At 59.5% G+C, this 456301-nt stretch carries 414 protein-coding genes, 9 tRNA genes, 5 pseudogenes and 1 riboswitch (2 of these 429 only partly in view); of the genes and pseudogenes, 184 read left to right on the top strand and 244 right to left on the bottom strand.

The features are described from left to right. From FFH90_RS08695 to FFH90_RS08625, 15 genes are all read right to left on the bottom strand, one after another. Positions 1 to 531 carry the 5' portion of a GTP 3',8-cyclase MoaA gene (locus tag FFH90_RS08695; RefSeq protein WP_018926212.1) on the bottom strand. Its footprint begins 438 nt before the window's first position, so 531 of the gene's 969 nt are visible here — the first part of the coding sequence; the start codon lies at positions 529 to 531; its stop codon lies off the left edge, out of view. Between the two features lie 146 nt (positions 532 to 677). Beyond that, entirely contained in the window at positions 678 to 1316 is a 639-nt protein-coding gene (locus FFH90_RS08690) for a TetR/AcrR family transcriptional regulator (protein ID WP_007942012.1), read from the bottom strand. A 383-nt stretch (positions 1317 to 1699) separates the two neighbouring features. Further along, positions 1700 to 2491, bottom strand: a complete 792-nt coding sequence (locus FFH90_RS08685) for a TatD family hydrolase (protein WP_138867002.1) — start codon at positions 2489 to 2491, stop codon at positions 1700 to 1702. Positions 2492 to 2505: 14 nt separating this feature from the next. Next, on the bottom strand, positions 2506 to 2862 hold the full coding sequence (locus FFH90_RS08680) for a PilZ domain-containing protein (RefSeq protein WP_018926214.1): 357 nt from the start codon (positions 2860 to 2862) through the stop codon (positions 2506 to 2508). Positions 2863 to 2894: 32 nt separating this feature from the next. Further along, positions 2895 to 3881 (bottom strand): DNA polymerase III subunit delta', encoded by a 987-nt coding sequence (locus FFH90_RS08675; RefSeq protein WP_138867001.1) that lies wholly within the window; start codon positions 3879 to 3881, stop codon positions 2895 to 2897. Beyond that, positions 3874 to 4506: a dTMP kinase gene (gene tmk / locus FFH90_RS08670; protein WP_138867000.1), complete on the bottom strand. Its 633-nt coding sequence runs from the start codon at positions 4504 to 4506 to the stop codon at positions 3874 to 3876. The genes FFH90_RS08675 and tmk overlap by 8 nt, the downstream gene beginning before the upstream one ends. Before the next feature lie 19 nt (positions 4507 to 4525). Then, complete coding sequence (gene mltG, locus FFH90_RS08665) at positions 4526 to 5716, bottom strand: endolytic transglycosylase MltG (protein ID WP_086944601.1); 1191 nt, start codon at positions 5714 to 5716, stop codon at positions 4526 to 4528. A 3-nt stretch (positions 5717 to 5719) separates the two neighbouring features. Further along, positions 5720 to 6535: an aminodeoxychorismate lyase gene (gene pabC / locus FFH90_RS08660; RefSeq protein WP_064616590.1), complete on the bottom strand. Its 816-nt coding sequence runs from the start codon at positions 6533 to 6535 to the stop codon at positions 5720 to 5722. After that, positions 6535 to 7779 carry a beta-ketoacyl-ACP synthase II gene (gene fabF, locus FFH90_RS08655; RefSeq protein WP_026286429.1) on the bottom strand — a complete coding sequence of 415 codons (1245 nt, stop codon included), beginning with the start codon at positions 7777 to 7779 and terminating at the stop codon, positions 6535 to 6537. Before fabF ends, pabC begins: the two co-directional genes overlap by 1 nt. 109 nt (positions 7780 to 7888) lie before the next feature. Continuing rightward, entirely contained in the window at positions 7889 to 8125 is a 237-nt protein-coding gene (gene acpP / locus FFH90_RS08650; RefSeq protein WP_003175607.1) for an acyl carrier protein, read from the bottom strand. A gap of 192 nt (positions 8126 to 8317) precedes the next feature. Then, complete coding sequence (fabG, locus tag FFH90_RS08645) at positions 8318 to 9061, bottom strand: 3-oxoacyl-ACP reductase FabG (protein ID WP_064616588.1); 744 nt, start codon at positions 9059 to 9061, stop codon at positions 8318 to 8320. A gap of 16 nt (positions 9062 to 9077) precedes the next feature. Then, complete coding sequence (gene fabD / locus FFH90_RS08640) at positions 9078 to 10016, bottom strand: ACP S-malonyltransferase (protein ID WP_026286430.1); 939 nt, start codon at positions 10014 to 10016, stop codon at positions 9078 to 9080. Between the two features lie 125 nt (positions 10017 to 10141). Further along, entirely contained in the window at positions 10142 to 11152 is a 1011-nt protein-coding gene (gene plsX / locus FFH90_RS08635; RefSeq protein WP_138866999.1) for a phosphate acyltransferase PlsX, read from the bottom strand. Between the two features lie 3 nt (positions 11153 to 11155). Continuing rightward, complete coding sequence (gene rpmF, locus FFH90_RS08630; protein WP_003179396.1) at positions 11156 to 11338, bottom strand: 50S ribosomal protein L32; 183 nt, start codon at positions 11336 to 11338, stop codon at positions 11156 to 11158. Positions 11339 to 11351: 13 nt separating this feature from the next. Then, positions 11352 to 11879 carry a YceD family protein gene (locus tag FFH90_RS08625; RefSeq protein WP_007942001.1) on the bottom strand — a complete coding sequence of 176 codons (528 nt, stop codon included), beginning with the start codon at positions 11877 to 11879 and terminating at the stop codon, positions 11352 to 11354. A gap of 105 nt (positions 11880 to 11984) precedes the next feature. Between FFH90_RS08625 and FFH90_RS08620 the strand changes: the two genes are divergently transcribed. Then, a complete protein-coding gene (locus FFH90_RS08620) occupies positions 11985 to 12563 on the top strand; it encodes a nucleoside triphosphate pyrophosphatase (protein WP_138866998.1) in 579 nt (192 codons plus the stop codon). Positions 12564 to 12622: 59 nt separating this feature from the next. Here the strand turns inward: FFH90_RS08620 and sppA are convergent, their stop codons facing one another. Genes sppA through rluC form a run of 3 tightly spaced genes read right to left on the bottom strand, consistent with a single transcriptional unit; the run spans position 12623 to position 15245 of the window. Continuing rightward, the gene (sppA, locus tag FFH90_RS08615) at positions 12623 to 13612 is read right to left on the bottom strand and encodes a signal peptide peptidase SppA (RefSeq protein WP_064616586.1); all 990 of its coding nucleotides are present in this window, start codon (positions 13610 to 13612) and stop codon (positions 12623 to 12625) included. 24 nt (positions 13613 to 13636) lie between these two features. Continuing rightward, positions 13637 to 14299, bottom strand: coding sequence for an HAD-IA family hydrolase (locus FFH90_RS08610; RefSeq protein WP_018926225.1), 663 nt, complete (start codon positions 14297 to 14299; stop codon positions 13637 to 13639). Then, the gene (gene rluC, locus FFH90_RS08605) at positions 14286 to 15245 is read right to left on the bottom strand and encodes a 23S rRNA pseudouridine(955/2504/2580) synthase RluC (RefSeq protein WP_007941997.1); all 960 of its coding nucleotides are present in this window, start codon (positions 15243 to 15245) and stop codon (positions 14286 to 14288) included. Before rluC ends, FFH90_RS08610 begins: the two co-directional genes overlap by 14 nt. A gap of 700 nt (positions 15246 to 15945) precedes the next feature. On the opposite strand from rluC, the gene rne reads away from it, so the two are divergent. Then, positions 15946 to 19134, top strand: a complete 3189-nt coding sequence (gene rne, locus FFH90_RS08595) for a ribonuclease E (protein WP_138866997.1) — start codon at positions 15946 to 15948, stop codon at positions 19132 to 19134. A gap of 91 nt (positions 19135 to 19225) precedes the next feature. Here the strand turns inward: rne and FFH90_RS08590 are convergent, their stop codons facing one another. The 12 genes from FFH90_RS08590 to FFH90_RS08535 all read right to left on the bottom strand — a co-directional run bounded on the left by FFH90_RS08590 (position 19226) and on the right by FFH90_RS08535 (position 30684). Beyond that, entirely contained in the window at positions 19226 to 19819 is a 594-nt protein-coding gene (locus FFH90_RS08590; RefSeq protein WP_138866996.1) for a nucleotidyltransferase family protein, read from the bottom strand. Beyond that, positions 19816 to 20799 carry an XdhC family protein gene (locus FFH90_RS08585; protein WP_138866995.1) on the bottom strand — a complete coding sequence of 328 codons (984 nt, stop codon included), beginning with the start codon at positions 20797 to 20799 and terminating at the stop codon, positions 19816 to 19818. Before FFH90_RS08585 ends, FFH90_RS08590 begins: the two co-directional genes overlap by 4 nt. Next, the gene (locus tag FFH90_RS08580) at positions 20799 to 23120 is read right to left on the bottom strand and encodes a xanthine dehydrogenase family protein molybdopterin-binding subunit (RefSeq protein WP_138866994.1); all 2322 of its coding nucleotides are present in this window, start codon (positions 23118 to 23120) and stop codon (positions 20799 to 20801) included. Before FFH90_RS08580 ends, FFH90_RS08585 begins: the two co-directional genes overlap by 1 nt. Further along, positions 23117 to 23587: a (2Fe-2S)-binding protein gene (locus tag FFH90_RS08575; RefSeq protein ID WP_007941956.1), complete on the bottom strand. Its 471-nt coding sequence runs from the start codon at positions 23585 to 23587 to the stop codon at positions 23117 to 23119. Before FFH90_RS08575 ends, FFH90_RS08580 begins: the two co-directional genes overlap by 4 nt. Before the next feature lie 242 nt (positions 23588 to 23829). Then, complete coding sequence (gene murB / locus FFH90_RS08570) at positions 23830 to 24849, bottom strand: UDP-N-acetylmuramate dehydrogenase (protein ID WP_018926231.1); 1020 nt, start codon at positions 24847 to 24849, stop codon at positions 23830 to 23832. After that, entirely contained in the window at positions 24846 to 25310 is a 465-nt protein-coding gene (locus FFH90_RS08565; RefSeq protein ID WP_018926232.1) for a low molecular weight protein-tyrosine-phosphatase, read from the bottom strand. Before FFH90_RS08565 ends, murB begins: the two co-directional genes overlap by 4 nt. Next, the gene (gene kdsB / locus FFH90_RS08560) at positions 25310 to 26074 is read right to left on the bottom strand and encodes a 3-deoxy-manno-octulosonate cytidylyltransferase (protein ID WP_018926233.1); all 765 of its coding nucleotides are present in this window, start codon (positions 26072 to 26074) and stop codon (positions 25310 to 25312) included. Before kdsB ends, FFH90_RS08565 begins: the two co-directional genes overlap by 1 nt. After that, a complete protein-coding gene (locus FFH90_RS08555) occupies positions 26071 to 26256 on the bottom strand; it encodes a Trm112 family protein (RefSeq protein ID WP_003179363.1) in 186 nt (61 codons plus the stop codon). The genes kdsB and FFH90_RS08555 overlap by 4 nt, the downstream gene beginning before the upstream one ends. 25 nt (positions 26257 to 26281) lie before the next feature. Then, positions 26282 to 27292, bottom strand: coding sequence for a tetraacyldisaccharide 4'-kinase (lpxK, locus tag FFH90_RS08550; protein ID WP_138866993.1), 1011 nt, complete (start codon positions 27290 to 27292; stop codon positions 26282 to 26284). Further along, positions 27292 to 27720, bottom strand: a complete 429-nt coding sequence (locus FFH90_RS08545) for a biopolymer transporter ExbD (RefSeq protein WP_018926235.1) — start codon at positions 27718 to 27720, stop codon at positions 27292 to 27294. Before FFH90_RS08545 ends, lpxK begins: the two co-directional genes overlap by 1 nt. Continuing rightward, positions 27717 to 28352: a MotA/TolQ/ExbB proton channel family protein gene (locus FFH90_RS08540; RefSeq protein ID WP_007941964.1), complete on the bottom strand. Its 636-nt coding sequence runs from the start codon at positions 28350 to 28352 to the stop codon at positions 27717 to 27719. Before FFH90_RS08540 ends, FFH90_RS08545 begins: the two co-directional genes overlap by 4 nt. A gap of 97 nt (positions 28353 to 28449) precedes the next feature. Continuing rightward, on the bottom strand, positions 28450 to 30684 hold the full coding sequence (locus FFH90_RS08535) for a DNA internalization-related competence protein ComEC/Rec2 (RefSeq protein ID WP_138866992.1): 2235 nt from the start codon (positions 30682 to 30684) through the stop codon (positions 28450 to 28452). 136 nt (positions 30685 to 30820) lie between these two features. Between FFH90_RS08535 and FFH90_RS08530 the strand changes: the two genes are divergently transcribed. After that, entirely contained in the window at positions 30821 to 31342 is a 522-nt protein-coding gene (locus FFH90_RS08530; protein WP_018926237.1) for a DUF2062 domain-containing protein, read from the top strand. A 71-nt stretch (positions 31343 to 31413) separates the two neighbouring features. Here the strand turns inward: FFH90_RS08530 and FFH90_RS08525 are convergent, their stop codons facing one another. The 4 genes from FFH90_RS08525 to FFH90_RS08510 form a co-directional block, all read right to left on the bottom strand. Beyond that, entirely contained in the window at positions 31414 to 32193 is a 780-nt protein-coding gene (locus FFH90_RS08525; protein WP_018926238.1) for an ABC transporter permease, read from the bottom strand. Next, complete coding sequence (locus FFH90_RS08520) at positions 32190 to 33122, bottom strand: ABC transporter ATP-binding protein (protein WP_018926239.1); 933 nt, start codon at positions 33120 to 33122, stop codon at positions 32190 to 32192. Before FFH90_RS08520 ends, FFH90_RS08525 begins: the two co-directional genes overlap by 4 nt. A 133-nt stretch (positions 33123 to 33255) precedes the next feature. Next, positions 33256 to 33879 carry a glutathione S-transferase family protein gene (locus tag FFH90_RS08515; protein WP_018926240.1) on the bottom strand — a complete coding sequence of 208 codons (624 nt, stop codon included), beginning with the start codon at positions 33877 to 33879 and terminating at the stop codon, positions 33256 to 33258. Between the two features lie 43 nt (positions 33880 to 33922). Further along, positions 33923 to 34582 (bottom strand): transglutaminase family protein, encoded by a 660-nt coding sequence (locus FFH90_RS08510; RefSeq protein ID WP_064616568.1) that lies wholly within the window; start codon positions 34580 to 34582, stop codon positions 33923 to 33925. A gap of 237 nt (positions 34583 to 34819) precedes the next feature. On the opposite strand from FFH90_RS08510, the gene FFH90_RS08505 reads away from it, so the two are divergent. Then, entirely contained in the window at positions 34820 to 37276 is a 2457-nt protein-coding gene (locus FFH90_RS08505) for an acyl-CoA dehydrogenase (protein ID WP_138866991.1), read from the top strand. Positions 37277 to 37384: 108 nt separating this feature from the next. Further along, on the top strand, positions 37385 to 37792 hold the full coding sequence (locus tag FFH90_RS08500; protein WP_007938686.1) for a PA2817 family protein: 408 nt from the start codon (positions 37385 to 37387) through the stop codon (positions 37790 to 37792). A gap of 69 nt (positions 37793 to 37861) precedes the next feature. Here FFH90_RS08500 and FFH90_RS08495 read toward each other — a convergent pair whose 3' ends face one another. Then, the gene (locus tag FFH90_RS08495) at positions 37862 to 38860 is read right to left on the bottom strand and encodes a LysR family transcriptional regulator (protein ID WP_064616565.1); all 999 of its coding nucleotides are present in this window, start codon (positions 38858 to 38860) and stop codon (positions 37862 to 37864) included. A 90-nt stretch (positions 38861 to 38950) separates the two neighbouring features. Here FFH90_RS08495 and FFH90_RS08490 point away from each other — a divergent pair, with 90 nt between their 5' ends. From FFH90_RS08490 to FFH90_RS08460, 6 genes are all read left to right on the top strand, one after another. Then, positions 38951 to 39577 (top strand): hypothetical protein, encoded by a 627-nt coding sequence (locus tag FFH90_RS08490; RefSeq protein ID WP_019650412.1) that lies wholly within the window; start codon positions 38951 to 38953, stop codon positions 39575 to 39577. 92 nt (positions 39578 to 39669) lie between these two features. Continuing rightward, positions 39670 to 40440: a 2OG-Fe(II) oxygenase gene (locus FFH90_RS08485; protein ID WP_111455148.1), complete on the top strand. Its 771-nt coding sequence runs from the start codon at positions 39670 to 39672 to the stop codon at positions 40438 to 40440. Between the two features lies 1 nt (position 40441). Next, the gene (locus FFH90_RS08480; RefSeq protein WP_138866990.1) at positions 40442 to 41080 is read left to right on the top strand and encodes a LysE family translocator; all 639 of its coding nucleotides are present in this window, start codon (positions 40442 to 40444) and stop codon (positions 41078 to 41080) included. A gap of 572 nt (positions 41081 to 41652) precedes the next feature. Then, positions 41653 to 42882, top strand: coding sequence for a type II and III secretion system protein family protein (locus tag FFH90_RS08470; protein WP_138866989.1), 1230 nt, complete (start codon positions 41653 to 41655; stop codon positions 42880 to 42882). Between the two features lie 122 nt (positions 42883 to 43004). Then, on the top strand, positions 43005 to 43721 hold the full coding sequence (locus tag FFH90_RS08465) for a tetratricopeptide repeat protein (protein ID WP_026286433.1): 717 nt from the start codon (positions 43005 to 43007) through the stop codon (positions 43719 to 43721). A gap of 18 nt (positions 43722 to 43739) precedes the next feature. Further along, positions 43740 to 44012 carry a DUF3613 domain-containing protein gene (locus FFH90_RS08460; protein WP_018926249.1) on the top strand — a complete coding sequence of 91 codons (273 nt, stop codon included), beginning with the start codon at positions 43740 to 43742 and terminating at the stop codon, positions 44010 to 44012. 433 nt (positions 44013 to 44445) lie between these two features. Here the strand turns inward: FFH90_RS08460 and FFH90_RS08455 are convergent, their stop codons facing one another. From FFH90_RS08455 to FFH90_RS08400, 12 genes are all read right to left on the bottom strand, one after another. Further along, complete coding sequence (locus FFH90_RS08455) at positions 44446 to 45414, bottom strand: type II secretion system F family protein (RefSeq protein ID WP_018926250.1); 969 nt, start codon at positions 45412 to 45414, stop codon at positions 44446 to 44448. 29 nt (positions 45415 to 45443) lie between these two features. After that, entirely contained in the window at positions 45444 to 46430 is a 987-nt protein-coding gene (locus tag FFH90_RS08450) for a type II secretion system F family protein (protein WP_111455150.1), read from the bottom strand. After that, complete coding sequence (locus FFH90_RS08445; RefSeq protein ID WP_138866988.1) at positions 46427 to 47866, bottom strand: CpaF family protein; 1440 nt, start codon at positions 47864 to 47866, stop codon at positions 46427 to 46429. Before FFH90_RS08445 ends, FFH90_RS08450 begins: the two co-directional genes overlap by 4 nt. A 3-nt stretch (positions 47867 to 47869) precedes the next feature. After that, positions 47870 to 49090 carry an AAA family ATPase gene (locus tag FFH90_RS08440; protein WP_064616555.1) on the bottom strand — a complete coding sequence of 407 codons (1221 nt, stop codon included), beginning with the start codon at positions 49088 to 49090 and terminating at the stop codon, positions 47870 to 47872. Further along, positions 49084 to 49578 (bottom strand): TadE family protein, encoded by a 495-nt coding sequence (locus FFH90_RS08435; protein ID WP_111455152.1) that lies wholly within the window; start codon positions 49576 to 49578, stop codon positions 49084 to 49086. The genes FFH90_RS08440 and FFH90_RS08435 overlap by 7 nt, the downstream gene beginning before the upstream one ends. Continuing rightward, positions 49578 to 50057, bottom strand: a complete 480-nt coding sequence (locus FFH90_RS08430; protein WP_138866987.1) for a TadE/TadG family type IV pilus assembly protein — start codon at positions 50055 to 50057, stop codon at positions 49578 to 49580. Before FFH90_RS08430 ends, FFH90_RS08435 begins: the two co-directional genes overlap by 1 nt. Positions 50058 to 50065: 8 nt before the next feature. Further along, positions 50066 to 51409 carry a TadE/TadG family type IV pilus assembly protein gene (locus tag FFH90_RS08425; protein WP_138866986.1) on the bottom strand — a complete coding sequence of 448 codons (1344 nt, stop codon included), beginning with the start codon at positions 51407 to 51409 and terminating at the stop codon, positions 50066 to 50068. A gap of 75 nt (positions 51410 to 51484) precedes the next feature. Beyond that, positions 51485 to 52291: a Flp pilus assembly protein CpaB gene (cpaB, locus tag FFH90_RS08420; RefSeq protein ID WP_064616549.1), complete on the bottom strand. Its 807-nt coding sequence runs from the start codon at positions 52289 to 52291 to the stop codon at positions 51485 to 51487. 15 nt (positions 52292 to 52306) lie between these two features. Then, on the bottom strand, positions 52307 to 53632 hold the full coding sequence (locus tag FFH90_RS08415) for an AAA family ATPase (RefSeq protein WP_138866985.1): 1326 nt from the start codon (positions 53630 to 53632) through the stop codon (positions 52307 to 52309). Positions 53633 to 53634: 2 nt separating this feature from the next. Then, on the bottom strand, positions 53635 to 54165 hold the full coding sequence (locus FFH90_RS08410; protein ID WP_018926259.1) for a prepilin peptidase: 531 nt from the start codon (positions 54163 to 54165) through the stop codon (positions 53635 to 53637). Between the two features lie 27 nt (positions 54166 to 54192). Beyond that, positions 54193 to 54387, bottom strand: a complete 195-nt coding sequence (locus FFH90_RS08405; protein ID WP_018926260.1) for a Flp family type IVb pilin — start codon at positions 54385 to 54387, stop codon at positions 54193 to 54195. 154 nt (positions 54388 to 54541) lie between these two features. After that, positions 54542 to 54736, bottom strand: a complete 195-nt coding sequence (locus FFH90_RS08400) for a Flp family type IVb pilin (RefSeq protein ID WP_018926261.1) — start codon at positions 54734 to 54736, stop codon at positions 54542 to 54544. A gap of 412 nt (positions 54737 to 55148) precedes the next feature. On the opposite strand from FFH90_RS08400, the gene FFH90_RS08395 reads away from it, so the two are divergent. Beyond that, complete coding sequence (locus tag FFH90_RS08395; RefSeq protein WP_138866984.1) at positions 55149 to 56012, top strand: DNA-binding response regulator; 864 nt, start codon at positions 55149 to 55151, stop codon at positions 56010 to 56012. Positions 56013 to 56071: 59 nt separating this feature from the next. Here the strand turns inward: FFH90_RS08395 and FFH90_RS08390 are convergent. From FFH90_RS08390 to FFH90_RS08375, 4 genes are all read right to left on the bottom strand, one after another. Continuing rightward, positions 56072 to 56147, bottom strand: a tRNA-Gly gene (locus tag FFH90_RS08390). 3 nt (positions 56148 to 56150) lie between these two features. After that, positions 56151 to 56226: transfer RNA gene (locus FFH90_RS08385), tRNA-Glu, on the bottom strand. A 104-nt stretch (positions 56227 to 56330) separates the two neighbouring features. Further along, positions 56331 to 56406, bottom strand: a tRNA-Gly gene (locus FFH90_RS08380). A gap of 2 nt (positions 56407 to 56408) precedes the next feature. Next, positions 56409 to 56484 (bottom strand) — tRNA-Glu (locus tag FFH90_RS08375). A gap of 394 nt (positions 56485 to 56878) precedes the next feature. On the opposite strand from FFH90_RS08375, the gene FFH90_RS08370 reads away from it, so the two are divergent. Further along, positions 56879 to 57637: a hypothetical protein gene (locus tag FFH90_RS08370; RefSeq protein WP_064616541.1), complete on the top strand. Its 759-nt coding sequence runs from the start codon at positions 56879 to 56881 to the stop codon at positions 57635 to 57637. A gap of 110 nt (positions 57638 to 57747) precedes the next feature. On the opposite strand, the gene FFH90_RS30635 is transcribed toward FFH90_RS08370, so the two are convergent. The 4 genes and pseudogenes from FFH90_RS30635 to FFH90_RS08350 all read right to left on the bottom strand — a co-directional run bounded on the left by FFH90_RS30635 (position 57748) and on the right by FFH90_RS08350 (position 62537). Next, the gene (locus FFH90_RS30635) at positions 57748 to 58611 is read right to left on the bottom strand and encodes a methyl-accepting chemotaxis protein (protein ID WP_370741109.1); all 864 of its coding nucleotides are present in this window, start codon (positions 58609 to 58611) and stop codon (positions 57748 to 57750) included. Beyond that, positions 58609 to 59673 (bottom strand): annotated as a pseudogene (locus tag FFH90_RS30630) (HAMP domain-containing protein); the annotation flags it as partial. The pseudogene FFH90_RS30630 and the gene FFH90_RS30635, both read right to left, overlap by 3 nt. Before the next feature lie 425 nt (positions 59674 to 60098). Beyond that, entirely contained in the window at positions 60099 to 61475 is a 1377-nt protein-coding gene (locus FFH90_RS08355) for a PLP-dependent aminotransferase family protein (protein ID WP_111455156.1), read from the bottom strand. 300 nt (positions 61476 to 61775) lie between these two features. After that, complete coding sequence (locus FFH90_RS08350; protein ID WP_138866982.1) at positions 61776 to 62537, bottom strand: SDR family oxidoreductase; 762 nt, start codon at positions 62535 to 62537, stop codon at positions 61776 to 61778. Between the two features lie 235 nt (positions 62538 to 62772). Between FFH90_RS08350 and FFH90_RS08345 the strand changes: the two genes are divergently transcribed. Further along, positions 62773 to 63777 carry an NADP-dependent oxidoreductase gene (locus FFH90_RS08345; RefSeq protein ID WP_018926267.1) on the top strand — a complete coding sequence of 335 codons (1005 nt, stop codon included), beginning with the start codon at positions 62773 to 62775 and terminating at the stop codon, positions 63775 to 63777. A gap of 72 nt (positions 63778 to 63849) precedes the next feature. On the opposite strand, the gene pyrF is transcribed toward FFH90_RS08345, so the two are convergent. Then, positions 63850 to 64548, bottom strand: coding sequence for an orotidine-5'-phosphate decarboxylase (gene pyrF / locus FFH90_RS08340; RefSeq protein ID WP_167331181.1), 699 nt, complete (start codon positions 64546 to 64548; stop codon positions 63850 to 63852). A gap of 292 nt (positions 64549 to 64840) precedes the next feature. Between pyrF and FFH90_RS08335 the strand changes: the two genes are divergently transcribed. The 3 genes from FFH90_RS08335 to xopAW all read left to right on the top strand — a co-directional run bounded on the left by FFH90_RS08335 (position 64841) and on the right by xopAW (position 67645). Next, on the top strand, positions 64841 to 65599 hold the full coding sequence (locus tag FFH90_RS08335) for a response regulator (RefSeq protein ID WP_019581208.1): 759 nt from the start codon (positions 64841 to 64843) through the stop codon (positions 65597 to 65599). Next, complete coding sequence (locus FFH90_RS08330; RefSeq protein WP_018926270.1) at positions 65599 to 66651, top strand: HAMP domain-containing sensor histidine kinase; 1053 nt, start codon at positions 65599 to 65601, stop codon at positions 66649 to 66651. The genes FFH90_RS08335 and FFH90_RS08330 overlap by 1 nt, the downstream gene beginning before the upstream one ends. Before the next feature lie 142 nt (positions 66652 to 66793). Then, positions 66794 to 67645 carry a XopAW family type III secretion system calcium-binding effector gene (gene xopAW, locus FFH90_RS08325; RefSeq protein ID WP_138866981.1) on the top strand — a complete coding sequence of 284 codons (852 nt, stop codon included), beginning with the start codon at positions 66794 to 66796 and terminating at the stop codon, positions 67643 to 67645. Positions 67646 to 67683: 38 nt separating this feature from the next. On the opposite strand, the gene FFH90_RS08320 is transcribed toward xopAW, so the two are convergent. From FFH90_RS08320 to FFH90_RS08275, 10 genes are all read right to left on the bottom strand, one after another. Beyond that, on the bottom strand, positions 67684 to 68739 hold the full coding sequence (locus FFH90_RS08320; protein WP_138866980.1) for an AI-2E family transporter: 1056 nt from the start codon (positions 68737 to 68739) through the stop codon (positions 67684 to 67686). 68 nt (positions 68740 to 68807) lie between these two features. Continuing rightward, a complete protein-coding gene (locus FFH90_RS08315) occupies positions 68808 to 69614 on the bottom strand; it encodes a DUF4892 domain-containing protein (RefSeq protein WP_018926273.1) in 807 nt (268 codons plus the stop codon). A gap of 8 nt (positions 69615 to 69622) precedes the next feature. Further along, positions 69623 to 70282 carry a glutathione S-transferase family protein gene (locus FFH90_RS08310; RefSeq protein ID WP_018926274.1) on the bottom strand — a complete coding sequence of 220 codons (660 nt, stop codon included), beginning with the start codon at positions 70280 to 70282 and terminating at the stop codon, positions 69623 to 69625. Between the two features lie 50 nt (positions 70283 to 70332). Further along, entirely contained in the window at positions 70333 to 71187 is an 855-nt protein-coding gene (locus tag FFH90_RS08305) for an alpha/beta hydrolase (protein ID WP_138866979.1), read from the bottom strand. After that, entirely contained in the window at positions 71184 to 71990 is an 807-nt protein-coding gene (locus tag FFH90_RS08300) for an alpha/beta fold hydrolase (RefSeq protein WP_138866978.1), read from the bottom strand. The genes FFH90_RS08305 and FFH90_RS08300 overlap by 4 nt, the downstream gene beginning before the upstream one ends. Positions 71991 to 72146: 156 nt before the next feature. Continuing rightward, positions 72147 to 72590, bottom strand: coding sequence for a hotdog fold thioesterase (locus FFH90_RS08295; RefSeq protein ID WP_018926277.1), 444 nt, complete (start codon positions 72588 to 72590; stop codon positions 72147 to 72149). 32 nt (positions 72591 to 72622) lie between these two features. Continuing rightward, on the bottom strand, positions 72623 to 74290 hold the full coding sequence (locus FFH90_RS08290; RefSeq protein ID WP_138866977.1) for an AMP-binding protein: 1668 nt from the start codon (positions 74288 to 74290) through the stop codon (positions 72623 to 72625). A gap of 110 nt (positions 74291 to 74400) precedes the next feature. Next, positions 74401 to 74853, bottom strand: a complete 453-nt coding sequence (gene sixA, locus FFH90_RS08285) for a phosphohistidine phosphatase SixA (protein WP_018926279.1) — start codon at positions 74851 to 74853, stop codon at positions 74401 to 74403. Further along, positions 74850 to 75200 (bottom strand): DUF4389 domain-containing protein, encoded by a 351-nt coding sequence (locus tag FFH90_RS08280; RefSeq protein WP_018926280.1) that lies wholly within the window; start codon positions 75198 to 75200, stop codon positions 74850 to 74852. Before FFH90_RS08280 ends, sixA begins: the two co-directional genes overlap by 4 nt. Positions 75201 to 75235: 35 nt before the next feature. After that, the gene (locus FFH90_RS08275) at positions 75236 to 76258 is read right to left on the bottom strand and encodes an NAD(P)H-dependent glycerol-3-phosphate dehydrogenase (protein ID WP_018926281.1); all 1023 of its coding nucleotides are present in this window, start codon (positions 76256 to 76258) and stop codon (positions 75236 to 75238) included. Positions 76259 to 76454: 196 nt separating this feature from the next. On the opposite strand from FFH90_RS08275, the gene FFH90_RS08270 reads away from it, so the two are divergent. The 6 genes from FFH90_RS08270 to FFH90_RS08245 all read left to right on the top strand — a co-directional run bounded on the left by FFH90_RS08270 (position 76455) and on the right by FFH90_RS08245 (position 83863). Next, on the top strand, positions 76455 to 78572 hold the full coding sequence (locus FFH90_RS08270; protein WP_138866976.1) for a TonB-dependent siderophore receptor: 2118 nt from the start codon (positions 76455 to 76457) through the stop codon (positions 78570 to 78572). 1 nt (position 78573) lies between these two features. Then, positions 78574 to 79506 carry an ABC transporter substrate-binding protein gene (locus FFH90_RS08265; RefSeq protein ID WP_138866975.1) on the top strand — a complete coding sequence of 311 codons (933 nt, stop codon included), beginning with the start codon at positions 78574 to 78576 and terminating at the stop codon, positions 79504 to 79506. Next, on the top strand, positions 79503 to 81404 hold the full coding sequence (locus tag FFH90_RS08260) for an ATP-binding protein (protein ID WP_111455164.1): 1902 nt from the start codon (positions 79503 to 79505) through the stop codon (positions 81402 to 81404). The genes FFH90_RS08265 and FFH90_RS08260 overlap by 4 nt, the downstream gene beginning before the upstream one ends. Positions 81405 to 81649: 245 nt before the next feature. Then, a complete protein-coding gene (gene fabA / locus FFH90_RS08255) occupies positions 81650 to 82165 on the top strand; it encodes a 3-hydroxyacyl-[acyl-carrier-protein] dehydratase FabA (RefSeq protein WP_018926285.1) in 516 nt (171 codons plus the stop codon). Positions 82166 to 82176: 11 nt separating this feature from the next. Beyond that, positions 82177 to 83397: a beta-ketoacyl-ACP synthase I gene (gene fabB / locus FFH90_RS08250; RefSeq protein WP_007937568.1), complete on the top strand. Its 1221-nt coding sequence runs from the start codon at positions 82177 to 82179 to the stop codon at positions 83395 to 83397. A gap of 277 nt (positions 83398 to 83674) precedes the next feature. Continuing rightward, a complete protein-coding gene (locus tag FFH90_RS08245; protein WP_018926287.1) occupies positions 83675 to 83863 on the top strand; it encodes a hypothetical protein in 189 nt (62 codons plus the stop codon). Positions 83864 to 83929: 66 nt separating this feature from the next. Here the strand turns inward: FFH90_RS08245 and FFH90_RS08240 are convergent, their stop codons facing one another. From FFH90_RS08240 to FFH90_RS08205, 8 genes and pseudogenes are all read right to left on the bottom strand, one after another. Then, the gene (locus FFH90_RS08240; protein WP_018926288.1) at positions 83930 to 84472 is read right to left on the bottom strand and encodes a DUF2058 domain-containing protein; all 543 of its coding nucleotides are present in this window, start codon (positions 84470 to 84472) and stop codon (positions 83930 to 83932) included. A gap of 25 nt (positions 84473 to 84497) precedes the next feature. Beyond that, positions 84498 to 85331, bottom strand: a complete 834-nt coding sequence (mazG, locus tag FFH90_RS08235) for a nucleoside triphosphate pyrophosphohydrolase (protein ID WP_018926289.1) — start codon at positions 85329 to 85331, stop codon at positions 84498 to 84500. A gap of 111 nt (positions 85332 to 85442) precedes the next feature. Beyond that, a complete protein-coding gene (gene relA / locus FFH90_RS08230) occupies positions 85443 to 87686 on the bottom strand; it encodes a GTP diphosphokinase (protein ID WP_018926290.1) in 2244 nt (747 codons plus the stop codon). 121 nt (positions 87687 to 87807) lie between these two features. Continuing rightward, positions 87808 to 89160 carry a 23S rRNA (uracil(1939)-C(5))-methyltransferase RlmD gene (gene rlmD, locus FFH90_RS08225; protein ID WP_086944571.1) on the bottom strand — a complete coding sequence of 451 codons (1353 nt, stop codon included), beginning with the start codon at positions 89158 to 89160 and terminating at the stop codon, positions 87808 to 87810. Continuing rightward, complete coding sequence (gene cysM / locus FFH90_RS08220; RefSeq protein ID WP_018926292.1) at positions 89160 to 90062, bottom strand: cysteine synthase CysM; 903 nt, start codon at positions 90060 to 90062, stop codon at positions 89160 to 89162. Before cysM ends, rlmD begins: the two co-directional genes overlap by 1 nt. A gap of 104 nt (positions 90063 to 90166) precedes the next feature. Further along, positions 90167 to 91189 (bottom strand): YhcG family protein, encoded by a 1023-nt coding sequence (locus FFH90_RS08215; protein ID WP_086944570.1) that lies wholly within the window; start codon positions 91187 to 91189, stop codon positions 90167 to 90169. Between the two features lie 145 nt (positions 91190 to 91334). Further along, positions 91335 to 92051: pseudogene (locus FFH90_RS08210) on the bottom strand (sensor histidine kinase); the annotation flags it as partial. Between the two features lie 13 nt (positions 92052 to 92064). Next, complete coding sequence (locus tag FFH90_RS08205; RefSeq protein WP_138866973.1) at positions 92065 to 92787, bottom strand: response regulator transcription factor; 723 nt, start codon at positions 92785 to 92787, stop codon at positions 92065 to 92067. 215 nt (positions 92788 to 93002) lie between these two features. Here FFH90_RS08205 and FFH90_RS08200 point away from each other — a divergent pair, with 215 nt between their 5' ends. Together FFH90_RS08200 and FFH90_RS08195 are read left to right on the top strand one after the other, a co-directional pair. Beyond that, positions 93003 to 95753 carry a response regulator gene (locus tag FFH90_RS08200; protein ID WP_018926296.1) on the top strand — a complete coding sequence of 917 codons (2751 nt, stop codon included), beginning with the start codon at positions 93003 to 93005 and terminating at the stop codon, positions 95751 to 95753. A 97-nt stretch (positions 95754 to 95850) separates the two neighbouring features. Continuing rightward, the gene (locus FFH90_RS08195; RefSeq protein WP_138866972.1) at positions 95851 to 96840 is read left to right on the top strand and encodes a 2-hydroxyacid dehydrogenase; all 990 of its coding nucleotides are present in this window, start codon (positions 95851 to 95853) and stop codon (positions 96838 to 96840) included. 5 nt (positions 96841 to 96845) lie between these two features. Here FFH90_RS08195 and FFH90_RS08190 read toward each other — a convergent pair whose 3' ends face one another. Next, the gene (locus FFH90_RS08190; RefSeq protein ID WP_111455169.1) at positions 96846 to 97241 is read right to left on the bottom strand and encodes a hypothetical protein; all 396 of its coding nucleotides are present in this window, start codon (positions 97239 to 97241) and stop codon (positions 96846 to 96848) included. Positions 97242 to 97375: 134 nt separating this feature from the next. On the opposite strand from FFH90_RS08190, the gene FFH90_RS08185 reads away from it, so the two are divergent. Both FFH90_RS08185 and FFH90_RS08180 read left to right on the top strand, forming a co-directional pair. Then, on the top strand, positions 97376 to 97810 hold the full coding sequence (locus FFH90_RS08185; protein ID WP_018926299.1) for a hypothetical protein: 435 nt from the start codon (positions 97376 to 97378) through the stop codon (positions 97808 to 97810). Then, positions 97810 to 98214, top strand: coding sequence for an META domain-containing protein (locus FFH90_RS08180; protein ID WP_007937547.1), 405 nt, complete (start codon positions 97810 to 97812; stop codon positions 98212 to 98214). The genes FFH90_RS08185 and FFH90_RS08180 overlap by 1 nt, the downstream gene beginning before the upstream one ends. Before the next feature lie 85 nt (positions 98215 to 98299). On the opposite strand, the gene FFH90_RS08175 is transcribed toward FFH90_RS08180, so the two are convergent. After that, entirely contained in the window at positions 98300 to 98767 is a 468-nt protein-coding gene (locus FFH90_RS08175) for a TlpA disulfide reductase family protein (RefSeq protein WP_018926300.1), read from the bottom strand. A 114-nt stretch (positions 98768 to 98881) separates the two neighbouring features. Between FFH90_RS08175 and arsC the strand changes: the two genes are divergently transcribed. Genes arsC through FFH90_RS08160 form a run of 3 tightly spaced genes read left to right on the top strand, consistent with a single transcriptional unit; the run spans position 98882 to position 100255 of the window. Beyond that, positions 98882 to 99235: an arsenate reductase (glutaredoxin) gene (gene arsC, locus FFH90_RS08170; protein WP_018926301.1), complete on the top strand. Its 354-nt coding sequence runs from the start codon at positions 98882 to 98884 to the stop codon at positions 99233 to 99235. Then, entirely contained in the window at positions 99232 to 99837 is a 606-nt protein-coding gene (gene wrbA / locus FFH90_RS08165) for an NAD(P)H:quinone oxidoreductase (protein WP_018926302.1), read from the top strand. The genes arsC and wrbA overlap by 4 nt, the downstream gene beginning before the upstream one ends. Continuing rightward, complete coding sequence (locus FFH90_RS08160) at positions 99830 to 100255, top strand: DUF2069 domain-containing protein (protein WP_138866971.1); 426 nt, start codon at positions 99830 to 99832, stop codon at positions 100253 to 100255. The genes wrbA and FFH90_RS08160 overlap by 8 nt, the downstream gene beginning before the upstream one ends. Positions 100256 to 100305: 50 nt before the next feature. Here FFH90_RS08160 and FFH90_RS08155 read toward each other — a convergent pair whose 3' ends face one another. Continuing rightward, positions 100306 to 100980, bottom strand: a complete 675-nt coding sequence (locus FFH90_RS08155) for a DNA-3-methyladenine glycosylase I (RefSeq protein WP_007937540.1) — start codon at positions 100978 to 100980, stop codon at positions 100306 to 100308. Between the two features lie 67 nt (positions 100981 to 101047). After that, positions 101048 to 101872, bottom strand: coding sequence for a tRNA 2-thiocytidine(32) synthetase TtcA (gene ttcA / locus FFH90_RS08150; protein ID WP_007937538.1), 825 nt, complete (start codon positions 101870 to 101872; stop codon positions 101048 to 101050). 431 nt (positions 101873 to 102303) lie between these two features. Between ttcA and FFH90_RS08140 the strand changes: the two genes are divergently transcribed. After that, positions 102304 to 102906: a Yip1 family protein gene (locus FFH90_RS08140; protein ID WP_018926304.1), complete on the top strand. Its 603-nt coding sequence runs from the start codon at positions 102304 to 102306 to the stop codon at positions 102904 to 102906. Between the two features lie 148 nt (positions 102907 to 103054). Beyond that, positions 103055 to 103549, top strand: a complete 495-nt coding sequence (locus tag FFH90_RS08135) for a SprT family zinc-dependent metalloprotease (RefSeq protein WP_007937535.1) — start codon at positions 103055 to 103057, stop codon at positions 103547 to 103549. A 24-nt stretch (positions 103550 to 103573) separates the two neighbouring features. Here FFH90_RS08135 and FFH90_RS08130 read toward each other — a convergent pair whose 3' ends face one another. Then, positions 103574 to 104755 (bottom strand): CaiB/BaiF CoA-transferase family protein, encoded by a 1182-nt coding sequence (locus FFH90_RS08130; RefSeq protein WP_138866970.1) that lies wholly within the window; start codon positions 104753 to 104755, stop codon positions 103574 to 103576. Positions 104756 to 104898: 143 nt separating this feature from the next. After that, positions 104899 to 106233 carry a dicarboxylate/amino acid:cation symporter gene (locus FFH90_RS08125; RefSeq protein ID WP_111455173.1) on the bottom strand — a complete coding sequence of 445 codons (1335 nt, stop codon included), beginning with the start codon at positions 106231 to 106233 and terminating at the stop codon, positions 104899 to 104901. Between the two features lie 337 nt (positions 106234 to 106570). Here FFH90_RS08125 and FFH90_RS08120 point away from each other — a divergent pair, with 337 nt between their 5' ends. Then, positions 106571 to 107569, top strand: a complete 999-nt coding sequence (locus FFH90_RS08120) for an AraC family transcriptional regulator (protein WP_138866969.1) — start codon at positions 106571 to 106573, stop codon at positions 107567 to 107569. Positions 107570 to 107771: 202 nt separating this feature from the next. On the opposite strand, the pseudogene FFH90_RS08115 reads toward FFH90_RS08120, so the two are convergent. From FFH90_RS08115 to FFH90_RS08090, 6 genes and pseudogenes are all read right to left on the bottom strand, one after another. Then, positions 107772 to 107954: pseudogene (locus FFH90_RS08115) on the bottom strand (DUF6124 family protein); the annotation flags it as partial. A gap of 71 nt (positions 107955 to 108025) precedes the next feature. Next, on the bottom strand, positions 108026 to 110284 hold the full coding sequence (locus FFH90_RS08110; protein ID WP_178114242.1) for a hypothetical protein: 2259 nt from the start codon (positions 110282 to 110284) through the stop codon (positions 108026 to 108028). Between the two features lie 353 nt (positions 110285 to 110637). Beyond that, the gene (locus FFH90_RS08105; protein ID WP_138866968.1) at positions 110638 to 110997 is read right to left on the bottom strand and encodes a DUF6124 family protein; all 360 of its coding nucleotides are present in this window, start codon (positions 110995 to 110997) and stop codon (positions 110638 to 110640) included. A 355-nt stretch (positions 110998 to 111352) separates the two neighbouring features. Continuing rightward, complete coding sequence (locus tag FFH90_RS08100) at positions 111353 to 112699, bottom strand: ATP-binding protein (protein WP_064616500.1); 1347 nt, start codon at positions 112697 to 112699, stop codon at positions 111353 to 111355. Further along, the gene (locus FFH90_RS08095) at positions 112696 to 113373 is read right to left on the bottom strand and encodes a response regulator transcription factor (RefSeq protein ID WP_018926312.1); all 678 of its coding nucleotides are present in this window, start codon (positions 113371 to 113373) and stop codon (positions 112696 to 112698) included. The genes FFH90_RS08100 and FFH90_RS08095 overlap by 4 nt, the downstream gene beginning before the upstream one ends. Before the next feature lie 92 nt (positions 113374 to 113465). Next, positions 113466 to 114068: a hypothetical protein gene (locus FFH90_RS08090; protein ID WP_086944560.1), complete on the bottom strand. Its 603-nt coding sequence runs from the start codon at positions 114066 to 114068 to the stop codon at positions 113466 to 113468. A 147-nt stretch (positions 114069 to 114215) separates the two neighbouring features. On the opposite strand from FFH90_RS08090, the gene FFH90_RS08085 reads away from it, so the two are divergent. After that, a complete protein-coding gene (locus FFH90_RS08085) occupies positions 114216 to 115007 on the top strand; it encodes a dienelactone hydrolase family protein (protein WP_138866967.1) in 792 nt (263 codons plus the stop codon). 149 nt (positions 115008 to 115156) lie between these two features. Further along, complete coding sequence (locus FFH90_RS08080; protein WP_218573882.1) at positions 115157 to 115882, top strand: 4'-phosphopantetheinyl transferase; 726 nt, start codon at positions 115157 to 115159, stop codon at positions 115880 to 115882. Positions 115883 to 115905: 23 nt separating this feature from the next. Here FFH90_RS08080 and FFH90_RS08075 read toward each other — a convergent pair whose 3' ends face one another. Then, on the bottom strand, positions 115906 to 117516 hold the full coding sequence (locus FFH90_RS08075; RefSeq protein WP_138866965.1) for an ATP-binding protein: 1611 nt from the start codon (positions 117514 to 117516) through the stop codon (positions 115906 to 115908). Next, positions 117513 to 118226 carry a response regulator gene (locus FFH90_RS08070; RefSeq protein ID WP_086944557.1) on the bottom strand — a complete coding sequence of 238 codons (714 nt, stop codon included), beginning with the start codon at positions 118224 to 118226 and terminating at the stop codon, positions 117513 to 117515. Before FFH90_RS08070 ends, FFH90_RS08075 begins: the two co-directional genes overlap by 4 nt. Before the next feature lie 738 nt (positions 118227 to 118964). On the opposite strand from FFH90_RS08070, the gene FFH90_RS08065 reads away from it, so the two are divergent. Continuing rightward, on the top strand, positions 118965 to 121859 hold the full coding sequence (locus tag FFH90_RS08065; protein WP_018926318.1) for a ribonucleoside-diphosphate reductase subunit alpha: 2895 nt from the start codon (positions 118965 to 118967) through the stop codon (positions 121857 to 121859). 226 nt (positions 121860 to 122085) lie between these two features. Here the strand turns inward: FFH90_RS08065 and flgE are convergent, their stop codons facing one another. The 6 genes from flgE to FFH90_RS08030 form a co-directional block, all read right to left on the bottom strand. Beyond that, the gene (gene flgE, locus FFH90_RS08055; protein WP_064616487.1) at positions 122086 to 123399 is read right to left on the bottom strand and encodes a flagellar hook protein FlgE; all 1314 of its coding nucleotides are present in this window, start codon (positions 123397 to 123399) and stop codon (positions 122086 to 122088) included. Positions 123400 to 123430: 31 nt separating this feature from the next. Continuing rightward, positions 123431 to 124153: a flagellar hook assembly protein FlgD gene (gene flgD / locus FFH90_RS08050; RefSeq protein ID WP_064616485.1), complete on the bottom strand. Its 723-nt coding sequence runs from the start codon at positions 124151 to 124153 to the stop codon at positions 123431 to 123433. Positions 124154 to 124169: 16 nt separating this feature from the next. Next, a complete protein-coding gene (flgC, locus tag FFH90_RS08045; RefSeq protein ID WP_007937507.1) occupies positions 124170 to 124613 on the bottom strand; it encodes a flagellar basal body rod protein FlgC in 444 nt (147 codons plus the stop codon). A gap of 3 nt (positions 124614 to 124616) precedes the next feature. Further along, the gene (gene flgB / locus FFH90_RS08040) at positions 124617 to 125024 is read right to left on the bottom strand and encodes a flagellar basal body rod protein FlgB (RefSeq protein WP_007937506.1); all 408 of its coding nucleotides are present in this window, start codon (positions 125022 to 125024) and stop codon (positions 124617 to 124619) included. A 266-nt stretch (positions 125025 to 125290) separates the two neighbouring features. After that, a complete protein-coding gene (gene cheR, locus FFH90_RS08035; RefSeq protein ID WP_026286437.1) occupies positions 125291 to 126118 on the bottom strand; it encodes a protein-glutamate O-methyltransferase CheR in 828 nt (275 codons plus the stop codon). 46 nt (positions 126119 to 126164) lie between these two features. Then, positions 126165 to 127097 carry a chemotaxis protein CheV gene (locus FFH90_RS08030; protein ID WP_007937503.1) on the bottom strand — a complete coding sequence of 311 codons (933 nt, stop codon included), beginning with the start codon at positions 127095 to 127097 and terminating at the stop codon, positions 126165 to 126167. Positions 127098 to 127178: 81 nt separating this feature from the next. Between FFH90_RS08030 and flgA the strand changes: the two genes are divergently transcribed. From flgA to FFH90_RS08010, 4 genes are all read left to right on the top strand, one after another. Further along, positions 127179 to 127940, top strand: coding sequence for a flagellar basal body P-ring formation chaperone FlgA (flgA, locus tag FFH90_RS08025; protein WP_138867662.1), 762 nt, complete (start codon positions 127179 to 127181; stop codon positions 127938 to 127940). 167 nt (positions 127941 to 128107) lie between these two features. Next, a complete protein-coding gene (gene flgM / locus FFH90_RS08020) occupies positions 128108 to 128434 on the top strand; it encodes a flagellar biosynthesis anti-sigma factor FlgM (RefSeq protein WP_018926323.1) in 327 nt (108 codons plus the stop codon). Positions 128435 to 128482: 48 nt separating this feature from the next. Beyond that, positions 128483 to 128950, top strand: coding sequence for a flagella synthesis protein FlgN (locus FFH90_RS08015; RefSeq protein ID WP_018926324.1), 468 nt, complete (start codon positions 128483 to 128485; stop codon positions 128948 to 128950). 88 nt (positions 128951 to 129038) lie between these two features. After that, positions 129039 to 129785, top strand: a complete 747-nt coding sequence (locus FFH90_RS08010) for a flagellar brake protein (RefSeq protein ID WP_138866964.1) — start codon at positions 129039 to 129041, stop codon at positions 129783 to 129785. A 63-nt stretch (positions 129786 to 129848) separates the two neighbouring features. On the opposite strand, the gene FFH90_RS08005 is transcribed toward FFH90_RS08010, so the two are convergent. The 4 genes from FFH90_RS08005 to FFH90_RS07990 all read right to left on the bottom strand — a co-directional run bounded on the left by FFH90_RS08005 (position 129849) and on the right by FFH90_RS07990 (position 135058). Further along, complete coding sequence (locus FFH90_RS08005) at positions 129849 to 131231, bottom strand: MFS transporter (protein ID WP_138866963.1); 1383 nt, start codon at positions 131229 to 131231, stop codon at positions 129849 to 129851. A gap of 70 nt (positions 131232 to 131301) precedes the next feature. Continuing rightward, the gene (locus FFH90_RS08000) at positions 131302 to 132543 is read right to left on the bottom strand and encodes a glutamine synthetase family protein (protein WP_178114262.1); all 1242 of its coding nucleotides are present in this window, start codon (positions 132541 to 132543) and stop codon (positions 131302 to 131304) included. Between the two features lie 221 nt (positions 132544 to 132764). Beyond that, positions 132765 to 133457, bottom strand: coding sequence for a sensor histidine kinase KdpD (locus FFH90_RS07995; RefSeq protein ID WP_138866961.1), 693 nt, complete (start codon positions 133455 to 133457; stop codon positions 132765 to 132767). After that, positions 133454 to 135058: a tetratricopeptide repeat-containing response regulator gene (locus tag FFH90_RS07990; RefSeq protein WP_138866960.1), complete on the bottom strand. Its 1605-nt coding sequence runs from the start codon at positions 135056 to 135058 to the stop codon at positions 133454 to 133456. Before FFH90_RS07990 ends, FFH90_RS07995 begins: the two co-directional genes overlap by 4 nt. Before the next feature lie 380 nt (positions 135059 to 135438). Between FFH90_RS07990 and FFH90_RS07985 the strand changes: the two genes are divergently transcribed. Then, a complete protein-coding gene (locus tag FFH90_RS07985; protein WP_138866959.1) occupies positions 135439 to 139587 on the top strand; it encodes a CheR family methyltransferase in 4149 nt (1382 codons plus the stop codon). 1 nt (position 139588) lies between these two features. Here the strand turns inward: FFH90_RS07985 and FFH90_RS07980 are convergent, their stop codons facing one another. Then, on the bottom strand, positions 139589 to 140128 hold the full coding sequence (locus FFH90_RS07980; protein WP_064616470.1) for a hypothetical protein: 540 nt from the start codon (positions 140126 to 140128) through the stop codon (positions 139589 to 139591). A gap of 739 nt (positions 140129 to 140867) precedes the next feature. Here FFH90_RS07980 and FFH90_RS07975 point away from each other — a divergent pair. Next, entirely contained in the window at positions 140868 to 153623 is a 12756-nt protein-coding gene (locus tag FFH90_RS07975; RefSeq protein WP_138866958.1) for a VCBS domain-containing protein, read from the top strand. Positions 153624 to 153763: 140 nt separating this feature from the next. Continuing rightward, a complete protein-coding gene (locus FFH90_RS07970; RefSeq protein WP_230139164.1) occupies positions 153764 to 154687 on the top strand; it encodes a hypothetical protein in 924 nt (307 codons plus the stop codon). A 166-nt stretch (positions 154688 to 154853) separates the two neighbouring features. Here FFH90_RS07970 and FFH90_RS07965 read toward each other — a convergent pair. Next, a tRNA-Arg gene (locus tag FFH90_RS07965) sits at positions 154854 to 154930 on the bottom strand. Between the two features lie 291 nt (positions 154931 to 155221). On the opposite strand from FFH90_RS07965, the gene FFH90_RS07960 reads away from it, so the two are divergent. Next, a complete protein-coding gene (locus FFH90_RS07960) occupies positions 155222 to 155455 on the top strand; it encodes a hypothetical protein (RefSeq protein WP_111454811.1) in 234 nt (77 codons plus the stop codon). Between the two features lie 23 nt (positions 155456 to 155478). Further along, entirely contained in the window at positions 155479 to 155658 is a 180-nt protein-coding gene (locus FFH90_RS07955; RefSeq protein ID WP_018926378.1) for a PA3371 family protein, read from the top strand. On the opposite strand, the gene phnN is transcribed toward FFH90_RS07955, so the two are convergent. Continuing rightward, entirely contained in the window at positions 155633 to 156205 is a 573-nt protein-coding gene (phnN, locus tag FFH90_RS07950; protein WP_138866956.1) for a phosphonate metabolism protein/1,5-bisphosphokinase (PRPP-forming) PhnN, read from the bottom strand. The genes FFH90_RS07955 and phnN overlap by 26 nt on opposite strands. Before the next feature lie 385 nt (positions 156206 to 156590). Here phnN and FFH90_RS07945 point away from each other — a divergent pair, with 385 nt between their 5' ends. Beyond that, positions 156591 to 156917 carry an Arc family DNA-binding protein gene (locus FFH90_RS07945; protein WP_018926380.1) on the top strand — a complete coding sequence of 109 codons (327 nt, stop codon included), beginning with the start codon at positions 156591 to 156593 and terminating at the stop codon, positions 156915 to 156917. Positions 156918 to 157024: 107 nt separating this feature from the next. On the opposite strand, the gene mgtE is transcribed toward FFH90_RS07945, so the two are convergent. Further along, positions 157025 to 158467: a magnesium transporter gene (gene mgtE / locus FFH90_RS07940; protein ID WP_018926381.1), complete on the bottom strand. Its 1443-nt coding sequence runs from the start codon at positions 158465 to 158467 to the stop codon at positions 157025 to 157027. Positions 158468 to 158788: 321 nt separating this feature from the next. Between mgtE and FFH90_RS07935 the strand changes: the two genes are divergently transcribed. Then, entirely contained in the window at positions 158789 to 159307 is a 519-nt protein-coding gene (locus FFH90_RS07935; RefSeq protein ID WP_138866955.1) for a cell envelope protein SmpA, read from the top strand. 19 nt (positions 159308 to 159326) lie between these two features. Here the strand turns inward: FFH90_RS07935 and FFH90_RS07930 are convergent. The 7 genes from FFH90_RS07930 to ltaE form a co-directional block, all read right to left on the bottom strand. Then, positions 159327 to 159403, bottom strand: a tRNA-Arg gene (locus FFH90_RS07930). 71 nt (positions 159404 to 159474) lie between these two features. Further along, positions 159475 to 159551 (bottom strand) — tRNA-Arg (locus tag FFH90_RS07925). A 107-nt stretch (positions 159552 to 159658) separates the two neighbouring features. Further along, positions 159659 to 159749, bottom strand: a tRNA-Ser gene (locus FFH90_RS07920). A gap of 62 nt (positions 159750 to 159811) precedes the next feature. After that, positions 159812 to 160000 (bottom strand): carbon storage regulator CsrA, encoded by a 189-nt coding sequence (csrA, locus tag FFH90_RS07915; protein WP_002554426.1) that lies wholly within the window; start codon positions 159998 to 160000, stop codon positions 159812 to 159814. 188 nt (positions 160001 to 160188) lie between these two features. Next, entirely contained in the window at positions 160189 to 161430 is a 1242-nt protein-coding gene (locus FFH90_RS07910) for an aspartate kinase (protein ID WP_007934911.1), read from the bottom strand. 91 nt (positions 161431 to 161521) lie between these two features. Further along, a complete protein-coding gene (alaS, locus tag FFH90_RS07905; RefSeq protein ID WP_018926383.1) occupies positions 161522 to 164143 on the bottom strand; it encodes an alanine--tRNA ligase in 2622 nt (873 codons plus the stop codon). A 146-nt stretch (positions 164144 to 164289) separates the two neighbouring features. Continuing rightward, the gene (gene ltaE, locus FFH90_RS07900) at positions 164290 to 165294 is read right to left on the bottom strand and encodes a low-specificity L-threonine aldolase (RefSeq protein WP_138866954.1); all 1005 of its coding nucleotides are present in this window, start codon (positions 165292 to 165294) and stop codon (positions 164290 to 164292) included. A gap of 198 nt (positions 165295 to 165492) precedes the next feature. Further along, positions 165493 to 165663, top strand: a riboswitch (FMN riboswitch). 115 nt (positions 165664 to 165778) lie between these two features. Between ltaE and FFH90_RS07895 the strand changes: the two genes are divergently transcribed. Continuing rightward, complete coding sequence (locus tag FFH90_RS07895) at positions 165779 to 166288, top strand: 6,7-dimethyl-8-ribityllumazine synthase (RefSeq protein WP_019582888.1); 510 nt, start codon at positions 165779 to 165781, stop codon at positions 166286 to 166288. 49 nt (positions 166289 to 166337) lie between these two features. Here the strand turns inward: FFH90_RS07895 and astE are convergent, their stop codons facing one another. The 7 genes from astE to FFH90_RS07860 form a co-directional block, all read right to left on the bottom strand. Next, entirely contained in the window at positions 166338 to 167348 is a 1011-nt protein-coding gene (astE, locus tag FFH90_RS07890; protein WP_064616460.1) for a succinylglutamate desuccinylase, read from the bottom strand. 12 nt (positions 167349 to 167360) lie between these two features. Further along, entirely contained in the window at positions 167361 to 167651 is a 291-nt protein-coding gene (locus tag FFH90_RS07885) for a hypothetical protein (protein ID WP_018926388.1), read from the bottom strand. A gap of 72 nt (positions 167652 to 167723) precedes the next feature. Beyond that, the gene (gene astB / locus FFH90_RS07880; RefSeq protein ID WP_018926389.1) at positions 167724 to 169070 is read right to left on the bottom strand and encodes an N-succinylarginine dihydrolase; all 1347 of its coding nucleotides are present in this window, start codon (positions 169068 to 169070) and stop codon (positions 167724 to 167726) included. 51 nt (positions 169071 to 169121) lie between these two features. Beyond that, positions 169122 to 170591 carry a succinylglutamate-semialdehyde dehydrogenase gene (astD, locus tag FFH90_RS07875; RefSeq protein WP_168206194.1) on the bottom strand — a complete coding sequence of 490 codons (1470 nt, stop codon included), beginning with the start codon at positions 170589 to 170591 and terminating at the stop codon, positions 169122 to 169124. Next, a complete protein-coding gene (astA, locus tag FFH90_RS07870; protein ID WP_018926391.1) occupies positions 170588 to 171613 on the bottom strand; it encodes an arginine N-succinyltransferase in 1026 nt (341 codons plus the stop codon). Before astA ends, astD begins: the two co-directional genes overlap by 4 nt. 79 nt (positions 171614 to 171692) lie before the next feature. Further along, positions 171693 to 172712, bottom strand: a complete 1020-nt coding sequence (gene aruF, locus FFH90_RS07865) for an arginine/ornithine succinyltransferase subunit alpha (RefSeq protein ID WP_007934901.1) — start codon at positions 172710 to 172712, stop codon at positions 171693 to 171695. A gap of 132 nt (positions 172713 to 172844) precedes the next feature. Then, positions 172845 to 174065, bottom strand: coding sequence for an aspartate aminotransferase family protein (locus tag FFH90_RS07860; protein ID WP_064616456.1), 1221 nt, complete (start codon positions 174063 to 174065; stop codon positions 172845 to 172847). A gap of 286 nt (positions 174066 to 174351) precedes the next feature. Between FFH90_RS07860 and FFH90_RS07855 the strand changes: the two genes are divergently transcribed. Then, a complete protein-coding gene (locus tag FFH90_RS07855) occupies positions 174352 to 179208 on the top strand; it encodes a dermonecrotic toxin domain-containing protein (protein WP_138866952.1) in 4857 nt (1618 codons plus the stop codon). Positions 179209 to 179239: 31 nt separating this feature from the next. Here the strand turns inward: FFH90_RS07855 and FFH90_RS07850 are convergent, their stop codons facing one another. From FFH90_RS07850 to acs, 7 genes are all read right to left on the bottom strand, one after another. Next, on the bottom strand, positions 179240 to 180220 hold the full coding sequence (locus tag FFH90_RS07850) for a GlxA family transcriptional regulator (RefSeq protein ID WP_007934898.1): 981 nt from the start codon (positions 180218 to 180220) through the stop codon (positions 179240 to 179242). Positions 180221 to 180332: 112 nt separating this feature from the next. Continuing rightward, positions 180333 to 181097: an ABC transporter ATP-binding protein gene (locus tag FFH90_RS07845; protein ID WP_007971015.1), complete on the bottom strand. Its 765-nt coding sequence runs from the start codon at positions 181095 to 181097 to the stop codon at positions 180333 to 180335. A 27-nt stretch (positions 181098 to 181124) separates the two neighbouring features. After that, positions 181125 to 182237 carry a succinylglutamate desuccinylase/aspartoacylase family protein gene (locus FFH90_RS07840; RefSeq protein ID WP_086944545.1) on the bottom strand — a complete coding sequence of 371 codons (1113 nt, stop codon included), beginning with the start codon at positions 182235 to 182237 and terminating at the stop codon, positions 181125 to 181127. 1 nt (position 182238) lies between these two features. Beyond that, a complete protein-coding gene (locus FFH90_RS07835) occupies positions 182239 to 182937 on the bottom strand; it encodes an ABC transporter permease (RefSeq protein WP_018926395.1) in 699 nt (232 codons plus the stop codon). Next, a complete protein-coding gene (locus FFH90_RS07830; RefSeq protein WP_138866951.1) occupies positions 182934 to 183611 on the bottom strand; it encodes an ABC transporter permease in 678 nt (225 codons plus the stop codon). Before FFH90_RS07830 ends, FFH90_RS07835 begins: the two co-directional genes overlap by 4 nt. A gap of 90 nt (positions 183612 to 183701) precedes the next feature. Continuing rightward, a complete protein-coding gene (locus FFH90_RS07825; RefSeq protein ID WP_018926396.1) occupies positions 183702 to 184475 on the bottom strand; it encodes an ABC transporter substrate-binding protein in 774 nt (257 codons plus the stop codon). A gap of 554 nt (positions 184476 to 185029) precedes the next feature. Next, positions 185030 to 186985, bottom strand: coding sequence for an acetate--CoA ligase (gene acs / locus FFH90_RS07820; RefSeq protein WP_138866950.1), 1956 nt, complete (start codon positions 186983 to 186985; stop codon positions 185030 to 185032). 405 nt (positions 186986 to 187390) lie between these two features. Between acs and FFH90_RS07815 the strand changes: the two genes are divergently transcribed. From FFH90_RS07815 to FFH90_RS07805, 3 genes are all read left to right on the top strand, one after another. Further along, entirely contained in the window at positions 187391 to 187654 is a 264-nt protein-coding gene (locus tag FFH90_RS07815; protein WP_018926398.1) for a DUF2790 domain-containing protein, read from the top strand. A 182-nt stretch (positions 187655 to 187836) separates the two neighbouring features. Further along, complete coding sequence (locus tag FFH90_RS07810) at positions 187837 to 188109, top strand: hypothetical protein (protein ID WP_138866949.1); 273 nt, start codon at positions 187837 to 187839, stop codon at positions 188107 to 188109. 655 nt (positions 188110 to 188764) lie between these two features. Further along, positions 188765 to 190015 (top strand): ribonucleotide-diphosphate reductase subunit beta, encoded by a 1251-nt coding sequence (locus FFH90_RS07805; protein WP_007934889.1) that lies wholly within the window; start codon positions 188765 to 188767, stop codon positions 190013 to 190015. A gap of 108 nt (positions 190016 to 190123) precedes the next feature. Here FFH90_RS07805 and FFH90_RS07800 read toward each other — a convergent pair whose 3' ends face one another. Beyond that, positions 190124 to 191827, bottom strand: coding sequence for a DNA cytosine methyltransferase (locus FFH90_RS07800; protein WP_178114241.1), 1704 nt, complete (start codon positions 191825 to 191827; stop codon positions 190124 to 190126). On the opposite strand from FFH90_RS07800, the gene FFH90_RS07795 reads away from it, so the two are divergent. From FFH90_RS07795 to FFH90_RS07765, 7 genes and pseudogenes are all read left to right on the top strand, one after another. Beyond that, complete coding sequence (locus tag FFH90_RS07795; protein WP_138866948.1) at positions 191826 to 192311, top strand: very short patch repair endonuclease; 486 nt, start codon at positions 191826 to 191828, stop codon at positions 192309 to 192311. The two genes, FFH90_RS07800 and FFH90_RS07795, sit on opposite strands and share 2 nt — an antisense overlap. Before the next feature lie 212 nt (positions 192312 to 192523). Continuing rightward, positions 192524 to 192745 carry a hypothetical protein gene (locus tag FFH90_RS07790; protein ID WP_103315103.1) on the top strand — a complete coding sequence of 74 codons (222 nt, stop codon included), beginning with the start codon at positions 192524 to 192526 and terminating at the stop codon, positions 192743 to 192745. Between the two features lie 39 nt (positions 192746 to 192784). Then, positions 192785 to 193597, top strand: a complete 813-nt coding sequence (locus tag FFH90_RS07785) for a hypothetical protein (protein WP_138866947.1) — start codon at positions 192785 to 192787, stop codon at positions 193595 to 193597. After that, on the top strand, positions 193543 to 194697 hold the full coding sequence (locus FFH90_RS07780; RefSeq protein ID WP_138866946.1) for a hypothetical protein: 1155 nt from the start codon (positions 193543 to 193545) through the stop codon (positions 194695 to 194697). Before FFH90_RS07785 ends, FFH90_RS07780 begins: the two co-directional genes overlap by 55 nt. Beyond that, a complete protein-coding gene (locus tag FFH90_RS07775; protein WP_138866945.1) occupies positions 194672 to 195451 on the top strand; it encodes a hypothetical protein in 780 nt (259 codons plus the stop codon). Before FFH90_RS07780 ends, FFH90_RS07775 begins: the two co-directional genes overlap by 26 nt. 2 nt (positions 195452 to 195453) lie before the next feature. Next, complete coding sequence (locus FFH90_RS07770) at positions 195454 to 196203, top strand: hypothetical protein (protein ID WP_138866944.1); 750 nt, start codon at positions 195454 to 195456, stop codon at positions 196201 to 196203. Between the two features lie 43 nt (positions 196204 to 196246). Further along, a pseudogene (locus FFH90_RS07765) lies at positions 196247 to 196710 on the top strand (Bro-N domain-containing protein). 163 nt (positions 196711 to 196873) lie between these two features. On the opposite strand, the gene FFH90_RS07760 reads toward FFH90_RS07765, so the two are convergent. Further along, a complete protein-coding gene (locus tag FFH90_RS07760) occupies positions 196874 to 198553 on the bottom strand; it encodes a hypothetical protein (RefSeq protein ID WP_138866943.1) in 1680 nt (559 codons plus the stop codon). Positions 198554 to 198846: 293 nt separating this feature from the next. On the opposite strand from FFH90_RS07760, the gene FFH90_RS07755 reads away from it, so the two are divergent. Further along, complete coding sequence (locus FFH90_RS07755; RefSeq protein ID WP_138866942.1) at positions 198847 to 199836, top strand: hypothetical protein; 990 nt, start codon at positions 198847 to 198849, stop codon at positions 199834 to 199836. A 7-nt stretch (positions 199837 to 199843) separates the two neighbouring features. On the opposite strand, the gene FFH90_RS07750 is transcribed toward FFH90_RS07755, so the two are convergent. Together FFH90_RS07750 and FFH90_RS07745 are read right to left on the bottom strand one after the other, a co-directional pair. Then, on the bottom strand, positions 199844 to 201019 hold the full coding sequence (locus FFH90_RS07750) for a hypothetical protein (protein WP_111454794.1): 1176 nt from the start codon (positions 201017 to 201019) through the stop codon (positions 199844 to 199846). Between the two features lie 100 nt (positions 201020 to 201119). Further along, positions 201120 to 201938, bottom strand: a complete 819-nt coding sequence (locus tag FFH90_RS07745; protein ID WP_138866941.1) for a sulfite exporter TauE/SafE family protein — start codon at positions 201936 to 201938, stop codon at positions 201120 to 201122. Positions 201939 to 202050: 112 nt separating this feature from the next. On the opposite strand from FFH90_RS07745, the gene FFH90_RS07740 reads away from it, so the two are divergent. Next, positions 202051 to 202818: a helix-turn-helix domain-containing protein gene (locus FFH90_RS07740; protein ID WP_138866940.1), complete on the top strand. Its 768-nt coding sequence runs from the start codon at positions 202051 to 202053 to the stop codon at positions 202816 to 202818. Positions 202819 to 202869: 51 nt separating this feature from the next. On the opposite strand, the gene bglX is transcribed toward FFH90_RS07740, so the two are convergent. Then, positions 202870 to 205233, bottom strand: a complete 2364-nt coding sequence (gene bglX, locus FFH90_RS07735) for a beta-glucosidase BglX (RefSeq protein ID WP_111454791.1) — start codon at positions 205231 to 205233, stop codon at positions 202870 to 202872. A gap of 254 nt (positions 205234 to 205487) precedes the next feature. Between bglX and FFH90_RS07730 the strand changes: the two genes are divergently transcribed. Together FFH90_RS07730 and FFH90_RS07725 are read left to right on the top strand one after the other, a co-directional pair. Then, positions 205488 to 205805, top strand: a complete 318-nt coding sequence (locus FFH90_RS07730; RefSeq protein ID WP_018926408.1) for a helix-turn-helix domain-containing protein — start codon at positions 205488 to 205490, stop codon at positions 205803 to 205805. Positions 205806 to 205816: 11 nt separating this feature from the next. Next, positions 205817 to 206011: an XRE family transcriptional regulator gene (locus FFH90_RS07725; protein WP_138866939.1), complete on the top strand. Its 195-nt coding sequence runs from the start codon at positions 205817 to 205819 to the stop codon at positions 206009 to 206011. Between the two features lie 44 nt (positions 206012 to 206055). Here the strand turns inward: FFH90_RS07725 and FFH90_RS07720 are convergent, their stop codons facing one another. Then, entirely contained in the window at positions 206056 to 207114 is a 1059-nt protein-coding gene (locus tag FFH90_RS07720; protein ID WP_026286448.1) for an MBL fold metallo-hydrolase, read from the bottom strand. A gap of 215 nt (positions 207115 to 207329) precedes the next feature. Between FFH90_RS07720 and FFH90_RS07715 the strand changes: the two genes are divergently transcribed. Both FFH90_RS07715 and FFH90_RS07710 read left to right on the top strand, forming a co-directional pair. After that, on the top strand, positions 207330 to 207938 hold the full coding sequence (locus FFH90_RS07715) for a TetR/AcrR family transcriptional regulator (RefSeq protein ID WP_018926411.1): 609 nt from the start codon (positions 207330 to 207332) through the stop codon (positions 207936 to 207938). 141 nt (positions 207939 to 208079) lie between these two features. Next, positions 208080 to 208625, top strand: a complete 546-nt coding sequence (locus FFH90_RS07710) for a DUF1003 domain-containing protein (RefSeq protein WP_018926412.1) — start codon at positions 208080 to 208082, stop codon at positions 208623 to 208625. On the opposite strand, the gene FFH90_RS07705 is transcribed toward FFH90_RS07710, so the two are convergent. After that, positions 208600 to 209559 (bottom strand): LysR family transcriptional regulator, encoded by a 960-nt coding sequence (locus tag FFH90_RS07705; RefSeq protein ID WP_138866938.1) that lies wholly within the window; start codon positions 209557 to 209559, stop codon positions 208600 to 208602. The two genes, FFH90_RS07710 and FFH90_RS07705, sit on opposite strands and share 26 nt — an antisense overlap. A gap of 15 nt (positions 209560 to 209574) precedes the next feature. Between FFH90_RS07705 and FFH90_RS07700 the strand changes: the two genes are divergently transcribed. Continuing rightward, positions 209575 to 210282 carry a CTP synthase gene (locus FFH90_RS07700; RefSeq protein ID WP_138866937.1) on the top strand — a complete coding sequence of 236 codons (708 nt, stop codon included), beginning with the start codon at positions 209575 to 209577 and terminating at the stop codon, positions 210280 to 210282. Further along, positions 210279 to 210602, top strand: a complete 324-nt coding sequence (locus tag FFH90_RS07695) for an antibiotic biosynthesis monooxygenase (RefSeq protein ID WP_111454787.1) — start codon at positions 210279 to 210281, stop codon at positions 210600 to 210602. The genes FFH90_RS07700 and FFH90_RS07695 overlap by 4 nt, the downstream gene beginning before the upstream one ends. Positions 210603 to 210674: 72 nt before the next feature. Here the strand turns inward: FFH90_RS07695 and FFH90_RS07690 are convergent, their stop codons facing one another. After that, positions 210675 to 211001: a DUF2025 family protein gene (locus tag FFH90_RS07690; RefSeq protein WP_019581430.1), complete on the bottom strand. Its 327-nt coding sequence runs from the start codon at positions 210999 to 211001 to the stop codon at positions 210675 to 210677. 236 nt (positions 211002 to 211237) lie between these two features. Between FFH90_RS07690 and FFH90_RS07685 the strand changes: the two genes are divergently transcribed. The 3 genes from FFH90_RS07685 to FFH90_RS07675 all read left to right on the top strand — a co-directional run bounded on the left by FFH90_RS07685 (position 211238) and on the right by FFH90_RS07675 (position 214162). Next, on the top strand, positions 211238 to 212365 hold the full coding sequence (locus FFH90_RS07685; RefSeq protein ID WP_138866936.1) for a glycerophosphodiester phosphodiesterase: 1128 nt from the start codon (positions 211238 to 211240) through the stop codon (positions 212363 to 212365). 172 nt (positions 212366 to 212537) lie between these two features. Then, on the top strand, positions 212538 to 212843 hold the full coding sequence (locus FFH90_RS07680) for a PepSY domain-containing protein (RefSeq protein ID WP_007934833.1): 306 nt from the start codon (positions 212538 to 212540) through the stop codon (positions 212841 to 212843). A 158-nt stretch (positions 212844 to 213001) separates the two neighbouring features. Then, positions 213002 to 214162, top strand: a complete 1161-nt coding sequence (locus FFH90_RS07675) for a GAF domain-containing sensor histidine kinase (RefSeq protein ID WP_138866935.1) — start codon at positions 213002 to 213004, stop codon at positions 214160 to 214162. Positions 214163 to 214178: 16 nt separating this feature from the next. Here the strand turns inward: FFH90_RS07675 and FFH90_RS07670 are convergent, their stop codons facing one another. Together FFH90_RS07670 and FFH90_RS07665 are read right to left on the bottom strand one after the other, a co-directional pair. After that, positions 214179 to 214541 carry a hypothetical protein gene (locus FFH90_RS07670; RefSeq protein WP_138866934.1) on the bottom strand — a complete coding sequence of 121 codons (363 nt, stop codon included), beginning with the start codon at positions 214539 to 214541 and terminating at the stop codon, positions 214179 to 214181. 294 nt (positions 214542 to 214835) lie between these two features. Further along, the gene (locus tag FFH90_RS07665; RefSeq protein WP_138866933.1) at positions 214836 to 216461 is read right to left on the bottom strand and encodes a methyl-accepting chemotaxis protein; all 1626 of its coding nucleotides are present in this window, start codon (positions 216459 to 216461) and stop codon (positions 214836 to 214838) included. 275 nt (positions 216462 to 216736) lie between these two features. On the opposite strand from FFH90_RS07665, the gene FFH90_RS07660 reads away from it, so the two are divergent. The 4 genes from FFH90_RS07660 (at position 216737) to FFH90_RS07645 (ending at position 221435) form a co-directional block, all read left to right on the top strand. Then, the gene (locus tag FFH90_RS07660; RefSeq protein ID WP_138866932.1) at positions 216737 to 217759 is read left to right on the top strand and encodes a transporter; all 1023 of its coding nucleotides are present in this window, start codon (positions 216737 to 216739) and stop codon (positions 217757 to 217759) included. 269 nt (positions 217760 to 218028) lie between these two features. After that, on the top strand, positions 218029 to 219645 hold the full coding sequence (locus FFH90_RS07655) for an inorganic phosphate transporter (protein WP_138866931.1): 1617 nt from the start codon (positions 218029 to 218031) through the stop codon (positions 219643 to 219645). A gap of 204 nt (positions 219646 to 219849) precedes the next feature. Further along, positions 219850 to 220716, top strand: a complete 867-nt coding sequence (locus FFH90_RS07650) for a hypothetical protein (protein WP_138866930.1) — start codon at positions 219850 to 219852, stop codon at positions 220714 to 220716. After that, positions 220713 to 221435 (top strand): TylF/MycF/NovP-related O-methyltransferase, encoded by a 723-nt coding sequence (locus FFH90_RS07645; protein WP_018926426.1) that lies wholly within the window; start codon positions 220713 to 220715, stop codon positions 221433 to 221435. The genes FFH90_RS07650 and FFH90_RS07645 overlap by 4 nt, the downstream gene beginning before the upstream one ends. A 60-nt stretch (positions 221436 to 221495) precedes the next feature. Here the strand turns inward: FFH90_RS07645 and FFH90_RS07640 are convergent, their stop codons facing one another. Next, complete coding sequence (locus FFH90_RS07640) at positions 221496 to 221933, bottom strand: multidrug/biocide efflux PACE transporter (RefSeq protein ID WP_018926427.1); 438 nt, start codon at positions 221931 to 221933, stop codon at positions 221496 to 221498. 89 nt (positions 221934 to 222022) lie between these two features. On the opposite strand from FFH90_RS07640, the gene FFH90_RS07635 reads away from it, so the two are divergent. Further along, a complete protein-coding gene (locus tag FFH90_RS07635) occupies positions 222023 to 222877 on the top strand; it encodes a LysR family transcriptional regulator (protein WP_018926428.1) in 855 nt (284 codons plus the stop codon). A 31-nt stretch (positions 222878 to 222908) separates the two neighbouring features. Here FFH90_RS07635 and FFH90_RS07630 read toward each other — a convergent pair whose 3' ends face one another. The 3 genes from FFH90_RS07630 to FFH90_RS07620 form a co-directional block, all read right to left on the bottom strand. After that, positions 222909 to 224144 carry an RNA polymerase sigma factor gene (locus FFH90_RS07630; protein WP_138866929.1) on the bottom strand — a complete coding sequence of 412 codons (1236 nt, stop codon included), beginning with the start codon at positions 224142 to 224144 and terminating at the stop codon, positions 222909 to 222911. A gap of 76 nt (positions 224145 to 224220) precedes the next feature. Continuing rightward, positions 224221 to 224565, bottom strand: a complete 345-nt coding sequence (locus tag FFH90_RS07625; RefSeq protein ID WP_019651728.1) for a YciI family protein — start codon at positions 224563 to 224565, stop codon at positions 224221 to 224223. Between the two features lie 98 nt (positions 224566 to 224663). Then, entirely contained in the window at positions 224664 to 225089 is a 426-nt protein-coding gene (locus FFH90_RS07620; protein WP_138866928.1) for a nuclear transport factor 2 family protein, read from the bottom strand. 139 nt (positions 225090 to 225228) lie between these two features. Between FFH90_RS07620 and FFH90_RS07615 the strand changes: the two genes are divergently transcribed. Further along, a complete protein-coding gene (locus FFH90_RS07615) occupies positions 225229 to 225714 on the top strand; it encodes an N-acetyltransferase (RefSeq protein WP_111454777.1) in 486 nt (161 codons plus the stop codon). Between the two features lie 19 nt (positions 225715 to 225733). Beyond that, positions 225734 to 226339: a pyridoxamine 5'-phosphate oxidase family protein gene (locus FFH90_RS07610; RefSeq protein WP_007934805.1), complete on the top strand. Its 606-nt coding sequence runs from the start codon at positions 225734 to 225736 to the stop codon at positions 226337 to 226339. 38 nt (positions 226340 to 226377) lie between these two features. Here FFH90_RS07610 and FFH90_RS07605 read toward each other — a convergent pair whose 3' ends face one another. From FFH90_RS07605 to FFH90_RS07595, 3 genes are all read right to left on the bottom strand, one after another. Beyond that, positions 226378 to 226866, bottom strand: coding sequence for a GNAT family N-acetyltransferase (locus FFH90_RS07605; RefSeq protein ID WP_018926433.1), 489 nt, complete (start codon positions 226864 to 226866; stop codon positions 226378 to 226380). A gap of 101 nt (positions 226867 to 226967) precedes the next feature. After that, entirely contained in the window at positions 226968 to 227453 is a 486-nt protein-coding gene (locus tag FFH90_RS07600; protein ID WP_138866927.1) for a GyrI-like domain-containing protein, read from the bottom strand. A gap of 69 nt (positions 227454 to 227522) precedes the next feature. Then, on the bottom strand, positions 227523 to 228185 hold the full coding sequence (locus tag FFH90_RS07595; RefSeq protein WP_064616407.1) for a LysE family translocator: 663 nt from the start codon (positions 228183 to 228185) through the stop codon (positions 227523 to 227525). Positions 228186 to 228324: 139 nt separating this feature from the next. Between FFH90_RS07595 and alaC the strand changes: the two genes are divergently transcribed. Further along, a complete protein-coding gene (alaC, locus tag FFH90_RS07590) occupies positions 228325 to 229542 on the top strand; it encodes an alanine transaminase (protein ID WP_018926437.1) in 1218 nt (405 codons plus the stop codon). Between the two features lie 242 nt (positions 229543 to 229784). Here the strand turns inward: alaC and FFH90_RS07580 are convergent, their stop codons facing one another. Together FFH90_RS07580 and FFH90_RS07575 are read right to left on the bottom strand one after the other, a co-directional pair. Beyond that, a complete protein-coding gene (locus FFH90_RS07580) occupies positions 229785 to 231137 on the bottom strand; it encodes a GntP family permease (RefSeq protein ID WP_111454775.1) in 1353 nt (450 codons plus the stop codon). Between the two features lie 81 nt (positions 231138 to 231218). Then, entirely contained in the window at positions 231219 to 231752 is a 534-nt protein-coding gene (locus tag FFH90_RS07575) for a gluconokinase (protein ID WP_019581445.1), read from the bottom strand. A gap of 215 nt (positions 231753 to 231967) precedes the next feature. Here FFH90_RS07575 and FFH90_RS07570 point away from each other — a divergent pair, with 215 nt between their 5' ends. The 3 genes from FFH90_RS07570 to FFH90_RS07560 all read left to right on the top strand — a co-directional run bounded on the left by FFH90_RS07570 (position 231968) and on the right by FFH90_RS07560 (position 234483). Beyond that, positions 231968 to 232999 carry a LacI family DNA-binding transcriptional regulator gene (locus tag FFH90_RS07570; protein WP_138866925.1) on the top strand — a complete coding sequence of 344 codons (1032 nt, stop codon included), beginning with the start codon at positions 231968 to 231970 and terminating at the stop codon, positions 232997 to 232999. 64 nt (positions 233000 to 233063) lie between these two features. After that, positions 233064 to 233696, top strand: coding sequence for a glutathione S-transferase family protein (locus FFH90_RS07565; protein ID WP_018926441.1), 633 nt, complete (start codon positions 233064 to 233066; stop codon positions 233694 to 233696). Positions 233697 to 233739: 43 nt separating this feature from the next. Further along, complete coding sequence (locus FFH90_RS07560; RefSeq protein ID WP_018926442.1) at positions 233740 to 234483, top strand: NAD(P)-dependent oxidoreductase; 744 nt, start codon at positions 233740 to 233742, stop codon at positions 234481 to 234483. Between the two features lie 98 nt (positions 234484 to 234581). On the opposite strand, the gene FFH90_RS07555 is transcribed toward FFH90_RS07560, so the two are convergent. Further along, entirely contained in the window at positions 234582 to 235481 is a 900-nt protein-coding gene (locus FFH90_RS07555; RefSeq protein WP_138866924.1) for a LysR family transcriptional regulator, read from the bottom strand. Positions 235482 to 235580: 99 nt separating this feature from the next. Between FFH90_RS07555 and gstA the strand changes: the two genes are divergently transcribed. Beyond that, entirely contained in the window at positions 235581 to 236183 is a 603-nt protein-coding gene (gstA, locus tag FFH90_RS07550; protein ID WP_111454773.1) for a glutathione transferase GstA, read from the top strand. Between the two features lie 57 nt (positions 236184 to 236240). Here gstA and FFH90_RS07545 read toward each other — a convergent pair whose 3' ends face one another. The 4 genes from FFH90_RS07545 to FFH90_RS07530 all read right to left on the bottom strand — a co-directional run bounded on the left by FFH90_RS07545 (position 236241) and on the right by FFH90_RS07530 (position 239703). Further along, the gene (locus FFH90_RS07545; protein WP_138866923.1) at positions 236241 to 237254 is read right to left on the bottom strand and encodes an ABC transporter substrate-binding protein; all 1014 of its coding nucleotides are present in this window, start codon (positions 237252 to 237254) and stop codon (positions 236241 to 236243) included. Then, on the bottom strand, positions 237251 to 237814 hold the full coding sequence (locus FFH90_RS07540; RefSeq protein WP_138866922.1) for a sigma-70 family RNA polymerase sigma factor: 564 nt from the start codon (positions 237812 to 237814) through the stop codon (positions 237251 to 237253). The genes FFH90_RS07545 and FFH90_RS07540 overlap by 4 nt, the downstream gene beginning before the upstream one ends. A gap of 131 nt (positions 237815 to 237945) precedes the next feature. Further along, positions 237946 to 238737: a phosphate/phosphite/phosphonate ABC transporter substrate-binding protein gene (locus FFH90_RS07535; RefSeq protein ID WP_111454771.1), complete on the bottom strand. Its 792-nt coding sequence runs from the start codon at positions 238735 to 238737 to the stop codon at positions 237946 to 237948. A 24-nt stretch (positions 238738 to 238761) separates the two neighbouring features. Further along, on the bottom strand, positions 238762 to 239703 hold the full coding sequence (locus FFH90_RS07530) for a fatty acid desaturase (RefSeq protein ID WP_018926448.1): 942 nt from the start codon (positions 239701 to 239703) through the stop codon (positions 238762 to 238764). A 340-nt stretch (positions 239704 to 240043) separates the two neighbouring features. Here FFH90_RS07530 and FFH90_RS07525 point away from each other — a divergent pair, with 340 nt between their 5' ends. Next, positions 240044 to 240463, top strand: coding sequence for a GNAT family N-acetyltransferase (locus FFH90_RS07525; RefSeq protein ID WP_019581452.1), 420 nt, complete (start codon positions 240044 to 240046; stop codon positions 240461 to 240463). Positions 240464 to 240482: 19 nt separating this feature from the next. Here FFH90_RS07525 and def read toward each other — a convergent pair whose 3' ends face one another. The 3 genes from def to FFH90_RS07510 all read right to left on the bottom strand — a co-directional run bounded on the left by def (position 240483) and on the right by FFH90_RS07510 (position 242320). Next, positions 240483 to 241022, bottom strand: a complete 540-nt coding sequence (gene def, locus FFH90_RS07520; protein WP_064616393.1) for a peptide deformylase — start codon at positions 241020 to 241022, stop codon at positions 240483 to 240485. Continuing rightward, the gene (locus tag FFH90_RS07515; protein ID WP_018926452.1) at positions 241019 to 241963 is read right to left on the bottom strand and encodes a YihY/virulence factor BrkB family protein; all 945 of its coding nucleotides are present in this window, start codon (positions 241961 to 241963) and stop codon (positions 241019 to 241021) included. The genes def and FFH90_RS07515 overlap by 4 nt, the downstream gene beginning before the upstream one ends. Positions 241964 to 242128: 165 nt before the next feature. Beyond that, entirely contained in the window at positions 242129 to 242320 is a 192-nt protein-coding gene (locus FFH90_RS07510; protein WP_018926453.1) for a CsbD family protein, read from the bottom strand. Positions 242321 to 242521: 201 nt separating this feature from the next. Here FFH90_RS07510 and FFH90_RS07505 point away from each other — a divergent pair, with 201 nt between their 5' ends. Next, entirely contained in the window at positions 242522 to 242899 is a 378-nt protein-coding gene (locus FFH90_RS07505) for a hypothetical protein (RefSeq protein WP_018926454.1), read from the top strand. 217 nt (positions 242900 to 243116) lie between these two features. Here FFH90_RS07505 and fadD1 read toward each other — a convergent pair whose 3' ends face one another. Together fadD1 and fadD2 are read right to left on the bottom strand one after the other, a co-directional pair. Beyond that, positions 243117 to 244817, bottom strand: a complete 1701-nt coding sequence (fadD1, locus tag FFH90_RS07495; protein WP_018926455.1) for a long-chain-fatty-acid--CoA ligase FadD1 — start codon at positions 244815 to 244817, stop codon at positions 243117 to 243119. Positions 244818 to 245173: 356 nt separating this feature from the next. Continuing rightward, entirely contained in the window at positions 245174 to 246862 is a 1689-nt protein-coding gene (gene fadD2 / locus FFH90_RS07490; RefSeq protein WP_064616391.1) for a long-chain-fatty-acid--CoA ligase FadD2, read from the bottom strand. Positions 246863 to 247095: 233 nt separating this feature from the next. Here fadD2 and FFH90_RS07485 point away from each other — a divergent pair, with 233 nt between their 5' ends. Both FFH90_RS07485 and FFH90_RS07480 read left to right on the top strand, forming a co-directional pair. Beyond that, complete coding sequence (locus FFH90_RS07485) at positions 247096 to 248040, top strand: alpha/beta hydrolase (protein ID WP_018926457.1); 945 nt, start codon at positions 247096 to 247098, stop codon at positions 248038 to 248040. Between the two features lie 44 nt (positions 248041 to 248084). Then, positions 248085 to 248555 (top strand): MaoC family dehydratase, encoded by a 471-nt coding sequence (locus FFH90_RS07480; RefSeq protein WP_018926458.1) that lies wholly within the window; start codon positions 248085 to 248087, stop codon positions 248553 to 248555. 232 nt (positions 248556 to 248787) lie between these two features. Here FFH90_RS07480 and FFH90_RS07475 read toward each other — a convergent pair whose 3' ends face one another. After that, a complete protein-coding gene (locus FFH90_RS07475; protein WP_111454769.1) occupies positions 248788 to 249255 on the bottom strand; it encodes a PA2169 family four-helix-bundle protein in 468 nt (155 codons plus the stop codon). Positions 249256 to 249457: 202 nt separating this feature from the next. Here FFH90_RS07475 and FFH90_RS07470 point away from each other — a divergent pair, with 202 nt between their 5' ends. Both FFH90_RS07470 and FFH90_RS07465 read left to right on the top strand, forming a co-directional pair. After that, entirely contained in the window at positions 249458 to 249694 is a 237-nt protein-coding gene (locus FFH90_RS07470) for a DUF3820 family protein (RefSeq protein WP_007949456.1), read from the top strand. Between the two features lie 25 nt (positions 249695 to 249719). Further along, the gene (locus FFH90_RS07465) at positions 249720 to 250901 is read left to right on the top strand and encodes an aminotransferase class V-fold PLP-dependent enzyme (protein ID WP_138866921.1); all 1182 of its coding nucleotides are present in this window, start codon (positions 249720 to 249722) and stop codon (positions 250899 to 250901) included. A gap of 2 nt (positions 250902 to 250903) precedes the next feature. Here the strand turns inward: FFH90_RS07465 and FFH90_RS07460 are convergent, their stop codons facing one another. The 4 genes from FFH90_RS07460 to zwf all read right to left on the bottom strand — a co-directional run bounded on the left by FFH90_RS07460 (position 250904) and on the right by zwf (position 254700). Beyond that, a complete protein-coding gene (locus FFH90_RS07460) occupies positions 250904 to 251629 on the bottom strand; it encodes an intradiol ring-cleavage dioxygenase (RefSeq protein ID WP_018926461.1) in 726 nt (241 codons plus the stop codon). A 218-nt stretch (positions 251630 to 251847) separates the two neighbouring features. Beyond that, positions 251848 to 252513: a bifunctional 4-hydroxy-2-oxoglutarate aldolase/2-dehydro-3-deoxy-phosphogluconate aldolase gene (locus tag FFH90_RS07455; protein ID WP_018926462.1), complete on the bottom strand. Its 666-nt coding sequence runs from the start codon at positions 252511 to 252513 to the stop codon at positions 251848 to 251850. Positions 252514 to 252530: 17 nt separating this feature from the next. After that, positions 252531 to 253244, bottom strand: coding sequence for a 6-phosphogluconolactonase (gene pgl, locus FFH90_RS07450; RefSeq protein ID WP_018926463.1), 714 nt, complete (start codon positions 253242 to 253244; stop codon positions 252531 to 252533). Continuing rightward, positions 253231 to 254700, bottom strand: a complete 1470-nt coding sequence (gene zwf / locus FFH90_RS07445; protein ID WP_018926464.1) for a glucose-6-phosphate dehydrogenase — start codon at positions 254698 to 254700, stop codon at positions 253231 to 253233. Before zwf ends, pgl begins: the two co-directional genes overlap by 14 nt. A gap of 227 nt (positions 254701 to 254927) precedes the next feature. Between zwf and FFH90_RS07440 the strand changes: the two genes are divergently transcribed. Further along, positions 254928 to 255788, top strand: a complete 861-nt coding sequence (locus tag FFH90_RS07440) for a MurR/RpiR family transcriptional regulator (protein WP_172901244.1) — start codon at positions 254928 to 254930, stop codon at positions 255786 to 255788. Positions 255789 to 255835: 47 nt separating this feature from the next. Here the strand turns inward: FFH90_RS07440 and FFH90_RS07435 are convergent, their stop codons facing one another. The 11 genes from FFH90_RS07435 to edd form a co-directional block, all read right to left on the bottom strand. After that, on the bottom strand, positions 255836 to 256690 hold the full coding sequence (locus tag FFH90_RS07435) for a D-hexose-6-phosphate mutarotase (protein ID WP_138866920.1): 855 nt from the start codon (positions 256688 to 256690) through the stop codon (positions 255836 to 255838). Positions 256691 to 256806: 116 nt separating this feature from the next. After that, positions 256807 to 258153 carry a carbohydrate porin gene (locus FFH90_RS07430; RefSeq protein WP_018926467.1) on the bottom strand — a complete coding sequence of 449 codons (1347 nt, stop codon included), beginning with the start codon at positions 258151 to 258153 and terminating at the stop codon, positions 256807 to 256809. A gap of 129 nt (positions 258154 to 258282) precedes the next feature. Next, positions 258283 to 259443, bottom strand: a complete 1161-nt coding sequence (locus FFH90_RS07425; protein ID WP_018926468.1) for an ABC transporter ATP-binding protein — start codon at positions 259441 to 259443, stop codon at positions 258283 to 258285. Positions 259444 to 259445: 2 nt separating this feature from the next. Then, entirely contained in the window at positions 259446 to 260291 is an 846-nt protein-coding gene (locus FFH90_RS07420; RefSeq protein ID WP_019581464.1) for a carbohydrate ABC transporter permease, read from the bottom strand. Beyond that, a complete protein-coding gene (locus FFH90_RS07415; protein ID WP_018926470.1) occupies positions 260284 to 261192 on the bottom strand; it encodes a carbohydrate ABC transporter permease in 909 nt (302 codons plus the stop codon). The genes FFH90_RS07420 and FFH90_RS07415 overlap by 8 nt, the downstream gene beginning before the upstream one ends. Before the next feature lie 143 nt (positions 261193 to 261335). After that, positions 261336 to 262637 (bottom strand): ABC transporter substrate-binding protein, encoded by a 1302-nt coding sequence (locus FFH90_RS07410; RefSeq protein WP_064616384.1) that lies wholly within the window; start codon positions 262635 to 262637, stop codon positions 261336 to 261338. 117 nt (positions 262638 to 262754) lie between these two features. Further along, a complete protein-coding gene (locus FFH90_RS07405) occupies positions 262755 to 264014 on the bottom strand; it encodes an AGE family epimerase/isomerase (RefSeq protein ID WP_138866919.1) in 1260 nt (419 codons plus the stop codon). A gap of 228 nt (positions 264015 to 264242) precedes the next feature. After that, positions 264243 to 265712 carry an ATP-binding protein gene (locus FFH90_RS07400; protein WP_138866918.1) on the bottom strand — a complete coding sequence of 490 codons (1470 nt, stop codon included), beginning with the start codon at positions 265710 to 265712 and terminating at the stop codon, positions 264243 to 264245. Then, a complete protein-coding gene (locus tag FFH90_RS07395) occupies positions 265702 to 266433 on the bottom strand; it encodes a response regulator (RefSeq protein WP_007934711.1) in 732 nt (243 codons plus the stop codon). The genes FFH90_RS07400 and FFH90_RS07395 overlap by 11 nt, the downstream gene beginning before the upstream one ends. A 158-nt stretch (positions 266434 to 266591) precedes the next feature. Further along, positions 266592 to 267542, bottom strand: coding sequence for a glucokinase (locus tag FFH90_RS07390; RefSeq protein ID WP_138866917.1), 951 nt, complete (start codon positions 267540 to 267542; stop codon positions 266592 to 266594). Next, a complete protein-coding gene (gene edd / locus FFH90_RS07385; protein WP_018926475.1) occupies positions 267539 to 269365 on the bottom strand; it encodes a phosphogluconate dehydratase in 1827 nt (608 codons plus the stop codon). Before edd ends, FFH90_RS07390 begins: the two co-directional genes overlap by 4 nt. Before the next feature lie 219 nt (positions 269366 to 269584). On the opposite strand from edd, the gene gap reads away from it, so the two are divergent. The 15 genes from gap to FFH90_RS07310 all read left to right on the top strand — a co-directional run bounded on the left by gap (position 269585) and on the right by FFH90_RS07310 (position 287540). Continuing rightward, entirely contained in the window at positions 269585 to 270586 is a 1002-nt protein-coding gene (gene gap, locus FFH90_RS07380; RefSeq protein ID WP_007934706.1) for a type I glyceraldehyde-3-phosphate dehydrogenase, read from the top strand. Positions 270587 to 270604: 18 nt separating this feature from the next. Continuing rightward, positions 270605 to 271069, top strand: a complete 465-nt coding sequence (locus FFH90_RS07375; protein WP_064616377.1) for a methylglyoxal synthase — start codon at positions 270605 to 270607, stop codon at positions 271067 to 271069. Positions 271070 to 271275: 206 nt separating this feature from the next. Continuing rightward, positions 271276 to 272607 carry a CoA transferase gene (locus tag FFH90_RS07370; RefSeq protein ID WP_138866916.1) on the top strand — a complete coding sequence of 444 codons (1332 nt, stop codon included), beginning with the start codon at positions 271276 to 271278 and terminating at the stop codon, positions 272605 to 272607. 445 nt (positions 272608 to 273052) lie between these two features. Next, complete coding sequence (gene arcD / locus FFH90_RS07365) at positions 273053 to 274480, top strand: arginine-ornithine antiporter (RefSeq protein WP_086944504.1); 1428 nt, start codon at positions 273053 to 273055, stop codon at positions 274478 to 274480. 51 nt (positions 274481 to 274531) lie between these two features. Next, positions 274532 to 275788, top strand: coding sequence for an arginine deiminase (gene arcA, locus FFH90_RS07360; RefSeq protein ID WP_018926480.1), 1257 nt, complete (start codon positions 274532 to 274534; stop codon positions 275786 to 275788). Between the two features lie 69 nt (positions 275789 to 275857). Beyond that, positions 275858 to 276868: an ornithine carbamoyltransferase gene (locus tag FFH90_RS07355; protein ID WP_105346555.1), complete on the top strand. Its 1011-nt coding sequence runs from the start codon at positions 275858 to 275860 to the stop codon at positions 276866 to 276868. A gap of 94 nt (positions 276869 to 276962) precedes the next feature. Beyond that, positions 276963 to 277892, top strand: coding sequence for a carbamate kinase (gene arcC / locus FFH90_RS07350; RefSeq protein ID WP_018926482.1), 930 nt, complete (start codon positions 276963 to 276965; stop codon positions 277890 to 277892). A gap of 65 nt (positions 277893 to 277957) precedes the next feature. Then, complete coding sequence (locus tag FFH90_RS07345; RefSeq protein ID WP_064616371.1) at positions 277958 to 278320, top strand: DUF5064 family protein; 363 nt, start codon at positions 277958 to 277960, stop codon at positions 278318 to 278320. A gap of 171 nt (positions 278321 to 278491) precedes the next feature. After that, positions 278492 to 280000: a sigma-54-dependent transcriptional regulator gene (locus FFH90_RS07340; protein WP_019581474.1), complete on the top strand. Its 1509-nt coding sequence runs from the start codon at positions 278492 to 278494 to the stop codon at positions 279998 to 280000. Positions 280001 to 280438: 438 nt separating this feature from the next. Beyond that, a complete protein-coding gene (gcvH, locus tag FFH90_RS07335) occupies positions 280439 to 280813 on the top strand; it encodes a glycine cleavage system protein GcvH (RefSeq protein WP_018926486.1) in 375 nt (124 codons plus the stop codon). Positions 280814 to 280824: 11 nt separating this feature from the next. Further along, positions 280825 to 283677 (top strand): aminomethyl-transferring glycine dehydrogenase, encoded by a 2853-nt coding sequence (gene gcvP / locus FFH90_RS07330; protein ID WP_138866915.1) that lies wholly within the window; start codon positions 280825 to 280827, stop codon positions 283675 to 283677. Positions 283678 to 283814: 137 nt separating this feature from the next. Beyond that, positions 283815 to 285191, top strand: a complete 1377-nt coding sequence (locus FFH90_RS07325; protein ID WP_018926488.1) for an L-serine ammonia-lyase — start codon at positions 283815 to 283817, stop codon at positions 285189 to 285191. Positions 285192 to 285224: 33 nt separating this feature from the next. Then, positions 285225 to 286349, top strand: a complete 1125-nt coding sequence (gene gcvT, locus FFH90_RS07320) for a glycine cleavage system aminomethyltransferase GcvT (RefSeq protein WP_111454756.1) — start codon at positions 285225 to 285227, stop codon at positions 286347 to 286349. Between the two features lie 393 nt (positions 286350 to 286742). Beyond that, a complete protein-coding gene (locus FFH90_RS07315; RefSeq protein WP_007934683.1) occupies positions 286743 to 286955 on the top strand; it encodes a cold-shock protein in 213 nt (70 codons plus the stop codon). Between the two features lie 96 nt (positions 286956 to 287051). Next, positions 287052 to 287540, top strand: a complete 489-nt coding sequence (locus tag FFH90_RS07310; RefSeq protein WP_064616363.1) for an RDD family protein — start codon at positions 287052 to 287054, stop codon at positions 287538 to 287540. Between the two features lie 62 nt (positions 287541 to 287602). Here the strand turns inward: FFH90_RS07310 and nadA are convergent, their stop codons facing one another. The 18 genes from nadA to FFH90_RS07220 form a co-directional block, all read right to left on the bottom strand. Beyond that, on the bottom strand, positions 287603 to 288661 hold the full coding sequence (gene nadA / locus FFH90_RS07305) for a quinolinate synthase NadA (RefSeq protein WP_018926491.1): 1059 nt from the start codon (positions 288659 to 288661) through the stop codon (positions 287603 to 287605). 262 nt (positions 288662 to 288923) lie between these two features. Continuing rightward, positions 288924 to 288999, bottom strand: a tRNA-Lys gene (locus FFH90_RS07300). Positions 289000 to 289062: 63 nt separating this feature from the next. Continuing rightward, positions 289063 to 289755 carry a 7-cyano-7-deazaguanine synthase QueC gene (gene queC, locus FFH90_RS07295; RefSeq protein WP_064616361.1) on the bottom strand — a complete coding sequence of 231 codons (693 nt, stop codon included), beginning with the start codon at positions 289753 to 289755 and terminating at the stop codon, positions 289063 to 289065. A 1-nt stretch (position 289756) separates the two neighbouring features. Then, positions 289757 to 290404, bottom strand: coding sequence for a 7-carboxy-7-deazaguanine synthase QueE (gene queE, locus FFH90_RS07290; protein WP_018926493.1), 648 nt, complete (start codon positions 290402 to 290404; stop codon positions 289757 to 289759). A 166-nt stretch (positions 290405 to 290570) separates the two neighbouring features. Next, entirely contained in the window at positions 290571 to 291410 is an 840-nt protein-coding gene (ybgF, locus tag FFH90_RS07285) for a tol-pal system protein YbgF (RefSeq protein ID WP_064616359.1), read from the bottom strand. Positions 291411 to 291416: 6 nt separating this feature from the next. After that, positions 291417 to 291914: a peptidoglycan-associated lipoprotein Pal gene (gene pal, locus FFH90_RS07280; protein ID WP_003178634.1), complete on the bottom strand. Its 498-nt coding sequence runs from the start codon at positions 291912 to 291914 to the stop codon at positions 291417 to 291419. Between the two features lie 52 nt (positions 291915 to 291966). Continuing rightward, the gene (gene tolB, locus FFH90_RS07275; protein WP_018926495.1) at positions 291967 to 293235 is read right to left on the bottom strand and encodes a Tol-Pal system beta propeller repeat protein TolB; all 1269 of its coding nucleotides are present in this window, start codon (positions 293233 to 293235) and stop codon (positions 291967 to 291969) included. 29 nt (positions 293236 to 293264) lie between these two features. Further along, positions 293265 to 294344 (bottom strand): cell envelope integrity protein TolA, encoded by a 1080-nt coding sequence (tolA, locus tag FFH90_RS07270; RefSeq protein WP_138866914.1) that lies wholly within the window; start codon positions 294342 to 294344, stop codon positions 293265 to 293267. Continuing rightward, positions 294344 to 294796: a protein TolR gene (tolR, locus tag FFH90_RS07265; protein ID WP_167331185.1), complete on the bottom strand. Its 453-nt coding sequence runs from the start codon at positions 294794 to 294796 to the stop codon at positions 294344 to 294346. The genes tolA and tolR overlap by 1 nt, the downstream gene beginning before the upstream one ends. 23 nt (positions 294797 to 294819) lie before the next feature. Beyond that, positions 294820 to 295515, bottom strand: a complete 696-nt coding sequence (gene tolQ / locus FFH90_RS07260; RefSeq protein WP_018926498.1) for a protein TolQ — start codon at positions 295513 to 295515, stop codon at positions 294820 to 294822. Beyond that, the gene (gene ybgC / locus FFH90_RS07255; RefSeq protein WP_007933231.1) at positions 295505 to 295972 is read right to left on the bottom strand and encodes a tol-pal system-associated acyl-CoA thioesterase; all 468 of its coding nucleotides are present in this window, start codon (positions 295970 to 295972) and stop codon (positions 295505 to 295507) included. Before ybgC ends, tolQ begins: the two co-directional genes overlap by 11 nt. 127 nt (positions 295973 to 296099) lie before the next feature. After that, positions 296100 to 297161 (bottom strand): Holliday junction branch migration DNA helicase RuvB, encoded by a 1062-nt coding sequence (gene ruvB / locus FFH90_RS07250; protein WP_111454754.1) that lies wholly within the window; start codon positions 297159 to 297161, stop codon positions 296100 to 296102. Beyond that, positions 297162 to 297773, bottom strand: coding sequence for a Holliday junction branch migration protein RuvA (gene ruvA, locus FFH90_RS07245; protein ID WP_007933256.1), 612 nt, complete (start codon positions 297771 to 297773; stop codon positions 297162 to 297164). Positions 297774 to 297888: 115 nt separating this feature from the next. Then, positions 297889 to 298413 carry a crossover junction endodeoxyribonuclease RuvC gene (gene ruvC, locus FFH90_RS07240; protein WP_018926500.1) on the bottom strand — a complete coding sequence of 175 codons (525 nt, stop codon included), beginning with the start codon at positions 298411 to 298413 and terminating at the stop codon, positions 297889 to 297891. Between the two features lie 143 nt (positions 298414 to 298556). After that, complete coding sequence (locus FFH90_RS07235; RefSeq protein WP_018926501.1) at positions 298557 to 299303, bottom strand: YebC/PmpR family DNA-binding transcriptional regulator; 747 nt, start codon at positions 299301 to 299303, stop codon at positions 298557 to 298559. 120 nt (positions 299304 to 299423) lie between these two features. Continuing rightward, complete coding sequence (gene aspS / locus FFH90_RS07230; RefSeq protein ID WP_018926502.1) at positions 299424 to 301199, bottom strand: aspartate--tRNA ligase; 1776 nt, start codon at positions 301197 to 301199, stop codon at positions 299424 to 299426. 122 nt (positions 301200 to 301321) lie between these two features. Then, entirely contained in the window at positions 301322 to 301543 is a 222-nt protein-coding gene (locus tag FFH90_RS07225; RefSeq protein WP_010457489.1) for an FmdB family zinc ribbon protein, read from the bottom strand. Between the two features lie 136 nt (positions 301544 to 301679). Beyond that, positions 301680 to 302018 (bottom strand): ribbon-helix-helix domain-containing protein, encoded by a 339-nt coding sequence (locus tag FFH90_RS07220; protein ID WP_111454753.1) that lies wholly within the window; start codon positions 302016 to 302018, stop codon positions 301680 to 301682. A 463-nt stretch (positions 302019 to 302481) separates the two neighbouring features. Here FFH90_RS07220 and FFH90_RS30515 point away from each other — a divergent pair, with 463 nt between their 5' ends. Further along, positions 302482 to 303084, top strand: a complete 603-nt coding sequence (locus tag FFH90_RS30515) for a cold-shock protein (RefSeq protein ID WP_019651434.1) — start codon at positions 302482 to 302484, stop codon at positions 303082 to 303084. 60 nt (positions 303085 to 303144) lie between these two features. On the opposite strand, the gene FFH90_RS07210 is transcribed toward FFH90_RS30515, so the two are convergent. Together FFH90_RS07210 and FFH90_RS07205 are read right to left on the bottom strand one after the other, a co-directional pair. Continuing rightward, entirely contained in the window at positions 303145 to 303354 is a 210-nt protein-coding gene (locus tag FFH90_RS07210) for a SlyX family protein (protein ID WP_018926506.1), read from the bottom strand. A gap of 3 nt (positions 303355 to 303357) precedes the next feature. Then, entirely contained in the window at positions 303358 to 303783 is a 426-nt protein-coding gene (locus FFH90_RS07205) for an HIT domain-containing protein (RefSeq protein WP_018926507.1), read from the bottom strand. An 897-nt stretch (positions 303784 to 304680) separates the two neighbouring features. Between FFH90_RS07205 and FFH90_RS07200 the strand changes: the two genes are divergently transcribed. Then, positions 304681 to 306009, top strand: a complete 1329-nt coding sequence (locus FFH90_RS07200; RefSeq protein WP_018926508.1) for an OprD family porin — start codon at positions 304681 to 304683, stop codon at positions 306007 to 306009. A gap of 142 nt (positions 306010 to 306151) precedes the next feature. On the opposite strand, the gene FFH90_RS07195 is transcribed toward FFH90_RS07200, so the two are convergent. Continuing rightward, positions 306152 to 306994 carry a mechanosensitive ion channel family protein gene (locus FFH90_RS07195; RefSeq protein ID WP_064616353.1) on the bottom strand — a complete coding sequence of 281 codons (843 nt, stop codon included), beginning with the start codon at positions 306992 to 306994 and terminating at the stop codon, positions 306152 to 306154. Between the two features lie 136 nt (positions 306995 to 307130). Then, positions 307131 to 307616, bottom strand: coding sequence for a YajQ family cyclic di-GMP-binding protein (locus FFH90_RS07190; protein WP_018926510.1), 486 nt, complete (start codon positions 307614 to 307616; stop codon positions 307131 to 307133). Between the two features lie 140 nt (positions 307617 to 307756). Here FFH90_RS07190 and FFH90_RS07185 point away from each other — a divergent pair, with 140 nt between their 5' ends. From FFH90_RS07185 to FFH90_RS07175, 3 genes are read left to right on the top strand one after another with little or no spacing between them, the layout of a single operon-like run. Beyond that, complete coding sequence (locus tag FFH90_RS07185) at positions 307757 to 308674, top strand: putative 2-dehydropantoate 2-reductase (protein WP_064616351.1); 918 nt, start codon at positions 307757 to 307759, stop codon at positions 308672 to 308674. 45 nt (positions 308675 to 308719) lie between these two features. After that, positions 308720 to 310756 carry a HAMP domain-containing sensor histidine kinase gene (locus FFH90_RS07180; RefSeq protein WP_064621203.1) on the top strand — a complete coding sequence of 679 codons (2037 nt, stop codon included), beginning with the start codon at positions 308720 to 308722 and terminating at the stop codon, positions 310754 to 310756. 2 nt (positions 310757 to 310758) lie between these two features. Continuing rightward, positions 310759 to 311340, top strand: a complete 582-nt coding sequence (locus tag FFH90_RS07175; protein ID WP_018926513.1) for a cob(I)yrinic acid a,c-diamide adenosyltransferase — start codon at positions 310759 to 310761, stop codon at positions 311338 to 311340. A 50-nt stretch (positions 311341 to 311390) separates the two neighbouring features. Here FFH90_RS07175 and FFH90_RS07170 read toward each other — a convergent pair whose 3' ends face one another. The 4 genes from FFH90_RS07170 to secA form a co-directional block, all read right to left on the bottom strand. Next, positions 311391 to 312335, bottom strand: a complete 945-nt coding sequence (locus FFH90_RS07170; protein WP_018926514.1) for a Nudix family hydrolase — start codon at positions 312333 to 312335, stop codon at positions 311391 to 311393. After that, on the bottom strand, positions 312332 to 312964 hold the full coding sequence (locus FFH90_RS07165) for a glutathione S-transferase family protein (RefSeq protein WP_019581491.1): 633 nt from the start codon (positions 312962 to 312964) through the stop codon (positions 312332 to 312334). Before FFH90_RS07165 ends, FFH90_RS07170 begins: the two co-directional genes overlap by 4 nt. Before the next feature lie 146 nt (positions 312965 to 313110). After that, positions 313111 to 314328 (bottom strand): bifunctional glutamate N-acetyltransferase/amino-acid acetyltransferase ArgJ, encoded by a 1218-nt coding sequence (gene argJ, locus FFH90_RS07160; RefSeq protein WP_019581492.1) that lies wholly within the window; start codon positions 314326 to 314328, stop codon positions 313111 to 313113. 119 nt (positions 314329 to 314447) lie between these two features. Further along, positions 314448 to 317183 (bottom strand): preprotein translocase subunit SecA, encoded by a 2736-nt coding sequence (gene secA, locus FFH90_RS07155; protein WP_018926517.1) that lies wholly within the window; start codon positions 317181 to 317183, stop codon positions 314448 to 314450. Between the two features lie 307 nt (positions 317184 to 317490). On the opposite strand from secA, the gene FFH90_RS07150 reads away from it, so the two are divergent. Further along, positions 317491 to 317946, top strand: coding sequence for a DUF721 domain-containing protein (locus tag FFH90_RS07150; RefSeq protein ID WP_018926518.1), 456 nt, complete (start codon positions 317491 to 317493; stop codon positions 317944 to 317946). Positions 317947 to 318005: 59 nt separating this feature from the next. Here the strand turns inward: FFH90_RS07150 and FFH90_RS07145 are convergent, their stop codons facing one another. Then, positions 318006 to 319493 (bottom strand): helicase HerA-like domain-containing protein, encoded by a 1488-nt coding sequence (locus FFH90_RS07145; RefSeq protein WP_138866913.1) that lies wholly within the window; start codon positions 319491 to 319493, stop codon positions 318006 to 318008. Between the two features lie 182 nt (positions 319494 to 319675). On the opposite strand from FFH90_RS07145, the gene FFH90_RS07140 reads away from it, so the two are divergent. From FFH90_RS07140 to FFH90_RS07125, 4 genes are all read left to right on the top strand, one after another. After that, entirely contained in the window at positions 319676 to 321565 is a 1890-nt protein-coding gene (locus tag FFH90_RS07140) for a methyl-accepting chemotaxis protein (protein WP_138866912.1), read from the top strand. Positions 321566 to 321809: 244 nt separating this feature from the next. Continuing rightward, positions 321810 to 322931, top strand: a complete 1122-nt coding sequence (locus FFH90_RS07135) for a glycosyltransferase family 1 protein (RefSeq protein WP_111454696.1) — start codon at positions 321810 to 321812, stop codon at positions 322929 to 322931. Then, complete coding sequence (locus FFH90_RS07130; RefSeq protein ID WP_138866911.1) at positions 322924 to 323700, top strand: DUF2334 domain-containing protein; 777 nt, start codon at positions 322924 to 322926, stop codon at positions 323698 to 323700. The genes FFH90_RS07135 and FFH90_RS07130 overlap by 8 nt, the downstream gene beginning before the upstream one ends. Then, a complete protein-coding gene (locus FFH90_RS07125; protein ID WP_138866910.1) occupies positions 323697 to 324692 on the top strand; it encodes a lysylphosphatidylglycerol synthase transmembrane domain-containing protein in 996 nt (331 codons plus the stop codon). The genes FFH90_RS07130 and FFH90_RS07125 overlap by 4 nt, the downstream gene beginning before the upstream one ends. Before the next feature lie 19 nt (positions 324693 to 324711). Here FFH90_RS07125 and FFH90_RS29940 read toward each other — a convergent pair whose 3' ends face one another. Together FFH90_RS29940 and purU are read right to left on the bottom strand one after the other, a co-directional pair. Beyond that, the gene (locus tag FFH90_RS29940) at positions 324712 to 324888 is read right to left on the bottom strand and encodes a hypothetical protein (RefSeq protein WP_018926524.1); all 177 of its coding nucleotides are present in this window, start codon (positions 324886 to 324888) and stop codon (positions 324712 to 324714) included. A gap of 81 nt (positions 324889 to 324969) precedes the next feature. Next, entirely contained in the window at positions 324970 to 325818 is an 849-nt protein-coding gene (gene purU, locus FFH90_RS07120) for a formyltetrahydrofolate deformylase (protein ID WP_018926525.1), read from the bottom strand. 327 nt (positions 325819 to 326145) lie between these two features. Between purU and mvaT the strand changes: the two genes are divergently transcribed. Beyond that, the gene (gene mvaT, locus FFH90_RS07115) at positions 326146 to 326523 is read left to right on the top strand and encodes a histone-like nucleoid-structuring protein MvaT (RefSeq protein WP_007933316.1); all 378 of its coding nucleotides are present in this window, start codon (positions 326146 to 326148) and stop codon (positions 326521 to 326523) included. 98 nt (positions 326524 to 326621) lie between these two features. On the opposite strand, the gene sbcB is transcribed toward mvaT, so the two are convergent. Next, positions 326622 to 328052 carry an exodeoxyribonuclease I gene (sbcB, locus tag FFH90_RS07110; protein WP_138866909.1) on the bottom strand — a complete coding sequence of 477 codons (1431 nt, stop codon included), beginning with the start codon at positions 328050 to 328052 and terminating at the stop codon, positions 326622 to 326624. Positions 328053 to 328235: 183 nt separating this feature from the next. Between sbcB and FFH90_RS07105 the strand changes: the two genes are divergently transcribed. The 8 genes from FFH90_RS07105 to FFH90_RS07070 all read left to right on the top strand — a co-directional run bounded on the left by FFH90_RS07105 (position 328236) and on the right by FFH90_RS07070 (position 336156). After that, positions 328236 to 328961: an RDD family protein gene (locus FFH90_RS07105; RefSeq protein ID WP_018926528.1), complete on the top strand. Its 726-nt coding sequence runs from the start codon at positions 328236 to 328238 to the stop codon at positions 328959 to 328961. Then, positions 328958 to 329935 carry a stage II sporulation protein M gene (locus tag FFH90_RS07100; protein ID WP_138866908.1) on the top strand — a complete coding sequence of 326 codons (978 nt, stop codon included), beginning with the start codon at positions 328958 to 328960 and terminating at the stop codon, positions 329933 to 329935. The genes FFH90_RS07105 and FFH90_RS07100 overlap by 4 nt, the downstream gene beginning before the upstream one ends. Further along, the gene (locus FFH90_RS07095; RefSeq protein ID WP_138866907.1) at positions 329922 to 331466 is read left to right on the top strand and encodes a DUF4129 domain-containing protein; all 1545 of its coding nucleotides are present in this window, start codon (positions 329922 to 329924) and stop codon (positions 331464 to 331466) included. Before FFH90_RS07100 ends, FFH90_RS07095 begins: the two co-directional genes overlap by 14 nt. Beyond that, entirely contained in the window at positions 331463 to 332626 is a 1164-nt protein-coding gene (locus tag FFH90_RS07090; RefSeq protein ID WP_111454700.1) for a DUF4350 domain-containing protein, read from the top strand. The genes FFH90_RS07095 and FFH90_RS07090 overlap by 4 nt, the downstream gene beginning before the upstream one ends. Continuing rightward, positions 332623 to 333624, top strand: coding sequence for a MoxR family ATPase (locus FFH90_RS07085; RefSeq protein WP_064616339.1), 1002 nt, complete (start codon positions 332623 to 332625; stop codon positions 333622 to 333624). Before FFH90_RS07090 ends, FFH90_RS07085 begins: the two co-directional genes overlap by 4 nt. A 148-nt stretch (positions 333625 to 333772) precedes the next feature. Continuing rightward, positions 333773 to 335104, top strand: coding sequence for a DUF58 domain-containing protein (locus FFH90_RS07080; protein WP_138866906.1), 1332 nt, complete (start codon positions 333773 to 333775; stop codon positions 335102 to 335104). Positions 335105 to 335246: 142 nt separating this feature from the next. After that, on the top strand, positions 335247 to 335495 hold the full coding sequence (locus FFH90_RS07075) for a hypothetical protein (protein WP_111454702.1): 249 nt from the start codon (positions 335247 to 335249) through the stop codon (positions 335493 to 335495). 274 nt (positions 335496 to 335769) lie between these two features. After that, the gene (locus FFH90_RS07070) at positions 335770 to 336156 is read left to right on the top strand and encodes a DUF6124 family protein (RefSeq protein WP_371924385.1); all 387 of its coding nucleotides are present in this window, start codon (positions 335770 to 335772) and stop codon (positions 336154 to 336156) included. Positions 336157 to 336209: 53 nt separating this feature from the next. Here FFH90_RS07070 and FFH90_RS07065 read toward each other — a convergent pair whose 3' ends face one another. Both FFH90_RS07065 and FFH90_RS07060 read right to left on the bottom strand, forming a co-directional pair. Further along, a complete protein-coding gene (locus FFH90_RS07065; protein ID WP_138866905.1) occupies positions 336210 to 336569 on the bottom strand; it encodes a PilZ domain-containing protein in 360 nt (119 codons plus the stop codon). 232 nt (positions 336570 to 336801) lie between these two features. After that, positions 336802 to 337176, bottom strand: a complete 375-nt coding sequence (locus tag FFH90_RS07060; RefSeq protein ID WP_064616335.1) for a tol-pal system YbgF family protein — start codon at positions 337174 to 337176, stop codon at positions 336802 to 336804. Positions 337177 to 337349: 173 nt separating this feature from the next. Between FFH90_RS07060 and pyk the strand changes: the two genes are divergently transcribed. Continuing rightward, a complete protein-coding gene (gene pyk / locus FFH90_RS07055) occupies positions 337350 to 338801 on the top strand; it encodes a pyruvate kinase (protein WP_018926537.1) in 1452 nt (483 codons plus the stop codon). A gap of 97 nt (positions 338802 to 338898) precedes the next feature. On the opposite strand, the pseudogene FFH90_RS30625 reads toward pyk, so the two are convergent. The 3 genes and pseudogenes from FFH90_RS30625 to FFH90_RS07040 form a co-directional block, all read right to left on the bottom strand. Next, positions 338899 to 339018, bottom strand: a pseudogene (locus FFH90_RS30625) (enoyl-CoA hydratase); the annotation flags it as partial. A gap of 289 nt (positions 339019 to 339307) precedes the next feature. Further along, positions 339308 to 340243 carry an iron-sulfur-binding ferredoxin reductase gene (locus tag FFH90_RS07045; RefSeq protein ID WP_138866904.1) on the bottom strand — a complete coding sequence of 312 codons (936 nt, stop codon included), beginning with the start codon at positions 340241 to 340243 and terminating at the stop codon, positions 339308 to 339310. Then, positions 340236 to 341342, bottom strand: a complete 1107-nt coding sequence (locus tag FFH90_RS07040) for a diguanylate cyclase (protein ID WP_138866903.1) — start codon at positions 341340 to 341342, stop codon at positions 340236 to 340238. The genes FFH90_RS07045 and FFH90_RS07040 overlap by 8 nt, the downstream gene beginning before the upstream one ends. Positions 341343 to 341833: 491 nt before the next feature. Here FFH90_RS07040 and FFH90_RS07035 point away from each other — a divergent pair, with 491 nt between their 5' ends. The 4 genes from FFH90_RS07035 to FFH90_RS07020 all read left to right on the top strand — a co-directional run bounded on the left by FFH90_RS07035 (position 341834) and on the right by FFH90_RS07020 (position 348196). Beyond that, positions 341834 to 343357, top strand: a complete 1524-nt coding sequence (locus tag FFH90_RS07035; protein WP_007938826.1) for a fumarate hydratase — start codon at positions 341834 to 341836, stop codon at positions 343355 to 343357. Between the two features lie 217 nt (positions 343358 to 343574). Continuing rightward, positions 343575 to 345335 carry an ATP-binding protein gene (locus FFH90_RS07030; protein ID WP_138867660.1) on the top strand — a complete coding sequence of 587 codons (1761 nt, stop codon included), beginning with the start codon at positions 343575 to 343577 and terminating at the stop codon, positions 345333 to 345335. Then, positions 345335 to 346669 carry a sigma-54 dependent transcriptional regulator gene (locus tag FFH90_RS07025; RefSeq protein ID WP_028939429.1) on the top strand — a complete coding sequence of 445 codons (1335 nt, stop codon included), beginning with the start codon at positions 345335 to 345337 and terminating at the stop codon, positions 346667 to 346669. Before FFH90_RS07030 ends, FFH90_RS07025 begins: the two co-directional genes overlap by 1 nt. A gap of 207 nt (positions 346670 to 346876) precedes the next feature. Then, the gene (locus FFH90_RS07020; protein ID WP_018926549.1) at positions 346877 to 348196 is read left to right on the top strand and encodes an MFS transporter; all 1320 of its coding nucleotides are present in this window, start codon (positions 346877 to 346879) and stop codon (positions 348194 to 348196) included. Between the two features lie 66 nt (positions 348197 to 348262). On the opposite strand, the gene FFH90_RS07015 is transcribed toward FFH90_RS07020, so the two are convergent. Next, positions 348263 to 349018: a membrane protein gene (locus FFH90_RS07015; RefSeq protein WP_018926550.1), complete on the bottom strand. Its 756-nt coding sequence runs from the start codon at positions 349016 to 349018 to the stop codon at positions 348263 to 348265. Between the two features lie 206 nt (positions 349019 to 349224). Here FFH90_RS07015 and FFH90_RS07010 point away from each other — a divergent pair, with 206 nt between their 5' ends. Together FFH90_RS07010 and FFH90_RS07005 are read left to right on the top strand one after the other, a co-directional pair. Then, positions 349225 to 349416, top strand: a complete 192-nt coding sequence (locus FFH90_RS07010; protein WP_018926551.1) for a hypothetical protein — start codon at positions 349225 to 349227, stop codon at positions 349414 to 349416. 160 nt (positions 349417 to 349576) lie between these two features. Further along, positions 349577 to 350206 (top strand): flavin reductase family protein, encoded by a 630-nt coding sequence (locus tag FFH90_RS07005; protein ID WP_018926552.1) that lies wholly within the window; start codon positions 349577 to 349579, stop codon positions 350204 to 350206. On the opposite strand, the gene FFH90_RS07000 is transcribed toward FFH90_RS07005, so the two are convergent. Together FFH90_RS07000 and FFH90_RS06995 are read right to left on the bottom strand one after the other, a co-directional pair. Next, on the bottom strand, positions 350207 to 350437 hold the full coding sequence (locus FFH90_RS07000; RefSeq protein WP_019581518.1) for a hypothetical protein: 231 nt from the start codon (positions 350435 to 350437) through the stop codon (positions 350207 to 350209). Between the two features lie 41 nt (positions 350438 to 350478). Further along, positions 350479 to 350832 carry a putative quinol monooxygenase gene (locus FFH90_RS06995; protein ID WP_026286455.1) on the bottom strand — a complete coding sequence of 118 codons (354 nt, stop codon included), beginning with the start codon at positions 350830 to 350832 and terminating at the stop codon, positions 350479 to 350481. Positions 350833 to 351168: 336 nt separating this feature from the next. Here FFH90_RS06995 and FFH90_RS06990 point away from each other — a divergent pair, with 336 nt between their 5' ends. Continuing rightward, positions 351169 to 352098 carry an AraC family transcriptional regulator gene (locus FFH90_RS06990; RefSeq protein WP_111454711.1) on the top strand — a complete coding sequence of 310 codons (930 nt, stop codon included), beginning with the start codon at positions 351169 to 351171 and terminating at the stop codon, positions 352096 to 352098. A gap of 63 nt (positions 352099 to 352161) precedes the next feature. Here FFH90_RS06990 and FFH90_RS06985 read toward each other — a convergent pair whose 3' ends face one another. The 6 genes from FFH90_RS06985 to FFH90_RS06955 form a co-directional block, all read right to left on the bottom strand. Further along, positions 352162 to 353217 carry an ABC transporter ATP-binding protein gene (locus tag FFH90_RS06985; protein WP_018926556.1) on the bottom strand — a complete coding sequence of 352 codons (1056 nt, stop codon included), beginning with the start codon at positions 353215 to 353217 and terminating at the stop codon, positions 352162 to 352164. 18 nt (positions 353218 to 353235) lie between these two features. Further along, complete coding sequence (locus tag FFH90_RS06980) at positions 353236 to 354084, bottom strand: ABC transporter permease (RefSeq protein ID WP_018926557.1); 849 nt, start codon at positions 354082 to 354084, stop codon at positions 353236 to 353238. Next, positions 354081 to 354989 (bottom strand): ABC transporter permease, encoded by a 909-nt coding sequence (locus FFH90_RS06975; RefSeq protein WP_138866902.1) that lies wholly within the window; start codon positions 354987 to 354989, stop codon positions 354081 to 354083. The genes FFH90_RS06980 and FFH90_RS06975 overlap by 4 nt, the downstream gene beginning before the upstream one ends. Before the next feature lie 218 nt (positions 354990 to 355207). After that, positions 355208 to 356311 (bottom strand): extracellular solute-binding protein, encoded by a 1104-nt coding sequence (locus FFH90_RS06965; RefSeq protein ID WP_019651395.1) that lies wholly within the window; start codon positions 356309 to 356311, stop codon positions 355208 to 355210. 218 nt (positions 356312 to 356529) lie between these two features. After that, positions 356530 to 357978 carry an aldehyde dehydrogenase family protein gene (locus FFH90_RS06960; RefSeq protein WP_138866901.1) on the bottom strand — a complete coding sequence of 483 codons (1449 nt, stop codon included), beginning with the start codon at positions 357976 to 357978 and terminating at the stop codon, positions 356530 to 356532. Between the two features lie 8 nt (positions 357979 to 357986). Next, positions 357987 to 359624: a 5-guanidino-2-oxopentanoate decarboxylase gene (locus FFH90_RS06955; RefSeq protein WP_138866900.1), complete on the bottom strand. Its 1638-nt coding sequence runs from the start codon at positions 359622 to 359624 to the stop codon at positions 357987 to 357989. A gap of 159 nt (positions 359625 to 359783) precedes the next feature. On the opposite strand from FFH90_RS06955, the gene FFH90_RS06950 reads away from it, so the two are divergent. Beyond that, the gene (locus FFH90_RS06950) at positions 359784 to 360665 is read left to right on the top strand and encodes a LysR substrate-binding domain-containing protein (protein WP_018926562.1); all 882 of its coding nucleotides are present in this window, start codon (positions 359784 to 359786) and stop codon (positions 360663 to 360665) included. Positions 360666 to 360725: 60 nt separating this feature from the next. On the opposite strand, the gene FFH90_RS06945 is transcribed toward FFH90_RS06950, so the two are convergent. Further along, complete coding sequence (locus FFH90_RS06945) at positions 360726 to 361340, bottom strand: NAD(P)-dependent oxidoreductase (protein ID WP_138866899.1); 615 nt, start codon at positions 361338 to 361340, stop codon at positions 360726 to 360728. 208 nt (positions 361341 to 361548) lie between these two features. Further along, positions 361549 to 362430, bottom strand: coding sequence for an MBL fold metallo-hydrolase (locus FFH90_RS06940; RefSeq protein WP_111454714.1), 882 nt, complete (start codon positions 362428 to 362430; stop codon positions 361549 to 361551). 114 nt (positions 362431 to 362544) lie between these two features. On the opposite strand from FFH90_RS06940, the gene FFH90_RS06935 reads away from it, so the two are divergent. After that, positions 362545 to 363450: a LysR family transcriptional regulator gene (locus FFH90_RS06935; protein WP_019581528.1), complete on the top strand. Its 906-nt coding sequence runs from the start codon at positions 362545 to 362547 to the stop codon at positions 363448 to 363450. A gap of 94 nt (positions 363451 to 363544) precedes the next feature. Next, positions 363545 to 363721 (top strand): hypothetical protein, encoded by a 177-nt coding sequence (locus FFH90_RS29935; RefSeq protein WP_167331182.1) that lies wholly within the window; start codon positions 363545 to 363547, stop codon positions 363719 to 363721. Positions 363722 to 363743: 22 nt separating this feature from the next. On the opposite strand, the gene FFH90_RS06930 is transcribed toward FFH90_RS29935, so the two are convergent. Further along, complete coding sequence (locus FFH90_RS06930) at positions 363744 to 364655, bottom strand: helix-turn-helix domain-containing protein (protein WP_018926567.1); 912 nt, start codon at positions 364653 to 364655, stop codon at positions 363744 to 363746. Positions 364656 to 364834: 179 nt separating this feature from the next. Here FFH90_RS06930 and pobA point away from each other — a divergent pair, with 179 nt between their 5' ends. After that, positions 364835 to 366028, top strand: coding sequence for a 4-hydroxybenzoate 3-monooxygenase (pobA, locus tag FFH90_RS06925; RefSeq protein WP_064616324.1), 1194 nt, complete (start codon positions 364835 to 364837; stop codon positions 366026 to 366028). 78 nt (positions 366029 to 366106) lie between these two features. Further along, positions 366107 to 367624: an MDR family MFS transporter gene (locus FFH90_RS06920; protein ID WP_018926569.1), complete on the top strand. Its 1518-nt coding sequence runs from the start codon at positions 366107 to 366109 to the stop codon at positions 367622 to 367624. Between the two features lie 248 nt (positions 367625 to 367872). On the opposite strand, the gene FFH90_RS06915 is transcribed toward FFH90_RS06920, so the two are convergent. The 3 genes from FFH90_RS06915 to FFH90_RS06905 all read right to left on the bottom strand — a co-directional run bounded on the left by FFH90_RS06915 (position 367873) and on the right by FFH90_RS06905 (position 370813). Continuing rightward, positions 367873 to 368742 carry a hypothetical protein gene (locus FFH90_RS06915; RefSeq protein WP_018926570.1) on the bottom strand — a complete coding sequence of 290 codons (870 nt, stop codon included), beginning with the start codon at positions 368740 to 368742 and terminating at the stop codon, positions 367873 to 367875. A gap of 116 nt (positions 368743 to 368858) precedes the next feature. Further along, positions 368859 to 369851, bottom strand: a complete 993-nt coding sequence (locus tag FFH90_RS06910) for an NAD(P)-dependent oxidoreductase (RefSeq protein ID WP_018926571.1) — start codon at positions 369849 to 369851, stop codon at positions 368859 to 368861. A gap of 68 nt (positions 369852 to 369919) precedes the next feature. Continuing rightward, positions 369920 to 370813 carry a LysR family transcriptional regulator ArgP gene (locus tag FFH90_RS06905; RefSeq protein ID WP_018926572.1) on the bottom strand — a complete coding sequence of 298 codons (894 nt, stop codon included), beginning with the start codon at positions 370811 to 370813 and terminating at the stop codon, positions 369920 to 369922. 96 nt (positions 370814 to 370909) lie between these two features. Here FFH90_RS06905 and FFH90_RS06900 point away from each other — a divergent pair, with 96 nt between their 5' ends. The 10 genes from FFH90_RS06900 to FFH90_RS06855 all read left to right on the top strand — a co-directional run bounded on the left by FFH90_RS06900 (position 370910) and on the right by FFH90_RS06855 (position 384799). Next, entirely contained in the window at positions 370910 to 371311 is a 402-nt protein-coding gene (locus tag FFH90_RS06900) for an ACT domain-containing protein (RefSeq protein ID WP_018926573.1), read from the top strand. A gap of 7 nt (positions 371312 to 371318) precedes the next feature. Further along, positions 371319 to 371921 carry a LysE/ArgO family amino acid transporter gene (locus FFH90_RS06895; RefSeq protein ID WP_019581534.1) on the top strand — a complete coding sequence of 201 codons (603 nt, stop codon included), beginning with the start codon at positions 371319 to 371321 and terminating at the stop codon, positions 371919 to 371921. A gap of 176 nt (positions 371922 to 372097) precedes the next feature. Further along, positions 372098 to 372694 carry a superoxide dismutase gene (locus tag FFH90_RS06890; RefSeq protein WP_007938876.1) on the top strand — a complete coding sequence of 199 codons (597 nt, stop codon included), beginning with the start codon at positions 372098 to 372100 and terminating at the stop codon, positions 372692 to 372694. A gap of 341 nt (positions 372695 to 373035) precedes the next feature. Then, on the top strand, positions 373036 to 375087 hold the full coding sequence (locus FFH90_RS06885; protein WP_111454718.1) for a bifunctional diguanylate cyclase/phosphodiesterase: 2052 nt from the start codon (positions 373036 to 373038) through the stop codon (positions 375085 to 375087). Between the two features lie 144 nt (positions 375088 to 375231). Beyond that, entirely contained in the window at positions 375232 to 376566 is a 1335-nt protein-coding gene (locus FFH90_RS06880) for an imelysin family protein (protein ID WP_018926576.1), read from the top strand. Positions 376567 to 376764: 198 nt separating this feature from the next. Further along, positions 376765 to 378192, top strand: a complete 1428-nt coding sequence (locus FFH90_RS06875; RefSeq protein ID WP_138866898.1) for a di-heme oxidoredictase family protein — start codon at positions 376765 to 376767, stop codon at positions 378190 to 378192. 27 nt (positions 378193 to 378219) lie between these two features. Next, the gene (locus FFH90_RS06870; protein WP_018926578.1) at positions 378220 to 379284 is read left to right on the top strand and encodes an imelysin family protein; all 1065 of its coding nucleotides are present in this window, start codon (positions 378220 to 378222) and stop codon (positions 379282 to 379284) included. A 14-nt stretch (positions 379285 to 379298) separates the two neighbouring features. After that, entirely contained in the window at positions 379299 to 380396 is a 1098-nt protein-coding gene (locus FFH90_RS06865) for a DUF1513 domain-containing protein (protein ID WP_111454720.1), read from the top strand. A gap of 214 nt (positions 380397 to 380610) precedes the next feature. Further along, positions 380611 to 381759 carry an efflux RND transporter periplasmic adaptor subunit gene (locus tag FFH90_RS06860; RefSeq protein WP_138866897.1) on the top strand — a complete coding sequence of 383 codons (1149 nt, stop codon included), beginning with the start codon at positions 380611 to 380613 and terminating at the stop codon, positions 381757 to 381759. 13 nt (positions 381760 to 381772) lie between these two features. Next, the gene (locus FFH90_RS06855) at positions 381773 to 384799 is read left to right on the top strand and encodes a multidrug efflux RND transporter permease subunit (RefSeq protein WP_018926581.1); all 3027 of its coding nucleotides are present in this window, start codon (positions 381773 to 381775) and stop codon (positions 384797 to 384799) included. A gap of 57 nt (positions 384800 to 384856) precedes the next feature. On the opposite strand, the gene FFH90_RS06850 is transcribed toward FFH90_RS06855, so the two are convergent. The 4 genes from FFH90_RS06850 to colR form a co-directional block, all read right to left on the bottom strand. Then, positions 384857 to 385084 (bottom strand): hypothetical protein, encoded by a 228-nt coding sequence (locus FFH90_RS06850; protein WP_026331876.1) that lies wholly within the window; start codon positions 385082 to 385084, stop codon positions 384857 to 384859. A gap of 141 nt (positions 385085 to 385225) precedes the next feature. Continuing rightward, positions 385226 to 385894 (bottom strand): class I SAM-dependent methyltransferase, encoded by a 669-nt coding sequence (locus tag FFH90_RS06845; protein ID WP_138866896.1) that lies wholly within the window; start codon positions 385892 to 385894, stop codon positions 385226 to 385228. A 141-nt stretch (positions 385895 to 386035) separates the two neighbouring features. Further along, positions 386036 to 387316: a HAMP domain-containing sensor histidine kinase gene (locus tag FFH90_RS06840; RefSeq protein WP_064616320.1), complete on the bottom strand. Its 1281-nt coding sequence runs from the start codon at positions 387314 to 387316 to the stop codon at positions 386036 to 386038. Continuing rightward, positions 387306 to 387989 carry a two-component system response regulator ColR gene (gene colR, locus FFH90_RS06835; protein WP_007938890.1) on the bottom strand — a complete coding sequence of 228 codons (684 nt, stop codon included), beginning with the start codon at positions 387987 to 387989 and terminating at the stop codon, positions 387306 to 387308. The genes FFH90_RS06840 and colR overlap by 11 nt, the downstream gene beginning before the upstream one ends. 201 nt (positions 387990 to 388190) lie before the next feature. Between colR and FFH90_RS06830 the strand changes: the two genes are divergently transcribed. From FFH90_RS06830 to FFH90_RS06820, 3 genes are all read left to right on the top strand, one after another. Then, positions 388191 to 390140 (top strand): LTA synthase family protein, encoded by a 1950-nt coding sequence (locus FFH90_RS06830; protein ID WP_138866895.1) that lies wholly within the window; start codon positions 388191 to 388193, stop codon positions 390138 to 390140. Between the two features lie 53 nt (positions 390141 to 390193). Continuing rightward, positions 390194 to 390937, top strand: coding sequence for a phosphatase PAP2 family protein (locus FFH90_RS06825; protein WP_064616318.1), 744 nt, complete (start codon positions 390194 to 390196; stop codon positions 390935 to 390937). 219 nt (positions 390938 to 391156) lie between these two features. Beyond that, a protein-coding gene (locus tag FFH90_RS06820; RefSeq protein WP_168206155.1) for an IS3 family transposase occupies positions 391157 to 392379 on the top strand; the annotation gives its coding sequence in 2 pieces (ribosomal slippage) (positions 391157 to 391508 and positions 391508 to 392379; 1224 coding nt in all). A gap of 49 nt (positions 392380 to 392428) precedes the next feature. Here the strand turns inward: FFH90_RS06820 and groL are convergent. From groL to FFH90_RS06800, 4 genes are all read right to left on the bottom strand, one after another. Beyond that, positions 392429 to 394075 (bottom strand): chaperonin GroEL, encoded by a 1647-nt coding sequence (gene groL, locus FFH90_RS06815; protein WP_018926587.1) that lies wholly within the window; start codon positions 394073 to 394075, stop codon positions 392429 to 392431. A 49-nt stretch (positions 394076 to 394124) separates the two neighbouring features. Beyond that, on the bottom strand, positions 394125 to 394418 hold the full coding sequence (locus FFH90_RS06810) for a co-chaperone GroES (RefSeq protein ID WP_018926588.1): 294 nt from the start codon (positions 394416 to 394418) through the stop codon (positions 394125 to 394127). 245 nt (positions 394419 to 394663) lie between these two features. Continuing rightward, a complete protein-coding gene (locus FFH90_RS06805) occupies positions 394664 to 395140 on the bottom strand; it encodes an FxsA family protein (protein WP_018926589.1) in 477 nt (158 codons plus the stop codon). 66 nt (positions 395141 to 395206) lie between these two features. Next, positions 395207 to 395938 carry a HugZ family protein gene (locus FFH90_RS06800; RefSeq protein ID WP_026286457.1) on the bottom strand — a complete coding sequence of 244 codons (732 nt, stop codon included), beginning with the start codon at positions 395936 to 395938 and terminating at the stop codon, positions 395207 to 395209. A gap of 165 nt (positions 395939 to 396103) precedes the next feature. Between FFH90_RS06800 and FFH90_RS06795 the strand changes: the two genes are divergently transcribed. Continuing rightward, positions 396104 to 396862, top strand: a complete 759-nt coding sequence (locus FFH90_RS06795; RefSeq protein WP_018926591.1) for an SDR family oxidoreductase — start codon at positions 396104 to 396106, stop codon at positions 396860 to 396862. Positions 396863 to 396926: 64 nt separating this feature from the next. Here FFH90_RS06795 and apbC read toward each other — a convergent pair whose 3' ends face one another. Further along, positions 396927 to 398021 (bottom strand): iron-sulfur cluster carrier protein ApbC, encoded by a 1095-nt coding sequence (gene apbC, locus FFH90_RS06790; protein WP_018926592.1) that lies wholly within the window; start codon positions 398019 to 398021, stop codon positions 396927 to 396929. 198 nt (positions 398022 to 398219) lie between these two features. Here apbC and metG point away from each other — a divergent pair, with 198 nt between their 5' ends. The 8 genes from metG (at position 398220) to FFH90_RS06750 (ending at position 405105) form a co-directional block, all read left to right on the top strand. Then, positions 398220 to 400274 carry a methionine--tRNA ligase gene (gene metG / locus FFH90_RS06785; protein WP_111454723.1) on the top strand — a complete coding sequence of 685 codons (2055 nt, stop codon included), beginning with the start codon at positions 398220 to 398222 and terminating at the stop codon, positions 400272 to 400274. A gap of 144 nt (positions 400275 to 400418) precedes the next feature. Beyond that, entirely contained in the window at positions 400419 to 400988 is a 570-nt protein-coding gene (locus tag FFH90_RS06780) for an electron transport complex protein RnfA (RefSeq protein ID WP_138866894.1), read from the top strand. Then, positions 400985 to 401989 (top strand): electron transport complex subunit RsxB, encoded by a 1005-nt coding sequence (gene rsxB, locus FFH90_RS06775; protein WP_138866893.1) that lies wholly within the window; start codon positions 400985 to 400987, stop codon positions 401987 to 401989. Before FFH90_RS06780 ends, rsxB begins: the two co-directional genes overlap by 4 nt. After that, positions 401976 to 402968: an RnfABCDGE type electron transport complex subunit D gene (locus tag FFH90_RS06770; protein ID WP_018926597.1), complete on the top strand. Its 993-nt coding sequence runs from the start codon at positions 401976 to 401978 to the stop codon at positions 402966 to 402968. The genes rsxB and FFH90_RS06770 overlap by 14 nt, the downstream gene beginning before the upstream one ends. Then, on the top strand, positions 402965 to 403576 hold the full coding sequence (locus FFH90_RS06765; protein ID WP_064616314.1) for an RnfABCDGE type electron transport complex subunit G: 612 nt from the start codon (positions 402965 to 402967) through the stop codon (positions 403574 to 403576). Before FFH90_RS06770 ends, FFH90_RS06765 begins: the two co-directional genes overlap by 4 nt. Next, positions 403569 to 404183 carry an Rnf-Nqr domain containing protein gene (locus FFH90_RS06760; protein ID WP_018926599.1) on the top strand — a complete coding sequence of 205 codons (615 nt, stop codon included), beginning with the start codon at positions 403569 to 403571 and terminating at the stop codon, positions 404181 to 404183. The genes FFH90_RS06765 and FFH90_RS06760 overlap by 8 nt, the downstream gene beginning before the upstream one ends. Further along, on the top strand, positions 404180 to 404818 hold the full coding sequence (gene nth / locus FFH90_RS06755) for an endonuclease III (protein WP_018926600.1): 639 nt from the start codon (positions 404180 to 404182) through the stop codon (positions 404816 to 404818). Before FFH90_RS06760 ends, nth begins: the two co-directional genes overlap by 4 nt. A gap of 107 nt (positions 404819 to 404925) precedes the next feature. After that, positions 404926 to 405105: a PA3496 family putative envelope integrity protein gene (locus FFH90_RS06750; protein WP_018926601.1), complete on the top strand. Its 180-nt coding sequence runs from the start codon at positions 404926 to 404928 to the stop codon at positions 405103 to 405105. A 91-nt stretch (positions 405106 to 405196) separates the two neighbouring features. Here the strand turns inward: FFH90_RS06750 and FFH90_RS06745 are convergent, their stop codons facing one another. Continuing rightward, positions 405197 to 405823 (bottom strand): response regulator transcription factor, encoded by a 627-nt coding sequence (locus FFH90_RS06745; RefSeq protein WP_018926602.1) that lies wholly within the window; start codon positions 405821 to 405823, stop codon positions 405197 to 405199. A gap of 565 nt (positions 405824 to 406388) precedes the next feature. Between FFH90_RS06745 and FFH90_RS06740 the strand changes: the two genes are divergently transcribed. After that, complete coding sequence (locus tag FFH90_RS06740; RefSeq protein WP_064616313.1) at positions 406389 to 406970, top strand: hypothetical protein; 582 nt, start codon at positions 406389 to 406391, stop codon at positions 406968 to 406970. Positions 406971 to 407144: 174 nt separating this feature from the next. On the opposite strand, the gene FFH90_RS06735 is transcribed toward FFH90_RS06740, so the two are convergent. Together FFH90_RS06735 and FFH90_RS06730 are read right to left on the bottom strand one after the other, a co-directional pair. Then, entirely contained in the window at positions 407145 to 408362 is a 1218-nt protein-coding gene (locus FFH90_RS06735; RefSeq protein ID WP_020799894.1) for an argininosuccinate synthase, read from the bottom strand. Positions 408363 to 408491: 129 nt separating this feature from the next. Then, complete coding sequence (locus FFH90_RS06730) at positions 408492 to 409400, bottom strand: OmpA family protein (RefSeq protein WP_018926605.1); 909 nt, start codon at positions 409398 to 409400, stop codon at positions 408492 to 408494. Positions 409401 to 409557: 157 nt separating this feature from the next. Between FFH90_RS06730 and pyrC the strand changes: the two genes are divergently transcribed. Both pyrC and rnt read left to right on the top strand, forming a co-directional pair. Further along, positions 409558 to 410604 carry a dihydroorotase gene (pyrC, locus tag FFH90_RS06725; protein ID WP_018926606.1) on the top strand — a complete coding sequence of 349 codons (1047 nt, stop codon included), beginning with the start codon at positions 409558 to 409560 and terminating at the stop codon, positions 410602 to 410604. Continuing rightward, positions 410601 to 411278 (top strand): ribonuclease T, encoded by a 678-nt coding sequence (gene rnt / locus FFH90_RS06720; RefSeq protein ID WP_007938919.1) that lies wholly within the window; start codon positions 410601 to 410603, stop codon positions 411276 to 411278. The genes pyrC and rnt overlap by 4 nt, the downstream gene beginning before the upstream one ends. A 76-nt stretch (positions 411279 to 411354) precedes the next feature. On the opposite strand, the gene FFH90_RS06715 is transcribed toward rnt, so the two are convergent. Continuing rightward, positions 411355 to 411957 carry a peroxiredoxin gene (locus FFH90_RS06715; protein WP_018926607.1) on the bottom strand — a complete coding sequence of 201 codons (603 nt, stop codon included), beginning with the start codon at positions 411955 to 411957 and terminating at the stop codon, positions 411355 to 411357. Positions 411958 to 412271: 314 nt separating this feature from the next. Here FFH90_RS06715 and FFH90_RS06710 point away from each other — a divergent pair, with 314 nt between their 5' ends. Both FFH90_RS06710 and bfr read left to right on the top strand, forming a co-directional pair. After that, positions 412272 to 412490 (top strand): bacterioferritin-associated ferredoxin, encoded by a 219-nt coding sequence (locus FFH90_RS06710; protein ID WP_007938921.1) that lies wholly within the window; start codon positions 412272 to 412274, stop codon positions 412488 to 412490. Between the two features lie 200 nt (positions 412491 to 412690). Then, a complete protein-coding gene (gene bfr / locus FFH90_RS06705) occupies positions 412691 to 413164 on the top strand; it encodes a bacterioferritin (protein ID WP_007898512.1) in 474 nt (157 codons plus the stop codon). Positions 413165 to 413338: 174 nt separating this feature from the next. On the opposite strand, the gene grxD is transcribed toward bfr, so the two are convergent. The 3 genes from grxD to FFH90_RS06690 all read right to left on the bottom strand — a co-directional run bounded on the left by grxD (position 413339) and on the right by FFH90_RS06690 (position 416312). Then, a complete protein-coding gene (gene grxD / locus FFH90_RS06700; RefSeq protein ID WP_007938922.1) occupies positions 413339 to 413680 on the bottom strand; it encodes a Grx4 family monothiol glutaredoxin in 342 nt (113 codons plus the stop codon). Positions 413681 to 413777: 97 nt separating this feature from the next. Continuing rightward, the gene (locus tag FFH90_RS06695; protein WP_018926609.1) at positions 413778 to 415886 is read right to left on the bottom strand and encodes a molybdopterin oxidoreductase family protein; all 2109 of its coding nucleotides are present in this window, start codon (positions 415884 to 415886) and stop codon (positions 413778 to 413780) included. Between the two features lie 135 nt (positions 415887 to 416021). Then, entirely contained in the window at positions 416022 to 416312 is a 291-nt protein-coding gene (locus FFH90_RS06690) for a hypothetical protein (RefSeq protein ID WP_018926610.1), read from the bottom strand. Between the two features lie 406 nt (positions 416313 to 416718). Here FFH90_RS06690 and argF point away from each other — a divergent pair, with 406 nt between their 5' ends. Together argF and FFH90_RS06680 are read left to right on the top strand one after the other, a co-directional pair. Then, positions 416719 to 417639 (top strand): ornithine carbamoyltransferase, encoded by a 921-nt coding sequence (gene argF / locus FFH90_RS06685; RefSeq protein WP_026286458.1) that lies wholly within the window; start codon positions 416719 to 416721, stop codon positions 417637 to 417639. After that, complete coding sequence (locus FFH90_RS06680; protein ID WP_138866892.1) at positions 417636 to 418745, top strand: ABC transporter ATP-binding protein; 1110 nt, start codon at positions 417636 to 417638, stop codon at positions 418743 to 418745. The genes argF and FFH90_RS06680 overlap by 4 nt, the downstream gene beginning before the upstream one ends. A gap of 48 nt (positions 418746 to 418793) precedes the next feature. Here FFH90_RS06680 and FFH90_RS06675 read toward each other — a convergent pair whose 3' ends face one another. Both FFH90_RS06675 and ybaK read right to left on the bottom strand, forming a co-directional pair. Continuing rightward, positions 418794 to 419576 carry a PhzF family phenazine biosynthesis protein gene (locus tag FFH90_RS06675; protein ID WP_111454727.1) on the bottom strand — a complete coding sequence of 261 codons (783 nt, stop codon included), beginning with the start codon at positions 419574 to 419576 and terminating at the stop codon, positions 418794 to 418796. Positions 419577 to 419693: 117 nt separating this feature from the next. Then, on the bottom strand, positions 419694 to 420164 hold the full coding sequence (gene ybaK, locus FFH90_RS06670; protein WP_007938929.1) for a Cys-tRNA(Pro) deacylase: 471 nt from the start codon (positions 420162 to 420164) through the stop codon (positions 419694 to 419696). Between the two features lie 369 nt (positions 420165 to 420533). Here ybaK and FFH90_RS06665 point away from each other — a divergent pair, with 369 nt between their 5' ends. The 11 genes from FFH90_RS06665 to FFH90_RS06615 all read left to right on the top strand — a co-directional run bounded on the left by FFH90_RS06665 (position 420534) and on the right by FFH90_RS06615 (position 432957). Further along, complete coding sequence (locus tag FFH90_RS06665; protein ID WP_138866891.1) at positions 420534 to 421385, top strand: MIP/aquaporin family protein; 852 nt, start codon at positions 420534 to 420536, stop codon at positions 421383 to 421385. Between the two features lie 76 nt (positions 421386 to 421461). After that, complete coding sequence (gene glpK / locus FFH90_RS06660; protein WP_138866890.1) at positions 421462 to 422967, top strand: glycerol kinase GlpK; 1506 nt, start codon at positions 421462 to 421464, stop codon at positions 422965 to 422967. A gap of 95 nt (positions 422968 to 423062) precedes the next feature. Beyond that, positions 423063 to 423818: a DeoR/GlpR family transcriptional regulator gene (locus FFH90_RS06655; RefSeq protein WP_007938932.1), complete on the top strand. Its 756-nt coding sequence runs from the start codon at positions 423063 to 423065 to the stop codon at positions 423816 to 423818. Between the two features lie 320 nt (positions 423819 to 424138). Next, positions 424139 to 425677, top strand: a complete 1539-nt coding sequence (gene glpD, locus FFH90_RS06650; protein WP_018926617.1) for a glycerol-3-phosphate dehydrogenase — start codon at positions 424139 to 424141, stop codon at positions 425675 to 425677. 339 nt (positions 425678 to 426016) lie between these two features. Beyond that, the gene (locus FFH90_RS06645; RefSeq protein WP_026286460.1) at positions 426017 to 426931 is read left to right on the top strand and encodes a glutamate/aspartate ABC transporter substrate-binding protein; all 915 of its coding nucleotides are present in this window, start codon (positions 426017 to 426019) and stop codon (positions 426929 to 426931) included. Between the two features lie 164 nt (positions 426932 to 427095). Beyond that, positions 427096 to 427842, top strand: coding sequence for an amino acid ABC transporter permease (locus FFH90_RS06640; protein WP_018926619.1), 747 nt, complete (start codon positions 427096 to 427098; stop codon positions 427840 to 427842). Beyond that, the gene (locus FFH90_RS06635; protein WP_018926620.1) at positions 427842 to 428513 is read left to right on the top strand and encodes an amino acid ABC transporter permease; all 672 of its coding nucleotides are present in this window, start codon (positions 427842 to 427844) and stop codon (positions 428511 to 428513) included. The genes FFH90_RS06640 and FFH90_RS06635 overlap by 1 nt, the downstream gene beginning before the upstream one ends. Continuing rightward, positions 428510 to 429244 carry an amino acid ABC transporter ATP-binding protein gene (locus FFH90_RS06630; RefSeq protein ID WP_018926621.1) on the top strand — a complete coding sequence of 245 codons (735 nt, stop codon included), beginning with the start codon at positions 428510 to 428512 and terminating at the stop codon, positions 429242 to 429244. The genes FFH90_RS06635 and FFH90_RS06630 overlap by 4 nt, the downstream gene beginning before the upstream one ends. A gap of 148 nt (positions 429245 to 429392) precedes the next feature. Beyond that, positions 429393 to 431294 carry a sensor histidine kinase gene (locus FFH90_RS06625; protein WP_138866889.1) on the top strand — a complete coding sequence of 634 codons (1902 nt, stop codon included), beginning with the start codon at positions 429393 to 429395 and terminating at the stop codon, positions 431292 to 431294. Beyond that, positions 431291 to 432619, top strand: a complete 1329-nt coding sequence (locus tag FFH90_RS06620; protein WP_019651348.1) for a sigma-54 dependent transcriptional regulator — start codon at positions 431291 to 431293, stop codon at positions 432617 to 432619. Before FFH90_RS06625 ends, FFH90_RS06620 begins: the two co-directional genes overlap by 4 nt. Before the next feature lie 8 nt (positions 432620 to 432627). After that, complete coding sequence (locus FFH90_RS06615) at positions 432628 to 432957, top strand: GlpM family protein (protein ID WP_172901245.1); 330 nt, start codon at positions 432628 to 432630, stop codon at positions 432955 to 432957. A gap of 77 nt (positions 432958 to 433034) precedes the next feature. On the opposite strand, the gene FFH90_RS06610 is transcribed toward FFH90_RS06615, so the two are convergent. The 3 genes from FFH90_RS06610 to FFH90_RS06595 form a co-directional block, all read right to left on the bottom strand. After that, positions 433035 to 433943, bottom strand: coding sequence for a hypothetical protein (locus tag FFH90_RS06610; protein WP_138866888.1), 909 nt, complete (start codon positions 433941 to 433943; stop codon positions 433035 to 433037). After that, positions 433940 to 434635: a hypothetical protein gene (locus FFH90_RS06605; RefSeq protein ID WP_064616308.1), complete on the bottom strand. Its 696-nt coding sequence runs from the start codon at positions 434633 to 434635 to the stop codon at positions 433940 to 433942. The genes FFH90_RS06610 and FFH90_RS06605 overlap by 4 nt, the downstream gene beginning before the upstream one ends. A gap of 224 nt (positions 434636 to 434859) precedes the next feature. Beyond that, a complete protein-coding gene (locus FFH90_RS06595; RefSeq protein WP_138866887.1) occupies positions 434860 to 435894 on the bottom strand; it encodes an alpha/beta fold hydrolase in 1035 nt (344 codons plus the stop codon). Positions 435895 to 436144: 250 nt separating this feature from the next. On the opposite strand from FFH90_RS06595, the gene FFH90_RS06590 reads away from it, so the two are divergent. After that, positions 436145 to 439351 carry a hypothetical protein gene (locus FFH90_RS06590; protein ID WP_138866886.1) on the top strand — a complete coding sequence of 1069 codons (3207 nt, stop codon included), beginning with the start codon at positions 436145 to 436147 and terminating at the stop codon, positions 439349 to 439351. A gap of 151 nt (positions 439352 to 439502) precedes the next feature. On the opposite strand, the gene metE is transcribed toward FFH90_RS06590, so the two are convergent. Further along, a complete protein-coding gene (gene metE, locus FFH90_RS06585; RefSeq protein WP_138867659.1) occupies positions 439503 to 441815 on the bottom strand; it encodes a 5-methyltetrahydropteroyltriglutamate--homocysteine S-methyltransferase in 2313 nt (770 codons plus the stop codon). A 119-nt stretch (positions 441816 to 441934) separates the two neighbouring features. Between metE and metR the strand changes: the two genes are divergently transcribed. After that, on the top strand, positions 441935 to 442852 hold the full coding sequence (gene metR / locus FFH90_RS06580; protein ID WP_018926627.1) for a transcriptional regulator MetR: 918 nt from the start codon (positions 441935 to 441937) through the stop codon (positions 442850 to 442852). A gap of 9 nt (positions 442853 to 442861) precedes the next feature. On the opposite strand, the gene FFH90_RS06575 is transcribed toward metR, so the two are convergent. The 4 genes from FFH90_RS06575 to FFH90_RS06560 form a co-directional block, all read right to left on the bottom strand. Then, a complete protein-coding gene (locus FFH90_RS06575; protein ID WP_111454736.1) occupies positions 442862 to 443371 on the bottom strand; it encodes a GNAT family N-acetyltransferase in 510 nt (169 codons plus the stop codon). Positions 443372 to 443373: 2 nt separating this feature from the next. Then, entirely contained in the window at positions 443374 to 444012 is a 639-nt protein-coding gene (locus FFH90_RS06570; RefSeq protein ID WP_064616303.1) for a LysE family translocator, read from the bottom strand. A gap of 36 nt (positions 444013 to 444048) precedes the next feature. Continuing rightward, a complete protein-coding gene (locus FFH90_RS06565) occupies positions 444049 to 444483 on the bottom strand; it encodes an NUDIX domain-containing protein (protein WP_138866885.1) in 435 nt (144 codons plus the stop codon). A 235-nt stretch (positions 444484 to 444718) separates the two neighbouring features. Further along, positions 444719 to 446071, bottom strand: coding sequence for an HD domain-containing phosphohydrolase (locus tag FFH90_RS06560; protein WP_018926631.1), 1353 nt, complete (start codon positions 446069 to 446071; stop codon positions 444719 to 444721). A gap of 257 nt (positions 446072 to 446328) precedes the next feature. Between FFH90_RS06560 and FFH90_RS06555 the strand changes: the two genes are divergently transcribed. From FFH90_RS06555 to FFH90_RS06530, 6 genes are all read left to right on the top strand, one after another. Continuing rightward, a complete protein-coding gene (locus tag FFH90_RS06555; RefSeq protein ID WP_138866884.1) occupies positions 446329 to 448635 on the top strand; it encodes an EAL domain-containing protein in 2307 nt (768 codons plus the stop codon). Further along, positions 448632 to 450494: a bifunctional diguanylate cyclase/phosphodiesterase gene (locus tag FFH90_RS06550; RefSeq protein ID WP_064616301.1), complete on the top strand. Its 1863-nt coding sequence runs from the start codon at positions 448632 to 448634 to the stop codon at positions 450492 to 450494. The genes FFH90_RS06555 and FFH90_RS06550 overlap by 4 nt, the downstream gene beginning before the upstream one ends. Positions 450495 to 450538: 44 nt before the next feature. Continuing rightward, positions 450539 to 451498, top strand: a complete 960-nt coding sequence (locus FFH90_RS06545) for a cytochrome-c peroxidase (RefSeq protein WP_018926634.1) — start codon at positions 450539 to 450541, stop codon at positions 451496 to 451498. Beyond that, the gene (locus tag FFH90_RS06540; RefSeq protein ID WP_138866883.1) at positions 451495 to 453306 is read left to right on the top strand and encodes a DAHL domain-containing protein; all 1812 of its coding nucleotides are present in this window, start codon (positions 451495 to 451497) and stop codon (positions 453304 to 453306) included. Before FFH90_RS06545 ends, FFH90_RS06540 begins: the two co-directional genes overlap by 4 nt. Further along, a complete protein-coding gene (locus tag FFH90_RS06535) occupies positions 453303 to 454709 on the top strand; it encodes an ATP-binding protein (protein ID WP_138866882.1) in 1407 nt (468 codons plus the stop codon). The genes FFH90_RS06540 and FFH90_RS06535 overlap by 4 nt, the downstream gene beginning before the upstream one ends. 280 nt (positions 454710 to 454989) lie before the next feature. After that, on the top strand, positions 454990 to 456301 hold the 5' portion of the coding sequence (locus tag FFH90_RS06530) for an FMN-binding glutamate synthase family protein (RefSeq protein ID WP_018926637.1). It continues 308 nt past the right edge of the window; only the first 1312 of its 1620 coding nucleotides appear in the window; it begins with the start codon at positions 454990 to 454992; the stop codon falls past the right edge of the window.

Here is a 456301-nt window from a genome sequence, read left to right as displayed (position 1 = left end):
TTCCAGGCAGTAATCGAGCAATGGCATCACCTGATCGAGGTTTTGCCCACGCAGCGGCACCATATTGACCTTGATCTTCATGCCGGCTGCCGCGGCCTGGGCCATGCCGTCGAGCACGGTCGCCAGATCGCCGCCGCGGGCAATGCTGCGGAAAGCCCCGGCGTCCAGGGTATCGAGGGAAACGTTGATGCGCCGAATGCCGGCATCCACCAGCAGCGGCAGCTTCTTCGCCAACAGCTGGCCATTGGTGGTCAGGCTGATGTCCGCCAGCCCCATCTGCCCGACGGCGGTCATGAAGGCTTCGAGCTTGGGGCTGACCAGTGGCTCGCCACCGGTAATGCGCAGGCGCTCGATGCCGGCTGCTTCGATCAGATAAGCCACGCCGCGTGCCATCGCCTCGGCCGACAACTCATCCTGCGCAGCCACCAGCCGTTTGCCGTTGGGCACGCAGTAGGTACAGGCGTAGTTGCAGGCGGAGGTCAGACTGATCCGCAAATTGCGAAAACGCCTGCCTTGACGGTCAACGATCATGGATCACTCCGGCGAAAGAAGATTCGAACGCGCAAAACTTGACTCACAAATCAAGTTTTAGCAAGCCCTATGCCTGAGTATATTCCTGCGGTACTGCGCCACGTAGCTAAATCATGGCTCATGGCGCAATTAGACAACTGGATGGCTCAGCTGCTCGGAGTGTCGGTATCGCGCTTGCGCTTGTTGCCCATGCGCACGCCGATGTCCATCAGGAACTGGAAGAAACCTTCCTGATCTTCCAGCACATTGCTCCAGAACGGCGAGTGATACAGCGCCACGGCGCCATGCACCAGCGCCCAGGCTGCGCAGTAATGGAAGTAAGGCGGCACGTCTTCGAGCTTGCCTTCGCTGATCCGGCCCTTGATCAGCAGGGTCAGGCGTTCGAAGTTCGAGGCGCGGATCTTGTGCAGTTCCTCGACCATCTCCGGTACCTGGTTGCCCTTGACCACCTTTTCTTCCAGGCGATCGAACAACCGATAGCGTTGCGGATCGCGCATGCGGAATTCGAAGTAGGCCCGGGACAGGGCTTCCTTGTCCTTATCGACATCGGCGGAATGCAACAGCTCGTTCAAATCACGCTCGTAGTCGAGCATCAGGCGCAGGTAGATCTCCGCCTTGGATTTGAAGTGCTTGTAGATCGTGCCTTTGCCGATACCTACGGCATCAGCAATCATCTCGACGGTGACACTGTCTTCACCTTGTTCGAGGAACAGCTTGAGCGCGGTATCGAGAATTTCTTGCTCGCGGCGACGAAACTCACGGACCTTACGAGGTTCTTTATGCATAAGAAAAGGTCTGTAGGGGTCAAAATTCGAAGCCGCGTATTATGCCTAACTTACGCCAAAATGCACGGATCATCCGACCATATATGTGTTTCTTGATGAATTCACGCGACCTCGCCGGTTGATGAGAACTCAACCGAAGCGCACGTATTCCAAATTTGTTTAAAAACCCGACCAACCAAACTGGACTCGGCGCGATACTGATCAATACTTCAACTGTCGGCGAGGCATCTCCCCCAAGTGTCGCGCCGATGAAGGTACCAAAGGATTGCGTGCCTTTGTTTTACTCCTAATGGTCTTAACCCGGATTCACCCCCCAGAACCCGGGTTTTTTTTGCCTGCAATTTGGGAGCAAAGCCCGCCACAGGTTGCGACTTTTTCCAACGTTACGCCGATGCCCTGACGTGCGCCAACGGAAATAACCGCTTGAAATTCTCGGTAGTCTGCTCGGCAAATCGCTCGTAGGGCTCGCCTCGCAACATTGCCAGAAATTCCGCTACCTCACGCACGTACTGCGGCAGGTTCGGTTTGCCGCGATACGGGATCGGCGCCAGGTACGGCGAGTCGGTTTCCACCAGCAAGCGGTCGGCCGGCACTTTGCTGGCCACATCGCGCAAGGCATCGGCATTGCGAAAAGTGACAATACCGGACAGGGAAATGTAATAACCCATATCCAACGCGGCCTTGGCCATCTCCCAGTCTTCGGTGAAGCAATGCAGAACGCCTGCTTGAGGCAGCGCCGCCTCACGCAACAGTTCGAGGGTGTCGGCCCGGGCGCCCCGGGTATGGATGATTACCGGCTTGCCGGTCTGTTGCGCCGCTTGCAGGTGCAGGCGGAACGACTCCTGCTGCAACTCTGCCGCTTCCGGTTCGTAGTGGTAATCCAGGCCGGTTTCCCCGATCGCCACCACCCGCGGATGATTGAGTTCGCGCAACAGCCAATCCAGCGCCGGAGCGGCACCCGGCTGCACGTCCAGCGGATGCACGCCGACCGAACAATCGACGTCGTCGTAACGTTCGGCCAACGCCTTGACGTCGGCGGCGTTATCGGCGCTGACGCCAATGCACAGAAAGTGCCCTACTCCCCTCTGACGAGCCGCGTCGAGCGCGGCATCCAGAGAGCCGTTGTGGGCGGTGAGATCGAGGCGATCAAGGTGGCAATGGGAATCTACAAGCATAAAAGGGCTGCAACTTACATCGTATGAGTGGGACGGTCGGACTTCAGAGCTCCGGCCAGATGGGTTTCGATTCGACTGCGCGCGGTGTTATCGCCTTCGTTGAATTGCACGCCGACTCCAGCGGCGCGGTTGCCCTGGGCACCTTTGGGGGTAATCCAGGTGACCCTGCCGGCGACCGGGATCTTTTCCGGTTCGTCCATCAGGTGCAGCAGCATGAAGACCTCATCGCCCAACTTGTAGCTCTTGTTGGTCGGGATAAACAGGCCACCGTTCTTGATGAATGGCATGTAGGCCGCATAGAGCACGGACCTGTCCTTGATGGTCAAGGACAAAATGCCATTGCGCGGCCCCGGACTGATGGGTTCGTTCATGCTGACCTCCATTTCTGATGATCAGAGTCTAGTCACCTCTGGGCAGGCAAGGATACCCATTGCACCAACAGCGCCTCCAGCAACAGCGCCGGATTGAGGTTGGCCTTGCTCATCACTTTCTGCCGCTGGGCTAGAATCCAGTCCTGAATATTCAGGACTTTATCCTGAGCGGCTTTCTGCGCCAGGTATTGAATCACCTTGCGCATGTCCGCCAGCCCCAGCCCCGCTTCATCCTGAGTCAACTGATAACGCAGGATCAGGCTCGACCAGTCGCAGAACCAGTCGAACAGCAGCAACATGGGAATGGTTTTCCATTCCTCGGCCAGTTGCGTCGGCGATTGCTGCTGCTTGAGCAACCTCTTCACGCCCTCGACCACCAGCGCCCGCTGCTCGCGCACGCCCTGGGCCTGCAATTTGACCGCGGCCAATGGCGAACCGGCAGCAAGGGTCAGCAGTTCAATGCGCTCGTCTTCCGAGCAGTCCGGCAACGTCTTGGCCAGCCACGCCAGACTCATGGCTTCGCTCGGCAAAGGACAGGCCTGCTGTACGCAACGGCTCTTGATGGTCGGCAGCAGACGACTGGTCTGGTGGCTGACGAGCAGCAATACGGTGTCGCCGGACGGCTCTTCAAGGCTTTTTAGCAAGGCGTTGGCGGCGTTGATGTTCATCGACTCGACCGGCTCGATCAGCACCACTTTGCGACCGCCCATCTGCGAAGTCTGAACCACGAAGCTGACCAGGTCACGTACCTGATCGACCTTGATCGCCTTGTCTGCCTCTTCCGGTTCCAGGACGTAGTTGTCGGGATGACTACCCGCCTTGAGCAGAAGGCAGGATTTGCATTCACCGCAGGCGCCCTGGGCGGTCGGACGCTGGCACAACAAACTGGCCATCAACCGCTCGGCCAGCGCACGCTTGCCGATCCCGGCCGGGCCATGCAGCAGATAGGCATGGGCGTGCTGGGCACGACCGGCCAATTGCTGCCAGAGACTGTCCTGCCACGGATAGGCTTCAGCCACGGGTCAACTCCAGCAGACGTGGCAGCAAGACATCCAGAGACTGCTGAACCTGCGCCAGCGGTTGAGCGGCATCCACCAGGACATAACGCGCAGGATCCGCTTTGGCACGCTCGAGGAAGGCACTGCGCACGGCATCGAAGAACGTGCGGCCTTCAAGCTCGAAACGGTCCAGGCGACCGCGGGCGCTGGCGCGGGCCAGGCCCACTTCCACCGGCAGATCGAAGATCAGCGTCAAGTCCGGGCGCAGATCGCCCTGCACGAACGTTTCGAGGCTCGCGATGCGCTCCAGCGACAAACCGCGACCACCGCCCTGGTAGGCATAGGTCGAATCGGTAAAACGATCACACAGAACCACCGCGCCACGGGCCAGCGCCGGGCGGATCACCTCGGCCAGGTGCTGGGCTCGCGCAGCGAACACCAACAGCAGCTCGGTGTCAGGGTTCATGACCTCATCGACCGGCGCCAACAACACATCGCGGATCCGCTCGGCCAGGGGCGTGCCCCCCGGCTCCCGGGTCAACACCACCTCGATCCCGGCGGCGCGCAGACGCTCGGCCAGGTATTCGCGATTGGTGCTCTTGCCGGCACCTTCCGGGCCTTCCAGGGTAATAAACAAGCCAGTCACAGGCAGTCCTTAATCAGAGTCATTGCGGGCTTTGCGGCGCCGGAGCATCCCGCTCGGGTGCTGGCGCAGGCTCTTGTGCAGAGTCTTGCGGCGCTACTTGTGGCACGTCTTCGGCCGCCGTATCAGGCGAAGCCGCCGGGATTGGCGCCTGGGCATCTTCCGTCAGCGGCGTGGTAGTCGGTGCCGGGCTGGAACGGTAATCGGCACGGCGATTGAGCTGGAACTCCCGCACCGCATTGTTATGGGCGTCCAGATCATCGGAGAACACGTGGCTGCCATCACCGCGCGCAACAAAATACAGGCTGTTGCCGTCCGCCGGATTCAACGCCGCATGGATCGCCTCGCGGCCGACCATCGCAATCGGTGTCGGCGGCAGGCCAGCGATCAGGTAAGTGTTATACGGCGTCGGCTCCTTGAGATGGGCGCGGGTCAACTTGCCGTTATAGCGATCGCCCAAGCCGTAGATCACCGTCGGATCGGTCTGCAGCAACATGCCCATCTCCATGCGCCGCACGAACACGCCGGCGATTTGCCCGCGCTCCTGCGGCACGCCGGTTTCCTTTTCCACCAGCGAGGCCATGATCAGTGCCTGATAGGGTTCGGTATAGGGCACGTCGGCAGCACGCTGGCTCCATTCCTTGGCGAGGACTTCGTCGAGGCGGTCGTAAGCCTTCTTGAGCAGATCGACGTCAGTCATGCCACGCACGAAACGGTACGTGTCGGGGAAGAAGCGCCCTTCGGGGAAAATCCCGCCGTGCCCGAGCTTGTCCATCACCTGGCTGTCGCTCAAACCGTTGAGGGTCTGTTCGAGCTTTTCATCCTTGGCCAGGGCTGCGCGGACCTGATGGAAATTCCAGCCTTCGACCAGCGTCAGGCTGTACTGAACCATTTCCCCGCGCTTCCACAGGTCGATCAGCCCTTCGACTGTCATGCCGGGAACCATGCGGTATTCGCCGCTGTGCAGCGGTTGGCCCGCCAGGTTGAAGCGCCAGTACACACGCAGCCAGAAAGCGTCCTTGATGACGCCATCGGCTTCAAGTCGAATGAAAGTGCGGTTCGGCGTAGTGCCTTTGGGCACTTCCAACAGCTGTTCCTGGGCGATGTTCAGCGGTTGTTCCAGCGCCGAATGGATTTTCCAGGCGCAAGCGCCCGCCAACAGCCCCGCCAGAACCAGTCCGGTTTCCAGCAGCAGCAATAATTTACGTCTCACGAATCAGGCATCCAGTAGCGCACGGGCAATGGTTTGGAGTTTACGGGTGAGCGGCCCAACCGGCCAGCTCAGTGCGGCATAGGCGCGCACCGGCCAAACGCCATAAACGCTGTTGCAGACAAAGACCTCATCAGCCCATTGCAGCTGTTCGAGGGTAATGTCGATGATTTGTGTGGGAATCCCCAATGACTCGGCTTGAAACAATAATTCGGCACGCATCACGCCTGCCACGCCACAACGTTTGAGATCGGCGGTCACCAGCACGCCATCGCGCACCAGGAACAGATTACTGAACACACCTTCGATCACCCGCCCGACCTGATCCAGCATCAAGCCTTCAGCATGCTCGGTGTCCTGCCATTCGGAACGGGCGATAACCTGCTCCAGACGATTCAGGTGCTTGAGACCGGCAAGCAATGGCTGCTTGGAAAGCCGTGTTGTACAAGGGAACAGGCGCACGCCCTGCTTCGCATGCACAGCCGGATAGGCAGCAGGAGGATTGCCTTGCAGAATGCGCCGGGCCTGGGCCGAGGGATCGGGGGCGTAACCGCGCAGGCTGTCGCCGCGGGTGAGGATGAGTTTGAGCACGCCCTCGCCCAGTGCGGCGGCATAGGCCAGCAGCTCCGCGCGGATCAGCTCATGATCGGCGGCAATCGCCAGGCGCGAACAGCCCTCGGCCAGACGCGACAAATGTCGATCCAGCAACAACGGCTGCCCGCCCTTGACGGCGATGGTCTCGAACAGACCATCGCCGTAAGCCAGGCCGCGATCTTTCAGCGACAAAGCGTCAGCCGGTTGACCGTCGACCCAGCTGTCCATCAGTCAGCGAACCGGCGGAACACCAGCGAGCCATTGGTACCGCCAAATCCGAAGGAGTTGGACAGCACCACGTCGATATCCATGCCGCGCGCGGTGTGGGGTACGAAGTCGAGGTCGCAGCCTTCGTCCGGCTCATCGAGGTTGATGGTCGGCGGGGCTACCTGACTGTTGATTGCCAGCACGCTGAAAATCGCCTCGACCGCCCCTGCGGCACCCAGCAGGTGACCGGTCATGGACTTGGTCGAACTGACGGCCAGCTTGTAGGCGTGATCGCCGAACACCGATTTGATCGCACAGGCTTCGGCGAGGTCGCCAGCCGAGGTCGAGGTGCCATGGGCATTGATGTACTGCACCTGATCACCATTGATCTTCGCATCGCGCAAGGCATTGGTGATGCAACGCGCAGCACCCGCGCCATCGGCCGGTGGCGAGGTCATGTGGTAGGCATCGCCACTGGTGCCGAAACCAATCAGCTCGGCGTAAATGGTCGCGCCACGGGCCTTGGCGTGCTCCAGCTCTTCGAGAACCAGTGCGCCAGCACCGTCGGACAGCACGAAGCCATCACGACCCTTGTCCCATGGACGGCTGGCACGGGCCGGCTCGTCGTTGCGGGTCGACAGTGCACGGGAGGCACCAAAGCCGCCCATGCCCAGACCACATGCAGCCATCTCGGCGCCACCGGCGATCATTACGTCGGCTTCGTCGTACATGATGTTACGTGCCGCCATGCCAATGCAGTGCGTACCGGTGGTACACGCCGTGGCGATGGCGTAGTTAGGTCCCTGTGCACCCAAGTGAATGGACAGGAAACCGGAAATCATATTGATGATCGAGCCAGGCACGAAAAACGGAGAAATCCGCCGTGGGCCGGAATCATGCAGTGTGCGGCTGGTGTCTTCGATATTGGTCAGACCGCCAATACCCGACCCCATGGCCACGCCGATACGCTCGCGATTGGCATCGGTAACCTCAAGACCTGCGTTACGCACGGCTTGAAAACCTGCAGCCAGACCGTATTGAATGAACAGGTCGAGTTTGCGGGCTTCCTTGACCGACAAGTATTCCTCGACATTGAAGCCCTTTACCGAGCCGCCAAAGCGGGTGGAATAGGCAGAAAGGTCGGTGTGTTCGATCAGACCAATGCCACTGCGGCCAGCCAGAATGCCCTGCCAGCTGCTCGGCACATCCGTGCCCAGTGGCGACAACATACCCATACCGGTGACTACGACGCGTCTACGCGACACAGCACTCTCCTTTTTTCAAATGACGACTTCGCACAAGGCCTAAAGAAAAAACCGCACGCCATGATGGCAGTGCGGTTTTTCCATGACAGCGAGCGACGACTAAAAACTATTACGCCTGATGGCTGGTAACGTAGTCGATTGCTGCTTGTACAGTAGTGATCTTTTCAGCTTCTTCGTCAGGGATTTCGGTCTCGAATTCCTCTTCCAGAGCCATCACCAGCTCAACGGTGTCAAGGGAGTCGGCACCCAGGTCTTCAACGAAGGAAGCGGTGTTGACCACTTCTTCTTCTTTAACGCCCAGTTGCTCAGCAACGATTTTCTTGACGCGCTCTTCGATGGTGCTCATACCTTGTTTTCACTCCTAATGGACAAATTCAGGCAGCTGGCCAGTGGGTAAGTGTATAGAAAGACTTTTCAGTTTTTCAACTGAAAGCTTCACTCCTCAAACCCTGCGGCCCTCTGCCGATAAAATAGATTGCAGCTTTATAACGGATTTTAGACAGCTCGTATGACATTTTTTTGAAGCAATCCGTCACATTTAACTCATGTACATCCCGCCGTTCACCGGGATTGTAGCCCCAGTAACGTAAGCCGCACCGTCGGACGCAAGAAAAGCGACCACAGATGCGATCTCTTGAGCTTGCCCCAGACGACCCAGCGGAATTTGCGTCTGCAAGGCTTCACGCTGCGCATCGGGCAGTTCGCGGGTCATATCGGTGTCGATGAACCCTGGGGCCACCGAGTTTACCGTAATCGAACGCGAACCGACTTCACGCGCCAGCGCACGGCTGAAACCTTCCAGACCGGCCTTGGCGGCTGCGTAGTTTACTTGGCCTGCGTTGCCCATGGCACCCACAACCGAGCCAATACTGATAATTCGTCCCCAACGGGCTTTGGTCATACCGCGCAAAACGCCCTTGGACAGGCGGAACAGACTGTTCAAGTTGGTGTCGACAACGTCATGCCATTCGTCATCTTTCATGCGCATCATCAGGTTATCGCGGGTGATACCGGCATTATTGACCAGGATCGCCGGCGCACCGAACTGCTCCTGAATGCTCGCCAGCACGGCCGCTACGGACTCGTCGCTGGTGACATTGAGTTCCAGGCCAGTGCCCTGAATACCGTTTTCTTTCAGAGTGGCGGCGATACGCTCGGCACCCGATGCGGAGGTCGCAGTACCAACAACGATGGCACCCTGACGACCCAGCTCCAGAGCGATAGCCTGGCCGATACCACGGCTGGCACCGGTGACCAGTGCAACTTTACCTTGCAGACTCATGCAAGCTTCTCCTTGATCAGACCAGCGCTGCACGGGCGGCAGCGAAAGCATCTGGGGTATTGAGGTTAGAGGTCGACACGCCTTCAGCGCAACGTTTGTTCAGACCGGCCAGGACCTTGCCCGGACCGCACTCGACCAGTTGGGTCGCGCCCTTGGCAGCCAGCGCCTGGACCGATTCGACCCAGCGCACAGGCTTGTAAAGCTGCTCAAGCAGATCGCGCTTGAGGGTTTCCAGATCGGCTGGTACGTCGGCACTGACGTTCTGCACTACCGGAATCTGCGGCGCCTGCCAGTCGATCGCTGCGATCGACTCAGCGAATCGCTCGGCGGCCGGACGCATCAACTCGCAGTGGGACGGCACGCTGACCGGCAACGGCATGGCGCGCTTGGCACCACGCGCCTTGCAGCCTTCGATGGCGCGTTCGACCGCAGCCTTGGCGCCGGCAATCACTACCTGGCCCGGCGAGTTGAAGTTGACTGCGCTGACCACTTCACCTTGCGCCGCTTCGGCGCAGGCTGCCAGCACATCAGCATCGTCCAGACCGAGGATAGCGGCCATGCCGCCCTGCCCGGCCGGAACGGCCTCCTGCATCAATTGACCGCGACGCTCTACCAGCTTCACCGCGGCGCCCAGGCTCAGGCTGCCCGCAGCCACCAGGGCGCTGTATTCACCCAGGCTGTGACCGGCAACGTAAGCCGGACGCGCGCCGCCTTCAGCCAGCCACAGACGCCACAAGGCGATCGAGGCAGTCAGAATGGCCGGTTGGGTTTTATCGGTTTGATTGAGTAGTTCTTCCGGCCCTTGCTGGGTCAGCGCCCACAGGTCGTAACCCAGAGCATCGGAAGCTTCTTTGAATGTTTCAAGGACCACTGGGTGTTGCGCGCCCAACTCGGCCAGCATGCCGAGGGACTGCGAACCCTGTCCTGGAAAGACGAATGCGAGGGAAGCAGACATGTAACAAGCCCCTAATGATCTTGTCGTCGGAGAATTGACGTCCCGCCAGGGGAACGCAAGAAACTGACAGTTGGATGGCTCATTGAACTGAGCGGTCACATTTAAGCATTGTCTGACGAAAACGCCTAAGGCAACAAATCTTCCAGGCGCCCATGAAGACGTTCCGGCAAGTTTTCCTGGATCTCGATCAAGGCGCGCTGAATCGCACTCTGGAAGCCCTGAACCCCCGCCGAACCATGACTTTTCACGACAATTCCCTGCAAACCGAGAAAACTTGCGCCGTTATGGCGTGCCGGCGCCAGCTCGGCCTGCAAGCGCTTCATCAGCGGCAGCGCCAGTGCGCCTACCAGTTTCGACGCGAAATTTTTCTTGAACTGGGCCTCGATGCGCCCGGCGATCATGGTCGCCAGGCCTTCGCTGGATTTGAGCAGGATATTGCCGACAAAGCCGTCACACACCACCACATCCGCCTCGCCACGGTACAAACCGTCGCCCTCGACAAACCCGATGTAGTTCAGGCCACGCGCATTTTGCAGCAGGGTCGCCGCCAGCTTGACTTGCTGATTGCCCTTGATGTCTTCGGTGCCGATATTCAGCAACGCGACCCGTGGACGAACGACGCCCAGGGCTTGCGCCGCCACAGACCCCATCACCGCAAACTGCAACAGATGCTCGGCACTGCAATCGACATTGGCGCCCAGATCGAGCAACTGGCAGAAACCTTTCTCGGTCGGAATGGCGGCGACCATGGCCGGCCGATCGATCCCCGGCAAGGTTTTGAGCACAAACCGCGACAACGCCATCAGCGCACCGGTATTGCCGGCACTGACGCACGCCTGGACCTTGCCATCACGCAACAACTCCAGCGCCACGCGCATCGACGAATCAGGCTTGCCGCGCAGGGCCTGGGCAGGCTTTTCGTCCATGGCGATGACTTCGGACGCCGGCACAATCGACAGGCGCGAGCGATCCGCAGCCGATTGGCCAGCGATCAGTTCTTCAAGTAAGGAGGGTTGACCGACAAGGGTCAGGTGCAGCGAGGGCGTAGCTGACAGACAAGCAAGGCTGGCCTGAACAATGCTGCGGGGACCGAAGTCCCCGCCCATTGCGTCAATCGCGATGACTTGAGCGGACAAGGATTACTCGTCAGCGCCCTTGTCGATCACTTTACGGCCACGGTATACGCCTTCTGGCGATACGTGGTGACGCAGGTGAACTTCACCGGTGGTTTTTTCTACAGACAGGGTGCTAGCCTCGAGAGCATCGTGCGAACGACGCATGTCACGGGCAGAGCGGGATTTTTTGTTCTGCTGAACAGCCATAATTGATTAACTCCTAAACGTTTGGGTCACGCTTTAACTGCGCCAATACACTGAACGGGTTGGACCGCGTTACCTCGTCCTCGCTCGGTTCGGGCTCATCTGCTCCCGCCGGCTGCTGGCATTCTTCCGGATGATGAGCAGGCACAATGGGCAAGGCGAGCAGAAGCTCCTCCTCGATCAGTGACTGCAGATCCAATGGATCTTCGCCCAGTTCCAGCACGTCATAACCTTTCGGCAACGACTGGGTATTCGCACCCTCCTTCACCACAGCATAACTGCATTCGCTATGGATCGGCAGGGTGACCAGCTCAAGACAACGCTGGCAAACCATTTTGACTTCGGTGTCGATAAAGCTGTGGATTACCACAGACTTACGTTCATCTCGTTCAAAAACGAATTTAGCCTGCACCGTACCGACATTGTCGGAAAGCGGGTCGCAGAGTCTCTCCAAATCGGCCAGCAGCATTTCACCTTGAAGGGTGGTGCCACGGTCAGCCAATTTGCGCGGGTCAACGTGAGGTGGAATCGGGTCATTCAACATAGGCGCAGCATTATAGGGATGCCCCCAGCCATGTCAAAGGAAATTCAGCCCTGTCCGCCACTTGAGCCTGCGTTAGAATTCGCCCCTTGCCCTTTGGAGATGCGCATGCTGCCTTTATTACTCGCTTCAAGCTCGGTTTATCGCCGGGAATTGCTGGCCCGCCTGCAGCTGCCGTTTACTTGCAGCTCGCCGGATATTGACGAAAGCCATCGCCCGAACGAGTCAGCCATCGAACTGGTAAAGCGCCTCGCCGAAGAAAAAGCCCGGGCACTTACCGCCAGTCATCCTGCTCACCTGATCATCGGTTCGGACCAGGTCGCGGTACTTGGCCAGCGAATTATCGGCAAGCCACACTGCTTCGAAAAGGCCCGCGAACAACTGCTGGCATCGAGCGGTGCCAGCGTGACATTCCTCACCGGCCTGGCATTGCTCAACAGCCAGACCGGCCACTGCCAGGTCGACTGCGTGCCGTTTACCGTGCACATGCGCGCACTCGACGAAGCACGCATCGAACGCTACCTGCACGCCGAACAGCCCTACGACTGCGCTGGCAGCTTCAAGGCTGAAGGATTGGGGGTGAGCCTGTTTCAAAGCACCGAAGGCCCTGACGCCACCAGCCTGATCGGCCTGCCACTGATTCGCCTGGTTGACATGTTGCTGGCTGAAGGCGTGCAAATACCCTGAACCGACTGCGAGCGCACAAAAAACCGGCCACGCAGGCCGGTTTCTTATGCAACCAACGATCAGCGCAACGCCGGCCCCTGGAAGCCCATCCACATCGCCAAATGCTCAGCCACGCTGGCACCGAGCTTTTTCGAGAAGCGATCAAACGGCGACTCCTCGATAGTGAAGTCCACCAGCTCTTTCTCGCCAATCACGTCACGCGCCACCGAACTGGCACTGCCCAGACCATCAATCAAGCCCAGCGGCAGCGCCTGTTCTCCGGACCAGACCAGCCCGGAGAACAGCTCCGGATGATCTTTGTCCTTGAGACGATCGCCACGCCCCTTCTTGACGCTACTGATGAACTGCTGATGAGTGGTGTCGAGCACACCCTGCCAGAACTGAGTTTCTTCAGGCTTCTGCGGCTGGAACGGATCGAGGAATGATTTGTGCTCGCCAGAGGTGTAGGTACGACGCTCGACACCCAATTTTTCCATGGTGCCGACAAAACCGTAACCGGCCGCGGTCACACCAATGGAACCCACCAGGCTCGCCTTGTCGGCATAGATCTGATCTGCCGCACTGGCAATGTAATAGGCACCAGAAGCTCCCAGATCCGAGATCACCGCATAAACCTTGGTATCCGGATGCAAGCCGCGCAAACGACGAATCTCGTCATAGACATAACCCGACTGCACCGGACTGCCGCCCGGACTGTTGATCCGCAGGATCACACCCTTGACCTTGTTGTCCTCGAAGGCTTTACGCAGACTGCCTACGATATTATCTGCACTCGCCGGCTCTTTGTCGGCGATCATGCCGGTTATATCGATCAGCGCCGTGTAAGCGGAACCGCGAGTGGCGCTTTTTTCCATATCCATCAGCGGCGAGAACAAGAACAACGCAAGCAACAGATATGCAAAGGTCAGCAGCTTGAAGAAAATCCCCCAGCGACGGGATCGGCGATGCTCCTGCACACTGGCCAGCAGGGTCTTTTCCAGCAGCTTCCAGCTTTTTTCGTCACCGCTCTCCGCGCTCGCCTTGGCGGGTGCTTTCCATTCGTCGGTCATGACATTTACCCCTGCAAAAAACCGTTATGCCCGCTGACTCAGCCAGGCGCGCAATTCTGAAAAACGATCAATGGACAGTCGTGGCTCGAACTGCTGCAACGCCTCAATCGATTGAGCGCCATAGCTGACCGCCACCGAATCCATGCCTGCGTTGCGCGCCATCTGCAGATCAAAGGACGAATCCCCGACCATCAGCGCCTGCTCCGGGCGAACCTCGCAATGGGCGAGAATCTGCTCAAGCATCAACGGATGAGGCTTGCTAGCCGTTTCATCGGCTGCGCGAGTGACATCAAAATAATCTTCCCAGCCGTGAGCTTTCAGCACCCGATCCAGCCCGCGCCGAGCCTTGCCAGTGGCAACCGCCAGGTGATAGCCGTCGGCACGAAACGCTTCCATCGACTCAAGCACGCCCTCGAACAACGGCGAAGGAACAGCCTCCGCCGCGATGTAGTGCTCCGCATAATAGTCACGGAAAGCCATCAGTTCGCCATCACCGATCTCGGGATACAAGGTCCGAATCGCTTCCGGCAACCCGAGACCGATAATGCCTTTGACCGCAAAATCATCGCGCAACGGAAAGCCGGAGCGCCTGGACGCCACGTGCATCGCCTCGACAATCCGACCAATGGAGTCTGCGAGCGTACCGTCCCAATCGAAAATCAGCAGCTTGTAATCAGATGGGCGCACTCAATCGCTCCACGGTTTTGGCCCACATCTCGTCGACCGGCGCCTGCAACTTCAGCTCGCCGCCATCAGGCAGCGGCACGGTCAGCATGTAGGCATGCAGGAATAGACGCTTGCCGCCCAGGTCACGAATTTCCTTGCTGAAATCTTCATCGCCATACTTGGTGTCGCCGGCGATGCAATGCCCGGCATGCAAAGTATGGACGCGAATCTGGTGAGTGCGACCGGTGATCGGCTTGGCTTCGACCATGGTGGCAAAGTCACCGAAGCGGCGCAGCACCTTGAACACGGTCAGGGCTTCCTTGCCTTCTTCGTCGACTTCGACCATGCGCTCGCCGGAGCGCAGATTGCTCTTTTGCAACGGTGCACGGACTTGCTTGATCGAGGTCGCCCAGTTGCCGCGCACCAGCGCCATATAGCGCTTGTCGACGCCATCACCGCGCAATGCGGCGTGCAAGTGACGCAACATGCTGCGCTTTTTGGCGATCATCAGCAGGCCGGACGTGTCCCGGTCGAGGCGGTGAACCAACTCGAGCTCTTTTGCATCAGGACGTAACTGACGAAAGGCTTCGATGACGCCGTAATTCAAGCCGCTGCCGCCGTGAACCGCGATGCCAGCGGGCTTGTTGATCACGATCAGCGCCTTGTCTTCATAGACAATCGAGGCCTCGAGCCGCTGCAGCAGCCCCTGCGCCAGCGGCACGGGCTCGTCGCGTTCGGGCACGCGAACCGGCGGCACGCGCACGATGTCGCCCGCCTGCAGCTTGTATTCGGGCTTGATCCGACCTTTGTTCACCCGCACTTCGCCTTTACGCAAAATGCGGTAAATCAAGGTCTTGGGCACGCCTTTGAGCCGAGCGAGAAGGAAGTTATCAATACGTTGGCCGGCATATTCCGGCGAGACCTCAAGCAGTTGTACGCCTGGGGTCGAAGGGGCAGTAGTCGTCATGGTGCAGATGATAACAATTTTTTATGGAATTGAAGCACTTAATCATTGCTGCTATAGTCGCGAACGCCGCCAAAAGTGGCCTGGACAGCGGACTAACGGTCAAAAACCGGCCCTGACCAACGCAATTCACGAGGACGAGAGGCCGTCCTACGGGGCTTTCGCTACGTAACGGCAGAGTTTGCAGTTGTAACAAGCGCAGGTGACATAAGGCCTGAATCATGCCGCAAAGCAGAGTTTTCACTCGCCTTCCGAGCAAATATTCACGGCCAGTTCACAAAGTGCAGTCAGCTGCAAACGACCCCGAGCGAACGCTTCGGAAACAACGCCTAAATTAGCCATGATGCGTGACCTCCCCTTTCGGAGCTCACGGTAAATGCCAACCCGCTGCGGATTCTGCGCGCGGCAGCACCCGAATTATCAGGGATACGTGTAGGGTGGAGATGCACAACCGCTGGACTGTGTAGCAATAGGCTTTATCAAGACGCTTCATCTCGTCCACAGCCGCCGGTTGATTCCTCCTCCTGACTGAGTGCTTAAGTAGCCACAGCAAGCAGGACGCGTACGTCGCGATACCGGCCCAATTGGTCGGACATCGCTGGACACGGGAATGGCCAACCGCTCCCGACGCACCTGACACCGACCGTGAGAAGTCGTGTGTGCCGAACGCCGTTTCCGGCAGCCCGGAAACCGACGGTACTACATGAAAAGAATGCTGATTAACGCGACTCAACCTGAAGAGTTGCGTGTTGCACTGGTAGATGGCCAACGCCTCTACGACCTGGACATCGAATCCGGTGCACGCGAGCAGAAGAAGGCCAACATCTATAAAGGCCGGATTACTCGCATCGAACCAAGCCTTGAGGCTGCCTTTGTCGATTTCGGCTCTGAGCGCCACGGCTTCCTGCCCCTCAAAGAAATCTCCCGCGAATACTTCAAGAAAACTCCCGAAGGCCGCGTCAACATCAAGGACGTCCTGAGCGAAGGCCAGGAAGTCATCGTTCAAGTCGAAAAAGAAGAACGTGGCAACAAGGGCGCCGCCCTGACCACCTTCATCAGCCTGGCCGGTCGTTACCTGGTTCTGATGCCGAACAACCCGCGTGCCGGCGGTATCTCACGTCGCATCGAAGGTGAAGAGCGCAACGAACTGCGTGAAGCCCTCAACGGCCTGGTTGCACCGGCCGACATGGGTCTGATCGTTCGCACCGCCGGCCTTGGCCGCAGCAGCGAAGAAATGCAGTGGGACCTCGACTACCTGCTGCAACTCTGGACCGCCATCAAAGAAGCCTCGCTGGACCGCGCCGCGCCGTTCCTGATCTACCAGGAAAGCAACGTGATCATCCGCGCCATCCGCGATTACCTGCGCCAGGACATCGGCGAAGTGCTGATCGACAGCGTTGAAGCCCAGGACGAAGCCCTGACCTTCATTCGCCAGGTGATGCCGCAGTACGCCAGCAAGATCAAGCTGTACGAAGACAGCGTTCCGCTGTTCAACCGCTTCCAGATCGAAAGCCAGATCGAAACCGCCTTCCAGCGCGTCGTCGAACTGCCTTCCGGCGGCTCCATCGTCATCGATCCGACCGAAGCCCTGGTGTCCATCGACATCAACTCGGCGCGCGCCACCAAAGGCAGCGACATCGAAGAAACCGCTCTGCAGACCAACCTTGAAGCCGCCGAAGAAATCGCCCGTCAGTTGCGCTTGCGCGACATCGGCGGTCTGATCGTCATCGACTTCATCGACATGACCCCTGCCAAGAACCAGCGCGCCGTGGAAGAGAAAGTCCGCGAATGCCTGGAAGCCGACCGCGCCCGCGTGCAAGTCGGTCGCATCTCGCGCTTCGGCCTGCTGGAAATGTCCCGTCAGCGCCTGCGTCCATCGCTGGGCGAAAGCAGCGGCATCGTTTGCCCGCGTTGCAACGGCACCGGCATCATCCGTGACGTTGAATCGCTGTCGCTGGCGATCCTGCGCCTGATCGAAGAAGAAGCCCTGAAAGACCGCACCGCCGAAGTTCGCGCACAAGTGCCGATCCCGGTGGCAGCGTTCCTGCTCAACGAAAAACGCAACTCGATCACCAAGATCGAACTGCGCACCCGCGCCCGCATCGTCATTCTGCCGAACGATCACCTCGAAACGCCGCACTTCGAAGTTCAGCGTCTGCGTGATGACAGCCCGGAAGCCAGCATCAACCAGTCCAGCTACGAGATCGCTGCTGCCGCTGCGGAAGTCGAAGAAGTCCAGCCAGCCGCCGCGACCCGCACCCTGGTTCGCCAGGAAGCCGCAGTCAAGACTGCACCGGCTCGCGCCAATGCTCCGGTGCCGACCGAAGTCGTCGCCGCCCCAGTAGCTGCGCCGGTTGCCGCGCCTGAGCCAAGCCTGTTCAAGGGCCTGGTGAAGTCGCTGATCAGCCTGTTCGCGACCAAGGAAGAGCCAGTTGCGCCGGTCGTGGTTGAAAAACCAGCGACTACCGAGCGCCCTGCCCGCAACGAAGAGCGTCGCAACGGTCGTCAGCAGAGCCGCAACCGTAACGGTCGCCGCGATGAAGAGCGCAAGCCTCGTGAGGAACGTGCACCGCGTGAAGAGCGCGCACCACGTGAGCCACGCGAAGAGCGTCAACCACGCGAAGCCCGCGAAGAAACGCCAGTAGTAGCCCGCGAAGAGCGCGCACCACGCGCCCCTCGTGAAGAACGTGCACCGCGCGCACCGCGTGAAGATCGCAAGCCACGTGGCGATCGTGAAGAACGTCCGGTTCGTGAACTGCGCGAGCCTCTGGATGCCGCTCCGGCCGCCGCTGCCACCGCTGAAGAGCGTCCTGCCCGTCAGCCACGCGAAGAGCGCGCTCCACGCCCACCGCGTGAAGAACGTCAACCACGCACCGAGCAAGCCGCTGCTGCCGCTGCCGAAGAAGAGCTGCCAACCAACGAAGAGCAACTGCAGGAAGATGGTCAGGAAGTCGCCGAAGGCGATCGTCCACGCCGCCGCTCCCGTGGCCAGCGTCGTCGCAGCAACCGTCGTGAGCGTCAGCGCGATGCCAACGGCAACGTGATCGAAGGTTCGGAAGAGTCCGAATCCACTGAGAACGCCGAAGCGCCAAGCGCTGCCGATCTGGCCGCCGGCCTGGCTGTTACCGCAGCCGTTGCCAGCACCGTGATCAGCGCACCTGCTGAAGCACAAGCCAACGAGCAAGCCGAACGCGCTACTGCTGCCACTCTGGAAACCGCTCCGGTTGAAGCGCCAGTGGTTGAAGCGAGCACGCCGGTGGAAGTCATCGCCGCTCCGGAAATCGAAGTGGCCCCGGTTCGTGAAGCACAGCCTGAAGTTGAAGCTGCCGCCGAACCAGTGGTTGCTGCAGAACCTGTCGTTGAAGCACCAGTGGCTGAACAGGTACGTGAAGTTCGCGAAGTTCGTGAAGAGCAAACCGCGTTCAATTGGGTTGCCGAGCCACCTGTGGCAGTCGAAGCTCCAGCGCCAGTCGCTGAAGCTCCGGTTGCTGAAGCCAAGGTCTCCGAGCCAGTGGTTGCAGCTGCCGAGTCTGCTCCGCTGCTTGAAGCACCGGTGGTTGCCGAAGCTGCACCCGTGGTCGAAGCCGCTCCTGTCAGCGCTCTGACCCCAAGTGGCCGTGCGCCGAACGACCCACGTGAAGTACGTCGTCGCAAGCGTGAAGCCGAGCGTCTGCAGAAGGAAGCCGAACTGGCTGCCGCTGCTGCTCCGGCCGCTGCCGAGCCAGCACCGGTTGTTGCTGAAGTCGGCGAGGCAGCCCCTGCCCCGGCCGCTGAAGTGTCTGCCGAGCCGGTTGAATCCGTGATCGACGAAGCACCGCGCTCCGTTCAAGAAGCGGTAGAGCAACACGAGCAAGCCCTGGAAAAAGAGCACGAGCCTAAACCCCTCGCCTGATTCCATCGGCCACTAAAAAGCCCCGCCTGGTGATCCCATGCGGGGCTTTTTTATGTCGGTTGCTTCGCAGGAAAACCGCGATGGCGGTGCATCAGGCGAAGACCAACCTCTCTGGTATGTCCACATCCCACAACACACCCGGATCCTCCACCGCCACCTCGACCACCCTCGCCTGCGCAAACAGTGACTTGGCGCCCTGATCGCCGGTCAGCGCCATCAATCCCGGACCGAAGCTTCGCCCGAACCCCACCGGATGCCCATATTGCCCTTCATGCACCGGCACGCTGATGGTGTCATCCGCAATGGCCGCGACGACCTGCTCAATGCTCGACGGCAGGATAAACGGCATATCCCCCAGCATGATCAGCCAGCCACCGTGGTGCGAACAGGCCGCCACACCCGCCGCAATGCTGTCGCCCAGGCCGGTCGTCTCGATTCGCACAATCTCGCAACCATAAGCCTGCGCCATGCGAATCACTTGCGGGCGGTCCGCGGTGGTGACCAGCACACGCTTCTCGAGTGTGGCTGGCAGATTCACCAGCACCTGCTCGATCATTGAGTGCACGGTGATGCCATCACGGGCGGTGCAGTCCACCAGCAACTTGTCCTTATCGTCACCCGCTACCTGTCGAAACCGGCTGCCCTGCCCGGCGGCTAGAACGATAACGCCAATGGAGTCACTCATACGCCCTCCTGCAACGGCCTCTTCTGCTTGAGCTCGATGCCGTTCTTGATCGCCACAATCTCGGCCAGCAGCGACAAGGCGATTTCCGCCGGAGTATGGCTGCCGATGTGCAAGCCGATCGGGCCGTGCAAGCGTTCGATGGCCTGTTGGGACAAGCCTAGCTGAGCCAGGTTGTCCCGGCGCTTCTGACTGTTGACTCGCGAACCCAGCGCACCGACATAAAATGCCCTGGAATCCAGGGCCGTGAGCAGCGCCATGTCATCCAGGCGCGGATCGTGGGTGAGCGCGACGATGGCGGTGCGTTCGTCGGTCTGGATGGTCAGCACTGCTTCGTCGGGCATGCCCGGAACGAAGCGACCGTGTTGTTCTTCCCAGCCGTAGACGAACTCGGTGCGCGGATCGCAGATCAGCACTTCGAAATCCAGCAGCCGTGCCATCTCGGCGACATACCGCGATAGCTGCCCCGCGCCGATCAACAACAATCGCCAACGCGGGCCGTAAATGGCGCGCAGTGTGTTGCCATCAAAACTCAGCACATCGTGCTTGTTCGCCGGCTGCAGAACCACTTCACCGGTCGCAATATCCAGCGAGCGCGCAACAATTTCATGCGCCTCGCAGCGCGCCAGCAACTGGGCGACCCACGCCGGATCGCCGACGCGCTCCTCGGTCAGGCGCAACGTGCCGCCGCAGGGCAAACCAAACCGCGCGGCCTCCTCACGAGTGACGCCATAAGTAATCAACTGCACCGGAGGCCCATCGGCCGGGATACGGCCATCGTGCAGCCGGGCAATCAGGTCATCCTCGACACAGCCACCGGACACCGAGCCAATCACTACGCCATCGCCACGCAAGGCGAGCATGGCGCCAGGTGCCCGGGGCGCGGTGCCCCAGGTCTGGACCACGCTATACAACATTACCCGCTGACCGGCCAGGCGCCATTCCAGCACGCTGCGCAGGACGTTCAGATCGACGCTGTCCATCAGGCGTCAGCCTTCTGCCAGCCTTGCAGCTGATAGCGAACCGGCAAGTTACGGATGCGTTTTCCCGTGGCCGCGAAGATCGCGTTGCACAGCGCTGGCGCAATCGGCGGCACGCCCGGCTCACCGACCCCGCCCAACGGTACATTGCCCGGTGGCGTGACCAGGTGCACGGCGACTTCCTTCGGTGCCAGGGACATGCGCGCCACTTCGTACATGTGGAAGTTGTCCTGCTGGACCTTGCCGTCCTTGAAGCTGATTTCCCCCAGCACCGCGTTGCCCAGGCCCATGACGCAGGCGCCTTCGAACTGCGAGCGAATTCGCTCGGGGTTGATCTGCGGGCCGCAATCCACGGCGATGTCGGCTTTGTGCACGATCAGTGTGCCATCGTCTTTGACTTCGACTTCGATCACGGCTGCCACATAAGTGACAAAGCTGTAATGCACCGCCAGGCCCAAGCCACGGCCCTTGGGTAGCTTACGCCCCCATCCGGCGGCTTTAGCGGCGGTTTCCAGCACGGTGCGCATCCGCGCGGTATCGATCGGATAACGCTCGGGGGATTCGCCGTAGTTCCACTCTTCACTCAAGGTACGCGGATCGATCTGACGCTCCGGGCCAAGCAGCTTGATCTGGTATTTGAGCGGGTCCTGGCCGGCCTTATGCGCCAGTTCATCGACAAAGCTCTGAATCGCAAAGCCATGAGGGATGTTCGACACAGAGCGATACCAGCCAACCCGCGTGTGGACCGCTGCTTCAGGGTTTTCCAGGCGCACGTTGGGGATCGCATAAGCCATGTTGGTAAAACCCATGCCCAGCTCGAAAGCCGCTTCATGGTTCATCCCCGGCGCGAACAGCGCGGTGATGCTTGGCGCCACCGTGCGGTGCAGCCAGCCGGAAGGCAGGCCGTCCTTGTTCAGACTGGCCTTCAGATACTCGGCAGACACGGTGTGGAAATACGAGTGGTGGATGTCGTCTTCACGGGTCCACTGCACCCGCACCGCTTTGCCCGGGAATTCCTTGGCCAGGATCGCCGCTTCAATCACGAAGTCCGGCTTGGACTTACGACCGAAACCGCCGCCGAGCAGGGTAACGTTGAACGTGACGTTATCGAACGGAATGCCCAGGCGCTCGCCAATCCGCTCGCGGGTGACTTGCGGCGCCTGGCTTGGCGCCCAGGCCTCACACACACCGTCCTTGAAACGGGCGATGGCGACCATCGGCTCCATCGGCGATTGCGCCAGGTGCGGCAGATAGTAGGAAGCTTCGAGAGTGCTGTCGGCAGCGCTCATGGCCTGGTCGATGTTGCCGGTGTTGCGCACTACTTTGCCGGGCTTGAGCGACGCGGCTTCGAGTTCCTTGCGGTAGGCGATCGAGTCGTAACTGGCGTTGGGGCCGTCATCCCACTCGATCTTCAGCGCTTCGCGGCCCTTGATCGCCGCCCAGGTGTTGCTGGCCACCACGGCCACACCACCCAAAGGCTGGAACTCGGACGGCAGTGGACGACTTTCGATTTGCAGAACCTTGATCACCCCAGGGACTTTCATCGCAGCGCTGGCATCGAAGGATTTGACTTTGCCGCCGTAGACCGCCGGACGGGCGATGGTGGCGAAAAGCATGCCGTCGAAATGCACATCGGCGCCGTAGACCGCGCGACCGTTGACGATGTCCGCACCGTCGATGGCCTTGGTGCCTTCCTTGCCGATGTAGCGAAACTCCGACGGCTGCTTGAGCCGCAGGCTGTCGCGAGCCGGCACCGTAAGCGCACTGGCTGCTGCGGCCAACGCGCCGTAGCCCAATTCACGGCCAGTCGATTTATGGATGACCTTGTGCAGTTGCGCATGGCACTCGCTGACCGGCACTTTCCATTGCGCGGCAGCAGCTTGCTCAAGCATGGTCCGCGCGGCAGCACCGCAACGGCGCATCGGCTCGTACCAATGACGCATGCTGCGCGAGCCGTCGGTGTCCTGATTGCCGAAACGTACTTCATCGCCCGGCGCCTGTTGCACTTTGACCTGTGCCCAGTCGGCTTCCAGTTCATCGGCCACCACCATGGACAGACTGGTGCGCACGCCCTGGCCCATTTCCGAACGGTTGCAAATCACCGTCACGCTGCCATCGGCGGCAATGCTGATGTAAACCTTCGGGTCATCGATCCAGCCGTTGGGCATGCCGTCGGCACCGAATTTCTGCTCTTTTTCGGCGGCTAATGCATCCTGCCAGCCCCAACTGGCGGCCAGCACCAGCGCACTGGTGGCGCCCACGCCCTTGAGGAAACCGCGGCGGCTGAGATTACTCAGCGCAAAATCATTCGGTAGCTGGCTCATGCCTTGGCCTCCTTCAGGTGAGTGGATGCCTGGCGGATGGCGGTCTTGATCCGGTTGTAGGTGCCGCAACGGCAAATATTGCCGACCATCGCCTCTTCAATCTGCTCGTCGCTGGGGTTCGGGTTGGTTTTCAGCAGCGCGGTGGCCGACATGATCTGTCCACCCTGGCAATAACCGCACTGAGCCACGGCGCTGTCGAGCCAGGCTTGCTGGACGACTTTGCCCACCGGGTCGGCGTGCAGGTTGTCGATGGTGCTGACGTTCTGGCCGACCACCGAGCCGATCGGTGTGATGCAACTGCGCGCTGGCGCGCCGTCGATATGAATGGTGCAGGCGCCGCACAGGCCCATGCCGCAGCCGAATTTGGTGCCGTTGTAGCCAGCCACGTCACGGATCGCCCAGAGCAGCGGCATGTCCTCGGTGACATCGAGTTGATGATCTTGACCATTGAGTTTCAGGGTAATCATGGGCACGCCCGCATAGTTATAGAGGTTATGGGGTCGAGCAATCTGCCGCTTGGGGTTCGCGGTTCACTACACGCAGATCGACTCAGGCTAATCGGCTCTCATATGTAGACGCGACGTCTGCACCGGGCCTTTGATGGAGCAAATGCTTGCATCGTTAGCTGGCTAAGTTAACTGAGCATTAACAAAAAAGCCCTGCACATTTGAAAATGTGCAGGGCTTTTTAATCAGCCTGAAGCGTAGCCTCAATACTGGTTGGGTTCCATTTCCAGGTCGACCTTGAAACGCTCTGCAATGTCGTTCTGAATGCGCTGCGCCAGATTCAGCAATTGCAGGCCCGTTGCGCTGCCGTAGTTGACCAGCACCAGCGCCTGTAATTTATGCACACCGGCATCGCCGTCGCGAAAGCCTTTCCAGCCGGCGCGTTCGATCAGCCAGCCCGCCGCCAGCTTCATTTGCCCATCGGGCTGCGCATACGCCACCAGATCCGGGTATTCACCCTTGAGTTGTGCCACAAGTGCGGCGGGCACCAACGGATTCTTGAAGAAGCTGCCGGCATTGCCGAGCACCGCCGGGTCCGGTAGTTTTTCGCTGCGGATGCTGCAAATGGCCTGGCTGACATCGGTCGGCGTCGGGTGATCAATACCCTGCTCGGTCAGGCGCTGACGCACCGGGCCGTATTCCAGGTGCAGGTGCGCGGTGCGCGTGAGGGTGAAACGCACCCGCAGGATCAACCAGCGCCCCGGCTCCTGTTTGAACAGGCTGTCGCGGTAGGCAAAGTTGCACTCGGCCAGTGTGAAGTCCCGCAGCTCGCCGGTCTGGCGATCGAGGGCTGTCAGGCCGGCGAATACGTCCTTTATCTCGACACCGTAAGCGCCGATGTTCTGCATCGGTGCCGCGCCGACGGTGCCGGGGATCAGGCTGAGGTTTTCCAGCCCCGACCACCCTTGCGCCAGGGTGTGCTGCACAAACGGGTGCCACGGCTCGCCCGCCTCGGCTTCGATCACCACCTGGTTGCCGTCATCGCTCAGCAGGCGAATCCCCCGTGTGGCCATGCGCAACACCAGTGCCGGCACATCGGCGGTCAGCAACAAATTGCTGCCACCACCGATCACCAGCACCGGCACTTCGTGTTCCACCGCGTAGGCCAGGGCTTCGCGCACGTCGGCATCGCTATGGGCTTCGGCAAACAGCCGCGCCTGAACGTCCACGCCAAAGCTGTTGTACGGTTTGAGCGAAACCCGGGGTTGAACCTGCAAACTCATAGCCGTCCCTTCAATTCGATCACCAGCAGATCGCTGGCGCGCTCGATCAGGTCCAGTACCTGTTCGAAGCCTTGGTCGCCGTCGTAATAAGGATCCGGCACTTCATCGACTTCCGACTGGTAGCGACGCAGGAACAAATCCAGCTCGGCCTTGCCCTTGGCCGGTTGCATGGTCTTGAGGTGGCGCAGGTTGCTGTTGTCCATCGCCAGAATCAGGTCGTAAGTGGCGAAATCGGCGCGGGTCACTTGCTGGGCGCGCTGGGCGGACAGGTCGTAGCCGCGCAGTTTCGCCGCAGCCTGGCTGCGCTTGTCCGGGGCCTTGCCGACGTGCCAGTCACCGGTGCCGGCAGAAGCCACTTCGACTTGATCGGCCAGCCCCGCCTCACGCAGCTTGTGCCGCAATACGCCCTCAGCCGTGGGGGAACGGCAGATGTTGCCCAGGCAGACGAACAGAACCCGCATCAGGCCTCCAGCAGGCGACGAACGCGCTCGAGATCTTCAACGGTGTCGACGCCGGTGGGCGGTGCGATCAGCGCATCGGCGACGTGAATCCGCACGCCGTGCCAGAGGGCACGCAGCTGTTCCAGAGACTCGGTGTTTTCCAGCCAGCACGGGCCCCAGGTGACGAAGTCCTGAAGGAAGCCGGCACGGTAAGCATAAATGCCGATGTGGCGGCGATATGGCACGCCTTCCGGCAATTGCTCGCGGCTCTTGGCAAACGCGTCCCGAGCCCACGGCAAGGTGGCACGACTGAAGGTCAGCGCCAGGCCATTGAGGTCGCTGACCACTTTGACCACATTGGGGTTGAACAGGGTTTCGACGTCTTCGATCGGCTCGGCCAGGGTGGCCATGCGTGCTTCGGTGTGAGCAGCCAGGTTGGCGGCGACCTGATCGATCACGCTTGGCGGGATCAACGGCTCGTCGCCCTGAACATTGACCACGATCGCGTCCGGGGCCAGGCCCAGTTTCGCCGCAACTTCAGCCAGGCGGTCAGTGCCGGAGTTGTGATCTTCGCGAGTCAGCACCACTTCGGCACCAAAGCCCTTGCAGGCCTCGACGATGCGCGCATCGTCAGTGGCAACCACCACGCGCTGGGCGCTGCTTTTGCTCGCCTGTTCCCAGACGTGCTGGATCATCGGCTTGCCGGCGATCAGCAGCAGCGGCTTGCCCGGCAAGCGGGTGGAGGCGTAACGCGATGGAATGACAACGGTAAAGGCTGTGGTCATTTATCCAGACGCTCATCGGTGGTCAGGGTGCGCGCTTCGCTTTCGAGCATCACCGGGATGCCGTCGCGAATCGGGTACGCGAGGCCGGCGCCCTTGCTGATCAGCTCGGTTTTGTCGGCGCTGAGCTTGAGCGGGCCTTTGCAGACCGGGCAAGCGAGGATGTCGAGCAATTTGGTGTCCATGTACATTCCCTGGATAGAAACGGAGTTAAGGCAAAAGACGAGCCGGCAACAGGCGCATCAGCTGTGTATCGAACCAGGCCACGAAGGCCGGCGATGGCGCAGCATCGACCGCCAGGTACCACCAATCGGCGGCGGCGAAGGCACGGCACTTCACCGCGTCCTTTTCTGTCATCACCACTGGCAATGACGGTGTGAAATTCAAGGCCTGCACGCTGTATTCGGCGTGGTCGGCAAATGCATGGGGCACTGGCCGCCAGTGTAGCGTTTCGAGGGTCGTGAAGAAACGCCGGGGATTGCCGATCCCGGCCACGGCGTGCAGGGCCTGACCGGCGGGAAAGTGGTCCAGAGGCCGCCGTTCGCCGCTGTGCAGGTTGACCAGTTCGGTGGGTTGCAACTGAAAGGCAAAACCGTCTTCGCGATCATTGGCAGCGCCGTTGTACAGCACTGCATCGACGCTTTGCAGGCGCTCGACCGGTTCGCGCAATGGTCCGGCGGGCAGACAACGGCGGTTGCCCAAGCCGCGAGCGGCGTCGATCAGCACCAGTTCCAGGTTTCGAGCCAGCCGGTAATGCTGCATACCGTCGTCGGAGAGGATCAGGTCCAGCGGCTCACTCGCCAGCAAGGCTTTGACCGCACGGCTGCGGTCCGGGTCGATCATCAGCGGCACGCCGGTGCGCTGGACGATCAACAGCGGCTCATCGCCCGCCACGTCCGCGCCTTGATCCGCCGCGACCCGCCACGGCAATTGCGGCGGTTTGGCGCCGTAACCACGGCTGACCACACCGACCCGCAGACCGCTGCGCTGGCAGTGCTGGATCATCCACAGAATCAGCGGCGTCTTGCCCGTGCCGCCCACCGTGATGTTGCCGACCACGATCAGCGGCACCGGCGATTGGTAGATCTCGCCCTCGCCCGCCAAAAAGCGCTCGCGCTTGCCATTGACCACGCGTCGATACAGCCATTCAAGAGGCTGCAACAGCTTCAACGCCGGATGACCTTCGTACCACGCAGCGAGCAATCGATCGGACATGGCCATCAGGACGCCGGCGCCGCCTCGACAGTGGTCATGCGCAAGTGGCTGAAACCGAGCTTGCCGGCAGCGTCCATCGCGGTGATGACGGACTGATGGGGGGTTTTGCCATCGGCGCTGATGGACAACGGCAGATTGGTGTCGCCATTGGATTCTTTCTGTAGCGCTTCCATCAGGCTGGTGAGGTCGTTCTTCGGCAACAGCTGGTTATTGACCGAATACGCCCCGTCGGCGCTGATGGCGATGTCCAGTTGCTTGAGCTGCTGGTCTTCGGCCGGGGAGCCGCTGACCGCTTCCGGCAGGTCGACGCGCAACTGGGTTTCACGGGTGAAGGTGGTGGTCACGACGAAAAACAGCAACAGGATAAACACCACGTCGATCAGCGACGCGAGGTTAATGTCTACCGTTTCCCGTGGTTTACGACGGAACTTCACGCTTTACCCTCGGCCAGGTCCACGTCGCGATCGCCCTGAATAACCTCGACCAGTTTGATCGCCTCTTGCTCCATGCCCACCACCAGCTCATCGATCCGGCGTTGCAGGAAGCGGTGGAAGAACACGGCCGGGATACCGACCATCAGGCCCGCGGCGGTGGTGATCAGTGCCTTGGAAATACCCCCGGCCAGCACCGCGGCGTTGGTGCCCATGCCCGTGCCCATGAACGCACTGAAAATATCGATCATGCCCAGCACCGTACCCAGCAGCCCCAACAACGGAGCCATGGCGGCGATGGTGCCCAAGGCGTTGATATAACGTTCGAGCTCATGAATCACCCGCGCGGCGGCCTCTTCGATGCACTCTTTCATGATCTCGCGACCATGCTTGGAGTTCGCCAGACCGGCGGCGAGGATCTCGCCCAGCGGAGAGTTGGCGCGCAACTCCTTGAGTTTTTCTTTATTGAGTTGCTTGTCCTTGATCCAGACCCAGACCTGCCCGAGCAAGTGCTCCGGGGTCACGCGGCTGGCGCGCAGGGTCCAGAGACGCTCGGCGACGATCGCCATGGCCGCGATGGAACTCAGAATGATCGGCAGCATCATCCAGCCGCCGGATTTGACCAATTCCCACACAGTGACAGTCCCCTCGAAAAAGTGCGCCACTCTAACATAGGGGGTGGGCGCACCGAAGACCGCGATGTCGCATCCGGTCGGGCTTTAATGACGCGGGCTACTGGCGCAATGCTGGCGGATCGCGCCAGAAACGCCGTTCCTGAAGCATCGTCCAAGGTGGTTTGAAGCGCCCCAGTTGTAGACGAATGGCACCCTGCTCGGCGCTGTCGTAGATCGCCATGCCACGCTTTTGATAACGCGCCACGACTGTGGGATGGGGATGACCGAAAGAATTACCGTTGCCACGGGAAATCAGCACCGCTTTAGGCAGCAGAGCGCTGAGCAACGCCATCGAAGATGAACTGCGACTGCCGTGGTGCGGGGCCTGCAACCAGTCCGTCGGCACCGCCAGTGGACTGTCGAGCAGCACCCGCTCGGCCGCGGTATCGATATCGCCGGTCAGCAGCAACCGCTCGCCGTTGGCTTCGATCTGCAGCACGCAGGATTTCTGATTGCTGTCGCTGGCCGACGACCACTGCCAGAGCTGGAACCGCACGTCGTCCCAGGTCCACTGTTGACCGCTCTCGCAGCCCTCGGCATGTAGCTCGTCCGGCAGGGCCAGTGGGTCGCCACTCAGTACCCGAGTCACCGGCACACCGCTGGCAATCGCTCGCGCACCGCCGGCGTGATCGGCGTCGGCATGGCTGATCAGCATCAGATCAAGTCCATTCACCCCCAGTTTGCGCAATGTTGGCAACACCACCCGCTCACCCAGGTCGATATCACCGAACCGTGGCCCGGCGTCATACAACAGCGTGTGATGGCGGGTGCGCACCAGAATGGCCAACCCCTGGCCGACATCCAGCTGCCAGATTTCGGCGACGCCTTCAGGCAGCGTGTGCCGGGGCGCAAAAACCAGCAACAGCAACATCGGCCAGCCCAGCGGGCGCAACGGCACGCCCGGTGGCAGTAACAGCAGAAATGCGCCCAGTGCGCCGAACGCCCAAACCCACAACGGAACCGCCACCGGCACCCACGCGGGCAATTGCCCGGCCACCAACGCCAGCCCCTTGAACAAAAGGTCGATCAGACCGCCAGCCAACCACAGTAACCCCTCGCCCACATAGGGAACGGGCAACAGCAGCGTTCCGAGCAAGGCCGGCGGCAAGACCAGCAGGCTGATCCAGGGCACCGCCAGAAGATTGGCCAGCGGCCCGCTGAGACTGATAGGCAACCCCAGTACCAACAGCAGCGGGCACAGACCGATTGCGATCAGCCATTGGGCACGGGTCCAGGTTTGCCACCAACGCCACGGGCCCAATCGCCCGCCAAAGGTGAAAATCAGCACCGCTACTGCCGCAAAGGACAACCAGAAACCCGGTTGCAGGCTTGCCAGCGGGTCCAGCAGCAAAACACCGTCAAGCGCCAGCAACAGCGGCCACCAGGCGCCGAGGTGACGAAACCGTAGCCGCCACAACAACAGCAGACCAATCATCAGGCAGGCCCGACGCACCGGCACCTCGAAACCGGCCAGCAGCCCATAACCGAGCGCTGCCGCGAACGCCAGCCCACACGCCCATGGCAGCCACGGCAAGCGCCTGGGCCATAAGCCATAGCGCGCCAGCCCGGCGATCAGCAGATACACCAGCCCCGCCAGCAAACCAATGTGCTGCCCGGAAATCACCAACAGATGCACGGTGCCGGTGTCTTGCAGCACCTGCCAGTCCTCACGGCTCAGCCCGGCGCCGTCCCCCAGCACCAACGCCGTCAGCGCTCCCGTTCGCCCGTGCGCATCCACGGCCTGCAAACGCTGACGAATGCCGTCGCGCCAGGCCCACTGCGCTTGCCCCAGTCGCTGACCGTCCTTGACGGTCCCAGTGGCGCCAATACGTTGGGCCAGCAACCAGGCGTCGTAATCAAAACCATGAGGGTTGAGCAGCCCGGCAGGACGCTTCAATTTGACTGCCAGCCGCCACCGCTCGCCACTGTTGACGGGCGGCCCGCCATACCAGGCCAGACGCAGGTGCCGGGGCAGTTGGGTGCGACGCGACTGACTGTCTGTCAGTTCGAAACGCACTACACCCTCGGCCTGCTGCGGCAACCCGGTAACCCGGCCTTCGACCCAGCGAGTCTCGCCATCGAGCTTCAGCGCCAGGCGATCATCCAGCGCCCACTGCGCATTCGCACACGCCCAACTGAAACCGAACAACCAAAATGCCAGTGGAAAGGTTCGAAACGGCAGCAACATCAAACCCACTACCGGCAACAACAGCCACAACCCTGCCGGCGGCAGTGCCGGCAAAAAACGCAGGGCCAGCAGACCCAACGCCAGCGCCATCATCCCTGTGCGCATAAGCCCGTCCTTGAGAGTCCCCTCCCTAGGCTTAGCCGTCGCGCCGCACAGGCGTCGTTAACAATTGTCACAAAGTCTGAATGGGCGGTTCGTAGAATCCAGACATACTTGCCGCCTTAACCGACCGAGAAGCCTTATGCCCCGGCGCTTATTCAAACGCTACATGCCAGACCCGACCAGCATCAGGGAACACAAATCCTTACGCTTTCTTGGCACCCTGCTGCATGACCCGAACCTCTGGCACCTCAATCGCCATTCCGTCGCGCGGGCCATGGCCGTCGGCCTGTTCGCGGCGTTCCTGCCCATCCCGTTGCAAATGCTGTTGGCGGCCATCCTCGCCATCGTAGTGCGCGGCAACATGCCGATAGCGGTCAGCCTGGTCTGGCTGACCAACCCGATCACCATGCCGGCGGTGTTCTTCTGCACCTACCAGACCGGCGCCTGGTTGATGGACGTCCCCGCCAGGAGCTTGCCGGACGAGTTGACCTGGGCATGGATCAGCGGCGAGCTCTCGACTTTGTGGCAACCGTTTTTACTGGGTTCGGTGGTAACGGGGCTGGTGCTTGGGGCGTTGGCTTATTGTCTGGTGATGATGTATTGGCGCTGGTGGGTGAGTCGGCAGTGGGCACGGCGTAAGCGCAGCCGGATGCAGGAATGAAAAACGGCCTCCACTTGGGAGGCCGTTTCTTTTTGCGGTGTTTGCCCGCGAAGGCCGTGACACGGTCTTGATCAGGTACGCATCCCGCGCCCACTCACCAGCAGCCGCGCACAACCGATGTACAGCACAACAGTCGCTACCAGCATGAAAGCGATCGCCACGCTGATCTTGATGTCCGACACGCCAAGAATGCCGTAACGGAAGGCGTTGACCATGTGCAGCACCGGGTTGGCCAGCGAAACGGTCTGCCAGAACGGTGGCAACAAGCTGATCGAGTAGAACACCCCGCCCAGGTACGTCAGCGGTGTCAGCACGAAGGTCGGGATGATCGAGATGTCATCGAAATTGCGTGCAAATACCGCGTTGATGAAACCCAGCAACGAGAAGATCGTCGCCGTCAGCAGCACCACCAGAACGGTCACGCCCAGGTGATGCACCTGTAGCGTGGTGAAGAACAGCGACAGCAGCGTCACGATGAGCCCGACCATCAACCCGCGCAGCACGCCGCCCAGGGTGTAGCCGATCAGAATCGTATGGGGCGACACCGGCGACACCATCAGTTCTTCGATGGAGCGCTGGAACTTGCTGCCAAAGAAACTCGACACCACGTTGCCATAGGAGTTGGTGATCACCGACATCATGATCAGCCCCGGCACGATGTACTCCATGTACGTGAAGCCACCCATGCCGCCGATCTGCCGACCGATCAGATTGCCGAAGATCACAAAGTACAGAACCATGGTGATGGCTGGCGGCAGCAAGGTCTGCGGCCAGATCCGGGTGAAGCGCTTGACCTCACGGTAAACGATGGTATTGAGGGCAACGAGGTTGGGTTGCAGCTCGGAACTCATACCGCCACCTTCGACAGATTTTTCTCCACCAGGGACACGAACAACTCCTCGAGGCGATTGGTTTTGTTACGCAGGCTCAACACTTCGATGTTCTGCTGCGCCAACTGGGTGAACAGCGCGGTAATGCCCATGGCCTTGTCGACCTGGACTTCCAGGGTATGACTGTCGATCAGTTTGGCCGGGTAACCAAGCAACTGCGGCGCCACTTGCAAGGTGTTCTTCAGGTCCAGCAGGAACGTCTCGACATGCAGTTGGCTGAGCAACTGCTTCATGCTGGTGTTCTCGACAATGGTGCCGTGGTCGATGATGCCGATGTTGCGGCACAACTGCTCAGCCTCCTCCAGGTAGTGGGTGGTGAGGATGATGGTGATGCCTTTCTTGTTCAGTTCAGTGAGGAAGGTCCACATCGAGCGACGCAATTCGATGTCCACCCCCGCCGTCGGTTCGTCGAGGATCAGCAGGCGTGGCTCGTGAACCAGCGCCCGGGCGATCATCAGTCGGCGCTTCATGCCGCCGGACAGGGAGCGTGACGGCACATCGCGCTTGTCCCACAACCCCAGTTGGGTCAGGTACTGCTCGGCGCGTTCCTTGGCGATTCTCGCCGGGATGCCGTAGTAACCGGCCTGGGTCACGACGATGTCGAAGGTCTTTTCGAACTGGTTGAAGTTGAACTCCTGGGGCACCACACCAATGCAGCGCTTGAGCGCCGCTGGTTCCTTGTCCAGGTCGTGACCGAACACATTCACCGTGCCGCTGGTTTTGTTCACCAAGGTCGAGATAATGCCGATGGTCGTGGATTTGCCGGCGCCATTCGGGCCGAGCAAAGCGAAAAAGTCACCTTCGGCGACGTCCAGATCGATACCACTCAAGGCCTGGAAACCGTTGCCGTAGGTTTTGGTTAGCTGCCGGATGGACAGAGCGGAACTCATATCGGATTTACGCACCAGGAAGGGAAGAAAGGAATAAATAAGGGCGGGCGGCGAGCAATGCAACCGCGGCGCATGAGCGCAATGGTGCTTGTCGCCGCCACACAAGTACAGTCACGCGTGTTGATAGTGAGTATTAAGTCAACGCGGTCATGACGGCTTTGCGATAGGCCGGACGCTGTTTCAACCGTGCGTACCAGGCTTCTAGATGTGGCAGCGGCGCGCGCTCGATCGGCATCTCGAACCAGGCGTAAATGAAGCTGCCCAAGGGAATGTCTCCCATGCCGATCTCATCGCCCGACAGGTATGGCTTAACCGCCAACGCTTGATCGGCCATCGACAGCAGATCGTCGCACTCCTTGATCGCAGCCTTGATGGCCGGCCAGTCCTGCTGCTCTTGCGGGGTGCGCAACACGCCCCAGAACACCGTGCGAAACGGCGCGGCAAAACTTGAGGTGGTCCAGTCCATCCACTTTTCGGCCGAGGCACGGGCTTGCAGGTCCGTCGGATACCAGGCAGTGCCGCTGGCATGGCGAGCCACCAGGTAACGCACGATGGTGTTGGATTCCCACAGCACGAAGCCGTCGTCTTCGATCACCGGCACGCGACCGTTGGGATTCATCGCCCGGTACTCAGGCGTGTCGACCACGCCAAAGGCACCGCCGGCGTCGATGGCTTCATAGGCCAGGCCCAGCTCTTCGGCGGCCCACAACGGTTTTCTGACATTCGACGAATTTTTCCGACCCCAGATTTTCAGCATGACCGCCCCTTGTTGGATGAATGCGCAGGCAGCATACGCCGGATCAGGCGCGACTCAAATCGCTCTGCATGTCACCCAGTTGCAGCGGCAGCCACTCGCCGAACAAATGCGGATAACACTTTTCGAGGTGCTCGAAAAAGAACGCTTCAGGCACATCGGTGAACTGGCCGTGATCGACCAGGTACTCCATCAGCTGCTCGCCGTCACGGTTGAAGGGATGGAACACGCTGTCATTGATCCCGTCGAATTCCAGCGGCGCGACATTGAACAGCTCGCAGAGTTGTTGATTGAAAGCCGGCGTGGCTTTAACCCAACGCTCGTTCAAATAAAGCTCGGTGTAGCCGTGCATGGCGAACACATCACTCTTGAGCAGTTCGAGCAGGCGCGGCGTCGACAGGTGATTGCGCACATCCGCCAGACCGATACGCGCCGGGATCCCGCAATGCCGAGCGCAACCTGCCAGCAGCGTGGCTTTGGGCACGCAATAACTCTCCCCGGCCGCCAGCGCATAGCTGCCGCGCAAGGTCTGCGGATCACGGCTGAAGGTGTAGGGGTTGTAGCGCACGGCCTCGCGCACGGCGTAATAGAGATTGATCGCCTGCTCCTGCGGATCGCGCCCGGCGCCACGATGTTTTTCGGCGAACTCCACCACCGAGGGATGGTCACTGTCGATGAAGCGGCCGGGGCTCAGATACGCGTGCATGGGAGCTATCTCCTGGGGGAAGCCACGAGTCTAGCGACACCTTCAGCACAGAGATAACGACGTTTCGGCCAAATATCAGCGCTTGCCCGCCCTGTTGACGAGCCCTCCATCGAAATAACTGACGAAGTCCGGCCGTTTCGTCCTACAAGCTCAACCCGATCGCTCCGACCACCCACTTTTATGGATGCCGTCTAAGCTCTGAGAGTGGTTTTGCCCCTGGCTTCAGGAGAATTAATTATGCTGCTGTTGTGGATACTGGTTCTGGTGGTCGGGATTGCCTGGCTGGCACATCGCCGCACCGCGCCTCTGCCCGCTTTGGGCATCATCGCTGTCTATCTGCTGGCGATGGGCATCTTCAGACATGCGAGCCATGCCCCCGTCTGGCTGCTGCTGATTTTCTGGGTGTTGCTCGCGGCCGTGGCCGCCCCCCTGTTGCTGCCGGACCTGCGCCGAAAACTGTTCACGGCGCCCATATTCAACTGGTTTCAAAAAAACCTGCCGCCCATGTCGCAAACCGAGCGTGAAGCCATTGAAGCCGGCACGGTCTGGTGGGATGGCGAGCTGTTCAGCGGTCGTCCTGACTGGAACAAGCTGCTGGCCTATCCAAAAGCGCAACTGAGTGAAGAGGAACAGGCGTTTATCGATGGCCCGACCGAAGAGCTCTGCGCCATGGTCAGCGATTGGCAGATCGGCCAGTTGATGGATCTGCCGCCCAAGGCCTGGGATCACATCAAGCAGCATGGCTTTTTTGCCCTGATCATTCCCAAGGAGTACGGCGGCAAAGGCTTCTCGGCTTATGCGCACTCCCAGATCGCGATGAAACTGGCGACCCGCAGCGGTGACCTGGCCTCCACCGTCATGGTGCCCAACTCCCTCGGCCCGGCGGAACTGCTGCTGCACTACGGCACCGACGAACAACGCAATCATTACCTGCCACGGCTGGCCCGCGGCGACGATATCCCCTGCTTTGCCCTGACAGGCCCGATGGCCGGTTCCAACGTCGGGGGCATGACCGACACCGGGGTGATTTGCAAAGGTGAATGGGAAGGCCAGGAAACCCTTGGCTTGCGCCTGAACTGGGAAAAACGCTACATCACCCTCGGTCCGGTGGCGACCTTGATCGGCCTGGCCTTCAAGGCCTATGACCCGGACCATCTATTGGGTGACAAAGTCGACCTGGGGATCAGTCTCGCATTGATTCCAACCCAGACACCCGGTGTAGACATCGGTCGCCGTCACTTGCCGCTGGGCGCCGCCTTCATGAACGGCCCGAACGCCGGCAAGGATGTGTTCATACCGCTGGAGTTCATCATCGGCGGTCAGGAAATGCTCGGCGAAGGCTGGATGATGCTGATGAACTGCCTGTCGGTCGGGCGTTCCATTTCGCTGCCTGCCATCGGTACCGCCGCGGGCAAGTTCAGCAGCCTGGTGACAGGCCAATATGCGCAGGTTCGCGAGCAATTCAACGCACCGCTGTCAGCCTTCGAAGGGATTCAGGAAGCACTGGCGCGGATCGGCGGCAGTACCTGGCTGATGGACAGCGCGCGGATGCTCACCGCCAACGCCGTCGACCTCGGCGAAAAGCCGTCGGTGCCCTCCGCCATCATCAAATACCACCTCTCCGAACGCGGTCGCGAGTGCATCAGCCACGCCATGGATGTTCACGGCGGCAAGGCCATCATCATGGGCCCGAACAACTATCTCGCGCGTAGCTGGCAAGGTGCGCCCATTTCCGTCACGGTCGAAGGTGCGAACATCCTGACACGCAACCTGATGATCTTCGGCCAGGGCGCTATTCGCTGCCATCCGTTCGTGCTCAAGGAAATGGCCCTTGTCCACCGCGAAGACAAACAACAGGCGTTGATCGAATTCGACGCCCTGCTGCTCAATCACATTGGTTTTGCCGTGAGCAACGCCGCCAGCACCCTGGTGCTGAACCTTGGCTTCGGGCATTTCGAACACATGCCCGGGGACAAGCTCAGCCAACGCTACGTGCGCGCCCTCAACCGTCAGGCCGCGGCATTTGCCATGCTTGCAGACCAGTGCATGATGCTGCTGGGCGGCGACCTGAAACGCCGCGAACGCTTGTCCGCACGTCTGGGCGATGTGCTCAGCTACCTGTATCTGGCTTCCGCTGCGCTCAAGCGATATCACGATCTCGATTCGCCGGAGCATATGCGTCCGTTGTTCGCCTGGGCGATGGAAGAGAGCCTCGGCCAGTCCGAACGTGCGCTGGACGAACTGCTGACCAACTTTCCGAACAAGGTACTCGGCTGCCTGCTGCGGGTACTGGTGTTCCCGTTCGGTCGCCGGCACAGAGGCCCGTCGGACAGACTGGCGGCCAAAGTCGCCGCAGTCCTCGGCCGCGCCAAGGGCGACCCGACCCTTGAGGAGTTATTGGCGGGCTGCTATCGCCCGCAATCGACAGAGGATCCGGTCGGCGCCTTGCAGCACGCCTGCGACTTGCTGAACGCCGCTAAACCGCTACAGAAAAAACTCAACACGGCGCTGAGAAGTCGCCAGGTCAAACCCACTGTCGGGGAGTCGGTCATCGATGCCGCGCTGGAGGCTGGCGTCTTGCAACCGGTTGAAGCCGAGACCTTGCGTGAGGTGGAAGTGGCGCGGCGCAAGGTGATCGACGTCGATGATTTCGATAAAGAGGTGCTGGTGCTGGGCAGGGGCAAGGTCCGCTAATCCAGAGGACCGTGTGTCGCCTTACCATCATGGGGCGCTTTACCCTGTGAAAAAGGGGCGCGGGAGCTTTATACTCCTGCGCCCGTTTTGCTCTTGAGGACTTATCTCGTGTCCAATGTCGTTGCCGATCATCTCGTCTTGCTCGACCACCTGCGCAGTATCCTGGTCGCCGTAGGTGAGGCCGAACAGGTTCCCGAAGAAAGCCATGCCTTGTTCCTGGAGCGCTTCGACGAACTGCGTGCGTTGCTGCCGGTCGACCCGATCGAAAGCCAATACCTGGGCCAGGACATCCTGTGCCAGATCATCACCCGCTACCCACAAATCGCCCACCTGGTGCCGCGCGATCTGCTGTGGTACTTCGCCGGTGACTGCCTGCACTACATGCCCGATGATGAAATCGACCTGTACCAGGCGCTGGAAGAACGTCGCTTCGAAGCCGAACAGAACGATGAACCGTTCGACTGGAATCAGGAAAAACAGCTGCTGGCGATGTCGAACCAGGACAGCAAGCACTGATCTCCAATCAGTAACGCAAAAGGCCCGCATGGTTAATCATGCGGGCCTTTTTTGTTGGCCGGGTAAAGATCAAAACAACCCATCACTCTCCGGCAACTCATACGCTGCCGCGCCCTTGCCCATCGCGCTTGGCTTGCCCGGATTGCTCAAGGTCGGCTCCTTCTCCAGGCATTCCACCAGATAGTCGATGAATACCCGTAACTTGGGCGGCAGGTAGCGGGTGGGCGAATGCAGCAGCCAGGCGCCTCCGTGGTAGGACGCCAGAAAGGTCCAGTCCGGTAATACCTGCACAATCAGCCCCTGTTCCAGCGCATAACGGGCGGTGAAGTACGGCAGGCTACCGATCCCGATGTGTTGCAATACCGCGCCCAATCGCACGCCCGTGTGATTGGCGGCGTAACGTCCGCGCACGCCGACGGTCACGGCTTTACTGCCTTTCTTGAACTTCCAGCGCGCATCGCTCGGGGTTTCGCCCAGATAGATGCAGCTGTGATTGAGCAAGTCGTGGGGATGAGTCGGTGTGCCGTGCTCGGCCAGGTACTGCGGCGTGGCGCAGAGCAAATGGTCGATGGTCAACAATTGGCGCCCCACCAGCCCCGCAGGGGGCCGATCGGTAATACGGATGGCCAGGTCGACGTTGTCATCGATCAAATCCACCTGGCGGTCCTCGAGCAACAACTCCACATCCACTTTGGGATAACGCCGCAGAAACTCCGGCATATGTGGATGAATCACAAATCGCCCGACGGCCTTGGGCACGCTGACGCGCACCAGCCCTTCCGCTTCCTGGGTGAACTGACCGCTGATTTCCATCACCGACTTCGCCGCGCTGACCATCTCCTGGCAGCGCTTGAACACCTCTTCGCCTCCGTCGCTCAGGCGTAGCTTGCGCGTGGTTCGTTGCAACAAACGCGTGGCAAGCGCCTTCTCCAGCCGCGAAATGCTGCGACTCACCGCCGAGGGTGAAGACCCCAACTGACGCGCCGCTTCGGAGAAACTGCCGGTTTCGACAACCTTGACGAAAATCGCCATTTCACCGAGCAGCGGCAAGGGAAGATTTATGCTCACAGCGCAACAGTCCTTTGATGGTTGAACGGATTATCACGCAATTCCACGGTTCATATAATAAAAATAGAAACTTTAATAAGGGCATGGAATATGACGCTTCGCCTCTTTTTCCATAGTGATGACCTCAGGGCCAATGTGGAAGTCCTGGATTGCACGCCCTATGAGAACGAGTTCGCCGTGGTGCTGCGCGCCACTCTGTTTCACCCCCAGGGCGGCGGGCAACCCTGTGATACCGGCTGGATCGGCGAAAGCCAGGTGCTGCGCGTGGTGCAGGAAACGGAGCGGATCATCCATTTCGTCGACCACCCGGTAAAACTCGGCATGATCCAGATTCGGGTCGACGAGCAACGCCGCCAGTTCAATACGCGCATGCATTCGGCGGGGCACCTGATCGGTCACTTTGTTCAGGCCATGGGCTGGATGCCTATCAAGGCTCATCACTGGCCGGATGAAGGACGTGTGCAATTCAAACCGGGCGATGGCGCGCAGGAGGTTGATGCCCAGACGATTCAGCACGGCATCAAGCAATGGATCGCCCATGATCTGCCGCGCTTGACGTCGTTGCGCGAAGGCGCCCGTGAAATCGGTTTCGGTGAGCTGCCCGCCTACGGCTGCGGCGGCACCCATGTACGTAGCCTGAAGGATTTGGGCATGGTCACGATCGCTTCCCTTTCACAGAAAAAGGGAACGTTGTCAGTCCACTACCACGTGGACTGAGTCTTTGGGCGATGTCGATCCCGTCATCGCCTGACGCCGGGGGAGCCTGCGTTCGCGGGCTCTGTTGACTATCTGATAGATGGACCTAAGACATGATGCTTGACGTCGAGCGTCTCGATGAGACGTGCATAAAAAAACTGGCCAACGAAGAAGTCCTCGCCATCCGCGTCAGAGGCTTGTTGCCTCGGCCACTGGCGATCCAGATCGGCGACAAGATCCTCGCCCCCGGCTTCGAAGGCTACATCAACGCACCGAGCATCGGTCGCATCGGCATGGCGTTTTACGAAGCGGAAAACCAGCCACTGCTGATCGAAGACTATTTCGAGCGCGCCACCAGCAACATCGCCGAGTTGCGCAGCCGTTGTGCGCCCTACTCCTCGCCTGTCGACACCCTGCGCTGCATGCTCGATGAGTCCTGGCCGGCGGGGGCGCATCTGGAAAATCTCTATGGCCGCAAGATGTATGTGGGGCTATCGCGCGTGGTCAAACCCGGCGTGTGCTTCCTCGCCCATCACGACATTTTCGCCAAGGACGCCCCGGACAGTTTCCAGGCCAGAAGCCTGGAAGCGCAGTTCGCCTGCAATGTTTACCTGAACATGCCGACCGAGGGCGGCGCATTGCAGATGTGGGACCACGACATTTCCCCGGACCAGTTCGACGAGATGCGTGGCGACAGTTACGGCATCGATCCGGCCTTGCTCGGACCTCCGACCCTGGAGGTTCGCCCTGAGCCGGGTGATTTCATCATGTTCAATTCACGCCGCATGCACTCGGTGACGCCGGGTGTGGACGATCCGCGATTGAGCCTTTCTTTCTTTGTCGGCTACCGCGGCAATGCATCCCCCCTGACTTTCTGGAGTTGAGATGTTTTCGAATTACCTGGGCGAGTTTCTGGCGCTGGCAACCATCCATTTTCTGGCCGTGGTAGCTCCCGGGCCGGACTTCGCCGTGACCATCCGCCAAAGCGTGCGTTTCGGGCGTTTAGTGGGCATCTGCACGGCGCTGGGCATCGGCGCAGGCATTTCCGTGCATGTGCTGTACACCTTGCTCGGCGTCGGCGCATTGATGCACACCACGCCTTGGCTATTGACGGTGGCCAAGGTGATCGGGGGGGCCTACATTTTGTATCTCGGTGTGAGCCTGTTGCGCAGCAAACCCAAAGTGGCGACTGAAGGCGACAACGGCGCGGCAGCGTCAACTGAGCAGCAGACCCTGTTCAAGGCCTTCAGCACGGGGTTTCTGACCAACGCCACCAACCCCAAGGCCACGCTGTTCTTCCTGGCGATCTTCACCACCATCATCAGTGCCTCGACACCGCTGCAGATTCAGGCGCTGTACGGGCTGTGGATGTGCTTCGTGAACGCCTTGTGGTTCGTGATCGTGGCCCTGTTCTTTTCCAGCGCCCGGGTGCGACTGCTGTTCATGCGTATGGGGCACTGGTTCGAACGAACCATGGGGGTGATCCTTATTCTGTTCGCCGGACGCCTGATTCTGTCCATGTAAGCCCTGCCGCCTTAGTTGCCTCGCCGAACCGCATTTTTTTGCCGCTCCAACGCCAGCAACATGGCTATCTCCACACTCTGCCCTGAAAGTTTTGTTTTAAATCGTGGCGCTTTGCTTTGTTTGAACTACCTTCAAACAAGAAGAAGTCATAACGGTTTGAATTTTGACGTTAGGTTCAGAGATCAGATAGCGAATTGGCAAAAGGAGTTACCTCACTATGATCCTGACAGGCGTTTACCGGCGCAGAGCTGTGATTGCCGGTTGCTTTTTAGGGGAGTCAGGTTGGCGGGAAGTGCCGCCTATAACCGCGATGGTTGTCGAGCCTGAGCCTGTTGCTCGGGTCGGCAGCCCAGGTATCTGGATCACTAAAAGCCGTTTTAGAAGGTCGCTCGCTGTTCATTCGGATCAGCGTATTGCACCTGCTTGCGTGTAGCACCAAGGAATATTGCCGGGGGCATTAATCGTTAGTGGTAAGTGCTCTGGCGAGGTTGAGGGTCGACTCAGGCCCCTTGTAGTGATCCGAGGCAAACCAGTTTGCCTTGTAGATGGCCTATTCAGCGAGGATGCACTTAATGAGCTATCGTACCGTGCCCGCTTTCAAGCGAATTATCCATGGCCTGTTCTGGATGGGCCTCAGCGTGGACGCGGCTCAGGCCGCGGCGGCCAATTGTTCGCAGATGGACAGTATGCCGACAACGTTCGAGGTCGGTCAGGGGCTTCAGAGTGAACTGCGCACTCCGGTTCCGGTGACGCAACTGGCCGTGGGTGACCCGAAAATTGCCGATGTGCAACCCAGCGGCAACAACCCCAGCGCCTTCATACTCACCGGTCTGACGCCAGGGGCCACAAGCCTGATGGTCTGGACTTCCTGCTCGAAAACACCACGCCAAAGCATGGTGTTCGTCAAGGGCCGGGCCACCTCGGCGCTGACCAGCGTGTCGACCGGACCTACCGAAGACCCGCTGCTGCCAAGCCAGGTGCAAACCGATATTCGCTTCGTTGAAGTCAGCCGGACCAAACTCAAGGAAGCCTCAGCGTCTATTTTCGGCACCCGCGGCAACTTCCTGTTCGGCTCGCCGAGAACCTTGCCCACCATTGGCGGCGTCGTCACACCGTCGGTGCCGGTGGACAACGGCATGTTCAACCTCAACTTTGCTACCGGCAATACCCTGGTGGCGATCAACGCACTGGAAGGCAGCGGTTTCGCCTACACCCTGGCGCGGCCAAGCCTGGTGGCGCTCAGCGGGCAGAGTGCGAGCTTCCTGGCCGGCGGTGAAGTACCGATTCCGGTGCCCAGTTCGGGCAGCGATAACATCTCCATCGAGTACAAGGAGTTCGGTATCCGCCTGACTCTGACGCCAACCATCATCGAGAAAAACCGTATCGCCCTGAAGGTGGCGCCGGAAGTCAGTGAACTGGACTTCACCAACGCCGTCAGCATCGCCGGCACCATAGTTCCGGCGCTGACCATACGCCGTACCGACACCAGCATCTCCCTGGCAGACGGCGAAAGCTTCGTCATCAGCGGCCTGATCAGCACCCGCAACAATTCCCAGGTGAACAAATTTCCGGGGCTGGGCGATATCCCGATTCTGGGCGCGTTCTTCCGCGACAACTCCGTCAACCGTGAGGAGCGCGAACTGCTGATGATCGTCACCCCGCATCTGGTCCAGCCCCTGGCTGCCAATGCACAACTGCCGTCGTTGCCTGGCGAGCAGCTGCGCAATTACGACCCGAACTTCTACCGCATGTTCTTCCTAGAAAATGGTGATTTCGACAGTAAGACCGGGCTCTCGCAATGAACCGGAGCCAGACGCTGAACCGGGCTTTCGCCCTCACTCTTAACGGTGACCTTGAGCGCTTGGCGGGCCAGCTGTATTGCCATTGGCCAGGCGTTCAACGTGTTGTAGCCAGAGGACACTCGATGAAAGCAGTCATTGCAATAACGGCGACATTGATGCTCGCAGGTTGTGCCACCAACGGTATTGTTTCGCGACCGGGCAGTTGTGCCAAACCCGCTTCGGAGCAAGAGTTGGCCCTGAACCTGGCCGACAACATGGCCAACGAAGGCCGTTTGTATGCCAGCCTGGCGAACCTGGAAGGTTTGCCCGATGACCTGGTCCAGGTTCGTCTGCGCAAGGCCCGGGTGCTGCGCTTGATGGGGCGTAAAGATGCGGAGCCGTTGTATCAAAGCCTGCTCGGCACCTGTCTGGCCGCTGAAGGGGAACATGGCCTGGGCCAGTTGGCCGCGGCCAAAAATGATAACGCCGGCGCTACCACTCACCTCGAACGCGCGGTGAAGATGTCCCCCACCGACGACAAGATGCGCAATGACCTGGGGGTCGTCTACCTCAATCAGCGACGGATCCCTGAAGCACGCTTCGAGTTCATGACGGCCATGGAGCTCAAGCAGGCGGATTCACTGGCGGCACTCAACATGGTGACGCTGCTGATCTATCAGGATAACTGGAAGGCGGCTGCCGAACTCGCGAACCGCGCCAGCTTGAGTCCCCAGCAAGTTGCAGAGGCTCAAACCCGAGCGGAAAAACTCAAGGCCTCTGCCAAAAAAGCGGTGGCTTCCGAGGGGAATCGCAAGACTGAGGCCGTAGTCGATGCCTCAGCCAATGCTGCGATCAAGTAGAACGTACGAGGAGTCGAGATGAATACCAAAGGGCTGTTGATTGTGTGCATGGCTTGCCTGTCCACCAGTGCCTGGGCTATTGAGCCAGGTCCCTCCTCGGCGCCGCAAAAGGGCACCGAACAGTGGATGCAGCTACAGATTCGTGGTGTGGTTGCCTCCCCTTTTCGACAAACTGCATCGGTCACTGAGCGTGACCTGTCCTTCCAGCGCTGGCTGAACAGCTTCACCTACCCGATCCCGATGTTCTTTGAGCAGAAGGCTGGGGGGAAAATGACCTCCAGCAGCAACTGAGGGACGTCAATGGATGATCAACCTCTGGCATCGTCCAGAGTAGCCTGGCTAAAACGCCAGGCTTAATCACGTCTTCTGGAAAGTATTGGCATCTACACATTGTTCAGTTCTGACCGAGTCCCCCTGGAGCGCAATGCTGTTCACTTAAACAGTTTCAGCCGCGACGCATTCTTTGTAGCAGCTGCCGAAGGCTGCGTTCGGCTGCGCAGCAGTCGTGAGTCCGGCTGCCGTGATGTACCTGACGCACCGCAATGGCTGATTTTACGACCGCTTCGCAGCCGAACGCAGGCTTCGCCAGCTGCTACAGATCGCATTACGGCTTAAGTGAACAACATTGCCCGTAGGAGCGAGCGGTGTAGATCTTGGGAGGGGAAGTACAGATCAGGTTCGGGTGGCAAGGCCATCTGATTCGACAGCCCCCCACCCGATCCTCTTACATATTTCCGAATGCTTTCATTACGCCAATCATGGCCGGGCCGATGGCGACCAGAAAGAAGCTCGGCCACAGGCAGAAAATCAGTGGAAATATCAGCTTGGTGCCGATTTTCGCCCCCGCCTCTTCGGCGGCCTGCGTACGCCGATCACGGAATTCATCGGCATAGATGCGCAGGGTGTCGGCCACGCTGGTACCAAAGCGAATACTCTGCGCCAACAAGCTGACCAACCCTTGTACGTCCTCCAGACCGGTGCGTATGGCCAGTTGTTTGAGCGCCTCGGTACTGGTGATGCCCGCGCGGATCTGCGCATTGACCAGGGCCAGCTCTTCAGCCAGTTCAACATGACTGACCGACATCTCTTCAGCCACCCGTTCAATGGTCGTGGGCAGTGACAGGCCTGACTCCACGCAGACCACCATCAGATCCAGCGCATCTGGAAACGCGATACGCAGCCGGTTTTGACGCGCCTGCTTACGCTTGGCGACATACAGCGCTGGCAGCAACCATCCGATACCGGCCACCATGACCACCAACAACAGCCCCACAGCTAGGGAAACCTTGGGAATCAGCGGCAACAGCAACAACGCAAGGCCGACCATCAATAGCGGTAACATCAAGCGCACCGCCCAGTACATCTGCACCGCCGAAGAGGAGCGGTAACCCGCATGCGTCAACAGAGTCTGGGTAACTGACGCCTGGGCCGATTCAGCCGAGGCAAAACGCTGGCCGACCCGCTCCAGCAACAGCTGCAGATTACCCGGCGCTTCCTGCCCTGCCGTATTGCCCAAATAACCGCGCTTGATCAGCGCCAGACGACGCTGTACCGGGTCCTGAAGACCCAGCATCAGCAACATCAAGGCGACGACCGCAAGCACCGTACTCAAACCGATCGCGCCAAGGAACAACAGGCGCGCTACTTCCTCGTTCCCCGTGAACCGACTGAACAACCCGAGTAAAAAGTCCATGACCTGTACCTCCCGGTAGCGAATATCGCTTAAACCTGAATCCGGATGATTTTTCGTATCCAGAAAATCCCGATCAACATGGCGAAGAAAGCCCCGATGATCAGCTTGTGGCCTATGGGATCATTGAGCAGCACAGGCATGTAGCTGGGGCTTGTGAGCACGATCGCAATAGCCAGCACAAAGGGAATCGCCACCAGCACCCAGGCCGACATGCGCCCTTCCGCCGACAGGGTTTTGATCTTGCGCTGAAAGCGGAAACGCCCGCGGATCAGCCGACTCAGACGCTCCAGCACTTCCGTCAGATTGCCGCCAGTCTCGCGGTGGATGAGGATCGAAGTCACCAGCATCATCACCGTCATGCTGGGCATGCGCTCCAGCAGGCCGAGCATGGCCCGGCGAACATCGTTGCCATAGTTGATGTCGGCAAAGGTCAGGCCGAACTCATGAGCGACCGGCCCCTTGTGCTCCTCGGCGACCAGACGCAGGGTTTCGTTGAACGGGTGCCCGGCACGCAAGGCCCGGCACATGGCATCCAGCGCATCCGGCAGGCCTTCCTCAAACGCAGCGAAACGTTTGCTACGGTCACGAGAAATTTTCAGCAGGGGTAACCAGAACACCCCGAAGCCTGCCAGCAACGCCATCCACCAGACGGTCACGACCATCCAGATCGAGATGCCCGCACACGCGCCCAGGAACAGCCCGAGCAAGATCACTCGATAAGCGCGGTATTCATGGCCGCCCTGCTCGATCATCTGCGTAAGGCTCGCCATGAACGGCAACTGCTCGAGCATGGCCTCCAGTGGCGACAAACGTGTCAGGTATTTCTGCCGCAACACCGTCTGCATGTTGGGCAAATTGTTGGCTTTTTCCAGTACGTGCAAACGGCCGCGGATGCGCTTGCGCATCTTGCCGGCTTCGCCGAACACTGGCACCACCACACCCTGGGACAAGAGGAACACGGCGATAAACACCATGCCCAGGAACATCACAATGAATTCAGCAGGAATATGGCTCATGGCTGCCGTGCCTCCATCCATTCAGGCCTGAACATCGTCAGCGGCAACTCGATGCCGCGCTTGGCCAGCACATCGCGGAAGGCCGGAATCATGCCGCTGGGGCGATAATCGCCAAGCACTTCACCGTTTTCACCCATGCCCTGGCGCGCAAAGGAGAAAATTTCGGTCATGGTGATGATCTCGCCTTCCATGCCGTTGATCTCTTGCACGCTGACCAGCCGGCGCTTGCCGTCCTCCTGACGTTCCAGCTGGATCACCACATCGATGGCCGACGCGATCTGCTGACGCATGGCCTTGATCGGGAAGGTCGCCCCGCTCATCGACACCATGTTCTCGACTCGCCCCAACGCATCGCGCGCGGTGTTGGCGTGGATCGTGGTCAATGAACCGTCATGGCCGGTGTTCATGGCCGTCAGCATGTCCAACGCCTCGGCACCGCGCACTTCGCCGATCACAATGCGGTCCGGGCGCATCCGCAAACTGTTGCGCACCAACTCCCGCTGACTCACCTCGCCACGCCCTTCGATGTTCGAAGGCCGGGTCTCCAGGCGCACCACGTGGGGCTGCTGCAGTTGCAGTTCGGCCGAGTCTTCGATGGTGACGATCCGCTCGTTGTGCGGGATGAAACTGGACAACACGTTGAGCATGGTGGTTTTGCCGCTACCGGTACCGCCGGAAATCAGCACGTTCAGGCGCCCGCGGACAATCGCCTTGAGCAGCAGAGCAATGGCCGGGGTCAATGTCCCCACCTGAATCAGGCTGTCGGTATTGAGCAGGTCCACCGCAAAGCGGCGAATCGACATGCTCGGGCCGTCGATGGCCAGCGGCGGGATAATCGCGTTGACCCGCGAACCGTCCTTGAGCCGGGCGTCCACCAAGGGCGAGGACTCGTCGATACGCCGACCCAGGCTGGACACAATGCGGTCGATAATGTTCAGCAAATGCTGATCATCGCGAAAGCGCACATCGGTCCGTTGCAGTTTGCCGAAGCGCTCGACGTAGACCGAGGCGAAACCGTTGACCAGAATGTCGGACACGCTGTGATCGGCCAGCAACGGTTCCAGGGGCCCCAGGCCGAGCACCTCGTCGGTGATCTGCTTGATGATCAACTGGCGGCTGGTGGTACTCACCGGTGCCGAATGCTCGTCGAGCAGGCGCTGGCAAATATCACGGATCTGCCGTGAGGCCTCGGCCTGTTCAAGGGAGTCCAGCAAGGACAGGTCCATGACCTTGAGCAATTGCTGGTAGATTTTTTCCCGCCACTCGGCTTCCACCGGGGTGACCTGGCTTCTGGTTTCGTAAAGAACGTCCGGTGTTGCACGCTCCCACGCCATTATTTCCTCTGCCGGATCCAGCAGGTCGTCGCCCTGAGCAGCTGACGATGCTGCGGGTTTACCGGACTGTTTGCGCAAGCGGTTACGAAAGTCGCTGATCATGGGTCATCCCCCGAAAAAACGGTTGAAGGCGCGTTTGAGTAAGCCTTTGTTCCCGGCCACCTGTTGACCGACCAGGTCCTCGGTCATGTCGCGCAGGGCGGTAGTAATCGCGGCCCTCGGCGCATGCAGCCCCAACGGCACGCCAGTGTTCTGACTCTGGCTGACCAGGTTGAAGTCGTTGGGTAATTTCGACAGATTGGTGCAGCGCAGTGCCTCGCCAATATCCTTGAGGCTGATCGCTGCGGCCTTGTCATAGCGGTTGACCACAATCTGCAACTGATCGCCGCGCACGCCCAGGTCGTCGCGAAGAATCCGCACCAGGGAGCTGGCATCGCGCAGATGACTGACGCTCTGCTGCACCACCACGTACACCCGGTCCACCTGTTCCAGCACGGAGCCGGTGAGGTGGTCGATTTGCCGTGGCAGGTCGATCACCACCCAGTCGTAGCTGGCGCGGGCCAGTTGCAACAGGGTGTCAAGTTGCTCGGGTTGGGCATCCTGCGGCAGGCACAGCTCACCGGCCCGACCACCCAGCACATGCAAGGTCGGGCTGAAGTGGCTGCAAAAACCGCGTAGCGCGACGCTATCCATGCCATCGATCTGATGCAGCACCTCGAGATGGCTGTGCGTCTGCGCCACGTCCAGGTAATGCGTCACGCTGCCGAATTGCAGGTCCATGTCCAGCAATAGGGTGCTGCCGCCCCTGACGCTGAGCTGTTGAGCCAGGTTGCAGGCCAGCAAGGTTCCGCCGGAGCCGCCCTTGGCGCTCATCACGGCGATCAATTTCCCTTCTGTCCCGCTGCCGGTGCGAACCTCCATGACCAGGCGATTCAAGGCGGCAACCAGTTCGGTCTCGGCGATAGGCTCCGGCAGCACGTCTCGGGCGCCGGCCTGCATCGCCAGGCGCATGCCTTCCTGCTCGGTCAGCAGACCGCACACCAACATCGGCGGACGCTCATGGGCCGGACGCTGCAACAGCGCCGCCAATTCTTCGCGCCACAGATGGCTGACGCGCAACAGCAACAGATCGGGCATGCGGTCCAGGCCGTAGAGCGGGTCGACATGCCCATTACTCACCAGGCGAGTGCTCACCTCCAGGCAGGGCATGCGCTGGCAGACGCTCTGCAGATCGCGCAACGAGGTGGCATCACGGCTGCTGATCAGCAACCTCAGCCCAGCCTTGCCGGTCGAAGTGGAGAGCGGGGTATCCTTGGTATTCAGCATGGTGTGATCTCCCCGGAATCGGAATGACGCCCGAGGCTTTCGCGTGGCAAGGTTGCCTTGAATGCAGGCAAGGTAATGGGCACGCCTAACCCGGGAATAAACAGATTGAAAACGAAGCCTTGCAGACTCAACTGGACATAACGGATGGCACGAAAGCCAGTAGCGCTGACCAGGTCGCCGGGATTGGCCACCACAGCACCGTTGACGTCCAGATAAGTCAGCGTCAGGTTGGTGGTGGCCAGGCTCGTGATCAGCTGGCTCGTGCCGGCGTCGGTCGAGGCGTTGAAGATCGCCCGCCGCAAGACCACCGGATCGCTGATGTTGCACACCGCTGCCAGCCGCGCACCACGCCGCGCGGCTTCATCCAGCGCACTGACCGTGAAGTACAGGCGGCCCATTTCCACCACGCCGAACAACAGGATGAACACCAGCATGCCGATGAAGGCGAACTCCACGACATAGGTGCCGTGCATGCGTTTTTTATTCATCACAGCACCCTCATGACAGTGGTGGCAACCAACGGAATGGCCAGCGCAAACTGCCCACCGATAAGACTAGGAAACGTGCCGACACAATTGCCACTGCCAATCACCGGGCAGAAGCTATAGGTGATGGTGACTCGCACATGGTCGGTGCCTACCGCGGCGACCGCTACGTTCGCGGTCGTCAACCCTGACACCACAGCGCTGCCGGTAGCGCTGGGCACGCCATAGACCGCGACGTTTTTCGTCTGGGTCAGCAGCGTATTGCTCAGAGCGATAGCGCCGAGCGTCGAGTCCCAGGCCTGGCTGGCGACAAAACGGTCGGCATCACGGCTGGCCTGCAACAGGACGTTGTACTGGTAGAGCATGCGGCCGAATTCGCCGAGGCTCAGTAACAACAGAAGCAACAGCGGCAGGACGAGGGTGAATTCCACCAATGCCACGCCTTGCTGAGCCTGTGGTCGCTTGAATGAGTGAAGTCCCATGACGCCTCCTACGAGTCTGTGCTCGGAGTGCCAGTGCCGCTGCCAATATAGGTTTTGTAGAGTTGAATGATCTGCGGGCCGACATCGGTGGACGGCGAGGGGCCGGCTACGTTATCGCCTTCACACTCCTTCACAAACTGGCCGAAGATCTGCGATTCCGTGCCGCCGTTGCTCATGGGCTGCACCACGAAATAGCAGCCAAAACCCAGGACCGGCACCGAGGTTGTCCCCCCCTGTTTACCGGTGCAGTCGCCCACCACGATTTTCAGCATCCGACGCTCGTACACCCCACCGCTCTGACAGCCGCTGCCGGACCCGGCCACACACGCGGCAGTGCTCGCACGCCAGTCGTTGTAGTCCAGTATCGCGTCGGCGCCCGCCGTGAGATTGCCGCCGCTCGATGTGACGGTTTGCCCCTTGTACATCTTTTGTCCCGTTGCATCGTCGTATGTGATCGCGGGGGTGCTGGACGTGGTTACCAGATCTGGCGGGTAGTCCGAGGCACTGACCGGGCCGTTGTAGATGCCGAAGCGCGTATTCAACCCTTGAGAGGTAGGGCCGACCTTGTTGCCAGGGGCGGTCTGGACGTTTTGCCCGACGTTGCGGCAAACCGTGCCGCCTCCGGCCAGGTCATCCCTGACGGTACTGCCGCCGGAGCCAAAGTCGAGCAACTGAAAGTTGCCTGGGCCAATGGGAGATGAATTGCCGGCAGCCGTCTTCAACACCTGTAAATCGCCAAACTGGAAGCCCCAGAACACGCCGGCGGCCGGGTTGTATTTAGTCGGGTCGCCACAGACCATCAATGGGGCAAGATCACAGGGGCTGGTAGGGCTGGGGCCGGCGGTGGCGATCGCCGCCACGGCCTTGTTCCCAAGGCCCGCAGTGCCTAACGTCTGAACGAAGCTCCAGAAAAAACCTGTCAGTTGATAGCTCGGTACCGATACCCGAACGTACTTGGCATTTGCCGGCCCGGGATAGGAGAACGGGCCATAGACGCTGCTGGAGAGTTCCACCGTCGCAAATGCGCCTGGGTTGCCGGCGACCGCCGTTGCCAATTCGGTGTTGCCCGTGGCATTGGCATTTTGCGTCAGCGTATTGAGCGCGGCAGTGCGTGTCGCGCTGGCCATGGTGGCAGCACCTGCCACCTCAAGCAGGGTTTTGGCGCCACTCAGGGCAGCGGCATCCACAGCGTTTTGCAGGCGCGTCTTGTTCAACATCATGTGCCCGCCGTCCAGAGCCAACGCCGCTATCATGGAAATCGCCGCCAGGGCGATCACCATCAGTACGCTCACCGCTCCTCCCTGGCGCCTTGGCGTCGCAGTGAACGGCCGCTGAATACGAAGATTCATCATCAAGCCCTCGTTTGCCGATACTGATCCGGATCGGCTCCGCCAATACCTTGGTGCACAGGCACCCCTACCGCTCTGTCAACGAACTTTCACTAAACTGGTCTGGATCCCGCGAATGATGGTGACAGCCCCGCCACCCTCGGCACGGTGCACCACGCGTTTTTGCACTGGGGCAGCGGCCACAACCATGGGGGCCGGCGCAGCAGGCGCGGCGGTCACGATTTTTTTCTCGGAGTTCAGCGGATTGCGCAGCGCCAGTTGCAGCTTGCCTTCCGTTTGCGCCGTGACCAGGGTTTCCGCCTCGGCGGCCGTCATCTCCAGCGTCACTGCGCGCACCACCACCGGTTGGGTCTTGTCGGTACCCGCCGTCTGATCCACCGCCAACACCCGCAAGTTCTCAAGGATGGTCCTGGACACGGCACTGTTACTGCCGGCACTGGTGGTTTTGGTCGCCAGTACATCGACCCGGTTACCTGGCAGGAGGAATCCGCCCACACCCACCACATCGTCCACGCGTACCGAAATGGCACGTTTGTCTGTGGCAATCAGAGAGGCCAGGGTACTGCCGCCCAGATGCTCGCTCAGGCGTGCGCTGCGCATGACGTCGCCACGCAAGATGTCGAACGTTGCGATCTTGCCCACGGCCTTGTCGCTGGAGTCGAGAGCATCGTCCGGGATCGTGTCCATCGGCATGCGTACGGTCGTGACCTGTTGGGCCTCGACCATCTGCCCGAATGGAATCTCTACCGTGGCAACCACCACGCTTCGAAGATGGTCATCCGGAGTAGCATTGAGCCGCGCGCTCAGCCAGGAGTCGGCCATCCATGCAGCCCCAAGGCCCATGACCAGGGAAACGCCTATCAGGGAAACAGTACGAGAGCTCATGTCAGTATCTCCGTATCAAAGAAAGTCGAGCTGGACGAAGTAGTTGTGCCAGGCCCATTCCAACTCTTGTGGTGACAGTGCCCCGGTACCGCCGATATAACGCTGACGGTCGAGGGCCATGTTCAGGAGATCGCGGGGATGGCAAGGCACCAGGGGCATGCCTTCACTTGCATAAAGCCTTTGCAGTACATAACGCAGCAGCAGGGGGTCAAAAGGAATACCCAGACGCTCACATTCCTGACGCCAGATCTTTTCGTACTCCTCGGGCTTCAGGTAACCGAACTGCAACTTGTAGCCAATCCGCCGCAGGAAGGCCTCATCAGCCAGTTCCAGGGGATTGAGGTTGGTGGAGAACACCAGAATCAGATCGAATGGCAGCTCGCAATGCCGACCACCGCCCAAATTGAGGAAGTCGCGCTTCTCCTCCATCGGTACGATCCAGCGATTGAACAGCTCGGCGGGTGCCATGCGCTGGCGGCCCATGTCATCGATGATGAACAGGCCATTGCTGGCCTTGAGCTGCAAGGCGGCCTGGTACTGGCGGGTGAAGGGGTCATAGCGAACATCCAGCTGTTCCATGCTCAACTCACCGCCCGTAATGACGACCGGGCGTTTGCAGCACAGCAGTCGACGATCGATCCCTTCGTTGAGCATCAGATTGTTCTGTTGACCGTTGTCATCCAGCCGCTGATGCACCTGCGGGTCATAGATCTCGATCACCGACTCGTTGATCACGATGGCATGAGGTACCCAGATGGCCTCGGCGAACAGACGAATCAACCGACTGCTGACGTAGGTCTTGCCGGTACCCGCGGGGCCATAAATCATGATTGCGCGCCCGGAGTTCAGGGCCACACCCAGTTGATCGAGCATCCCCTCCGTGAGCACTACACCGGTGAGGGCCTTGTGCATATCGCTTGAGCTGATGCGACCATGGTGAATGGTCTGGATTTTGATCAGGGAACGGTAGGTACTCACCGGGAAGGGGGCCGCGCCGATATAGCCGCTGCGTGACAGCGCATCGCGGGCAGCACTGCGACCGCGTTCGGTCAGGCTATAACGCAGCTGCCCACCCGATTGCCCCACCTGACCCAGGACTTCGACACGACCGTCCTTGCGCAGAAACGCCAGGACTTCTTCAAGTACGGCGCCAGTCAGCGCCAGGCGCTCCACCAGTCGCGGCATGTCCAGCACGCCGGCGTCGTACAAATGCTTGCATACCAACTCACCGAGAAAACTGTCGGTCAGACCCGTCTCGCGGATTGTGCAAGGCTGAGGAGCCAGCCGTTGCACCGCTTCCCGATCGCTGGAGTAGGCATCACTATCGACAATGACGTGCATGACTAACCTCCCAATCCACCGGCAACCAGTTGCCAGTAGACGCTGTTTAAAGTGCCGATCAAGATTGCGATCGAATAAGGAAAAGGTTTGCCGGCGACTTCATCCGAAGTCGGCGCCAGATAGGCCTGCGCCCTGAGAATCAGCCAATAACGCCCCAGGGTCTGCAACAATTGCCCGCGAACCAGCACGATCAGGAAACCGCACACCCCACCAGCTATCAGGCTGAACATGGCTGCCCACAAGGCGAAATGGAACGGAAGAAAGCTGCCGACCATGGCCATCAACTTGACGTCGCCAGCAGCCATGCCTCCCAGGGCGTACATCGGCAGAAAGAACGCAAAACAGATCAGGATACCCAACAGGCTGTCACCCAATCCGCTGATACCACCTGAATAAGTCTGACCGGCCAATCCCAGGGCAATGCCCAACAGGACCAGCGTGTTGGGGATACGGTGGCGAAGCAGATCGCTCACCACCGCGACGCCCAGCAGTCCTAGCAGTAAAACAGTCGACACCAGCAATTCCATGGACATGGCGCGTCTCCCCTACCGGGATTATCGTTAGCAGGCAACGTTGCCGTTGACCGCCTGGCACAGCGCTCTGATCTTGGTATCTACAGCGCCGCCCAAAAGAACGAAGGCTGCAGCCACAGCTACCGTAATCAACCCACCTGCCACCGCGTATTCCACAATGGTCAGGCCATCTTCATCTTTGGCGAACTTGCTTATCGAAGTTCTGATTGTTTGCAGAGTCATTTTGTGTACCTCACTTCAGCGGTCATACGGCTCGGAAAGTACATTGGCGGGGACAGCGCGAAGTCCATTGAGTTATCCGGTCGCTCTATCAGCAAAACAGCAACAACCGGTCATTCATGGACTTCGCCGCGTCCCGCCACCGTAAATTTCGTTATCAGCACGCAACGTTGCCGTTGACGGCCTGGCACAGCGCCCTGATTTTGGTATTCACGGCACCGCCCAAAAGCACGAACGCAGCGGCAACAGCTACCGTAATCAGCCCACCGGCCACGGCGTATTCCACGATGGTCAGGCCGTCTTCGTCTTTGGCGAACTTCACTACCGAAGCCTTGATTGTCTGCAGATTCATTTTGCCCACCTCACTCGAATGTTGTTTTTTCCGGAAGGCAGTACGTTCTGCACTGCCTGATGCAACCCTAGTCAGGGGCAAGGCATGGGCGTTAGGAAGATTTTGCACATCACTAGGACTTTTTTGCGGGCGCGGCCAAATAGGGTCATTGGCCTTTGAAGGAGTAGCCGGAGGGGTAAAACAAGGGATGGCTCGCGAATACCACTGACTTCGATTTACAAGCGACGAGCGGCTGATACCTGGTTCATAGACGACACACCAACAGGCTGTTGCCTGGGACTGATTTCCAGGCAACGCATAGAGCGGATAGAACTAAAATTCGTCTTTCTTATCAGTATTTAATCTGCAAAGTGATGGCACGTTAGCAATACTACTCAGCGAAGAGGGGCCCGTAGAACCGCAGAGTAGAGACATGACGTCCAACATGACCAGAAGGCCATCGCTGCTTTGGTTCGATCTGACTCACGATCGTTCCACGAAGGAACTCATCGCGCAGTTCGAGGAGACTTGCGACTGCAAACTGGCAAAAAATTCCATGCTGCCCCACGGGGAACAGGCAGACATGATCTGCGTCCATTTCGATCGCCCCGACACCCCCGGCTTGAGGTTGTTGCTGGAGATCAAACGCACCACCCCTACCATCCCGATCACCATGTTCACCGTGCAGCACTCAGAAGAACTGGCCGTCTGGGCCATGCGCTCCAGTGTCTGGGAATACATGGTGCTCCCGCTCACCAACGCCGAGAGAAAGCGCTACCTGACGGCACTGCTGCAGCTCTGCGAATTGCGCCGCAATGCCGGTCAGGACAAGACATTGCTGATCGACCACTCGCCCACTCTGCCAGAGAGCATCCGCCTGACCTCCGGGCACCAAAAACACCAGGCGCTGAGCCATACCATGCTGTACATCGACCAGCACTTTCGGGACAGCATCGATCAGAGGGATTTGGCCAAGCGCTGCGGCATGACGACTTTTCGCTTCAGTCGCCTGTTCAAGGAAGCCAATGGCGTCGGTTTCACCGATTACATCCTGGACAAGCGCATGAGTTTTGCCAAACAGCTGCTCGACAACAGCCAGATGCCGATTACCAGCATCGGTTATGAGGCCGGCTTCAAGGATCCTTCCTACTTCGCCCGCGCCTTCAAGCAGTTCGTCAACTGCACGCCCAGCGAATACCGTTTGGCCAGCCAACTTAGAGCGGTAGCAGCGCAACCGCCCCTGGAAGATACAACCATTGAAGCACTTGAAAGCCTGGTGCAGAGCCTTGGAAATTGAAGCAGGTTTTTTACGCGCATAAAAAAACGCCGCTCAAATGAGCGGCGTTTTTTTGAATTTGGAGCGGGAAACGAGACTCGAACTCGCGACCCCGACCTTGGCAAGGTCGTGCTCTACCAACTGAGCTATTCCCGCAAATGGCGTCCCCTAGGGGACTCGAACCCCTGTTACCGCCGTGAAAGGGCGGTGTCCTAGGCCACTAGACGAAGGGGACACACTGCCCGGAACACATGGTGTGTGTTTCGGTGCCCAGACCCGCATCCGAAGACTTGGTTCTGGTTTCACTCAGCTTTGCCCGAAAGCAACGCTGTTTAAAATTGGAGCGGGAAACGAGACTCGAACTCGCGACCCCGACCTTGGCAAGGTCGTGCTCTACCAACTGAGCTATTCCCGCATTGGCGTCCCCTAGGGGACTCGAACCCCTGTTACCGCCGTGAAAGGGCGGTGTCCTAGGCCACTAGACGAAGGGGACACACGTACAACATTCACTCCCTACCGCGTTTCGCTGTGTGCTTTACGCTGTAAGTGGCGCGCATTCTATGGATGGATTGAGGGGTCGTCAACCCCCAGATATAAATTTATTTAAATCAATGACTTCGCCCTGCTTTTGGCAGCGATTCAGGCTTTTGTGTCGCCTGACCTTTGGCGCCTATATTCTGGCATCCACCAAGACGCTATAGTCCATGCCGAGATGATGGCAATGTGCACCTCGCACGCTATTTACTTATAGAAGCGGCATTGCGGCCGATATAAGAAGAGCTATAGCCGATTCACTCGTCGAGCAACCCTATGCGCCCATATGCCAAGCCAACTACACTCGACTCGAACGCGAACCCCATAAAGAGGTCTTACCGGTGACACCACTCATGATCACCCTGCTAGTCGTAGCCGGGATCGCACTATTGATCGCCATTGGCTACATGAACCATGTGGTGGAAAACAATAAGCTGGAAAAAGCCCGCACCAAGGTTGAACTCAACGACCGCCTGCGTCGCTGCGGCGAAATCACCGAGACCTTTCCCGGTCAGTTCATGACACCCGCGCTCAAGTTGCTATTGACCCGTCTGGAACTGAACGTCTGCCAGCGCTTGCTCAACCTGGAAAAAACCAGCCCCACGCTCAAGCCACGGATTACCGAGCTGAGTGCCTTGGTTGCCCAAGGCGAATCGATCCCGGTCAACAACCCGCCGGCACCGATCCAGACCGAAGCCAAGGCCAAAGACGTGCGCTTCCTGCTCGAAGCCCTGCATGGCCAGATCACCCGTGCCGCACAGGACGGCTACCTGCCGACCAACGAAGCCAAGCACTGGATCCGCGAGGTCCGCCACATCCTGGTCCTGCTGCACATCGAGTTCTTCAACAACCTTGGTCAGCATTCCCTGCAACAGAACCAGCCAGGTCAGGCCCGACTGGCCTTCGAACGCGGCGTGCAATACCTGCGCAAACAGCCGGAGCCCCAGGTCTACAGCGAACAACTCGAGTACCTGGAAAAACTCCTGGCCCGCGCCAACGACCAGGTCATGGACAAGATCGCCCCAGTTGAAGGCGAAGTGAACCAACTGACTGAAGGGCTCAAAGACGTCGAGGCTGATGCCGACTGGAAGAAGAAAGTGATCTACGACTGATCATGCAAATGCTGAAAAGCCACCGGGTCAGGTGGCTTTTTTTTGCGTTGGGATTGATGCCCGCCAGAGTCAATAGATCATCTGGACACAGCCCGAGCCTTCGACAGCTGCTACAGCTTGAAATGCCCCACCATCCCCCTCAACTCACTCCCCAACTGCGCCAGTTCAATACTCGACGCCGCATTGCCCTGCATCGCCAATGAAGACTGATCCGCACTGGCGCGAATGCTCGTGACACTGCGATTGATCTCCTCGGCCACCGAGCTCTGCTCCTCCGCAGCCGCTGCAATCTGCTGGTTCATCTGCTGAATCAGCGACACCGCCGCCGCAATACTCCCCAATGCACTTTCGGTCTGCAACGCATCGCTCACCGCCAGTTTCACCAACTCGCCACTGCTCTGAATCTGCTGCACCGACGATTGCGCCGCCGAGCGCAAGGCACTAACCAGGCGTTCGATTTCCTCGGTCGATTGCTGGGTTCGCCTGGCCAGCGCCCGGACCTCATCGGCCACCACCGCAAATCCCCTGCCCTGCTCGCCGGCCCGCGCCGCCTCGATGGCCGCATTGAGCGCCAACAGGTTGGTCTGCTCGGCAACGCTTTTGATCACGCTGAGCACCGTGCCGATGTTCTGGATTTCTGCACTGAGGCTTTCGATGCTGGAGCTGGCCGAGGTGGCCGAGTCCGCCAGTTGCTCAATTCGCGCCATGCTCTGACGCACCACCTGCTGACCGCTTTCGACCTTGCCATCGGCAGTCTGCGCCGCCTGGGCGGCCTCCTCCGCGTTACGTGCCACATCGTGCACCGTGGCGGTCATCTGGTTCATCGCGGTGGCGACCTGCTCGGTTTCTTCTTTCTGGCTGCTGACTTCAAGGTTGGTCTGCTCGGTCACCGCCGACAGCGATTGCGCAGAGCTTGCCAGCTGTTCGATACCGGCCTGTAAACCACTGACGATGCTGCTGAGCCCCGCGCCCATTTGCTGCATGGCTTGCATCAACTGGCCGATCTCGTCACGGCGGGTCACCTCAATCGTCGCGCTCAAATCGCCCGCGGCGATCTGCTGGGCGACACGGATCACGCTGCGCAGCGGTGCGACGATCAACCGGGTAATCACCCACGCGGCAATCAGCCCGACCAGCAAGGCCAGTGCCGAGGAGCCGATGATCAACAGCGAGTTCTTTTTCAGCTCTGCCTGCATCGACCGGTCTTCGGCAACGTAGGCCTGATCCACCCGCTCCACCACTTGCGCGGCGCGCTGGTGGAGTTGCTCGGAGACGGTCTTTTCCTGCGCCAACAGGCCGGTGTACTCGGCGAGCTTTTCAGTGAAACTGCCGATATGACCCGACACTTCATTGAGGACCGTCTGGTAACCCTCATCCTTTACGGTAGCTTTCAACTGTTCGGCCTGGGCCAGCGCCTGGTCGGCTTGCTCGATCTTGCCCTGCCCGGCACTGTCGTCGCCCTTGCGGCTCTGATCCAGGCGTACGTGCGCTTCGTTCATGGCCTGCAACATCAGCCGCGAGACCTGGCTGACCTGATTCGCCTGCTCGATGAATTGCGCACCGTCCTTGCCCTCGGACTCCTTCAAGGCATAGGCGCCATCATCGCTAAGCCCGGACTGCAGCACATCCAGGTTATTGGCCACACTGGACACCGACCAACTGGCCATTTCCAGCGCCAGGTCCTTGGCCTGACTCAGTGAAACGAACTCGTCAAAGGCCTTGCGATAAGCCCCCAGAGACTGTTCGACGTCATTCATGACCGGCACGTTGGCTGCGGACTGAGCCTTGAGCTCGGTCGCCAGCGCGATCAACGCGTCCACCCCCGCGTGCAAGGCTTCCACGGTTTTCGGGTCGCCGCGCAAGACGTAGTCCTGCTCAAGCAGACGCACCTTGAGCAAACCGCTGTTGAGCGACGACATCTGCTTGAGCCCGTCGAAGCGATGACTGATGGTTTGCAGGGACCATACGCCAATGGCCGCCACCAGGGCTGTCAACAGCAGCACCAGTACAAACCCGACACCCAGTTTTTTCGCCATACCGAGGTTGGCAAAACGTCCTTGCACGGCCGAAATCATTGCGCTTAGTCCCCTGCCATTGTCTGTGGATGCAGATTCGCAACGGGCTTGTGCCAACACAAGTCTCTGGCGTCTGAATAATGGCCAAAAGCTACGCCAGCGTCGTTTTCAGAACGCTTGAGGTCGATCCTCAGGGTCTGTTGACGTTTGGTGACGACCGCGACGGATGCCAACGTTGCGCAGGGCAAGGCGCGAGGAACGTGGTTTGGTTGTTCCAAATAAGTTCCGAGCAACGCAGCCCTGCGCAACGTTGGCTCCGTCCCTTCGGGTTGCGCGCCAACGTGCGCGAGGCTGCGTTGCGGGATTTGCCAAGGGAACAACCATTGGCGGCATCCCGCGCCTTGCCTCGCGCACGTTGGCATCGCAACGCGGCTCGCCACCAAACGTCAACAGACCCTGGCGGTAGCCTGAAAAAATGCCCGAGCACGAGGATCACAGGCATAGGCAACGTTGATGCGCTGCCAGTCATGAGCCTCGCCGGTGGGGCTGAATGCCGTTGCGCATGACAGACGGATGCCGAAGCGTCGCGCCTGAACCTGCACCTGAACGGCGTCGGCCTTGCGCGATCGCGCCCAGATGAACAGGCCACCTGCGGGTTTGCCGAAAACCTCCCATTCCGCGTCTTCAAGCACCTGCAAGGCCGCGTCCCTGTCGGTGCTTAAACGCTGGCGCTGACGCTGCACCAATTTGCGATAGGCACCACTGGCCAATAAAGAAGCCAGCACCGATTCGCTGAACCGTGAAGCACCCATGCTGCTGATCATCTTGACCTCGGCCAGTCGCGCAATGACGTCGGCACCCGCCACGACAAAGCCGACCCGCAACGAACTGCTGAGGGTTTTGGAGTAGCTGCCGACGTAGATCACGTTGTCATCGATACCCAGTGCCGCAAGACGCGTCCCGGGACCGCGGTACAAATCCGCATAGACGTCGTCTTCGATCACCAGTACGCCATGCTTTCTGGCCAGCTGCATTACCTGCCGAGCCACGCCCAAGGTCAAACTGCTGCCGGTGGGGTTGTGATAAAAGCTGTTGATGAACAAGCCACGGGGTTTGTATTTCAGCAACAGTGCCTGGAGTGCTTCGGTGTCGGGTCCGTGAGGCGTTCGTGGGACTTCGATCATGCTGACCCCGTGCAGCCTGAGCAAATCGAACAGCATCGAATAACCGGGGTTCTCCACCACCACGCAATCGCCCGGTTTGAACAACGTGCGCACGATCAGGTCGAGCCCATGACTGGCACCCGCCGTGGTGAGGATTCGACTTTCATCCACCGCGATATCCAGCTGCTTCAGTCGTTTGAGGATCTGTTGGCGCAGGGCAAGCAGGCCCAGCGGTGTGCTGTAGTTGAACAAACCGGCCATATCGGTGCGGCTGACCTGGCGTATGGCATAGCTCAGGTCGTCAGTCTCGCGCCAGCTTTCGGGTAATCCGCCGCAACCCAGCTTCAGATCGCCCGCGACGCCACTCTGCTGCTCAACCCCCTCGAACCAGGAAAAATCCCGTTGCCCGTGAGCGGCAAGCGCCGTTGCCGCGACAAAGAAACCCGCCCCGCTACGCGTGGCCAGCACACCTTGGGCCACTAACCGTTCACAGGCCTCGACAACACTGGATTGGCTGAGCAGATTGATCCGCGCGATTTGCCGCACGGAAGGCAAACGTGTCCCCGGCGACACCTCGCCACGATGGAGCCAGTCGGCCATCGCGTCGACGATTTGCTGCACGACCGGCACCAATGCCTGTCGATCGATTCTCAACTCCATGAGCAAGCAAACTCCTGTCTGTTTTGCGGAAAACAGTTAATCACAGGAGCGCTCGACAAGATGTGCGACAAAACCGCCAAAACCGTCGGTTCTAACCATTTGAAACACAATGCCCGGTGTTTTCACGGAACCGATGGCAGTGTGCGTAATGCTGAGAAACCTGTGGCGAGGGAGCTTGCTCCCGCTTGAGTGCGTAGCACTCACAAAAACCGGCAATGGTTGTCAGATTTTTGGGGCCGCTACGCAGCCCAGCGTGAGCAAGCTCCCTCGCCACAAAAGCAGGTATATCGAAACGCCTGATTAAAACGCCGTAACCCCACCATCCACCGCCAGCGAATGACCGGTGGTGAACGCCGCGCCGTCGCTGCACAGGTACAGCACCGCGCTGGCAATCTCCTCGACCTTGCCGATACGTCCGACCGGGTGCATGGCATTGGCGAACTCGCCCTTCTTCGGGTCCGCTTCATAGGCCCGACGGAACATATCGGTGTCGATCACCGCCGGGCACACCGCATTCACGCGAATCTTTTTCTTGGCGTATTCGATGGCCGCCGATTTGGTCAGGCCGATCACCGCATGTTTGGAGGCGGCGTAGATGCTCATCTTCGGCGCAGCCCCCAGGCCGGCGACCGAAGCGGTATTGACGATCGCGCCGCCGCCCTGGGCCAGCAGCAATGGCAACTGGTACTTCATGCACAGCCAGACGCCTTTGACGTTGACGCCCATGATCGCGTCGAACTCATCGAGCGTGCCCTCGGCCAGTTTGCCTTTCTCGATTTCGATGCCGGCATTGTTGAAGGCATAGTCGAGACGGCCGTAGGCATTCACGACCTCGTCCATCAGATTTTTTACATCACTTTCCACAGTGACATTGCAGCGCACGAAGGTCGCGTCACCGCCGGCAGCGCGAATCAGCGCCACAGAGCTTTCACCACCGGCCACGTCCAGATCGGCCACCACCACTTTCAACCCTTCGGCGGCGAACGCCAAAGCGGTTGCGCGGCCAATCCCATTGGCCGCGCCCGTCACAACGGCGACCTGGCCGGAAAACGTCATGCTCATTGTTATGTCCTCGAAGAGAAGAATGTGGGGAGTCACGTGTTTTCAGTTAGCCACAGCGCCTTGTGACACGGCAGCACTATCAGAAGGCCGGTTGGGCGCCCATGAGTGGCGGTGATGGAACTGTTGCACTGACTATCACTGCACTGGATCGATGTGCATTCGCCGTGTCAGCCAACCTTGCAGCATCGTCCATGAAGGTCTATCAACAAGGCTTCATTCACCTTGAGTGCCTGCCATGACTACCCAGACCAATCGCCAGTTCCTGCTCGCCAAACGTCCCGTGGGACCAGCTACCCGCGAGACGTTCACCTATCAAGAAGTACCAGTCGGTGAGCCTGCGGCAGGTCAGATCCTGGTCAAGAACGAATACCTGTCCCTGGACCCGGCCATGCGTGGCTGGATGAACGAGGGCAAGTCCTACATCCCTCCGGTCGGCATTGGCGAAGTCATGCGCGCACTGGGCGTAGGCAAAGTCATCGCCTCGAACAATCCGGGCTTTGCCGTGGGGGACTACGTCAACGGTGCCTTGGGTGTGCAGGATTACTTCCTTGGCGAGCCGCGAGGTTTCTACAAGGTCGATCCGAAACTGGCGCCACTGCCGCGTTACTTATCCGCGCTGGGCATGACCGGGATGACCGCCTACTTCGCCCTGCTCGATGTCGGCGCGCCGAAAGCCGGTGACACCGTGGTGTTGTCGGGCGCGGCCGGTGCGGTAGGCAGCATCGCCGGGCAAATCGCCAAGATCAAAGGTTGCCGGGTGGTCGGCATCGCCGGCGGCGCGGACAAGTGCAAGTTCCTGATCGATGAGCTGGGTTTTGACGGTGCCATCGATTACAAGAACGAAGACGTGATCGCCGGCCTCAAGCGTGAATGCCCGAAAGGCGTCGACGTGTATTTCGATAACGTCGGCGGCGATATTCTCGACGCCGTGCTGAGCCGCCTGAACATGAAGGCACGGGTGGTGATTTGCGGTGCCATCAGCCAGTACAACAACAAGGAAGCAGTCAAAGGCCCGGCCAACTACCTGGCCTTGCTGGTCAACCGCGCGCGGATGGAAGGCTTCGTGGTGATGGATTACGCCGCACAGTTCGCCGCTGCCGGGCAGGAAATGGCCGGCTGGATGGCCAAGGGGCAGCTCAAGAGCAAGGAAGACATCGTCGAGGGACTGGAAACATTCCCGGAGACGCTGATGAAGTTGTTCAGCGGCGAGAATTTCGGGAAGTTGGTGTTGAAGGTATAAAAGCTTCGCGGGCAAGTCGGATCGCCGCACCGCTCGCTCCTACAGGAGCGAGGCTTGCCCGCGAATCGGCGCTTAAGCGATTTCTGCGACGACCGCCGCCAACGCCTTGGCCGGATCCGCCGCCTGGCTGATCGGACGGCCGATCACCAGGTAATCGGAACCGGCATCCAGCGCCTGACGCGGCGTCAGGATGCGGCGCTGATCGTCCAGGGCACTGCCCGCCGGACGAATCCCCGGCGTCACCAGTTGCAACGACGGGTGGGCGGCTTTCAAGGCCTGGGCTTCCTGGGCCGAGCAGACCAGACCGTCCATCCCGGCCTTTTCCGCCAGCGCGGCCAGGCGCAGCACCTGCTCCTGCGGCTCGATGTCCAGGCCAATACCCGCCAGATCCTCACGCTCCATGCTGGTCAGCACGGTCACGCCGATCAACAGCGGTTTCGGGCCGCTGCGCTGATCGAGCACTTCGCGGCAGGCGGCCATCATGCGCAGGCCGCCGGAGCAGTGCACATTGACCATCCATACGCCCATTTCCGCAGCCGCCTTGACGGCCATGGCGGTGGTGTTCGGAATGTCGTGGAACTTGAGGTCCAGGAACACTTCGAAACCCTTGTCGCGCAAGGTGCCGACGATTTCCGAAGCGCAACTGGTAAACAGTTCTTTACCGACTTTGACCCGGCACAGTTTCGGGTCCAGTTGATCGGCCAGCTTCAGTGCGGCGTCACGGGTGGGGAAATCCAGGGCGACGATGATAGGCGTCTGGCAGGCGGACATGAGTGGGCTCTCAGGCAAGTCGAAATCGGCGCGCATTGTAGCGGAACCAGCGCCGCTGCGGGACCCGATGATCGGTAATTCGTCGTCGCGGCTCAGGCAAGACTAGCTGCTGCGGCAATTGTGTCGACCCCGATACACACACGACACGCCCACAACACCCTTCAACGCTACCCTCGTCAGCCGCAACAAGCCCTACAGCACTTCCCGCCTCACGGCCGGACGCCTATGCTGAAGCCACAACCTCGCAGCCTATCTTTGTGGTTGGCAGCCTACCTGGCAGATGAACGCACGCATGCACAACTCCCCAGCACCTCTGAACGACGATCAAAAAGCGCCGGCCGATGACAAACGCTGGAGCATTCGCGCCCTGATCGTCGACGATGACGTTCCGATCCGCGAACTGATGATCGACTACCTGGCCCGTTTCAATATCCACGCCAGCGGCGTCTCCGATGGCGCCGCCATGCGTCAGGCGCTGCAAGCCGAGCATTTCGATGTGGTGGTGCTCGATCTGATGTTGCCGGGTGAAGATGGTTTGTCGCTGTGCCGCTGGCTGCGCGCCGAATCGGACATCCCGATTCTGATGCTCACCGCCCGCTGCGAACCCACCGACCGGATCATCGGCCTGGAACTGGGCGCCGACGACTACATGGCCAAGCCGTTCGAGCCGCGGGAACTGGTTGCGCGGATTCAGACCATTCTGCGTCGGGTGCGCGACGACCGTACTGAACAGCGTGCGAATATTCGCTTCGACAACTGGCGATTGAACAGCGTGTTGCGCCAGTTGATCGCCGCCGATGGCCTGGTGGTGCCACTGTCCAACGCCGAATTCCGTTTGCTTTGGGTGTTCATCGAACGGCCGCGCCGGGTGCTCAGCCGCGAACAACTGCTGGACGCGGCGCGCGGTCGCTCGATCGAAGCGTTTGATCGCAGCATCGATCTGTTGGTGTCGCGCCTGCGCCAGAAACTGGGCGACGACCCGAAAGCCCCGCAGTTGATCAAGACCGTTCGTGGTGAGGGTTATCTATTCGACGCACGAGACATCAGCTGATGCGTGCGCGCTTCGATACGCTGTTCGGCCGCCTGTTCGGCGTGCTGTTGGTGGCGATCGTACTGGCGCACTTGTTAGCTTTTTTATGGTTCAAACATTACGGGCCGCCCCCGCCTCCCCCTCCGCCGCCGGGGTTTTCCGAGCGCTTTGACGGCCCTCCCCCACCAATGGACCCGCGTTTCGGCAATCGACCACCGCGGCCATGGTTCGGCGGGCCGCTGGTGCCACTGACCTTTCAGTTTGTCTCGCTGATCATCGCCGCCTGGTACGGCGCCAAGCTATTGACCCGCCCGATTCAACGCCTGAGCGACGCCGCCGAGCGCCTGAGTGAAAATCTCGACAGTCCGCCGCTGGATGAGTCCGGCCCACGGGAAGCGCGGCAAGCGGCGCACACTTTCAACCTGATGCAGAAACGTATTCTTGAACAAATGCAGCAACGTTCGCGCATGCTCGGCGCGGTGTCCCATGACCTGCGCACACCGCTGTCGCGGCTCAAGCTGCGGCTGGAACAGATCGACGATGAGAAGCTGCAAGGCCAGATGCGTCAGGACCTGGATGACATGATCGGCATGCTCGATTCCACCCTCACCTACCTGCACGAACAGCGCACCAGTGAGGCGCCACAATGGATGGACGTGCAAGCGCTGGTGGAGTCCCTGAGTGAAAACGCCCAGGACCAGGGCGCCGACGTCCAGGCCCGCGGCCATTGTGCCCCGCTGCAGGTTCAACCGATGGCTTTGCGCTCGTGCATCAACAACCTGCTGGACAACGCCTTGCGTTATGCCGGGGACGCGCTGATCACGCTTGAGGACAGTCGCGAACAACTGGTAATCCGGGTCATTGACCATGGCCCGGGTATCGCGGCGGAAAAACGTGAAGCGGTGTTTGAACCGTTCTTTCGCCTGGAAGGTTCGCGTAATCGCAACTCCGGCGGCGTCGGCCTGGGCATGACCATCGCCCGGGAAGCCGCGGAGCGTTTGGGCGGGCAGTTGAGCCTGGAAGAAACGCCCGGCGGTGGTCTGACCGCCGTCATCCGCCTGCCCCGCGTCTAAGCCCGCACCCACAGGATCCGGGTCTGACTGGATAAGTTGTGTGTACCCATCGGTACAAATCCCACATACCCACGATAACTTGCCCCTTGAGGCTGCATAAGCCGGTGCACCCACCGGTTTCCCATTCCAAGGAGTGAGCACAATGATCGGTAGTGTCAGCAGCTACACGAGCTATACCAGCACCAGCAGTACCGCCACCAACAGCGCCCGTAGCCAGCAATTCCAGAAAGAACTGCTCGCCAAACTCGACAACAACAGCGACGGAGCGGTGGATCAAGATGAGCTCAAGAGCGCCCTGTCGCAGAAAAACGACGATGGTCTGCTGGTCAGCCTGAGCAAGAACTTCAGCGATCTGGACAGCGACAAAAGCGGCAGCCTGAGCAGCGAAGAGATGGCCGCGATGGCCCCTCCGACGCCACCGCCGCACGATCAGGCACCGAACACCGAGCTGGCCGATGCGCTGATCAGCGCTTTGGACAAAGACGGCGACGGCGCCATCAACAGCGATGAGCTGAGCAATGGCCTGACCAGTGCCGGCAGCACGGCCGACAGCTCGAAAATCTTCTCGGCCCTGGACAAGAATGAAGACGGCACCGTCAGCCAGGACGAACTCGCCGCCAGCCTGACCCCGCCGCCACCGCCACCTCAGCAGATGTCCAGCGAAGAGCTGTTCAGCCAACTCGATACCGACAGCGATGGCAGTGTCACGACCACGGAACTGAGCAGCGCGTTGCAGGCGAGCGACAGCACTTCATCGACCGCCACCGACACCAGCGCCGCGTTGCTCAAAGTACTCGATAGCGACAGCAGCGGTGGCGTCAGCAACGATGAACTGAAAGCCGTCCTGCAAGCCGGCCCCGAGCAGAACTCCGACAGCTCCACCCATCAGTTCAACGTGACCGAAGCCCTGAACAAAATGATCGCCAACCTGAGCAAGCAGTACTCGCTCGACAACGTGGCGACCGTAGGCAAACACCTGAACGTGGCGACCTGAGTCAAAAAACTTCGCGGCCCTAAGACCCAACAAAAAACTTAGGGCCGGCGATCTTCAACCCGAGCCTGGCTCTTGCTCCAATCGGTCAACAGGCTGTAAGCCACGGCCAACAACGTCGGGCCAATGAACAGACCGATAAACCCGAACGCAATCAACCCGCCAAACACCCCCAGCAGCACAATCACCAACGGCAAATTCCCGCCCCGGCTGATCAGGTACGGCTTAAGCACGTTGTCGACCCCGCTGATAATGAACATGCCCCAGATCCCGAGGAACACCGCCATTCCGTACTCACCCTTCCAGGCCAGCCACGCCGTGGCCGGAATCCACACCAACGGCGGCCCCATCGGAATCAGGCTCAGCAAAAACGTCACAATCCCCAACACCAGTGCCCCAGGCACGCCGGCAATCAGGAAGCCGATCAACGCCAGCACCGCCTGCGCCGCCGCTGTGCCGATCACCCCGTTGACCACCCGTTGCACGGTGCCCGCCACCAATTCGATGTAATACCCGGCGCGGTCACCGATCAACCGCTCCAGCAACCCATGGACAAACACCGCCAACCGCGGCCCGTCCCGGTAGAAAAAGAACACGAAGACAATACTCAGCGTCAGTTCGAGAATCCCGCCGCCAATCTGCGCACTGCGTGCCAGCAACCAGTTGCCGACCTGCCCCAGATACGGCTTGATCGCTAGCATCATCGCCGCGCCCTGCTGATCGATACTGTTCCAGATTCCTACCAACCGCTCGCCGACCAGGGGAATACTGCCTACCCAGACCGGTGCTTCGGGCAGACCATCGACTTGCACATCCTTGATGAACGCCGTGGCATCGCGCACGTGGTCCGCCAGGTTGAACCCCAGCCACACCAGCGGTGCCGCCACCAGCAGCATCCAGCCGAGTGTCAGCAACAGCGCCGCCAGGGATTCACGACCATTGAGCCAACGGGTCAACAGACGCATCAACGGCCAACTGGCAAACGCCAGCACCGCCCCCCAGAACAGCGCCGACCAGAACGGCGCCATTACCCATAAACTCGCGCCAAACAGCACCAGCAGCAGGATCTGCACCAACAGCCGATCGTTATTGACCATGTAAGATCCCGAAAAAAGTCAGCCCGCAAAGAGTAGGCAAATGCGCAGACGCATTCGCCAAATGAAGCTTATCGCAACAGTTCGAAGTGCAGGCCAGAGCCTTCGACGCTGCCGGTTTCCATCCGCGCCGTGCGCACGCCCTGGCCGATCAACGCCTGGCGCCAGGCTTCGGCACTGGGCCCGGAAACGCTGACTCGCAGTGTGGTGTCCAGGTTCAGGCCTCGGGAAATCAAACGCAGCCAGGTGTCGTCAGGGTCGCCGTCGAGTTTGGGGAAATCGAGTTTCCCGGTGCTTTTGAGCTGGCGCAGCAACGTCGCGGACGTCGGCAGCAAATCACCCAACGGCGCCGAGGCATCGAACTGTTCGACGTGCAGATAAGCCCTGCGATTACCGCGAGTGATGCTGTACAGCGCCACCAGGGTGTTTTCTTGGGGGGCCGCCAGACGCAGCAGCAAATAAGCCTGCTGATTATCGGCGCCATAGAGCTTGGCGTTACCGAAGACTTCATTGGCCCACAGGCTGCTTTCGCCACAATCCCGGGCCTGACACCAGAACAACAGCTCGGCGCCCTGCTTCTGCAAGGCTTCGCGGGCGGCGGTGAAGGCATCGGTGGAGGAGTGCTCCGGTGGCAATTCGTAGGTGACCGAGGTGGTTTGACCGCGAGCGGTGACCTGGCCGTCGAAACGCAATTGGCCGCTGATCTTGCGGATCGAACCCAGCGGGTAAATCCGCTCGAGTTCTACCGTCGGGCGATAGTCGACGATCTGCGCATCGGTTATGCGCGGCACGATAGGCAGGTCCTGACTGCCAGGAATGTCAGCGGCCAATAACCAGGGACTGAAACTGCACAGCGCCAGCAGAGTGAGTGAACGCATGGATAGGTTCATCGGATCAACATGGCCTGGGCACCCTTGATGACACTGGCATCATCGATGCGCTCCGGCACCCGCAAACCACGCTGCACCGCAGGGCGTGCTTCCATGGCGGCCAGCCAGCGTTGCAAGGCAGGCAAGCCGTCCACCGAGACACCGGACCAGTCATGGCCACGGACCCACGGAAAGGTCGCGATATCGGCGATGCTGTACTCGCCCGCCAGGAATTCCACGGTTTGCAGACGCGTGTCTAGCACTTCATACAAGCGTCGGGTTTCATGTTGATAGCGATCGATGGCGCCCTGGAGCTTTTCCGGGAAGTAGCGGAAAAATACGTTGGCCTGGCCCTGCATCGGGCCGATGCCGCCCATCTGGAACATCAGCCACTGCAACACCACCGAGCGCCCTTTCGGATCCTGGGGCAGCAGTTTGCCGGTCATCTCGGCGAGGTAAATCAGAATCGCGCCGGACTCGAACACGGCGAAATCGCCATTGGCGCGGTCGACAATCGCCGGAATCCGGCCATTGGGGTTGATCTTGAGGAACTCCTCGGACTTCTGTTCCTTTTTGTCGAAACTCAAGGCATGCACCGTGTAGGGCAGGCCGAGTTCCTCGAGCACGATAGAGACCTTGTGGCCATTCGGGGTCGCTGCGGTGTACAGATCTATCATGGTTGTCTCCCATTTCAACCCGCCCAGCCTCGACAGTTGCCCGACGCAAGTCAAGGAACGGCGAAGAACCGATTGAAACAGTCTGCGACAAGACCGGCACCGGGTTCGTCATTGAGGTGCAAGTGATGGCCGCCAGGCAACTGTTCATGGCTAAAGGGTAGACGTTCCAGCAACTCGGGATGTTTGGCGAGCATGCCGTCAGCCGCGACCACCAGGTGTGCAGGACAACTGACGCGCTGGACGAAAGCCATCGCCTGCTCAGTGGTCAGACGCAGCGGCGACGGTAGCGTCAGGCGGTTGTCGGTACGCCAGGTATAACCGCCCGGCACCGGCATCAAGCCGCGCTGGGCCAGCAGTTCGGCGGCTTCGCGACTGACCGCCACCAAGCCTTTCATGCGCGCTTCGATGGCCCGGTCGAGGGTGTTGTAGACCGGTTTGCGTTTTTCCCGCAGATCCAGCTGCGCCTGCAGGGCCATGCCCATGCGTTCGGCGGCGTTTTCGCCTTTGTCTGTAGGAGGAATGATGCCGTCGATCAACGCCAGGTGAGTCACCCGCTCCGGCAACGACCCGGCCAGCACCAGCGAGACGATCGCCCCCAGGGAATGCCCCAGCAGCGCAAAACGTTTCCATCCCAACTGCTCGGCCACTTGCAGGACGTCGTGGGCGTAGTCCCACAGCGCATAACCGGCGCCGTTCGGCCGGTGCCCCGAGTGACCGTGCCCGGCCATGTCCAGCGCGATGATGCGCAAGCCTTTGAGCTTCGGCGCCAGCCGGGCAAAGCTGTTGGCGTTGTCCAGCCAGCCGTGCAAGGCCATCACCGGCAAGCCGTCCTCGGGACCGAACAGGTGCGCCGCCAACTCGATATGCGGCAGGCTCAGGCGAACTTCTTCGACGACGCTATTCATGCGCAATCCTGTTGGCGGCGACCGTCCCAGCGACTGAACAGATTCTTCAGCAGCGTGGCCGTGTCTTGTGGACGTTCGAGGGGAAACATGTGGCCGCCGGGCAGGGTCAAGGACTCGCCCAGAGGCATGCGCCCGACGGATCGGGCGTGATGACGCATCACCACGCGGCTCTTGTGCCCGCGAACTACTGCCAGCGGCACTTTCAACTGCCGCGCGCGGCCAGGGCTGGTGTGCGGTACGCCGCGGTAGATGCTGATTTCCGTGGCCGGGTCGAAACGCAGGCGCAGCTTGTCGCCGACCTTTTGCAAACCATGTTGAAGATAGGCTTCGAAGCATTCCGGGTCGAAACCGCGAAACAGGGTTTTACCGGCGAAATACAGACGGGCCGCCTCCAGATCGGCGAACTCTTCCCGTCGCCCCAACGTGCGACCGGCCGGGGTCAGGCGATCGATAAAACCGAAGCGTTTGGCGGCACGGATTACCCATTGATCGGTGCGGGTCAACACCGGTGAATCGAGCATGACCACGCCGCGATACAACTCAGGGCAACGCAACGCGGCGTGCAGGTGCAGCACGCCGCCGAAAGAGTGGCCGACGCCCCAGACCGGTTCCGGCTGTTGCTTGAGGTGATGAATCAGCTCATCCACCAGATTGTTCCAGTTATCGTCCGCCGGAAAACGCGGGTCATGGGCGTGCTGCTCCAGATGCGCCACCTGGTACTCGGGCGCCAGCGCCGCGAACAACTTGCTGTAGGTCCCCGAAGGAAAGCCATTGGCGTGGGCGAAAAATATCTGTTGCGACATACCGGCAGATCCATGTGCGAAAAACAGACGTTGATTGTCCGTAAGACGGCGTCCCACAGCAATGACCGTAACTGACAGGAATGATGACAGTCGGGTCAGGGCTATGGCGGGGGAGCAAGAATGCCCCTCGCCTTGCTACACAGAACATGTCGAAACTCATCGCGCCGGCGGTTTCTCCCCCAACGGCACCACCGCCATGGTCAGGCGCGACACACAACTGGCCTTGCCCTCATCACTGGTCAAGCGAATATCCCAGACATGGGTGGTGCGCCCGATGTGAATCGCCTTGGCCACCGCCGTCACCCGCCCGCTGCGCAGACCGCGCAAATGGTTGGCGTTGATTTCCAGGCCCACGCAATAAAACTTGCTGGCGTCGATGCACAGGAAACTGGCCATCGAGCCAACGGTTTCGGCCAGCACCACCGAGGCGCCGCCGTGCAGCAAGCCATAAGGCTGGTGCGTACGGTGGTCGATGACCATGCTCGCGGTCAGGGACTCGTCATCGAAGGCTTCAAAGCGAATATCCAGCACTTCGCCTATGGTGTTTTTCTGGATAGCGTTCAACTGCTCGATGTTGGGAGTGGTGCGCCACAGACTCATCGTTGCGTTCCTTTGTTGGTGTTGTTCGTGACTCAATCCTGCCACAGCACCGCCTCGCTGCGCGCGCTCCATTCTTCGAAGCGCGCACCGTAAGCCGCTTCAATCATGTTGCGCTTGATCTTCAGGGTCGGTGTCAGGAAGCCGTTTTCCACCGCCCAACTGTCCTTGACCACCACCAGCCGATGCAAGCGTTCATGCCGGTCGAGGACGCCGTTGACCTCCTCCAGCAGTTGTTCCAGGCTTGAATGCAAACCCGCCCTCGCCGTCCCGCTGGCGTCCTGCTGACCGACCGCCGACAACACGCACAACCCCAGTGGCGCGCTCAAGCCATCGCCGACCACGCACACTTGTTCGATCCGTGAATGCACCGCCAGACGATTCTCGATCGGCGCCGGGGCCACGTATTTGCCTTTGCTGGTCTTGAAGATTTCCTTCAGGCGCCCGGTCAGGCGCAGGTTGCCCTCGGCGTCTTCCTCGCCCTTGTCACCGGTGCGCAGGAAGCCGTCCTCGGTGAGGGTTTCGGCGGTTTTCAAAGGCTCCTTGAAATAGCCGAGCATGGTCGCGCCGCTGCGCACCAGCACTTCACCTGATGGCTCAACCCGTACTTCGACCTCCGGGCATGGCTTGCCGATCCAGCCGGGTTTGTTTTGACCGGGCAGGCCGATGTGGGAGTAACCGCAGCTTTCGGTCATGCCATACACCTCCAGCACGTCCAGCCCCAGTTTTCGATACCAATCCAACAAGGTCTGCGGCACTGGCGCCGCGCCGGACAAGGCGATGCGCAAAGCGTCCAGCCCCAGCCCGGCGAGGACTTTGTGCCCTACCCGTTTGCCGATGAAAGGCAGGCCGAGCAGGAAGTCGAGGCGTTTTGCCGGGATCTTGCCGTACACGCCCATCTGGAATTTGGTCCAGATGCGTGGCACGCCGAACAGCGCGGTCGGTCGGGCACGCTGCAAATCGGTGAGGAAGGTGTCGAGGCTCTCGGCGAAAAACACCGTTTGCCCGGTGTAGATCGCTGCCAGCTCGACGAACATCCGCTCGGCGACATGGCACAGCGGCAGGTAGGACAGCAGGCGATCCGACTCATTCAGGCCAAACAACCGGGTGCCATGGGTGGTGGCAAATCCCAGCGTGCCGAAACTGTGCATCACGCCTTTGGGCTGGCCCGTGGTGCCAGAGGTGTAAATGATGGTCGCCAGTTGATCGGCGGCGGGCTTGGGGTCGTCCTGAATCGGTGAGCTGCGTTGCAGGTCGGCCCAGCTGAAATTGAAAGTGCCCACCGGGCACAGCGGCAGGCTGATGGTCGGCAGGTCAGGCCTAATCCCGACGGACATGCCCGGCCAGTCATCCAGCTTGCCGATGAACGCCAGTGCAGCTTCAGAATGATCAAGCACCTGAGCCACGGATTCGGCGGTCAGATTGGGGTACAGCGGCACCGAGACATGCCCGGCCATCCAGATCGCCAGGTCGGCGATGATCCAGTGGGCACAGTTTTTCGAGATCAATGCGATGTGGCTGCCTTGCGGCAATTCGCGAGCCCGCAGCCAGTGGGCGGCACAGCGCGCCTGATGACCGACGTCGGCCCAGGTCAGCGTCTCGACCTGGCCACCCCCTGTCGGCTGAACCAGAAAGCGCTGGCGTGGATGACGGGCTTCGCGCTCGTAGAAGACGTCCAGTGGCAAACGAAAAGCAGCAGACATGCGACTTGCTCCCATATTTCTGGTCTGGAGCAAGCGTAGTCAACCAAGCAAGTGCTTGGTTGACTATTTCACACAAAAATCAGCAACGACACCGGTCCAGTGGGAGCCGGTTACGGGGTTTTGATGCCGTTGAGCTTCATCGCCCCGACCAGCAGTTCATCGCCCTCAAGCTCCGCCAGTCCGGCGGTGCCGACCCGCTCCGGGTCTTGCACGTGACCATGCTGCAAATAGCCCAGCAGGTTACCGACCAGCGGGTTGTGGCTGACCAGCAGTGCGTGATCCACGGAAACCAACTGCTCCGCCACTGCTTGCGGATTATTGTCGGGCGTCAGCCATTCGACGGTGCGAATCTCCGGTGCAAAACCCAGCTCCTTACGCACCAGCATTGCGGTCTCCTGCGCTCGCAGGTAAGGGCTGGCATAAATGGCAGTCAGGTGTTTGCCCTTCAATTTGGCCGCGATGCGCTTCACCTCTTTGCGCCCCTTATCGGTCAGGGCCCGCTCGGAGTCCGGACGGGTACCGTGAGGTTCGGCTTCACCATGACGCAATACCCAGAGTTTCATAGTTTCGGTTCCTCATCTCGGGCCGGATGCGGCGCCGGCGCCACAACGTGCGGGGCTTCACCTTCCGGTGTACGCGGCGCTGGCCAGTCGGCGAACGGCCAGGGCTTCTGGTCGCTGTGAAAGCTGCCGAAACGACCGATCTGCGCCAGAAACTGGCTCAGGCTGTCGCCGAAATTCATCAGGCTGGCGCTCGGTGCGCCATATATCAAACGATAGATCAGCTGCACCAGCACCACTGCGCCGAGGATCAATTGCGCCACTTGCCAGACCAGCACATAGACAATCATCCACAGCACCCGCAGCAGGATGGATTCGTACTTGCCTTCTTCTACTTTCGGATCGTTCATGTCTGTCTCGCTCCCTGCTCGTATCGGTTAAGTGCTTAGAAACCACTGGGGGAAATAAAGTCCACATCGGTTTTCGGTTCGCCACGCATCAACAACCCGATCACCTGATCAAGCGTGCGCCCTTCGAACAGAATCGCGTGCAATCCGGCGACCAGCGGCATATATACACCTACTTCCTGAGCCTTGGCCTTGAGCACCTTGAGGGTATTCACGCCTTCGGCCACTTCGCCCAGACGCGTCACCGCGTCCTCCAGGCTCAAGCCCTGGCCGAGGGCAAACCCGACCTGATAATTGCGGCTTTTCGGCGATGAGCAGGTGACGATCAAATCGCCGACGCCCGCCAGCCCCAGGAACGTCATCGGGTTGGCACCCTGACTGACCGCGAAGCGGGTCATTTCCGCCAGTGCCCGGGTAATCAGCATGCTCTTGGTGTTTTCGCCCATGCCCAACGCCACCGCCATGCCGGCGATGATGGCGTAAACGTTTTTCAGCGCCCCGCCCAGCTCCACGCCAAAGCGGTCGGCGCTGGCGTATACGCGAAAGGTCCGGCCATGCAGCGCGGCCTGGACCTGCTGGCAAAGGTCTTCGTCTTCGCTGGCAACCACCGTGGCGGTCAGCGCGTGTTCGGCGATTTCACGGGCCAGGTTCGGCCCCGACAGCACGCCGATGCGCGCTTGCGGGGCGATGTCTTCAAGAATCTGGCTCATCAGCTTGAACGTATGGGCTTCGATGCCTTTGGTCAGGCTCACCAGCATTTTGCCGCTCAAAAGCTGAGCGTAAGGCGCCAGCACCGAGCGCAGCGCGCTGGAGGGCAACGCGACGAAGCACAGGTCGCAGGCTTCCAGCGTGGCTTGCAGGTCTGTGACTGCCTCCACCGCCGGAAGAATCTTGATGCCTTTGAGGTAACGCGGGTTCTCGCGATTGACCCGAATAGCCTCGGCCTGCTCGGGGTCACGCATCCACAGTCGCACCTGATGCCCGTTCTCGGCCAGCAGATTAGCCACGGCGGTACCAAAACTTCCGCCTCCCAGGACCGCAATTGGGCGCTGTTCAGTCATATGCAATCCGTTAATCCATACCAGTGGCGATGCCCGCATTATACGGAGCGGCCCAGTCGCGGCCAGCCCCGACATCAATTACCGGCACTTGTAGGAAGAAGACCAAGAAAACCGAGGAAAATGCCCACAACGTGACTGGAAAAGTCATTGCGCTCGGTTAACATGCGCGCCAATTAATCGCTATCAAGGCCGTGCCGTGTCTTTTGGCTCTCCCTCTCCTCGCTCGCCACTGGTACTGGCGCTGATGTTCAGCTCGCCATTGCTGGCCGACGACCTGTTCCTGGACAACGATCCGTTGCCGCAAGTGCTCACCGCGACGCGCCTGAAGCAGTCGCCGGCGGCCGTGCCGGGCAGCATGACGGTGATCGACAGCGAACTGATCAACGCCAGCGGCGCGCGGGACATCAGCGAGTTGCTGCGGCTGGTACCGGGGATGATGGTCGGCAATATCAGCGGCAACCAGGCAGCGGTGAACTACCACGGCACCAACGCCAGCGAAGCGCGGCGCATGCAAGTGCTGATCGACGGCCGCTCGGTGTACCGCGCGGGCCTGGCCACGGTGGACTGGAGTGATATTCCGGTGGCCATGGAAGACATCGAGCGCATCGAGGTTTTCCGTGGCCCGAACACCGTCAGCTACGGCGCCAACGCGCTGATGGCGGTGGTCAATATCATCACCCGCAAACCGGCCGACAGCCACGGCACGCGGCTGAAAATCACCCGAGGCCAACGCGGCATCAACGATTTCTACGCCAGCCAGGGTATGGGCTGGGACAGCGGCGACTTGCGCCTGTCACTGTCCGGCCAACAAGACGATGGGTTCGACTCGGACCGCACCGGCGCCGATTATCGCGACAACCGTCGTTTGAATCGCTTCAGCCTCGCCGTCAGCCAGACGCTCAATGAGAATCAGAGCATCGATTGGCAACTGAACGCCAAGGACGGGACCAACCAGCGGCCCTATACCTACCGCCCGGTGTTCTCAGGGATTACCGCCGCTGGGAATAATTCCGACGTCATCGCCAAGGACTACGCCGGCTCGCTGCGCTGGAACCTGGACATCAACCCTGATCACAGCCTTTATATTCAAGGCTCGGCGCAACACTGGGATCGTCAGCAGACTTGGCGTGCCTGCGATGCCGAGATCTCGTTCAGCCCGGAGCTGACCCAACTTTGGCACCTCAATCCCAATTACACCGAACGCCTGGCGCGCAACATCGCTCGTTTCACCGGCGCGCCCCCCGGTACAGCGGCAGAACAAGACCTGGCCAATCAGGTTCTGGCGCAATGGCGAAACGGCGCGAACAAAACGCTGTGCGGCGACATCGACCAGAGTGCCCGAGAGTCGCGCTACGACCTCGAACTGCAAGACACCCTCAGCCTGTCCGACACGCTGCGGCTGGTCAGCGGCATGAACTATCGTTACGACCGGGCCGATTCCGAGACCTACTTCAATGGCACGCTCGACGACACCACCTGGCGGGCGTTCGGCCAACTCGAGTGGCGCGCCACCGAGCACTGGTTGCTGCAAGGCGGGGCGATGTTCGAAGACACGCAATTGACCGGCAGTTCACTGACCCCGCGACTGGCGGTCAACTATCTGATCAACCCGCGCCACGGTTTGCGCGCGGTGTATTCGGAAGCCGTCCGCTCGCCGGACATGTTCGAGAACAGCGTCAACTGGAGTTACCAGGTGACCAACCTGCAACCCAGTGCCTATGGCCAGACCAGCGCCCGCTATTTCGTCAGGACCCGTGGCCCGGGTGACCTCGAACAGGAACGCATGCGTTCCCGGGAATTGGGCTACAACGGCTACTTCACAGACTGGGGGCTGACGGTCGATGTGAAGCTGTTCTACGACGAAATCAACGGCATGATCAGCGAACCGCTGCGCAACAATCAGTACATTGCCAGCAACTCGAACAGCTCACGATTCTCAGGGACGGAAACCCAACTGGACTGGCGCGTCAGCAGCACCGATCGTCTGCGCCTGACGTACGCCTATGTCGATGCCGAGGCGAGCAACCCGCTGGATGCACAACAAACGGCGCGCAACAGCGGCTCCGCCGGTTGGCTGCGCAACTGGGGCCAGGGCTGGAACAGCGCGCTCTTCTACTATGGCGCCGACGCCCTCAACGGTTACCGCTTCGAACGGGTCGACACCCGCCTCGCCAAACGTATCGGCTTGGGCAAGGCCAATCTGGAGCTGGCCGGGATCCTCCAGCAACGCCTCGACAATCAGCCCACCACTTTCGTCGACAACAACTACGACGAACGCCGGGTGCTCTACTTCAGCGCGGAGCTGGAGTTTTAAGATGCCGTATTGCCTGCCACGGAAGACGCCAACCCTTGGCCGCCTGCTGGCCGGGCTGTGCCTGGTGTTTGCCGGGCTGCTGTGCAATCTGCCGGCCCGGGCCGCCGACATTCTGCTGACCGGCGCCGACGACAGCCCTGGCGTGCAGTCTTTCGTCCAGGCCCTGAGCGAGTTGCGCCCCACCGACAGCGTGCGTTTCCAGCCGGTCGCCAGCTTGCCGGCACCCGGCCAACTGCCTGCGAGCACCCGCCTGATTCTGCTCGACTTGCAAAGCCTCGACTGGCGCCTGCAAGACGCCCAAGGCCCGGCAACGCTGGTGCTGCGCATCAGCCGTCTGCAAGCCCACCAACGCTTTGGCGATGTTTCGCCACCGCACCTGAGCCTGCTCTGGAGCGATCCGCCGCTGGATCGACAATTGCGCCTGACCCGACTCGTCCTGCCCGAGGCTCGACGGGTCGGCGTGCTGTTCGACAGCCACAGCGAATTCCTGCTGAAGGAACTGCATCAGGCAGCCCTGCCCCTGGGCCTTGAAGTGGTCACCGAGCGTTGGGACAACACCAATGACAGTCGCCCGTTGCAGGCCCTGCTGAAAAACAGCGATGTGCTGCTGGGCCTGGATGATCCTGATCTGTACAACCCCAAAACCGTGAAAAACCTGCTGCTCAGCAGCTATGCACGGCAGCTGCCGCTGATCGGTCCCAATGCCGCCTTCGTCAGGGCGGGCAGCCTCGCCAGCACCTACAGCGACCAGAGCGATTGGCTGAAGATTCTCGACGAACTGCTCGACCGCCCCTCCAGCACCTGGTCGCGCACCCTTTATCCGCAGCACTTCAAGGTCTTGAGCAACCCGCAAGTGGCTCGTTCATTAAGCATTGAACCGATGAATGAAGCCTCTGTCGCAACACAGCTGGCCGAAGGAGAACATCGCCCATGACCTTCCATAGCGGTTGGGACATCAATACCCGTACCCAGATCATCAGCCTCGGCCCGGCGCTGCTGCTGACGTTGCTGCTGATCAGTTTTTTCACCTTCGTGCGAATCCAGGACCTGCGCCAGGAACTCAACCACACCGGTCAACTGATCGCCAACCAACTGGCGCCGGCCACCGAATACGGGGTGATCTCGGGTAATAACGACGTGCTCGAGAGTTTGCTCAAAGCCACCCTGGCCACGCCCAATGTGCGTTTTCTGGAGGTTCAGGACCGCACCAACCGGGTTCTGGTGTACGTCGAACAACCGTCGGAAACCCACAATCGTTCGCACCAGGTCGAAGTGTTCCAGGCACCGGTGCGGCTGCAACGCATCGCGCTCAACAATGACTTCTTCCAGAACAGCCGCACCGCCCCCACGAAGCCGGGAGAGGATTACCTGGGCCGGGTGATCGTCGGTCTGTCCAATGACGCCTTCAACCAGCGCCAGCAGGAAATCCTGTTCAAGGCCGGGATCCTGGCTCTGTTCGCCCTGCTGTTTACCTTTCTGCTGGCTCGGCGTCTGGCCAGCAGCCTGTCGCAACCGATCCATGACATCGGCAATGCGGTCAAGGCGATCCAGAAAGGCGACTACAAAACGCCCCTGCCGATTGTCGATGACACCGAACTGGGCGCCCTGTCACAACACATCAACAACCTTGCCCAGGGCCTTGAACAAGCCAGCCGCGAACAGCATCAGGCCATGGCGCAATTGATCCAGACCCGCGAGGAAGCGGAAAAGGCCAACAACGCCAAATCCGATTTCCTGGCGATGATGAGCCATGAGCTGCGCACGCCGATGAATGGCGTGCTGGGCATGCTGCAACTGCTGGAAACCACCGCGATGACCGAGGAACAGATCGAGTACGCCGCGCTGGCTTCTGAATCGACTGAACACCTGCTCAAAGTGATCAACGACATTCTCGACTTCTCGCGCATCGAACGCTCGGAACTGGAGCTGGAGCATATTGCATTCAACCTCGCGGACCTGATCACCAGTTGCGCCCAGTCGTTCCAGCACGGCGCAGTGCAACGTGGGCTTGACCTGCAACTGCAGATCCCCGAGGACATGCGCGCCCTGCAGGTTCAGGGCGACCCGACGCGGATCCGGCAGATCCTGGTCAACCTGGTCGGCAATGCGCTGAAATTCACCGAACGGGGCCGCGTCACGATCGAACCGCAGTGGCAGTCGCTGGATCACGAATTGCTGTGGTTCACCTGCACCGTGCGCGACAGCGGGATCGGCATCCCGGCCGAAAGCCTGGAATTGATGTTCAACGCGTTCCAGCAGGCCGACAGTACTATTTCAAGACGTTACGGTGGCACCGGGCTGGGGCTGCCGATTGCCCGCACTCTGGCAGAACGAATGGGCGGCACCTTGCGTGCTCAAAGCGAAGAAGGCGTCGGCTCGGTGTTCACCCTGGAAATTCCTTTGGCGCTGTATAAGCAGTCGTTGCCGGTGCTGACGCCGCGAGTACATACCGGCAATGGCCACGGCGAAGGTCGCAATGTGTTGCTGGTGGAAGACAACCCGGTCAACCGCACCGTCATTGAAGCAATGTTGCGCAGCCTGGGCTTTACTGTCAGCGTCGTCACCGATGGTGCACAAGCGGTGCGCAGCGCCGAGAGCCTGATTTTCGAAGCGATTCTGATGGATTGCCGACTGCCGGTCATTGACGGCTACGAGGCCACCCGACAGATTCGCCAACTGCCCGGCTGCGCTGACGTGCCGATCATTGCCCTGACGGCCAACGCCTTGCAGGGCGATCGTGAAGCCTGTTTGTCCGCGGGAATGAACGATTACCTGGCCAAGCCCTTTAAACGCACTGATCTGCAGCAAATTCTGCAGCGTTGGGTGCAGTAGTGCAGGCCTTTCGACGATCTGCGACTGGCGTGAAAGACGAAAGTGCGGCAGTCTTAGGCACCCGAACAGGCCCTAAAAGGGGCTTGAATAATAATTTCAGTGCACAAGTGTACATTCATGTCCTTGGTACTGTGACTTTCACTACAACGCAATAGTCTATGAGTAGGCTGCTGACTCGAGGCATGAACGCTTCGATCGGCCGGGAAGATTCGCCCCCCTGCCGCATGGACTATTGAGGAGCTCGCATGACCAAACAAAACGCCTTTACCCGGGAAGACCTGCTGCGCTGCAGTCGTGGTGAGCTGTTCGGCCCGGGTAACGCGCAACTGCCCGCCCCGAACATGCTGATGGTCGATCGCATCACCCTGATCTCCGAAGAGGGTGGCAAGTACGGCAAAGGTGAATTGGTCGCCGAGCTGGATATCACTCCAGACCTGTGGTTCTTCGCCTGCCACTTCGAAGGTGATCCGGTGATGCCGGGCTGCCTGGGCCTCGATGCCATGTGGCAACTGGTCGGTTTCTTCCTCGGCTGGCAAGGCCTGCCGGGCCGCGGTCGCGCCCTGGGTTCGGGCGAAGTGAAATTCTTTGGCCAGGTACTGCCGACCGCCAAGAAAGTCACCTATAACATCCATATCAAACGCGTCCTCAAAGGCAAACTGAACATGGCCATCGCCGATGGTTCCGTGACTGTCGACGGCCGCGAAATCTATACCGCCGAAGGCCTTCGGGTCGGCGTTTTCACCTCCACTGACAACTTCTAAGGGTTATCCGCATGCGCCGCGTCGTTATCACTGGTCTGGGCATCGTTTCGTGCCTGGGCAATGACAAAGAGACCGTCTCCGCTAACCTGCGTGCAAGCCGCCCTGGCATCCGGTTCAACCCGGAATATGCCGAAATGGGTCTGCGTAGCCAGGTTTCCGGCTCCATTGACCTTCCCCTCGAAGAGCTGATCGATCGCAAGATCTATCGCTTCGTCGGCCACGCGGCGGCTTACGCCTACCTGGCCATGAAAGATGCCATCGCAGACTCCGGCCTGACCGAAGAGCAAGTTTCCAACCCGCGTACCGGCCTGATCGCCGGTTCCGGTGGTGCCTCCACGCTGAACCAGATGGAAGCGCTGGACATCCTGCGCGAGAAAGGCGTCAAGCGCGTCGGCCCATACCGCGTAACGCGGACCATGAGCAGCACTGTTTCCGCTTGCCTGGCCACCCCGTTCAAGATCAAGGGCCTGAACTACTCCATCGCTTCTGCCTGCGCCACCAGTGCTCACTGCATCGGTACCGCCATGGAACAGATCCAGATGGGCAAGCAGGACATCGTATTCGCCGGCGGCGGTGAAGAAGAGCACTGGAGCCAGTCGTTCCTGTTCGACGCCATGGGCGCCCTGTCCAGCCAGTACAACGAAACCCCGGAAAAAGCTTCCCGTGCCTACGACGCCAAGCGTGACGGTTTCGTCATCGCCGGCGGTGGCGGCATGGTCGTGGTCGAAGAGCTGGAACACGCTCTGGCCCGCGGCGCGAAGATCTACGCGGAAATCGTTGGCTACGGCGCGACCTCCGACGGCTACGACATGGTCGCCCCAAGCGGCGAAGGCGCCATCCGCTGCATGCAGATGGCCATGTCCACCGTTGACGCACCGATCGACTACCTGAACACCCACGGCACCTCGACTCCGGTCGGCGACGTGATGGAAATGAAAGGTGTGCGTGAAGTGTTCGGCGACAACGCTCCGGCCATCAGCTCCACCAAGAGCCTGTCGGGTCACTCCCTGGGCGCCGCCGGCGTTCACGAAGCGATCTACTGCATGCTGATGATGGAAGGCAACTTCATGGCGGGTTCCGCCAACATCGACGAACTGGACCCGGAAGTGGCAGACATGCCAATCCTGACCAAGACTCGCGAAGACGCCACCATCAACACCGTGATGAGCAACAGCTTCGGCTTCGGTGGCACCAACGCCACGCTGGTACTGAAGCGCTGGCAGGGTAAGTAATACCCGCCTACGCCACACATAAAAACGCCCCGACTGGTTCGGGGCGTTTTTTTTGGCCAGGTTTTATCTACGGCCAGACAGCCCTTGAAACATGAAACATTTGTCATGGAACTCAACAGCCTGCGACTGAATGTCGCGTATTTCGCGGGCTGCAGCACTTTCTCCGTTTTTGAAAAAGTCCGTTACCGATTTCAGTCGTTTACTTAGCCAGCTAACAAAACTTATAACAAAGGCCTGCACACGCCTTGCTGCAGATAACAGAGATTGGAGCTAGCAGATGACTGTAAAAGTAACTGAACGCGACGATTCACATATGTCCCATGAAGGCATCGCCGCCGGTATCCGCATCTGGGATGTACATCAACAAGACCTGCTGGTCGGGATGTTCCACTCCGAGACCGAAGCCCACCAATACAAGGCCGAACTGGAATCACTGGAGCAGCAACGCGAAGCGCGTTCTGCATAACCACCGCATTGAAAATGACAAACCCCGCCATGAGCGGGGTTTGTCGTTGTTGCAGCTGCTAACGGCTTACCACATCAGATCGTCAGGAATCTGATAGGCCGCGTACGGATCGTCTTCGGTGCTGACTTCTTCTGTCTTCACATTCAGCTGCACGATGCGCTGTGGGTCGCGCTCCTGAATCTTCAGGGCCGCTTCACGAGGGATCACTTCATAACCGCCAGCGTGATGCACGATCGCCAGGGAACCGCTGCTGAGCTTGTTGCGCATCAGGGTGTTGACGGAGATACGCTTGACCTTTTTGTCGTCGACGAAGTTGTAGTAGTCCTCGGTGTTCAGCTTGGGCAGGCGCGAGACTTCGATCAATTGCTTGACCTGGGCGGCTCGGGCCTTCTGCTCGGCCTTCTCCTGCTGCTGACGGTTGAGCTCCTGATCGCGCTTGACCTTCTCGGCCATGGCTTCCTGAGCCGCACGCTGCTGGGAGTCATCGAGTTCGATCTGGCCTTTGTGGGCCAGACGCTGTTGTTTCTGTTTTTCTTTGCCGACCTGTTTGGCCTGCTTTTGGTTGACCAGCCCTGCTTTGAGCAACTGGTCGCGAAGGGAAAGGCTCATGGTGCTTACTCACTTAGGCAACAGCTCAGCCGCAGCTGGGCAAATTCTTTTCCTGACGTTTGGCTTCGCCCCACAAGGCGTCCAACTCTTCGAGGGTGCAATCTTCTATGGGACGGTGGGTGTCGCGCAATGCCTGTTCGATAAATCGGAAGCGTCTTTCAAATTTTGTGTTCGCGCCACGCAGTGCGGTTTCCGGATCGACCTTGAGGTGACGCGCCAGATTGACCACGGAAAACAGCAGGTCGCCGACTTCATCGGCAATCGCCGCCGAGTCATTGTCGGCCATGGCTTCAAGCACTTCATCGAGCTCTTCGCGAACCTTGTCGAGCACCGGCAAGGCGTCCGGCCAATCGAACCCGACCTGCCCTGCGCGCTTCTGCAGTTTTGCCGAACGGGACAACGCCGGCAGTGCCGCGGGTACGTCATCGAGCAAGGACAACTGCTCCGGCGCCGAAGACTTCTCGGCGCGTTCTTCGGCCTTGATCTCTTCCCAGCGTTGCTTGACCTGCTCTTCATTCAGACGCGGGACGTCCAGCGGCGCGTACAGATCCCCGGTGGGAAATACGTGAGGATGACGGCGGATCAACTTGCGCGTGATGCTGTCGACCACGCCAGCGAATTCGAAGCGCCCTTCTTCCCGAGCCAGTTGGCTGTAATAAACCACCTGGAACAACAAGTCGCCCAACTCACCCTGCAAGTGATCGAAATCGCCGCGTTCAATAGCATCGGCAACTTCGTAGGCTTCTTCCAGGGTGTGCGGGACGATGGTGGCGTAGGTTTGCTTGATGTCCCACGGGCAGCCGTACTGCGGGTCGCGCAGACGGTTCATCAGGTGCAGCAGGTCTTCAAGTGAATACATCAATCAATCTCTGCGAGAACCTGTGGGAACCTGGCTTGTCGGATCGCCGCACCGCCGCGATCCGACAAGCCAGCCCCACAAAAGCTTGGCGGCCACAAAAAAGTGAACGCCTTACGGTGTGCGGTTACGGCGGGTTTCGATGATGTTCGGCAACTGGGAAATACGCCCCAGCAACCGCCCCAGCGCATCCAGCCCCGGAATCTCGATGGTCAGGGACATCAACGCAGTGTTGTCCTCTTTGTTCGAGCGGGTGTTGACCGCCAGCACGTTGATCCGCTCGTTGAGCAGCACCTGCGACACGTCACGCAGCAGACCGGAACGGTCGTAAGCGCGAATGATGATGTCCACCGGATAGGTGAGCACCGGCACCGGCCCCCAGCTGACCTGGATGATCCGCTCCGGCTCGCGCCCGGCCAGTTGCAGCACCGAGGCGCAGTCCTGACGGTGGATGCTCACGCCACGGCCCTGGGTGATGTAACCGACGATGGCGTCCCCCGGCAACGGCTGGCAGCAGCCGGCCATCTGGGTCATCAGGTTGCCGACGCCCTGGATCTGGATATCGCCGCGCTTGCCCGGTTTATAGCCGGTGGCTTTGCGCGGGATCAGCTCCAGCTGTTCGTTGCCGCGTTCCGGCTCGACCAGTTGCTGCGCCAGGTTCACCAGTTGCGCCAGGCGCAAATCGCCTGCGCCCAACGCAGCGAACATGTCCTCGGCGGTCTTCATGTTGGCCTTTTCGGCCAACTTGTCGAAATCCACCTGCGGCAGGCCGAGGCGATTGAGTTCGCGCTCGATCAAGGTTTTACCGGCCGCAACGTTCTGATCGCGGGCTTGCAGCTTGAACCAGTGAACAATCTTCGCCCGCGCCCGTGACGTGGTGATGTAGCCCAGGTTCGGGTTCAGCCAGTCGCGGCTCGGGGTGCCGTGCTTGCTGGTGATGATCTCGACCTGTTCACCGGTTTGCAGGCTGTAGTTGAGCGGCACGATGCGCCCGTTGATCTTGGCGCCGCGGCAGTTGTGACCGATTTCGGTGTGCACGCGGTAAGCGAAGTCCAGCGGTGTCGCGCCCTTCGGCAAGTCGATGGCATGACCGTCGGGAGTGAAGATATAAACCCGGTCCGGCTCGATATCGACCCGCAGCTGTTCGGCAAGGCCGCCGATATCGCCCAGCTCTTCGTGCCACTCGAGAACCTGACGCAGCCAGGAGATTTTCTCTTCGTAGTGGTTCGAGCCGGACTTGACGTCGGTGCCCTTGTATCGCCAGTGCGCGCAAACCCCCAGCTCGGCTTCTTCGTGCATGGCGTGGGTGCGGATCTGCACTTCCAGTACCTTGCCTTCAGGGCCGATTACCGCGGTGTGCAGCGAGCGGTAGCCATTCTCTTTCGGGTTGGCGATGTAGTCGTCGAATTCTTTCGGGATGTGCCGCCACAGGGTGTGGACGATGCCGAGCGCGGTGTAGCAGTCGCGCATTTCCGGCACCAGCACGCGAACGGCGCGCACGTCGTAGATCTGGCTGAACTCCAGACCCTTGCGCTGCATTTTGCGCCAGATCGAATAGATGTGTTTGGCACGGCCGCTGATGTCAGCCTCGACGCCGGTGGCCTGCAACTCGTTCTTGAGCTGGGTCATCACATCGCTGATGAAGCGCTCGCGATCCAGCCGTCGCTCATGGAGCAACTTGGCGATCTGCTTGTACTGGTCGGGCTCGAGGTAACGGAAGGACAAGTCCTCCAGCTCCCACTTGATATGACCGATACCGAGGCGGTGAGCCAGCGGCGCGTAGATGTCGAAGACTTCACGGGCGACGCGGTTACGCTTCTCGTCGTCGGCGGTTTTCACCGCGCGGATCGCGCAGGTGCGTTCGGCCAGTTTGATCAGCGCGACGCGCACGTCGTCGACCATGGCCACGAGCATCTTGCGCAGGTTTTCCACCTGGCCTTGGGTGCCCATCACCATGGATTTACGCGGACTCAGACTGTCGCTGATCGCCGCCATGCGTTGCACGCCGTCAATCAGTTTGGCGACCACCGGGCCGAAGCGCTGGCTGACCGCCGGCAACTGGATCTGGCCTTCGCGCACGCCGCGGTATAAGACTGCCGCGACCAACGAATCCTGATCGAGTTTGAGGTCGGCGAGAATCTCGGCGATCTCAAGGCCGGTGCGGAAACTCGAGGTCCCTTCGGACCACAGGTTTTTCGCCGCATTGGCTTGTTGTTCGGCCTCGCGAGCGAACTCGCAGGCTTCTTTCAAGGCTTCGCGATCCAGTGCCGTATCGATACTGACCGCGTGATCGAGCCAAGCCTCGAGATTGATACTGCCGTCAGTGTTGATCGGCTGGTGTGCTCTCACCTGTACCATCTTGCTTTACCTTCCCTACGACGCAGATTCAATGCGTCAAATCGCTGACCTTCATTGTCCGGGCGCCCCGCCGGGCTGATGCGTGGCGGCACGGACGGTCAGTCGGACCAGACGAGCCATCCTAGCTCGCTTCAAATAACGCCATGGCCTCGACATGCGCCGTTTGAGGAAACATATCGAGAATCCCGGCACGTTTTAACCGGTAGCCCTGCTTGATCAATTCGACCGTGTCGCGCGCCAGAGTTGCAGGGTTGCACGACACATAAACCAATCGTTCGGCCCCCAGGGACGCAAGCTTGCGCACCACCTCGAAAGCACCGTCGCGAGGTGGGTCCAAGAGTACCGCACAAAAGCCTTCGCTGGCCCATTCGGCATCAGCCAAAGGCTGGGATAAATCGGCCTGAAAAAATTTCGCGTTATGCAAATTATTACTAGCGGCATTCGCGGCGGCCCGCTCGACCATGGCCTGCACACCTTCCACCGCCACCACTTCACGAACGGTCCTGGCCAGCGGCAAGGCAAAGTTGCCCAACCCGCAGAACAGGTCCAGAACCCGCTCATCGGCTTTCGGCGCCAACCATTCCAGCGCCTGAGCGACCATCGCTTCGTTGACCCCGGCGTTGACCTGGATGAAATCTCCAGGCCGATACGCCAGGTTCAAGTCCCACGGTTCAAGGCGATAGCCCAGGGTCTGATCGGCCTCGACCGGTTGCGGCTCGCCGTCGCCATGCAGCCACAACTGGGCCTCATGGAGCGCGCAGAATTGCTTGAGGATCGTCATATCGGCTTCGGACAACGGCGCCATGTGCCGCAGCAATACCGCCAATGACGAACCGCTGAACAATTCCACATGCCCCAGTGCCTGAGGTTTGCTCAAGCGCCGCAGCATATCCGGCAAGCGGGTCATGATCGGTTGCAAGGGCTGTACCAGCACCGGGCACTCGTTGATGGCGACGATGTCCTGGCTGCCCGCTGCGCGGAAACCGACTTCGAGTTTTTTCGCCTTCATGTCCCAACGCACCGCCACCCGGGCACGACGCCGGTAGCCGAATTCCGGACCGCTCAATGGCGTAGCCCACTCTTCGGGTTCGACGCCGGCAACCCTCGACAATTGCTCGGCGAGCATGCGCTGTTTCAGGGCGAGTTGTTCGTTGTGGGGCAGATGCTGCACGCTGCAACCACCGCAGCGACCGGCATGGGCGCACGGTGCCGGGCGGCGCAATTGGCTGGCCTGGAACACCCGCTCGGTACGCGCCTCGACCACTTTACCGTGGGCACCCAAGACCCGCGCCTCGACCTCTTCACCGGCCAAGGCACCGATAACGAACCAGGTGCGACCTTCAAAAAATGCGATACCGCGACCGTCATTAGCCAGGCGCTCGATGGTCAAACGCTGCTTTTTGCCGGTCGGGACTTGCGGGGCCTTGCTGCCGCCCGTGGGCTGGAAGCGCAGGCCTCTCTCTTGCTTGGCCATCAGTTTGGCGCGTCGAAAATGCCGGTCGACAAGTAACGGTCGCCACGGTCACAGATGATCGCGACAATCACCGCGTTTTCAACTTCTTTGGACAGGCGCAGCATCGCCGCCACTGCACCGCCCGAAGACACGCCGCAGAAAATGCCTTCTTCGCGCGCCAGACGACGGGTCACGTCCTCGGCCTCGCTTTGCGCCATGTCGACGATCCGGTCCACGCGATCGGCCTGATAAATCTTTGGCAGGTATTCCTGCGGCCAGCGGCGGATGCCCGGAATTGCCGAGCCTTCCATGGGTTGCAGACCGATGATCTGCACGTTCTCGTTCTGTTCTTTCAGGTAGCGCGAGACACCCATGATGGTGCCGGTGGTGCCCATCGAGCTGACGAAATGCGTGATGGTGCCCTGGGTCTGACGCCAGATTTCCGGACCGGTGGTGGTGTAGTGCGCCTCGGGGTTGTCACCGTTGGCGAACTGATCGAGCACCTTGCCACGGCCTTCGGCTTCCATTCGCTGGGCGAGGTCGCGCGCGCCTTCCATGCCTTCTTCCTGGCTGACCAGAATCAGCTCGGCGCCATAGGCCGTCATCGCGGCTTTACGCTCGGCGCTGGAGTTGTCCGGCATGATCAGGATCATCTTGTAACCCTTGATCGCGGCGGCCATGGCCAGGGCAATCCCGGTGTTACCCGAAGTCGCTTCGATCAGCGTGTCGCCGACGTGGATCTGCCCGCGCAATTCGGCGCGGGTGATCATCGACAGCGCCGGACGATCCTTGACCGAACCCGCCGGGTTGTTCCCTTCGAGCTTGAGCAAAAGCGTGTTGCTGGTGACGCCAGGCAGGCGCTGCAAACGGACCAGCGGAGTGTTGCCGACGCAATCGGCGATGGTTGGGTACTGCAAGGTCATGGCGTATTCGCAATCCGGACTGCGGGGGCGCCTATCATACCGGCAAACGTGCGCAGGCCATATCACGCAAAGTAAGGGGCTTATGGCTTATGGGAATAAGCACTTCACTCCTCTTCTCCTTGTGCAATATTCAATACATAAAACTCATGCAATTTGGCCTGCAGCAGCTGTTTGTCCGGAAGCTGGACCTGGTATTCAGCGATCAACGCTGGCGACAGGCTGCGGTTAAGGGCGTATTCGACCACTTCGTCATCCTTACTGGCGCAGAGCAACACACCGATGGCCGGGTTTTCGTGGGGTTTGCGCTCCTTGCGATCCAGCGCTTCCAAATAGAAGTTCAGCTTGCCCAAATACTCCGGCTTAAAACGACCGACCTTAAGCTCAATGGCTACAAGACAATTAAGGCCACGGTGGAAGAACAGCAGGTCCAGGGAAAAATCACACCCACCCACTTGAAGCGGATACTCGGAACCGACAAAGCAGAAATCGCGGCCAAGCTCGCTCAGGAATTCTTTGAGGCGCGCCATCAACCCTTTATGCAGATCAGTTTCGGCATGGCCACCCGGCAGGTCGAGAAACTCGAGCATGTAGGCGTCGCGGAATATCTCAAGCGCTGCCGGGTGGGCTTGTCTCAGCACTGCTGAGATTTTTGCTGGTTGGGTCACGCTTCGTTCAAACAGTGCGGTTTTGAACTGACGCTCTAGTTCGCGCTTCGACCATTTTTCCTGAACTGCCAAACGCACGTAGAACTCCCGCTCTTCCGGCCGTTTACTCTGGCTGAAAATGATCAGGTTATGCGACCAGGACAATTGTCGCACCAGTGGTGCGACTTTCTCTTCAGCGTGATAAGTCTCATAGAACTGGCGCATGCGAAACAAGTTCGACCGGGTAAACCCGCGCAACCCCGGTTGAGTCTGAGCCAGATGCTCAGCCAGTTGGCTGACCACAGAATCGCCCCACTCAGCCTGTTCCAGCTTGCGGCTGATGTAAGCACCGACCTGCCAATACAGCTCGATCAACTGGGTATTCACCGCCTGCATGGCCTGCTGTTTGGCATTTTGAATCAGCGCAAGCACTTCATTGAAACGGTCGTCGTGTGCGTTGCCGGGGACGCTGGATGCATTCATACCGAACTCCTGGAGGACGAGGAAAAACGCGAGTCTATTCCGTCAAGTCAGGCTTAAGATGTCGGCGATACCCTTTAAGAAAGGTCGTACAAAATAACGGGAACGCTCCGGCAAAATCAGCAAGCCTCTTCGCGGCCGGGGTTGATCACGCAATTTGTGGTCGACACATATCAATTGTGGGAGCGGGGGCGTCATCATTGTCGCCATGGAGATCAGCCAATAACAGCATATTCAGCCGTAAGCCCCGCCCTGCATTCTCCGCCCAAAGCCGCCCGCCCTGCCGCTGCACCGCATTCCTCGCAATGCTCAACCCCAATCCGAACCCACCCTCCCCCGGCCGTGAGCCGTCGAGCCGGATGAACGGCGCGAAGATTCGCTCAAGATCCTCGTCAGCCACCCCACCGCCCTCGTCCTCCAGCCACAGGTGCCAAAAGTCGCCATCACGCCGGCCACCGAACATCACGGCACCGCCCTGCGGTGAATGACGAATGGCATTGCGCAGAATGTTTTCCAGCGCCTGGGCCAGGGTATTGAGATGGCCGCGCACCCAGCAGGAGGCATCCACCGCACAGTGCAACTGACTCGCCGGCCAGCTGCTTTCATAGCAAGCGTTTTCCGTGAGCATTTCCCACAAAGCCTGGACCTGGATCGCTTCATCGGGCAAAGACGTGCGCTCGGTGTCGAGCCAGGCCAGTTGCAGCGCATCCTCGACCAGGCGCTGCATGCCGTCGACTTCCCGGCTAATGCGCTCGCGCAATTGCTCCAGGTCCTGCTCGCTTTCACAGGCCACCCGCAACCGGCTGAGCGGCGTGCGCAATTCGTGGGACAGATCGCGCAGCAGTTGCTGTTGCAGGACCACCGTGCGGCCCGGCGCGTCAGACCACTTCATCGACCGCACTCAATACGTACCCTTTGCCCCAAACCGTGCGCACTTCACGCTCGGTGTAACCGATGGCCTTGAGCTTGCGGCGAATCTGACTGATGTGCATGTCGAGGCTGCGGTCATGGGGCGCATAACCGCGCTGCAATACCTGCTGATAAAGGAACGCCTTGCTCAACACTTCATCGTCGTTGCGGTTCAGCGTGTCCAGCAAGCGGTACTCGCTGCGGGTCAGGCCGGCCGCGTACTCGCCCCAAAAGACCTCGCCCAGTTCATCGTCAAAACGCAGGCAGTCCGTCGCAGGGGGCGTCGGTATCGGCACTGGTCGACGGTCGAACGCCACCCGCCGCAGGATCGCTTCGATGCGCACCCGCAACTCGGCCATGCTGAAAGGCTTGGGCAGGTAATCGTCGGCCCCGAGGCGAAAACCACTGATGCGATCCGCCTCGGCACCCAGCGCCGACATCAGCACCACTGGCGTGGAATGGCTCTGGCGCAATTGGGTCAACACCGCCAGGCCATCGAGCCCCGGCAACAGAATATCCATCAACACCACATCGAAGGCCTGCTGGCGCGCAATCGCCAGGCCTTCCTGCCCGTTCTGGCACCAGGTCACCTGAAAACCGCAGCGCCCCAGATGCTCATGAACATAAGCACCGAGCACTGGATCGTCTTCGATAGAGAGGATGCGAGGATGGCCAATCGCGATGGGAGTCATGAGTATCTGCAAATAATTCTCAATTGCTGATTATTCAAGATTGCCTCTCCAGGGGCAACCCAAGGTTTGTCTCCCTGGACCAAAGCATTGAACTGACCGACGAATGACGACATCAATTTTACGAAGATTGCCCGCATGCAAATCGCTACACTGCGCAAGTGGCGCGTGCCGGACGCATGTGCAGGTCAATAAACAGCTGGATGCAGGAGAGATGCGTGCTCAAGAAACTGGGAATTAAAGGCCGCGTGCTGTTACTGACCCTGTTGCCGACCACCCTGATGGCGTTGGTCCTGGGCGGCTATTTCACCTGGATGCAGCAATCGGACCTGCAAGCCCAGCTCATGCAACGCGGCGAAATGATCGCCGAACAGCTGGCACCGTTGGTGGCCCCGGCCATGGGTCGCAAAGACAACGAGCTGCTGGAGCGCATCGCCACCCAGTCCCTGGAACAGACCGACGTGCGCGCGGTGACCTTCCTCGCCCCCGACCGCACGCCGCTGGCCCATGCCGGCCCGACCATGCTCAATCAGGCCCCCCTGGGCAACGGTTCACAGTTGCTGCGCCGCAGTGGCAATGACGCCACGCGTTACCTGCTGCCGGTGTTCGGCAAGCACCGCAACCTGGCTGGTGACCTGATCCCCGATGAAGCCGACCGCCTGCTGGGCTGGGTCGAACTCGAACTGTCCCACAACGGCATGCTGCTGCGCGGCTACCGCAGCCTGTTCGCCAGCCTGCTGCTGATCGGCGGAGGCCTGGCCGGTGCGGCGCTGCTGGCGTTACGCATGGGCCGAACCATCAATCGGCCATTGAGCCAGATCAAACAAGCCGTGGCACAACTCAAGGACGGTCACCTGGAAACCCGCCTGCCGCCCCTCGGCAGCCAGGAACTGGATGAACTGGCGTCCGGCATCAACCGCATGGCCGGGACGCTGCAGAACGCTCAGGAAGAATTGCAAAACAGCGTCGACCAGGCCACCGAAGACGTGCGTCAGAATCTGGAAACCATCGAAATCCAGAACATCGAGCTGGATCTGGCGCGCAAGGAAGCCCTGGAGGCGAGCCGGATCAAGTCCGAGTTCCTGGCCAACATGAGCCATGAAATCCGCACGCCGCTCAACGGCATTCTCGGCTTCACGCACCTGCTGCAAAAAAGCGAACTGACGCCGCGCCAGCTCGATTACTTGGGCACCATCGAAAAGTCTGCCGACAGCCTGTTGGGGATCATCAACGAGATTCTCGATTTCTCGAAAATCGAGGCCGGCAAACTGGTGCTCGACCATATTCCGTTCAACCTGCGCGACCTGCTGCAAGACACCCTGAACATCCTCGCCCCGGCCGCCCACGCCAAAGAGCTTGAGCTGGTGAGCCTGGTTTATCGCGATACGCCACTGTCGCTGGTGGGCGATCCGTTGCGACTCAAGCAGATCCTCACCAACCTTGTGAGCAATGCGATCAAGTTCACCCGCGAAGGCACCATCGTCGCCCGGGCGATGCTCGAAGAAGAGCATGAAGACAGCGTGCAACTGCGCATCAGCATTCAGGACACCGGCATCGGTCTGTCGAACCAGGACGTGCGCGCCCTGTTCCAGGCCTTCAGCCAGGCCGATAACTCGTTGTCCCGACAACCCGGCGGCACCGGCCTCGGATTGGTGATTTCCAAACGGCTGATCGAACAAATGGGCGGCGAGATCGGCGTCGACAGCACGCCGGGCGAAGGCTCGGAATTCTGGATCAGCCTGAGCCTGCCCAAAACCCGCGACGACGCCGAAGACCTGCCCGGCCCACCGTTGCTCGGGCAGCGGGTGGCTGTCCTGGAAAACCATGAACTGGCCCGTCAGGCATTGCAGCATCAACTGGAAGACTGCGGCCTGAGCGTCACGCCGTTCAATACCCTGGAAAGCCTGGCCAATGGCGTGACCGGCGCCCACCAGACCGATCAGGCAATCGGCTTGGCGGTGCTCGGCATCACCAGCAACGACATGCCGCCGGAGCGCCTCAACCAGCACATCTGGGACCTTGAACACCTGGGCTGCAGAGTGTTGGTGCTGTGCCCGACCACCGAACTGACGCTGTTCCATCTCTCGGTGCCCAACCCCCACAGCCAGCTCCAGTCCAAACCCGCCTGCACCCGCAAGCTGCGTCGTGCCCTGTCTGATCTGGTCAACCCGCGCCAGCAGCGCAGCGACCCCGCCGAGCCGGTTTCCAGCCGCGCGCCGAAGGTCCTTTGCGTGGACGACAACCCGGCCAACCTGCTGCTGGTGCAAACCCTGCTCGAAGACATGGGCGCCAAGGTGCTCGCGGTAGAAAGCGGTTACGCCGCGGTCAAGGCCGTACAGAACGAGACTTTCGATCTGGTGTTGATGGACGTGCAAATGCCCGGCATGGATGGGCGCCAAAGCACCGAAGCCATTCGCCAATGGGAAAGCGAGCGGCATTGCACGCCACTGCCGGTCGTGGCCCTCACCGCCCATGCGATGGCCAATGAAAAACGCGCATTGCTGCAAAGCGGCATGGACGACTACCTGACCAAACCCATCAGCGAACGGCAACTGGCGCAAGTGGTGTTGAAATGGACGGGCCTGGCGCTGCGCAATCAGGGTCCGGAGCGTAATAGCGATAACAACAGCGGTCATGAACTGCAGGTGCTGGACCACGAAGAAGGCCTGCGCCTGGCGGCCGGCAAGGCCGATCTGGCGGCGGACATGCTGGCCATGCTGCTGGCCTCCCTGGAAGCCGACCGCGAGGCCATCCGCGTGGCTCGTGAAGCCAACGACCAGAACGCCCTGATCGAGCGGGTCCATCGCCTGCACGGCGCAACCCGTTATTGCGGCGTCCCGCAACTGCGCGCCGCCTGCCAGCGCAGCGAAACCCTGCTCAAGCAACAGGACCCGAAAGCCCCCGTCGCGCTGGAAGAACTCGAACGCGCCATCAATCGCCTCGCGGCCCATGCGCGCATCAATGCCTGATGCAGCGCAATAACGCAGGAGGGCCTGAACGCTAAGCTTAAACCCTATGGCAGCTGCCGAAGGCTGCTACGGGGTTTGAGACTTCCAGGAGGACAGCATGCGCACGATTCTTTTCAGCAGCCAGACCTACGACCGCGAGAGTTTTCTCGCCGCCGGCCTGCCCGCCGGCATCGAACTGCATTTCCAGCCGGCACGACTGAGCCTCGACACGGCGGCGCTGGCCGAGCATCACGAGGTGGTCTGCGCCTTCATCAACGATGACCTCAGCGCCCCGGTGCTTGAACGCCTGGCAGCGGGCGGCACACGCCTGATCGCCCTGCGCTCGGCCGGTTACAACCATGTCGACCTCCCGGCGGCGAAGCACCTGGGGCTGACGGTTGTGCGGGTCCCGGCGTACTCGCCCCACGCCGTGGCCGAACACGCGGTGGCGTTGATCCTGGCGCTCAACCGCCGTCTGCACCGCGCCTACAACCGTACCCGCGAGGGCGATTTCAGCCTGCACGGGTTGACCGGCTTCGACCTGGTGAACAAGACCGTCGGCGTGGTCGGCACCGGGCAGATCGGCGCGACCTTTGCGAAGATCATGCACGGCTTCGGCTGCCAATTGCTGGCCTATGATCCCTATCCGAACCCACAGGTCGAAGCCCTCGGCGCGCGCTACCTGAGCTTGCCGCAACTGCTGGCCGAGTCTCAGATCATCAGCCTGCATTGCCCGCTCAACGAGCAGAGCAAACATTTGATCAACCGCGAGTCACTGGCGCACATGCAGCCCGGCGCGATGTTGATCAACACCGGGCGTGGCGGTCTGGTGGACACGCCGGCGCTGATCGATGCGTTGAAAGACGGTCAATTGGGCTATCTGGGGCTCGATGTCTATGAAGAGGAAGCGCAGTTGTTCTTCGAGGACCGCTCCGACCTGCCACTGCAAGACGATGTGCTGGCGCGCCTGCTGACCTTTCCAAACGTGATCATCACCGCACACCAGGCCTTCCTCACTCGCGAAGCCCTGGGCGCGATTGCCGCGACAACTTTGCAGAACATCGCGGCCTGGGCGGCCGGTTCGCCACAGAATCAGGTCGAGCGCTGAACGGCTCAGGCCTTGGACAAGAGGATCATCAGGCCCAGCCAGCCGAAGCCCAGCAAGCGCTGCCCCGTTGAATGCCCGCGACGCAGCAGGAACCAGACAAAAAACGGCGGCAGAAAGAAAATCATCAGTTTCAGCCAGAGTTCCACCGGACGCGGTCCATTGAGCACCGGTGCCGGGACCTCAGCCTGGATTTCGGTTTTTCGTTTACGCCCGAAGGCGGCCGGGGTCACCCGAGGCACACTCTCATTGCTCGGCAAACGCCCGAAAGAAAGCGGTGCTTCCACAGGCGCTGCCGTCGAAGTAGCCGCGTGCACCGTTGCCGCAGGCGCACCGCAATGAATGCAAGCAGGCGCCGTGGAGCTGATGCGTTGCTTGCACTCGTAACATTCGATCAACGCCATTTCTGTTCCTTAGAGATGCAAAAATGGCAGTTTGCCATGGATTAGCAGGCAATTTGAACCTGATCGAAGGTCACATGCCCACGCCATGCTGTGCTGATGCCCGTGCTAGCATATCGCGCATATTTGGAGGACCCATGGTCGAACACGATTTCCGCTACAGCCTGATGAACCCGCAACACACCCTCACCGAATGCCGCGCCCTGGTGCCGGGGCGTTATCAAGTCACCGGCAACGGTGGCTCGATTCGTAACAACGACGTGCTGGTAGTGACCCTCAAAGGCAGCAAGGACTTGTCCATGCGCCTGACCGTCGAAACGGTTCGCCACCTGATCAACCCGCCCGGCCAATGGGTCGCGGTGGCCAGTGGTCCGGTGTTCGGCGAACTGGCGATCCACACCTGGAAAGTCAACTGCGACAGCTGCGCCAAAGAGCTGAGCTTCGAGTTCGCGGTCGACGCCAAGCTGGGCAACAAGGCTGAAAAACCGGCCGCCACCGCACGGATTGCCGAGCTGGGCTGGACCGCAGCCGGCGAAAAACACCTGTGCCCGAAGTGCCAGGAGCCTGCGTGATGAAACGCCTTGCTCTGACCACGATGGTCGGTGCCAGCCTGCTGGGCTGCGCCGCCGAGCCGGTAAAGTTGCAACAGAACCGCAGTTACATTCTGGAGTGGATCGGCGAACGTCCGCTGATGGACTACAGCCACCTGACCATCACGCTCGGTGACGACGGTCGGGCCTACGGTAACGGCGGCTGCAACCACTGGTTCGCGCCGTATTCCCTGGAAGGTGAAAAGCTCAGCTTCGGCAAGATCGGCAGTACCCGCAAACTCTGCGCGCCGGCGTTGATGGAGCAGGAAAAACGCTTCCTGCAGGCGCTGGAAAACGTCCAGCGCTGGGACGTCTCACCGATTGACCAGATGCGCTTCTGGCCGGCCGAAGGCAAGCCATTGCGTTGGTGGCTTGAAGAGGGGTGATTGCCCCTCGTTTGTAGCCAAGTGACTTGTGGCGAGGGGGCAAGCCCCCTCGCCACAAAGCTCCCTCGCCACAGGCGGTGCTCGGTCAGTTGGTCGCCTGCAACGCCTCAAGCTTCGCCATCACCCCCGCCGCCGTCTGCTCGCCCATCAACTGTTCCCGCACCTTGCCCTTGTTATCAATGATGTAAGTCACTGGCAGCGCTTCACTGCGCGGCAATTCGAAAAGGTCGGCCGGATCCTGGGCCAGCACGGTGAACTTGATCCCCAGTTTCTCACTGGCGCCTTTGAGCTCTTCGCCCTGCACATTGTCGAAGTTGACCCCGAACACGCCGATCTTCTTGCCCTGGAGCTGCTCGGCCAACACATTCAGCTGTGGGATTTCGGTCCGGCACGGGCTGCACCACTCGGCCCAGTAATTGAGCACCAGCCATTGTTTGTCCAGACGCTCGGCAGCGACCTTGTGACCATTCTGGTCGATGCCATAGTCGTTGCCACAGCCCCCCAGCAATAACGCCCCCATGATCGCCAATGCTGCTGCCAGTCGCCTTGTCATGTCTCAATCCTTGTCAAAAATAGAATGCACCTGCGACCCATCGCCTCCCAAGGTTCTGGATTACGCGCCGCACAGTTAGAATAGCCGCCACTTTACGCAAGAAGCGACCCGCACATGACCGATCTGACGCTTTATCACAACCCGCGCTGCTCGAAATCCCGCGGTGCGCTCGAACTCATCGAAGCCCGAGGCCTGACGCCAACGGTCGTCCGCTACCTGGAAACACCACTGGACGCCGCGCAAATCCAGAGCCTGTTGAGCAAACTCGGAATCAGCGCCCGGCAATTGCTGCGCACCGGCGAGGACGAGTACAAAACCCTCAACCTGGCCGACAGTAGCTTGAGCGAAGCGCAATTGATCGCCGCTATCGCCGCACACCCGAAACTCATGGAGCGGCCGATTCTCGAAGTCGGCGACAAAGCCATCATCGGCCGTCCGCCGGAGAATGTACTGGAGTTGCTGCCGTGAGCGCGCCGTACATTCTGGTGCTGTATTACAGCCGTAGCGGCTCGACCAATGAAATGGCCCGGCAGATTGCCCGCGGTGTCGAGCAGGCCGGCCTTGAAGCCAGGTTGCGCACGGTGCCAGCGATCTCCACTGAATGCGAAGCCGTGGCGCCGGACATTCCCGATGAAGGCGCGCTGTACGCCAGCCTCGACGATTTGAAGAACTGCGCCGGCCTGGCCCTGGGCAGCCCGACCCGCTTCGGCAACATGGCCGCACCGCTGAAATACTTCCTCGACGGCACCAGCAACCTGTGGCTGACCGGCGCCCTGGTGGGTAAACCGGCCGGGGTCTTCACCTCGACCGCCAGCCTGCACGGCGGCCAGGAAACCACACTGCTGTCGATGATGCTGCCGTTGCTGCACCACGGCATGTTGATCACCGGCCTGCCTTACAGCGAATCGGCGCTGCTGGAAACCCGTGGCGGCGGCACGCCTTACGGCGCCAGTCATCACGCCGGGGCCGATGGCAAAAGCGGTTTGAACGAACATGAAGTCGCATTGTGCCGTGCCTTGGGCCTGCGCCTGGCGAAGACTGCGCAGAAACTGGAGAGCCATCGTGGCTAAGAAGCCTAAGGTGTTGCCTGCCATCGAATGGCTCGAACCGCGTGTACGGGCGATGCGCGTCATCAGCCTGCTGTGCTTTTTCAGCCTGGCGGGGCTGCTTTGCGCCTACTACCTGGTGTTCGCCGACCTGCATGGCGCGCGGCCGTGGGTGATTCTGCTGATCGAACTGGTGCCGCTGTTGTTGCTGGCACCGGGAATGATCGTCGGCAGTGCCCGTGGGCATTCGTGGATGTGTTTTGTGGTGAATCTGTATTTCATCAAGGGCGCATTGGCCGCCTATGACCCGAACCGGCAGCTGTTCGGTTTGCTGGAGATGGGCGCGAGCCTGGCTGTGTTCTGCTCGGCGATGCTGTATGTGCGGTGGCGGTATCAGTTGAACCGCAAGTTGGCGGGGGAAGGCGAGATTGCCCCCGCCTGATAGCCCCGCGGTGATCGTTCCTACGCTCTGCGTGGGAATGATCATCTTCGTCAGTGGTTAACGGTATACGCCAGCATCATCGAAATCTGGCTCATCGGCCGTCCACCACTCTCTTCGTGCCACTGGTTGAACGCATTCTGCACCGTGGCCAGGTCGCGCAAACTGCTCGGCACCTTGTCGATGATCTGCTGTGCATTCAGCGCTGCCACCACGTCGTAGCTCGGCACGAAGGTGTCCTTGCCGACCATCCGCAAGAATCGCGGCGCCGATAACCCGCCCAACTGATGGCCGTGTTTTTTCAGGTAGGTCCACAAGCCGACGATATCGGTTACCGGCCAGTCGGCGATCAACGCACCGAAACTACCCTTCTCATGGGCCACGTCCAGAATGAACTGTGCATTGCGCGGCACACTCTTGAGCTTGCCCAGGTGGCGGATGATTCGCGCGTCCTGCATCAAGCGCTCCAGATGTTCGGCGCTCATCAGCACGACTTTTTCCGGGTCGAACTTGAAGAACACTTCTTCGAACGCCGGCCACTTGGCATCCACCAGGCTGTGCTTGAGCCCGGCACGGAATACCCGCAATGCCATGGTCGAGAGGTAGCGGTCGTCGCTGATCTTGCGCAATTGCGCCGGGGTCTTGGGAACCGGCAGATGGGCTTCCAGTTCAGCCGCCGAACCGAAGCGGTTCAGACAGTATTCGTGCAGCCACTTGTAATCGCGCATGCCCTCTCCTACGGGATGAAATGAAAACGGCGCCCGCGAGCGCCGTGTGTCTGAGTGACTTGAACCGTCAGAGGTTCACTACGTTGACGAACCGCGATGCGGCGCTTTCGTCGATACGCAGGTTGGTGAAGTCGAACAGGTTGCGGTCCGCCAGTTGCGACGGGATCACGTTCTGCAGGCTGCGGAAAATGCTCTCGGTGCGGCCCGGGGTCTTGCGTTCCCACTCCTGCAGCATCTCTTTAACCACCTGGCGTTGCAGGTTTTCCTGGGAGCCGCAGAGATTGCACGGGATGATCGGGAATTGCTTGAGGTCCGAGTAGGCCTGGATGTCTTTTTCGTTGCAGTAGGCCAGCGGGCGAATCACCACGTTGCGCCCGTCGTCGGCGCGCAGCTTTGGCGGCATGGCCTTGAGCGAACCGTTGAAGAACATGTTCAGGAAGAACGTCTCGACGATGTCGTCACGGTGGTGACCGAGGGCCATTTTGGTCGCGCCGATTTCGTCGGCAAAGGTGTACAGCGTGCCGCGACGCAGGCGCGAGCACAGCGAGCAAGTGGTCTTGCCTTCCGGGATCAGCTCCTTGACCACCGAGTAGGTGTCTTTCTCGACGATGTGGTACTCGATGCCCAGTTCTTTGAGGTAAGCCGGCAGCACGTGCTCGGGGAAGCCTGGCTGCTTCTGGTCCATGTTCACGGCGACGATCTCGAACTTGATCGGGGCGACTTTCTGCAAATGCATCAGCACGTCGAGCATGGTGTAGCTGTCCTTGCCACCGGACAGGCAGACCATGACCTTGTCGCCGTCTTCAATCATGTTGAAATCGGCAACAGCCTCACCGGCCTGGCGGCGCAGGCGCTTTTGCAGTTTGTTCTGGTTGACCGTAAGAGTGCCCATGACGCGAAATCCGTGAGGTGTGACGAAAGGCCGGCATTTTACGCAAAAACCCTGGCGGGGCGAAGCCTGCACTTATATGACTTGAGCATACCCCTGTGGCGAGGGAGCTTGCTCCCGCTCGGCTGCGCAGCAGTCGCAAAACCTGCCGCCGCGGTTTGCCTGACACAACAGGGTGGACTGTTTTGGGGCCGCTTCGCGCCCCAGCGGGAGCAAGCTCCCTCGCCACAGGTTCCATTCGGCACAGACCTTGCGGCGATTAACAAGATTGTTTACAGCGCGATTTGCTCTAAAGCCCTCGCACTATTGCAAGTAACTCCTTTCTATACTGCGACATAAGGTCGCACGCGTATTCAGACCTGTTCTTACCTGGCCACTTTGGCCTGTAAGCGCTCCGCTGGGGGGCGATGGCAACAACAAGAGGAGTGACTGGCATGATCCATCACGTAGTGGGACTCTTTACCCACCCTGACCAGGAATGGAAAGAAATCCGTGGCGACGAGGAAGAAAGCATCAGCCACATGTACCTGACGCACACCCTGATTCTGGCGGCGATCCCTGCCATATCGGCGTTTATCGGCACTACGCAAGTCGGCTGGGTCATCGGTAACCGAGCGCCGGTCATGCTGACTATGGAAAGCGCGCTATGGATGACCATCATGTCGTACCTGGCGATGCTCGGCGGTGTCGCGGTGATGGGCGCCTTCATTCACTGGATGGCCCGTACCTATGACGCCAACCCGAGCCTGGCGCGCTGTATCGCATTCGCCACGTACACCGCCACCCCACTGTTCGTCGGCGGCCTGGCGGCGCTGTACCCGCACTTGTGGCTGGGGATGATCGTCGGCACCGCGGCTGTCTGCTACACGGTGTACCTGCTGTATGTAGGGCTACCAACGTTCATGAACATTCCATCGGACGAAGGCTTCCTGTTTTCGAGCTCGGTGCTCGCCGTAGGACTGGTGGTGCTGGTAGCCATCATGGCGTTTACCGTGATTGTCTGGGGCCTTGGCGTGGGACCGGTCTATACCAACTGACAAACAAGCGCCGACATAAAAACACGCTCCGCCACTACAGGCCGCCGCAAGGCGGCCTTCTAATGCGAGCAACGACCATTCGGCGCCTGAGCGATTCGCAAGCCCTCGGGGTTGCGGCATACTCGACATCCTTGGAGATCCATCAAGCATGCCCGAGCAACTCAATACCCGCGTCGAAGACTGTTTCCTGCAAGCCGAATCCTTTTTCAAACGACCTTTCAAACGCCCCGTGGTGAGCCTCAAGCTGCGCGGGCAAAAAGCCGGTGTCGCGCATTTGCACGAGAACCTGCTGCGCTTCAACCCGCAGCTGTACCGGGAAAACACCGAAGATTTCCTCAAGCAGACCGTGGCGCATGAAGTCGCGCACCTGATCGCCCATCAACTGTTCGGCGACCGCATCCAGCCCCATGGCGAAGAATGGCAATTGATCATGCGCGGCGTCTACGAACTGCCGCCCAATCGCTGCCACACCTATGACGTCAAACGTCGCAGCGTGACCCGCTACATCTACAAATGCCCCTGCGCCGACAGCGATTTCCCGTTTTCGGCCCAGCGTCATAGCCTGGTGCGCCAGGGGCGGCGGTATTTGTGCCGGCGCTGTCGCAGTACGTTGGTGTTCAGCGGGGAAATGCGGGTCGAATAAGTTGAGTTTCGGCCGGGACAGACGCTAGATAACTACCTTGGCCCGCCGCAGCGCTTCAATCCGCTCAACACTAAACCCCAACTCCCCCAACACCTGATCCGTATGCTGACCCAGCCGGGCGCCAATGTGCCGCGGCTCAGGCAACCCCGCTGAAAACTTCAACGGACAGGCCATCTGCGCCTGGGTCGAGCCATCGCCCCGCGGCACCTCAGCCACCAGTTCCCGCGCCTGCAACTGCGGATGCCCGACCGCTTCGCCCAGGCTCAACACCGGCTCGACACACGCATCGGCCCCGGCAAATAGCTCACACAGCCAGGCAAAGTCGTGTTTTTCGAATTCAATGTTCAGCGCATCCTTGAGCGCCCGTTGCCGGGCGGGGTCGGACGACAGTCCCTCGGCCGCCAGTTCCGGACGGCCGAGCACCGTGCACAATTGCTGCATGAACCCCGGTTCCAGACTGCCCACCGACAACCAGCGGCCATCGCGCGACCGGTAGTAATCGTAGAAGCTGCCGCCGTTGAGCATCTGCTCTTCCCTGCCCGGCTCAACGCCGCAGGCCAGGTAGCCGGCACCGGCCATGGCGTTCAGGCTGAAGGCACAGTCAGTCATGCTCACATCCAGATGCTGTCCCTGCCCGGTCTGCTGCCGCGCGATCACCGCTGCCAGCAGCCCGATCACCCCATGCAACGAACCGCCCGCGACATCTGCCACCTGCATACCCAACGGCAACGGGCCGCTGTCGGCGCGGCCGGTGTAGCTCGAAAGGCCCGCCAGCGCCAGGTAGTTGATGTCGTGGCCGGCGCGGTCCTTGTAAGGGCCGGTCTGGCCATAGCCGGTGATCGACACATAAATCAACCGTGGATTGATCGCCTTCAAGGCTTCATACCCCAGGCCCAGCCGTTCCATCACGCCAGGGCGGAACTGCTCCAGCACAATGTCGTAGTCCGCAAGCAATTGCTTGATCACTTCCAGCGCCTCGGGCTGCTTGAGGTCCAGCGCCAGGCTGCGCTTGTTGCGATTGAGGTAGGCGTGGCTGGCCGACACCCCCTGATCATGGGGCGGCAGCACCCGCAGCAAATCCATGCGGGTCGGCGATTCGATGCGCAGCACCTCGGCGCCCATGTCCGCCAACAGCAACGAGGCGAACGGCCCCGGCAACAATGTCGAGAAATCCAGAACCTTGAGTGATGCCAGTGGACCGAGCATGAGCGTTCTCCAGTGCAGTCCCCCAAGCCTAGGCAGCCCGGGACATTGCAGCAATCACCTTATGTGCCAGTGACGCTGACCGTTACGCTCAAATCGCAGGCAACAAAAAACCCGCCGAAGCGGGTTTTTCATTACAACAAGGCTTACTTGGCGTTCGTCGGGGTTGCCCCTTCGACGTGGCCCAAAACATCATCTTTAGGCTCGTCGGCAATGCCGCGACCGCCCGAGGCCAGCTCGGATTGCAGCACGTCGGTGTCGAGTTCCTTGACCCACTTGGCCACAACAATGGTGGCAACCGCGTTACCGATCAGGTTGGTCAACGCGCGGGCTTCGGACATGAAACGGTCGATACCCAGGATCAGCGCCAGGCCGGCAACCGGCAGGTGGCCAACAGCGGACAAGGTAGCGGCCAGTACGATGAAGCCACTACCGGTCACGCCAGCAGCGCCTTTGGAGGACAGCAGCAACACCACCAGCAGAGTGATCTGGTGAGTGATGTCCATGTGGGTGTCGGTTGCCTGAGCAATGAACACTGCCGCCATGGTCAGGTAGATCGCCGTACCGTCGAGGTTGAACGAGTAGCCGGTCGGGATCACCAGACCTACCACGGATTTCTGCGCACCCAGACGCTCCATTTTGATCAGCATGCGTGGCAGTACCGACTCCGAAGAGGAAGTACCCAGTACGATCAGCAGTTCTTCACGGATGTAGCGGATCACTTTCAGCACGCTGAAGCCATGAGCGCGAGCGATACCACCCAGCACCACCAGAATGAACAGCAGGCAGGTGATGTAGAAGCAAGCCATCAACTGACCGAGTTGCACCAGCGAGCCCACACCGTAGGCACCGATGGTGAACGCCATGGCGCCCAAGGCACCGAGTGGCGCGAGCTTCATGATCATGTTGATGATGTTGAACATCACGTGGGCGAACCGATCGATGAAGTCCAGGATCGGCTTGCCGTAGGCACCCAGGCGATGCAGGGCGAAACCGAAGATCACCGAGAACATCAGTACTTGCAGGATATCGCCCGTGGCGAACGCACCAATGATGGTGGTCGGGATGACGTTAAGCAGGAAGCCAACGACGCTTTGATCCGCACCGGCAGCCACGTAGGTTGCGATTTTGGAGGCATCCAGCGTGGTGACATCGATGTGCATGCCGTTACCCGGCTGCACGATGTTGACCACCACCAGACCGACCAGCAGTGCAATGGTCGAAACGATTTCGAAATACAGCAGCGCGTAACCGCCGGTCTTGCCGACCGACTTCATGTTCTGCATGCCCGCGATACCGCTGACGACGGTGCAGAAAATGATGGGAGCGATGATCATTTTGATCAGTTTGATGAACCCGTCACCCAACGGCTTGAGGGCTACACCGGTCTGCGGGTAGAAGTGACCGAGCAGGATGCCGATGGCGATGGCAACGATCACCTGGAAATACAGGGATTTGTACAGTGGCTGACGAGTCGTCATTGCAAAGTTCCTCAAGAGCGCCCGGTGACAACATCCATCTGTTGCCCAAGACACTTCAATTGCGAACCCTCCTGCACTGGAGGGATTTGTTTTGTCGAGCTGCGCAACGGCAGGCATCTGCTGGTTGTATTGCAAGGCCCGTGCCACATTCGCCAAAAAGCCTGCGAGCCTTTTGACATCAAGGGTTACAGGTTTCTTTTGGTCACCAACCAGTTACCACTATGTGGCGGATTTCCGCCAACCCACCTGACCTCGTCCTGCAATTTGGCGGATATCCGCCTTGTTCATCGTCGATGGGCACCGCTACCATCCATTGCTCAGTGGACGGACCTGCCCCATGCGTGAACGCACCATCGCCAGCCATTTCGCCCGTGCCGCCCTCGGCGGCGCGCGCCGACGTGGCTACGACTATTCGAGCCTGCTGCTGCAACTGGGGATCAGCCCCGAGTTGCTTGAAGAACCGCGCGCCCGAATCGCGCCTGAACAGTTCACCCGGTTGATCCAGGGATTGTGGCTGGCCCTGGACGACGAATACCTGGGCTTCGGGCAGGCCCCGAGCAAACCCGGCAGCTTCGCGATGATGTGCCACGCGGTGATCCACTGCCGCACGCTGGAGAAAGCACTCAATCGCGGCCTGTTGTTTTACAGCCTGTTTCCCGGGGCGCCGCGTCTGACCTTGAGCCGCGAAGGCGAGATGATTCGCCTGAGCCTCGACGATTCGCCGCTGTGGGACCCGGACCACTTCCTCAGCGAAAGCCTGCTGGTGATCTGGCATCGGTTCGGCAGCTGGCTGATCGGCCAGCGCATTCGTCTGGAACACGCCACATTCAGCTACCCGAGGCCCGAGCACGGGGCCGAATACGACTTGCTGTTTTCCTGCCCGCTAACGTTCGATACTACTCAGAGTAGCCTGCTGTTCCACAGCCGCTACCTGAACATGCCGCTGTTGCAGGACGAACGAACCCTCAAGCACTTTCTCGAGCGCTCCCCCGCCGACCTGCTGTCACGCCCCGACGAAGGCGACAGCCTGAGCAGCCAATTGCGGCGCTTGCTCAGCCGCGACAGTGCACGCTGGCTGGACCTGGAAGCAGTGGCGGCGCACCTGCACATCAGCCCGCAAACCTTGCGTCGGCATTTGCGTGAGGAAGGCACGAGTTTTCAGGAATTGAAGGATCAGTTACGCCGGGACATCGCGATTTATCACCTGGGGCGGGCGGATCTATCGTTGCAACAGATTGCCGAGCAGTTGGGGTTTTCAGAACCTTCGGCGTTTCATCGGGCGTTCAAGAAGTGGACGGGTTTGACGCCGGGGGCCTATCGGGCGCAGGAGAACTGATTTCACAACTTTGCAGGCAGCCATGCTGTTGTGGCGAGGGAGCTTGCTCCCGCTCGGCTGCGAAGCGACCCCAAAATCTGCAACCGCAGGTTTCAGGTACACCGCATACACCGGTTTTGCGACTGCTGCGCAGCCGAGCGGGACGGTGCGGCGATCCGACAAGCTCCCTCGCCACAATAAGTGCTCTCACCACAGACTTTCGTCAGCCTTGCGGATCAAGGTTATCCAGCACCCGGTTGACGGCCAGCTCACCGAGCATGACCACCGATTGAATCCCCAGCATCATGTTGCGATGGGGCATGTCCATCAACCCGGCGAACTCACAGAGCATCCCGCTGGCTGACGCCCGGGATTCGCAGGCGTTGACCAGCAGGGTTTCGTTATCAAAAAGAGGTGGCAGCTGTACCCTGGTTAGCAGACCAGGACTCTAGAACCCGGCGCACCGAAGTGCCTTATCTACCTCACCTCGAATTTGTCGACGTACATGTCATCTCTATTACGAATAATGATTGATTTTATTCTGCTCTTGCCTGGCGCACTGAAACTGACATAGGCGTATTGGTAGAGACTCGTATAAGGCAATGGCATCGTGCCAATGACATTGCCTCGTTCATCCATATAAACGACTGCATTCTCTTCGTGCAACTGGTGCGAAACGAACAAAAAGCTGACATGACTGGCTAAACCCGGAAGGGTGATTTCAACCGTTCCTAGCATGTTCAGCGTGACGCGTCCGAGTAGCGACGTGTAGTTTCTGTCGGTGGTATGAACATTCGTCAAATGAACAATTCCGCCCAGTGACTTTAGCGTTATTCCACTTGCAAACTTATGTACGGAGCCGGGGTTAAAACCAATCAGAGGTGAACTTTCGAAGTCTTCAGAGCCGGCATACGATCGAAGGCTGACGATGTAGTTAACGTCCTTGAAGACAACGGTATGGCCGCCGACTGTTACCTCGACCTTGAGTGTTATTTCGGCATTATCAAATAACGCATCGAGCCATGGACGCGATATTGCCTGGGTCAATCCGTTTGTCACGTCCTGTTCTGTTATACGGTGGTTCTGCAAAACCGGAAGCGGTGCATGATTTCTATCCACGACCGTTACATTAATGCTCTGCCCGATCGCTATAAATACCCATGGGAGAAGTCGGACGGTACCATCGAGATCAAAATCATCGAGATTTAGTCCACCCGCCTTCGCCTGCAGAATTTCCGCTACCGGCAAACGGGCATCGCCGTCCTCAATCCGTGCAACAGTCACCAGCAACGACCCTGACCGGGCAATCTCCTTGCCGCCCCGAATCAACACCCAGCGAAACCTCAGTTGGCTCCCTTGCCGCTCCGCAAGAAATGCCTGGGTCAGGACGGTGTTCGTCCGCTTGTTCGTGTTGAAAGCCACCACTGGAAATGGCGTGGCACCGGCCGGCGGGTTGATTTCGATCAACTGAGCCTTGTCACCGGCACGGGCGTCCAGATACTCGATACGCACGGTGACACCATTCGAATAAAGCCATAAGTCGATGGGACTGACGGCCGGTGCAACCAGTTTCGGCGGTAATAACTTGATGGTGCCTTCGCCAATGACCTGCGCCTCGGCCACTTTGGAAACACCGATAACCTTGCCCCCGCGGATCTGCTCAAAACGAACACTCACAATACTGTCGACAATAACCTTGTCATTGGGAATGTCCCAAGCGAATTGCCCCGGTACCTGCGTGATCGGCAGCGTTGCTTCATGGCTGGCAACCGGACTGCCATTCACCAGCGCGGTGAACATCAGATGGATCTCATCACCCACGTCCCAGATCGCATCGATCAGATGAACCAAGGCCCACAACGGCCCCCCCTTCAACTTGTCCAGATCGACGATGGTCGGGTCGTCATTGTTCTCAGTCAGGATTTCTCGAAGGATCGGCATCTCCAGTTCTTTACGATCGAGGTGGACATCGATCAGGCAAGGCACCGACCAATGATCCCGTGCATCGAACTGCCCCAGATGCGTCGTGCCCGAGAAGTTGTTCGTCTGGCTGATGACGTTGTACCTGATCGGGAACTGCGAGTTATTCGGGTCGTTCGCGAAATGCTGGGTGTACAGGGTAAGAACCAGCGGCTTTGTCAGGTCGGGGACGGGATCCAGCGGCGTCGGTTCGATCCGGTGGGTCAGCGGGACGCCACCGCAATCGACGGTCACCAGGTCATAAAGATGCTTATGGGGCCAATCCAGGGTCAGGATCACACCCTGCGCCGCCTGCGCGGCATCCACGCTGGTCGGGCTGACGCTGATGCCCAGTGCAGAATGCCCCCCGCCCACGACCGGGTCATCGCCGCCCGGCGCGTAGACGAAGTAGAGCACTTTCAACTCCTGCGACTTTTCGATGTTGCCAGAAAGACGCTCGACCGTGCAGTAGAAGGTGTTGACGCCCTCCACCAGTAGGCCCATCGGCAGGCGCAACTCCACCGCTGCGCTGGAATCCATGACGATTTCGCTGGCAACCGGGTTGGAGTTGTCATTCACGTATAGATTTACGGTTTCATACTTAGCCTGCTCAAGCCAAGTCCCCAACAGCACCAGTACACCCTTCGAATCCCTGTAGTGATTAACGATGGACAGCCCGATATGCGCCTCCGGATGAGAGATCAGGTCAGTCTTCAGCAGAATATGCGGACGTGTGACGGTGAAAACGTCAATCGAAACCGGGACAGGACTGTTCATGGCGCAGTGCTCGCTATGTGATGGAGGGTCTGCGCAATCAGAACGCGGTAGTAGCGGAACTCGCTACTGTCAGATCTGACAGTAGCGACGAGCGGTCGGCAGAATGAATACCGTCGTTGGCTTATCCAAGCAAAAAAACGGCCCTCTCAGGTCGTTTCTCATTTTGCTCATGCACAGATGCTGTTGTGGCGAGGGAGCTTGTCGGATCGCCGCACCGTCCCGCTAGGTTGCGAAGCGGTCCCAAAATCTGCAATCGCAGGTTTTCAGGTACACCGCATACACCGGTTTTGCGACTGCTGCGCCCGGACGCGGATCGGCCGGCGGGAGCAAGCTCCCTCGCCACAATGGATCAATCAGTTCTGAGGATCGAGGTTATCCAGCACCCGGTTGACGGCCAGCTCACCGAGCATGACCACCGATTGAATCCCCAACATCATGTTGCGATGGGGCATGTCCATCAACCCGGCGAACTCACTGAGCATCACGCTCGCCGATGCCAGGGATTCGCAGGCGTTGACCAGCAGGGTTTCGTTATCGACCTTCGCACCGACATGGTAAATGGTGCTGGGTTTGCGCTTGGTGTCTTTGGGAGTGGGTGGTTTGAGGTAGTGGTCGAGGGCGCGGTCGGCGGCTTCGTGGAGTTTTTTGGAATCGAGGGATTCGTAGGGGGAGACGTCGTCGGGTGCTGGTGGATTAGGTGTTGGTTTGAACATGGATAAAGCCTCCTAGAGTCATGGAGCCGCCACTGTTCGCTGCGAGACGAAAGAAGGTGGCAGCTATACGCGGGTCGCAGACCGGGACTCTAGAACCGGCAGACCCGAAGGTCTCCCACGTACAGCCGCCATAATGTGAACGGAGGATGTTGTGCGTCTAGAGATACACGGGCTGCGAGACCCGATCGCTGATTCGTCAACGACAGGGAAACGATATAGCCCACGCCCCAGGCGCACTAGCCGGCGGATTCTGGCGTAGTCGTAGGCAGCGGCGCAAGGATGTGTAGGTTGGGTGAGTTTCTGGAAGTGTCGTTTAAACATCGCCGTTTAAGATCTTTTCGGCCAAGCCCCTACATCAAACCACCGGAAAATGAATCCGGAACGCCGCGCCGCCCATCGGCGAATCCCCCAGCGTCAACTTGGCGCTGTAGCTTTCGATGATGTCCTTGACCACCGCCAAGCCAATCCCCTGCCCCGGATGCTGGCGGTCCAGCCGCTCGCCGCGCTCGAGAATCCGTGCGCGTTGGTCCGGTGGTACACCGGGGCCATCGTCTTCAATGCAAAGCTCAATGCTACTGAGGGTTTCGCGCACGCTGATGCGTACTTCGTTCAGGCACAGGCGATAGGCGTTTTCCAGCAGGTTGCCCATCATTTCCAGCAAGGCGCCCTGCTCGATCGGCACGTAGCACTGATCCGGCAGATCGAAGGCGACCCGCACGCGTTTGTCGCGGTAGACCTTGTCCAGGGTGTCGCAGAGGCTTTGCAGCACCGGGCGCAGGCGTACCTGATGGCGCACCAGGCCGCTTTTGCGCAGGCTGGCCCGTTGCAGTTGATAGCTGATCTGCTGGCTCATGCGTTCGATCTGGGTTTGTAGCACCCAGGCCTGATCGCGCTCTTGCGGCTTTTGCGCCATGTCTTCGCTGACCCCTTGCAACACCGCCAGCGGAGTTTTCAGGCTGTGGGCCAGGTCGTCGAGGGAGTCGCGGTAACGGCTGCGCTGTTCACGCTCGCTGTGCAGCAAACGGTTGAGCGAGCCGGTCAGGCGCAGCAGTTCGCGCGGGTGTTGTTCGCTGAGGCTTTCGCGGGTGCCGCTTTCGATCTGGTCCAGCTCCTGGCTCAGCCGGCTCAACGCCTGCAAGCCCCAGGTCAGGCCGACCCAGAGCAAGACGAGCAACACCAGCAACGCGGCACCGAAGCCCAGGTAGAGGTTTTCCCGCAGGCCTTCGAGGGTGACTTCGTATTCGCGCACCGGTTGCAGCGCGACGATGCTGAACGCCGCGCTTTTGCCGCCGAGCAGCTTGACCTCGACGTCATAGACGAAAAACTCTTCACCATTGGCTTCGCGAATCCTCGCGAACTCGTTTCCGCGCCCGTCGTAACGCGGCTTGTAGTTGATGTTCTCTTCCTGGGTGGCCCTCGAGCGCCAGACCAAGTGACCTTCGCGGTCATAGATGTAGCCGAGCAAACGGCTGTCGGTGAGGTTGAAACGCTCATCGGGTAACTGCGCCGGCATCTGCAAGCGGTTGTTATCCACCCGGGCGGCGGAGATCAGCGTGGTGACGTCCGACGCCAGGCGCTGCTCGATGGAGTCCTGCAACGCCAGGCTGAACGCGCCCTGCATCGCCGGCAGTAACGCCAGCATGAACAACACCGCCAGGGTGGTGGCGGCGAGCATCAAGCGGACACGAAGGGAACGAATCAAGTGCAGCGCTCATTGAACAGGTAGCCGAGGCCACGCACGGTATCGATCGGCTTGAACCCGGCCGGGCCTTCGAGTTTGCGACGCAAGCGGCCGACCAGCACTTCGATCACATTTGGATCGCGCTCGTCGTCATCCGGGTAGAGCTGCTCCATCAAGCGGTCCTTGGCCACCACTTGCTGGTGATGGCGCATCAGGTATTCGAGGATCCGATATTCGTAGGCGGTCAGCGCCAGTGGCTGGTCATCGAGGGACGCTTGTTTGCGATTGAGGTCCAGCAGCAAGGGACCGGCGACGATGGTCGACTGGGTGAAACCGCTGGAGCGCCGCAGCAAGGCATTGAGCCGGGCATCCAGCTCTTCGAACTGGAACGGCTTGACCACGTAGTCGTCGGCACCGGCGGCGAGGCCTTCGACCTTGTCTTGCCAGTTGCCGCGCGCGGTGAGGATCAGGATCGGAAACGTCTTGCCCTGGGAGCGCAGCTGACGAATCAGGTCGAGCCCGCCCATGCCCGGCAAACCGAGGTCGATCACCGCCAGGTCATGGTTGAACTGCTCGGCCTGATGCAACGCATCGATGGCGTTGGCCACGGCCTCGACCACGTGGCCGCTGTCCGTCAAACGGGTCTGCAGGTGATGGCGCAACAGCGCTTCATCTTCGACAACCAGCAATTTCATAAGGCTCTCCGGGGCAAATCAACATCTCCAAAGGTCAGTCAAGCCTGCTCCCACAGGTTGCGAGGCTTAACTGACTGGCAACCAAACGCTGTTTAGAAAGCGTAGTTGGCGGACAAGTACGTCTGGGCGCTGCTGGTCAAGTCCAGCGACCCCTGTTTGCTGCCGCCGCGCTCGCTCATCTCGGTGCTGGCGTTGCTACGCAGGTAACGGTAACCCAGCTCGACCGAGGTGTTTTGCGAAACTTGCTGCAACACGCCGAGCTGGCCGCCAATGGCGTAACCGATGTCGCTGTCGCGGCTGAAGCCTGGCGATTCCTGGGTCATTTTGGTCAAACCGGCCGTGGCACCGCCGAACAGTTTGGTGCTGCCACCCACTGGGTAAAACAGATCGTAGCTGCCCAGCAGGTTTTCCTGACGCAGTTTAATGCCATTATGCGAGCCCGACACGTTGTCGTAAGTGGCGTAGTAGCGGCCCTGGCTGTCTTGCTGGCCCACACGCAAACCCCAGGTGTTGTCCTTGCCGATCACACCGTCGGCGTTCGGGTGGTTGAGGTTGTCGTTCAGGGCACTGGATTTTTTAACCTTGTCGCTGGTCTGGCCAAAGGTCAGCCCGGCAAAATTGGTGGTGTCGGCGTGGGCGGCAACACTGGCGCCCATCACGGTGAAAGCCAGCAGCAGCTTTTTCAAAGTAGTCATTGGGGAATTTCCTCATGCGCTATGTGCTTTTTGGGTACGGGGCAAGGTTACTGACCTCACCCTGTACAGCCCCTGAACGCACTCTGAACCTGAGCTGAATCAAATCGGCTACGCTTTCTTGACGTTTGTTTATAAGGAGATTCAGCCATGCGTGTGTTGCTCGCCCTTGTATTACTGGCCGTGAGCGGGGTCAGCCAGGCCGCCATCAAGACCCAGCAAATTCCCTATCAGAGTGCCGATGGCACCAAGCTGATTGGCTATTACGCCTACGACGACGCCATTAAAGGTCCGCGTCCGGGTGTGGTGGTGGTGCATGAATGGTGGGGGCTCAACGACTACGCCAAGCGTCGCGCCCGCGATCTGGCGGGTCTGGGCTACAGCGCGCTGGCGATCGACATGTATGGCGACGGCAAGAACACCGAACACCCCAAGGACGCCATGGCGTTCATGCAAGCCGCGACGAAGGACAGCGCAGCAGCCAGCGCGCGGTTTCAGGCCGGGCTCGATTTGCTGAAGAAACAGCCACAGACCGATCCGGCCAAACTGGCGGCCATCGGCTATTGCTTCGGTGGCGCAGTGGTGCTGAATGCCGCTCGTCAGGGCTTGCCGCTGGCGGGCGTGGTGAGTTTCCACGGTGCACTGGCGACCAATACGCCGGCGGTGCCTGGCAGTGTGAAAGCGAAAATCCTGGTGGAGCATGGCGCGCAGGACAGCATGGTCACAGCGGATAATGTGGCGGCGTTCAAGGCGGAAATGGACAAGGCCGGTGCCGACTATAAATTTGTCAGCCTCGAAGGCGCCAAGCATGGCTTCAGCAACCCTGATGCGGATCGTCTGAGCCACGGCGATCATGGCGGGCCGGACATTGGTTACAACAAGGCCGCCGATGAGAAATCGTGGGCGGATATGCAGGCGTTTTTCAAGAAGATCTTTGGTTAAGACGCTCGACCGAGTAACGGCCTTCGCGGGCAAGCCTCGCTCCTACAAGTACGATGCAATCCCGTAGGAGCGAGGCTTGCCCGCGAAGAACGATAACTTGGTCCAACTGACACTACCCTCACACGTGGCAACCCGGCAAAATGCCCGTCATGAATCCCGTCCCCGCCCTACCCGCCTGCTGCACCCCGCTCGACGCCCATTGGCCGCTGCCGTTTGTGCTGCCCGATACGGTCCTGCTGGGCACTCACTTCGATACCAAGCAATTGGCCAGCGATGATTTCCAGCGCAGCGCCATCGAGCCGCCCGCGAGCATCCAGCGTTCGGTGGCCAAGCGTCAGGCCGAGTTTCTTGCCGGGCGGATTTGCGCTCGGGCCGCGTTGCAACAGCTGGAAGGGCTGAGCTTCATTCCGGCCATTGGTGAAGACCGCGCACCGGTGTGGCCAGCGCATATCACCGGTTCGATCACCCACAGCACCGGCCGGGCCGCGGCGATTGTCGCGAACAAGGCCCATTGGCGCGGTTTGGGGATGGACCTGGAAAACCTGCTCGACGCAGAACGGGCCGAACGCCTGGCCGGAGAGATTCTCACCGGGCCTGAGTTGCGGCGCATGGCCGCCGGGGCTCGCGATCAGTTGGCGATGGTGGTGACGCTGACGTTTTCGGTGAAGGAAAGCCTGTTCAAGGCGCTCTACCCGATCGTCCAAAAGCGCTTCTATTTCGAACACGCCGAAGTGCTGGAGTGGAGCGAGGGCGGTGAAGTGCGGTTGCGGTTGCTGACCGACCTGTCCAGTAAGTGGCGCAGCGGCACCGAACTGGACGCGCAGTTTGCGGTGATGGATGGGCAGTTGTTGAGTCTGGTCAGTATCAAGGCCTGAAGCCCCCTGTCACGTGCCCAACCTCAACGCCGCTCTTGATTCCTCGGCCAGCTCAAACTGAAACACGCCCCGCCCAGGCTTTTGCTCTTGCTGATCAGCGCTCGCCCGTCGTGCCAATGGATGATCCGCCGCACAATCGACAACCCCAGCCCATGCCCACCCGAGGCGCGGGTACGGCTGTCGTCGAGGCGCAGGAACGGGGTGAAGATTTTCTCCCACGCGGTTTCCGGCACGCCCGGCCCGTCATCCTCGACATCCACCCGACAGCGCTGCTGCCCCACCTGATAGCTGACAGTCACCCGTGAACGGGCATGGCGCATGGCGTTGCTCACCAGGTTCTGCAACGCCCGGTGCAAGTAGCGCGGCTCGGCTTCAACCCAGGCGCCGTCGCAATCGGCGGCGGACAGGCACAAGCCGCGCTGCACCGTGACCTCGGCGCGCAGAGGTGCCAGTTCCTCGATCACCTGATTGACCAATGCATCCAGATCGATCCGCTGGAAATTCAGCGCCGGCGAGCCCTGCTCCAGCCGCGCATAAGTGAGCATCTCATCGACCAGCCGATCGAGGTCCTCGATGTCGTGGTCCATGCCCTCGCGGTATTTCTCCAGCGCCTCAGGCGTGGTGGCCGAGCCGATCATCTCCAGGCCAAAACGCAGGCGCGCCACTGGTGTGCGCAATTCGTGGGACACGGCACGCACCAGTTCTCGCTGAATCGCCAACAATTGCTGCAAGTGCTCGGCCATGCCGTTGAACGCCGAGGCCAGCCGCCCCACCGAGTCGGCGCCACGGGCCGGTACGCGGGTTTCCAGGCTGCCCTTGGCAATGCGTGTAGCGGCGGCTTCGAGACCGCGCAAACGGCGCTCCAGTTGCCGCACCAACAGATAGACAATCAAACCGATCAGGCTCAGGCCAAGGGCCGCGATCAGCACCAGCCACTCGGGCGGGTAAGGATTCATCTGATACAACGGACCGATTTCCAGCACCCACGGCGTACCAACCATGCCGGCAAACACCCGGATCGAATCGCCGCCCTTGCCCAACGCCATCACTGTGTCGCCTTCAGACACGCGGCGGCTCTGGTCTTCGTCCATGTCGGCCTCATCAACCGTCACCAGCCGCAGATCGAAGCCGAAACCCTTATCTTCCTTTAACTGCTCCAGACGCTTGGGCTGCTCGGCCACCGGGTAGCGCACCAGTTCATCGGCCAGCAGGTAGATGGTCGCCCGCGCCAGTTGCTCGCTGATCTGCTGGACTTCACCGGTGAGCACCAACTGCTCCTTTTCGCTGACCAGGCGATAAACCTTCGCCGCATGCGGACCGGTCTGCTCCACCAGGGCCTGGCCGTGCAACACGCGGGTGCGCTGGGTCAGGTCGAGGTCGGTCTGGGGGAACGTCTTCAGCGCCAGCGGAATCCCGAGCAAGCGCTCCCACAACAGCAACGCCCGATGGCGCTCGGTTTCGTTCATCGGTTGCAGGTTATCGGCCATCAGCGAGAAGGTGCCGTGGGCCAGGCGCTCGCGGTACTGCTCGCTGCGTACCTGATTAAGCAAGTGCAAGGCCAGCACACCGAGCACGGCCACCAGAATCAGCGCCGCGCACATGCCGCCATAAATACGCAGGAAGATCGAGTTCACAGGGTGCAGGCTTCCGGCACGAACAAATAGCCTTTGCTGCGGACGGTCTTGATCAGCCGCGGATGGTCCGGGTCATCGCCGATCTTGGGGCGGATGCGCGAGATGCGCACGTCGATGGAGCGGTCCTGGCCGTCATAACCGATACCGCGCAGCGCGGTGAATATTTCTTCGCGGGACAGAATACGCCCGGCATTGGCCACCAGCAGCCAGAGCAGATCGAACTCGGCGCTGGTCAATTCGATGCCTTTGTCATGCAGCCAGGCTTCGCGCAATGCGTTGTCCACCACCAATGGGCCGAACTGCAGGCGCCGTTGTTTTTCCTGGGGCACTTCAGGGGTTTCACTGCGCCGCAGCAGAGCCTGGATGCGCGCCAGCAATAAACGCGGACGCACCGGTTTGCAGACGTAGTCGTCGGCGCCCAGGTCCAGGCCAAGAATCTGATCGGTGTCATCGGTGCGCGCGGTGAGCATGAGGATCGGCCCGTCATAGCGGTCGCGAATCTTGCGGCAAATGCTCAAGCCATCTTCGCCGGGGAGCATCAGGTCGAGAATCACCAGGTCCGGTTTCTCCTTGATGATGCGTGCTGCGGCCAGGGCGCCATTACCCTCGATCGATACTCGCAGGCCATTGGCTTCCAGGTAATCGCGGGTCAGTTCGGCCAGACGCTGGTCGTCCTCGACAATCAATACCTGCCAGGCTTCTTGCTCCACGATGACCTCTGCTTGCCAACACCATCAATAAGGAAGGATCCACCCGTCTTTTTGTAATGATTGGGGAGGATAAGAATGCATCTGCATGGGCCGATTGTATAAACGCCACACGTCTGGAACACAAGCCGGTAAATGCGTTCGGACACAACGGTTTTTTGTGATAGGGTTCGCGCCCTTAAAAATCCGGATGACTGTTTTCTGTCGCTGAAAATCAGTGAACAATGGTCGGCTCCAGCTAGGTCGCGGCCTACACGCCCGTTCCCTCTTTCACACACAAATTACGCACAGGTTTATCCACAGGTAGTACGTTGCAACACCCTCCAAAACGCATTATCTTGTACCTCGGCGCAAAAAAAACCCTACATGTAGGGTTTTATGCCAAAAACCAAACACAAACCGGACACCGATTTCAAGCGCTTTTATTGCCTCTTTCCGGTTGAACCAAACGTATTTTCGAAAGACCAAACCGCGTGTGCGGATGGCTACTGTTTTTAAGCCCGAAACGGCGATAACGGTACGGGTGTTGCAGTCATTTACTGCCACTCAAAACGGAATTCGGTTTCAGGCCCAAGGCGTGACACCAAAGACTTCGGCATGGAAGCGGCGCCCAATAGCCCCCTTCCTGATCTGTCCCGAAGTTGGTATGCCCGGCCCTCGCCGGTTGTAGTGCTTCAGGACAGAACGGTGGGCACCGTGATGGTGCCCAAACAAACATAGAGAATGTGGAGACAACCCCCCATGCAAACCGACACAACTCGCGAGAACCCGCAAGGCACCTTGCCGCAGGCCGCCGATTCGAATTCGGATCTGTCCGCCACCGCGCCTGGCCAACTGCGCGTGATCAAGCGTAACGGCACTGTCGTCCCTTACACCGATGACAAGATCACCGTCGCCATCACCAAAGCGTTTCTCGCAGTTGAGGGCGGCACCGCTGCCGCTTCGTCGCGAATCCACGACACCGTTGCCCGCCTGACCGAACAAGTCACCGCGACTTTCAAGCGTCGCATGCCTTCGGGCGGCACCATCCACATTGAAGAAATCCAGGACCAGGTCGAACTGGCCCTGATGCGTGCCGGCGAACAGAAAGTCGCCCGCGACTATGTGATCTACCGTGACTCCCGCGCCAAAGAACGCGCAGCGCACTCCCCTGCCGAAGAAGCCGTCAACGCTCACCCATCGATCCGCATCACCCGCGCCGATGGCAGCCTCGCACCGCTGGACATGGGTCGCCTGAACACCATCGTCACCGAAGCGTGCGAAGGCCTGGAAGAAGTCGACGGCGAGCTGATCCAGCGCGAAACCCTGAAAAACCTGTACGACGGCGTGGCCCTGACCGACGTCAACACCGCCCTGGTGATGACCGCCCGTACGCTGGTCGAGCGTGAGCCGAACTACTCGTTCGTGACCGCCCGCCTGCTGATGGACACCCTGCGTGCCGAAGGCCTGGGCTTCCTCGGTGTCGCCGACAGCGCGACCCACCACGAAATGGTCGACCTGTATGCCAAGGCACTGCCTGCGTACATCGCCAAAGGTATCGAATTCGAATTGCTGAACCCGGTTCTGGCGTCCTTCGACCTGGAAAAACTCGGCAAGGCGATCAACCACGAGCGCGATCAGCAGTTCACGTACCTGGGCCTGCAAACCCTGTACGACCGTTACTTCATCCACAAGGACGGTATCCGCTTCGAACTGCCACAGATTTTCTTCATGCGCGTGGCCATGGGCCTGGCGATCGAAGAGAAGCAGAAAGAAGACCGTGCGATCGAGTTCTACAACCTGTTGTCGTCCTTCGACTACATGTCCTCGACCCCGACCCTGTTCAACGCCGGTACCCTGCGTCCACAGCTGTCGAGCTGCTACCTGACCACCGTGCCGGATGACCTGTCGGGCATCTACCACGCGATCCACGACAACGCCATGTTGTCGAAATTCGCAGGCGGCCTGGGCAACGACTGGACCCCGGTTCGGGCGCTGGGTTCGTACATCAAGGGCACCAACGGCAAATCCCAGGGCGTCGTGCCGTTCCTGAAAGTGGTGAACGACACCGCCGTCGCCGTTAACCAGGGTGGCAAGCGCAAAGGCGCTGTCTGTGCCTACCTGGAAACCTGGCACATGGACATCGAAGAGTTCATCGAACTGCGCAAGAACACCGGTGATGACCGTCGTCGTACCCACGACATGAACACCGCCAACTGGATCCCTGACCTGTTCATGAAGCGTGTCTTCGATGACGGCAAGTGGACCCTGTTCTCGCCGTCCGAAGTACCGGACCTGCACGACCTGACCGGCAAGGCCTTCGAAGAGCGTTACGAGTACTACGAAGCCCTGACCGAGTACCCGGGCAAGGTCAAGCTGTTCAAGACCATCCAGGCCAAAGACCTGTGGCGCAAAATGCTGTCCATGCTGTTTGAAACCGGCCACCCATGGCTGACCTTCAAAGACCCGTGCAACCTGCGCAGCCCGCAGCAGCACGTGGGCGTGGTTCACAGCTCGAACCTGTGCACCGAGATCACCTTGAACACCAACAAGGATGAGATCGCCGTTTGCAACCTGGGCTCGATCAACCTGCCGAACCACATCGTCGACGGCAAGCTGGACACCGCCAAGCTGCAACGCACCGTGAACACCGCCGTGCGCATGCTCGATAACGTGATCGACATCAACTACTACTCGGTGCCGCAAGCGAAGAACTCCAACTTCAAGCACCGTCCGGTCGGTCTGGGCATCATGGGCTTCCAGGACGCTCTGTACCTGCAGCACATCCCTTACGGTTCCGACGCTGCCGTCGAATTCGCCGACAAGTCGATGGAAGCGGTCAGCTACTACGCGATCCAGGCTTCCTGCGACCTGGCTGACGAGCGTGGCGCCTACGAGACGTTCCAGGGTTCGCTGTGGTCCAAAGGCATCCTGCCGCTGGATTCGCAACAGATCCTGATCGAGCAGCGTGGCCAGAAGTACATCGACGTTGACCTGAACGAAACCCTGGACTGGGCACCGGTTCGCGCCCGTGTGCAGAAAGGCATTCGTAACTCCAACATCATGGCCATCGCACCGACCGCAACCATCGCCAACATCACCGGCGTGTCGCAGTCGATCGAACCGACCTACCAGAACCTCTATGTGAAATCGAACCTGTCGGGCGAATTCACCGTGATCAACCCGTACCTGGTTCGCGACCTGAAGGCTCGCGGCCTGTGGGACTCGGTCATGATCAACGACCTGAAGTACTACGACGGTTCGGTGCAGCAGATCGAGCGCATCCCGCAAGAACTCAAAGAGCTCTACGCGACTGCCTTCGAAGTGGACACCAAGTGGATCGTCGACGCCGCCAGCCGTCGTCAGAAGTGGATCGACCAGGCTCAGTCGCTGAACCTGTACATCGCCGGCGCTTCGGGCAAAAAACTGGACGTGACCTACCGCATGGCCTGGTACCGTGGTCTGAAAACCACTTACTACCTCCGTGCCCTGGCCGCGACCAGCACCGAGAAGTCGACCATCAACACCGGTAAGCTGAACGCTGTTTCCAGCGGTGGCAACCACGGTGACGACTCGGTCCTGGCAGCCCCAGCCGGTCCAGCTCCAGTGCCGAAGGCTTGCGCCATCGACGAGCCGGATTGCGAAGCTTGCCAATAAGCTGAGCCGGTAGGCGCTCCAGGGCGCTTACCTGAAACCCCCGATGAGCCTCTGGCTGGTCGGGGGTTTTCTTTTGCCTCTGCCTTGTAGGAGCGAGGCTTGCCCGCGAAGAACGATGACGCGTAATACCTGAAAAACCGCAGTGCATTCTTCGCGGGCAAGCCTCGCTCCTACAGAATGAAAAAACCCCTCTTGCGAGGGGTTTCTTATGCAGCACTATCAAGCATCAGGTCATCTGAATGATGGTCTGCATGATGGTGCTCTGGGTGGAGATGGTCTTGGCGTTCGCCTGGTAGTTGCTCTGCGCCTTGATCAAATCAACCAGTTCGTTGGTCAGGTTGACGTTGGACTCTTCCAGCGAGTTGGACACGACCGAACCCAGGGTACCGGTTTTCGGCGCATCGACACCGGCCACACCGGAGGCGAAGGTTTCTTTCCAGCGCGTACCGCCAATTGGCTGCAAGCCTTGCTCGTTGGCGAAGCTCGCCACAGCCACCTGGCCGATGGCCTTGGTTTGCTGGTTGCTGAAGTTGGCGGTCATGACGCCGCTGGCGTCGATGGTCAGGCTGGAGATCTGGCCGGTGGCGTAGCCGTCCTGGTATTGGGCGGTACGGGCGGTTGGCGAGTTGTAAGAAGTGGTCAGCGCCATGTTGAACGCGATACCGCCAGTGGCAGCGACGGAACCGTTCGGCCCCCAGGTCACAGGAATCGTTGCGGCGTTGGTAATGGCACCTGGCACCCAACCGGTCATGGTCAACGTGTTGCCAGTCTGGGTCCAGCCGGCACCCGCCGTCAGCGTGTTAATGCTGCCGTCGGAGTTGAAAGTGATGTCAGCGGTGATAGGCACTGGAGGCGTGGTTGCAGGGTTGGCCGGGGAGCGACCGTCCATGTAGGTATAGACACGCCAGGCATTGGTACCCGTCTTCACGTAGTACTGATCCATGGTGTGCTCGTTACCCTGGCTGTCGTAAACCTTGGTGGAGATGGTCTTGTTATAGCTGTTGGTATCGGTCGGGCTGAACGGGGCCACGGTCGGCGTGGTTTCCGCCGAGTTCAGGTTCATCGTCTGATCAACCTTGGTAGTCGGATTCGGCTTCAGGCTCGAGGTATCGATCTTCAAGTCAGTCAACACACCGTTGATGATCTTGCCATTGGAATCGACGCCATACCCCTGTAAGCGGTTGCCGTTGTTATCGACCACAAAGTTTTGAGCGTCGGTCTTGAACGCACCGGCACGGGTGTAGCTCAGGGAACCGTTGTCGCTGAGGATGAAGAAGCCGTTGCCCTGAATGCCCATGTCCAGCACGTTGCCGGTGTTGTTCACATCACCCTGGCTGAACTGCTGGGAAACGTTGGCCAGGCGCACGCCGTTACCGATGGTCTTGCTGCCGGTACCCAGGCGAGTGGCCGAGTACACGTCTTCGAATTCTGCACGGGACGATTTGAAACCGGTGGTCGCGACGTTGGCGATGTTGTTGCCGGTCACGTCCAGTTGTTTGTTGGCTGCATAGAGACCGCTAAGGCCGATATTGAAAGACATATTCCACTCCTTTGTGCCGTGTTAGTCGGCTCTATAGACCAATGGTCTGCACTTTGGACAGGGCAACGCTGCCCTGGCCTGCCAGGTTCAGCATCAGCTCACCGCCGGTCTGGCTGATGGTCACGCTGTTGACGGTTGCCGGCAGGTAAGTAACCAGTGAGGTCGCTTTGCCGTCGTAGGTTGCGCTGGCAGAGAAGGAGTACGTGCCGGCCGCGGCGACTGCTCCGGCATCGTTTTTGCCGTCCCAGATGAAACTGGCGTTGCCAGCGCTCTGGCTGCCCATGTCGATGGTGCGGATGGTCTTGCCTTCGGCGTCACTGATTTTGAGCGTAACCGGGTTCGCCGACGCCGGCAGCACAACCGTACCGTTGAGGTTCTTGGAGGTGTCGACCACGGCTTTGCCGGTCTGCGCGATGACCGAACGGCCCACCAGCGAAGAAGCCTGCAGGGCTTGCGACGAGTTGTAGTTGCTGGCAATGCCGCTGACGGTGTCGTTCAGCGTGGTGATGCCTTCCAGACTACTGAACTGCGCCAACTGGGCTACGAACGCGCTGTTGTCCTGAGGATCGAGCGGGTTCTGGTTTTTCAGCTGGGTGACCAGCAGTTGCAGGAACGCATCCTTGCCCAATGCCTTGCTGCCGGTGGCACTGCTGGTCGCCGCGGAAAGACCATCACTGGTGGTCGTGGTCTTGACCGAAGAGTTGGCCAGGACATCCTTGAGGCTTACGCCGCTGGTGGTATCGGTAACACTCATCGAAAGTCGCCCCTTATCACTGACCGAGGGTCAGGACCTTCTGCATCATGGTTTTGGCGGTGTTCATCATTTCAGCGTTGGTCTGGAACGAACGGCTTGCGGAAATCATGTCGGCCATTTCTTCGACGACGTTGACGTTCGGGTAGTAGACGTAGCCCTTGGCATCGGCGGCCGGATGATTCGGCTCGTAGCGCGCTTCAAGGTTGCTCTGGTCTTCGACCACACCCAGCACTTGCACGCCTTGACCGGCCGCGTCCTGGTTCTGGAACAGCGAATCGCTGCCGCCGCTCTGGCCGCCCTGGAACATGGTGGCGAACACCGGGTGACGGGCGCGGTAGGTCTGGTCGATGCTCGACGAAACGGTCTCGGCGTTGGCGATGTTACTGGCAACGGTGTTCAAGCGAGTGGTCTGGGCACTCATGCCGCTACCGGCAATGTTGAAAACACTGGACAGGGACATGAATTACTCTCCGCGCAGGGCTGACACCAGCCCTTTGAATTTACTGTTGAGCAGGGTGAAGCTGGCCTGGAAGTTGACCGCGTTTTCCGCGTAGTTCGACTGTTCCAGTTGGGCATCCACGGTGTTCTGGTCGATCGACGGTTGCATCGGCGTGCGATACATCAGCGACTCGTCGCCATTGCCCAGGCCTTCAGCTTCGATGTGACGGCTGTTGGTCATGCTCAAGGCGAATTTGCCGTTTTTGGTTTTCTCGTTCTGCTCGGCGAGCACTTTCGAGAAGTCCAGATCCCGAGCCTTGTAGTTCGGGGTGTCGGCGTTGGCGATGTTGTTGGCCAGGACTTCAGCACGCTGAGCGCGGAAGCCCAGGGCTTGTTCGTGGATACCGAGCGCTTTATCGAAGCTGATGCTCATGTCGGGAAACCTTCGGGTGACCTGATTTTTCGTAACGTGAACATAGCAAGCGGCGTGCCAATTCAAAAAAGCCCGTAAACCGGGGCTTTGCGAGCAGTAACGAGGTGGCAATGCCAGAAAAGCGGCAACCGATTTCCGCCGCCTGCCGCTTTTCTGCCGCTTCTCACCATCCAAAGAACGCTACTTGCCCCTGTGGGAGCGTGGTGTCACAGGCATAAAAAAAACGGGAGCCCTAATGGACTCCCGTTTTTTATGCCGTCATCGAATCACTTCGCCTGGTAAATGATCCCCGGGCTGCACTGGACCATCTGGTAATGGTCCGGCAAACCGTTCAGCGCTTCGGACGCGCCAAGGAACAGATAACCGCCCGGCTTGAGCGTGCTGTGAATGCGCAACAGGATGTCTTTCTTCACCTCGGCGGAGAAGTAGATCAGCACGTTGCGGCAGAACACGATGTCAAACTTGCCCAGACTCGCGTAGCTGTCCAGCAAGTTGAACGAGCGAAACTCCACCCGACTCTTGATTGGTGCCTTGATGGCCCAGCGCCCCGGCCCCTTGGGGTCGAAGTAACGCTGAAGGCGCTCGGGCGACAGGCCGCGACCGATGGCCAGGCTGTCGTACTCGCCGGTCTTGCAGTTGGTCAGCATGCTGCCGGACAGGTCGGTGGCAACGATCTGCACGCCCATCTTCAACTGGCCCATGTTGACCCGTTCGAACTCATCGATGGACATCGACAGCGAATACGGTTCCTGACCCGACGAACACGCCGCCGACCAGATCCGCAGGCGCTGACCGGGGCTGGCCTTGATCGCTTCAGGCAATACCTTGTTCTTCAAGACTTCAAACGGATAGGTGTCACGAAACCACAGGGTTTCGTTGGTCGTCATGGCATCCACCACCATCTCGCGCAAACCGCTGCGCGGCTGGGTCTGGATGCGCTGAACCAGCTCACCCAACGATTTGATGCCCTGCTGTTCCATCAGTTTGTTGAGACGGCTCGAGACCAGATATTGCTTGTTTTCACCGAGCAAAATGCCACAGGCTTTTTCCAGGAATACCCGGAACTGTTCGAAATCCAAATTACCCGTAGACAAAGATACCGCCTCTTAAATCGTGTTGACCGCCAGGGGCAGAAGGCCTCTAGCTGTTATCTGCTGCTTTGATCCGGTCGACTACCCGGGATGCCAGGTCATCAGGACGGAACTTGGCCAGGAAGTCATCGGCACCGACCTTCTTGACCATCGCCTGATTGAACACTCCCGACAACGAAGTATGCAGGATGATATGGAGCTTTTGCATGCGCGGATCGGCGCGGATCTCGGCCGTCAGGGTGTACCCGTCCATCTCCGGCATCTCGATGTCGGAGATCATCATCAGGAACTCTTCTTCCGGCTTCTTCCCCTCGTCAACCAGCTTGCGCAGGTAATCCAGCGCTTGCCGGCCGTCGTTCAACGCCACCACTTCGACACCGATCGTTTGCAGGCAACGGGTCACCTGCTTGCGTGCCACCGACGAGTCGTCGACCGTCAATACGCGCAAAGAGAGCGCCTTGTGCTGGGTCTCAACATCGACCACGCCCACCGAAATCGCTTCCGGCGTCGGCGCCACTTCCGCCAGCACCTTCTCGACGTCGATGATTTCGACTAACTGGTTGTCGACCCGAGTCACAGCCGTCAGGTAGTGATCGCGCCCCGTGCCCTTGGGTGGCGGATGAATCTCCTCCCAGTTCATGTTGACGATGCGCTCCACCGACCGAACCAGGAAACCCTGGGTCTTGGTGTTGTACTCCGTGATGATCACGAAGGGATTGCTCTGGTCCAGCAACCGACCGGCACCGGTCGCCATCGCCAGATCCAGAATCGGAATGGTTGCCCCCCGAATATTCGCCACACCGCACACGACAGGACTGGACTTGGGCATCAGGGTCAGCTTGGGGCATTGCAGCACCTCGCGAACCTTGAACACGTTGATCCCATACAGCTGCTGGCCGTCGAGACGGAACAACAACAGCTCAAGGCGATTCTGCCCTACCAGTTGCGTGCGCTGGTTCACCGAATCCATTACACCAGCCATGCCCAGACTCCTACACCAACGCTAAGTGTGTTGCGACGCACATTCATCACGAAACGGCACGGCGCTTGCTTTTTAACTCTTATGAACACAGAACCGACATTTTTCCGACACCTGAAATCAACCTGCCGCAGATTACTCTGCGCGATGTCGGCTGCTTGCCTGTTCAACGCTGGCAGCCCTGCCCTTGCTGATACGGTTACCTTGCCTGACATGCTTATCGGCGTCACCCAAGGCTTTCTTGAATTCACCGTAGAGGACTATCTGGCCACCAGTCAAACGCAAGGTCGCTACGAAATCCAGGTCAACCAGCTCGATCCGCGCCTGCGCATGCCTATGTGCGACAAGGAATTGACAGCCACCCTCGAGAGCCCGGCAAGGCCTCTGGGACGGGTCACGGTCAAGGTTCGCTGCGAGGGCGCCTCGCCCTGGACGGTCTTCGTGCCCGCTCAAGTGAAGCTGTTTCGCGACATTGTGACGACCACTCGTCCGCTCAAGCGCACAGGGATTATCGAACCTCAGGACGTAACCCTGCGCGAGCGTGATATCAGCCTGATAAATCAGGGGTTTCTGACTTCCGTCGATCAGGCGATCGGGCAAAAACTTACCCGACCAATGGTCGCCGATCAGATCATTACGCTGGTGCATCTCGAACAGGCGGAAGTGGTTCGCAAGGGCGACCAAGTGGTGATTACCGCCCGCAGTGGTACGCTCAGTGTGCGCATGCCGGGTGAAGCGCTATCCAACGGCGGCCTGAGCGAACAGATTCGCGTGAAGAACCTTAACTCCCAGCGGGTCATCAAGGCGCAAGTCACAGCGCCCGGCCAGGTGGAAGTGGCCATGTAAGGGCTCTGTGTTTGTGAAGTGATGGCGCACCGCCTGGCGGTTGCCTAAACTGTGCCGCATGCAGGGCATGCGCTGGCGCATGCAAGCTCATTGATAAATGGGCCTAAAGTTTTTCGGGGAATCGCCGAAAACATGGCAAGCGTCCAAATATCCAGAGGTTTATTGTCATGGTCATCGATTTCAGTCGTTTAAACAGCTCCTCGTCACTTACGGGCAGTACGCGTACCAGCACCGCCAAGGAAACCGCCGAAGCCGGCCAATCCACGCCGCTGAATACCCCGGCCGAACAGGCCAGTACCACCAAAAGCGGGGAATCGGTACACCTCAGCAATGAGGCTCAACAGTTGCAGAAGGTCACTGACAAGCTGCGCGATCAGCCTGCCGTCGACAACGCCCGCGTGGCCGAGTTGAAAGCAGCGATTGCCGATGGCAGCTATAAAGTCGACAGCAACCGTGTAGCCAGCAAACTGCTCAACTTCGAAGCCCAGCGCTAGGCCACGGCCCGCGCCAGGCTTTTGGACGCTTAAAACCCAAGGCCAGCCATGCACGACACTCATTTACTGCAACTGATCATCGACGACTTTGCCCCGGCGCAACAACTGCTGGAGCTACTGCAAACCGAGTCCCTCGCCTTGCACGGTCGCGACATGCCACTGCTCGAAGAAATTCTGGCGCATAAACAGGCATTGATCATTCTGCTCGAACAGCATGGCCGCAAGCGCAGTGAAATCCTCGCCAGCCTCAACCTGCCAACCAACCGCCAGGGCCTGGAGCAACTCGCCAGCCAGTCGAGCATTGGCGAACGGTTGCTGGGACAGAGCGACGTGCTGACCGACCTCCTGGCCCAGTGCCAGGCCGCCAATGCCAACAATGGCCAGTCGATTCTGGTGCAGCAGGCCGCCACGGCCAACCAGCTGAAAATCCTCACCGGCGGCGAGCCGCCAGCGCTCTACGATGCCCGCGGATCAACCTCCAAGCTCGCCAAGCCACGCCCGCTCAGTCAGGCTTAAGCCTTTCAATGAGCACGCCCTATCAAGACGCGAAACATGCTGGCAGAATGCCGGCCAGTAGTCATATTTGTCTGGAGATTGATACCTCGTGTCCAATGCCTTAAGCGCGGAAGATGCTCCGCAGCCACCCAAGGTGCTCACCACGCCCCTGGAAATCTCCGGCAACCTGCGTCAGCTGCAAGACAGCCATGACCCGCTGATCATCACGTTCCACGAGCGCAGCCAGCGCTTCCAGAGTTATCTGGTGGACGTCGACCGTGACAGCAAGATGATCGCCCTGGACGAAATGATCCCGCGCGACGGCGAACGCTTTCTGCTGGCCGGCGAACCGTTCAAGGTCGAAGGCTTCCACGACGGCGTGCGCATCGCCTGGGAAAGCAATGGCCCGCTGACCATCGACGAGTCTGGCGATGGCCGCTGCTACCGGGGCACGCTGCCCGATGAGGTGGTTTACCACCAGCGCCGCAATGCTTTCCGCGCTGCATTGAAGCTGGCACAACTGGTCAATGTCGAGCTGGGTGGTGAGAAACTCAAGTCGCCCCTCGCCGGCAAACTGTTGGACATCTCCGCCACCGGCTGCAAGTTGCGCTTCGAAGGCGACATTACCGCCAAGCTGCAATTGGGCCAGGTCTACGACCGCTTCATCGCCGCCCTGCCCTTTGGCAGCATGACGGCACCGGTGGAGCTGCGTTACCTGCACTTTGAAGAAAAGATCAACACTACCTTCGCCGGCGTGCGTTTTCACAACATGAGCGGCCTGGTGCAACGGCAAGTCGAGCGGTTCGTCTATCAGCTGCAACGTGAAGCGCGGCGCTTCGATAAAGACGATTTCTGATACGCCCCGCCAATAAAAAACGGGCAGTCCCTTACGGTGACTGCCCGTTTTTTTATGCCTTGATCACGGCCGCGCTTCGGTAAAACTTTGCTCGCGACCTGCGTCCGGGTCTTCTGAATCCGAAACTGGTTCAGGTTCTGGTTCGGGCCCGGCATCCGGATTGACATCAGCCTCCGGGTTGACCGGGTTCTGCATCTGATCCTGCACCACCTGCTCATCGACACGCGGGTCAAGGCAAGCCACCAGTGGCGAACTCGTCATGCTGTCCGGCATGGCCACGTGATGCAGTGGAGCATCGTCCACCTGATGCAGATTGGTGACTGCTTTCGGGCGGATTCGCCACACCAGCACCAATGCAAAAAAACTGAAAAAGGCATAAAGCATCTGGCTGCCGAACAACTTCATCAATACCCCTGCCACCAACGGTCCGACACTCGCGCCGACACCGTAAGTCACCAGCAGCATCGCCGTCAGCGACACCCGGCGATCACCCTCGACGTGGTCGTTGGAGAACGCCACCGCCAGCGGGTACAGACAGAATTGCACCAACGAACAGAGGAACCCGGCGATGAACAGCACCTCCAGTTGCACCTGCGGCATGATCGCCAGCGGCAACGCGGCCAGTGCCAGGCTAAACGCAAAACTTCGGATCAATACCGCCCGGTCATAACGATCCGATAGCCATCCCAACGGCCACTGCACCACCAGGCCTGCAAAAATGCAGCTGCCCATGAACAGACCGACCTGCTCGGTGGACAATCCTTGCTGGGAGGCATACAGCGGCGCCAGGCCGTAGAACGAACCGACGATCAATCCCGCCCCCAACACCGTGCTCAGTGACTGCGGCACGCGTTTGATGAAGAAGCGCGGTTCCATCGGCGCCGGGTGCAATGGCGCCGGGTGAATCCGCCGGGTCAGGGCCACCGGCACCAGACACAGGGCAAAACACAGTGCGACCAGCATCAGCAGTTCCAGGCCCAGGCCCGGGTGCATGACCAGAATCAGCTGCCCCAACACCAGCCCCAGGTACGAAGCGATCATGTAGCCGCTGAACACCACGCCACGCTGCTTGGCTTCTGCCTGCTCATTGAGCCAGCTTTCGATCACCATGTACTGGCACATCATGCCCAGGCCAACGATCACCCGCAGGAACAGCCACGCGGGCAGCCAGTCCACCAGGCCATGGCCCAGCACCGCCGCACCGACAATCCCGGCGCAGGCTGAATAAGCTCGAATATGCCCGACCCGGGCAATCAGCCGATGGCCGATCTTGCCGCCCAGCACCAGGCCGAAATAGTTGGCCGCCATCAATGCGCCGACCCACAGGCTGTCGACCTTATCGGCCGCCAGGCGCAGGGCAAGGTAAGTACTCAACAGGCCCGAGCCGATCAACATCATCAGCGAGGCGAAATAAAGTCCTCGAAAGGATTTCAGGATTTGGCGCATTGGCGTTCCGAGCGGCTCCTTGCAGTGAGTATCGGGCTATCGACAACGATAGCCCGATGGCGACAGGTCGTCAGGCCTGGGCTGCTAGAACACGCCGTTCCCAGGGAGTAATTTCATCGAGGAAGCTGGTCAACTCCAGGGTCTTCGAAGCGATGTAGCCTTCGATGAACTCCTTGCCGAACAGTTCCTTCGCCAATTGGCTACGTTCCAGACGTTCAAGAGCGGCATGCAAGGTACACGGCAACGCAAGATTATCCGGCACCACGAATTCGCCCCGTGCCGCTTCGCTCGGTTCCAGTTTGTTTTCGATGCCATACAGCCCCGACGCCAGGCTCGCGGCGATCGCCAGATACGGGTTGGCGTCAGCCCCCGGCAGGCGGTTTTCGACCCGACGAGCGACCGGTGAACTGGCCGGAATGCGCAGGCCGGCCGCGCGGTTATCATGGGACCAGCAGGCATTATTGGGCGATGCAAAAGGATGACACAGGCGCTGATAAGAGTTCACGTTCGGCGCAAACAGCGCAGTGAAATCCGCCAGGCCGGCCTGTTGGCCACCGATGAAATGACGGAAGGTCGCGGTCGGCTCGCCGGCCTTGTCGCTGAACACGTTACGCCCGCTGTCGATCTCGACGACGCTCTGGTGAATATGCATCGAACTGCCCGGCGTGTGAGCCAACGGCTTGGCCATGCAGACCACGGTCAGGCCATGCTTGAGCGCCACTTCCTTGAGCAGATGCTTGAACAGCAAGGTCTGGTCGGCCAACAGCAGCGGATCGCCATGCAGCAGGTTGATCTCGAACTGGCTGACGCCCATCTCGTGCATGAAGGTATCGCGCGGCAAGCCCAGCGCCGCCATGCCTGCGTAGACTTCAGTGAAGAACGGCCGCAAGCCGTTATTGGAGCTGATGCTGAATGCCGAATGACCGTCCTCGCGACGACCGTCCAGGCCCACTGGAGGCTGGAAGGGTTGCGTCGGGTCAGGGTTGGGTGCGAACACAAAGAATTCCAGCTCGGTCGCCACGACCGGCGCCAGACCGAGGGCGGCGTAGCGAGCGATCACCGCCTTGAGTTGGCCGCGAGTCGACAGGTGCGAGCTCTCGCCAGTCAGTTCTTGTGCATCGCATATGGCCAGTGCCCGAGGGTGCGAACTCCAGGGCAAGCGGTGGATCTGCCCCGGATCAGGCACCAGCGCCAGATCGCCATCATCGCTGCCGTAAAAGTGCGCGGGCGGATAGCCGCCCATGATGCATTGCAGCAGCACTCCCCGCGCCATCTGCAAACGCCGCCCCTCAAGAAATCCTTCAGCGGTCATTACTTTGCCGCGTGGCACGCCGTTCAGGTCCGGCGTGACACATTCAATCTCATCAATGCCCGTCAATCGCTGCGCGAGTGAGCGATGGCCATCGGTTGTCATGACGCAATCCTTGTTGTTGTACGAGCCGCGAACGGCGACCCGTACAAAATAGGCTCCGGCTGTTCGGAATATCAAGCAGCGTCAAACAAAAAGGCGCAATCCTGTGAGGAACGTGTCGTTCAGGGGAGATAGAGGCTGAACACGCCGCCACCCAATGGCCCGCCATTACTGATTTCGGTACGTCCGCCCACACCATCACGCTGATGCAAGGCGGCAATCCGCCCGGCAAAGTACAAGCCCAGGCCGGTACTGCCGCTGCTGTGGTTGATGCCCTGCACATAGTCGGCCTGACGCTCGATCATCTCGGCCGGATAACCCTCGCCATCGTCATTGATGGTCAGCACCAATTGCCCGGCCTCATCGCTGACACTGATCAACAAGGCATGCCGGGCATAACGAATGGCGTTGTTGATGCAATTGGCGAGCACCGAGGCAATCAGCTCCCGATCGAAGAAACCCAGCGGGCTCAACGGGTCCACTTCATAGGTCGCGATAATGCCGCGGCTGGCGAACACTTCTTGATGAGCCGCCAGTTGCGCCTCGATGAAGTCATCGAGCTCATGGTAGGCCGGCTGCAATGGCATCTGGTTGACGCCCAGCTTGTACAGCCCCAGCAACCGCACCAGCATGCCATTGAGGTGGGCGAACTCGAAGTCGATGACGCCCTGCTCCGGGGTGTGCCGCTCAGGGTCGGGCAAACGCGCCAGCCATTGGCTGTGCGCCTGCATCAGCATGGCCAGAGAGTTCTTCATGTCGTGCACGGTGGAGGCAATCACCGTAGAGAAGTCGAGTGACGGTTCGCTGTCGATCATTCGCCGAACGCCTTGATTTTCAGTTTCTGGTAGCGCGGATAACGCGCATCGGTATCGGGCATCAGGCCGACCGTTTTCAGGCAGGCCCGGCACTCTTCCAGCTCGGCCGACGGCACGCTGGTGTCGGTGCCATGCAGCAGCGACTGCGCCATGTTCAGGGCAATACTGATGTTCTTCGGTTGCAGCGCCAGGGCTTTGCGGAACACATCCCGGGCTTCCACCAGATTGCCGGTCTTGTACACCCGCACGCCCTGACGGTTGAGGTCGGCGGCGGCGTTGCCCGAGTTGAGGATGGTCGGGTCGTCGGTCAGCTTGGCGATGCCCTTCATCACGGTCGGATCGTCGCCGTAGATTTCCGCACAGTTTTTCAACATCGAAGCACCGGCACTCGCCTGCCCCAGCATTTGCAACTGCTTGGCCACCAGCAGCGCCGCTTCGGCGCTCATGAACTGTTCCATGCCATCGAGGCGCATCATCGCTTGCTCGGTGAGCTTCTCGGCGGTCTCGGCATCGTTGAGCAGCAGGCTGGTGGCCTTCATCAGACGCGCACGAATCTGCAGGCCTGGGTCGGAAGGGTTCTCCTTCGCCACTGCACTCAGCGTCGTGTTGATTTCCAGGCGGGTCCGCGTGTCCAGGCCCTTTTCCGAGCCTTTGCTGATCAAGGCATGGGCCAGGCCGAGGTTGCTTTCCGCATCCTTGAAACGTGACTGCGCCCCTTGGTTCACGGCCTGGCGATAGGCTTTGGAGGCAGTGTCGAAATCTTCGTTGGCCATTGCCAACTTGCCCAGCAACGCTTGCCGGCGCACCGCCAGCGGCGACAGGCGAATTGCTTCTTCCAACACTTTCTGCGCCGCTTTGGTGTCACCTTCGGCGACCAGCACATCGGCCATGCCATCGTAGAGGGCCGGCATCATCGGGAAGACTTTCAAGGCTTTTTCGTAAATGCCCTTGGCCTGACTGACCTGCCCGCGCTTGAACAGCAATTGGCCCAATCCGGCAAACGCCCAGGGCAAAGGCCGATCTGCAATGATGCTGTCGTAAAGACGCTCCAGCGCTTCGTTCTGGTTCAAGTCGCGCAATGCATCGGCGCGGTAGCGCAGGCACAGCGGCGAATAACGAATGTCCTGTTTGCACAAGGCGATGCAGGCGTTGAGCACTTCAACCGGTTTGCCCCGGTCAAGCGCTTGCAGGATCGGCTTGAGCAAGGTCTTGCGCTGTTCCAGTCGCTCCAGGCGCTGGGCCAGGCCGGAGCGGTTGAACGGTTTGGTCAGGTAAGCGTCGGGCTCATGCTCCAGTGCGCTGAGCACCATGGCCTGGCTGGTTTCGGCGGTGACCATGACAAACACACTTTCGTGGCTGATCAGCTTCTCGATCATCAGGTCTTCGAGCACCTGCTGACCGTTTTTCTTGCCATCGCCCAGGTGGAAATCCTGCAGGATGAAGTCGTAGGACTTCTGCGAGCACATGCGCAGCGCCTGCTCACCGGTATCAGCGGTGTCGACGTCCTTGACGCCCAGCTCCCGCAGCATGGACCTGACGGAACTGCGGAAATCCGAGAAATCATCGACGATCAAAAAGCTTTTTTGGTGATACGACAGCATCGAAGATTTCCAGGCAATTTAAGGAAGAACAACCTAAAGGCAATGGCTGCGAGTTCAGCTTCGCGGCCTTTCAGGCGCGCAGATGATAGCGAGAGGCCATTGGCTATCAAGCAATTTCGCACAATCGCGTGATGAGCTTTACCGGCCGCCAGCGATGAAATCACAACGGCTTGTCGCGTTATCGGCCAGTAGTCGCGTTCCCTTGAAGCAGCGGGAGTGCAATCGTTCCTTTTACTGCCAAAAGATCATACGGCTGCGCATAGACGCGCTAAATATTTGAAGGTGTTATTGAAAAACGGGATTATCCTGATTTATTGAAATGCGCTAATTATTGTCCGCTTGAACCCAATACGCTCTAAATCGCCGGCAAAGGCCAGGAAATGACCACCACCCCCAAGCACTCGGCCACGGCTCCCGAGCGAAAGGCCCTGACCCTCAGTACCCTGGATTTTCCAGTGGTGGGCATCGGTGCGTCGGCTGGCGGGCTGCAAGCCATCAAATTGTTTTTCGAGAACATGCCTAACGACAACGGCATGGCGTTTGTGATCATTCTTCACCTGTCGCCCGACCACCAAAGCGTCGCAGACAAGATCATCCAGGAATCGACCCGGATGCCGGTTCTGCAGGTCACCGAAACCGTACCTATCGAGAAAAACCGGGTCTATGTCATCCCGCCGGCGCGGCGACTGGTGATGAATGGCAATAACCTTGAGGTAATTGAAAACGACCCACAACTGGGACGCCATGCTTCGATCGATCTGTTCTTCCGCGACCTGGCGCAAGTACACCGCGAGCGCGCCTTCTGCCTGGTGCTCTCGGGCAGCGGTTCCGACGGCGCAGTCGGCCTGTCGCGTATCAAGGAACAGGGCGGCATTACCCTGGCCCAGGTACCGGAGGACGCCGAGTTCGACGGTATGCCCCGGGCGGCCATCGAGACCGGCATGGTCGATCTGGTGTTGCCCGTAGTAGAAATGCCGCAAAAGCTGCTGGACCTGTGGCACAACTCCCGGGAAATCAGCTTGCCTGCCGCCAACGATCCGGAACTGCAATCCTTCGCCTCTGTAGCCGAACGTGATGCCGTGCTCGCCGAACAAATGCTGCACGACATCCTGATCCAGTTGCGTACCGGCACCGGTCATGACTTCAAGCACTATAAACGCGCAACGGTATTGCGGCGGATCGAACGCCGGATGCAGGTCACGGCCCAGCCCGACTTGGGAGCCTATTACCGCTACCTGCTAAGCAATCCCGAAGAAACCAAGGCGCTGCTGGGGGACATGCTGATCGGCGTGACCAACTTTTTCCGTGATCGCGAAGCCTTCGAAGCGCTGGAGCGGGATGTCATTCCGCAACTGGTCAGCGCCGCAGTTTCGGCGCAGCCTGAAAAGGAAGAAATCCGGGTCTGGTCGGCTGGCTGTTCCACCGGCGAAGAAGCCTATAGCCTGGCGATGCTGGTCAACGATCAGCTGCAACAGGAAGCCAGCAAGGCCTCACTGCAAGTTTTCGCCACCGACATCGACGAGCGCGCCATCAGCTTCGGCCGGGCCGGCCTGTACCCGCAAGCCATCGTCACGGATGTGCCGCCGACGCGGCTGCGGCATTACTTCATCAAGGAAGATGAGCACTATCGGATTCGCAAGGAAATCCGCGAGAAGGTGCTGTTCGCCAAACACAGCCTGCTGTCCGATCCACCCTTCTCGCAAATCGACCTGATCGTGTGCCGGAACCTGTTGATCTATCTGGATCGCGAAGTACAGCGCGAAATCCTGCAGATGTTCCACTTCGCCTTGCGCCCCGGCGGTTTTCTGTTCCTCGGTTCCTCCGAAAGTGCAGACGCTTGCCATGAGCTGTTCACGCCGGTGGACAAACGCAACCGGATCTTCCGCGCCAAGACTGGCACCGCCAATAGCCGACGCACGCCGACCGTGCCGCGCGGTGGTTATGTGCGCTCCAATATTTCCCATCAGGCACCGCAACACGCCGTGCAGCGCAAACTGTCCTTCGCCGACATCCACCAGCGCGCCCTCGAACGCGCGGCCCCGCCGAGCATGATCGTCGATGCCAACGCTGACATCCTGCACATGAGCGAAAGTGCCGGGCGTTTCCTTCGGCATGTGGGCGGTGAGTTGTCACGCAACCTGCTGACGCTGATCCTGTCGGAGCTGCGCCTGGAAATCCGCACCACGCTGTTCCAGGTCCAGCAGAGCGGCCTGGCCGTGAAATCCCGCGAGGTGCCGGTCAAGCGCGAAGAGCGGCATTACAAGGTCAGCCTCGAGGCGCAGCCTTACAAGGATGAAGAGGCGGACGGCGAGTTCATTCTGGTGATTTTCGAGGAAGTCGAAGTCGATCCTTCGCAAGCGACGGCCAAGACCCTGCTTCAAACCGAAAGCCAGGTGCTGTCCAATCTTGAGCGTGAACTGCAACGCACCAAACTGCACTTGCAGGACACCATTGAACAATCGGAAATTTCCAGTGAAGAACTGAAAGCTTCCAACGAAGAAATGCAGGCGATCAACGAAGAACTGCGCTCGGCCACCGAAGAGCTGGAAACCAGCAAGGAAGAGCTGCAATCGATCAATGAAGAGCTGCTGACGGTCAACTACGAGCTGAAAACCAAAGTCGAAGAAACCGACAAGATCAACGACTACCTGACCAACCTGATCGCCTCCACCGACATTGCCACGGTGTTTGTCGACCGTAGCATGCGGATCAAGTGGTTCACTCCGCGTGCCACCGATATTTTCAGCATGTTGCCGGTGGATACCGGCCGCTCCCTGCTCGACATCACCCATCGCCTGCACTACGCCGACCTGGCGAGTGACGCGGCATCGGTGTTCGAATCATTGAACATGATCGAACGTGAAGTCAGCAGCACCGACAAGCACTGGTACATCGCCCGCCTGCTGCCCTATCGCTCCAGCGAAGACCGTATCGACGGCACCGTGCTGACGTTCATTGACATCACCAAGCGCCGCGAGGCCGAAGAAGAGCTGCGCCTGGGCGAAGAACGCATGCGCCTGGTGGCCGAAAGCACCCGCGACTACGCGATCATCACCCTTGATGAACAAGGCGTGATCACCACCTGGAACAAAGGCGCCGAACTGATCTTCGGCTACAGCAAGGCTGAGGCCGAAGGCGCTTACTACGACTTCATTTTTTCCGCCGAAGACCGCGCCTCCGGCGTGCCTGAATCCGAACTGCTGGGGGCTCGCACCCATGGCCGTTCCGAAGATGAACGCTGGCACCTGCGCAAGGACGGCAGCCGCTTCTATTGCAGCGGCGAAGTGACCTTGCTCAGTGGTGACAACCTTCGCGGCTACGTGAAAATCGCCCGGGACCTGACCGGTCACAAACGCCAGCATGAGGAACAAAGCCAACAACTGGCCGAGACGCTGAACACCAATTACCTCAAGGATGAGTTCTTCGCGGTCATGTCCCACGAACTCAAGCATCCTCTGAACCTGATCCAGCTCAACGCCGAACTGTTGCGGCGCTTGCCGGTGACCAAGTCGGTGGCGCCGGCCGCCAAAGCCGTCAACACCATCTGCGATGCTGTCAGCAGCCAGGCGCGGATCATCGACGACCTGCTGGATGTCGCACGCGTGCGCACCGGCAAGCTCAAGCTCAAGCCTATCGCCGTGGATCTGGCCAGTGTGCTGCGCGATATTTACACCGTCGTCCTCAACGACCAGCACAGCACCACCGTCGAGCTGCATGTGCCTTCGGAGCCGTTGATGGTGCGCGCCGATCCGACGCGCCTGGAGCAGATCATCTGGAACCTGGTGAATAACGCACTGAAATTCACCCCGCCCGACGGCCGCGTGCAATTGATCGCCAGCCTGGCCGGAAACATGGCGCGGCTGGACGTCAAGGACAATGGCACCGGCATCGCGGCCGAGAACCTCGAACACGTATTCGACCTGTTTGGCCAGGCTGAAACACAGCACGCCAACCACCAGCGCGAAGGGCTGGGCATCGGTTTGTCACTGGTGCGCCAATTGACCGAGGCGCAACATGGCACGGTTGAAGTGAGTTCGCCGGGCGTTGGGGAAGGCTGTACCTTCACTGTCTATTTGCCCCTGGCCAGTAGTGAAGGCAAAACCCAAACCACAACACCAACCGACGAGGTATCAGGAAAACTGAGCGGCCTGACGATTCTGCTGGTCGACGACTCCGCCGAGGTACTGGAAACCCTGAAGATGCTGCTGGAAATGGAGGACGCCGAAGTCGTTGCCTTCGATCATCCGAAGGACGCTCTGGACGCGGCTGCAAACAGCCACTTCGACCTGATCATTTCGGACTTGGGCATGCCGGTCATGAACGGCCATGAACTGATGCAAGCATTACGTCAGTTGCCGCATGTCAAGGATGTGCCGGCCATTGCCCTGACTGGCTATGGCGCTATCAGCGATATTAAAAAGGCTCGTCAATCGGGCTTTGACCAGTACATTGGAAAACCGGTGTCCTACGATGACCTGATCGCGACCATCGAGACCCTGCGACAGCCCCGGGCATCAGGTTCTGAATAGCTCAGCGTAAATAGGCGCGTTGTACACAGACGCGCCGGTCAATCGCCTGCTTCAGTCGCTCCTTGTGGTCCGCCCAGACCCTGGGATCGACTTTGGGCGCGCGCATGAGGTCAAGCATGGCCGCTTTGGCGGTCAGGTATTCCGACCACGCATCTTCACAGCTGAGCTTGAAACGCTCACGTTCGTTCATTTCCATCCGCCGCAGCGCCAGTACCGACTCATCGGTGATGACCGTGCCGAGCGTCAGTTGCACCCGATGAGGTGCAACGAAGGCCTGCGTGCCCGCGACGATCTCGCCCGCTCGTAGAGCGCCCCACTTCAACGCCGCACAGTAAGTCTCATCACGGCCCCTGTCGTGAAACTCCTCACACAGCATGATCCCACGGGCATCGTAAACACCGATGAACACCTGGGTGATTCCCTCACGACTCAGTCGTGCCCGCACTTCCACTTGTGTCCCGTCACCGAGCATTTCTTCATGGATGTGGTGAGGTAATCGGGGGTCGGTCCATAACCAGAACTGTGCACCTCTGTGTCGCATTGCTTGGCTCCGTGAGTGGAGTCAGAAGTAAGGCACAGCAATAACGGACTTTCCACGTAAGTCGTCAGGTGGTTCGAGCAAGAAAAAAACCGCCAGGGGAATGCTCTGACGGGCTTTTTTAACCACTGACGCTGCAATTTTAGAGTTTCCTTGTACTGGAATTATGCAGCCAGCCCTTGCCGCATAAGGGTTTCAGCTCATTTGAGGTGCACCACTATTGAGTGCCTGCGGTCACTTCGCCAAAAACAAATCGACATAATATTGACACCAAAACACCCACTTGTCGGAATATTGGCACATCGTACTGTTACCTGCGCTTAACACCTTTACAAAGCCTGACCCCACAACTAAACACCTATCAAACTGATATCAGGAAAGGCCGTATCCCTGAATCAGTGCTGTACCAAAATACGGCCTCATCCAGCCATTACTTCAGGAGTCCCTTCACTATGGGCGCTCTCAGGATACTGCGCGCCACGCGCAGCGCAGCCTCAGGCTTGGGCCCACGTTCGCCCGACCGCTCCTGCGATTCGCTCCTCAAGTACGGCGAGTTTCTTCACCCCCGCGAGACCAGCGTCCCCCTGCCGGCAGCGCCTGTCCCGTCTAGCCCAGACGGTCGACGATGTCCGGTAGCCGCCCCGTACCGCTCCTGAACACTCTGAGCGGCGCAAGCACGGGACTTCGTCCTGTTAGCAGTCCCTGGCAATTCCAATAAAAAAAGCATTCTCGGGAGAAAGACATGGCTACCACCACCACGACCAGCGGCGGCACCGTTACTTCGTTTTCCAATACGCCGCAGGCGCAGGACGACATTTTCACTACAGGTGTCATTGGCACGAGCAACGCGACCATCACTGAAGACCTGCAGGGTGTCGTGTACCTGGATGTCATGTCCAATGACCTGGGCGGTAACGCAAAGACGCTCTGGTCAGTTGATAACGCGACCAGCCTTTCTACTGCCACCAAGGTTTATGCCCCGGCCGATCTGCTGGTCCAGGACACGAGCAGAATTGAGGCGACGAGCACCGACACCAGCCTCAACGGGGCAAAAATCTGGATTACATCGGATGGCAAAGTCGGCTACGACGCCGCTACCTTATCGACTGCTTTCAAGACGCAACTTCAGGAGCTTGCTGCCGGAGCGTCCCTGGCAGACAGCTTTACGTATGCGATTCGTCTCGGCAATGGCACCCTCAGCTGGGCCACTGCGCAAGTGCAATTTGCCGGTATGAATGACAGTGTGACGATGAACGTCAGCGTGCAGGCTGGCACGGTGACCGAAGATGCGCCCACAACGCCGAGCACTACCGATTCGCTGAGTACGACGGGCACGATTGCATTTAGCGATGTCGATCTGAGCGATACGCATACCGCTTCATTCGTGGCGGCGGGAGGCAATACCACAGCGCTGGGCAACTTCAGCCTTGCCTCTGTCATTGAAGCGGCCAATGCGGCCAACGGCACCGTTAACTGGACTTACACCGTGAACAATGCGGCAGCCCAGTACCTGGCCCAGGGTCAGACAGCTACCGAAACCTATGTGGTCACCGTCAGTGATGGGCATGGTTCGTCGACAACGCAAAATGTGATCATCACCATCACCGGCACCAACGACCAGGTGCACATCACCAGCGGCGTGCAGACCGGCGATGCCAAGGAAGACAGTGGCGACTACGCCGCCAACGGCAGCATCACCTTCACCGACGCCGACCTGATCGACACCCACAGCGTCACCGTCACACCGGGCGCTTCCGGCTACCTGGGCAGCTTCACCACAGATCCACTGCACGACAGCACCGGCACCGGTAGCGGTTCGCTGGGCTGGCACTTCGCGGTAGACAACGCCGCCGTGCAGTTCCTGGGCGAAGGCCAGATCCTCACCCAGACCTATAACGTGGCGATCGGCGACGGCACGGTACAGACCGTGACCATTACCATCACCGGCACCAACGACCGGCCGACACTGACGATTGCCGACACCACCGGCGCCATGAGCGAAGGCAACGGTACGGCCACACTGAGCGACAGCGGCGCACTGAGCTTTGCCGATGTGGACAACATCGACGTGGTGACTGTGTCGCATACCTCCAACGGCAACATCGCCTGGAGCGGCGGCACGCTCGATGCGGGTGTGGCCTCAGCACTGGTCGCCGGGTTCTCGGTTGATCACAACAGCTGGGACTACAGCACCAGCCAGAACCTCGATTTCCTCGGCGCGGGTGAAACCGTCACCTTCTCGTACACCGTGGTCGCCACCGACAACAGCGGCGCGGCTAACGCTGCTTCGACGACCCAGACTGTGACCATCACCATTACCGGCAGCAACGACGCGCCGGTACTCAGTTTCGCCAGCGGCAATGATGTGGGCGCCGTGCAGGAAGACACCACCCTCAGTGTCAGTGGCCAGTTCAGCTCGACCGACATCGATCACGCGGCCACCGCGACCTGGAGCATTGCCGGGTCCAATACCGGCACTTATGGCTCGATCGCCGTCGACAGCAGCGGTCAATGGACTTACACCCTGGCCAACGGCACCGATGGTGTCGCCAGTGCGGTGCAATCGCTGAAGGCCGGCGAAAGTCATGATGAGGTGTTCACCATTCAGGTCAGTGATGGCCTTGGCGGCATCGACACCCAGCAGGTGACCGTGACCGTCACCGGCAGCAATGATGCACCCGTACTCAGTTTCGCCAGCGGCAACGATGCCGGCGCGGTGCAGGAAGACACCACGCTCAGCGTCAGCGGCCAGTTCAGCTCGAGCGACATTGATCATGCGGCCACGGCTACCTGGAGTATTGCCGGGTCCAATACCGGCAGCTATGGCTCGATCGCCGTCGACGGCGCCGGTAAGTGGACGTACACCCTGGCCAACGGCACCGATGGCGTTGCCAGTGCGGTGCAATCGCTGAAGGTCGGCGAGACTCATAACGAAGTGTTCACCATCCAGGTCAGCGATGGCCTGGGTGGCGTCGACACCCAACAGGTGACTGTCACCGTCACCGGCAGCAACGACGCACCGGTGCTGAGCTTCGCGTCGGGCAGCGATGCCGGCAACGTGCAGGAGGACACCACCCTCAGCGTCAGTGGCCAATTCAGCTCGAGCGACATCGATCACAATGCCACCGCCACTTGGAGCATTGCCGGGTCCAATACCGGCACTTATGGCTCGATCGCCGTCGACAGCAGCGGTCAATGGACCTACACCCTGGCCAACGGTACCGATGGCGTCGCCAGTGCGGTGCAATCACTAAAAGCCGGCGAGAGTCATAACGAGGTGTTCAGCGTGCAGGTCAGCGATGGCCTCGGTGGCGTCGACACCCAGCAGGTGACTGTCACCGTCACCGGCAGCAACGATGCACCCGTACTCAGCTTCGCGAGCGGCAACGATGTCGGCGCCGTGCAGGAGGACACCAGTCTCAGCGTCAGCGGCCAGTTCAGTTCAAGCGACATCGATCATGCAGCCACGGCTACCTGGAGCATTGCCGGGTCCAATACCGGCAGCTACGGCTCGATCGCCGTCGACAGCAGCGGCCAATGGACCTACACCTTGGCCAATGGCACCGATGGCGTCGCCAGTGCCGTGCAATCACTGAAGGCCGGCGAGAGCCATAACGAAGTGTTCACCATCCAGGTCAGCGATGGCCTCGGCGGTGTCGACACCCAGCAGGTGACCGTCACCGTCACCGGCAGCAACGATGCGCCGGTGCTCAGCTTTGCGAGCGGCAACGATGCCGGCGCCGTGCAGGAGGACAGCAGCCTCAGCGTCAGCGGCCAGTTCAGTTCAAGCGACATCGATCATGCCGCCACCGCGACCTGGAGCATTGCCGGGTCAAACACCGGCAGCTACGGCTCGATCGCCGTCGACAGCACGGGCCAATGGACCTACACCTTGGCCAACGGCACCGATGGCGTCGCCAGTGCGGTGCAATCGCTGAAGGCTGGTGAGAGTCACAACGAAGTGTTCACCGTCCAGGTCAGCGATGGCCTCGGCGGGGTCGACACCCAGCAGGTGACCGTGACCGTCACCGGCAGCAATGATGCACCCGTACTCAGTTTCGCCAGCGGCAACGATGCCGGCGCGGTGCAGGAAGACACCACGCTCAGCGTCAGCGGCCAGTTCAGTTCAAGCGACATCGATCATGCCGCCACCGCGACCTGGAGCATTGCCGGGTCCAATACCGGCAGCTACGGCTCGATCGCCGTCGACAGCACGGGCCAATGGACCTACACGTTGGCCAACGGCACCGATGGCGTCGCCAGTGCGGTGCAATCGCTGAAGGCTGGTGAGAGTCACAACGAAGTGTTCACCGTCCAGGTCAGCGATGGCCTCGGCGGGGTCGACACCCAGCAGGTGACCGTGACCGTCACCGGCAGCAATGATGCACCCGTACTCAGTTTCGCGAGCGGCAACGATGTCGGCGCCGTGCAGGAGGACACCAGTCTCAGCGTCAGCGGCCAGTTCAGTTCAAGCGACATCGATCATGCAGCCACGGCTACCTGGAGCATTGCCGGGTCCAATACCGGCAGCTACGGCTCGATCGCCGTCGACAGCAGCGGCCAATGGACCTACACCTTGGCCAATGGCACCGATGGCGTCGCCAGTGCCGTGCAATCACTGAAGGCCGGCGAGAGCCATAACGAAGTGTTCACCATCCAGGTCAGCGATGGCCTCGGCGGTGTCGACACCCAGCAGGTGACCGTCACCGTCACCGGCAGCAACGATGCGCCGGTGCTCAGCTTTGCGAGCGGCAACGATGCCGGCGCCGTGCAGGAGGACAGCAGCCTCAGCGTCAGCGGCCAGTTCAGCTCGACTGACATCGATCACGCGGCCACGGCGACCTGGAGCATTGCCGGGTCCAATACCGGCACTTATGGCTCGATCGCCGTCGACAGCAGCGGCCAGTGGACCTACACGTTGGCCAATGGCACCGATGGCGTCGCCAGTGCCGTGCAATCGCTGAAGGCTGGCGAGAGTCACAACGAAGTGTTCACCATCCAGGTCAGCGATGGCCTCGGTGGCGTCGACACCCAGCAGGTGACCGTGACCGTCACCGGCAGCAACGACGCACCCGTACTCAGCTTCGCCAGCGGCAACGATGTCGGCGCCGTGCAGGAGGACAGCAGCCTCAGCGTCAGTGGCCAGTTCAGTTCAAGCGACATCGATCATGCCGCCACCGCGACCTGGAGCATTGCCGGGTCCAATACCGGCAGCTACGGCTCGATCGCCGTCGACAGCAGCGGCCAATGGACCTACACCTTGGCCAATGGCACCGATGGCGTCGCCAGTGCCGTGCAATCACTGAAGGCCGGCGAGAGCCATAACGAAGTGTTCACCATCCAGGTCAGCGATGGCCTGGGCGGGGTCGACACCCAGCAGGTGACCGTGACCGTCACCGGCAGCAACGACGCACCGGTGCTGAGCTTCGCGTCGGGCAGCGATGCCGGCAACGTGCAGGAAGACACCACCCTCAGTGTCAGTGGCCAGTTCAATTCAAGCGACATCGATCATGCAGCCACCGCCACCTGGTCGATCAATGGCTCGGCAACCGGAACCTACGGCTCGATCGCCGTCGACAGCAGCGGCCAATGGACCTACACCCTGGCCAACGGCACCGATGGTGTCGCCAGTGCGGTGCAATCGCTGAAAGCCGGCGAGAGTCATAACGAAGTGTTCAGCGTGCAGGTCAGCGACGGCCTCGGCGGTGTCGACACCCAGCAGGTGACTGTCACCGTCACCGGCAGCAACGACGCACCCGTACTCAGTTTCGCCAACGGCAACGATGCCGGCGCGGTGCAGGAAGACACCACGCTCAGCGTCAGCGGCCAGTTCAGTTCGACCGACATTGATCATGCGGCCACCGCCACCTGGAGCATCGCCGGGTCCAATACCGGCACTTACGGCTCGATCGCCGTCGACAGCACGGGCCAGTGGACGTACACCCTGGCCAACGGCACCGATGGCGTTGCCAGTGCGGTGCAGTCACTGAAGGCCGGCGAAAGTCATGATGAGGTGTTCACCATTCAGGTCAGTGATGGCCTTGGCGGCATCGACACCCAGCAAGTGACCGTGACCGTCACCGGCAGCAACGACGCCCCCGTACTCAGCTTCGCCAGCGGCAACGATGTCGGCGCCGTGCAGGAGGACAGCAGCCTCAGCGTCAGTGGCCAGTTCAGTTCAAGCGACATCGATCATGCTGCCACGGCGACCTGGAGCATTGCCGGAACAGCTAACGGCACTTATGGCTCAATCGCCGTCGACAGCAGCGGCCAATGGACCTACACCTTGGCCAACGGCACCGATGGCGTCGCCAGTGCCGTGCAATCGTTGCAGGCCGGCGAGAGTCATAACGAGGTGTTCACCATTCAGGTCAGCGATGGCCTCGGCGGTGTCGACACCCAGCAGGTGACTGTCACCGTCACCGGCAGCAACGACGCACCCGTACTCAGTTTCGCCAACGGCAACGATGCCGGCGCGGTGCAGGAAGACACCACGCTCAGCGTCAGTGGCCAGTTCAGCTCGAGCGACATCGATCACAATGCCACCGCCACTTGGTCGATCAATGGCTCGGCAACTGGAACCTACGGTTCGATCGCCGTCGACGGCACCGGTCAATGGACGTACACCCTGGCCAACGGCACCGATGGCGTCGCCAGTGCCGTGCAATCACTGAAAGCCGGCGAGAGTCATAACGAAGTGTTCAGCGTGCAGGTCAGCGACGGCCTCGGCGGTGTCGACACCCAGCAGGTGACTGTCACCGTCACCGGCAGCAACGACGCACCCGTACTCAGTTTCGCCAACGGCAACGATGCCGGCGCGGTGCAGGAAGACACCACGCTCAGCGTCAGCGGCCAGTTCAGTTCGACCGACATTGATCATGCGGCCACCGCCACCTGGAGCATCGCCGGGTCCAATACCGGCACTTACGGCTCGATCGCCGTCGACAGCACGGGCCAGTGGACGTACACCCTGGCCAACGGCACCGATGGCGTTGCCAGTGCGGTGCAGTCACTGAAGGCCGGCGAGACTCATAACGAAGTGTTCAGCGTGCAGGTCAGCGACGGCCTCGGCGGCGTCGACACCCAGCAGGTGACCGTGACTGTCACCGGCAGCAACGACGCCCCCGTACTCAGCTTCGCCAGCGGCAACGATGCCGGCAACGTGCAGGAGGACACCACCCTTAGCGTCAGCGGCCAATTCAGCTCGAGCGACATCGACCACGCGGCCACCGCCACCTGGAGCATCGCCGGGTCCAACACTGGCAGCTATGGCTCGATCGCGGTGGACGGCACCGGTCAATGGACTTACACCCTGGCCAACGGCACCAATGGCGTCGCCAGTGCCGTGCAGTCGTTGCAGGCCGGCGAGACTCATAACGAAGTGTTCAGCGTGCAGGTCAGCGATGGCCTCGGCGGGGTCGACACCCAGCAGGTGACCGTGACTGTCACCGGCAGCAACGATGCGCCCGTACTCAGCTTCGCATCGGGCAACGATGTCGGCGCGGTGCAAGAAGACACCACCCTCAGCGTCAGCGGCCAGTTCAGTTCAAGCGACATCGACCATGCGGCCACTGCCACCTGGTCGATCAATGGCTCGGCAACTGGAACCTACGGCTCGATCGCCGTCGACAGCAGCGGTCAGTGGACTTACACCTTGGCCAACGGCACCAATGGCGTCGCCAGTGCCGTGCAGTCGTTGCAGGCCGGCGAGAGTCACAACGAAGTGTTCACCATCCAGGTCAGCGACGGCCTGGGCGGTGTCGACACCCAGCAGGTGACTGTGACCGTCACCGGCAGCAATGACGCACCCGTACTCAGTTTCGCCAGCGGCAACGATGCCGGCGCGGTGCAGGAAGACACCAGCCTCAGCGTCAGCGGCCAGTTCAGCTCGACTGACATCGATCACGCGGCCACGGCGACCTGGAGCATTGCCGGGTCCAATACCGGCACTTATGGCTCGATCGCCGTCGACAGCAGCGGCCAGTGGACCTACACGTTGGCCAATGGCACCGATGGCGTCGCCAGTGCCGTGCAATCGCTGAAGGCTGGCGAGAGTCACAACGAAGTGTTCACCATCCAGGTCAGCGATGGCCTCGGTGGCGTCGACACCCAGCAGGTGACCGTGACCGTCACCGGCAGCAACGACGCACCCGTACTCAGCTTCGCCAGCGGCAACGATGTCGGCGCCGTGCAGGAGGACAGCAGCCTCAGCGTCAGTGGCCAGTTCAGCTCGACCGACATCGACCATGCGGCCACCGCGACCTGGAGCATTGCCGGGTCAAACACCGGCAGCTACGGCTCAATCGCCGTCGACAGCAGCGGCCAATGGACTTACACCCTGGCCAACGGCACCGATGGCGTTGCCAGTGCCGTGCAATCACTGAAGGCCGGCGAGAGTCACAATGAAGTGTTCACCATCCAGGTCAGCGATGGCCTCGGCGGTGTCGACACCCAGCAAGTGACCGTCACCGTCACCGGCAGCAACGATGCGCCGGTGCTCAGCTTTGCGAGCGGCAACGATGTCGGCGCCGTGCAGGAGGACAGCAGCCTCAGCGTCAGTGGCCAGTTCAGCTCGACCGACATCGACCATGCGGCCACCGCGACCTGGAGCATTGCCGGGTCAAACACCGGCAGCTACGGCTCAATCGCCGTCGACAGCAGCGGCCAATGGACTTACACCCTGGCCAACGGCACCGATGGCGTTGCCAGTGCCGTGCAATCACTGAAGGCCGGCGAGAGTCACAATGAAGTGTTCACCATCCAGGTCAGCGATGGCCTCGGCGGTGTCGACACCCAGCAAGTGACCGTCACCGTCACCGGCAGCAACGATGCGCCGGTGCTCAGCTTTGCGAGCGGCAACGATGTCGGCGCCGTGCAGGAGGACACCAGCCTCAGCGTCAGCGGCCAGTTCAGTTCAAGCGACATCGATCATGCCGCCACCGCGACCTGGAGCATTGCCGGGTCCAATACTGGCAGCTATGGCTCGATCGCCGTCGACAGCAGCGGCCAATGGACTTACACCCTGGCCAACGGCACCGATGGCGTTGCCAGTGCCGTGCAATCACTGAAGGCCGGCGAGAGTCACAATGAAGTGTTCACCATCCAGGTCAGCGATGGCCTCGGCGGTGTCGACACCCAGCAAGTGACCGTCACCGTCACCGGCAGCAACGATGCGCCGGTGCTCAGCTTTGCGAGCGGCAACGATGTCGGCGCCGTGCAGGAGGACACCAGCCTCAGCGTCAGCGGCCAGTTCAGTTCAAGCGACATCGATCATGCAGCCACCGCCACCTGGAGCATTGCCGGGTCCAATACCGGCACTTATGGCTCGATCGCCGTCGACAGCACGGGCCAATGGACCTACACCTTGGCCAACGGCACCGATGGCGTCGCCAGTGCCGTGCAATCGTTGCAGGCCGGCGAGAGTCATAACGAGGTGTTCACCATTCAGGTCAGCGATGGCCTCGGCGGTGTCGACACCCAGCAGGTGACTGTCACCGTCACCGGCAGCAACGACGCCGCCGTGCTGTCCTCGGCCAATGTCACACTGACCGAAACCAATGCTCCGCTGACTACGGGTGGTAGCCTGACCGTCAGTGATATCGACAGCCCGGAAAGCTTCCACACGCAAACCAACACCGCCGGCAGCTACGGCCAGTTCTCCATCGCCACCGACGGAGCCTGGACCTACGTCGCCAATTCCGCCCACAACGAATTCGCCGCCGGCACCACCTACACCGACACCTTCGCCGTGAGCAGTGCCGATGGCACCCTCACTTCGGTCACCGTGCACATCCTCGGCACCAACGATGCGGCCGTGCTGTCCACCGGCATCGCCAACCTCACCGAGACCAATGCCGCCGTCGACATCTCCACCGCCGGCACCCTGACCATCAGCGACGTCGACAGCGCCGCAACCTTCGTCGCGCAAACCAACACCGCCGGCAGCTACGGCCAGTTCTCCATCGGCACCGACGGAGCCTGGACCTACGTCGCCAATTCCGCCCACAACGAATTCGCCGCCGGCACCACCTACACCGACACCTTCGCCGTGAGCAGTGCCGACGGCACCCTCACTTCGGTCACCGTGCACATCCTCGGCACCAACGATGCGGCCGTGCTGTCCACCGGCATCGCCAACCTCACCGAGACCAATGCCGCCGTCGACATCTCCACCGCCGGCACCCTGACCATCAGCGACGTCGACAGCGCCGCAACCTTCGTCGCACAAACCAACACCGCCGGCAGCTACGGCCAGTTCTCCATCGGCACCGGTGGTGCCTGGACCTACGTCGCCAACTCCGCCCACAACGAGTTCGCCGCCGGCACCACCTACACCGACACCTTCGCCGTGAGCAGTGCCGATGGCACCCTCACTTCGGTCACCGTGCACATCCTCGGCACCAACGATGCGGCCGTGCTGTCCACCGGCATCGCCAACCTCACCGAGACCAATGCCGCCGTCGACATCTCCACTGCCGGCACCCTGACCATCAGCGACGTCGACAGCGCCGCAACCTTCGTCGCACAAACCAACACCGCCGGCAGCTACGGCCAGTTCTCCATCGGCACCGGTGGTGCCTGGACCTACGTCGCCAACTCCGCCCACAACGAATTCGCCGCCGGCACCACCTACACCGACACCTTCGCCGTGAGCAGTGCCGACGGCACCCTCACTTCGGTCACCGTGCACATCCTCGGCACCAACGATGCGGCCGTGCTGTCCACCGGCATCGCCAACCTCACCGAGACCAATGCCGCCGTCGACATCTCCACCGCCGGCACCCTGACCATCAGCGACGTCGACAGCGCCGCAACCTTCGTCGCACAAACCAACACCGCCGGCAGCTACGGCCAGTTCTCCATCGGCACCGGTGGTGCCTGGACCTACGTCGCCAACTCCGCCCACAACGAGTTCGCCGCCGGCACCACCTACACCGACACCTTCGCCGTGAGCAGTGCCGACGGCACCCTCACTTCGGTCACCGTGCATATCGCCGGCAGCAACGACTCACCGACGATCACTTCCAACGGTGCTGGTGCGACGGCTTCGATCAACGTATTGGAGAACACCACGGCGGTCACAACAGTGGTGGCGACTGACGCTGATCTACCTGCGCAGACGCTGAGCTACTCGATCCTGAGTACGGCCGGGACGGACTTCAGCAAATTCTCGATCAGTTCGAGTGGGGTGCTGACGTTCAATTCAGCGCCCGACTACGAGAATCCCCAGGATGTCGGTGGAACCGCCGGCGACAACGCCTATGTTGTGAACGTTCAGGTGGCCGACGGTAATGGCGGAATCGACACGCAGACCATTACGGTAAACGTGCAGAACGTCGTTGAGACGCCAGTTGATACCGTGCCGCCGACGGTGGCAGTGACGGGGACGGCCCTAGGGAGTTCGGTCGGTTCAACGTCGACGGTGACATTCCAATTTAGTGAGACAGTGAGCGGTTTCACCCTGTCTGATGTCGCAGTGACGACAACGAGCGGAGTGCCCCGCGGAACCTTCAGTAACTTTACCCAGGTTGATGGCGATACCTACACGGCAATACTGACCAGAACCCAGGGCGGCAGCATAAAAGTCGACGTTGCCGCGAACAGTTACACCGACCTGGCGGGTAATCCTGGTGCGGCCGGCAGCAGTGCCAACCTTCCGGCAGGCGTTGCCGGCGACCCCATCAATCTAGCCCTCAACGTTCCGTTAGCCGATATCAGCGGCCCCGTAACGGTATCCATCAGCGGGGTTCCCTCGGGGTGGGTGTTCAATGCAGGAACCGACAACGGCGACGGCACATGGACCGTGCACACCAACGATCCCGGCGCATTGACTGTGACAGCCCCAAGCGACTTCGTGGGTGCGTTGGTGCTTGACGTCAACATGAACTGGAGCAACAGCGACGGCAGCACCGCCAGCGCGTACGTGTTCAACAACGTCGAAGTCTACGCCCCGGGCGCGCCGATCTTCGCCTTGTCCGCTAACGATAACCTGACCGGCTCGTCAGGTGCCGACACCTTCGTCTTCGCCCAACCGATCGGCAACAACCAGATCTTCAATTTCGATGCCGCAGCGGACAAGATCGACTTGGTCGGCTTCACTGGCATCAACGGCTTTGCAGACTTGAGTATCACTAACGACGCCAACGGCAATGCACTGGTCAGCATAAGCACCGGCCAGACGGTCACTCTCAAAGGTATCGATGCGGCGGACTTGAGCGAAGCGAACTTCCAGTTCGATGTCGACCCGCTCACCAACAACACCGGTACCCTCACCATTGCCGACGGCGCGATCATGCCGTTCGGTGGCAGTATCCATAACAGCGGCACCATCGAACTCGGCTCCGCCGGCAGCGCGACCAGCCTTGAGGTTCTGTTCCGTGGCGCGACCTTGACCGGTGGCGGCCAGGTGCTGCTATCCGATAACGCGCAAAACGTGATTTTCGGCGGCAGCGCCGACACCGTACTGAACAACGTCGACAACCGCATTTCCGGCGCCGGCCAGTTGGGTGCCGGGCAGATGGTGCTGATCAATTCGGGGCTGATCATGGCCAGCGGGCTGAACAGCCTGGTGCTCGACACCGGCACCCACACCATCACCAACAGCGGGGTGCTGGAGTCCACGAGCACAGGCGGCATGACGGTGGCCAGCACGGTCGAAAACACCGGCCACCTGTGGGCCAATGGTGGTGACCTGCGCCTGCTGGCCGACGTGACCGGCGACGGCAGCGCGACCATCGACGGTAACGCAACCCTGACCTTCTCCGGTGCTGCACACGGGTCCGTCGCCTTCCACGGCGAAGGCGCGGGTACGCTGGTGATCGCACAGGCCGAAACAGCGGGCTCGCTGGCCGGCATCCTCGGCCTTGAGAGCAATGACATGCTGACGTTCGGCAATCTCACTTTCGGCGCCAACACCCAACTCAGCTACAACACCAACGCCTCTGGCGCCGGCGGCCTGCTGACAGTGGACGACGGCGTGCATCGGGCCGAGGTGAACCTGTTGGGGCATTACTCGGCGGAAGACTTCCAGGTCACCGACGGCGGCGCGGCCGGCACTCAAGTCAGTTACCACGGAGAATCCAGCGGCACGCTGGTGGGCACCATGCTCGCAGACACGATCAATGGTGGCGACGGCAACGACATCATCGTGGGCCGTGGCGGTGCAGACACGCTCAGCGGTGGCGCGGGAGCCGACGTGTTTGCCTACTTCAACGTGAATGAAGGCGGCGATCATATCCTCGACTACAACTACGCCGAAGGGGACAAAATCGACCTCTCCGCACTGCTCAAGGCCAACTTCGTCGCCGGCACCAGCCAGGTGTCGGACTTTGTCCAAGTGGTGCAGACCGGCAACGACATCACCGTGAAGGTAGACCCTGATGGCGCAAGCAATGGCAAGAATTTCGTCGATGTGGCGGTGCTTGACCACGCTGGTACGCCTGGGCCCGATCTGGTGCGCACCTGGTTCGGGGATGCGGAGCATACGCTGACGGCGTGATATTGGGCTGGAGTTGAGCAGTTGATGATGGTGGTGGAGACCAGGGAAGGTCGAATATGAATTGCACGATACCAACGTGAAATCCAAGCATGACGCGCCCAGAGGGGGGGTGTATGTTCCGATGGATGAGGGAACTTTGGGTGGGATCGGATCTGGTCGAGTTTGAGAGCTCGTTCGGACTGGCGGAATCTGTTGAGCGCCTGAAAGCCGCGACCCGGCACTGGGCTATGTTTACGCCTTTTCGAGAAGCGGCCGTGGGAACGGTGACGGAGTCTCGCGTTTCGCTCCAACGTGTCATCCCGATGGTACACAACTCATTCAAGCCACTTTTCGTCGGCCGATTCCAGGTGCGCCAAAACCAGGTCGTGCTAACCGGGCGTTTTGCGCTGCACTGGTCCGTTAAGCTCTTCATGGGCTTCTGGTTCGGGTTTTGTGTGCTTTTTACAGCATTGGCGTTGTTTACCGCCGTACCTGGGCCGCACGCCACATTCATGCCGCTGGAGGGGCTTGCGATGATGGCCTGTGGGATTGGCGTGATGCGGATCTGTATGTGGTTTTCCCGCAACGATCAGGCATGGCTGTCTGAGGTCATTCGCACGGTGCTGAGTAATCAGGTCGCGATTGCATCAAAAGGTTTGCCGCCCGATGAGCTTCGGAGCTCCCAAAAGCGGCCACCCACTGTCATCGTGATTGTCACAGCGATGCTCGCCCTCCAAGGGCTCATGTTCTGCGTTTCTGCCATAACGGATATCCAGCCTTCCCTGGGCGATCCAAGTGGTTCGGTCTTTACCCATTATGCAGACGTTAGACTTCGCTATCTTTCCGTAATATATGGCGCCGTTATGCTCCCGCTGGCTTTCGACGTTTACCGACAGCGCATGTTCGCCTGGCGAATGGGGTTCCTGGCGCTTTTTGGGGGGGCTGCCCTCCAGGCGCTTAGCTTGTTTGCCCGAGAGGATCTTGGCAATGCGCGTCAGACCATAATCTTCTGCGTCGCCTCCCTGGTGATCACCATCGTCTGGGCGTGTTGGTGGTACGCGCAGCGCGTCCATTTTCACGATTGATCGGGAAAGAGTCGATAGACCGCATGACACGACAGTTATGAAAAAGCCCCGCCAGATAACAATCTGAGCAGGGCTTTTCTTTGCTTAAAGCATACCTGTTGCACCCACCTAGCACCCATGAGGGTTAAGCAGAGAAACAAAAAGACGCTGTAGGCCTTGGATTATATGGTGTCCCAGGGCAGGTTCGAACTGCCAACCTTCCCCTTAGGAGGGGGATGCTCTATCCAATTGAGCTACTGAGACACAAGTTGCGCGCAAGGAATGCGCGGCGATGGACGGCGTGCATGTTAACGGGCAGGCCCGCTTTTGTCATGTCGTCCGTAGGGCTTTTTAAGTGTAGGCAGACGCCCCACGGTAGCGTGGCTTTGTTTACCGTGCAAATTGCATCACCGCAAAATGCCATCATTGCAAAATGCAATGCCGGCATTTTGTTAAAATGGCGTAATTCTTTGTTTTTAAAGGATTTAATAGCCGTTAAACTTTTGGCATGCGGGCTGCTTCGACTGTTCTCAAAGAACGAAGGAGATCAGCCCCATGAACAGCGCTCTTTTAGTCGCGAATGCAGTCGCCCTGGCGGTTCTGTTGGGTTTTCAGTTCTTCCCCGCAAACGACGCTGCGATGGTTGCCCAACGCACGCCCCATGACCTGCAGCTGCAAAAAGCGCCTCAATGGGCACTCACGAGCGATCAACGCAGTTTTGTCAGCCAAGAGCTGAGCCAGGAAAGTCTTCAACCGCGCACGCAGTCTTTTGAACGCTTGGTATTTTGAACCACCTCATCAGGAAGCACAGCATGTCCAAATCAGCCGCAGGGTTTCTCATCCTCGCTCTACTGAGTGGCATCCTTCATCTGTCATTAGTCCAGGACACGATCGTCACCCTGCCCCTGATTGCCTGCGGCGTGTTCAGTGCGCTGTTCGTGCTGGCGCTGATCGCCGGGCGCAAGATCAAGTTCGATCCGGTTCTGCGCTGACGCTCAGCAACTCCAGAAGACTGGCAACGGTGACCGCAAGGTCGCCGGAGTTATCGAGTCGACGGATTTGCGTATCACCGATTGTGTCGTCAGCCGTGAACAGCGCATTGCGGCACAGTCTCGCTTCAATTTCTGCCGGGCTTTCACGCCCCCGCCGTAGCAGGCGCTCTCGCAGAACGTCATCCTTGACCGTCAACAGCACCGGCAACAGCGTGGGATAGCGCTGTTGCGCTTCTGTCAGGTGGCCGCGCGAAGCATTGATCAGCACATCGCGTCCTTCCTTGAGCCACTGGTCTATACACACAGGAATACCGTAATCCAGCCCATTGGCCTGCCACGAAAGCGCGAAATCCCCATTGTTTCTGCGTCGCTCGAACTCTTCGCGGGACACCTCAATGGCGTCTTCGCCGACGGACTCAGCCGAGCGCGTAATAACCCGCCGTACGACTTCACAATTGCGCACCCGCAACGGCCCGCGAGCGGCTTCGATGAGGCTGTCCTTGCCGGATCCCGAAGGCCCCATTAAATAAATCAGCCTGCCATCCATCCTGAAATCATCCCATACCGTCCGTCTGCCCTAGTAAATCGGCCATTTGCCACTATCCTGTTAAGGTAAGGAACAAGGATCGAATCCGCATAGCATGCACCTTCAGGCGTCTTCGGGCATCACCTGTCGGGCAAGAGGACGCGGTCAGCGATACGGACTCATGGAATGTTTTCAAACCAGTCCGCATTTCTGATAATAGGTGCTGGCATTAAGCCTTTACCCAGATCAATATTTGTCACAGAATTGACGCCAATGATCTGGCTAATTTGAGGCATGATGCGCGCCTCTATCAATTCAGGTTGAACATTTGGTCGGAGTGCTTGTCCTATCTGACATCCTGCGGCCTATCCCGAGAACCGCTCCCCTGAACTAACCGGTTAAATATATGCGCCCATTGAAACAGGCAATTTATTCCAGCCGTACGGCTGACAAGTTCGTCGTACGTCTGCCAGACGGAATGCGTGAACGCATTGCCGAGGTGGCTCGCAATCATCATCGCAGCATGAATTCCGAAATCATCGCGCGTCTTGAGCAGAGTCTTATTCAGGAAGGCGCGTTGGGCGAAGAATTGAGCATGCGCCTGGACAGCCCCGAGCTGTCATTACACGAACGCGAACTGCTGCAACGCTTCCGCCAACTCTCCCACCGCCAGCAAAACGCTCTGGTTTCGCTGATCGCCCATGATGCCGAAATGGCTGCAGACGTTTCCTGATTCATCCTGAAAGCTCAAGCCAGCGTAATTGCTGGCTTTTTTTTGCCTGAAATTCAGCCCCTCAAAAAAAAACCCGCCAATTGGGCGGGTTCTTTTGAGGTAGAACGTCAGAGCAGAAAAATCGTCGCCAGCCCGAGAAAGATGAAAAAGCCACCACTGTCGGTCATGGCAGTGATCATCACACTCGCGCCCATTGCCGGGTCGCGCCCAAGCCGCGCCAGGGTCATCGGAATCAACACGCCCATCAATGCCGCAAGCAACAAGTTAAGCGTCATAGCGGCGGTCATCACCACGCCCAGGGACCAACTGCCATAAAGCAGGTAGGACACCACACCAATCACCCCACCCCAGACCACGCCATTGATCAAGGCGACCGCCAACTCCTTGCGCATCAACCTCGACGTATTGCCGGTACTGACCTGGTCCAGCGCCATGGCCCGAACGATCATCGTGATCGTCTGGTTACCCGAGTTGCCGCCGATACCCGCCACGATCGGCATCAATGCCGCGAGCGCTACCAGCTTCTCGATAGAGCCCTCGAACAGGCCGATCACCCGTGATGCAACGAACGCGGTGATCAGGTTTATCGCCAGCCAGGCCCAACGGTTGCGCAGGGACTTCCAGACTGACGCAAAAATATCTTCTTCTTCGCGCAGACCCGCCATGTTGAGAACTTCGTTTTCGCTCTCTTCACGAATCAGGTCGACCATTTCATCGATGGTCAGACGACCGATCAGCTTGCCGTTCTTGTCGACCACCGGGGCCGAGATCAAGTCGTAACGCTCGAACGCCTGAGCGGCCTCGTAGGCGTCTTCGTCCGGATGAAAACTCACCGGATCGCTGGCCATCACTTCCGAGACCTGTTTATCCGGGTCGTTGACCAAAAGGCGCTTGATCGGCAACACGCCCTTGAGCACGCCGTCGTAATCGACCACGAACAGTTTGTCGGTATGGCTTGGCAACTCTTTGAGACGACGCAGGTAACGCAACACCACTTCAAGACTGACATCCTCACGGATCGTCACCATCTCGAAGTCCATCAGCGCACCGACCTGCTCCTCGTCATAGGACAACGCGGAGCGGACGCGCTCACGCTGTTGAGCATCGAGGGTTTCCATCAGCTCGTGGACGACGTCTCGCGGCAGCTCGGAGGCCAGGTCAGCAAGTTCGTCGGCATCCATGTCCTTGGCCGCCGCCAGGAGCTCGTGATCGTCCATGTCGGCGATCAGGGTTTCACGAACCGAATCGGATACTTCGAGCAGAATGTCGCCGTCGCGGTCGGCCTTGACCAACTGCCAGACGGTCAGACGATCGTCCAGTGGCAAGGCTTCAAGGATGTAGGCAACGTCAGCGGAGTGCAGATCATCGAGCTTGCGTTGCAACTCGACGAGGTTTTGCCGGTGAACCAGGTTCTCGACCCGGTCGTGATGCGGACCTTCCTGGCGATGAGTCAGGTCTTCGACCACCCGCTGGCGCTGCAGCAGCTCAACGACTTGAGCAAGGCGGTCCTGCAAGCTTTCCTGCGTTTTCTTTACTTCAACTTCAGACATAGGCGAACTCCACTCCCAGCAGCGGGGCACGCCGGAAGGATCAATCAGTCAATTCATGATTGTAAAAACGGGGTACTGAGTAACTACTGGGTAAGTCCATGGAGGTATTCCACAAGCCCCGGCGGGGCTGACAGGCGCAATGATAACACCGCCTGACGGTTTTAAACGTGAAAAAATCGCGGCTGAAACAAGCGCTTGCGAGACAAACCTGAGCGCCGTCCTGATCCATGGAACTGCGACGACTCATCCTGAAAAGAAAACACACCGCAGTCGAAAAATGTAACGGCTACCCTTGATATGGACCGTCAAGGAGGACGTCGAATGCCACGGAATGCTAATTATTTTTTGCTTGCCGCCCTGCTCTGCCTGCCGCCCTGGGCGTTTGCTACGACCATCCACCGGTGTGAAGCCCCTGACGGACGCATCACCTTCACGACCTTGAGCTGTACGACCGGAGAAAGCCTTTCGCTTCAGGAAGTACGCACGTTTTTGCCTGGCAGCACGACAGCCCTGATGCCAGAAGCCGAGGTTCGCGAAACATCAAGTATGAAAAACCCAAGGAGAGAGCCGACGGTCGTTGGTCAGTCCGAGGACAAATGTGGAAATCAGCTCGGCGCGAAGGAACGCCGCATCGCGATCATCAATCAAAGAGTGGTTGCCGGCATGAGCCAGCAGGACGTCGAAAGCGCTCTCGGCAAGCCAGACAAAATCAGCACTCGCAATTCAGCCATGAGCTACCGCTACGACAACAAGCGAGGGCGCAGTGCTCACATCGAGTTCGATGAGAAAGGTTGTACCAAAGGAAAAGCCAAATCGCAGACGGCAAAAAGCCCGCGTTAAACGCGGGCTTTTTGGTGTTTGGTGCACTCGACAGGATTCGAACCTGTGACCGCTCGGTTCGTAGCCGAGTACTCTATCCAGCTGAGCTACGAGTGCATTTGTGTTTTTATACCAGATCACAACTGGTTGAAGCCAAGTTACTCACATTGCTGCAAACAACTCTTAAATGGTGCACTCGACAGGATTCGAACCTGTGACCGCTCGGTTCGTAGCCGAGTACTCTATCCAGCTGAGCTACGAGTGCATTTGTTGCCGCGCATTATAGGCCGTTAAATCTTTTTGTAAAGCACTTTTTCTAGTAATTTCAACAACTTACCGAAGAAGCCAGATTACAACGTACTAAACAAATAATGGCGGAGAACGGGGGATTCGAACCCCCGACACCCTTTTGAGGTGTACTCCCTTAGCAGGGGAGCGCCTTCGGCCACTCGGCCAGCTCTCCGCAACACGGGGCGTATATTAACCAGCTTTATCCCCGTTTGCAAACATAAAAAACGATAAAAATTAATGGCTTGGTTCTTCGTCCTTCTCTTTCTTGATACGCAGGTAAATTTCCTCACGGTGCACAGCCACCTCTTTCGGGGCGTTGACACCAATACGCACTTGATTTCCTTTAACGCCGAGCACGGTCACGGTGATTTCGCCATCACCAATAATCAGGCTTTCTGCGCACCGACGAGTCAGAATCAGCATACCTTTCTCCTCACGCATTTCATTTCAGGGACAACAGTCTGCAAAAAAAAGGCATTCGACCTACAACCGAAAAGGTCGCGGCCCTACATGCCTGAGTATTGACTAGCGCGAGCAAAAGAACAGTTTTGGTACGCACCATTCAAAAAAACGAAGGGCGCGGTCAGACCGCGCCCTTCGGGGGGAACGCATTACTCGCCCTGTCGGGCCGGCGCGTCCAGTTCGAAAGCTGTGTGCAGGGCGCGCACAGCCAGTTCCAGGTACTTCTCTTCGATCACCACGGACACCTTGATTTCCGAAGTCGAGATCATCTGGATGTTGATGCTTTCTTTCGCCAGGGATTCGAACATGCGGCTGGCCACGCCTGCGTGGGAGCGCATGCCGACGCCAACGATCGAGACCTTGGCAATCTTGGTGTCGCCAACGACTTCACGGGCACCGATCTCGCGAGCGGTGTTTTCCAGCACGGATTGCGCCGCCTGGTAGTCGTTGCGGTGCACGGTGAAGGTGAAGTCGGTGGTGTTATCGTGCGCAACGTTCTGCACGATCATGTCGACTTCGATGTTCGCGGCACTGATCGGGCCGAGAATCTTGAACGCCACGCCCGGGGTGTCTGGCACGCCACGGATGGTCAGCTTGGCTTCATCGCGGTTGAAAGCGATGCCGGAAATGATCGGCTGTTCCATGGTTTCCTCTTCATCAATAGTAATGAGGGTGCCCGGACCCTCCTTGAAGCTGTGCAGTACGCGCAGCGGAACGTTGTACTTGCCGGCGAACTCGACCGCACGGATCTGCAACACCTTGGAACCGAGGCTGGCCATTTCCAGCATCTCTTCGAAGGTGATCTTGTCCAGACGCTGAGCCACGGACACCACACGCGGGTCGGTGGTGTAGACGCCGTCGACGTCGGTGTAGATCTGGCATTCGTCAGCCTTCAGGGCTGCCGCCAGCGCCACGCCAGTGGTGTCGGAACCGCCACGACCGAGCGTGGTGATATTGCCGTGCTCGTCGACGCCCTGAAAACCGGCGACAACCACCACACGACCGGCCTTCAGGTCACCGCGAATCTTCTGGTCATCAATCTGCAAGATACGCGCTTTATTGTGCGCGCTATCCGTCAGAATCCGTACCTGGTTGCCGGTGTACGACACCGCTGGCACGCCACGCTTGATCAGCGCCATGGCCAACAGTGCAATCGTCACCTGCTCACCGGTGGAAACGATCACATCCAGTTCGCGTGGAACCGGTTGGCCGTCGCCACTGATTTGCTTGGCCAGATCGATCAGACGGTTGGTTTCGCCGCTCATTGCAGACAGCACAACCACCAGGTCATCGCCCGCATCGCGGAATTTCTTAACCTTGTCGGCGACCTGCTCGATTCTCTCGACAGTGCCGACTGAGGTGCCTCCAAATTTCTGTACGATCAAAGCCATTTCAAAGCCGCCTCTGCCCATGAAGGGCGCCCAATAAATCACTCAAACAGCGTTCTGGCCCGCTACTAGACCGCGGGCCAGGCACACTGCCTTATAAACCCTGCTCTACAAATGGAACAGTCAGGGCCAATGCGGCATCCAGTGCGCCAGCGTCAGTACCACCGCCCTGCGCCATGTCTGGACGACCACCGCCCTTCCCGCCCACTGCCGCAGCAGCCTGCTTCATCAAATCACCGGCTTTGAGTTGGCCAGTCAGGTCTTTGGTCACGCCTGCAACCAGAACGACCTTTTCCTCATGGACACTGCCGAGCAGGATCACTGCGCGGCCGAGTTTGTTTTTCAGTTGATCGACCAGCGCCAGCAGCGCCTTGCCATCCTGACCGTCCAGACGCACGGCCAGCACTTTCACGCCTTTGACGTCCAGGGCAGAAGCCGACAGATCGTCGCCCGCCGCGCTGGCCGCCTTGGCCTGCAACTGCTCGAGTTGCTTCTCCAGCAGACGGTTGCGCTCCAGCACAGCCGACAGCTTGTCGATCAGGTTATCGCGGCTGCCCTTGACCAGGTTGGCCGCTTCCTTGAGTTGTTCTTCTGCAGCATTCAAGTAGGCCAGTGCCGCGGCACCGGTGACTGCCTCGATACGACGCACACCCGAAGCCACACCGCCTTCGCTGATGATTTTCAGCAGACCGATGTCGCCGGTACGGGTGGCGTGAATACCGCCGCACAGCTCGACGGAGAAATCGCCCATGCTCAGCACACGAACGCTGTCGCCGTACTTCTCGCCGAACAGCGCCATGGCGCCTTTCTGCTTGGCGGTTTCGATGTCGGTTTCTTCGGTTTCAACTTCGGAGTTCTTGCGAATCTCGGCGTTGACGATGTCTTCCAGCGCCTTCAACTGCTCAGGCTTGATCGCTTCGAAGTGGCTGAAGTCAAAGCGTAGACGCTGACTGTCGACCAACGAGCCTTTCTGCTGAACGTGCTCACCCAGCACCTGACGCAATGCAGCGTGCAACAAGTGAGTTGCCGAGTGGTTCAGCGACGTCGCATGGCGTACTTCGGCATCGACATGAGTCTCCACCGGAGCACCTACGATCAGGCTGCCCGAATCCAGCACACCGTGATGCAGGAACGCACCGCCGGTCTTGGTGGTGTCGCGCACGTCGAAACGCGCAGCGCCAGCCTGGAGGAAGCCGCAATCACCAATCTGACCACCGGATTCGGCATAGAACGGCGTCTGATCGAGAACGACCACGCCCTCTTCGCCTTCGCTCAGTACGTCAACCGATTGCCCTTCTTTATAGAGAGCAACGATTTTGGCGGAACCGCTGTGAGCGGTGTAACCGGTGAACTCGGTGGCCACATCAACCTTGACCAGGCTGTTGTAGTCCATGCCGAAGGAGCTGGCGGAACGGGCACGCACGCGCTGGGCTTCCATTTCGCGCTCGAAGCCTGCTTCGTCGATGGTCAGGCTGCGCTCACGGGCGATGTCGCCGGTCAGGTCCATCGGGAAACCGTAGGTGTCGTAAAGCTTGAACACCACGTCGCCCGGCACCACGTCGCCTTTGAGTTCAGCCAGATCCTGCTCGAGGATCTTCAGGCCCTGCTCCAGAGTCTTGGCGAATTGCTCTTCTTCGGCCTTCAGCACGCGCTCGATGTGCGCCTGCTGGGATTTCAGTTCAGGGAACGCTTCGCCCATCTCGGCGACCAGGGCTGCAACGATCTGGTAGAAGAAGCTGCCCTTGGCGCCCAGTTTGTTGCCGTGACGGCAAGCGCGACGAATGATCCGGCGCAGTACATAACCGCGACCTTCGTTGGACGGCAGCACGCCGTCGGCAATCAGGAAGCCGCAGGAACGGATGTGGTCAGCCACGACTTTCAGGGAAGCCTGATTGTCGTTGGTGCAACCGATGGCCTTGGCCGATGCGCTCAGCAGGCTCTGGAACAGGTCGATTTCATAGTTCGAGTGAACGTGCTGCAGCACGGCACTGATCCGCTCAAGACCCATGCCAGTGTCCACCGACGGGGCTGGCAACGGGTGCAACACGCCATCGGCGGTGCGGTTGAACTGCATGAACACGTTGTTCCAGATTTCGATGTAACGGTCGCCGTCTTCTTCCGGCGAGCCCGGTGGGCCACCCCAGATGTCGGCGCCGTGATCGTAGAAGATCTCGGTGCAAGGACCGCACGGGCCGGTATCGCCCATGGTCCAGAAGTTGTCGGACGCGTACGGCGCGCCCTTGTTGTCGCCGATGCGAACCATGCGCTCGGCCGGTACACCGACTTCTTTGGTCCAGATGTCGTAGGCCTCGTCATCGCTGGCGTAGACGGTCACCCAGAGCTTTTCTTTCGGCAGGTTCAGCCATTTGTCGGAGGTCAGGAACGTCCAGGCAAAGGTAATGGCGTCACGCTTGAAATAATCACCGAAGCTGAAGTTACCCAGCATTTCGAAGAAGGTGTGGTGACGGGCGGTATAACCGACGTTTTCCAGGTCGTTGTGCTTGCCGCCGGCACGCACGCATTTCTGGCTGCTGACGGCGCGGGTGTACGCGCGCTTTTCCTGGCCCAGGAAGCAGTCCTTGAACTGGTTCATCCCCGCGTTAGTGAACAGCAGGGTTGGGTCGTTGCCCGGAATCAAAGAGCTGGAGGCTACACGGGTGTGGCCTTGCTCTTCGAAGAAGCGAAGGAAGGCTTCACGGATTTCTGCGCTTTTCATTAGGTTCTTCCACGGAGGCTGCGGCCAAAGGCCTGTGCGAAACGTCAACAGACGAAGCGACGGCAAAGGGCCGCATTATATCGGCCCTGCGCGCGGGGTACAGCGTGTTTATACGATAGAAACGGTCAATTGGACCGCTAACGCGATCAGATGCGGGAAAACTCGACGAATGTAGCGACGACCTGCTCGATTTGCGTACGGTTGACGTCCATGTGCGTGACCATTCGCAGACGAGCGGCAGCGCTGAGCTTGACCCCGCGTGTCGCGGCGAAGGCCTTGATCGCTTCGGCCTTGTCGCCCATTTTCACGTAAACCATGTTGGTCTGCACCGGCTCGACCTCATACCCCGCCGCTCGCAGGCCTTCGGCCAGCCATTGTGCGTTGGCATGGTCGTCGGCCAGGCGCTGAACATTATTATCCAGCGCATACAGCCCCGCCGCCGCGAGAATCCCGGCCTGGCGCATGCCGCCACCGACCATCTTGCGCAAACGCCGAGCCTTGGCGATCAACTCGACCGAGCCGCACAGCACCGAACCGACCGGCGCACCCAGGCCTTTGGAGAGACAGACTGACACCGAATCGAAATGCTGAGTGATCTCCCGGGCATCGACACCCAGCTTGACCGCCGCGTTGTAGAGCCGCGCACCATCCAGATGCAGCGCCAGGCCATGCTCACGAGTGAAGCGGCGAGCCTGGGCCAGGTACTCCAGCGGCAGCACCTTGCCCTGCATGGTGTTTTCCAGTGCCAGCAAACGGGTACGGGCGAAGTGGAAGTCGTCCGGTTTGATCGCGGCGGCGACTTGCGCCAGGTCCAGCGAACCATCGGCTTGCACTTCCAGCGGCTGCGGCTGGATCGAACCGAGCACCGCCGCGCCACCACCTTCGTACTTATAGGTGTGGGCCTGCTGACCGACAATGTATTCGTCACCGCGCTCGCAGTGGGCCATCAAGCCCAGCAGGTTGCTCATGGTGCCCGTTGGAACAAACAGCGCCGCGGCAAAACCCAGTCGTGTTGCCAGCTCGGCTTCCAGACGATTGACCGTCGGATCTTCGCCATAAACGTCGTCACCGGTGGCGGCATTGGCCATCGCGTCGAGCATCCCTGCGGTCGGTTGGGTGACGGTGTCGCTGCGAAGATCGATAACGCTCATGAATCTGGCCTCGGTAAACAGGGGAAAAATCCGTTTCGGAAAGGAATTACTGCGGTCATGCCGACAATTAATCAAGCCTTGAACGAGGAAAAGAGGCTGCATGCCTTCGGAAAAGCCGATAGCAATCATCAGAAAGCAGCCATGCACGCCCCATAAATATGTGTTAAAAACGCTTCGCCGCCAAACAATCTGGCGGCAAAACGTTCTCAGGGCGGGGTGTAATTCCCCACCGGCGGTAATTGCGCGCAATGCGCATAGCCCGCGAGCGCTTGGCGACAGGCACGGCAATGGCTGTGATGCCGGCAAGGTCAGCAGACCCGGTGTGATCCCGGGGCCGACGGTCATAGTCCGGATGAAGAGAGAACGGGATTGACGCCGCCCAGGTTCCGTACCAAAGCGCCGTCCGCAGACACGTGTGCCTGCGTACCCTTAAATCCCATTCGATTCATAACGCCCTGTTTTTCACACAAACAGGAGTCAGAACATGCAACCCACCGCAATCGATAGCAAAAGCAAAAACCATCAGGGCGAGCGCGTCGCGTTCATCCAGGCCTGCTGGCACAAGGAAATCGTCGATCAGAGCCGTAAAGGCTTCGTCGCTGAAATGATTGCCCAGGGTTATCAGGAGTCGGACATCGATTTCTTCGAAGTCGGTGGCGCCTTTGAAATTCCGCTGCACGCCAAGTTGCTGGCCAAGTCCGGTCGTTATGCCGGCATCGTCGCCGCGGGCCTGGTGGTCGATGGCGGCATCTATCGCCACGAATTCGTCGCCCAGTCGGTGATCAGCGGCCTGATGCAGGTTCAGCTGGAAACCGAAGTGCCAGTGTTCTCGGTGGTTTTGACCCCGCACCACTTCCATGCCGGTGAAGAACATCAGAAGTTCTTCTTCGAGCATTTCGTGCATAAAGGTCAGGAAGCGGCGAAGACGTGTGCAGATACGCTGCACAAGACTCGCGCATTGCGCCGCAGCGAGCCTCGCGCGGTAGCTGTCTAGTTAGACGATCGTTCCCGCGCTCTGCGTGGGAACGATCACTCCACGACAGTCAGACCAGGTTTTCGTCGGTGGTCGGTACGATCAGGATGCCGGCGCGCAGGCCGTTCTTGACCCTGGGGTTCGGGAAGATGATCCGGGCGCCCTGCTCTTCGATGATCCAGCGGGTATTGGCGATATCCTCGGCCAGCACATAACCCACTTTCAATTCCGAAAAGTTTTCGATGTCCGCCGGCAGGTTCAGGCGGAAGTTATCGCTGTGCTTGATCACTTCCCGGGCCACGCTGAACAACTGCAACCCTTCCAGCCCTTCATCGGTCATTGGCGGCTCGGTGCCTTCGATGATCTGCTTCAGGCGGGTTTCCAGCAGGCTGACGTTGACCCCTTCGTTCTGCCCGAAGGGCCGGGCCTTGCCCAGCTCCAGGGTGAAGGACTCGGCATCGAGCTTGTCGTAGGTGTAGGAGCTGAAGACGATGGAGGGTTTGTTCTGCAACAGCACCGCTTCCATGCCGGCGGCGCGCAAGCGAGCCAGCTCCTGGCGCGAATGCTGACGGCCTTCTTTCCAGGGGTAGAGGGCGAATTGCTCGATTTTCGAGCCACGGATTGCCGTGTGCAGGTCGTAGTGCAGACGGTTACGGTCCGGCAGGCTGAAGAACGTCGCCGCCAGCCGCTCCAGCTCACAAGCGCGCAAGGCCTCGGAACCGCTGCTTTGTTCGTGACGGCCGTTGAACAGCCGATTGACGTCCTGCTCGATGAAACGCTCACCGCGACGGATGGCCTCGGGATTGCCGAACAGGAACAGAATACGGGCGCGCGGCTTCAAGTCACCGCGGGCGATGTCATGCAACAGGCGATCGAGCAGCTCGATCGGCGCTGTTTCGTTGCCATGGATACCGGCCGACAGCAGCAGGTCCAGGCCATTGTCGCGAGCTTCAGGTGGCCGGACTTCCAGCGCACCTTCGCTCAACCAGCGCATCCGTACGCCTTCGACAGTCAGTTGAGTCTTCTCCGCCGGTTCGCGGCCGGCGAGGGTCAGTTCAAGCAGTTTGCCGAGGGCGAGCATAGAGCGGTTTCCTTAGTGGTCGTGATTGCAATCCGGGCCGTGCACGTGGTCCTCATCATCACCGAGATCGGCCGGTTCCATCTCCAGTTGCAGACTTACCAGATTAGTCGCCAATGGGCGCAGCAGCAGGTTGGCGTATTCAGCGTCACCCTCTTCGACGTCCACGCCGATCAGCAGCTGGCCACGGCCGTCCTGCTGGATCCACAGCTCTTTGCCTTGCCACATGACCGCGACGCGGGTGCAGGAAGTTTCCAGTTGCGTGCCGTCGGTGTCTTCAAGGATCAGCTGCAGGGTATCGCTCATGTATTTACGCTCTCATCTGGAGATTAAGCGGCGCGCTTGCCATTCATATAAAAAGCCAAAGCGCGCCGACTATCAATTGATCTGGAATGGATAAACCGCGCCCAGTTTAAGGATTTGCGTCAGTTCATCCAGTGCCGTCCGGCACTCAAGCAACAATTGCGGGTCCGCCAGATCGTTTTCGGTCATGCGGTCGCGGTAGTGCTTGTCGACCCACTCGGTCAATGTGCCGTACAACGGAGCCGTCATGATAACCCCTTGGTTGACGGCCGCCAGTTCGGTTTCGTTGAGGGCGACGCGCAACCGCAGGCAAGCCGGGCCACCGCCGTTCTGCATGCTCTGCTTGAGATCGAAGACTTTCACTTCGCGGATCAGGCCGCCAGAGCTGGTCAGGCCTTGCAGGTACTGCCAGACGCGTTCGTTGCCATGGCATTCTTCCGGCACGATCAACAACATGGAGCCGTCAGGACGCGACAGCAGTTGGCTATTGAACAGGTAGGAACGAACGGCGTCTTCCACGGTGACCGCGGAACGCGGTACGCAGATCGACTGAAATTTCCCACCGACTTTTGCCAGTTTACCTTGCAGCTCAGCGAGCATCTGGTCGGTGTCGAGGAAGGCGTCCTCGTGATAGAACAGCACCTCGCCGTTGCCCACGGCGATCACGTCGTTATGGAACACGCCCTGATCGATCACCGAAGGGTTCTGCTGGGCGTAGACCACGCCGTCATCGCTCAAGCCATGCAGGCGTGCGACGGCCTGGGAGGCTTCGAGGGTCTGGCGCGCCGGGTACTTCTGCGGGGACGGATAACGGGTGTCGAACGCGCTACGACCGAACACGAAAAACTCGACGCCAGCTTCGCCGTAGTCACGGCAGAAACGGGTGTGGTTGGCCGCGCCTTCGTCACCGAACTGCGCCACGGCCGGCAACGCGGCGTGGTGGGCAAAGTGTTTCTGGTCAGCGAACATCGCGCCCAGCACGCGACTGGTGGTCGGGTGCTCGATGCTGCGGTGGTATTTGCAATTGAGGTTAGCGGCGGTGAAATGCACACGACCGTCGGCGGTGTCGGCACTCGGGCTGACCGTGGCGGCGTTGGCCACCCACATGCTCGACGCCGAGCAACTGGCAACCAGCAGCGGCATCGCGTCTTTGGCGGCTTGCTCAATCACTTGCGCGTCGGTGCCACTGAAACCCAAGCGACGCAGGGCGGCTACGTCAGGGCGTTCCTGTGGTGCAAGCACGCCTTGCTGAAAGCCCATATCCATCAGCGCTTTCATTTTCGCCAGACCTTGCAGCGCAGCTTCCTTCGGGTTCGAGGATTGCTGGCTGTTGCTCTGGGAGGCGACGTTGCCGTAGGACAGGCCACCGTAGTTATGGGTCGGCCCCACTAGACCGTCAAAATTGACTTCAAAGGATTTCATCAGCGAGGCTCCACAAGAATCTGTTGTTATAGGCTGCTACTAGGGTCTGTCTTACGACATGCGCACGCCGGGCGTAAGGGCCGCTGGCAAGGTCAGGCTCGGGGTTTCCAGCGAGGCCACCGGGTACGCGCAGTAATCCGCCGCGTAGTAGGCGCTGGCGCGGTGGTTGCCCGAGGCGCCGACGCCGCCGAATGGCGCGCTGCTCGCCGCACCGGTCAGCTGCTTGTTCCAGTTGACGATACCGGCGCGGCTTTCCAGCCAGAATTGCTGATAACGCGCTTCGGAATCCGACAGCAGGCCGGCCGCCAGGCCATAAGCGGTATCGTTGGCTTCAGCGATCGCCGCTTCAAAATCAGCGTAGCGGATCACTTGCAGCAGCGGGCCGAACAGCTCTTCGTCAGGGCGATCGGCAACCGCTGTCACGTCCAGAATGCCCGGGGTCAGCAACGCAGCCTGAGCCTGGGGCTGAGTCATCTCCAGCAGCGCCACGGCGCCGTTGGCCAGCAGATGCTCTTGCGCTTCCATCAGGGCTTTCGCAGCACCGAGGGAAATCACCGAGCCCATGAACGGTGCTGGTTGCTGATCGAACGCGCCGACTGAAAGGGTCGAGCTGACCGCCACCAGACGCGCCAGCAGCGTATCGCCCCAGGCGCCTTGCGGCACCAGCAAGCGACGGGCGCAAGTGCAACGCTGGCCGGCAGAAATGAACGCCGACTGAATGATGGTGTAAACGGCCGCATCGAAATCCGCAACCTGATCCACCACCAGCGGGTTATTACCGCCCATTTCCAGCGCGAGGATTTTGTCTGGACGACCGGAAAACTGCTTGTGCAGATGATTGCCGGTACGGCTGGAACCGGTGAAGAACAGACCGTCGATGCCTGGGTTCGCCGCCAGGGCGATACCGGTTTCGCGAGCACCTTGCAGCAGGTTCAGCACGCCGGCCGGCAGACCGGCTTCGATCCAGCACTTGACCGTCAGTTCGGCGACTTTCGGTGTCAGTTCGCTGGGCTTGAACAGCACACTGTTACCGGCCAGCAGCGCCGGCACGATGTGACCGTTCGGCAAGTGACCAGGGAAGTTGTAAGGACCGAACACCGCCACTACACCGTGCGGCTTGTGACGCAATACAGCGGTGGCGTCGCCCAACGGGCTGCTCTTCTCGCCGGTGCGTTCGCGGTAGCTCTGTACCGAGATGGCAATCTTGTTGACCATGCTGGTGACTTCAGTCGCCGCTTCCCACAAGGGTTTGCCGGTTTCTTCACCGATGGTGCGAGCCAGTTCGTCGGCGTGATTCTTCAGCGCGGCGGCAAAGGCTTCCAGCACACTGATGCGCTCTTCCAGGGTACGACGGGCCCAGCCCGGGAATGCCTGACGCGCGGCTTGCACGGCCGACTCGACCTGAGCAGCAGTGGCGCCTTCGCCGGCCCACAGCACTTGCTGGGTCACCGGGTTGACCGATTGAAAGCTTTCACCCTGGCCGGCCAGCCATTCACCAGCGATGTATAGCGAATTCATTATTTCGACTCCCGAGCTGCAGACAACGGAACGGCGCGTACTTGATCGCCAGCGTTGAGTTGAAGACGTTTGGCGGTCAGCGGATCAACCACCAACGTGCCAGCGGCGAAGCGTGCTGGCGCGGCAGTGATCCGGCAGTCTTCGCGCTTGCGGTTATGGATCAGGAACGGCGTGGCGTCATCACCCGGGGTGCCGATGGCCAGCACCAGCGCCTGGCTGTCGCGCACTGCGCGGATCTTGGCGGTTTCGCACTCCACCGCAGGGCCTGCGTCGAAAATGTCGACGTAGCCTTGGTAACTGAAACCTTCACTCTTGAGCATCGCCAGGGCCGGCTCGGTGTCCGGGTGAACCTGGCCAATCACGTTGCGCGCGTCTGGCGACAGGAAGCAGGTGTACAGCGGGAATTTCGGCATCAGTTCGGCGATGAACGCCTTGTTGCCCACGCCAGTGAGGTAGTCGGCCTGGCTGAATTCCATCTTGAAGAAATGCCGGCCCAGGCTTTCCCAGAACGGTGAACGCCCGGCTTCGTCGGACATGCCGCGCATCTCGGCGATGATCTTGTTGCCGAACAGTTGCGGGAACTCGGCGATGAACAGCAGCCGCGCCTTGGCCAGCATGCGGCCGTTGAGGCCACTGCGGTAATCGGCGTGCAGGAACAGCGAGCACAGTTCAGAGTTGCCGGTCAGGTCGTTGGCCAGGAACAGCGTCGGAATTTCGCGGTAGATATTCAGCTCTTGCGAGGCGCTGACCGTCAGGCCCACCCGGAAGTTGTACCAGGGCTCACGCAGGCCGACGGCGCCGGCAATCGCGGAAATACCCACCACGCGGCCATTGTCGTCTTCGAGTACGAACAGGTAGTCCGCATCGCCCCGCCCGGCTTCGCCGCGGAAGGTTTTCTCGGCCCAGCCAACCCGATGGGCCAGACGCTCTTCGTTGGCCGGCAAAGTGGTCAGGCCGGTGCCGGTGCTGCGGGCCAGGTCGATCAGAGCGGGTAAATCGCTGCTGCGTACGGGACGAACGATCATGCTATCTCCTCAAACGGGCCGCTTGCGCCACCCGCGAAATTTCGCTGCTTTCCAGACATTTCTCTCCAGGAAGCAGGCGTCAAACCGCCACCAGGCGCACGCTGGCACCTTCACCGACGCCCAAGGCTTCGGCCGCTTCAAGATCCAGGGTCACCGGTTTGCCCGGCGCGTAATCGAGCTCGAGCAACACGGCGCGGTAATCCTGCAACTGGGCATTGGCCACCAGATACTGACGACCGGCACCTTTGACCGGCTCACCGATTTTCACCGGGACTACACGGCTCTGGGCGATCGAACGGATCCCCGAGACGCGGGCATGCAGAGTCGGGCCACCATCGAAAATATCGATGTAGTGATCGGTCTCGAAGCCTTCGCGCATCAGGATGTCGAAGGTAATTTGCGCCCGCGGGTGCACCTGGCCCATTGCCTCTTGAGCGGAGTCCGGCAGCAACGGCACGTAGATCGGGTAATGCGGCATCAGCTCGGCGAGAAACGTGCGGCTCTTCAAACCACACAGACGCTCGGCTTCGGCGTAGTTGAGGTCGAAGAAGTTGCGACCGATGGCATCCCAGAACGGCGAGTCGCCATTTTCGTCGCTGTAACCGACGATCTCGGTCACCACGGAATCGGCAAAGCGCTCCGGATGGCTGGCCACGAACAACAGACGGCCACGGGAGTTGAGCTCCGCCCAAGGCGTACCCACCAACTCCCTCTGCACGTAGAAACTGGTCAGCAAGCTGTTGCCGGTCAGGTCGTGGCACTGGGAGAGCACGTGGATCTTGTTGTGAATCTTCAGCTCGCGGGAGGCGTGCACGAACGTTTCGTTTCGAAAGCTGTAGAACGGCTCGGAATAACCGGCCGAGGCAACGATGGCCGAACAACCGACCAACTTGCCAGTGGCGGTGTCTTCGAGCACGAAGAAATAGCTCTCTTCACCGTTGAAGCTCACTTCGGCGGCGAACGAAGCTTCGCTTGCGGCGATCTTGTCGCTCAGGCGTTCAACGTCATCCGGCAAGGAAGTGACACCAATCGGGCTGTCCGCAGCCAGACGCTGTACCTCGCCCAGATCAGCCATTTGCGCGGGGCGCATCACCAGCATGGTGTCACTCCTTTCTTAACATCAGGTTGGCGAATTGCGCCAACTCGGGGAAAAAAATGCCGGGCAGGCCCGGCACAGGAAATTATCTCAACGCCTATCTATTACGATAGGCGCTGAGGAGCACTGTATGAATCAGGCTTGCGTCAGCTTGGCCACGGCGCGTTCGAAGCGGTCCAGACCGGCATCGATATCGGCGTCTTCAACCACCAGGCTTGGCGCGAAACGAATCACATCCGGGCCGGCTTGCAGAATCATCAAGCCTTCACGCTCGGCGGCGTTGAAGATGTCCTTGGCCTTGCCTTTCCAGGCATCGGCCAGCACGCAACCGAGCAGCAGGCCCAGGCCACGAACCTGAGTGAAGAGGCCGTATTTCTCGCCGATCTGCTCAAGACGGGTCTTGAACTTGTCGTGCTTGGTTTTGACACCGTTCAGCACTTCGGGCGTGTTGATCACGTCGATCACTGCTTCAGCGACCGCGCATGCCAGCGGGTTACCGCCGTAGGTGGTGCCATGGGTGCCGACGACCAGGTGTTTGGCCAGGTCTTCGGTGGTCAGCATCGCTGCGATCGGGAAACCACCGCCCAGGCTCTTGGCGCTGGTCAGGATGTCCGGGGTCACGCCGTAATGCATGTAGGCGAACAGCTCACCGCTGCGGCCCATGCCGGTCTGCACTTCGTCGAAGACCAGCAGCGCGTTGTGCGCATCGCACAGTTCACGAGCGCCTTGCAGGTAAGACAGCTCGGCCGGCAGTACGCCGCCTTCGCCCTGGATCGGCTCCAGCACCACCGCGCAGGTCTTATCGGAAACAGCGGCTTTCAGCGCGGCCAGATCGTTGTAAGGCACGTGGGTGATGCCGGTGATCTTCGGACCGAAGCCGTCGGAATACTTCGACTGGCCACCGACGTTCACGGTGAACAGGGTACGACCGTGGAAGCTGTTGAGCGCGGCAACGATTTCGTACTTCTCGGTACCGAAACGGTCATGGGCCACGCGACGGGCCAGCTTGAAAGCGGCCTCGTTGGCTTCGGCGCCGGAGTTGCAGAAGAACACACGATCGGCAAACGTAGCGTCGACCAGCTTATGGGCCAGGCGCAAGGCCGGCTCATTGGTGAACACGTTGGACACGTGCCACAGCTTGTTCGCCTGTTCGGTCAATGCAGCGACCAGCGCCGGGTGCGCATGGCCCAGTACGTTAACGGCAATCCCGCCGGCGAAGTCGATCAGCTCGCGGCCAGTCTGGTCCCAGACACGGGAACCGGCGCCACGCACAGGAATGAAAGCGGCAGGCGCATAGTTGGGAACCATTACCTGGTCAAAATCGGCGCGTTCTACCGCAGCGTGCTCAACGGACATCGGAGTCTCCTGATGAGGAACACTCGCCTGAAACTGGCGAGCGATGAGGGGATTGTAAGGACAGTTTTCAGCCCGGCCTTGCCGCCAAGCGACAACTTCTTATAGCGCAAACACCGGTTTTGCCCGGGTTTACGGCAATGCGACATATAGGGTCGCAAAGGCGCAGTTTAAACCGCCGGCACAGGTTATAGGCAGGCTTGTCGACCGATGCGGTAAATATGTACCGCACGCAGTGCTTCATCGTCTGTTTTGCTGGCGACTCATCCAAACGCTAAGGGAATAGCGCATGAGCCAACTCGAAAACGATCACCCTTCTGCCGCAGGCGACGATCACTTCGTCACGCAGCCGGATGATCATTACCATCACCTGTTCAACAATCTGCCCGCCTGGGCATTAGAGGCATCGCTTGAAACCCGCAGCGCTCTCAAGAACACCACGCTTGCGACTCCCCAATGGCATAGCACCGCGACACCTTCACAACATGCCTCGCTGAAAAAGCTCAGTCAGGAACACTGGCAACATCGAAATCGCCTGGATTCAAAGCTGTCGACGCTAAAAAACCCACGGGCATTTGCCGAACCCCTTCTCATCGCGGCCCTGAAAACCCGGTTTGGTCTGGAACTGGACGTCAAGACCATCTTCCTGCGCCTGTACATCCCACAAACCGTGACCCTGTTCAAAATCAACACCGGGGCCGCCCGCACCTGGACGGTATCGCTGCTCGATGCTGCGCTGCATAACTTCCAGGAATCGGAAACAGCCGCAGATGCCTTCGAATCCGCTTCGACCTTCATTACCGAGCCGTCGTCCACAGGGCAGTTCGAAACGTTGCCGGCGATCAAGCACAAAATCACGGTCCAGGCCTTCGCCCGGCTATGCCGTGAACTCGATATCGGTGGCCAGTACACCGCGTATCTCAAGGAATTTGTGGGACTGACCAACCCGGTGGCCGGTGCCGCGTTGAAATCCAGCACGATCGGCTTGAACAAAGCCGCACTCAGGTCGGCGCTGCAGATGGCACACATCCGCAAGGATATTCCAGATGATGCGCACCTCGCGCTCCTGCGCATGGTTGAAGGAGGTTCGAGGGCGCGACTCAATGGCCAGCCGCTCTATGGCCACGACCTGACCCTGATGTCATCCTCGCTGACCGGCATTGTCATTTTCGCGCCGAGCCTTGAGCGGGCACGCAAGAGTACGCGGCTCATTGCCTATATTCCCGATGACCCAGAACATCCGCTCAAGCAATACCCCGACACGCTGGCGTTCATGACCGATCTGACCCGCAAGCTGCGGACAGCCGCTTATCAAACGTTCTTCAGCCGGTTCGTCGAGCACAAGGAACGCGGACACTTTTTCGCCGATCTCAACCACCGCCTCCAGACCGTGACGTGGCATCAGCACCAGCCCGGCGATCCATTGCCGAGCTGGCGCGAAACGCCGGTCGAGCGTCCCAATCTGCGTTTCTCCGTGCTCCCGATCAAAGCGAACCTCTGGAACCATGGCTATCAGCGGCAGCTGAACAAAATCCTCAACGACGCCAGCACGGTCGCCGTCTCCACCGCCAGCGCCGATCGAGACGCCCGCTGGGCATTGTGGGATGCCTTCAGCAAAGTGGCCTCCAGGATCCTTGAAGCTGCGTCGTTCGTGGCGGCGCCCTTGGTGCCGTTGCTTGGTGAATTGATGCTGGGATACATGGCCTACCAGTTACTGGACGAGAGCTTCGAAGGCATCGTGGACATGGCTGAAGGGCTGAAAACAGAGGCCTTCGGACACCTGATGACGTTCGTCGAAACCGTCGTTCAAGTCGGGACATTCGCGGTAGGCGGTGCAATCGCCGTCGGCGCCTTCAGCCGGCTTCTGCCCCGCGAAACCGTCGCGCTCATCGACCCACTCAAACCTGTCGCCACAGCCGGAGGCAAAACCCGTTACTGGATGCCGGATCTCACACCTTACGAACAAACACTCAGTTTGCCCGAAGGGGTAAAGCCCAATCATCTGGGCTTGTACCAACACGCGGGCAAAACGATGCTGCGCCTTGAGGGAAAACTGTACTCAGTGAAACCCGACCCCATGTCGGACAGGTTCCAGATTGAGCATCCGCGCCGCAACAATGCTTATCAGCCGTCGCTGCGGCATAACCACCACGGCGCCTGGCAAACCGAACTGGAGCAACCGTTGTACTGGGAGCGGGAAAAGGTCATGCGTCGTCTTGGCCATAGTGTCGAGTCGTTCACCAGTGCCGAGCGCGAACAGATCCTGCGGATCAGCGGCTACCACGACAACGTATTGCGCCAGGCGCATGTCGAAAACTATCGCCCGCCGTCGCTGCTGACTGACACGATCAAGCGTTGGCGGATCAACCGTGACATCGAAACGTTTATCGAACAGATCGGCAGCGATCAACCCGAGCACTATCAAAAAGCCGATACCACCCTGCAGCATGCACTGCTGACACGCCATGACTCATGGCCGGTCGATACGCCACTGCCGACACCGGCAACTCAAACGCCAGCCTTCAGACAGCAAACGGCAACACTGGCCCGCCAATATCGCAAGTCGTTGTTCGAGCAGCTCTACAGCACTCAGGAACACACCGATGATGTGCAGGTTCAGCAACTGCTCGCCGATGTGCGGGGCCTGCCGACCGATGTGGCGCAAGAGCTGGTGAGCAATGCCACCGGCACCGAGTTACGCCAGCTGCACGGTGGGCGCGTGCCTCAGCGGCTCAAGGACGCGGCGAACAAAGCCATGGAGGCAGTCCGCGCAACCCGCGCCTATGAAGGCCTTTATTCCGACGCGCTGGAAAACGTCGACACCCACAGAGTGGCCCTGCACAGCCTGAACGCACTGCCCGGCTGGCCGGACGGACTACGCATCGAAGTGCGGGATTACTCCAGCGAGGGCACCGTGCGCGACAGCATTGGCCCGACCGATGCAGCCATCGTGAAAACACTGGTGGCCAACGAGGATGGCTCCTATCACGTTGATCAGGAGACACCCGGTGATTTCTACCAGGCACTCTTTCAAACGTTGCCCCAGGCCCATCGCAATGCGTTCAGCCCTGCCATCGCTGACGCCCAGGTCCTCAGACAGCGCATTGCCGAAAACGCGCTGGACCAGCCGACGCTACGCACTCTGTTTGCCAGGCATCCCCATCGAAAACCCTACTACGACCCGACCACCATGCGCCTTCCCGGTGGTGCGGAGGGCTATGATCGCGGCAATCGTATGACCCCCACCCTCAACGACAGGGTCCGAGAGGTGTATCCCGATCTGTCCCAGGATCAATTGCAGTCCGTGGTCCAGGCGTTGCAAAGCCACCCCGATGGCGCTCGAGTAGAACTCTCACGCGTACACCACGAGCTGAACCGATTGCATCTGGATCTGGGTCGATGGATCAGCGAAGCCCCGACGGCGCACCCCGACACCGGGGTTGCGTTGAGCGCCCTGGAGCGCCAGGCCGAACAACACATTCGCAGGTTGCTGGCGCAGGAAATCCAGCGCGCCTGGCGGCGCCAAACCGATCGGGATTTTGACACCGCGGACGACATGGAGCGGTACGTGCTCAGGTTCGACGAACCGATGCTGGGTGATCTGCCATCGTTGACCGCAGATTTCAGTCATGTGTCGCTGCTGTCCCTGGAAGGCAGCCATGCAGCGCAAGGTGTTGCTGGTTTTCTACAGGGCTTCAGCGGACTTCGCCGACTGGAACTGCGCCGTTTCTCCCTGACCACCCTCCCCGATGCCATCACCCGGATGCCGCAGCTTGAAGCGCTGGTGTTAAGCGATTGCGGCATCAGGGTAGACGCCCCCACCTGGTTGAAGCTGACGTCATTAAACAAACTGACCATGCTGGATCTTTACCGCAACCCGTTTGAAACGGTGCCCCGCATCGACTCGATGACTGAACTGACCCATCTGGACCTGAGCAGCACCAACCTGACCGAAATCCCGCCCGGCACTCTACAACACCCCCGCCTGGACACCCTTCTGCTGATGAACAATGGAATCAGCGAACTGCCGGCAGCCTTGTTCGACAGTCCGCTGTATGAAAAGCGTGGCATACACCTCACGCACAATCCGGTTTCCGACAGCTCGCGACAACTCATCAAAAACCATCACGTCGACAGCGCTTTCGACATGGGCGTTTTCGCACCCGAGGCAGACATTGATCGTGTCAGGGCGCTCTACCCTGGCATGGAAGTCGAGCAAGCCAGCGAGTTCGTCTACGAATTGCCCGGCACGCTGGAGGAAGGTCGGGGCGCGTTGACGCGCCTGGAAGAAGAGCTGAGCCAATTGAGGAACGATCTGTCTGCCTGGACCGCCGCTCTTCCGGACCTGCATCCACTGACAGACGAACCCTTCAGCGCAGCTCAACTGCTTGTCGAGCACGCCAACCGTGACGAATTCAAGCAAGCCCTTGAGAACTGCTGGCAACGGGATGCGGAGCTGGATAACTTCAGCGATACGCTTGAACCCACCTACGATTTGACACTTTCAACGGTCATCAATGGAGAACTGCCTGCCCTGAGCGCTGATTTCAGCCATGTGTCGTCACTGGAGTTTCGCAGTGCGGAGGGGGTGACGCGCATCGGACGTTTCCTGGAGTCCTTTCCCAACCTGAAAAGCCTCAGGCTGCGCAGCTGTGACCTTGGCGACATACCGGAGGCGGTGTTCAAAATGGGTCAACTCAGGGCTCTGTCACTCCCCGAGTGTCGCGTCAGTCTGTCTTCAGAATCGGTCGCCGCCCTGGCGGGGATGGAACAGCTCGACTATCTCGACCTGGGCTCGAACCCGCTAGGACAGACGCCTGATGTGAGTCAGATGCCGGCACTGGCGACCGTGCTGCTGAACGACACCGGCATCAACCGGATACCGGATGGACTGTTACAGCTGGCCGAGCTGGACTGGGCAGACTTGAGCGGCAACGCCATCACCGAGGTGCCCAGTGACTTGTCGGAACTGCCGGTGGACGTCGCAGATAATATTTCGTTGAGGGGCAATCCATTTTCCGAGGAAAGCCTGTTACGGCTGATCGCTTACTTCGAGCGCACGGGCGCGGATTTTGGGGTGGAAGCCGTGATCAATCGGGGTGAAATAGAAATCTCCGACTCTGAAGGTTCGGAGATCGACGAGTAGTACAGCGCTCGATCATGGCGCGGTTGATCGATCAACCGCGCTCCGACGGCACCGACGACAACTCGAACGGGCTGCTGCTGCGCCGCTGGTTGCGATCCTCCCGCGGCGTAGCACCGAAGAAGTTGCGATAGGCACTGGAGAAATGCGGCCCCGAAGAGAAGCCACACGACAGGCCGATCTGGATGATCGACTTGCTGGTTTGCATCAACATCTGCCGGGCCTTGTTCAGGCGCAGTTCCAGGTAGTACTGGCTCGGCACACGGTTGAGGTATTGCTTGAAGATCCGCTCCAGCTGCCGACGCGATACGCACACATGCTGGGCGATTTCGTCGGTGGTCAGCGGCTCTTCGATGTTGGCTTCCATCAGCAACACCGCCTGGGTGAGCTTCGGATGACTGGAACCCAAGCGGTTCTGCAACGGAATACGCTGGCGCTCGCCGCCCTCGCGAATGCGTTCGACCACCAATTCTTCCGACACCGCACCGGCCAGTTCGGCGCCGTGATCGCGGGCCAGCACCGCCAGCAACAGGTCGAGCACCGACATGCCGCCGCACGCGGTCAAGCGGTCACGATCCCAGTCGAACAGGTGACTGGTGGCAATCACCTTCGGGAAACGCTCGGCGAAATCGTCCTGCCAGCGCCAATGCACGGCAGCGCGATAACCGTCGAGCAAACCCAATTGCGCCAACGGGTAAACACCGGCTGACAATCCGCCGATCACACAACCGGCGCGCACCAGTTGTTTCAGCGCACTGCTGAGCGGCGGCGCGAGAGAAGTCGGTGGTTCGTCGGCGAGCAGGAACAGTTTCTGAAAGTTTTCGAGCTTGCCGGCCCATGGCTCACCGGGCAATTGCCAGGCGCCGTCGGTCGGCGGTTCGGCCTGCAAAAACGACAATTCGTAAACAACGTCCGGGTGCACACGCTGGGCAACACGCAAGGCCTCCTCAGCCAGCGCAAGCGTCAGAGCTTTAGTGCTGGGCCAAATCAGGAAACCAATTCGATGGGCAGTCATGGCGGGCAATCCGAAACGAAAACAGTGTTAAAGCCAAAGGCGGCTGCAACCAAATTAGACCATCTGGCGCGCGGTGCGCAGCATGACCTAATTTGGTGCGTAACGGGAGCGATTACTTGAGGCTGCCCGAGAGGAATTGTTGCAAGCGTTCCGACTGCGGATTGACCAGCACTTCGCGCGGGTTGCCGCTTTCTTCGACGACGCCTTTGTGCAGGAACACCAGCTGGTTCGACACTTCACGGGCAAAGCCCATTTCGTGCGTCACCACCACCATGGTCCGGCCTTCCTGTGCCAGGGCCTGCATGACTTTCAGCACGTCACCCACCAACTCCGGGTCGAGGGCCGAGGTCGGTTCGTCGAACAGCATCACTTCGGGTTCCATCGCCAGCGCACGAGCAATCGCCACACGTTGCTGCTCGCCACCGGACATGTGCCCTGGGTAGGCGTCCTTGCGATGGGCCACGCCAACCTTGTTCAGGTAGTGCTCGGCTTTCTCGCGGGCTTCGGCCTTGGACACACCGAGCACATGCACCGGCGCTTCCATAATGTTTTCCAGCGCGGTCATGTGCGACCACAGGTTGAAATGCTGGAACACCATCGACAGGCGCGAACGCATGCGTTGCAGCTGTTTCGGGTCGGCGGCTTTCAGCGCGCCGTCCTTGTTGGCAACCAGTTTCAACTCTTCGTTGTTGAGCAGAATCTTGCCCGCGTGCGGCTGCTCGAGCAGGTTGATGCAACGCAGGAAAGTACTTTTGCCGGAGCCACTGGAGCCGATGATGCTGATCACATCGCCAGCCGCCGCTTTCAGGGACACGCCCTTGAGCACTTCGTGACTGCCATAGCGTTTATGCAGGTCTTGGACTTCAAGTTTGTACATGCGGTCGGTTCTCACAAAAACAGTCAGTCAGTCGTTGAGCAAGCGCCCGTGACGCAGCGCTTCGCGCCCCGCCACCTTGGCCAGCCAGAAACCGGGTTGGGCGTAACGCAGCCGTTCAATGGCAAACAGCACCCCGGACGTACCAGCACACACCGTGCTGACCCGATCCGCCAGCGGATCGATCACTTCAAAAATCTCGTCGCCGGCTTCAACCCATTCACCGGGTTTACGCAGAAAACTCAGCACGCCAGGATGCGGCGCGAACAGCAATTCGGTACCTTCGAACGGCATGCCTTCGCACGCGTCCTGCGCAGGCTTGGGCCATTCACCGCCGATCAAGCCTTGCTCGGCGAGGAACGCCAGAATGCCTTCGGCGTGAGCTTCTGCCTCAGCGCGACCGGTATCGGCCTGACCACCCAGTTCGATGGTCGTCGCCAGGCAGGCCAGTGGAATCTGCGCATCCGGGAACAGACGCGACAAACGCAGCCACGGCAGCGAGCACGCTTCGTCAAAGGAACTGCCGCCGGAATCTTCCGCCAGCAGACCGACCTTGACGTTCAAGTGCGCAGCCAGTGAACGCCAGTGCGACCAGTGTTGCGGCAAGGCGTACATGTGCAGCGCCGCTTCGCAATCGCAATGCAGATCCAGCACCACGTCAGCGGTGCAGGCATGGCTGAGCAAGATGCGCTGCATGCCTTGCAACTGGCTGCTCGCCTCTGGCAAAGCTGCCAGGTGATCGCTCATGGCCTGACGGATCAGTCGAATATTGGCATGCGGATCATCACCCAGATGCCCATCGAGTTCGGCGGCCACCGGCGCGCTGAGTTCGACGAAATCCCGGTTGAAGTTCTTGCCACTGCCCGCTTCGAAACGCCCCTGATGATTGCCTTGCAGCAATTGCCCCAGGCCCAATGGATTGGCCACCGGCACCAGTTCGATCACACCGTTGAGCAAGCCCTGAGCTTCAAGTTCGGTCAGGCGTTTTTTCAGCTCCCAGGCCGTGCGCATCCCCGGCAATTCATCGGCGTGCAGGCTGGCCTGGATATAGGCCTTGCGCTCGCCAGTACCGAAGCGGAACACCGAGATCCGGCGTTCACTGCCCAGGTGGCTCCACGGCAAAGCATGATCGATACGTTCCATATCAATGCTTCCGCGGGGCCAGATAGCCCAGCCAGCGGTGTTCGGCCATTTTGAACAGGCGCACCAGAATGAACGTCAGGCACAGGTAGAACGCGCCGGCGGTGATGTAGGCTTCGAACGGCAAGTAGAACTGAGCGTTGACCGTGCGCGCGGCACCGGTGATGTCGATCAGGGTCACGATCGACGCCAGACTGGTGGTCTGCAGCATCATGATCACTTCGTTGCTGTACTGCGGCAGCGCCCGGCGCAGGGCCGATGGCAGCAGGATCCGCTTGTACATCTTGATTCGCGACATGCCCATGGCCTTGGCCGCTTCGATCTCGCCGTTCGGCGTGGCGCGCAGGCTGCCGGCGATGATTTCGGCGGTGTAGGCGCTGGTGTTGATCGCGAAGGCCAGGCACGCACAGAACGAGGCACTGGACAGCCATGGCCAGAGGAAGCTTTCACGTACTGTTTCGAATTGCGCCAGACCGTAGTAGATCAAGAACAGCTGCACCAGCATCGGCGTGCCGCGGATCACGTAGGTGAACAGCCAGGCACTCATGTTGACCAGCGGCTGCTTGGAGACGCGCATCAGCCCCAGCGGCAGTGCCGCCAGCAAACCGAAGAACAGCGACAGCGCGAGCAGTTTGAGGGTGGTCACCAGCCCGCCGAAGTACAGCGGCAAGGCATCCCAAATGACGTTGTAGTCGAAGATCATAGCTCAGCCGCCCTTACGCCTACCGAGTAGCGCTTCTCAAGATGACGCAATGCCAGCAACGAGACGCTGGTGATCACCAGGTACATCGCCGCCACCGCGAGGAAGAAGGTGAAAGGCTCGCGGGTAGCGTCTGCCGCCTGCTTGGCCTTGAACATCATGTCTTGCAGACCCACCACCGAAATCAGCGCGGTGGCCTTGGTCAGTACCAGCCAGTTGTTGGTGAAGCCCGGAATCGCCAGGCGAATCATCTGCGGCACCAACACCCGGAAGAACACCTGAAAACTGCTCATGCCGGCTTCTGCCTGACCTTTGGGGATCGCCATGAACGCACCACGGAAGGTTTCCGACAGGTACGCACCGAAGATGAAGCCCAGGGTGCCGATACCGGCGGCCAACGGGTTCAGGTCGATGTAGTCGTCATAGCCGAGCATCGGCGCAACGCGGTTGAGCAGGTCCTGGCCGCCGTAGAAAATCAGCAGGATCAGCACCAGATCGGGAATACCGCGGATCACCGTGGAATACAGATCGCCCAGCCAGGCCAGCCAGCGCACCGGCGACAGACGCAGCGCAACGCCGATCAGCCCCAGGACGATGGCCAGGGCCATGGACGACAAGGCGAGCTGAAGCGTCAGCCATGCGCCATCGAGGATGACAGCCCCGTAGCCTTTCAACATGATTCAGGTCCTCGAAAGTTGGGATGAAAAAATGGCGCAAACCTCAGAGATCCTGTTGCTTGCGCCATTTCGGACTTGTTGCGGGGACGATTACTTGCCGTAGATATCGAAGGCGAAGTATTTGTCCTGGATTTGCTTGTACTTGCCGTTCGCGCGAATGGCCGCGATCGCGGTGTTGATCTTGTCTTTCAGCGCGTCGCCCTTGCGAACCGCGATCCCTACGCCGTCGCCGAAGTATTTGACGTCGGTGAAGGCCGGGCCAACGAAGGCAAAGCCCTTGCCGGCGTCGGTTTTCAGGAAGCCGTCATCCAGCAGGGTAGCGTCTGCCACGGTGCCGTCGAGGCGGCCAGCGGCCACGTCGAGGTAGATTTCGTTCTGCGAACCGTAAGGCTTGATCTCGGCACCCAGCGGGGCCAGGACTTCGCGGGCGAAACGCTCGTGGATCGAACCACGTTGCACGCCGATGTTCTTGCCCTTCAGCTCAGTCAGGTTTTCGCTGACCTGGGTGCCGGCTTTCATGACCAGGCGAGCCGGGGTGTTGTAGTACTTGTTGGTGAAGTCCACGGACTTCTTGCGGTCTTCAGTGATCGACATGGACGACAGGATCGCGTCGATCTTGCGCACTTTGAGTGCCGGGATCAGGCCGTCGAACTCTTGCTCGACCCACTGGCACTTGACCTTCATCTCTTCGCACAGGGCGTTGCCGATGTCGTAGTCGAAACCCACGATGCTGCCGTCCGGTGCTTTGGAGGCGAACGGAGGGTAAGCCGCTTCGATACCGATTTTCAGAGGTTTTTCATCGGCGAATGTCGGCAGGGACAGCACGGACAGTGCCAGGGCGCCAAGCAGCACGAGTTTCTTCATCTTGGGACTCCATCGGTAAAGGGCAAAAACGGCAGAGTGAGCGACAGCCCAATATGCGAATGGTTAAACCAAAAAGCGGTGCTGCGTCCTAGGAACCGTGCGCTGATTTCAACGCAGGCAACGACGAGCGAGTGATTGGCATTCTAACGACAGGCCCGAAGCCGATATTTCTTCAATGCGACAACAAATTACAGAAGCACCGAGAATGCCGCTTGGGCACGTTGACAGCCCTGCAATTTCATGCAAGAGCAAAAGACAGTGAACCGATCTATGTTGCAAATTGCGGGCCTATTATTGGCAAACCCTTCTAATCCGGCAAGCGTAGCGTTGTGTCTTATTTTTCATGACGATTGAGAAGCCCTGAAACGGGGCTTTGCGTTTCCCAATGCCTCGTTATCGGGCGGGCGGTTACACATTCAGTTACTTGAAGGGTGATGGGTAACAATGGGAAATGGCCTACGGAGGAAGCCGATAATTATTGGTTGAAGATCAGTACGAAAAAGCCCCACCAGGCTCAACACCTGGCGGGGCTTCGATGACTCAGGAATCGGCGCTTAAGCGACGTTCATAGTCTTGTGCGTATCAATCAAATGCTGCACCACACCCGGATCGGCCAGGGTGGAGATATCGCCCAACCCGTCGTATTCCGCCGTGGCGATCTTGCGCAGAATCCGGCGCATGATCTTGCCCGAACGGGTTTTCGGCAGACCCGGCGCCCATTGAATCACATCCGGCGAGGCAATCGGACCGATCTCTTTACGCACCCAGTTCTTCAGCTCCAAGCGCAGTTGCTCGCTCGGCTCTTCGCCCGCATTCAACGTGACGTAGACATAAATGCCCTGCCCCTTGATGTCGTGCGGCACACCCACCACCGCCGCTTCGGCGACTTTCGGGTGAGCGACCATCGCGCTTTCGATCTCGGCGGTGCCCATGCGGTGCCCGGAAACGTTGAGCACGTCATCCACGCGACCAGTGATCCAGTAGTAACCGTCTGCGTCACGACGCGCACCGTCACCGGTGAAGTACATGCCACGGAAAGTCTTGAAGTAGGTGTCGACGAAACGGTCATGGTCGCCATACAGCGTACGCGCCTGGCCTGGCCACGAGTCGAGGATCACCAGGTTGCCCTCGGCAACGCCTTCGATGATGTTGCCCAGGTTGTCCACCAACGCCGGCACCACGCCGAAGAACGGCCGTGCTGCCGAGCCAGGTTTCAGCGCGTGAGCGCCCGGCAGCGGGCTCATCATGTTGCCGCCTGTTTCGGTCTGCCACCAGGTATCCACGATCGGGCAACGGGACTGGCCGACATTCTTGTAGTACCAATCCCACGCTTCCGGGTTAATCGGCTCACCGACCGAACCCAACAGACGCAGGCTGCTGCCATCGGCGCCTTCAACAGCGGCAGTGCCCGACGCCATCATCGCGCGGATCGCGGTCGGTGCGGTGTAGAGGATGTTGACCTTGTGCTTGTCGACAACCTTCGCCACCCGAGTGATATCCGGATAGTTCGGCACGCCTTCGAACAGCACCGTGGTCGCGCCATTGGCCAGCGGGCCGTAGACGATGTAAGTGTGGCCAGTGACCCAACCGACGTCGGCGGTGCACCAGTAGATTTCGCCCGGGCGGTAGTCGAACACACGCTCGTGGGTCATCGCCGCATACAGCAGGTAACCGCCGGTGGTGTGCTGCACGCCCTTCGGCTTGCCGGTGGAGCCAGAGGTATAAAGGATGAACAGCGCTTCTTCGGCGCCCATCTCTTTCGGCGCGCAGACACTGCCCGCCACTTTCATCAGGTCTTCGTACCAGATGTCGCGATGCTGGTTCCACTTGATGTTGCCACCGGTGCGCTTGCACACGATGACTTTCTGGATGCTGCTGGTTTCCGGGTTGGTCAGCGCGTCGTCGACGTTAGCCTTGAGCGAGATCTTCTTGCCGGCACGAACGCCTTCGTCGGCAGTGATCACCACTTTCGAGCGGCAGTCGATGATGCGACCGGCCAGGGCTTCCGGCGAGAAACCACCGAACACCACCGAGTGAATCGCGCCGATCCGGGTGCAGGCCAGCATCGCGACCACGGCTTCGGGGATCATCGGCATATAGATGGTCACCACGTCGCCACGGTGCACATCCTGGCCGCGCAAGGCGTTGGCGAACTTGCAGACTTGTTCGTGCAGCTCGCGGTAGGTGATGTTGCGGCTTTCGGCAGGGTCATCCCCTTCCCAAATAATCGCGACTTGATCGCCACGCTCGGCCAGATGACGGTCGAGGCAGTTGTAGGAAACGTTCAGCGTGCCGTCAGCGAACCATTTGATATCGACATGGTGATCGTCGAAGGACGTCTGCTTCACCGTGGTGAAAGGCTTGATCCAGTCGAGGCGCTTGGCTTGTTCGCGCCAGAAGCCGTCCGGGTTGACGACCGATTGCTGGTACATGGCCTTGTAAGTGGCCTCGTCAGTCAGCGTATTGGCTGCTACCTCGGGACGAACGGGATACAAAGAAGCCGCACTCATCTTTCTTACCTCGGTGGAATAGTTGTTTTTGTATGGCCCCAGTTGTAGCCGGGGCGGGCCTATAGAACCATTCGACGATGGTAGTAACAAGCCCCTACAAAATGTGGCTATACCGCGACGAAGCGCTCAAACCCGGCTATTGCGGGGCCTCGCAGGAGCTGGCGAAGCCTGCGATCTTTTGATCTTCGCGGAGATTGTTACCAAATCTGCCAAAAGTGTTTATCAAAAGCACAGCTATATGCCCGCCACCCCCAAGCCTAAAATCGGTCTCGCCAACACGGCAATGTGATTAACCCAGTTGCAGCCCCCACGAAGGCAGTTAATCCAAGACTCTTTACTAAAGCTCCACACGCAATCCTAAAAAGATTGCGTGACCCCATTCGACCTCAGAAAGGTAACTTTTAAATGAAAGCTTTATTGGTTCTGGCCCTCAGCAGTCTGTGCGCAACCGCCATGGCAGACGAGGCTCCGACTGATGCCGCAAAACAACAACCCGTCGTCGAGGAATACACCTACTCCACCCATCTGGACATCGCCAAAGTTGTCTCGATGAGCGAAATCCCGAATGTCTGCGAAGTGGTCCCGGCCAAAATGGTCTACGACGACTCCAAAGGCCAGCGACACATTCTGCGCTACAGCGTCATGGGTAACGGCTGCTCCAACGGCTGATCCGCCCCACTTTTATCTCCCGAGGCTCGACCCATCCTTTTTTAGAGACCAGATGAAGCGCCGAGCCTTGCATCGATAAATACGATTGTTTTAAGCATTTATTTGCACTTTTTAATCAAATTATCTGGCGTAGTATGAATTTCACACCAAGGCAAAACGCCAACGAACCTGGAGCCACTACCATGAAAACCAAACTGATCCTCGCCCTGACCCTTTCCGTCCTGGCCGCCAACACCTTCGCCGCCGATGGGTACGACCGCACTGGCTCGGCTGCTTTCAACGACGCGACTGTCGCTTCTGACGGATACGACCACACCGGTTCCGCCTCTTTCGCGGCTGACGGTTTTGATCGTACGGGTGCTGCCAAAGTCGCTGCCGATGGCGCTGATCACATCGGTGCCGCCAAGGTTGCCGCTGATGGTACTGACCGCGTGGGTGCCGCTCGTTTCAGCTGAAACCGGGCGCGACATCACAGCCCGACTTCGGTCGGGCTTAGTTGTGTCTGGAGTGGTTGAAAATCGACCAAAACCACAACATGTAGTGAAAAACACGGTTTTTTGGTTGTTTTTTGAACAACGCTTTTCAAGCCCCTTTGCGGCTCAGAATTGCACACAATCTCGTCCACAAAACCCCGTCTATTGCTCTGCAAGCCCCGCCCCACCTGGCTTGCGCCACCACAACTGCCCGTAACGGTGCGAACACCCCGGCCTCACCGTCAAAAACCAGCCGAAACAGGCGAAAAAAAAACTTCCTCCGCCAAAGCCCTGTAAACCCTCGCTCCAACCTGAAAACGCCCCTCGCCGAGCCCTCCAGGTGCCATTTCGCCGCACCACGGGGCCGAAAATTTCCTTATAATGCGGACTTAAACGGGCCTGCAATATTCCCTTACAGGGGTGAAAAGCCAGTCTGAAGCCCACGCAGAGCGGTTCACACTTTCTGCGCCCATCAGCGGCTTCGGAATACCCGTACAAAATTCTGTTTATTGCCTGCGTTGTACTGCTGCAACAAACGATTTCCTTTAGATCCAACGCGGCCAGAACCGGCCGTGTGAAAAACCAACCTATCAGTTTTCACACGGGCAACTGGCCCTCACGCAGGAGACGACACGTCATGCTGAGCTGGGACGAATTCGACAAAGAAGATGACGGCGAAGTCGCTGTAAAAGGCGCCAATGCCGGCCACGCTTCTGAAGCCAACATGGACCGCCTCGACAGCGCCGGTGGTGCCGCCGCTCAAGAGGCCCGCGCCGTGACCGCGACGGACTCCGCCGCCATCGCCCGCGCCAAGGCTGCCCTGGATTCCCTCGACGTCGCCGAAGGCCTCGCCGAACTGGAAGGCGCCTCTGCCCGTGTAGCTGTCGATGAAAAGCGCATGATCAACTGCCGCGCCGACCTCAACCAGCTCGTGCCATTCAAATACGACTGGGCATGGCAGAAGTACCTGGACGGCTGCGCAAACCACTGGATGCCGCAAGAAGTCAACATGACCGCCGACATCGCCCTCTGGAAAAACCCGGAAGGCCTGACCGACGACGAGCGCCGCATCGTGATGCGCAACCTCGGCTTCTTCTCCACCGCCGACTCCCTGGTTGCCAACAACCTGGTCCTGGCCGTGTACCGCCTGATCACCAACCCGGAATGCCGCCAGTACATCCTGCGCCAGGCCTTCGAAGAGGCGATCCACACCCACGCCTACCAGTACTGCATCGAATCGTTGGCCATGGATGAAGGCGAGATCTTCAACATGTACCACGAGATCCCATCGGTCGCGAAAAAAGCCACCTGGGGCCTGAAATACACCCGTTCGATCTCCGATCCGAAGTTCGAAACCGGCACCGTCGAAACCGACAAAGAACTGCTGCGCAACCTGATCGCTTACTACTGCGTTCTGGAAGGCATCTTCTTCTACTGCGGCTTCACCCAAATCCTCTCCATGGGCCGCCGCAACAAAATGACCGGCGTCGCCGAGCAGTTCCAATACATCCTGCGCGACGAATCCATGCACCTGAACTTCGGCATCGACGTGATCAACCAGATCAAAATCGAAAACCCGCACTTGTGGGATGCCGAGATGAAGGAAGAAGCTTCGCAGATGATTCTGCAAGGTACTCAGCTGGAGATCGAATACGCGCGGGACACCATGCCACGCGGTGTACTCGGCATGAACGCGGCGATGATGGAGGACTATCTGAAGTTCATCGCTAACCGTCGTTTGAGCCAGATTGGTTTGAAGGAAGAGTACCCAGGGACGACTAACCCGTTCCCTTGGATGAGCGAGATCATGGACTTGAAGAAAGAGAAGAATTTCTTTGAGACTCGCGTGATCGAATACCAAACCGGTGGCGCGCTTAGCTGGGATTGATTCCTGGACCGAGCAGCGACTTGCTGATCACCATTTGAAATAGCAAAACAAAAAGCCCCGACTTGGTCGGGGCTTTTTGTTTTCTCGGTCGCTGTTCTTCAAGCGAATTCAGGCGTAGGCCTCTTCACCCTTTACTTCCTCAGCAAGGCGTTTATCGTAGTCCCTTACCTTGTCGAAGAGGATGCCAAACACCACCTTCGAGATCTTTGACGCCAGCAAGGGGGGGACTGCGTTTCCAACTTGGTGGAACTGGTCGGTCCTGCTGCCTTGGAAGAAATAGTTATCTGGGAACGTCTGGATACGAGCGGCTTCCCTTACAGATAGGCTACGGCACTGAGCAGGGTCGTAATGGATGAAGTAGTGCCCATCCTTGGAGATGTGACTGGTAATCGTCGTAGCGTACTTATCCTCCATCTGAACCCTGAATCGATCGCTAAACTTGCCCGTCTCCCAATTCTTATGATCGGGAGCCAGCCCTTCTAGAGAGAATCCCCTATGTCCCTTAGGCGAAGCACCATGAAGCTTTGCGTAAACAGCAGCAAATAGGTATCTGCGCAAGTCCGTCGGCATATGCCCACGAGACTCATGATTGAGCCAATAGTCCAGATTTCCGTCTAAATACCACTCGTCCAGGTTCGAATTTTCGGTCGAACCATCATCCCTCGCCTCTGTTCTTTTTACCCTTTTTCCGCCAGGGCTCACCGGCACCTCTGGGAGTTCGAAGGCTTTAGACAGATCTTGAAGAGCCCCCCAGAGTTTCACGTCGACAGGATCGGTTTGGCTCCTGAGATAATCAAGCTGCTCCAGGACGACATTAATCCAGCCCTCTTGGCTGTCTGCCGTTTTTGACAAGCCGCTGCGAAGTCTAGGTAAATTTTTCAGAACCTGACCTACAGCTACTTTTGATTCTCCGGAAGCTAGCTTGACCCTATCTTTCGACGCAGGAAGGCTGTCTGTAGCAATGCCTAGGAGAATCACCCGATGCCTGGCCTGAGGAATACCGTAATCCTCGGCCCTGATGATGAAAGTTCTTGGATCAATCTTATCCACATCCTCGCCGGGACCAAAGGATGCGCCAGTTACCAGCGAGTAAATACGGTACTGTTTTCCCGCACTTCCTTCGTGTAGCGCTTGGCCAGGGTCTGAAAGATCTTTCAGGATGTTCGAGAATATCCGTTCATTGTTGACCTTGGAGGAGAGGATGCCCTTTACGTTCTCCATCACGAACATTGTGGGCTGTCTTTCCCGAATGATTCGCAGGTATTCCTTGTACAGAAAATGTCTGTGGTCATCCTCTGCTTTGTAGTCGACCTTGGACTGGTTCCGCGCACGACCCACGATCGAATATGCTTGGCATGGAGGCCCGCCGATCAGCACCCACGGGCGCTTTTCGTTCAGTCCGTCGTTCAGGGCTTCATCTAGGGTTGTATTGCCTTGCTCAGTCCCCAGAGTGATGCACTTGGCTTCCTTCCCCGCTAACTCCCACAGGTACTCCGTATTGACGGATGGCTCAAACGTTTCTGGGGCTTTTGGATCGTTACAGAAATTGTAGTATTCAAAAAGCAGGTCTGGTCTTTGCTTTTTGAGCAGTCGATAGAACGCACGTAACCGAAGGGTTTGCCAAGCTTTTGGGTCTTTTTCCGCAGAAATAACGATCTCGAAGCGATCACCCTCACCGGATGAGGTAAAACCTTCGCCAAGCCCTCCAGGGCCGGCAAAGAGGTCTACGACCTGGATTGGCTCATTGAGACACCCGATAGTCTCAGGAGTCGCATCTTCTGGAAGATTCAGATTTATCTGGGAATCATTCATGGACATAGTCAGCAAAGAAGTCAGGTCTCGCATGATGGCTGGCATTCGCGGTAGCGATACATCGCCGGAAATCAAAGTCCGACGCATGCTGCATCGGCATGGCTTTAGGTATCGCTTGCACCAACGGAATCTACCTGGAAGACCCGATCTGGTGTTATCACACTATCGGGTCTGTATTTTTGTTCATGGTTGTTTCTGGCATAGACACTCCGGCTGCCGTTACGCGACCACTCCAAAAACCAATGACGAATTCTGGCGAACAAAATTTGACCAGAATGTAGCCAGGGATGCCAAGAACAAAGAGAGCCTACTGGCATCAGGGTGGCGAGTTTTCGAGCTGTGGGAATGCGGCATACGTGGGCCAGAAACCGAAATGATCTGGATTTTGGATGCGATCAGAGATTGTAATCAAAAATCTGTCTCTTGGCCTGACCTCTTTGTGGGAAAAGCCTCAGAAAGTCCCGGGTCAGCTAAGCCAGACTGACAAAACGCCTCGACGCCAACTCGGACTGACCTCACCTCCCCCCAACCACTCAAGCCTTAGCGCTCGCCATTCTCCCCCTTGGAAAAGCCCTTTGCGACGCGATCAAAGGCAATACCTTCAAAAAAAATTTGACTAACCATCAAACATTATCTAAATATTTAAGAAATGTTTGAGAAATATCTTATTTTTTTGTAGGAACCTTGAGGCTTTCCATGTCGGAAAAAAGAGAAAAATTCGTAAGATTGGCAGAGCAACGTGTAAATCGTGCCCTCAACGACATCCGTCTGATCGGAAACCTTTCCAACAGAAGCGCCTACAGCTTTACCGATGAAGACATAAAAAAGATCTTTAAGACGCTACAGAAGGAGCTGGATCAGGCTAAAACGCGCTTCTCTGACGCCGAAAACGCCTCTGGTGGCGACTTCAAGCTGTAGCAGCAATTGATCTGTATCTACTAATAGGGAGAGTTGATTGTGGTTCATTGGCAGTTCCGCCCGCTAAATCCGAACGAGACTTCGGGGTCTAGCATTTCCGACGACAATTTCGCGGACGAAGAACGCACCAGCATTGAAATCCTGGTCCGTGAAACTCTCCAGAATCCATTGGATGCGCGAAGCAGCGACAGTGTCGTTCGCGTTGAATACAAGCTGGTCACGGTGGACTTCGCTACTAGCGAATTCGCTCGATCCATCTACTCCGACGATTGGATCAAGCACTTCCGGGCCGGCGAACTGATCGAGAGCGATGAGCGCCCTGCCGAGATGACATTTCTGGTGATCGAGGATTTCGGAACGACTGGTTTGGAAGGCTGCTACACAGATTCGTCATGTGAAGGCTCGACCGAAAATTGGAATGCATTTTGGTTCCGCGAAGGCGAAGGCGCGAAAACTACAAAATCCAATGGTGGGGCTGGTCAAGGAAAAATCACCTTGTACTTGGCTAGCCAGTTGAGAAGCGTTTTTGCCCTAACTAAGCGCAAATCAGATGACATCGAACTTCTCTTCGGTTGCTGCCGCTTCAAGCGCAACTACAAGCTGCCCGGCGACAATAATCGTTGGGCAAAGGAAGCAAGGTGGGGAGCAGTCAGTGATCCTAACAAACTGGCAATACCCGTCGTCAGAATTCCGATGCTCGACGGAATTAAGGCCGAACTCGGATTGGCTAGGGGAGCGGAGGCCGGCACGACCTTCATAGTCCCATTGCCGGCAAAGGACATCACGGAAAAGGTGCTATGCAATGCCGTGGTCAACGAGTTTTTTTCGCCATCAACCGTGGTCGCCTTGTAGTGAAGGTCGGCGATGTCACGTTGGATACGTCGAGCATCGCAGACGTGGCGAATGACATGGGACAGAATTGCCGGCTGACCAAGGGCTACCGCGAATTTCTCGCGCTGACTGCGAAGAATGCAAATGGAGCTGTAACTGCCACGACGAAGGACTCATGGGCTAGGGAAACGAAGCTGACGGTTGGCGCGTTCGAGGAAGTCGAACTGACATCTTTGAAGGAAAAGTTCGGCAACTCCGAGTTGATTTCTGTGGATTTCCTCATCCCAGTCAAAAAGAAACAATCGAAGGAAACAGCAGTTGCGAAGTTCCGCGTTTTCCTACAGCAGGACGAAAGCGCAGAGCAGAGCCAAGAGCTGTTCGTTCGACAAGACTTAGGAATCGACGGCGAAAAGAGGCTGAAGGCGGCACGCACCATCGCCCCGGTGATGGCGCTAACCTTCATTCAAGACTCCAAGCTCTCCGATTTGCTGGTGGCAGCCGAAGAACCGACCCATCGCAACTGGAATGCCCGGCGGCCGAAGGTCGTGGCTCAGTACTCTTCGCCCAATGATGTGCTGAATGCGGTCCGCAATGCTGCACTGCGACTGGTGCAACTGATCTCACCGGAGGGCAAGAAGGATGAAACCGCCTTGGCGGTTTATTTCGCCGATCCGGCCTCCGAACCAGCCAAACGTCTAGGTGGTGGCGGAAAAACGCCGGAAACGCCCAAGGGCGATCAACAACCGCCGGATGAAATCCCGAAGCCAAAACCCAAGCCTGTCGCACTCAAAATACTCGATGACGGATTCGAAGTTCATGCGAAAGCAGCAGAAGGGTTCACTTTCCCGATTGATTGCAAGATTACTTTGGCCTACGCCACCGTCGTGGGTGACGCATTCAAGTTGTGGGATGCCGCCGACTTCTGGATCGGTGATGATTTGTCGTATCCACGCGAGTACTCACGCATTTCCGAGCTGACCACGGCAGTTAACACGATGAGCTTCCGCTTGGACGATGAGAGCTCTTGGCTGTCGGTTTCCGGGTTCGATCACAACCGCCGGCTTGAAATCCGCGTGAAGTATGAGGAGGTGTCAGATGGGGCAGATAACGAGGACAACTAATCCCACCGGATTGAAGCAGATCGACAAGAAACACTTCGTGGTGCGCGTTAGGGATGATGTTTCTGACGGCAGGGTTTTCTGGCTGGACAGTTTCGATTACGTGGCTGCGAAACTTGATCCTTCCGTGCAGATGGGCTGCATCGTCCATGCAGGAAGGACGGAAGAGTATTTCGACCTAGGCCCATCGTGCGATTTCAAGAAGACCCCCATGAGCATCCGGGCGCTCGCCACCGACAAGCCACTGAAATTCAGGTTTATTTTTAATAATCCGGGCGAATCATTGCTCGTTGGATACACGGACGGCGTCAGGGCATTGGATGAGGCCGGTAATCTTGGCTCCAGTTTGGTGGACATAGAGCCGATCGATCTGCACGGCATAGCGTGGACGCTTGTCCTTCCAGAGGGTACGGGTACAGGTGAAAAACCGAATGTTCTAGTGGAACGTTCCTTGTTCCCTACTGCAGGTGCTGCAGCTAATCATCCTTGGTTTGGCGTTCTTGTCATGCCCGAAGTCATGCGCCAAATTGCAATGGCAATTGCTAAAACTCCATCAGCACTGGATGACGCCGAAACCTGGATTGCGCCATGGAAGGATTTCATTACCGCAATGGGTGTTAATCCTCCCAGCGATACAACGGGAGACGACATCTCAGATCAACAAGATTGGGCTGAAGAAGTTGTTAAGAAATTCGCTGCCAAAGGCATCTTTAAGCACCACATGGCCAAGGCGTTGACAGAAATGGAAGGTGAATAGCCATGACGATCCAAGTCAGGTCATTGAATGAAGTCGGTATTGCCAAGTTCGCTACATGGCTCGGTAACCCTATCGGCGCAGCACCAAAGGAGCTTCTGGAGGACGATACGACTACTGAGGTCATTGATGGTGGATACCATATCGACCTGTTTAGGCAATTTTCAACCAGCTACGAGCTGGGGAAATATCTGGTCGACGAAGTTTTTGTCGGGACAGTAGATCGATTTGCTCTCTTGTCAAACCATGGCATGTGGGCATGGTTGTCATTGTCCCTCATCGAAAGCATCGTGAGCAAAGGCGGAAAAGTCCCCGCGGGAAACCCCTTGGCACCACCACATTACATCATACAGTCTCCACGATTGGCCTACCGCCTGATTGCTCGAACCGCATGGGACTTGGTTAGCCTGCACGAGAAGTCAGCTAAGCTTGCCTTGGGTTCCTCGAAATCGCCATGGGGTGATATGGCCGAACAGATGACGTCGCGCCAAGAAATCTACGCCCATCGAAGTTTTTGGCCGGTAGCCAATTCGCTCTACGCCATGCCTGACGGTTCGGTAAAGACGGGGGCGGTCTCGCAGCGCTCGAAGAAAGCTCGCTGCGACCCGAAGAGCAAAGCCGGGTTGGGTGGCGTCCGTCGCCTACCTTTCACCTTCAAACAATTCGAGCGCACTTACAATTTGCGTCAGATGACCAGCGACCAGATTACGGCCCTGTTGCCAACTGAGTACAACAAGTGGCGTGAGGGTAGCTGATCAAGCTGAAACCGCGTACTCCGGGTGGTGCGCAGTTTCATGCATCGCGCAGGACTGCGCGGTGGCGCTTCTGGTGGAGAATCAAGCCTGGTTCTGCGCCCATGAGCTGGGCCGTTTGATGAGCAAATATCTTGATGGGCGCATGTTACGTAAACTCGACGCCGATCAGCGGCAAATGATGTGCGTGCAAGCCTATGGCAAAGCCGAAGAACGCTTGATGGTAAGTGAGTCCGGTGTGTATGCGCTTCTCGTCTATCATTACTGTCCCGAATACCTACAGCTTCGCGAGTGGCTAACGCATCAGGTTGTGCCTGCGTTGCGTAATGTCCGCCCGTTGCGCTCGGTCGATCGATCGTCCGACGTTGAGCGTTCTGAGTTGGCCGCAGATGTCACTCAGCATGTTGCATTGGCAGGACGCGGGATATGCCTTGCTTGCTGGCGGACGATCCATTCAATCGGCGGGAATCCTGGTGGCCTAAAGCTTCACGATTGCTAAGTGGATTCTAACTTGAGCGAATCCGCTGCTTGAGTTTCAAGCAGCGGACTTTTTATCTAATCAGATGCCGGGCTGCTTTAGTGCCCAACGGCTCCCTCGCTACAGTGAGAAATCTGTATATTGAGTCGGCATAAGGATTGATGCCTCCTGACCAACAAAACCACAATAATTTAATTAATATCCACGCCAGATATCTTCAAAATTTATTTCCACAGAAGAAAACTTAGAAGCATATGGTATGGCGACAGATGGGTAGATCATTCCAACCTCTTCTTTTATGCGAGAATGAAGTTCACTAAGAACACTCCAAGCCGGCCCAACCTCAGTTCTCAATCTGACAAATTGGGGCCAAGTCGCTACCGCGACACTGTTATTTCTCATTTTAAATCCGTAACCTCCAGTACGCGCGACCGATTGAGAAATCGCGAATAAGTAAATTTTTGCGATACCCTGCCCTTTCTTTAGCTTCAACCGAAAACTTTTAGCAACACCTTCACTTCCAAATCGATTCATCCAACTTGTAACTTTATCTCCCCAACCTTCCAATTCTTTAGCAAGGTTACTAGTTTTGCTTCTGAGACTCTTAACGTCATTGGTAAAGTAATCTTGCCATTTCAGCTGAAACAAAGCCAATTCACCGGTCACCGTATCAAATATAGCTCCATCAACGTCAGTCAAAAACACACCATCAATTCTTAAATTTACATTCCCTTTAATCAGCTCATACCTATTACCACCAAAAATAGAGTAAAGATGCATCCTCTGCCAATCTTCTCGATGCTTAGCAAGAACATTCTCAGTTCGAGAGTTTCGCCATTGAAACAACTTTATTAGCGATGCGAAAGGATTACCGCCAACACACCAAACGGGTCTAATTATCCATTCATTCCCTAACCCAATAAGTAGAGGCAAAAAAGATGTTGTATTGTCTTTAAGACAGCCAACATCCTCGGGAGAAAACGTAATGCCATCGATGACTCTAGCCACGACTTCTCCGTCAAGCCGGGACAAAATTTCAACAGTTTCTATCAGCTCTATCTTTGACGTCCATATAGTCAAACCTTGTTCAATTAGGATCTCCGGGTGTTTTTCTATAGCAACCCCTAAAAAACTCATGTGCTTCAAATGCAAACTTAGAACAGCCGCAACTACAACACTTAACTCATACCCAGTACCGAAATCTAGTTTTACAGAAGGATGGATGCCAGCCTCATCGCGCCATGTTATAACCATTTCTAACGCAACAGAGAAAAAATGAGCATCTGTTTCTGGAATTGCATCATATGCCATCATTACTCCAAAACCAGAGTCCCAAGGCCTCACAAGGGGAAACATCAACTCTCTTATATTCTCTGATCGCATCGCCTTCAGCTCGGGCATAACGACCTTACCATGGAACGCGCCAAGTTCTTTCGGCAAATCATCCATATCAGGAAACTCCATGAGACTCCATCCATTATAAGACTCCCCGATCCTTCCCTCGAAACTTAAATTAAGCTCACTTAGAAACTCATACTCAAGATTATCCATAACTTGTGCATCAGACACATCCACCCTTCTAAATATATATCCTCCATCAACAACCTCTCCTTCTAGCATCCCCGAACCTAACATATCAGCGACGCGCCGCAGAAGCACACACCTTCCATATTTATGCAAGACCGACAACGCATCCGCCCTTGTTTTATTAGTACTTTCAAACATTGGAAAACCGGGCTTGGACAGCTTTGAGTAATAATACTCCGTTGCTAAATTCCACCTCCATCCAATCATGGTAAAAATCGGCCCAGGCAATTGCTTTTCTTTCGGCAAGCTTTGATTAACAGTAGTCCAATATCCTAAAACACGCGTCATTTCAAAAAAAAAATAGATGCTTAATTAATGGATCTTGAGGAGTAACACTAAGAACCTCAGCAAGCTCTTTATCAGCCAAATCCAATACAAAATCTTTCATTCATCCCTCTCAAAATTCGAAGCCAATTTCAATCCAGCTCTAATTACAACGACAATCCAAAAAATCATTTAAAAAACAAATCAGACAAAACCCTCGCCAGACAGACTAAACCTTCAGTAACCCTAGCCCCTCTCGTAAGAATCTACCGCAGAAGGTATAACAGATTATCTATACTGTCTGACCCGAGCCCGCCATGAAATTCAACCTCGTCTATTGCCTCAGCCTCGACGACAAATTGTCGATCTATGACGTGCGCGATTTGAATTTCGACGAGACGATGGAGTTCGATTCCGCCAAGGAGCAGTTCCAGTGCCCCAACGATGCCTGCCGTTTGGCGTTCGATGCGGCCAACGTGTTGGGGACGTTCAACGCCAAGAATGTGAATTACGTGCGTACGCCGCACTTCAAGAACATGCCCAGCACGCGGCATGTGGCGGATTGTCCTTATGTCAGTCTGAAGACGCCGGCGTCGGGTCTGGAGGCGGACGGGGCGGAATCGGATGACGGTCGGGAGGAGCATTTCCCGTCAGAGTTGTTGCTGACTCGGCGTGAGTATGTGCGTAAGCCCGCGAGCCCGGCAGTGGCGGCGGATGTTTTGCGCGATGCCCCGACTCTCACTTCAGCGAGCAGTAACGTCGAGCAGCCAAGCCGGGAGTCGGCGCCGGACAAGACCAGTGTCTTCGCCCACCCGGTGGAGTGTTTTGTGTCGAACTTCGCGGACAAGGAGCTGCTCAAGCGCATGCCGCTGAAGATTGGCGAGCACACGGCGCCTTATGGGTCGTTCTTCAAGAAGATCGAGTACCTGCAGGACAACAAGGGGCTGATTTACTGGGGCAAGATCAAGGAGATCAAGGATTACACCCAGAGCTTTCGCATCGATTTCGAACAGAAGGTCTGGTTCAAGCAAGCGGACGAGGCGAAGAAGAAGCCTTATTCGGTGAACGTTTATCTGAGCAAGAAGCTGATCGACAACTACCGCAAGCGCAAAGCGTTTCTGGAAGAGATCAAGCACGCCGTCGACAGTGATGCCGAGTTGTACTGCTTCTTTTATGGCGTGACGCCGGAGTTGAAGCAGGTGCCGAGCAAGAAAAACCCCGAACAGACGTTCGGGGTGTTCAGTGCCAACATCGAGAACCTGGATCACTTCATCATTCGTGAAGCGCCGGGGTTGGCGGATCAGTGACTTCGCCTCAGGGCAGTTGCAGCGCTACGCCGCCGGGATGTTGTTTGATGAGGCTGTAGGGCAGGACGCCCCAGCCAATGTTTCGGCAGACGGCAGACACGTGAGGGAAAGACGGCTCTAACTTGATGCCTTTTTCGGTGAAGTACCAATCCGGATAGTGCCAAGGGTAGTCGTCGTTGTAGCCGCAGTCGTTCTCCCCTTCAGCCGTTGTCGTCATTTCCTTGGGATATAGCTTAAGCAGTTGCGCCACCAGCCAAGGCGCCAGCTCCTTGGACCGGTAGTCGTAATAGACAGCGGATGACTCGGATGAAGATTCATCGTAGTCGTAGATTTTTTGCTCGAAATGCAGCGGTTTGCCCTGCCCCACCCACAGCACGTCATCAAGCGTCAGGACTTTCCCGGTACGGGTATCAAGATTGAGCGCCTCATTGTACTGATCCGGGTAAGCCCCACCGCAGTAGTACTCGAATGAGATAGTCGCGCTCATGACGGAAGATGTCATCCACAACGGCTGAATCCCCTGATTGTAGTAGCCCTGTTTGCCATCGACGTAGCACCCGAAATGCCCCACCACGCCCTGCCACAGCCGCGCCATCAACTGCTGATTGATACGCTGGCGCGTTTCAGCGGTGTACCCCGAAACCACTTCAAACCCTTCCATTTTTGTCTGTGGCTCGCCCCACCATTGCAGCGTGTACCCCATGAACGTTTCGGTCCGTCCTTGTTTGAGTTTCAGGCCTTGCAGACGCAGATATTCGTATGGCGCCTTGTCATGGAGTCTGACGAGATAGGGCAACGTTTCGGCGGACACTGGCGGGAGTTTGGCTTGCTGTAATTCGACCTTGAGGACTTTGCCTTGTGGACTGGTCCATTCGCCGGACCAACCGTCGGGCTTGGGATGCAAGCGAATTTGCGGGACAGTTTTACCCTCATCGTCAGCCTGGCTGCCCTCGTCGAGTATCAGGGTTTCGCCTTCTCTATTTCCGGTGAGTACTAGATCACTGCGATACTTTTGGTAAAAGTACCGCCCCTCACTGCCGTTGGCGTTCACCTCAAGCACAATCGGCGATTTGCCCACAGTTCCGGTGTAAACCTGAGTGCCATTTTCAGCCCACAGCGCGGTAGAAAAAGTTGAACACACCAACACGACAATGCCGGTCAGACGAAACAGTCCTTTGAACATCAAAACATCCTTGAGTGAATCGAGCGCTGCTCGCGAGAAGTTGTCGCGGATTATGGCGAAGCAACGTCCGAGAATCGATGGAAAGCTACGCCGATAACACTCAACCCAGACACATGCTAAGCATCACCACTACCAGCAAACCAATATAAACCCGCGCATGCACCCGATCCGGTATCCGCCCGATCCACGGCGTGGCCAGCCGAATCCCCACCAGCGACCCAACCGTCAGCACCGCAAACGCCAGCACGTCCACATAGCCGACAAACCACGCCCCCAGATCAAACTCGGTAAACCCCGCCATCGCCATATAGGTCAGCGTTCCGGCCACCGCAACCGGAAGACTCAATGGATTAGCCATGGATGTGGCTTGCGACATGCTGAGGCCACAGCGTCTTAGCAACGGCACGGTCATGACGCTGCCACCCACCCCAAGAAAGGTGGCGATAGCGCCAATTCCCACACCGCCGCCAGACACTTCTGCCCCGCCCAATCGCCGTGGGATTTCGATGTAGGACTGTGTAAGAAAACCGCGTCTGAACAAGCAGTCCAGAATGGTCACGCCCAGGTAAACGATGAAGGCAGAACGGATCAGCTCACCACTCGCCCACATCGCGGCCGCAGCTCCGACGATCGCGCCCAAGCCGATGAACCCGCCCAACGGCCACAGGTAATGGCGAATGAGATTGCCCGCGTGGTGATGTTTTCTGGTGGCGATTAGCGCATTGACGATCATCACGCAGGTCGAGGTGGCTACGGCAATGTGCATCGCCGCTTGGCCGATGGGGTCGTCGATGCCGTGGCTGGCCGTGAGCATGCGGTACAGCAAGGGCACGACGACAAATCCGCCGCCGAAGCCGAACAGCACGGCGGTGACGCCGGTCATGCAGCCGAAGAGTGCCAGCAAGAGGTAGAAGAACATCGCGCATCGTCCGTGGGTTGAGAGTGGCCGACGATAGAGCGACGGGGCTTGGCCTGCTTCAGCAAGTCAGCCAATAATGTTTGCGTTTACGCCAACCACTGGGTGCCGCTCGATGCGCAATGTTTCGATTGATCTGCTGGACGACACGCCAAGGCCGGTGGTGGCCATCGGTACGGATTATCCCGACGGTCATCGGTTGCCGCGCCATACCCATCGACGGGCGCAGTTGTTGTATGGCGCCACGGGGGTGATGCAGGTGAGCACGCTGGACGGCAATTGGGTGGTGCCGCCGCAGCGGGCGGTGTGGATTCCGCCGGGGGTGGCGCATGAGGTGTTGATGCTGGGGGTGAGCACTCGCAGTGTGTACATCGAACCGGGGGCGGTTGATCTGGGCAGCCGTTGCCAGGTGATCAGTGTTTCGCCGTTGCTGCGCCATTTGTTGATGGAGGCGGTGGAGGTTGCACTGGAGTACGACGAGGCCGGGCGCGATGGGGCGTTGATCGACTTGTTGCTGCACGAACTGGCGCGCAGTGCTCACCTGCCGTTGCATATTCCGTTGCCTGTGGATTCGCGGTTGCTCGGGTTGTGTCAGAGGTTTCTCCGGCAACCGAACGCTCACCAATCGCCGCAGCAATGGGCCGATGAGTTGCATATCAGCCTGCGTACGTTCAATCGTCTGTTCCGCCAACAAACCGGGCTGAGTTTCAGCCAATGGCGGCAGCGGGCCTGCGTGGTGCTGGCCTTGGCGCGGCTGGCGGTGGACACGCCGGTGACGCGCATTGCCCTGGATTTTGGTTATGAAAGCCCGGCGGCGTTCTCGACCATGTTCCGTCGGGTGCTGGGACAGGCCCCGTCCGTTTGGTTGGAGGGGACGAAATGACCACTAAAGCCATCCGCGAAGAATGCACCGCGGTTTCTCAGGTATTACGCATCATCGTTCTTCGTGGGCAAGTCGGATCGCCGCACCGCTCGCGTCTACAGGTTCTGCACTGGGCGGATGATTGTCTTGAGTGGCTTGTTCTGACAGCAATTCAAAGCTCTGCTCCTTCACATCCTGGGAATCCAGGCCGATTTGCACCCGGAACTCACCCGGCTCGGCGACGTATTCCAGTTGGGCATTGAAGAACTTCAAGTCGTTCTCGTTAATGCTGAAGTGGACTGCTCTCTCCTCGCCGGCCTTGAGCATGATTTTTTGAAAGTTTTTCAGTTCTTTGACCGGCCGGGCGACGGAGGCAACGACATCGCGGATATACAGCTGAACCACCGTTTCGCCGTCACGCTGGCCGGTATTTTTCACCATGATGCTGGCGACGAGGTTGTCGGTCTTGTTCAGTGTGGTCGAAGACAGGGCCATGTCGGTCAGGCTGAAATCGGTATAGCTCAGCCCATAGCCGAAGGGGTAAAGCGGCCCATAGGATTGATCGAAATATTGCGACGTGTAGTTGCGAAGCGCACCCGGCAGATACGGACGGCCGGTGTTCAGGTGGCTGTAGTAATTGGGGATCTGCCCCACGGAACGTGGAAAGGTGATGGGTAATTTGCCGGACGGGTTGTAGTCACCGAACAATACATCCGCAACGGCGTTGCCTCCCTCGGTACCGCTGTACCAGGTTTCCAGAATCGCATCGGCCTGTTTCTGCTCCTTGCCGATCGACAACGGCCGACCGTTCATCAATACCAGTACCAGCGGCTTGCCGGTGGCTTTCAGGGCGGTGATCAATTCACTCTGGCGCCCCGGCAGATCGAGGCTGGTTCGACTGGCCGCTTCATGGGACATGCTGCGGGGCTCGCCCACCACGGCGATGACAACATCGGCTTGCTGTGCAACCTTGACTGCTTCGTCAATCATTTCTTCTGCCGGGCGAGGGTCGTTGGCGATTTCAGACACGCCCTGGTATTCCAGGTATTTAACAACCTCCTGATCCTCCTCGAGATTGGCGCCTCGGGCATAGATCAGCGAGCCCTGGCTCATCGCGCTTTTCAGCCCGTCGTAGATCGTCACCGATTGCGCGGGCACACCACTTGCAGACCAACTGCCCATGATGTCGACGGTACTTTTTGCCAACGGGCCGATGAGCGCGATCGTGCTCTCTTTTTTCAGCGGCAAGAGCCCGTTTTCATTCTTCAACAGCACCAGTGTCTTGCGTGCCACTTCACGGGCCTGCGCTCTGTGCAGATGGTTTTCGGCGTTGTTATCAGCAGCGCTTTCACTGGCAGCGCCGAGGCGCCGGTAAGGGTCCTCGAATAGCCCCATGTCGTACTTGGCACCCAGTACTTCCCGCACCGCGTCATCAATATCGCTCTGGGAAATGGCGCCAGACTCAAGCAGCCCTGGCAACTCCGGCCCATAGGAGGAGTCGTTCATGCTCATATCAATGCCGGCCCTGATGGCGAGCCTGGCCGCGTCGCGAGGATTCCTCGCAACACCGTGCTGAACCAGATCGGTGACCCCGTTATGGTCGCTGATGACCAGTCCCTTGAAGCCCCACGCTTTGCGGAGCAGATCCTGCATCAACCATTTATTGGCCGCCGCCGGCACACCATTTATCGAGTTAAGCGCCGCCATGACGGCTCCCGCGCCACCCTCGATTGCCGAACGATAAGGTGGCAGGTAGTCCTGGTACATTCGGGTCAGGCCCATGTCGACGCTGTTGTAGTCGCGCCCTCCTTCGACAGCCCCATACAACGCAAAGTGCTTGGCGCTGGACATGATGCTGTCGGGCGCGTTCAGGCTCTGGCCCTGGTAGGCCTGGACCATCACTCTGGCAATGCGCGAAACCAGATAGGTGTCTTCACCGAAGCCTTCGGATGTGCGCCCCCAGCGAGGATCACGGGCGACATCGATCATCGGGGCGAAGGTCATATCGATACCGTCCGCACTGGCTTCTTTCGCCGCCGTTCGACCGCTCAACTCGATGGCGTCCATATCCCAACTGGAGGCCAGGGCCAGGCCGATGGGGAAAATGGTTCGATGACCGTGTATCACGTCCCAACCGAAAAACATCGGTATCTTCAGGCGGCTTTGTTGAGCCGCGTCCTGCATGGGGCGGTTTACATAACGGCTCACAGAGCCATACGTCCCCCCGATTCGCCCGGCAGTGATCTCCTGGCAGATTTTTTCGGGCGTCATCTTGTCATCGATAGCGATCAGCCGCAGTTGGCCGACTTTTTCGTCGAGGGTCATCTGATTGATGAGGTTGGTGACAAAGGCATCTTTGTTTGGCGATACCGTATCGGCCAGGACCGGCAGAGTTGTAAAGCTGATCAGGGCACATAGCAGACGTAGTCTTTTCATGATTCCCTTCCCCGCGTAACGCTGTGGCGCACTGCGTTTGAAACGCCACCTTTCCGGCATTGAAGATCAGAAGGCTGACGTTCAATCATTTGGAGCTTTCAGGAAACCGCCTAGAGACAGCGTAGTCGGTCCAACGCCCCTGCCTGAGCGAAAAAAGAGAATCGATCAAAAAATGAGTTTGATCCGGGCGCAAAACAACTGTACAAAAACACAGTACATTTTCGAATCGCCACGCTCGATCCCCGGAGAAAACCATGGCCTCTCTTGCAATGAAAATCACCCTGGAACGCATCGCCCTCTTCCAGTTCACCCCCGCCCACTGCGCCCAGGCCCGAGCGATGCTGGGTTGGAGTGTGGAAGAGTTGTCCGAGGAATCCGGGGTTTCCGTTGACGCCATCCAGCGATTCGAGGCGCAACGTAATGTGCTGGATGTCACGCGGCTGGCGTTGGCGTATCGGTTTGAATCGCAAGGCCTGGTGTTCTTCCCGGGGTTTGCACCGGGCCGAGGGATGAATGTGAAAGGGTCCACACCGAACCCGGTGGGGCGGGCGGATTATGCGATGGTTGAGTGAGGTTGCAGCAGATGCGGGCCAAAGCCGAACACGTTATGAAAATAGGCATGCTCCTCGAAACCGGTCGGCTGAGTCAGGCTGAGGCGGCCCATAGGCTTGGATTGTCTGAGGAGGAACTGAACGAAATACTCCGTGGAGAATTTTGCGATCTGACCGTGGCAAAAATCTCGGAATATACAAAGCCGTTACTGGACGAACGCAGCTGAAAAGTCCGGGGCGCTTGCACCGCAAGCGCCCCGGCAGCACAACATCAAGCGTTCTGCACGGTCGCCTGATCGCTTACATCTTCCACACCCAACCACCACGCGCCACCACGCTGCGGATACATCACGTTGAACGCCTCGCCCATTTGCGGCGTGGTGATCGACACGTTCCGTTCCCAGGCCAGCGCCAGAATACGGTCGAAAGGTTCGTACCAGGCGTGCATCGACAGGTCGAAGGTGCCGTTGTGGATCGGCAGCAACCAGCGCCCTTTAAGGTCGATGTGCGCTTGCAGGGTTTGCTCGGGCTGCATGTGCACGTGAGGCCACTCGACGTTGTAGGCGCCGGTTTCCATAAGGGTCAGGTCGAATGGGCCGTACTGCTCGCCGATGCGTTTGAAGCCGTCGAAGTAGCCGCTGTCGCCACTGAAGAAGATCCGCGTGTCACCGTCGATCATCACCCACGATGCCCACAGGGTGCTGTTACCGTCGAACAGCCCGCGACCGGAAAAGTGCTGCGAAGGTGTGGCTACGAATTGAAGGCCATCGACCTCGGTGCCCTGCCACCAATCCAGTTGGCGCACTTTGCTGGCGTCGATGCCCCACTTGATCAGGGTGTCCCCCACGCCCAGGGGCGTGAGGAAGTAGCGGGTCTTGTCCGCCAGTTTGAGTACGGCCTGATAATCGAGGTGGTCGTAGTGATCGTGGGACAGGATCACCGCTTCAATCGGCGGCAGGTCTTCGAGGCTGATCGGCGGCTGGTGGAAACGCTTGGGGCCGGCCCATTGCACGGGCGAGGCGCGTTCGGCGAAGACCGGGTCGGTGATCCAGAACTTGTCCTGCAGCTTGAGCAGAAGTGTGGAATGGCCCAGGCGATAGACGCTGTGGTTAGGCGCGGCAATCAACGCCGCCTGGGTCAGGGTTTGCACCGGAACGGGGGCCGACGGCCGGGTGTCGTGCGGTTTGTTGAAGATGAAGTTCCACAGGATGCGCAAGGTTTTGCGAAAGCCTTCGCGCTGCACCGGCACATGGTTTCGGTACTGCCCTTGAGCCTGTCGGGACGCTTCAGGCGTTGAAGCGTTGTTCGCTGGGGAAGTTGAAGTGTCCATGACTGAATGACTCCAGAAAAACCGCACAATCGACGATTTTCCGCTTGGGACGATAAATGGCCAAGGCATGCACGCATCAGCCGAAGATTCAATTTCTCACGGTGCAGGATTAACACAACATTACACTGCACAGTGTAGTTTCTAGGTTGCATCAAAGCCGATCACAAGTAAACTACCAAGTGTAATTCTCCACTTTTTCCTGCCGAAGCGTACTTATGACAGCTCCACAGCGCCTCACCGACCGAAAACGCGAAGCCATCATCCAGGCAGCGATTGCCGAATTCCGTACCCACGGTTTCGATATCACCAGCATGGACAAGATCGCCGCCACCGCCGGCGTGTCGAAGCGCACGGTGTACAACCACTTCCCGAGCAAGGAAGAGTTGTTTGCCGAAATCCTCAATCAGTTATGGACCCGAGTAACGGCCGAACAGGAAACGGCCTACCGCCACGACCTGCCCCTGCGCGATCAGCTGCGCCTGATGTTGCAGGCGAAATTGCAGATGCTGGCCGATGACAATTTTCTCGACCTGGCGCGGGTGGCGATTGCCGCCACCATCCACTCTCCCGAGCGTGCGCAGAACATGGTTGCCCGAATGGGTGAGCGCGAAGAAAGTTTGACCGTGTGGATTCGTGCCGCCCAAGCCGATGGCCGCTTGAAACAGGTCGCGCCTGAGTTCGCTGCGCAACAGATCCACGGGTTGCTCAAGTCCTTTGCCTTCTGGCCGCAGATTTCCATGGGCCAAACGGGCCTGTCGCCCGAGATGCAGCACACCGTGGTGGAATCTGCGCTGGACATGTTCCTGGCGTGCTATGAGTGCTGAACCGAGCTGCAAAAAATGACAACGTCCGCCACTTTATCGCTGTTCGATCGCTCTGAATAAAAACACCGAAATGTGTTTCTGAATGAGACTGGCGCTGGAGCTATAGTGAGCCTCAGTCCCATCCCCTCTTCAGAGAGCATCATGAGCACTCCGACCCACGAAACCGAAACCGAAATCACCGGCCCCGTCGATCATCTGCGCTTCCATCGCCCTCACGCGCACCTGGCACCTACTTTCGGTACCGACCGTTTTGCCCTGCGCGCCGAGGCTTTTGCGCGGTTCTTTGGCACGCCGACCTTCCTTGGCGCCCAGACCTTGGTGGTGGTGATCTGGATTTGCCTGAACCTGTCCGGCGTAACCCAATTCGATGTGTACCCCTTCATCCTGCTCAACCTGGCGTTCAGCCTGCAAGCGGCCTACGCCGCGCCGCTGATTCTGCTGGCCCAGACGCGTCAGGCGGCGCGGGACAAAGCCCAGTCCGAAGCCGATGCGCGACATCGTGAAGCCTTGGCCATCGCCAACAGTGAACGTCAGGCCCAGGCCGCGCGGAACACTGCGCAACTGAAGGAGTTGCTGGAGCAAAACACCCGGCTCACCGAAATCACCAAGACCCTGACTGAGCGCATCGAAAGCCTGACCTCGGAAATGCATCAACACTTCATCAGCAAGGAGCCACCGAAGGTTTGATCCGGAGCGCCCGCCCCAACTCGTCGAACAACGTCACCACCGAGCGCAATGCGCGGCAGTCCGGGCGGGTCAGCAGCCACAGCGCGGTGTCGTAACCGTGCAGGGGCTCGGTCAACGGTTGCAGTTCTTCACCGATCAAAAAGTCCGGCAACGCCGCGATGCCCAGTCCGGCCCGCACCAACTCGGTCACCGACAACATGCTGTTGCAGCGATAACCGGGTGTAACGCCAGGCAACTGCTGGCGCCGCCAGGCGACGGTGGGGTGATCGGGAAGAAAGTCGTCCGGGGCGATCCAGGTCAATGAGGCCAGGTCGTGGGATTCGACCGATTGCAGATAGGCCGCGCTGGCACAGACCCGGTAGGAAATGTCTGCCAATCGCCGGCCAACCAGATGCTCGGGCGGGGTACGGGTCAACCGCAAGGCGATGTCGGCGTCGCGGCGGCTGAGGTTGGCGAAGTCGTTGGAGGTGCAGAGTTCAATAGTCAGTGCCGGGTAAGACGGCATGAACCGCGCCAGTGCCGGTAACAGCAGACTTTGCAGGACCGAATCGGTGCAGGTCAGGCGCACGGTGCCGCTGATGATTTCTCCGCCCTGCTCCACGCCAATGCGCGCCGCCTCCAGTGCTTGTTCGGCGCGTTCAGCCTGCTCGGCCAGGGTCTGAGCCAACGTGGTAGGCAGGTAACCGGTGCGGCTCTTTTCGAACAGTTGCTCGCCCAGCGCGGCTTCGAGTCGACGGACCGCGCGAAACACCGTCGAAACGTCGACCTTCAACAACGCCGAAGCCCGGGCCAGAGAGCCGCCGCGCACCAAAGCGAGGATCAGCGACAGGTCGGGATAGTCCAGCCGATAGTGCGTCGATGCATTGATCACTTGGGATAACGCCAATATTGATTGCGTGAACGCCAATCTATAGTCGGTGCCAGAAATCAACAAGCGTCGAGATCACTCATGGAAACCAACGCCATCCGCATTGCCCTGATCGGTGACTACGATCCACACGTCACCGCCCATCAAGCCATCCCCGTTGCCCTCGGCATGGCCGCCGAACACACCGGCATGAACCTGCAGTTTGAATGGCTGGCCACCGACCGCATCACCGCCGATACGCCACTGGATGACTACGATGGTTTCTGGTGCGTGCCCGCCAGCCCATATCGCGACATGGATGGCGCGCTACGGGCGATCCGCTTTGCCCGGGAACAACAACGGCCGTTCCTCGGCACGTGCGGCGGTTTTCAGCACGCGGTACTGGAATTCGCCCGCAACGTATTGGGCTGGGAAGATGCCGAACACGGCGAGACTTCGCCCGACGCGACACGGGCGTTGCTCACGCCGCTGGCCTGTGCGCTGGTGGAAGCCGTCGACAGCATTCATTTGGTTGAAGGCTCGTTGATCGCCAAGGCGTACGAAAATGCGGAGATTCGTGAAGGCTATCACTGCCGTTACGGTGTTAATCCCGAGTTTGAACGGCAGCTACTGACGCGACAGTTGCACGCGGTTGGCCACGATTCGGCGGGGGATCTGCGGGCAGTGGAGCTGAAGGATCATCCATTCTTTGTCGCAACGCTGTTCCAACCGGAACGCGCCGCGCTCAAAGGCCTGCTGCCGCCATTGGTCAAGGCGTTGATCGAGGCCTGTGTGAGGCAAAAATCATGATCGCCCAGACACCTGCAGCACCTTACTACGCAGTGATTTTCACCTCGCTGCGCACCGAAGGCGACCAGGGTTACGAACAGGCCGCCGAACGCATGGTGGAACTGGCCCGTGAGCAACCTGGCTTCCTGGGCGTGGAATCGGCCCGGGGCGCGGATGGGCTCGGGATTACGGTGTCCTACTGGGCCAGCGAAGCGGCGATCCTGGCCTGGAAGCATCACCCCGAGCACAGCGCGATTCGTGAACGCGGGCGATCGACCTGGTATTCGGCGTGTCATACGCGGGTGTGCAAGGTTGAGCGGGCCTATGGGTTCAAACAGTAAATGATGCGGCGTTCTGGAGGCCGTCTTCGCGGGCTTGTCCGCGAAGACGCCAGAACAGCCACCGCAAAACCCTCACCCCCGCACCAAACTCCTCACCGCCGTGATCTGCGGCACGTCTTGTCGATTCATGTACACCCGCAACGGTTCGGTGATGTTGATCCGGTCGTCGATGTTCTGGTCCAGCAGCAACTGAATCAGTTCGCGCTTGAGCGTCATGGTCTGCTCGGGGCCGGGTGCCCAGACGAACTCACTGGTAGGGATGATGCCGTCGTCGGCCACGTCCATGCCGAAAGCGTCTTCACTGAAGCGCACGATGTACTGGCCGGTTTTGCGATTGAGGCCGACGAAGCCTTTGAGTTGGTCGGCGGCCTGGCAAATGAGCTGGGAAGTGATGCGCATGGTAAACCTCACAAAAGGTCGCTAAGGACCGGTGATCGATGGTTTACACGCAGGGCAAGTGAACGGGTTTCCCTCTGCCGGGGAAACTGCAGGTGTGAAGATTACTGCAAAGAGCCGCACAAAAGCGTCGAAGAAATCTTCTTTAAACACGTTTATGTCGGTCTGGTGATAGCACAAGCGGCGCTCAGTTGTTAAAAGATACGTCTTTGAAAACTCATCGCAAAAGGACTTCGACCATGCCTGTCTCCTTCACCAAAAGCGCCCTGCTGCTGAGCCTGATGCTCGGCCTCGGCCAGGCACAGGCCACCAGCGAGCCAAGCCCCAGCGCACTGGCAACCCGCCTGGGCATTCCGCACCCGGCGGTGATCGCCCACCGTGGCGCCTCTTTCGATGCACCGGAATCCACCGCCGCAGCCTACAAACTGGCTCGCGACCTGGGTGCCGACTACCTGGAAATGGACCTGCAACGCAGCAAGGATGGTGTGCTGTTCGCCCTACACGACAACAACCTGCAACGCACCACCGACGTCGCTACCAAATTCCCTGAGCGCAAGGACAGCCCGGCCAACAAATTCACCATCGCCGAACTGAAAACCCTGGATGCCGGCAGCTGGTTCAACACGGCGTACCCGGATCGCGCGCGTCCTGGCTACGTGGGTCTGAAGATCCTGACCCTGGACGAAATCATCGACATCGCCCAAGGCAATCCACTGCACAAGCCTGGCCTGTACATCGAAACCAAGGAGCCAAAGCAGTTTCCCGGCATCGAACGCGATCTCAAGGATAAATTGCAGGACCGTGGCTGGCTGAGCCCGACGGGTTCCAAACTGGCAAAAAGTAATCTGGCGGTCGGCCAGGGGAAAGGCAAAGTCGTGCTGCAAACCTTCGAGAAGAGCAGCCTCGAACTGCTCGAGAAGGAAATGCCGCAAGTGCCGAAAATCCTGCTGTTGTGGGTCGGCGAAGGCAGCATCGAGCCGAAATCCAAAGTGACGTTCGCTGAGTCCGGAGACAAGGACAAGGCGACTTACTACGCCAAACAGGAACCGAAAGACAAAGCCGAATTCCAGCAATGGGTCGAGTACGCCAAGGCCCAGGGCGCTATCGGCACCGGGCCTTCTGCCGCGCTGACCAAGGGCGGCGATCAGAGCTATTCAGACCTGGTGAAACCGTGGATGAACCAGTTCACCCACGATCAGGGCATGCTGGTGCACGTCTACACCATCGACGATGCCGTGGATTATCAGAAAGTGATGGATGCCGGTGTCGATGGCATCTTCACCAATCGCGCCAGCGAACTGCTGAAGTTCTATAAGCGCCCGGCGGCGGCGAGCGTTGCGCAGTTGTTGCAGAACAACGGGTACTGATTGGCGCCAGGCACTGCACCGCGTCGTCCCCATCGCGGGCAAGCCACGCTCCCACAAGGTCTGCGCAAAACCTGTGAGAGCGTGGTTGCCCGCGATTGTTTTTTTAAGGGTGAATTAAGTTGCGCTGTTTAACCTGATCCCACTTAAACAGCTCCTCCAAGGAAAGAACTTGATGAAAACCTTAACTGCCCTGTTCACCGCTGCTGCCCTGACCCTCACCGCAGGCCTGGCCCAAGCTGATGTTCGCGTCGACCAGATCCCCGAGTTGGTCAAAAGCGGCAAGATCAAACCCCTGGAAGAAATGAACCAGGCCGCGCTGAAGTTGCATCCGGGCGCCACGATTACCGATACCGACCTGGATAACCACTTCAACGGTTACGAATATGAAGTGGAACTGCGTCTGGCTGACAACACCGAATGGGACGTGGACTTCGATGCCGCCACTGGCAAGGTCCTGAGCAACAAACAAGACAAGTGATTCAACGGCAAAAAGCCGCACGATCTTCGGGTTGTGCGGCTTTTTTGCGTTCGGCGTAAGGCAAATCGCTGAAGTAATGAACGAAGTCGCGCCCTTTTGCGCAGGCCCGCTAGAATCCCTCAACACCACTCAGCATGTTGAAGCAGAGAACCACGGATATGGGGCAAACAGCGGCAGCAGACATCGCCACGATCGGCCGGATCAGCGCGGTGCCGGCGGTTCTTCAGGTGATCAGTGAGCTGACCGGGTTGCGGTTCGCCGCGGTGGCCCGCGTCATCGACAACACCTGGATCGCCTGCGCGGTGCTCGATCGACTGGGTTTCGGCGTGCAAGTGGGCGATGAACTGCAGCTGGTCTCCACGCTGAGCGACGAAATTCGCCAGGGCCAGCACTCGGTGGTCATCGACAAGGTCAGTGAAGACCCGCTCAGCCGCGATCATCCCTTCGAAAGCTACATTGCGGTGCCGATACTTCGCACCGACGGGCGCTTCTTTGGCACCCTCTGCGCCCTCGATCCTGATCCCGCGCCGCTCAGGTCCAGCACGATACAGAGCACCATGGAATCCTTCGCCCGGATGCTCGCGCTGCAGATCGAGGCCGAAGAAAACCTGCAACGGACCGAAGCGGCGCCGATCAAGGAACATAAAACCACCGAACTGCGCGAACAGTTCATCGCCGTGCTCGGCCATGACCTGCGCAACCCCTTGTTCGCCATCAGCGCTGGCGCCGAAATGCTCCTGCGCAAACTCAAAGACCCGCCAAATGAGCAACGGGTTCGGCATATCCTCACCAGCGCCCGGCGTGCAACCAAACTGGTCGACGATGTGCTGGACTTCGCGCGCGGGTCATTGGGTCGCGGCATCCCGGTGAATATCGAGCCGTGCCCGGATTTGGGGGATGTACTGCGGCATGTGATCGCCGAGATCCAGAGCATTCACCCCAAGCGCATTATTCAGTCGTCGATTGGCGACCTGAGCGACATTCATTGCGATCGCGAACGGGTCGCGCAGTTGCTGTCCAACCTGCTGGCGAATGCCGTTGTCCACGGCGATCCCGACGGCCCGGTCGAGGTCAGTGCGCAGGTCAACGAAGGGCACTTCATATTGAGCGTGAAAAACCACGGGCTGATTGCCGAGGATGCGCTGCAGCATCTGTTCCAGCCCTACTCGCGACCGACCGGCGGAACACCGCAGGCCGGCCTCGGGTTGGGGTTGTACATTGCCAATCAGATTGCGCTGGCCCATGGGGGGCAGCTTGATGTGAAATCGACGCAGTCCCATGGAACGGCGTTCATATTCACGCTGCCTTTGACGCGGTGACGACAGCCTCAATGTCTTAGACCGCGTTAGCGTGACTCACGGACGATTGGCTGTTAAACATCTCGACCTTGGCACGGAAAGAACTTGAGGTGGAGGTCGATCCATCCAGATGCTTGATCGTGTAGTAAGCCTCCGCAGCGACAGCCACCTGACTCAGCGCTCCTTTGTCCAAAGGAATGTGTATGGGAAAGAAATCACCTTGTCGATATTTGTGATAAGCAACCTCCACGTCGCCAAACTTCACGAAGATTTCTTCGCCTTCTACAAAATCTTCCCGTGCCGGAATGATTACTTTCGGAATCACTGGGTCTGCTTCATCAACGAAAAAAATGATCGACTGTCCACCGACAACAGTCATAGGGTTCAATGTTTCGGTCATCGCAATGCTCCTTGTGAAAGTATTGGCACAGGTTCAGTTTGAGTAGGCGCGCCAAGGGATATCTAGCGCCGCGAGAAAAAAACTGTCTACTGTCAGAAATAACAGGTACCGCTGAAATCGGGCGTCTTGGTTGCAAGTACCCGATCAACGGCACACCGACCTTAACAAGGTGTACAGCTGTAATGCTTAGGGATCAGGCCGAGGTGCTGACCACCGAATCCGCCGTACTGCCACCTTCATCCTGCAACGCCTGTGTACCGACTCGGTAACCGATTCGGTACACAGCCCATTTCACTAGGCGCTCAACCGCGCCGTCACCTCATTCAATTGCCCCGACAGCCCATGCAGGTTGTGGCTGGCCGCTTCGGTGCGCTGCACGTTGTCCAGGTTGGTGCTGGCGATGCTGGTGATTTCGGTGAGGTTGCGCGAGATGTCTTCGGCCACTGAAGTCTGTTCTTCTGCGGCGGTGGCGATCTGGCGGTTCATGTCGCGAATGGCTTCCACGGCATGGGTGATCCGCTCGAGCATGGCGCCGGTCTGGGTCACTTGCTCGACGCTTTGCTCGCTGCGCGACTGGCCGCTTTCGATGGCCTGGGCCGCGTCCACCGCACCGGTTTGCACGGTTTGAATGATCTGGTTGATCTCGATGATCGACGCTGCCGTGCGCTGGGCCAGGCTGCGTACTTCATCAGCGACCACCGCAAAACCGCGCCCGGCTTCACCGGCACGGGCCGCTTCGATTGCCGCGTTGAGCGCCAGCAGGTTGGTCTGTTCGGCAATGCCGCGAATCACTTCCAGCACCTTGCCGATGCGCCCGCTGTCTTCTTCCAGACGACGGATGACCGTGGCGGTGTTGGCGATTTCGCCACGCATTTGGGTGATGGTGTGAATGGTGCCCTGCATGACCTTCTCGCCTTGCTGGGCGGACTGATCGGCATCGTCGGCCGCACGTGCCGCTTCGGCGGCGTGGCGCGCGACTTCTTGCGCGGTGGCGGACATTTCGTTCATCGCCGTGGCCACCTGATCGGTGCGATTGAACTGCTCGTTGGTGCCGCTGGCCATAAGGCCGGCAATCGAGTTCAGCTCACCGCTGGCACTGTCCAGGTCCGACGCGCTGCGCTGCAAACGACTGAAGGTTTCGGCGAGGAAATCGCGCAAGGTGTTGGCGGCCCTGGCCAGGTTGCCCAACTCGTCCTGACGGGTGCTGGCCACGCGCTCGGCGAACCGGCCCTGACTGAGTTGCTCCACGTAGTCGATCAGTTTGCGGATCGGCTCCACCAGGTTGCGATTGACCAGCCACAGACTCAACAAACCAATCAGCAGGCCCGACACCAGCATCACCGCGAGCCCCGACAACACCGTCTGATCGGCACTGGCACTGATCAATTTCGATTGTTCGACACTCTGCTTGCGCAGTTCGCCGACCAGTTCATTCATCTGCTCGCTGGCGGCGCGGTCCACGCCCTTGACCGCATTGTCGCCGGCCGCTGGGTCGGCACCGGCCGCCACGTAGGCATCACGGCCCTTCTGATACGCCGCACCTAATACACGATGCTCCTCACGCAGGCGTTCGATGCGGGTCTTGAGTTGCGGCTCCATACCCTTCTGCCCGGCCAGTTCACCAAGGATACCCTGCACATTGCGCTGCCCCTCCTCGAACTGCTTCCAGTATTTGTCCAGGTCCGCGGGTTGCTTGCCGCGCAGCAGGACGTTTTTCCACTCCTGAACCTGCACCTTGAATTGCAGGTTGGCTTCATCGATCAGTTGCGAGGTGTGCAACGGGCCTTCGATCAGGTTCGCGTAGTTCTGAACGCCGTTGGACAAAAAATGAAAGCAGGCCAAAGCGATCAACAACATCGCCAACAGGCTGCCGCTCAACAGGGCGAGAATTTGTGCTCGAAGGGACTTTTGTAAAGACATCGGGAAGTACTCGAAACAGGAATGAGGCACGCGGATGAAGGCGTGAAAAGTATCCGGACATCCCTGTCTGCCACGTTGGCCCTTGGCCGAAGGCGCGCAAACGTAACCCAAGCGTGATCGGCGTTCCAGAGCGGTTCTTGAGGAAAATCCGACCATCGGTATCGCAATCGTTTGCGTACACCTTGCCGTCACAAAACCGTCATGAGCGCTTGCAATGATGAGGCTCAAGTGAACCTGTGAAACCCGCGACAGGCGCCTCCCCGCAGCGAGACTTCATGAACCACAGCATTGATCAACGCCATCGCGATTCCGACCTGTTCGGCCTGCTTTACGGTTTCAGTTTTCGCCCCGGCGAGCGTGGCCGAGAGATCGATTCGGCCAAGGCGTTGCACTGCCTGCAACACCCCCAGGACAGCGACGAGTTTCTCTGGCTGCACCTGAACCTGGCCCATGCGGCGTGCGAGCGCTGGATGAAAAGCCATCTGGAATTGCCCGACGAGTTTTTCGAAGCCTTGCACGAGGGGTCGCGTTCGACGCGCATCGAGCATGTCGATTCGGCGTTGCTGGCGGTGGTCAACGATGTGGTGTTCAACCTCAGTAGCATGGTTTCCTCGGATGTCTCGACGCTGTGGGTCTGCGCTCGCAGTCGGCTGATCATCAGCGCGCGCCTGCAACCGCTGCACTCGGTGGACAAGCTGCGCTCTTCGGTGAAGGCCGGTGAATGTTTTCGCTCACCGCTGGAATTGCTGGTGCATTTGCTGCGTGATCAGGGCGAAGTGCTGACGCAGATCGTGCGCAAGACCAGCCTCAGTGTCGATCAGATCGAAGATGAATTGCTGTCGTCGCGCCTGTCCACCAACCGCGCCGAACTGGGCGCCAACCGCCGGGTGCTGGTGCGCCTGCAACGGTTGCTGGCGCTGGAGCCGGGCTCGTTGCTGCGCCTGCTCAATCGCCCGCCGCAATGGTTGCAGAAGGAGGACGTCAAGGAGTTGCGCAAATCCACCGAGGAGTTTGCGCTGATCATCAACGACCTTACGGCGCTCGGTGAGCGGATCAAGCTGTTGCAGGAAGAAATCGCCGCCAACCTCAACGAACAGAGCAACCGCACGCTGTTCACCCTGACCGTGGTCACGGTGTTGGCGCTGCCGATCAACATCATTGCCGGTTTCTTCGGCATGAACGTCGGCGGGGTGCCGCTTGCCGGGGATCCGGAGGGGTTCTGGATTCTGGTGGCACTGGTGGCGACGTTTACCCTGATTGCCGGGCGCTGGGCGTTTCGTAAGCGGCGCGATTATTAAACCGCCCATCATCACCGATACCTTGTGGCGAGGGAGCTTGCTCCCGCTGGGCTGCGCAGCGGCCCCTATCCGGTTTATTCATTCAAACAGAATTCTCTGGTTTTACGACTGCTTCGCAGCCGAACGGGAGCAAGCTCCCTCGCCACAGGTATTTGCCTGCCTTAGCATCCGGCATCACAAAAAAACCAAACACTGACCCAGCGCAGTCTCACTGTAATATTTAGCAACGATCATGGGCGACACTCCTTCTCTGCTCAGGATTGTCCGGCATGGCTACGCCTTCCTTCACCGCCGCCTCCCAGGCGCCCGCCAGCGGCGCCAGGCCGCAGTTCGATAAAAAACCCGGCCTGCTCACCTTCGTGATGTTCTTTGCCGTGCTGGGCAGCGGGCTGTTGTTCACCGCCTACAGCCTGATGCACGACATGAGCGAACTCGGCACGGTGGTCACCACCTGGACGCCGTTTCTGCTGTTGGGCGTGGCACTGCTGATTGCCTTGGGCTTTGAGTTCGTCAACGGTTTTCACGACACCGCCAACGCCGTGGCGACGGTGATTTACACCCACTCCTTGCCACCGAATTTCGCCGTGGCCTGGTCCGGGTTCTTCAACTTCCTGGGGGTGTTGCTGTCGAGCGGCGCGGTGGCGTTCGGCATCATCGCCCTGCTGCCGGTGGAGCTGATTCTGCAGGTCGGCTCCTCTGCCGGTTTCGCGATGATCTTCGCCCTGTTGATCGCCGCCATTCTGTGGAACCTCGGCACCTGGTGGCTGGGTTTGCCGGCCTCTTCGTCGCACACCCTGATCGGTTCGATCATCGGTGTCGGTGTAGCCAATGCCTTGATGCACGGCCGCGACGGCACCAGTGGCGTGGACTGGGCCCAGGCGACCAAGGTCGGTTACGCGTTGCTGCTGTCGCCGCTGATCGGCTTCGCATTCGCCGCGTTGTTGCTGCTGGCGTTGCGTGTCTTCGTCAAAAATCGCGCACTGTACAAGGCGCCGAAGGGTAATACCCCGCCACCGTGGTGGATTCGCGGCATGTTGATTCTGACCTGCACCGGCGTGTCCTTCGCCCACGGCTCCAACGACGGCCAGAAAGGCATGGGCCTGATCATGCTGATTCTGGTGGGCACGCTGCCGATGGCGTATGCGCTGAACCGCACCATGCCGGCGGATCAGGCCTTGCAATTCGCCGCGGTGGCCGAAGTCACCCAGCAAGCCCTGATGAGAAACACACCACTGCCGATGCCCACCGATCCACGCCCGGTGCTGACCGACTACATGCGCAACAAGGAAGCCACCCCGCAATTGATCCCCGCCCTCGCCGCGCTGGCGGGCCAAATCGGTAACGAAGTGAAGGGTTACGGCTCGCTGTCGAAAGTCCCGGCCGAAGCGATGGGCAACGTGCGCAACGACATGTACCTGACCAGCGAAACCATTCGCCTGATGGACAAGAACAAGGTCGGCAACTTCGACGCCGACACCGCCGGCAAGCTGCAACTGTTCAAGCAACAGATCGACAACGCCACGCGATTCATTCCGCTGTGGGTGAAGATCGCGGTGGCCATCGCCCTGGGACTGGGCACCATGGTCGGCTGGAAACGCATCGTGGTGACGGTCGGCGAGAAAATCGGCAAGACGCACCTGACCTACGCCCAAGGCGCCTCGGCAGAAACCGTGGCGATGCTGACCATCGGCGCCGCCGACATGTTCGGCCTGCCGGTATCGACCACCCACGTGTTGTCTTCAGGCGTGGCCGGGACCATGGTCGCCAACGGTGGCGGCTTGCAGATGAAGACCATCCGCAACCTGCTGATGGCCTGGGTGCTGACCTTGCCGGCGGCGATTGTGCTGTCGGGCAGTTTGTATTGGTTGTTCACCAAGTTTTTCTGAAGCCCCGCATACCCTGTGGGAGCGGGCTTGCCCGCGAAGGCGGACCGACAGTCGACTCATCGTCGAATGTAATACGCCCCTTAAGCATTTCGTCGCAAATTCATGGGATTAATCGTTTATTGATCCCTCTCCCGCCGGATAGCACTTCAGTTTGCTACCGTGTTGCCGACTATTAAGAGACTCGATGTATTCAGGAGGGGAACCGTGAATCTGTATATCAATCAGCTTCAGAAGAAAGCTGACTTCAAAGAAGCCATCTACGCAGGCGACATCTTCCTGAACACTCAGCTACGCACGGCCAAAGAATTGTGTGCGTTTGCCCAAGAAAGCATCACTGCCGCCTTCGACGGCGAGACCAATCACCAGGCGCTGCACACGTTGATGCCGGTGGAAGAATTCGTGGTCCTGGTCACTCGCCTCAAGAGCCAGTTCACTAACAGCCAACGCGCCAAGGACTTGATTCTGGGCTTCATCGATGAAATCGGTGTCGACCCTCGCGAGTACATTTTCGACGTGCCACGAATCCGCGTAGTGCCTAACTTCGACTACCTGCATGCCGGCGTCAGCTATGCCTACAAACCCCATCGCGACACCTGGTACGGCGGCGTCGACTGTCAGATCAACACCTGGATGCCGGTGCATACCATCAGCCCTGACCAGACCATGATGATCAATGGCGGTTATTTCGACCTACCGGTGAAGAACACTTCAAAGGATTGGAGCCTGTCCGACTGGATCAACAACCAGCGTCATCGAGCCAAGGAAAACCTCAAGGAGGAAGTACGGGTACACCCGGTTCCACTGGAAGAGATCAATACTTCTTCGGAAATCCGCGTGGCCGGCAACATGGGCGACATGCTGATTTTTTCCGGTTCTCACCTGCATGGTACGGTTCCCAACTACACGCAACAGACCCGCTTCAGTGTGGACTTCCGCCTGATGCACCTTGACGACCTCAAGCACAAGCGCGGCGCGATCAACGTCGACAGCGCCTGCCCGGACGTCGGTGCAGGGTTCAACGATTATTTCCACGCTCACGACTTTTCGAAATTCCAAGGAATCCAGCAATGACCAAGCGTCGCATTACGCCCGCCGAGGCTCAATACAACGAAACCCGTGCCAATGTCCTGAAACGGGTCGACGCCGAGTATGTGGCCGACGCGCCATTTGTCTTCGCCCACCGCATCGGCGTGACCGCTGCACTGTCGCGCATGGAGCTGTTCAAGAAAGTCGCCGAAATCCCTGGCGCGATCATTGAATGCGGCGTGTACAAGGGCAACTCGCTGATGCTCTACATGCACCTGTCGATGATTCTGGAACCCTACGCGATCAACCGGTCGATCATCGGCTTCGACACCTTCGAAGGCTTCCAGAGTATCGACAAGAAAGAAGACCCGGCGGACGTCAACGAGACCATGTTCTCCGACACCGACCAGTCGCTGATCCAGGACATGATCGACGCCAACGACCTGTTGCGCCCGGTCAACCGTATCCCGCGCTGCGAGCTGGTCAAAGGCGACATCGTCAAGACTGTGCCGGAGTGGGTCCAGACGCGTCCGGACCTGGTGGTGGCGATGCTGATCCTCGACACCGACCTGTACGAGTCGACCAAAGTCGCTCTGGAAACCTTCCTGCCGTACATGCCAAAAGGCGCGATCGTAGTGCTCGACGAAGTCGCCTATCGCAACTTCCCCGGCGAAACCAAAGCCCTGCGCGAAGTGCTCGACCTGAACAAGATCGAACTCAAGCGCCTGCCGTTCGATTCGTGCGTGGGCTACTTCCACGTTTGATGCACAAGTTCCTGTAAACAAAGATCAAAAGATCGCAGCCGAAGGCTGCGATCTTTGCTTTTACCCTTCCAACGCCCTGCGCACCATCAACCGCTCACGCACCACGTCGTAACCCCAGTGGTACACGTAGGTGTACGGCAGGAAAAACAGCAGCACGCCGATGTCCAGCAGGAACGCCTGCCACAGGCTGATCTTCAGCCACCAGGCAATCAACGGCACCCCAAACGCCACCAGCCCGCCTTCGAACAACAGCGCATGCACCACGCGGATCCAAGCGTTACGCACAATGGCGAAGCGCTTGAGCATGCGGTCGAACAGGCCGTTGAAGACCACGTTCCAGGCCAGGGCAAGGGCTGCAATCGCCATGGTTGCCACGCCCATTTCCAACATGGGTTTGTCCATGATCCAGGCCAGCAGCGGAGTACAGATCAATATCGCCAGCAGCTCGAAACCGATGGCCTGGAAGATGCGTTCAGTGATGGATTTGTTGGCGTTCATGGCCAGACTCCCTGAGTGACTGTGGTTGCCATGATCTGCCATCGAACCGATACTTCATAACCAATAACCATCGATCAAGGCGATAGTTCATGGCTTCCCACGAAGTGTTGCTGGCGTTTGTAGAGGCCGCGACCCAAGGCTCGTTTTCCGCCGCGGCGCGCAAGCTCGGGCGCAGTCAGTCGACCATCAGCGCCGCCGTGGCGAGCCTGGAAATCGACTTGAACCTTGTCCTCTTCGACCGCAGCAGCCGCAAGCCGAGCCTGACCCCGGCCGGGCACGTCATGCTGCAACGGGCCGAGGAGATTCTGGCCGCCACCAGCCGTCTGGAAATGACCGCCAGCCAACTGTCCCAAGGCATCGAGCCAAAGTTGACCGTGGCGATTTCCGACACTTACCAGTCCGACCGTTTCGAAGCGGCGCTCAGTGCTTTCGAGCAGCGTTACCCAGACCTGGAACTTGAATGCCTGATCGCCGAATGCGATGACCTGGTAGCACTGGTACAACGCGGCCGCGCGCACGTCGCCTTCGCCGAAATGCAGGACAGCTACCCGCCGGATCTGGTCAGTTCGACGGTGGACGAGCGCACGGAAATCGCCCTGTTCGTGTCCCACGCGCACCCATTGGCGACGCTGAACGACATCGATCAGGACGTGCTGCAACAGCACCGCGAACTGCGTCTGGCGACGATCGTCAATCCGTATGAAAGCCGCGCGAAGGGGCGGGTCTGGTCGGCGCCAAGTTACCTGATGCTGCTGGAAATGGCCCAGGGCGGGTTCGGCTGGGCACCGTTGCCGCGATGGCTGGTGGGACGGTTCGGGGCTGGTTCGTTGGTGGAATTGAAAGTGCGCGGCTGGCCAAAACCGGTGTATGTCGATGCGCTGTGGTCGCGTTTGCACCCGCCGGGGCCAGCGGGGAGTTGGTTATTGGGCAAGATGCTGGAATAGCGGTGCCCGCGATGGGGCCGGTGAAATCACATCACTCCAACGCCCGGAGCCGCCCCTCGATAAACCGCCGTTCCGGCACCTGCTGTGTCAATTCCAGCGCCCGCTGATACGCCGCTCGCGCCTCTTCCACCCTTCCCAACTGCCGGCAAAACTCTGCCCGTGCCGAATGCGCCAGGTGGTAATCCAGCAACTCGCCCCGGGCCAGAATCCCTTCGATCAACGTCAGCCCGGCCTGCGGGCCATCGCGCCTGGACAGCGCCGCCGCGCGGTTCAGTTCGATCACCGGCGACGGCACCGCCCGCAGCAGCACGTCGTACAGACCGACAATCTGCGCCCAGTCCGTCTCTGCCGCCGAGGGCGCTTCGGCATGCACCGCGGCAATCGCTGCTTGCAGGCAATAAGGTCCGAAGCGCCGTGTCGTCAACGCCCGCTCAATCAAGGCGCAGCCTTCGGCAATCAGCTCGGCGTTCCACAACGAGCGATCCTGTTCATCCAGCACAATCAGCTCACCGCTCGCGGAGGTCCTGGCCGGGCGCCGAGACTCATGCAACAGCATCAGCGCCAGCAGCCCCATCACCTCCGGTTCAGGCAACAGCTCCATCAACAACCGACCGAGACGAATCGCTTCGCGCGTCAGGTCTTCACGGGTCAGCTCGCTGCCGACAGACGCCGAGTACCCTTCGTTGAACACCAGGTAAATCACCCGCAACACGCTGTCGAGTCGCTCGGGCAGTTCCGTCAGGGTGGGCACTTGGTATGGGATTTTCGCGTCACGGATCTTGGCCTTGGCGCGCACGATGCGCTGGGCGATGGTGGCCGGTGCCGAGAGGAAAGCCCGGGCGATTTCTTCCGTGGTCAGGTCGCAGACTTCACGCAGGGTCAGCGGCACTTGAGCGTCCGCCGCCAGTGCCGGGTGACAACAGGTGAAGATCAGGCGCAGGCGATCGTCTTCCACGTCTTCGTCACTCCAGTCGGCCTGCTCCAGCGCCTCCAGTTGAGCGATCAACACCGGCCGGGATGCGTTAAAACGTGCGCGCCGGCGTAACACATCAATGGCCTTGAAACGGCCAGTAGACACCAGCCAGGTACGCGGATTGTCCGGCACGCCGTCGCGCTGCCAGCGCTCGACCGCGACGAAGAACGCCTCGTGCAGCGCTTCTTCGGCGAGGTCGAAATCGCCGAGCAAGCGGATCAGGGTCGCCAGGATTCGCCGCGACTCGTCGCGGTAAACCTGCTCGACTTGCGCCCGTACCGATTCGCCCGGCATCAGTCCGGCATGCCTGGGGCCATTTTTCGCTGGACGGATTGCACACTCATAAAAGAACTCCTGTTGTGATAGTTATTCAGACATTCAACTGGCGAACGGGCCGCACCTCGACGCAGCCGACCCGGGCCGCCGGAATGTTACCGGCGACCTGGAGGGCTTCATTGAGGTCCTTGGCATCGATCAGGTAGAAGCCGGCCAACTGCTCCTTGGTTTCAGCGAACGGGCCGTCGGTGATCGACATTTTGCCGTTGCGCATGCGCACGGTGGTCGCGGTCTGCACCGACTCCAGCGCTTCGGCGGCGATCATCCGGCCGCTGCCCTGGATCGACTCGGCATAGGCCATGCACTCGGCGTCGTTGGGGCTTTCGGGCAGCGAGTGCAATTCATGCTCGTTGCTGTAGACCAGGCATAAATACTTCATGGGACTCTCCATTTCAGGCGGCTTTGCCGTGACCGAACTGATCAACTATGGCTGTCGATTGGCGCTTTGGCGCTGCTTTCCGATAAACAGCCCGACCATCAGGGTTCCAGGTTGAACAGCGCCGCGCCGCTGGCCATGTCGAATGGAGCCGACCAGTGTTCGTGGACGATCTGCCAGAGCCCCGCTTCCTGCCGATAGCACGCGGTGACGCGCATCCAGCAAGCCTGGGTTTCACCCTTTTCATTGGTGCCGCCGCAATGCGCCAGCCAGTGAGCGAAAGCGATCTCCTGCGACGGCACGACGTTGATTTCATGGAACTCGAAAATATGCGGGCCGGGGCACATCTCCATGCATTCCTGCCAATGCGCACGGTAGGCCGCCTTGCCCTTGAATTGCAGGGCTTTGACGGCATCGAAGGAGACGATGTCGTCGGCGTACAGGGCCATGACCTTTTCCACGTCCTTGCCGATGACTGCCTGACGGTAGCTCTCGATCAAATTATGGATTTGTGTCTGAGCGTTCATGAGGGTTCTCCACGTTTTTTGTTGAAGACACCTTTAGTCGTCTGGCGAAAAGCCAAATCGACAACCGAAATAAAAATAATCCATGGAGGCAAACTCGCTAGAATCCGAGGCTCATTTGTGTTGGAAAAAGGACACTCCAGTGACAGCCCGACTCGTGCCTTACGAAAGCCTGAACGCCTTGCAGCGCCGACAGGTCGAGGCCATCGAAATCCACGCCGAACAAATCAGATTCTCCGGCGACATCCACGGTGCATTGCACACCTTGCTGTCCAAACCGGGCCCTGGCGTCAAAGGCTTTGCCCTGCTGGCCGAAGAGGTTCCGGTGGCCTTCCTGCTGCTCAAGCGTCCGCCGGTGCTGCCGGCCTGGGCCGACGAAAACAGCGCCACCCTGCACGCCCTGCAAGTCGATCACCGTGCCCAGGGCAAAGGTTACGGCAAGGCCTGCCTGCAAGCCCTGCCCGAGGTTGCGCGCCAGGCCTGGCCGGAGATCAAGGGGCTGGAGTTATCGGTGGATGCCGACAATGAATCGGCCATCGCGCTGTATGCCAAATACGGTTTTGTCGACAGCGGCGAAGCGTACAAAGGCCGGATCGGTTACGAACGACGGATGGGACTGGTTTTCTGATTCATGGAGGGATGAACGAATGTTGAACTCAATCGAAGCGCTGGAAGCGATCTACGGCCTGCCCCATGAGCGCGCGGTACGCAAGCAGATCCCGTTTTTGAACGAGGACTATCAGGCGATGGTCCGCGCTTCGCCGCTGGTGATTATCAGCTCGGTCGGCCCCGACGGCATGGACGGCTCACCGCGCGGCGATACGCCGGGTTTTGTGCGGATCATCGATGAGCGCACGCTGGCGATCCCGGATCGTCCCGGCAACAACCGCATCGACACACTGCGCAATGTCGTGCTCGATTCGCGGGTATCATTGCTGTTCATCATTCCGGGGATCGGCGAGACGTTGCGGGTCAACGGCACGGCGCAGATCAGCGCCGAGCCCGCATTGCTGGAGAGTTTTGCCGTCAATGGCAAACCGGCGCGCACGGTAATGCTGGTGACGGTGGAAGCGGCGTATTTCCATTGTTCGAAAGCGATTGTTCGTTCGGATTTGTGGAACCCCGAGCGCTACCTCGACCGCTCTGCCCTACCGACCGCCGGCGCGTTTCACAAACGGCTGAACGATGGGCAGTTCGATGCCGAGACGTATGACCGGGAAGCACCGGCCAGGGTGCGCGATAGTCTCTATTAGAGGATTGGTCGTTACCACGCTCTGCGTGGGAACGATCATCAGAGGGTGAGCACCATCTCATGCCACGCCATCCCGCCATGGTCGGACGCCGAAGGCTTGATGTAGACAAACCCAAACCCGGCATACAGTGCAATGTGCCGCTCTTTGCACATCAGGTGGATGCTTGCCTTGTTCAGTGCGCGCATGCGCTGGATGAATTCACCCATCAAGCGTTTCGCCAAGCCTTGCCCCTGATAATCCGGATGCACCACCACCGACATGATCACCACATGCGGACCGGCCGGGTCGTGGCCGATCAGTTCCTTGAACGCCTCGTCCGACATTTCCACCTCGAACGCCGCACCGGAATTGACGAAACCGGCCACAACGCCATCCACTTCGGCGACGATGAAGCCCTCGGGCCAGGTGGCGATGCGGGTGGCGATTTTCTCGCGGGTGGCGGCTTCGTCGCCTTCGTAGGCAACGGTTTCGATGGCGTAGCAACGGTCCAGGTCAGCGGGAATGACGTGGCGGATGACGGTGTTCATGGCAGCTCGGAATCGGCGGGGGAAAGGCTGGGATCATAAATTAATAAGGTGTTGATATCGATCAGAGAGGCGGACCGCCGATCCGCCCCTCGCCCCGTTCATCACGCTTTGAGCGGTACCCAGATTTCCAGCACGCCGGTATTGAGCTTCGGGTTGAAGTCTTCGCTGTAGCGTTCGAACTCCGGGGCATCCGCTGCCTCGTGACCGGACTGCGGCAACCAGGTGTTCCAGATGTACTGAAAGGTCTGGGGCAAGGTATCCAGCGAGCCCTTGTGCTCGAACACCGCGTAATACTGGGGCTGAATCTCGACCCAGCGGTATTTCTCGGGCAGGTCGTCGAGCTTGCTGATCTCGACACCGGCGATGTATTCGAAACCGCCCTTGCCATCCGGGTTGCAGCAAACGCCGTAGGTCACTTCGCCCTTTTGCCCGGGAACATTGCCGATGTGGGGAACGAATTTATCCCAGAGCTTGGGAATCTTGCCGGCCGTCTCTTGGGTAAATCGTCCGCCAAGCCCCGCTATGAGCATGAAGTGCCCGTGTTCGAAGCGTTGCTCAACCTGATCATCGCGTATTTGCTCATCCATGACTCGACTCCTGGGAACGTAAAAAGTGGGTTCGGCTGGGAGTATAGAGGCCAAACCCGATTCGCCCAGTCAGAGCCCCGGAAGCTGCCCGGCGGTGGGCGCACCGATAAACTCGTTGTAACCCGAAAGAATCACGTACACCGCGAAATAGCAGAAGATCGCGGCCGATGCCATGTAGGAATAACGCAGCAGTTTGTCTCCGAGCAGCTTGCCGCCATGGCTCGCCGCAAAGCACAGCGTGACGCACCAGAGAATTCCCGCACAGAGAAATCCACCGAGAAACAACGCCGAGCTGAGGGTGCCGCCGCCACCGGAACGGGCAATCAGGGTGCCGCCCACCGCGGCGAACCAGAGAATCGCACTGGGCGACGACATGGCGAGGAAAATCCCCCGCAAGAACTCTTTGCGATGGGAGTTGTGGCCAACGTCGGCGGTCTCGGCCAACACGGCACTGTGGTAGATCGCCGAATGAATCATCTTCGCCGCGAAGTACAGCAGCAACGCCGACCCGCCGATCCACAACACCCAACGCACGGTTTCGTATTGCAGCAATACGGTCATGCCGGCCAGTGCCAGCACTGCGTAAATCAGGTCGCCGACGCAAGTCCCCAGCCCCAGGGCAAAACCCTGGAAATAGCCGCGCTGCATCGCCAGCGTGATCATCGCGATATTGGCCACGCCGATGTCCAGGCACAGCGAAAGGCTGAGCAGGAAGCCACTGGTAAATTCCATCAACCCGTTTCCTTCGGAAAAAATTGTTTACGTAGAGGCTGGACAGTTTGCCATACCTGCCCTTACATTCCGCCACAGGCCACCGCAGTGGCCAGCGTCGCTCGGACGGTTCCGGGCGCTTACGTTATTCGAGGCAACAATGGCCGAACAAGGTTCGCCGCGCCGCTTTGCGCGCATAGATCGACTCCCCCCTTACGTTTTCAACATCACTGCCGAGCTGAAGATGGCCGCCCGTCGTCGTGGCGAAGACATCATCGACTTGAGCATGGGCAACCCCGACGGCGCCACGCCGCCGCACATCGTCGAAAAACTGGTCACCGTCGCCCAGCGCGAAGACACCCACGGCTACTCCACGTCCAAAGGGATTCCGCGCCTGCGCCGGGCGATTTCCAATTGGTACAAGGATCGCTACCAGGTTGATATCGACCCGGAAAACGAAGCCATCGTCACCATCGGTTCCAAGGAAGGCCTGGCGCATTTGATGCTGGCCACCCTCGACCAGGGCGACACCGTGCTGGTGCCGAACCCGAGCTACCCGATTCACATCTACGGTGCCGTGATTGCCGGCGCCCAGGTGCGGTCGGTGCCGCTGATCCCTGGCGTGGATTTCTTCGCCGAGCTGGAACGGGCGATTCGCGGTTCGATCCCGAAACCGAAGATGATGATCCTGGGCTTTCCGTCCAACCCCACCGCCCAGTGCGTGGAGCTGGACTTCTTCGAGCGGGTGATCGCCCTCGCCAAACAGTACGACGTTCTGGTGGTGCACGACCTGGCCTACGCCGACATCGTCTACGACGGCTGGAAAGCCCCGTCGATCATGCAAGTGCCCGGCGCCAAGGACATCGCGGTGGAGTTTTTCACCCTGTCCAAGAGCTACAACATGGCGGGCTGGCGCATCGGCTTCATGGTCGGTAACCCGGAGCTGGTCAACGCTCTGGCGCGGATCAAGAGCTACCACGACTACGGCACCTTCACCCCGCTGCAGGTCGCGGCCATTGCGGCGCTGGAAGGCGATCAGCAATGCGTGCGCGACATTGCCGAACAGTATCGCCAGCGTCGCAACGTGCTGGTCAAAGGCTTGCATGAATTGGGCTGGATGGTCGAGAACCCGAAGGCGTCGATGTATGTCTGGGCCAAGATTCCCGAGGCTTATGCACACCTGGGCTCGCTGGAATTCGCCAAGAAACTGCTGGCCGAGGCCAAGGTCTGCGTCTCGCCGGGTGTCGGGTTTGGTGAGTACGGGGACGATCATGTGCGCTTCGCGCTGATCGAAAACCAGGACCGGATTCGTCAGGCCGTACGCGGAATTCGCGGGATGTTTCGGGCGGATGGGTTGGTCACCAAAACCAACGCCTGACACACAAAACCCTGTGAGAACAAACATCTGTGGCGAGGGAGCTTGCTCCCGCTGGGGCGCGAAGCGGCCCCAAAACCAATCACCATGTTTTTTTCAGATAGAACACGGTGGACGGATTTACGACTGCTACGCAGCCGAGCGGGAGCAAGCTCCCTCGCCACAAAAAGCTTGCTCGACATTGGGTTAGATCTCACCCACAAAAAAACCGCATCGCTGCGGTTTTTTTGTGTTGGCCGTTCGTGTCAGACGAACAATGACAACAGCAGGATGAAGCCCAGGCCTACCACGGACAGGATGGTTTCCATCGCGGTCCAGGTCTTGAAGGTTTCCGCCACGGTCATGTTGAAGTACTGCTTCACCAGCCAGAAACCGGCGTCGTTGACGTGGGACAGGATCAACGAACCGGCACCGGTGGCCAGCACCAGCAGCTCACGGTTCACACCCGGAATCATCCCCACTACCGGCACCACGATGCCGGCGCCAGTGATGGTCGCCACGGTTGCCGAACCGGTCGCAATGCGAATCACCGCGGCTACCAGCCAGGCCAACAGGATCGGCGAGATCTGAGCCGCCACTGCCATGTGACCGATCACATCACCTACACCACTGGTCACCAGCATCTGCTTGAAACCGCCACCGGCACCGATGATCAGGATGATCGCGGCGGTCGGCGCAAGGCTCGAGTCCAGCCATTTGAGCATCTGTTGCGAACCGATGCCCTGCTTGTAGCCGAAGGTGTACAGCGACAGCAGCAATGCCAACAGGAGGGCCGAGATCGGGTGACCGATCAGGTCCATGAAGGTGCGGAAGAAGTTGCCATCCGGCAGCACCACATCGGCAAAGGTCTTGAGCAGCATCAGGAACACAGGCGACAGCACGGTGACCAGGGTAATGCCGAAGCTCGGCAGATCGGCGGAATCCGACTCCCGCGCCAGTTGGTCCACCAATTCCTGGTTTGGATGACCGGGAATGTACTTGGAAATGAACGTACCGTAGATCGGACCGGCGATGATGGCGGTCGGCAGCGCAACGATCAGGCCGTAGAGAATGGTTTTACCAATGTCGGCACCGAACACGCCGATCGCCAGCAGCGGCCCCGGGTGCGGTGGAACCAGACCGTGCACGGCGGACAGACCGGCCAGCAGCGGGATACCGATCTTGATGATCGACACGCCGGTACGACGGGCGACGATGAACACCAGCGGGATCAGCAGCACGAAGCCGATTTCGAAGAACAGCGGGATGCCGACCAGGAAGGCCGCGAACATCATGGCCCACTGCACCTTGTCCTTGCCGAAGGCCCGAATCAGGGTCTGGGCGATCTGATCCGCCCCGCCGGACTCGGCCATCATTTTGCCGAGCATGGTGCCCAGCGCCAGAATGATCCCGACGAAACCGAGAACGCCGCCGAAACCATCCTGGAATGCCTTGATGATGGTGCCGATCGGCATGCCGGAGGTCAGCCCGAGGAACGCGGCGGCGATGATCAATGCAATGAACGGGTGAAACTTGAACTTGGTGATCAGGACAATCAAGCCGATCACCGTGACCACTGCATCGAGCAGCAGAAACGACTCGTGGGACATGCCAAACATGGGGGGTGTCTCCTGTTTGTTGTTGTTATTAAAGCGATTAATCAGAAGCCGTCAGGACAGCGCTATCTTTTGCAGCAAAACTCAACTGGCGAGTTTCAGGCCGTGATCGAGCCACCAACGGTGGGCCTGAGCGGCCAATTCGTCGACGCTGTAACTTGAAGCATCCAGAGCCAGGGTCAGGGGCTCACCAACGGGCGATTCAAGGGTGGCGAACTGGCTGTCGATCAGGGTCGACGGCATGAAGTGGCCCGGCCGATGGGAGACACGATCGGCGGCGACTTCAGGGGTCAACTCAAGGAACACAAAGCCCAGGCCCGGCAAGGCACTGCGCAAGCGTTCGCGGTAACTGTGTTTGAGGGCCGAACAGGTCAGCACCGGGCGCTCGCCACGGGCGTCGACGCGGCGCAGTTCATCGCACAGGCTGTCGAGCCAGCCGGCACGGTCTTCGTCGTTCAGGGGGATACCCGCGCTCATCTTTTCGATATTGGCGGCAGGGTGGAAAGTGTCGCCTTCAATGGCGGTTGCGCCGCTGAGCTGGCACAGGGCCTGGCTGACACACGTCTTGCCGCAACCGGCAACGCCCATGATGACCAGGGCGGTGATGGGATGATTCATGTAACACCTCAGCGCGCAGACAGCGCTACCTTTGCTACGTAAAACTCTAGTGCAAAAGCAGATGTTGCCGACGCCTTCTTGTCATTTTTGTGGGTTGCAGCATGTTCGTTCTCGATGCCGAAAAGCGAGGATCAGGCAAACCCCGCTCACGCATTTGCAGCTGCATCGAGACAGCGCTACCTTAGTGCCTTGAATTTTGTTTGGCAAGCCGTCCGATGAATACCCCTAAAAACGATAAAAATACACGAACCACTGGCCGTCCTACCCTCAACGAAGTCGCGCGCCTGGCCGGTGTCAGCCCGATTACAGCCTCCCGCGCCCTGCGTGGCGTCAGCACGGTGGCCACCGAACTGGTGGAAAAAGTCCAGAAGGCTGCCCTCGAGTTGAACTACGTGGTCAACCCCGCCGCCCGTGCTCTGGCCTCGGCCCAGAGCCATTCCGTCGTGGTGTTGGTACCGTCATTATCCAACTTGCTGTTCATCGACACGCTGGAAGCCATTCATCAGGTTTTGCGACCAAAGGGCTTCGAAGTGCTGATCGGTAACTTCCATTACTCGCGCGATGAAGAAGAAAACCTGCTGCGCAACTACATGGCTTATCAGCCGCGCGGCTTGCTGCTGACCGGTTTCGACCGCACCGAAAGTTCGCGGCGGATGATCGAGGCCAGCAACATTCCCTGCGTCTACATGATGGAACTGGACAGTGCGGCGGGACTCAATTGCGTCGGTTTTTCGCAGCTGGCCGCCGGCGAAATAGCTGCCGAGCATTTGCTGTCGCGCGGTCGCAAACGCCTGGCTTATATCGGAGCGCAGCTGGATCAGCGCACGTTGCTGCGGGGCGAAGGTTTCCGTCGGGCGCTGCAAAAGGCCGGGCGCTACGACCCGGATCTGGAAGTGTTGACGCCACGGGCCTCATCGGTCGGACTCGGTGGCGAACTGTTCCTGCAATTGCTGGCTGCGCATCCAGACCTCGATGCGATCTTCTTCGGCAACGACGACCTGGCCCAGGGCGCACTGCTCGAAGCCTTGCGCTGCGGGATCAAGATCCCCGAACAGGTGGCGATCCTCGGCTTCAACGACCTGCCCATGTCCGAACACATGGTGCCGCGCCTGAGTAGCATCAATACGCCTCGAGAGGCCATTGGCCGTCGTTCGGCCGAGTTGATGCTGACCTTGATGGCCGGCAATTCGGTGGCCAAACCGGTGCAGGACATGGGGTTTGAATTGAAGGTGCGCGAGAGCACCTGATACGCAATCATCCCTTTGCTCGTGCTAGATTCCCGGCACCTGTAACAGCAAACGGAGAAGCTCAATGGGACATGCGCTGAAGATTTTGGGTCGGGCCTCGTCAATCAACGTCAGAAAGGTCCTGTGGGCCTGCGATGAACTGGGCGTTTCCTACGAACGGGAAGACTGGGGCAGCGGTTTTGCCTCGACCCAGAGTCCGGAGTTTCTCCAGCTCAACCCTAACGCACAGGTGCCGGTGCTCATCGACGAAGCCGGCGTGCTGTGGGAGTCCAACACCATCTGCCGCTATCTGGCCGGCAAATACCAAAACACCGATCTGTTGCCCATCGAGCCGGCGGCGCGCGCTCGCGTGGAACAGTGGATGGATTGGCAAGCCACCGAACTCAATCCGTCCTGGGGCTACGCCTTTTTTGCGCTGGTGCGGCAATTGCCGAACTTCCAGGACGCGCAGCGGATCGCCGATGGCGTTCGCGGCTGGAACGCGAAAATGGGCATCCTTGAACAACAACTCGCGTCGACCGGTGCGTATGTCGCCGGACCTCGGTTCACCCTGGCCGATATCCTCATCGGCTTGTCGGTCAACCGCTGGCGGATGACCCCGATGGAGCGCCCGGACTATCCCGCCGTCGACGCGTATTGCCAACGACTGGCATTGCGACCGGGGTTCATGGAACACGCCTGCAACGGCGTGCCATAACGCCAAACCCGCTCCCTCTGCCCTTCCATAAAAAGAGAACCCCATGAACGGACTCAACGTACTGCTGACCGGCGCCTGCGGCAGAATCGGCAAAACCTTTTTTGAAGCTTCGCAGGACCGCTACACCTTCGTGCTGACGGATCGTATCGAGCCCGACTTCAATGTCGAAGCACCGCATCGCTTTGTACGCCTGGACCTGTCCGACCTCACCGCCATAAGCGAAGTGCTGAAAGGCATCGACGTCATTGTGCATCTGGCCGGCATCCCTCACGCCACCGCCTCTTTCGATGAGTTACTGCCCAACAATATTCTGGCCACCACTTACCTGTTCGAAGCCGCCGTGGCTGCGGGTTGTAAACGATTGGTGTTCGCCAGCAGCGCGCAGACCATCGAGGGCTATCCGGTGGACCGGCAGATCACACCGGGCATGCAGGTGATGCCGGCCAATCTGTATGGCGTCAGCAAGTGTTATGGCGAAGCCTTGTGTGCGTTCTACGCTGCCAAACACAACCTCTCGAGCATTGCCATACGCATCGGCGCTTTCGAGTTTGCGGACCGTCACGAATTGACCAACGCTCGCGACCTGAGTGCATGGCTCAGCCCTCGTGATGCAGTGCAGTTGCTGCAACTCTCTGTGGAGGTCGAAGGTGTGCAACACCTGATCGCCCACGGTATCTCCAATAACCGTTTCAAACGCCTGGACCTCAGTGAAACTACCCGGGTGTTGGGTTATAGGCCGGTGGACGATGCATTTCAGGAGTTCGACATTCCCATTGGGTTTCCTTGACGGTGCGTCTCCAGAATCCGGGCAACGTGGTTCTTGCGCTGTAGCCTGAGGTCGGTCGACCTCTGCCGCTCGGCGGCAAGGGTTGATCGCCCTCCTTTTCAGTTCCCGGACGAATCAGCCGATAACTGATGTTCTGCGAGCATCCTCAGCAGCGCCCGCACCGCCGCCGAAGGTTCTTTGTCGGGCGCGACCACCAAGGCAAACTCCCGGTCGATGCGCGGCGTCACCGGCACTATCCGCAAGCCTTGGCGATGAGTCGGCAGGGTCATTTCCGGCACCACGGTCACGCCGATGTTTTCCCGCACCAGGGTGAACGCACTGCTCCACTCACGCACCTCGGCCCGCACATCCAGCAGTTGCAACCCGGCATCAGCCGCCAGGCTGCGGGCATTGGTCGAGCACCCGCCCGTGGCCAGCACAAAGGGTTGCTGCGCCAGTTCCGCCAGTGAGACGCCCTCTTCATTCGAGCGACGCGCCAAGGGATGGCCACCGGGCAAAACCGCCACCCAGGCATCACGCCCCAAACGTCCGGCATTGCGCGCGGGTGCCGGGTTCAACGCCACACCGACATCCACCAGCCCGGCACTGAGCAACGTTTCCACTTCATCGTCGCTGACCTCCAGCGCCACCACTTGAATGCCGGGATACAGCCGATTGAACTGGCGTAACAGTGACGGCAGGAACGTCGTCAGCACCAAAGGAAAACTGGCCAGACGAATCGTCCCGCGCTGGATGCCTTTAGCGGCGTCGACGGTGCTGCGAATGTTTTCCAGGGCACCAAGCATGGTTCGTGCCTGTTCGATCACAGGCAAGCCGATGGCGGTCGGCAAGGTCTGGCGGTTTTCCCGGCTGAACAGCTGAACGCCCAGGGTTTCTTCAATCAAGGCCAGTGCCTGGCTGGCACCGGACTGAGTCATGCCGACCCGCTCAGCGGCGCGGGTAATGTTGCCGGTATCGGCCACCGCCACCACCATTCGCCAATGCATCAAGTTCATCATGGCAGTAGCTTTCCTTATGGCAGTTTTCTGAAAGATTAATTTTACCGAGGGTGCCGCGCACTATGACACTGGCGCAAATCCGCAACCAGAGCCCAGCCCATGAAGTTGTATTACATCCCGCAAGCCTGCTCATTGGCGCCGCACATTGTGCTGCGCGAACTGGAGCTGCCGTTCGAGTTGGTCCGCGTCGACAACAGCAGCAAGAAAACCGTCACCGGTGATGACTTCCTCGCCATTAACCCCAAAGGCTACGTCGCGGCATTGCAGCTGGATAACGGCGATGTGCTGACCGAGGGCCCGGCGATCCTGCAGTACCTGGCGGATCTGCACCCGGAGGCAAACCTGGCACCGGCGAGCGGAACGTTCGAGCGGGTGCGGTTACAGGAATGGCTGAACTTCGTTTCGACCGAGATTCATGGCGGGCTGGGTTGGCTGTTCAATCCGCAGTTTGCGGACGAGGTGAAGGCGCTCATCAAAGAGAAACTGTTCAAGCGCTTTGCCGTGTTGAGCCGGACGCTGGAGCGGCAGGACTACTTGATGGCCGGCGGGTTCAGCATTGCCGATGCGTATCTGTTTACGGTGTTGCGTTGGGCTCGGCTGTTTGCGATTGATCTGGATGATTGGCCGGCGTTGGCGCGCTTTCAGGCGCGGGTTGATCAGCGGCCGAGCGTGAAAGCGGCATTGGCGGCGGAGTTGGTGTAAGGCTTTAGATCGCTTCGCGGGCAAGCCCGCGATAGCTATCTATCAAACACCGCTGAACTACAAACTCGCACTCACTTTGCTCGCCACCTCACCCGGCACCCAGCCCTTCCACACTTGCGGCTGATCGCGCAAAAACGCTTCGGCGACCTGACGCGGTTGCTGGCGTTTTTCGCTCATCTGCCCCAGGGTCTGGTTCAGCAGATCGATCGGCAAATCGACCTTTTCGAAGAACGCCACCAGGTCCGGGTACTGCGCCTTGAACGGTGCCGACACGCCGATGGCCAGGCTGGCCGGCATCGAACGCGTGCCCTTGGGGTTCGGATGGTTGGCATCGGCCAGGGTTTTCCAGGCTTGCGCGTCGAACGGTGGCTCTTCGAGTTTCACCAATTTGAAGCGGCCCAACAGTGGCGTCGGCGACCAGTAGTAGAACAGCACCGGTTTGCCCCGGCGGATCGATGAAGCGACCTCGGCATCCAGTGCCGCGCCGGAACCGGTGCGGAAGTTGACGTAGCTGGCGGTCAGGTCATAGGCCTTGAGTTTCTGGCTGTTGACGATCTCCGACGTCCAGCCGGTCGGGCTGTTGAGGAAGCGTCCGCGGCTTGGGTCTTCGGGGTCGCGGAATACGTCCTTGTAGCGGGCCAGGTCGGCGACGGATTTCAGCTCCGGCGCCAAGGGCTTAATGCCGCGCTCCGGGTCGCCCTTGATCACGTATTCCGGCACCCACCAGCCTTCGGTGGCGCCTTTGACGGTATCGCCCAAACCAAACACTTTGCCCTCCGATGCCGCCTTGACCCAGGCCGGACTGCGCCCGGCCCATTCTTCGCCGATCACCTGAATGTCGTTCTTGGCCAACGCGGCTTCGAGGCTGACGGTGCTGCCGGGCAAGGTGTCGGTTGGGTAGCCATAACCTTTCTCGACGATCAGCCGCAGGATCTCTGTGATCAGGCTGCCGCTTTCCCAAGTAATGTCGCCGAAATGGATGGGTGTGGTTTTTTCTGCGGCGGGAACATGGCCAGCCACAAGGCTCAGGGCCAGCAGCGAACTGCCGAGCAGGGTTTTGATCGATCTCATGCGGACCTCCGGGTCTGGGGTGTTCGGTTCAAGGACGTTCGGTTCAAGGGTTCGTTGGCGCTGTGCAGCGCGCACAGAGCCTGGGAACGGGTCATGTAAACGCTGACCGAACGCTGGGAAATGCCCAGTTCGGCGGCAATTTGTGGGTAGGTCAGGCCGTCGACTCGCGACAGCAGAAACGTTGCCCTGACCTGGCCCGGCAGGCGGCCGAGGGTTCGATCCAGGTGCTTCAGGGTCTGGGAGAACTGCGCCAGGTCTTCAGGCGATGGCCCGCCAATCGGATCAGTCGGCAGTAACTGCTCGAGGTGTTGGCGTTCCAGATCCCGATGGCGCCACAGCTGATAAATCAATCGCTGGGCGATGGTAGTGAGTAAGGCGCGGGGTTCGCGAATCGGCGTCAGGCCCGGCGACTCGAGCAATTGCACGAAGGTTTCGGCGGCAATGTCTTCGACACTGGGACTGGCTCCCAGATATCGGCGCAGGCGTGCGCACAGCCAGGCGTAGTGGGCGCGGAACAATCCGCCCACGTCGTTGCGATGGGAAACGTCGGCGCCGGACATAGGGGCTCCTTGGGTTAGGGGTCGCTGAATGTCCGGTGATCCGGTGGCGCGATCCTAGCAAGGAGCCTTATTCATTAAAAATACTTAAAATGAATTTTTATATTCCATAAATGAATTTACATGAATGAGCCTCATCGCAACCGCCCATACCCCAGCGCTTCGGCGTCCCGCTGATAATCGAGAATAATCTGATAGTCGCTCTCGCTGGCGGGCAACACTTCTTGCAGGCCCAACGTCTCGGCGACCTCGGGCAGTTCCTTCAATGTCTGGTTCATCACCTGTCGAAGCTGTTCAGCCTGCACATCAGTGGTGTCAGCCGCCGCGATGTACGGCAACGTCGGACTGAACGCGGTGCGCGCCAATATTCTCAAGCCAGCGACTTCTGCCTGGGCGTGCTGCGCCAGATAGGCGAAGGTCACGCTGTCGATGGCGGCCAGGTCCGCCAGGTCGTCACGCAGCCAGCGCAGGCTTTCGCGGTGGCTGCCGCTGATGGCGACACGGGCAAAAAACTGCCCGTCGCGGTGCAACGGCGCCAGTCGGTGACGCAACAGGTTCATGCCACTGTTGGAGTCTTCACCGTTGATCACGCCGCGACTGCCGCGCAAGGCCGACAAGGTTCTTCGAGGATCATCGGCGCGAGTCAGCAACAGGCTGCAATGGTTGCCGCCGCTGCTGTCCGGCAGTTCATAACGAGGACGACCAATGACCCGGACGCGACCGCGCAAGGCTGTCATCAACGGGTAACCACAGGTTTGGGTCAGCAGCAGGTGCGGGGATAGCCAAAGGTCCATCAGCGACAGTTCTTCGGCATCAAGGCGGGTGCTGCCGAGCTGTTCGAGTATCTGCGACAGCCAACGCTCGTTGGCTTGGTGGATCGGCTCGGGAGCGACGTACATCAGTAATTCAGCAAGGTGTTGTGTCATCGAATATTTCTTCACCAGTGAAAATCAATGAAACGGATGCCGCGGACTGTCAATCGCCCTCACCCCGTGCCAACGCACCCACTGGCCATAACCCCGCACCAGAAACCCGCCACTGCGCGCCAGCCATTGCTCGCGACGCGCGCGGTACACCCGTGGCAAGTCGTACCAGGGCAGCCCCGGCAAGTCGTGGTGCACCAGGTGCAGATTGAGATTCAGGAACAACCAGCGCCACGGCCACCCCGCTTCATTGATGACGGTGCGTTGCTCCGGTTGCGCATGCGGACGGTGTTCATAGTAGGAGCGAATCATTGCAATCGACAGCGCCGGCACGCTGATCAGCGACAGGTAATACCAAACCGGAAGCACGCTGTAGCGCGCGATGAACGCCAGCATCAGCAGCGTCAGCGCACCATGGCTCAGCCACATCAACCAGGCTTGGCGCTCACCCGTTTTCAGCCGTTGCAGCTCCTCCCGCACCAGCGCCAGCAAGGCCAGTGGCGCACCGAGGGCCAAGCGCCCCAGCACGGTTTTGTTTAGCCAGTGCAGGCCCTGTTCGAACAGCGAACTGCGCTGCCACTGTTCAGCGCTCAGGTAACGGCTTTCCGGGTCGCTACCTGGGATGGTCAGGTCTTCGTCGCGGTGATGCAGCAAATGGCTGTCGCGGTACAAGGTGTAGGGATACCAGACCGCAAACGGCGCATAACCGAGGACTTTATTCAGCATTGGCCAACGGGTGGGATGACCGTGCAGCAATTCGTGCTGCACCGACAACCACAACACCAGCAGTGGAATCAGCAACAACGTGCTCCACCAGAGCCCCAACCGGGCACTGCCCAGCACAATACTGAACCAGCCGACGTAAACGCCGATCAGCAACAGCCAGGTCGGCCACTCGGTGCGAGCGGTGAAACGTTGGCGCAGGGTTTCGATTTCTTCACGATGGGCAGCGTCAAAGTAATGGGGCATGGCTTTGCTCAGAACGGGAACCAATCCCCCTCTGTGCAACGGCGCCGGGATTTCTTGCAGATTGTTTGGTTATTTCGATAGACGCAAAAAACAGGAGCCCGAGGACTCGGGCTCCATGGACGCGGGATCAGTGGCCGAACACATTCACCTTCTTGGCTTTCTTATCCGCGCGTTTTTCAATTGCGGTTTTCGCCGGTTTTTTCTTCGCGGCTTTCTTTGATTCCATACCTTTGGACATGATGCGTACTCCACTAACAGGGGATGTGAGATCAGGTATACACCTATCCCGGCGCGCGTGTTCTTTTATAATCTGTGCCCTGCCCACCGACTGTCCGAGCCCATGCCCAACACCCAGTACACCGTGCTCGACGCGCCGTTATGGCCGTTGATGAACAAGTTTTACCGCGCCCACCAATCGTCGATGAAAGCGGTGCGAGACGCTCAATTGTGGGTCGCAAGACGTGAAGAGATCATCGCGGCGCTGTGTTTGCGGCCGGTGGCCGGCGGGCATTGGCTGACCGGGCTGTTTGTCGACCCGAGCTGTCGCGAACAAGGAATCGCCGCGACGTTGATCGCCCACGCCGTCAAGCACCTTGAAGAGCCGGTCTGGCTGTTCTGCCATCCGGATTTGCGTGGCTTTTATGAGCGTCGTGGTTTTACCTTCGACCCGCCCCTGCCCTACGCCCTGGCCGAACGGTTGAGCCGTTATGCGCGCAGCAAACCGATGATTGCCATGGGTTTGCAACCAGGTTCGGCATGAACAGCGATCCTTTAGCGATTCAATCGTCCGCCGCAGGATCAAGGTCCGGGAACATCACTTCGGTAAACCCGAACTTGCTGAAGTCGGTGATGCGCGAGGGGTATAACCGGCCGATCAGGTGATCGCATTCATGCTGCACCACCCGTGCATGAAATCCCGAGGCAATGCGCACGATCGGCTCGCCCTTGGGATCAAAGCCTTCATAGCGAATCTGCTGATAGCGATCCACCGCCCCGCGCAGGCCCGGCACCGACAGGCAGCCTTCGAAACCCTCTTCGAGGGTCGGGCTCAAGGGCGTGATCAACGGATTGATCAGAATCGTCTGCGGCACCGCTTCGGCGTCCGGATAGCGCTCGCTGTGCTCAAAACCGAAGATCACCAGTTGCAGGTCGACACCGATCTGCGGCGCGGCCAGGCCGACCCCGCCGACGCTTTCCATGGTCTGGAACATGTCATCGATCAGTTGCCACAATTCGGGGCTGTCGAACATTTCCGCCGACACCGGCGGAGCGATGCGCAGCAGGCGTTCATCGCCCATTTTCAGAATTTCACGGATCATTTTATGACTTCGTCAGTGGTCGGCTGGATAGAGTGATCTCGCCCCAGTCCTGAGACATGCTGTTTGGGTTCTTCGTGCACCTTTTCACCGGGTTTCTTGCCTTCGGATGACATGTGCTCGATCACCGCGTTCATTTCCGCACCGAGCAGCAGCACCGCGGCGGAAATATAGAAGTACAGCAACAACACGATGATCGCGCCGATACTGCCATACATGGCGTTGTAGTTGGCGAAGGTTTTGACGTACAGACCGAAGCCCAGCGAAGCGACGATCCAGACCACCACGGACAACACCGCACCCGGGGTGATGAAGCGAAACTCTTGTTTGACGTCGGGCATGACGTAGTAAATCAGCGCCACCGCCATCATCAACAGAATCACGATCACCGGCCAGCGCGCGATGGTCCAGACGGTCACAATGAAATCTTCAAGGCCCACCTGCGAAGCGATCCATGCCATCACCTGCGGCCCGAGCACCATCAGCGCAGCGGCGGCCAGCAGCATGCCGGCAATGCCGATGGTGTAGAAAATCGACAGCGGAAAACGCTTCCACACCGGACGGCCTTCAACCACGTCGTACGCGGCGTTCATCGCACTCATCATCAGCCGCACACCAGCGGACGCGGTCCACAGGGCGATCACGATACCCACCGAGAGCAAACCACCCTTGGATTGCTGGAGCTGGTCGATCACCGGGTTCACCTGTTCCAGCGCCTGGGGCGGCAGCACCAGTTCCGATTGCAGGCGCAGCCAGGAGAAGAAGTCCGGCAAGTGCAGGAAGCCGATCAGGGCAATCAGGAACAGGATGAAAGGAAACAGCGAGAACAGCATCTGATAGGCGAGCGCCGAGGCATAGGTCGACATCTCGTCGGCGACGAACTCGGTGACCGTGCGCATCATCACGCGATGCAGGGGCAGACCTTTCATGGTCGGGAAAAACATTAGCGTCTCGCCGCAAAAAAGTTGAAGTCATGGCGACTCAGGGGCCGTTTTCTACAACAAAGTAGCCTACTTGGCGACTTTGAAACAATTTCCTTGCTCAAGTTCAAGCTGACACAAAAACGGCCATCCGCGGATGGCCGTCTCTGTTACTCGTCAAACGCCGGGTTACGCCTTGTCGATACCTTTTTTAAGAGCATCCTTGACCTTACCGATCGCTTGCTGGGCTTCGCCTTTCTGTTCCTGCCTGACGCCTTCGGCGCGCATTTTGTCATTACCGGTGGCCTTGCCGACGCCTTGCTTGACGTTGCCGACCGCTTCGTTTGCCATGCCTTTAACTTTATCGCCTGTGCTGCTCATGGTATGTCTCCTGAGAACATTTCAACGGGGAAAGTCGTTACATAAGGGTGGACCGAAAGCCTTTGCGCAGAGTTTCATTTATTTCCCAACAGAACATTTCATCGCCCCAGGCAGGTTAGGCTTTATGTTTGCAGGCTTTGCCCCGAGAATGCGCAACGTATTCAGGCCATGGCGCTGAAGATCCAATCCCGTAGGAACGTTATGAAACTCGATAAAAAGCAGGCCATTGCCCGCAGAAACCAGGAACTTGGCGGTGCCGTGCTTGGCGTCAACAACTGCCATTTCACCGAATTGAACCGTAACCGCAACATTTTCTGGTTCGATATCCCGGTCGCGCGGCTGGCCATTGGTCAGTACGAATGGATTCACTTGCTGATGCACACCCCGGATACCGACGAACTGCTGCACCTGAAAGTACCGACGGTGTTCCTGCGCGAGAAGCTCGAAGGCCTGGTGGTGCGCAACCAGGGTAAACGCAAGGCTGCATTGAGCCTGGAACTGAGCGCCGACAAGGACTCGTACCTGCAGGACATGCGTCCGGCGGGCACCAACGTCAATTTCGCGCAGTTCCGCCAGTAATCCTCTCAAGCCATCGAAGAGTCCCCTGTGGCGAGGGAGCTTGCTCCCGCTGGGGTGCGTAGCGCCCCTAAATCAGGCACCTCGATTCACCTGATCAGGCCGCTGGCTGCTTTTGCGACTGCTGCGCAGCCGAGCGGGAGCAAGCTCCCTCGCCACAAAAGCGCTCTTGATACCGTCTTAAACAAAAAGCCCCGCATCTGCGGGGCCTTTTGTTTGATCAGGCGCTGACTTTCTTCACGCCCAGCTTTTTCAGCTCTTCGTCGCGCAACTCGCGGCGCAGGATCTTGCCGACGTTGGTGGTTGGCAGCGCGTCGCGGAACTCCACGGCTTTGGGCACCTTGTAGCCGGTGACGTTGGCGCGCATGTGCTCCATCACCTGTTCCTTGGTCAGGGTCACGCCCGGTTTGGCAACGATGAAGATCTTGATCGCCTCCCCCGACTTCTCGTCCGGCACGCCGATGGCCGCGCATTGCAGCACGCCCGGCAGGGTCGCCAGCACATCTTCCAGTTCGTTGGGGTACACGTTGAAACCGGAGACCAGGATCATGTCTTTCTTGCGATCGACAATGCGCATGTAGCCATCGGGCTGAATCAGTGCGATATCACCGGTCTTCAACCAGCCTTCGCTGTCGAGTATTTCATCGGTGGCTTCCTGACGCTGCCAGTAGCCCTTCATGACTTGCGGACCTTTCACACACAGTTCACCGATGCCGCCCAACGGCTGCTCAACGCCGGCATCGTCGATGACTTTGCACCGGGTCGACGGCACCGGAATACCGATGGTGCCGATCTGGATGTTCTGGCTCGGGTTCACCGTAGCCACCGGGCTGGTTTCGGTCATGCCGTAACCTTCGCAGATCGGGCAGCCGGTGACCGCTTTCCAGCGTTCAGCCGCAGCCAGTTGCAAGGCCATGCCGCCGGACAAGGTGATTTTCAGGTTCGAGAAATCCAGCTTGCGGAACGCTTCGTTGTTGCACAACGCGACGAACAATGTGTTCAAGCCGACGAAACCGCTGAACTTCCACTTCGACAGTTCCTTGACCATCGCCGGCAAGTCGCGCGGGTTACTGATCAGGATGTTGTGGTTGCCGATCAGCATCATCGCCATGCAATGAAAGGTGAAGGCATAGATGTGGTACAGCGGCAGCGGCGTGATCAGGATCTCGCAACCTTCGTTGAGGTTGGAGCCCATCAGCGCCTTGCACTGCAGCATGTTGGCCACCAGGTTGCGGTGGGTCAGCATCGCGCCCTTGGCCACGCCGGTGGTGCCGCCGGTGTATTGCAGCACCGCCACGTCGCTGCTGGCCGGGTTGGCTTCAACCACTGGCTGGCCATGGCCTTTGCTCAACACGTCGTTGAATTTGATGGCCTTGGGCAAGTGATACGCCGGGACCATCTTCTTCACGTACTTGATGACGCTGTTGATCAGCAGACGCTTGAGCGGCGGCAGCAGGTCGGCCACTTCAGTGACGATCACGTGCTTGACGCCGGTTTTCGGCACCACGGTCTGTGCCAGATGCGCCATGTTGGCCAGGCAGACCAGGGCTTTGGCACCGGAGTCGTTGAATTGGTGTTCCATTTCCCGCGCGGTGTACAGCGGGTTGGTGTTGACCACGATCAGCCCGGCGCGAATGGCACCGAAGACGGCGACCGGGTACTGCAACACGTTGGGCAATTGCACGGCAATTCGATCGCCCGGCTGCAAATCGGTATGCTGTTGCAGGTAAGCGGCAAAGGCACCGGACAATTCGTACAGCTCACCGTAGGTGATTGTCTTGCCCAGGTTGCTGAATGCCGGTTTGTCAGCGAAGCGTTGGCAGGATTGCTTCAACACTGCCTGAATATTCGGGTACTCGTCTGGATTGATCTCGGCAGCAATTCCAGCTGGGTACTTATCCTTCCAAAAGTCTTCGATCATGGAAGCCCACTCCTCAGCAACGCGAATTCAACACCGCATTTGATGCGATTATTATTGGTGTTTGTCTATTGGTGAATCTGGCTTTACATAGGCCGAGAAGTCACAAAGCGCGCCGAGAGTAGCAGCTTTGCCAAGGGCCGACTAGAGCCTAAATAGGCCTCTACAGTCACTTTTGTGACTCAAGAATGCCAAGCAGTCATTTTAGAGCAAAAATCCTATACCTCCCTGAAAGCCGCTGAATTCGCGGCTTTCAACGCAAAAGATCGCAGCCTTCGGCAGCGCCTACAGAGGAATGCGATCCCCTCAGGAGCTGCCGAAGGCTGCGATCTTTTGGCATCACCTCGGTCTACGACCGTTTATGCGATATCCCGCAACTCCCGCCGCAAAATCTTGCCCACCGGCGTCATCGGCAACGACTCACGCAACACGATGTGCTTGGGCACTTTGTACGCCGTGAAGTTTTCCTTGCAGTAAGCCTTCAGCTCTTCAAGGCTGACCCCCGACTCACGGGCCACCACAAACAGTTTCACCGCCTCCCCCGAACGCTCGTCCGGCACGCCGATCACCGCACAGTTGGCGACTTTCGGGTGGGCCATCACCACGTCTTCGATCTCGTTCGGGTACACGTTGAAGCCCGAGACGATGATCATGTCTTTCTTACGATCGACAATACGCACGAAACCATCCGGGTCGATCACCCCGATGTCGCCCGACTTGAACCAGCCGTCGGCATCCAGCACTTCGGCGGTGGCTTCGGGTTTCTGCCAGTAGCCCTTCATGATCTGCGGGCCCTTGATGCACAGTTCGCCACGTTCGCCCAGCGGCTGCTCGACGCCTTCGTCGTTGATCACTTTCAGGGTCGTGCCCGGCACCGGCAGGCCGACCGTGCCGATGCGCGATTTGTCGCCGTAAGGGTTGGTGCAGGCCACCGGCGAGGTTTCGGTCAGGCCGTAACCTTCGGTGATCCGGCAACCGGTGAGCTGTTCCCAGCGCTCGGCGGTGGCCTTGACCAGCGCCGTGCCGCCGGAGTTGGTGAGTTTGAGACTGGAGCAATCCAGGGTCTTGAAGTCGGGATGGTCCATCAGCGCGACGAACAGCGTGTTGAGCCCAAGCAGCGCCGAGAACCGCCAGTTCTTCAGCTCCTTGATGAAGCCCTTGATGTCCCGTGGATTGGTGATCAGCACGTTGTGGTTGCCGGTCACCATCATGCACATGCAGTTCGCCGTGAAGGCATAGATGTGGTACAGCGGCAGCGGCGCAATCATCACTTCCTGGCCTTCGCGCAGCAGCGGCTGACCGTCGGCACCCAACTGACTGAGGCATGCCCGCGCCTGCTGCATGTTCGCCACCAGGTTGCCGTGGGTCAGCATCGCACCCTTGGCCAGCCCGGTGGTGCCGCCGGTGTATTGCAACACGGCGATGTCGTCGAGACCGACGTTCAGCGGTTTGATGCCCAGGCCCCGGCCCAGACGTAGCGCGCTCTTGAAGGAGATGGCCCGGGGCAGTGAATAGTCCGGGACCATTTTCTTGACCTTGGCGACCACGGTATTGATCAGCCAGCCCTTGGCGGTGGGCATCAGGTCGCCCATCTTCGCTTCGATCAGGTATTGGATGTCAGTGTCGGGCAACACTTCCTGGACCTTCTGTCCAAACACGTTCAGGTACACCAGAGCCCGGGCACCGGAGTCCTTGAACTGATGACGCATCTCCCGCGCGGTGTACAGCGGGTTGGTGTTGACCACGATCAGCCCGGCACGCAGGGCGCCAAACACGGCAATCGGGTAATGCAGGACGTTGGGCATCTGCACCGCGATGCGATCCCCCGGCACCAGGTCGGTGTGGGCTTGCAGGTAACCGGCGAACGCAGCGCTGTAACGTTCCAGTTCAGCGTAGGTCAGGGTCACGCCCATGTTGCTGAATGCCGGGCGGTCAGCAAATTTCTTGCAGGAACGCTCGAACACCTCGATCACCGACTTATAGGCCCCAAGGTCGATATCCAGGGGCACGCCGGCCGGGCGTTTGTCATTCCAGAAATCAGGTTGCATTGTTCTTGTCCTCATTACCTGAATCTATCCGGGGCCGCTTTTTCTATCACTTCTGAAAAGCGGTGCTTCCCGGACACTAGCAGCTATGGTGAATCAGGCAAATATGCGCACAGTCCTCATTGATCCCGTGAATCTTGCTGCCCCGGCGCTGCCTGATCAGACGGCGCGCGCGGGATGCGCTATACAATGCAACGACGCCCATGCCGCATGCAGTCCCATGCAAAGGAATCGCCATGATCCATGACACTTTCTGGCTGACCGCGAGCGACCGCAGCCGCCTCTTCGTCAACCAGTGGCTGCCGACTGCACCGCTCAAAGCCGTGATCCTGCTGGCCCATGGCATGGCGGAACACAGCGGTCGCTACGCTCGCCTGGCAGAAAAGCTCTGCGAACAGGGCTACGGTGTTTACGCACCGGACCTGCGTGGACATGGCAAAACCGCTGAAAACGGCACCCTGGGCCACTTCGCCGACAGCGATGGCTGGGGCAAAGTGGTCGGTGACCTCGCCTGCCTCAACCAACATATCGGCCAACAGCATCCCGGCGTGCCAATCGTGCTGTTGGGCCACAGCATGGGCAGCTACATCGCCCAGGCTTACTTGCTGCACCACAGCGCCAGCCTGCACGGGGCGATTCTCAGCGGCTCGAACTTCCAGCCCGTGGCGCTCTATCGCGCAGCGCGGCAAATTGCTCGTCTCGAACGCCTGCGCCAGGGCCCCAAGGGTCGCAGTGCATTGATCGAATGGCTGTCGTTCGGCTCGTTCAACAAGAAGTTCAAGCCAGCTCGCACCTCGTTTGACTGGCTGAGCCGCGACCCGGCCGAGGTCGACAAGTACGCCAACGACCCGCTCTGCGGCTTTCGCTGCACCAATCAGCTATGGATCGATTTGCTCGGCGGCTTGCAGCAAATCAGCAAAGCGTCCAATCTCGCCCAGATCGATCCGGGCCTGCCGCTGCTGGTAATTGGCGGCGAATGTGATCCGGTGAGCGAAGGCAAACGTCTGAAAGATCTGGCCCACGCCCTGCGCGACGCTGGCTGCCAGAGCCTGCACTTGAATATTTACCCGCAGGCCCGGCACGAACTGTTCAATGAGAGCAATCGCGATGAAGTGACTGCCGACGTGCTGAACTGGATCGCCCAGGCCTTGAGCAACCGCCGGCCACCCAGAGCCGAATAGTTTTTTTTGTGGATTCATTTAATTCGTCACAGGAATCGAGACAGATGACCCAGGTTACCAACACCCCTTACGAAGCCCTCGAAGTCGGCCAGACCGCCAGCTACAGCAAAACCGTCGAAGAACGCGACATTCAGTTGTTCGCCGCGATGTCCGGCGACCACAACCCGGTGCACCTGGACGCCGAATTCGCCGCTGCCTCCATGTTCAAGGAACGTATCGCCCACGGCATGTTCAGCGGCGCGTTGATCAGTGCGGCGGTGGCTTGCGAGCTGCCTGGGCCGGGGACTATTTATATCGGTCAGACGATGAGCTTTCAGAAGCCGGTGAAGATTGGCGACACGCTGACGGTGCGCCTGGAAATTCTCGAGAAAATGCCGAAGTTTCGTGTGCGGATCGCCACCCGAGTGTTCAATCAGCGTGATGAACTGGTAGTGGATGGCGAGGCGGAGATTCTGGCGCCGCGTAAACAGCAGACCGTGACATTGCCGACGTTGCCGGCGATCAGCATCGGCTGATTCATCACTTCCTTGTGATGAGAGAGCTTCCCTGTGGCGAGGGGGCTTGCCCCCGTTCGACTGCGAAGCAGTCGTAAAACCTGCTACCGCGTTTAATCAGGTCGAATGCGGCGCCTGTTTCAGGGGCGCTGCGCACCCCAACGGGGGCAAGCCCCTTCGCCACATAGGAGCCCCATAGGCTGGGTACAAAAAAACGCCAGACTGGCTGGCGTTTTTGATGGGTAACGAACGCTTACGAGCGTGCGCGAGCCTGGTTGCGCAGGGCTTTGACCTGATCGTGGTTGCGTTGCACGCCGTGATACTGGCGTTCAACGATGTCACGAATGCCCACCAGGTTGTACTTGTTGATTTTATCCAATGCGTCCTTGTAAGCCTTCTTCGCATGGTCTTCACCGCGTTCGGCTTCGTTCAGCACCGCCTCTTCATCCTTGCCGGTGAACATCGACTTCACATCCACCCAACGACGGTGCAGATCGCCGCTGACACTGGTGGAGGTTTCCGGATCACCGCCCAGGGAACGCACAGTGGCCTGCAGTTCGGCAGCGGCAGAGGCGCAGTCGTCGGAGCGCTGAATGAACAGGTTTTTGAGTTCGGGATTCTTGATGTCTTCAGCGCAAGTCTTGAACCCTTCCTGACCGTCTTTACAGGTTTCAATCAGGTCGTTGAGTACAGAGATCGCTTCTTTATTAATGTCGGTCATTTTTCAATTCCTTGCGGTTGATGAAAGATGCAATCAATCGTTGCACCCTGCATGCCAGCTTCGAATTGAAATTTTTTACTTATATTTCAATGATTTAATCTTTAGTCGAAATCTGTATCCGCTTTTTTTGCATGATCTGTCAATTGGCCTGCATGCAGAATGCCTGTATTTTCCAGACTGTTCTAAATCAAGACGACTGATGATGAATCCCGAAAAGCTCGAACTGCTGATTACCCGCGAGATGCCCTTCGGCAAATACAAGGGCCGTATCATCGCCGACCTGCCCGGTCAGTACCTGAACTGGTTCGCTCGCGAAGGTTTCCCTCACGGGGAACTGGGCGGGTTGCTGGCCTTGATGCAGGAAATCGACCACAACGGCCTGTCGGAACTGCTCGAACCGCTGCGCGCCAAGCACGGCAAACCTGCCCCTCGTCACTGAACCGCCCTATCGCACCGAGTCGCCCATGCCCGATAACACCCGCCGTGCCCGTGATGAAGCCTTTTGGCAGACCTTTGCCGACCGCTACGCTGTCGAACCCGGCCCCCTGAACCTGGAGAACGGTTACTTCGGGCGCATGTCACGCACCGTGGTCGAGGAGTATCAACGCAACATCGAGCTCATCAACCGCGGCAACTCGGTGCATGTGCGCCAGCGCTTCGAACAGGGCGAAAGCGTCAAGATTCGCGCGCAGCTGGCCAAACTGATCGGCGCCCCGGCCGAAGCCGTCGCCTTCACCCGCAACGCCTCGGACGGCTTGCAGTCGCTGATCCGCAACTACAATCGCCTGGAACCGGGCGATCAGGTCCTGCTGTGCGATCTGGAGTACGACACGGTCAAGAGCGCAATGCGTTGGCTGGCCCGCTATCGAGGCGTGGAAGTGATCGAGATCGAGCACCGTCGCCCCGCCAGTTTCGACAGCTTGCTGGCCACGTACCGCGAAGCTTTCACACGTTATCCGCGACTGAAGTTGATGGCCCTGACCCACGTCACCCATCGCACCGGTCTGGTAATGCCGGTGCAGGCGATCGCCGCTGCCGCCAGGGAGCATGGCATCGATGTAATCCTCGACGGCGCCCATGCTCTGGGCCAGATCGAGTTCAACCTCGATGAACTGGGCATCGCCTTCGCCGGCTACAACCTGCACAAATGGATCGGTGCGCCGCTGACTCTCGGCTTCATTTACATCGCGCCCGAGCGCCTGGCCGACATCGACCCGGACATGGGCGAGATGCATTTCCCTGACACCGACATTCGCGCCCGCACGCCATACAGCACCCCGAACATCCCGGCCCTGCTGACCCTGCCGCTGGTGTTCGAAGAGCATCAGGCCATGGGCGGTTCCGTCGCCAAGGGCGCTCGGCTCAATTACCTGCGCAACCGCTGGGTCGATGCCGTTCGGGAGTTACCGGGGATCGAAGTCCTGACCCCGGATGACCCGCGCCTGTATTGCGGCATCACCTCGATGCGCTTTACCCGGCATGCCGACCAACAGGCGATGGTCGAGCGCCTGCTCAACGACTACAACCTGTTTACCGTGGCGCGCAGCGGCGCGGCGTGTGGCCCGTGCATCCGCATCACACCGGGGCTCACGACCATGGCTGCGGACATGGATGTACTGGCCCGGGCGTTGAACGAATTGCGCTGACGTCACACAGTGTATTTATCAAAGTCCTCGGGCTTGATTTGCGATGACGCCGCAAACGTGTCGACACCGATGGTCATGTGCCCGAAAAAGCCGTCCTCATTCGAGTCTCGACCGATGGTGTGAATATTCAGGGTCGAGGCCTCGCCGCCCATGCGCTGATAAAACATATCCTGCGCATTGGTCAGCGGTGAGACGGCTCGACCGCTGTACTCACGGGCATTGAGCACCGACCTTGATGCGACCTCGGGAAAGTAAAGCTGGCCGACCCAGGCGACGTGCCGCTCTTCCAGATAGTTATTACCGGCTGTGATGCGTACCGCGACGTGAATATGCAAAGCGCGGCCGGCATAGAACCCCGGATAAATAGTGGTAAACCGCACGATGCCCATTTTGTCGGTGAATTGCCCACCACGCAGGTAGGTGTCATCGTCGGTGCGCGGGATCGACCCGATATCATCCACATCGACTTCCTTGTCCGGGTTGACCTTGCTCCAGCCCGAATACGCCCCGCGCGCATTGCAATGCCAGATATCGACCAATGCCCCGGTAACCGGTTGACCGGTCATGGCATCGACGATCGTGAGCCGCAGCACCAAGGGAATGCCGTCCATGCCTTCGCTGACGTTTCGCCTGATCAGTTTTGGATTTCGAAAATACGGACCGGCGATCTGCTCGGGTGACAGTTGATAAACCGGTAGTGGGGATGCAGCCGAGGTGTTGTCGTCCATGACGTTCTCTCTTCCATAAGATGAACGCAGATTAACGCTGGACGTGCGGCGAGATGCGGTAACTATGTATCGCGTGATGTCGATCCTAAAAAGAGCATTTCGACAGTCATGGGGATTTTCACCAGGCAAAAAAAAACGGTGCACCGACCAAGCGCACCGTAAAGCCGTAGAACACACAACGAAGTGTTTGGTAAATCCGGTATATCCGGTAAATCAGATCAGTCCAGCAGCGCCAACGCCTCGGCGGTGCACTCCTGGATGCGGGCCCAGTCGCCGTTCTTGATCCACTCGGGGTCAAGCATCCAGCTACCGCCCACGCACATCACGTTTTTCAACGCCATGTAGCTCTTGATGTTGGCCGGGCTGACGCCGCCGGTCGGGCAGAATTTAACTTCGCCGAACGGGCCGCCCAGGGCCTTGATGGCCGCGACGCCGCCGCTGACTTCCGCCGGGAACAGCTTGAAGCGGCGATAGCCCAGGCAATAGCCTTCCATGATGCCGGAGGCGTTGCTGATGCCCGGCAACAGCGGAATCGGGCTGGCGACACTGGCTTCGAGCAAGTCACGGGTGATGCCCGGCGTCACGATGAATTGCGAACCGGCGGCTTCGGCAGCGGCCAGCATGCTGCGATCAAGCACCGTACCGGCACCGGTCACCAGTTCCGGACGCTTTTCGCGCAGGATCTGGATGGCCTTGAGGCCGAACTGCGAACGCAGGGTCACTTCCAGCGCCGTGAGGCCACCGGCGGCCAGGGCGTCGGCCAACGGCAGCACGTCCTGTTCGCGAGCGATGGTGATCACCGGCAGGATCCGCGCCTTGGCGCAGAGGCTGTCGATCAGGGCAACTTTGTCCGCCATGGAAACGGTCGGGGATGTGTTTGTCATAGCGGCTGATCCTTGGTTCATGGGCACCAGTAAATCTCTAACGTAGGTTGCAGAAACGCCCGAATCGGCATGGCGGCGACATCGTCACCGGCCAGTGCGGCGCTCAGGGTGGTCAACTTGGACTGACCGGAAATCGATAGAACGGTGTGCCTGGCCGAAGCCAGCAGCGCGCGACTCATGGTCAGGCGCTGACGCGGCACGGTCGGCGCCAGCATCGGCCAGCAACGACGAGTGCCGTCGACTTTCAAGGCGTCGGCCAGGTTCGGGCTGTTGGGGAACAGTGATGCGGTGTGACCGTCGTCGCCCATGCCCAGCACCAGCACATCGATCGCCGGCAATTCGGCGAGCAAGCGATCAGCCTGCTCGGCGGCCTGCTCCAGGTTGGCGGTGGCACTGTAGAGGCTCAGGAACTGGGCCTTGGCCGCCGGACCTTGCAACAGGTAACGCTTGAGCAGACCGGCATTACTGTCGGCATGCTCCACCGGCACCCAGCGCTCGTCAGCCAGGCTGACCACCACCTTCGACCAGTCCAGCGCCTGCTTGGCCAGGTGCTGGAAAAATGCCACCGGGCTGCGTCCACCGGACACCACCAGCGTCGCTGTGCCTTGTGCGGCAATCGCGTCGCTCAGTTGTTTGGCCACTGCCAATGCCAGGCCTTCGGCCAGCAGCATCGGTTTTTTGAACTCATGGGCGCTGACGCCCTGAGGCAGTTTCAATTCAGATATCGCCATACCACGACCTCCCGTCCCGCGTGATCAGTGCAATGGAACTCATCGGCCCCCAGGACCCGGCCGCGTACGGCTTGGGCGCATCACCGGACTTTTTCCACCCGGCAATCAACTGGTCACACCACTTCCACGCGGCTTCGATTTCATCTTTACGGACAAACAGGTTCTGATTGCCACGCATCACTTCCAGCAACAACCGCTCGTAGGCATCGGGAATCCGTGCGCTGCGCCAGGTGTCGGAAAAATTCAGCTGCAACGGACCGCTGCGCAACTGCATGCCCTTGTCCAGGCCTTGTTCCTTGGTCATCACGCGCAAGGAAATGCCTTCGTCCGGTTGCAGGCGGATGATCAGTTTGTTGCTGATCTGCAAGCGCTGCTCGGGGGCGAAGATGTAGTGCGACGGTTCCTTGAAGTGGATGACGATCTGCGACAGCTTCTGCGGCATGCGCTTGCCGGTGCGCAGGTAAAACGGTACGCCGGCCCAACGCCAGTTGCGAATGTCGGCACGCAGGGCAACGAAGGTTTCGGTGTCGCTCTGGGTGTTGGAGTTAGGCTCCTCCAGATACCCCGGCACCGACTTGCCTTCGCTGTGACCGGCGATGTACTGGCCGCGCACCACTTGAGTGGTCAGGCCTTCCGGGCTGATCGGCGCCAGTGCCTTGAGCACTTTGACTTTCTCGTCGCGGATGCTGTCGGCGGACAAGTCGGCCGGCGGGTCCATGGCGATCAGGCACAGCAACTGCAACAGGTGATTCTGGATCATGTCCCGCAGCTGGCCGGCCTTGTCGAAGTAACCCCAACGGCCTTCGATCCCGACCTGCTCGGCCACGGTGATTTCCACGTGGGAAATGTAATTCTGGTTCCACTGGGTTTCGAACAGGCTGTTGGCGAAACGCAGGGCGATCAGGTTTTGTACGGTCTCTTTGCCCAGGTAGTGGTCGATACGGTAGGTGCGGTTCTCCGGGAAGAACTGCGCCACGGCGTCGTTGACCTTGCGCGAGGACTCCAGGTCAGAACCGATGGGTTTTTCCAGCACCACGCGGGTGTTTTCGGTCAGGCCGACCTTCGACAGGTTCTCGCAAATAGCACCGTAAACCGCAGCCGGCGTGGCGAAGTAGGCAATAACCCGCTGGGCACTGCCGGCCTGCTCGGCCAGGGCGACGTAATCGTCAGCCTTGAGGAAGTCGACATGCAGGTAACTCAACCGGGCCAGGAAGCGCTCGAGCACGGCTTCATCCAGCTCTTTGGCGCCCACGTAGCGACGCAACTCGGTGGCGATGAACGCCAGATGCTGCTGCTCGCTGCCAGGTTCACGGGCCAGTGCGATAATGCGCGTATCCTCATGAAGCAGGCCGGCACCATCGAGTTGATAAAGGGCAGGAAACAGCTTGCGCAGGGCTAGATCGCCGAGAGCGCCGAACAAGGCAAAGGTGCACGGTTCAACCGTAATCGAAGGCATGATGTTTGTTCTTTTATCAAGTTAAGCTACAAATACCTTTTTTCAAGGCATCACTCAAGGGAAAATGTAGTAATAACCACAACATTTTCGCAAAATATAGATTCCGAGTGGTGGTCGGTCGGAGCCATCAGTAGGATAGGCCACCGTTATGGGCCGTATCAAAGGCCCAATTTGCATAGCCGAGCGCTTGTTTGCGCAGGTGAATTTAGGAACCCCATATGGACCGCGTGCGAAATTTACTGGAACAGATCCAGAGTCGCCTCGAAGACCTGAACAAGGCAGAACGCAAAGTCGCCGAAGTGATCCTGCTCAACCCACAGCAGGCGACCCGGTTCAGCATCGCCGCCCTCGCCCAGGCCGCGTCGGTCAGTGAGCCGACGGTCAACCGTTTCTGCCGCTCATTCGGTGTCAGCGGCTACCCTGAACTGAAACTGCAGCTGGCCCAGAGCCTGGCCAGCGGCGCGGCGTATGTCAGCCGTGCGGTGGAAGCCGACGACAACCCCGAGGCTTACACCCAGAAGATCTTCGGCAGCGCCATCGCGTCCCTGGACAGCGCCTGCCAGGCACTGGACCCGAACCTGATCAGCCGCGCCGTCGACCTGTTGATCCAGGCCCGGCAGATCCACTTCTTCGGCCTCGGCGCCTCGGCCCCGGTGGCACTGGATGCGCAGCACAAGTTCTTCCGCTTCAACCTGGCAGTGACCGCCCATGCCGATGTGCTGATGCAACGCATGATTGCCTCGGTGGCCCACACCGGTGAGTTGTTCGTGATCATCTCCTACACCGGCCGCACCCGCGAATTGGTGGAAGTAGCGCGCATCGCCCGGGAAAACGGCGCTTCGGTGCTGGGGCTGACGGCCGAAGGTTCGCCGCTGGCCAAGGCCAGTACCTTGAGCCTGAACATTCCGTTGCCGGAAGACACCGACATTTACATGCCGATGACCTCGCGGATCATTCAGCTGACCGTGCTCGATGTGCTCGCCACCGGCATGACCTTGCGCCGAGGCGTGGATTTCCAGCCGCATTTGCGCAAGATCAAGGAAAGCCTCAATGCCAGTCGGTATCCGATTGGGGATGAGTTTAATTAACCTACACCGATCATTCCCACGCTCTGCGTGGGAATGATCACTATCAGCTACGCCCCAACCCGCGCCTGCAAACTCAGATACGCCCGCTCCCCCGGCGCCAGGCACAGGCTGTCGGTGCCGCCGCTGGCCGCTTCCACACAGACGAACTCGGAAATCTCGTTCCAGCTCACGCCCAGTAATGGCCGCGAGCCGGGATGCCAGACCACCGTGTCCGCATGATCACCGGTGTCGATGCACAGTTCGCGCTGCCAGGCGTGGTCCTTGAGCTGCAGTTCGCCGTCATGCTGGAACACGCGCTGACACCCACCGTCGACCCGCAACTCGCCTTCCTGTTGGCAAGCCTGGCGGTTCAACTGGTCGTAACCTTGCGCTCCTTCGAGCCCAGACAGCGCTATCTCACCGACGTCACCAATACGCCAATAGGCGTGCAACGCCTGACTCAACTGGCACGGCATGTCGTCCTGATGCTCCGTGCTCAAGTGCAAATCCATGCGTTCGCCCAGGTGCGCGTGCAAGTCCACTTGCCAGTCGCACAGCTGTAACTGCCAGTGCAGGCGCACGCCATCCTCGTCACTGCTGCTGTCGAGCAGCTTCCAGTCGAGCAGGCGCGCCCAACCATGGGACGGCCAGGCGTTTTCGCTTGGGTGGCGGCCATACCACGGCCAGCACACCGGCACGCCGCCGCGAATCGCACCCACGTGCGGCCATTTCGCCGCGCACCACAACCAGGGTTTCTGACCCTTTGGCTGGAAGTGCAACAACTGCGCGCCCTGACGACTGAACACCGCCTGACACAGCGGATGGTCGATCACCAGCACGTCGCGCATCTGATAGCGCTCCCACGCAAACACCGGACGTTCGCGCAAGGATTTGAAGAAGCGTTGTAGCGGATGCTCAAGCATGTGCCACGGTCCTGAAAATCATCTGTCACCCGAGGGTGCGCCACCCCCAAAAAAAAGCGGACAGCCATGGCCGTCCGCAAATATGCGCACATAGAGAGGAGCCTATCGCAACAGCGTTAGAACACCGACTGAATTTTCAGGCCGGCGACCAGCGCGTTATCAACTTCATCCACACCACCCGGGTGAGTGATGTATTGCAAGTTAGGACGCACCGTCAGCCAGTTGGTAACGTGGAAACCGTAGTTGATCTCGTAGTTGTACTCGGTGCTGCGCAGTGGCGCGAACAGTGGATCGTTGTAGTCGGTGACACCATTGGCGGCGTTGACCAACTCGGAGTTTTTCTTCACGTCATCGTTGACATGGATACGGGAGAAACCGATCCCGACGTCGTCTTTTGGACGCGCATCGAACGGGCCCTTGTAAACAAACATCAGCGACTGGTAGTTGTCGACGAAGTTGGTGTCCTTGTCGTGGAAGGTGGCGTTGGCCGCGATGTTCAGACCGCGCGAAGCATCACCGTTATGGGTGGTCAGTTGTTGCTGCGCCACGAACCAGTAACCGTGCTTGCTGTCATGGCTGCGATAGGCATTGCCGGTGGTCGCTGCATCATTGCCGTTGTCGTCTTTACGGACGTCATTGGCGTCGGCCGTGCTCTTGTAGTAACCAACACGGTATTCGCCCGGCAGGTTGTTGACCTTCGGCGACCAGACCAATTCAACCGGCAAGACGGTGCCTTTGGTACCACTGCCGCTGAGCTTGAAACCGTTACCGTGCTCAAGTTGCGATGGATTCTGGTTGTACGCGCCGATCTGCGCATAGAACTCAGGCGTGATGTTGTACTTCACGCGAACCGCTGCCTGCATGACCGGCCAGTTGTACCAGATACCGGTCGCCCAGTTACCCGCCTGGGAACCGCAGAATGCCAGGTTCTGGAACTCGCAAGGGAAGGTGTTGAAGTCTTCGCCTTCGCCGAAGTAACCAGCCTTGACGTCCAGTTTCCCGTCGAGGAACTGGTGCTTGATCCACAGCTGGGTCAGACGGACCATGTGGCCACGGCCGTAGACTTCCTGGGAGGAGCTCAAGGTGCCGGCACGCGGGTCACCGACACGGTCATTGGAGATGTTCTGACCGTTACGGTTGGTGAGCTGGATCTTGGCCTGGGTGTTATCCCAGCCCCACAGTTTTTGCAGGTCCAGCGCCACGCCCAGACCAAACTGGTCGGCGTAACGCGCCGTTTTGTCGTCGTTGTAGCCGCCGTGCAGGTTGGCGCCCACTTCACCGACATAGTCGGCCTTGATGTCGATACCTTGCTCGATCAGCTTGGTCCGCTCGCCACCCCAGTCCCCCGTCATCCACTGGGAATCGGCACTGAACGCGTCAGCCGCGTGTACGCTACCAGCCAGCATCATCGCCGCAACCGCTGACAATTGGCAGATCAGCTGAGCGTTGTTCTTCTTCTTCATCCCTACATCCTCGTTTTATTGTTATTAACTGTTTTTATCTAACGCGGTTTACATCGATTGCGACGGATGTCTCCATCCGCCACTAATCCCCCCTGTGAGAGCGGGCTTGCTCGCTCCCACATTTGATCTTCAGCGGCCTTTGAACTGGGCCACGTTGGCGCTGTGAGCTTCGGTTTTTGGCAGGCCGGCAACGCCCAGACGCTCACCGGTCTTGGCATCGAACAACAGCACTTTCGATGGATCGAATTGCAGCGTCAGGGTCTCGCCCGGGGCTGGTGCGACGTCCGGTGCCAGACGGCAGCAGACCTTGGTGTCGTTGAGATTGACGAATACCAGGGTGTCGGGACCGGTCGGTTCGGTGACCTGCACTTCGGCGCGGATGGTCGGCAGGCCGTTGGCTTCGCCGTTCGCCAGCACGATTTGCTCCGGGCGCATGCCGAGGATCACTTCGCGGTCTTCGAGACCGGCATCCTGCATGCCCAGCGGCAATTCGCAGCGCGCCTGACCGCTGTCGAGCAGCGCCAACAGACGGCCGTCCTTGCGCTGCAAACGCAGGGGGATGAAGTTCATCGGCGGCGAACCGATGAAGCTCGCCACGAACAGGTTGGCCGGGTTGTTGTAGATGTCTTTCGGCGTACCGAACTGCTGGATAATCCCGTCCTTCATCACCGCCACTTTGTCGCCCAGGGTCATCGCTTCGATCTGGTCGTGGGTCACGTAGACCGTGGTGGTTTTCAAGCGCTGGTGCATCAGTTTCATTTCTGTGCGCATCTCGACCCGCAGCTTGGCGTCGAGGTTGGACAGCGGTTCGTCGAACAGGTAGATCTTCGGCCGACGCGCCAACGCCCGGCCCATGGCCACGCGCTGTTGCTGACCACCGGAGAGCTGACCCGGCTTGCGGTTGAGCAGGTGTTCGATTTGCAACAGCTTGGCCACGCGAGCGACTTCCGCGTCGATGTCGGCGGCAGGCATCTTGCGTATCTTCAAACCGAACGCGATGTTTTCGCGCACGCTCATGGTCGGGTACAGCGCGTAGGACTGGAACACCATGGCGATGTCGCGGTCTTTGGGGCTCATGCCGCTGACGTCCTGGTCACCGATCATGATCGCGCCGCCGGTGATGGTCTCAAGGCCGGCGATGCAATTCATCAGGGTCGATTTACCGCAACCCGAAGGGCCTACAAGAATCAGGAACTCACCGTCCTTGATCGACAGCTCGATGTTCTTGAGGGTGTCCGGCAGGCCGGGGCCATAGGTTTTGTTTACATTGCGAAGTTCGAGCGTAGCCATGATTACCCCTTGACTGCGCCGGCCGTCAGCCCGCGCACGAAATACTTACCTGCGACCACATAGACCAGCAGGGTCGGCAGCCCGGCGATCATTGCCGCCGCCATATCAACGTTGTATTCCTTGGCCCCGGTACTGGTGTTGACCAAGTTGTTCAACGCCACCGTAATGGGTTGCGAGTCACCGCTGGAGAACACCACGCCGAACAGGAAGTCGTTCCAGATCTGGGTGAACTGCCAGATCAGGCAGACCATGATGATCGGGGTGGACATCGGCAAAATGATCAAGCGGAAGATGGTGAAGAACCCCGCGCCATCGAGCCGCGCTGCCTTCACCAGTGCATCGGGAACGCTGACGTAGTAGTTACGGAAAAACAGCGTGGTGAACGCCAGGCCGTAGACCACGTGCACGAACACCAGGCCTGTCGTCGTGCTGGCCAGACCCATCTTGCCGAGGGTGAACGAGGCCGGCAGCAGGACCGTCTGGAATGGCAGGAAGCAACCGAACAGCAGCAGGCCGAAGAACAACTGCGAGCCGCGAAAGCGCCACATCGACAGCACATAGCCGTTCAACGCACCGATGGCCGTGGAGATCATTACCGCCGGAACGGTGATCTTGATCGAGTTCCAGAAGTACCCGTCAACCGTGCCCCAGGCCTTGATCCAGCCAATACCGCTGACCACGGTCGGCCAGCTCAGCAGGTTGCCGGAGTTGATGTCTTCCGGCGTCTTGAAACTGGTCAACAGCATGACCACCAGCGGTATCAGGTACAGCAATACCGCAAGGAGCAGCACGCCATAGATCGCGATGCGACTCAGGCTGATGGCAGGTTTGGCAGCGAAACTAGTCATGACGTTTGGCCCTCAGCTCGGAGTACAGGTAAGGCACGATGATCGCGAGAATCGCACCGAGCATCAGAATCGCACTGGCCGAGCCCATGCCCATCTGGCCGCGACTGAAGGTGAAGGAATACATGAACATCGCAGGCAGATCGGAGGAATAACCCGGGCCACCGGCGGTCATTGCCGCTACCAGGTCGAAACTCTTGATAGCGATGTGGGCCAGGATCATCACTGCGCTGAAGAACACCGGGCGCAGGCTCGGCAACACCACTTTCAGGTAAATGCGCGGCATGCTCGCGCCATCGATCTGGGCGGCACGGATGATCGATTGATCAACGCCACGCAGGCCGGCGAGGAACATCGCCATGATAAAGCCCGAGGCTTGCCATACCGCCGCGATCACCAGGCAGTACACAACGCGATCCGGATCGATCAGCCAGTCCAGGCGAAAGCCTTCCCAGCCCCAGTCACGCAGCAATTTGTCCAGGCCCATGCCCGGGTTGAGCAGCCATTTCCAGGCAGTACCGGTGACGATCATCGAAAGCGCCATCGGGTACAGGTAAATGGTGCGAATGAAACCTTCGCGACGAATGCGCTGATCAAGAAACACCGCCAGCAACACACCGATCACCAGGGTGATACCGATGAACATGCCGCCGAAAAGCGCCAGGTTCTTGCTCGCTACCCACCAGCGATCGTTGTCGAACAGCCGCTGGTACTGCGCCAGACCCGCCCATTTGTAAGTCGGCAGGAAGGTCGAAGTGGTGAACGACAGAACGAAGGTCCACAGGATATAGCCATAGAACCCCACCAGAACAATGAACATGCTCGGCGCCAGCACCAGCTTGGGGAGCCAGCGCTGCAATGCATCGAACGGCGAGGCCTTGCTGAACACAGCAACAGAACTCATGGGAAGATCCAGTACGAAGAGAGAGAGAATTCGGCCAGGTCCCCTGTAGGAGCCGGCTTGCTGGCGAAGGCGGTGTGTCAGTCGACATCTGCGTTGAATGACACATCGCTATCGCCAGCAAGCCGGCTCCTACAGGCCAAGCATTACTTGGCCGCTTTAATGGCAGTGCCGAGTTGCTTGGCGGCAGTGGCAGGATCGGCTTTCGGATCGTTGATGAAGTTGGTCACGACATCAAAGAAAGCACCCTGTACCGCCAGCGTGGTCGCCATGTTGTGCGCCATGCTCGGCTGCAAGCCACCGGTCTTGGCGTCCGCCAGGAAGTCTTTGGCAGCCGTCTGGGCGCAGGAGTCGAAACCGTACTTGCCCATGTCACTCAGCATGTCGTTTCGAACCGGGATCGAACCCTTGTTGATGCTGAAGACTTTCTGGAAGTTCTCACCCAGCACGATCTTGGCAATGTCCTGCTGGGCTGCAGCAGTGCCCTTGTCTTTCTGCTTGAACACGGCCAGCGAGTCGATGTTGTAGGTGAAGGCCTTGTCGGTGCCCGGGAAGGCTACGCACTCGTAATCCTTGCCAGCGACTTTCTTGGCCGCTGTCCACTCGCTCTTGGCCCAGTCACCCATGATCTGCATGCCGGCCTTGCCGTTGATGACCTTGGCCGCCTCCAGGTTCCAGTCCTGGCCTTTGCCGTCGGCGTCCATGTAGGTCGCGACTTTCTTCAGCTCGGTCAGCGCCTTGACCATGTCAGGACCGGTCAGCGCCGCGTTATCCAGATCGACCAGGGCTTTCTTGTAGCCATCGACGCCCATGACCGACAGGACCACCGCTTCGAACACGGTGCTGTCTTGCCAAGGCTGGCCACCGTGGGCAAGCGCAATGAAGCCCGCAGCCTTGAGCTTGTCACCGGCCGCGTAGAATTCCTGAAGGGTGGTTGGCGCTTTTTCGATGCCGGCTTTCTTGAAGACTTCCGGATTGATCCACAACCAGTTGACGCGGTGAATGTTCACCGGCACGGCCACATAGTTACCGTCGTACTTCACGGTATCGGAGACTTTCTTGTCGAGCAGGCTGTCCCACTTCTCAGCTTTGGCAGCGTCTTTCAAGACGTCGGTATCGAGCAGACCGGTAGACGCCCATTCCTGAATGTCCGGACCTTTGATCTGTGCTACGCCCGGCGGGTTACCGGCAACGGCGCGGCTTTTGAGTACGGTCATGGCAGTGGCACCGCCACCGCCGGCGACTGCGCCGTCTTTCCAGGTGAAACCGTCTTTTTCGACTTGAGCCTTGAGCACATCGACAGCTGCTTTTTCACCACCAGACGTCCACCAATGAACGACTTCCACCGAACCTTTGGAATCGGCGGCAAGGGCACTGAGCGGGAATGCAGCAACGGGAAGCAGTGAAGCGAGAGAAATGACAGTAGCGAGGCGAGAAATCGCATTCATCTAGTAGTACCTTTCTTGTTGTTATGCATGCAAGTCTGGTGCTTGCGCTGCATAGGATTTTAAACAGGGGATAGCCCTTCGCAGGTAACGAAGGGACGCGCGAATGTCACCACATGGTTACACATGAGCGCTCTGGGACAATTGCGCCAGCGCACTGGCCATGCTCGGCGCCAATGGCAGGCGCGGGATCAATACGGCTTGCCAGGCGTGATACAGGTCAGGTTTACCGGCCCAGATATCGGCGCTCGGGCGGTTCAGCGGATCGAGCTCGTGATGCCAGCTGCCATCGCAGCGGTCGATGAAATGACTGTCACAGAATTCCCAGAACAGTCGGTACCAACGCTCGTATTGCTCATCACCGGTGCGTTTTAGCAGCGCACTGGCGGCGGCGCTGGCTTCGCAATGAGTCCAGTGCAAACGATGACGAACCACCGCGCGATTGTCCCAGTCGAGGGTGTAGACAATGCCCGGCGCGCCGTCGATGTCCCAGCCGTGACGGCAATTATGCTCGAAGAGTTTTTGCGCATCGGTGACCAGCCACCCCGGTGTGAGCATCCCGGCTTGCACCCGGGCCGCTTCAAGGTGCAGTAACAACCGCGCCCATTCGAAACCATGACCCGGTGTGGTGCCATAAGGACGGAAACCGTCGGCCGGGTTGTCGTGGTTGTAGTCACGCAGCGGCTGCCAGTCGCGGTCGAAATGCTCGACCACCAGGTAATCGTTGGCGGCGGCGTGTTCGTGAATGACACGCTCGACGATGCGCTGCGCGCGAATCAGCCAGCGGTGGTCCTCGGTGACATCGGCCAGGGCGAGAAAGGCTTCGGTGGCGTGCATGTTGCTGTTGGCGCCGCGATAGGCCTCCTCGCAACTAAAGTCGCGGTTGAAGGACTCGCGCATGGCGCCCTCCTCCTCGCTCCAGAAATGGCTGTCGATGATGTGGATCGCATCATCGAGCAAGGCTTGCGCACCGGGACGCTGGGCAACCACCGCAGAACTCGCGGCCAACGCCACGAAGGCATGCAGGTAAGCGGCTTTGCCGGTATTGCCGTCGCGGTGTTCGGGCGTGGCGAACCAGCCACCGTGTTCGGCGTCACGCAGCGGCCCGCTGAGGGCTTTGACGCCGTGATCCACCAGCTCCGCGAACCCCGGCAAACCCTGGATGTGGGCCATGGCGAAGCTGTGGGTCATGCGCGCGGTGTTCATGGTTTCGGCTTGGGCGCTGGCTGGGAGGCGTCCCTTTTCATCAAGGTTGCCGAAACCTTCGGGAAGCTTTGAAGCCCTGGCAAATGCCAACAGGCGCAGGCCTTCGGCGGCGAGCCATTGCTGATGGGCAGGCGCGTTCAGCCAACTGCTGAAGGCGGGTTGGAAGGTGTCCATGCGATACCTTTTTTGTTGTTATGACTGGGACCAGTCTAAACAACGGTCGGTGGCGGGCAGGTAACGAAGGGGGAGCGTTATGTCACCGACCTGTGACATTCACCCTGATTTTGAAGTGAGTGGTTACTTGTGGCGAGGGGGCTTGCCCCCGTTGGACTGCGCAGCAGTCCCTCTTTCAGGGCCGCTCCGCGCCCCAACGGGGCAAGCCCCCTCACCACAGGGTCGCTTTCAATCCATTGGTCGCGGCAACTGCAACGTCACGCGCAACCCGCCTTCACGCAGGTTTTGCAGGCTGACTTCGCCGCCATGGCTATGGGCGATGTTGCGGGCAATCCCCAGCCCCAGGCCATAACCCTGTTGCTGCCCGGCCAGGCGGAAGTGCGGCTCGAACACTTGCTCCAGCCGCTGCTCCGGCACACCCGGGCCTTCGTCGTCGACATGCAGGACGAACGCGCTCTCGTCGTCATCGATGTGCAGATGCGCGTTCTGCCCGTACTTCAAAGCGTTGTCGATCAGGTTGCCGATGCAGCGCTTGAGCGCCAGTGGCTTGCCGGGATACGGCGCCAGCGCCCGCCCCTGCTGAGTCACGCGGCCATTGCCGTTGGGCGCCAGATACGGTTCCACCAGGCAGTCGAGCACATGATTGAGGTCCACCTGCTCGATGTTTTCGTGGATGTCGGTGTCTTTCACGCATTGCAGCGCGCCCTTGACCAACAACTCCAGCTCATCCAGATCACGTCCGAACTTGGCTTGCAGCTTTTCGTCTTCAAGCAATTCAACCCGCAGTCGCAGCCGAGTGATCGGTGTGCGCAAGTCATGGGAAATCGCGCTGAACAACTGGCTGCGCTCGGTCAGGTAACGGCTGATGCGTTCACGCATTGCATTGAACGCGCGACCGACTTCCACCACTTCACTGCCGCCGCCCTGAGCGACCGGTTCGACGTCGGCACCCAGGGACATGTCCCGCGCCGCCCGCGCCAATCGCTTGAGCGGTCGGCTCTGCCAGTGCACCAGCAGGCCGATGAACAGGAGCAAGAAGCCGCTGGTGAGCACGATAAACCAGACTTGCTGTGCCGGCAGGCCTTGTTCTTCAAGACTGGTGTAGGGCTCGGGCAACAGCGAAGCGATGTACAGCCATTCCCCCGGCGCCATCTGGATTTGCGTGACCAGCACCGGTGGGTTCACTGGCTCCAGGGTCAACGCGTAGTGCGCCCAGGAGCGTGGCAATTCATCGAGTTTCAGCCCGCTATTGAAGATCCGCAGGTCTTCGGGGCTGACGAACGTCACCGAAATATCGGCGTCCTGGCCCAGCGACTGGCGCAGCACCTCGTCCACCGCTTTGAGCACCGCTTCTTTGCGCGGCGTGATCGGCAGCACTTCCATGCCCAAGGGTTTGTCGTTGAGGGTCACCACGAACCGGGTGCCGCCCATGCTGCGCAACTGGTCGAGCACCAGCGGCCTGAACGCCACCGGCAACGAACGGAAATAGCTGACGCTGGCCGTCATCGAATGGGCCAGGCTGCGGGCGCTGGTGACCAGGCCTTCGAGCTGGGTGGCACGCAATTGCGAAACCCAGATCACGCTCGACAGCGTCTGGGCAAACAGCACCGCCAACAAGGTCAGCAGCAACATGCGCCCGAGCAGCGAGCGCGGCACCGGCACGCGCCCGGCGAGCTTGCGCAGGAACTCAGTGGCCATTGCCGGCAACCACGTTGGCTGCCAGTTGGTAACCGCTGCCACGCACGGTACGGATCAGTCGCGGCGGTTTTTCGGTGTCGCGCAGGCGCTGGCGCAAACGGCTGACCGCCATGTCGACGATGCGATCGAGCGGCATCAGGTCACGGCCTCGGGTGGCGTTGCCGATGGTGTCGCGGTCGAGGATTTCCTGGGGGTGATCGAGGAACAGTTTCAGCAGGGCGAAATCGGCGCCGGAGAGAATCACTTCCTCGCCGTCGGTATGGAACAGCCGATGGCTGACCATGTCCAGCCGCCAGTCGTCGAAGGCCAGCACTTCACCGCCGGAACGCTCCTGACCGAACTGCGCGCGGCGCAACAAGGCTTTGATCCGTGCCTGTAATTCACGGGGGCTGAAGGGTTTGCCGAGGTAGTCGTCGGCGCCCAGTTCCAGGCCGATGACGCGGTCAGCCTCATCGGAACTGGCGGTGAGCATGATGATCGGCACGTGGGCCTGGCGCGGGTGCTGGCGGATCCAGCGGCAGAGGCTGAAACCGTCTTCGTCCGGCAGCATCACGTCGAGGATCACCAGATCGCTCGGCGCCTCGTTCAGCGCCTGACGAAAGCCTGCACCATCGGGCGTGGTGCGGACCTGGAAACCGGCACGGGTCAGGTAGGTGTCCAGCAACTCGCGTATCTCTTGATCGTCATCGACCAACAAAATCGACTTGTTGACTGAGCTCACGGCGGCATCCTTGTTGTTTGTGTTGGGGAGGATTATGCCTGATCGATCATGGATCTATGTTGTCTGTTCCGGCCTCTTCGCGGGCAAGCCTCGCTCCTACAGGGTTCGTGACATTCCTTGTAGGAGCGAGGCTTGCCCGCGAATGAGGTGACGCGGTCTCAGGCCTGCTCCAACGCCACACCCGCGCCAACAAGGCCGGAATACGGCGCTGTCACCAGCCACACCGGAATGCCTTTGAAGTAATCGCTCATGCAACCCTTGTCGGCAAAGCACCGGGCGAAACCGCTTTTAACGAAAAAGTCGGCAAACCGTGGAATCACTCCACCAACGATGTACACACCACCCCGTGCACCGGTGGTCAGCACATTGTTGCCGGCCACGCGGCCGAGCCAGCAGCAGAACTGCTCGAGCACTTCCAGGGCAATCGGATCACCCGCCAGCCCGGCCGCCGTGATCGCCTCAGGCGTGTCGAGCACAGGCGTGTGGCCATCCACCGCGCAGATCGCCCGGTACACTCGCGGCAAACCACTGCCGCTCAACGCCGTTTCAGCGCTGACATGGCCGATCTCGTTGTAGATGTGTTGCCACAGCTGGGTTTCTCGCGGGCTGCTCAGCGGCAGATCGACGTGACCACCCTCCCCCGGCAACGCGGCAAAACGGCCCTCGCCCAGATCGAGCAACGTGCCTACGCCCAAGCCTGTGCCCGGGCCGATTACCACCGCCGGCCGCAACGGCTCCGGCGTGCCTTCGCAGACCACCCGGAACTCGCCCGGCTGCAAGCGGGTCATGCCCAGCGCCATGGCTGAGAAATCGTTGACTAGCAGCAGTTGATCCACCTGCAAGGTCTTGCAGAAACCCTTGCGACTGAGCCGCCAGTGATTGTTGGTGAACTTGAATTCATCACCGCTCACAGGGCCGGCCACCGACAGGCACACCGAACCGATCGAACCCGGCGCCAGGCCGAGCCCGTTCAGGTACAGCGCAATCGCTTCTTCCGGGGTGGCGTGGTCTGCCGTTGCCAGCACCTGGACTGATTCCAGTTGCTGGTTTTTCCACAACGCGAAACGTGCGTTGGTCCCACCGATGTCACCGACCAAAGCCAGTTTCAATTAAGCGTCTCCAGGGCAGAAGTAAAGGCGCTGGCGCCTTGCTCTGCGGAGCTGAAGGCCATGCGCATGAAACCAAACAGTTCGCGACCCGTGCCGATGTTGTTGCCCAACAGGCCTTTGGCCGGCTCGCGTGCTGCGAATTCTTCGGCGTCCACCTTAAGCTCCAGGGTGCCTTTGACGCCATCGACGCGGATGATATCGCCCTCACGCACCCGTGCCAAAGCGCCGCCCACATAAGCTTCGGGGCTGACGTGGATCGCCGCCGGGATTTTCCCCGAGGCGCCGGACATGCGCCCGTCAGTCACCAACGCAACTTTGAAGCCGCGGTCCTGCAACACGCCGAGGAACGGCGTCATCTTGTGCAGTTCCGGCATGCCGTTGGAGCGCGGGCCCTGGAAGCGCATTACCGCGACAAAATCCTTCTCCAGCAGACCGGCCTTGAATGCATCGGCCAGGTCCTGTTGATCCTGGAACACCATGGCCGGGGCTTCGACGACCTGGTTTTCCAGGGCGACTGCCGAGACCTTCATCACGCCACGACCGAGATTGCCTTCCATCACCCGCAAACCGCCTTCTGGCGAGAATGCACGAGCCACTGGGCGCAGGATGTTTTCGTCGAGGCTTTCGATCGGGCCTTCGCGCCAGACCAGCTCGCCGTTATCGAGGAACGGTTCCTGGGTGTAGCGGCTCAGGCCGTGGCCGAGCACGGTGTTGACGTTTTCATGGAGCAGGCCGGCTTCCAGCAGTTCACGGATCAGGAACGACATGCCGCCCGCTGCCTGGAAGTGGTTGATGTCGGCTTTGCCGTTCGGGTACACGTGGCTCAGGGTCGGCACCACCTCGGAGAGGTCGGCCATGTCCTGCCAGGTCAACTGGATGCCCGCAGCCATGGCGATGGCCGGCATGTGCAAGGTGTGGTTGGTCGAGCCGCCGGTGGCGTGCAGGGCCACAATGGAGTTGACCAGCGAACGCTCGTCGACGATTTCGCCGATCGGCAGGAAGTTGCCATTCTGCTTGGTCAGGCGCGTGACCTGATGCGCCGCTTCGCGGGTCAGGGCATCGCGCAACGGGGTGTTCGGGTTGACGAACGAGGCGCCCGGCAAGTGCAGGCCCATGACTTCCATCAGCAACTGGTTGGTGTTGGCGGTGCCGTAGAACGTGCAGGTACCAGGGCTGTGGTAGGACTTCATCTCCGATTCCAGCAGCTCTTCGCGGGTCGCCTTGCCTTCGGCGTAGCGCTGACGCACATCGGCTTTCTGCTTGTTGGAGATGCCCGACACCATCGGCCCGCCCGGCACGAAAATCATCGGCAGATGACCGAAGCGCAACGCGCCCATCATCAGGCCCGGCACGATCTTGTCGCAGATGCCGAGCATCAGCGCGCCGTCGAACATGTTGTGGGACAGCGCCACGGCGGTGGACAACGCGATCACTTCACGGCTCGGCAGGCTCAGTTCCATGCCTGGCTCGCCCTGGGTCACGCCATCGCACATGGCCGGGGTGCCACCGGCAAACTGGCCGACGGAGCCGATTTCGCGCAGGGCTTTTTTGATCTGTTCAGGAAAGACTTCGTACGGCTGGTGCGCCGAGAGCATGTCGTTATATGACGAAACAATTGCGATGTTGGCGGAGTTCATCATCCGCAGGCTGTGCTTGTCGTCGCTGCCACATCCGGCCACGCCGTGGGCGAAGTTGGCGCATTGCAGCTTGCCGCGCATAGGGCCGTCGCTGGCCGCGCCGCGGATCAATGCAAGGTAAGCCTCACGCGTGGCGCGGCTGCGGGCGATAAGCCGTTCGGTGACCTCAAGGACGCGGGGATGCATGTGTAGAACTCCAGGCTAACGGATGTGGCGACCTGATTGTCTATGCTGATCAAACGCCGTTGTGATCGGGATGACAGACGGCTTTCTTGATCATTCGGACCAGTTGATTCAGGTCACTCGTTGTAGATAAAACAAAATATTGCCACTAAAAAGGCTTGTTTTCTATTTTTTTGCGAATAATCTTGTAATTCCAACAACAAAACGACGGCGGCGCTGTAAATGACTCTTCGAATCGCAATCAATGGTTTTGGCCGTATCGGCCGTAATGTCCTGCGCGCACTGTATACCCAAGGCTATCGTCAGGATCTGCAGATCGTGGCAATCAACGACCTGGGCGACAGTTCGATGAATGCTCACCTCCTGAAATACGACACCGTTCACGGCACATTCGATGCCGATGTCCAGCACGATCAGGAAAGCCTGACCGTCAACGGCGACCGTATTTCGGTCAGCGCCATTCGCAACCCGGCCGAACTGCCCTGGGCCGCGGAGAAGGTCGACGTCGTATTCGAATGCACCGGTCTGTTCACCGACCGCGCCAAAGCCGCCGCCCATATTACGGCCGGCGCGCGCAAAGTGATTATCTCGGCCCCGGCCAAAGGCGCCGACGCCACTGTGGTTTATGGGGTTAACCACGACATTCTGCGCCAGTCGCACCAGATCATCTCCAACGCCTCGTGCACCACCAACTGCCTGGCCCCGGTGGCCCAGGTGCTGCACCGCGAGCTGGGCATCGAAAGCGGTCTGATGACCACTATTCACGCCTACACCAACGACCAGAACCTGACCGACGTCTACCACACCGATCCGTACCGCGCCCGTTCCGCCACCCAGAACATGATCCCGAGCAAGACCGGCGCCGCTGAAGCGGTGGGCCTGGTGCTGCCGGAACTGGCGGGCAAACTGACCGGCATGGCGGTGCGTGTTCCGGTGATCAACGTGTCGCTGGTGGACCTGACCGTGCAGCTCAAGCGCGAAGCGTCGGCCGATGAAGTGAATGCGCTGCTCAAACAAGCCAGCCAACACTCGAAGATTCTCGGCTACAACGCCCTGCCGCTGGTATCCAGCGACTTCAACCACAACCCGCTGTCGTCGATCTTCGACGCCAACCACACCAAGTCCAGCGGCAAGCTGCTCAAAGTGCTGGCCTGGTACGACAACGAGTGGGGCTTCTCCAACCGCATGCTCGATAACTGCCTGGCGCTCTGCAACGCAGAGTAAACCGTGGAGCAGCAACCGATGATCGGTATCAGCTTTACGCATAAGACCATGGCGGCGCGCAAGCGTATCGCCCTGGTCGCCCATGACCATTGCAAAGTGTTTTTGCTGGACTGGGCCGAGCGGCAGAAAGACAAACTCGCGCAGCATGAACTGGTCGCCACCGGCACCACGGGGTTGTTATTGCAACAACGCCTCGGCCTGCCGGTGGAAAGCATGATCAGCGGGCCGCTGGGCGGCGACCAGCAACTCGGCGCGCAAATCGCCGAGCAGCGCGTCGACATGCTGGTGTTCTTCTGGGACCCGTTCGAACCGCAACCCCACGACCCGGACATCAAGGCGTTGCTGCGGGTCGCGGCGGTGTGGAACATCCCCGTGGCCTGCAACGAATGCAGCGCCGACTACCTGCTCAGCAGCCCGTTGATGGATCAGGCTCACGAACACCGCATCCCGGATTACGCGACCTATCTGCAGGGGCGTGGGTAAAGCGCTGGCATAAATCCTCTGTGACAACAGGCTCGCTCCCACGGGAATGCATATCCCCGTAGGAGCGAGGCTTGCCCGCGAAGGTCGCAACACGGTCAACGACTTCGCGGGCAAGTCGGAGCGCCGCACCGCTCTCTCTACAGGATTTCATCTGGCCGAGCCGTCTTTTTGAACTATGCTCGGGCTCTCGCTCCGGAGGGCCTTCGATGACTGATTTACTCACGTCCATTCAAGCCGCACTCGGCTTGCCTCACACCCCAATCCCGTTCACCTCGAGCGGCGCCCTGCCCTCGGCATTTGCCGTAACCGATCTGGCCTGCGCCAGCATTGCTGCCGCCGGCCAGGCCGCCAGCGAACTGCTGCATCAACAAACCGGTCGCTTGCCCAGCCTTGAAGTCGACCGCCGCCTGGCGTCGTTCTGGTTCGCCACCTCGATCCGCCCCATGGGCTGGAACGTCCCGCCGCTGTGGGATCCGGTCGCCGGCGACTATGCAACCAAAGACGGCTGGATCCGCCTGCACACCAACGCGCCTCATCACCGCGCCGCTGCTGAATCAGTGCTCGGCGCCTGTGCCGACCGCGCAGCGATGGCGAGCAAAGTGGCTCAGTGGGCGAAAAGCGATCTGGAACAAGCGGTGGTCGAGGCCGGTGGTTGCGCCGCCGAGATGCGCAGCTGGAAGCAATGGCAAGCTCACCCCCAAGGTCGGGCCGTGAACGCCGAGCCGTTGATTCAGTTCAGCGTCGATGGCAGCCCAACCGCCAAACCGTGGCAAGGCTCGGTGGCGCAACCGCTGGCCGGAATCAAGGTACTGGACCTCACGCGAGTGCTCGCCGGCCCGATCGCCAGCCGCTTCCTCGCCGGGCTCGGCGCCGACGTGCTGCGCATCGACCCACCGACCTGGAACGAACCGGGCGTGGTGCCGGAAGTCACCCTGGGCAAACGCTGTGCGCGCCTGGATCTGCACGACAAAGCCGATCGCGCGGTGTTCGAAAGCCTGCTCAAGGACGCCGACATCCTGCTCCACGGCTACCGCGCCGATGCCTTGGAACGCCTGGGTTACGGCATCGCCCAACGCCAGGCACTGGCCCCGGGCCTGATCGATGTTTGCCTCAACGCTTACGGCTGGAGCGGCCCTTGGCAGAACCGTCGCGGCTTCGACAGCCTGGTGCAGATGAGCAGCGGGATTGCCGACGCGGGCATGCACTGGAAGAAGGCGGATAAACCGACACCGCTGCCGGTCCAGGCCCTTGACCATGCCACCGGGTATTTGATGGCGGCCAGTGCGATCAAGCTATTGGGGCACGGTGGCTCTGCGCGGCTGTCGCTGGCACGGACGGCGAAGCTGTTGATCGAACATGGCGCCGGAACCAACGAGCCGTTGCGCGCAGAGGATGACCACGATCAAGGGATGTTGATTGAGCAAACGCCGTGGGGACCGGCCCATCGGTTACAGGTGCCGTTGAAGATCACCGGGACGCCACTGCAATGGGCGCTGCCGGCCGGGGAACTGGGCGCCCATCGCGCGCAGTGGTGGTGATCACCAGATAGCTTTCGCGGGCAAGCCCGCTCCCACAGGTACAGCGTGATCCTGTGGGAGCGTGGCTTGCCCGCGATGAGGCCAGAACAGTCATTGCAAACACTGTCACGTAGTTATTTTTAACTAAACAGATAAAACGAAATAACGTTTATTCATTAATTCCAGTACCGCGCACCTGATAAATCAAATCTGTCATATAAACAGTTATCAGAAAATTGGCGAAACCGCAGAAACACACTAATTTCAAAGCCCAAGCAATACCGCTTACGCCCACCTGACTTGCCCCCCCTGAACAGGGCTTCCCCGGTAATACCGCTATGTCCGAGAAAGATACATAAGTCTTTCATTAACAATGGAATGTGCCCATGCACTGATCTATGTCAGCTGATTGAACAGCCAGCAGAACTACTCTGTTGTCTCTCTTCTCCTGCACTGGAGTCATGCTATGTCTGAATCCCCCGGAAAACTGAAACTCGGTGCGCTCGTTGCTTTAGTGGTCGGTTCAATGATTGGTGGCGGAATCTTCTCTTTGCCCCAGAACATGGCCGCCAGTGCTGATGTCGGTGCTGTTCTTATTGGTTGGGTAATCACCGCAGTGGGCATGTTGACCCTCGCTTTCGTCTTCCAGACCCTGGCCAATCGCAAGCCTGAGCTGGATGGCGGTGTTTATGCCTACGCCAAGGCCGGTTTCGGCGACTACATGGGTTTCTCGTCGGCCTGGGGATACTGGATCAGTGCCTGGCTGGGCAATGTGGGTTACTTCGTTCTCTTGTTTAGCACCCTCGGCTACTTCTTCCCCATTTTTGGGGAGGGAAATACCGTGGCTTCGGTAATCGGCGCCTCGCTGCTGCTTTGGGCGGTGCACTTTCTGGTTTTACGGGGAATCAAGGAAGCGGCGTTCATCAACCTGGTGACCACCGTCGCCAAGGTCGTACCGCTGCTGCTGTTCGTGTTGATCGCCTTGTTCGCGTTCAAACTGGAGATCTTCACCGCCGACATCTGGGGCATCAAAAACCCTGACCTGGGCAGTGTGATGAACCAGGTGCGCAACATGATGCTGGTCACCGTGTGGGTGTTCATCGGCATCGAAGGCGCGAGCATTTTCTCGGCCCGTGCCGAAGTACGCAGCGACGTGGGTAAAGCCACCGTCATCGGCTTCATCACCGTGCTGTTGTTCCTGATGCTGGTGAACGTGTTGTCCCTGGGGATCATGACCCAACCTGCGCTGGCGAAACTGCAGAACCCGTCGATGGCCGCGGTGCTGGAACATGTGGTCGGTCATTGGGGCGCGGTGCTGATCAGCGTCGGCCTGATCATTTCCTTGCTCGGGGCGTTGCTGTCATGGGTGTTGCTGTGCGCGGAGATCATGTTCGCTGCCGCCAAGGACCACACCATGCCGGCGTTTTTGCGCCGTGAAAACGCCAACCTTGTACCGGCCAACGCGCTATGGCTGACCAACGCGATGGTGCAGCTGTTTCTGATCATCACACTGTTTTCGGCCAGCACTTACCTGTCGCTGATCTACCTCGCCACGTCGATGATCCTGGTGCCCTATCTGTGGTCGGCGGCCTATGCCCTGCTGCTGGCAGTGCGCGGCGAGAGCTATGAAAACGCTGCGGCCGAGCGCAGCAAAGACCTGGTCATCGGTGGCATCGCACTGATCTACGCGATCTGGCTGCTGTACGCCGGCGGCGTCAAATACCTGCTGCTCTCCGCCCTGCTGTATGCCCCCGGCGCGATCCTGTTCGCCAAGGCCAAACTTGAAGTCGACAAACCGGTTTTCACTAACGTCGAGAAGCTGATTTTCGCCGCCGTCGTCGTAGGCGCCCTGGTGGCGGCCTATGGGCTGTATGCCGGCTTTCTGACCCTTTAGCACTGTAATGAAAAGCAGCACCTGATTGTTTTCATCTGGAGGAACACGGTAATGACCACGGAAAAAGTTAAGTACGGCGTCCATTCCGAAGCCGGCAAACTGCGCAAAGTCATGGTTTGCTCCCCCGGCCTGGCCCACCAGCGGCTGACCCCGAACAACTGCGACGAACTGCTGTTCGATGATGTGCTGTGGGTCGCCCAAGCCAAACGCGACCACTTCGACTTCGTCACCAAAATGCGCGAGCGTGGTGTCGACGTGCTGGAAATGCACAACCTGCTGACCGACATCGTCGCGATGCCTGAAGCGCTGGACTGGATTCTGGAGCGCAAGATCACCGCCAATTCGGTCGGTCTCGGCCTGGTCCATGAAGTGGGGGCCTGGCTACGTAGCCTGGAGCCACGCAAGATCGCCGAATTCCTCATCGGCGGGGTTTCCGCCGATGACCTGCCGGACAGTTTCGGTGGCAAGACCATTCAGATGTTCCGCGACTTCCTCGGTCATTCCAGCTTCATTCTGCCGCCGCTGCCCAACACCCAGTTCACCCGCGACACCACCTGCTGGATCTATGGCGGCGTGACCCTGAACCCGATGTACTGGCCGGCGCGTCGTCAGGAAACCTTGCTGGCCACCGCCATCTACAAATTCCACCCGCAGTTCACCAACGCCGACTTCCAGATCTGGTACGGCGACCCCGACCAGGACCACGGCAACGCCACCCTTGAGGGCGGTGACGTGATGCCGATCGGCAACGGCGTGGTGTTGATCGGCATGGGCGAGCGCTCGTCCCGCCAGGCCATCGGCCAATTGGCGGTCAACCTGTTCAAGAACAAAGCCGTGGAACGAGTCATCGTCGCCGGCCTGCCGAAATCCCGCGCGGCGATGCACCTGGACACCGTGTTCAGCTTCTGCGACCGCGACCTGGTGACGATTTTCCCGGAAGTGGTGAAGCAGATCGTCGCCTTCAGCCTGCGCCCCGATGAAAGCAAACCGGGCGGCATCGACGTGCGCCGTGAAGAAACCAGCTTCCTCGACACCGTGGCCAAGGCCCTCAACCTCAAGGCGCTGCGCGTGGTCGAAACCGGCGGTAACGCCTTTGCCGCCGAACGCGAGCAATGGGACGACGGCAACAACGTGGTGGCGGTGGAGCCAGGCGTGGTCATCGGCTACGACCGCAACACCTACACCAACACCCTGCTGCGCAAGGCCGGCGTCGAGGTCATCACCATCAGCGCCAGTGAGCTCGGGCGCGGGCGTGGCGGTGGCCACTGCATGACCTGCCCGATCATTCGCGACCCTATCGATTATTAACTTTCGAGCCTTGGCCGATGCTTATCCAGCACGGCCGAGGGGATAACCGAAACCCAAGGAGATCCAATCATGGCTTTCAATATGCGCAACCGCAGCCTGCTCTCGCTGATGCACCACACCACTCGCGAGCTGCACTACCTGCTGGACCTGTCCCGCGACCTCAAGCGCGCCAAATACACCGGCACCGAGCGTCCGCACCTGCAAGGCAAGAACATCGCGCTGATCTTCGAAAAAACCTCGACCCGCACCCGGTGCGCCTTCGAAGTCGCGGCCCATGACCAGGGCGCCCACGTCACCTACATCGACCCGGTGTCGTCGCAGATCGGCCACAAGGAAAGCATGAAGGACACCGCCCGCGTGCTGGGGCGGATGTTCGACGCTATCGAGTACCGTGGCTTCGAACAGGAAATCGTCGAAGAGCTGGCCAAGTTCGCCGGCGTACCGGTATTCAACGGCCTGACCGCTGAATTCCACCCGACGCAAATGATCGCCGACACCCTGACCATGCGCGAACACAGCGACAAACCGCTGCACGACATCAGCTACGCCTACCTGGGCGATGCGCGCTACAACATGGGTAATTCGTTGCTGATGATCGGCGCCAAACTCGGCATGGACGTGCGCATCGCCGCACCGAAAGCGCTGTGGCCGCATCAGGACTTCATCGATCAGTGCAAAGCCTTCGCCGAAGAGAGCGGCGCGCGCATCACCATCACCGAAGACCCGAAAGCCGCGGTCAAGGGCGTGGACTTCATCCACACTGACATCTGGGTGTCGATGGGTGAGCCGGTGGAAGCGTGGGACGAGCGCATCGAGCAACTGCTGCCGTACCAGGTCAACGCCGACATGATGAAGGCCTCGGGCAACCCGCGCGTGAAGTTCATGCACTGCCTGCCGGCGTTCCACAACAGCGAAACCAAGGTCGGCAAGGACATCGCCGCGCGTTATCCGAACCTGGCCAACGGGGTTGAAGTGACTGAAGAAGTCTTCGAATCGCCGGCCAACATCGCCTTCGAGCAAGCGGAAAACCGTATGCACACCATCAAGGCTATTCTGGTGTCGGCGCTGGCGGATGTCTGAGGCTGAACACTTGCTGATGATCGTTCCCACGGTCCCCGTGGGAACGATCATCAGGGAGATCAGATTGCCCGCCCCTATTTAGAAGGACTGCACTATGCGTATCGTCATTGCTCTGGGCGGTAACGCCCTGCTCCGCCGGGGTGAGCCCATGACCGCGGACAACCAGCGCGCGAACATCCGGATCGCCACCGAACAGATCGCCAAGATTCATCCCGGCAACCAACTGGTGATTGCCCACGGCAATGGTCCGCAGATCGGCCTGTTGTCGCTGCAAGCGGCGGCCTACAGCCAGGTTTCGCCTTACCCGCTGGACGTACTCGGCGCCGAAACCGACGGCATGATCGGCTACATCATCGAACAGGAACTGGGCAACCTGCTGGACTTCGAAGTGCCCTTCGCCACCCTGCTGACCCAGGTCGAAGTCGACCCCAACGACCCGGCGTTCCAGGCCCCCAGCAAACCGATCGGTCCGGTCTATTCCAAGGCCGACGCCGAGAAACTCGCCGCCGAGAAAGGCTGGGCCATCGCCCCGGACGGCGACAAGTTCCGGCGCGTGGTCGCCAGCCCGAAACCCAAACGTATCTTCGAAATCCGCCCGATCAAGTGGCTGCTGGAAAAAGGCAGCATCGTGATCTGCGCCGGTGGTGGCGGCATCCCGACGATCTACGACGCCAACGGCAAACTGCAGGGTGTGGAAGCGGTGATCGATAAAGACCTGTGCTCGGCACTGCTGGCCGAACAGTTGGAAAGCGATCTGTTGGTGATCGCCACTGACGTCAATGCGGCCTTTATCGATTTCGGCAAGCCCACCCAGAAAGCCATCGCCCAGGCTCACCCCGATGAAATGGACAAACTCGGCTTCGCCGCCGGCTCCATGGGACCAAAGGTCCAGGCGGCCTGCGAGTTCGCCCGCCATACTGGGAAAGTCGCGGTAATCGGTTCACTCTCGGACATCGAAGCGATCATCCAGGGCAAGGCCGGCACCCGTATCAGCACAGCGACACCTGGCATCAGTTATCAATAGAAAGAAACGCAGGGGGGCAGGCGTGAGGTCTGCCCTGATTCAATGCCTTTGAAGGAGAGACGCCAATGGCTACGTTCGAACCCGGACACCTGCACATCGAGCGCCATGCGCTGAACAAGGACGATGTCAGCTACAACGTGTGTATCGACTATGAGGTCACCCAGGATCCCAAGGAGGGCAAAGGGATGCAGTTCACGATGCACGGCAGCATCCAGGGCAAGGAACTGAAGGAGTCATTTTTTCTGCCGAAGGATCAGGCCTATAACTTCGCCAGTAACGTCACCAGAATCGCAGAGAAGTACGGCATCCCCAAGACGCTGAGCAGCATCGGTCCAATTCACCCGTACTACGACGCAATGTTCGAAGACGTGCGGGTACAGCTCAATATGAAATCCGGCGACCCGGTCAGACCCGAACACCTGGAATAACGTCTGGAAGATCAACGGATCGCAGCCTTCGGCAGCTCCCACACCGAACGTATTCTCCTGGAGCTGCCGAAGGCTGCGATCTTTACAAGCAATCTCCGATTGCCGATTTCACCTCCAACCCTCCTCCAAGGCATACTTGCCACCCTCCGCACTCCAGAACCAAACCGCCCCATGCGCATCCACGTCAGTTTCATCGACCGCGTCGGTATCACCCAGGAAGTCCTGGCCCTGCTCGGTGGGCGCAATCTCAATCTGGATGCGGTGGAAATGGTGCCACCCAACGTCTACATCGACGCCCCGACCTTGAGTCCGGCCGTGCTCGAAGAGCTGCGCGATGCGCTGTTCAACGTGCGTGGCGTGCAAGCGGTGACGGTGGTCGACATCCTTCCCGGCCAACGCCGTCACTTGCAGCTCGATGCGCTACTCGCCGCCATGACCGACCCGGTGCTGGCCCTGGACAGCGCCGGCAAGGTGCTGCTGGCCAACCCGGCACTGATTGCCCTGTACGGTCGCGAACCGGCGGGTGAAAGCATCAGCGAGCTGTTTGCCGACCCGGCGCTGCTCGACACATTGCTGGAAAACGGCTTCCGCCTGCCGCTGCGCGAGATCACCGTCAACGGTCAAACCCTGCTGCTGGATGCCACGCCGATCACCGACGCCGGCGCCCTGCTGACCCTGTATCAACCGAACCGCATCGGTGAACGCCTCTCGGCGCTGCACCACGATCACGCTGAAGGTTTCGATGCCCTGCTCGGCGAATCCCCTGCCATTCGTACGCTCAAGGCCCGCGCACAACGCGTCGCAGCCCTCGATGCACCGTTGCTGATCCAGGGTGAAACCGGCACCGGCAAAGAATTGGTGGCCCGTGCCTGCCACGCCATCAGCACCCGCCACAGTTCGCCGTTCCTGGCCTTGAACTGCGCGGCACTGCCGGAAAACCTCGCCGAAAGCGAACTGTTCGGCTACGCCCCCGGCGCTTTCACCGGGGCGCAACGGGGCGGCAAGCCGGGGCTGATGGAACTGGCCAACCAGGGCACGGTATTTCTCGACGAGATCGGTGAAATGTCGCCGTATTTGCAGGCGAAACTGCTGCGCTTTCTCAACGACGGCAGCTTCCGTCGGGTTGGCGGCGATCGCGAAGTGAAGGTCAACGTGCGGATCCTCAGCGCGACCCATCGCGACCTGGAAAAAATGGTCAGCGAAGGCACTTTCCGCGAAGACCTGTTCTATCGCCTCAACGTGCTGAATGTCGAAGTCCCGCCCCTGCGCGAGCGCGGCCAGGACATTTTGCTGCTGGCGCGTTACTTCATGCAGCAGGCCTGCGCGCAGATCCAGCGTCCGGTCTGTCGCCTGGCCCCTGGCACTTACCCGGCGCTGCTGGGCAATCGCTGGCCAGGCAACGTACGGCAATTGCAGAACGTGATCTTCCGCGCCGCGGCGATTTGCGAAAGCAGCCTGGTGGACATCGGCGACCTCGACATCGCCGGCACCTCTGTGGCGCGCCAGAGCGACATTGAGGTCGACAGCCTCGAACAGGCCATGGAAGCGTTCGAGAAGGACCTGCTGGAAAAGCTCTACGTCAGCTACCCCTCGACCCGCCAACTGGCCAGCCGCCTGCAAACCTCCCACACCGCGATTGCCCATCGGTTGCGCAAGTACGGGATTCCCAATAAGCCGTGAGGCTTACTCGGTGATCGTTCCCACGCTCTGCGTGGGAATGCAGCCTGGGACGCTCCGCGTTCCAAGAGCGGACGCAGAGCGTCCATTGAGGCATTCCTTTGCTGCGCGTGGGAACGATCATGTCGCCTTCAAAACCATGCCCGAAAGCGACCTTCATCTGTACTGAAAGCGCTACAGTGGAACGATATCGATACACCCTCTTCTGATCAGCGCTGTGCAAGGCTTTGATCCACCTAGGCTTTTTTCTTTGCTTCAGGCTGTAGCGATTTCGCTACAGCTGCAGAAATATAACGGCTTACGAAAACTTATAAGTTATTGTTTTTAAACATAAAAATAACATTGGCCGCCTTTTTGCTTAGTAACCTCCTATAAAGCAGGGTTTTTGCCCCTGCATTCCATCGCGTCCACCAGACGAGTCTGGCCCCCTTAGGAGTTTCCATGAGCGAGTTGCGTTTTACTGAAGATCACGAATGGCTGCGCACCGAAGCTGACGGCACCGTTACGGTCGGCATCACCGCTTTCGCACAGAACGCACTGGGCGACGTGGTTTTCGTACAACTGCCTGAGCTGCAGTCCTACGACAAAGGCGCAGAAGCCGCCACCGTGGAGTCGGTAAAAGCTGCCAGCGGCGTGTACATGCCTCTGGACGGAGAAGTGGTCGAGACCAACCCGGCCCTCGATAGCAGCCCTGAACTGGTCAACGAAGATCCGCTGGGCGAAGGCTGGTTCTTCCGCTTCAAGCCAACCGACGCCTCGGCTGTCGGCCAACTGCTGGATCAAGACGCTTACGACCGTCTGATTGCCCAAGCCTGAGGAGCGCCGACATGACTCAAGTCAATCTGACGACCGCCAACGAATTCATCACCCGCCACATCGGCCCGCGTGCAGGCGACGAGCAAGCCATGCTCAACAGCCTCGGTTTCGACTCCCTGGAAGCCCTGAGCGCCAGCGTCATTCCCGACAGCATCAAAGGCACCAGCGTCCTCGGTCTCGAAGACGGCCTGAGCGAAGCCGATGCCCTGGCGTTGATCAAATCCATCGCCGGTAAAAACCAGCTGTTCAAGACTTACATCGGTCAGGGCTACTACGGCACTCACACGCCGTCGCCGATCCTGCGCAACCTGCTGGAAAATCCGGCCTGGTACACCGCCTACACCCCATACCAGCCAGAAATTTCCCAGGGCCGTCTCGAAGCGCTGTTGAACTTCCAGACCCTGATCAGCGACCTGACCGGCCTGCCAATCGCCAACGCCTCGCTGCTGGACGAAGCCACCGCTGCTGCCGAAGCCATGACCTTCTGCAAACGCCTGAGCAAGAACAAAGGCAGCCACGCCTTCTTCGCCTCCGTTCATTGCCACCCGCAAACCCTCGACGTTTTGCGTACCCGTGCCGAGCCTTTGGGCATCGACGTTGTGGTGGGCGACGAGCGTGAACTGACCGACGTGACGCCATTCTTCGGCGCGCTGCTGCAATACCCGGCGAGCAACGGTGACGTCTTCGATTACCGCGAACTGACCGAACGCTTCCACGCGGCGAATGCGCTGGTCGCGGTCGCTGCTGACCTGCTGGCCCTGACCGTGCTGACCCCGCCGGGTGAGTTCGGCGCCGACGTGGCCATCGGCAGCGCGCAACGCTTCGGCGTTCCGCTGGGCTTCGGTGGCCCGCACGCGGCGTACTTCTCCACCAAGGATGCGTTCAAGCGCGACATGCCGGGCCGTCTGGTCGGCGTTTCCGTGGACCGTTTCGGCAAGCCGGCCCTGCGCCTGGCCATGCAGACCCGCGAGCAACATATCCGTCGCGAGAAAGCCACCAGCAACATCTGCACCGCCCAGGTGCTGCTGGCCAACATCGCCAGCATGTACGCCGTGTACCACGGCCCGAAAGGCCTGACGCAGATCGCCAATCGCATTCATCACCTGACCGCGATCCTCGCCAAAGGCTTGAGCGCACTGGGCCTGAGCGTCGAGCAAGCCAGCTTCTTCGACACCTTGACGATCAAAACCGGCGCGCAAACGGCTACCCTGCACGACAAGGCTCATGCGCAGAAGATCAACCTGCGCGTGGTCGATGCTGAGCGTCTGGGTCTGTCCCTCGACGAAACCAGCAGCCAGGCTGACGTCGAAACCCTGTGGAGCCTGCTGGCCGACGGCAAGGCGCTGCCGGACTTCGCTGCATTGGCCGCTTCGGTCCAAAGCACCCTCCCGGCCGCACTGGTTCGCCAATCGCCAATCCTCAGCCACCCGGTGTTCAACCGTTATCACTCCGAAACCGAGCTGATGCGCTACCTGCGCAAACTGGCGGACAAGGACCTGGCCCTGGATCGCACCATGATCCCGCTGGGTTCCTGCACCATGAAACTCAACGCCGCCAGCGAAATGATCCCGGTGACCTGGGCTGAATTCGGTGCCCTGCACCCGTTCGCTCCGGCCGAGCAAAGCGCCGGCTATCAGCAACTGACCGATGAACTGGAAGCGATGCTCTGCGCCGCCACCGGTTACGACTCGATCTCCCTGCAACCGAACGCCGGTTCCCAGGGTGAATACGCCGGTCTGTTGGCGATTCGTGCCTACCACCAGAGCCGTGGCGAAGACCGTCGCGACATCTGCCTGATCCCGTCGTCCGCCCATGGCACCAACCCGGCCACCGCCAACATGGCCGGCATGCGTGTGGTTGTGACCGCGTGCGATGCCCGCGGCAACGTCGACATCGAAGACCTGCGCGCCAAGGCCATCGAGCACCGCGAACACCTCGCCGCGCTGATGATCACCTACCCGTCGACCCACGGTGTGTTCGAAGAAGGCATCCGCGAAATCTGCGGCATCATTCACGACAACGGCGGTCAGGTGTATATCGATGGCGCGAACATGAACGCCATGGTCGGCCTCTGCGCACCGGGCAAGTTCGGCGGCGACGTATCGCACCTGAACCTGCACAAAACCTTCTGCATCCCACACGGCGGTGGCGGCCCAGGCGTCGGCCCGATTGGCGTCAAGTCGCACCTGACGCCGTTCCTGCCGGGCCACGCCCAGATGGAACGCAAGGAAGGCGCGGTCTGCGCGGCACCGTTCGGCAGCGCGAGCATTCTGCCGATCACCTGGATGTACATTCGAATGATGGGTGGCGCCGGCCTCAAGCGCGCTTCGCAATTGGCGATCCTGAATGCCAACTACATTTCCCGTCGCCTCGAAGAGCACTATCCAGTGCTGTACACCGGCAGCAACGGTCTGGTGGCGCACGAATGCATCCTCGACCTGCGTCCGCTGAAAGACAGCAGCGGCATCAGCGTCGATGACGTGGCCAAGCGCCTGATCGACTTCGGCTTCCACGCCCCGACCATGTCGTTCCCGGTGGCCGGCACGTTGATGATCGAGCCGACCGAGAGCGAATCCAAGGAAGAACTGGACCGCTTCTGCGACGCCATGATCCGCATCCGCGAAGAAATCCGCGCGGTGGAAAACGGCACACTGGACAAGGATGACAACCCGCTGAAAAACGCCCCGCACACCGCTGCGGAAATCGTCGGCGAGTGGACTCATCCGTACAGCCGCGAGCAAGCCGTTTACCCGGTAGCGTCGCTGATCGAAGCCAAGTACTGGCCACCGGTCGGTCGCGTCGACAACGTGTTTGGCGATCGCAACCTGGTCTGCGCCTGCCCGTCGATCGAAAGCTACGCTTGATCTAAGGGGGTGAGTTGCTCGCCCCCTTCAAGAACACCGTACTCCTCCTGTGGGAGCTGGCTTGCCTGCTCCCACAGGATCGCAGTTCCCCCATCGGATCTGTGTCGATCCTCATAACAAGAAACCGGAGAACAACCATGTCGTTAAGCGTGTTCGACCTGTTCAAAATTGGTATCGGCCCCTCCAGCTCCCACACCGTCGGCCCGATGCGTGCCGCTGCGCGCTTCGCCGAAGGTCTGCGCCGTGAAGGGCTGCTATCGGCAACTACCTGCGTCAAAGTCGAGCTCTACGGCTCGCTCGGCGCCACCGGCAAAGGCCACGGCAGTGACAAGGCCGTATTGCTGGGCCTGGAAGGCGAACACCCGGACACCGTGGACACCGAAACCGTCACCGCCCGCCTGCAAGAGATTCGCAGCAGCGGTCGCTTGAACCTGCTCGGTGAACACAGCATCGCGTTCAACGAGAAAGAACACCTGGCAATGATTCGCAAACCGTTGGCCTATCACCCCAACGGCATGATCTTTCGCGCATTCGACGCGGCCGGCCTGCAAGTGCGCAGCCGCGAGTATTACTCGGTCGGTGGCGGGTTCGTGGTCGATGAAGACGCTGCCGGCGCCGACCGCATCGTTGAAGACGCCACGCCGCTGACCTTCCCGTTCAAAAGCGCCAAGGACCTGCTTGGTCACTGCAGCACCTACGGTTTATCGATCAGTCAGGTGATGCTGACCAACGAAAGCGCCTGGCGCCCGGAAGCGGAAACCCGTGCCGGACTGCTGAAGATCTGGCAAGTGATGCAAGACTGCGTCGCCGCCGGTTGCCGCAACGAAGGCATCCTGCCCGGTGGGCTGAAGGTCAAACGGCGGGCGGCGGCATTGCATCGGCAACTGTGCAAAAACCCGGAATCGTCGCTGCGCGATCCACTGTCGGTACTGGACTGGGTCAACCTGTACGCCCTGGCGGTCAATGAAGAAAACGCCAACGGCGGACGCGTGGTCACTGCGCCCACCAATGGTGCAGCCGGCATTATCCCGGCGGTGCTGCATTACTACATGCGCTTCATCCCCGGTGCCAACGAAGACGGCGTGGTGCGTTTTCTACTGACGGCCGCTGCAATCGGCATTCTGTACAAGGAAAACGCCTCGATCTCCGGCGCCGAAGTCGGCTGTCAGGGTGAAGTCGGCGTTGCCTGTTCCATGGCGGCCGGCGCCTTGTGCGAAGTGCTCGGCGGTACGGTGCAGCAGGTGGAAAACGCGGCCGAAATCGGCATGGAACACAACCTCGGCCTGACCTGCGACCCGATTGGCGGACTGGTGCAAGTGCCTTGCATCGAGCGCAACGCCATGGGTTCGGTCAAGGCCATCAATGCGGTGCGCATGGCCCTGCGTGGCGACGGTCAGCACTTCGTCTCCCTCGACAAGGTCATCCGCACCATGCGCCAGACCGGCGCCGACATGAAAAGCAAATACAAGGAAACCGCCCGTGGCGGTTTGGCGGTCAACATTATCGAGTGCTGATGCGCGCATCTGCACTATTTTCAGGAGCTGTATATGTCCACCGAACAACTGTTGAAGACCCCGTTGCACGCACTGCACCTCGAACTCGGCGCCCGCATGGTGCCGTTCGCCGGTTATGACATGCCGGTGCAATACCCGTTGGGCGTGATGAAAGAACACCAGCACACCCGTGATCAGGCCGGGCTGTTCGATGTGTCGCACATGGGCCAGATCCGCCTGACCGGTGCCAACGCCGCCAAAGCCCTGGAAACCCTGGTGCCGGTGGACATCATCGACCTGCCGGAGGGCATGCAGCGCTACGCGATGTTCACCAACGAGACCGGTGGCATCCTCGACGACCTGATGGTCGCCAACCTCGGTAACGACGAATTGTTCCTGGTGGTCAACGCCGCCTGCAAGGACCAAGACCTGGCGCACCTGCGCAAGCACATCGGCGACCAGTGCACCATTGAACCGCTGTTCGAAGAGCGTGCCCTGCTCGCTCTGCAAGGCCCGGCCGCCGTCACCGTGCTCGCACGCCTGGCACCGGAAGTTGCGAAGATGACCTTCATGCAGTTCACCCGCGTGAAACTGTTGGGCGTGGACTGCTTTGTCAGCCGTTCGGGCTACACCGGTGAAGACGGTTACGAAATCTCCGTACCGGCGGCCAACGCCGAAGCGCTGGCTCGCGCCCTGCTGGCCGAACCGGAAGTCGCGGCCATCGGCCTCGGCGCCCGCGATTCCCTGCGCCTGGAAGCCGGTCTGTGCCTGTACGGCCACGACATGAACACTGAAACCACGCCGATCGAAGCAAGCCTGCTGTGGGCCATCTCCAAGCCTCGACGTGCCGATGGTGCGCGGGCCGGCGGTTTCCCTGGCGCCGAAACCGTGTTCGCCCAACAGCAAACCGGTGTCAGCCGCAAGCGCGTTGGCCTGCTGCCGCAGGAACGTACACCGGTGCGTGAAGGTGCAGAGATCGTCAACGAAGCTGGCGAAATCATCGGCAGCGTTTGTAGCGGCGGCTTCGGTCCGACCTTGGGCGGTCCTTTGGCCATGGGTTACCTCGACAGCGCTTATACCGTTTTGGAAACGCCAGTTTGGGCCATTGTGCGTGGGAAAAAGGTGCCTTTGCTTGTAAGCAAAATGCCATTTGTTCCACAACGCTACTATCGTGGCTGATTGACTGTTTCTATAAGTAACGCGGTTGCGTTAACAGTGCACTAATCTGTAACGCAACCGCCATAAAATAGTGCATACGTTTCGTTTATGAACGTTACTTATAACAATCGAAAAGCAATGAACAACTCGATCGAATAAGCCCGCACTAGTGACCACTCTAATTGCCATCAACCTGAGGAAATCCGGGCCTTCGCGGGGCTTGTTTTTTCTCCCGTAGTTGGCGTAGAGTTTGATCACTGTGTTTGCATGGGTCGCTTGGAAATCGTGACCTGGGCAGTAGCCTACAAGTTAGCTACATCCCGTTCGACGTCTTCTTACTCTCCTGCAACCAGCCCCAGTACTCTTTCATGAGAAGGAGACTGTCATTCATTTTTGCGTCAAAGGAAATAAGAAATGTCCCAACGTCAGAGCGGTACCGTCAAGTGGTTTAACGACGAGAAAGGTTTTGGTTTTATCACTCCAGAAAGCGGTCCGGATCTGTTCGTGCATTTCCGCGCTATTCAGGGCAACGGCTTCAAGAGCCTGAAAGAAGGCCAGAAAGTGACGTTCGTTGCTGTGCAAGGCCAGAAAGGCATGCAGGCTGACGAAGTACAAGCAGAAGGCTAATCTTCTGTTACGAAAAAGCCCCTGATGCTGACATCAGGGGCTTTTTTGTGCGCGCAAATCCGTAAAATGGCTTCTTTTTTCCGTTCTGAGGCAGCCATGTCGAAACACCTGCTCAACCCCCAAGGCGACTTTCCCGCCGCAGGCCTGGGTCGTCGCCTGGCAGCGATGTTCTACGACTTCCTGCTGTGCACCGCGCTGCTGATCGTCACCAGCGGCGTTTACAAGATGATCCAGATGGCGATCATCGGCGAAGACCGGATGCGCACCCTGACCGAGGCCGGCGCCCTGGACGGTGACCCACTGCTGTCGACGGTTCTGCTGTTTGTGCTGTTCGGCTTCTTCGCCAAGTTCTGGACCTGGTCGGGCCAGACCCTGGGCATGCAGGTGTGGTGCATCCGCGTACAAAACGCCGACGGCTCATCCATCAGCCTGTGGCAGGCGCTGCTGCGCTTTGTGGTGTCGATCGCGTCCTGGTTATGCCTCGGGCTGGGGTTCTTCTGGTCGCTGTTCGACAAGCAGAAGCGCAGCTGGCACGACATCTATTCCAACACCCAGTTGGTGCGGATTCCGAAGAAGACCAAATAATCCTCCAGATGCAAAAACGCCCCGATCAACCCGGGGCGTTTTTTTGGCTCACTGCCAACGAATCAGGCGTTACCCGCCAGCTTCATCCGCGCCGCCTGCGTGAAATCGAGCATGCGCTTCAACGGCCGAATCGCCTGCGGAATCAACGCCGGATCGACGAAGATCTCGTTGGTCCCCTCCTTCAAGCTCTTCAGCGTGCGTTCAAGGGTGTTCATCGCCATCCACGGGCAATGCGCGCAACTGCGGCAAGCCGCGCCGTTACCGGCCGTTGGCGCTTCGATAAAGACCTTGTCCGGGCACAGCTGCTGCATCTTGTAGAAGATGCCGCGGTCGGTGGCAACGATCAGGGTCTTGTTCGGCAGGCTTTGCGCGGCAGCGATCAGCTGACTGGTGGAACCCACCGCATCGGCCAATTCGATCACGGCGGTCGGCGACTCCGGATGCACCAGAATGGCCGCGTCCGGGTACAGCGCCTTCATGTCTTCGAGCTGCTTGGCCTTGAACTCTTCGTGAACGATGCAGGCACCGTCCCACAGCAGCATGTCGGCGCCGGTCTGGCGCTGGATGTAAGTACCCAGGTGCTTGTCCGGGCCCCAGATAATGGTTTCGCCGTTATCCATCAGGCTTTCGACGATTTCCAGCGCGCAACTGGAAGTCACCACCCAATCCGCCCGGGCTTTGACTGCCGCCGAGGTGTTGGCATACACCACCACCGTACGTTCCGGGTGCTGATCGCAGAACGCCGAGAACTCGTCCACCGGGCAACCCAGGTCCAGCGAGCAGGTCGCTTCCAGGGTTGGCATCAGCACACGTTTTTCAGGGTTGAGGATCTTGGCGGTTTCGCCCATGAATTTCACACCGGCGACCACTACGGTCTTGGCCGGGTGAGCATTGCCGAAGCGGGCCATCTCCAGAGAGTCGGAGACGCAGCCACCGGTTTCTTCAGCCAGGGCCTGAATGACTGGATCACAATAGAAGTGTGCAACCAGCACCGCGTCCTGAGCTTTGAGCTCGGCTGCGATGGCTGTGCGGTAATAAGCCTCTTCCTCGGCTGTCAGCGGCTTGGGCTGCTTGGCGTCGAGGTGGGCTTGAACCAGAAGGCGTTCGGAAATCTGCGTCATGTTCGCAAGACCTGCAGGCGCTTTCGCGCGAAAGTCGAGTATACACCCGGCTCCGGACCCTTCGGGGTACCGCCGGGAGAGTGAGTATTCATCAGGCACGGACAGCGTTGAAGCTGCGCAAGGCTACAGAATATCCGGCGGATGCAAAAGATGATTCTGACCTGCGTCACTCGGTGCGATCCCGGACCGGGACAACCTCAAATCGCGGGCAAAAAAAAACCCGGAAATCCTCACTTACGTGGGCCTTCCAGATTTTTTAAAATGGTGGGTCGTGTGGGATTCGAACCTACGACCAATTGGTTAAAAGCCAACTGCTCTACCAACTGAGCTAACGACCCGCTGTGTGGTGGCGCGTATAATACTGATTTTTAAGGACTATTCAACACCTAATTTGAAATAAATCAAAAATAAGGTGTCGGGTCGCTGATTCCGGCCGCCGCAAAGCCTTCTGCACGCAGACGGCAGCTGTCGCATTTACCGCAAGCACGGCCGTTATCGTCCGCCTGATAGCAGGAAACGGTCAGCCCGTAATCGACGCCAAGCTTCACGCCCGCCTGAACGATCTGCGCCTTGCTCAGGTTCTGCAGGGGCGCCTGGATACGGAAGCCATTCCCTTCTACACCGGCCTTGGTCGCCAGATTAGCCATGAGCTCGAAGGCTTCGATGAACTCGGGACGGCAATCCGGGTAACCGGAATAATCCACCGCGTTTACACCGATAAAGATGTCACGCGCACCCAGCACTTCGGCCCAACCCAACGCCAGGGACAGAAACACCGTGTTGCGCGCCGGCACATAAGTCACCGGAATGCCTTCGCTCGGCGCCTCCGGTACGTCGATGGAACTGTCGGTCAGGGCCGAGCCGCCGATACCGTTCAGGTTCAGGCCGATCACCTTGTGCTCGACCACACCCAAGTCGCGGGCAACACGCTCGGCGGCTTGCAGTTCGGCACGGTGGCGCTGACCGTAATCGAAGCTCATGGTGTAGCAGCTATAGCCTTCGGCACGGGCCATGGCCACGACCGTCGCCGAGTCTAGGCCGCCGGACAGCAGGATGACCGCACGTTTTTCAGCAGTGTTCAGTTGTTCAGTCATTTCAGCGCCCCGGCTCGTCATTCCAAAGATATTTATGCAGCTGCAATTGCAGACGCACAGGCAGATTGTCCGCCACCACCCAGTCCGCCAGATCACGTGCATTCAGGTCATGGTGGCTCGGCGAGAACAGGACTTCGCCGGCACGCTCGTTCAAACCGTATTGAATCAGCTTGGACACGGCCCAGTCATAGTCTTCCCGCGAGCAGATGACAAACTTCACCTGATCGTTGGGCGTGAGCAGTTCGATGTTCTCGTAGCGGTTGCGGTGGGCTTCTTTCGAACCCGGGGTTTTCAGGTCGACGACGCGACTGACCCGTGGATCGACCGCCGAGATGTCCAGCGCGCCGCTGGTTTCCAGCGACACTTCGTAACCGGCGTCACACAACTGCTTGAGCAAGGGAATGGCATTGGGCTGCGCCAAGGGCTCACCGCCCGTGACACAGACGTAACGCGGGCGAAAACCGGCCACTTGCTCGAGGATGTCGTCGAGCGTGCGGAGGGTGCCGCCAGTGAACGCGTAGGCGCTGTCGCAGTATTGGCAACGCAATGGGCAACCGGTCAGGCGCACAAAAACAGTGGGCAGCCCGGCAGTCCGCGTTTCACCCTGCAACGAGTAGAAAACTTCGGTGATTCTCAATGTGTCTTGCATAGTCGCCACGGGCGTAACAGCTAAACAGGCTGTCCGCCTCCGTCAGGCACTTCAAGGAACCCCGCCAACGCGCAGATCCCAAAAAGCGTGTTTCATAAAAAGGGCATGAATTCTAACGAAAAAACCCGCGACAAGCGCGGGTTTCTTCAAAACGGGCTAAACAGGCTTACATGCGCTGCAAGTCCCGTTGCGCCAGCTGAGCGGCGGAAGTGCCCGGATATTGGGACACGACCTGTTGCAGAATGCCTTTGACCCGGTCGGTATGACCGAGACGACGCTCTACATCAGCGAGCTTGTACAGCGAATCAGGCACTTTGGGGTGCTTGGGGTACAACTGCGAAACCTTGGCAAATGCCTGACCCGCACCTTGCAGATCGCCTTTGGCCAGGTTCACTTCCCCCAACCAGTACTGGGCATTGCCCGCGTATTGGCTGTTCGGGTATTTGCGCAGGAATGCGGTGAAAGCCTGGCTGGCCTTGTCGAAATCCTTGGCTTTGATCAGGTCGAAGGCTGCATCGTAATACAGTTTTTCCTTCGCCGGGTCAGCCGGTTCGCCACCCGCGGCCGGGGCTTGAGCGGCAGCCGCTCCCGCACCTGCGCCGGCTGCTGCACCGGGGGCATTCAAATTGCCACCGGCGGAAGAATTATCAGGAGTCGCGGCTGGTGCAACGCCGGTTCCTATGCGCCGATCAAGATCCTGATATCGCTCCAGGTTCTCTTGCTTCATGCGCGCTACATCATTTTGCAGAACTTCAATGATGCCTTGTTGGCGCGAGATCTGCTCCTGCATCGATTGCAGTTGGTTGAACAGCTCGCCCTGTGCCGAGACAGGGGCCGAAACCCCTCCCCCGGCATAGGCGCCGTTCGTACCGTAACCTGCAGGCGGATAACTGCTCCCGCTATTGTTATAGCCGGAGTTGTCCTCGACCACAGGAACCGCAGCCCACACCGCAAGCGGTGCGAGACTGAGAGCCAAAATAGTTACAGCACGACGGCACGTTCGCATGACGAATTACTTACGCAGTTCGACGCGACGGTTTTGAGCCCAGGACTGCTCGTCGTTGCCGGTAGCAACTGGACGCTCTTCGCCGTAGGAAACCAGTTCCAGCTGAGCTGGGGAAACACCTTGCAGTACCAGGTAGCGCTGAACGGCTTTCGCACGACGCTCGCCCAGTGCCATGTTGTACTCACGAGTACCACGTTCGTCGGTGTTGCCTTCCAGAACAACGCGAGCGCCGTTTGCTTTCAGGTCTTTGGCGTGAACGTCCAGAGCGCGCATGGCTTCTGGCTTCAGGTCCGAGCTGTCGTATTCGAAGTAGAAGGTGGTGATTGCGCGCAGAGCAGCTTCTTCGCTCAGGGAGCCGTCAACTGCACCAGTGTTAGCGCCGTAACCAGCGTTTGGATCTACAGCGCCTTCACCGGCGTTGTCGCCGCCTTTGGACGAGCAACCTACAGCTACAGCCATGGCCAGAGCCAGCGCAGCAAATTTACCAAACTTCAGCATTTCCATCGTGAAACTCCTAATGAACCCCAGTGTGTTAAGTAAAACGTATAGCGCCGCGTCAGTTCAGGTAAGGGGACCAGGACGGTTCTCTGACTTCGCCTTGTGCGGTAGGAAGCGGGAGCCTCACGCGTCCATTAATGGACACGAGCATCAAGACTCCCCGGCCCTGCTGGCGGGTGGCGTAGATTACCATGGTGCCGTTGGGCGCAACAGTAGGAGACTCGTCCAGAGTGCTATCAGTGAGGATCTTTACACTACCGCGCTGCAAATCCTGGGCCGCCACCTTGAAGTTGGTGAAACCGTCCTGGCGGTGAATCATTACCAGGGTCTTTTCATCGGCCGACAGTTTAGGGTTGGCGTTGTAGTTACCGATGAAGGTCACACGCTCCGCACCACCACCGCCTGCGCTGGTTTTATAGATCTGAGGCTTGCCGCCACGGTCAGAGGTGAAGTAGATGGTCGAACCATCCTTACCCCAGAACGGTTCGGTGTTGATGCCAGGACCATTGGTGACACGGGTGATCTGACGCGACCCCAGGTTCATCACGTAGATGTCCGGGTTACCGTCTTTCGACAACACGAATGCCAGGCGATTGCCATCCGGCGACCAGGCTGGCGCGCCATTCAGGCCTTCGAAGTTGGTGATCTGCTCACGGCGACCGGTGTCGATGTTCTGCATGAAAATGCGTGGACGCTTCTGCTCGAACGACACGTAGGCAATGCGCTTGCCATCCGGTGCGAAACGCGGCGACAGGATTGGCTCGCGCGATTGCAGCAGCGTCACGGCACGGGCACCGTCGTAGTCCGAACGTTGCAGTGTGTAGCGAGTGTTCTTCTCAGAGAAACGCTCGGCCGTCACGTACAGCAGACGCGTCGAGAACGCACCTTTGATACCAGTGAGTTTTTCGAACGACTGGTCGGAGATGTAGTGCGCCATGTCGCGCAGTTGATCGACGCCGCCCGACACGCTGCCGGTCAGCACTTGCTGCTCGGTGGCGACGTTGAACAGTGCGTACTGCACCTGCAGGCGACCGCCCGCCGGAACAATGCTGCCGACCATGACGTACTGGGCACCCACCGCCTTGAAGTCACGGTAGATGATTTCGCTGGCCTGGCTTGGCTGGCTGATCATGTTCTGCTTTGGAATCGGCGCGTAGTAACCCGAATTGCGCAGGTCGTTACCGATAATCTCAGCCATGTCGTCCGGCAGCACGCTACCGCCCTGGAAGCCGAAAGGCACAACGGCAATTGGAGTTGCCTGGGAGCTGCCACTGCTGACCAGGATATTTTTTTCATCTGCCGTGGCCAGTCCTGCAAAGCAGAACATGACTACAAGCAGTCCTCGAAGAAGGTTTCTCACAAGGCTAGATCCTCAGGTGTGAATGTCATCTTGAATGAACGATAGGGTGCGAAATCAGCTGGCTTCAGACCCTGCATTTCGGTCAATCGACCAATATTTTTTACAGCCGCGACTGCAGAACTGTCGAACGGCGCGTCACCGCTGGAATGAGCAACCGAAACACCGGAGATCGTTCCGTCAGGGAGCATGTTGATTTGCAGAATCACCTTCATGCCCTTGCGGGCCGACGGTGGCTGCGCCCAACCTTCAGATGCTCGCGAACGAATCAGATCATCAAAGTTGCCCGCGGTTTCATCGCCTTGCTCATCCGCCAAAGCCTGCTGACGCTCGGTCTTATCGGACAGCAAGTCAGCCAGAGCCTGAGCCTTCTTGTCCTCTACCGATTTGCGAGCCGCATCCTGCGCTTTCTTCTTCGCGGCATCGGCACTCGCTTTCTTCTTCGCGTCTTCGGCGATTTTCTTCTTCGCCTCTTCCGCTTCAGCTTTCTTCTTGGCGTCTTCCGCGGCTTTCTTCTTCGCGTCTTCGACGATCTTTTTCTTCGCTTCTTCAGCGGCCGCTTTCTTGGCCTCTTCTTCAGCAGCTTTTTTGGCTTCTTCTTCGGCTTTCTTCTTGGCTATATCAGCCAATTGTTTCTCTTCGGCCTTTTTGGCTTCGGCGGTCTTCTTCGCTTCGTCGGCTTTCTTGGCTTCATCAGCCTTTTTCGCCTCTTCCGCTTTCTTCGACTCGTCGGCCTTCTTGGCTTCCTCGGCCTTTTGAGCCGCTTCTTCTTTCTTTTGTTCCGCAGCCTTCACCGCTTCCTGCTCGACCTTCTTCTGTTCCATCTGCTCGACTTCGGTCTGACGCGCAGCAGATTTCTGCGCCTCACCCGCGATCTTCTGATTGGTCTGGGTGGTCGCCCGACTTTTCGATTTCAGCTGGTACAGGGTTGCCTGGACAATCGGCTTGGCCGGCGGCAGCTCCGGTGTGAAGGCGAAACTGACGAACAGCATGCCGAACACCAGCACGTGCAAGACAATCGCCCAGACACTAGGCCAGAAGTAGCTTTCCGAGGCGGACGGCTCTCGCAGTTGCTGCATCAGGGCGCCTCGGTAATCAAGCCAACATTACCGACCCCGGCCTTCTGCAACCCGCCCATGGCGCCCATGACGGAGCCATAATCGACGGTTTTGTCGCCACGAATGAACACCTGCGTGCGCTTACCGTTACCGTTGCCAACGCGAATGATCTTGGTCACGGCGTCGGTCATTTGCGGCAAGGTCATGGCCTTGTCCTGCTGCTTTTCGGTGTCGACTTCGCTGCCAAGGTTCCAGTAGTAGGTCTTGTCAGCCTTGATCGAAATGGTCAGGACCTGAGTGTTGTTGTCCTGCGGCAAGGCTTCGCTGGAAACCTTGGGCAGATCAACTTTCACGCCCTGATTGAGCATCGGCGCGGTCACCATGAAGATGACCAGCAGTACCAGCATCACGTCGATGTAAGGCACCACGTTCATCTCGGCAACCGGCTTGCGCTTTTTGCGAGCTCGAGCGATTAAAGCCATTGGAAATTACCTGCTTATTCTTCGCTGGTGTGCACTTTGCGGTGCAGGATCGCCTGGAATTCGTCGGCGAAGGTGTAATAGCGGCCCAGCAGGGTTTCGCTGCGGGCAGCAAAACGGTTGTAGGCGATAACGGCCGGAATGGCGGCAAACAGACCGATCGCAGTAGCAACCAGTGCTTCGGCGATACCTGGAGCCACAGTGGCCAGGGTCGCTTGCTGGGCAGTCGCCAGACCACGGAAGGAGTTCATGATGCCCCAGACTGTACCGAACAGACCGATATACGGGCTGACGGAACCGACGGTGGCGAGGAACGGCAGGCTCTGCTCGAGCTTCTCTTCCTCGCGGGAGATGGCTACGCGCATGGCACGCGCCACGCCTTCCATGACCGCTTCCGGATCAACGCCCGACTGCTGGCGCAGACGGGAGAATTCCTTGAAGCCGGCACGGAAGATCTGCTCGACACCGGAATCCGGATCAGGGTTGCTGCCAGCCTGACGGTAGAGTTTGGACAGGTCGATACCGGACCAGAAGCGCTCTTCAAAGCTCTCCAGGGCACGTCGACCGGCGCGCAGCAAGTTGCTGCGCTGAAAGATCATGATCCACGAGGTCACCGATGCGGCTACCAGGATCAGCATTACCAGTTGCACCACGACACTGGCATTGCTGACCAGGCTCCACATGGAGGAATGGTCGACGACGTTAGCTTCCACGCTTTATCTCCTGCTTTGAGTGTGTACCCGCGCCGCTCACGTCGGCAAAGGCCGCACGTAGAGCTTCGGGAATGGCCCGGGGTTTCAAACTGTTAGTGCGCACACAGGCCACCAGAAACTGCCCTTCGCAGAGCAGCACGTTATCCGTAGCCCGCCTGACCTGCTGTTTGAAGCGCAGGCTGACCCGGTTCAATTCAATTACTTCGGCGCTTACCAGCAGTTCGTCGTCCAGTCGCGCCGGCGCGTGGTAACGCGCTTCGCTGGAATGCACGACGAACAACAGGTCCTCCCCTGCCAGCGCCGACTGGGCAAAGCCCAGCTCTCGGAGCCGCTCGGTTCGAGCCCGTTCCATAAACTTGAGGTAATTGACGTAATACACGATGCCGCCGGCATCGGTGTCCTCGTAATAAACGCGACAACGATGTGCGAACGGCTCAAGCCCGTTTTGCGCGCGCATACTCTAGTGCTTACTCCTCAGGTTGCCAATCCGGCCAGGCAACTGTTTTTCATTGATTCGCGGCTTTCTGGCGAAAGTACCGTCCTGGGACAGCACAAACCCCGAATAAATCAGCACGCAAAGGTGATTAATCGTCCACGGCATCGAGGAACTCGTCTACCACGGGCATCTCGCCCAATCGTGACGGAATGTTTAAGCCGAAGTGCAAATACGCATGCCGGGTCACTACCCGCCCCCGCGGCGTGCGCATGATATAGCCCTGCTGGATCAGGTACGGCTCCAGCACGTCTTCAATGGTGTGGCGCTCTTCGCTGATCGCAGCGGCCAGACTGTCCACCCCCACCGGCCCACCGTCGAACTTCTCGATCATGGTCAACAGCAGGCGTCGGTCCTGATGGTCGAAGCCACGCTCATCGACATCCAGCAGGTTCAAGGCCAGGTCGGCGATTGGTTTGGTGATGTGGCCCTTGGCACGAACCTCGGCGAAATCCCGGACCCGGCGCAGCAAGCGGTTGGCGATTCGCGGTGTACCGCGGGCACGCCGGGCGATTTCAAAGGAGCCTTCCGGGTCCAGCGGCAAACCGAGAATGTTCGCCGAACGGCTGACAATCGTTGCCAGATCGGCGGTGCTGTAGAACTCCAGGCGCTGGACGATCCCGAAACGGTCGCGCAACGGGTTAGTCAGCATACCGGCACGGGTGGTAGCGCCAACCAGGGTAAACGGTGGCAGATCAAGCTTGATCGAGCGCGCGGCCGGCCCTTCGCCGATCATGATGTCGAGCTGGAAATCTTCCATGGCCGGGTACAGCACTTCTTCGACGATCGGCGACAACCGATGGATCTCGTCGATGAACAGCACGTCATGGGGCTCAAGATTGGTCAGCAATGCCGCCAGATCACCAGGGCGTTCGAGGACCGGCCCCGAGGTGCTTTTGATCGACACGCCCATTTCCTGGGCAATGATGTTGGCCAGGGTGGTTTTACCCAGTCCCGGCGGGCCGAAAATCAGGGTGTGATCCAGCGATTCATTGCGCCCGCGCGCGGCCTGGATGAACAACTCCATTTGCTCGCGAACGGTCGGCTGGCCAATGTATTCGGCCAGGCTGACGGGACGAATCGCCCGATCCTGGACTTCTTCGCGCTCACGGGGGCCACCCGTAGCGGCGATCAGACGATCAGCTTCAATCACTTAGATCATTCCCTTAAGGGCGCGACGAATCATGTCTTCACTGCTCAAACCTTTCTCCTTGATCGCAGAAATCGCCTTGCTGGCTTCCTGCGGCTTGTAGCCCAGGGAAATCAGCGCGCTGACCGCGTCATTTTCGGCGGCAGCGACTTGTTGCGCTGGCGCATCCGGCTGGTTCGGCACCAACGCAAACATGCTCGGTACGGTTTCCCAGGCCTTGAAGCGATCCTTGAGTTCCACCAGCAAACGCTCGGCAGTCTTCTTGCCAACGCCCGGCACCTTGGTCAGTGCCGAGGTGTCCTGGGACTGCACGCAACGGATCAACTCGTCGACTTCCAGGCTCGACATCAGGGCCAACGCCAGTTTCGGCCCTACCCCATTGAGACGGATCAGTTCGCGAAAAAAGTCTCGCTCACGCTTGCCGAAGAAGCCATAGAGTAACTGCGCGTCTTCGCGTACGACCAAATGGGTGTGCAAGGTCAGCGGTTCACCGACCGACGGCAAGCGATAAAGCGTGGTCATGGGCACTTCCAGCTCATACCCCAGACCGTTTACATCCAGAATCAGGTGCGGCGGCTGTTTCTCAGCCAATGTGCCGCGCAAGCGTCCAATCACGTTTCAGATCCTTGAGCGTTGGCCAGATCAGTGCTGGCGACTGACAGAACAAGGGTTTTGCGCCGACAACACAGGCGCAAAACCCTCATCCCACAAAAAATGATTGCTGATGCTATCAGAGACGCAGGCGCCCGCCACGACTGCGTGCCGCGCCCAGGCCATGAGGCAACAGGCTGGAACGGGTGTGAGCGTGGCAAATCGCGATGGCCAGGGCATCCGAGGCATCGATTTGCGGCTTGCTGGTCAGTTTCAGCATGTGCATGACCATCATTTGCACTTGTTCTTTATTGGCGGCGCCGGTGCCGACCACGGCCTGCTTGACCTGGGTTGCGGTGTACTCGGCAATTTCCAGGCTCTCTTCGGCGCCGGCGACAATCGCCGCGCCACGGGCCTGCCCCAGTTTCAGCGCGGAGTCGGCATTGCGCGCCATGAACACCTTTTCGATGCCCATGGTGACCGGGCCATAAGTCTGAATGATTTCACGCACGCCGCGATAGACGATCTGCAGACGCTCATGCAACTCGCCAGCACCGGTGCGGATACAGCCCGATGCCACGTAAACACAACCACGGCCAGTATCGCGAACAATGCCGTAACCGGTGATACGCGAGCCGGGGTCGATACCAAGAATTAAAGTCATAACGCCTGCGAAGCTAGTGCGAATATCTGAGAGTAACCGTAGGAGCTGCCGAAGGCTGCGATCTTTTCATTCTGAAAATCAAAAGATCGCAGGCTTCGCCAGCGCCTGCAGGGCTGATGAAGGCTGCGATCTTTATAAAGGCATCAACCGAGCTGCGCGGCCACCGCCTCTGGAATGTCCGCGTTGGAGTACACGTTCTGCACGTCATCCAGGTCTTCGAGCATGTCGATCAGCTTGAGAACCTTCTCGGCGCCTTCCAGATCCAGTTCGGCACTGGTGGTCGGCAACATGACGATTTCCGCATCGCTGCCCTTGAAGCCTGCGGCCTCCAAGGCGTTACGCACGGAATAGAAGCCGGCGAACGAGGTGAACACGTCGATGGAGCCGTCTTCGTTGGTCACCACGTCATCGGCGTCGGCTTCCATGGCTGCTTCCATCAGCGCGTCTTCATCAACCCCTGGCGCGAAGGAAATCTGCCCTTTGCGTTCGAACAGATAAGCCACCGAACCGTCGGTACCGAGGTTGCCGCCGCACTTGCTGAACGCATGGCGAACTGCGGCCGCGGTGCGGTTGCGGTTGTCGGTCATGCATTCGACCATCACCGCCACACCGCCCGGGCCATAGCCTTCGTAGGTCAGCTCGACCATGTCATCGGTATCGGCAGCGCCGGCACCACGGGCCACCGCGCGGTCGATGATGTCGCGGCTCATGTTCGCACCCAGCGCTTTATCCAGCGCCAGACGCAGACGCGGGTTGGAGCCCGGATCAGCGCCGCCCTGACGGGCAGCGACCGTCAGCTCACGAATCCACTTGGTGAAAATCTTGCCCTTCTTGGCATCCTGACGTTCTTTGCGGTGCTTGATGTTCGCCCACTTGGAATGACCCGCCATAACTCGCTCCGAATTTCTCTTTGAAACATCGCCCGCCACACAGGGAGTGTCGGCCAGCAACAAAAAAATCTCGACCTAAAGAAAAGGCGCATCCCACAGGATGCGCCTTTGCGGTCAGCCTTACTCTGCCTTTGGCGTTTCGCGCAGACGAATGTGCAGCTCACGCAACGCCTTGGCATCTACCACGCCCGGAGCCTGCGTCATCACGTCCGCAGCACTCTGGGTTTTCGGGAAGGCGATCACTTCACGGATCGACTGGGCGCCGGTCATCAGCATCACCAGACGGTCCAGACCGAAGGCCAGACCACCGTGCGGCGGCGCGCCATATTTCAGGGCGTCGAGCAGGAAGCCGAATTTCTCTTCCTGTTCCGCTTCGTTGATACCCAACAGACGGAACACCGACTGTTGCATTTCCTTGCGGTGGATACGGATCGAACCGCCACCCAGCTCGGTGCCGTTCAGAACCATGTCGTAGGCACGGGACAAAGCGCCGGCCGGGTTGGCTTCCAGCTCTTCAGGAGTGCACTTCGGCGCGGTGAACGGGTGGTGCAAGGCGCTGAAGCTGCCGTCGTCGTTCTCTTCGAACATCGGGAAGTCGACGACCCACATTGGCGCCCACTTGCAGGTCAGCAGCTCGAGGTCATGGCCCAGCTTGATCCGCAACGCGCCCAGGGCTTCGCTGACGATCTTGGCTTTATCGGCGCCGAAGAACACGATGTCACCATCGACCGCACCCACGCGATCGAGGATCACGTTCAGGTTGGCTTCCGGGATGTTTTTCACGATCGGCGACTGCAGACCTTCAACACCGGCAGCACGCTCGTTGACCTTGATGTACGCCAGGCCCTTGGCACCGTAGATGCCGACGAACTTGGTGTAATCGTCGATCTGCTTGCGCGGCATGCTCGCACCGCCTGGAACGCGCAAGGCGGCGATACGGCATTTCGGGTCATTGGCCGGGCCACTGAACACCTTGAAATCGACTTCCTTGAGCTGATCGGCAACATCCACCAGTTCCAGCGGGTTACGCAGGTCTGGCTTGTCGGAACCGTAGCGGCGCATGGCCTCTTCGAAGGTCATGTGCGGGAATTCGCCGAATTCCAGACCCAGCACTTCCTTGAACAGGTTGCGGATCATGCCTTCGGTCAGGCCCATGATGTCTTTTTCATCGAGGAAGCTGGTCTCGATGTCGATCTGAGTGAATTCCGGCTGGCGATCAGCCCGCAGGTCTTCGTCGCGGAAGCACTTGGCGATCTGGTAGTAACGGTCGAAGCCGGCCACCATCAGCAGCTGTTTGAACAGCTGAGGCGATTGCGGCAAGGCGAAGAACGAACCGGCGTGAGTACGGCTCGGCACCAGATAGTCACGCGCGCCTTCCGGCGTCGCACGGGTCAGGATCGGCGTCTCGACGTCGAGGAAACCGTTCTCGTCCAGGTAGCGGCGGATGCTGGTGGTCATGCGCGAACGCAGACGCAGCTTCTCGGCCATTTCAGGGCGACGCAGATCAAGGAAGCGATAACGCAGGCGGGTTTCTTCGCCAACGTCAGAGAACTCGTTCAGCGGGAACGGCGGGGTTTCCGATTCGTTCAGCACTTCCAGCTCGTAGCCCAGGACCTCGATCATGCCCGACGCCATGTTGGCGTTGGTTGCACCGGCCGGACGCAGGCGAACCTTGCCGGTGATCTTCACGACGTACTCGCTGCGCACGCGATCGGCGGCGGCGAAGCTCTCGGCACGGTCCGGATCGAACACCACCTGGGCCAGACCGTCACGATCACGGATATCGAGGAAAATCACCCCGCCATGGTCACGGCGACGGTGAACCCATCCGCAAAGGGTAATTTCCTGGCCTTCCAGGCTTTCGTTCAGTTGGCCGCAATAATGGCTGCGCATCATGGTAGTGGTTTCACTTCTCGTAATTCGAAATTCGGGTGGAGGTCTTGCCGCACCACCGCACTTGAATAAGGTGCCAGATGATGCAAGAGCTCGCGCGTGTCGTTCAGCCCGGGCGCTAGACCCTAGTCAGCTTTGTCGCCACCGGCCAGATTTTTCTTGGAACCGGTCTTGAAGTCGGTTTCGTACCAGCCGGTGCCACTGAGGCGGAAACCGGGCATGGACAGCATCTTTTTAAGCTCTGGCGCCTGGCAGGCAGGGCAGTCGACCAGCGGTGCTGCGCTGATCTTTTGAATGGCTTCCAACTGATGACCACAGGAAGCACATTGGTAATCGTACATCGGCATGGGGGTTGTCTCGGCGATCAGATTGCTACCGCGTATGCAGGGCTTCGCGGCAAAGAGCGGGATTATATCCATTAAATGCAGCCTGTGCAGCCGTAAGACTGCACAGACCGACACTCGACTCATTCAGCCGCTCTCGCTAAGCCATGACGGGGCAACTGCCCTCCTTCAGGCTGTGCACGACGCAGACAACCCGCACCAGCCCGGTGAAATTTTTCACCCCACCATGGCGCAAGTGCACCTCGCGATCCACATGGGACAACAGCGCACTGACCGAGCAGCAATTGACCTTGGCCATGTCGCCCAAAATATCCCAATAGACCTGTTCAAGCCGCAAACAGGTCGCAAAACCATTCAAACGCACCGACCGGGATAAGGGCTGGGCCAGCCCCATATCGAATTCGCCGACAAGTGAATCAATCCTTATATCCTTGAGTGGACCGTTCCTCCCCTCGCCTTGCCTGTCTTCATGAACCATACCGTTGACACTCCTTTGTCATCCTTGCTGCTTGTAAGGGCCATATTCCGTTTCCTTATAAAAGCGCAGGCGCTACGGTATATCCAGATGACTTTATGACCATCAACGTAGGATAAGCCAACAACGAAGGGGCGATCATGGAGCTCGTCCTAGGCCGGACGATTTCCTACGAAAACTGACGCAACATCACTCAACGAAAAGGCGAAAGATCCGAGAAACACAGCGCACGAATAACACTCGGCATCGTCATCCGCGCGCCATGCCAATGGAAACACCGCCGGACCGCCTGATTTGAGTAGCCGCAGGCTTTGCTGTTAAATAGGCAGTGTGTCGCTACCACCTATTTTCCGGGGGCTGCGCATAGGCTGATATCAGGTACGTGCCCAACGCCTCTTATTGTTCTGAAGCGAACCGTGCTCTATCAGCTCTTCCTTGTGATCCGTCTTAACGTGAGTTAATCAAAATGTTGAAAATCGTCCACCTGCTAATGGGCGCAGCAGCCCTGCTGCTGTCCTTCATCCCTAGCCTGCGATCCGAAGCGGTACCTTACCTGCAACAACCCGATGCGCTTTACCTGGCCTTTTTCGGCCTGCTCAACCTCACCCTCGCGCCTGTTATCCCTTACTGGAACAAAGGCCCGCGTCATCAATTGCAAAACCTGGTCAGCGCTTTGCTGGTTCTGGCTGTCGTACTGCAAACCCTGACGCTGATCGCTCCGATGCCTGTCATCGCCGGTCAACCTGCCGTTCTGTTCAGCCTGGTCGCTGCCCTGATCGCCGTATTCCTGCACCTGGCCATCAGCTTCTACAAATCTTCACCAGCCGCCGCCGCGCCAAGCTATGACATGAGCAACCGCGATACTGGCACCGTCAAATGGTTCAACACCTCCAAAGGCTTCGGCTTTATTTCCCGCGACTCCGGCGATGATATTTTCGTGCATTTCCGGGCGATTCGCGGTGAAGGCCACCGCGTTCTGGTGGAAGGTCAGCGCGTGGAGTTCTCCGTCATGAATCGTGACAAAGGCCTGCAAGCCGAAGATGTGATCGCCGCACTGCCGCGCCGCTGATTCAAGGCTAAAAAAAACCGCGAACAGCTTGGCTGTTCGCGGTTTTTTATTGCCTGTTTCTTAGTAATGAGGCGGTGGTGCCTCTTCTTCTTCAAGCGTCGCAAACTGGCCGGCCATTTCCTCCTGCCGCTTGAGCAACGCCGACATTTGCAATTGCAGACGCTCGACCATCCGCTGCTGCGCCACCAGCACATCATTCAATGCCTGGATGGTGTCATCCTGAAATGCCAGTCGGCTTTCCAGATCGGTAACGCGTTCGCCCAGGCTCATGATTCAGCCCTCCAGAAACTTGAAATCGTCGGTCAATACCAGACGCAGTCGCTCGCGAATCGTCGCGATCTGCTCTGGACTGTATGGCTTGGCCTCCTGTTTGCCCCAGATCGGAGCTGGCCAGGCGGCGTCCTCACGCTTGCGCACAATCACATGCATATGCAACTGATTGACGACGTTACCCAGGGCCGCGACGTTCAACTTGTCCGCGTCGAAAGAGTCCTTGAGGATTTCCGCCAGCTCAGTCGTTTCCCGCCACAGCTGCTGTTGATCTGCGCCATCCAGCTGAAATATTTCACTGATATCCTCGCGGCGTGGCACGAGGATGAACCAGGGGTAATTCGAATCATTGGACAGCAGTAACCGGCAGAGCGGGAAATCGCCGATTGGCAACGTGTCTTGTTGAAGTCGTGGATCTAAAGCGAACACAGCGCACACTCCCCTCTGGTCATCCTTTTTCAGCTTAGCGCCCCCACCGAAAGACGGCGCACCAAGCGACAGGACGGCAGCATACCTGCGAATGCCATGCGCTTCACGACGAACTGCCGCCAGCACCGCCCTGCGGGCGCGCCGAGATGCGCCATTTTGATTCGGGACGCACCATGACGGAACCGGCCATCACGGAAAAAACGCCGAAACAGCCCATAAACAACGCACTGTTCGAACCCACGGCAACGCCACCATGTGTGAATTCAGTACAGGAAATAAAATTTTTTGCACCAAAACCGCACAACGCGTCTACGCTCAGTGCGTCAGCATCCGCCAATTACTCACTGACGGGGTGAACCGGTAACGTTTTTGGTTGTCACCTCGCAGCTCCAATGTGGTAACCACGATGCAAAGCATGGCGTCAAGCCTAAGAAAAACGAGCTTGAACCCCCCGGTTTTATGAGGTTTTTACAGCAACAGGCAGGCTTTCAGAAAAAAACAGCAACAGAATTCTGGTTTGTGCACGCTTGTTGCATTCACCCCCGTATCGTCTATAAGTGCTCCGCTGGAAGTGGAAGCCTTAAGGCCAATAAAAACAGTGGCAGGGTTGCCCGATGGAGATTCAAGTGCAGGACCAAGGACTCTTTTTTACCGATGCTCAAGCCCTGGAAAACAGCGCTGAAGTTGTCAGTCCGATTGCGTCGGGACTGTGAATTTGCGACATCTACCCAGCCATTTGCGACAGGGTCGTAAAGAAGCTGAAAGGTTAGATGTGCAAGTATCGCCAATAGGGTCGGCGTGATATAAGTTTGCGCCGACACAAAAAGAAAGAGCCGCCCAGATAATAAAACAGGTGGGACGGCAGTACTCTTCTAAAAACCAAAGGAGCAAATCACGATGCGCGTGATGAAGTGGAGCATGATCGCACTGGCAGTTGCAGCAGCAGCCAGTACTCAATTGGCTACGGCCGCACCTTTCGTAAGTGACCAGGCTGACGCCAAAGGTTTTGTTGAAGATAGCAAGCTCGACTTGCTGGTTCGCAACTACTACTACAACCGTAACAAGAAAGACGGCGCCGTCGATGACAAAGACTGGACCCAGGGCATCCAGGGCATGTACAGCTCGGGCTACACCCAAGGTCTGATCGGTGTTGGCGTTGAAGCATGGGGCCAACTGGCCATTAAGCTGGACGGTTCCGACAAGTATTCGGGTACCGGCAACATGCCCGTGGGCAATGATGGCGAAGTCGAAAACAACCAGGGCAAAGCCGGCGCTGCCGCCAAGTTCCGCATCTCCAAGACCGAGCTGAAAATCGGCGACATGCAGCCAAGCACTTCTCCGGTGTTCGCTGTTGGCGGCTCCCGCATCCTTCACCAAACTGCCAGCGGTATCCAACTGCAGAGCAGCGAAGTCAAAGACCTTGACCTCGAAGCCGGTCACTTCTACTCGGCGACCAGTCAGGACCGAAATGCCCGTGATGGCGACCTGTGGGCAACCTACGCTGGCGTGAAAGCCAACTCCATCGACTACTTCGGTGGCAAGTACGGCATTACCCCAGACCTGAGCGTGTCGCTCTACGGTGCCAAGCTCGAAGACATCTGGAACCAGTACTACGCCAACGCGAACTACACCCTCGCATTGGGTGGCGATCAGTCGATCAACTTCGACGGTAACATCTACAACACCAGGGACACTGGTAGCGCTAAAGCAGGCGAAATCAATAACACCGCCTACTCCCTCGCTGCTGCTTTCTCGTTCCTGAAGGCACACACCATCACCCTGGGCTTCCAGAAAGTGAATGGCGACACTCCGTTCGACTATATCGGCGTGGGTAAAAACAACCGTGGTGGCGACTCGATCTTCCTCGCCAACTCCATCCAGTACTCTGACTTCAACGCCCCTGGCGAGAAATCGGTACAGGCCCGTTACGACCTGAAAATGGCCGAATACGGCATCCCTGGTCTGAGCTTCATGACCCGTTACGTGAAAGGTTGGGACATTGACGGCACCAACACTCCAGCAGGCAGCCCTTACGCTGGCCTGTACGGTGCAGACGGTAAACACCACGAAACCAACGTGGAAGTTAAATACGTAATTCAATCCGGCCCAGCTAAAGATCTGTCGTTCCGCATCCGTCAAGCATGGCACACCGCCAACGCAGACGAAGGCGAAGGCGATATCTCTGAGTTCCGCCTGATCACCGACTACCCGCTCAACATTCTGTAATTGCAGAAAGTTAGTTCGCGGTAATCAAAAAAAGGCCCATCTTCGGATGGGCCTTTTTTATTGGCTACAGCATTGTGTTTAAAGGATCGGGGCTTGCAAAATGTTTGACCAAAAGGTCAGACATCAGTTGATTGACTGTTCCTTACACCGCCGCCGATTCCTGCACCACGCGAATAACCCGCTGCGGAAATGGAATATCGATGCCGGCAGTCTTCAAGCGATCGCGCGATTGTTCGTTAAACATGAACATCACATTCCAGTAGTCGGCAGTCTTCACCCACACCCGTAGAGAAACAGTGATCGAACTGTCGCCCAGTGTGGAAATCACCGCTTCCGGTGCCGGCTCAGTCAACACTCGCGGATCCTTGGCCAGGTCCAGCAACACTTCACGGGCCTTCTGCAAGTCCGCCTCGTAGTCCACACCCACATCAAATACTACTTTGCGGGTCGGCTGGCGGTTGGTGTTGGTGATGATGCCATTCGACAGATTACCGTTAGGCACGATGATGGTTTTGTTATCGCCTGTGCGCAGAACAGTGTGGAAGATCTGGATGCTGTCGACAGTACCGGCAACACCTTGGGCTTCGATCCAGTCACCGATACGGAACGGACGGAACAACAGAATCAACACGCCGCCGGCGAAATTCGCCAGGCTGCCCTGCAGGGCCAGACCGATGGCCAGGCCGGCCGCACCGATAGCCGCGACGAAGGAGGTGGTTTCCACACCGATCATCGACGCCACGCTGACGATCAGCAGAACCTTGAGGATGATGTTCGCCAGGCTGCTGATGAAGCCTTGCAGCGCCAGGTCGGCGTTGCGCAACGCCAGCAGGCCGCCCAGTTTTTGCGTGACTTTGTTGATCAGCCACCAGCCAACGGCCAGGGTGATCACCGCCAGCAACACGCGGCTGCCGTATTCCATGATCATCGGAATCCAGGCTTGAGACGCCTTGACGAGGTTGTCCACTTCAGCATTCAAATCCATCTTCTTTCTCCTGATTTCCGGCTACCCGGCACGCAAAAAATGAGCGGCAGAAAGACCGACCCCATAAGGCCCGATCGTTTCTGCCGTTGCTTGGGCCTCGGACGTCGAAATCGCCGAGAGGTTCCCGCTTGAAAGGTCAGTCGCGGAAGTTATTGAACTGCAGCGGCATGTCGAAAGTTTTGGCGCGCAGGGCGGCGATGGCTTCCTGCAGATCGTCACGCTTTTTACCGGTGATACGTACCTGCTCACCCTGAATGGCAGCCTGGACCTTGAGCTTGGCATCTTTGACGTGGGCGACGATTTTCTTCGCCAGCTCTTTGTCGATGCCTTCCTTGAGGACCGCTTCCTGCTTCATCAGCTTGCCCGACGCGTAGGCATCCTTGACTTCAAGGCATTGCACGTCGATCTTGCGCTTGACCAGGGCCAGCTTGAGGATCTCGATCATCGCTTCGAGCTGGAAATCGGCTTCAGCGGTCAGGTTGACGGTCAGGTCTTTTTCCTTGAACTCGAAGCTGCCCTTGCCTTTCAGGTCATAACGACGATCGAGTTCCTTGACGGCGTTCTCGACCGCGTTGGTGACTTCGTGTTTGTCCAGTTCGGATACCACGTCGAACGACGGCATGTAATTTCTCCAATAAAAAGGCGCGCTCGATAACGATGGAGCGCGCTTGGCTTGCGGTTAAAATCGGGCTCATTATAACGGGTCTTTTCCAACCGATACTGCGAGCCTCACATGCCAGCGACAAACCGAGTAAAAAGCTGATGTCTACCCCTTGGCATGTTCTGGGCGCCGGCAGCCTCGGCACGTTGTGGGCCACCCGTCTGGCACGGGCTTCAGTACCGGTCAGGCTGATCGTACGGGACGCGGCGCGCCTGCAGGCCTATCAGGCGGCGGGCGGGCTGACGCTGGTCGAGCACGGCGAAGCGCAGCTGTACCCGGTGCCCGGCGAAACAGCCGACAGCGACGGACCGATCAGCCGTCTGCTGGTGGCCTGTAAAGCCTATGACGCCGTAACAGCCGTGGCCCAACTCTCCCACCGACTGACACCGGACGCCGAACTGATCCTGTTGCAAAACGGCCTTGGCAGCCAGGACGCCGTCGCCGCGCAAGTCCCGCATGCCCGCTGCATCTTCGCTTCCAGTACCGAAGGCGCGTTTCGCGATGGCGACTGGCGTGTGGTGTTTGCCGGTCATGGTTACACCTGGCTGGGAGATGCCGGCCATCCAGTGGCACCGTTCTGGCTGGAGGACTTGAGCGACGCCGGCATTCCCCATGAGTGGAGCACCGACATTCTCACCAGGCTGTGGCGCAAGCTGGCGCTCAATTGTGCGATCAACCCGTTGACCGTCCTGCACGAATGCCGCAACGGCGGTTTGCAGCAACATCAGTGCGAAGTGGCCACCCTGTGCGCCGAACTCACCGAACTGCTGGAGCGCTGCGGCCAGCCGGCGGCAGCCGAAAACCTCCGGGAGGAAGTCGAACGGGTGATCAAGGCTACCGCGACCAATTTCTCCTCGATGTACCAGGATGTCGCCAATCAGCGCCGCACCGAAATCAGCTACCTCTTGGGCCATGCCTGCAAAGTTGCGTCGCGGCATCAGTTGAACCTGCCCCACCTCAATCAATTGCAGCAGCGCTTGATCGATCATCTGCACAGCCTTGGATTGCCCAGCGACTGAGCAGCGGCTACGCTGGCCACTTGTTCCTTTTCAGCGATGAACCTGATGCCATTGCGCCAGCGCCTTGAAAACCTTCCGGTCGGCCAGAAACTGCTGGCCGCCCTGCTGGTGCTGTTGACCACCGTTTTGCTGGTCGCCAACCTGACCTTTATCAGTGCCGCGTATTACATCTCCCAGGAAAGCATGGCCCCCCAGGCCCTGCAGACCATCGGCCGACTGGTGTCCAACCCGAGCCTGGTGTCCGACGCCCTGAAGTCGCCGCAAAACGCCGAACGCCTGCTCAACGAACTCAACAGTTATTCACCACTGCGTGCGGCAGCCCTTTACGACGGCACGGGTACGCGTCTGGCGCAGCTGCAACACGGCGACATGCTGAGCCTGCCAGAGCACTACCAGCACCTCGAAGCCTGGCAAGCCACGGAGTTTCGCAGCAATCAAGTGATCACCCTGCCCCGCCCCGGCACCGCTCCCGGGCATTTGCTGCTGGTGGCCAGCAGCGAATTGCCGATGGCGTTCTACACCGGGACCCTGACCGCCAGCCTGGGGATTCTGATCTTCAGCGTGCTGTTGTGGCTGGTGATCGCCCGGCAGATCAAACGCCTGATTACCCGCCCCATCCATCAGCTCGAAGAGCTGTCCCGGCAAGTCACCCGGGAAGAGAACTACGCCCTGCGCGCCTCTCGCGGCAACCACGACGAAATCGGCAGCCTCGCCGAAGCGTTCAACACCATGCTCTCGCGCATCGAGGCCCGGGAGCAGCAGCTCAAGCGCGCCCGCGACGATTCCCAGGCGGCTTACGACCAGGCCCAGGGGCTGGCCGAAGAAACCCGTCACACCAACCGCAAGCTGGAACTGGAAGTTCAGGTGCGGAGCAAGATCGAGAAAAAACTTACCGGTTTCCAGAACTACCTCAACAGCATCATCGACTCCATGCCATCGGCACTGATCGCCCTCGACGAGCAGCTTTACGTGACCCAGTGGAATCAGGAGGCCAGCGCACTGTCCGGCACGCGCCTGGACGAAGCCTTGAACCAGCCGATCTTTCTCGCCTTCAAACCCCTCAAGCCGTTCCTGCCGCAGCTCAAGCAAACCGTCGAGCAGCATACGGTGGCCAAGATCGAACGCGTTACCTGGCCCAAGGACGACGAACCCCGGCATTACGCCCTGACGTTCTACCCGTTGATGGGCGGTGCCGGACGTGGCGTGGTCATCCGGATCGACGACATCACCCAGCGTCTGTCCCTGGAAGAGATGATGGTGCAGTCGGAAAAAATGCTCTCGGTCGGCGGCCTCGCCGCCGGTATGGCCCATGAGATCAACAACCCGCTGGGCGCAATCCTGCACAATGTGCAGAACATTCGTCGACGTCTGTCCCCCGACCTGCCGAAGAACCTCGAACAGGCCGAGCAAATGGGCATCGAACTGGAAACGGTCAATAAGTACCTGAAAGCGCGTGAAGTACCGCAGCTGCTCGACGGCATTCAGCAGGCTGGCGCCCGGGCGGCGAAGATCGTGACCCACATGCTCAGCTTCAGCCGCCGCAGCACTCGGCAAATGGCGCCATGCGACCTGCCGGCACTGATCGATCAAGCGGTGGAAATCGCCGGCAACGACTTCGACCTGGCCATCGGCTTCGACTTCAAGGGCCAGGCGATCATTCGCCAGTTCGATCCGGCGCTGGGCCCGGTACCCGGCACCGCCAACGAACTGGAACAGGTGCTGCTCAACCTGCTGAAAAACGCTGCGCAAGCCATTCACCAGCGTACAGACGACCGCGAACCGGGGCGGATCATTCTGCGCACAAAACTGAATCCGCCGTGGGCGGAAATCCAGGTCGAGGACAACGGCATCGGCATGAGCGAAAGCGTGCGCAAACGCACGTTCGAGCCGTTCTTCACCACCAAGGAAATCGGTCAGGGCACCGGTCTTGGGCTCTCGGTTTCGTATTTCATCATCACCAACAACCACAAGGGCCAGATGGAAGTGCAATCGACGCCGGGCCAAGGCACTTGCTTCACCTTGCGCCTGCCTTTGTCGGGCACTGCGGTGAACTCTCAAGAACTCAATCAGCTGTCGAGGTAACCATGGGCTTTCGTTTGTCGAAGATTTACACCCGCACCGGTGACAAAGGCGAAACCGGGCTTGGTGACGGCCGCCGGGTGCCCAAGGACCATCCGCGAATCGAGGCCATTGGCGAGGTCGATACGCTGAACAGCCAGGTGGGCGTGCTGTTGGCCGGGTTGGCGGCGCAAAGTGGCGAGTTTCCCGGGCTTGGCGAAGTGATCGAGGTATTGGCGCCCTGCCAGCATCGGTTGTTCGACCTCGGTGGCGAACTGGCGATGCCGGTGTATCAGGCACTGAACACGGCAGAAATCGAACGGCTGGAAGCGGCCATTGATGTGTGGAATGAAGAGCTGGGGCCGCTGGAGAATTTCATTCTGCCCGGCGGTTCGGCGCTGATTGCCCAGGCCCACGTGTGCCGCAGCCTGGCGCGTAGTGCCGAACGCCGGTGTCAGCAGTTGAATACGATCGAACCGTTGGCCGGGGTGGGCCTGGCGTATATCAATCGGTTGTCGGATTTGTTGTTTGTGGCGGCACGGTTGATTGCCAAGCGCCAGGGGATTGCCGAGATTTTATGGCAGCCTGCGGCGAAACCTTCAAACTGATCGACTGATCATTCCCACGCGGAGCGTGGGAATGATCACAGCACTGCAAATCAAGCCTCAGGCCAGAACGCCCGAATCCCCGCCACACCCTGCGCGCCCGCTTCCCAGGCTTTCTGCCGCTCTACCGGGCCAACACCACCCAACAAGAACACCGGTTTGCTGAAGCCTTCGATCAAAGTCGACGCCAGCTCCCAACCCAGCGGCTGAGCATCCGGGTGCGTCTGGGTCGGCTGCACCGGCGACAGAGTCACAAAGTCCACGCCCATCTGCTCGGCCAGCGCCAGTTCTTCAGCGTTGTGGCAGGACGCCGCCAACCAGCGCGACGCCGGTAGCGGTCGGCCGGCCGCCGCGTACTTGCGCAACTGCGCGGCAGTGATGTGCCAGCCGGCGGACGGAAAGTCCCCCAGCCATTCAAACGGCCCCTTGATCATCAACTGCGCCTTGCCGGCACACAGCCCTGCCGCGTCCACCGCCAAATCGCGGTATTGCGGGTCATAGCCATTGGGCGCACGCAACTGAATCAGCTTGATGCCGCCCGCGATGGCTTTCTGGATACCGCGCAGCAAGGCCGGGGTTTCCAGACCGTCCGGGGTGATCAGGTACTCGCCGGGCAAGCGTGCAGCCGCGACGATCGGCTGGTTGGCGGCCGGAAACTCGTAGTCCAGCAGTTCCCGCGCAGTCACCCAGGCCAAAGGCTGGCCTTCGGCACCATGGGGTTCGCCGGTAAACGCCGAGACTTCCCAGACATCCAGCAACACCTGCTTGTCCGGGTAGTCGTGGCGAACCTTGATCAACGGTCGCGCGGTATTGACCACGATGCCCAACTCTTCGTGAAGCTCGCGGGCCAGGGCGGTTTCGACGGATTCGTTATCCTCGACCTTACCACCGGGGAACTCCCACAAGCCGCCCTGATGCTGGGTGTCGGCACGCCGGGCGATGAGGATCTTGCCGTTGCTATCGCGGATAACCGCCGCGGCCACGTGTACTCGTTTCACTGCCCGACCTCCTCCAGACCTGCCTTCTGCCAGGCCTTGAAAGCTGGCCATTGGTAAATGGTTTCGACATAGGCTGCATCGACCTCGGGCAGCTTCACTTGATAGGTGCGCAGGCGGACGGCGATCGGTGCGAAAAACGCATCGGCCAGGGTCGCGCCACCGAACAGGAACGGGCCGGCTTCAGTCGCGGCCGCACGACATTCAGCCCACAACGCCAGCATGCGCTCGATCTCGGCCTGAACGTCAGGCGGAGTCGGCAACAACGGCGCATTGTGGCTCAGGTCGAACGGCATGTTGCCGCGCATGGCGAAGAAACCGCTGTGCATCTGCGCGCAGGCCGAACGCGCCTGGGCTCGGGCGGCGGTGTCTTTGGGCCAGAGGCCGGCATCGGGAAATTGCTCGGCCAGGTACTCGGCAATCGCCAGCGAATCGGCGATGGTGCCGTGTTCGCTTTTCAGCAGCGGGACTTTCCCGGTCGGCGAATGCTTGAGCACGCGTGCGCGGGTGTCCGGCTGGTTCAGCTTGATCAGTTCTTCGGTGTAGGACGCGCCGGTCAGGTCGAGGGCCAGCGCGGCGCGCAGGGACCAGGAAGAATACAGTTTGTCGCCGATGATCAGGTGGAGGCTCATGTTCGGGCGCCTTTTGGTAAGAGTACAAGCCAGAATCTTTAGCGTCTGGTGGTCCGTCTTCGCGGGCAAGTCGGATCGCCGCACCGCTCGCTCCTACAGGTGGTGTGACCTGTAGGAACGAGGTTTGCCCGCGAAAGCGATCTGTCTTACGTGCGGTACTCGGCGTTGATCTTCACGTATTCGTGGGACAGGTCGGTGGTCCAGATGGTTTCGCTGCAATCGCCGCGACCCAGCTCGATGCGGATGGTGATTTCTTCCTGCTGCATCACCGCCGCGCCCTGGGCTTCGGTGTAGGTGGCAGAACGCGCGCCACGGCTGGCGATGCACACCTCGCCAAGGAATACGTCGATCTTGCTCACGTCCAGGTTCGGTACACCGGCACGGCCTACAGCGGCCAGGATGCGGCCCCAGTTCGGATCGGAGGCGAACAGCGCAGTCTTGATCAGCGGCGAGTGGGCCACGGTGTAACCGACGTCCAGGCATTCCTGGTGATTGCCGCCGCCGTTGACTTCAACGGTGACGAACTTGGTCGCGCCTTCGCCGTCACGCACGATGGCCTGGGCCACGTCCATGCACACTTCGAATACCGCTTGTTTCAACTTGGCGAACAGCTCGCCTTCGGCACGGGTGATTTCCGGCAGTGCGGCCTTGCCGGTGGCGATCAGCATGCAGCAGTCGTTGGTCGAGGTGTCGCCGTCGATGGTGATGCGGTTGAACGACTTGTTGGCGCCGTCCAGCAGCAGGTTTTGCAGCACCTCGCGGGAGACTTTGGCGTCGGTGGCGATGTAACCGAGCATGGTCGCCATGTTCGGGCGAATCATGCCCGCGCCTTTGCTGATGCCGGTGACAGTGATGGTCACGCCGTCATGCTGGAACTGACGACTGGCGCCCTTGGGTAGAGTGTCGGTGGTCATGATGCCGGTGGCGGCAGCTTCCCAGTTGTTTTCCGACAAATCATCGAGGGCAGCTTGCAACGCGCCTTCGATTTTCTCGACCGGCAGCGGTTCGCCGATCACGCCGGTGGAATACGGCAGCACCAGGCTGGCATCAACGCCGGTCAGCTCAGCCAGCTTGGCGCAGGTGCGCTCGGCGGCGGCCAGGCCTGGTTCGCCGGTGCCGGCGTTGGCATTGCCGGTGTTGGTCAGCAGGTAACGTACCGGACCTTGCACGCGTTGCTTGGCCAGGATCACGGGAGCGGCGCAAAAGGCGTTCAGGGTGAACACGCCCGCCACTGTGGAACCTTCGGCACAGCGCATGACCACGACATCCTTGCGCCCCGGGCGCTTGATACCGGCCGAGGCGATACCGAGTTCAAAACCGGCAACCGGGTGCAACGTTGGCAAAGGACCAAGACCAACAGCCATGAATGCGCTCCTTAAAAAATGTTGGCACCGTCAGTGCGATGGACGGTGGTTTAAATGGCAAAACGCCGCGACGGCAGAAGCCGGTCGCGGCGCGGGTATTTCAGCGTTTGAAACGGGGTTTACTGGATCTGCCCGTGGCAATGCTTGTACTTCTTGCCCGAGCCGCAGTAGCACAGCTCGTTGCGGCCCAGCTTCTGCTCGTTGCGTACCGGTGCGGTGGCGAGAGCTACATCGATCTCTTCACCCAACACTTCCGGTTGCTCCAGGCCAGGCGCTTCGTCGTGCTGGAACTGCATGCGCGCAGCCAGCGCCTCGGCTTCCTGACGCAGACGTTGCTCTTCGGCTTCCGGATCTTCGCGGCGCACCTGAACGTGCGACAGCACACGAATCGAGTCGCGCTTGATCGAATCCAGCAGCTCGGAGAACAAGGTGAAGGACTCGCGCTTGTACTCTTGCTTCGGGTTCTTCTGCGCATAACCACGCAAGTGAATGCCGTGACGCAGGTGATCCATGGTCGACAGGTGGTCTTTCCACAGGTCGTCGAGCACGCGCAGTACGATTTGCTTCTCGAAGGAGCGCAGTGCTTCGGCACCGGCCTGGTCTTCTTTCTCGTTGTACGCGGCGATCAGTTCGTTGAGCAGCTTCTCACGCAGGGTTTCTTCGTACAGGTGGTCGTCTTCGTCGAGCCATTGCTGGATCGGCAGCGCCACACCGAAGTCGCTCTGCAACGCCGCTTCCAGACCGGACACGTCCCACTGCTCAGGCAGCGATTGTGGCGGAATGTGTGCGCTGACGGTTGCGTTGAGCACGTCCTGACGGAAATCGGCAATGGTTTCGCCAATATTGTCGGCGGCCAACAAACTGTTACGCATGTGATAGATCACTTTACGTTGTTCGTTGTTGACGTCGTCGAACTCAAGCAGCTGCTTACGGATGTCGAAGTTGCGGCCTTCAACCTTGCGCTGAGCCTTCTCGATGGCGTTGGTCACCATGCGGTGCTCGATCGCTTCACCGGACTGCATGCCCAGCGCCTTCATGAAGTTCTTCACCCGGTCAGAGGCGAAGATGCGCATCAGGCTGTCTTCCAGCGACAGGTAGAAACGGCTGGAACCGGCGTCGCCCTGACGACCGGCACGACCGCGCAACTGGTTGTCGATACGACGCGATTCGTGACGCTCGGAAGCGATCACCTGCAAGCCGCCCGACTCCAGCACTTGCTGGTGACGTTTCTGCCAGTCGGCCTTGATCTGGGCAATCTGCTCAGGGGTCGGGTCTTCCAGCGAAGCCACTTCCACTTCCCAGTTACCGCCCAACAGGATGTCGGTACCACGACCGGCCATGTTGGTGGCGATGGTCAGTGCACCCGGACGACCGGCCTGAGCGATGATTTCGGCTTCTTTTTCGTGGAACTTGGCGTTCAGAACCTTGTGTTCGATGCCTTCCTTCTGAAGCAGGCCGGACATGTGCTCGGACGTTTCGATGGTGGCGGTACCCACCAGCACTGGACGGCCCTGAGCCATGCACTCCTTGATGTCGCCGATGATCGCCGCGTATTTCTCTTCGGCGGTCAGGAACACCAGGTCGTTGTAGTCTTTACGCGCCAACGGCTTGTTCGGCGGGATGACCATGACCTGCAGGCCATAGATCTGATGGAATTCGAACGCTTCGGTGTCCGCGGTACCGGTCATGCCGGACAGCTTGTTGTACAGACGGAAGTAGTTCTGGAACGTGGTCGACGCCAGGGTCTGGCTCTCGGCCTGGATGTTCAGGTTTTCCTTGGCTTCGATGGCCTGGTGCAGACCTTCGGACAAACGGCGACCCGGCATGGTACGGCCGGTGTGTTCGTCGACCAGCACCACCTGACCGTCCTGCACGATGTACTCGACATTGCGATGGAACAGTTTGTGCGCACGCAGGCCGGCATAGACGTGAGTCAGCAAGCCCAGGTTATGCGCCGAATACAGGCTCTCGCCTTCAGCCAGCAGGCCGACGCGGGTGAGCATTTCTTCGATGAACTGGTGACCGGCTTCGTTGAGTTCGACCTGACGGGTCTTCTCGTCGATGGTGTAATGGCCGGCCTTGGTGACTTCCCCTTCGACTTCCTCGATGTGCAATTCAAGCTGCGGGATCAGTTTGTTGATCTCGATGTACAGCTTGGAGCTGTCCTCGGCCTGACCGGAGATGATCAGCGGGGTACGGGCTTCGTCGATGAGGATGGAGTCGACTTCGTCGATCACGGCAAAATTGAGTTCGCGCTGGAATTTTTCTTCCATGCTGAACGCCATGTTGTCGCGCAAGTAGTCGAAACCGAATTCGTTGTTGGTGCCGTAGGTGATGTCGGCGGCGTAAGCGGCGCGCTTCTCTTCCGGCGGCTGGAATGGCGTGACCACGCCGACCGTCATGCCGAGGAATTCGTAGAGCGGACGCATCCAGTTGGCGTCACGACGGGCCAGGTAGTCGTTCACCGTCACAACGTGCACGCCCTTGCCGGACAGCGCGTTGAGGTAAACGCCCAGTGTTGCCACCAGGGTCTTGCCTTCACCGGTACGCATTTCCGCGATCATGCCTTCATGCAAGGTCATGCCGCCGATCAGCTGGACATCGAAGTGGCGCATACCCATGACGCGCTTACCGGCTTCGCGGGCGACCGCAAAGGCTTCTGGCAGCAGCTTGTCGAGGGTTTCCCCTTTGGCGAGGCGGGCCTTGAACTCGTTGGTCTTGGCACGCAATTGATCGTCCGAAAGGGCCACCATTTGCTCTTCGAAGGCATTGACGAGCTGCACCGTCTTGAGCATGCGTTTGACTTCACGCTCGTTCTTGCTTCCAAAAAGTTTCTTTAACAAAGGCGCAAACATATCGGCAGGATCTTCCACACTAAAGGGATGGAGGGCGGCCCCGTGAGTCGCCCGTGCAGCCCTCATGGCCGCATGCGAACGAGCATTCTACCCGGAAACGATGGTGAGGAAAGTGGCGTTGTTCCACGATGCATGCACTGCGCTGTGACGGGGCTCACTTAAAATAAGGGCTTTTTACTGAACTTCAACCCATTGAGGGTACAAGTTACTCGTTGATTTAATGGGTAAAGCGCTCGTAAAGCAATGGGTCGGGACCAGCGGGTGCTTTCTGTTACCATGGCCGTTCTGTTACTTCAGGTGTTCGATCATGGCATTTCGCCCTCTCACGGCCAGAGCACCCGCCGTTCTGCTTCGCGAAGCCAAACCGCTGAAAGCCATCTTTGGCCACGCTCAACGCCTGGGTCATTTGCAACGTCTGGTGGAAAGCCAGCTGCAACCGGCCGCCCGCGAGCATTGCCATGTGGCGTCGTGGCGCGAAGGCAGTTTATTGCTGATTGTCACCGACGGTCACTGGGCCACCCGCCTGCGTTATCAACAAAAGCGTCTGCAACGCCAGTTACAGCTGTTCGACGAGTTCGCCAGCCTGACGCGGATCCTGTTCAAGGTGCAGCCACCGACCGTTCAGCAAGGAGCGGCTGGGCATACCATGGATTTGTCGACGGATGCCGCGGCGACCATTCAGGCGACGGCTGACGGGATTACCGACCCGAATCTAAGGGCGGCGCTGGAGCGCCTTGCGGCGCACGCAAAACCTAAATCCTGACTCAAATTTAATGTGGGAGCGCCACACCGCCGCTCCCACATTTTGACTGCGTACACTCGCTAGCGGCGCTTGCTGCCCCCAAGCAATGACCCCATCAACCCGCGTACCAGTTGTCGGCCCAATTGATTGGCCGCCTGTCGCATCGCCGATTTAAGCGCCTGTCCTGCCGCCGTACCGAGGAATTCCCCGGCCTGTTCGGTAAAACTCGGCTCTTCGGGTGCAGGTTTGCCCGGTGCGGTTTCAGGCTCCGGCGCCAACCCCTTGCGCCCCATCAGCACTTCATAGGCCGATTCGCGATCAACCGGTTTGTCATATCGCCCTTTAAACGGCGAACCGGCAATCAGCACCGTGCGCTCAGTCTCGGTCAGCGGCCCGATCCGCGATTGCGGCGGTGCGACCAGTACACGCTGGACCATCTCCGGCGTGCCCTTGTCCTGCAAGGTGCCGACCAACGCCTCGCCGATGCCCAGCTCAGTCAACACCGACAAGGCATCAAATGCCGGGTTCGGCCGGAAGCCCTCGGCCACTGCCCGCAGGGATTTCTGCTCTTTGGCGGTGAACGCGCGCAAGCCATGCTGAACACGCAGGCCCAACTGAGCCAGCACATCATCCGGCAAGTCCCCCGGCGATTGGGTGACGAAATACACGCCCACGCCTTTCGAACGGATCAGCCGCACCACTTGTTCCAGACGATCCTGCAACGCCTTGGGCGTACCGGCGAACAACAAGTGCGCCTCGTCGAAAAACAGCGCCAGCAGCGGTTTATCGGCATCGCCGCGTTCCGGCAGTTGCTCGAACAATTCAGCCAGCAACCACAGCAGGAACGTCGCGTAGACCTTCGGCGCTTCGTGCACCAGACGGCTGGCGTCGAGCAAATGGATGCGCCCGCGACCGTCCATCGCCGGTTGCAAAATATCTTCCAGTTTCAGTGCCGGTTCACCGAACAACGCTTCGGCGCCCTGCTGTTCCAGCGTCGCCAAACGGCGCAACAGTGCCTGGCTGGAACCGGTGGTCATCAGTGCCGCGTCATCGCCCAGTAATACGGGGTTATCACGCAGGTGATTGAGCAGAGCCTTCAAATCTTTCAAATCCAGCAGCAACAGCCCTTCGCGGTCGGCCACCTTGAACGCCGCATAAAGTGCCGACTGCTGACTGTCGCTCAGCTCCAGCAGGCTGCCGAGCAGCAACGGCCCCATTTCGCTCAAAGTGGTGCGCAATGGATGACCGGACTGACCGTGAATATCCCACAGGGTTACCGGATACGCCTGAGGCTTATGGTTCAGCCAGGGCATGCCGGCGATCCGCTCCGCGACCTTGCCTTGAGGGTTACCGGCGGCGCCCAGGCCGCACAAGTCGCCTTTGATGTCCGCCGCGAACACCGCCACGCCTGCATCGCTGAACGCTTCGGCCAGGCGCTGCAACGTAACGGTTTTACCGGTCCCGGTAGCGCCCGCTACCAAACCGTGACGGTTCGCCAGGCGCATGGCCTGGGCGATTGGCTGGCCAGCGAGGTCAGCGCCGATAACGAGTTGCGATGAGTCAGGCATTTTGTCACCCATGGTTAATCTTTGATCCTGCATGGCCGATAACAACCGAGAGACCAGACTGAAAATAGCGTCGGTAATTCCCTAAGGAGAGACGGAACTATCAGCTTACTTTCAACACTGCCCAATTTGCGTGCCTTTATAAAAGCACGCCCTGGACATTAAGACCTAGCGGACCCCAAGCCATGAATAAAAACCTGCGCTTCAGCCATAAAATACTGCTTGCCGCCGCCCTGATCGTTATCGCCGCATTCGCTTCGTTCACACTGTACAACGACTATTTGCAGCGCAATGCGATACGCCGCGACCTGGACAACTACCTGCAAGAAATGGGTAACGTCACCGCCAAGAACATTCAGACCTGGCTGGCGGGTCGTAGCCTGTTGATCGAAAACCTGTCACAGACCGTTGCCCTGAACGCCGAGACCGACAACGTCGCCAAACTGCTGGAACAGAAGGCTGTCACATCGACCTTCATGGGTGCCTACCTGGGCAACAAGGATGGCACCTTCATTATCCGTCCGGACAGCAAGATGCCCGACGGCTATGACCCTCGCGTCCGCCCTTGGTACAAGAGCGCGCAAAGCACCAGCGGGTCGGCCTTGACCGAACCTTACATCGACCTGGCGTCTGGCCAGTTGGTGATTTCCATCGTCGACAGCGTTCTCAAGGACGGTCAGAACATCGGTGTGGTCGGTGGCGACCTGAGCCTGCAAGCGATCACCGACAGCCTCAACGCGCTGGACTTCGACGGCATGGGCTATGCGTTCCTGGTCAGCGCCGACGGCAAGATCCTGGTCCACCCGGACAAAACGCTGGCGATGAAAAACCTCAAGGACGTCTACCCACAAGACACGCCCGTCATCGGTAATAAGCCGAGCGAGATCGAAGTCGACGGCAAAACCCGCATCGTAACCTTCACCCCGATCAAGGGACTGTCCTCGGTCAACTGGTACATCGGCCTGTCGGTGGACAAGGACAAAGCCTTCTCCATGCTCAGCGAATTCCGCACCTCGGCGATCATCGCGACCCTGATTGCCGTGGCCATCATCATTGGCTTGTTGGGCATGCTGATCCGCCTGCTGATCCAGCCGCTGCACGTGATGACCCGCGCCATGGAAGACATCGCCGACGGTGAAGGCGACCTGACCAAACGCCTGATCATCCAGAATCAGGACGAATTCGGCGTCCTTGGCACGGCGTTCAATCGTTTCGTGGAGCGAATTCATACATCGATCCGCGAAGTGTCCTCGGCCACCGGCCAGGTCAACGAAGTGGCCTTGCGGGTGGTGGCGGCCTCGAACTCGTCGATGTTCAACTCCGACCAGCAAGCTTCGCGCACCAGCAGCGTCGCCGCGGCCATCAACCAACTCGGCGCCGCTGCTCAGGAAATCGCCCGTAACGCCGCCCAGGCATCGAATCAGGCCAGCGATGCCCGCAGCCTGGCCGAAGACGGCCAGCAAGTGGTGGATCGCAGCATTGCCGCGATGAATCAGCTGTCGAGCATGCTCAGCGCTTCGAGCACCAACATCGAATCGCTGAACAGCAAAACCGTGAACATCGGGCAGATTCTCGAAGTGATCACCAGCATTTCCCAGCAAACCAACCTGCTGGCGCTCAACGCCGCCATCGAAGCAGCGCGGGCCGGTGAAGCCGGGCGCGGTTTTGCCGTGGTGGCCGACGAGGTACGCAACCTGGCGCACCGCACGCAGGAGTCGGCGCAACAGGTGCAGACCATGATCGAAGAGCTGCAAGTCGGCGCCCGCGAATCCGTCAGCACCATGAGCGACAGCCAGCGCCACAGCCAGGACAGCGTGGAAATCGCCAACCTGGCGGGCGAGCGCCTGAACAGCGTGACGTTGCGCATCGGCGAAATCGACGGCATGAACCAGTCGGTGGCCACGGCGACCGAGGAACAGACGGCGGTGGTGGAGTCGATCAACGTGGACATCACCGAGATCAACACGCTGAACCAGGAAGGCGTGGAAAACCTGCAATCGACCCTGCGGGCGTGCTCGGACCTTGAGCAACAGGCTTCTCGATTGAAGCAATTGGTAGGCAGTTTCCGTATCTAGCGTCTGTTCACAGACACCGTGGCGAGGGAGCTTGCTCCCGCTGGGTCGCAAAGCGACCCCAAAATCGGGATTGAAGGTGTGTCAGATTGAACACACCAGCTGATTCTACGACTGCTTAGCAGCCGAGCGGGAACAAGCTCCCTCGCCACTCAACGGTCCAAAGCCCTCGGCATCGCCGCAAAACCCAACCGAACATCTATCCTTCATATAGGTCAACCAAAGGGAGCACATCGAACCCGGAGGGATGTTCATCGTGCATATCGCTGACATAACCATGTTCTACGCCCCTGCCAGCGGTGGCGTGCGCACGTATCTGGATGCCAAGCACCGTCGTTTGGGCATCAAACCCGGCATTTGCCATAGCCTGCTGGTCCCAGGGGCGCATTTGAGTGAACAGGATGGTGTCTATACGGTTCCGGCCCCCGCCCTGCCCTTCGGCAAGGGTTATCGCTTCCCCCTCCGTCTCGGACCGTGGCGCAATGTTCTGCGAGATTTACAACCCGATCTGATTGAAGTCGGCGACCCTTACCTGACCGCCTGGGCCGCTTTGGACGCCAAGCGACAACTCGATGTGCCGGTAATCGGTTTTTATCACTCCGACCTGCCGATGCTGGTCAGCAATCGCATGGGCAACTGGGTTACACCCAATGTCGAGGCTTATGTCAGCAAGCTCTACGGCAACTTCGACCGGGTTCTGGCGCCAAGCCAGGTCATGGCCGACAAACTGATCGGGTTGGGGGTGAAGAACGTTTTCGTACAGCCCCTGGGCGTCGACCTGCAAACGTTCAACCCCAGCGTTCGGGATCCAGGCCTGCGGGCCGAATTGGGCATCGATGAAAACACTCACCTGCTGATCTTCGCCGGCCGCGGCTCCAAGGAAAAAAACCTGCCGGTGCTGCTCAACTGCATGAAACGCCTGGGGCGTCGCTACCACTTGCTGCTGGTGGGCTCGTCGATGCCGACCCTGGTGCCGCGCAATGTCACCGTCCTCGATGAATTCTGCCCGGCAGCGCAAGTCGCACGCCTGATGGCCAGCGCCGACGCGCTGGTGCATGCCGGCGATCAGGAAACCTTTGGCCTGGTGGTTCTCGAAGCCATGGCCAGTGGCATTCCCGTGGTGGCCGTGGCGGCCGGGGCTTTTCAAGAGATTGTTACCGATCAATGCGGCCTGCTCTGCGCGCCGAACAATCCAGTGGCGATGGCCAACACCGTTCGCGAACTGTTCAGCCAAGGCAGCGCCGCGTTGGGCAAACAGGCCCGCCGACATGTCGAGCAACATTACGCCTGGGACACCGTGGTCCACAGCCTGCTGGGGCACTATCACGCCGTACTCGGCACGCAATGGCCGCTGATCGCCAATGGCTGAGCCCATGAACACACCCAGTCTGTTGTTGGTGCTACACGACGTTGCACCGCAGACCTGGCCCGATTACCAGGCCTTCGTCGAAGCCGTCGACGCATTGGGTACAGTGCCGATGACCTGGCTGGTGGTGCCGAATTTCCACAAACATGACGACCTTGACGCACATCCGGAGTTTCGACACTTGCTGAGCCGTCGCGTCGCTCGCGGCGACGAACTGGTACTGCACGGTTACTACCATTGCGATGAAGGGTCGATTCCCACCACTCCCCGAGACTGGTTCATGCGCCGGATCTATACCCATGAAGGCGAGTTCTATGACCTGCCTCTAGACGCCGCCCTCGCCCGCCTGCGCGCCGGAATCGAGGTATTCCATCGCTACAACTGGCCGCTCGAAGGCTTTGTCGCCCCCGCCTGGCTGATGAGCGAAGGCACCCGTCAGGCGTTGCGTCAGTTACCGCTGCGCTACACCAGCGATTCGCAGTACCTGTATCGTTTGCCGGATTTCACTGCGATCGATGCCCCAGGCCTGGTCTGGAGCGCACGCAGCGCCTGGCGCCGTGGCCTGTCGAAAATCGTCAGCGATCAGCGCGAACAGCGCTGGCGCCAGGCGCCGGTGATTCGTCTCGGCCTGCACCCGGTGGACATGCGACATGAGTTCTCGCGTCAATATTGGCTGCAAACGCTCAAGCGCTTGCTCGACGAGGGCCGTGTGCCGATGACCAAGGCCGGTTGGTTGAAACTGCAACGCGACCCCATCGGTCGCGCAGCATGAGCCGGGGAATTCTGCTGGTCATCGCGCTGCTCGCTGCGGTGCTCATCCCGGCGTTGCTGGGCGGCGGCGAGACATGGTCACGGTTGCAACGCTTCCCGCTGGAATGGCTGCTGATCATGTTCGGCATGATCCTGTTGTGCTGGGTGCTCAACACCCTGCGCTTGCGCCTGTTGCTGGGCGATCAGCGTGACAAGGTGAGCCGACTCAAAAGCCTCGGGGTGGTGATGTCCGCCGAGTTCGCCTACTGCGCCACCCCCGGCGGCAGTGGTGGACCGCTGACCATCATGGCCCTGTTGGCGCGCCACGGCGTGCGGCCGGCCAGGGGCAGCGCCGTGTTCGCCATGGACCAGTTGAGCGACTTGCTGTTTTTTCTCTGCGCGCTGAGCGCGATTCTGATTTATGCACTGTTCCAGCACCTCAGTCAGCGCCTGGAATGGATGCTGACGGTCAGCGCCATCTCGTTGTTCGGCGGGCTGTTCAGCTGTGTATTGATGGCTCGCTGCCACCGTTCGCTGATTCGCCTGAGTGGTCGGTTGCTCGCCCGTTTCAATGTCAAGGAAGCGACCCGGCTTCGTTGGGCGCGAAAGCTCCTGCACTTCCTGGCGGCATTCACCGACACACTGAAGTTACCCTTTCAAACATTGATCACGGTGTTTGCCCTGACCTGCCTGCATTGGGTCTTGCGGTATAGCGTGCTGTATCTGGCATTACGCGGGCTGGGCGTGGACTTGCAATGGGCCTGGTGCTTTCTGATCCAGATGCTGTCATTGAGTGCGGGGCAATTCAGTCTGTTGCCGGGCGGTGCCGGGGCGGCGGAACTGACATCGGCGGCGCTGCTGGCGCCGATGGTGGGGAAATCCACCGCGGCGGCGGCGATTCTGATCTGGCGGACAGTGACTTATTACTTCTATCTGGTGGTCGGTGGCCCGGTGTTTCTGCTGATGCTCGGGCGGCCATTGCTGAAGAAGTTGATGAAGTTCAAGCAAGCTTAAAGATCGCCACAGGATCTTTTCAGGCCTCCCTGGCTGTATCGTCGGAATCGTCCTGCAACTGCTCCCACAACTCGGCGGCGCCGGGAAACTCCGTGCCGTCTTCGGGGCTCAGGTCGTCCGGATCGTAGCGGCTCAAACAGCCCTCGCCCAATGTGGCGGGCGCCTTGGAAACGGCTTTATCCAGCGGATCGGCCATGGTCATGTCCTCGGTGCAGAAACGGCGAAGGGCCTGAAGCGATTGAACGCCCAGGCCCTTCGGATTTCAACCGTATGGTTGTCAGAACACGACGGTTTTGTTGCCGTGCACCAACACCCGGTCTTCCAGGTGATAACGCAGACCACGGGCCAGCACCATTTTCTCGACGTCACGACCGAAGCGCACCATGTCTTCAATACTGTCGCTGTGGCTGACACGCACCACGTCCTGCTCGATGATCGGACCGGCGTCCAGCTCTTCGGTGACATAGTGGCAAGTGGCACCGATCAACTTCACACCGCGCATCGAAGCCTGATGATACGGCTTGGCGCCGACGAACGACGGCAGGAAGCTGTGGTGAATGTTGATGACTTTGTGGGCATATTCGCTGCACAAGTCAGGCGGCAGAATCTGCATGTAACGGGCAAGTACCACCACTTCGGCGTCGTGCTGTTTGACCAGGCGCGAGACTTCGGCGAAGGCCGGCTCCTTGTCCTGCGGGTTGACCGGTACATGGTAGTAAGGAATACCGTGCCACTCGACCATGCTGCGCAAATCGTCATGGTTGGAAATCACGCAGGCGATTTCGCAGTCCAGTTCGTCGCTGTGCCAGCGGTGCAACAAGTCAGCCAGGCAATGGGACTCACGGCTGGCCATCAACACCACGCGCTTCTTCTGCTCGGTGTCGGTGATGCGCCAGTCCATCGAGAACTCTTGGGCAATCGGTGCAAACGCTTCGCGAAAGGCTTCGATACCGAAAGGCAGCGAATCGGCACGAATTTCGTGACGCATGAAGAACCAGCCACTCTGATTGTCCGAGTGATGGCTCGCTTCAGTGATCCAGCCGTTATGTGACGCCAGAAAGTTACTGACTTTAGCAACGATACCGACGCGGTCCGGGCAAGCAATCACCAGCCGAAAAGTGCGCATGAGGGGGAAACTCCAGAACTTCGCAAAGGCCGCCATTCTAGCGATTGCGCAGCAAAACTGCAGTATTGATGACGCGCGGCTGCGGATTGCGGTCATCGGCACAGGTTCCGGCGGTGCCATACGCCAGTGCATGGTGCTCTTGTAGCCAGCCTTCAAGAGGTTAACTGTGAATATTTGTGACGCTATTTAACTGCCTCTCCAATGTGTGTCCTATTCACCGCAACTAATTTAAGTAAAACTTCGGTTAAATGTTTACTTGATGAAACACCCTGACTATTATTGTCGCACTGTCACCCTGTCATCCAGCGCCAACATAAGGTAGTCCTCATGTCCTTGATCAACGAATATCGCGCCACCGAAGAAGCTATCAAAGAGCTGCAAGCCCGTTTGAAGAACCTGTCCCAAGACGACAAACTGCAAACCGAGCTGGAATTCGAAGGCAAATTGCGCACCCTGATGGGCGAATACTCCAAATCCCTGCGTGACATCATTGCCCTATTGGATCCAGAGTCCAAAACCAAGGCTCCACGTGGCGGCGCAGTAAAAACTACTGGCACCAAGCGTGCTCGCAAAGTTAAACAATACAAAAACCCGCACAACGGCGAAGTCATCGAAACCAAAGGTGGCAACCACAAAACTCTGAAAGAGTGGAAAGCCAAGTGGGGCGGTGACGTGGTTGAAGGCTGGGCTACCCTGCTGGGCTAAGCCACAAGCGCGTCGCAGACTGATCCGCGACCAAAAGAACGCCAGCAAATGCTGGCGTTTTTTTATGCCCGGAATTCAATCGCAAGTCATTTTCGTTTTCAAATATTCAAACGTTTGCGTAATGCCTGGACATGAATCTGCCATTCATCCAGAACCTCTTGCTGAAACGATGTAGGACTAATCGTCAATTGGGCGGCAGCTGTCAGAAAACTTTCCAGCGTATTGGGAGCGCCCCACTCCGGTGCGGACAAACGTTGCTGACAGAATATTCGCCAGCGCTCTTGCTCTTCCAGGCTCAACGTATCGGGAAAGTTGCGTGCGCGATAACGAAACAATAATTCGGGCAAGCGTTCATCATCGAAAGGCCACTGCTCTTGTGCTAATTGCGCAGGGTCGGCGGCTCTGACTTGCTCACATAGACGTCGATCCCGATCGCCAATAAAACCGTCGTATAACTGTTGCTCGGGGTCCAGGCTCGTGGCGAAATCCTCGCGGGCATAAATTCCCGAGACTTTATCTTGCCAAAGTTGTTGTGCGGCACTTAGCCGCAGCGCCCGTTCCTGATAGAGCGCCATGTCCAGCCCCAAACGTTGCTGATCTTCGGGACGAAGTACCGATAACGGCGCCACGACCGGGCACTTGTTGATGTGTATGAGCTTGAGCGGCACGGGCAGTTCGCCTTCGGCCAGATCGTCACGGCGTGTATAAAGCCGCTGACGCAAGGTTTCGGTATCCAGATCGAGCAGCCCCTGAGGGTCCAGGTGCAGGTCACAGACAATCAGCGCGTTGCGATTGCGTGGATGCCAGGCCAGTGGCAGTACCACGCCGACATAATGGCGGGCCGCCGAAAAGCGTCCGGAAATGTGCACCATCGGCTGCAACAGCCGAATCTGGTCCATCACCTTTTGTTTGCTGCGTAACTGAAACAGCCAGTCATACAACTTCGGCTGTTTTTCACGAATCAGACGCGCCAGGGCGATTGTGGCGCGAACATCCGATAGCGCCTCGTGGGCATTTCCGTGATCGATGCCATTGGCGGCGGTCAGGCGTTCGAGCTTGAGCGTCACCCGCCCTTCGTCATCCGTGGGCCAGACGAAGCCATCGGGACGCAACGCATAAGCCGCGCGCACGATGTCGATCAGGTCCCAGCGGCTGTTGCCGCCCTGCCACTCCCGTGCGTAGGGGTCGAAAAAGTTTCGATACAGGCTGTAACGGGTCATCTCGTCGTCGAAACGCAGCGTGTTGTACCCTGCCCCACAAGTGCCGGGCAGGGCGAGCTGGGCATGAACCCGGGTCATGAAATCGGCTTCGCTCAAACCTTGCTCGGCCAGAAGGCCAGGCGTGATACCGGTGATCGCGCAAGCCGCCGGATGCGGCAGGATGTCGTCACTGGGCTGGCAGTAGAGATTGACCGGCTCGTCTATTTCATTGAGATCGAAGTCGGTGCGAATCCCCGCCACTTGCAACGGACGGTCGCAACGGGGGTTGATGCCAGTGGTTTCGTAGTCGTACCAGAAGATCGAGGTCACGGGTTGTTCCTGAACAGAAGACCGGCGAAGTCTAGGCGCACACAGGCTGCCTCGACCAGAAATGTTGTCATTCAATCACCTCCGGCCGCATACCGTGCAATACATAGTTATGTCGTTTCCCCCCGAGAGGCTGCTAGCATCGAACGGACATCGAATCGCAAACCGGCCACAGCAAGGTTGCCCATGCTCGAGACCACAGCACTGCCACGGAAAGCAACGCTGGCCCCGCCACTCGACACGCGGTATCAGGTCGAAACGCCCGAAGGCATCGACTTGCCACTGCGCCCGGCCGGGTTGATGGTCCGTGCGCTGGCGTTCACCATCGACCTGGGCCTGCGCGGGTTGATCCTGGGCCTGCTGTTCATGGTGCTGGCGTTCCTCGGCAAACTCGGCGCCGGGCTTGGCTCGATTTTGCTGTTCGTGGTGAGCTGGTGGTACATGGTGCTGTTCGAGGTGCTCAATCAGGGGCGCTCGCCGGGCAAGCAATGGATGGGATTGCGCGTGGTGCACGACGATGGCACCCCGATCGGCTGGTCCGCGTCCTTGCTGCGCAACCTGTTGCGATTTGTCGACATGTTGCCGTTCGGCTACTTCCTCGGGGCGATCAGTTGCCTGCAACATCCCACCTTCAAACGCCTCGGCGACCTGGCCGCCGGCACGCTGGTGATCTACCGCGAACAACCGCTCACCCGACCGCAGTTACCCGATGCCCCGCCGCGCCGTGCCGCTTTCGCGCTGACGCTGACCGAGCAACGCGCCATCCTCGGGTTTGCCGAGCGCCAGGGTGAACTCTCCGAGGCGCGGGCAGGTGAACTCGCCTCGATACTCGCGCAACCGCTGCACGTTTCAGCGCCGCAGGCCGTGGCCGAACTCAACGGCATCGCCCGCGGACTGTTGGGCCCGACATGAAGCAAAGCCTATTCGAAAGCCGCCACAAGACCGAATGGGAGCAGTTTGCACTCATGCTCGAACGGCTGGAACGCGGCAAGGAAACCTCGCGAGTCGCCAGCTTCCCCAGCGACTATCGACGGCTCTGCCAACACCTGGCCCTGGCTCAGGAGCGTGGTTACAGCAGCTTTTTGGTCGACTCGTTACAGCAACAAGTGCTGCGCGGGCATCAACAGCTTTATCGGCATCGCAGTTGGCTGAGGGCCAACGTACTGAGCTTCATCCTTGCCGACTTCCCGCGACTGGTGCGCGAACAATGGCCTTTCGTGCTTGCCGCCAGCCTGATATTTTTTGGCAGCCTGATTGGCATCGGGCTGCTGGTGTATCTGTTCCCGGAACTGGTCTACAACCTGATCCCGGCCGAGCAGGTCAGTGAGATGCAAAGCATGTACGACCCCGTCGCCGGTCATCTGGGGCGCTTGGCAGAACGGGCGGCCAGTGAAGACTGGGAGATGTTCGGTTACTACATCATGCACAACATCGGCATCGCGTTTCAGACCTTCGCCAGCGGTTTGCTGTTTGGTCTGGGCAGCGCGTTTTTCCTGTTCTTCAACGGCTTGATGATCGGTGCGGTGGCCGGGCACCTGACGCACATCGGCTACGGGCAAACCTTCTGGTCATTCGTGATCGGGCACGGCGCCTTCGAACTGAGCGCCATTGCCCTGGCCGGTGCCGCCGGCCTGCAACTGGGCTGGGCGTTGATCGCGCCGGGACGTTTGCCCCGCGCCGAAGCCCTGCGAGTGGCGGCGAGCAAGAGCGTGTTGCTGATTTGCGGGGTCATGCTGTTTTTGTTGATTGCAGCGTTTATAGAAGCCTACTGGTCGTCGCGGACCGGAGTCACGCCGCTGACCAAATACCTGGTCGGCGCAGCGCTCTGGGTGTTGGTCGCGACTTATCTGCTGTTTGCCGGACGGACCTGCCATGCGCCTGAGTGACGCCAGTGCAGTGATTCGCCCACGCACAAACTGGGAAGCCATGGACCTGGGGGTGCTGCTGAGTCAGCGCCATCGACGCCTGTTGATGACCAGTTGGGCGATCGTGACCCTACCGATTTTTACCTTGCTCAGCCTGATGCTGTGGGAGTCGCCCTCCCTCGCCCTGTTCCTGTTCTGGTGGCTCAAACCGGCGTTCGACCGGCTACCGCTGTACATCCTGTCCAAAGCCATGTTCGGCGAAACACCCACGCTGAAACAGGCCCTGTGCCAATGGCCGCGCCTGCTCCCGCCGCAACTGCTGGCCAGCCTGACCTGGCGCCGCCTGAGCCTGAGCCGCAGCTTTCTGATGCCGGTGGTACAACTCGAAGGCCTGGAGGGCGAAGCACGACAACAGCGTTTACGCGTGCTGTTGCAGCGCAATGCCGGTGCCGCGCAATGGCTGACAATCATCGGCGTGCACCTGGAAACCGCGTTGTGGATCGGCCTGATGGTGCTGTTCTACATGCTCTTGCCGCTGCAGGTCGAACTGGACTGGGGCTGGCAGACCTTGATTGCCGCCGCCACACAAGACTGGCGCTGGCTGGAACACCTGACCAATGCTTTTTACGCCCTGGTGCTGGTGGTCTGGGAACCGATTTATGTCGCCTGTGGTTTCAGCCTTTACCTGAACCGGCGCACACGGCTGGAAGCCTGGGACATCGAACTGGTGTTCCGCCGCTTGCGCCAACGCCTGAGCAGCGCAGTCATCACGCTGCTGCTGGCGGCGTGTGTGCTGGTGCCGACGGGGCAAAGCGTCTGGGCCGCCGAACCGGGCATGTCACCGGACAGCCCGCGTCTGCTGGAGCAACCGCTGACCAGTCAGGCATCCCGAGACAGCATCAAGGCCATCCTCGATCAGCCACCGTTCAAGAACAAGGAAACGGTGACCCGCTATCGGTTCGGCGAAGACAAGCCCGCCGACGATACCGCGCACGGTGGTCAAACACCCGCCTGGCTGAAAGCGCTGTTCGGTTTGCTCGACAGCCAACGTTTCGGCGCATTGGCCAACCTGATCGAGGTGTTGCTGTGGGGCGCGGTGATCGGCGCCATTGGCCTGTTGATCTGGCGTTACCGCGACTGGTTGCAGGCGTTCGTCAGCCGCCGGCCAGCGCTCAACCGAAAAGTGACGCGACCAATGCCGCAGCAGGCGTTCGGCCTGGACCTCAACCGCGAAACCCTGCCCGCCGATATCGCGGCCAGCGCCGAAAGCCTCTGGCAAACCAACCCGCGTGAAGCCCTTGGCTTGCTCTATCGCGCCTTGCTCAGCCACTTGCTGAACGACTTCGACATGACGCTCAAACCCGCCGACACCGAAGGCGAAGTGCTTCAGCGCGTTGAACAATTGAAGCAACCGTCGTTGCTGGCCTTCAGTAAAAACCTGACCGCACACTGGCAGAACATGGCCTACGGGCATCGCCTGCCACCGGCGCATTTGCAACAGGAACTGTGTGACGGCTGGCGCGCATTGTTCGGCCCCGGAGCGGTCCGTTGAACCGCAAGGCATGGCTGGCGGTCGGCGGGTTCATCGTCGTGCTCTTGGGTGCGCTGAGTGCTTACCTGTATTTCAAGGCCACGCCCTATCAGGTACAAATCGAACACGGCCCGTCCCCTGAAGCCCAGGCCAATCCCTACCTGGCCGCCGAGCATTTTCTGCGCAAACAGGGCCTGACCGTCAGCCACGCCAACAGCCTCGACATCCTGCCGACCCTCGAACCGCGTCAGCACAGCCTGTTGTTGCTCGGCGACCGCTCGAACATGTCGCCGCGCCAGGTGGATCAGGTGTTGAACTGGACCCGGGCCGGTGGGCGCCTGGTATTCGTCGCCGAAGCCCTGTGGGATGAAAAGAACGGCCAAAGCAATGACCTGCTGCTCGACCGGGTGCAGTTGCACCAGTTCCTGAGCAAAGACCTCAAGGACTCGCCTCCCGATCTGCGCGATGATCCCTACCCCAAACTGACCAAGCTCTATCTGGAAAACGAAGAGGCGCCGGCCTACTTCAGCTTCGATACCGCGTTCCACCTCGACGACCCGAAAAACCTCGCCCAGGCCTGGGCCAACAGTGGCAAGGCCACGCACATGATGCAGCTGAGCCACGGGCTGGGTTCGATCACCGTGGTCACCGATGCCGACCTCTGGAAAACCCCGGCCATCAATCAGTACGACAACGCCTGGCTGCTGTGGTACCTGACGGCCGACACCGATGTGACCCTGCTGTTCAATACCGAGCACGACAGTCTGCTGACCTTGTTGTGGCGTTACTTTCCCCAAGCCCTGGTGGCCCTGATCGCCTTGATCGCTTTGGGTTTCTGGCACGTTGGCGTGCGCAGCGGCCCGTTGCTGGAGCCGGCCCCAAGGGCGCGTCGGCATCTTCAGGAACACCTGCGCGCAAGCGCCGATTTCATGCTGCGCCGCAGCGGTCAGCACAGCCTGTTGCACGCCTTGCAGCAAGACATCCTGCGTCGTGTCCGCCACCGTCATCCCGGTTTTGAACAACTCGGCGTCGCCGAACAATGGCTGGTGCTCGCACGCCTGACCGGCCACCCCACACGCGCCATCAGCCAGGCCATGAGCCCGAGACCGAAACAGCGGCTGTCCAGCGCTGAATTCAGCCGTCAGGTCGCCCACCTGCAAACCTTGAGGAACGCCTTATGAGTGAACAGATCGAGCCCGGCACCCAGACCCACGCCGCCCAGCAGCGCCAGCGCGCCGGCCAGTTGGCCCAGGCGATAAGAACGGAGTTGCAAAAAGCGGTGATTGGCCAGAACACCGTGATCGACGATGTGCTCACCGCCCTGATCGCCGGCGGCCATGTGCTGCTCGAAGGCGTGCCGGGGTTGGGCAAGACGTTGCTGGTGCGCGCCCTCGCCCGTTGCTTCGGTGGCGAATACGCCCGCATCCAGTTCACCCCGGACCTGATGCCCAGCGACGTCACCGGGCACGCGGTGTACGACCTGCAAACCGAGCAATTCAAACTGCGCAAAGGCCCGTTGTTCACCAACCTGCTGCTGGCCGATGAAATCAACCGCGCCCCGGCAAAAACCCAGGCCGCGTTGCTCGAAGCCATGCAGGAACGCCAGGTCACCCTCGAAGGCCGCGCCCTGCCCATCGCTCAACCGTTCATGGTGCTGGCCACGCAAAACCCCATCGAACAGGAAGGCACTTACCCGTTACCCGAAGCCGAACTCGACCGCTTCATGCTCAAGGTGCGCATGGATTACCCCGAGGCCGATCAGGAATTGGACATGGTGCGTCAGGTCAGCCGCTCGACCCGCGCCGACATGCTCGATGTACAACCGCTGCGCACCGTGTTGCAAGCCAAGGACGTGCTGGCCTTGCAGCGCATTGCCAGTGACCTGCCGCTGGACGATCAGGTGCTCGATTACGCCGTGCGCCTGGCCCGCACCACCCGCACCTGGCCGGGTTTGACCCTCGGCGCCGGGCCTCGCGCCTCCATCGCCCTGGCACGTTGCGCCCGCGCCCGCGCCTTGTTGCGCGGAGGCGAGTTCGTGATTCCCGACGACATCAAAGGTTGCGCCCTGGCGGTACTGCGTCACCGCGTGCGGATTGCCCCGGAGCTGGACATCGAAGGGCTGGACGTCGATCAGGTGCTCAAGCAACTGCTCGACCAAGTGCCGGCGCCACGCCTGTGAACATGGCCATCCGGACCACCCCTGTGGCGAGGGAGCTTGCTCCCGCCGGGCTGCGAAGCGGCCCCAACATTTCTGATAGGGCGAAGAACTTGCCAGCACTGCGCACTGGAGCGGGAGCAAGCTCCCTCGCCACAGGAACTGTGTGCCGATGAAACCATCCCGGCTTCTACTGGCCTGGCTTGCGGCCTTGCTAGCCATCGGCATCGTGCTGGGCGCCTTACGGGCGCTGAACATCGCCGTTCCATCAAGCCTTTTATCGATCAACTGGGGATTACTGCTAGCCCTGTTGGCCCTGGCGATACTCGATGCCATTCGCCTCAAGCGTTTGCCCTCACCGCGCCTCCAGCGACAAATGCCCGGCAGCCTGGCACTCGGTCGCTGGAGCGAAGTGCGATTGGAGGTCGAGCATGATTTTACCCAACCACTGAACATTCAGATCTTCGACCACGTACCCGACGGCCTGAGCGTCGAAAACCTGCCCCTGTCGGTCGAACTGCAACCTGGCCAACAGAGCCAGATCAGCTACCGCCTGCGCCCGCTCATGCGCGGCCATTTCAGCTTCGAATACTGCGAAATCAACCTGCCGAGCCCCATGGGGTTGTGGTCCGACAAACGCCTGCTCAACATACCCGACACCACCCGCGTCTACCCCGACTTCGCCCGCCTCTACGGCGGCCAGTTGCTGGCGGTGGACAACTGGCTCAGCCAACTCGGCGTACGCCAGCGCCAACGTCGCGGCCTGGGCCTGGAATTCCATCAACTGCGCGAATTCCGCGAAGGCGACAGCCTGCGCCAGATCGACTGGAAAGCCACCGCCCGCCAACGCACCCCCATCGCCCGCGAGTACCAGGACGAGCGCGACCAGCAAATCATCTTCATGCTCGATTGCGGCCGTCGCATGCGCAGCCAGGACGGCGAGCTCGCGCATTTCGATCACGCTCTCAATGCCTGCCTGTTGCTCAGCTACATCGCGTTGCGCCAGGGCGACGCGGTGGGCTTGAGCACCTTCGCCAGCAACCATCCGCACTACCTTGCCCCGGTCAAGGGCACAGGCCAGCTCAACGTGTTGCTCAACACCGTCTACGACCTCGACAGCACCCAACGCCCGGCCGACTACCAGGCCGCCGTCACGCAACTGCTGGCCCGACAAAAACGCAGGGCACTGGTGGTGCTGGTGACCAACTTGCGGGATGAAGACGATGAAGAACTGCTGACCGCCGTCAAACGCCTGAGCAAACTGCATCGGGTGCTGGTGGCGAGCCTGCGCGAAGACTTGCTCGACAGCCTGCGGCAAACGCCGGTGCAAACCTTGCCGGAGGCGCTGGCCTATTGTGGGACGGTGGATTATTTGAATGACCGGGCGCAGCTCCATGAGCGGTTGAGTGCTCATGGAGTGCCGGTGGTGGATGCTCGGCCCTCAGAGTTAGGGGCCGAGTTGGTGACGGCGTATTTGGGGTGGAAAAAAGCTGGAACGATGTAACGTCGAATCGTATATAAAATCGTCATATCACGATGCCGACATGGATATGACGTGCGAGCACGTACGACAAGCCCTCAATCCGGGTACTTACGAAAATCAGTCCCACTCAACAACCTGAAAGCTCTATCGCAAGGAATCCATCATGGACGAGACAAAACTATTTGCTTCAGTGCTAACGCAGATCAATGAGAACCAACTGGCTTTGGGTGCCGCTATAGAAGAACTATCGAATTGGATAGCGCAACGAGGTGCTACCGAAATAGCGAATAACATCCGATGTGCATTGCAAGCGATAGATCGAAACCAAGAATTCATCTCTTTGGCACTTATTTCTATCTCCACCGATTTTAAAGAATCACAAGCTCCAAAAAAGCATGACCCTAATGACTAGCTAACCATCAAGAGTCGTAATTCTCCTCGGCTGTTACCCGATGCTCCTCATCGGGTAACAACTGACGTTCATGGTCAGTAATATGCTTGTTGTCCTCCTCCCGACTTCTCGAATAGCAGCGCTAACGGCTACAGAATGAAGCGCATCTGCCTACAAGTGTCAGCGACCCAGGCTGATTGTGGGTGGTGTCCGTCCCAACATAAGGTTCTCCTTCCCTCGCTGCCGTCCATTCGTCTACCTCCGAATCGGCGGTAGCTCCAACAAGGAGTTAACCGTGTCAATGCCTCGACCCAATTCACTCAATACCATCCCGCGTTCCCCCTACGGAACCCTCGACTCAAGAAAACTCCAAGACGCTGCCAACAGGGCTCTAGATCACTATCTCAAACAGGAAAACACTGAGCCGTGTTTTGCCAACGAACGCCCCACCGAGGAACGATCCATGAAAATGTTCACCGTTGTCCCCGATGCCAATCCCGAAGCCTTGACCATCGAGACCTACGAAACCTTTTCGACGGTCAGCATTCTGCTACTCGACCTGGCGGAAAGCCTGGACGACAAGCCGCGGCATCTGGCCATGGCAATTTACCGGATGAGTGAGTTGGGGCTGATGCTGGTGGAACGGTCGCTGGATAACGAGAAGGCGATTAAAACGACGTAGCGACGAATCCCAGTAGCAGCAGGCTGCGCCAGCTGCTACTGGTTGCGGATTTGTCAGGCTGAAGCAGGCAATGGCTGAAAGCTGAAGTACTGCGTCAACGCCTCCACCAATTGCCCGTACTCCGGCGGTGCCCGTTGCAGGCTGAACCCGGCGTCGTAATGATGGGGCGTGACGTCTTCATGGCACCACAGGCAACACGCCTTCAGGTCAATGACCTGCTGGCAGCCGTCGCTGGCGGGGATTTTCAATCGCAGGTCAAAGTCGACGCCTACCATCATCGGCAACTGGCTGATGAGCATCAGCCCGTCGCTGGACAAGTTGCCCAGAAAGCCGATGGGTTTGTCGGTGACGCTGTTGAACACTTTCAGAAAATACGGCAGTTGATGCCGCTCGATCCGGCGGTCGGTAAACATGCGCAAATGGCCCAGCAAGGCCCTTAAGCAGGGCCGCACTAATGCTTCGGAACGTGCCGGCTCCTTGATAAGCCTGGGCGCGCTCTCCCCGATCCTGGTGCGTCAGCCCTTACAACGCTGACCTGCTGCCGATCACAGGTATCACCTCGGTTTAGAAGCAAGGTTCTAAAACCGATCTCTTGGACTATAGCTCACCACCGCCGGGCGGCCAGCCGTTGCATGACAGCTGCCATCAGAACTGCGTCGGGCGCACGGCCGCCGCGCTACGCGTCGGGTAATGGCCCAGGCTCTGCAAGGTTTCCAGACGGGCGCGAGCGCGGTAGGCGTATTCGCTTTGCGGGTACGAGGCAATGATGAACTGATAAGTCTGCGCCGCATCGATGAACAGCTTCTGCCGTTCCAGGCACTGGCCGCGCATCATCGACACTTCCGGCTGTACGTAGCGACGGGAACGACTTTCACGATCGACCTTGGACAGTTCGAGCATCACCTGTTCGCAGTTGCCGCGTTCGTAGGCGCTGTAGGCATTGTTCAAATGATGGTCCATCGACCAATGGGTGCAGCCCGCAGCACTGAGGGCAAGGACGGCAATGAGCACGAATCGCATAGGGGGATCTCCTGTCTTGCGCTCTGTATCGACCCGTTGTCGGAAATCTTCAGGATGGCGTGCTGTAAAGTTGTCACGTTCAATAAAGAAAGCAATAAGTAGTGCAAACGAACAATGACTACACCCAAAGACCATAGTAGCCTCTGCTAGCGCTTGAACTCAGGAGTCTTTGCATGTCCGTCCGTCGTACCAAAATCGTCGCTACCCTTGGCCCGGCCAGTAACTCGCCGGAAGTTCTCGAACAGCTGATTCTGGCTGGCCTGGACGTCGCCCGCCTGAACTTCTCCCACGGCACCCCCGACGAGCACAAGGCTCGCGCGAAGCTGGTGCGTGACCTCGCTGCCAAGCACGGCCGCTTCGTCGCCCTGCTGGGTGACCTGCAAGGCCCGAAAATCCGTATCGCCAAATTCGCCAACAAGCGGATCGAGCTGAAGATCGGTGATCAATTCACCTTCTCCACCAGCCATCCGCTGACCGAAGGCAACCAGCAAGTGGTCGGCATCGACTACCCGGACCTGGTGAAAGACTGCGGCGTGGGCGACGAGCTGCTGCTCGACGACGGCCGCGTGGTGATGCGCGTCGATACCGCCACTGCCACCGAACTGAATTGCACCGTGACCATCGGCGGCCCGCTGTCGGACCATAAAGGCATCAACCGTCGCGGTGGTGGCCTGACGGCGCCGGCCCTGACCGAGAAAGACAAGGCCGACATCAAGCTCGCCGCCGAAATGGAAGTCGACTACCTCGCGGTGTCCTTCCCCCGTGACGCCGCCGACATGGAATACGCCCGTCAACTGCGCGACGAAGCCGGCGGCACCGCCTGGCTGGTGGCGAAGATCGAACGCGCCGAAGCCGTGGCCGACGACGAAACCCTCGACGGCCTGATCAAAGCCTCCGACGCGGTGATGGTGGCCCGTGGTGACCTGGGCGTGGAAATCGGCGACGCTGAGCTGGTGGGCATTCAGAAGAAAATCATTCTGCACGCACGTCGCCACAACAAGGCCGTGATCGTCGCGACCCAGATGATGGAGTCGATGATCCAGAACCCGATGCCGACCCGCGCCGAAGTGTCCGACGTAGCCAACGCCGTACTCGACTACACGGACGCCGTGATGTTGTCGGCCGAAAGTGCTGCTGGCCTGTACCCGCTGGAAGCGGTGCAAGCCATGGCGCGCATCTGCATCGGCGCTGAAAAGCACCCGACCAGCAAGACCTCCAGCCACCGCATCGGCAAGGAATTCGAGCGCTGCGACGAGAGCATCGCGCTGGCAACCATGTACACCGCCAACCACTTCCCAGGCGTGAAAGCGATCATCGCGCTGACCGAAAGCGGCTACACCCCGCTGATCATGTCGCGTATCCGCTCGTCGGTGCCGATTTACGCGTTCACCCCGCACCGCGAAGCCCAGGCCCGCGCAGCGATGTTCCGTGGCGTGTACACCGTTCCGTTCGACCCGGCCTCGCTGGCACCGAACGAAGTCAGCCAGAAAGCCATCGACGAGCTGGTCAAGCGCGGCGTCGTGCAGAAAGGTGACTGGGTGATCCTGACCAAGGGCGACAGCTACCACACCACCGGCGGTACCAACGGCATGAAGATCCTGCACGTGGGCGACCCGCAGGTCTGAGTGACCGATTGCTGAAAAACAAAAGCCCCGCCATGTGAATGGCGGGGCTTTTTTCGTCTGTGGTGATCGTTCCCACGCAGAGCGTGGGAACGATCGGTTAGTGTTTGCTGATAAACGCTGACAACGCCGCCATCGCTTCCGGCGAGCGCAACCGCTGGGTGAACAACGCGCCCTCTTCTTCTATGACCTGGCGCAGCTGTTCCCGGTCCGGCGCTTCCTCGGGATCGCTGTCGGCAAGTCGTAACCCCTCCGCCAGTTGGCTGAGCATGGCGCGGGTCAGGGCGTTTTTCTTTTCCGGGCGGTTGAGGCGCAGGGTCAGTAAACCGCGCTAACGTTCAAACTGGATGGCGTCGGGCATGGCGTGTCCTGATCTGAGAGGATCAACTGTGGCGAGGGAGCTTGCTCCCGCTTGACCGGGCTGGCGCTCCAGTGCGCAGCGCTCACAAACTTTTGGGGCCGCTACGCAGCTCAGCGGGAGCAAGCTCCCTCGCCACAAAAATCAGCGCTCAACCATGGGGTACAAAGACATCCGCCAGCAGTTGATTGCGCGGCAAACCCGCCAGGTACAGGCGCCGGGCAAAGGCGTCGACGCTGTCGGGTGCTCCGCAGACTAAGGCCAGGGTTTGCCGGGAAACAATGCGCAGTTGCGCCAAAGCCACGGGCAACTCAGCCGCCGTCCACAGCTCGACATTAAGGTTTTCACGGCCCTCGGCCATGGCTTGCAGGGGTTTGGCCAGATAATGCTCACTGGCATCATGGGCCAGGTGAATGACGCGGATGGCGCCCTGGTGATGCTGACGCAACGCTTCACGCAAGATGCCGAACAACGGCCCCAGACCGGTGCCGGCCGCCAGCAACCACAGCGGGCGGGTGTGCCAGTCCGGATCGTAATGCAGCGCCCCGCCGCGCAACTCGCCGAGGCGGATCGGATCGCCGATTTTCAAGCGACGCGCCGCGTCACTGAACTCCCCCGGTTGGCGGCAATCGAGGTGGAATTCCAGAAAGCGGTCTTCTTCCGGCAGGCTGGCCAGGGAATATGGCCGCGCCACCTGCCCCGCCCACAACACCAGATGCTGCCCCGCCTGATAGCGCAACGGGCGCTCGCTGCTCAGGCGCAAGCGCAACACGCTGGCGCTCAGCCAATCGCTGGCGACCACTTGCGCGGCAAGACCATCGCGCAGCGGGTCAAAAGTTTCGACTTGCAGATCGTCAACCACCTGGCACTGACAGGCCAACCGCCAGCCCTGTTGGCGCTGTTCATTGCTCAAGGCATCGGGACGGCTGTCGCTGGGCAGGCCCTCGACACATTTGACCAGGCACGCGTGGCAACTACCGGCGCGGCAGCTGTAGGGCACCGGCACGCCGTTTTGATTGAGGGCATCGAGCAGGTTACTGCCCGCCTCCACTGCCCATTGGCGTTCGCCGACCCGTAACTCAGGCATCGACATTCTCCCAGGCGGCCGCGCAACGGTTACGGCCGTCACGCTTGGCGCGGTACAGCGCCTGATCGGCGCAATGCAAGGCGTGATCCAGATCATCGCCAAGTTCCAACAAGGTCATGCCCGCCGACAGGCTGAGGTGGGCGATCTCCAGGCCGACCAATTCGACATCCATGAAGGCTATGCGCAAGCGCTCGCAACAGGCCGTCAGGCGCTCGGCATCGCAATCGGGCAACAGCACCACGAATTCTTCACCGCCGTAACGGGCCAGAATATCGCCATCGCGCAGGCAGGCCGTGGCCACTCCGGCGAACGCTTGCAGCACCTGATCACCGGCGGCGTGGCCGTGAACATCGTTGATGCGTTTGAAGTGGTCGAGGTCGATCAGCGCCAGGCCATGCACCACACCGACTTCCATGGCATTCAGCTCGCGGGAGGCCAGGCGCAGGAAATGCCGGCGGTTGAACAGCCCGGTGAGTTCGTCGGTCGCCACCAGGCCTTCGAGCTGGCGCATCATCCCGCGCAGGGTGTCTTGATGCGCCTGCAAGGCAAACCGCCGCTGCCGCATACGCTGGCGCGACACCTGGACGTAACGGGCATAAAGCACCAGCCAGCCGAGCACCACAAACAGCACGCACACCTGCAACAGGGACTGCGTCGGGTCGTGCAGCTCGAAGTGGTAGAGCTCCCATAACGTGATGGCGCTGAAACTGAAAAACACCAGCAACGCGCAACGCACAAAAGCAATACGCGACAGATGAAACAGCCCGAACAACAGGATCAGCAGGTAAAACACCAGAAACGCACCGCGCGCCTCGTCCAGATGGGCGATCAGCCAGGATTGCCAACCCAGCCCCAGCAGAATTTGCACTTCGGTCAGGCTGGGGTCGGAACACCGCAGGTTCGTGCCGCTGTAAAACACCGCGAACAACACGGCCTGACTGAACACCGTCAACACGCTGCCGATCACCATGCCAGCAAGGGAGTCGTTGTAATGGCCGGTGAAAAACGCCAGCCACACCAGCAGCAAGGCCAGGGCATAAGTGCCGGCCGCAAGGGCAAAGCGTTTGAGCAAAAGCCGCTGGATGGCGTTATGGGTCAATCGTTGATTCACCGTGCGAAAGGAGGCTGATCGAGTGTCCTACTCTACAGGCCGGATGCCACTTTAGTGGCGAGTCTGATAAATGACCATTCAATTTTTAGGGCGAAATTCTGGCGTCAAACCCATGACTTTGGCTCCAGATAATCTGTGGCGAGGGAGCTTGCTCCCGCTGGGCTGCGCAGCGGCCCCCTGCATTCTTTCGATAGATCGCGATTGCAGGGTTTACGACGGCTTCGCAGCCGAACGGGACGATGCGGCGATCCGACAAGCTCCCTCGCCACAAAAGCCCTTCTATCCATGTGTGGGCGGTATGCGACCAACGTTTGACTGTCAACGGATGTACCCGCCTTTGATGCGCGGTATACTGCCGCGCCTTTTTAGCGTCGCGCCAGCATGCCCGGCGTGCCTTGAAAGGTGTCTGCGACCGACCGATGCACCCAAGCCGCAGGCACCTTATTGAATGTTCCCGTCTTTTAGAGGAGCGCGACTCGATGACCGTGATCAAGCAAGACGACCTGATTCAGAGCGTTGCTGACGCCCTGCAATTCATTTCTTACTACCACCCCGTGGATTTCATCCAGGCGATGCACGAGGCCTACCTGCGTGAAGAATCGCCGGCAGCCCGCGATTCCATCGCGCAAATCCTGATCAACTCGCGCATGTGCGCCACCGGCCACCGCCCGATCTGCCAGGATACCGGCATCGTCACCGTGTTCGTGCGCGTAGGCATGGACGTACGTTGGGATGGCGCCACCATGGGCCTGGACGACATGATCAACGAAGGCGTGCGCCGGGCTTACAACCTGCCGGAAAACGTCCTGCGTGCCTCGATCCTCGCCGACCCGGCGGGTGCTCGTAAAAACACCAAGGACAACACCCCGGCTGTGATCCACTACTCCATCGTTCCGGGTAACACCGTGGAAGTGGACGTGGCGGCCAAGGGCGGCGGTTCCGAGAACAAGTCGAAAATGGCCATGCTCAACCCGTCCGACTCGATCGTCGACTGGGTTTTGAAAACCGTTCCGACCATGGGCGCCGGCTGGTGCCCACCGGGCATGCTCGGCATCGGCATCGGCGGCACCGCCGAGAAAGCCGCCGTGATGGCCAAGGAAGTGTTGATGGAATCCATCGACATTCACGAGCTCAAAGCACGCGGCCCGCAGAACCGTATCGAAGAGATGCGCCTGGAGCTGTTCGAGAAGGTCAACCAACTGGGCATCGGTGCCCAGGGCCTGGGCGGTCTGACCACCGTGCTCGACGTGAAGATCATGGATTACCCGACCCACGCCGCCTCCCTGCCGGTGTGCATGATCCCGAACTGCGCCGCCACCCGTCACGCGCACTTCGTGCTCGACGGTTCCGGCCCGGCCTCGCTGGAAGCGCCACCGCTGGACGCCTACCCGGAAATCGTCTGGGAAGCCGGCCCATCGGCCCGTCGCGTCAACCTCGACACCCTGACACCGGAAGAAGTGCAGAGCTGGAAGCCGGGCGAAACCGTCCTGCTCAACGGCAAGATGCTCACCGGCCGCGACGCCGCGCACAAGCGCATGGTCGAGATGCTGAACAAGGGTGAAACCCTGCCGGTGGACCTGAAAGGTCGCTTCATCTACTACGTCGGCCCGGTTGATCCGGTGCGCGAAGAAGTGGTTGGCCCGGCTGGCCCGACTACCGCTACGCGGATGGACAAGTTCACCCGTCAGATCCTCGAGCAAACCGGCCTGTTGGGCATGATCGGCAAATCCGAGCGCGGCCCGACCGCAATCGAAGCGATCAAGGACCACAAAGCCGTTTACCTGATGGCAGTCGGCGGCGCGGCTTACCTGGTGGCGCAAGCGATCAAGAAATCCCGCGTGGTGGCGTTCGCCGAACTGGGGATGGAAGCGATCTACGAGTTCGACGTGAAAGACATGCCGGTCACCGTTGCGGTGGACAGCAAGGGTGAGTCGGTACACATCACTGGCCCTGCGATCTGGCAGCAGAAGATCAGCGAAAGCCTGGCGGTGGAAGTGCAGTAAGCGCTTCAGTCTGCCCGTACGGCCGGCTCATCGTTATGGATGACCCGGCCGTTTTTTTTATCCAGTGTCCAAACCGTTCGCGATAGAAAAACCTGGTACTTTGGCAACTCTCAAGCCTGTCAGTCGCCCGAACGATCGGTGAGTGCGCGAACAGGACGCCGAGCCGATCACCTGCATGGTATGGTGCCCGCCCGACTTACTCTCTGTTTGCGCCAGCATGCTGCCGACCTCCCGTACCCTGCGTCTGTCGTTGTACTCCCTGCTGATCGTCGCCGGTGCCGTCCTCGCCGCCACCCTGGCCATCCGCCACGCCGAACGCCAGGCGCTGGAAGAAGACGCCGCCCGCGCCAACCAGCAACTGGCGCTGTACGCCAATTCCCTGCATACCCTGATCGACCGCTACCGAGCCCTGCCCGCCGTGCTGGCGCTGGACCCGGAGTTGCGCGCCGCGCTCGATGGCCCGGTAACGCCTGAGCAGCAGGACGCACTGAACCGCAAACTGGAAAAAATCAACGGTGCCGCGCAGTCCTCGACCCTGGAACTGCTCGACCGCACCGGCCTGGCCGTGGCCGCCAGCAATTGGCGTTTGCCCAGCAGTTACGTCGGCCACAACTACGGTTTTCGCCCTTACTTCAGCCAGACCCGCACCCAGGGCGCCGGGCGCTTTTATGCGGTAGGCGTCACCAGTGGCATTCCCGGTTACTTTCTCTCCAGCGCGGTGACCCGCGACAGCGGCGAGTTCCTCGGCGCCATGGTGGTGAAACTGGAATTCCCGGAGCTGGAGCGCGAATGGCGTCAGGGCAGCGACACGTTGCTGGTCAGCGATGCGCGCGGGATCATCTTCATTGCCAACCAGCCGGGCTGGCGCTATCGCCTGTTGAAACCGTTGAACGACAGCGATCACACCGAGCTCAAGGCCACCCGCCAATACGACAAACAACCGCTGACACCGCTGGATTACCAATCGCTGCAGCGCTTTGACGACAACAGTGATCTGGCGCGCGTCGTCGGACCTGACGGCACGGCAAACTACCTGTGGGAATCGCTGCCGCTGAGCACTGAAGGCTGGACCTTGCACCTGTTGCGCCGCCCGCAAGTCGCCTTCGAAGACATCCGTAACGCCGCGCTCGCCGCTGCCGGGTTGTGGCTGGCGCTGGTGTTTCTGTTGCTGTTCCTTAATCAACGCTGGCGCCTGGCCAAAATGCGCCAACGCAGCCGCGAAGAACTCGAACAACTGGTGGAAGAACGCACCCGTGACCTGCGCACCGCTCAGGACGGACTGGTGCAATCGGCCAAACTCGCGGCGCTGGGGCAGATGTCCGCAGCGCTGGCCCATGAAATCAATCAGCCCCTGACCGCCCAGCGCATGCAGCTTGCTACGCTGAGGTTGCTACTCGATCACGGCCGGGTCGACGACGCCTACAAGGCGCTCAAACCGGTGGACGACATGCTCACGCGCATGGCCGCCCTCACCGGCCACCTGAAAACCTTCGCGCGCAAAAGCCCCAGCGGTTTGCGCGAACGGCTGGATCTGGCGGCGGTGGTGGATCAGGCCCTGCAATTGCTCGACGCGCGCCTGCGCGATGAACAGGTCAGCCTGGTGCTGCACCTGACCCGTCCGGCCTGGGTGCGTGGCGATGCGATTCGTCTGGAACAGGTGCTGATCAACCTGCTGCGCAACGCCCTGGACGCCATGCAGGGCAAACCCTGCAAGCGTCTGGAGATTCGTCTCGAAGCCGATGAACAGCTATGGCGCCTGAGTGTGATCGACAATGGCGGCGGCATTGCCGAAGAACATTTGAGCCAGGTGTTCGATCCATTCTTTACCACTAAGCCGGTGGGTGATGGCCTGGGCTTGGGGCTGGCCGTGTCCTTTGCCATCGTCCACGAAGCGGGCGGACGCCTGAGCGCCGATAATGGCGAGAAAGGCGCGGTATTCACCCTGACGTTGCCCATTGATCTGGAGGTATTTGCCTGATGCTCAATTCGGTGATGGTGGTCGATGACGAAAGCAGCATCCGCAGCGCCGTCGAACAGTGGCTGAGCCTGTCGGGGTTCGAGGTGCAGCTGTTCAGCCGCGCCGATGAGTGCCTGGCGCAACTGCCGAAACACTTCCCCGGGGTGATTCTCAGCGATGTGCGCATGCCCGGCATGAGCGGGCTGGAGCTGCTGGCCGAAGTGCAGCGCCGCGACGCCGATTTGCCGGTGATCTTGCTGACCGGTCACGGCGATGTGCCGATGGCCGTCGAAGCGATGCGCGATGGCGCCTACGATTTCCTCGAAAAACCCTTCAGCCCGGAAACCCTGCTGAGCAGCCTGCGTCGGGCGCTGGACAAACGCCGGCTGGTGCTGGAAAACCGTGCCCTGCACGAGCAGGCCGACAATCGCGCCAAACTCGATGCCACCCTGCTGGGAGTGTCCCGTGGTTTGCAGACGCTGCGCCGGCAAGTGCTGGATCTGGCGACGCTGCCGGTCAATGTGCTGATCCGTGGCGAAACCGGCAGCGGCAAGGAACTGGTTGCCCGCTGCCTGCACGACTTCGGCCCCCGCGCCGACAAGCCCTTTGTCGCGCTGAACTGCGCGGCGATTCCCGAGCAGTTGTTCGAGGCCGAACTGTTCGGCCATGAGAGCGGCGCGTTCACCGGCGCCCAGGGCAAGCGCATCGGCAAGCTCGAATACGCTGACGGCGGCACGCTGTTTCTCGATGAAATCGAAAGCATGCCGCTGGCGCAGCAGGTGAAACTGCTGCGGGTGTTGCAGGAGCAGAAGCTTGAGCGATTGGGCTCCAACCAGAGTATCCGCGTGGATTTGCGGATCATCGCCGCGACCAAACCCGACTTGCTGGATGAAGCCCGGGCCGGGCGTTTTCGCGAGGACCTGGCGTATCGCTTGAACGTCGCCGAGCTGCGGCTGCCGCCGTTGCGTGATCGGCGTGAAGACATTCCACTGCTGTTCGAGTTCTTCGCGCAGAGTGCCGCCGAACGCCTTGGCCGTACCTTTCCACCGTTGAGCGGGCCGCAATTGAGCCATCTGCTGAGCCACGACTGGCCGGGCAATGTACGCGAACTGGCGAACGTCGCCGAGCGCCAGGTGCTGGGCCTCGGCGAACCGGAACCGGTGGGGATCGATCCCGGCCAGTCACTGGCGGCGCAGCAGGAAGCCTTCGAAGCGCATTGCTTGCGCGCGGCGCTGACCCGGCATAAGGGCGATGTGAAAGCGGTGCTTGAAGAACTGCAACTGCCGCGCCGTACCTTCAATGAAAAGATGCAGCGCCATGGTTTGAGCCGGGAGATGTTCATATCCGATACATGACCTGTGGTAAGGAGGCTTGCCCCCTCACCACAGGTCATCGGCGGAAATCCGCTCATGCTTGCGCATACCTTGAGCGACTATCCGCTCAACAAAACCTCTCCCCCCCCTCTAAACCGGCCCTCCTCCCCTTGGCACAGCTCCTGCTATAGCCCCTGCAGGCTGCGTTTACACGCGCTCCACAAAAACAATTAAACGAAGGATCCTTCAATGGATAACTCCAACGCCCTGCCCCTTGGGTCGGCTGCCGTGCCGGCTAAAGAAAGAAGCACCGCCAGCCGGATCAAATCGATCTTCAGCGGCTCTGTCGGCAACATGGTCGAGTGGTATGACTGGTACGTCTACGCCGCCTTCTCCCTGTACTTCGCCAAAGTCTTCTTCCCCAAAGGCGACACCACCGCCCAACTGCTCAACACCGCCGCAATCTTCGCCGTGGGCTTTTTGATGCGCCCGATCGGCGGTTGGCTGATGGGCCTCTACGCCGACAAGGCCGGCCGTAAAGCCGCGCTCATGGCGTCGGTCTACCTGATGTGCTTCGGCTCGCTGCTGATCGCCCTGAGCCCGGGCTATGAAACCATCGGTATCGGCGCGCCGATCCTGCTGGTGTTCGCCCGCCTGCTACAAGGTTTGTCGGTGGGGGGTGAGTACGGCACCTCGGCAACGTACCTCAGCGAGATGGCGACCAAGGAACGTCGCGGCTTCTACTCCAGCTTCCAGTACGTGACGCTGATCTCCGGCCAGCTCATCGCCCTGGGTGTGCTGATCGTGCTGCAAAACTTCCTGACCACCGAAGAGCTGTACGCCTGGGGCTGGCGCATTCCGTTCGCCATCGGTGCGCTGTGTGCCGTGGTCGCGCTGTATCTGCGTCGCGGCATGGAAGAAACCGAGTCGTTCACCAAGAAAGAGAAAGCCCGAGAAAGCGCGATGCGCACCTTGCTGCGCCATCCCAAGGAACTGATGACCGTGGTCGGCCTGACCATGGGCGGCACGCTGGCGTTCTACACCTACACCACGTACATGCAGAAATACCTGGTGAACACCGTCGGCATGAGCATTTCCGACTCCACCACGATTTCCGCGGCCACGCTGTTCCTGTTCATGTGCCTGCAACCGATCATCGGCGGGCTGTCGGATAAAGTCGGTCGTCGGCCGATCCTGATTGCCTTCGGCATTCTCGGGACGCTGTTCACCGTACCGATCCTGACCACCCTGCACACCATCCAGAGCTGGTGGGGCGCGTTCTTCCTGATCATGGCGGCGCTGATCATCGTCAGCGGCTACACCTCGATCAACGCGGTGGTCAAAGCCGAACTGTTCCCGACCGAAATCCGCGCCCTGGGCGTCGGCCTGCCATACGCACTGACCGTGTCGATCTTCGGCGGCACCGCTGAATACATCGCGCTGTGGTTCAAGAGCATCGGCATGGAAACCGGTTACTACTGGTATGTCACGGCGTGCATCGCGGTGTCGTTGCTGGTGTACGTGACCATGAAAGACACCCGCAAGCATTCGCGGATCGAGACCGACTGACAGCAATATTGATAGTGGCTGTACCGTCCTCTTCGCAGGCAAGCCCGTGAAGAGGACGACTCAGTCTCAAGTCAACTCGGCCGCCGTCTGCTTCGCGTACTTGCCCTGCACGTAAGACGCCCCCGCAATCATCACCACCAGAACCCCCGCCAACACCAGCGACGAACCGATGGTGCCGAAATCCAGGCCACCCTTTGCATGGGGTTTGGTCAGGAAGTCACCCAAGGTTGCGCCGAATGGCCGCGTCAGCACGAACGCCACCCAGAACAGCAGCACCGACGAAATCTTCGTGAAGTATTTCAACAGCACCACCAGCGCAATGGTCGAACCGATCAACAGTGCGCCGCCGGCAAAACCCAGGCCCGAGTCGTCGGCCAGGTAATCGCCAAGCGCCGTGCCCAGGGTGTTGGAAAACAGAATCGCCATCCAATAGAACATCTCGCCCCGGAAGGTCTGGACCTTGGTGACGTTCAGCGAATCGCCGCTCAAGCGCCAGGCCGCGAATATCCCCAGCAGAATCGCAATCAGGATCATCGAACCCGTGGCGTAGCCCAATTCAAGGGTGCGGTCCATGAAGTCGGACATGGTGGTGCCTGCGGTGCTGGTCGACAGAATCACGATCCAGTACAGCACCGGCTTGTAGGTTTTGGACATCAACTGCGTGACCAGCGTCAGCACAAAGACGCTGATCAGGATCAGCGAGCTGATGGCGTAACCGACATTAAGGGTCATCGATAACAAATCCCCCGCGGTTTCACCCAGGGTCGTTGCGCAGATTTTCATGACCCAGAACGCCAGGGTGATCTGAGGAAGTTTATTCATTCAAGGCAAGCTCCAGTTCGTGGCGGTCGTTTCTTCGGGTTATTGACCGGTGCGCAGACTGGCGGTGGAGCGGTGAAAAATAGGTAAGTGCAGGATGAAAATTCTGTCACGCAGACAAGAGAGCCCGATTAATCGCTGGTTAATGCCCAGTACGCATCCTGCCCCCCGTCGATCAATTCATTGCAATGTGCAAACTGGAGTTACCCATGAAAACCAAACTGATGCTTGCCCTGACCCTCTCTGTGCTGGCGGCCAATACCTTCGCCGCCGATGGTTACGACCGCACCGGTTCCGCCGTCTTCACTGCGCAAAGCAACACCGCAGACGACAGCCGCACCGACGCGGCCAAAGTCGCTACCGACAGCGTCGATCGCACCGACGCTGCCCGTACCAACTGATCCCTGTACGCACCACACAGCCCGGCTCTGGCCGGGCTTAGTCATTTCTGGGGAAAGCAAAACCCGGTGATCGCCACAGAAGCCCCACTCCCACTGATTGAAATCTGCCGCTGGCCCTTGCACCATGCTCATCTCCCGGACGCCCTCAGGAATTCACTCCATGCCCGACGATATCCATTTCTACGAACCCGCCAACGGCCATGGCCTGCCCCATGACCCGTTCAACGCCATCGTCGGCCCGCGTCCCATCGGCTGGATTTCCTCCCAGGACGCCAACGGTCGCCTGAACCTGGCACCCTACAGCTTCTTCAACGCCTTCAACTACATCCCGCCGATCATCGGGTTTTCCAGTGTCGGGCGCAAAGACAGCCTGAACAACATCGAGCAGACCGGCGAGTTCGCCTGGAACCTGGCGACGCGTCCGCTGGCCGAGCAGATGAACCAGAGCTGCGCCATGGTCGGGCCGGAAGTCAACGAGTTCGAACTGTCCGGGCTGACCACCGCCGCGTCGAAAATCATTCAGGTGCCACGGGTCGCCGAAAGCCCGGTGTCCTTCGAGTGCAAGGTCACGCAGATCATTCAGTTGCAGCGCGCCAACAAGGAAGTGGTGCCGAGCTGGCTGATTCTCGGCGAAGTGGTCGCCGTGCATATCGCCAAATGGCTGTTGAAGGATGGGGTGTACGACACCGCCGCAGCAGAACCGATTCTGCGCGGCGGCGGGCCAGCGGATTATTTTCAGCTGGGGCCAGAGGCACTGTTCAAGATGTTCCGCCCGGGGGCGGTCAAGTGATTACCAGAGCAGGTCGGCGTCTTGTTTGACGTCTTTGAGGTGGGTCAGCTCTTTGGCCGCGGCCTCGTCGGCTTCATGAGCGGTCTTGAACGTCTGGCCTTCCAGCACTTTGTGAAAAACCGGGGCACCGGAACCACCGAGGGCTTTGACGGCAATCGCGGCGTGGTAACCGCCCTCGCCCGGTACTACTGCTGAAACGGCTTCGAAGTGTTCAAAGGCTTTACGTGCCATGTCGCGGATCCTGGCTAATGGAGAGTTGCGCCATTAAACCCTCAACCGGCCAGTTTGTGTACCGCTGCCTGGGACTGGCCGAGGGCCTGGGTCGCCGAGACATCCTTGAAAGTATGGAAATCCAGGCTGTTGACCACCATTTCCTGCACCAGCTCGGCAAAAATCTGCATCGCCGGGCTGCCGAAGTAAGCGGTCATCGCCTGTTGGCTGGCCCAGAAACCGGACACCAGCCACAGCTCGGGATCACATTGCGAGTGCTGCAGGGCGAAGCTCAGGCAACCCGGCGCGTTGCGCGACGGTTCGATCAGGGCGCTCAGGCGCGCACCGAGTTCTGCCGAACGCCCGGCGCGGGCGCGAACGAAGGCCATATGACTGACGGGGATCTGCGTAGACATGTTCAACCCTCCCAGGGAGTCGAGTGGCAGCCGTGGGACGGGCTGCGACAGGATCCAAGATTAGGCGGCGCATCACAGTCAGCGTTAGTCGATTTCTGCCGGCTTATTGCACAATCCTGCGCAACTGCAAAAAGCCTCTGTAACAGCGCGCAAAGTATTGTCACACCGCTGTCACACCACTTTTAAGCAAGTTTCATCCACGTTGCCCTGCTATGGCAGCCTCGTGTATTCACCCCGCGCAGAATCAGGCAAGCTTTTGACAGGATGTGTCTACCGCTGTCCCTTGCACAAATTTAAGCTCGGCCCATGACCAACACTTCACGGAGGATTCCCTGCATGTCGTCGCTCGATCACTTTCAGGCTCCGCTTCCCGCTGACATGGAAAAACAGCGCGCGGAACTGGCCGACCTCATCCGTCGCAACACGCTGGACGATGGTTCCTATGCCACCGCCGTCGGTTCGCTGTTCATGTCGCGTCACAGCAAATCCCATGATTTCGCCCCGGGGCTGGCCCAACCGGCCCTGTGCATCATGGCCCAGGGACGCAAGGAAGTTCGGTTGGCGGACGAACACTTCAATTACGACCCGCTGAATTACCTGGTGGTATCGGTCTCGATGCCCCTGAGCGGGCGGGTGGTGAATGCCTCGCCCGAAGAACCGATCCTCGCGGTGCGGCTGGACATCGACCCGGCGGAAATCACCGCGCTGATTGCCGACGCCGGCCCCATCGGCCTGCCCACACGGCCCACGGGCCGAGGCCTGTATGTCGAGCGGATCGACGCGGCCATGCTCGACGCCGTGCTGCGCCTGGCGCGTTTGCTGGACACACCGAAAGACATCGCCATGCTGGCGCCGCTGATTCGTCGGGAGATTCTGTATCGGCTGTTGCGCAGCCAGCAGGGACATCGGCTGTATGAGATTGCCATCGCCAACAGCCAGAGCCATCGCATCAGCCAGGCGATCAAATGGCTCAACGGCAATTATGAGCAACCGCTGCGCATCGATGATCTGGCGCGGGAAGTGAACCTGAGCGTGTCGACGCTGCATCACCGGTTCAAGGCGATGACGGCGATGAGTCCACTGCAGTATCAGAAACAGTTGCGCCTGCAAGAAGCGCGACGGTTGATGCTGGCCGAAGGGCTGGAAGCGTCGGCGGCGGGGTATCGGGTGGGGTATGAAAGCCCTTCGCAGTTCAGCCGCGAGTACAGCCGATTGTTCGGGGCACCGCCGCTGCGGGACTTGGCGCGGTTGCGGTTGACGGTTTGATCCGGCATTTGTTGCGTGGCTGATGGCCTCATCGCGGGCTTGCCCGCGATGGGGCCAGTAAAATCAGGCGCTCAGTACTCGGCACGCCTCAGCCGGCAAGGTCACCGACACCGGATTGCCAATGCTCAACCCAACGTCCTGACACGGCGTGCTCAACGCGGTAAACGACACCCCGGAACATTCGACGGTGGTTTCGATGGTCGCGCCGATATCCCGCACAAACGTCACCTTACCCAGCAAGCGATTCCCCGCCGTCGCCTGGGGTTGCGACAATTGCAGGTCTTCGGGGCGAATCAGCATTTTCACTTTCTCCCCCACCACAATGCTGCTGCAGATCGGCACTTGCAGCGCATCACCGCCGGGCAGGCTGACCTTGCCATTGCCCAACGCCGTGGCCGGGAAAATATTCCCCGAACCGATGAAGTCCGCGACGAATTCATTGGCCGGGTGCCGATAAATCTCAATCGGCGTGCCCACCTGCTGCACCCGATGTTCACCCAGCACCACCACGATGTCGGCCATGGTCATGGCTTCGCGCTGATCGTGGGTGACCATGATGGTGGTGATGTTCAAGCGCTGTTGCAGCTGACGGATTTCCACCTGCATCGATTCGCGCAGCTTGGCGTCCAGCGCCGACAGCGGTTCGTCGAGCAGGAGGATTTTCGGCCGCGAGGCAATCGCCCGGGCAATCGCCACACGCTGACGCTGACCGCCGGAGAGTTTTGCCACTGGGCGATCAATCATTTCCTGCAGTTGAATCAGCTCAAGCAACTCCACCACCCGCGCCTGCTGATCGGCCTTGCTGACCCCACGCAGTTTCAACGGATAGGCAATGTTCTCCCCCACCGTCATGTGCGGGAACAGCGCCAGGGATTGAAACACCATACCGAAATTGCGCTGATGCGCAGGGGTATGGCCGATGTCTTCACCGTCCAGGCGAATCTCGCCGCCGGTCAGGGTTTCGAGCCCGGCGATCATCCGCAGCAAAGTGGTTTTACCGCAGCCCGACGGGCCGAGGAAACACACCAGTTTGCCCTCGGGCAAATGCAGGTTTACATCCTTTACCGCGCAGGCCGAGCCGTAATGTTTCTCGACGTTTTCCAGAATCAGACCAGTCATTTGAATCACCTCAAGAAATCAGAACGAAACGCCGCCTTCGCCAACCAACTTTTCCAGCGCCCAAATGAGCACGAAGTCGATCAGCACGATCAGCACGGCAAACGAGAAAACGGTAGGGTCGAGCGATGACACGGTGCGGCTGTACATCCAGATCGGCACGGTCATGACGTCGATGGTGTAGAGGAAATAGGTCACGGTGAATTCGTTGAACGAGACGATGAACGCCAGCAGCATGCCCGCCAGAATCCCCGACTTCATCAACGGCACCACCACATCGACAATCGCCCGAGTCGGTGAAGCGCCGAGCATTTGCGCGGCCTCTTCGACTTCGCTGCCGATGGAAAGCATCGCTGCCGTGCAGTTCTTCACCACGAACGGCAGCGCCAGAATCACATGGGCAATCACCAGCCGCGAGGTGGTGATCTGGAATGGCAGGCTGTCGAACACCAACAGCAAGGCCAGGCCCAACACCACCATCGGGAACACCAGTGGCAGCGACATCAATTGCAGCGCCACGGCCTTGCCACGGAACTCGCAACGGGTCAGCGCGTAAGCCGCCGGCACCGCGATGATCGTGGCGAAGATCATGGTCAGGCAGGCCACCAGCAAACTGGTGCTCATGGCCTTGCCCAGGCTCAGTACGTCGCTGGCGTCCGGCGAGACGAACGTGTGCCAGGCGGCCTTGTACCATTGCAGGCTGTAGCTGCTGGGCGGAAAGTCGAGGTTCGACGCGCCGCTGAATGACATGACAATCATGGTCAAAATCGGCAACACAGCCAGCAGCAGAATGAAGCCCGAGAGGATGCCGGCGAACTTGCCGGTATCGCCCGGCAGCAACGACTGACGCTTCTTGATCAAAGTGCTCATTGGGAAGCCTCCAGCATGCGCCGACGACGGCCAGTGATGTATTCGGACAAGGTCATGATGGCCAGGGTGGTAACGATCAGCACCACGCCGGCAGCGGACGCGGCGGGCCAATTCATCAGCGGGGCGATCTGGTCATGGACCATTACCGCCAGCATCGGCACGCGCCGACCGCCGAGCAGCAAAGGCACCACGAAGCTGCTGGCGTTGTAGGCAAACACCAACGTCGCGCCGGTGATGATCCCCGGAAAACTCATCGGCAACACCACTTGGCGAAACACCTGCAGGCGACTGGCGCCCAAGGTTGCAGCGGCTTCTTCGTAAGTGCGGGCGACTCCGCGCATGGCGCTGGCAATCGGCAGCACGGCCAACGGGAACGCGGTTTGCACCAGGCCCATCAACACGCCGTTCTGGTTGTACAGCAGCATGATCGGCCGCTTGATCAGGCCCAGGCCCATCAGCGCCTGATTGAGCATCCCGCCCGGGCCGAGAATCACCAGCCAGCCATAGCTTTGCAGTAACAGGTTGACCAGCAACGGCAACAGCACCGCCGCCAGGAAAATCCGCCGCACGAACGGTGAGGTCAGCCGCGACATGGTGTAGGCCACCGGGATCGCCAGCAGCACCGCGATCATCGCGCTGATCAGCGCCAGGCGCAGGGTCAGCAGCAAGGATTTGAGGTAGTACGGTTCCAGCAATTGCGCGTAACTGGCCAGGCTGAAGCCGGACCACTCCGCACCTTTGGTGCCCACGCTCATGCGCAGCACCAGGAGGCTGGCGGCAATCAGCACGCCGAGAAACAGCATCGACGGCGAGAGGAAAAACCACGCACGCACTGTCGGTGAGACACCCCGATTAGCGCGCGTGGGTGCGACGCTTACCGGATGGGTCAGAGGTTGGTGTTCCATAGCAAGGGTCTCGTCAATGGAAAGCAGCAAGACTGAGATTCGGCAAAACCTGTGGCGAGGGAGCTTGTCGGATCGCCGCACCGTCCCGCTGGGTTGCGCAGCGACCCCAATCAATCACCGCGCCCTTTCAGATAGAACGCGGTGCCTGGTTTTGCGGCTGCTACGCAGCCGAGCGGGAGCAAGCTCCCTCGCCACAATGAATCTTCAAACCGCAGAAATCAGGAAGAAAAGATTTCCGTGTAACGACGAATCCATTGGTCATGCACGGTGGCCAGGAAGGCGTTGTCGTGCATGATCGCCTTCTCGGCAATCTGCTCCGGCGTAAGGATGTACGGGCTCTTGCGGGCTTCGGCGGAGATGATCGCCTTGGCGTTGACCGGACCGTTGTAGATGTCTTCGGCCATCTTGCCCTGCACCAGCGGGTCCAGAGAGTGGTTGATGAAGGCGTAGGCCAGGTCGGTATCGCCCGGACGGTTTTTCGGCATCACCGAGAGCATCAGGTCGGTGTAGAAACCTTCCTTCATGCCGAACGTGGCGCCCAGACCGTAGGCCGGGTCGCGGATCTGTTTGGGGAAAAACGCCGGTGCGTACAAGCCGCCCATGTCCAGCGACCCGGTGCGGAACAGCTCGGCGATCTGGTTCGGGTTTTCACCCAGGGTCACCACGCGGCTCTTGAGCTCGGCGAGTTTCTTGAAGCCCGGCTCGATGTTGTGTTCGTCACCACCGGCCAGTTTGGCGGCGATGATGATCAGGTCCATGGCCTCGGTCCAGTTCGGCGGCGGCAGGAAAATGTTCGGCGCCAGGTCGGCGTCCCACATCGCGGCGTAGCTGTCCGGGGCTTCTTTCTGGGTACGGGTGCTGTAGACCAGGCTGTTGCACCACAGCAGGTAACCGATACCGTGGCCATTGGCGCCGGTGCGATATTTCTCCGGCACGTCCACCAGGTTGGGGATGCGGTTGAGGTCGGGTTTTTCCAGCAGGTTGGCGGCGGCCAGGCCTTCGGCGCCGACGCCGGCCAGGGTGATGATGTCGTACTGTGGACGATCACCGCCGGCCTTGAGTTTGGCGACCATTTCCGAGGTACTGCCGGTGCGGTCAGCGATGACCTTGCAGCCGTACTTGTCTTCGAAGGTCGCCGCGATATTGCGCAATGCTGCAAGGCCCGTGTCATCGGACCAGGTCAGCAGGCGCAGGGTCTTGCCCGCAAAGCGCGTGTCGCTGGCATTGGCCCGGATGAACGGCATGCTCATGGCCGCCGCGGCTACCGACGCCACACCCACGGTTTTGATGAATTGACGTCTGTTCAGATCATGCTTGCCCATGAAGGACTCCCTTTGTTTTTTTAAGTATGAGGTTGGTCGCAACCGTTGCATCCGCGCGGCCAGATCGGCTTAAAGTCCCCGGTTTCAAAGGACTTGAGCTGTGCCGGCGGGTTCATCCTGAGGTCGTGCAAAACACCTGACTATCGATAAAAACTCATTGAAGCCATGACGTTGGCGCATGCCTCATCAAGAGGCATGCGCTCACTGTTTTCGTGCTGTCAGACGGCCCGAATCACATGCTTGATTTCCTGGAACGCCTGCAAACCCCACGGCCCCAATTCGCGGCCGATGCTGCTCTGTTTGTAGCCACCCCAGGCGGTCTGCGGGAAGATCACTTGCGGCGCGTTGATCCACACAAGCCCCGCCTCCAAAGCGTTGGCGACCCGATCGGCGGCCTCGCTGTCGCGCGTGACCACACTGGCCACCAGACCGAACGGGCTGTCGTTGGCCAAGGCGATCGCCTCGGCTTCAGAGCTGAAACTGCGCACGCAGATCACCGGGCCGAAAATCTCTTCGCACCACAACGCACTGTCGAGGGGCGCGTCGATGAAAACGGTCGGCTGCAAAAAATATCCGCGTGAAAGGTCCGCCGGGCGATTGCCGCCGCAGATCAGCTTCGCGCCAGCGCTCAAACCGCGATCGATGTGGCCCAGCACCCGCTGGTATTGCGCCTGGTTGACCAGTGCGCCCATCTCCACGTTCGGGTCGAACGGGTCGGCCACGCGAATGGCTTCGGCACGGGCCTTCAATCGCGCGACAAATTCATCCGCCAGTTCATCGGCGACCAGTACGCGGCTGGTGGCGGAACACATCTGCCCGGCGTTGAAGAAACCGCCGCCACAGGCCACTTCCACGGCCAGTTCGATATCGGCATCGGCGAGCACCAGCAGCGAGGATTTACCGCCCAGTTCCAGGCTCACGCCTTTCACGGTTTCCGCCGCCCGCTGCATCACCTGCACGCCCACCGCATTGCTGCCGGTGAAGGAAATCTTGGCGATGCGCGGGTCAGCCGACAGCGGTGCGCCAACGGCAAGGCCGGTGCCGCAGACCAGGTTGAACACGCCGTCTGGCAGGCCGGCCTCGGCAATGATCGTCGCCAGTTCCAGTTCCGGCAGCGGCGTCACTTCAGACGGTTTGAGCACCACGCAGCAACCGGCGGCCAGGGCCGGGGCGAGTTTCCAGGCGGTGGTGACCATCGGGAAATTCCACGGCACGATCAGGCCGACCACGCCGCACGGTTCACGGCGCAAGCGGGCGCTGAAATCGTCACTCGGCAACGCCACGGCGCTGTCTTGTTTCGCGTCCAGGCCTTCAGCCAGACCGGCGTAATACTCGAAGGTGGCGATCACGTCGTCGACGTCGATGGCCGCTTCGAACAACGGTTTGCCGTTGTTGCTCGACTGCAACTTCATCAACTGTTCGCGCCCGGCCTGCACGCCTGCGGCGATTCTGCGCAGGATCGCCCCACGCTCGGCTCCGGTGGTTTTCGACCATTGCTTAAAAGCGTTGGCCGCCGCGGTGACGGCCTGATCGACAGCGTGTGCATCGCCGCCGTTAACGGTGGTCAGCAGGGCTTCGGTCGCCGGGTTGATCACGCGCAGATGTTCGTTGCCAGCGGACCATTGGCCATCGATGAACAGGCCGTCGAGGGTCGTCGGAAAGGTCATGGGAGCACTCATTGCGACACCGCCTTCATCCACTGGGTCTGGTCGATTTCAATCAGGGTCGGGCCCTGACGATCGGTGGCCAGGCGCAACGCATCACGCAAGCTGTCAACACTGTTGACCGCTTCGGCCGCACAGCCCAGGGCCTTGGCCACACCGATAAAGTCCGGGGTATAGATGTCCACGCCCACCGGCTCGATGGCGCGGTTGACCATGTATTTCTTGATCTCTTCGTAGCCCTGGTTATTCCACAGCAACACGATCACCGGCGTACGCGCTTCCACCGCACTGGCCAGTTCCGGCAAGGTGAATTGCAGGCCGCCGTCGCCGATCAGGCACACCACCGGAGGGCGCGTGCCGCCTTCGACGCTGCCACCGAGCCAGGCGCCAATCGCCGCCGGCAAGGCGTAACCGAGGGTGCCGTAACCGGTGGACGAGTTGAACCAGCGACGCGGACGCTCCGGGTTGAAGGTCAGGTTGCCGGTGTACACCGGTTGGGTCGAATCGCCGACGAACACCGCGTTCGGCAATTCGTGCAGCACGGTTTCCAGGAAACGGGTCTGGGCCAGGGTCGGGGCGTCCCAGATCGCGGCGAGCTCTTCTCGCAAGCGAGCGGCGCGCACCTGGCCCCAGTCGTTGCGGCGCTCGGCCAGCGACTTGTGGGACAGCGCACTCAGCAGGGCCTGGGCGGCATTGCGCGAGTCGGCCACCAACGCCACCTTCGGCGGGTAATTACGCACGGTCTGGTCTGGGTCGATGTCCACGCGCAGCAGCACGCCCGGGATTTCGAAGCCGCCGGCGAAGGTGATGTCGTAATCGGTTTCGGCCAGTTCGGTGCCGATGGCCAGCACCACGTCAGCCTCGGCCACCAGCGCACGGGTGGCCACCAGGCTTTGGGTCGAACCGATCAGCAGCGGGTGGCTGGATTCGAGCATGCCTTTGGCATTGATGGTCAGGGCCACTGGCGCATCCAGCAGCTCGGCCAGTTCAGTCAGCTCGGCCGCCGCATCGATGGCGCCGCCACCCGCGAGAATCAATGGGCGTTTGGCACCGGCCAGCAGGTCGGTCATGCGGCTGATCGCGCTGGGCGAAGCACCGGCACGATCGATGTTCACTGGCACGCTGGAGAGCAGGTCATCGGCCTCTTCGACCAGTACGTCCAACGGGATTTCGATGTGCACCGGACGCGGACGCCCGGCCTGGAACAGCGCGAAGGCCCGCGCCAACACGCCCGGCAATTCCGCCGCCGACATCAAGGTATGGGAGAACGCCGCCACGCCGCCGACCAGTGCGCTCTGGTTCGGCAGCTCATGCAGCTTGCCGCGCCCGCCGCCCAATTGGCTGCGCGATTGCACGCTGGAGATCACCAGCATCGGGATCGAGTCGGCGTAAGCCTGGCCCATGGCGGTGGTGATGTTGGTCATGCCGGGGCCGGTGATGATGAAGCACACACCCGGTTTGCCGCTGGTGCGGGCATAACCGTCGGCCATGAAACCGGCGCCCTGTTCGTGACGTGGAGTGACGTGGTTGATGCTCGAACGGGCCAGCCCGCGATACAGCTCCACGGTATGCACCCCGGGAATGCCGAACACCTGCTCGACCCCGTAATCTTCGAGTAACTTGACCAATACTTCGCCGCACGTCGCCATGTGTTTGCCCTTTTTGTTCGTTTGAGACGCCGGGCCTGCGCAGTGTTTATGATGGATTGGCAGGCCCGGGAATGGCCTCATTGGAACGGGCGACACGTAGCCGCAACAATGGATAAAAAGTCATACTAGCCATGTCCTCACGTCATACCTTGGATCCCAATGAAACGACTGCCTCCCCTGCCGGCGCTGCACACTTTTCTGATCACCGCGCAGTGCTGCAACTTCACCCGGGCCGCCGAACAGCTGCACATCACCCAAGGCGCGGTGAGCCGGCAGATCGCCGGGCTGGAAGATCATCTGGGTTATGAACTGTTCATTCGCCAGGCGCGGGGCTTGAGCCTGACCGCCGAAGGACGTGAGTGGTTGCCACGGGTGCAGCAGATTTTCGGCCTGATCGATGAGGCCGTGGAGCAGATCGGCGAGAAGCGCGAAACCTTGCAACTCAAGGCGCCGACCTGCGTGATGCGCTGGCTGTTGCCGCGCCTGTTGCAGTGGCAAAAGGAACGCCCGGATGTGCCGGTGGAATTGACCACCACGGTGAAACACGGCGTGGACTTTCATCGTGAACAATTCGACGCGGCGGTGATGTATGGCCCGCCGCCGGAGAGCTCACTGGCCTCCCATCATTTGTTCGATGAGCAACTGACGCCCGTGTGTTCCCGGCCGATGCTTGAAGGGCCACTGGCCTTGCAGACACCGGCAGACCTGCAACAACACTTGTTGCTGCATCCGACCCGGGATGAACGGGACTGGAAAGCCTGGTTGAAAGCGGCGGATATTCATCTGAGCAATGTCGGCAAGGGCCAGCATTTCGAAACCCTGGACCTGGCGATGTCGATGGCGTCCCAGGGGACAGGCGTGGCGATTGGCGATTGGTCGTTGATCGGCGATGACCTGAGCGCCGGGCGGCTGGTCATGCCCTTTGATTTGAAGGTGAAAACCGGATTGGCGTATTACCTGGTGTTCCCCGAAAAACCTGCGCCTTCGCCGAAGTTGCGCGAATTGATGGGGTGGTTGGTGGAGCAGGCGCAGGCACGCTGAACCGAAATCGCCCTGTAGCAGCCTGCGTTCGGCTGCTACAGGGGATGTGGTGTTGCGAAGTTAATACCCGACCGTAAACCGCTGGCGGGAATGCTTCGGTGTTTCCACTTCATCCAGCAACGCGATCGCGTAATCGGCAAAGGTAATCCAGCTGCGACCCTGCGCACTCACCAGCAAGTCATCCTTGCCGACTCGAAACGTGCCCGTACGCTCACCTTCGACAAACTCCGCCGACGGCGACAGAAAGGTCCAGTCCAGGTTCTGTTCCTGACGCAAGGTGTTGAGGAAATCGGCACCGGCACTGGCCTCAGCCTTGTACTCCGGCGGAAAACCTTCGCTGTCGATCACCCGGGTGCCGCCGGGCAGCAACAGCGAACCGGCACCGCCCACCACCAGCAGACGCTTGACCCCGGCCTGCTTCACCGGCTCGATGACGGCGCTGGCGGGGATGGTGGAGAAATGTGCAGCACTGATTACCGCATCATGGCCAGCGACGGCGGCTTGCAAAGCGGCAGCATCGAGCACGTCGACGTTTTTGCTGACGACACCGGCACGCTGGCCGATTTTAGAGGTGTCGCGGGCGATGGCGGTGACGCTGTGACCGCGACGCAGGGCTTCTTCCAACAGTTGGCTACCGGCACGACCGGTGGCACCGATGATTGCGATTTTGCTCATGACGTTCTCCAGTTGATGTAACTGTGATGTATAGCGTGTGTGTAATCAGCACAACCTTTGTGGCGAGGGAGCTTGCTCCCGCTGGAGTGCGAAGCGCTCCCTGCACTCCATCAGGTACACCGCATTTACAGGTTTTACGACTGCTTCGCAGCCGAGCGGGAGCAAGCTCCCTCGCCACAAAGGCTTGTTCAGTTTCAGGTCCGACGGGTTACCACTTCATCTCGCCCTTGGCGACTTTGGCGCTCAGCTCCAGCGAGCTTTCTTCGCCCAGGGTCGGGTAGCGTTTTTTCATCGCGCCGATCAGTTCGGCTGAATCTTTCGCCTTGGCGGTTTCTTCGTCGAAAGCCTTGATGTAATCAGCGGTGAACTGCACAGCCGCCAGGGAGCGAGCGCTCTCGCCCAGGTAGTGACCCGGCACGATGGTGTTCGGCTTCAAGGCTTCGATCGTGTGCAGCGTCGTCAGCCAATCGGCATGGGACTGCGTGGTCTGGGTATCAGCCATCCACACATGAATGTTTTCGGCGACAACCACGCCACCGACCACTGCCTTGATCGACGGAATCCACACAAAGCTGCGATCCGGTTGCTTGCCATCCAGGCCGAGCACCTGCAGTTTCTGCCCTTCCAGCATCAGGCTGTCGCCCTTGAGCACGTGCGGCACGATGGTTTTGTTCGGCACGTCGGCGCCCATTTTCGGCCCCCAGAACGCCAGTTTGCCGTCGACGGTTTTCTTGATGTGATCAACCGTCGGTTGCGAGGCCAGTACCTTGGCTTTCGGGAACGCTTTGGTCACGGTGTCGAGGCCGAAGTAGTAATCCGGGTCACCGTGGCTGATGTAGATGGTGGTCAGTTGCTTGCCGCTGGCGCGGATTTTTTCCACCACTTGTTCGGCCTGGGATTTGCCGAATTGTGCGTCCACCAGAATCGCTTCCTTCTCGCCGCTGACCAGTACCGAGGTCACTGGGAAGATCGCGTTGGTGCCCGGGTTGTAGACGTCCAGGGTCAGGGTCGACGCCGCAGCGGCGTGGGCCGCGAAGCCCAGTGCGGCGGTTGCCAGAAGAATGCGTTTGATTGAAGTGAAGCCGATCATCTGTTGCTCCGTTGTCCGAATGCCGTGCTTGGCGATGGGACAGAGCTTAGTTGCCTGGTTCGATACAAAAAATGCGATGCTTGAACATAGTTTGTTTCTGAAAGCGGGCAAATCATGGATCGTCTACAAGCAATGCGGGTGTTCGTCACGGTGGTGGACCTGGGCAGCCAATCGGCCGCCGCCGATCACCTGGACCTGTCGCGGCCGGTGGTTTCACGGTATCTGGCGGAGCTGGAAGATTGGGTCGGCGCACGCCTGATGCACCGCACCACGCGCAAATTGAGCCTGACCGCCGCCGGCAGTGAAATCCTGCCCCGGTGCCGGCAGATGCTCGATTTATCCAGCGACATGCAAGCCGCCGTCAGCGAGCCGGACGACGCACCGCGCGGCCTGCTGCGGATCAGCGTCAGCACCTCGTTCGGCCAGGCGCAACTGGCCGATGCCATGGCCGCCTACGTCAAACGTTACCCCGGCGTAAGCATCGATCTGCAAATGCTCGACCGCACGGTGAACCTGGTGGATGAGCGCATCGACCTGGCCATCCGCACCAGCAACGACCTGGACCCGAACCTGATCGCCCGGCGGCTGACGGTCTGCCGCTCGGTGATCTGCGCCTCCCCCGCTTACCTGCGCGAGCACCCGGCGCCGCAGCGGGTCGAAGACCTGAGCCTGCACAATTGCCTGACCCACTCCTACTTCGGCAAAAGCCTCTGGCATTTCGAGCAGGATGGCGAACCGGTCTCGGTGCCGGTACAGGGCAACATCAGCGCCAACGAAGCCAGCACGCTGTTGCGCGCGGCGATGGCCGGGGCCGGTGTGGCGATGCTGCCCAGTTACCTGGCCGGCATGCATATCCACAGCGGCGAACTGATCCGCCTGCTGCCCCAGGCCGAGCCCCGTCAGATGAACATCTATGCGGTGTATGCCTCACGCAAGCACATGCCGGTGGCGTTGCGCAGCATGCTGGATTTTCTGGTGCTCAGATTTCCCGAAGAACCGGCATGGGATGTGGGCCTTTAACCGGAGTGAATGTGGGGTGGTTTTGATGGCAACTCACCGGCGCTGACCTATGCTCAAAGCAGTACCCAAGGGTATTCGTTCAGAGGTCAACGCCATGAACATCAAAACAAGAAGATACCTCGCCATTTTCATCACCTGCGCGGCGACGCTGGCGCTGTATGGCACAGCCGCCTGGCGTGTCGAACAGTTGCGCAAAGTGCCCCATGACTTCGCGAGCTGCAACTTCGAGCGCTGCATCCCCCACAGCGCAAGCCTCAACGCCCTCCGCTGACGAACACCTTGTGGTGAGGGGGTCAGGTCTCGCTCTTCTGATCGGCAGCGTCCTGATCGGCCTTCAAGCGGTCGCGAAAAGCCTTGGGCGAGATCCCCACCCGACGTCGGAACAAGCGTGTGAAGTTGGTCGGATCGGAAAACCCCAGCACATCGGACATTTCATAAATGGTCATGCTGGTGTAGGTCAGCAAGCGCTTGGCCTCCAGCAACTGACGCTCGTGCATGATCTGCAACGCCGGCTGCCCCGCCAGTTCACGGCACGTGCCGTTGAGGTGGGACACGGAAATCCCCAGCCGATGGGCCAGGTCCTCGACCTTGACGTGCTGGCGATAGGTCTCCTCCACCAGCTGGATAAAACCGTTGAGGTATTCCCGGGCACGCTGCGGACGCTGATTGGCAGCGCGGCGCTGGATCACCTGACGGCTGACCCACACCATGATCACGCTGACCAGCGAATGCATGAGCATTTCCCGCGCCGGTTGATGGCCGGTGTATTCGCTTTGCAGCGCTGAAAACAGGCTGTTGAGGTACTCGCTGTCCTTGCCCGCCGGGTAGCTTTCGGCTTGGGCCAGGGCATTTACCGAATTGCCCAACTGCGCCTGAAGATGGGCGACCAGCGGCGCGGCCAGGGTGACGACGAACCCTTCGACGTCCTCGGAAAACCGATAACCATGCACCGATAACGGCGGCAGAATGATGATTGCCGGCTCAGCCAATTGTGAGCGTTTCCCTTCGATCTCAAGCTCTGCCTGACCTTTGAAGACGAAGAGCAACTGACACAAATCAGCGTGGCGATGGGGTTTTATTTCCCATTGATGTTCGCGGCTGCGTTTTGAAATGGTTTCACAGTGGAGCAAATCGGGGGTCGGCCAATCCAGGCTTTCACCGTAGAGTTTGAACACCGGAATCGATGGCAGGGCGGGCTTGTTCATCACTTCAATCCAGGCCTCGAAGGTAACGGGGCGATAATCGCACCGATTGGCAGAATGTACAGGTATCGGCTCAGTTTTCACCTTCAATTGACGGACCCGCAAGTGAAAAATGCAAGCACTCGATCCATAAAAATCATCCACCGGCGTTGGTCGCGTGGAGCTTGCGAGTCATAAAAACAATGAAAACACTAAAAACCCAAATCGCCATCATCGGCGCCGGCCCCTCTGGTTTGCTACTCGGCCAATTGCTGCATAACGCCGGCATCGACACCCTGATTCTCGAACGCCAGACCCCGGACTATGTGCTGGGACGCATCCGTGCCGGTGTCCTCGAACAAGGCATGGTAGAGCTGTTGCGTCAGGCCGGGGTGGGCCAGCGCATGGACGCCGAAGGGCTGGTTCACACCGGCTTCGAACTGGCCCTGGACGGGCGCCGGGTACACATCGATCTGCAAACATTGACCGGTGGCAAAACCGTGATGGTGTATGGCCAGACCGAGGTCACCCGCGACCTGATGGCCGCTCGTCGGGACGCCGGGGCGCAGACGATTTATGCAGCCAGCAACGTCGTCCCCCACGGCATGAAAACCGCTGAACCCTATGTGACCTTCGACAAGGACGGCGAAACGTATCGACTCGATTGTGACTACATCGCCGGTTGCGACGGTTTCCATGGCGTGGCGCGACAGTCGATTCCTGCCGACTGCCTGAAGGTATTCGAGCGGGTGTATCCGTTCGGCTGGCTGGGGATTCTCGCTGACACTCCGCCAGTTCACGAGGAGTTGGTCTACGCGCGGCATGAACGGGGCTTTGCGTTGTGCAGCATGCGTTCGCCGACACGCACCCGTTATTACCTTCAGGTACCGGCCCAGGATCAGGTCGATGACTGGTCCGACCAACGCTTCTGGGACGAACTCAAATCCCGTCTGCCAGCGGCCCTCGCCGATGTGCTGGTGACCGGCCCGTCGATCGAGAAAAGCATCGCGCCGCTGCGCAGTTTCGTGGTCGAGCCGATGCAGTACGGGCGGATGTTCCTGGTCGGCGACGCCGCGCACATCGTCCCGCCCACCGGTGCCAAAGGCCTGAACCTGGCGGCCAGCGACGTCAGTACGTTGTTCAATATTCTGCTGAAGGTTTACCGCGAAGGCCGTGTTGATTTGCTGGAGAAGTATTCCGAAATCTGCCTGCGGCGGGTGTGGAAAGCCGAACGGTTTTCCTGGTGGATGACCTCGATGTTGCATCGCTTCGACGAGCACGACGCATTCAGCCAGCGCATCAGCGAATCGGAACTGGCCTATTTCGTTGACTCCGAGGCGGGCCGAAAAACCATCGCGGAAAACTACGTCGGCCTTCCGTACGAGGCTATCGAATAGGCTCCTATCGACTTACACTGGCGAGCACTCCCGCTCGCCTTGCTCCTTGCGGGTCCATCACTGCCCGCAGGTTTTACCGTGACCAATCTCAACCGGCCTGAAACGCCCAAACCGGCCATTCGCAGCGTGCTGATCGCCCTGATGCTGGCGATCTTTCTGGGCGCGCTGGACCAGACCATCGTCGCTGTGTCGATGCCGGCGATTTCCGCGCAGTTCAAGGACGTCAGCCTGCTGGCCTGGGTCATTTCCGGCTACATGGTGGCGATGACCGTGGCGGTGCCGATCTACGGCAAGCTCGGCGATCTGTATGGCCGCCGCCGGTTGATGCTGTTCGGCATGGGTTTGTTCACCCTGGCTTCATTGTTCTGCGGCATGGCGCAAAGCATGGAGCAACTGGTGCTGGCGCGGATCTTTCAAGGCATCGGCGCCGGCGGAATGATTTCGGTGAGCCAGGCGATCATCGGCGACATCGTTCCACCGCGCGAACGCGGTCGCTATCAGGGCTACTTCAGCAGCATGTACGCGGTGGCCAGCGTGGCCGGCCCGGTACTCGGTGGCTACATGACCGAATACCTGTCCTGGCGCTGGGTATTCCTGATCAACCTGCCGTTGGGCCTGGGTGCCTGGTGGGTGGCTTATCGCACGCTGGTAGGGCTGCCGGTGCCGCAGCGCAAGCCGATCATCGACTACCTCGGTACGTTGCTGATGATCATTGGCCTGACGGCGTTGTTGCTGGGCATCACTCAGGTTGGCCAGGGGCATTCGTGGCGCAGCCCCGAAGTGGCGGGTTTGCTCGGTTGTGCGGTGGCGGTGCTGGCGGTGTTCGTCTGGCATGAACGGCGGGCGCGGGAACCGTTGCTGCCGATGCATTTGTTCGCCAACCGCAATGCGATCCTTTGCTGGTGCACGATTTTCTTCACCAGTTTCCAGGCGATTTCCCTGATCGTGCTGATGCCGCTGCGCTTCCAGAGCGTCACCGGCGCCGGGGCCGACAGCGCGGCACTGCACCTGTTGCCGCTGGCCATGGGCTTGCCGATAGGCGCCTATTTCGCCGGGCGCCGGACCTCGGTGACCGGTCGTTACAAACCGATGATCCTGACCGGCGCGTTGCTCATGCCGTTGGCGATTCTCGGCATGGCGTTCAGTGCGCCGCAGGCGTTTGTGCTGAGCAGCCTGTTCATGTTGCTCTGCGGAATCGCTGGCGGCATGCAGTTCCCGACGTCGTTGGTGGGCACGCAAAACTCGGTGGATCAACGGGACATTGGCGTTGCCACCAGCACCACCAATCTGTTCCGCGCTCTGGGCGGTGCAGTGGGCGTGGCGTTGATGTCGGCGCTGTTGCTGGCGTTGTTGCAGGACTCCAGTTTCGCGCACCTGGCCGGCTCGTCGCTGATTGCCGAGGGCCGTTCGGGGAATGTCTTGCTCGATGGTTTGAACGCCGCGCCGGGGGATGCGCAAAACGCCTTGCGCGCCGAGCTGCTGCTGACCTTCAGGCATTTACTGATGGTCAGCGCGGCGGTGTCGCTGCTGGGGCTGGCGGCGGCGATTGCCATGCCGAACAGGGTGTTGCGCGGGCGGGAAGACAAGGTTCGATAGAAAGACCGAGGCTTGCCCGCGAAGACGTCAGCCCGGACACCACTAGCGACCAGGCGTTGTGTTGCTTTCTGTGGCGAGGGAGCTTGCTCCCGTTGGGTGGCGCAGCCGCCCCAAACCCATTCACCACCGCTATTCAGATAACCTGCGGTGCCTGATTTGCGACTGCTGCGCAGTCGAGCGGGAGCAAGCTCCCTCGCCACAAAAGTCCCACTCCACAGGCCCACTCCACACAACATCACTGCATCGGGCTATTGAGGCCGGGCGTGCAGCTGTTGTTGCAGGTTCTGGATCTGCGCCTGCAGGGTGTTGATGTTGCGGGTGACCTGGCCACGGAAGGCGTCGAACTCGGCGGTATTGTTGCCACCTTGCGCCGCGGCCGGGCGGTTGTCCTGTTGGCTTTTGAGCACGATCATGTCTTGCTCCAGACGCTCGACGGCGGCGCTCGGGTTACCTTGCCGCTTCAGCGCAGCGATATCGGCGCCAAGGCTTTTCAGTTGGGCGTCGACTTTGCTGGTATCGGCCGGTGCGCTCTTCAACGCGGCCAGCTCGCCGCTCAAGGCTTTGACCTGGGCCTGCAACTGAGCATTGGCCGCTTGTTGTTCGCTGGCCTGCGTGGTCATTTGCGCCAGGCGCTTGTCCAGATCGGAGGTCTGGCCGAGCACGCCTTGCTGCTGTTTACTCTGATCCTGGAGTTTGCTTTCCAGCTGTTTGCTCTGGTCCTGGAGCTTGCCTTCCAGTTGTTTGATCTGCAGCTTCAACGCTTCACTGCCGGTGTTGACCGTGGACTGGCTGGCCACGACCTTGCCGGAAATGTCCTGCAAGCGCCCCGCCGCTTCCTCACTGATACGGGCGAAACTTTCCTGGGTCGCCACCAGTTGTTGTTCCATCAGCGATATCTGCTGGAAACTCCACCAGGCAAGGCCAGCGAAGGCAAAGAACAACGCACCGACCAACGCCCACAGCGGGCCGGTGCTCGGGCCTTTGACCTTGACTACCGGTGTGGTGCGCGAATGCACGGAAGTGCGCGCGGTGGTCGGAAAATCATCGTCGTCGAGGCTGTCGGCACGCAGGCTCGGTACATCGTCGAAGTCGTCGTTGGCATCGTTACGCATGGACATTGAGTCAACCTTTGTAAAACGCGGTGATGGCTTGATGCGGCGAAGTATAACCCTCGCTGCCGCACCGGTTGACCCTGAACCCCGAACTCGGTTCAGTGAGGGCCGGCCCTTGTGTGTCAGCGAATGTCCTGAGCCTTCCACCAGGCGCAAAATTCATCGAGGGCGGTCCAGAGACTGACTTTCGGATCGTAATCCAGATAATGCCGGGCGCGACTGATGTCCAAGGTGAAATTTTTGTTCATTACCTGCATGCCCAGCCGCGACAGGGTCGGCTCGGGACGACCCGGCCACAGCTTGCAAACACCCTCGTTGAGCGCGGCAAGGCTGTAGGCCAAGCCGTAGGAACGGTAACGGGTCACCTGTGGCACATCCATATTGCGCATCACGTAATTGACCACATCCCACAACGGCACCGGCGCTCCGTTGCTGATGTTGTAGGCCTTGCCCAAGGCCGAACCGCTGGCCAGCAAGCTACTGAACAACGCCTCATTGAGGTTTTGCACACTGGTGAAGTCAACCTTGTTCAGGCCATTGCCGATAATCGCCAACCGCCCTTTGCGCTGCATCTTCAGCAACCTGGGGAAAATGCTCATGTCGCCTGCGCCCGTCACGAAACGCGGGCGCAGGGCCAGGGTTTCGAGGCCGAACTCCTGCGCACCGAAAACTTTTTGCTCGGCCAGGTATTTGGTTGCGGCGTAAGGATGCTTGAAGCGCTTGGGCACCTGGTCTTCGGTCAACCCCAGGTGATCGCGACCATCGAAGTAAATCGATGGCGACGACAAGTGCACCAGGCGCCGCACCCGTTGTTTCAGGCAGGCCTCGACCACGTTCTCGGTGACCTCGACGTTGCCTTGATGGAAATCCTGATAGCGCCCCCACAAACCGACAGCGCCGGCGCAATGGACCACGGCTTCGACGTCGGAACACAGGTCGCGCGCCAGTTGCGGGTCGCTCAAGTCGCCCTGGATGAACTCGGCACCACGGCGCACCAGATGCTCGACGCTCTCGGCCCGGCGACCGTTGACCCGCACATCCAGGCCCTGCTCCAGGGCGAAACGCGCAAAGCGCCCGCCAATGAAGCCGCTTGCGCCGGTGACCAGAATCTTCATGTATTGCTCCGAATATTTCGTTTTGCGTTTTACGTTTTGCATAGGGCGTGAGGTCTTGACGCCAGCCGTCAGTCCAACGGCACCAGCCATTGCTTCGACGAGCGCACCAATTGATCGGTGAGTAACCCCAACAGCTGACCGCCATTGCGCCAATGATGCCAGTACAGCGGCACATCGATCGGCTTATCTGGCAAAAGCTCCACCAATTGGCCGCGCGCCAGTTGCTCGCGCACTTGCAATTCAGGCACCAGGCCCCAGCCAAGCCCTGCTTCCGTGAGACGAAGAAAACCTTCGGAAGACGGGCATAAATGGTGTTCGAAACCGCCATTCACGCCGACTGACGCGAGGTAACGATGCTGCAGGAAATCGTCCGGGCCAAATACCAGCGCCGGGGTTCTGGCCAACTGATCGGCGCGCACACCTTGGGGAAAATGCCGGGCAATGAATGCAGGGCTGGCCAACGCACGGTAGCGCATCGCCCCCAACAGCACGCTGCGCGCACCGGCCACCGGCCGCTCACTGGCGCACAGACACCCCGCCACTTCGCCTGCGCGCATGCGTTTGAGGCCGACGGTCTGGTCTTCCACCACCAGGTCGAGCAACAGATGCTCCTGCGCGCAAAAATCCCCCACCGCCGCAGCCCACCAGGTGGCCAGGCTGTCAGCGTTCAGCGCGATGCGCAGGCGTTCCGGCAGGCCTTCTTCGTCCAGCGCCGGCACCAGGCTTTGCAGATCGCGCTCCAGCAATCGCACCTGCTGCACATGGTTGAGCAATCGCCGGCCAATCTCCGTCGGAGCCGGTGGCGTGACCCGCACCAGCACCGGTTGGCCGACCCGCGCCTCGAGCAGTTTGATGCGCTGGGAGATGGCCGATTGGGACAAGCCCAAGACCTGCGCGGCGCGTTCGAATCCGGCCTGCTCGATCACGGCGGCGAGGGCGGACAGTAATTTGTAGTCGAACATCAGTTTTCCTAATGAGCGATCAGCATTATTGGTTTTTCTTATACAACTTCCCACCGGAGAATGGCCAGCAAGAACTCTTGAACAAGGATCACCGACATGGCTGGCGAAACCTCTTTGGCAACCCTGCTGCGCAGCATGAGCCCGCAACTCAACGACGGCGAATACGTGTTCTGCACGTTGCCTGACGGCAAGCTGCCCGCAGGCCTTGAGATTGTCGGCAGCTTCCGCGAACAGGAAGGGCTGACGGTGATTCTGCAACGTTCCCACGCCGAGAAGGCCGGTTTCAGCTTCGACTACATCGCTGCCTGGATCACCTTGAACGTGCACTCAGCCCTTGAAGCCGTCGGCCTGACCGCCGCGTTCGCCACGGCACTGGGCCAGGCCGGCATCAGTTGCAACGTGATTGCCGGCTACTACCACGACCATTTGTTCGTCGGCCAGGCCGATGCCGAACGCGCCCTGCAGGTACTGCGGGATCTGGCGGCCAACGCGGAGTAAAAATCTTATGTGGCAAAGCTATGTGAACGGCCTGTTGGTGGCCGCCGGGCTGATCATGGCGATCGGCACTCAGAATGCGTTTGTGTTGGCGCAGAGCCTTCGACGTGAACATCACCTGCCGGTGGCGGCGCTCTGCGTAACCTGCGATGCGTTGCTGGTAGCCGCCGGGGTGTTCGGCCTGGCGACGTTGCTGGCGCAGAACCCGACTCTGTTGGCCATCGCTCGTTGGGGTGGCGCGGCGTTTCTGCTGTGGTATGGCAGCCTGGCGCTGCGTCGGGCCTGCTCGAAACAGAGCCTGCAACACGGCGAGAACCAGACCGTGCGCTCATTACGGGCGGTGCTGCTCAGCGCTTTGGCGGTGACCTTGCTCAACCCGCACGTCTACCTGGACACCGTGTTGCTGATCGGCTCCCTTGGCGCACAACAGACCGAGCCCGGTGCTTATGTCGTGGGCGCGGCCAGTGCATCGTTGCTGTGGTTTTTTACCCTGGCCCTTGGCGCAGCGTGGTTGGCACCGTGGTTGGCACGGCCAAGCACTTGGCGAATCCTCGACCTGTTGGTGGCCGTAATGATGTTCACCGTAGCGTTCCAGTTGATCATCGCTTCATGATTTATTCCAAAAGGCTCTGGAACCTCTATTCCACACAGTTGTTGCGTGGTTATGCCGCACCCCCGGTGCTATGATCCGATCCCTGCGCCGCAAAGAGTACAAACTCCCCGGCGCATGTCTGGCCGCCCGTGATCGGCCTTGCGCTCACCGCAACTGACCTGATTAGGAGAATCATCATGGCTTTCGAATTGCCGCCGCTGCCTTACGCGCACAATGCCCTGCAGCCGCACATTTCAGAGGAAACTCTGCAATACCACCACGACAAGCACCACAACACCTATGTCGTGAACCTGAACAACCTGGTGCCAGGCACCGAGTTCGAAGGCAAGACCCTGGAAGAAATCGTCAAGACTTCCTCGGGCGGTATCTTCAACAACGCCGCTCAGGTCTGGAACCACACTTTCTACTGGAACTGCCTGGCGCCCAACGCCGGCGGTCAACCAACCGGCGCTCTGGCTGATGCCATCAACGCTGCTTTCGGTTCGTTCGACAAGTTCAAGGAAGAGTTCAGCAAAACGTCCATCGGCACCTTCGGTTCCGGTTGGGGCTGGCTGGTGAAAAAGGCTGACGGTTCCCTGGCCCTGGCCAGCACCATCGGCGCCGGCAACCCGCTGACCAGCGGCGACACCCCGCTGCTGACCTGCGATGTCTGGGAACACGCTTACTACATCGACTACCGCAACCTTCGTCCGAAGTACGTCGAAGCGTTCTGGAACCTGGTCAACTGGAAATTCGTGGCTGAGCAGTTCGAAGGCAAAACCTTCACCGCTTAAGCTTCGCGCCAGTCAAAAAACCCGGCTTTTATGCCGGGTTTTTTACGCCATCGAAAATCCGTACGTGGGGCGTGCTTTCCCACAACGCGAACCGCATTCGCCCTCTTGCCCCCGCAGCACAGCGGTCTAACATCAACACAAGGAAAAATTGCCTCAACCTCCTCAAGTTGAAGGCCCCGGCAACCGACACAGTGTTAATAGGGCAAATACTCCAAACAGCAGCCTAGCGGCCAAGCTACCGGCAATATCCCCCGGGTTGGATTGTCCCTTTGACTGCCATCACGGGATTGCCAATACTCATGGCAACTTGACGCTACCCGCACGGAACAAGGAATAACCCTTTGAAGCTGGAACTCAAGAACAGCTTGTCGGTGAAGTTACTCCGGGTCGTGCTCCTGTCGGCATTGATCGTCGGCGTAGTCTTGAGCTGCGCACAAATTGTTTTCGATGCCTATAAAACACGTCAGGCGGTTGCCAACGATGCCCAGCGCATCCTCGACATGTTCCGCGATCCCTCCACCCAGGCGGTCTACAGCCTGGATCGGGAAATGGGCATGCAGGTGATCGAAGGCCTGTTCCAGGATGACGCCGTGCGCATGGCCTCCATCGGCCACCCCCACGAAGCCATGCTCGCGCAAAAATCCCGCGAGCTTCAGCAGTCCCACAGCCGCTGGCTGACTGACCTGATCCTCGGCCAGGAACGCACGTTCACCACCCAACTGGTGGGTCGCGGCCCCTACAGCGAGTACTACGGCGACCTGAGCATTACCCTCGACACCGCCACCTACGGCCAGAGCTTCATCGTCAGCTCGGTGATCATCTTCATCTCTGGCGTCTTGCGCGCCCTGGCCATGAGCCTGGTGTTGTATCTGGTTTACCACTGGCTGCTGACCAAACCATTGTCGCGGATCATCGAACATCTGACTGAAATCAACCCGGACCGGCCCAGCGCCCACAAGATCCCACAGCTCAAGGGTCATGAAAGAAACGAGCTGGGGATCTGGATCAATACCGCCAACCAGCTGCTCGAATCCATCGAGCGCAACACTCACCTGCGCCACGAAGCAGAAAACAGCCTGTTACGCATGGCCCAGTACGATTTTCTCACCGGTCTGCCGAACCGCCAGCAATTGCAGCAACAGCTGGACAAGATCCTTGTCGACGCCGGCAAATTGCAGCGTCGGGTCGCGGTGTTGTGTGTCGGGCTCGATGACTTCAAAGGCGTCAACGAACAGTTCAGCTACCAGACCGGCGACCAGTTGCTGCTGGCCCTGGCCGATCGCCTGCGGGCTCACAGCGGCCGCCTCGGCGCCCTCGCCCGCTTGGGTGGCGACCAGTTCGCGCTGGTCCAGGCCGACATCGAACAACCCTACGAAGCCGCCGAACTGGCCCAAAGCATTCTCGATGATCTGGAAGCGGCGTTCGCCCTCGATCATCAGGAAATCCGCCTGCGCGCCACCATCGGCATCACCCTGTTCCCCGAGGACGGTGACAGCACCGAGAAGCTGCTGCAAAAAGCCGAGCAGACCATGACCCTGGCCAAGACGCGCTCGCGCAACCGCTATCAGTTCTATATCGCCAGCGTCGACACGGAAATGCGTCGGCGTCGCGAGCTGGAAAAAGACCTGCGTGACGCCTTGATCCGCGACCAGTTCTACCTCGTCTACCAGCCGCAGATCAGCTACCGCGATCATCGCGTGGTAGGTGTCGAAGCGTTGATTCGCTGGCAGCATCCCGAGCATGGGCTGGTGCCGCCGGACCTGTTCATCCCGCTGGCCGAGCAGAACGGCACCATCATTGCCATTGGCGAATGGGTGCTGGACCAGGCCTGCAAACAACTGCGCGAGTGGCACGATCAGGGCTTCGTCGACCTGCGCATGGCGGTGAACCTGTCCACTGTGCAATTGCACCACGCCGAGTTGCCGCGGGTGGTCAATAACCTGCTGCAGATCTACCGCCTGCCACCGCGCAGCCTGGAGCTGGAAGTCACCGAAACCGGCCTGATGGAAGACATCAGCACCGCCGCCCAGCACTTGCTGAGCCTGCGTCGCTCCGGCGCGCTGATCGCCATCGACGACTTCGGCACCGGTTATTCGTCATTGAGTTACCTGAAAAGCCTGCCGCTGGACAAGATCAAGATCGACAAGAGCTTCGTCCAGGACCTGCTCGATGACGACGACGATGCGACCATCGTCCGGGCCATCATCCAGCTGGGCAAAAGCCTGGGCATGCAGGTGATTGCCGAAGGCGTGGAAACCGCCGAGCAAGAGGCCTACATCATCTCCGAAGGCTGCCACGAAGGTCAGGGCTATCACTACAGCAAACCGCTGCCGGCGCGGGAATTGAGCGTCTACCTCAAGCAGGCCCAGCGCAGTAACGCGGCCATCCTCTGAAACAACGGCGATCTTTTGATCTGCGTGAATAAGAAATATTTGCAGGCGTAACCCTTTACAGATAATGCGAAAGATTTGCATTATGTGGCACTTTTGCGCGCCGCCCGTGCGCGCCCACTCCATCACCGAAGCAGGATGTTCGCCATGATTCGTATGCCTCTGGCCACCGCCAGTCTGCTGGCCATCGCTATTTCCCTCGCCGGTTGCGGCGAAGGCAAAGACAAGGCTGCCGCTCAACAAGCGCCGACCCCGGCCGCCAGCACAGCTGCGCCTGCTACCACCGCTAAAGTCGATGAAGCCGCCGCCAAGGCTGTGGTCGCGCATTACGCCGACATGGTCTTTGCCGTTTACAGCGATGCCGAATCCACCGCGAAAACCCTGCAAACCGCCGTCGACGCGTTCCTCGCCAAGCCGGACGCCGACACTCTCAAAGCCGCCCGGGCTGCCTGGGTCGCGGCCCGCGTGCCTTACCTGCAGAGCGAAGTGTTCCGCTTCGGCAACACCATCATCGACGACTGGGAAGGTCAGGTGAACTCCTGGCCACTGGACGAAGGCCTGATCGACTACGTCGACAAATCCTACGAACACGCACTGGGTAACCCGGGCGCCACCGCCAACATCATCGCCAACACCCAGATTCAGATCGGCGAAGACAAGGTCGACGTGAAAGACATCACCCCGGAAAAACTCGCCAGCCTGAACGAGCTGGGCGGTTCCGAGGCCAACGTCGCCACCGGCTACCACGCCATCGAATTCCTGCTCTGGGGCCAGGACTTGAACGGCACCGGCCCTGGCGCCGGCAACCGCCCAGCCTCCGACTACCTGGAAGGCAAAGGCGCTACCGGCGGTCACAATGATCGTCGTCGCGCTTACCTGAAATCCGTGACCCAACTGCTGGTCAACGACCTGGAAGAAATGGTCGGTAACTGGAAGCCGAACGTGGCCGACAACTACCGCGCCACCCTGGAAGCGGAACCGGCTGAATCCGGTCTGCGCAAAATGCTGTTCGGCATGGGCAGCCTGTCCTTGGGCGAACTGGCGGGCGAGCGCATGAAGGTTTCCCTGGAAGCCAACTCCCCGGAAGACGAACAGGATTGCTTCAGCGACAACACCCACAACTCGCACTTCTACGATGCCAAAGGCATTCGTAACGTATACCTGGGCGAATACACCCGTGTTGACGGCACCAAAATGACCGGCGCCAGCCTGTCGTCCCTGGTGGCCAAGGCCGACCCGGCTGCCGATGCCGCGCTGAAAGCCGACTTGGCTGCGACCGAAGCCAAGATCCAGATCATGGTCGATCACGCCAACAAGGGTGAGCACTACGACCAACTGATCGCTGCCGGCAACACCGCTGGCAATCAGATCGTGCGCGACGCCATTGCCTCTCTGGTCAAGCAGACCGGTTCGATCGAAGCTGCCGCCGGCAAACTGGGCATCAGCGACCTGAACCCGGACAACGCTGATCACGAGTTCTGATCAACGCTGGCTGAGCGAATAGAAAGGCGACCTTCGGGTCGCCTTTTTCATGCCTGTCTTTTGGGTGATGCCGATGGGGGCGACGCGGTCTGACATCAAACCCTGCCTCACATCAACCAAACGATAATTCCTCTTATTCAAACTCCCCTGCCCTGTTAGACTTTGCGCCCTTGTTTTGCTCGTCTTGCAGGATGTCCGATGCCCACGCTGCCTCTTCGCTTGTCTGCACTGTTGCTGGCCCTGGGCCTGAGTGCCTGCGATGACGCCCCGCGTTTTACCCAGGCCGAACCTGGTGAAGCCCGGTCCGGTGGCAGCGCGACAGTGCGCAAGACCGATAAGAACGCATTCTCCTTGCCCTCCGCCAATCTGCCGCCGTCACGACGCGTCGACTTCAGCGTCGGCAACAGCTTCTTTCGCAGCCCCTGGGTGATCGCGCCGTCGACCACCACCGCCCGCGATGGCCTCGGCCCGTTGTTCAATACCAACGCCTGCCAGAACTGCCACATCAAGGACGGGCGCGGTCATCCGCCAACGCCCGGTGCGCCGAATGCGGTGTCGATGCTGGTACGCCTGTCGATCCCCAATGCCCCCGCCTACGCCAAGGTCATCGAACAACTGGGCGTGGTGCCGGAGCCGGTCTACGGCGGCCAGTTCCAGGACATGGCGGTGCCCGGCGTCGCCCCGGAAGGCAAGGTGCGTGTCGATTACACGCCGGTCCCGGTACGCTTCAAGGACGGCAGCGAAATCGAGTTGCGTAAACCAATCTTGCAGATGACCCAACTCGGCTACGGCCCGATGCACCCGGACACACGTTTCTCGGCGCGCATCGCACCGCCGATGATTGGCCTGGGCTTGCTTGAAGCAATCCCCGACGAGGCCATCCTGGCCAACGCCGAAGCCCAGGCCCGGGAGCAAAACGGCATCGCCGGACGGCCGAACCGGGTCTGGGACGACGCGCAGCAGAAGACTGTTCTCGGACGATTTGGCTGGAAAGCCGGGCAACCGAACCTCAATCAGCAGAATGTTCATGCGTTCTCTGGTGATATGGGCCTCACGACCAGCCTGAAACCCATTGATGACTGCACCGACGCCCAAACTGCTTGCAAACAGGCGCCCAACGGCAATGGTCCCGATGGCGAGCCGGAAGTCAGCGACAACATTTTGCGTCTGGTGCTGTTCTACAGCCGTAACCTCGCCGTGCCGGCCCGTCGCGATGTTGGCGCACCTGAGGTGCTGGCCGGCAAGAATCTGTTTTTCCAGGCCGGATGCCAGTCCTGCCACACCCCTCAATACACCACCGCCGCCAACGCCGCGGAACCTGAATTGGCCAATCAAGTGATTCGCCCTTACAGCGATCTGCTGCTGCACGACATGGGCGACGGTCTGGCCGACAACCGCACCGAGTTCCAGGCCAGTGGCCGCGACTGGCGTACGCCGCCGTTGTGGGGCATCGGCCTGACGCAGACGGTCAGCGGCCACACCCAGTTTTTGCATGACGGCCGCGCCCGCAACCTGCTCGAAGCCGTGCTCTGGCATGGCGGCGAGGCAAAAGCGGCGCAACAACAGGTTTTGTCTTTCAACGCCGAGCAGCGCGCGGCGTTGCTGGCGTTTTTGAATTCCCTTTAATACGTATTCCTTCAGCGGGAGCCCGACATGTTCCGTCCCAAATTGTTGTTCACCAGCCTTGCCGCCCTCGCCCTGGGCGCCTGTTCGCCCCAGGATCCGCAAGCGGTCACCTCGGCGGCCATCGCCAAGCAAGTGATCCTGCCGAGCTACAGTCGTTGGGTGGAAGCCGACCGGCAATTGGCGGTCAGCGCCTTGGCGTTCTGCCAAGGCAAAGAAACCCTGGACACCGCTCGCGCCGACTTCCTGCACGCGCAAAAAGCCTGGGCCGAGTTGCAACCGCTGCTGATCGGGCCGCTGGCCGAGGGCAACCGTTCGTGGCAGGTGCAGTTCTGGCCGGACAAGAAAAACCTCGTCGGCCGTCAAGTCGAGCAACTGGTCACTGCGCAGCCGCAGATCGATGCTGCCGCCCTGGCCAAGTCCAGCGTCGTGGTGCAAGGCCTCTCGGCTTATGAATACATCCTGTTCGACAGCAAGATCGACATGGCCGACAGCGCTCAGAAAGCCAAATACTGCCCGCTGCTGACCGCCATTGGCGAGCGTCAGAAGCAACTGGCCGAAGAGATCCTGTCGCGCTGGAACACCAACGACGGCATGCTCGCGCAGATGAGCAAATTCCCCAACCAGCGCTACGCCGACTCACACGAAGCGATCGCCGATCTGCTGCGTGTGCAAGTGACTGCACTGGACACCCTGAAGAAAAAACTCGGCACGCCGATGGGCCGTCAGAGCAAGGGTACGCCACAGCCATTCCAGGCCGATGCCTGGCGCAGCCAATCGTCGCTCAAAGGCATGGAAGCAAGCCTGAGCGCTGCGCAAACCGTCTGGGTGGGTGTCGACAACAAAGGCCTGCGCGGTCTGTTGCCGAGCGAGCAAAAACCGTTGGCCGACAAGATCGACGCGGCCTACGCAGCGTCCCTGAAACTGCTTGCCGGCAACCAGCGCTCGCTGACCGACATGCTCACCGACGATGCCGGTCGCCAGCAGCTGAACGACATCTATGACAGCCTCAACGTTGTCCACCGCTTGCACGAAGGCGAACTGGCCAAGGCGCTGGGCATCCAACTGGGCTTCAACGCCAACGACGGTGACTGATGAGGGCAAGTGCCATGCTGCGACGCCAGGCTCTGACGTTAGGGAGTTTGCTGCTGGGTGCGGTGACACTGGGCGGCTGGACGCTGTTCAAGCAAAAGGACAAAAGCCCGCTGCTGCTCTCGGCACGGGACGACGGTGACGGCAAGCACTATGCCGTCGGTTATCGACTGGACGGCACCCGGGTGTTTGCCACCCAGGTCGGTCAGCGCTGCCATGACATCATCAACCACCCGACACTGCCGATTGCGCTATTCGTCGCTCGGCGTCCGGGCACCGAGAGCTACCTGATCGACCTGCGCAACGGCACGCTATTGCAAACCGTGGTGTCGCAGCCGAACCGGCACTTCTACGGTCACGCGGTGATTCACCAGAGCGGTGACTGGTTGTACGCCACCGAGAACGACACCTCCGATCCGGGCCGTGGCCTGCTTGGTGTGTATAAGTTCGAAGGTGAGCGACTGGTGCACAGCGGCGAAATTTCCACCCACGGCGTCGGCCCGCATCAGGTGTCGTGGATGCCCGATGGCGAGACGCTGGTGGTGGCCAACGGCGGCATTCGCACCGAGGCCGAAAGCCGGGTCGAGATGAACCTCAATGCCATGGAGCCGAGCCTTGTGCTGATGCAACGCGACGGCACGCTGCTGAGCAAGGAAACACTGGCCCAGCAGATGAACAGCGTGCGGCACTTGGGTATCGCCAGTGACGGCACCATCGTCGCCGGTCAGCAGTTCATGGGCGATGCTCACGAGTCTTCGGAGCTGCTGGCAATCAAGCGTCCCGGTCAACCGTTCGTGGCCTTCCCGGTGCCTGAGCATCAGTTACAGGCCATGGGGCATTACACCGCCAGCGTTGCCGTACACAGCGAACTGCGCCTGGTCGCCCTGACCGCGCCGCGGGGCAACCGCTTTTTTATCTGGGACCTGGACAGCGGTGAAGTACGCCTGGATGCACCGCTTCCCGATTGCGCCGGGGTCGGGGCCGTGGCCGATGGTTTTGTCGTGACCTCCGGGCAAGGCCGTTGCCGGTTCTACGATTGCCGCCAGACAAACCTTGTTGCAAAACCTCTGGAATTGCCTGCGGGGCTCTGGGACAACCACCTTCACCTGATCTGAACACGCAACCTGTAGCAGCTGGCGCAGCCTGCGTCCGGCTGCGCAGCAGTCGTGAAATCAGACACCGAGTTATATCAGACGAACCGCGGTGTCTGGATTACGACTGCTTCGCAGCCGAACGCAGGCTGCGCCAGCTGCTACAGTTGGAATCCCCTTCGCAGTGGGAGTAATGTTTTCGCCTGTCTCACCTGATTTTCTCCAAGGAAATGGAAATATGCTGCGTCGCCGCATGCTGATCATGTTGGGTGTTGTCCTGCTAATCGTGCTGGTCCTGGCCGGTTACAAAGCCTTCTCCATCTATACGATGATGAAGGGCTTCTCTGTGCCGAAACCACCGATCAGCGTCGCCGTGGCCACCGCCACCGAACGTCCGTGGCAAAGCCGTTTGCCAACGGTCGGCACCCTTACGGCGCTGCAAGGGGTCGATCTGAGCCTGGAGGTCGACGGCACCGTCAAGGAAGTTCAGTTCGAGTCAGGACAGAAGGTCAAGGTCGGTCAGCCGCTGCTGCAACTCGACAGCGCCGTGGAAACCGCCCTGCTGGCAACCGCCCAGGCCGACCTGGGACTGGCGCAACTGGATTACGGTCGCGGCAGCCAACTGGTGGGCAGCCGGGCTATTTCCAAAGGCGAGTTCGACCGACTCTCGGCGGTATTGCAAAAGAGCCGGGCCACGGTCAATCAGCTCAAGGCGGCGCTGGAGAAAAAACGAATCCTCGCACCGTTCAGCGGGACCATCGGTATTCGTCGGGTAGACGTCGGCGACTACGTGGCCAGCGGCACGATGATCGCCACCCTGCAAGACCTCAGCAGCCTCTACGTCGACTTCTTTGTACCCGAGCAGGACGTGCCGAAGATCACCCTCGGCCAATCGGTACAGGTCATCGTCTCGGCCTACCCGACGGAAACTTTCCCCGGCACCGTCAGCGCCATCAACCCGAAGGTAGAAAGCAGCACCCGCAACGTGCTGGTGCGCGCGACCCTGGCCAACCCCGATGGCAAACTCCTGCCGGGGATGTTTGCCAGCCTGCAGGTGTTGTTGCCCGATCCGCAGCCGCACATCGTGGTGCCGGAAAGCGCGATCAGCTACACCCTTTATGGCAACTCGCTGTATGTCGTCGCGCAGAAAAAGGCCGAAGACGGCAGCCTCGAAAAAGACGACAAGGGCGAACCGGTTCTGATCGCCGAACGACGCTTCGTCGAAACCGGCGAGCGCCGCGACGGGATGGTCATGATCACCAAAGGCGTGCAGAACGGCGAAAAAGTGGTCACGGCTGGTCAGCTCAAACTGGACCACGGCGTGCACGTTGCCATCAGCGACGACAAGACCCTGGCTGAGAAGAACAGTCAGCCGCGCGCTGACTGATCAAGGAATCCCCATGGCTTTTACCGATCCGTTCATCCGCCGCCCGGTGCTAGCCACCGTGGTCAGCCTGTTGATAGTGCTGCTGGGCTTCCAGGCCTGGAGCAAGTTGCCGCTGCGCCAATACCCGCAAATGGAAAACGCCCTGATCACGGTGACCACCGCTTATCCCGGAGCCAACGCCGAGACCATTCAGGGTTATATCACCCAACCGATGCAGCATAGCCTGGCCAGCGCCGAGGGCATCGACTACATGACCTCGGTCAGTCGCCAGAACTTCTCGGTGATCTCGATCTACGCGCGCATCGGCTCCAACACCGACCGCCTGTTCACCGAACTGCTGGCCAAGGCCAACGAGGTCAAGAACCAGCTGCCCCAGGACGCCGAAGACCCGGTGCTGAGCAAGGAAGCCACCGGCGCCTCGGCGCTGATGTACATCAGTTTCTTCAGCAACGAGCTGAGTAACCCGCAGATCACCGACTACCTGTCCCGGGTTATCCAGCCGAAACTGGCGACCCTGCCGGGCATGGCCGAAGCCGAGATTCTCGGCAACCAGGTGTTCGCCATGCGCCTGTGGCTGGACCCGGTGAAGCTCGCCGGTTTCGGCCTGAGCGCCAGCGATGTGACCAACGCCGTGCGCCAGTACAACTTCCTCTCCGCCGCCGGCGAAGTGAAAGGCGAGTACGTGGTCACCAGCATCAACGCCAACACCGAACTCAAATCCGCCGAGGCCTTTGGCGCAATTCCGCTCAAGGTCGACGGTGACAGTCGTGTGCTGTTGCGAGACGTGGCGCGGGTCGAGATGGGCGCGGAGAACTACAACACCATCAGCTCCTTCGGCGGCACACCCTCGGTGTACATCGGCATCAAGGCCACACCCGGCGCCAACCCGCTGGACGTGATCAAGGAAGTGCGCAAGATCATGCCGGACCTGGAAGCCCAGCTACCGCCAAACCTCAAGGGCGAAATCGCCTACGACGCCACGCTGTTCATCCAGGCCTCCATCGACGAGGTGTTGAAAACCCTGTTCGAAGCGGTGCTGATCGTGATTGTGGTGGTGTTCCTGTTCCTCGGCGCCCTGCGTTCGGTGGTGATCCCGGTGGTGACCATTCCGCTGTCGATGATCGGCGTGATGTTCTTCATGCAGATGATGGGCTACTCGATCAACCTGCTGACCTTGCTGGCGATGGTCTTGGCCATCGGGCTGGTGGTGGACGACGCCATCGTGGTGGTGGAAAACATCCACCGGCACATCGAAGAAGGCAAGACACCGTTGGATGCGGCCATCGAGGGCGCACGGGAGATCGCCATGCCGGTGGTGTCGATGACCATCACCCTGGCGGCGGTCTATGCGCCGATCGGCTTCCTGACCGGCCTGACGGGGGCGTTGTTCAAGGAGTTCGCCCTGACCCTGGCCGGGGCGGTGGTGATTTCCGGTGTCGTCGCCCTGACGCTGTCGCCGATGATGTGCGCCATGCTGCTGCGCCACGATGAAAACCCCAGCGGCCTGGCCCATCGCCTGGACGTGATCTTCGAAGGCCTCAAGCGCCGCTACCAGCGTGTGCTTCACGGCACTCTCAACACCCGTCCGGTAGTGCTGGTGTTCGCGGTGATCGTGCTGTGCCTGATCCCGGTACTGCTCAAGTTCACCAAGTCGGAACTGGCGCCGGACGAAGACCAGGGCGTGATCTTCATGATGGCCAACGCCCCGCAACCAGCCAACCTCGACTACATGAACGCCTACACCGACGAGTTCGTCGCCATTTTCAAGGAGTTTCCCGAGTACTACTCCTCGTTCCAGATCAACGGCTTCAACGGCGTGCAATCGGGGATCGGCGGCTTCCTGCTCAAACCCTGGAATGAACGCCACCGGACCCAGATGCAGATCCTGCCGCTGGTCCAGAGCAAACTGGAAAGCATTCCCGGGCTGCAAATATTCGGCTTCAACCTGCCGTCCCTGCCAGGCACCGGCGAGGGCTTGCCGTTTCAATTCGTGATCAACTCGGCTAACAGCTACGAGGCGCTGTTGCAGGTGATGGACCGAGTGAAAAAAAGAGCGATGGAATCCGGCAAGTTTGCTTTTGTCGACGTCGACCTGGCCTTTGACAAGCCCGAAGTGGTGGTGGATATCGATCGCGCCAAGGCTGCGCAGATGGGTGTGTCCATGCAGGACCTGGGCGGTACTCTTGCGACGATGCTGGGCGAGGCGGAGATCAACCGGTTCACCATCGAAGGTCGCAGCTACAAGGTCATCGCTCAGGTGGAACGGCCCTACCGCGATAACCCTGACTGGCTGAACCATTATTACGTCAGGAACACCAAGGGCGAACTGCTGCCCCTGTCGACCCTGATCACCGTAACCGACCGCGCGCGGCCGCGTCAGTTGAACCAGTTCCAGCAACTCAACTCGGCGATTCTTTCCGGGGTCCCGCTGGTCAGCATGGGTGAAGCCATCGACACCGTGCGCCAGATCGCCCGGGAAGAGGCACCGACGGGTTACGCCGTCGACTATGCCGGTGTTTCACGGCAATACGTTCAGGAAGGCAGCGCGCTGTGGGTCACCTTCGCCCTGGCCTTGGCGATCATCTTCCTGGTGCTGGCGGCCCAGTTCGAAAGCTTCCGTGATCCGCTGGTGATTCTGGTGACTGTGCCGCTGTCGATCTGTGGCGCATTGATCCCGCTCTTCCTCGGCTGGTCGAGTATGAACATCTATACCCAGGTGGGGCTGGTGACGTTGATCGGACTGATCAGCAAGCACGGGATCCTGATCGTCGAGTTCGCCAACCAGTTACGCAAGGAGAAAGGCCTGACACCTCGCGAAGCGGTGGAGGAAGCGGCGGCCATTCGCCTGCGCCCGGTATTGATGACCACGGCGGCAATGGTGTTCGGCATGGTGCCGTTGATCATCGCCACGGGCGCGGGAGCCGTCAGCCGGTTCGACATCGGCACGGTGATCGCAACGGGGATGTCGATCGGGACGCTGTTCACCTTGTTCGTGCTGCCATGCATTTACACATTGCTGGCCAAACCCGATAAACCTTAACGTCAAAAAGCAAAAGGCCTCGCAACTGCGAGGCCTTTTATTTGGGCTTCAATCTGTTCAACTCTGTGGCCTCAGTCCCTGAGAAAGTCCGAACATGAACAGTAACAAGTCATGATCGGGTTGAGTGGCCACGGGTGCTTTGGCTACCCGGGGCAACGGACAATGTGCGTCGCCGTGCACGGAACTGAGGACCTGCGTGCGGGGCTGCTCCCAGGCAGCCACCGCCAAAGAAGCAACTGCCAAGGCTCCGGCTAAAAACAAACCTCGTGCAATTTCGAGTTTCATTGCGATAAGCCTTTGATAGCGCTGCCAAACGCCTTGTTATAAAAGTAGACGAGTTTTTCCCCGTCTGTATCGCTGAACGACGAGTGGCGACGCCCTTGCTTCAGGTCATGGGGCGCAGCTGCATAGTGCACTGCCATTCTGTTACCTCTTGCGTAATACATAGACCCGCCACATGGCATAGAGCGGTAAAAAATCCATTTGCCCCTGAATATGGAAACCCGCCTGCTCGAACTCCTTTTCAATCGTGGCAGCCGGTAACACAAATCGAGTCTGGTAACCTTCCTGCCCACGCAGCCTCTCGGCGCGCTTGCGTTTCCAGGCCTTGAAATTGCCGTCTACCCACAACGAAACAATCACGCTGTCGCGGGTGACACGCTCGAATTCACGCAGGATGGTCAGTCGTTGCTCGGCTTCACCGATGTGATGGAGCAGACGCATGCAGAAAATGCTGTCGACCGCGTTATCGGGCAAGGCAATGTCGAATGCAGACGTGTGCAAGGGTTGTACCCTTTTGACCACGTCGGCGGGTTGCGTGCGCATGGCAGTCTTGAGCATGGACACCGAGTTGTCGGCCCCGATGATGACACGGTTGTGCTTTTCCGCGAGCAACGGCCAGAAACGCCCGGCACCGCAGGGCAAATCGAGGACCAGGCCAGGTTCACCGGCCAACGCCAGGGCCTTTCGCGCCAGGTGTTCATCACGCCATTGGGACAGCCGGCGACCGAGCCCCATCTGGTGCTTGCGCACATTTTTCTGTGCGGGTTGATCGTCGTATTTTTCGGAGAAGCCGAGCTTTATCGGGCCAGCCATGACTGCAATCTCCTGAGCTTCTGATGACAACCACCTTAAGTTGCGGGGTGTCAGCGTCAGGTCATGCCTTGGTGAAAATTTCGTCAGGTAAACCCGGAATCATTTCAGGGTTTTACGGAGCCGATTTATTTTTCAACCCATTCACCGCTTTTTCTGACTCAACTCCACCTGGAAGCGACAACCGTTGGGCTCCATGTTCGTCAGGCTGACACTCCAGCCCTGGTTCTCGCAGATCCGTTGCACCAGCGACAGCCCCAGCCCCAAGCCCTCGCCACGCTTTTCGCTGCCGCGCACGAAAGGCTCGAACATCGCCTCGCGTTTTTCTTCCGGAATGCCCACACCACTGTCCTCGACCACGAACCCCGTATCCGTCAGGGCCAAGCGGATAAACCCATGCTCGGTGTAATGCAGCGCATTACGCAACAGGTTGCCCATCACCGCGTGCAGAAGCGTCGCGTTATAGCGAGTGTCCGGCGGGTTGCCCAACTCGACGTTCAACGTCAGGCCCTTGGCTTCGATCGGTTCGCGCCATTGGCAAAGCAACCCGTCGGCCACCTGACTGAGGCTCTGCTGGGGGCCCATGCTGGCGTCTTCATGCTGAGCGCGGGCCAGCATGAGGAAGGTCTGCACCAACTCGCGCATCTCTGCGCAAGCCCGGGCGATCCGCTCGACCTGGGCACGCCCGCGCTGATCGATGCCGGGGTTTTCCAGCAACAATTCACAGGAACTGGCCAACACCATCAATGGCGTGCGCAGTTCGTGGCTGACGTCACTGGTGAACAATCGCTCACGGGTCAACGCCTGACGCAAGCGCCCGAGGGTGGCGTCGAAGGCCACGGCCAGCTCGCCCACTTCATCGGCGGCATAATCCGGCGCCAGTGGCGGTGCCAGACCCAACAGCTGATCGCGATGGCGCACCTGGCGGGCCAGTCGCACCACCGGCGCCATCACCTTGCGCGCCAGCACCCAGCCCAGAAATACCGCCAGCGCCAGGCTCAGTACGAACCCCACCAGCACTACGGCAAACAGCACCCGTTCACGCTCTTCGAAATCGCTCTGGTCCTGCAACAGCACGTAGCGCCGTCCGTCGACGATTTCGACCATGGCGTGATACGACAGATGGTCGCGAAAGACTTCATGAAAACCCGAGTCCAGGTGCCGCAAATCCTTAGGTAACTCAAAATCGCCCGGCCCGCCGCTGAAATAGAACAACTGGTCCGGCTCGGGGCGGTGGCTCCAGTCCGTCACGCTGTCCATCAGCAACAGGCGTTGCAAATCGCCACCCAGACCTGACGAAATCAGTTTCTCCTCCACCAGGTGCACGGTCGCGATGATGCCTATCGCGAAGGCTCCCGCGACCAATGCGCTCATCAACGCAAAGGCGATGATGATCCGTTGCGAAAGGCTCTGCTTAAACTCCATCACGGCCCTCGGCCAAGCGATAACCGACGCCGTGCACCGTGTGCAGCAGGGGTTTGGCGAACGGCTTGTCGATCACCTGGCGCAATTGATGGACGTGGCTGCGCAGGCTGTCGCTGTCCGGGCAGTCGTCGCCCCACAGGGCCTCTTCGAGAATTTCCCGGCGCAGCACGTGCGGGCTTTTCTGCATCAACACCGCCAGCAACTTCAGGCCCACCGGGTTGAGTTTCAGCAGACGGCCTTCGCGCGTCACCTCCAGGGTATCGAGGTCGTAGCTCAGATCGCCGACCTGCAAGGCACGGCGACCGCCACCCTGGGCACGGCGCATGACCGCCTCGATGCGCGCCGCCAGTTCTGACAGGGCAAAGGGTTTGATCAAGTAATCGTCGGCGCCGGATTTGAAGCCTTGCAGACGGTCGTCCAGTTGATCGCGCGCAGTGAGCATGATCACCGGCGTATCACGGCGGGCGTCTTCGCGCAGGCGTTTGCACAGGGTGTAGCCATCGATACCGGGTAGCATGATATCGAGTACGATCAAGTCGTAATGCTCGGTGGCCGCCAGGTGCAAGCCAGATAAACCGTCCTGCGCGCAATCCACGGTGTAACCTTTGAGCCCCAGATAATCGGCCAGGTTGGCCAGGATATCGCGGTTGTCTTCAACCAATAGAATTCGCATCGGCACCTCCTCCGTATACAGTAACGGCCGTCTTGGCCCGCGCAGCTTAAGGCCTAGTGTGACTCAGGGCTAGGGCGGCCGGTCGTAGAATCGATGCGCTCAACCAAATAATGGTGCTAACAAGTTTTTCACTGTCGGTTCACAACCCGACTACAGCGTTCAAGAGAAACTTTCGCGCGATTGATATAGGGAATGTAGATAATGGATTGTTTGAAGACGGCGCCAATGCGCTTTCTGCTACTGGTAACCGGTTCCTGGCTGGTCATTTTTCTCCTGACCCGAAGCGTTCTCCTCCTCACTCACCTGGATGAGGCAGGCAGCGGGCTCCTGTCCGTGTTTGGCATCGGCCTGCTTTATGACCTGGGTTTCATTGCCTACGCGGCGCTGCCCATGGGCCTCTATCTGCTGCTATGCCCGCCGGCCTTGTGGCGCCGCCGTGGCCATCGCTGGTTCCTTCAGGGCCTGCTGACCGTCAGCCTGTTTGCCATGCTGTTCACGTCGGTGGCCGAATGGCTGTTCTGGGATGAGTTCGGTGTGCGTTTCAACTTTATCGCCGTCGATTACCTGGTCTACTCCGACGAAGTGCTGAATAACCTGTTGGAGTCGTACCCGATCGGCAAGCTGCTGAGCCTGCTCGCGGTGCTGGCCGTGGTCCTGAGCCTTGCGTTGCGCAAATCCTTCAACGCTGCGCTGGACGCACCATTGCCTGCCATGCGCGGGCGTCTGCTGAATGCGCTCGGCCTGCTGATCGTCGCGGGCCTGAGCGCGCAACTGCTCAGCCAGGATGCGCCGCGCGCTCAGGGCGGCAATGCCTATCAGAACGAACTGGCGAGCAATGGCCCGTACCAGTTCTTCGCCGCCTTTCGCAATAACGAACTGGATTACCCGCAGTTCTACAGCACCCTGCCGACCTCCGTCGTCGCGCAACAGATTCGCGCTGAACTGACCGAGCCCAACGCTCGCTTCATCGGCGAGGATCCGCAGGACATCCGCCGGATGATCGATAATCCCGGCACCGAACGAAAACCCAACATCGTGCTGGTCACCATCGAAAGCTTCAGTGCCAAGTACATGGGCAGCAATGGCGACGATCGCAACCTGACACCAAACCTCGATGCCTTGCGCAAACAAAGCCTGTACTTCAATAATTTCTACGCCACCGGCACCCGCACCGATCGCGGCCTGGAGGCCATCACCCTGGCCATTCCACCGACGCCGGGGCGCTCGATCGTCAAGCGCGTGGGTCGTGAAAGCGGATTCGCCAGCCTCGGCCAGCAACTTGGCGCCGTGGGTTACGACAGCGTATTCGTGTATGGCGGGCGCGGTTACTTCGACAACATGAACGCGTTCTTCAGCGGCAACGGCTATCGCGTCGTCGACCAGAGCAGCGTCGATGAATCAGAGATTCACTTCAAGAACGCCTGGGGAATGGCTGACGAAGACCTCTATAACCAGACCCTGAAACTGGCCGATGCCGACTACGCCAGGCAACAGCCGTTTCTACTGCAACTGATGACCACCTCCAACCATCGCCCCTACACCTACCCGGATAACCGTATCGATATCAAATCCGGTAACGGACGCGACGGTGCGGTGAAGTACACCGACTTCGCCATTGGTCAGTTCCTTGATCAGGCGCGCAAAAAACCCTGGTTCGATAATACAATCTTCGTCTTCGTTGCCGATCACACGGCTGGCAGCGCCGGCAAAGAAGACTTGCCGATCAGCAACTATCAGATTCCGCTGTTCATCTATGCACCGAAGCTGATCGACGCTCGGGAAACCGCACAGCTGGCCAGTCAGATCGACCTTGCTCCAACGTTGCTCGGGCTGCTGAACCTGGATTACCAGTCGACGTTCTTCGGTCGCAACCTGTTGCAGGACAATCCACTGCCGCCGCGAGTGGTGGTGGGCAACTATCAACATCTGGGCTTGTTCGACGGCAAGGATTTAGCGATCCTGAGCCCGCGTGAGGGTCTGCGTCGCCACGACGATGCACTGACCGACAGTCGCGAATCACAGGCAACCACAGGTGATCCGTTGATCACCCGCGCAATCACTTACTACCAAACTGCCAGTCATGGCTTCAAGCAACAGCTGCTCGGCTGGAAAGCGCCCACGGAGGGCATCCGCCAAGTCAGCGAACGTTAATCGAATGGCCCCGGGCTGATGCCCCGGGGTTTTTCCATTCATCAGGATCCACCATGTCATCAACCGCTGTCCGTCCCGTCTCCCGCCCGCTCAATTTCTGGCTGTGCCTGGGAGTGCCCGCCATTGCGGCGATCACCCTGATGCTGCTCGAGTTGACGTCCCTGGACATGGACCTTGCCAAGCTGTTCTATGATCCGGTCGCCGGTGCGTTCATCGGGCGCCACAGTTATTTCCTGGAAAACATCCTGCATGACCGGGCCAAGCAAGTGGTCATTGCCTTTTCGGTGTTCTCTATCCTCGGCTTTGTCAGTTCCTTTTTCATTGAAAGGCTCAAACCGTTCAAACGTGAAATGGGTTGCCTGGTGTTGTCTCTGGCGCTGTCAACCTCCTTTGTCACTCCGCTCAAAGCGGCAACGGCGGTGCAATGCCCATGGAGCCTGGAACAATTCGGCGGACACGAAACCTACAGCGAACTGCTGAGTCCTCGCCCGCATACCGACAAGCCAGGCCGCTGCTGGCCCGGTGGTCATGCGGCGACCGGTTTCACCCTGTTTGCGTTGTTCTTTGTGTTGCGTGACCGACGCCCACGGCTGGCACGCTATGCGTTTATCTTCGCTTTCACGTTGGGCTCGGTGTTTTCCATCGGCCGGATGATGCAGGGCGCGCACTTCTTCTCGCACAACGTGTGGACGGCGATTTTCTGCTGGCTGTTTTGCCTGGGTGCGTACTACAACATCCTGTACCGGCCGGCCTCCAAGACTGAACAGGCGAACGAGGCAAAACCGGTCAGCGCCTGAACCGACGCCATTGCGAGCAAGCCCTGCTCCCACAGGTTTACGCAATCCACTGTGGGATCGTGGCTTGCCCGCGATGGATGGCCGCGACGCGATCTGCGGACCTACCAAAATGAAGGCAATAAAAAGCCCCGCCTGCTCGACGCAGGCGGGGCTTTTTTATAGGGGTTGTCTCGTCCTGAATAAGGTTTACACCTTCTGACTTATCTTCAGGAGGAACCAATGGATACGGGGAAAAGGCGCAGCCAGCGAGATTACACGCTGGGCTTTAAATTGGCAGTCGTCGATCAGGTCGAAAAAGGCGAGTTGAGTTATAAAGAGGCTCAACGGCGCTACGGGATTCAGGGGCGGTCGACTGTGCTGGTGTGGTTACGCAAGCATGGGCGGCAGGACTGGAGCCAAGGCGCCTCTATTCGCGCCCAGAGGAGCCGACCGATGGACGAACAAAGTTTGCCGCTGACCCCTGAGCAGCGAATCAAGGAGCTGGAGGAAAAACTGGCCCTTGCCAATCAGAAAGCCCAATTCTTCGAAGCGGTGGTTGACGTGTTGAAGAACGATTACGGGGTTTCTATCGTAAAAAAGCGATCCGGCAAGTCCTCACCCAAGGGCAAGTCCAAGGCCTGAGCATTCAGAGGGCTTGCCAGTTTCTGGGCATATCCCGGCAGGCGTACTACAAACGAAACCGGGCTTATGACGCGCAAGCCAGTCATGCTCAGAAAGTGCTGGGTTTTGTCCTGGAAACACGTCTTCAGATGCCCCGGCTGGGCACTCGCAAGCTGCATGGCCTTATGCAGGCGGAGCCTGAGCTGACGCAAACGGTAGGTCGAGATCGGCTATTCGATATCTTGCGAGACAATCGGCAACTGGTTCCTCGCAAGCGCGCCTATCACAAGACCACTGACAGCCATCATCGCTTCCGCCGACATCCGAACCGGTTAAAACCTGGCCCTGATCAAGTGACTGCCACGGGACCCGAGCAGGTCTGGGTGGCGGACATCACCTATTTGCCGACCCAACAAAGCGTTGCCTATGTGAGCTTGGTGACCGATGCCTACTCTCGCAAAATCGTCGGCCATCACGTGCATGAAACCCTGCACACCGAATCGGTCATCCAGGCGATGAGTAAGGCTCTACGGGGCAGAAGAACGGATCAGACGCTGGTGCATCACTCAGATCGCGGCTCGCAATACTGCTCTGATCTCTACCAGAAGTTGCACGCCAAACATGGAATCAGGTGCTCGATGACCGACGGGTATGACTGTTATCAGAACGCTTTGGCAGAGCGTGTGAACGGGATCTTGAAGACAGAGTTTCTGCTTCACCGACCTAGAGATCTGGCCGAGGCGATTCGAATGGTCGACGAGTCGATAAGCATCTACAACAGCAAACGTCCGCACCTATCGTTGAAATGCAAAACGCCCGATGCGGTGCATCGGGCGTTTTGAGGGTGAAACAGGTGTAAACCTATTTCAGGACTAGACAGGTAAGGCTGGCTTACATCATGCCGCCCATGCCACCCATACCGCCCATGTCTGGCATACCGCCGCCAGCTGCACCGTCTTTCTTCGGTGCTTCGGCAACAGCGGCCTCGGTGGTCAGGATCAGACCGCCAATCGAGGATGCAGCTTGCAGAGCCGAACGGGTCACCTTGGTTGGGTCCAGGATGCCCATTTCGATCATGTCGCCGTATTCGCTGGTGGCAGCGTTGTAACCGAAGTTACCCGCGCCTTGCTTGACCTTGTCGACAACCACGCTTGGCTCGTCGCCGGAGTTGGCAACGATCTGACGCAGTGGCGCTTCAACCGCACGACGCAGAACAGCGATACCGACGTCCTGATCGGCGTTGTCGCCTTTCAGTTCGCTGATGGCTTGCAGGGCACGGATCAGTGCCACGCCGCCGCCAGGTACCACGCCTTCTTCAACGGCTGCACGGGTAGCGTGCAGGGCGTCTTCAACGCGGGCTTTCTTCTCTTTCATTTCAACTTCGGAACCAGCGCCGACCTTGATCACTGCAACGCCGCCGGACAGTTTGGCCAGGCGCTCTTGCAGTTTTTCACGGTCGTAGTCGGACGAAGTGTCGGCCACTTGTTGACGGATCTGGGTCACGCGAGCCTGGATATCAGCCTCAACGCCGGCGCCGTCGATCACGGTGGTGTTTTCTTTGGACAGGATCACGCGCTTGGCATTACCCAGGTGTTCCAGGGTAGTGCTTTCCAGGCTCAGACCGATCTCTTCGGAGATCACGGTACCGCCGGTCAGAACAGCGATGTCCTGCAGCATGGCCTTGCGACGGTCGCCGAAGCCTGGAGCCTTGACGGCTGCGACTTTAACGATGCCACGCATGTTGTTCACAACCAGAGTCGCCAGGGCTTCGCCTTCAACGTCTTCGGCCACGATCAGCAGTGGACGGCCGGCTTTGGCAACGGCTTCCAGTACTGGCAGCATTTCGCGGATGTTCGAGATCTTTTTGTCGACCAGCAGGATCAGCGGACCGTCCAGCTCGGCAGTCATGGTCTCTGGCTTGTTGACGAAGTACGGGGACAGGTAGCCACGGTCGAACTGCATGCCTTCAACAACCGACAGTTCGTTTTCCAGGCCCGAGCCTTCTTCAACGGTGATCACGCCTTCTTTACCGACTTTTTCCATGGCTTCGGCAATGATGTCGCCGATGGAGTTGTCGGAGTTGGCCGAGATGGTACCTACCTGAGCGATTGCCTTGGTGTCAGCGCAAGGCTTGGACAGGGCTTTCAGTTCCTTGACGATCGCGATGGTCGCTTTGTCGATACCGCGCTTCAGGTCCATCGGGTTCATGCCGGCAGCGACGGCTTTCAGGCCTTCGTTGACGATCGACTGAGCCAGAACGGTAGCGGTGGTGGTACCGTCGCCTGCGTCATCGTTGGCACGGGAGGCAACGTCTTTGACCAGCTGCGCGCCCATGTTTTCGAAGCGGTCTTCGAGTTCGATTTCTTTGGCTACGGAAACGCCGTCCTTGGTGATGGTCGGAGCGCCGAAGCTCTTCTCGATGATCACGTTACGGCCTTTCGGGCCCAGGGTCGCTTTTACTGCGTCAGCCAGAACGTTGACACCGGTGAGCATTTTCTTGCGGGCGGAGTCGCCGAATTTAACTTCTTTAGCAGCCATGATCGATATTCCTTAAATACTTTGTAGTAGCGGGAAAATGAGCGGGGAATCAGCCTTCGACAACAGCGAGAATCTCGTTCTCAGCCATGATCACCAGGTCTTCGCCATCGACTTTCACAGTGTTGCTGCCGGAGTACGGGCCGAACACCACCTTGTCACCCACTTTCACGGACAGTGCACGCACTTCGCCGTTGTCCAGCACTTTGCCTGGGCCTACAGCTAGGACTTCACCCTGGTTTGGCTTCTCAGCAGCCGAACCTGGCAGGACGATACCGCCAGCGGTTTTCTTTTCTTCTTCGCTGCGACGGATAACGACGCGGTCATGCAGAGGACGAAGCTTCATTGTCGATCTCTCCTAATTGTGGTTTTCATCGGCCGGTGTAGTCCCGGCGGGTTTAACAAATCCGGCGGCGCCGGGTGCGGTTCGTCGAGCGAACCGCGGAAGTCTGTCTGGCGCAATTGCCAGAAACCTTGCGGTGACCGTTACATAAGGGCGCGCGAGCCTATTTCAAGGGCCGAGAGCGAAATTTTTACGTCGATACCCTGAAAATGAACACGGCACCCAAAGGTGCCGTGTCGATGGACATGTTACTTGGAGTCGCGGTGTTCGAACTCGCCTTCGATCACGTTAGGCTCACGGCCCAACGGCTGACGTGGAGCAGGACCGCCCCGCGGCTGAAGGTCATCGGCAAACGCACGCTGGCGCATCGCTTGTTCCTCGGCGCGCTGGCGCATTTTATTGGCCAGCAGTCGACGAGAGATCGGCAGCAACATAATCAGACCCAGCACGTCGGTGACGAAGCCCGGCAGAATCAACAGACCACCCGCCAGGGCCAGCATCAGGCCTTCGAGCATGGTCTGGGCCGGCAACTCGCCGCGGCTCAGGCTTTCACGAGCGCGCAGCGCAGTAGCCAGACCGGCGATACGCAGCACGAACACGCCGAGCATCGAGCCGAGAATGATCAGCAGCAGGGCCGGGAAAAACCCGATCGCTGCGCTGACCTTGACGAATACGAACAGCTCCAACACCGGAAACAGTACAAAGAGCAACAAAAAAGGGCGCATCAAATGGTTCCTCAACGCAAGTAAGCCTTGCCAGTGTTCCTTAGATGACGTCGCCGTTTCGTGAATTCAAGCATCGGCCACTTGATTTTTCGGCCAATGTTCGGCGTGAGCCAGGAAAACCAAGGCTTCCCGGACTTGTGTCGGCGTATTACAAGGCGCTTGAAACGGCAGCCAGTAGAGCCCCTGGCCGATGCGCAAGTGCATGCCTTCGCTGTCGATGCCGACCAATTGCGCCGGCACGGTTTTCGGCAGGCCCGCCAAGTCGACATAGTGGGCGATGGCTTTGGCGTGATCGGCATTCATGTGCTCGACCATGCTCACTTCGGCCTTGCCGGCGAACGGGTTGGCGAGGGTCAGTTGGTCGACCCAGTGAATCGCGCCGAAGCCGCCGATGTAACGGTGGCGTACCGGTTTGAGCACCCAGAAATCGAAATCGTGGGCCTTGTGATAGTTCTGCGAATCCGGGAAATAGCGGTAGTAACGCTCGGCTGCCGCTTCGATGGCTGCGGTGTCCTCGAGTTTTTCCCCTTCGGCCAGGTAGGTCAGCCGACCAACGGCTTGCACGTCTTCCGCCTCGCGTTCACCCACCAGCAGCGAGCATTTCGGATCCTTCAGCAGGTTGTGAGTGTGCTGAGCGATGCGGCTGATAAGGATCAGCGGCCGGCCCTGTTCGTCCAGACAGTACGGAACCACGGAGCCAAACGGGAAACCGGGCATCGCTTTGGAGTGCGTCGAGAGCACTCCACGGTATTCCTTGAGAAGCAATTCTCGGGCATGCTTAGCCACTACAACGCTCAATTTATGACTCCTTATATAGATTCCGTCGAAAAAACGGACAGGCGTCTGGGTGAAAGTTCCAGTACGCCACAGGGGCAGTTCTCATGTGCAGCCAGGCCACATCAGGCTCAGATCGAGAGGCCCTCTAGAAGGAGAAACACTCCGATCGGCTATGGGGCTATGCGAATGCAACTCACTGACAAAGTAATCATTATCACCGGCGGTTGCCAGGGTTTAGGCCGTTCCATGGCCGAGTATCTTGCAGGTCGTGGCGCCAAGCTGGCCCTGGTGGACCTGAACCAGGAAAAACTCGACGCCGCCGTCGCCGCTTGCAAGGCCAAGGGTGTCGAGGCCCGTGCCTACTTGTGCAACGTCGCCGATGAAGAGCAAGTGACCCACATGGTCAGCCAGGTGGCCGACGATTTCGGCGCGATCCATGGCCTGATCAACAACGCCGGCATTTTGCGTGACGGCCTGTTGCTGAAGGTCAAGGATGGCGAAATGACCAAGATGAGCCTGGCCCAATGGCAAGCGGTGATCGACGTCAATCTGACCGGCGTGTTCCTGTGCACCCGTGAAGTCGCGGCAAAAATGGTCGAGCTGAACAACAGCGGCGCGATCATCAATATCTCGTCGATCTCACGCGCCGGCAATATCGGCCAGACCAACTACTCCGCCGCCAAGGCCGGTGTCGCCGCGGCGACCGTGACCTGGGCCAAGGAACTGGCGCGCTACGGAATTCGCGTGGCGGGCATTGCGCCGGGCTTCATCGAAACTGAAATGACCCTGAGCATGAAACCTGAAGCGCTGGAAAAAATGACTTCCGGGATTCCGCTCAAGCGCATGGGCAAACCCGAAGAGATCGCCCAGTCGGCGGCCTACATTTTCGAGAATGACTACTACACCGGTCGGATTCTGGAGCTGGATGGCGGGTTGCGTATCTAAAGCAATATCAAAAGATCGCAGCCTCGTGTCGAGCGAAGCGAGGCTGCGATCTCTTTTCAGCGATTTAATCGTCGCTGACGGTGATATTCGGCATCGCCGGCGTCGCAGCTTCCTGCAACACGATCCGCGCGCCGACATGGCGGGCCAGTTCTTGGTAAACCATCGCAATCTGGCTGTCAGGCTCGGCGATCACCGTTGGCTTGCCGCCATCGGCCTGTTCGCGGATCAGCATCGACAGCGGCAACGAAGCCAACAGTTCGACGCCGTACTGGTTGGCCAGCTTCACACCCCCGCCCTCACCGAACAAATGCTCGGCATGCCCGCAGTTGGAGCAGATGTGCACGGCCATGTTTTCGACCACACCCAGCACCGGGATGTTGACCTTGCGGAACATTTCCACGCCCTTGCGCGCATCCAGCAATGCCAGATCCTGCGGGGTGGTCACGATCACCGCACCGGCCACCGGGACTTTTTGCGCCAGGGTCAACTGGATGTCGCCGGTGCCTGGCGGCATGTCGATGACCAGGTAATCCAGGTCGCCCCAGGCCGTTTGCGTGACCAGTTGCAACAAGGCGCCGGACACCATCGGCCCACGCCAGACCATCGGCGTGTTGTCGTCGGTCAGGAAGGCCATGGACATCACTTCGACGCCATGGGACTCGATCGGAATGAACCATTTCTGATCCTTGACCTGAGGACGGGTGCCTTCAGGGATGCCGAACATGATGCCCTGGCTCGGACCGTAGATGTCCGCGTCGAGAATCCCCACTTTGGCACCTTCACGAGCCAACGCCAGCGCCAGGTTGGCGGCCGTGGTGGATTTGCCCACGCCTCCCTTTCCAGACGCCACGGCCACCACGTTTTTGACGTTGGCCAACCCCGGAATCTGTGCCTGGGCCTTGTGCGCGGCAATCACGCTGGTGATCTCGACACGGGCAGTGACCACGCCATCCAGGCCCTCGATGGCCATCTGCAACAACTGCGCCCAGCCACTCTTGAACAGACCGGCGGCGTAACCCAGCTCCAGCTGGACGCTGACGCGATCGCCCTGAATATCGATGCTGCGCACGCACCCGGCGCTGACCGGGTCCTGGTTCAGATAAGGGTCGGTGTATTGGCGAAGGACGGCTTCCACCGCTGCGCGATTGACGGCGCTCATGGGCAACTCCGATAGCAAGACTGGAAAATCAGGCGGGTATCCTAACCGTTCTGTCGCCTGGACGGGATGCTTTCAGAATATGACAAATATCTTATGACCGGCGGGTACAAAGGTCCGTGGAGGCTGGCCGTGGGGGTGAAAAATATGCGCCGGCGCTTTATAGTGGCCGACCTCCGTTTCATCAAGTAGCCGAGCCCCATGTCCGAGCCACGCAAGATCCTCGTCACCAGCGCCCTGCCCTATGCCAATGGTTCGATCCACCTCGGCCATATGCTGGAATACATCCAGACCGATATGTGGGTGCGCTTCCAGAAGCATCGCGGTAACCAATGCATTTATGTCTGCGCCGACGACGCCCACGGTTCGGCCATCATGCTGCGCGCAGAAAAGGAAGGCATCACCCCGGAACAACTGATCGCCAACGTCCAGGCTGAACACAGCGCCGACTTTGCCGAGTTCCTGGTGGACTTCGACAACTTCCACTCCACTCACGCCGAAGAAAACCGTGAGCTGTCGAGCCAGATCTACCTGAAGCTGCGCGACGCCGGGCACATCGCCACGCGCTCGATCACGCAGTACTTCGACCCGGAAAAGAAAATGTTCCTGGCCGACCGCTTCATCAAGGGCACCTGCCCGAAATGCGGCACCGAAGACCAGTACGGCGACAACTGCGAAAAATGCGGTGCAACCTACGCGCCGACCGACCTCAAGGATCCGAAGTCGGCAATCTCCGGCGCCACGCCGGTGCTCAAGGATTCCCAGCACTTCTTCTTCAAGCTGCCGGACTTCCAGGAAATGCTGCAAGCCTGGACCCGCAGCGGAACCTTGCAAGAGGCCGTGGCCAACAAGATCGCCGAATGGCTGGACGCCGGCCTGCAACAGTGGGACATCTCCCGCGATGCGCCGTACTTCGGCTTCGAAATTCCTGATGAACCAGGCAAGTACTTCTACGTGTGGCTGGACGCGCCGATCGGCTACATGGCCAGCTTCAAGAACCTGTGCAACCGTACGCCTGCACTTGATTTCGACGCGTTCTGGGGCAAGGACTCCACCGCCGAGCTGTACCACTTCATCGGCAAGGACATCGTCAACTTCCACGCCCTGTTCTGGCCAGCGATGCTCGAAGGCGCCGGTTTCCGTAAACCGACCGGCATCAACGTGCACGGCTACCTGACCGTCAACGGTCAGAAGATGTCCAAGTCCCGCGGCACCTTCATCAAGGCCCGGACCTATCTGGATCACCTGTCGCCGGAATACCTGCGCTACTACTATGCGGCCAAGCTGAGCCGTGGCGTCGATGACCTGGACCTGAACCTCGAAGACTTCGTGCAGAAGGTCAACTCGGACCTGGTCGGCAAAGTCGTCAACATCGCCAGCCGTTGCGCCGGTTTCATCCACAAAGGCAACGCTGGCGTGCTGGTGGCCGGCAACGCCGCACCGGAGCTGACCGAAGCGTTCCTGGCCGCAGCACCGAGCATCGCCGAAGCCTACGAGGCGCGTGACTTCGCCCGGGCCATGCGCGAAATCATGGGCCTGGCCGACCGTGCCAACGCCTGGATCGCCGACAAGGCACCGTGGTCGCTGAACAAACAGGAAGGCAAGCAGGATGAAGTCCAGGCCATTTGCGCCCTGGGTATCAACCTGTTCCGCCAACTGGTGATTTTCCTCAAGCCGGTGCTGCCGCTGCTGGCCGCCGATGCCGAGGCGTTCCTGAACGTCGCACCGCTGACCTGGAACGACCACACCACCTTGCTCAGCAACCATCAGCTGAACGAGTTCAAACCGTTGATGACCCGCATCGACCCGGTAAAAGTGCAAGCCATGACCGACGCCTCGAAAGAAGACCTGACCGCCAGCCAGACCGACACCGGCGAAGCTGCCGCGCCTCAAGGCAACGGCGAACTGGCCAAGGATCCGCTGTCGCCGGAGATCGAGTTCGATACCTTTGCCGCGGTCGACCTGCGCGTCGCCCTGATCCTCAAGGCCGAAGCCGTCGAAGGTGCCGACAAACTGCTGCGCCTGACCCTGGACATCGGTGACGAGCAACGCAACGTGCTCTCCGGCATCAAGAGCGCCTACCCGGACCCGGCCAAGCTTGAAGGTCGCCTGACCATGATGATTGCCAACCTCAAGCCTCGCAAAATGAAATTCGGGATCTCCGAAGGCATGGTGATGGCGGCCGGCCCTGGTGGCGAAGAAATCTATCTGCTGAGCCCCGACAGTGGCGCCAAGCCAGGTCAGCGCATCAAGTAAAGTCCTGCGCTAAACCGATCCCACAGTCGTGCCCGGCGCGACTGTGGGATTTTCATATCTGGCCCACCCTCCTTCCTTGCCGGATAATGCCTAATCTCTTTTTAGAGAGCCCCTTAAGAAAGCCCTGTTCTTACCGGCACGATCATGACCGAACTGCTTCTTACGCTTATCAGCGCTGCCCTGATCAACAACCTCGTGTTGCACTGGCCGCTGGGCGTCGATCCGGTGCTGGGCAGCGAGCGGCGACAGGTGCATGCATTGGGCATCGCGACGACGTGCCTGATGCTGATCGTCGGCACGCTCGGCCATGCGCTCTACCACTGGCTGCTGGTGCCGCTGGGGCTGACGTCGCTGCAACTGTTCGTATTCCTGCCGCTGAGCGTTCTGCTGATCGGCCCGCTGCTGAAACTGCTTCCACGGTTATTCGCCAAGCTTTCATTCGAGGGTCTCTGGCCCCTGCTGCTGGGCAATGCCGGCGTGCTTGGGCTGACCCTGCTCAACGCTCAGGACGACAAGGGACTTTTCCACGCCATAGCCTTGAGCCTAGGTGCCGGGCTGGGTTTCTGGCTGGTGCTGAGCCTGTTCAGCGACTTGCGCCAACGCACACTCGATAACGATGTCCCCCTGCCCTTTCGCGGCCTGCCGATCGAATTGATCGGCGCCGGATTGATCGCAGTGGTTTTTCTCGGATTCAGCGGGCTGATCAAAACATGAGTCTGATTCAACGCATCGATGCCCTCTTGCCGCAGACCCAATGCGGCAAGTGTGGCCACCCCGGATGCAAACCGTACGCCGAAGGCATCGCCAGCGGCGAGCCGATCAACAAGTGCCCACCGGGCGGCAGCGAAACCATCGCGGCCCTCGCCGAGCTGCTGAAAGTGCCGGTGCTGGAACTGGACGTCAGTCGCGGTTCGGCACCGGCGCAAATCGCGTACATCCGCGAAGCCGAATGCATCGGTTGCACCAAATGCATTCAGGCCTGCCCGGTCGACGCGATTGTCGGCGCGGCGAAATTCATGCACACGGTCATCGTCGACGAATGCACCGGTTGCGACCTCTGCGTGGCGCCCTGCCCGGTGGATTGCATCGAGATGCATCCGCTACCGCTGGCCACGCTGCCGATTGTCGGTGGGCTGGCGTTCAGCCTGGAGGAGCAACAGGCCCGGGCCGCCAAGCGCAACCGCGCGCGACGCCGCTTCGAACAGCGCAATGCCCGCTTACACCGCGAGGAGCAACAGAAACTCGCCGAACGTCAGGCCCGCGCCCAACGCGCCATGCAGCATAGTGAAGTGACACTCGACCCGGTTCAAGCCGCGCTCGAGCGCGTGCGTGCGCAGAAGGCCGCCAATGCCGATGCGGCACTGAAAAAGGCCAAGGTCGATCTGGCGATGAGTCGGGCGCAGCTGAATAAATCGCTCAAGGCCTTCGGGCATCCACCGACCTTCGAACAGCAATCGCAACTGATCGTGCTGCAACAGCAGTTCGAAGCTGCCGAACAGGCGCTGTTGCTGCTGGAAAGCAGTGCACCGGTGGTAGCTACTCCACCTGTTCCGACAAACGATGCCGAGCTGAAACGGGCGAAGATCCAGTTGGCCATGCGCCGCGCCGAACTCAAGAAGGCTCAAACAAACGAAGCGCCGGCCGAACAGATCACAGCATTGCAACATGCGCTCAGCGAAGCCGAGCGGCAGGTGGATGCCTATGCCGCCCCTTGAATCGGTGGATGAACGCCTTCAGCAGGCCATGAAGCTGGTGTTGCTGGCCACCCTGCCGGGAATGCTGATGTTGTTCTGGCTGTACGGTTGGGGCGTGTTGATCAACCTGATTCTGACGGCAGCTACCGCACTGGCCGTTGAAGCAGCGGTGTTACAGCTGCGCAAGCAACCTGTAAAACCGACAGTGAGCGATGGCAGTGCGCTGGTCAGCGCGACCCTGTTGGCCCTGGCCTTGCCGCCTTATTGCCCGTGGTGGCTGACGGTCAGCGCTGCGGCATTCGGACTTTTTTTCGGCAAGCACCTGTATGGCGGCGTCGGCAGGAATCCGTTCAACCCGGCGATGCTCGGTTTCGCCCTGGCTTCAGTGACGTTTCCTCAGCAAATGACCCATTGGCCGTCGTCCCATGGCATGGACTTCCTCGCTGGCCTGCAACAAGTGTTCGGCTTCAACCTCGGCCAGACACCAGACGCGTGGGCCCAGGCCACCGCGCTGGACAGCCTGCGAATCAACAAAAGCCTGACCATGGACGAACTGTTTGCCGGCAACCCGGCATTCGGCCATTTCGGCGGCCGGGGCGTGGAATGGGTCAACCTGGCCTTCCTGGCCGGCGGCGCGTTTCTGCTGCAACGGCGGGTGTTCAGCTGGCATGCGCCGGTCGGCATGCTCGCCAGCCTGTTCGTCATCAGCCTGTTGTGCTGGAACGGTTCGGGCTCCGATTCCCATGGCTCGCCACTCTTCCATCTGCTCACTGGCGCGAGCATGCTGGGTGCCTTCTTCATCGTGACGGAACCGGTATCCGGCGCGAAAAACCCCACGGCCCGGTTGCTGTTCGGCGCCGGAGTGGGGCTGCTGACTTACTTGATTCGCACGTGGGGCGGCTATCCCGACGGGGTGGCTTTTGCCGTCCTGCTGATGAACCTCTGTGTACCGGCGCTGGAGCGGTTTGCTGCCTCCAGACAAGCGCAGGTCAGCCCATGAACCGAGCGACAAGCGTTGTGACCCTGGTATTACTGGCAGGCCTGGGGACAGGCGCGACTTACCTCGCGCAGTACACCAGCGCCGCACGCATTGCCGCTGAACAACGCCTGATCGACAGCCGCAATTTGCTGGATCTGCTAGCGCCCGACAGCTACGACAATCAGCCACTGGAACACCCCCTCAACGTCGAAAAAACACGCCTGCCCAACAGCACGCTGCTGAATGGCTATCTGGCGTCCAAGGCCGGCCAACCGAGCGCCGTGTTGCTGCGCAGCCAGACACTGGGCTACGCCGGCGCCATCGATTTGCTGATCGCCATCGACCCCCATGGCACGTTGCTGGGGGTCAAAACCCTCAAGCAATCGGAAACCCCGGGGCTGGGCGGCAAGCTCGCCGACTGGCCCAATGCCTGGCTGCAAGTGTTTACCGGCAAGTCTCTAGGCGAACCAAGCGACACTGGCTGGGCCTTGAAAAAGGACCGAGGGCAATTCGATCAGATCGCAGGCGCGACCATCACCTCAAGAGCGGTGATCAATGCCACCCACGATGCATTGCGTTACTTCGATGAACACCGGCAACCGCTGATCGGGAGCAGCGCCCATGAATAAGTCATCAACCCTGCAGAACTCGCTAATGCTTGCGCCTCTGATCGGCGTCACTGATTCGTTGGTAACGGCTCTAGGCCTGTGGCTGATGTTCGCTCTGGTGCTCAGTGTTTATGACGTGAGCATGGGTATCTTGCGCTCACGACTGATTCCGGCAACCCATTTACTGGCCTGCCTCCTGCTGGCTGCCACACTGACCAGTTGTGTGGAACTCGCCATGCAAGCCTGGTCGCTTCAATGGCACCAGCATCTGGGGTTCTATACCGGATTGATCGCCTTGCAATGCGTGGTGCTGGAACATAACGGTTTTTTCCAGGGCACAAGGCGTGACCGCCTGCGCCTGTGCGGCCTGTTCGGCGCCTTGATGATTGGCCTGGGCCTGCTGCGCGAGCTTATCGGCAACGGGACACTGGGTAGCCATCTGCCCTGGCTGACCGCTGCCATGCAACCGGACTGGCAAGGTTGGGTGCTCACCGCTGACGGTGGCCTGCGCTTGGCCACGCTGGCCCCCGGCGGGTTTATTCTGCTGGGGCTGCTGATCGCCGCACGTCAGGCCTGGACCCGCCCCTCCCCCACATTGACCTCCTTCGAGGAAACGCATCGCCCATGAATGCCGCAAAACGTCTGGAAATTTTCCGCAGGTTTCACGAAGACAATCCTGAACCGAAGACCGAGCTGGCCTATTCCTCGCCGTTCGAACTGCTGATTGCCGTGATTCTCTCGGCGCAATCGACCGATGTCGGCGTCAACAAGGCCACCGCCAAACTGTTTCCGGTGGCCAATACGCCGGCGGCGATTTATGCCTTGGGCGTCGAAGGATTGTCGGAGTACATCAAGACCATCGGCCTGTATAACAGCAAAGCAAAAAACGTGATCGAAACCTGTCGCTTGCTGGTAGAGCGCCATGGCGGTGAAGTACCGCAGACCCGCGAAGCGCTGGAAGCGTTGCCCGGCGTCGGCCGCAAGACCGCCAATGTGGTGCTCAATACCGCCTTTCGTCAGCTGACCATGGCCGTGGACACCCACATTTTCCGGGTCAGCAACCGTACCGGCATTGCTCCGGGCAAGAATGTGGTCGAGGTGGAGCAGAAACTGATGAAATTCGTGCCGAAGGAGTATCTGCTCGACGCCCATCACTGGCTGATTCTCCACGGACGCTACGTTTGCCTGGCCCGCAAGCCGCGTTGTGGCAGCTGCCGGATCGAGGACTTATGCGAATACAAGCAAAAGACCTCGGACGATTGAGGCTCTATTAGTTTTCTTGATTAGCCGATTGAAAAAATCTTTTTTACCCGCCGGGAAATTGTCGATATAAGGAGCGCCAAAGGCAGTCTTAGCCTGGAGTTAACCTTATGAGCACTGGCAAAGAGCAATTGGACGTAGAAGACGACTTCACCGCCGTTGAGGCCGATGACGCAGAACCGGTGGTGGAAGTAGCGAAGACCAACCTGAGCAAACGCCGCACCATCGACAATCTGCTGGAGGAGCGCCGACTGCAAAAGCAATTGGCCGATTACGATTTTGACCTATGACACCTAAAAGCCTCCCGAAACGGAGGCTTTTTACTAAGTGCCCATCCCCGACAAACGCCCGCTCATCGCCCCTCGTCAAACGCTGACATACTCATACCAGGCCATTACGTTGAGCCAATTCAATAAGATCGACCAGTGAGCGAGCATTGAGCTTCAGCAACAGGCGAGTCTTGTAAGTACTGACGGTTTTATTGCTGAGGAACATCCCATCGGCGATTTCCTTGTTTGTCTTTCCTCGGGCCAACTGCTGAAGGACCATCATTTCCCGCCCGGACAAACGATCCACCATATCGGCTTCACTGGCATTCCCAAGACTGGAGCGCACAGTATGCAGCGCCTGATTAGGAAAGTAGCTATAACCTGACAATACAGCCTTTATTGCACTGAGCAACTCAGTAAGGTCCTGTTGTTTACAGACATATCCGGCGGCACCCGATTGCATACAACGCATGGAAAAATGTCCTGGAGCCTGGGACGTCAATATCAGCACTTTAAGAGGCATCGCCGCCGAGGTCAGGCGCGCGATAACTTCCAACCCATCCAGCTTCGGTATTCCAATATCCAGGATAACGATATCCGGCATAAGTTCACGAGCAAGTTGCAATGCATCCACGCCATTGTCTGTTTCTGCAATGACTTCGTAGCCATGACGCTCCATTAGCATACGTACCGCAAGACGAATGACGGGGTGATCATCCACGATCAGCACTTTATTCATGGGCAATTCCAATTTTCGCTGTTCGAATTTTTAGAGCCCGCACCATAGCCTAGTCGTTTCACCCATGGCATGCCGTCCCCCTCGACCACTCGCACCGAGAGACATTACCTACAAACAACACGGATTATTCCTACAAGAAATCATTGCGCATGATGAGCCAGGGATTTTATTGGCCGAACACTGCTAAACGCTTCGACAATGTCTTTGTAACAATTCACACCCCAAAAAAACAGAGTTCAACGCCCTTGGTCCGACAGACCGCGACTATTAAGCTACCCTTAAAGGTAACGAGTATCTTGCAGAATTTTACATAACCCGGCCCGAACCACTCGAAAAAACTTACATACAGCAACACTTCACAACCCAAACAAACCCACACAACTTTAAAACAAATAAACAGCCATACCCAGACCCAGAACAATACAGTTACTATATCAACCTCAACCACACAACAAAAAGAAACTTAAAATAACAAATACAAAAAAACACACTCATACATGCATCACCACCAAAACACACCCTATAAACCAACAGAGAAAAAGATAATACCTAATGAGTAAAAAACATGACAAAACTCAAAAAAAGAATCACCAACCCCATGACAATCATTGCAATATTTGCAGCACTGTCCGAAACATCAGCTGCTGTATCGCTGCCCTTTCTTGACCACAAGGAGAGAGAACTCTACATCTGGTTTCTGATCAGCTTTCCCTTTTATTTGCTTTTTCTTTTCTTCGCCACACTTAACTTCAATTATCGATCGCTTTACGCGCCCTCCGATTTCGAGAAGGGAAAGCATTTTATAAAAGTCATGGACAACGCTGATCACTCTGGAAACAGCACTTCCAGTGTGTCGCCTGAACGCTCGGTCCAACACCATGTGCAGCTGCCCGCGCCGCTAAAGGATCTGCACATCATTGATGCACGCTGGATAACCAAAAAAATGGGGTTCAGCGCCCTGATGGAGAGTATCCAGCACGCTCCGGATAATCCTGCACACGTGATCGTATTTCTCACGTGTGCCGATTCGGAGGTAGTGCTGAAGGACAGTGCGCTCAAACACTGGAAACAACTAAAGAAACGCAGCAACGCAACGTTCTGTGTTTCTTACAATTTGAGCTCACATGGCGTGACGATCATGGGCTAGGTTTTGACCCGTCGCACAGAGCAAGGCAGCCCTTGAAGTGAGATCAAAGGCAGGCAGCAAAAGGAACGGTTGGAAGAAACCAGCAGAAAGCGAAACGTAATATGCAGCAGCCCTTTTTCAGAACTGTGGCCTTGTCATCGACAAGGCCACAGTTCCATTACCGCATCAAAGGTCTCAGAACAGCTTGCGGCCTTTGTTCGCCGCGATACGCATGCGCAAGGCGTTGAGCTTGATGAAGCCCGCCGCATCGGCCTGGTTGTAGGCGCCGCCATCTTCCTCGAAGGTCGCGATGTTGGCGTCGAACAACGACTCGTCGGACTTGCGTCCGGTGACGATCACGTTGCCCTTGTACAGTTTCAGGCGCACTACGCCGTTCACGTGGGCCTGGGAAGCATCGATCATCTGTTGCAGCATCAGACGCTCTGGGCTCCACCAGTAGCCGGTGTAGATCAGACTGGCGTATTTAGGCATCAGCTCGTCTTTGAGGTGAGCCACTTCGCGGTCCAGGGTGATCGATTCGATCGCACGGTGAGCGCGCAGCATGATGGTGCCGCCAGGCGTCTCGTAGCAGCCACGGGACTTCATGCCCACATAGCGGTTTTCGACGATGTCCAGACGGCCGATACCATGTTCGCCACCGATACGGTTCAAAGTCGCCAGCACGGTGGCCGGGGTCATTTCGACGCCGTCCAGTGCAACGATGTCGCCGTTGCGGTAGGTCAGTTCCAGGTACTGCGGTTTGTCGGGAGCTTTCTCCGGGGAGACGGTCCAGCGCCACATGTCTTCTTCGTGCTCGGTCCAGGTGTCTTCCAGCACGCCGCCTTCATAGGAGATGTGCAGCAGGTTGGCATCCATCGAGTACGGGGATTTTTTCTTGCCGTGACGCTCGATCGGAATCGCGTGCTTCTCGGCGTAGTCCATCAGCTTCTCACGGGACAGCAGGTCCCATTCGCGCCATGGAGCGATCACTTTCACGCCTGGCTTCAAGGCGTAGGCGCCCAGTTCGAAACGAACCTGGTCGTTGCCCTTGCCGGTCGCGCCGTGGGAAATGGCGTCAGCACCGGTTTCGTTGGCGATTTCGATCAGGCGTTTGGCGATCAACGGACGAGCGATGGAAGTACCCAGCAGGTACTCGCCTTCGTAAACGGTGTTGGCGCGGAACATCGGGAACACGAAATCACGCACGAATTCTTCGCGCAGATCGTCGATATAGATTTCTTTTACGCCCATGGCCTGTGCCTTGGCGCGGGCCGGTTCGACCTCTTCGCCCTGACCCAGGTCAGCGGTGAAGGTCACTACTTCACAGTTATATGTATCCTGCAGCCACTTGAGGATCACCGAAGTGTCCAGGCCGCCGGAATACGCCAGAACGACCTTGTTTACGTCCGCCATGCCATCACTCCACGGGGTTCTACGGAAAGCTGTCAAGTCTACCGCTCATGCAGGATAATTTACAGAGGCGCGACAGCTTATGACGACGAAGCGACAGATTATGTCGAGCGAGCGACGAATTCAGCAGGTTCAGGAGGTCGTCGCGCTGCTCGCGGCGGCGGTGGCTTGAGGCGCAGGTTTCTCGGTCGGTGCGACCCGCTCGAGACGTACGGCAACCCGGCGGTTCTTCGCCCGGTTGGCGGCATTGTTGTTGGGCGCCAGCGGATAGCGCTCACCGTGAAAACGCAGGGTGATCTGCGATTCCTGCACACCATTGGCCTTGAAGAAATCCATCACCGCCAGCGCCCGGCGTCGTGACAGTTCACGGTTGGTCAGCCGGTTACCGCTATTGTCGGAATGGCCATCGAGTTCAATGTGGTTGACCGTCGGATCGGCCTTCATGAACTCCAGCATGACCTGCAACTGGGCCTTGGCCCTGGCATCGAGATCGATACCCTCCCCCGGAAAGCCGACCTCGGATTGCTTCACTTGCTCGAAATTCTGTGGCAACAGCTTGGCGACGCAACCCTGATAGTCACCATAGGCCTTGCTGAACTTGACCGGCAGCAGACGCACTTCAGACACCCGACCGTCGCCCGATGAGTGTCGTACGACCGGGCTGCGCCCCTCCATCAGCCCGCTGATCAGGCGCCCGGCCTGCACTTGCGAACTGTTGAACAGCACGTTGCCACTACCGATTCTCACCGAGCCCAGGTTAATGTCGCCACGCCCCGGCTGCCATGGCGCAGCCGCCGCCAGCAAGGTGGCGGAACCCCCACCGATCATTGAGTTGTAGGCCTTCAGTCGAAATGTCGCCTGCTCTCCGGCGCGCCGCACAAACTCACCCGAACCGAAATCGGTGATCGGTTGAGTCAGGCGGCATTCGAACTTGTCGCCTTCGACCGTCCACTCGATGCTCTCCAGGCGAGTCTGGAAAGTGAGCGCCATCGCGGGAAGGCTGGCAAACACACTGAGCAAGGCTAAATAACGCTGGCGCACGGGAGGCTCCACTGGCTTCTACGACAAAAAGACCGACACACATATTCACGGCCTGCCTGTTGGGTATCGGAAGCTTGTCGTAAAACTTGATAGCGAGTGCCTGGAAGAGTCTTTTCCGGTAGCATTCCCCTGAGTTTGACCCGCCTGGAATTCCCTCATGTCCGACCGCCTGACCCTGCTGCGTCCCGACGACTGGCACATTCATCTTCGCGATGGTGCCGTGTTGACCAATACCGTCGCGGATGTCGCGCGCACCTTTGGTCGCGCCATCATCATGCCCAACCTGGTACCTCCGGTGCGCAACGCTGCTGAAGCCGATGGCTATCGCCAGCGGATTCTCGCCGCACGTCCGGCCGGCAGCCGTTTCGAACCGCTGATGGTTCTGTACCTGACCGACCGCACCCAGCCCGAAGAAATTCGTGAGGCCAAGGCCAGCGGTTTCATTCACGCCGCCAAGCTGTACCCGGCCGGCGCGACCACCAACTCGGACTCTGGCGTCACCAGCATCGACAAGATTTTCCCTGCACTGGAGGCCATGGCCGAAGTCGGGATGCCCTTGCTGGTTCACGGTGAAGTCACCCGTGGCGATATCGACGTTTTCGATCGGGAAAAAATCTTCATCGATGAGCACATGCGTCGCGTGGTCGAGCGTTTCCCAACGCTCAAAGTGGTGTTCGAACACATCACCACCGCCGATGCCGTGCAGTTCGTCAACGCGGCTTCGGCCAACGTTGGCGCCACCATCACCGCGCATCACCTGCTGTACAACCGCAACCACATGCTGGTGGGTGGGATTCGGCCGCACTTCTATTGCCTGCCGATCCTCAAGCGCAATACCCACCAGGAAGCCCTGCTCGACGCTGCCACCAGCGGCAGCGACAAGTTCTTCCTCGGCACCGACTCGGCCCCCCATGCCCAGCACGCCAAAGAAGCGGCTTGCGGCTGTGCCGGTTGCTACACCGCTTATGCCGCGATCGAGATGTATGCCGAAGCCTTCGAACAGCGTAATGCGCTGGACAAGCTCGAAGCCTTCGCCAGCCTCAATGGCCCGCGTTTCTACGGTCTGCCGGCGAACACCGATCGCATCACCCTGGTCCGCGAAGAGTGGACCGCCCCAACCAGCCTGCCATTTGGCGAGCTGACCGTTATCCCGCTGCGCGCCGGTGAAAAACTGCGCTGGCGCCTGCTGGAGGAACACGCGTGAGTGAAGACCATTTCGACGACGAACAGGACGGTCAAGGCGGTGGAGGTGGTCCTCGTCATCCAATGGCTGCCAGATTCCGTGGTTACCTGCCGGTTGTCGTCGACGTAGAAACCGGTGGCTTCAACTCGGCCACCGACGCCCTGCTGGAAATTGCTGCAACCACTATCGCCATGGATGAAAAAGGGTTCGTGTACCCCGATCACACCTACTTCTTCCGGGTCGAGCCATTCGAAGGCGCCAACATCGAAGCAGCAGCCCTGGAATTCACCGGGATCAAACTCGATCACCCGTTGCGCATGGCAGTGAGTGAAGAAGCGGCGCTGACCGATATCTTCCGTGGCATTCGCAAGGCCCTGAAAGCCAACGGTTGCAAACGGGCGATTCTGGTCGGTCACAACAGCAGCTTCGACCTGGGTTTCCTCAACGCGGCAGTCGCGCGCCTGGACATGAAACGCAACCCGTTTCACCCGTTCTCCAGCTTCGACACCGCGACCCTCGCCGGTCTTGCCTACGGTCAAACCGTACTGGCCAAGGCCTGTCAGGCAGCGGACATCGACTTCGACGGTCGTGAGGCTCATTCGGCTCGCTACGACACCGAGAAGACTGCTGAGCTGTTCTGCGGCATCGTCAATCGCTGGAAACAGATGGGCGGCTGGGAAGACTACAACGACTGAGGCTGGTCGCCGGTTTATCCCGCCCATAAAAAAACCGGCCTCAGTGAGGCCGGTTTTTTATTGCCGGACGCCTGGCTTACAGCGCAGCAGCGTGCTCGGTCAGGTAAGCCGCAACGCCTTCTGGCGAAGCGTTCATGCCTTTGTCGCCTTTTTTCCAGTTGGCAGGGCAAACTTCGCCGTGCTCTTCGTGGAATTGCAGAGCATCAACCAAACGGATCAGCTCTTCCATGTTACGGCCCAGCGGCAGGTCGTTGACGATCTGCGAGCGGACAACGCCTTTGTCGTCGATCAGGAACGCACCACGGAAAGCCACGCCGTCAGCGGACTGAACGTCGTAAGCCTTCATGATTTCCTGCTTGATGTCAGCAGCCATGGTGTAACGAACCTGGCCGATACCGCCATTGTTCACCGGGGTGTTGCGCCACGCGTTGTGGGTGAAGTGCGAGTCGATCGAAACGGCGACCACTTCAACGTTGCGTGCCTTGAAGTCAGCCATGCGGTTGTCCAGAGCGATCAGCTCGGACGGGCAAACGAAGGTGAAGTCCAGTGGGTAGAAGAACACCAGGCCGTATTTGCCTTTGATGGCCGAGGACAGGGTGAAGCTGTCTACGATTTCGCCATTGCCGAGTACGGCCGGTACGGTGAAGTCAGGGGCTTGTTTGCCTACGAGTACGCTCATTGGATATCTCCTGGTGTAATAACGTTGAAGAACAGGGCTCATGCCAGCCTGTCACCCTCAGGCGACAGCCCTGTGACACGAACTTCCTTCGCAAAAGGCCGACCATCATACACCGCGTTTTTCGCCTGTCCTTAGCGGTTTTTTTCTGGCGGGCAAAATGGCCGCTGCTATTTTTTTTCGCAAGGCGCGAGAGGAAACCGTTCGTCAGTCAAAGGCCCTTATGACGAAAAGCCTTCAGAAACCACTTTGACAATCATTCTCGTTAACATTAAGATCCATCGCAATTGAGTCACAACCAGCGACGGTTCTCACTTATGTATGTCTGCCTCTGCACTGGCGTCACCGACGGTCAAATCCGCGATGCAATCTATGAAGGTTGCTGCAGCTACAAAGAAGTCCGTCAGGCTACCGGCGTAGCCAGCCAATGCGGCAAATGCGCTTGCCTGGCCAAGGAAGTGGTGCGTGAAACACTGGGCAAACTGCAAACGGCCCAGGCGGCGATCCCCTACCCCGTAGAATTTACAGCCGCATAACTACCGTATTTCGAAGAACCGGACTTGATGTCCGGTTTTTTTATGTCTGAAAATCAATCGCTTAGGCCTTAGACGCGGAACACAAACATTCTTATTCCGATTAATTTTCATTTAAGTTTCAATAACTTAGGTTTGACACTGTTAATTACGCGGCTCAAACTCCGCCTTATATACAGCTAATACAGGGCAGGACTCCCACCATGAAAGGCGACGTTACAGTCATCCAGCATCTCAACAAAATCCTTGCCAATGAACTGGTCGCGATCAATCAGTACTTCCTGCACGCGCGCATGTATGAAGATTGGGGCCTGAACAAACTCGGCAAGCACGAGTACCACGAATCCATCGACGAGATGAAGCATGCTGACAAGCTGATCAAGCGCATCCTGTTCCTTGAAGGCCTGCCGAACGTCCAGGACCTGGGCAAGCTGCACATCGGCGAACACACCAAGGAAATGCTTGAGTGTGACTTGAAGATCGAGCGCGACGGTCATGCCGACCTGAAAGTCGCTATCGCCCATTGCGAAACCGTTGGCGACTTCGGTAGCCGTGAACTGCTCGAAGACATTCTTGAGTCCGAAGAAGAACATATCGACTGGCTGGAAACCCAGCTGGGCCTGATCGATAAAGTCGGCCTTGAGAACTATCTGCAATCGCAGATGGGCGAAGAGTAAGTTCTACGCCGCTAACCCCGACGCAATAAAAAGCCCCGCTCTCTTTACAGAGGCGGGGCTTTTTACGTGCGCTCTTGTAGGAGCGAGGCTCGCCCGCGAAGAACGATGACGCGGTGTATCTGCAGAAGCGCGGCGCCTGCTTCGCGGGCAAGCCTCGCTCCTACAGGTACCGAATCAGGCTTCGGTCTTGGCAGCGGCGGCTTTGGCGGCGGCGTCTTTGATCAGTGCCTGCAACGAACCGTCGGCAGACATTTCAGTCATGATGTCGCTACCACCAACCAGCTCACCGGCAACCCACAGTTGTGGGAAGGTTGGCCAGTTGGCGTACTTTGGCAGGTTGGCGCGGATTTCCGGGTTCTGCAGGATATCCACATAGGCAAACTTTTCACCACAGGCCATCACAGCCTGGGCGGCTTTCGCGGAGAACCCACACTGCGGGGCATTCGGCGAGCCTTTCATGTAAAGCAGAATGGTGTTGTTGGCAATCTGCTCTTTAATCGTTTCGATGATATCCATGGAGCACCTCGGCTGAACTTTCCGACTCAGTGGTCGGCACGGTGGCGCATTGTAACGGAAACCCGAGCGCCATGCTCGGCCTCCCCGACAGACATGTTCACGCCGCCGCCACGGTCACCGGCACGCCGTTCAATGCCGCATTGCCCGACAACTCATCGAGTTGACATTCGTCAGTCAGGTCATTGGCGCTGGAACCTGGCTGGCCACTGGCAATCGTCATCTGCACGCCCGGTCGCGCATGGCCCCAACCGTGGGGCAGGCTGACCACTCCTTTCATCATATCGAGGCTGGCGACCACTTCAACCTCGATCGCGCCGACCCGTGAACTGACGCGCACCCGCTGCCCATCGCTGAGCCCGCGGCTGGCCAGGTCGTCCGGGTGCATCAGCAGTTGATGGCGCGGCTTGCCCTTCACCAGGCGGTGATAGTTGTGCATCCATGAGTTGTTGCTGCGCACATGGCGGCGACCGATCATCAGTAACTCATCGGCGGCTGGTGCTTGCAACGCCGCAAAGCGCGCCAGATCGGCGAGGATCTCCACAGGCGCCGCCTGGACGCGCTGATTGGCCGTCTTCAGACGAGGCGTCAAATTGGGCTTGAGCGCGCCGAGATCGATACCGTGAGGGTGATCGAACAAGGTCGCCAGCGACAGTTTGTGCCCTGAAGCATCGCCATACAGGCCCATCCGCAGCCCCCGGTCAATCATCTGCGCCGGCGCAATGGTCGGTTTCAGCTCCTTGCCGGTCTTCGCCGCAAAGGCCTTGGCCAGCCCCACGAAGATCTCCCAATCATGCAGCGCGCCTTGCGGCTTGGCGAGAATCGCCCGGTTGAAACGGGTGACGTTGCGCACCGCGAACATATTGAAGGTGGTGTCGTAATGATCGTTTTCCAGCGCCGAAGTCGACGGCAGGATCAGGTCGGCATAACGCGTGGTTTCATTGATGTACAGGTCGACGCTGACCATGAACTCCAGTCCGTCCAGCGCCTGCTCCAGCTGTCGGCCATTGGGCGTGGACAACACCGGATTACCCGCCACGGTGATCAGCGCACGGACCTGCCCTTCCCCTTCGGTGAGCATCTCTTCGGCCAGCGCCGACACCGGCAACTCGCCACCGTATTCAGGACGCCCGGACACGCGGCTTTGCCACAGGTTGAAATGGCCGCCCGACGTGGACGCCACCAGGTCCACCGCCGGCTCGGTGCACAACGCACCGCCGACACGATCAAGGTTGCCGGTCACCAGATTGATCAATTGCACCAGCCAATGGCACAAGGTGCCGAAGGCCTGGGTCGAGACGCCCATGCGGCCATAGCAGACCGCCGTCGGGGCTGCCGCGAAGTCCCGCGCCAGTTGACGGATCTGTTCGGCGGGGACTGCGCACAGCGGGCTCATGGCCTCGGCAGTGAAACCTGCGATCGCCTTACGCACTTCATCCAGCCCATCGACCGGCAAATGACTGTCGCGGGTCAGGCCTTCAGCGAATAACGTATTGAGCAGCCCGAACAACAGCGCCGCATCGCCGCCGGGGCGCACGAACAGATGCTGGTCGGCAATCGCCGCCGTTTCGCTGCGACGCGGATCGACCACCACCACTTTGCCACCCCGGGCCTGAATCGCCTTGAGGCGCTTCTCCACATCCGGCACGGTCATGATGCTGCCGTTGGAGGCCAGCGGATTACCGCCCAGGATCAACATGAAATCAGTGTGATCGATGTCCGGGATCGGCAACAGCAAGCCGTGGCCATACATCAAATGACTGGTCAGGTGATGGGGCAACTGATCGACCGACGTCGCGGAAAACCGGTTACGGGTTTTCAACAGGCCGAGGAAGTAATTGCTGTGGGTCATCAACCCGTAGTTGTGCACGCTGGGGTTGCCCTGATAGACCGCCACCGCGTTCTGCCCGTGACGCTCCTGAATCGCCGCCAGGCGTTCGGCTACAAGGCTGAACGCATCTTCCCACTCGATAGGCTGCCACTCGCTACCCACTCGCTGCATCGGCTGACGCAGGCGATCCGGGTCGTTCTGAATGTCTTGCAGGGCCACCGCCTTGGGGCAGATATGCCCACGGCTGAAGCTGTCCTGAGGGTCGCCCTTGATCGAGGTGATCTGCACGCCGCTGCCTTCGACCTCGGTGGTTTCGATGGTCAGGCCGCAGATGGCTTCACACAGGTGGCACGCACGGTGATGGAGAGTCTTGGTCATGGCCAGTCTCTGTTTTGTTCTGGGCGGGCAATGTCGGCCGCGGGAACAAAACTATGGCGCGTGACTTGCCACCGCGCCAGCGACGTTCGTCTTGTGAATCGACGACCATCAGGCCGGCCGATGGCAGCAAGGAGATCAGTTCGGCGGCAGACTCGGCGGCGCCTGCAGCTGGATTTCCTCGATGGTTTCGATCTGCTCGTGGGCGACGTGCACGCCGGTGAGCTCGCCGATCAGCCGCCAATGCTCGTCGAGCCCGGCACTGATGGTGGCCATGCGGTCGATCATGCGCCGGCCAGCCGCCTTGGTGACTTCGTCTTCACTGCGTAACAACTCGAAAGACATCGAGGTCATGGAAGCAGTGAGGTGGGTCAGAGAGCGAGCCGTAAGGCCGAGTAGCTCCATCAATAACTGTTCTTTCGATTCCATTCCTGAGGCTTCCTGCGTCGCTCGTGCTTTAGTTATAACCCAGCACTTTGCATTAGCAAATGTTTCAGACTAGACACATTGCCCGCCAAAGGCTCGAATGACAGATCAAAAACCGACTGCCAATCTGTCGCCCGCGCCCTGCCTGATTGCCAAGCCCGGCGAGCCCAGTGTACAAATGCTCAGCTGCTGTCAGGAAACAGGCTTCAAAAGCGCTACTGCGGTCACCCCGTAGCCTCTCTGAAATCCTCTAAACACCGTAGCCTATTGGAAAAACGCGACATTTAATGTCAATATCGCGCCTCCCCCTATTTCGTCGCCCCGTGCGGCTTACGCCGCAGGTCTCGCCCGTTTTTCAGTTAAACAAGGCTTTGAGTATCTGCGGTCTGTTGCAAAAAGGTAGTCAATGATGAGCGCAAGGCACTTTCTCTCCCTGATGGATTGCACGCCCGAAGAGCTGGTCAGCGTGATCCGTCGAGGCGTTGAGCTCAAGGACCTGCGTAACCGCGGCGTACTGTTCGAGCCTTTGAAAAACCGCGTCCTGGGGATGATTTTCGAGAAGTCCTCGACCCGTACCCGTATTTCGTTCGAAGCCGGCATGATCCAGCTCGGTGGCCAGGCGATCTTCCTGTCGCCGCGCGACACTCAGCTGGGCCGTGGCGAACCGATCGGCGACGCCGCCATTGTGATGTCGAGCATGCTCGATGCAGTGATGATCCGTACGTTTTCGCACAGCACCCTGACCGAATTCGCCGCCAATTCGCGAGTCCCGCTGATCAACGGCCTGTCCGATGACCTGCACCCGTGCCAGTTGCTGGCCGACATGCAAACCTTCCTCGAACATCGCGGTTCGATCCAAGGCAAGACCGTGGCCTGGATCGGCGACGGCAACAACATGTGCAACAGCTATATAGAAGCGGCGATCCAGTTCGACTTCCAGTTGCGCATCGCCTGCCCGGAGGGTTACGAACCCAACCCTGAATTCGTGGCCAAGGCCGGCGATCGGGTAAGCATCGTCCGCGATCCTCGGGAAGCCGTGCGCGGCGCGCATCTGGTGAGCACCGACGTCTGGACCTCCATGGGCCAGGAAGAGGAAACCGCCAAGCGCCTGAAGCTGTTCGCACCGTTCCAGGTCAACCGGGCGCTGCTCGACCTGGCCGCACCGGACGTGCTGTTCATGCATTGCCTGCCGGCCCACCGTGGCGAGGAAATCAGCCTCGACCTGCTCGACGACCCGCGTTCGGTGGCCTGGGATCAAGCCGAAAACCGTCTGCATGCACAAAAGGCCCTGCTCGAGTTTCTCGTCCCACCTTCGTACCATCACGCATGAGCCAGCCATTACTGCTGAACCTGCGCAATCTGGCCTGTGGTTATCAAAACCAGCGGGTTGTGCAGAACCTCAACCTGCATTTGAATGCCGGCGATATCGGTTGCCTGCTGGGCTCTTCGGGCTGCGGCAAAACCACCACTCTGCGGGCCATTGCCGGTTTCGAACCGGTGCACGAGGGTGAGATCCAGTTGGCGGGCGAGACCATCTCCAGCGCCGGCTTCACCCTCGCCCCGGAGAAACGCCGGATCGGCATGGTGTTCCAGGATTACGCGCTGTTTCCGCATTTGAGCGTGGCCGAGAACATCGCCTTCGGGATCCGCAAGCACCCGCAAAAGGATCGTGTCACCGAAGAATTGCTCGAACTGGTCAACCTGAAAAATCTCGGCAAGCGCTTTCCCCATGAACTGTCCGGTGGCCAGCAGCAGCGGGTTGCACTGGCCCGCGCCCTGGCGCCGGAACCGCAACTGTTGTTGCTCGACGAACCGTTCTCCAACCTCGATGGTGAGTTGCGACGCAAGCTCAGCCATGAAGTACGCGACATCCTCAAGGCTCGCGGCACCAGTGCGATTCTGGTGACCCACGACCAGGAAGAAGCTTTCGCGGTCAGCGACCATGTCGGCGTTTTCAAGGAAGGTCGCCTGGAACAATGGGATACCCCCTACAACCTCTATCACGAACCGCTGACACCGTATGTGGCCAGCTTCATTGGCCAGGGTTACTTCATTCGCGGTCAGTTGAGCAGCCCGGAGTCGGTGCAGACCGAATTGGGTGAATTGCGCGGCAACCGTGCCTACACCTGGCCGATCGGTGGCGCCGTGGACGTATTGCTGCGTCCGGACGACATCGTCTATGCACCGTCCAGCCCACTGAGGGCGCAGATTGTCGGCAAGAGCTTCCAGGGTGCCTCAACGCTGTACCGCTTGCAGTTGCCTACGGGCGCACAGCTGGAGTCGATTTTCCCAAGTCATGCCGATCATCTGATCGGTGCTGAAGTAGGCATTCGGGTAGCGGCGGAACACCTGGTACTGTTCCAGGCCTCCGGCAGTACAGCGGCGCAGATTCCGACGATCGAGTCCGGGGTTCGGCGCTACGGCGCCGCCAGCTGAACAACGCGGACATAGGTGGGAGCTCGCTCCCACCTATTGGATTTTCGTTTAACCCAGCATTAGCGTTCCGCTCGCGACCAGCGTCGCATTCCCGCCAATACTCACCCGATCCCCTTCCAGCTGACAAAACAACTCCCCACCCCGCGCCGAGCACTGATAAGCCGTCAGACTCGACTTGCTCAAGCGTTTCGACCAGTACGGAATCAGGCTGCAATGGGTTGAACCGGTCACCGGGTCTTCGTTGATGCCGATCGCCGGGGCAAAGTAGCGCGACACAAAGTCATGCTTGTTGCCTTTGGCTGTCACGATGGCGCCCGGCCATGGCAGTTTCGCCAGGGCGATCATGTCCGGCTGACAATCGAGCACCGCCTGCTCGGACTCCAGCACCACCAACAATTCCTTCGAGCCCAGCACATCGACCGCCTCGACGCCCAAGGCGCGCTCGACATCCCGGGTCATGCCCACTTCCGACGGCACGACTGCCGGGAAATCCAGCCACAAGCGCCCACCCTCTCGGGTGACACTCAACGGGCCGGACTTACAGATGAAGTCCAGTCGCTCGACCGGTTCTTTATAGAGTTCAAAGAGCACGTAGGCGCTGGCCAGGGTCGCATGACCGCACAATGGGACTTCAGTGATCGGGGTAAACCAGCGGATGCGCCAGACAGAACCCTCACGCACCAGGAACGCGGTTTCGGCGAGGTTATGTTCGGCGGCGATTTTTTGCATCAACTCATCGTCAAGCCAAGCATCGAGCCGGTACACCATCGCCGGGTTGCCACTGAACGGCCGATCACTGAACGCATCGATCTGATGAAACTCAAGCTGCATGGCACTTCTCCCTTTCTTCAGATCGCCGAGCATGAAGCCTGGCATAGCCCTTCACCAGTGACAGAACGAACCAATTTCCACCATACAGCGCCGGGTTGTTAGCCCAAGACCTTCTGCTCAGGCTCGACCGATATCGGCGAACTTCGCCTGGGTGTGTTCGGCCAACACGGCAGGCGCCAGTTCGACTTCCAGACCGCGCCGCCCGGCGCTGACGAAGATACTGGAAAACGGCTGGGCCGAATGATCGATAAACGTGCGCAGGCGCTTCTTCTGCCCGAGTGGGCTGATACCGCCCAACAGATACCCCGTCGAACGCTGCGCAGCGGCCGGATCGGCCATTTCGACTTTTTTCACGCCTGCGGCCTGTGCCAGCGCCTTCAAGTCCAGACTTCCGACGACCGGCACCACCGCCACCAATAACTCCCCCTTCTCGCTGGCCGCCAGCAATGTCTTGAACACCTGCGCGGGGTCCAGGCCCAGTTTTTCCGCGGCCTCCAGACCATAGGACGCTGCCTTCGGATCATGTTCGTAACTGTGCACACGATGTTCGGCACGAACTTTTTTCAACAAATCCAATGCGGGGGTCATGACAGCTCCAGACTTGGCGGCAGAAGAAAAATACTGCGCAGGATTCTAGGTCATTGATCGATAAAAGGCTCTATTGCGCTGCTATTTCCAGGGCCTGGCCGGGCTTTCGGTCGTTCGTCCACACGCTTCTCGCCAGATGAACGATGCGATCATTCACAGGACTAATAGTTTAAATATGACTAATGGTTCACTTTCGACCTTTGACAGCAGTGCTTCTTGTCTATATTTTTTCGAATGCGAACACAGCACGAACGTCTCACCGCAGCACCCGGCAGTAAGCCGAGCACAGGATGGGGATCCTGCCTCGGTGAAAATTGCGCTTTGACCTCGATGGAAAAGCGCCAGACAACAACAAAAACGAGGTTTTCAATGACAACTGCGTTACAACAACCGTCGCTCTCGAGCCAATGCATGGCCGAGTTTCTGGGTACTGCACTGCTGATCTTTTTCGGTACCGGCTGCGTTGCCGCGCTCAAGGTGGCGGGTGCCAGCTTCGGGTTGTGGGAAATCAGCATCATCTGGGGGATTGGCGTCAGCATGGCGATCTACCTCACCGCCGGTGTTTCCGGTGCGCACCTCAACCCTGCCGTGAGTATCGCGCTGAGCATTTTCGCTGACTTCGAAAAGCGCAAACTGCCTTTCTATATCTTCTCCCAGGTCGCCGGTGCCTTCTGCGGGGCATTGTTGGTTTACACGCTGTACAGCAACCTGTTCTTCGATTTCGAACAAACTCACCAAATGGTTCGTGGCACCGAAGCCAGCCTTGAATTGGCCTCGGTGTTCTCCACTTTCCCGAACCCTGCCCTGTCCACGGGCCAGGCCTTTCTGGTTGAAGTGATCATCACCGCCATTCTGATGGGCGTGATCATGTCGCTCACCGACGACAACAATGGCCTGCCCAAAGGACCGCTGGCGCCGTTGTTGATCGGCCTGCTGATTGCCGTGATCGGCAGCTCGATGGGGCCGCTGACCGGTTTCGCGATGAACCCGGCCCGCGACTTCGGTCCTAAACTGATGACTTTCTTCGCAGGCTGGGGTGAAATTTCCTTCACTGGCGGACGCGATATCCCGTACTTCCTGATTCCGGTTTTTGCACCGATTGTCGGTGCCTGTCTCGGTGCTGCAGCTTATCGCGGGCTGATTGCCCGTCATCTGCCCAGCGCCATACCTGCTACAAAGGACGCAGCACTGGCCATTGACGGCAAACCAAGAACGTCTTGAAACCGTTGGCGCGTGATCCTGCCCATTTTGATCCCGCGCCTGACTTCACTTCCTTATTTCGTCCAAGGCAATCGACATGACCGACATTCAGAATAAGAACTACATCATTGCCCTCGATCAGGGTACGACCAGCTCCCGCGCGATCATTTTCGATCGCGACGCGAACGTGGTTTGCACCGCCCAGCGTGAATTCGCACAGCATTACCCGCAAGCCGGTTGGGTCGAACACGACCCGATGGAAATCTTCGCCACCCAGAGCGCCGTGATGGTCGAAGCCCTGGCTCAAGCCGGCCTGCATCACGACCAGGTCGCGGCCATCGGCATCACCAACCAGCGCGAAACCACCGTGGTCTGGGACAAGACCACTGGCCGCCCGATCTATAACGCGATCGTCTGGCAGTGCCGCCGCAGCACCGAAATCTGCCAGCAGCTCAAGCGCGACGGCCACGAGCAATACATCAGCGACACCACGGGCCTGGTCACCGACCCGTACTTCTCCGGCACCAAGCTCAAGTGGATCCTCGACAATGTCGAAGGCAGCCGTGAGCGGGCGCGCAAGGGTGAACTGCTGTTCGGCACCGTAGACAGCTGGCTGATCTGGAAATTTACCGGCGGCAAGGTGCACGTCACCGACTACACCAACGCCTCGCGCACCATGCTCTTCAACATCCACACGCTGGAGTGGGACGCGAAGATGCTGGACGTCCTCGACATCCCGCGCGAGATGCTGCCGGAAGTTAAGTCCTCGTCCGAAATCTACGGCCACACCAAAAGCGGCATCGCCATTGGCGGTATCGCCGGCGACCAGCAGGCCGCCCTGTTCGGCCAAATGTGCGTCGAGCCAGGCCAGGCGAAAAACACCTACGGCACCGGCTGCTTCCTGCTGATGAACACCGGCAACAAAGCAGTGAAGTCCAAGCACGGCATGCTGACCACCATCGCTTGCGGCCCGCGTGGCGAAGTGGCCTATGCGCTGGAAGGCGCGGTGTTCAACGGTGGCTCCACCGTGCAGTGGCTGCGAGACGAGTTGAAAATCATCAACGACGCCCACGACACCGAATACTTCGCCAACAAGGTCAAGGACAGCAACGGCGTGTACCTGGTGCCGGCCTTCACCGGTCTGGGCGCTCCGTACTGGGACCCGTATGCCCGTGGTGCGTTGTTCGGCCTGACCCGTGGCGTACGCGTGGATCACATCATTCGTGCCGCGCTTGAGTCGATTGCCTACCAGACCCGCGACGTTCTGGACGCCATGCAGCAGGATTCCGGCGAACGCCTGAAAGCCCTGCGCGTGGACGGCGGTGCAGTGGCGAACAATTTCCTGATGCAATTCCAGGCCGACATCCTCGGCACTCAAGTCGAGCGCCCGAAAATGCGCGAAACCACCGCGTTGGGCGCCGCTTACCTGGCGGGTTTGGCCTGCGGTTTCTGGGGCAGCCTGGACGAGTTGCGCGGCAAGGCGGTGATCGAGCGCGAGTTTGAACCAGCGCTGGACGAAACCGCGAAGGAAAAACTCTACGCCGGCTGGAAAAAAGCCGTCAGCCGCACTCGCGATTGGGAACCGCACGAAGGCGCTGAATAAGCCACGGACCGGACTCGTATCCGGTTGTAACTGGTAGGGAGCGGATTCCTGCGGCATCATGGGCAAATTTTGCACGGCAGCCCAAAGGAAGCCCCATGAATCTGCCTCCCCGTCAGCAGCAAATCCTTGAACTGGTCCGCGAACGCGGCTATGTCAGCATCGAGGAAATGGCCCAGCTGTTCGTCGTTACACCGCAAACCATCCGCCGCGATATCAATCAATTGGCGGAAGTGAATCTGTTGCGTCGCTATCACGGCGGCGCAGCCTACGACTCCAGCGTCGAAAACACCGCCTACGCCATGCGCGCCGATCAGATGCGCGATGAAAAGCAGCGTATCGGCGAAGCCATTGCGGCGCAGATTCCCGATCATGCCTCGCTGTTCATCAATATCGGCACCACCACCGAATCCATTGCTCGGGCGCTGCTCAACCACAGCCACCTGAAGATCATCACCAACAACCTGCATGTGGCCTCGATGCTCAGCGCCAAGGACGACTTCGACGTGCTGCTGACCGGTGGCAACGTGCGGCGTGACGGTGGCGTGGTCGGTCAGGCCAGCGTCGACTTCATTAACCAGTTCAAGGTCGACTTCGCCCTGGTCGGCATCAGTGGAATCGATGAAGACGGCAGCTTGCTGGATTTCGACTATCAGGAAGTGCGGGTATCCCAGGCGATCATCGCCAACGCCCGACAGGTGATTCTCGCGGCGGACTCCAGCAAATTCGGGCGCAACGCCATGATTCGCCTGGGGCCGATCAGCCTGATCGATTGCCTGGTCACCGACCAGCCGCCTTCGCCGGCCCTGGCGCAATTGTTGAGCCAGCACAAGATTCGGCTGGAGGTCGTGTAAGCACATCCCCCCTGTGGCGAGGGGGCTTGCCCCCCCCGTTCGGCTGCACAGCAGACGCCAATCAGACAACATGTTCTTCCTGAGATACCGCGGTAGCCGGTTATAGGACCGCTTCGCAGCCCAGAGGGAGCAAGCTCCCTCGCCACAAAAGCACTCCCTGCCATCATTCAATGTTCGAAAATTTTCCTTTAACAGCCCTTCGATCAGTATTTTCAATCGAAGCACACTGGCTGTGGGCGTCTTTATGGGCTAGTATTTTCGCAAATGAACATTAATGTTCGAATTCAAATATAGAAATCAAAAAAGCCCGAGGCCAGCCGATGCCCACTTCTACCTTGCCTACGCCCCCTCTCGCCGAGGTCTACGATATCGCCGTCATTGGTGGTGGGATCAATGGCGTGGGGATCGCAGCGGATGCCGCCGGTCGCGGCCTTTCGGTGTTCCTTTGCGAAAAGGATGATCTGGCCAGCCACACCTCGTCGGCCAGCAGCAAGCTGATCCACGGTGGCCTGCGCTACCTGGAGCATTATGAATTCCGCCTGGTGCGCGAAGCCCTGGCCGAGCGCGAAGTGCTGCTGGCCAAGGCGCCGCACATCGTCAAACAGATGCGCTTCGTGCTGCCCCACCGCCCGCACCTGCGTCCAGCCTGGATGATCCGCGCCGGCCTGTTCCTTTATGACCACCTCGGCAAACGGGAAAAACTCGAAGGCTCGAAAAGCCTGAAGTTCGGCCCGGACAGCCCGCTGAAAAGCGAAATCACCAAAGGCTTCGAATATTCCGATTGCTGGGTCGATGACGCACGCCTCGTCGTACTGAACGCCATGGCCGCCCGAGAGAAAGGTGCCCACGTTCATACGCAAACCCGCTGCGTCAGTGCCCGTCGCACCAAGGGCCTGTGGCACATGAACCTGGAACGCGCCGATGGCAGCCTGTTTTCGATCCGCGCCAAGGCACTGGTGAATGCTGCCGGCCCATGGGTCGCCCAGTTCATTCGTGACGACCTGAAGATGGAATCGCCGTACGGCATCCGTCTGATCCAGGGCAGCCACCTGATCGTGCCAAAACTGTACGAAGGCGAATACGCGCACATTCTGCAAAACGAAGATCAGCGCATCGTCTTCACCATTCCGTACCTGAACCACTTCACCCTGATCGGCACCACCGACCGCGAGTACACCGGCGACCCGGCAAAAGTGGCGATCACTGAAGGCGAAACCGATTACCTGCTGAAAGTGGTCAATGCCCACTTCAAGAAACAACTCAGCCGCGCGGACATCCTGCACAGCTACTCCGGCGTTCGTCCGCTGTGCAACGACGAATCCGACAACCCGTCGGCCGTCACCCGCGACTACACCCTGGCGTTGTCGGGTTCTGGTGAAGAAGCACCGTTGCTGTCGGTGTTCGGCGGCAAGCTGACGACCTACCGCAAACTGGCCGAGTCGGCGCTGGCGCAATTGGCCCCGTACTTCACGCACATCAAGCCAAGCTGGACCGCCAGCGCGCCCCTGCCCGGTGGCGAAGACATGACGACTCCGCAGGCATTGAGTTCGCGGATCCGCGACAAGTTCGACTGGATCCCCACCGAGATCGCCCGACGCTGGTCCACCACTTACGGCAACCGCACCTGGCGAATGCTCGAAGGCGTGGAAAACCTCGGTGACCTGGGTGAACACATCGGCGGCGGCCTCTACACCCGCGAAGTCGACTACCTGTGCAGCGAAGAATGGGCGACCACCGCCGATGACATCCTGTGGCGCCGCAGCAAGCTTGGGCTGTTCACCACTGCGGCGGAACAGCAGAAGCTCAAGGATTACCTGAACAAGCTCGAACAGAACCGCAGCAAGATCGAAGCAGCCTGATCGGATATCCGGTTAAACCAAAGCCCCTGAATCTCACGATTCAGGGGCTTTTTCATATCCCGCATTACTGTAGGAGTTAATCCGTTCGGTTTTCCGAACGCGACTCCTCGGTCGATTCGGAAAACCGGATCATCCGACAACAAACTCAACTTCACCAACATTAAAATACTCTTAAAAATCAATAATTTGATAGATGATGCATGGTCTGGCACGAGTCATGCTCTACTCTCCCGGACGAATGTTTATTGCGCTACTCCTTCAGGAGCCGCCAGGCATTCGAAGCACCAAAAAAGGCCGATGAACTGGCTCCATAAAAAAAACAATGTCGAGGAAAATTTGATGCGCATCGTTCCCCATCTCCTGGGCGCAGCCATTGCTGCCGCTCTGATTAGCACTCCAGTTTTCGCCGCCGAACTCACCGGCACACTGAAGAAGATCAAAGAGTCCGGCACCATCACCCTCGGGCATCGTGACGCTTCCATTCCGTTTTCCTACATCGCGGACGCTTCCGGCAAACCGGTTGGCTACTCCCACGATATCCAGCTGAAAATCGTCGAAGCCATCAAGAAAGACCTGGACATGCCCAACCTCCAGGTCAAATACAACCTGGTGACCTCGCAAACCCGTATCCCGCTGGTGCAGAACGGCACCGTGGACGTCGAGTGCGGCTCCACCACCAACAACGTCGAGCGTCAGCAACAAGTTGATTTCTCCGCCGGCATCTTCGAAATCGGTACCAAGCTGCTGGCCAAGAAAGACTCGCCCTACAAAGATTTCGCCGACCTCAAAGGCAAGAACGTCGTGACCACCGCCGGCACCACGTCCGAGCGCATCCTCAAGTCGATGAACGCCGACAAGCAGATGGGCATGAACGTGATCTCCGCCAAAGACCATGGCGAATCCTTCCAGATGCTGGAAACCGGCCGTGCCGTGGCCTTCATGATGGACGACGCCTTGCTGGCCGGTGAAATGGCCAAGGCCAAGAAGCCGGATGACTGGGCCGTGACCGGCACACCACAATCGTTCGAAATCTACGGCTGCATGGTTCGCAAGGGCGACGCACCGTTCAAGAAAGCCGTCGACGACGCAATCATCGCGACCTACAAGTCGGGCGAGATCAACAAGATCTACGAAAAATGGTTCATGCAGCCAATCCCGCCAAAAGGCCTGAACCTGAACTTCCCGATGAGCGACGAGCTCAAGACCCTGATCGCCAATCCGACCGACAAAGCGGCTGACGAAAAGAAATCCTGATTTCTGACTAACGTTCCCCCCTGAGAAGGCCTCTGCCCTTTCAGGGGTTGTCACTCCCTGCTGGCATTTCTGGAAACACTCGAACCGGTGGTTGTCGAGCCGTTCGCGTGTGCCTGACCGTCATCGGGCACTTGTACATCGATCGAATCCGAGGGGAGACCCTAATGAATTACAACTGGGACTGGGGCGTGTTCTTCAAGTCCACCGGCGTGGGCAGCGAAATTTATTTCGACTGGTACCTCTCCGGTTTAGGCTGGACCATCGCCATCGCCGTCGCCGCCTGGATCATCGCGCTGCTGCTGGGCTCGATCCTGGGTGTCATGCGCACGGTGCCGAATCGCATCGTATCGGGCATCGCGACCTGCTACGTCGAACTCTTCCGTAACGTGCCACTGCTGGTGCAGCTGTTCATCTGGTACTTCCTGGTGCCCGACCTGCTGCCGCAAAACCTGCAGGACTGGTACAAGCAGGACCTGAACCCGACCACCTCGGCCTTCCTCAGTGTCGTCGTGTGCCTGGGCCTGTTCACCACGGCCCGGGTTTGCGAACAAGTGCGCACCGGTATCCAGGCGCTGCCCCGCGGCCAGGAATCCGCTGCCCGCGCCATGGGTTTCAAGCTGCCGCAGATCTACTGGAACGTGCTGCTGCCCCAGGCTTATCGCATCATCATTCCGCCGCTTACCTCGGAATTCCTGAACGTGTTCAAGAACTCCTCCGTCGCGTCGCTGATCGGCCTGATGGAGCTGCTCGCGCAGACCAAACAGACCGCCGAGTTCTCCGCCAACCTGTTCGAAGCCTTCACCCTGGCAACGCTGATCTACTTCACCCTGAACATGAGCCTGATGCTGCTGATGCGCGCGGTCGAGAAGAAAGTCGCCGTACCGGGCCTGATTTCCGTAGGGGGTAAATGATGGAATTCGACTTCTCGGGCATCATTCCGTCCCTGCCGGGTATGTGGAACGGCATGGTCATGACCCTCCAGCTGATGGCCCTGGGCGTGAGCGGCGGGATCATCCTCGGCACGGTCCTGGCGTTGATGCGCCTGTCCCACAACAAACTGCTGTCGAACATTGCCGGCGCCTACGTCAACTACTTCCGCTCGATCCCGCTGCTGCTGGTCATCACCTGGTTCTACCTGGCGGTGCCGTTCGTATTGCGCTGGATCACCGGCGAAGACACCCCGATCGGCGCGTTCGCATCGTGCATCGTGGCGTTCATGATGTTCGAAGCAGCGTACTTCTGCGAAATCGTCCGGGCCGGCGTGCAGTCGATTCCCAAGGGCCAGATGAGCGCCGCCCAGGCCATGGGTATGACGTATGGCCAGATGATGCGGTTGATCATCCTGCCGCAAGCGTTCCGCAAGATGACCCCGCTGCTGTTGCAACAGAGCATCATCCTGTTTCAGGACACCTCGCTGGTCTACGCGGTCGGCCTGGTGGACTTCCTCAATGCCTCGCGTGCCAGTGGCGACATCATCGGCCGCTCCAATGAGTTCCTGATCTTCGCAGGTCTCACGTACTTCATCATCAGCTTTGCCGCCTCGCAGCTGGTCAAGCGTCTGCAAAAAAGGTTCGCCGTATGATCTCTATCAAGAACGTCAACAAGTGGTATGGGGACTTCCAGGTACTGACTGATTGCAGCACCGAGGTCAAAAAAGGCGAGGTGATCGTGGTGTGCGGGCCGTCCGGTTCCGGCAAATCCACCCTGATCAAGTGCGTCAATGCACTGGAACCGTTCCAGAAAGGCGACCTGATCGTCGATGGCACGTCCATCGCCGATCCGAAGACCAACCTGCCGAAACTGCGTTCGCGGGTGGGCATGGTGTTCCAGCATTTCGAACTGTTCCCGCACCTGACCATCACCGAAAACCTGACCATCGCGCAGATCAAGGTGTTGGGTCGCAGCAAGGAAGAAGCCACCAAGAAAGGCCTGCAACTGCTTGAGCGCGTCGGGCTGTCTGCCCATGCGCATAAGCACCCGGGCCAGCTTTCCGGTGGCCAGCAACAGCGTGTGGCGATTGCCCGTGCGCTGGCGATGGACCCGATCGTCATGCTGTTCGACGAACCGACCTCGGCACTGGACCCGGAAATGGTCAACGAAGTGCTGGACGTGATGGTGCAACTGGCCCACGAAGGCATGACCATGATGTGCGTGACCCACGAAATGGGCTTCGCCCGCAAGGTCGCGGACCGGGTGATCTTCATGGACGCCGGCAAGATTATCGAAGACTGCAGGAAAGAAGAGTTCTTCGGCGACATCAACGCCCGCTCCGAGCGTGCGCAGCATTTCCTCGAGAAGATTCTGCAGCACTAAGAAGGAAGGCACCGCTCCCCTAATTGTGGGAGCGGGCTTTTGTGGCGAGGGGGCCCCCTCGCCACAAAAGCCCCCTTGCCATACAGCAACTCCCACGGGGCCCGTGGGGATATGGATATTGTGTTGTGGTTGACCCAAGGCATCTGTGATGAAATGCGACTCCACTCTCTATCGCGCCGCGCCGCCATCACTCGCCGTGAAACCCCGTTTGATTCGTCATCTGTTCCTGCCGCCGCTGATCATCGCCCTGATGATCGGATTGGGTTACATCGGCTTCTGGGTCAGTGAACACTACGGCATTCGCAGCCTCAGCGAGAATGGCCAGCGTCAGCTGGAACTGCACGCGCGCGCCGTCGAAAGCGAGATCAGCAAATACACCTACCTGCCCAGCCTGCTGGAACTCGAATCGAGTGTTTCCAAGCTGCTGGCCGACCCGTCGCCGGAACACCGGCAGACGGTCAACGAATACCTCGAAGGCCTGAACCGGCGCAGCCGCAGTCGGGCCATTTATGTGATGGACACCACCGGACGCGTACTGGCCACCAGCAACTGGCGCGATGTCGACAGTTATCTGGGCGAAGACCTGTCCTTCCGCGCCTACTTCCAGAACGCCGTGCGCGGCCAGCCGGGGCGGTTCTACGGCATCGGCAGCACCAGCGGCGAACCCGGCTATTACCTGGCTCATGGCCTGGAGGAACATGGCAAGATCACCGGCGTCGCGGTGGTCAAGGTGCGCCTCGAAGCCATGGAAGAACGCTGGCAGCGCGCGCGCCTGGAAGCGTTCGTCAGCGATGAGAACGGCATCATCATCCTCTCCAGCGATCCGGCGCGGCGGCTCAAGTCGGTGCTGCCGTTGAGCGAGGACACCAAGGAACGCCTGGCCCGCAGCCTTCAGTACTACTGGTATCCGCTGAATGAACTGCAACCGCTGGCCCGAGAGAAACTGGCTGAAGGCGAGGAAAAACTGACCTTCCCCGCCAACAGCGAACTGGTGTCCGATGAAGAGAACATCAGCTACCTGTCGCAAACCCGGCCGCTGAGCGACACCCCGTGGAATTTCACCCTGCTCACGCCCCTGCAAGACCTGCGGCGTGAAGCGATCAATCAGGGAATCCTGGTGGCGGTGGCGTTTGCCCTGGTGGCCTTCCTGCTGATCGCCTGGAACGAGCGGCGCAAAGTGATCGCCACCCGCCTTGCGGCGCGGGAAGCCTTGCAGGAAGCCAACAATCAACTGGAGCGTCGGATTACCGAACGCACCACTGACCTGCGTGCCAGCAACGAACGGCTCAAGGGGCAGATTCGTGAGCGTCGGCAGGCTGAAGAAACCTTGCGCCGCGCTCAGGATGAACTGGTCCAGGCCGGCAAACTGGCGGCCATCGGCCAGATGTCCACCAGCATCGCCCACGAATTGAACCAACCGCTGGCAGCCTTGCGGACCTTGTCCGGCAATACCGTGCGCTTTCTGGAGCGCGGTCAGCTGGATGTGGCCAGCACCAATCTCAAGACCATCAATGAACTGATCGACCGCATGGGCCGGATTACCGCCAGCCTGCGTTCCTTCGCCCGACGCGGCGATGACCAGGGCCAGGCCAGCCTCGGCAAAGGCGTGGACGCCGCCCTGCAACTGCTGGGCAGTCGGATGGAAAGCGTGCCGCTGCAACTGCATCGCGATTTCACCGACGTGCAGGTGCAGATCGACCAGACCCGTCTGGAGCAGATCCTCGTCAACCTGATCGGCAACGCGCTCGATGCCATGCAGTCGCAGCCCCAACCGACGTTGTGGCTCGAAGGCGAGGAATACGACGGCAAGTATCGCCTGCGGGTGCGCGACAACGGCCACGGCATCGATGCCGAAGCGCGCAAGCATCTGTTCGAACCATTCTTCACCACCAAGCCCGGCGAACAGGGCCTGGGCCTCGGCCTGACCCTGTCGGCGAGCCTGGCCGCCGCCACGGGCGGGCATCTGGGTGTCGAACACCCGGCCAGCGGTGGCACCACCTTCGTCCTCAGTTTACCGTTGGTAAGCCCTACTCCCGCCGAGCCAATATGAACAACGACCTAAGTGTGCTGATCGTCGAAGACGACCCCCATGTGCTGCTCGGTTGCCAACAGGCACTGACGCTCGAAGACATTCCCTGCATCGGCGTCGGCAGCGCCGAAGAAGCGCTGGAGCGGGTGGGCGATAACTTCGCCGGCATCGTCATCAGCGACATCCGCCTGCCGGGCATCGATGGCCTGGAACTGCTGACCCGGCTCAAGGCCCGTGATCGCAGCCTGCCGGTGGTGTTGATTACCGGCCACGGCGACATCTCGATGGCCGTCGGCGCGATGCAGAAAGGCGCCTACGACTTCATGGAGAAACCCTTCTCCCCCGAACGCCTGGTGGACGTCGCCCGCCGTGCACTGGAGCAACGCAGCCTGGCGCGGGAAGTCACCTCGTTACGTCGCCAACTGTTCGAGCGCGATTCCCTCGAAGGCCGGATCATCGGTCGCTCGCCGGCCATGCAGAACCTGCGGGAACTGATCGCCAACGTCGCCGATACGTCGGCCAACGTGCTGATCGAAGGCGAGACCGGCACCGGCAAGGAACTGGTTGCACGTTGCCTGCACGACTTCAGCCGTCGGCACAGCAAACAGTTCGTCGCGCTGAACTGCGGTGGCCTGCCGGAGAACCTGTTCGAAAGCGAAATCTTCGGCCACGAGGCCAACGCTTTCACCGGTGCCGGCAAACGGCGGATCGGCAAGATCGAACACGCCGATGGCGGCACGCTGTTCCTCGACGAAGTGGAAAGCATGCCGCTGCCGTTGCAGATCAAGCTGCTGCGGGTGCTGCAGGAACGCACCCTCGAACGCCTGGGTTCGAACCAGAGCGTGGCGGTGGATTGCCGGGTGATCGCCGCGACCAAGTCCGACCTGGATGAGTCGAGCAAGGCCGGCGAGTTTCGCAGCGACCTGTATTACCGCTTGAACGTGGTCACCCTGGAACTGCCGCCGCTGCGCGAACGCCGCGAAGACATCCTGCAATTGTTCGAGCACTTTTTGCAGCAGTCATCCCTGCGCTTCGACCGCTCGCTGCCTGAACTGGACAACCAGACCGTGTCGATTCTGATGAGCCACGACTGGCCAGGCAACGTGCGCGAACTGCGCAACGTCGCCGAACGCTTCGCCCTCGGTCTGCCGGCCTTCAAGAAGACCGGCGCCAGCGGCAGCAATCAGGGCCTGGCCTTCGCCGAAGCGGTGGAAGCCTTCGAACGCAACCTGCTCAGTGACGCCTTGCAGCGCAGCGGCGGCAACCTGACCCAAGCCAGCCAGGAACTGGGGATGGCCAAGACCACACTGTTCGACAAAGTGAAGAAATACGGGCTGAGCCACTGATGGACCTGATTTTCAAAGCAACCCTGGGCGCGGCGGTGGTGGTGATCCTCGCCATGCTGGCCAAGACCAGAAACTATTACATCGCAGGCCTGGTGCCGCTGTTTCCGACCTTTGCGCTGATCGCTCATTACATCGTCGGCAAAGGGCGTTCACTGGATGATCTGAAGACCACCATCGTGTTTGGCATGTGGTCGATCATTCCGTACTTCGTCTATCTGGCGACCTTGTATGTGATGGTCGACCGGATGCGGCTGGAGGCTTCATTGGCGGTGGCAGCGGTGGCGTGGTTGATGGCGGCGACGGTGCTGGTCAGCGTGTGGGTTCGCCTGCACGGCTAAATTCAAAAAAATCGCGGCCTGCTGCATTTGCATACACCTGCAGGAGCTGCGAAGGCGGCTCCTGCAGGGGTAAGTGGTTACTGCCCGTAAACCTTCTGCAACTGCGTTGGTGTCAACGCATCCTCAAACGGCACCGGCACCGATTTCACCGCCCCATAGAGGTTGCGATAACGCCAATAGTTTCCGTTGTTGGCCAGTTGATAACCACGCTCGACCACTCGCTGGCCATCAAGGTTATAACGCAAGGTTTCCTGGGCGGTCGCTGGCGGTGTCGGCTGCATCAGGTCAGTGGCCAGAACCCGCATCGATTCATCGATACACTCGTCGAGCACCGCCGTGACCTTCGCCAAATCGAGGTCGCCGTCGTCGATGCACTGCTTGCCACAGCGCCGAATCGGCTGGCTGACGACTTCGATCCGCATGCGATACAGCGCCGAACCGGCAATGTCCTGGACCTGCACCTGATTGATCAGCACGAAACTGCCGCGATCGGGGGTAAGCATCAGTTTGGGCTCAATCACCAGGTGTGCGGTGACCTGCCCTTCTCCTTGCTTGAACCCGGCCGCTTGCGAAGCCTGTTGATAGCGCTGTTGCAGGCGCTCCTGCAATGGAACGCCTGCAAGCAAGTCGGCCATCGGTCGCGCCTCGTTGAGCGCGGTTTTTTCCGCATCGCGCTGCAAGCTGCCGCTGCCCATCTGGGTGTTGATCAGGCTGGCCACCAGCAAACCGGCAAGCCCGGCACCGTTGCCTGAACTGGCCACCAGATTATGACTCGACGACGCAGCCTTCAAAGCCGCCTGCGAGTCAATCACGGTGCTGGCACCCACAAAGGATGGCGGCAACTGCACGTCGACCTTAAGCCCGTGGGCCTGGATGTAAGGCAAGGCACTCTGGTCCTTGAAACCGGCCTCAGGAGCCGGTTTTTGCGCACACCCCGTCAGCATCAGCAGGGCCAGCGCACCCGCCACTATGGGCAGGCGCGTCATTGCGCGAACGGGGTGATCATTTGCTGACGGCTATTGTCCATAGCCTGATAGAACGCGTTGGACAAGTTGGTATAGGTCGGCTCGTCCCATTCGCCCTGGGCGGCTTGCGTAGCGACAAAGGGTTTGAACCACAGCAGTTTGTTGTCTGCCAGATCGATCACCATGCCCTGTCCGCCCACCTGCGCCATCGGTACGCTGGTCGGCACAACGCTGTAGTAGCTGCGGGTGGCACCGGTGGCGTAGACATTCACCAGCAGCAGACGATCGACGCCGTAGGCGGCCTTGACCGGCGTCATGTCACGGGTCATGTAGCCTTCGCGGAAACTGGTTTCCTTATACGCATTCAGGTCGACCGGCTCGTTGATCCGCTTGGCTTTGTAACCCTTGGCCTGCAGCTTGGCGACAAGGACATCCGGCAAGGTGTGAAGGTCGCCCACTTGCCATTTTGCGACGTTGTCACTGAGCTTGCTGTTAACGCCCTTGTTGATAGCGTAATCGAGAAGCCCCTGATTGCCGGTCAATGCCAGCACCGGCTCCGGCACCACAGTGATCGCCACGCCAATAGTCGGTTCTTTGGCATCCCAGAACTGCTGGTCCAGCGGTACTGGAGGTTGCACGTGGGCACAACCGGTGAGGGTCAGGCAGGCGAACAACATCAGTGCTGCCCAGGTGCGTAGAACGTGAAGATTCATGGATCAAGTCCCTATGATTATTAACGATGCTGCTTATGTCGGCAGCATCGGCAAAAACCGTAGTGGCACATTGATATATTTTTCAACCACCCGAGGGGCCACAGCACGCAGCAGATCCCTTGTGGGAGCGGGCTTGCTCGCGAAGGCAGTGTGTCAGTCGACATCTGCTTTGACTGATACACCGCCTTCGCGAGCAAACCCGCTCCCACAATTGGATTTGGGTGTTACAGAAGATTGCGTTCGGCCACGGGATCAATCTGCACCCAGTGCGAAGTATCTTCGCGATGGGCCTGCAAATACGGCAACACCGCCGCCAGCAACGGTGCCTTGAACGCTTCCTGAAAACGATGGGCCAGCCCCGGAATCAACTTCAACTGACTGCCACGAATGTGTGCCGCCAGATGCACGCCATGCATCACCGGCAACAACGGATCAGCGGTGCCGTGAACCACCAGCGTCGGCACCCGCAGTTGGTTGAGCAGATCTACACGACTGCGCTCGGCAAGGATCGCCATGATCTGGCGCTTAACGCCTTCCGGGTTAAACGCCCGGTCATAAGACAGCGCCGCTTGATGCAGCAACGCCTGCCGATCATCAGTGACCGAAGGACTGCCCAGCGCCGCCAGCAAATCAGCCTGTTGCTCCAGCGCCACTTCACGATTCGGCGCACCGCGTCGCGCGAGCAACTGCACCAGCGCCGCACTCGGCGCCGGCAAGCCTTCGGCACCCGAGCTGGTCATCAGCAACGTCAGGCTCTCGACCCGCTGCGGCGCCATCGCCGCCAGATGCTGGGCGATCATCCCGCCCATGCTGGCGCCCAGCACGTGAAATTGCTCGACGTGCAAGGCGTCCATCAACCCCAGTGCATCGTCGGCCATGTCGGTCAGCGTATAAGGCGCGGCCACCGGTAAACCGAGTTTGTAGCGCAGCACTTCGAACGTCAGGTTGGCCTCGGCCGGTGCCTTGCGCCAAGTGGACAGGCCAACATCGCGATTGTCATAGCGAATCACCCGGAAACCCTGCTGACACAACGCGACCACTACCTCATCCGGCCAGTGAATCAACTGCCCGCCCAGGCCCATTACCAGCAACAACGCAGGGTCGGACGCACGGCCGATGCTCTGGTACGCCAGACTCACCTGATCCAGATCGACCCGTTCGGTCGGAACATTGACATCGCAACGAGACGCCGCCAAAGACGGGAAATTGAACAACACAGCGATCAGAAAGACCGCTGTGGATAAAAATCGTGCACGCATGAAAAACACCGAAACGCAGAACTCCAGTAGAGCGCGAGTCTGATGAAGTTTGTACAAGCGCGCTGCCACAGTTACGTGACAGTTTGATGAAGAGTGCTGAACGGTTGTGGGGCATGCGGGCCCACCGCTCATCGGAAAACAACCTCAGCCTGTTATTTATGACAGTTGCCAGCCGCCAGCTTCGAGCCTTCAATCCTCTGACGCACCAATGCCCAGCGGTTCAGGCACCATCTCAAAATCGGAGCATGCTATGAGCGCTTTTACAGCAGAACAATTGGCCGCACTGCAACACGAAAGCCCGCAGCAACCGGTCGATCCGTTCGCAGAGATCAAGTCAGAGGGGGTATTTACGCAGGATGGAATACTCAATCTGTATCCTGCCCTGATTCCTGGCTGGCACAAGGTCGACTATCCCGTGGCATCGTACGGGGTCAACGCTGACGAAACGGCTGGCGCCGGAATTGGCTGGCTGATTCTCTTCCACTCCTACGAATTGATGGCGGCGCAAGACACGATACGGCTGTACATGGGCAAACGCCTTGAGCCGGGTCAGGTCCCGGATCCGACAGAGGAAGGTACCCTGATCAAGACAGTCGTGGTCCCTTCCGATCACAACAACCAGGACGTACTCAGCCTCATTCCCAGAACCGCCATTGAAAGACCGGGCATCCACCGGTTGTGGTACACCGTCGACCGCACCAGTGGCAATGGTCCCGAGTCCTCGGACGGAATCGTCGTATGGTTCAAGCCGACCTTCCCGGACAGCCTCGATCCGACGGGCAACTCCAGCGAACGAGTGCCTTTGCAAGCCCCTGAATTCCCATCGATTATCGATCAGGCGATGGTTGAGAGAGGCGTTGATTTCATCATTCCGCGCTGGCCGATCATGAGCCCGGGGGACACAGTTTTGATGACTGTAGGCAATCAGCTCGTCGCTTACGTGATCAAGCCCGAAGAGATTGATCAGGACATCACGATTTTTGTCCCATCATCCGTTCTTGAATTGATAGGGCCTGCCAAGCCATTGCTCGTCAGTTACAGAATTCACGATCAGGTGCACAACAGCAGCCACGCTTCAAAAATTGGTGACGGGGAGCTGGTTCCGGATAAAACCTATCTGGACATGTGCTGGGTAAATGAAACGGTGGATGACGTGTTGTTCATCGACACTCTCGATGGCCATCCAATGGAAGTTGTCGTGCCCGTTAAAAGGGGGGACGCCATCACCGGGGACACCGTGGAGCTCAAGCTTTATGACCCCAGGACCGAATTTTCACGTCTCTTTGGTCCCCTGATCTACAGGACACCCAGCGTAACGTTCCCTGTTCCCTATGCGGTCGTGAAGCAACTCGCCCCTGCGACCATAACGCTGAGTTACGAACGCATCAGAATCGAGAAAGGCGAGAAGATCCGCACGCCGTCCTACCCGTACTCTCCCGAGCTGATCGGCGAAAAATATCGCGGGCCCGCCCCTACAGCCCCCCAGGCCCATGGCGGCGTACTGTCGCCAGACCTTGCAGAGACCGTTGTGTATGTCGGCCCGGATATCAAGGGGCTTGAAATTGGCGATAAGGTAACGTTGACCTGTCTGAGCACGAGCGCAGGTGGCACCACTCGCCTGCAAATAGAAGAGAGGTTTGTCACTCGTTCGATGGTGATCCCAGGGGCGGGAATCATCGTGCCGTTCGAGATCGACACGAGGCACTTTGACACGTACCTGAGTGGCTCATTCAAGGCTACTTACACCGTAACCGGGGAAAATCACCTCGCCCCCCTGGAATCTCATGCTTTGCTTTTGCACATCGGCCCCGTCCAAGACACCTTGGATGTCGTCAATGTCGGCAAGGACGAAAACGGTGTACTCGATCCCAAGGATATTCCCTTCGGCACTCCGGCCATTTGCCCGGCAAAGGCCCATACCCAGGTCGGCGACACGGTTTACCTTCAGGTGTGGACCGCTGACGACAGACTCGTCTGGGTCGACTCGCTACCCATTACCGCCGCTCACATCGGTAAGGACATTGAGTTCAGATTGACGTTCGAACTGATCGACTCGCTGAACCACCAGGTCATCCGTATCGACTGGTACATTGAACGTAACCGAGCACTGCCGCTGACGGCGCCCGAACTGGAGTTACGCGTTGGGGATGTAGCTCTGGAGCTCCCGCCTCCAACGCTCGTTGAGGTGTCCTCCGGCAACCGAATCAATCCGCGGCTTACCGAAAAAAGCACGACCGTCGAAATCACCTATAAAGGCATGTCCGCCGCCCATCGTATCGCTCTGATCGTGATTGGCCGCGCCGGCTTGGGCAGCCCTGTCGTGGCCACGCAGCCAGGTAACGCCAACGGTACGCTACTGATCGAATTGCCACTGACGACAGTGCCCGCCAACCTGCGTCACTTCATGAAACTTCGATACCGTGTGTCCCAGCCCGAACTACCTGACCAATACTCCGGCGTCACCACTTATGAAGTCACCGCTGTACCCGATGAAGCCATCGTGTTTCCGAGCCTCAGCATTGCACAAGCGCCGGATCACAAGACGCTGGACCTCAGCACGTTTCAAGGCGATGCGCGCTGGAGCCTGGCGCGCTGGCTATTTATCGCCATAGGGACCCGAATGCGCGTGGCCTTGGGTGGAAGCAATGCGGCGGGAGCCGATCATCCCATCATATTGTTCGATGGCGTGATTACTGCCGATCATGTGACAAGTGGGTTGAGCGGAGTCATCAACCGTCAGCAACTTGAACTGTTCAAGGATGGCGGTCAGGTGATGGGGCTTTCGATTGCGAACTTCAACAACAAGGGTGGCGTCGACACGTTTTTCCCTGTTCGTGAGTTAACACTCCTGAACAAGACCTGGAGTCTGCTCATCAATAGAGCGATCGATGCCAATACAAACGCTTCGATTCCCAACGGCGGCAGCACCAAAACCAATCGCGTGACGTTGTCCGGCACGGGTAAACCGGATAGCACACTTACACTGTTCCAAAACGATAATGTCCCGAAACCCATCGACTCATTCAAAGTGCCCGACAGCGGCAACTGGAGTTACACCGTCACAGTAACGGCCTCGTCGTTTTATCGACTTACCGTTATGGAGCAACCCACAGGGCGAACCTCGAACCTGTGGACGTTCAGTGTATTGGCACCCGAACCGGCTCCCGTCAGACCGCACATATTACTGGCGCTTAATGCAAGAGGTCAGAGCCTGTATGACTACCAGCACACAAGGACGACCGGTATCAGCGTGAATGGCGTTGCCGCGCCCGGTGCAATGGTGCAGATATTGCTCAATGGGATCGTCGTTCAGGACCGCGTTTACGTGGGCACTAATGGCTTCTGGCAGTCTGTCCTTTTTGGAGTGGGTTCTGGCACACACCAGCTCAGCGTAAGAGGCTTGTATGGCAACTATCCCGTTTCGCTGGTGTTCACACAGTCGGTGACCTACGGCTAGGGTACTGAGCGGTCGTATTCAAGACCAAGTCGCCTGCTTCGCGAGCAAGCCCGCTCCCACAGGATTGATGTCGTACACAACTTCTGTGATCGACCTCTCCCCCGTGGGAGCGGGCTTGCTCGCGAAGGCGCCAGAACAGGCGCCGCAGGATTTAGGCCAACTGACTGCGCAACTGCCGCGCCGCCGCCACCATGTTCACCAGCGCCGCCTCAGTCTCCGGCCAGGCCCGGGTCTTCAACCCGCAATCGGGGTTTACCCACAACCGCTCGGCAGGAATGCGCTTCACCGCTTTGCTCATCAACTTGACCATCTCGGCGGTGTCCGGCACCCGTGGCGAGTGGATGTCGTAGACGCCCGGGCCGATGTCGTTCGGGTAGTCGAAGGCTTCGAAGGCTTCCAGCAATTCCATATCCGAGCGTGAGGTTTCGATGGTGATGACGTCGGCGTCCATCGCCGCGATGGATTCGATCACGTCATTGAATTCGCTGTAGCACATGTGGGTGTGGATCTGGGTTTCGTCACCCACACCCGATGCACTCAGGCGGAACGCTTCCACCGCCCAGTCGAGGTATTCCTGCCATTGCGCCCGGCGTAGCGGCAGGCCTTCGCGGAACGCGGCTTCGTCAATCTGCACGATCTTGATGCCCGCAGCTTCCAGGTCGACCACTTCATCACGCAGGGCCAACGCCAACTGCTGCGCCTGGATTTTGCGCGAAACGTCTTCGCGCGGGAACGACCACATCAGCATGGTCACGGGACCGGTGAGCATGCCTTTCATGATCTTGTCGGTCAGGCTTTGCGCGTAGGTGATCCAGTCGACGGTCATGGCGTTCGGGCGACTCAGGTCGCCGTAGATGATCGCCGGCTTGACGCAGCGCGAACCGTAGCTCTGGACCCAGCCGAAACGGGTGAACAGGTAGCCGTCCAGTTGCTCGGCGAAGTACTCGACCATGTCGTTGCGCTCGGCTTCACCGTGCACCAGCACGTCCAGCCCCAGGCGTTCCTGGATTTTCACGGCGTGGCGGATTTCGCTGTGCATGGCATCGGTGTAATCGTTGGCCGAGAGTTTGCCTTGCTTGAAGGCCTGACGAGCCAGGCGGATCGAACCGGTTTGCGGGAACGAGCCGATGGTGGTCGTCGGGAATGCCGGCAGCTGCAAGCGCGCACGCTGCTGCTCGATCCGTTTGGCAAACGGCGAATGGCGTTGGCTGTCTGCCGCGCCGATGGCGTTGATGCGGGCCTGGACATCCGCCTTGTGGATACGCGGCGATTGGGCGCGGCTGGCCGCAATGGCGCGGCTTTCAGCCAGGGCGGCTTGCACCTTGGGCGCTTGCGGATCGTTCAGGGCATCGCGCAGCACGGCGATCTCACCGCACTTCTGCACGGCAAACGCCAGCCAGCTTTTCAGTTCGGGGTCGAGTTTGTCTTCACGCGCAAGGTCCACCGGGCTGTGCAGCAGCGAGCAGGAACTGCTGACCCACAAGTTATCGCCGAAGCGCTCCTGGGCAAATTGCAGTTGTGCCAGGGCTTGCTCCAGTTCGCAGCGCCAGACGTTGCGGCCGTTGACCAGCCCCACCGAGAGAATCTTGTAGGTCGGCAGTCGATCCAAAACCTGGCCGAGCTGATCCGGCGAACGCACCGCGTCAATGTGCAAACCTTGTACAGGCAGGCCGACGGCCAGCCCGAGGTTGTCTTCCAGGCCACTGAAGTAGGTGGCTACGAGCTTTTTCAGCGGCGAGTATTGGAGGATGTGGTAAGCGCGCTCGAAGGCGTTTTTCCAGGACTGTGGCAGGTCGAGGGTCAGGATCGGCTCATCGATCTGCACCCACTCCACGCCTTGGGCGGCGAGGCGGCCAAGGATTTCACCGTAGATCGGCAGCAGGCGTTCCAGCAGGTCGAGCTTGTCGAAGTCGTTGCCTTTGGCTTTGCCCAGCCACAGGTAAGTCAGCGGGCCGATGATCACCGGCTTGACGTTGTGGCCGAGGGCCTTGGCTTCTTCGACTTCATCGAACAACTGTTCCCAGCTCAGTTTGAATGATTGGTCTGCGCTGAATTCCGGGACCAGGTAGTGGTAATTGGTGTCGAACCACTTGGTCAGTTCCTGGGCGTATTGCGCGGTGCCGTGTTCGCTGCCGCAGCAGGCTGCCGTGGCGCCACGCGCCATGGCGAACAGAGTGTCGAGGGTCGGCAGGCCGCGTTCATCCTTGACGCTGTCGAAACGCTCGGGGATCACACCGAAGGTCAGGGAATGGGTCAGTACCTGGTCGTACCAGGCGAAGTCGCCGACGGGCAGCAGGTCGATGCCGGCGTCTTTCTGCAATTGCCAGTGGGTGGCGCGCAGTTGGCGGCCGACGCTGTTCAGGGCGTCCTGATCGAGATCGCCCTTCCAGTAGGCTTCGAGGGCTTTTTTCAGTTCGCGGTCGGCACCGATGCGCGGAAAACCAAGTGTGTGGGCCAGGGCCATGGTGAATTTCTCTCTATAAAGGATGCTGTAAAACATGCTGCTATTGTCGACAGCTCAGCCAACATGAGACAAACTCAACCTTTTCGTGTTGATCACAAGTTTTCCTCATGGAGCCCTCGGTGCTTGAAATCCGTCACCTGAAAACCCTGCACGCCCTGCGCGAAGCCGACAGCCTGGTGGATGCAGCCGACCGCCTGCACCTGACCCAATCGGCGCTGTCCCACCAGTTCAAGGAGCTGGAAGAACGCATGGGCATGCCGCTGTTCGTGCGCAAGACCAAACCGGTGCGCTTCACCAGTGCCGGCTTGCGCCTGCTGCAGCTGGCCGACGCCACCCTGCCGTTGCTGCGCAGTGCCGAGCGCGACATTGCACGGCTGGCCGGTGGCACGGCGGGGCGTCTGCACATGGCGATCGAGTGCCACAGTTGCTTCCAGTGGCTGATGCCGACCATCGACCAGTTCCGCGATGCCTGGCCGGAAGTCGAGCTGGACCTGGCCTCGGGCTTCTCCTTCGCCCCGCTGCCGGCGCTGGCCCGAGGCGACCTGGACCTGGTGGTGACCTCCGATCCGCTGGAACTGGTGGGCATCACTTACGTGCCGTTGTTCACCTACGAAGCCATGCTCGCGGTGGCAAACCAACACCGCTTGGCGAGCAAGCCGTACATCGTGCCCGAAGACCTGCTCACGGAAACCTTGATCACCTACCCGGTGGAACGCGATCGGCTGGACATCTTCACCCGCTTCCTGGAACCGGCCGACATCGAACCGGCGCAGGTGCGCACCTCGGAACTGACGGTGATGATGATGCAACTGGTGGCCAGCGGTCGCGGTGTCTGCGGCATGCCCCATTGGGCGCTGCATGAGTACAGTTCACGGGGTTATGTGAAGGCCAAGCGACTGGGGGAGAAAGGCTTGTTTGCGACGTTGTATGCCGGGATCCGCGCCGACATGCTGGATGCGCCGTACATGCGCGACTTTTTGCTGACGGCCAAGGACACGTCGTTTTCGACGCTGGATGGGGTTAGTGCGGTGCGATAGAGCAACCGATCAAGGCTCAGGGGTAATCTCGCGCCACATGTGGATCTTGTCGAAGTAGTCTTCGCCCACCCGCACCGCCAACGGTTCCAGGCCAAACTGCACGAAGCCGCAGCGCTGATACAGTTTGAATGCCGCTTCATTGCCGGCGGTGACGGTCAGCTGGATCAGCCTCAGGCCCTGATGACTCTGCGCTTCAGCCAACGCGGCCTGTAACAGTTGATAACCGAGCCCGCGCTGGCGCACCTTGCCGGTCACGTACATGCCAAACAGCGTCGCCTTGTGCCGGGCCTTTTCCCGAGACTCGAAGGCCAGGCCGACGATGCCTGCCAGTTCCCCTTCCTCGAACGCCCCGAGCACCCGGTCCAGCTTGCTGGTCAGGCGCGACTCCCACCACCCCAGCGGCATCGTGGCGCGCTCGCGCACGCTGGAGGTGAACGCCTGGGGATGCGAGTCGTAGGCTTCGAGCATCAGCGCCCGATAATCCAGGGCATGACTGGCATCAAGCCGCTGAATCCACATGTTCAGGCCACTCGCCGCTGCTCAAACATCAACCGCACCGCCAGCCCGGACAGGACGAAGCCCATGAAATAGCGCTGCATCGCCAGCCAGTTCGGGTTGTTGACGAACCAGGAGGCGATGCCTGCGGCGAACAGCGCGATCAGCAGGTTGACGCTGAAGCTCACGCTGATCTGGGTCAGGCCGAGGATGATGCTCTGGTTGAACACCGAACCGTGCTCAGGGGAAATGAACTGCGGAAACACCGACAGATAAAACACCGCGATCTTCGGGTTCAGAGCGCTGGTGAGAAAACCCATCGTGATCAATTTGCGTGACGAGTCCGCCGGCAACTGCTGCGCCTCGAACGGCGAACGCGCACCGGGCTTGACCGCCTGCCAGGCCAGCCACATCAGGTACAACGCACCGGCCCACTTCAGCACCTCGTAGGCCACCGGCACAGCCATGAACACCGCGGTCAAACCCGCTGCAGCAGCGAACAGGTGCACTAGAAATCCCGCGACCACACCCAGCAATGACGTCACCCCGGCCTTGCGTCCCTGGCAGATGGAACGGGAGATCAGGTAGATCATGTTCGGCCCCGGCGTGAGTACCATCAGCAACGCCGCGGCGGCAAAAATCAGCAAGTCTTGAAGTGGAATCATAGGCATCCTGTCCTTGAAGTCAGAGGGTCTGGGTGATCAGGCGATTTCGATCAGTGAAGCTCGATAAAACGGCAAGATCAGGTCTCGTGTCAATGGCGCCAGCGTGAGATCGCCGTCGGTGGCCGGGTCGATCCAGCGCACCTCTTCGATTTCCGCCGCCGGGCAAACGTCAGAATCGATGGTCAGCTGAAACAGTTCGGCCTGTACGACAAAACCCGGCTCGTTGGCGGCCGGTGCCGAGAATGGCCCCAAGTAGGTGGCGTGCGCCGGATCGATGACCAGTCCCAATTCCTCCTCCAGCTCACGGGCCAGGGCGTGGACCGGTTGCTCATGAGCCTCGATCTTGCCCCCCGGCTGCATGAACGCCTGGGTGCCGCGCTTGCGCACCAGCAAGGTGCGACCGTCGGGGCCGATCAACAGGGCAGCGGCAATGTGGATGATGCGGGGCGAAGCGGCGGATGAAAGCGTCATGGATCAGGATTGGCCTTGGGTAAAAGGCGCAAGGATCACATGAGCGCCGGCTTTTCGTCACGTCGAAAAGCACTGTGGCGAGGGGGCTTGTCGGAACGCCGCACCGCCCCGTTTGAGTGCGTAGCACTCACAAGATCTCTGGTACATCAGAGTTTTTGGGGCTGCTTCGCAGCCCAGCGGGAGCAAGCTCCCTCGCCACAAGAGCCCGCTCCCACTGTTGATCAGTGCTGATAGCTCAACTCGTCTCGAGAATCGCCACTTCCTCGGGCACTTTCACAAAAATGCTGTACTTGGCACCTTCCATCGCCTCGAACGCGATCAGTTTCTCCACCAGCGGCCCGTTCAACACCTTGCCGGCATTGAGCAGCAGCATGCCGTTGTCGGCATTCAGGTTGCGCGCCAGGATCATCCCCGCCGCCAGGTCCCGGGTGGTCAGCACCTTGACCGTCGGATCGGCCAGCGTCACATCGCTCAGGTAAGCAGCACAGACCTTAATGAAATCCTCCACCAGTTCCGGGTCATAGAGCCGACCGGCGTACTGGCGGATATACACCAGGGCTTCATCGCTGTTCATCTGCCGTTCGAGGATCAGCCCGCGCTGCAACTCGATGAAGTCCACCGCCAGTTTCAGCAACCGCGAACCGAGCGGAATGGCCTCGCCCTTGAGCCGATCGGGAAAACCGCTGCCGTCCCAACGCTCCTGGTGGTGCAGGATCAGCCGCGCGGCATCTTTCATCGGGTCGAGCGTCATCAGCAGCGACTCACTCTGCTTCGGATAACCCCGATAGCGCTCGCGGTCATTGTGATGCAGCAGATCCGAAGGCGTGCTCATCATGCTGTCGGTCCAGCTCAATTTACCGATGTTGTAGAGCGCCGCCGCCATGGTCAGGTCTCGACTGGTGGCTTCGTCCAGGTGATGGAGTTTGCAGTACACCCGCACCAGTTCGATGATCTGCCGGTTGGTCTGCTTGGCAGGTGGCAGGCGCAGGTTGGCCAGCAACGAAAACACTTCCGTGCCGGTGACATAGCTGCGTTTGAGCTCTTCGTAAGCCAGGTCCAGCATGTCAGCGGTCTGTTGCAGCTCGCTGGTGCGGGCCGCGACGTGTTTTTCCAGGGTGGTGTTGAGCAGCTTCAGTTTTTCGTTCTGGTCCCAGGTCTCCTGCACCAGACGCAACCGCTCACGCTCGGAATACTGATAGGCCAGCGATTGCCGCAGCGTCAGCAGCATTTCCTCATCGTGCCAGGGCTTGCTGATGTAACGATGGATCTGCCCTTCATTGATGGCTTTGATAATGGCCGAGGGGTCGGCATAACCGGTCAACATGATCCGGGTGGTGTCGGGGTAGCGCTGATGGACGTGGGCCAGCAGCGTGGCGCCGTCCATATTAGGCATTCGCGCGTCACTCATCACCAGATCGACCGACCGCTGCTCCATGATTTCCAGGGCCTGGGCACCGCTGGTGGCCAGCAGCACCTCGTAGGGCTGGCTGCGCAGCAGGCGGCGCAGGCTGTTGAGAATCGACTCCTCATCGTCGACCAGCAGTAACGTGGGTTTATCGGTCACAGTCGTGGGGAGCTGCTCTTCCATGGCGATACCTCAAGTGAAACCAGCCTCTTTATGTCAGGCGCGAAAAAACTTCCTCTGACTTTCCCGAGCCTGAGCTACAGGCTAGATGATTTTCCGACCGACTCCGCAAATGATTCGTTTCAGTCAACCGGGCGAATATCCGACCGGACGACTATGCTCAGGTCACTCGGATCCAAACGATGCCCGCTCCGTCCTGCACTCAGGGAAGGGATACCCTCTATGAGCTCATCGCACCAAACTGCTGTCGGTACAGGCGCATGTCAGTGAATACGCTGCTTGCGCGGACTAATCGTCGGATTCTCATCGTCGACGACACCGCGTCGATCCACGAGGATTTCGCCAAGATTCTCAGCCCGTCATCGATCGAAGACGACAGTCTGGCCAGCGCTGAAAACGCCCTGTTCGGCACCCCCGTGTCGGTATCGTCGCAAGGTTTTATCATCGAATCCGCGTTCCAGGGCCGTGAGGCGCTGGACAAGGTCGAGACCGCGCTGGCGAATGACTCGCCCTACGCGATGGCCTTCATCGACATGCGCATGCCGCCGGGCTGGGACGGGCTGGAAACCATTGAGCGCCTGTGGCAGGTCGATCCCAAGCTGCAAGTGGCGCTCTGCACCGCGTATTCCGACTATTCCTGGGAAGACATCGACGAGCGCCTGGATCTGGGCGATCGCCTGCTGATCCTGAAAAAACCGTTCGATGCCATCGAAATCCGCCAGATGGCCAGCGCATTGACCGCCAAGTGGCAAATGACCGAAGACGCGGCGCTGAAGATGTCCCTGCTGGAGCAAGCGGTCGAGGAGCGCACCCGGGAGCTGTCCGACGCCAACATCATTGTGCAGAACAGCCCGACCATTCTGTATCGGCTGCGGGGCGAACCGTCGTTTCCGTTGATGTATATCTCCCACAACATCACCAAATACGGCCACATCGCGGCGGCCCTGGTGGCTTCTTCCAACTGGGCTCAGGAGCTGATCCATCCCGACGACCAAGAGAAAGTCGATACGGCCATGGCGCGGGTGCTGGACCGCCATGCAGCCGGTGCTTCCATCGAATTCCGGATGCGCACCGGCGACGGTGACTGGCGCTGGGTCGAAAACCGCTACATCCCGGTGCGCGACGATGAAGGCCGCTTGCTGGAAGTCGAAGGCATCATCATCGACATCACCGAACGCAAACTGGCCGAGGAAAAGATCGCCCTGCTGGCCCGCACCGATGGGCTGACCGGGCTGGCCAACCGCGCGACGCTGATCGAGCGCCTGCATCAGGCGTTCGCCGCCGCCCGGCGCGGGGCCACCCCGTTCGCCATGTTTTACCTGGACCTGGATCACTTCAAGCGCATCAACGACACCCTGGGCCACCCGGTGGGTGACCTGTTGTTGCAGGAGGTCGCCCGACGGATCAAAACCTGCGTGCGGGAAAACGACGTGGTCGCCCGCCTGGGGGGCGACGAGTTCGCGATCCTGCAGCTGGACGTTGGCGATCCGACCCAGTCAGCGGCCTTGGCCGCCAAGGTCCGCGATGCGCTGGTGCTGCCCTACTCCCTGGCCGGCAACGACGTGCGGGTCTCGGTCAGTATCGGCATCAGCAGCTACACCCAGGTCAGCCTCAGCGCCGACAGCCTGTTGACCCAGGCCGACATGGCGCTGTATCGCTCCAAGGAAAAGGGCCGCAACCAGTACCACTTCCACTCCGAGGAAATCAATCAGGAAGTGGTCGAGCGCATGACCATCGCCAACGACTTGAAAACCGCCATCGAACGCGACGAGCTCGAACTGCGTTACTGGCCGGAAGTAGACCTGAGCAGTGGCAAGATCCTCGGCATGGAAGCGCAGGTCAGCTGGAATCACCCCATACGCGGTTTACTGGAAGCCCCGGCATTCCTGCCCGCGGCGGAAAAGACCGGCATCATCATCGCCCTCGGTCACTGGGTGCTGGAGCGCGCCTGTCGGCAAATGCACCAGTGGCGCGATGAAGGCATGGCACCACCGGTGGTGGCGATAAAACTGTCCCTGGCCCAGCTCAAGAGTGGTCCCGAGCTGATCTATGACGTGTTGCGCACCACTGCCCGCTGGGATCTGTGCCCGTGGGACCTGCGTTTCGACGTCACCGAAGCGACCCTGGCCCAGACCAAGTGGACGCACAACGATATCCTGCCACGCCTGCGTGAGCTGGGGGTGAAGATCGCCATCGATGACTTCGGCACCGAATACTCTTCGTTCGACTACCTCAAGACTTACCAGGTCAATCACCTGAAACTCGCTCAGGCGTTCATCGACACCGCCGCCCACGACGCGGCCAGCGCCACCACCTTGCGGGCCATTATCAATTTCGCCCGCGACGTCGGGATCGGCATCATCGCCGAAGGTGTCGAAACCCAGGAGCAACGTACTTCGCTGATGGCCACCGGTTCACCGATGAATGCCCAGGGCTACTACTTCAGCAAAGCGGTCAGCAGCCAGCAGGCCGCCGAACTGTTGAAAGCCGGGAGCATCGTGTGCGCGAATCACAATCCCGGAGCAATGCCGGGTGATTCGCAACGTGCTACGGAGGACAAGGAATGAAAACTCCGTTCATCCAGGCCAACCGGCGTATTCTGATCATCGATGACACGCCCTCGATCCATGAGGACTTCCGCAAGATCCTGGGCGCCGATACCGACGATGAACTCACCCTCGCCGGCACTGAAGCCGCGCTGTTCGACACCCCGCAAACGACTCGGCTGGTCTTCCAGCTCGACTCCGCCTATCAGGGCCAGGAAGCACTCAAACTGGTCAAGCGGGCCCAGGCAGAAGGTCGCCCTTACGCCATGGCGTTCACCGACATGCGCATGCCGCCTGGCTGGGATGGTCTGGAAACCATCGAGCGGCTCTGGAAGGTCGACCCTAACCTGCAAATCGCGCTGTGCACGGCGTTCTCCGATTACACCTGGGAAGCCATGGCCGAACGGCTGGAGTTCGGCGATCAATTGCTGGTGTTGAAAAAACCTTTCGACAGCCTGGAAATCCGCCAGATGGCCAGCGCCCTGACCTGGAAGTGGCAGATGGCGCAGGACGCGGCGATGAAAGTACTGAGCCTTGAGCAAACCATCGAAGCCCGGGTCCATGAACTGCTCAAGGTGTCTCATCTGTTGCAGTACGACGTGTTGACCGAGCTGCCCAACAGCACCTTGCTGGGTGACCGGCTGAACCAGTCCCTGGCCTTGTCCAGACGCCATGACAAACAACTGGCGGTAATGTTTCTGGGGCTCGACCGCTTCAAGCGCATCAACAATGCGTTGGGCCACCCGACCGGTGACGAGATGCTCAAGCGTGTCGGGCAAAGCCTGGTGGCCTGCGTGCGCGCCTCCGACTCGGTGTTTCGCTACGGCTCCGACGAATTTGTGGTGATCCTGGCCGACATCCACCACCCCCAGCAGACCAAGGGCATCGCCGAAAAACTGTTGAACGCCATACGTGCGCCCCAGCACGTCGCCGGGCACGACTTGAGCGTGACGGCCAGCCTGGGCATCAGCATCTATCCCGATGACGGTTTCGATGCCATCGCACTGATCAAGAAAGCCGAAACCGCGATGCGCAACGTCAAGGAAAGCGGCCCCAACGATTTCAGCTTTTTCATCGATGAGATGAACCAGCGCGCGCGGGAACAGCAGACCATCGAGTCGGGGATTCGCCTGGCACTGGAGCGGAACGAGTTTGTCCTGCACTACCAACCGAAACTCGACCTGGGCAGCGGCAAGGTGGTCGGCGCCGAGGCGTTGATCCGCTGGCAAAAACCGGGGCACGGCTGGATCTACCCGACAGACTTCATTGCAGTGGCCGAAGACAGCGGCTTGATCGTGCCGTTAAGCAAATGGGTGCTGGCCCAGGCCTGTCGGCAAGCCCGTACCTGGCAGGCAAAGGGCCTGCCGAATCTGTGCATGTCGGTGAACGTGTCGGCCATCGATTTCCGCCAGCGGGATTTTGTCGACGGCATCGAACAGATACTCCAGAACACAGGCATGGACCCGGCCTTGCTGGAGCTGGAAATTACCGAAGGCGTATTGATGCAGAACGTCGATGCCACGATGGTCGCGCTGAGTCGGCTCAAGGCATTGGGGGTACGGCTGGCCATCGATGACTTCGGCACCGGCTATTCCAGCCTGAGTTACTTGCAACGGTTTCCCATCGATGTACTGAAAATCGATCAATCGTTCATTCGTGGCCTGGGCCGTGACAGCAACGACGCGGCTCTGGTCGGCGCCATCATCAGCCTGGGCAAAAGCCTCAATCTGACGGTCATTGCCGAAGGGGTGGAAACCCTCGAACAACTGAATTTTCTCAAGGCGCTCCATTGCGAGGAAGGCCAGGGTTACTACTTCAGCAAAGCCGTGGAGCCGGACGCCTTCGTGCAATACCTGACCTCCGTAAAGCCCCTCTCCTGAACGATGTGCAACGACACACAGGCCCTGAGCCAAGGAATCACAAGATGTCACGTTCCTTCTGCTACTTGCTCCTTGCGCCTCTACTCGGTTGTTGTCTGATAGCCAGTGGCGCACCGCTGGACGAACCGCTCAAACCCTTGCCCGCAGTGCCCGAGCAGAATCCCTTGCAAGTCGAACTCGGTCGCCGGTTGTTCAACGAACCACGGCTGTCGGTCAACAACAGCCTGTCCTGCGCCAGTTGCCATCGTCTGGAAATCGGCGGAGCCGACGACAAGGCATTGTCCACTGGCTTCAAGGGCGATCCCTTGACGATCAATACCCCGAGCGTGTTCAACGCGAGCTTGAACTTCCGGCAATTCTGGAATGGCCGCGCCGATTCTCTGGAAACCCAAGCCCACGAAGTGGTGCAGAGCCCCAGTGAAATGGGCAGTCATTGGGAACAAGTGGTCCAGATGCTCTCCGCCGACCCGGATTACAAAAACGCTTTCACCAAGGCCTACCCGGACGGCGTCACCATGAACAATGTGCAAAGTGCCCTGGCCACCTACGAGCGCACGCTGATCAGTGCCAACTCGCGCTTCGACCAATACCTGTCGGGCAATACCGAGATCCTCACGACTGACGAGAAGTACGGTTACCAACGTTTCAAGGACTACGGCTGCATTGCCTGCCATCAGGGGGTGAACATCGGCGGCAACATGTTCCAGAAATTCGGGGTCATGGGTGATTACTTTCAGGCTCGTGGCAACCCCACCGAAGCCGATCTGGGCCGCTATCTGGTCACCAAGGCCGAAGAGGACCGCAACGTGTTCAAGGTGCCGAGCCTGCGCAATGTCGCCGTGACCGCGCCGTACTTTCACGACGGCTCGGCTAAAACCCTCGAAGAAGCGGTAGACGTGATGTTCAAGTTCCAGCTCGGTCGTGTGCCCTCCGACAAGGACAAGGACCTGATCATCAAATTCCTCAAGACCCTGACCGGTGAATGGGGAGGCAAACCTTTATGAAAACTTTCCCCCGTCGCAACCTGGCACTGCTCGCAGCCGTGGCCGTACTGCTGGCCTCGACGCTGTTGTTCCTGTACCTCAAGTCCAGCTCGAACGAGACGTCGACCTACGCCGAATCCCGGGACTTGATCGGTCGGATCAAACAGTTGAACGCGCAATGGGAAACCGAGATTCTCAAGGCCAGGATCGCCATCAGTCACAACTACGATCCACTGGTGACACCGCTGAGCGAGATGACGCGCCTGTGGCAGCGGTTCGAGAGCATGGAGTCCAATCACGGCCGCAACGACACGCCGACCTGGCGTGCCAGTCATGAGGCATACCTTGCCGCCATCCAGGAAAAAACCCGGCTGGTGGAGCAATTCAAATCCCACAACGCGGTGCTGCGCAACTCACTGGCGTTCCTGCCCACGGCCGAAGACGACATCCAGCAACCACTCGCCCAATTGTCAGATGAAGACAAGCTGCAACTGCAGAACATCGCCACCGACACTTACGACTTGCTGCTCAGCAGCCTGGAATTCGCCCAGGTCACCTCCGACGATAAAGCGGCGGATATTCTGCTGGGGATGAACAAACTGGGGGTTAACAAGCAACGATTGCCGGAGCAGTTTCACAGCCCGATCGATATTTTGAGTAACCACGTCACCCTGATCCTGCGTGAGCAACCGGTGGTCAATCGGTTACTGGAAAACATCGAGGCCATTCCCGTGGCCGAACGACTGGACGACATTACCGGCCTGCTGAACAAAGACCAGCAGCAATCCGATGCCATCGACCAGCGCTACCACTTCTACATGTTGGTGTTTTCGACGCTGCTGGTGCTGGTGCTGGTGTACCTGGCGATTCGCCTGATGCGCAGCTTCGGGGAGACTCAGCGGGTCAACAAGGAACTGCAAACCGCCAACGAAGTCCTCGAACAACGGGTCGAAGAGCGCACCCGCGAACTCAAGGATACCCAGAGCGAATTGCTCGACACCGCGCGTCAGGCCGGCATGGCCGAAATCGCCACCAACGTGCTGCACAACGTCGGCAACGTGCTCAACAGCGTGAACATCTCGGCCGATCTGGTCAGCCGTCGGCTGCGTAGCAGCAAGGCCCAGGGGCTGGGCAAGGCGATGCAGCTGATCAACGAGCATCAAAGCGACCTCGGCACTTTTCTGACCCAGAACGAAAAAGGAAAACTACTGCCCGGCTATTTGAATCAACTGGTGGAGGCGATTGCCCTCGAACAGCAAGGCATGGCCGAGGAACTCGCGCAGTTGAGCAAAAGCGTCGATCACATCAAAGACATCGTCGCCACCCAGCAGTCCTACGCGGGGGCCAACAACCTGGTGGAACCGCTGTACATCAGCGAATTGCTCGAGGACGCCCTGCGCATGAACGCAGGCGCCTTGACCCGGCATCACGTCACGGTGGTCAAGGAGTACGGCGACGTACCGCAAGTGATGGGCGACAAGCACCGCTTGTTGCTGATCCTGATCAACCTGATCAGCAACGCCAAATACGCCATGTCCGACCTCAGCAACCGAGCCCGACAGATCACCCTTGGGGTAAAAGTCGTCGAGGACACGATCCTGCAAATCAGCGTCAAGGATGACGGCGAAGGCATTGCGCCGGAAAACATGACGCGGATCTTTGCCCACGGTTTCACCACCCGCAAGGAAGGCCACGGCTTCGGCCTGCACAGCTGCGCGCTGGCCGCGATCGAAATGAACGGCCACCTCACCGCCCACAGCGACGGGCCGGGCAAGGGCGCCCTGTTCACTTTGCAGATCCCGTTGAACCCCGTCATGGAGGAAGCATGAGCGACCTATCAAACCGCCGCATTCTGCTGATCGACGACACCCCGTCCATCCATGATGACTTTCGCAAGATCCTCACCCCGACATCGGCCAAACATGCGGAACTGGACGAAATGGAGGCCGCGCTGTTCGGCAGCGAAGTGAAATCCACCCAACCGCTGTTCGAACTGGATTCGGCCTACGGCGGTCAGGAGGGCCTGGGCAAACTCGTCCAGGCCTTACAGGAAAACCGCCCCTACGCCCTGGCCTTCGTCGACATGCGCATGCCCGAGGGCTGGGACGGTGCACAGACCATCGAACACCTGTGGCAGGAAGACCCGAGCCTGCAAGTGGTGGTGTGTACCGCCTATTCCGACTATTCGTGGGATGAACTGCTGGAGCGCCTGCACGCCCACGACCGCCTGCTGATTCTGAAAAAACCGTTCGACAATATCGAAGTCCAGCAGATGGCCAACACCCTGCTCACCAAATGGGACATGACCGAACGGGCGTCTATCCAGATGAGTCATCTGGAGCATCTGGTGGATCAGCGCACGACCCAGTTCAAGCAGGCCAGCGAAGCATTGCAGCGGGAAATCGACGAGCGCAAACAGCTGGAAAGCCAACTGGTGCAGTCGGAAAAACTCGCCTCGCTGGGGCAACTGGCGGCGGGTGTCGCCCATGAAATCAATAATCCCATCGGCTTCATTTCCTCCAACCTCGGCACCCTCGATGGCTATTTCAAGCAACTGCAGACCATGCTCGATGCCTATCGGGAGGCGGAGGCGGCCATTACCTCAAGCGAGGTCCTCGAACGTCTCGGCCAGCTCCGGGAAAAGGTCGAGCTGGAGTTTCTGCGCGAAGACATTCCGCTGCTGATCAAGGAGTCCAAGGACGGCATCAATCGGGTCGGGCAGATCGTCAAAGACTTGAAGGACTTCTCCCGCGTCGACTCCAATCAGGAATGGCAGTGGACCAACCTGCAACAGGGCATCGAGTCGACGCTGAACATCGTCGCCAATGAACTCAAGTACAAGGCCGATGTGGTGAAGGAGTATCAAACGCTGCCTGACATCGAATGCCTGCCGTCGCAGATCAATCAGGTGATCATGAACCTGATCGTCAACGCGTCTCAGGCCATGGGGCCGGAACGGGGCACCATCACCCTGCGTACCGGGCTTGAAGGTGAAACGGTGTCGATCGAAGTCGCGGACACCGGATCAGGCATCGAACCGGAATGCCTGCAGAAAATATTCGACCCGTTCTACACCACCAAACCGGTGGGCCAGGGGACAGGGCTCGGGTTGTCCCTGTCCTATGGCATCGTGAAAAAACACCGGGGCGACATTTCGGTACGCAGCGAAGTCGGCGTGGGTACCACGTTTCGGGTCGAGCTGCCGGTGCGCCAATCGAAAGCGGCTGTCTGACCAGCCGAACAAGGGATCAAATCTCAATCCAGGCTGTTTTCGTTTATTCTCCAGGCGCAGAATGCCTGACGCTCTGTGCTTACACAGGAGATCTCTGTGGCGAGGGAGCTTGCTCCCGCTGGATCGCGAAGCGATCCCAATACAGGCAATGCGTTCAGTCAGACAAATCCTGTCAGCAGGTTTTGCGACTGCTGCGCAGCCGAGCGGGAGCAAGCTCCCTCGCCACAAAAGCCTGTATACCACGGTCCAACATGACCGAGTCCGAACCCAAGGAAACCGTATGAGCCTGTCACTCCTGAGCCGCTACGCCTTCTTTGCCGTCTGTGTGATATTCACCCTCGCCAGCCTGCCCTTCCTGGCTTACGACTGGCTCTGGCCGATCGCCGCCGTCACCGGCGTCCTCAGCCTGGTGGGCCTGTTCGACCTGCTGCAAAGCCCTCATGCGGTGCGCCGCAACTACCCGATCCTGGGCAATATCCGTTATCTGGTGGAGGGCATTCGCCCGGAAATCCGCCAGTACCTGCTCGAATCCGACAGCGATGCCCTGCCCTTCTCCCGGGCCCAGCGTTCGCTGGTGTATTCGCGGGCCAAGAACGAGAGCGCCGACAAACCTTTCGGCACGCTGATCGACGTGTATCAGTCGGGTTTCGAATTCATCGGCCACTCGATGCGCCCGGCGCCGTTGAGCGACCCGAGCAGTTTCCGGGTGATGGTCGGCGGCCCGCAATGCACCCAGCCGTACTCGGCGTCGGTGTTCAACATCTCGGCCATGAGCTTCGGCTCCCTCAGCGCCAACGCCATTCGCGCATTGAACCAGGGCGCCAAACTCGGCAACTTCGCCCATGACACCGGCGAAGGCAGCATCAGCCCCTATCACCGGGAAAACGGCGGCGACCTGACCTGGGAACTGGGCAGCGGCTACTTCGGCTGCCGCACCGCCGATGGCCGCTTCGACCCGGAACGCTTCGCCGCCCAGGCACAGAACCCGCAAGTGCGGATGATCGAAATCAAAATGAGCCAAGGCGCCAAACCCGGCCACGGCGGGATTCTGCCCAAGCACAAAGTCACCCAGGAAATCGCCGAAACCCGTGGCATCCCGATGGGCGAAGACTGCATTTCGCCGTCGCGCCACAGCGCGTTTTCCACGCCGATCGAAATGATGCACTTCATCGCGCAACTGCGTGAACTGTCCGGCGGCAAACCGGTGGGCTTCAAGTTCTGCCTGGGCCACCCGTGGGAATTCATGGGCATCGCCAAGGCCATGCTGGAAACCGGCATCCTCCCGGACTTCATCGTGGTCGACGGCAAGGAAGGTGGCACCGGCGCCGCGCCCGTGGAATTCACCGACCACATCGGCGTACCGATGCGTGAAGGCCTGTTGTTCGTGCACAACACCCTGGTGGGCCTGAACCTGCGGGACAAGATCAAACTCGGCGCCAGCGGCAAAATCGTCAGTGCCTTCGACATCGCCAGCGTCCTGGCCATCGGTGCCGACTGGGCCAACTCGGCGCGCGGCTTCATGTTCGCCATCGGCTGCATCCAGTCGCAAAGCTGCCACACCAACAAATGCCCGACCGGCGTCGCCACCCAGG

It is taken from the genome of Pseudomonas sp. ATCC 43928 (assembly GCF_005938665.2).
GTDB lineage: Bacteria > Pseudomonadota > Gammaproteobacteria > Pseudomonadales > Pseudomonadaceae > Aquipseudomonas.
This window is presented reverse-complemented; position numbering and strand designations above follow the sequence as displayed.

What these genes read in the sequence shown, in the direction of transcription:
- FFH90_RS08690 (WP_007942012.1), bottom strand. Translation starts at nt 1,316, where the DNA reads ATGCATAAAGAACCTCGTAAGGTCCGTGAGTTTCGTCGCCGCGAGCAA.
- FFH90_RS08685 (WP_138867002.1), bottom strand. Translation starts at nt 2,491, where the DNA reads ATGCTTGTAGATTCCCATTGCCACCTTGATCGCCTCGATCTCACCGCC.
- FFH90_RS08680 (WP_018926214.1), bottom strand. Translation starts at nt 2,862, where the DNA reads ATGAACGAACCCATCAGTCCGGGGCCGCGCAATGGCATTTTGTCCTTG.
- pabC (WP_064616590.1), bottom strand. Translation starts at nt 6,535, where the DNA reads ATGGACAGCTGGGTCGACGGTCAACCGGCTGACGCTTTGTCGCTGAAA.
- acpP (WP_003175607.1), bottom strand. Translation starts at nt 8,125, where the DNA reads ATGAGCACCATCGAAGAGCGCGTCAAGAAAATCGTTGCTGAGCAACTG.
- fabG (WP_064616588.1), bottom strand. Translation starts at nt 9,061, where the DNA reads ATGAGTCTGCAAGGTAAAGTTGCACTGGTCACCGGTGCCAGCCGTGGT.
- fabD (WP_026286430.1), bottom strand. Translation starts at nt 10,016, where the DNA reads ATGTCTGCTTCCCTCGCATTCGTCTTTCCAGGACAGGGTTCGCAGTCC.
- rpmF (WP_003179396.1), bottom strand. Translation starts at nt 11,338, where the DNA reads ATGGCTGTTCAGCAGAACAAAAAATCCCGCTCTGCCCGTGACATGCGT.
- FFH90_RS08625 (WP_007942001.1), bottom strand. Translation starts at nt 11,879, where the DNA reads ATGTTGAATGACCCGATTCCACCTCACGTTGACCCGCGCAAATTGGCT.
- FFH90_RS08620 (WP_138866998.1), top strand. Translation starts at nt 11,985, where the DNA reads ATGCTGCCTTTATTACTCGCTTCAAGCTCGGTTTATCGCCGGGAATTG.
- sppA (WP_064616586.1), bottom strand. Translation starts at nt 13,612, where the DNA reads ATGACCGACGAATGGAAAGCACCCGCCAAGGCGAGCGCGGAGAGCGGT.
- rluC (WP_007941997.1), bottom strand. Translation starts at nt 15,245, where the DNA reads ATGACGACTACTGCCCCTTCGACCCCAGGCGTACAACTGCTTGAGGTC.
- rne (WP_138866997.1), top strand. Translation starts at nt 15,946, where the DNA reads ATGAAAAGAATGCTGATTAACGCGACTCAACCTGAAGAGTTGCGTGTT.
- FFH90_RS08590 (WP_138866996.1), bottom strand. Translation starts at nt 19,819, where the DNA reads ATGAGTGACTCCATTGGCGTTATCGTTCTAGCCGCCGGGCAGGGCAGC.
- FFH90_RS08585 (WP_138866995.1), bottom strand. Translation starts at nt 20,799, where the DNA reads ATGGACAGCGTCGATCTGAACGTCCTGCGCAGCGTGCTGGAATGGCGC.
- FFH90_RS08580 (WP_138866994.1), bottom strand. Translation starts at nt 23,120, where the DNA reads ATGAGCCAGCTACCGAATGATTTTGCGCTGAGTAATCTCAGCCGCCGC.
- FFH90_RS08575 (WP_007941956.1), bottom strand. Translation starts at nt 23,587, where the DNA reads ATGATTACCCTGAAACTCAATGGTCAAGATCATCAACTCGATGTCACC.
- murB (WP_018926231.1), bottom strand. Translation starts at nt 24,849, where the DNA reads ATGAGTTTGCAGGTTCAACCCCGGGTTTCGCTCAAACCGTACAACAGC.
- FFH90_RS08565 (WP_018926232.1), bottom strand. Translation starts at nt 25,310, where the DNA reads ATGCGGGTTCTGTTCGTCTGCCTGGGCAACATCTGCCGTTCCCCCACG.
- kdsB (WP_018926233.1), bottom strand. Translation starts at nt 26,074, where the DNA reads ATGACCACAGCCTTTACCGTTGTCATTCCATCGCGTTACGCCTCCACC.
- FFH90_RS08555 (WP_003179363.1), bottom strand. Translation starts at nt 26,256, where the DNA reads ATGGACACCAAATTGCTCGACATCCTCGCTTGCCCGGTCTGCAAAGGC.
- lpxK (WP_138866993.1), bottom strand. Translation starts at nt 27,292, where the DNA reads ATGGCCATGTCCGATCGATTGCTCGCTGCGTGGTACGAAGGTCATCCG.
- FFH90_RS08535 (WP_138866992.1), bottom strand. Translation starts at nt 30,684, where the DNA reads ATGCGCACAGGGATGATGGCGCTGGCGTTGGGTCTGCTGGCCCTGCGT.
- FFH90_RS08530 (WP_018926237.1), top strand. Translation starts at nt 30,821, where the DNA reads ATGCCCCGGCGCTTATTCAAACGCTACATGCCAGACCCGACCAGCATC.
- FFH90_RS08525 (WP_018926238.1), bottom strand. Translation starts at nt 32,193, where the DNA reads ATGAGTTCCGAGCTGCAACCCAACCTCGTTGCCCTCAATACCATCGTT.
- FFH90_RS08520 (WP_018926239.1), bottom strand. Translation starts at nt 33,122, where the DNA reads ATGAGTTCCGCTCTGTCCATCCGGCAGCTAACCAAAACCTACGGCAAC.
- FFH90_RS08515 (WP_018926240.1), bottom strand. Translation starts at nt 33,879, where the DNA reads ATGCTGAAAATCTGGGGTCGGAAAAATTCGTCGAATGTCAGAAAACCG.
- FFH90_RS08510 (WP_064616568.1), bottom strand. Translation starts at nt 34,582, where the DNA reads ATGCACGCGTATCTGAGCCCCGGCCGCTTCATCGACAGTGACCATCCC.
- FFH90_RS08505 (WP_138866991.1), top strand. Translation starts at nt 34,820, where the DNA reads ATGCTGCTGTTGTGGATACTGGTTCTGGTGGTCGGGATTGCCTGGCTG.
- FFH90_RS08490 (WP_019650412.1), top strand. Translation starts at nt 38,951, where the DNA reads ATGACGCTTCGCCTCTTTTTCCATAGTGATGACCTCAGGGCCAATGTG.
- FFH90_RS08485 (WP_111455148.1), top strand. Translation starts at nt 39,670, where the DNA reads ATGATGCTTGACGTCGAGCGTCTCGATGAGACGTGCATAAAAAAACTG.
- FFH90_RS08480 (WP_138866990.1), top strand. Translation starts at nt 40,442, where the DNA reads ATGTTTTCGAATTACCTGGGCGAGTTTCTGGCGCTGGCAACCATCCAT.
- FFH90_RS08470 (WP_138866989.1), top strand. Translation starts at nt 41,653, where the DNA reads ATGAGCTATCGTACCGTGCCCGCTTTCAAGCGAATTATCCATGGCCTG.
- FFH90_RS08465 (WP_026286433.1), top strand. Translation starts at nt 43,005, where the DNA reads ATGAAAGCAGTCATTGCAATAACGGCGACATTGATGCTCGCAGGTTGT.
- FFH90_RS08460 (WP_018926249.1), top strand. Translation starts at nt 43,740, where the DNA reads ATGAATACCAAAGGGCTGTTGATTGTGTGCATGGCTTGCCTGTCCACC.
- FFH90_RS08455 (WP_018926250.1), bottom strand. Translation starts at nt 45,414, where the DNA reads ATGGACTTTTTACTCGGGTTGTTCAGTCGGTTCACGGGGAACGAGGAA.
- FFH90_RS08450 (WP_111455150.1), bottom strand. Translation starts at nt 46,430, where the DNA reads ATGAGCCATATTCCTGCTGAATTCATTGTGATGTTCCTGGGCATGGTG.
- FFH90_RS08445 (WP_138866988.1), bottom strand. Translation starts at nt 47,866, where the DNA reads ATGATCAGCGACTTTCGTAACCGCTTGCGCAAACAGTCCGGTAAACCC.
- FFH90_RS08440 (WP_064616555.1), bottom strand. Translation starts at nt 49,090, where the DNA reads ATGCTGAATACCAAGGATACCCCGCTCTCCACTTCGACCGGCAAGGCT.
- FFH90_RS08435 (WP_111455152.1), bottom strand. Translation starts at nt 49,578, where the DNA reads ATGAATAAAAAACGCATGCACGGCACCTATGTCGTGGAGTTCGCCTTC.
- FFH90_RS08430 (WP_138866987.1), bottom strand. Translation starts at nt 50,057, where the DNA reads ATGGGACTTCACTCATTCAAGCGACCACAGGCTCAGCAAGGCGTGGCA.
- FFH90_RS08425 (WP_138866986.1), bottom strand. Translation starts at nt 51,409, where the DNA reads ATGATGAATCTTCGTATTCAGCGGCCGTTCACTGCGACGCCAAGGCGC.
- cpaB (WP_064616549.1), bottom strand. Translation starts at nt 52,291, where the DNA reads ATGAGCTCTCGTACTGTTTCCCTGATAGGCGTTTCCCTGGTCATGGGC.
- FFH90_RS08415 (WP_138866985.1), bottom strand. Translation starts at nt 53,632, where the DNA reads ATGCACGTCATTGTCGATAGTGATGCCTACTCCAGCGATCGGGAAGCG.
- FFH90_RS08410 (WP_018926259.1), bottom strand. Translation starts at nt 54,165, where the DNA reads ATGTCCATGGAATTGCTGGTGTCGACTGTTTTACTGCTAGGACTGCTG.
- FFH90_RS08405 (WP_018926260.1), bottom strand. Translation starts at nt 54,387, where the DNA reads ATGACTCTGCAAACAATCAGAACTTCGATAAGCAAGTTCGCCAAAGAT.
- FFH90_RS08400 (WP_018926261.1), bottom strand. Translation starts at nt 54,736, where the DNA reads ATGAATCTGCAGACAATCAAGGCTTCGGTAGTGAAGTTCGCCAAAGAC.
- FFH90_RS08395 (WP_138866984.1), top strand. Translation starts at nt 55,149, where the DNA reads ATGACGTCCAACATGACCAGAAGGCCATCGCTGCTTTGGTTCGATCTG.
- FFH90_RS08370 (WP_064616541.1), top strand. Translation starts at nt 56,879, where the DNA reads ATGATCACCCTGCTAGTCGTAGCCGGGATCGCACTATTGATCGCCATT.
- FFH90_RS30635 (WP_370741109.1), bottom strand. Translation starts at nt 58,611, where the DNA reads ATGGGCGCGGGGCTCAGCAGCATCGTCAGTGGTTTACAGGCCGGTATC.
- FFH90_RS08355 (WP_111455156.1), bottom strand. Translation starts at nt 61,475, where the DNA reads ATGGAGTTGAGAATCGATCGACAGGCATTGGTGCCGGTCGTGCAGCAA.
- FFH90_RS08350 (WP_138866982.1), bottom strand. Translation starts at nt 62,537, where the DNA reads ATGAGCATGACGTTTTCCGGCCAGGTCGCCGTTGTGACGGGCGCGGCC.
- FFH90_RS08345 (WP_018926267.1), top strand. Translation starts at nt 62,773, where the DNA reads ATGACTACCCAGACCAATCGCCAGTTCCTGCTCGCCAAACGTCCCGTG.
- pyrF (WP_167331181.1), bottom strand. Translation starts at nt 64,548, where the DNA reads ATGTCCGCCTGCCAGACGCCTATCATCGTCGCCCTGGATTTCCCCACC.
- FFH90_RS08335 (WP_019581208.1), top strand. Translation starts at nt 64,841, where the DNA reads ATGCACAACTCCCCAGCACCTCTGAACGACGATCAAAAAGCGCCGGCC.
- FFH90_RS08330 (WP_018926270.1), top strand. Translation starts at nt 65,599, where the DNA reads ATGCGTGCGCGCTTCGATACGCTGTTCGGCCGCCTGTTCGGCGTGCTG.
- xopAW (WP_138866981.1), top strand. Translation starts at nt 66,794, where the DNA reads ATGATCGGTAGTGTCAGCAGCTACACGAGCTATACCAGCACCAGCAGT.
- FFH90_RS08320 (WP_138866980.1), bottom strand. Translation starts at nt 68,739, where the DNA reads ATGGTCAATAACGATCGGCTGTTGGTGCAGATCCTGCTGCTGGTGCTG.
- FFH90_RS08315 (WP_018926273.1), bottom strand. Translation starts at nt 69,614, where the DNA reads ATGCGTTCACTCACTCTGCTGGCGCTGTGCAGTTTCAGTCCCTGGTTA.
- FFH90_RS08310 (WP_018926274.1), bottom strand. Translation starts at nt 70,282, where the DNA reads ATGATAGATCTGTACACCGCAGCGACCCCGAATGGCCACAAGGTCTCT.
- FFH90_RS08305 (WP_138866979.1), bottom strand. Translation starts at nt 71,187, where the DNA reads ATGAATAGCGTCGTCGAAGAAGTTCGCCTGAGCCTGCCGCATATCGAG.
- FFH90_RS08300 (WP_138866978.1), bottom strand. Translation starts at nt 71,990, where the DNA reads ATGTCGCAACAGATATTTTTCGCCCACGCCAATGGCTTTCCTTCGGGG.
- FFH90_RS08295 (WP_018926277.1), bottom strand. Translation starts at nt 72,590, where the DNA reads ATGAGTCTGTGGCGCACCACTCCCAACATCGAGCAGTTGAACGCTATC.
- FFH90_RS08290 (WP_138866977.1), bottom strand. Translation starts at nt 74,290, where the DNA reads ATGTCTGCTGCTTTTCGTTTGCCACTGGACGTCTTCTACGAGCGCGAA.
- sixA (WP_018926279.1), bottom strand. Translation starts at nt 74,853, where the DNA reads ATGAAACTCTGGGTATTGCGTCATGGTGAAGCCGAACCTCACGGTACC.
- FFH90_RS08280 (WP_018926280.1), bottom strand. Translation starts at nt 75,200, where the DNA reads ATGAACGATCCGAAAGTAGAAGAAGGCAAGTACGAATCCATCCTGCTG.
- FFH90_RS08275 (WP_018926281.1), bottom strand. Translation starts at nt 76,258, where the DNA reads ATGACTGAACAGCGCCCAATTGCGGTCCTGGGAGGCGGAAGTTTTGGT.
- FFH90_RS08265 (WP_138866975.1), top strand. Translation starts at nt 78,574, where the DNA reads ATGCCGTATTGCCTGCCACGGAAGACGCCAACCCTTGGCCGCCTGCTG.
- FFH90_RS08260 (WP_111455164.1), top strand. Translation starts at nt 79,503, where the DNA reads ATGACCTTCCATAGCGGTTGGGACATCAATACCCGTACCCAGATCATC.
- fabA (WP_018926285.1), top strand. Translation starts at nt 81,650, where the DNA reads ATGACCAAACAAAACGCCTTTACCCGGGAAGACCTGCTGCGCTGCAGT.
- fabB (WP_007937568.1), top strand. Translation starts at nt 82,177, where the DNA reads ATGCGCCGCGTCGTTATCACTGGTCTGGGCATCGTTTCGTGCCTGGGC.
- FFH90_RS08245 (WP_018926287.1), top strand. Translation starts at nt 83,675, where the DNA reads ATGACTGTAAAAGTAACTGAACGCGACGATTCACATATGTCCCATGAA.
- FFH90_RS08240 (WP_018926288.1), bottom strand. Translation starts at nt 84,472, where the DNA reads ATGAGCCTTTCCCTTCGCGACCAGTTGCTCAAAGCAGGGCTGGTCAAC.
- mazG (WP_018926289.1), bottom strand. Translation starts at nt 85,331, where the DNA reads ATGTATTCACTTGAAGACCTGCTGCACCTGATGAACCGTCTGCGCGAC.
- relA (WP_018926290.1), bottom strand. Translation starts at nt 87,686, where the DNA reads ATGGTACAGGTGAGAGCACACCAGCCGATCAACACTGACGGCAGTATC.
- rlmD (WP_086944571.1), bottom strand. Translation starts at nt 89,160, where the DNA reads ATGGCCAAGCAAGAGAGAGGCCTGCGCTTCCAGCCCACGGGCGGCAGC.
- cysM (WP_018926292.1), bottom strand. Translation starts at nt 90,062, where the DNA reads ATGACCTTGCAGTACCCAACCATCGCCGATTGCGTCGGCAACACTCCG.
- FFH90_RS08215 (WP_086944570.1), bottom strand. Translation starts at nt 91,189, where the DNA reads ATGAATGCATCCAGCGTCCCCGGCAACGCACACGACGACCGTTTCAAT.
- FFH90_RS08205 (WP_138866973.1), bottom strand. Translation starts at nt 92,787, where the DNA reads ATGACTCCCATCGCGATTGGCCATCCTCGCATCCTCTCTATCGAAGAC.
- FFH90_RS08195 (WP_138866972.1), top strand. Translation starts at nt 95,851, where the DNA reads ATGCGCACGATTCTTTTCAGCAGCCAGACCTACGACCGCGAGAGTTTT.
- FFH90_RS08190 (WP_111455169.1), bottom strand. Translation starts at nt 97,241, where the DNA reads ATGGCGTTGATCGAATGTTACGAGTGCAAGCAACGCATCAGCTCCACG.
- FFH90_RS08185 (WP_018926299.1), top strand. Translation starts at nt 97,376, where the DNA reads ATGGTCGAACACGATTTCCGCTACAGCCTGATGAACCCGCAACACACC.
- FFH90_RS08180 (WP_007937547.1), top strand. Translation starts at nt 97,810, where the DNA reads ATGAAACGCCTTGCTCTGACCACGATGGTCGGTGCCAGCCTGCTGGGC.
- FFH90_RS08175 (WP_018926300.1), bottom strand. Translation starts at nt 98,767, where the DNA reads ATGACAAGGCGACTGGCAGCAGCATTGGCGATCATGGGGGCGTTATTG.
- arsC (WP_018926301.1), top strand. Translation starts at nt 98,882, where the DNA reads ATGACCGATCTGACGCTTTATCACAACCCGCGCTGCTCGAAATCCCGC.
- FFH90_RS08155 (WP_007937540.1), bottom strand. Translation starts at nt 100,980, where the DNA reads ATGCGCGATTACAAGTGGCTGCACGAATACTGTCTGAACCGCTTCGGT.
- ttcA (WP_007937538.1), bottom strand. Translation starts at nt 101,872, where the DNA reads ATGGGCACTCTTACGGTCAACCAGAACAAACTGCAAAAGCGCCTGCGC.
- FFH90_RS08140 (WP_018926304.1), top strand. Translation starts at nt 102,304, where the DNA reads ATGATCCATCACGTAGTGGGACTCTTTACCCACCCTGACCAGGAATGG.
- FFH90_RS08135 (WP_007937535.1), top strand. Translation starts at nt 103,055, where the DNA reads ATGCCCGAGCAACTCAATACCCGCGTCGAAGACTGTTTCCTGCAAGCC.
- FFH90_RS08130 (WP_138866970.1), bottom strand. Translation starts at nt 104,755, where the DNA reads ATGCTCGGTCCACTGGCATCACTCAAGGTTCTGGATTTCTCGACATTG.
- FFH90_RS08125 (WP_111455173.1), bottom strand. Translation starts at nt 106,233, where the DNA reads ATGACGACTCGTCAGCCACTGTACAAATCCCTGTATTTCCAGGTGATC.
- FFH90_RS08120 (WP_138866969.1), top strand. Translation starts at nt 106,571, where the DNA reads ATGCGTGAACGCACCATCGCCAGCCATTTCGCCCGTGCCGCCCTCGGC.
- FFH90_RS08110 (WP_178114242.1), bottom strand. Translation starts at nt 110,284, where the DNA reads ATGAACAGTCCTGTCCCGGTTTCGATTGACGTTTTCACCGTCACACGT.
- FFH90_RS08105 (WP_138866968.1), bottom strand. Translation starts at nt 110,997, where the DNA reads ATGTTCAAACCAACACCTAATCCACCAGCACCCGACGACGTCTCCCCC.
- FFH90_RS08095 (WP_018926312.1), bottom strand. Translation starts at nt 113,373, where the DNA reads ATGAAATTGCTGGTTGTCGAAGATGAAGCGCTGTTGCGCCATCACCTG.
- FFH90_RS08090 (WP_086944560.1), bottom strand. Translation starts at nt 114,068, where the DNA reads ATGACTACTTTGAAAAAGCTGCTGCTGGCTTTCACCGTGATGGGCGCC.
- FFH90_RS08085 (WP_138866967.1), top strand. Translation starts at nt 114,216, where the DNA reads ATGCGTGTGTTGCTCGCCCTTGTATTACTGGCCGTGAGCGGGGTCAGC.
- FFH90_RS08080 (WP_218573882.1), top strand. Translation starts at nt 115,157, where the DNA reads ATGAATCCCGTCCCCGCCCTACCCGCCTGCTGCACCCCGCTCGACGCC.
- FFH90_RS08065 (WP_018926318.1), top strand. Translation starts at nt 118,965, where the DNA reads ATGCAAACCGACACAACTCGCGAGAACCCGCAAGGCACCTTGCCGCAG.
- flgE (WP_064616487.1), bottom strand. Translation starts at nt 123,399, where the DNA reads ATGTCTTTCAATATCGGCCTTAGCGGTCTCTATGCAGCCAACAAACAA.
- flgD (WP_064616485.1), bottom strand. Translation starts at nt 124,153, where the DNA reads ATGAGTGTTACCGATACCACCAGCGGCGTAAGCCTCAAGGATGTCCTG.
- flgC (WP_007937507.1), bottom strand. Translation starts at nt 124,613, where the DNA reads ATGTCCCTGTCCAGTGTTTTCAACATTGCCGGTAGCGGCATGAGTGCC.
- flgB (WP_007937506.1), bottom strand. Translation starts at nt 125,024, where the DNA reads ATGAGCATCAGCTTCGATAAAGCGCTCGGTATCCACGAACAAGCCCTG.
- FFH90_RS08030 (WP_007937503.1), bottom strand. Translation starts at nt 127,097, where the DNA reads ATGGCTGGTGTAATGGATTCGGTGAACCAGCGCACGCAACTGGTAGGG.
- flgA (WP_138867662.1), top strand. Translation starts at nt 127,179, where the DNA reads ATGAACACAGAACCGACATTTTTCCGACACCTGAAATCAACCTGCCGC.
- flgM (WP_018926323.1), top strand. Translation starts at nt 128,108, where the DNA reads ATGGTCATCGATTTCAGTCGTTTAAACAGCTCCTCGTCACTTACGGGC.
- FFH90_RS08015 (WP_018926324.1), top strand. Translation starts at nt 128,483, where the DNA reads ATGCACGACACTCATTTACTGCAACTGATCATCGACGACTTTGCCCCG.
- FFH90_RS08005 (WP_138866963.1), bottom strand. Translation starts at nt 131,231, where the DNA reads ATGCGCCAAATCCTGAAATCCTTTCGAGGACTTTATTTCGCCTCGCTG.
- FFH90_RS08000 (WP_178114262.1), bottom strand. Translation starts at nt 132,543, where the DNA reads ATGACCGCTGAAGGATTTCTTGAGGGGCGGCGTTTGCAGATGGCGCGG.
- FFH90_RS07995 (WP_138866961.1), bottom strand. Translation starts at nt 133,457, where the DNA reads ATGATCGACAGCGAACCGTCACTCGACTTCTCTACGGTGATTGCCTCC.
- FFH90_RS07990 (WP_138866960.1), bottom strand. Translation starts at nt 135,058, where the DNA reads ATGCTGTCGTATCACCAAAAAAGCTTTTTGATCGTCGATGATTTCTCG.
- FFH90_RS07985 (WP_138866959.1), top strand. Translation starts at nt 135,439, where the DNA reads ATGACCACCACCCCCAAGCACTCGGCCACGGCTCCCGAGCGAAAGGCC.
- FFH90_RS07980 (WP_064616470.1), bottom strand. Translation starts at nt 140,128, where the DNA reads ATGCGACACAGAGGTGCACAGTTCTGGTTATGGACCGACCCCCGATTA.
- FFH90_RS07975 (WP_138866958.1), top strand. Translation starts at nt 140,868, where the DNA reads ATGGCTACCACCACCACGACCAGCGGCGGCACCGTTACTTCGTTTTCC.
- FFH90_RS07960 (WP_111454811.1), top strand. Translation starts at nt 155,222, where the DNA reads ATGAACAGCGCTCTTTTAGTCGCGAATGCAGTCGCCCTGGCGGTTCTG.
- FFH90_RS07955 (WP_018926378.1), top strand. Translation starts at nt 155,479, where the DNA reads ATGTCCAAATCAGCCGCAGGGTTTCTCATCCTCGCTCTACTGAGTGGC.
- phnN (WP_138866956.1), bottom strand. Translation starts at nt 156,205, where the DNA reads ATGGATGGCAGGCTGATTTATTTAATGGGGCCTTCGGGATCCGGCAAG.
- FFH90_RS07945 (WP_018926380.1), top strand. Translation starts at nt 156,591, where the DNA reads ATGCGCCCATTGAAACAGGCAATTTATTCCAGCCGTACGGCTGACAAG.
- mgtE (WP_018926381.1), bottom strand. Translation starts at nt 158,467, where the DNA reads ATGTCTGAAGTTGAAGTAAAGAAAACGCAGGAAAGCTTGCAGGACCGC.
- FFH90_RS07935 (WP_138866955.1), top strand. Translation starts at nt 158,789, where the DNA reads ATGCCACGGAATGCTAATTATTTTTTGCTTGCCGCCCTGCTCTGCCTG.
- csrA (WP_002554426.1), bottom strand. Translation starts at nt 160,000, where the DNA reads ATGCTGATTCTGACTCGTCGGTGCGCAGAAAGCCTGATTATTGGTGAT.
- FFH90_RS07910 (WP_007934911.1), bottom strand. Translation starts at nt 161,430, where the DNA reads ATGGCTTTGATCGTACAGAAATTTGGAGGCACCTCAGTCGGCACTGTC.
- alaS (WP_018926383.1), bottom strand. Translation starts at nt 164,143, where the DNA reads ATGAAAAGCGCAGAAATCCGTGAAGCCTTCCTTCGCTTCTTCGAAGAG.
- ltaE (WP_138866954.1), bottom strand. Translation starts at nt 165,294, where the DNA reads ATGAGCGTTATCGATCTTCGCAGCGACACCGTCACCCAACCGACCGCA.
- FFH90_RS07895 (WP_019582888.1), top strand. Translation starts at nt 165,779, where the DNA reads ATGCAACCCACCGCAATCGATAGCAAAAGCAAAAACCATCAGGGCGAG.
- astE (WP_064616460.1), bottom strand. Translation starts at nt 167,348, where the DNA reads ATGCTCGCCCTCGGCAAACTGCTTGAACTGACCCTCGCCGGCCGCGAA.
- FFH90_RS07885 (WP_018926388.1), bottom strand. Translation starts at nt 167,651, where the DNA reads ATGAGCGATACCCTGCAGCTGATCCTTGAAGACACCGACGGCACGCAA.
- astB (WP_018926389.1), bottom strand. Translation starts at nt 169,070, where the DNA reads ATGAAATCCTTTGAAGTCAATTTTGACGGTCTAGTGGGGCCGACCCAT.
- astA (WP_018926391.1), bottom strand. Translation starts at nt 171,613, where the DNA reads ATGATCGTTCGTCCCGTACGCAGCAGCGATTTACCCGCTCTGATCGAC.
- aruF (WP_007934901.1), bottom strand. Translation starts at nt 172,712, where the DNA reads ATGCTGGTGATGCGCCCCGCGCAAATGGCTGATCTGGGCGAGGTACAG.
- FFH90_RS07860 (WP_064616456.1), bottom strand. Translation starts at nt 174,065, where the DNA reads ATGTCCGTTGAGCACGCTGCGGTAGAACGCGCCGATTTTGACCAGGTA.
- FFH90_RS07855 (WP_138866952.1), top strand. Translation starts at nt 174,352, where the DNA reads ATGAGCCAACTCGAAAACGATCACCCTTCTGCCGCAGGCGACGATCAC.
- FFH90_RS07850 (WP_007934898.1), bottom strand. Translation starts at nt 180,220, where the DNA reads ATGACTGCCCATCGAATTGGTTTCCTGATTTGGCCCAGCACTAAAGCT.
- FFH90_RS07845 (WP_007971015.1), bottom strand. Translation starts at nt 181,097, where the DNA reads ATGTACAAACTTGAAGTCCAAGACCTGCATAAACGCTATGGCAGTCAC.
- FFH90_RS07840 (WP_086944545.1), bottom strand. Translation starts at nt 182,237, where the DNA reads ATGGAACGTATCGATCATGCTTTGCCGTGGAGCCACCTGGGCAGTGAA.
- FFH90_RS07835 (WP_018926395.1), bottom strand. Translation starts at nt 182,937, where the DNA reads ATGATCTTCGACTACAACGTCATTTGGGATGCCTTGCCGCTGTACTTC.
- FFH90_RS07830 (WP_138866951.1), bottom strand. Translation starts at nt 183,611, where the DNA reads ATGTTGAAAGGCTACGGGGCTGTCATCCTCGATGGCGCATGGCTGACG.
- FFH90_RS07825 (WP_018926396.1), bottom strand. Translation starts at nt 184,475, where the DNA reads ATGAAGAAACTCGTGCTGCTTGGCGCCCTGGCACTGTCCGTGCTGTCC.
- acs (WP_138866950.1), bottom strand. Translation starts at nt 186,985, where the DNA reads ATGAGTGCGGCTTCTTTGTATCCCGTTCGTCCCGAGGTAGCAGCCAAT.
- FFH90_RS07815 (WP_018926398.1), top strand. Translation starts at nt 187,391, where the DNA reads ATGAAAGCTTTATTGGTTCTGGCCCTCAGCAGTCTGTGCGCAACCGCC.
- FFH90_RS07810 (WP_138866949.1), top strand. Translation starts at nt 187,837, where the DNA reads ATGAAAACCAAACTGATCCTCGCCCTGACCCTTTCCGTCCTGGCCGCC.
- FFH90_RS07805 (WP_007934889.1), top strand. Translation starts at nt 188,765, where the DNA reads ATGCTGAGCTGGGACGAATTCGACAAAGAAGATGACGGCGAAGTCGCT.
- FFH90_RS07795 (WP_138866948.1), top strand. Translation starts at nt 191,826, where the DNA reads ATGGACATAGTCAGCAAAGAAGTCAGGTCTCGCATGATGGCTGGCATT.
- FFH90_RS07800 (WP_178114241.1), bottom strand. Translation starts at nt 191,827, where the DNA reads ATGAATGATTCCCAGATAAATCTGAATCTTCCAGAAGATGCGACTCCT.
- FFH90_RS07790 (WP_103315103.1), top strand. Translation starts at nt 192,524, where the DNA reads ATGTCGGAAAAAAGAGAAAAATTCGTAAGATTGGCAGAGCAACGTGTA.
- FFH90_RS07780 (WP_138866946.1), top strand. Translation starts at nt 193,543, where the DNA reads ATGCAATGCCGTGGTCAACGAGTTTTTTTCGCCATCAACCGTGGTCGC.
- FFH90_RS07775 (WP_138866945.1), top strand. Translation starts at nt 194,672, where the DNA reads ATGGGGCAGATAACGAGGACAACTAATCCCACCGGATTGAAGCAGATC.
- FFH90_RS07770 (WP_138866944.1), top strand. Translation starts at nt 195,454, where the DNA reads ATGACGATCCAAGTCAGGTCATTGAATGAAGTCGGTATTGCCAAGTTC.
- FFH90_RS07760 (WP_138866943.1), bottom strand. Translation starts at nt 198,553, where the DNA reads ATGACGCGTGTTTTAGGATATTGGACTACTGTTAATCAAAGCTTGCCG.
- FFH90_RS07755 (WP_138866942.1), top strand. Translation starts at nt 198,847, where the DNA reads ATGAAATTCAACCTCGTCTATTGCCTCAGCCTCGACGACAAATTGTCG.
- FFH90_RS07750 (WP_111454794.1), bottom strand. Translation starts at nt 201,019, where the DNA reads ATGTTCAAAGGACTGTTTCGTCTGACCGGCATTGTCGTGTTGGTGTGT.
- FFH90_RS07745 (WP_138866941.1), bottom strand. Translation starts at nt 201,938, where the DNA reads ATGTTCTTCTACCTCTTGCTGGCACTCTTCGGCTGCATGACCGGCGTC.
- FFH90_RS07740 (WP_138866940.1), top strand. Translation starts at nt 202,051, where the DNA reads ATGCGCAATGTTTCGATTGATCTGCTGGACGACACGCCAAGGCCGGTG.
- bglX (WP_111454791.1), bottom strand. Translation starts at nt 205,233, where the DNA reads ATGAAAAGACTACGTCTGCTATGTGCCCTGATCAGCTTTACAACTCTG.
- FFH90_RS07730 (WP_018926408.1), top strand. Translation starts at nt 205,488, where the DNA reads ATGGCCTCTCTTGCAATGAAAATCACCCTGGAACGCATCGCCCTCTTC.
- FFH90_RS07725 (WP_138866939.1), top strand. Translation starts at nt 205,817, where the DNA reads ATGCGGGCCAAAGCCGAACACGTTATGAAAATAGGCATGCTCCTCGAA.
- FFH90_RS07720 (WP_026286448.1), bottom strand. Translation starts at nt 207,114, where the DNA reads ATGGACACTTCAACTTCCCCAGCGAACAACGCTTCAACGCCTGAAGCG.
- FFH90_RS07715 (WP_018926411.1), top strand. Translation starts at nt 207,330, where the DNA reads ATGACAGCTCCACAGCGCCTCACCGACCGAAAACGCGAAGCCATCATC.
- FFH90_RS07710 (WP_018926412.1), top strand. Translation starts at nt 208,080, where the DNA reads ATGAGCACTCCGACCCACGAAACCGAAACCGAAATCACCGGCCCCGTC.
- FFH90_RS07700 (WP_138866937.1), top strand. Translation starts at nt 209,575, where the DNA reads ATGGAAACCAACGCCATCCGCATTGCCCTGATCGGTGACTACGATCCA.
- FFH90_RS07695 (WP_111454787.1), top strand. Translation starts at nt 210,279, where the DNA reads ATGATCGCCCAGACACCTGCAGCACCTTACTACGCAGTGATTTTCACC.
- FFH90_RS07690 (WP_019581430.1), bottom strand. Translation starts at nt 211,001, where the DNA reads ATGCGCATCACTTCCCAGCTCATTTGCCAGGCCGCCGACCAACTCAAA.
- FFH90_RS07685 (WP_138866936.1), top strand. Translation starts at nt 211,238, where the DNA reads ATGCCTGTCTCCTTCACCAAAAGCGCCCTGCTGCTGAGCCTGATGCTC.
- FFH90_RS07680 (WP_007934833.1), top strand. Translation starts at nt 212,538, where the DNA reads ATGAAAACCTTAACTGCCCTGTTCACCGCTGCTGCCCTGACCCTCACC.
- FFH90_RS07675 (WP_138866935.1), top strand. Translation starts at nt 213,002, where the DNA reads ATGGGGCAAACAGCGGCAGCAGACATCGCCACGATCGGCCGGATCAGC.
- FFH90_RS07670 (WP_138866934.1), bottom strand. Translation starts at nt 214,541, where the DNA reads ATGACCGAAACATTGAACCCTATGACTGTTGTCGGTGGACAGTCGATC.
- FFH90_RS07665 (WP_138866933.1), bottom strand. Translation starts at nt 216,461, where the DNA reads ATGTCTTTACAAAAGTCCCTTCGAGCACAAATTCTCGCCCTGTTGAGC.
- FFH90_RS07660 (WP_138866932.1), top strand. Translation starts at nt 216,737, where the DNA reads ATGAACCACAGCATTGATCAACGCCATCGCGATTCCGACCTGTTCGGC.
- FFH90_RS07655 (WP_138866931.1), top strand. Translation starts at nt 218,029, where the DNA reads ATGGCTACGCCTTCCTTCACCGCCGCCTCCCAGGCGCCCGCCAGCGGC.
- FFH90_RS07645 (WP_018926426.1), top strand. Translation starts at nt 220,713, where the DNA reads ATGACCAAGCGTCGCATTACGCCCGCCGAGGCTCAATACAACGAAACC.
- FFH90_RS07640 (WP_018926427.1), bottom strand. Translation starts at nt 221,933, where the DNA reads ATGAACGCCAACAAATCCATCACTGAACGCATCTTCCAGGCCATCGGT.
- FFH90_RS07635 (WP_018926428.1), top strand. Translation starts at nt 222,023, where the DNA reads ATGGCTTCCCACGAAGTGTTGCTGGCGTTTGTAGAGGCCGCGACCCAA.
- FFH90_RS07630 (WP_138866929.1), bottom strand. Translation starts at nt 224,144, where the DNA reads ATGCCGGGCGAATCGGTACGGGCGCAAGTCGAGCAGGTTTACCGCGAC.
- FFH90_RS07625 (WP_019651728.1), bottom strand. Translation starts at nt 224,565, where the DNA reads ATGAAGTATTTATGCCTGGTCTACAGCAACGAGCATGAATTGCACTCG.
- FFH90_RS07620 (WP_138866928.1), bottom strand. Translation starts at nt 225,089, where the DNA reads ATGAACGCTCAGACACAAATCCATAATTTGATCGAGAGCTACCGTCAG.
- FFH90_RS07610 (WP_007934805.1), top strand. Translation starts at nt 225,734, where the DNA reads ATGTTGAACTCAATCGAAGCGCTGGAAGCGATCTACGGCCTGCCCCAT.
- FFH90_RS07605 (WP_018926433.1), bottom strand. Translation starts at nt 226,866, where the DNA reads ATGAACACCGTCATCCGCCACGTCATTCCCGCTGACCTGGACCGTTGC.
- FFH90_RS07600 (WP_138866927.1), bottom strand. Translation starts at nt 227,453, where the DNA reads ATGGATGAGCAAATACGCGATGATCAGGTTGAGCAACGCTTCGAACAC.
- FFH90_RS07595 (WP_064616407.1), bottom strand. Translation starts at nt 228,185, where the DNA reads ATGGAATTTACCAGTGGCTTCCTGCTCAGCCTTTCGCTGTGCCTGGAC.
- alaC (WP_018926437.1), top strand. Translation starts at nt 228,325, where the DNA reads ATGGCCGAACAAGGTTCGCCGCGCCGCTTTGCGCGCATAGATCGACTC.
- FFH90_RS07580 (WP_111454775.1), bottom strand. Translation starts at nt 231,137, where the DNA reads ATGTTTGGCATGTCCCACGAGTCGTTTCTGCTGCTCGATGCAGTGGTC.
- FFH90_RS07575 (WP_019581445.1), bottom strand. Translation starts at nt 231,752, where the DNA reads ATGAATCATCCCATCACCGCCCTGGTCATCATGGGCGTTGCCGGTTGC.
- FFH90_RS07570 (WP_138866925.1), top strand. Translation starts at nt 231,968, where the DNA reads ATGAATACCCCTAAAAACGATAAAAATACACGAACCACTGGCCGTCCT.
- FFH90_RS07565 (WP_018926441.1), top strand. Translation starts at nt 233,064, where the DNA reads ATGGGACATGCGCTGAAGATTTTGGGTCGGGCCTCGTCAATCAACGTC.
- FFH90_RS07560 (WP_018926442.1), top strand. Translation starts at nt 233,740, where the DNA reads ATGAACGGACTCAACGTACTGCTGACCGGCGCCTGCGGCAGAATCGGC.
- FFH90_RS07555 (WP_138866924.1), bottom strand. Translation starts at nt 235,481, where the DNA reads ATGATGAACTTGATGCATTGGCGAATGGTGGTGGCGGTGGCCGATACC.
- gstA (WP_111454773.1), top strand. Translation starts at nt 235,581, where the DNA reads ATGAAGTTGTATTACATCCCGCAAGCCTGCTCATTGGCGCCGCACATT.
- FFH90_RS07545 (WP_138866923.1), bottom strand. Translation starts at nt 237,254, where the DNA reads ATGAGATCGATCAAAACCCTGCTCGGCAGTTCGCTGCTGGCCCTGAGC.
- FFH90_RS07540 (WP_138866922.1), bottom strand. Translation starts at nt 237,814, where the DNA reads ATGTCCGGCGCCGACGTTTCCCATCGCAACGACGTGGGCGGATTGTTC.
- FFH90_RS07535 (WP_111454771.1), bottom strand. Translation starts at nt 238,737, where the DNA reads ATGACACAACACCTTGCTGAATTACTGATGTACGTCGCTCCCGAGCCG.
- FFH90_RS07530 (WP_018926448.1), bottom strand. Translation starts at nt 239,703, where the DNA reads ATGCCCCATTACTTTGACGCTGCCCATCGTGAAGAAATCGAAACCCTG.
- FFH90_RS07525 (WP_019581452.1), top strand. Translation starts at nt 240,044, where the DNA reads ATGCCCAACACCCAGTACACCGTGCTCGACGCGCCGTTATGGCCGTTG.
- def (WP_064616393.1), bottom strand. Translation starts at nt 241,022, where the DNA reads ATGATCCGTGAAATTCTGAAAATGGGCGATGAACGCCTGCTGCGCATC.
- FFH90_RS07515 (WP_018926452.1), bottom strand. Translation starts at nt 241,963, where the DNA reads ATGTTTTTCCCGACCATGAAAGGTCTGCCCCTGCATCGCGTGATGATG.
- FFH90_RS07510 (WP_018926453.1), bottom strand. Translation starts at nt 242,320, where the DNA reads ATGAGCAGCACAGGCGATAAAGTTAAAGGCATGGCAAACGAAGCGGTC.
- FFH90_RS07505 (WP_018926454.1), top strand. Translation starts at nt 242,522, where the DNA reads ATGAAACTCGATAAAAAGCAGGCCATTGCCCGCAGAAACCAGGAACTT.
- fadD1 (WP_018926455.1), bottom strand. Translation starts at nt 244,817, where the DNA reads ATGATCGAAGACTTTTGGAAGGATAAGTACCCAGCTGGAATTGCTGCC.
- fadD2 (WP_064616391.1), bottom strand. Translation starts at nt 246,862, where the DNA reads ATGCAACCTGATTTCTGGAATGACAAACGCCCGGCCGGCGTGCCCCTG.
- FFH90_RS07485 (WP_018926457.1), top strand. Translation starts at nt 247,096, where the DNA reads ATGATCCATGACACTTTCTGGCTGACCGCGAGCGACCGCAGCCGCCTC.
- FFH90_RS07480 (WP_018926458.1), top strand. Translation starts at nt 248,085, where the DNA reads ATGACCCAGGTTACCAACACCCCTTACGAAGCCCTCGAAGTCGGCCAG.
- FFH90_RS07475 (WP_111454769.1), bottom strand. Translation starts at nt 249,255, where the DNA reads ATGACCGACATTAATAAAGAAGCGATCTCTGTACTCAACGACCTGATT.
- FFH90_RS07470 (WP_007949456.1), top strand. Translation starts at nt 249,458, where the DNA reads ATGAATCCCGAAAAGCTCGAACTGCTGATTACCCGCGAGATGCCCTTC.
- FFH90_RS07465 (WP_138866921.1), top strand. Translation starts at nt 249,720, where the DNA reads ATGCCCGATAACACCCGCCGTGCCCGTGATGAAGCCTTTTGGCAGACC.
- FFH90_RS07460 (WP_018926461.1), bottom strand. Translation starts at nt 251,629, where the DNA reads ATGGACGACAACACCTCGGCTGCATCCCCACTACCGGTTTATCAACTG.
- FFH90_RS07455 (WP_018926462.1), bottom strand. Translation starts at nt 252,513, where the DNA reads ATGACAAACACATCCCCGACCGTTTCCATGGCGGACAAAGTTGCCCTG.
- pgl (WP_018926463.1), bottom strand. Translation starts at nt 253,244, where the DNA reads ATGGCGATATCTGAATTGAAACTGCCTCAGGGCGTCAGCGCCCATGAG.
- zwf (WP_018926464.1), bottom strand. Translation starts at nt 254,700, where the DNA reads ATGCCTTCGATTACGGTTGAACCGTGCACCTTTGCCTTGTTCGGCGCT.
- FFH90_RS07435 (WP_138866920.1), bottom strand. Translation starts at nt 256,690, where the DNA reads ATGCTTGAGCATCCGCTACAACGCTTCTTCAAATCCTTGCGCGAACGT.
- FFH90_RS07430 (WP_018926467.1), bottom strand. Translation starts at nt 258,153, where the DNA reads ATGAAGAAGAAGAACAACGCTCAGCTGATCTGCCAATTGTCAGCGGTT.
- FFH90_RS07425 (WP_018926468.1), bottom strand. Translation starts at nt 259,443, where the DNA reads ATGGCTACGCTCGAACTTCGCAATGTAAACAAAACCTATGGCCCCGGC.
- FFH90_RS07420 (WP_019581464.1), bottom strand. Translation starts at nt 260,291, where the DNA reads ATGACTAGTTTCGCTGCCAAACCTGCCATCAGCCTGAGTCGCATCGCG.
- FFH90_RS07415 (WP_018926470.1), bottom strand. Translation starts at nt 261,192, where the DNA reads ATGAGTTCTGTTGCTGTGTTCAGCAAGGCCTCGCCGTTCGATGCATTG.
- FFH90_RS07410 (WP_064616384.1), bottom strand. Translation starts at nt 262,637, where the DNA reads ATGAATGCGATTTCTCGCCTCGCTACTGTCATTTCTCTCGCTTCACTG.
- FFH90_RS07405 (WP_138866919.1), bottom strand. Translation starts at nt 264,014, where the DNA reads ATGGACACCTTCCAACCCGCCTTCAGCAGTTGGCTGAACGCGCCTGCC.
- FFH90_RS07400 (WP_138866918.1), bottom strand. Translation starts at nt 265,712, where the DNA reads ATGGCCACTGAGTTCCTGCGCAAGCTCGCCGGGCGCGTGCCGGTGCCG.
- edd (WP_018926475.1), bottom strand. Translation starts at nt 269,365, where the DNA reads ATGCATCCCCGCGTCCTTGAGGTCACCGAACGGCTTATCGCCCGCAGC.
- gap (WP_007934706.1), top strand. Translation starts at nt 269,585, where the DNA reads ATGACTCTTCGAATCGCAATCAATGGTTTTGGCCGTATCGGCCGTAAT.
- FFH90_RS07375 (WP_064616377.1), top strand. Translation starts at nt 270,605, where the DNA reads ATGATCGGTATCAGCTTTACGCATAAGACCATGGCGGCGCGCAAGCGT.
- FFH90_RS07370 (WP_138866916.1), top strand. Translation starts at nt 271,276, where the DNA reads ATGACTGATTTACTCACGTCCATTCAAGCCGCACTCGGCTTGCCTCAC.
- arcD (WP_086944504.1), top strand. Translation starts at nt 273,053, where the DNA reads ATGTCTGAATCCCCCGGAAAACTGAAACTCGGTGCGCTCGTTGCTTTA.
- arcA (WP_018926480.1), top strand. Translation starts at nt 274,532, where the DNA reads ATGACCACGGAAAAAGTTAAGTACGGCGTCCATTCCGAAGCCGGCAAA.
- FFH90_RS07355 (WP_105346555.1), top strand. Translation starts at nt 275,858, where the DNA reads ATGGCTTTCAATATGCGCAACCGCAGCCTGCTCTCGCTGATGCACCAC.
- arcC (WP_018926482.1), top strand. Translation starts at nt 276,963, where the DNA reads ATGCGTATCGTCATTGCTCTGGGCGGTAACGCCCTGCTCCGCCGGGGT.
- FFH90_RS07345 (WP_064616371.1), top strand. Translation starts at nt 277,958, where the DNA reads ATGGCTACGTTCGAACCCGGACACCTGCACATCGAGCGCCATGCGCTG.
- FFH90_RS07340 (WP_019581474.1), top strand. Translation starts at nt 278,492, where the DNA reads ATGCGCATCCACGTCAGTTTCATCGACCGCGTCGGTATCACCCAGGAA.
- gcvH (WP_018926486.1), top strand. Translation starts at nt 280,439, where the DNA reads ATGAGCGAGTTGCGTTTTACTGAAGATCACGAATGGCTGCGCACCGAA.
- gcvP (WP_138866915.1), top strand. Translation starts at nt 280,825, where the DNA reads ATGACTCAAGTCAATCTGACGACCGCCAACGAATTCATCACCCGCCAC.
- FFH90_RS07325 (WP_018926488.1), top strand. Translation starts at nt 283,815, where the DNA reads ATGTCGTTAAGCGTGTTCGACCTGTTCAAAATTGGTATCGGCCCCTCC.
- gcvT (WP_111454756.1), top strand. Translation starts at nt 285,225, where the DNA reads ATGTCCACCGAACAACTGTTGAAGACCCCGTTGCACGCACTGCACCTC.
- FFH90_RS07315 (WP_007934683.1), top strand. Translation starts at nt 286,743, where the DNA reads ATGTCCCAACGTCAGAGCGGTACCGTCAAGTGGTTTAACGACGAGAAA.
- FFH90_RS07310 (WP_064616363.1), top strand. Translation starts at nt 287,052, where the DNA reads ATGTCGAAACACCTGCTCAACCCCCAAGGCGACTTTCCCGCCGCAGGC.
- nadA (WP_018926491.1), bottom strand. Translation starts at nt 288,661, where the DNA reads ATGACGCAGATTTCCGAACGCCTTCTGGTTCAAGCCCACCTCGACGCC.
- queC (WP_064616361.1), bottom strand. Translation starts at nt 289,755, where the DNA reads ATGACTGAACAACTGAACACTGCTGAAAAACGTGCGGTCATCCTGCTG.
- queE (WP_018926493.1), bottom strand. Translation starts at nt 290,404, where the DNA reads ATGCAAGACACATTGAGAATCACCGAAGTTTTCTACTCGTTGCAGGGT.
- ybgF (WP_064616359.1), bottom strand. Translation starts at nt 291,410, where the DNA reads ATGCGAACGTGCCGTCGTGCTGTAACTATTTTGGCTCTCAGTCTCGCA.
- pal (WP_003178634.1), bottom strand. Translation starts at nt 291,914, where the DNA reads ATGGAAATGCTGAAGTTTGGTAAATTTGCTGCGCTGGCTCTGGCCATG.
- tolB (WP_018926495.1), bottom strand. Translation starts at nt 293,235, where the DNA reads ATGTTCTGCTTTGCAGGACTGGCCACGGCAGATGAAAAAAATATCCTG.
- tolA (WP_138866914.1), bottom strand. Translation starts at nt 294,344, where the DNA reads ATGCAGCAACTGCGAGAGCCGTCCGCCTCGGAAAGCTACTTCTGGCCT.
- ybgC (WP_007933231.1), bottom strand. Translation starts at nt 295,972, where the DNA reads ATGCGCGCGCAAAACGGGCTTGAGCCGTTCGCACATCGTTGTCGCGTT.
- ruvC (WP_018926500.1), bottom strand. Translation starts at nt 298,413, where the DNA reads ATGACTTTAATTCTTGGTATCGACCCCGGCTCGCGTATCACCGGTTAC.
- FFH90_RS07235 (WP_018926501.1), bottom strand. Translation starts at nt 299,303, where the DNA reads ATGGCGGGTCATTCCAAGTGGGCGAACATCAAGCACCGCAAAGAACGT.
- aspS (WP_018926502.1), bottom strand. Translation starts at nt 301,199, where the DNA reads ATGATGCGCAGCCATTATTGCGGCCAACTGAACGAAAGCCTGGAAGGC.
- FFH90_RS07225 (WP_010457489.1), bottom strand. Translation starts at nt 301,543, where the DNA reads ATGCCGATGTACGATTACCAATGTGCTTCCTGTGGTCATCAGTTGGAA.
- FFH90_RS07220 (WP_111454753.1), bottom strand. Translation starts at nt 302,018, where the DNA reads ATGGTTCATGAAGACAGGCAAGGCGAGGGGAGGAACGGTCCACTCAAG.
- FFH90_RS30515 (WP_019651434.1), top strand. Translation starts at nt 302,482, where the DNA reads ATGTTGAAAATCGTCCACCTGCTAATGGGCGCAGCAGCCCTGCTGCTG.
- FFH90_RS07210 (WP_018926506.1), bottom strand. Translation starts at nt 303,354, where the DNA reads ATGAGCCTGGGCGAACGCGTTACCGATCTGGAAAGCCGACTGGCATTT.
- FFH90_RS07200 (WP_018926508.1), top strand. Translation starts at nt 304,681, where the DNA reads ATGCGCGTGATGAAGTGGAGCATGATCGCACTGGCAGTTGCAGCAGCA.
- FFH90_RS07195 (WP_064616353.1), bottom strand. Translation starts at nt 306,994, where the DNA reads ATGGATTTGAATGCTGAAGTGGACAACCTCGTCAAGGCGTCTCAAGCC.
- FFH90_RS07190 (WP_018926510.1), bottom strand. Translation starts at nt 307,616, where the DNA reads ATGCCGTCGTTCGACGTGGTATCCGAACTGGACAAACACGAAGTCACC.
- FFH90_RS07185 (WP_064616351.1), top strand. Translation starts at nt 307,757, where the DNA reads ATGTCTACCCCTTGGCATGTTCTGGGCGCCGGCAGCCTCGGCACGTTG.
- FFH90_RS07180 (WP_064621203.1), top strand. Translation starts at nt 308,720, where the DNA reads ATGCCATTGCGCCAGCGCCTTGAAAACCTTCCGGTCGGCCAGAAACTG.
- FFH90_RS07175 (WP_018926513.1), top strand. Translation starts at nt 310,759, where the DNA reads ATGGGCTTTCGTTTGTCGAAGATTTACACCCGCACCGGTGACAAAGGC.
- FFH90_RS07165 (WP_019581491.1), bottom strand. Translation starts at nt 312,964, where the DNA reads ATGAGCCTCCACCTGATCATCGGCGACAAACTGTATTCTTCCTGGTCC.
- argJ (WP_019581492.1), bottom strand. Translation starts at nt 314,328, where the DNA reads ATGGCTGTTGGTCTTGGTCCTTTGCCAACGTTGCACCCGGTTGCCGGT.
- secA (WP_018926517.1), bottom strand. Translation starts at nt 317,183, where the DNA reads ATGTTTGCGCCTTTGTTAAAGAAACTTTTTGGAAGCAAGAACGAGCGT.
- FFH90_RS07150 (WP_018926518.1), top strand. Translation starts at nt 317,491, where the DNA reads ATGGCATTTCGCCCTCTCACGGCCAGAGCACCCGCCGTTCTGCTTCGC.
- FFH90_RS07145 (WP_138866913.1), bottom strand. Translation starts at nt 319,493, where the DNA reads ATGCCTGACTCATCGCAACTCGTTATCGGCGCTGACCTCGCTGGCCAG.
- FFH90_RS07140 (WP_138866912.1), top strand. Translation starts at nt 319,676, where the DNA reads ATGAATAAAAACCTGCGCTTCAGCCATAAAATACTGCTTGCCGCCGCC.
- FFH90_RS07135 (WP_111454696.1), top strand. Translation starts at nt 321,810, where the DNA reads ATGTTCATCGTGCATATCGCTGACATAACCATGTTCTACGCCCCTGCC.
- FFH90_RS07130 (WP_138866911.1), top strand. Translation starts at nt 322,924, where the DNA reads ATGGCTGAGCCCATGAACACACCCAGTCTGTTGTTGGTGCTACACGAC.
- FFH90_RS07125 (WP_138866910.1), top strand. Translation starts at nt 323,697, where the DNA reads ATGAGCCGGGGAATTCTGCTGGTCATCGCGCTGCTCGCTGCGGTGCTC.
- FFH90_RS29940 (WP_018926524.1), bottom strand. Translation starts at nt 324,888, where the DNA reads ATGGCCGATCCGCTGGATAAAGCCGTTTCCAAGGCGCCCGCCACATTG.
- purU (WP_018926525.1), bottom strand. Translation starts at nt 325,818, where the DNA reads ATGCGCACTTTTCGGCTGGTGATTGCTTGCCCGGACCGCGTCGGTATC.
- mvaT (WP_007933316.1), top strand. Translation starts at nt 326,146, where the DNA reads ATGTCCTTGATCAACGAATATCGCGCCACCGAAGAAGCTATCAAAGAG.
- FFH90_RS07105 (WP_018926528.1), top strand. Translation starts at nt 328,236, where the DNA reads ATGCTCGAGACCACAGCACTGCCACGGAAAGCAACGCTGGCCCCGCCA.
- FFH90_RS07100 (WP_138866908.1), top strand. Translation starts at nt 328,958, where the DNA reads ATGAAGCAAAGCCTATTCGAAAGCCGCCACAAGACCGAATGGGAGCAG.
- FFH90_RS07095 (WP_138866907.1), top strand. Translation starts at nt 329,922, where the DNA reads ATGCGCCTGAGTGACGCCAGTGCAGTGATTCGCCCACGCACAAACTGG.
- FFH90_RS07085 (WP_064616339.1), top strand. Translation starts at nt 332,623, where the DNA reads ATGAGTGAACAGATCGAGCCCGGCACCCAGACCCACGCCGCCCAGCAG.
- FFH90_RS07080 (WP_138866906.1), top strand. Translation starts at nt 333,773, where the DNA reads ATGAAACCATCCCGGCTTCTACTGGCCTGGCTTGCGGCCTTGCTAGCC.
- FFH90_RS07075 (WP_111454702.1), top strand. Translation starts at nt 335,247, where the DNA reads ATGGACGAGACAAAACTATTTGCTTCAGTGCTAACGCAGATCAATGAG.
- FFH90_RS07065 (WP_138866905.1), bottom strand. Translation starts at nt 336,569, where the DNA reads ATGTTTACCGACCGCCGGATCGAGCGGCATCAACTGCCGTATTTTCTG.
- FFH90_RS07060 (WP_064616335.1), bottom strand. Translation starts at nt 337,176, where the DNA reads ATGCGATTCGTGCTCATTGCCGTCCTTGCCCTCAGTGCTGCGGGCTGC.
- pyk (WP_018926537.1), top strand. Translation starts at nt 337,350, where the DNA reads ATGTCCGTCCGTCGTACCAAAATCGTCGCTACCCTTGGCCCGGCCAGT.
- FFH90_RS07045 (WP_138866904.1), bottom strand. Translation starts at nt 340,243, where the DNA reads ATGCCTGAGTTACGGGTCGGCGAACGCCAATGGGCAGTGGAGGCGGGC.
- FFH90_RS07035 (WP_007938826.1), top strand. Translation starts at nt 341,834, where the DNA reads ATGACCGTGATCAAGCAAGACGACCTGATTCAGAGCGTTGCTGACGCC.
- FFH90_RS07030 (WP_138867660.1), top strand. Translation starts at nt 343,575, where the DNA reads ATGCTGCCGACCTCCCGTACCCTGCGTCTGTCGTTGTACTCCCTGCTG.
- FFH90_RS07025 (WP_028939429.1), top strand. Translation starts at nt 345,335, where the DNA reads ATGCTCAATTCGGTGATGGTGGTCGATGACGAAAGCAGCATCCGCAGC.
- FFH90_RS07020 (WP_018926549.1), top strand. Translation starts at nt 346,877, where the DNA reads ATGGATAACTCCAACGCCCTGCCCCTTGGGTCGGCTGCCGTGCCGGCT.
- FFH90_RS07015 (WP_018926550.1), bottom strand. Translation starts at nt 349,018, where the DNA reads ATGAATAAACTTCCTCAGATCACCCTGGCGTTCTGGGTCATGAAAATC.
- FFH90_RS07010 (WP_018926551.1), top strand. Translation starts at nt 349,225, where the DNA reads ATGAAAACCAAACTGATGCTTGCCCTGACCCTCTCTGTGCTGGCGGCC.
- FFH90_RS07005 (WP_018926552.1), top strand. Translation starts at nt 349,577, where the DNA reads ATGCCCGACGATATCCATTTCTACGAACCCGCCAACGGCCATGGCCTG.
- FFH90_RS07000 (WP_019581518.1), bottom strand. Translation starts at nt 350,437, where the DNA reads ATGGCACGTAAAGCCTTTGAACACTTCGAAGCCGTTTCAGCAGTAGTA.
- FFH90_RS06995 (WP_026286455.1), bottom strand. Translation starts at nt 350,832, where the DNA reads ATGTCTACGCAGATCCCCGTCAGTCATATGGCCTTCGTTCGCGCCCGC.
- FFH90_RS06990 (WP_111454711.1), top strand. Translation starts at nt 351,169, where the DNA reads ATGTCGTCGCTCGATCACTTTCAGGCTCCGCTTCCCGCTGACATGGAA.
- FFH90_RS06985 (WP_018926556.1), bottom strand. Translation starts at nt 353,217, where the DNA reads ATGACTGGTCTGATTCTGGAAAACGTCGAGAAACATTACGGCTCGGCC.
- FFH90_RS06980 (WP_018926557.1), bottom strand. Translation starts at nt 354,084, where the DNA reads ATGAGCACTTTGATCAAGAAGCGTCAGTCGTTGCTGCCGGGCGATACC.
- FFH90_RS06975 (WP_138866902.1), bottom strand. Translation starts at nt 354,989, where the DNA reads ATGGAACACCAACCTCTGACCCATCCGGTAAGCGTCGCACCCACGCGC.
- FFH90_RS06965 (WP_019651395.1), bottom strand. Translation starts at nt 356,311, where the DNA reads ATGGGCAAGCATGATCTGAACAGACGTCAATTCATCAAAACCGTGGGT.
- FFH90_RS06960 (WP_138866901.1), bottom strand. Translation starts at nt 357,978, where the DNA reads ATGACCTTTCCGACGACCCTCGACGGCCTGTTCATCGATGGCCAATGG.
- FFH90_RS06955 (WP_138866900.1), bottom strand. Translation starts at nt 359,624, where the DNA reads ATGGCGACGTGCGGCGAAGTATTGGTCAAGTTACTCGAAGATTACGGG.
- FFH90_RS06950 (WP_018926562.1), top strand. Translation starts at nt 359,784, where the DNA reads ATGAAACGACTGCCTCCCCTGCCGGCGCTGCACACTTTTCTGATCACC.
- FFH90_RS06945 (WP_138866899.1), bottom strand. Translation starts at nt 361,340, where the DNA reads ATGAGCAAAATCGCAATCATCGGTGCCACCGGTCGTGCCGGTAGCCAA.
- FFH90_RS06940 (WP_111454714.1), bottom strand. Translation starts at nt 362,430, where the DNA reads ATGATCGGCTTCACTTCAATCAAACGCATTCTTCTGGCAACCGCCGCA.
- FFH90_RS06935 (WP_019581528.1), top strand. Translation starts at nt 362,545, where the DNA reads ATGGATCGTCTACAAGCAATGCGGGTGTTCGTCACGGTGGTGGACCTG.
- FFH90_RS29935 (WP_167331182.1), top strand. Translation starts at nt 363,545, where the DNA reads ATGAACATCAAAACAAGAAGATACCTCGCCATTTTCATCACCTGCGCG.
- FFH90_RS06930 (WP_018926567.1), bottom strand. Translation starts at nt 364,655, where the DNA reads ATGAACAAGCCCGCCCTGCCATCGATTCCGGTGTTCAAACTCTACGGT.
- pobA (WP_064616324.1), top strand. Translation starts at nt 364,835, where the DNA reads ATGAAAACACTAAAAACCCAAATCGCCATCATCGGCGCCGGCCCCTCT.
- FFH90_RS06915 (WP_018926570.1), bottom strand. Translation starts at nt 368,742, where the DNA reads ATGTCCATGCGTAACGATGCCAACGACGACTTCGACGATGTACCGAGC.
- FFH90_RS06910 (WP_018926571.1), bottom strand. Translation starts at nt 369,851, where the DNA reads ATGAAGATTCTGGTCACCGGCGCAAGCGGCTTCATTGGCGGGCGCTTT.
- FFH90_RS06905 (WP_018926572.1), bottom strand. Translation starts at nt 370,813, where the DNA reads ATGTTCGACTACAAATTACTGTCCGCCCTCGCCGCCGTGATCGAGCAG.
- FFH90_RS06900 (WP_018926573.1), top strand. Translation starts at nt 370,910, where the DNA reads ATGGCTGGCGAAACCTCTTTGGCAACCCTGCTGCGCAGCATGAGCCCG.
- FFH90_RS06895 (WP_019581534.1), top strand. Translation starts at nt 371,319, where the DNA reads ATGTGGCAAAGCTATGTGAACGGCCTGTTGGTGGCCGCCGGGCTGATC.
- FFH90_RS06890 (WP_007938876.1), top strand. Translation starts at nt 372,098, where the DNA reads ATGGCTTTCGAATTGCCGCCGCTGCCTTACGCGCACAATGCCCTGCAG.
- FFH90_RS06880 (WP_018926576.1), top strand. Translation starts at nt 375,232, where the DNA reads ATGATTCGTATGCCTCTGGCCACCGCCAGTCTGCTGGCCATCGCTATT.
- FFH90_RS06875 (WP_138866898.1), top strand. Translation starts at nt 376,765, where the DNA reads ATGCCCACGCTGCCTCTTCGCTTGTCTGCACTGTTGCTGGCCCTGGGC.
- FFH90_RS06870 (WP_018926578.1), top strand. Translation starts at nt 378,220, where the DNA reads ATGTTCCGTCCCAAATTGTTGTTCACCAGCCTTGCCGCCCTCGCCCTG.
- FFH90_RS06865 (WP_111454720.1), top strand. Translation starts at nt 379,299, where the DNA reads ATGCTGCGACGCCAGGCTCTGACGTTAGGGAGTTTGCTGCTGGGTGCG.
- FFH90_RS06860 (WP_138866897.1), top strand. Translation starts at nt 380,611, where the DNA reads ATGCTGCGTCGCCGCATGCTGATCATGTTGGGTGTTGTCCTGCTAATC.
- FFH90_RS06855 (WP_018926581.1), top strand. Translation starts at nt 381,773, where the DNA reads ATGGCTTTTACCGATCCGTTCATCCGCCGCCCGGTGCTAGCCACCGTG.
- FFH90_RS06850 (WP_026331876.1), bottom strand. Translation starts at nt 385,084, where the DNA reads ATGAAACTCGAAATTGCACGAGGTTTGTTTTTAGCCGGAGCCTTGGCA.
- FFH90_RS06845 (WP_138866896.1), bottom strand. Translation starts at nt 385,894, where the DNA reads ATGGCTGGCCCGATAAAGCTCGGCTTCTCCGAAAAATACGACGATCAA.
- FFH90_RS06840 (WP_064616320.1), bottom strand. Translation starts at nt 387,316, where the DNA reads ATGGAGTTTAAGCAGAGCCTTTCGCAACGGATCATCATCGCCTTTGCG.
- colR (WP_007938890.1), bottom strand. Translation starts at nt 387,989, where the DNA reads ATGCGAATTCTATTGGTTGAAGACAACCGCGATATCCTGGCCAACCTG.
- FFH90_RS06830 (WP_138866895.1), top strand. Translation starts at nt 388,191, where the DNA reads ATGGATTGTTTGAAGACGGCGCCAATGCGCTTTCTGCTACTGGTAACC.
- FFH90_RS06825 (WP_064616318.1), top strand. Translation starts at nt 390,194, where the DNA reads ATGTCATCAACCGCTGTCCGTCCCGTCTCCCGCCCGCTCAATTTCTGG.
- groL (WP_018926587.1), bottom strand. Translation starts at nt 394,075, where the DNA reads ATGGCTGCTAAAGAAGTTAAATTCGGCGACTCCGCCCGCAAGAAAATG.
- FFH90_RS06810 (WP_018926588.1), bottom strand. Translation starts at nt 394,418, where the DNA reads ATGAAGCTTCGTCCTCTGCATGACCGCGTCGTTATCCGTCGCAGCGAA.
- FFH90_RS06805 (WP_018926589.1), bottom strand. Translation starts at nt 395,140, where the DNA reads ATGCGCCCTTTTTTGTTGCTCTTTGTACTGTTTCCGGTGTTGGAGCTG.
- FFH90_RS06795 (WP_018926591.1), top strand. Translation starts at nt 396,104, where the DNA reads ATGCAACTCACTGACAAAGTAATCATTATCACCGGCGGTTGCCAGGGT.
- apbC (WP_018926592.1), bottom strand. Translation starts at nt 398,021, where the DNA reads ATGAGCGCCGTCAATCGCGCAGCGGTGGAAGCCGTCCTTCGCCAATAC.
- metG (WP_111454723.1), top strand. Translation starts at nt 398,220, where the DNA reads ATGTCCGAGCCACGCAAGATCCTCGTCACCAGCGCCCTGCCCTATGCC.
- FFH90_RS06780 (WP_138866894.1), top strand. Translation starts at nt 400,419, where the DNA reads ATGACCGAACTGCTTCTTACGCTTATCAGCGCTGCCCTGATCAACAAC.
- rsxB (WP_138866893.1), top strand. Translation starts at nt 400,985, where the DNA reads ATGAGTCTGATTCAACGCATCGATGCCCTCTTGCCGCAGACCCAATGC.
- FFH90_RS06770 (WP_018926597.1), top strand. Translation starts at nt 401,976, where the DNA reads ATGCCGCCCCTTGAATCGGTGGATGAACGCCTTCAGCAGGCCATGAAG.
- FFH90_RS06765 (WP_064616314.1), top strand. Translation starts at nt 402,965, where the DNA reads ATGAACCGAGCGACAAGCGTTGTGACCCTGGTATTACTGGCAGGCCTG.
- FFH90_RS06760 (WP_018926599.1), top strand. Translation starts at nt 403,569, where the DNA reads ATGAATAAGTCATCAACCCTGCAGAACTCGCTAATGCTTGCGCCTCTG.
- nth (WP_018926600.1), top strand. Translation starts at nt 404,180, where the DNA reads ATGAATGCCGCAAAACGTCTGGAAATTTTCCGCAGGTTTCACGAAGAC.
- FFH90_RS06750 (WP_018926601.1), top strand. Translation starts at nt 404,926, where the DNA reads ATGAGCACTGGCAAAGAGCAATTGGACGTAGAAGACGACTTCACCGCC.
- FFH90_RS06745 (WP_018926602.1), bottom strand. Translation starts at nt 405,823, where the DNA reads ATGAATAAAGTGCTGATCGTGGATGATCACCCCGTCATTCGTCTTGCG.
- FFH90_RS06740 (WP_064616313.1), top strand. Translation starts at nt 406,389, where the DNA reads ATGACAAAACTCAAAAAAAGAATCACCAACCCCATGACAATCATTGCA.
- FFH90_RS06735 (WP_020799894.1), bottom strand. Translation starts at nt 408,362, where the DNA reads ATGGCGGACGTAAACAAGGTCGTTCTGGCGTATTCCGGCGGCCTGGAC.
- pyrC (WP_018926606.1), top strand. Translation starts at nt 409,558, where the DNA reads ATGTCCGACCGCCTGACCCTGCTGCGTCCCGACGACTGGCACATTCAT.
- FFH90_RS06715 (WP_018926607.1), bottom strand. Translation starts at nt 411,957, where the DNA reads ATGAGCGTACTCGTAGGCAAACAAGCCCCTGACTTCACCGTACCGGCC.
- FFH90_RS06710 (WP_007938921.1), top strand. Translation starts at nt 412,272, where the DNA reads ATGTATGTCTGCCTCTGCACTGGCGTCACCGACGGTCAAATCCGCGAT.
- bfr (WP_007898512.1), top strand. Translation starts at nt 412,691, where the DNA reads ATGAAAGGCGACGTTACAGTCATCCAGCATCTCAACAAAATCCTTGCC.
- grxD (WP_007938922.1), bottom strand. Translation starts at nt 413,680, where the DNA reads ATGGATATCATCGAAACGATTAAAGAGCAGATTGCCAACAACACCATT.
- FFH90_RS06695 (WP_018926609.1), bottom strand. Translation starts at nt 415,886, where the DNA reads ATGACCAAGACTCTCCATCACCGTGCGTGCCACCTGTGTGAAGCCATC.
- FFH90_RS06690 (WP_018926610.1), bottom strand. Translation starts at nt 416,312, where the DNA reads ATGGAATCGAAAGAACAGTTATTGATGGAGCTACTCGGCCTTACGGCT.
- argF (WP_026286458.1), top strand. Translation starts at nt 416,719, where the DNA reads ATGAGCGCAAGGCACTTTCTCTCCCTGATGGATTGCACGCCCGAAGAG.
- FFH90_RS06680 (WP_138866892.1), top strand. Translation starts at nt 417,636, where the DNA reads ATGAGCCAGCCATTACTGCTGAACCTGCGCAATCTGGCCTGTGGTTAT.
- FFH90_RS06675 (WP_111454727.1), bottom strand. Translation starts at nt 419,576, where the DNA reads ATGCAGCTTGAGTTTCATCAGATCGATGCGTTCAGTGATCGGCCGTTC.
- ybaK (WP_007938929.1), bottom strand. Translation starts at nt 420,164, where the DNA reads ATGACCCCCGCATTGGATTTGTTGAAAAAAGTTCGTGCCGAACATCGT.
- FFH90_RS06665 (WP_138866891.1), top strand. Translation starts at nt 420,534, where the DNA reads ATGACAACTGCGTTACAACAACCGTCGCTCTCGAGCCAATGCATGGCC.
- glpK (WP_138866890.1), top strand. Translation starts at nt 421,462, where the DNA reads ATGACCGACATTCAGAATAAGAACTACATCATTGCCCTCGATCAGGGT.
- FFH90_RS06655 (WP_007938932.1), top strand. Translation starts at nt 423,063, where the DNA reads ATGAATCTGCCTCCCCGTCAGCAGCAAATCCTTGAACTGGTCCGCGAA.
- glpD (WP_018926617.1), top strand. Translation starts at nt 424,139, where the DNA reads ATGCCCACTTCTACCTTGCCTACGCCCCCTCTCGCCGAGGTCTACGAT.
- FFH90_RS06645 (WP_026286460.1), top strand. Translation starts at nt 426,017, where the DNA reads ATGCGCATCGTTCCCCATCTCCTGGGCGCAGCCATTGCTGCCGCTCTG.
- FFH90_RS06640 (WP_018926619.1), top strand. Translation starts at nt 427,096, where the DNA reads ATGAATTACAACTGGGACTGGGGCGTGTTCTTCAAGTCCACCGGCGTG.
- FFH90_RS06635 (WP_018926620.1), top strand. Translation starts at nt 427,842, where the DNA reads ATGGAATTCGACTTCTCGGGCATCATTCCGTCCCTGCCGGGTATGTGG.
- FFH90_RS06630 (WP_018926621.1), top strand. Translation starts at nt 428,510, where the DNA reads ATGATCTCTATCAAGAACGTCAACAAGTGGTATGGGGACTTCCAGGTA.
- FFH90_RS06625 (WP_138866889.1), top strand. Translation starts at nt 429,393, where the DNA reads ATGAAATGCGACTCCACTCTCTATCGCGCCGCGCCGCCATCACTCGCC.
- FFH90_RS06620 (WP_019651348.1), top strand. Translation starts at nt 431,291, where the DNA reads ATGAACAACGACCTAAGTGTGCTGATCGTCGAAGACGACCCCCATGTG.
- FFH90_RS06610 (WP_138866888.1), bottom strand. Translation starts at nt 433,943, where the DNA reads ATGACGCGCCTGCCCATAGTGGCGGGTGCGCTGGCCCTGCTGATGCTG.
- FFH90_RS06605 (WP_064616308.1), bottom strand. Translation starts at nt 434,635, where the DNA reads ATGAATCTTCACGTTCTACGCACCTGGGCAGCACTGATGTTGTTCGCC.
- FFH90_RS06595 (WP_138866887.1), bottom strand. Translation starts at nt 435,894, where the DNA reads ATGCGTGCACGATTTTTATCCACAGCGGTCTTTCTGATCGCTGTGTTG.
- FFH90_RS06590 (WP_138866886.1), top strand. Translation starts at nt 436,145, where the DNA reads ATGAGCGCTTTTACAGCAGAACAATTGGCCGCACTGCAACACGAAAGC.
- metE (WP_138867659.1), bottom strand. Translation starts at nt 441,815, where the DNA reads ATGGCCCTGGCCCACACACTTGGTTTTCCGCGCATCGGTGCCGACCGC.
- FFH90_RS06575 (WP_111454736.1), bottom strand. Translation starts at nt 443,371, where the DNA reads ATGTGGATTCAGCGGCTTGATGCCAGTCATGCCCTGGATTATCGGGCG.
- FFH90_RS06570 (WP_064616303.1), bottom strand. Translation starts at nt 444,012, where the DNA reads ATGATTCCACTTCAAGACTTGCTGATTTTTGCCGCCGCGGCGTTGCTG.
- FFH90_RS06565 (WP_138866885.1), bottom strand. Translation starts at nt 444,483, where the DNA reads ATGACGCTTTCATCCGCCGCTTCGCCCCGCATCATCCACATTGCCGCT.
- FFH90_RS06560 (WP_018926631.1), bottom strand. Translation starts at nt 446,071, where the DNA reads ATGGAAGAGCAGCTCCCCACGACTGTGACCGATAAACCCACGTTACTG.
- FFH90_RS06555 (WP_138866884.1), top strand. Translation starts at nt 446,329, where the DNA reads ATGTCAGTGAATACGCTGCTTGCGCGGACTAATCGTCGGATTCTCATC.
- FFH90_RS06550 (WP_064616301.1), top strand. Translation starts at nt 448,632, where the DNA reads ATGAAAACTCCGTTCATCCAGGCCAACCGGCGTATTCTGATCATCGAT.
- FFH90_RS06545 (WP_018926634.1), top strand. Translation starts at nt 450,539, where the DNA reads ATGTCACGTTCCTTCTGCTACTTGCTCCTTGCGCCTCTACTCGGTTGT.
- FFH90_RS06540 (WP_138866883.1), top strand. Translation starts at nt 451,495, where the DNA reads ATGAAAACTTTCCCCCGTCGCAACCTGGCACTGCTCGCAGCCGTGGCC.
- FFH90_RS06535 (WP_138866882.1), top strand. Translation starts at nt 453,303, where the DNA reads ATGAGCGACCTATCAAACCGCCGCATTCTGCTGATCGACGACACCCCG.